At 37.3% G+C, this 461,373-nt stretch carries 378 protein-coding genes, 1 tRNA gene and 1 pseudogene (2 of these 380 only partly in view); 136 read left to right on the top strand and 244 right to left on the bottom strand.

Annotated elements, in window-relative coordinates:
* A protein-coding gene (locus M0D58_RS02595) for a cytochrome c biogenesis protein CcsA (protein WP_248393458.1) crosses the window boundary here: on the bottom strand, positions 1-2,786 show its 5' portion. 469 nt of this gene lie to the left of the window's left edge; only the first 2,786 of its 3,255 coding nucleotides appear in the window; it begins with the start codon at positions 2,784-2,786; the stop codon falls past the left edge of the window.
* Between the two features lie 419 nt (positions 2,787-3,205).
* Between M0D58_RS02595 and M0D58_RS02590 the strand changes: the two genes are divergently transcribed.
* From M0D58_RS02590 to M0D58_RS02570, 5 genes are all read left to right on the top strand, one after another.
* Positions 3,206-5,716, top strand: coding sequence for an FtsK/SpoIIIE family DNA translocase (locus M0D58_RS02590; protein ID WP_248393457.1), 2,511 nt, complete (start codon positions 3,206-3,208; stop codon positions 5,714-5,716).
* A 161-nt stretch (positions 5,717-5,877) separates the two neighbouring features.
* On the top strand, positions 5,878-6,525 hold the full coding sequence (gene lolA1 / locus M0D58_RS02585; protein WP_248393456.1) for an outer membrane lipoprotein periplasmic chaperone LolA1: 648 nt from the start codon (positions 5,878-5,880) through the stop codon (positions 6,523-6,525).
* A 140-nt stretch (positions 6,526-6,665) separates the two neighbouring features.
* Entirely contained in the window at positions 6,666-8,126 is a 1,461-nt protein-coding gene (locus tag M0D58_RS02580; protein ID WP_248393455.1) for an LptF/LptG family permease, read from the top strand.
* Positions 8,127-8,227: 101 nt separating this feature from the next.
* Entirely contained in the window at positions 8,228-8,869 is a 642-nt protein-coding gene (locus tag M0D58_RS02575) for a hypothetical protein (RefSeq protein ID WP_248393454.1), read from the top strand.
* A gap of 110 nt (positions 8,870-8,979) precedes the next feature.
* Entirely contained in the window at positions 8,980-9,834 is an 855-nt protein-coding gene (locus tag M0D58_RS02570) for a hypothetical protein (RefSeq protein ID WP_248393453.1), read from the top strand.
* A 63-nt stretch (positions 9,835-9,897) separates the two neighbouring features.
* Here M0D58_RS02570 and frr read toward each other — a convergent pair whose 3' ends face one another.
* Entirely contained in the window at positions 9,898-10,452 is a 555-nt protein-coding gene (gene frr / locus M0D58_RS02565) for a ribosome recycling factor (RefSeq protein ID WP_248393452.1), read from the bottom strand.
* 63 nt (positions 10,453-10,515) lie between these two features.
* Positions 10,516-11,223, bottom strand: a complete 708-nt coding sequence (gene pyrH / locus M0D58_RS02560) for a UMP kinase (RefSeq protein WP_248393451.1) — start codon at positions 11,221-11,223, stop codon at positions 10,516-10,518.
* A 282-nt stretch (positions 11,224-11,505) separates the two neighbouring features.
* On the opposite strand from pyrH, the gene porQ reads away from it, so the two are divergent.
* The 5 genes from porQ (at position 11,506) to M0D58_RS02535 (ending at position 14,673) form a co-directional block, all read left to right on the top strand.
* Positions 11,506-12,498, top strand: coding sequence for a type IX secretion system protein PorQ (gene porQ, locus M0D58_RS02555; protein ID WP_248393450.1), 993 nt, complete (start codon positions 11,506-11,508; stop codon positions 12,496-12,498).
* A 168-nt stretch (positions 12,499-12,666) separates the two neighbouring features.
* On the top strand, positions 12,667-13,341 hold the full coding sequence (cmk, locus tag M0D58_RS02550) for a (d)CMP kinase (RefSeq protein ID WP_248393449.1): 675 nt from the start codon (positions 12,667-12,669) through the stop codon (positions 13,339-13,341).
* Between the two features lie 94 nt (positions 13,342-13,435).
* Positions 13,436-13,783 carry a YtxH domain-containing protein gene (locus tag M0D58_RS02545; protein WP_248393448.1) on the top strand — a complete coding sequence of 116 codons (348 nt, stop codon included), beginning with the start codon at positions 13,436-13,438 and terminating at the stop codon, positions 13,781-13,783.
* An 80-nt stretch (positions 13,784-13,863) separates the two neighbouring features.
* Entirely contained in the window at positions 13,864-14,172 is a 309-nt protein-coding gene (locus M0D58_RS02540) for a phage holin family protein (RefSeq protein ID WP_248393447.1), read from the top strand.
* Positions 14,173-14,175: 3 nt separating this feature from the next.
* The gene (locus tag M0D58_RS02535) at positions 14,176-14,673 is read left to right on the top strand and encodes a phosphoribosyl-ATP pyrophosphatase (RefSeq protein WP_248393446.1); all 498 of its coding nucleotides are present in this window, start codon (positions 14,176-14,178) and stop codon (positions 14,671-14,673) included.
* 71 nt (positions 14,674-14,744) lie between these two features.
* Here the strand turns inward: M0D58_RS02535 and M0D58_RS02530 are convergent, their stop codons facing one another.
* Positions 14,745-15,476 (bottom strand): TrmH family RNA methyltransferase, encoded by a 732-nt coding sequence (locus M0D58_RS02530; RefSeq protein WP_248393445.1) that lies wholly within the window; start codon positions 15,474-15,476, stop codon positions 14,745-14,747.
* Between M0D58_RS02530 and tamL the strand changes: the two genes are divergently transcribed.
* A complete protein-coding gene (tamL, locus tag M0D58_RS02525) occupies positions 15,462-18,059 on the top strand; it encodes a translocation and assembly module lipoprotein TamL (protein WP_248393444.1) in 2,598 nt (865 codons plus the stop codon). The two genes, M0D58_RS02530 and tamL, sit on opposite strands and share 15 nt — an antisense overlap.
* Here the strand turns inward: tamL and M0D58_RS02520 are convergent.
* Both M0D58_RS02520 and M0D58_RS02515 read right to left on the bottom strand, forming a co-directional pair.
* A complete protein-coding gene (locus M0D58_RS02520) occupies positions 18,056-18,643 on the bottom strand; it encodes a SanA/YdcF family protein (RefSeq protein ID WP_322926132.1) in 588 nt (195 codons plus the stop codon). The genes tamL and M0D58_RS02520 overlap by 4 nt on opposite strands.
* A gap of 26 nt (positions 18,644-18,669) precedes the next feature.
* On the bottom strand, positions 18,670-19,794 hold the full coding sequence (locus tag M0D58_RS02515; RefSeq protein ID WP_248393442.1) for a flavin reductase family protein: 1,125 nt from the start codon (positions 19,792-19,794) through the stop codon (positions 18,670-18,672).
* A 28-nt stretch (positions 19,795-19,822) separates the two neighbouring features.
* Here M0D58_RS02515 and M0D58_RS02510 point away from each other — a divergent pair, with 28 nt between their 5' ends.
* From M0D58_RS02510 to M0D58_RS02465, 11 genes are all read left to right on the top strand, one after another.
* Positions 19,823-20,377: a TlpA family protein disulfide reductase gene (locus M0D58_RS02510; protein WP_248393441.1), complete on the top strand. Its 555-nt coding sequence runs from the start codon at positions 19,823-19,825 to the stop codon at positions 20,375-20,377.
* 15 nt (positions 20,378-20,392) lie between these two features.
* On the top strand, positions 20,393-21,364 hold the full coding sequence (locus M0D58_RS02505; RefSeq protein WP_248393440.1) for an iron ABC transporter permease: 972 nt from the start codon (positions 20,393-20,395) through the stop codon (positions 21,362-21,364).
* 238 nt (positions 21,365-21,602) lie between these two features.
* Positions 21,603-22,526, top strand: coding sequence for an ABC transporter ATP-binding protein (locus tag M0D58_RS02500; RefSeq protein WP_248393439.1), 924 nt, complete (start codon positions 21,603-21,605; stop codon positions 22,524-22,526).
* A 163-nt stretch (positions 22,527-22,689) separates the two neighbouring features.
* Positions 22,690-23,139, top strand: a complete 450-nt coding sequence (locus M0D58_RS02495; protein ID WP_248395005.1) for a MarR family winged helix-turn-helix transcriptional regulator — start codon at positions 22,690-22,692, stop codon at positions 23,137-23,139.
* Positions 23,140-23,241: 102 nt separating this feature from the next.
* A complete protein-coding gene (locus M0D58_RS02490; RefSeq protein ID WP_248393438.1) occupies positions 23,242-25,632 on the top strand; it encodes a 3-hydroxyacyl-CoA dehydrogenase/enoyl-CoA hydratase family protein in 2,391 nt (796 codons plus the stop codon).
* Positions 25,633-25,767: 135 nt separating this feature from the next.
* Positions 25,768-26,946, top strand: a complete 1,179-nt coding sequence (locus M0D58_RS02485) for a thiolase family protein (protein WP_248393437.1) — start codon at positions 25,768-25,770, stop codon at positions 26,944-26,946.
* 53 nt (positions 26,947-26,999) lie between these two features.
* The gene (locus M0D58_RS18160) at positions 27,000-27,131 is read left to right on the top strand and encodes a four helix bundle protein (protein WP_263603123.1); all 132 of its coding nucleotides are present in this window, start codon (positions 27,000-27,002) and stop codon (positions 27,129-27,131) included.
* Between the two features lie 18 nt (positions 27,132-27,149).
* Positions 27,150-28,928: an acyl-CoA dehydrogenase family protein gene (locus M0D58_RS02480; protein ID WP_248393436.1), complete on the top strand. Its 1,779-nt coding sequence runs from the start codon at positions 27,150-27,152 to the stop codon at positions 28,926-28,928.
* A 157-nt stretch (positions 28,929-29,085) separates the two neighbouring features.
* Positions 29,086-29,367 carry a hypothetical protein gene (locus M0D58_RS02475; protein ID WP_248393435.1) on the top strand — a complete coding sequence of 94 codons (282 nt, stop codon included), beginning with the start codon at positions 29,086-29,088 and terminating at the stop codon, positions 29,365-29,367.
* A 104-nt stretch (positions 29,368-29,471) separates the two neighbouring features.
* Positions 29,472-29,918: a phosphohydrolase gene (locus M0D58_RS02470; protein WP_248393434.1), complete on the top strand. Its 447-nt coding sequence runs from the start codon at positions 29,472-29,474 to the stop codon at positions 29,916-29,918.
* Positions 29,919-29,924: 6 nt separating this feature from the next.
* Positions 29,925-31,979, top strand: a complete 2,055-nt coding sequence (locus tag M0D58_RS02465; protein ID WP_248393433.1) for a M48 family metalloprotease — start codon at positions 29,925-29,927, stop codon at positions 31,977-31,979.
* On the opposite strand, the gene M0D58_RS02460 is transcribed toward M0D58_RS02465, so the two are convergent.
* Positions 31,976-32,698, bottom strand: a complete 723-nt coding sequence (locus M0D58_RS02460) for a DUF2490 domain-containing protein (RefSeq protein ID WP_248393432.1) — start codon at positions 32,696-32,698, stop codon at positions 31,976-31,978. The genes M0D58_RS02465 and M0D58_RS02460 overlap by 4 nt on opposite strands.
* Before the next feature lie 75 nt (positions 32,699-32,773).
* Complete coding sequence (locus tag M0D58_RS02455; protein WP_248393431.1) at positions 32,774-34,585, bottom strand: TonB-dependent receptor plug domain-containing protein; 1,812 nt, start codon at positions 34,583-34,585, stop codon at positions 32,774-32,776.
* A 350-nt stretch (positions 34,586-34,935) separates the two neighbouring features.
* Here M0D58_RS02455 and uvrA point away from each other — a divergent pair, with 350 nt between their 5' ends.
* Positions 34,936-37,728: an excinuclease ABC subunit UvrA gene (gene uvrA, locus M0D58_RS02450; protein WP_248393430.1), complete on the top strand. Its 2,793-nt coding sequence runs from the start codon at positions 34,936-34,938 to the stop codon at positions 37,726-37,728.
* Positions 37,729-37,892: 164 nt separating this feature from the next.
* On the opposite strand, the gene M0D58_RS02445 is transcribed toward uvrA, so the two are convergent.
* From M0D58_RS02445 to M0D58_RS02430, 4 genes are all read right to left on the bottom strand, one after another.
* A complete protein-coding gene (locus M0D58_RS02445; RefSeq protein ID WP_248393429.1) occupies positions 37,893-39,071 on the bottom strand; it encodes an aminotransferase class V-fold PLP-dependent enzyme in 1,179 nt (392 codons plus the stop codon).
* A gap of 312 nt (positions 39,072-39,383) precedes the next feature.
* Positions 39,384-40,523 carry a hypothetical protein gene (locus M0D58_RS02440; RefSeq protein WP_248393427.1) on the bottom strand — a complete coding sequence of 380 codons (1,140 nt, stop codon included), beginning with the start codon at positions 40,521-40,523 and terminating at the stop codon, positions 39,384-39,386.
* Between the two features lie 12 nt (positions 40,524-40,535).
* Positions 40,536-41,450 (bottom strand): TssN family type VI secretion system protein, encoded by a 915-nt coding sequence (locus M0D58_RS02435; RefSeq protein WP_248393425.1) that lies wholly within the window; start codon positions 41,448-41,450, stop codon positions 40,536-40,538.
* Positions 41,451-41,505: 55 nt separating this feature from the next.
* Positions 41,506-42,447, bottom strand: coding sequence for a hypothetical protein (locus tag M0D58_RS02430; protein WP_248393423.1), 942 nt, complete (start codon positions 42,445-42,447; stop codon positions 41,506-41,508).
* A 316-nt stretch (positions 42,448-42,763) separates the two neighbouring features.
* On the opposite strand from M0D58_RS02430, the gene M0D58_RS02425 reads away from it, so the two are divergent.
* The 3 genes from M0D58_RS02425 (at position 42,764) to M0D58_RS02415 (ending at position 45,490) form a co-directional block, all read left to right on the top strand.
* Positions 42,764-43,555 carry a S1/P1 nuclease gene (locus tag M0D58_RS02425; protein WP_248393421.1) on the top strand — a complete coding sequence of 264 codons (792 nt, stop codon included), beginning with the start codon at positions 42,764-42,766 and terminating at the stop codon, positions 43,553-43,555.
* A gap of 552 nt (positions 43,556-44,107) precedes the next feature.
* The gene (locus tag M0D58_RS02420; protein ID WP_002979276.1) at positions 44,108-44,974 is read left to right on the top strand and encodes a sigma-70 family RNA polymerase sigma factor; all 867 of its coding nucleotides are present in this window, start codon (positions 44,108-44,110) and stop codon (positions 44,972-44,974) included.
* 66 nt (positions 44,975-45,040) lie between these two features.
* Positions 45,041-45,490 (top strand): hypothetical protein, encoded by a 450-nt coding sequence (locus tag M0D58_RS02415; RefSeq protein ID WP_248393420.1) that lies wholly within the window; start codon positions 45,041-45,043, stop codon positions 45,488-45,490.
* A 75-nt stretch (positions 45,491-45,565) separates the two neighbouring features.
* Here M0D58_RS02415 and M0D58_RS02410 read toward each other — a convergent pair whose 3' ends face one another.
* The 3 genes from M0D58_RS02410 to kdsA form a co-directional block, all read right to left on the bottom strand.
* Positions 45,566-46,039 carry a DUF3347 domain-containing protein gene (locus tag M0D58_RS02410; protein WP_248393419.1) on the bottom strand — a complete coding sequence of 158 codons (474 nt, stop codon included), beginning with the start codon at positions 46,037-46,039 and terminating at the stop codon, positions 45,566-45,568.
* A gap of 127 nt (positions 46,040-46,166) precedes the next feature.
* Positions 46,167-48,386 carry a TonB-dependent receptor plug domain-containing protein gene (locus tag M0D58_RS02405; protein ID WP_248393418.1) on the bottom strand — a complete coding sequence of 740 codons (2,220 nt, stop codon included), beginning with the start codon at positions 48,384-48,386 and terminating at the stop codon, positions 46,167-46,169.
* A 117-nt stretch (positions 48,387-48,503) separates the two neighbouring features.
* Positions 48,504-49,313, bottom strand: a complete 810-nt coding sequence (kdsA, locus tag M0D58_RS02400; RefSeq protein WP_248393417.1) for a 3-deoxy-8-phosphooctulonate synthase — start codon at positions 49,311-49,313, stop codon at positions 48,504-48,506.
* A 362-nt stretch (positions 49,314-49,675) separates the two neighbouring features.
* Between kdsA and M0D58_RS02395 the strand changes: the two genes are divergently transcribed.
* Positions 49,676-50,185: a pyridoxamine 5'-phosphate oxidase family protein gene (locus tag M0D58_RS02395; protein WP_248393416.1), complete on the top strand. Its 510-nt coding sequence runs from the start codon at positions 49,676-49,678 to the stop codon at positions 50,183-50,185.
* 265 nt (positions 50,186-50,450) lie between these two features.
* Here M0D58_RS02395 and M0D58_RS02390 read toward each other — a convergent pair whose 3' ends face one another.
* From M0D58_RS02390 to M0D58_RS02320, 15 genes are all read right to left on the bottom strand, one after another.
* Positions 50,451-51,107, bottom strand: a complete 657-nt coding sequence (locus M0D58_RS02390) for a DUF6766 family protein (protein ID WP_248393415.1) — start codon at positions 51,105-51,107, stop codon at positions 50,451-50,453.
* Positions 51,108-51,117: 10 nt separating this feature from the next.
* Complete coding sequence (locus M0D58_RS02385) at positions 51,118-52,641, bottom strand: FAD-dependent oxidoreductase (RefSeq protein ID WP_248393414.1); 1,524 nt, start codon at positions 52,639-52,641, stop codon at positions 51,118-51,120.
* Positions 52,642-52,662: 21 nt separating this feature from the next.
* Entirely contained in the window at positions 52,663-52,830 is a 168-nt protein-coding gene (locus M0D58_RS02380; protein WP_248393413.1) for a hypothetical protein, read from the bottom strand.
* 16 nt (positions 52,831-52,846) lie between these two features.
* Positions 52,847-53,599: an SDR family oxidoreductase gene (locus tag M0D58_RS02375; RefSeq protein WP_248393411.1), complete on the bottom strand. Its 753-nt coding sequence runs from the start codon at positions 53,597-53,599 to the stop codon at positions 52,847-52,849.
* A 6-nt stretch (positions 53,600-53,605) separates the two neighbouring features.
* Complete coding sequence (locus M0D58_RS02370) at positions 53,606-54,403, bottom strand: SDR family NAD(P)-dependent oxidoreductase (RefSeq protein WP_248393409.1); 798 nt, start codon at positions 54,401-54,403, stop codon at positions 53,606-53,608.
* 5 nt (positions 54,404-54,408) lie between these two features.
* Entirely contained in the window at positions 54,409-54,909 is a 501-nt protein-coding gene (locus M0D58_RS02365) for a CinA family protein (RefSeq protein ID WP_248393402.1), read from the bottom strand.
* 337 nt (positions 54,910-55,246) lie between these two features.
* Entirely contained in the window at positions 55,247-57,388 is a 2,142-nt protein-coding gene (locus M0D58_RS02360) for a catalase (RefSeq protein ID WP_248393397.1), read from the bottom strand.
* Positions 57,389-57,521: 133 nt separating this feature from the next.
* Positions 57,522-58,154 carry a ferritin-like domain-containing protein gene (locus M0D58_RS02355; RefSeq protein WP_248393396.1) on the bottom strand — a complete coding sequence of 211 codons (633 nt, stop codon included), beginning with the start codon at positions 58,152-58,154 and terminating at the stop codon, positions 57,522-57,524.
* Between the two features lie 188 nt (positions 58,155-58,342).
* A complete protein-coding gene (locus M0D58_RS02350) occupies positions 58,343-58,909 on the bottom strand; it encodes a hypothetical protein (RefSeq protein WP_248393395.1) in 567 nt (188 codons plus the stop codon).
* Positions 58,910-59,262: 353 nt separating this feature from the next.
* Positions 59,263-59,877: a Crp/Fnr family transcriptional regulator gene (locus M0D58_RS02345; RefSeq protein WP_248393393.1), complete on the bottom strand. Its 615-nt coding sequence runs from the start codon at positions 59,875-59,877 to the stop codon at positions 59,263-59,265.
* 43 nt (positions 59,878-59,920) lie between these two features.
* Entirely contained in the window at positions 59,921-60,517 is a 597-nt protein-coding gene (locus M0D58_RS02340) for a Crp/Fnr family transcriptional regulator (RefSeq protein WP_248393391.1), read from the bottom strand.
* A gap of 540 nt (positions 60,518-61,057) precedes the next feature.
* Positions 61,058-61,654, bottom strand: a complete 597-nt coding sequence (locus M0D58_RS02335) for a Crp/Fnr family transcriptional regulator (protein ID WP_248393388.1) — start codon at positions 61,652-61,654, stop codon at positions 61,058-61,060.
* Complete coding sequence (ytxJ, locus tag M0D58_RS02330; RefSeq protein WP_248393386.1) at positions 61,654-62,031, bottom strand: bacillithiol system redox-active protein YtxJ; 378 nt, start codon at positions 62,029-62,031, stop codon at positions 61,654-61,656. Before ytxJ ends, M0D58_RS02335 begins: the two co-directional genes overlap by 1 nt.
* The gene (locus M0D58_RS02325) at positions 62,028-62,489 is read right to left on the bottom strand and encodes a DUF1569 domain-containing protein (RefSeq protein ID WP_248393383.1); all 462 of its coding nucleotides are present in this window, start codon (positions 62,487-62,489) and stop codon (positions 62,028-62,030) included. Before M0D58_RS02325 ends, ytxJ begins: the two co-directional genes overlap by 4 nt.
* On the bottom strand, positions 62,483-63,019 hold the full coding sequence (locus M0D58_RS02320) for a YfiT family bacillithiol transferase (RefSeq protein ID WP_248393381.1): 537 nt from the start codon (positions 63,017-63,019) through the stop codon (positions 62,483-62,485). Before M0D58_RS02320 ends, M0D58_RS02325 begins: the two co-directional genes overlap by 7 nt.
* Before the next feature lie 156 nt (positions 63,020-63,175).
* Here M0D58_RS02320 and pncA point away from each other — a divergent pair, with 156 nt between their 5' ends.
* Positions 63,176-63,781 carry a bifunctional nicotinamidase/pyrazinamidase gene (pncA, locus tag M0D58_RS02315; protein ID WP_072882881.1) on the top strand — a complete coding sequence of 202 codons (606 nt, stop codon included), beginning with the start codon at positions 63,176-63,178 and terminating at the stop codon, positions 63,779-63,781.
* A 68-nt stretch (positions 63,782-63,849) separates the two neighbouring features.
* On the opposite strand, the gene M0D58_RS02310 is transcribed toward pncA, so the two are convergent.
* The gene (locus M0D58_RS02310) at positions 63,850-64,884 is read right to left on the bottom strand and encodes a tetratricopeptide repeat protein (protein ID WP_248393380.1); all 1,035 of its coding nucleotides are present in this window, start codon (positions 64,882-64,884) and stop codon (positions 63,850-63,852) included.
* 29 nt (positions 64,885-64,913) lie between these two features.
* Positions 64,914-67,493, bottom strand: coding sequence for a DNA gyrase subunit A (gene gyrA, locus M0D58_RS02305; RefSeq protein WP_248393377.1), 2,580 nt, complete (start codon positions 67,491-67,493; stop codon positions 64,914-64,916).
* Positions 67,494-67,641: 148 nt separating this feature from the next.
* Here gyrA and M0D58_RS02300 point away from each other — a divergent pair, with 148 nt between their 5' ends.
* Positions 67,642-67,956: a DUF4286 family protein gene (locus tag M0D58_RS02300; protein ID WP_248393375.1), complete on the top strand. Its 315-nt coding sequence runs from the start codon at positions 67,642-67,644 to the stop codon at positions 67,954-67,956.
* A 271-nt stretch (positions 67,957-68,227) separates the two neighbouring features.
* Here the strand turns inward: M0D58_RS02300 and M0D58_RS02295 are convergent, their stop codons facing one another.
* The 5 genes from M0D58_RS02295 to M0D58_RS02275 form a co-directional block, all read right to left on the bottom strand.
* The gene (locus M0D58_RS02295) at positions 68,228-68,413 is read right to left on the bottom strand and encodes a hypothetical protein (RefSeq protein WP_248393373.1); all 186 of its coding nucleotides are present in this window, start codon (positions 68,411-68,413) and stop codon (positions 68,228-68,230) included.
* Between the two features lie 133 nt (positions 68,414-68,546).
* Positions 68,547-69,059, bottom strand: a complete 513-nt coding sequence (locus M0D58_RS02290; RefSeq protein WP_248393371.1) for a DUF421 domain-containing protein — start codon at positions 69,057-69,059, stop codon at positions 68,547-68,549.
* A gap of 118 nt (positions 69,060-69,177) precedes the next feature.
* The gene (locus M0D58_RS02285; RefSeq protein ID WP_072882896.1) at positions 69,178-69,312 is read right to left on the bottom strand and encodes a bacteriocin-like protein; all 135 of its coding nucleotides are present in this window, start codon (positions 69,310-69,312) and stop codon (positions 69,178-69,180) included.
* Positions 69,313-69,418: 106 nt separating this feature from the next.
* Positions 69,419-70,324 (bottom strand): carbohydrate kinase family protein, encoded by a 906-nt coding sequence (locus M0D58_RS02280; RefSeq protein ID WP_248393369.1) that lies wholly within the window; start codon positions 70,322-70,324, stop codon positions 69,419-69,421.
* A gap of 18 nt (positions 70,325-70,342) precedes the next feature.
* The gene (locus M0D58_RS02275) at positions 70,343-71,341 is read right to left on the bottom strand and encodes a LacI family DNA-binding transcriptional regulator (RefSeq protein WP_248393366.1); all 999 of its coding nucleotides are present in this window, start codon (positions 71,339-71,341) and stop codon (positions 70,343-70,345) included.
* Positions 71,342-71,719: 378 nt separating this feature from the next.
* Between M0D58_RS02275 and M0D58_RS02270 the strand changes: the two genes are divergently transcribed.
* The gene (locus M0D58_RS02270) at positions 71,720-72,136 is read left to right on the top strand and encodes an NUDIX domain-containing protein (RefSeq protein WP_248393364.1); all 417 of its coding nucleotides are present in this window, start codon (positions 71,720-71,722) and stop codon (positions 72,134-72,136) included.
* Between the two features lie 34 nt (positions 72,137-72,170).
* On the opposite strand, the gene M0D58_RS02265 is transcribed toward M0D58_RS02270, so the two are convergent.
* On the bottom strand, positions 72,171-72,875 hold the full coding sequence (locus M0D58_RS02265) for a DUF4294 domain-containing protein (protein WP_248393363.1): 705 nt from the start codon (positions 72,873-72,875) through the stop codon (positions 72,171-72,173).
* A gap of 51 nt (positions 72,876-72,926) precedes the next feature.
* On the opposite strand from M0D58_RS02265, the gene chrP reads away from it, so the two are divergent.
* Both chrP and rpe read left to right on the top strand, forming a co-directional pair.
* Positions 72,927-74,000 (top strand): chryseobasin maturation metalloprotease ChrP, encoded by a 1,074-nt coding sequence (chrP, locus tag M0D58_RS02260; protein WP_248393353.1) that lies wholly within the window; start codon positions 72,927-72,929, stop codon positions 73,998-74,000.
* Between the two features lie 330 nt (positions 74,001-74,330).
* Positions 74,331-74,981 (top strand): ribulose-phosphate 3-epimerase, encoded by a 651-nt coding sequence (rpe, locus tag M0D58_RS02255; protein ID WP_248393350.1) that lies wholly within the window; start codon positions 74,331-74,333, stop codon positions 74,979-74,981.
* A gap of 313 nt (positions 74,982-75,294) precedes the next feature.
* Here the strand turns inward: rpe and M0D58_RS02250 are convergent, their stop codons facing one another.
* The 9 genes from M0D58_RS02250 to M0D58_RS02210 form a co-directional block, all read right to left on the bottom strand.
* A complete protein-coding gene (locus M0D58_RS02250) occupies positions 75,295-75,711 on the bottom strand; it encodes a nucleoside-diphosphate kinase (RefSeq protein ID WP_248393340.1) in 417 nt (138 codons plus the stop codon).
* Between the two features lie 334 nt (positions 75,712-76,045).
* Entirely contained in the window at positions 76,046-76,972 is a 927-nt protein-coding gene (gene rsgA, locus M0D58_RS02245; RefSeq protein WP_248393338.1) for a ribosome small subunit-dependent GTPase A, read from the bottom strand.
* Positions 76,973-77,080: 108 nt separating this feature from the next.
* Positions 77,081-78,160: a chorismate mutase gene (locus tag M0D58_RS02240; RefSeq protein ID WP_248393336.1), complete on the bottom strand. Its 1,080-nt coding sequence runs from the start codon at positions 78,158-78,160 to the stop codon at positions 77,081-77,083.
* A gap of 401 nt (positions 78,161-78,561) precedes the next feature.
* The gene (locus M0D58_RS02235; RefSeq protein ID WP_248393334.1) at positions 78,562-79,104 is read right to left on the bottom strand and encodes a hypothetical protein; all 543 of its coding nucleotides are present in this window, start codon (positions 79,102-79,104) and stop codon (positions 78,562-78,564) included.
* A 71-nt stretch (positions 79,105-79,175) separates the two neighbouring features.
* Positions 79,176-80,261 carry a DNA polymerase III subunit gamma/tau gene (gene dnaX / locus M0D58_RS02230; protein WP_248393331.1) on the bottom strand — a complete coding sequence of 362 codons (1,086 nt, stop codon included), beginning with the start codon at positions 80,259-80,261 and terminating at the stop codon, positions 79,176-79,178.
* Positions 80,262-80,360: 99 nt separating this feature from the next.
* Positions 80,361-80,990 (bottom strand): TetR/AcrR family transcriptional regulator, encoded by a 630-nt coding sequence (locus tag M0D58_RS02225; RefSeq protein WP_066439332.1) that lies wholly within the window; start codon positions 80,988-80,990, stop codon positions 80,361-80,363.
* A 7-nt stretch (positions 80,991-80,997) separates the two neighbouring features.
* The gene (locus tag M0D58_RS02220; RefSeq protein ID WP_248393326.1) at positions 80,998-82,254 is read right to left on the bottom strand and encodes an aminotransferase class I/II-fold pyridoxal phosphate-dependent enzyme; all 1,257 of its coding nucleotides are present in this window, start codon (positions 82,252-82,254) and stop codon (positions 80,998-81,000) included.
* A gap of 209 nt (positions 82,255-82,463) precedes the next feature.
* Positions 82,464-82,691 carry a helix-turn-helix domain-containing protein gene (locus M0D58_RS02215; RefSeq protein ID WP_248393324.1) on the bottom strand — a complete coding sequence of 76 codons (228 nt, stop codon included), beginning with the start codon at positions 82,689-82,691 and terminating at the stop codon, positions 82,464-82,466.
* Positions 82,692-82,758: 67 nt separating this feature from the next.
* On the bottom strand, positions 82,759-83,229 hold the full coding sequence (locus M0D58_RS02210; protein ID WP_248393321.1) for a hypothetical protein: 471 nt from the start codon (positions 83,227-83,229) through the stop codon (positions 82,759-82,761).
* 93 nt (positions 83,230-83,322) lie between these two features.
* On the opposite strand from M0D58_RS02210, the gene M0D58_RS02205 reads away from it, so the two are divergent.
* Together M0D58_RS02205 and M0D58_RS02200 are read left to right on the top strand one after the other, a co-directional pair.
* Positions 83,323-83,970: a DUF1349 domain-containing protein gene (locus M0D58_RS02205; RefSeq protein WP_248393318.1), complete on the top strand. Its 648-nt coding sequence runs from the start codon at positions 83,323-83,325 to the stop codon at positions 83,968-83,970.
* 386 nt (positions 83,971-84,356) lie between these two features.
* Positions 84,357-84,686, top strand: a complete 330-nt coding sequence (locus M0D58_RS02200; protein WP_248393315.1) for a hypothetical protein — start codon at positions 84,357-84,359, stop codon at positions 84,684-84,686.
* On the opposite strand, the gene M0D58_RS02195 is transcribed toward M0D58_RS02200, so the two are convergent.
* On the bottom strand, positions 84,672-86,255 hold the full coding sequence (locus M0D58_RS02195; RefSeq protein ID WP_248393312.1) for a Na+/H+ antiporter: 1,584 nt from the start codon (positions 86,253-86,255) through the stop codon (positions 84,672-84,674). The genes M0D58_RS02200 and M0D58_RS02195 overlap by 15 nt on opposite strands.
* A 357-nt stretch (positions 86,256-86,612) precedes the next feature.
* Here M0D58_RS02195 and M0D58_RS02190 point away from each other — a divergent pair, with 357 nt between their 5' ends.
* A complete protein-coding gene (locus M0D58_RS02190; RefSeq protein ID WP_248393309.1) occupies positions 86,613-87,029 on the top strand; it encodes a hypothetical protein in 417 nt (138 codons plus the stop codon).
* 63 nt (positions 87,030-87,092) lie between these two features.
* On the opposite strand, the gene M0D58_RS02185 is transcribed toward M0D58_RS02190, so the two are convergent.
* Entirely contained in the window at positions 87,093-87,893 is an 801-nt protein-coding gene (locus tag M0D58_RS02185; protein ID WP_248393306.1) for an HAD family hydrolase, read from the bottom strand.
* A 203-nt stretch (positions 87,894-88,096) separates the two neighbouring features.
* On the opposite strand from M0D58_RS02185, the gene M0D58_RS02180 reads away from it, so the two are divergent.
* Both M0D58_RS02180 and M0D58_RS02175 read left to right on the top strand, forming a co-directional pair.
* Positions 88,097-89,500 carry a helix-turn-helix transcriptional regulator gene (locus M0D58_RS02180; RefSeq protein WP_248393304.1) on the top strand — a complete coding sequence of 468 codons (1,404 nt, stop codon included), beginning with the start codon at positions 88,097-88,099 and terminating at the stop codon, positions 89,498-89,500.
* Between the two features lie 291 nt (positions 89,501-89,791).
* On the top strand, positions 89,792-91,162 hold the full coding sequence (locus tag M0D58_RS02175; RefSeq protein ID WP_248393301.1) for a T9SS type A sorting domain-containing protein: 1,371 nt from the start codon (positions 89,792-89,794) through the stop codon (positions 91,160-91,162).
* A 73-nt stretch (positions 91,163-91,235) separates the two neighbouring features.
* Here M0D58_RS02175 and M0D58_RS02170 read toward each other — a convergent pair whose 3' ends face one another.
* Positions 91,236-92,711, bottom strand: a complete 1,476-nt coding sequence (locus tag M0D58_RS02170; protein WP_248393296.1) for an alpha-amylase — start codon at positions 92,709-92,711, stop codon at positions 91,236-91,238.
* A gap of 168 nt (positions 92,712-92,879) precedes the next feature.
* On the opposite strand from M0D58_RS02170, the gene M0D58_RS02165 reads away from it, so the two are divergent.
* Entirely contained in the window at positions 92,880-93,482 is a 603-nt protein-coding gene (locus M0D58_RS02165; RefSeq protein ID WP_248393294.1) for a hypothetical protein, read from the top strand.
* A 155-nt stretch (positions 93,483-93,637) separates the two neighbouring features.
* On the opposite strand, the gene M0D58_RS02160 is transcribed toward M0D58_RS02165, so the two are convergent.
* The gene (locus M0D58_RS02160) at positions 93,638-94,405 is read right to left on the bottom strand and encodes a succinate dehydrogenase/fumarate reductase iron-sulfur subunit (protein WP_248393288.1); all 768 of its coding nucleotides are present in this window, start codon (positions 94,403-94,405) and stop codon (positions 93,638-93,640) included.
* A gap of 174 nt (positions 94,406-94,579) precedes the next feature.
* Here M0D58_RS02160 and M0D58_RS02155 point away from each other — a divergent pair, with 174 nt between their 5' ends.
* Positions 94,580-95,185, top strand: coding sequence for a YciE/YciF ferroxidase family protein (locus M0D58_RS02155; RefSeq protein ID WP_248393287.1), 606 nt, complete (start codon positions 94,580-94,582; stop codon positions 95,183-95,185).
* Positions 95,186-95,374: 189 nt separating this feature from the next.
* The gene (locus tag M0D58_RS02150; RefSeq protein WP_248393286.1) at positions 95,375-95,968 is read left to right on the top strand and encodes a Crp/Fnr family transcriptional regulator; all 594 of its coding nucleotides are present in this window, start codon (positions 95,375-95,377) and stop codon (positions 95,966-95,968) included.
* A gap of 102 nt (positions 95,969-96,070) precedes the next feature.
* On the opposite strand, the gene M0D58_RS02145 is transcribed toward M0D58_RS02150, so the two are convergent.
* Complete coding sequence (locus M0D58_RS02145) at positions 96,071-96,532, bottom strand: Lrp/AsnC family transcriptional regulator (protein ID WP_248393285.1); 462 nt, start codon at positions 96,530-96,532, stop codon at positions 96,071-96,073.
* 327 nt (positions 96,533-96,859) lie between these two features.
* Positions 96,860-98,026 carry a cytochrome-c peroxidase gene (locus M0D58_RS02140; RefSeq protein ID WP_248393284.1) on the bottom strand — a complete coding sequence of 389 codons (1,167 nt, stop codon included), beginning with the start codon at positions 98,024-98,026 and terminating at the stop codon, positions 96,860-96,862.
* 328 nt (positions 98,027-98,354) lie between these two features.
* Between M0D58_RS02140 and M0D58_RS02135 the strand changes: the two genes are divergently transcribed.
* The gene (locus tag M0D58_RS02135; RefSeq protein ID WP_248393283.1) at positions 98,355-100,532 is read left to right on the top strand and encodes an outer membrane beta-barrel protein; all 2,178 of its coding nucleotides are present in this window, start codon (positions 98,355-98,357) and stop codon (positions 100,530-100,532) included.
* Positions 100,533-100,713: 181 nt separating this feature from the next.
* A complete protein-coding gene (locus M0D58_RS02130; protein WP_248393281.1) occupies positions 100,714-100,986 on the top strand; it encodes a hypothetical protein in 273 nt (90 codons plus the stop codon).
* 68 nt (positions 100,987-101,054) lie between these two features.
* On the opposite strand, the gene M0D58_RS02125 is transcribed toward M0D58_RS02130, so the two are convergent.
* From M0D58_RS02125 to M0D58_RS02090, 8 genes are all read right to left on the bottom strand, one after another.
* Positions 101,055-101,417: a response regulator gene (locus M0D58_RS02125; RefSeq protein WP_072882970.1), complete on the bottom strand. Its 363-nt coding sequence runs from the start codon at positions 101,415-101,417 to the stop codon at positions 101,055-101,057.
* A 38-nt stretch (positions 101,418-101,455) separates the two neighbouring features.
* Complete coding sequence (locus tag M0D58_RS02120) at positions 101,456-102,034, bottom strand: chemotaxis protein CheB (protein ID WP_248393278.1); 579 nt, start codon at positions 102,032-102,034, stop codon at positions 101,456-101,458.
* Complete coding sequence (locus M0D58_RS02115; protein WP_248393277.1) at positions 102,034-102,864, bottom strand: CheR family methyltransferase; 831 nt, start codon at positions 102,862-102,864, stop codon at positions 102,034-102,036. Before M0D58_RS02115 ends, M0D58_RS02120 begins: the two co-directional genes overlap by 1 nt.
* Positions 102,864-103,229 (bottom strand): response regulator, encoded by a 366-nt coding sequence (locus tag M0D58_RS02110; protein WP_248393276.1) that lies wholly within the window; start codon positions 103,227-103,229, stop codon positions 102,864-102,866. The genes M0D58_RS02115 and M0D58_RS02110 overlap by 1 nt, the downstream gene beginning before the upstream one ends.
* 15 nt (positions 103,230-103,244) lie before the next feature.
* Positions 103,245-106,862, bottom strand: coding sequence for a response regulator (locus M0D58_RS02105; protein ID WP_248393275.1), 3,618 nt, complete (start codon positions 106,860-106,862; stop codon positions 103,245-103,247).
* Between the two features lie 6 nt (positions 106,863-106,868).
* Positions 106,869-108,344, bottom strand: a complete 1,476-nt coding sequence (locus M0D58_RS02100; protein ID WP_248393273.1) for a hybrid sensor histidine kinase/response regulator — start codon at positions 108,342-108,344, stop codon at positions 106,869-106,871.
* Positions 108,345-108,730: 386 nt separating this feature from the next.
* Positions 108,731-109,564, bottom strand: a complete 834-nt coding sequence (locus tag M0D58_RS02095; RefSeq protein ID WP_248393271.1) for a cyanophycinase — start codon at positions 109,562-109,564, stop codon at positions 108,731-108,733.
* Positions 109,565-109,699: 135 nt separating this feature from the next.
* A complete protein-coding gene (locus M0D58_RS02090) occupies positions 109,700-109,900 on the bottom strand; it encodes a hypothetical protein (RefSeq protein WP_248393268.1) in 201 nt (66 codons plus the stop codon).
* Positions 109,901-110,106: 206 nt separating this feature from the next.
* Between M0D58_RS02090 and M0D58_RS02085 the strand changes: the two genes are divergently transcribed.
* Positions 110,107-110,703, top strand: coding sequence for a Crp/Fnr family transcriptional regulator (locus M0D58_RS02085; RefSeq protein ID WP_248393266.1), 597 nt, complete (start codon positions 110,107-110,109; stop codon positions 110,701-110,703).
* A 47-nt stretch (positions 110,704-110,750) separates the two neighbouring features.
* A complete protein-coding gene (locus tag M0D58_RS02080) occupies positions 110,751-111,080 on the top strand; it encodes a DMT family transporter (RefSeq protein ID WP_248393264.1) in 330 nt (109 codons plus the stop codon).
* Positions 111,081-111,207: 127 nt separating this feature from the next.
* Here the strand turns inward: M0D58_RS02080 and M0D58_RS02075 are convergent, their stop codons facing one another.
* The 5 genes from M0D58_RS02075 to gpmI form a co-directional block, all read right to left on the bottom strand.
* On the bottom strand, positions 111,208-111,975 hold the full coding sequence (locus M0D58_RS02075; RefSeq protein ID WP_248393262.1) for a class I SAM-dependent methyltransferase: 768 nt from the start codon (positions 111,973-111,975) through the stop codon (positions 111,208-111,210).
* A complete protein-coding gene (map, locus tag M0D58_RS02070; protein WP_248393259.1) occupies positions 111,976-112,785 on the bottom strand; it encodes a type I methionyl aminopeptidase in 810 nt (269 codons plus the stop codon). It abuts the gene before it with no gap.
* Positions 112,786-112,873: 88 nt separating this feature from the next.
* Positions 112,874-113,302 (bottom strand): BT0820 family HAD-type phosphatase, encoded by a 429-nt coding sequence (locus M0D58_RS02065; RefSeq protein ID WP_072882997.1) that lies wholly within the window; start codon positions 113,300-113,302, stop codon positions 112,874-112,876.
* 91 nt (positions 113,303-113,393) lie between these two features.
* The gene (locus tag M0D58_RS02060) at positions 113,394-114,374 is read right to left on the bottom strand and encodes an acyl-ACP desaturase (RefSeq protein WP_248393257.1); all 981 of its coding nucleotides are present in this window, start codon (positions 114,372-114,374) and stop codon (positions 113,394-113,396) included.
* Positions 114,375-114,515: 141 nt separating this feature from the next.
* Positions 114,516-116,057, bottom strand: a complete 1,542-nt coding sequence (gene gpmI, locus M0D58_RS02055; RefSeq protein WP_248393256.1) for a 2,3-bisphosphoglycerate-independent phosphoglycerate mutase — start codon at positions 116,055-116,057, stop codon at positions 114,516-114,518.
* A gap of 153 nt (positions 116,058-116,210) precedes the next feature.
* Between gpmI and M0D58_RS02050 the strand changes: the two genes are divergently transcribed.
* A complete protein-coding gene (locus M0D58_RS02050; protein WP_248393254.1) occupies positions 116,211-116,534 on the top strand; it encodes a translation initiation factor in 324 nt (107 codons plus the stop codon).
* A 140-nt stretch (positions 116,535-116,674) separates the two neighbouring features.
* Here M0D58_RS02050 and M0D58_RS02045 read toward each other — a convergent pair whose 3' ends face one another.
* The 3 genes from M0D58_RS02045 to M0D58_RS02035 form a co-directional block, all read right to left on the bottom strand.
* Positions 116,675-117,574, bottom strand: a complete 900-nt coding sequence (locus tag M0D58_RS02045) for a leucine-rich repeat domain-containing protein (protein WP_248393244.1) — start codon at positions 117,572-117,574, stop codon at positions 116,675-116,677.
* Between the two features lie 60 nt (positions 117,575-117,634).
* Positions 117,635-119,779 (bottom strand): alkaline phosphatase PhoX, encoded by a 2,145-nt coding sequence (locus M0D58_RS02040; RefSeq protein WP_248393242.1) that lies wholly within the window; start codon positions 119,777-119,779, stop codon positions 117,635-117,637.
* Positions 119,780-120,228: 449 nt separating this feature from the next.
* Positions 120,229-122,055, bottom strand: a complete 1,827-nt coding sequence (locus M0D58_RS02035; RefSeq protein ID WP_248393239.1) for a cytochrome-c peroxidase — start codon at positions 122,053-122,055, stop codon at positions 120,229-120,231.
* Between the two features lie 224 nt (positions 122,056-122,279).
* Here M0D58_RS02035 and M0D58_RS02030 point away from each other — a divergent pair, with 224 nt between their 5' ends.
* A complete protein-coding gene (locus M0D58_RS02030; RefSeq protein ID WP_248393235.1) occupies positions 122,280-123,134 on the top strand; it encodes a nucleoside phosphorylase in 855 nt (284 codons plus the stop codon).
* Between the two features lie 38 nt (positions 123,135-123,172).
* Here M0D58_RS02030 and M0D58_RS02025 read toward each other — a convergent pair whose 3' ends face one another.
* On the bottom strand, positions 123,173-123,997 hold the full coding sequence (locus tag M0D58_RS02025) for a hypothetical protein (protein ID WP_248393233.1): 825 nt from the start codon (positions 123,995-123,997) through the stop codon (positions 123,173-123,175).
* A 213-nt stretch (positions 123,998-124,210) separates the two neighbouring features.
* Positions 124,211-125,365, bottom strand: a complete 1,155-nt coding sequence (locus M0D58_RS02020; RefSeq protein WP_248393231.1) for a hypothetical protein — start codon at positions 125,363-125,365, stop codon at positions 124,211-124,213.
* A 171-nt stretch (positions 125,366-125,536) separates the two neighbouring features.
* Between M0D58_RS02020 and M0D58_RS02015 the strand changes: the two genes are divergently transcribed.
* From M0D58_RS02015 to M0D58_RS02005, 3 genes are all read left to right on the top strand, one after another.
* The gene (locus M0D58_RS02015) at positions 125,537-125,836 is read left to right on the top strand and encodes a hypothetical protein (RefSeq protein WP_248393229.1); all 300 of its coding nucleotides are present in this window, start codon (positions 125,537-125,539) and stop codon (positions 125,834-125,836) included.
* Between the two features lie 117 nt (positions 125,837-125,953).
* Positions 125,954-126,766 carry an enoyl-ACP reductase FabI gene (locus M0D58_RS02010; RefSeq protein ID WP_248393225.1) on the top strand — a complete coding sequence of 271 codons (813 nt, stop codon included), beginning with the start codon at positions 125,954-125,956 and terminating at the stop codon, positions 126,764-126,766.
* Positions 126,767-126,830: 64 nt separating this feature from the next.
* On the top strand, positions 126,831-127,913 hold the full coding sequence (locus tag M0D58_RS02005) for a hypothetical protein (RefSeq protein WP_248393223.1): 1,083 nt from the start codon (positions 126,831-126,833) through the stop codon (positions 127,911-127,913).
* A 77-nt stretch (positions 127,914-127,990) separates the two neighbouring features.
* Here M0D58_RS02005 and M0D58_RS02000 read toward each other — a convergent pair whose 3' ends face one another.
* From M0D58_RS02000 to M0D58_RS01970, 7 genes are all read right to left on the bottom strand, one after another.
* The gene (locus M0D58_RS02000) at positions 127,991-129,430 is read right to left on the bottom strand and encodes a glycoside hydrolase family 30 protein (RefSeq protein ID WP_248393221.1); all 1,440 of its coding nucleotides are present in this window, start codon (positions 129,428-129,430) and stop codon (positions 127,991-127,993) included.
* A gap of 58 nt (positions 129,431-129,488) precedes the next feature.
* Complete coding sequence (locus M0D58_RS01995) at positions 129,489-130,295, bottom strand: glycoside hydrolase family 16 protein (RefSeq protein WP_169230433.1); 807 nt, start codon at positions 130,293-130,295, stop codon at positions 129,489-129,491.
* 79 nt (positions 130,296-130,374) lie between these two features.
* A complete protein-coding gene (gene bglX / locus M0D58_RS01990) occupies positions 130,375-132,597 on the bottom strand; it encodes a beta-glucosidase BglX (protein WP_248393219.1) in 2,223 nt (740 codons plus the stop codon).
* 141 nt (positions 132,598-132,738) lie between these two features.
* Positions 132,739-134,208 carry a glycoside hydrolase family 30 protein gene (locus tag M0D58_RS01985; RefSeq protein ID WP_248393217.1) on the bottom strand — a complete coding sequence of 490 codons (1,470 nt, stop codon included), beginning with the start codon at positions 134,206-134,208 and terminating at the stop codon, positions 132,739-132,741.
* A 19-nt stretch (positions 134,209-134,227) separates the two neighbouring features.
* Complete coding sequence (locus M0D58_RS01980; protein WP_248393215.1) at positions 134,228-135,082, bottom strand: hypothetical protein; 855 nt, start codon at positions 135,080-135,082, stop codon at positions 134,228-134,230.
* Between the two features lie 15 nt (positions 135,083-135,097).
* Positions 135,098-136,645, bottom strand: a complete 1,548-nt coding sequence (locus M0D58_RS01975) for a RagB/SusD family nutrient uptake outer membrane protein (RefSeq protein ID WP_248393212.1) — start codon at positions 136,643-136,645, stop codon at positions 135,098-135,100.
* A gap of 10 nt (positions 136,646-136,655) precedes the next feature.
* Entirely contained in the window at positions 136,656-139,565 is a 2,910-nt protein-coding gene (locus tag M0D58_RS01970; protein ID WP_248393209.1) for a SusC/RagA family TonB-linked outer membrane protein, read from the bottom strand.
* A gap of 177 nt (positions 139,566-139,742) precedes the next feature.
* Between M0D58_RS01970 and M0D58_RS01965 the strand changes: the two genes are divergently transcribed.
* The 3 genes from M0D58_RS01965 to M0D58_RS01955 all read left to right on the top strand — a co-directional run bounded on the left by M0D58_RS01965 (position 139,743) and on the right by M0D58_RS01955 (position 143,043).
* A complete protein-coding gene (locus tag M0D58_RS01965) occupies positions 139,743-140,930 on the top strand; it encodes an MFS transporter (protein ID WP_248393207.1) in 1,188 nt (395 codons plus the stop codon).
* 29 nt (positions 140,931-140,959) lie between these two features.
* Entirely contained in the window at positions 140,960-141,745 is a 786-nt protein-coding gene (locus M0D58_RS01960) for an NUDIX hydrolase (protein WP_248393204.1), read from the top strand.
* Positions 141,746-141,864: 119 nt separating this feature from the next.
* Entirely contained in the window at positions 141,865-143,043 is a 1,179-nt protein-coding gene (locus M0D58_RS01955) for an acyl-CoA dehydrogenase family protein (RefSeq protein WP_248393195.1), read from the top strand.
* A 42-nt stretch (positions 143,044-143,085) separates the two neighbouring features.
* On the opposite strand, the gene M0D58_RS01950 is transcribed toward M0D58_RS01955, so the two are convergent.
* The 5 genes from M0D58_RS01950 to M0D58_RS01930 form a co-directional block, all read right to left on the bottom strand.
* Positions 143,086-145,779 carry a PD-(D/E)XK nuclease family protein gene (locus tag M0D58_RS01950; RefSeq protein ID WP_248393193.1) on the bottom strand — a complete coding sequence of 898 codons (2,694 nt, stop codon included), beginning with the start codon at positions 145,777-145,779 and terminating at the stop codon, positions 143,086-143,088.
* Complete coding sequence (locus M0D58_RS01945) at positions 145,776-146,312, bottom strand: DUF922 domain-containing protein (protein WP_248393186.1); 537 nt, start codon at positions 146,310-146,312, stop codon at positions 145,776-145,778. The genes M0D58_RS01950 and M0D58_RS01945 overlap by 4 nt, the downstream gene beginning before the upstream one ends.
* A 4-nt stretch (positions 146,313-146,316) precedes the next feature.
* Complete coding sequence (locus M0D58_RS01940) at positions 146,317-146,715, bottom strand: hypothetical protein (RefSeq protein ID WP_248393184.1); 399 nt, start codon at positions 146,713-146,715, stop codon at positions 146,317-146,319.
* A gap of 62 nt (positions 146,716-146,777) precedes the next feature.
* Positions 146,778-147,413: a 16S rRNA (guanine(527)-N(7))-methyltransferase RsmG gene (gene rsmG, locus M0D58_RS01935; protein ID WP_248393175.1), complete on the bottom strand. Its 636-nt coding sequence runs from the start codon at positions 147,411-147,413 to the stop codon at positions 146,778-146,780.
* Positions 147,414-147,502: 89 nt separating this feature from the next.
* On the bottom strand, positions 147,503-148,324 hold the full coding sequence (locus M0D58_RS01930; RefSeq protein ID WP_248393172.1) for a GLPGLI family protein: 822 nt from the start codon (positions 148,322-148,324) through the stop codon (positions 147,503-147,505).
* A 142-nt stretch (positions 148,325-148,466) separates the two neighbouring features.
* On the opposite strand from M0D58_RS01930, the gene M0D58_RS01925 reads away from it, so the two are divergent.
* The 5 genes from M0D58_RS01925 (at position 148,467) to M0D58_RS01905 (ending at position 154,106) form a co-directional block, all read left to right on the top strand.
* A complete protein-coding gene (locus tag M0D58_RS01925; RefSeq protein ID WP_248393168.1) occupies positions 148,467-149,660 on the top strand; it encodes a pyridoxal phosphate-dependent aminotransferase in 1,194 nt (397 codons plus the stop codon).
* A gap of 39 nt (positions 149,661-149,699) precedes the next feature.
* Complete coding sequence (locus M0D58_RS01920; protein ID WP_248393167.1) at positions 149,700-152,639, top strand: M16 family metallopeptidase; 2,940 nt, start codon at positions 149,700-149,702, stop codon at positions 152,637-152,639.
* A gap of 158 nt (positions 152,640-152,797) precedes the next feature.
* Complete coding sequence (locus M0D58_RS01915; RefSeq protein ID WP_248393166.1) at positions 152,798-153,430, top strand: peroxiredoxin; 633 nt, start codon at positions 152,798-152,800, stop codon at positions 153,428-153,430.
* 122 nt (positions 153,431-153,552) lie between these two features.
* Complete coding sequence (locus tag M0D58_RS01910) at positions 153,553-153,858, top strand: thioredoxin family protein (RefSeq protein WP_072883076.1); 306 nt, start codon at positions 153,553-153,555, stop codon at positions 153,856-153,858.
* Positions 153,858-154,106 carry a DUF6952 family protein gene (locus tag M0D58_RS01905; protein ID WP_248393165.1) on the top strand — a complete coding sequence of 83 codons (249 nt, stop codon included), beginning with the start codon at positions 153,858-153,860 and terminating at the stop codon, positions 154,104-154,106. The genes M0D58_RS01910 and M0D58_RS01905 overlap by 1 nt, the downstream gene beginning before the upstream one ends.
* A gap of 146 nt (positions 154,107-154,252) precedes the next feature.
* Here M0D58_RS01905 and M0D58_RS01900 read toward each other — a convergent pair whose 3' ends face one another.
* Genes M0D58_RS01900 through M0D58_RS01890 form a run of 3 tightly spaced genes read right to left on the bottom strand, consistent with a single transcriptional unit; the run spans position 154,253 to position 156,511 of the window.
* Positions 154,253-154,939: a Bax inhibitor-1/YccA family protein gene (locus M0D58_RS01900; protein WP_248393164.1), complete on the bottom strand. Its 687-nt coding sequence runs from the start codon at positions 154,937-154,939 to the stop codon at positions 154,253-154,255.
* Positions 154,940-154,989: 50 nt separating this feature from the next.
* Positions 154,990-155,439 carry a peptidylprolyl isomerase gene (locus tag M0D58_RS01895; RefSeq protein WP_248393162.1) on the bottom strand — a complete coding sequence of 150 codons (450 nt, stop codon included), beginning with the start codon at positions 155,437-155,439 and terminating at the stop codon, positions 154,990-154,992.
* Positions 155,440-155,476: 37 nt separating this feature from the next.
* Complete coding sequence (locus M0D58_RS01890; RefSeq protein ID WP_248393161.1) at positions 155,477-156,511, bottom strand: acyl-CoA reductase; 1,035 nt, start codon at positions 156,509-156,511, stop codon at positions 155,477-155,479.
* Between the two features lie 59 nt (positions 156,512-156,570).
* Here M0D58_RS01890 and M0D58_RS01885 point away from each other — a divergent pair, with 59 nt between their 5' ends.
* From M0D58_RS01885 to M0D58_RS01855, 7 genes are all read left to right on the top strand, one after another.
* Positions 156,571-156,921: a 4Fe-4S binding protein gene (locus M0D58_RS01885; protein WP_034682968.1), complete on the top strand. Its 351-nt coding sequence runs from the start codon at positions 156,571-156,573 to the stop codon at positions 156,919-156,921.
* A gap of 118 nt (positions 156,922-157,039) precedes the next feature.
* Positions 157,040-158,104 carry a 3-phosphoserine/phosphohydroxythreonine transaminase gene (gene serC, locus M0D58_RS01880; protein WP_248393159.1) on the top strand — a complete coding sequence of 355 codons (1,065 nt, stop codon included), beginning with the start codon at positions 157,040-157,042 and terminating at the stop codon, positions 158,102-158,104.
* A gap of 120 nt (positions 158,105-158,224) precedes the next feature.
* The gene (locus tag M0D58_RS01875) at positions 158,225-159,187 is read left to right on the top strand and encodes a D-2-hydroxyacid dehydrogenase (RefSeq protein ID WP_248393157.1); all 963 of its coding nucleotides are present in this window, start codon (positions 158,225-158,227) and stop codon (positions 159,185-159,187) included.
* Between the two features lie 3 nt (positions 159,188-159,190).
* A complete protein-coding gene (locus tag M0D58_RS01870) occupies positions 159,191-160,435 on the top strand; it encodes a DUF1015 domain-containing protein (protein WP_248393155.1) in 1,245 nt (414 codons plus the stop codon).
* A 52-nt stretch (positions 160,436-160,487) separates the two neighbouring features.
* Entirely contained in the window at positions 160,488-161,894 is a 1,407-nt protein-coding gene (locus M0D58_RS01865) for a M28 family peptidase (protein WP_248393153.1), read from the top strand.
* A 129-nt stretch (positions 161,895-162,023) separates the two neighbouring features.
* Entirely contained in the window at positions 162,024-162,488 is a 465-nt protein-coding gene (locus tag M0D58_RS01860; protein ID WP_248393150.1) for a hypothetical protein, read from the top strand.
* A gap of 160 nt (positions 162,489-162,648) precedes the next feature.
* Positions 162,649-164,004, top strand: a complete 1,356-nt coding sequence (locus M0D58_RS01855) for a M28 family peptidase (RefSeq protein ID WP_248393148.1) — start codon at positions 162,649-162,651, stop codon at positions 164,002-164,004.
* Positions 164,005-164,023: 19 nt separating this feature from the next.
* On the opposite strand, the gene M0D58_RS01850 is transcribed toward M0D58_RS01855, so the two are convergent.
* The 9 genes from M0D58_RS01850 to M0D58_RS01810 form a co-directional block, all read right to left on the bottom strand.
* Entirely contained in the window at positions 164,024-164,248 is a 225-nt protein-coding gene (locus M0D58_RS01850; protein WP_248393147.1) for a hypothetical protein, read from the bottom strand.
* A 1,255-nt stretch (positions 164,249-165,503) separates the two neighbouring features.
* Positions 165,504-166,667, bottom strand: a complete 1,164-nt coding sequence (locus tag M0D58_RS01845; RefSeq protein ID WP_248393137.1) for a retropepsin-like aspartic protease — start codon at positions 166,665-166,667, stop codon at positions 165,504-165,506.
* A gap of 71 nt (positions 166,668-166,738) precedes the next feature.
* A complete protein-coding gene (locus M0D58_RS01840) occupies positions 166,739-167,464 on the bottom strand; it encodes a DUF5131 family protein (protein ID WP_248393136.1) in 726 nt (241 codons plus the stop codon).
* Positions 167,451-168,305 (bottom strand): three-Cys-motif partner protein TcmP, encoded by an 855-nt coding sequence (gene tcmP, locus M0D58_RS01835; RefSeq protein WP_248393135.1) that lies wholly within the window; start codon positions 168,303-168,305, stop codon positions 167,451-167,453. The genes M0D58_RS01840 and tcmP overlap by 14 nt, the downstream gene beginning before the upstream one ends.
* A 129-nt stretch (positions 168,306-168,434) precedes the next feature.
* Positions 168,435-169,010 carry a hypothetical protein gene (locus M0D58_RS01830; RefSeq protein WP_248393134.1) on the bottom strand — a complete coding sequence of 192 codons (576 nt, stop codon included), beginning with the start codon at positions 169,008-169,010 and terminating at the stop codon, positions 168,435-168,437.
* Between the two features lie 180 nt (positions 169,011-169,190).
* Entirely contained in the window at positions 169,191-170,603 is a 1,413-nt protein-coding gene (locus tag M0D58_RS01825) for an FG-GAP repeat domain-containing protein (protein ID WP_248393133.1), read from the bottom strand.
* 75 nt (positions 170,604-170,678) lie between these two features.
* On the bottom strand, positions 170,679-171,716 hold the full coding sequence (locus M0D58_RS01820; RefSeq protein WP_248393132.1) for a peptidylprolyl isomerase: 1,038 nt from the start codon (positions 171,714-171,716) through the stop codon (positions 170,679-170,681).
* 81 nt (positions 171,717-171,797) lie between these two features.
* On the bottom strand, positions 171,798-172,307 hold the full coding sequence (locus M0D58_RS01815; protein WP_248393131.1) for an FKBP-type peptidyl-prolyl cis-trans isomerase: 510 nt from the start codon (positions 172,305-172,307) through the stop codon (positions 171,798-171,800).
* Positions 172,308-173,037: 730 nt separating this feature from the next.
* On the bottom strand, positions 173,038-174,108 hold the full coding sequence (locus M0D58_RS01810; RefSeq protein WP_248393130.1) for a branched-chain amino acid aminotransferase: 1,071 nt from the start codon (positions 174,106-174,108) through the stop codon (positions 173,038-173,040).
* 84 nt (positions 174,109-174,192) lie between these two features.
* On the opposite strand from M0D58_RS01810, the gene mnmC2 reads away from it, so the two are divergent.
* Positions 174,193-174,867 carry a tRNA (5-methylaminomethyl-2-thiouridine)(34)-methyltransferase MnmC2 gene (gene mnmC2, locus M0D58_RS01805; RefSeq protein WP_248393128.1) on the top strand — a complete coding sequence of 225 codons (675 nt, stop codon included), beginning with the start codon at positions 174,193-174,195 and terminating at the stop codon, positions 174,865-174,867.
* Between the two features lie 90 nt (positions 174,868-174,957).
* Here mnmC2 and M0D58_RS01800 read toward each other — a convergent pair whose 3' ends face one another.
* Genes M0D58_RS01800 through egtD form a run of 3 tightly spaced genes read right to left on the bottom strand, consistent with a single transcriptional unit; the run spans position 174,958 to position 177,621 of the window.
* Positions 174,958-175,443, bottom strand: coding sequence for a DUF4385 domain-containing protein (locus tag M0D58_RS01800; protein ID WP_248393127.1), 486 nt, complete (start codon positions 175,441-175,443; stop codon positions 174,958-174,960).
* 2 nt (positions 175,444-175,445) lie between these two features.
* On the bottom strand, positions 175,446-176,618 hold the full coding sequence (gene egtB / locus M0D58_RS01795) for an ergothioneine biosynthesis protein EgtB (RefSeq protein WP_248393125.1): 1,173 nt from the start codon (positions 176,616-176,618) through the stop codon (positions 175,446-175,448).
* Between the two features lie 10 nt (positions 176,619-176,628).
* A complete protein-coding gene (gene egtD / locus M0D58_RS01790; protein ID WP_248393121.1) occupies positions 176,629-177,621 on the bottom strand; it encodes an L-histidine N(alpha)-methyltransferase in 993 nt (330 codons plus the stop codon).
* A 215-nt stretch (positions 177,622-177,836) separates the two neighbouring features.
* Between egtD and M0D58_RS01785 the strand changes: the two genes are divergently transcribed.
* Positions 177,837-178,841: an SDR family oxidoreductase gene (locus M0D58_RS01785; RefSeq protein WP_248393120.1), complete on the top strand. Its 1,005-nt coding sequence runs from the start codon at positions 177,837-177,839 to the stop codon at positions 178,839-178,841.
* Positions 178,842-178,876: 35 nt separating this feature from the next.
* Positions 178,877-179,197, top strand: coding sequence for a hypothetical protein (locus M0D58_RS01780; RefSeq protein ID WP_248393119.1), 321 nt, complete (start codon positions 178,877-178,879; stop codon positions 179,195-179,197).
* Between the two features lie 87 nt (positions 179,198-179,284).
* Here the strand turns inward: M0D58_RS01780 and M0D58_RS01775 are convergent, their stop codons facing one another.
* Positions 179,285-181,438: a glycoside hydrolase family 97 protein gene (locus M0D58_RS01775; protein ID WP_248393117.1), complete on the bottom strand. Its 2,154-nt coding sequence runs from the start codon at positions 181,436-181,438 to the stop codon at positions 179,285-179,287.
* 170 nt (positions 181,439-181,608) lie between these two features.
* Between M0D58_RS01775 and M0D58_RS01770 the strand changes: the two genes are divergently transcribed.
* Entirely contained in the window at positions 181,609-182,115 is a 507-nt protein-coding gene (locus M0D58_RS01770) for a hypothetical protein (RefSeq protein ID WP_248393115.1), read from the top strand.
* 28 nt (positions 182,116-182,143) lie between these two features.
* Here the strand turns inward: M0D58_RS01770 and M0D58_RS01765 are convergent, their stop codons facing one another.
* From M0D58_RS01765 to M0D58_RS01755, 3 genes are all read right to left on the bottom strand, one after another.
* The gene (locus M0D58_RS01765; RefSeq protein WP_248393113.1) at positions 182,144-184,180 is read right to left on the bottom strand and encodes a PAS domain-containing sensor histidine kinase; all 2,037 of its coding nucleotides are present in this window, start codon (positions 184,178-184,180) and stop codon (positions 182,144-182,146) included.
* A gap of 169 nt (positions 184,181-184,349) precedes the next feature.
* On the bottom strand, positions 184,350-184,511 hold the full coding sequence (locus tag M0D58_RS01760) for a hypothetical protein (protein WP_248393111.1): 162 nt from the start codon (positions 184,509-184,511) through the stop codon (positions 184,350-184,352).
* Between the two features lie 138 nt (positions 184,512-184,649).
* On the bottom strand, positions 184,650-185,414 hold the full coding sequence (locus M0D58_RS01755) for a Rossmann-fold NAD(P)-binding domain-containing protein (RefSeq protein ID WP_248393109.1): 765 nt from the start codon (positions 185,412-185,414) through the stop codon (positions 184,650-184,652).
* 238 nt (positions 185,415-185,652) lie between these two features.
* Between M0D58_RS01755 and M0D58_RS01750 the strand changes: the two genes are divergently transcribed.
* Together M0D58_RS01750 and M0D58_RS01745 are read left to right on the top strand one after the other, a co-directional pair.
* Complete coding sequence (locus tag M0D58_RS01750; RefSeq protein ID WP_248393107.1) at positions 185,653-187,152, top strand: sensor histidine kinase; 1,500 nt, start codon at positions 185,653-185,655, stop codon at positions 187,150-187,152.
* 2 nt (positions 187,153-187,154) lie between these two features.
* A complete protein-coding gene (locus M0D58_RS01745) occupies positions 187,155-187,523 on the top strand; it encodes a response regulator transcription factor (RefSeq protein ID WP_248393105.1) in 369 nt (122 codons plus the stop codon).
* Between the two features lie 70 nt (positions 187,524-187,593).
* On the opposite strand, the gene M0D58_RS01740 is transcribed toward M0D58_RS01745, so the two are convergent.
* Positions 187,594-188,400 carry a cyanophycinase gene (locus tag M0D58_RS01740; RefSeq protein WP_248393103.1) on the bottom strand — a complete coding sequence of 269 codons (807 nt, stop codon included), beginning with the start codon at positions 188,398-188,400 and terminating at the stop codon, positions 187,594-187,596.
* Positions 188,401-188,685: 285 nt separating this feature from the next.
* Here M0D58_RS01740 and M0D58_RS01735 point away from each other — a divergent pair, with 285 nt between their 5' ends.
* Together M0D58_RS01735 and M0D58_RS01730 are read left to right on the top strand one after the other, a co-directional pair.
* On the top strand, positions 188,686-189,282 hold the full coding sequence (locus M0D58_RS01735) for a Crp/Fnr family transcriptional regulator (RefSeq protein ID WP_248393101.1): 597 nt from the start codon (positions 188,686-188,688) through the stop codon (positions 189,280-189,282).
* A 39-nt stretch (positions 189,283-189,321) separates the two neighbouring features.
* Positions 189,322-189,921 carry a DNA-3-methyladenine glycosylase gene (locus tag M0D58_RS01730; protein ID WP_248393099.1) on the top strand — a complete coding sequence of 200 codons (600 nt, stop codon included), beginning with the start codon at positions 189,322-189,324 and terminating at the stop codon, positions 189,919-189,921.
* Positions 189,922-190,001: 80 nt separating this feature from the next.
* Here M0D58_RS01730 and M0D58_RS01725 read toward each other — a convergent pair whose 3' ends face one another.
* Positions 190,002-190,619, bottom strand: a complete 618-nt coding sequence (locus M0D58_RS01725; RefSeq protein ID WP_248393091.1) for a DUF4142 domain-containing protein — start codon at positions 190,617-190,619, stop codon at positions 190,002-190,004.
* A gap of 194 nt (positions 190,620-190,813) precedes the next feature.
* Here M0D58_RS01725 and xth point away from each other — a divergent pair, with 194 nt between their 5' ends.
* The 5 genes from xth to M0D58_RS01700 all read left to right on the top strand — a co-directional run bounded on the left by xth (position 190,814) and on the right by M0D58_RS01700 (position 195,678).
* Complete coding sequence (xth, locus tag M0D58_RS01720; protein WP_248393090.1) at positions 190,814-191,584, top strand: exodeoxyribonuclease III; 771 nt, start codon at positions 190,814-190,816, stop codon at positions 191,582-191,584.
* 146 nt (positions 191,585-191,730) lie between these two features.
* Positions 191,731-192,120, top strand: coding sequence for a Fur family transcriptional regulator (locus M0D58_RS01715; protein WP_248393088.1), 390 nt, complete (start codon positions 191,731-191,733; stop codon positions 192,118-192,120).
* A gap of 92 nt (positions 192,121-192,212) precedes the next feature.
* Positions 192,213-192,578: a response regulator transcription factor gene (locus tag M0D58_RS01710; protein ID WP_248393087.1), complete on the top strand. Its 366-nt coding sequence runs from the start codon at positions 192,213-192,215 to the stop codon at positions 192,576-192,578.
* A 142-nt stretch (positions 192,579-192,720) separates the two neighbouring features.
* A tRNA-Ser gene (locus tag M0D58_RS01705) sits at positions 192,721-192,807 on the top strand.
* A 750-nt stretch (positions 192,808-193,557) separates the two neighbouring features.
* A complete protein-coding gene (locus M0D58_RS01700) occupies positions 193,558-195,678 on the top strand; it encodes a patatin-like phospholipase family protein (protein WP_248393086.1) in 2,121 nt (706 codons plus the stop codon).
* An 837-nt stretch (positions 195,679-196,515) separates the two neighbouring features.
* Here M0D58_RS01700 and M0D58_RS01695 read toward each other — a convergent pair.
* From M0D58_RS01695 to M0D58_RS01670, 6 genes are all read right to left on the bottom strand, one after another.
* The gene (locus tag M0D58_RS01695; protein WP_248393085.1) at positions 196,516-198,315 is read right to left on the bottom strand and encodes a hypothetical protein; all 1,800 of its coding nucleotides are present in this window, start codon (positions 198,313-198,315) and stop codon (positions 196,516-196,518) included.
* A gap of 202 nt (positions 198,316-198,517) precedes the next feature.
* Positions 198,518-199,513, bottom strand: a complete 996-nt coding sequence (locus tag M0D58_RS01690) for an SDR family oxidoreductase (RefSeq protein WP_248393084.1) — start codon at positions 199,511-199,513, stop codon at positions 198,518-198,520.
* 103 nt (positions 199,514-199,616) lie between these two features.
* Positions 199,617-199,847, bottom strand: a complete 231-nt coding sequence (locus tag M0D58_RS01685) for a glutathione synthase (RefSeq protein ID WP_248393083.1) — start codon at positions 199,845-199,847, stop codon at positions 199,617-199,619.
* A 381-nt stretch (positions 199,848-200,228) separates the two neighbouring features.
* Entirely contained in the window at positions 200,229-200,447 is a 219-nt protein-coding gene (locus tag M0D58_RS01680) for a hypothetical protein (RefSeq protein ID WP_248393081.1), read from the bottom strand.
* Positions 200,448-200,571: 124 nt separating this feature from the next.
* Complete coding sequence (locus M0D58_RS01675; RefSeq protein ID WP_248393079.1) at positions 200,572-201,183, bottom strand: alpha-ketoglutarate-dependent dioxygenase AlkB family protein; 612 nt, start codon at positions 201,181-201,183, stop codon at positions 200,572-200,574.
* A 1-nt stretch (position 201,184) separates the two neighbouring features.
* Positions 201,185-204,076: an AsmA-like C-terminal region-containing protein gene (locus tag M0D58_RS01670; protein WP_248393077.1), complete on the bottom strand. Its 2,892-nt coding sequence runs from the start codon at positions 204,074-204,076 to the stop codon at positions 201,185-201,187.
* A gap of 154 nt (positions 204,077-204,230) precedes the next feature.
* On the opposite strand from M0D58_RS01670, the gene M0D58_RS01665 reads away from it, so the two are divergent.
* A complete protein-coding gene (locus M0D58_RS01665) occupies positions 204,231-204,461 on the top strand; it encodes a hypothetical protein (RefSeq protein WP_248393075.1) in 231 nt (76 codons plus the stop codon).
* 10 nt (positions 204,462-204,471) lie between these two features.
* On the opposite strand, the gene M0D58_RS01660 is transcribed toward M0D58_RS01665, so the two are convergent.
* From M0D58_RS01660 to M0D58_RS01650, 3 genes are all read right to left on the bottom strand, one after another.
* Positions 204,472-204,933: an NUDIX hydrolase gene (locus tag M0D58_RS01660; RefSeq protein WP_248393073.1), complete on the bottom strand. Its 462-nt coding sequence runs from the start codon at positions 204,931-204,933 to the stop codon at positions 204,472-204,474.
* 5 nt (positions 204,934-204,938) lie between these two features.
* On the bottom strand, positions 204,939-205,688 hold the full coding sequence (locus M0D58_RS01655; protein WP_248393071.1) for an NUDIX hydrolase: 750 nt from the start codon (positions 205,686-205,688) through the stop codon (positions 204,939-204,941).
* A 302-nt stretch (positions 205,689-205,990) separates the two neighbouring features.
* Positions 205,991-206,149: a hypothetical protein gene (locus tag M0D58_RS01650; RefSeq protein WP_248393069.1), complete on the bottom strand. Its 159-nt coding sequence runs from the start codon at positions 206,147-206,149 to the stop codon at positions 205,991-205,993.
* Between the two features lie 81 nt (positions 206,150-206,230).
* Between M0D58_RS01650 and M0D58_RS01645 the strand changes: the two genes are divergently transcribed.
* The 6 genes and pseudogenes from M0D58_RS01645 to M0D58_RS01620 all read left to right on the top strand — a co-directional run bounded on the left by M0D58_RS01645 (position 206,231) and on the right by M0D58_RS01620 (position 217,658).
* Positions 206,231-208,495, top strand: coding sequence for a TonB-dependent receptor (locus tag M0D58_RS01645; protein ID WP_248393068.1), 2,265 nt, complete (start codon positions 206,231-206,233; stop codon positions 208,493-208,495).
* A gap of 10 nt (positions 208,496-208,505) precedes the next feature.
* Positions 208,506-210,790: pseudogene (locus M0D58_RS01640) on the top strand (glycoside hydrolase family 3 protein).
* A gap of 447 nt (positions 210,791-211,237) precedes the next feature.
* Positions 211,238-212,215: an alpha/beta hydrolase-fold protein gene (locus tag M0D58_RS01635; RefSeq protein ID WP_248393067.1), complete on the top strand. Its 978-nt coding sequence runs from the start codon at positions 211,238-211,240 to the stop codon at positions 212,213-212,215.
* 236 nt (positions 212,216-212,451) lie between these two features.
* Entirely contained in the window at positions 212,452-213,330 is an 879-nt protein-coding gene (locus M0D58_RS01630; RefSeq protein WP_248393065.1) for an alpha/beta hydrolase, read from the top strand.
* 243 nt (positions 213,331-213,573) lie between these two features.
* Positions 213,574-216,030: a glycoside hydrolase family 3 C-terminal domain-containing protein gene (locus M0D58_RS01625; protein WP_248393063.1), complete on the top strand. Its 2,457-nt coding sequence runs from the start codon at positions 213,574-213,576 to the stop codon at positions 216,028-216,030.
* A gap of 197 nt (positions 216,031-216,227) precedes the next feature.
* A complete protein-coding gene (locus M0D58_RS01620; protein ID WP_248393061.1) occupies positions 216,228-217,658 on the top strand; it encodes a sugar MFS transporter in 1,431 nt (476 codons plus the stop codon).
* Between the two features lie 66 nt (positions 217,659-217,724).
* Here M0D58_RS01620 and M0D58_RS01615 read toward each other — a convergent pair whose 3' ends face one another.
* Positions 217,725-218,075, bottom strand: a complete 351-nt coding sequence (locus tag M0D58_RS01615) for a hypothetical protein (protein WP_248393059.1) — start codon at positions 218,073-218,075, stop codon at positions 217,725-217,727.
* 182 nt (positions 218,076-218,257) lie between these two features.
* Entirely contained in the window at positions 218,258-218,809 is a 552-nt protein-coding gene (locus M0D58_RS01610) for an REP-associated tyrosine transposase (RefSeq protein WP_248393057.1), read from the bottom strand.
* Between the two features lie 570 nt (positions 218,810-219,379).
* Here M0D58_RS01610 and M0D58_RS01605 point away from each other — a divergent pair.
* Together M0D58_RS01605 and M0D58_RS01600 are read left to right on the top strand one after the other, a co-directional pair.
* Positions 219,380-220,072, top strand: coding sequence for a DUF6261 family protein (locus tag M0D58_RS01605; protein WP_248393055.1), 693 nt, complete (start codon positions 219,380-219,382; stop codon positions 220,070-220,072).
* A gap of 201 nt (positions 220,073-220,273) precedes the next feature.
* Positions 220,274-221,860: a sigma-54 interaction domain-containing protein gene (locus M0D58_RS01600; RefSeq protein ID WP_248393053.1), complete on the top strand. Its 1,587-nt coding sequence runs from the start codon at positions 220,274-220,276 to the stop codon at positions 221,858-221,860.
* A gap of 14 nt (positions 221,861-221,874) precedes the next feature.
* Here the strand turns inward: M0D58_RS01600 and M0D58_RS01595 are convergent, their stop codons facing one another.
* The 17 genes from M0D58_RS01595 to M0D58_RS01515 all read right to left on the bottom strand — a co-directional run bounded on the left by M0D58_RS01595 (position 221,875) and on the right by M0D58_RS01515 (position 238,968).
* Positions 221,875-222,264: a hypothetical protein gene (locus tag M0D58_RS01595; protein WP_248393051.1), complete on the bottom strand. Its 390-nt coding sequence runs from the start codon at positions 222,262-222,264 to the stop codon at positions 221,875-221,877.
* Between the two features lie 37 nt (positions 222,265-222,301).
* Positions 222,302-222,514 carry a TMEM175 family protein gene (locus tag M0D58_RS01590; RefSeq protein WP_248393050.1) on the bottom strand — a complete coding sequence of 71 codons (213 nt, stop codon included), beginning with the start codon at positions 222,512-222,514 and terminating at the stop codon, positions 222,302-222,304.
* Positions 222,515-222,670: 156 nt separating this feature from the next.
* Entirely contained in the window at positions 222,671-224,023 is a 1,353-nt protein-coding gene (locus M0D58_RS01585; RefSeq protein WP_248393044.1) for a sigma-54-dependent transcriptional regulator, read from the bottom strand.
* A complete protein-coding gene (locus tag M0D58_RS01580) occupies positions 224,023-226,311 on the bottom strand; it encodes a tetratricopeptide repeat-containing sensor histidine kinase (protein WP_248393042.1) in 2,289 nt (762 codons plus the stop codon). Before M0D58_RS01580 ends, M0D58_RS01585 begins: the two co-directional genes overlap by 1 nt.
* Positions 226,312-226,342: 31 nt before the next feature.
* Positions 226,343-227,023: a YoaK family protein gene (locus M0D58_RS01575; protein ID WP_248393040.1), complete on the bottom strand. Its 681-nt coding sequence runs from the start codon at positions 227,021-227,023 to the stop codon at positions 226,343-226,345.
* Positions 227,024-227,027: 4 nt separating this feature from the next.
* Positions 227,028-227,501, bottom strand: coding sequence for a Dps family protein (locus M0D58_RS01570; RefSeq protein ID WP_248393038.1), 474 nt, complete (start codon positions 227,499-227,501; stop codon positions 227,028-227,030).
* A 4-nt stretch (positions 227,502-227,505) separates the two neighbouring features.
* Positions 227,506-227,931, bottom strand: a complete 426-nt coding sequence (locus M0D58_RS01565) for a DoxX family protein (protein WP_248393036.1) — start codon at positions 227,929-227,931, stop codon at positions 227,506-227,508.
* A 9-nt stretch (positions 227,932-227,940) separates the two neighbouring features.
* The gene (locus M0D58_RS01560) at positions 227,941-229,830 is read right to left on the bottom strand and encodes an amidohydrolase (protein WP_248393034.1); all 1,890 of its coding nucleotides are present in this window, start codon (positions 229,828-229,830) and stop codon (positions 227,941-227,943) included.
* 2 nt (positions 229,831-229,832) lie between these two features.
* Complete coding sequence (locus M0D58_RS01555) at positions 229,833-230,579, bottom strand: M17 family peptidase N-terminal domain-containing protein (RefSeq protein ID WP_248393032.1); 747 nt, start codon at positions 230,577-230,579, stop codon at positions 229,833-229,835.
* 171 nt (positions 230,580-230,750) lie between these two features.
* Positions 230,751-232,136: an alginate export family protein gene (locus tag M0D58_RS01550; RefSeq protein WP_248393030.1), complete on the bottom strand. Its 1,386-nt coding sequence runs from the start codon at positions 232,134-232,136 to the stop codon at positions 230,751-230,753.
* A 14-nt stretch (positions 232,137-232,150) separates the two neighbouring features.
* Positions 232,151-232,783 carry a hydrolase gene (locus M0D58_RS01545; protein ID WP_248393028.1) on the bottom strand — a complete coding sequence of 211 codons (633 nt, stop codon included), beginning with the start codon at positions 232,781-232,783 and terminating at the stop codon, positions 232,151-232,153.
* Positions 232,784-232,864: 81 nt separating this feature from the next.
* Entirely contained in the window at positions 232,865-233,803 is a 939-nt protein-coding gene (locus M0D58_RS01540) for an alpha/beta fold hydrolase (protein WP_248393026.1), read from the bottom strand.
* Positions 233,804-234,793: 990 nt separating this feature from the next.
* On the bottom strand, positions 234,794-235,507 hold the full coding sequence (locus tag M0D58_RS01535; RefSeq protein WP_248393025.1) for a lycopene cyclase domain-containing protein: 714 nt from the start codon (positions 235,505-235,507) through the stop codon (positions 234,794-234,796).
* Positions 235,508-235,963: a sterol desaturase family protein gene (locus tag M0D58_RS01530; protein WP_248393024.1), complete on the bottom strand. Its 456-nt coding sequence runs from the start codon at positions 235,961-235,963 to the stop codon at positions 235,508-235,510.
* A 22-nt stretch (positions 235,964-235,985) separates the two neighbouring features.
* Positions 235,986-236,822: a phytoene/squalene synthase family protein gene (locus M0D58_RS01525; RefSeq protein ID WP_248393023.1), complete on the bottom strand. Its 837-nt coding sequence runs from the start codon at positions 236,820-236,822 to the stop codon at positions 235,986-235,988.
* A 5-nt stretch (positions 236,823-236,827) separates the two neighbouring features.
* Complete coding sequence (locus M0D58_RS01520; RefSeq protein ID WP_248393022.1) at positions 236,828-238,297, bottom strand: phytoene desaturase family protein; 1,470 nt, start codon at positions 238,295-238,297, stop codon at positions 236,828-236,830.
* A gap of 2 nt (positions 238,298-238,299) precedes the next feature.
* The gene (locus M0D58_RS01515; RefSeq protein ID WP_248393020.1) at positions 238,300-238,968 is read right to left on the bottom strand and encodes a MarR family winged helix-turn-helix transcriptional regulator; all 669 of its coding nucleotides are present in this window, start codon (positions 238,966-238,968) and stop codon (positions 238,300-238,302) included.
* A 162-nt stretch (positions 238,969-239,130) separates the two neighbouring features.
* Here M0D58_RS01515 and M0D58_RS01510 point away from each other — a divergent pair, with 162 nt between their 5' ends.
* Positions 239,131-239,580, top strand: a complete 450-nt coding sequence (locus tag M0D58_RS01510) for a PA2169 family four-helix-bundle protein (protein WP_248393019.1) — start codon at positions 239,131-239,133, stop codon at positions 239,578-239,580.
* Positions 239,581-239,740: 160 nt separating this feature from the next.
* Here M0D58_RS01510 and M0D58_RS01505 read toward each other — a convergent pair whose 3' ends face one another.
* The 3 genes from M0D58_RS01505 to M0D58_RS01495 are packed head-to-tail and all read right to left on the bottom strand — an operon-like array spanning position 239,741 to position 242,918.
* Entirely contained in the window at positions 239,741-240,793 is a 1,053-nt protein-coding gene (locus M0D58_RS01505; RefSeq protein ID WP_248393017.1) for a UDP-glucose--hexose-1-phosphate uridylyltransferase, read from the bottom strand.
* Complete coding sequence (gene galK, locus M0D58_RS01500) at positions 240,777-242,021, bottom strand: galactokinase (protein WP_248393015.1); 1,245 nt, start codon at positions 242,019-242,021, stop codon at positions 240,777-240,779. The genes M0D58_RS01505 and galK overlap by 17 nt, the downstream gene beginning before the upstream one ends.
* A gap of 24 nt (positions 242,022-242,045) precedes the next feature.
* Positions 242,046-242,918, bottom strand: a complete 873-nt coding sequence (locus M0D58_RS01495; RefSeq protein ID WP_248393012.1) for an AraC family transcriptional regulator — start codon at positions 242,916-242,918, stop codon at positions 242,046-242,048.
* 161 nt (positions 242,919-243,079) lie between these two features.
* On the opposite strand from M0D58_RS01495, the gene M0D58_RS01490 reads away from it, so the two are divergent.
* Positions 243,080-243,676 carry a hypothetical protein gene (locus M0D58_RS01490; RefSeq protein ID WP_248393011.1) on the top strand — a complete coding sequence of 199 codons (597 nt, stop codon included), beginning with the start codon at positions 243,080-243,082 and terminating at the stop codon, positions 243,674-243,676.
* Between the two features lie 140 nt (positions 243,677-243,816).
* On the opposite strand, the gene M0D58_RS01485 is transcribed toward M0D58_RS01490, so the two are convergent.
* The 6 genes from M0D58_RS01485 to M0D58_RS01460 all read right to left on the bottom strand — a co-directional run bounded on the left by M0D58_RS01485 (position 243,817) and on the right by M0D58_RS01460 (position 254,057).
* Complete coding sequence (locus tag M0D58_RS01485) at positions 243,817-245,850, bottom strand: alpha-glucuronidase (RefSeq protein ID WP_428037176.1); 2,034 nt, start codon at positions 245,848-245,850, stop codon at positions 243,817-243,819.
* Positions 245,851-245,987: 137 nt separating this feature from the next.
* Positions 245,988-246,962: a glycoside hydrolase family 43 protein gene (locus M0D58_RS01480; RefSeq protein ID WP_248393009.1), complete on the bottom strand. Its 975-nt coding sequence runs from the start codon at positions 246,960-246,962 to the stop codon at positions 245,988-245,990.
* A 97-nt stretch (positions 246,963-247,059) separates the two neighbouring features.
* Positions 247,060-248,175: an endo-1,4-beta-xylanase gene (locus M0D58_RS01475; RefSeq protein ID WP_248393008.1), complete on the bottom strand. Its 1,116-nt coding sequence runs from the start codon at positions 248,173-248,175 to the stop codon at positions 247,060-247,062.
* Between the two features lie 7 nt (positions 248,176-248,182).
* Entirely contained in the window at positions 248,183-249,628 is a 1,446-nt protein-coding gene (locus tag M0D58_RS01470; RefSeq protein WP_248393007.1) for an MFS transporter, read from the bottom strand.
* 123 nt (positions 249,629-249,751) lie between these two features.
* The gene (locus M0D58_RS01465; protein ID WP_248393000.1) at positions 249,752-251,659 is read right to left on the bottom strand and encodes a sialate O-acetylesterase; all 1,908 of its coding nucleotides are present in this window, start codon (positions 251,657-251,659) and stop codon (positions 249,752-249,754) included.
* Between the two features lie 10 nt (positions 251,660-251,669).
* Positions 251,670-254,057 carry a glycoside hydrolase family 127 protein gene (locus tag M0D58_RS01460; protein WP_248392998.1) on the bottom strand — a complete coding sequence of 796 codons (2,388 nt, stop codon included), beginning with the start codon at positions 254,055-254,057 and terminating at the stop codon, positions 251,670-251,672.
* A 523-nt stretch (positions 254,058-254,580) separates the two neighbouring features.
* Here M0D58_RS01460 and M0D58_RS01455 point away from each other — a divergent pair.
* Positions 254,581-255,267 (top strand): NUDIX hydrolase, encoded by a 687-nt coding sequence (locus tag M0D58_RS01455; protein ID WP_248392996.1) that lies wholly within the window; start codon positions 254,581-254,583, stop codon positions 255,265-255,267.
* Positions 255,268-255,270: 3 nt separating this feature from the next.
* Here M0D58_RS01455 and M0D58_RS01450 read toward each other — a convergent pair whose 3' ends face one another.
* From M0D58_RS01450 to M0D58_RS01300, 31 genes are all read right to left on the bottom strand, one after another.
* Positions 255,271-255,627, bottom strand: a complete 357-nt coding sequence (locus M0D58_RS01450; protein WP_248392994.1) for a DUF4260 domain-containing protein — start codon at positions 255,625-255,627, stop codon at positions 255,271-255,273.
* Between the two features lie 57 nt (positions 255,628-255,684).
* Positions 255,685-256,266 carry a Crp/Fnr family transcriptional regulator gene (locus M0D58_RS01445; RefSeq protein ID WP_248392992.1) on the bottom strand — a complete coding sequence of 194 codons (582 nt, stop codon included), beginning with the start codon at positions 256,264-256,266 and terminating at the stop codon, positions 255,685-255,687.
* Between the two features lie 38 nt (positions 256,267-256,304).
* The gene (locus M0D58_RS01440) at positions 256,305-256,895 is read right to left on the bottom strand and encodes a hypothetical protein (protein WP_248392990.1); all 591 of its coding nucleotides are present in this window, start codon (positions 256,893-256,895) and stop codon (positions 256,305-256,307) included.
* Positions 256,896-257,026: 131 nt separating this feature from the next.
* On the bottom strand, positions 257,027-258,754 hold the full coding sequence (locus M0D58_RS01435) for a sodium:solute symporter family transporter (protein ID WP_248392980.1): 1,728 nt from the start codon (positions 258,752-258,754) through the stop codon (positions 257,027-257,029).
* 3 nt (positions 258,755-258,757) lie between these two features.
* The gene (locus M0D58_RS01430) at positions 258,758-259,918 is read right to left on the bottom strand and encodes an aldose epimerase family protein (RefSeq protein WP_248392978.1); all 1,161 of its coding nucleotides are present in this window, start codon (positions 259,916-259,918) and stop codon (positions 258,758-258,760) included.
* Positions 259,919-259,939: 21 nt separating this feature from the next.
* On the bottom strand, positions 259,940-261,436 hold the full coding sequence (gene araA, locus M0D58_RS01425) for an L-arabinose isomerase (protein WP_248392976.1): 1,497 nt from the start codon (positions 261,434-261,436) through the stop codon (positions 259,940-259,942).
* 154 nt (positions 261,437-261,590) lie between these two features.
* Positions 261,591-262,289 carry an L-ribulose-5-phosphate 4-epimerase gene (locus tag M0D58_RS01420; RefSeq protein ID WP_248395004.1) on the bottom strand — a complete coding sequence of 233 codons (699 nt, stop codon included), beginning with the start codon at positions 262,287-262,289 and terminating at the stop codon, positions 261,591-261,593.
* A gap of 223 nt (positions 262,290-262,512) precedes the next feature.
* Entirely contained in the window at positions 262,513-264,210 is a 1,698-nt protein-coding gene (locus M0D58_RS01415) for a ribulokinase (RefSeq protein ID WP_248392974.1), read from the bottom strand.
* Between the two features lie 219 nt (positions 264,211-264,429).
* On the bottom strand, positions 264,430-266,412 hold the full coding sequence (locus M0D58_RS01410) for an alpha-L-arabinofuranosidase C-terminal domain-containing protein (RefSeq protein ID WP_248392973.1): 1,983 nt from the start codon (positions 266,410-266,412) through the stop codon (positions 264,430-264,432).
* A 206-nt stretch (positions 266,413-266,618) separates the two neighbouring features.
* Positions 266,619-269,246 (bottom strand): glycoside hydrolase family 3 C-terminal domain-containing protein, encoded by a 2,628-nt coding sequence (locus M0D58_RS01405; protein ID WP_248392972.1) that lies wholly within the window; start codon positions 269,244-269,246, stop codon positions 266,619-266,621.
* Positions 269,247-269,475: 229 nt separating this feature from the next.
* A complete protein-coding gene (locus M0D58_RS01400; protein ID WP_248392971.1) occupies positions 269,476-270,450 on the bottom strand; it encodes an aldo/keto reductase in 975 nt (324 codons plus the stop codon).
* A gap of 82 nt (positions 270,451-270,532) precedes the next feature.
* On the bottom strand, positions 270,533-271,102 hold the full coding sequence (locus M0D58_RS01395) for a Crp/Fnr family transcriptional regulator (RefSeq protein WP_248392970.1): 570 nt from the start codon (positions 271,100-271,102) through the stop codon (positions 270,533-270,535).
* Between the two features lie 303 nt (positions 271,103-271,405).
* On the bottom strand, positions 271,406-274,126 hold the full coding sequence (locus M0D58_RS01390) for a T9SS type A sorting domain-containing protein (protein WP_248392968.1): 2,721 nt from the start codon (positions 274,124-274,126) through the stop codon (positions 271,406-271,408).
* Between the two features lie 252 nt (positions 274,127-274,378).
* Positions 274,379-276,901, bottom strand: coding sequence for a glycosyl hydrolase 115 family protein (locus M0D58_RS01385; protein ID WP_248392967.1), 2,523 nt, complete (start codon positions 276,899-276,901; stop codon positions 274,379-274,381).
* An 85-nt stretch (positions 276,902-276,986) separates the two neighbouring features.
* Positions 276,987-278,930: a glycoside hydrolase family 97 protein gene (locus M0D58_RS01380; RefSeq protein ID WP_248392966.1), complete on the bottom strand. Its 1,944-nt coding sequence runs from the start codon at positions 278,928-278,930 to the stop codon at positions 276,987-276,989.
* 2 nt (positions 278,931-278,932) lie between these two features.
* Positions 278,933-280,306 (bottom strand): glycoside hydrolase family 43 protein, encoded by a 1,374-nt coding sequence (locus tag M0D58_RS01375; protein WP_248392964.1) that lies wholly within the window; start codon positions 280,304-280,306, stop codon positions 278,933-278,935.
* 204 nt (positions 280,307-280,510) lie between these two features.
* Positions 280,511-281,917, bottom strand: a complete 1,407-nt coding sequence (locus tag M0D58_RS01370) for a glycoside hydrolase family 43 protein (protein WP_248392963.1) — start codon at positions 281,915-281,917, stop codon at positions 280,511-280,513.
* 8 nt (positions 281,918-281,925) lie between these two features.
* The gene (locus tag M0D58_RS01365) at positions 281,926-283,950 is read right to left on the bottom strand and encodes an NPCBM/NEW2 domain-containing protein (RefSeq protein ID WP_248392962.1); all 2,025 of its coding nucleotides are present in this window, start codon (positions 283,948-283,950) and stop codon (positions 281,926-281,928) included.
* A gap of 9 nt (positions 283,951-283,959) precedes the next feature.
* A complete protein-coding gene (locus tag M0D58_RS01360) occupies positions 283,960-285,333 on the bottom strand; it encodes a glycoside hydrolase family 43 protein (RefSeq protein WP_248392961.1) in 1,374 nt (457 codons plus the stop codon).
* A 16-nt stretch (positions 285,334-285,349) separates the two neighbouring features.
* Entirely contained in the window at positions 285,350-287,794 is a 2,445-nt protein-coding gene (locus tag M0D58_RS01355; RefSeq protein ID WP_248392959.1) for a glycoside hydrolase family 31 protein, read from the bottom strand.
* 107 nt (positions 287,795-287,901) lie between these two features.
* Positions 287,902-288,771 (bottom strand): alpha/beta hydrolase, encoded by an 870-nt coding sequence (locus M0D58_RS01350; protein WP_248392957.1) that lies wholly within the window; start codon positions 288,769-288,771, stop codon positions 287,902-287,904.
* A 59-nt stretch (positions 288,772-288,830) separates the two neighbouring features.
* Positions 288,831-290,438, bottom strand: a complete 1,608-nt coding sequence (locus tag M0D58_RS01345) for a glycoside hydrolase family 43 protein (protein ID WP_248392955.1) — start codon at positions 290,436-290,438, stop codon at positions 288,831-288,833.
* Between the two features lie 65 nt (positions 290,439-290,503).
* Entirely contained in the window at positions 290,504-292,207 is a 1,704-nt protein-coding gene (locus M0D58_RS01340) for a glycoside hydrolase family 43 protein (protein ID WP_428037168.1), read from the bottom strand.
* 178 nt (positions 292,208-292,385) lie between these two features.
* Positions 292,386-294,848, bottom strand: coding sequence for a glycoside hydrolase family 95 protein (locus tag M0D58_RS01335; protein WP_248392951.1), 2,463 nt, complete (start codon positions 294,846-294,848; stop codon positions 292,386-292,388).
* A 144-nt stretch (positions 294,849-294,992) separates the two neighbouring features.
* Positions 294,993-295,808: an SDR family oxidoreductase gene (locus tag M0D58_RS01330; RefSeq protein WP_248392949.1), complete on the bottom strand. Its 816-nt coding sequence runs from the start codon at positions 295,806-295,808 to the stop codon at positions 294,993-294,995.
* 81 nt (positions 295,809-295,889) lie between these two features.
* Entirely contained in the window at positions 295,890-297,068 is a 1,179-nt protein-coding gene (gene uxuA, locus M0D58_RS01325; RefSeq protein WP_248392947.1) for a mannonate dehydratase, read from the bottom strand.
* A gap of 91 nt (positions 297,069-297,159) precedes the next feature.
* Positions 297,160-299,115 carry a RagB/SusD family nutrient uptake outer membrane protein gene (locus M0D58_RS01320; RefSeq protein ID WP_248392944.1) on the bottom strand — a complete coding sequence of 652 codons (1,956 nt, stop codon included), beginning with the start codon at positions 299,113-299,115 and terminating at the stop codon, positions 297,160-297,162.
* Positions 299,116-299,127: 12 nt separating this feature from the next.
* Positions 299,128-302,022, bottom strand: a complete 2,895-nt coding sequence (locus M0D58_RS01315; protein WP_248392941.1) for a SusC/RagA family TonB-linked outer membrane protein — start codon at positions 302,020-302,022, stop codon at positions 299,128-299,130.
* Between the two features lie 95 nt (positions 302,023-302,117).
* Positions 302,118-303,446 (bottom strand): xylose isomerase, encoded by a 1,329-nt coding sequence (gene xylA / locus M0D58_RS01310; protein ID WP_248392939.1) that lies wholly within the window; start codon positions 303,444-303,446, stop codon positions 302,118-302,120.
* Between the two features lie 95 nt (positions 303,447-303,541).
* On the bottom strand, positions 303,542-305,026 hold the full coding sequence (locus tag M0D58_RS01305; RefSeq protein WP_248392938.1) for a xylulokinase: 1,485 nt from the start codon (positions 305,024-305,026) through the stop codon (positions 303,542-303,544).
* Between the two features lie 18 nt (positions 305,027-305,044).
* Positions 305,045-305,770 carry an NUDIX hydrolase gene (locus M0D58_RS01300; protein ID WP_066438240.1) on the bottom strand — a complete coding sequence of 242 codons (726 nt, stop codon included), beginning with the start codon at positions 305,768-305,770 and terminating at the stop codon, positions 305,045-305,047.
* 602 nt (positions 305,771-306,372) lie between these two features.
* On the opposite strand from M0D58_RS01300, the gene M0D58_RS01295 reads away from it, so the two are divergent.
* Positions 306,373-306,801: a hypothetical protein gene (locus M0D58_RS01295; protein WP_248392936.1), complete on the top strand. Its 429-nt coding sequence runs from the start codon at positions 306,373-306,375 to the stop codon at positions 306,799-306,801.
* Positions 306,802-306,883: 82 nt separating this feature from the next.
* On the opposite strand, the gene M0D58_RS01290 is transcribed toward M0D58_RS01295, so the two are convergent.
* The 14 genes from M0D58_RS01290 to M0D58_RS01225 form a co-directional block, all read right to left on the bottom strand.
* Positions 306,884-308,047: a DegT/DnrJ/EryC1/StrS family aminotransferase gene (locus M0D58_RS01290; RefSeq protein ID WP_248392934.1), complete on the bottom strand. Its 1,164-nt coding sequence runs from the start codon at positions 308,045-308,047 to the stop codon at positions 306,884-306,886.
* A gap of 401 nt (positions 308,048-308,448) precedes the next feature.
* Positions 308,449-309,054: a sugar transferase gene (locus tag M0D58_RS01285; protein WP_248392933.1), complete on the bottom strand. Its 606-nt coding sequence runs from the start codon at positions 309,052-309,054 to the stop codon at positions 308,449-308,451.
* Positions 309,047-310,225, bottom strand: a complete 1,179-nt coding sequence (locus tag M0D58_RS01280) for a glycosyltransferase family 4 protein (protein ID WP_248392931.1) — start codon at positions 310,223-310,225, stop codon at positions 309,047-309,049. The genes M0D58_RS01285 and M0D58_RS01280 overlap by 8 nt, the downstream gene beginning before the upstream one ends.
* Entirely contained in the window at positions 310,215-311,270 is a 1,056-nt protein-coding gene (locus tag M0D58_RS01275) for a glycosyltransferase family 4 protein (RefSeq protein ID WP_248392930.1), read from the bottom strand. Before M0D58_RS01275 ends, M0D58_RS01280 begins: the two co-directional genes overlap by 11 nt.
* Positions 311,245-312,459: a hypothetical protein gene (locus M0D58_RS01270; RefSeq protein ID WP_248392929.1), complete on the bottom strand. Its 1,215-nt coding sequence runs from the start codon at positions 312,457-312,459 to the stop codon at positions 311,245-311,247. Before M0D58_RS01270 ends, M0D58_RS01275 begins: the two co-directional genes overlap by 26 nt.
* A 1-nt stretch (position 312,460) precedes the next feature.
* Positions 312,461-313,522 (bottom strand): right-handed parallel beta-helix repeat-containing protein, encoded by a 1,062-nt coding sequence (locus M0D58_RS01265; protein WP_248392928.1) that lies wholly within the window; start codon positions 313,520-313,522, stop codon positions 312,461-312,463.
* Complete coding sequence (locus M0D58_RS01260; protein WP_248392922.1) at positions 313,519-314,373, bottom strand: glycosyltransferase family 2 protein; 855 nt, start codon at positions 314,371-314,373, stop codon at positions 313,519-313,521. The genes M0D58_RS01265 and M0D58_RS01260 overlap by 4 nt, the downstream gene beginning before the upstream one ends.
* Positions 314,370-315,479, bottom strand: a complete 1,110-nt coding sequence (locus tag M0D58_RS01255; protein ID WP_248392920.1) for a polysaccharide pyruvyl transferase family protein — start codon at positions 315,477-315,479, stop codon at positions 314,370-314,372. Before M0D58_RS01255 ends, M0D58_RS01260 begins: the two co-directional genes overlap by 4 nt.
* Entirely contained in the window at positions 315,463-316,029 is a 567-nt protein-coding gene (locus tag M0D58_RS18095; protein ID WP_282569132.1) for an acyltransferase, read from the bottom strand. Before M0D58_RS18095 ends, M0D58_RS01255 begins: the two co-directional genes overlap by 17 nt.
* Positions 316,011-317,477 carry an oligosaccharide flippase family protein gene (locus tag M0D58_RS01245; RefSeq protein WP_248392918.1) on the bottom strand — a complete coding sequence of 489 codons (1,467 nt, stop codon included), beginning with the start codon at positions 317,475-317,477 and terminating at the stop codon, positions 316,011-316,013. The genes M0D58_RS18095 and M0D58_RS01245 overlap by 19 nt, the downstream gene beginning before the upstream one ends.
* A gap of 30 nt (positions 317,478-317,507) precedes the next feature.
* Positions 317,508-318,800: a nucleotide sugar dehydrogenase gene (locus M0D58_RS01240; RefSeq protein WP_282569131.1), complete on the bottom strand. Its 1,293-nt coding sequence runs from the start codon at positions 318,798-318,800 to the stop codon at positions 317,508-317,510.
* An 18-nt stretch (positions 318,801-318,818) separates the two neighbouring features.
* Complete coding sequence (locus M0D58_RS01235) at positions 318,819-319,787, bottom strand: SDR family oxidoreductase (protein WP_248392916.1); 969 nt, start codon at positions 319,785-319,787, stop codon at positions 318,819-318,821.
* 2 nt (positions 319,788-319,789) lie between these two features.
* Positions 319,790-322,129 (bottom strand): GumC family protein, encoded by a 2,340-nt coding sequence (locus M0D58_RS01230; protein ID WP_248392914.1) that lies wholly within the window; start codon positions 322,127-322,129, stop codon positions 319,790-319,792.
* 8 nt (positions 322,130-322,137) lie between these two features.
* On the bottom strand, positions 322,138-322,845 hold the full coding sequence (locus tag M0D58_RS01225) for a polysaccharide biosynthesis/export family protein (protein WP_248392913.1): 708 nt from the start codon (positions 322,843-322,845) through the stop codon (positions 322,138-322,140).
* A 1,098-nt stretch (positions 322,846-323,943) separates the two neighbouring features.
* On the opposite strand from M0D58_RS01225, the gene M0D58_RS01220 reads away from it, so the two are divergent.
* The 10 genes from M0D58_RS01220 to M0D58_RS01175 all read left to right on the top strand — a co-directional run bounded on the left by M0D58_RS01220 (position 323,944) and on the right by M0D58_RS01175 (position 335,291).
* On the top strand, positions 323,944-324,774 hold the full coding sequence (locus tag M0D58_RS01220; RefSeq protein ID WP_248392912.1) for a helix-turn-helix domain-containing protein: 831 nt from the start codon (positions 323,944-323,946) through the stop codon (positions 324,772-324,774).
* Positions 324,775-324,827: 53 nt separating this feature from the next.
* Positions 324,828-325,247, top strand: coding sequence for a hypothetical protein (locus M0D58_RS01215; RefSeq protein ID WP_248392911.1), 420 nt, complete (start codon positions 324,828-324,830; stop codon positions 325,245-325,247).
* Positions 325,248-325,541: 294 nt separating this feature from the next.
* A complete protein-coding gene (locus M0D58_RS01210; protein ID WP_248392910.1) occupies positions 325,542-326,066 on the top strand; it encodes a hypothetical protein in 525 nt (174 codons plus the stop codon).
* A 78-nt stretch (positions 326,067-326,144) separates the two neighbouring features.
* Complete coding sequence (locus tag M0D58_RS01205) at positions 326,145-326,960, top strand: fimbrial biogenesis chaperone (protein WP_248392909.1); 816 nt, start codon at positions 326,145-326,147, stop codon at positions 326,958-326,960.
* On the top strand, positions 326,953-327,978 hold the full coding sequence (locus tag M0D58_RS01200; protein WP_248392908.1) for a hypothetical protein: 1,026 nt from the start codon (positions 326,953-326,955) through the stop codon (positions 327,976-327,978). The genes M0D58_RS01205 and M0D58_RS01200 overlap by 8 nt, the downstream gene beginning before the upstream one ends.
* 6 nt (positions 327,979-327,984) lie before the next feature.
* A complete protein-coding gene (locus tag M0D58_RS01195) occupies positions 327,985-330,783 on the top strand; it encodes a hypothetical protein (protein ID WP_248392907.1) in 2,799 nt (932 codons plus the stop codon).
* A 118-nt stretch (positions 330,784-330,901) separates the two neighbouring features.
* Positions 330,902-331,261 carry a prevent-host-death protein gene (locus tag M0D58_RS01190; protein ID WP_248392899.1) on the top strand — a complete coding sequence of 120 codons (360 nt, stop codon included), beginning with the start codon at positions 330,902-330,904 and terminating at the stop codon, positions 331,259-331,261.
* A 349-nt stretch (positions 331,262-331,610) separates the two neighbouring features.
* The gene (locus tag M0D58_RS01185) at positions 331,611-332,660 is read left to right on the top strand and encodes a linear amide C-N hydrolase (protein ID WP_248392897.1); all 1,050 of its coding nucleotides are present in this window, start codon (positions 331,611-331,613) and stop codon (positions 332,658-332,660) included.
* A gap of 33 nt (positions 332,661-332,693) precedes the next feature.
* On the top strand, positions 332,694-333,845 hold the full coding sequence (locus M0D58_RS01180) for a porin (RefSeq protein WP_248392893.1): 1,152 nt from the start codon (positions 332,694-332,696) through the stop codon (positions 333,843-333,845).
* A gap of 15 nt (positions 333,846-333,860) precedes the next feature.
* Positions 333,861-335,291 carry an anion permease gene (locus M0D58_RS01175; RefSeq protein WP_248392892.1) on the top strand — a complete coding sequence of 477 codons (1,431 nt, stop codon included), beginning with the start codon at positions 333,861-333,863 and terminating at the stop codon, positions 335,289-335,291.
* A gap of 86 nt (positions 335,292-335,377) precedes the next feature.
* Here the strand turns inward: M0D58_RS01175 and M0D58_RS01170 are convergent, their stop codons facing one another.
* The 12 genes from M0D58_RS01170 to gndA form a co-directional block, all read right to left on the bottom strand.
* Entirely contained in the window at positions 335,378-336,532 is a 1,155-nt protein-coding gene (locus M0D58_RS01170; protein WP_248392891.1) for an ABC transporter permease, read from the bottom strand.
* Positions 336,529-337,695 (bottom strand): ABC transporter permease, encoded by a 1,167-nt coding sequence (locus tag M0D58_RS01165; protein WP_248392890.1) that lies wholly within the window; start codon positions 337,693-337,695, stop codon positions 336,529-336,531. Before M0D58_RS01165 ends, M0D58_RS01170 begins: the two co-directional genes overlap by 4 nt.
* Before the next feature lie 16 nt (positions 337,696-337,711).
* Positions 337,712-338,707: an HlyD family secretion protein gene (locus M0D58_RS01160; protein ID WP_248392888.1), complete on the bottom strand. Its 996-nt coding sequence runs from the start codon at positions 338,705-338,707 to the stop codon at positions 337,712-337,714.
* 76 nt (positions 338,708-338,783) lie between these two features.
* Positions 338,784-340,214, bottom strand: a complete 1,431-nt coding sequence (locus M0D58_RS01155; protein WP_248392886.1) for a TolC family protein — start codon at positions 340,212-340,214, stop codon at positions 338,784-338,786.
* A 180-nt stretch (positions 340,215-340,394) separates the two neighbouring features.
* The gene (locus M0D58_RS01150) at positions 340,395-342,386 is read right to left on the bottom strand and encodes a hypothetical protein (RefSeq protein ID WP_248392884.1); all 1,992 of its coding nucleotides are present in this window, start codon (positions 342,384-342,386) and stop codon (positions 340,395-340,397) included.
* 2 nt (positions 342,387-342,388) lie between these two features.
* Complete coding sequence (locus M0D58_RS01145) at positions 342,389-345,220, bottom strand: DUF6603 domain-containing protein (protein ID WP_248392882.1); 2,832 nt, start codon at positions 345,218-345,220, stop codon at positions 342,389-342,391.
* Position 345,221: 1 nt separating this feature from the next.
* Positions 345,222-347,405, bottom strand: coding sequence for a phage tail protein (locus tag M0D58_RS01140; RefSeq protein ID WP_248392881.1), 2,184 nt, complete (start codon positions 347,403-347,405; stop codon positions 345,222-345,224).
* Positions 347,406-347,407: 2 nt separating this feature from the next.
* Complete coding sequence (locus M0D58_RS01135) at positions 347,408-352,366, bottom strand: hypothetical protein (RefSeq protein WP_248392880.1); 4,959 nt, start codon at positions 352,364-352,366, stop codon at positions 347,408-347,410.
* A gap of 87 nt (positions 352,367-352,453) precedes the next feature.
* The gene (locus M0D58_RS01130) at positions 352,454-352,918 is read right to left on the bottom strand and encodes a hypothetical protein (RefSeq protein ID WP_248392879.1); all 465 of its coding nucleotides are present in this window, start codon (positions 352,916-352,918) and stop codon (positions 352,454-352,456) included.
* A gap of 329 nt (positions 352,919-353,247) precedes the next feature.
* Positions 353,248-353,961, bottom strand: a complete 714-nt coding sequence (pgl, locus tag M0D58_RS01125) for a 6-phosphogluconolactonase (protein WP_248392878.1) — start codon at positions 353,959-353,961, stop codon at positions 353,248-353,250.
* A 16-nt stretch (positions 353,962-353,977) separates the two neighbouring features.
* Complete coding sequence (zwf, locus tag M0D58_RS01120; RefSeq protein ID WP_248392877.1) at positions 353,978-355,459, bottom strand: glucose-6-phosphate dehydrogenase; 1,482 nt, start codon at positions 355,457-355,459, stop codon at positions 353,978-353,980.
* A 12-nt stretch (positions 355,460-355,471) separates the two neighbouring features.
* The gene (gene gndA, locus M0D58_RS01115) at positions 355,472-356,890 is read right to left on the bottom strand and encodes an NADP-dependent phosphogluconate dehydrogenase (RefSeq protein ID WP_248392876.1); all 1,419 of its coding nucleotides are present in this window, start codon (positions 356,888-356,890) and stop codon (positions 355,472-355,474) included.
* A gap of 316 nt (positions 356,891-357,206) precedes the next feature.
* Between gndA and M0D58_RS01110 the strand changes: the two genes are divergently transcribed.
* The 4 genes from M0D58_RS01110 (at position 357,207) to M0D58_RS01095 (ending at position 363,739) form a co-directional block, all read left to right on the top strand.
* A complete protein-coding gene (locus tag M0D58_RS01110) occupies positions 357,207-359,783 on the top strand; it encodes a phosphatidylglycerol lysyltransferase domain-containing protein (protein ID WP_248392875.1) in 2,577 nt (858 codons plus the stop codon).
* Positions 359,780-360,469 carry a virulence factor gene (locus M0D58_RS01105; protein WP_248392873.1) on the top strand — a complete coding sequence of 230 codons (690 nt, stop codon included), beginning with the start codon at positions 359,780-359,782 and terminating at the stop codon, positions 360,467-360,469. Before M0D58_RS01110 ends, M0D58_RS01105 begins: the two co-directional genes overlap by 4 nt.
* 130 nt (positions 360,470-360,599) lie before the next feature.
* A complete protein-coding gene (locus M0D58_RS01100) occupies positions 360,600-362,930 on the top strand; it encodes a TonB-dependent receptor (RefSeq protein WP_248392871.1) in 2,331 nt (776 codons plus the stop codon).
* Positions 362,931-362,932: 2 nt separating this feature from the next.
* Positions 362,933-363,739, top strand: a complete 807-nt coding sequence (locus M0D58_RS01095; protein ID WP_248392869.1) for a DUF4249 domain-containing protein — start codon at positions 362,933-362,935, stop codon at positions 363,737-363,739.
* Positions 363,740-363,792: 53 nt separating this feature from the next.
* Here M0D58_RS01095 and M0D58_RS01090 read toward each other — a convergent pair whose 3' ends face one another.
* Together M0D58_RS01090 and M0D58_RS01085 are read right to left on the bottom strand one after the other, a co-directional pair.
* Positions 363,793-364,167, bottom strand: coding sequence for a DUF6876 family protein (locus tag M0D58_RS01090; protein ID WP_072883217.1), 375 nt, complete (start codon positions 364,165-364,167; stop codon positions 363,793-363,795).
* Positions 364,168-364,195: 28 nt separating this feature from the next.
* Positions 364,196-364,630 carry a DUF6876 family protein gene (locus M0D58_RS01085; protein ID WP_248392867.1) on the bottom strand — a complete coding sequence of 145 codons (435 nt, stop codon included), beginning with the start codon at positions 364,628-364,630 and terminating at the stop codon, positions 364,196-364,198.
* Between the two features lie 71 nt (positions 364,631-364,701).
* Between M0D58_RS01085 and M0D58_RS01080 the strand changes: the two genes are divergently transcribed.
* On the top strand, positions 364,702-365,166 hold the full coding sequence (locus tag M0D58_RS01080; RefSeq protein WP_248392866.1) for a hypothetical protein: 465 nt from the start codon (positions 364,702-364,704) through the stop codon (positions 365,164-365,166).
* A 1-nt stretch (position 365,167) separates the two neighbouring features.
* Here M0D58_RS01080 and M0D58_RS01075 read toward each other — a convergent pair whose 3' ends face one another.
* Genes M0D58_RS01075 through M0D58_RS01065 form a run of 3 tightly spaced genes read right to left on the bottom strand, consistent with a single transcriptional unit; the run spans position 365,168 to position 366,168 of the window.
* On the bottom strand, positions 365,168-365,425 hold the full coding sequence (locus tag M0D58_RS01075) for a hypothetical protein (RefSeq protein ID WP_072883220.1): 258 nt from the start codon (positions 365,423-365,425) through the stop codon (positions 365,168-365,170).
* Entirely contained in the window at positions 365,418-365,981 is a 564-nt protein-coding gene (locus tag M0D58_RS01070) for a hypothetical protein (protein ID WP_248392864.1), read from the bottom strand. Before M0D58_RS01070 ends, M0D58_RS01075 begins: the two co-directional genes overlap by 8 nt.
* The gene (locus tag M0D58_RS01065; RefSeq protein ID WP_248392863.1) at positions 365,884-366,168 is read right to left on the bottom strand and encodes a hypothetical protein; all 285 of its coding nucleotides are present in this window, start codon (positions 366,166-366,168) and stop codon (positions 365,884-365,886) included. Before M0D58_RS01065 ends, M0D58_RS01070 begins: the two co-directional genes overlap by 98 nt.
* A 567-nt stretch (positions 366,169-366,735) precedes the next feature.
* Between M0D58_RS01065 and M0D58_RS01060 the strand changes: the two genes are divergently transcribed.
* The 7 genes from M0D58_RS01060 (at position 366,736) to M0D58_RS01030 (ending at position 373,726) form a co-directional block, all read left to right on the top strand.
* A complete protein-coding gene (locus tag M0D58_RS01060; protein WP_248392862.1) occupies positions 366,736-367,644 on the top strand; it encodes a universal stress protein in 909 nt (302 codons plus the stop codon).
* An 8-nt stretch (positions 367,645-367,652) separates the two neighbouring features.
* Positions 367,653-368,099, top strand: coding sequence for a GNAT family N-acetyltransferase (locus M0D58_RS01055; RefSeq protein WP_248392861.1), 447 nt, complete (start codon positions 367,653-367,655; stop codon positions 368,097-368,099).
* Position 368,100: 1 nt separating this feature from the next.
* A complete protein-coding gene (locus tag M0D58_RS01050) occupies positions 368,101-369,213 on the top strand; it encodes an alanine racemase (protein WP_248392860.1) in 1,113 nt (370 codons plus the stop codon).
* Between the two features lie 45 nt (positions 369,214-369,258).
* Entirely contained in the window at positions 369,259-370,140 is an 882-nt protein-coding gene (locus M0D58_RS01045; RefSeq protein WP_248392859.1) for a helix-turn-helix domain-containing protein, read from the top strand.
* A gap of 107 nt (positions 370,141-370,247) precedes the next feature.
* Positions 370,248-370,529, top strand: a complete 282-nt coding sequence (locus M0D58_RS01040; protein WP_248392858.1) for a hypothetical protein — start codon at positions 370,248-370,250, stop codon at positions 370,527-370,529.
* Positions 370,530-370,699: 170 nt separating this feature from the next.
* A complete protein-coding gene (locus M0D58_RS01035) occupies positions 370,700-371,830 on the top strand; it encodes a serine hydrolase domain-containing protein (RefSeq protein WP_248392857.1) in 1,131 nt (376 codons plus the stop codon).
* A gap of 132 nt (positions 371,831-371,962) precedes the next feature.
* Positions 371,963-373,726 (top strand): FAD/NAD(P)-binding protein, encoded by a 1,764-nt coding sequence (locus tag M0D58_RS01030; protein ID WP_248392856.1) that lies wholly within the window; start codon positions 371,963-371,965, stop codon positions 373,724-373,726.
* Between the two features lie 60 nt (positions 373,727-373,786).
* Here M0D58_RS01030 and M0D58_RS01025 read toward each other — a convergent pair whose 3' ends face one another.
* The 7 genes from M0D58_RS01025 to M0D58_RS00995 all read right to left on the bottom strand — a co-directional run bounded on the left by M0D58_RS01025 (position 373,787) and on the right by M0D58_RS00995 (position 383,193).
* Entirely contained in the window at positions 373,787-374,053 is a 267-nt protein-coding gene (locus M0D58_RS01025) for a hypothetical protein (protein ID WP_248392854.1), read from the bottom strand.
* 7 nt (positions 374,054-374,060) lie between these two features.
* Positions 374,061-375,422: a S41 family peptidase gene (locus tag M0D58_RS01020; protein ID WP_248392847.1), complete on the bottom strand. Its 1,362-nt coding sequence runs from the start codon at positions 375,420-375,422 to the stop codon at positions 374,061-374,063.
* A gap of 10 nt (positions 375,423-375,432) precedes the next feature.
* Entirely contained in the window at positions 375,433-376,173 is a 741-nt protein-coding gene (locus tag M0D58_RS01015) for a hypothetical protein (protein WP_248392844.1), read from the bottom strand.
* 134 nt (positions 376,174-376,307) lie between these two features.
* Complete coding sequence (locus tag M0D58_RS01010) at positions 376,308-377,237, bottom strand: T9SS type A sorting domain-containing protein (protein ID WP_248392842.1); 930 nt, start codon at positions 377,235-377,237, stop codon at positions 376,308-376,310.
* Between the two features lie 68 nt (positions 377,238-377,305).
* Entirely contained in the window at positions 377,306-378,607 is a 1,302-nt protein-coding gene (locus tag M0D58_RS01005; protein ID WP_248392841.1) for a hypothetical protein, read from the bottom strand.
* Positions 378,608-378,896: 289 nt separating this feature from the next.
* Positions 378,897-382,199 carry a TonB-dependent receptor gene (locus tag M0D58_RS01000; RefSeq protein WP_248392840.1) on the bottom strand — a complete coding sequence of 1,101 codons (3,303 nt, stop codon included), beginning with the start codon at positions 382,197-382,199 and terminating at the stop codon, positions 378,897-378,899.
* A 49-nt stretch (positions 382,200-382,248) separates the two neighbouring features.
* The gene (locus M0D58_RS00995; protein ID WP_248392839.1) at positions 382,249-383,193 is read right to left on the bottom strand and encodes a FecR family protein; all 945 of its coding nucleotides are present in this window, start codon (positions 383,191-383,193) and stop codon (positions 382,249-382,251) included.
* Positions 383,194-383,427: 234 nt separating this feature from the next.
* Between M0D58_RS00995 and M0D58_RS00990 the strand changes: the two genes are divergently transcribed.
* From M0D58_RS00990 to M0D58_RS00980, 3 genes are all read left to right on the top strand, one after another.
* Entirely contained in the window at positions 383,428-384,051 is a 624-nt protein-coding gene (locus tag M0D58_RS00990) for an RNA polymerase sigma factor (RefSeq protein ID WP_248392838.1), read from the top strand.
* A gap of 222 nt (positions 384,052-384,273) precedes the next feature.
* Positions 384,274-384,954, top strand: coding sequence for a type 1 glutamine amidotransferase domain-containing protein (locus M0D58_RS00985; RefSeq protein ID WP_248392837.1), 681 nt, complete (start codon positions 384,274-384,276; stop codon positions 384,952-384,954).
* Between the two features lie 89 nt (positions 384,955-385,043).
* Positions 385,044-385,565 (top strand): DUF1440 domain-containing protein, encoded by a 522-nt coding sequence (locus M0D58_RS00980; RefSeq protein ID WP_248392836.1) that lies wholly within the window; start codon positions 385,044-385,046, stop codon positions 385,563-385,565.
* A gap of 90 nt (positions 385,566-385,655) precedes the next feature.
* Here M0D58_RS00980 and M0D58_RS00975 read toward each other — a convergent pair whose 3' ends face one another.
* Positions 385,656-386,351: a DUF1826 domain-containing protein gene (locus tag M0D58_RS00975; RefSeq protein ID WP_248392835.1), complete on the bottom strand. Its 696-nt coding sequence runs from the start codon at positions 386,349-386,351 to the stop codon at positions 385,656-385,658.
* A 173-nt stretch (positions 386,352-386,524) separates the two neighbouring features.
* Here M0D58_RS00975 and M0D58_RS00970 point away from each other — a divergent pair, with 173 nt between their 5' ends.
* Together M0D58_RS00970 and M0D58_RS00965 are read left to right on the top strand one after the other, a co-directional pair.
* Positions 386,525-387,370, top strand: coding sequence for a transporter (locus tag M0D58_RS00970; protein WP_248392833.1), 846 nt, complete (start codon positions 386,525-386,527; stop codon positions 387,368-387,370).
* Between the two features lie 74 nt (positions 387,371-387,444).
* Positions 387,445-387,666 carry a hypothetical protein gene (locus M0D58_RS00965; protein ID WP_248392832.1) on the top strand — a complete coding sequence of 74 codons (222 nt, stop codon included), beginning with the start codon at positions 387,445-387,447 and terminating at the stop codon, positions 387,664-387,666.
* 103 nt (positions 387,667-387,769) lie between these two features.
* Here the strand turns inward: M0D58_RS00965 and M0D58_RS00960 are convergent, their stop codons facing one another.
* The 15 genes from M0D58_RS00960 to M0D58_RS00890 form a co-directional block, all read right to left on the bottom strand.
* Positions 387,770-388,843, bottom strand: a complete 1,074-nt coding sequence (locus tag M0D58_RS00960) for a glycosyltransferase family 4 protein (protein ID WP_248392831.1) — start codon at positions 388,841-388,843, stop codon at positions 387,770-387,772.
* A 13-nt stretch (positions 388,844-388,856) separates the two neighbouring features.
* On the bottom strand, positions 388,857-390,077 hold the full coding sequence (locus M0D58_RS00955) for a DUF1972 domain-containing protein (RefSeq protein WP_248392829.1): 1,221 nt from the start codon (positions 390,075-390,077) through the stop codon (positions 388,857-388,859).
* Between the two features lie 128 nt (positions 390,078-390,205).
* Positions 390,206-391,279 (bottom strand): glycosyltransferase family 4 protein, encoded by a 1,074-nt coding sequence (locus tag M0D58_RS00950; RefSeq protein ID WP_248392827.1) that lies wholly within the window; start codon positions 391,277-391,279, stop codon positions 390,206-390,208.
* 1 nt (position 391,280) lies between these two features.
* Positions 391,281-392,513 (bottom strand): glycosyltransferase family 4 protein, encoded by a 1,233-nt coding sequence (locus M0D58_RS00945; protein WP_248392825.1) that lies wholly within the window; start codon positions 392,511-392,513, stop codon positions 391,281-391,283.
* The gene (locus tag M0D58_RS00940) at positions 392,461-393,201 is read right to left on the bottom strand and encodes an acyltransferase (RefSeq protein ID WP_248392823.1); all 741 of its coding nucleotides are present in this window, start codon (positions 393,199-393,201) and stop codon (positions 392,461-392,463) included. Before M0D58_RS00940 ends, M0D58_RS00945 begins: the two co-directional genes overlap by 53 nt.
* Entirely contained in the window at positions 393,198-395,504 is a 2,307-nt protein-coding gene (locus tag M0D58_RS00935) for a hypothetical protein (RefSeq protein WP_248392822.1), read from the bottom strand. The genes M0D58_RS00940 and M0D58_RS00935 overlap by 4 nt, the downstream gene beginning before the upstream one ends.
* Before the next feature lie 134 nt (positions 395,505-395,638).
* Positions 395,639-396,928: an O-antigen ligase family protein gene (locus M0D58_RS00930; protein WP_248392821.1), complete on the bottom strand. Its 1,290-nt coding sequence runs from the start codon at positions 396,926-396,928 to the stop codon at positions 395,639-395,641.
* Between the two features lies 1 nt (position 396,929).
* Positions 396,930-398,048 carry a glycosyltransferase family 4 protein gene (locus M0D58_RS00925; RefSeq protein WP_248392820.1) on the bottom strand — a complete coding sequence of 373 codons (1,119 nt, stop codon included), beginning with the start codon at positions 398,046-398,048 and terminating at the stop codon, positions 396,930-396,932.
* Positions 398,039-399,265, bottom strand: a complete 1,227-nt coding sequence (locus M0D58_RS00920) for a lipopolysaccharide biosynthesis protein (protein WP_248392818.1) — start codon at positions 399,263-399,265, stop codon at positions 398,039-398,041. The genes M0D58_RS00925 and M0D58_RS00920 overlap by 10 nt, the downstream gene beginning before the upstream one ends.
* On the bottom strand, positions 399,262-401,409 hold the full coding sequence (locus M0D58_RS00915; RefSeq protein ID WP_248392817.1) for a GumC family protein: 2,148 nt from the start codon (positions 401,407-401,409) through the stop codon (positions 399,262-399,264). Before M0D58_RS00915 ends, M0D58_RS00920 begins: the two co-directional genes overlap by 4 nt.
* An 8-nt stretch (positions 401,410-401,417) precedes the next feature.
* Positions 401,418-402,149 carry a polysaccharide biosynthesis/export family protein gene (locus M0D58_RS00910; RefSeq protein ID WP_248392815.1) on the bottom strand — a complete coding sequence of 244 codons (732 nt, stop codon included), beginning with the start codon at positions 402,147-402,149 and terminating at the stop codon, positions 401,418-401,420.
* Positions 402,150-402,153: 4 nt separating this feature from the next.
* Positions 402,154-402,591, bottom strand: a complete 438-nt coding sequence (locus tag M0D58_RS00905; RefSeq protein ID WP_248392812.1) for a response regulator — start codon at positions 402,589-402,591, stop codon at positions 402,154-402,156.
* 122 nt (positions 402,592-402,713) lie between these two features.
* On the bottom strand, positions 402,714-405,881 hold the full coding sequence (locus M0D58_RS00900) for a response regulator (RefSeq protein ID WP_248392807.1): 3,168 nt from the start codon (positions 405,879-405,881) through the stop codon (positions 402,714-402,716).
* Complete coding sequence (locus M0D58_RS00895) at positions 405,871-407,025, bottom strand: FIST signal transduction protein (protein ID WP_248392806.1); 1,155 nt, start codon at positions 407,023-407,025, stop codon at positions 405,871-405,873. Before M0D58_RS00895 ends, M0D58_RS00900 begins: the two co-directional genes overlap by 11 nt.
* 1 nt (position 407,026) lies before the next feature.
* On the bottom strand, positions 407,027-408,376 hold the full coding sequence (locus M0D58_RS00890) for a sigma-54-dependent transcriptional regulator (protein ID WP_248392805.1): 1,350 nt from the start codon (positions 408,374-408,376) through the stop codon (positions 407,027-407,029).
* 247 nt (positions 408,377-408,623) lie between these two features.
* Here M0D58_RS00890 and M0D58_RS00885 point away from each other — a divergent pair, with 247 nt between their 5' ends.
* The 8 genes from M0D58_RS00885 to M0D58_RS00850 all read left to right on the top strand — a co-directional run bounded on the left by M0D58_RS00885 (position 408,624) and on the right by M0D58_RS00850 (position 420,829).
* Positions 408,624-409,889, top strand: a complete 1,266-nt coding sequence (locus tag M0D58_RS00885; RefSeq protein WP_248392804.1) for a glycoside hydrolase family 88/105 protein — start codon at positions 408,624-408,626, stop codon at positions 409,887-409,889.
* Between the two features lie 11 nt (positions 409,890-409,900).
* Entirely contained in the window at positions 409,901-410,806 is a 906-nt protein-coding gene (locus M0D58_RS00880) for an alpha/beta hydrolase (protein ID WP_248392802.1), read from the top strand.
* A gap of 88 nt (positions 410,807-410,894) precedes the next feature.
* Positions 410,895-412,298, top strand: a complete 1,404-nt coding sequence (locus M0D58_RS00875; protein ID WP_248392800.1) for a glycoside hydrolase family 28 protein — start codon at positions 410,895-410,897, stop codon at positions 412,296-412,298.
* A gap of 1 nt (position 412,299) precedes the next feature.
* Entirely contained in the window at positions 412,300-415,863 is a 3,564-nt protein-coding gene (locus tag M0D58_RS00870; protein ID WP_248392798.1) for a DUF4450 domain-containing protein, read from the top strand.
* Between the two features lie 249 nt (positions 415,864-416,112).
* Complete coding sequence (locus tag M0D58_RS00865) at positions 416,113-418,248, top strand: hypothetical protein (protein WP_248392790.1); 2,136 nt, start codon at positions 416,113-416,115, stop codon at positions 418,246-418,248.
* A 325-nt stretch (positions 418,249-418,573) separates the two neighbouring features.
* Positions 418,574-419,620, top strand: a complete 1,047-nt coding sequence (locus M0D58_RS00860) for a GntR family transcriptional regulator (protein WP_248392788.1) — start codon at positions 418,574-418,576, stop codon at positions 419,618-419,620.
* Positions 419,621-419,692: 72 nt separating this feature from the next.
* On the top strand, positions 419,693-420,136 hold the full coding sequence (locus M0D58_RS00855; protein WP_248392785.1) for a nuclear transport factor 2 family protein: 444 nt from the start codon (positions 419,693-419,695) through the stop codon (positions 420,134-420,136).
* A 33-nt stretch (positions 420,137-420,169) separates the two neighbouring features.
* Complete coding sequence (locus M0D58_RS00850) at positions 420,170-420,829, top strand: hypothetical protein (protein ID WP_248392784.1); 660 nt, start codon at positions 420,170-420,172, stop codon at positions 420,827-420,829.
* Between the two features lie 155 nt (positions 420,830-420,984).
* Here M0D58_RS00850 and M0D58_RS00845 read toward each other — a convergent pair whose 3' ends face one another.
* The 14 genes from M0D58_RS00845 to M0D58_RS00780 form a co-directional block, all read right to left on the bottom strand.
* On the bottom strand, positions 420,985-422,136 hold the full coding sequence (locus M0D58_RS00845; RefSeq protein WP_248392782.1) for an alpha-hydroxy acid oxidase: 1,152 nt from the start codon (positions 422,134-422,136) through the stop codon (positions 420,985-420,987).
* 129 nt (positions 422,137-422,265) lie between these two features.
* Complete coding sequence (locus M0D58_RS00840; RefSeq protein ID WP_248392780.1) at positions 422,266-423,654, bottom strand: FGGY-family carbohydrate kinase; 1,389 nt, start codon at positions 423,652-423,654, stop codon at positions 422,266-422,268.
* Positions 423,655-424,204: 550 nt separating this feature from the next.
* Positions 424,205-425,485 carry a sugar isomerase gene (locus M0D58_RS00835; protein WP_248392779.1) on the bottom strand — a complete coding sequence of 427 codons (1,281 nt, stop codon included), beginning with the start codon at positions 425,483-425,485 and terminating at the stop codon, positions 424,205-424,207.
* 168 nt (positions 425,486-425,653) lie between these two features.
* On the bottom strand, positions 425,654-427,756 hold the full coding sequence (locus M0D58_RS00830) for a bifunctional aldolase/short-chain dehydrogenase (RefSeq protein WP_248392778.1): 2,103 nt from the start codon (positions 427,754-427,756) through the stop codon (positions 425,654-425,656).
* Positions 427,757-428,005: 249 nt separating this feature from the next.
* On the bottom strand, positions 428,006-430,069 hold the full coding sequence (locus M0D58_RS00825; RefSeq protein WP_248392777.1) for a RagB/SusD family nutrient uptake outer membrane protein: 2,064 nt from the start codon (positions 430,067-430,069) through the stop codon (positions 428,006-428,008).
* Positions 430,070-430,086: 17 nt separating this feature from the next.
* Entirely contained in the window at positions 430,087-433,131 is a 3,045-nt protein-coding gene (locus M0D58_RS00820; RefSeq protein WP_248392776.1) for a SusC/RagA family TonB-linked outer membrane protein, read from the bottom strand.
* A 307-nt stretch (positions 433,132-433,438) separates the two neighbouring features.
* Positions 433,439-434,527: an L-rhamnose/proton symporter RhaT gene (gene rhaT / locus M0D58_RS00815; protein WP_248392775.1), complete on the bottom strand. Its 1,089-nt coding sequence runs from the start codon at positions 434,525-434,527 to the stop codon at positions 433,439-433,441.
* A gap of 222 nt (positions 434,528-434,749) precedes the next feature.
* A complete protein-coding gene (locus M0D58_RS00810) occupies positions 434,750-435,907 on the bottom strand; it encodes a glycoside hydrolase family 88/105 protein (protein ID WP_248392773.1) in 1,158 nt (385 codons plus the stop codon).
* A 13-nt stretch (positions 435,908-435,920) separates the two neighbouring features.
* Positions 435,921-437,807, bottom strand: coding sequence for a rhamnogalacturonan lyase (locus M0D58_RS00805; RefSeq protein ID WP_248392771.1), 1,887 nt, complete (start codon positions 437,805-437,807; stop codon positions 435,921-435,923).
* Between the two features lie 259 nt (positions 437,808-438,066).
* Positions 438,067-438,870 carry a DUF4350 domain-containing protein gene (locus tag M0D58_RS00800; protein ID WP_248392769.1) on the bottom strand — a complete coding sequence of 268 codons (804 nt, stop codon included), beginning with the start codon at positions 438,868-438,870 and terminating at the stop codon, positions 438,067-438,069.
* 155 nt (positions 438,871-439,025) lie between these two features.
* On the bottom strand, positions 439,026-441,800 hold the full coding sequence (locus M0D58_RS00795; RefSeq protein ID WP_248392768.1) for a glycosyl hydrolase: 2,775 nt from the start codon (positions 441,798-441,800) through the stop codon (positions 439,026-439,028).
* A gap of 132 nt (positions 441,801-441,932) precedes the next feature.
* Entirely contained in the window at positions 441,933-443,255 is a 1,323-nt protein-coding gene (locus M0D58_RS00790) for a rhamnogalacturonan acetylesterase (RefSeq protein WP_248392767.1), read from the bottom strand.
* 2 nt (positions 443,256-443,257) lie between these two features.
* Complete coding sequence (locus tag M0D58_RS00785) at positions 443,258-446,113, bottom strand: glycoside hydrolase family 2 protein (protein ID WP_248392766.1); 2,856 nt, start codon at positions 446,111-446,113, stop codon at positions 443,258-443,260.
* Complete coding sequence (locus tag M0D58_RS00780) at positions 446,113-447,489, bottom strand: rhamnogalacturonidase (RefSeq protein WP_248392765.1); 1,377 nt, start codon at positions 447,487-447,489, stop codon at positions 446,113-446,115. The genes M0D58_RS00785 and M0D58_RS00780 overlap by 1 nt, the downstream gene beginning before the upstream one ends.
* 250 nt (positions 447,490-447,739) lie before the next feature.
* Between M0D58_RS00780 and M0D58_RS00775 the strand changes: the two genes are divergently transcribed.
* The 10 genes from M0D58_RS00775 to M0D58_RS00730 all read left to right on the top strand — a co-directional run bounded on the left by M0D58_RS00775 (position 447,740) and on the right by M0D58_RS00730 (position 456,453).
* Positions 447,740-448,564 carry a class I SAM-dependent methyltransferase gene (locus M0D58_RS00775; protein WP_248392764.1) on the top strand — a complete coding sequence of 275 codons (825 nt, stop codon included), beginning with the start codon at positions 447,740-447,742 and terminating at the stop codon, positions 448,562-448,564.
* A gap of 300 nt (positions 448,565-448,864) precedes the next feature.
* A complete protein-coding gene (locus M0D58_RS00770; RefSeq protein ID WP_248392763.1) occupies positions 448,865-449,962 on the top strand; it encodes a glycosyltransferase family 1 protein in 1,098 nt (365 codons plus the stop codon).
* Positions 449,955-451,055, top strand: a complete 1,101-nt coding sequence (gene glf, locus M0D58_RS00765; RefSeq protein WP_248392762.1) for a UDP-galactopyranose mutase — start codon at positions 449,955-449,957, stop codon at positions 451,053-451,055. The genes M0D58_RS00770 and glf overlap by 8 nt, the downstream gene beginning before the upstream one ends.
* Positions 451,042-452,238, top strand: coding sequence for a hypothetical protein (locus tag M0D58_RS00760; RefSeq protein ID WP_248392750.1), 1,197 nt, complete (start codon positions 451,042-451,044; stop codon positions 452,236-452,238). The genes glf and M0D58_RS00760 overlap by 14 nt, the downstream gene beginning before the upstream one ends.
* Positions 452,239-452,624: 386 nt before the next feature.
* Entirely contained in the window at positions 452,625-453,215 is a 591-nt protein-coding gene (locus M0D58_RS00755; protein WP_248392748.1) for a TetR/AcrR family transcriptional regulator, read from the top strand.
* A gap of 67 nt (positions 453,216-453,282) precedes the next feature.
* Positions 453,283-453,741, top strand: a complete 459-nt coding sequence (locus M0D58_RS00750) for a hypothetical protein (RefSeq protein WP_248392746.1) — start codon at positions 453,283-453,285, stop codon at positions 453,739-453,741.
* Between the two features lies 1 nt (position 453,742).
* A complete protein-coding gene (locus tag M0D58_RS00745) occupies positions 453,743-454,045 on the top strand; it encodes a DUF3817 domain-containing protein (protein WP_248392744.1) in 303 nt (100 codons plus the stop codon).
* Positions 454,042-454,407, top strand: coding sequence for a rhodanese-like domain-containing protein (locus tag M0D58_RS00740; RefSeq protein ID WP_248392739.1), 366 nt, complete (start codon positions 454,042-454,044; stop codon positions 454,405-454,407). Before M0D58_RS00745 ends, M0D58_RS00740 begins: the two co-directional genes overlap by 4 nt.
* Positions 454,408-454,621: 214 nt before the next feature.
* The gene (locus tag M0D58_RS00735) at positions 454,622-455,620 is read left to right on the top strand and encodes a glycosyltransferase family 9 protein (protein WP_248392737.1); all 999 of its coding nucleotides are present in this window, start codon (positions 454,622-454,624) and stop codon (positions 455,618-455,620) included.
* A 26-nt stretch (positions 455,621-455,646) separates the two neighbouring features.
* Positions 455,647-456,453 carry a lipopolysaccharide kinase InaA family protein gene (locus M0D58_RS00730; RefSeq protein WP_248392735.1) on the top strand — a complete coding sequence of 269 codons (807 nt, stop codon included), beginning with the start codon at positions 455,647-455,649 and terminating at the stop codon, positions 456,451-456,453.
* Positions 456,454-456,470: 17 nt separating this feature from the next.
* Here M0D58_RS00730 and M0D58_RS18135 read toward each other — a convergent pair whose 3' ends face one another.
* The 4 genes from M0D58_RS18135 to M0D58_RS00715 all read right to left on the bottom strand — a co-directional run bounded on the left by M0D58_RS18135 (position 456,471) and on the right by M0D58_RS00715 (position 460,961).
* Positions 456,471-456,716, bottom strand: coding sequence for a helix-turn-helix domain-containing protein (locus tag M0D58_RS18135; protein ID WP_345892707.1), 246 nt, complete (start codon positions 456,714-456,716; stop codon positions 456,471-456,473).
* On the bottom strand, positions 456,679-457,299 hold the full coding sequence (locus tag M0D58_RS00725) for a hypothetical protein (RefSeq protein ID WP_345892706.1): 621 nt from the start codon (positions 457,297-457,299) through the stop codon (positions 456,679-456,681). The genes M0D58_RS18135 and M0D58_RS00725 overlap by 38 nt, the downstream gene beginning before the upstream one ends.
* 58 nt (positions 457,300-457,357) lie before the next feature.
* Positions 457,358-458,134, bottom strand: coding sequence for an SDR family NAD(P)-dependent oxidoreductase (locus M0D58_RS00720; RefSeq protein WP_248392733.1), 777 nt, complete (start codon positions 458,132-458,134; stop codon positions 457,358-457,360).
* Positions 458,135-458,465: 331 nt separating this feature from the next.
* Positions 458,466-460,961 carry a PAS domain S-box protein gene (locus M0D58_RS00715; protein ID WP_248392731.1) on the bottom strand — a complete coding sequence of 832 codons (2,496 nt, stop codon included), beginning with the start codon at positions 460,959-460,961 and terminating at the stop codon, positions 458,466-458,468.
* 316 nt (positions 460,962-461,277) lie between these two features.
* On the opposite strand from M0D58_RS00715, the gene M0D58_RS00710 reads away from it, so the two are divergent.
* A protein-coding gene (locus M0D58_RS00710) for a dual specificity protein phosphatase family protein (RefSeq protein WP_248392724.1) crosses the window boundary here: on the top strand, positions 461,278-461,373 show its start. 465 nt of this gene lie beyond the right edge of the window; only the first 96 of its 561 coding nucleotides appear in the window; it begins with the start codon at positions 461,278-461,280; its stop codon lies beyond the right edge, outside the window.

Raw genomic sequence — 461,373 nt, 5'->3', positions numbered from 1 at the left:
CTGATCACAGCAATAATCATCGACAGGGCAAAGAATCCGTAGCTGGATGTAATAATGGCTACGTGTATAATTAGCCAGTACGATTTCAGTACAGGAACCAGCGGTGTAATCTGTGGATCAAGAGCCGAACCGCCGTGCGCAAATCCCATCATGATAACTGCAACCATAAATCCGGCTGCCGGAATCAAGGCGTTTGAATTTCTATATAACAATAGTCCTGCTGTAATTCCCACCCACGAAATGAAAATAATCGCTTCATATCCGTTACTCCATGGTGCATGTCCGGAAATATACCATCTTGCCACCAGTCCAAGGAAATGGAAGAAATACCCTACAGCTCCGATTACAATAATTGCTTTAATGGTTTTGTTTAAGACTTTATTCGGTTTGAATAATTCTACAAATCCCAGTAGTAAAAGAAGTCCGCCGATGATCGTGTAGAAAATCAATAGTTTGAAATTGATATTCACCTTATTCATGAAAACTTCAAGCTCAACTTTGGATTTGGCAGGAACGACTGCCTTACCCCACTTCTGCTGATAATCCGAAAGTTTTGTAAGCTCTGCATCCGCTCTTTTCCAGTCACCGGTTTGTTGTGCAACAAGAACTTCCGCAAGATATGGTCCCATTACCTGCTGAGATTCTGTATCTGGTTCAAACTTTTGATTTAGCCAGGAGTGCCACGTATGATTAGGATCGTTTTTCACAGGAACAATCCTCATAAACTGTCCTGAGAATATTTCCTGGAATACCTGTACTCTTTCATTAACGGCAATTACCTCTTTGTCATAATTGGTCTGCTCGGAAGCTTTTTTACGGAAGGCTGTGTTATAATCCTTTTCCAACACATAATGAAGATTTCCGTTGGCATCAGAAGGAATAAGATTTAATAAACTGGTATATCCGTCCTCATCTGCTTTTGTTTTTTCTTTCAGGGCGTCTCCGCCTTTTGTTCCTACTTTTATTAAAGGAACTGCAATCCAGTTATCAGGATTTGTATTGATTGATAAAAACCATTGGTTAGCAGAAAGTGATTTTCCATCAGTCCCTTTAAATTCATCTCTTTTGTAAAGCTTTCTTAAAACATCCAGAGCCTGTGTATTGAGAGGGACAATTCTTCCTTCAAAATTCTGAACCAAAAGATACCCGAATTTATCGGCATGTTCTGCACTGATTTTGTTTTGTGCGATAATTTCATCAGCGGAAACGCTTCTGATTTTTGTATGAGATTCGGAAGGAGCTGCAGAACCTGATTGGGCCGGAGCAACTTCAGCATCATGATTATGCTGTTCTCCCTCTGTGTGGATATGTTCCCTGCTGCCGTCAGTAGTGCCGTGGGTTTCTATTTTTTGAGCATTCAGTCCGAAGCTTAGTAATATTAATAATATGGTTACTACCCTTTTCTTGTTGACATCTTTCAGCATTTTATTAAGCTTCCAGAAATGAGTTCCTTTCCAGAAGAACATAAAGAACATTCCACCAAATAAGAACGTGTAGCCAATGTAAGAAATCAATGTTCCCCAGAAATCATGATTTACGGAAAGTACCGTCCCCATTCTGTCCGGATCAAAACTTGACTGGAAGAATCGGTAGCCTTTATGATTAAGCACGTGGTTCATATAAATTTTAAATGGGGTCTGCTTGCCTTCATCAATGATTTTAATATGGCTTTCATAAGCACTTGGAGATGAGCTTCCAGGATATGTTTCCATTACGAAATCATCGAGTTTAAGTGAGAAAGGCGTATTGTAAATTTTCGGACCAAAACCAATCATGATATTCAATCCGTCCATTGTAACCTGTTTGTAGGCATTCGGGTTTCCTTTTTCAACTGAAAGGTCTACCAACTGCTTTGTTTTCGGACCCTGAATTTCAACAGTGAGCATATCAGGCACAGCCTGATCTTTTTTTCTGTCGCCTTCAATTGCCATTAATTTTCCTTTTTTAAGACCTTCAGGAACAACCAGCTTTAATTCGTTAATTGAATATAAACTTCTTAAAGCCAATGGCTGGAATTCGTCTTTTACTGTACTCCCTGTAGCCTGAGTGGCCATGGTCATATAGCTCGCATCAACCGGTGTTTTGATGAATAACTTTCCGCCTTCATTTTTAAATTCAACCGCACCTTCAATGGCTCTGTTGAAAGTCACCAACGTTCCGTTGATTGATTTTGTTTCTCCGGGTTTAATGAAAATATTCTGTCTTCCGGTTTGTCCTGTTGATACCAAATGAAGATATTCGGCGCCATTAGGGTCAGCCACGAGACTATCTTTTTTTCTTTGAACATACTCTTTTGCAATGACTTTCACTTCTTTTCCATGAAAATCATAGGTAGCCTGTAAATCTTTGTGTAATGGAGACATTAGATACGGAATATCCTGATAATTAAGAACATCACCTTTTTCCTCAATCTGAATTTTAAGGAAGTTTTTATCCGTTACAATTTCATTGGAAGTTTCTCCTTCCCGGATGTGCATTGTCCCTTCAAAACTGATATATCTTGTAATGGCACCACCAATAAATATCAGTACAAAGGCAAGGTGAAAAACCAGCACCGGCCATTTTTCTCTCTTCCAGAGTCTGTATCTTCCAATATTTCCTATGAAATTGAGAATAAGCAGAAGCATGATTAATTCAAACCACCATGCCTCATAAATTAAAGCTTTTGCTGTTGGAGTTCCGTAGTCATTTTCTAAGAACGTTGCATATGCCATCGCAAATGCGTACACCAGTAACAACACAGCCATTGTTCTGGTCGAGATAAGAATATCCTGGAGCTTCTTCATGTTATATATACTTGATACGCAAAAATAAGGATGATAAACTACAATGCCGTGAAAAAAAGCTGTTTTTTATCACTTTGCCATTGATAAGTGTTATTTTTAACCGTTCTTAATAATATTAAACAGAGTGATAAAAATATAATAATTAAGAATTTTTTCATGACAATTTAATTTGTTATTTAGAGATTATAATAATTTTATTTAAATTAATGTGTGGTATCTGCTAAAACAGCGCATTGGCAACAACACTCTTTACAAAAACTTTAATGAAAAAAATTAAATCAAAATTGAATTATTTTAAATATTTTAGTTTCTGTAAAACGGAATCACGTTGATAATTTTCCGACAAATAAATAATAATATTCTTCCCGGTAATACACCAGTTTTAATGTTGAAAAACATTAAATTTGCCACAGTACATTATGGATAAAAACACACAAAAAAAACAACAGGAATTGCCTGAAAAAGGCAGATTTTTATCGAAGCCGAGAGTATTCTTCGGGCTTACCTTTATTCTTTTTTCCGTGGTTCTCACCTTTTCATTTGTTTCCTATCTGATGAATTGGAAGGCAGACCAGAGTCAGGCCGGAACCATGCTGGATAAAAGCATTAAATCTTCCAACCTCTTCGGAAAGCTGGGCGACTGGCTCGGAAATATTTTCATTTTCGAAAGTATTGGCGTGGCTTCTTTCATCATTGCTTTTCTGTTTTTAGTTTTCGGAACGATTATTCTTAAAAAGAAAATGTTTAAACCGTGGAAAACTGTTGGACATTCCTTGTTTTTTATTTGCTGGCTTCCTATTTTATTCGGAGCTATTACAAAGGGTCAGGGTGTTCTGAGCGGTGTGTACGGGTATCAGATCATGGATTCCCTGAATACAATTATTGGCTCTTATGGTCTATGGCTGGTTTTAATTTCAAGCATTGCGTTATATTTTATTTTAGAATTCAATCTTCGCCCGAGTTCTATCAAATCTAAGCTGAATGATCTCAATGAAAATACTATTGGAAGGGTAAAATCCATGATGCCAAGTTCTGATGAAAATTTTGAGGCGGATGATGAACTCATTGAAGAAGCTGAAAATGCAGAGAATATTCCTTCCAAAATTACCGTTACGGAAACCATAAAGCCCGTTAAAACGGAACATGTACCGGTTGCTGCTGAAGTTGAAACGATCGTAACCCCAAACAAAACATCTTTTGAAGATGATAAAAATGATTTTTCACAACCATTACACGTAGATCTGAGTCCGAAGCCTTCTGTTCCAATGCCAAGTCCTGAACAGGCTTTTGACATCAAACCGGCGGCTTCAACAGCAATTGTGGCTGAAGATGATATTAAATTTAAAGTAGAAGTTGCTCCTGTAGTGGATATTTTGGATGATTCCGACAGGAAATCCCAGGAACTGGTAGAAAAACACGGACTGTACGATCATAAATTAGATTTAGCTAATTTCCAGATGCCGACTGTTGATCTTTTAAAGGATTACGGAAATGAGGAAATTTCTATTAATAAAGAAGAACTGGAAGAAAACAAAAATAAAATTGTCGGACTGCTTAAAAATTTCAATGTAGGAATTGCTGAAATCAAGGCTACTATTGGTCCGACAGTAACTTTGTATGAAATTGTTCCGGAAGCGGGAATCCGTGTTGCGGCGATAAAAAAACTTCAGGATGATATCGCCCTGAATCTTTCCGCATTGGGAATCCGGATTATTGCTCCGATGCCGGGCAAAGGAACCATCGGGATTGAAGTTCCAAGAAAAAATCCTACCATGGTTTCTATGCGTTCGGTAATTGCATCCCAGAAATTCCAGAATACGGATATGGATCTTCCTGTGGTTTTCGGGAAAACGATTTCCAACGAAATTTTCATGGCAGACCTTTCCAAAATGCCTCACCTCTTAATGGCAGGTGCAACGGGACAGGGGAAATCCGTGGGTATCAACGCAATTCTTACCTCACTTTTATATAAGAAACATCCGAGTGAATTGAAATTCGTAATGGTAGATCCTAAAAAGGTGGAACTTTCATTATATTCAAAAATAGAAAGACATTATCTGGCGAAACTTCCGGATGCAGAGGAAGCCATTATTACCGATACCAATAAGGTAATCAATACCCTGAATTCTCTTTGTATTGAGATGGATACAAGATATGATCTTCTGAAAAATGCATTCTGTAAAAATTTAAAAGAATACAATAAAAAATTCTCGGAAAGAAAACTGAATCCTGAAAACGGACACCGTTATTTACCTTATATTGTTCTGGTAGTTGATGAGTTCGCAGATCTTATCATGACTGCAGGGAAAGAAGTTGAACTTCCGATTGCAAGACTGGCGCAGCTTGCCAGAGCAGTAGGAATTCACTTAATTGTTGCCACCCAAAGACCATCAGTAAACGTAATTACAGGTATGATTAAGGCCAATTTCCCGGCTAGAGCAGCTTTCAGGGTAATTTCAAGTGTAGATTCCAGAACGATTCTGGATTCTCCGGGTGCAGATCAGCTGATTGGTAAGGGAGATATGCTGTATTTTAACGGAAATGAAATTTTAAGACTTCAGTGTGCATTTGTAGATACACCGGAAGTAGAAAGACTTGCTGAATATATCGGTGAACAAAAAGGATATGCTTCAGCATTTATTCTTCCTGAATATGTTTCCGAAGATTCTGCAAGTACGGTAGGAACTTTCGACCCTAATGAGAAAGATGCTTTGTTTGAAGAAGCGGCAAGAATTATTGTTTCTACACAGCAGGGCTCTACTTCCATGCTTCAAAGGCAATTAAAGCTTGGCTACAACAGAGCTGGGAGAATTATGGACCAACTGGAAGCAAGCGGAATTGTAGGCGGATTTAACGGTGCTAAAGCCAGAGAGGTTCTCATCAGTGATCTTCATTCGCTTGAACAGTTTCTGGATGATTTAAAAGGATAACCTGAGAAAATTCTAAAATACTGTCTATCATTTCTATTTGTAATGATAAAAAACAGCAGCATTCTTTGGAACAGTTTTTGAAAGATCTGCGCAGTTAATGCCCAGCGGTGATTTAACTTCTAATATTAAAGTAAGTCTAAAGATTAAAGATTTAAATAAAAATGAAAAATATTATTTCAAAAATTATAGTAAGCGGTATGGTTGTGGGTGCAGTAGGAATTACTAATGCCCAGAAGATTGATGCTAAGGCTAAAAAAATACTGGATGATATTACGGCAAACTATAATTCCAAGAAGAATTCTTATTTTAAATTTTCTTTCGGAACAGGAACAAACGGACAGGTTTCAAAGACGGAACCGGGAATTTATTATGCTGCCGGAGATAAGTATAAGTTAAAGATCATGGAAACGGAACAGATCTTTGATGGCAACAAAATCTACAATATCAATACGGAAGATATGGAAGTAACCGTTGCAAAACCAAACGGAAGCGGGTCTATGTTCTCCCCTATCAACTATCTTTCAACGTATAGAAATGATTATAACGTAACCTATAACGGAAAGAAAAACGTGAATGGTGTAAATGCCGATTTTATCAAACTGACACCGGTAAAATCAAATGGAATACAGCATGTCTACATCTTTGTAGATTCGGCAAAAAAACAGATGGTAAAGCTTGAACAGCACGGAACCAATAAAGATGTTGCGGTAATTGCCATTAAAGAGTATAAAGAAAATCAGACTCTGGATCCGGGAATGTTTGTTTTCGATAAAAGTAAATACAAAAATTACCTGGTTACCGAACTTTAAAAATAACATCTGTGAAACTTAAAATGCTTTTAATACCCGTTTTATCATTTTAAAGGCTCGCCGTTTTACAGATTATAAAAATTTCATAAAATATAAAGGCTGCAAAGGAAACTTTGTGGCTTTTTCATTAATTTTGGCACATGTTAAAAATTCTTGACCGATATATCATAAAAACCTTCTTCGGACCGTTTTTCTTTATATTCAGCGTGTTGTTTTTCATATTTATTGTAAATATCATCTGGGTTCAGCTGGGGCAATTTATGGGAAAAGGACTCAGTACCTGGCAGATTTTAAAACTTCTCTTTTATCTTGGAGTAAGCGTTATCAGTATGGTATTGCCGCTTACAATTCTTCTTGCAAGTATCATGTCGTTCGGAGAATTCGGTGAGCGGTACGAACTTGCCGCTATGAAAGCGGCGGGAATTTCCCTTACAAGAGTAATGCTGCCTTTATTGGGAGTAACGGTTGTTCTATCGATCATGCTTTATTTTTTCTCCAATAATATTATCCCGAATTTTCAGAGGAAAGCCAAAAATATGCTCTTCAATATTGCACAGACCAAACCCGCGCTTAACTTCACACCCGGACAGTTTATCGATCAGATTCCCGGATACATGGTGAAATTTGATAAAATAACAGGAGAAAACGGTGAAAATATTGAAGGCGTTTTTATTCATAAGAAAGCGACAACCTATGATAATCAACAGTCGATTGTTGCAGAAAAAGGAAAATTCGTACCGGCTGCCAATAAAAATTATCTTAAACTCATTCTTTACAACGGATACGTGTATGAAGATAACTTTGCTGGGAAAGCAGAAAATGTGCGTCTAAAACAGCCTGATCAGGCTATAAAATTTGATTCGCTAACCTCCCATTTTGATGTAAGTGAAATCATTAATAAAGCGATAGAAGAAGAAAGAATTACGGACGATTACCGATTTCAGACATTCAACCAGCTTAATAAAACCATCGATCAGACCAAAAAGGACAACAACAAATTCTTTACAAATGTTAATAATGATGTTCTGGGCCAGACCAATTCGGTGATCACTTACATGGACACTAAACAGAACAGGTCGAAAGCAAAACCAAAGCAGCTTTTAAAGCTTGATACTTTAAAAAATGACAAAAAACTGGAGATTATTAATAATGCGTATACCCGCCTTGAAAGCCTCAAAGGTACTGTTGATGGTAAAAATAACGAAATTGATCCTGTTGTTAAATATTATGGGAAAGTGGTGATCTATCAGCAAAGGATTGTTACCTATTCATTCACCTGTATTATCTTCTTCCTGATCGGTGCGAGTCTCGGATCTATCATCAGAAAAGGAGGAATGGGACTGCCCGTGATTATTGCCATTGTTATTTTCATTATATTTTATGTCATTAACGTAGGTGTGGAAAATATGGCCTGGTCTGGTAAAGTAAATCCTTATCTTGCAGCATGGATTCCTAATCTCGTTTTATTTCCGTTCGGGATCTGGATGACATATAAGGCACTTACCGATTCGCAATTATTTGATGCGGAAAAATATAAGACATTCTTTAAACCCGTCACGAAGCTTTTCGTTAAAAATCAGGAACATAAAAGATATCAGTAATAATAGAAAGGTCCGGAATTTTCCGGATCTTTTCTTTTCAGCATAGGCAGATTGTCATAGCATGTTTTTTGTACTAATGAGGCAGTCAAAACCATTTAAATATGAAAATTATATTGATGAGCCTAAGCTTTTTGATGATCATTTCCTGTAAGAAAGAAGCAACGGAAATAATTGATAAAAAACGTTCTGAAGAGCAGTTAGTAAAAAAAGATACCCCGTTGAAATCAGGAAATGACACCATAAAGACCATTGATGATATAAAAAATGAGTATGCTAATCTCAACAGTATGCTTAGGTCAAAAAAACTGGATTCTACCCGATTTACTTATAATTGTGATGAAAGAGAAGGTGAAGTCACCTTATATTTCGAAAATAAAAAACTTGCAGTTGTAAAGGATTTTTATGCAGAACACAGTCACTTTTCCTCATCTACAACTTATTTTGTGAAAAATAATCAGGTGTTTTTTATTTTCAATGATGAAACGGTCTGGAATTTTGATGACGGAGGAACTCCTGAAAAGCCCGAGACCAAAGACGATATTAAAGAAAAAAGAATTTACATTCTAAATAATAAAGCGGTTCAGTGTTTCGAGAAAAATTATACGGTACGTTCCAAGGGCAATAATACAGATCCTGAAAAAATATCTAATAAAGAAACAAAATGCGATGTTACAGAACTTATGAAAAAATATCAGCTTATTCTAAAAAATAAAAACACAAGAGGCGAAATACAATGCTTATAAGGTGTATTAATTTACTTTCTGATTTATCTCATATAAAACAGGTTCGCATAAGATTGTATATCATTTTATGAATACATACTTTTGTGTAGATTTATTCAAATAAAAGTGAAATGTATAAAAAAATTCTGGCGCTGTCTGTAGCAGGTTTATTACTTTTTTCATGTTCTGACACAGAAATGGAAGACTCCAATCCTACAGAAACACAAATAAAAAACGATCCCGCTTTAACCAGTTTAGGGCTTAAAATAACAGCAGATAAATCCGGTGTTAATATTTTTGAAAATATTGATTTTAAACTTTCTCAAAAAAACCAATCAACCTATTTTGGAATACTTGCAGATTATCTTGATGTGCTGACCTTTAAAATTTCAAATACTGAAGGAGAAAAAATTATCTTTGAGAAAACACAAAATGGAAATTCCGTGACCACAAGCTTTAATTATCATTTTTATTATCCTGGCAATTATACGGTGAGCATTGAAGGTTTCAAGGACGGGAAGAAAATATATACTGACCAGACTTCTGTAAATGTTACTGACAATAATGATTTTTTAGCAGTGAACTGGAACGGTTTTACGGCGACAGATATGGCAACAGGATATAACAATATTCTGCAGAAAAATACGCTAGGCTTTTTCAACGGTTTTGAAAATCAGCATCCTTATGTTTTAGTAACTAATATTTGGGATAATATGTACAGTTATACTGATACGCAGATTAAGCAGATGGATAAGGAATACCTTTATAATTATCTGGCCAAATATTATTCAGCACCTACATATTCCGAGGGGAATACAGATATGAAAGACCGATATACTCAGAATTTTAAAAAATCGATTAAAAATGATATCCCCGTACATATCTGGATCACTACAAAAAGTAAGATTGCTCTGATGAAGCAGTATTCTTCTACTGATCCGTCGTTATTCATAGGCTATATTGTAATTGCAGAGCCCAATAATTAATTAATAACACATCAAAACAAAAAGCGGCCTAAAAGCCGCTTTATTTATTTAAAAAACTGAAAATTATACTTTCATAATTTCAGCTTCTTTTGTTTTAAGATGTTCATCACAAATTTTCACATATTTATCGGTAAGAACCTGGATATCAGCTTCGATACCTTTAATAACATCTTCAGAAACACCATCCAGCTTTTTAAGCTCTTTCAGACCGTTTTGTCTTGCATTTCTTACTACAACTTTCGTATCTTCAGTTTCAGATTTGGCCTGTTTTGCCAGCTCTCTTCTTCTCTCTTCCGTTAACGGCGGAACATTAAGAATAATATTGATCCCGTTATTGGAAGGAGCAAAACCAAGATTAGAATTAATGATGGCTTTCTCAATATCATTAATTGCTTTAGCATCCCAAGGTTGAATAGAAATCGTCATGGCATCCGGAATAGAAACATTGGCTACCTGGTTGATGGGAGTCATTGCCCCGTAATATTCTACCATTACATCCTGAACCATATTTGTAGACGCACGTCCCGCTCTGATTCTTTGAAATGCATGATCCAGGTGCTTAACAGCCGCTTCCATATCGTGTTGCACAGACTCTACTATAAGATCTAATTCTTCCATTATATAATAAAAATTTGATAAGTTACACATTAATATAAATGATTAGTGATGAGTAATAAGCAATTACAAATCAACTAAAGTACCAACAGCTTCTCCGTCTACAATTCTTTCAAGATTTCCGTCTTTGTTCATATCAAAAACGATAATCGGCAATTTATTTTCGTGACTTAAAGTAAAAGCAGTCATATCCATTACTTTAAGATTTTTGGCATAAACTTCGTCGAAAGATAATGAATTATATTTTACGGCGTTTACATTTTTTTCAGGATCACTGTCATAAATTCCGTCTACCCTTGTTCCCTTTAAAATAACATCAGCTCCGATTTCGATTGCTCTTAATGTTGCCGCTGTGTCGGTTGTGAAATAAGGATTTCCTGTTCCTGCCCCGAAAATCACCACTCTTCCCTTTTCAAGATGTCTTACGGCTCTTCTTTTGATGAAAGGTTCCGCTACTTTGTCCATTTCGATGGCAGACTGTAATCTTGTTTTAATGCCGGCATCTTCCAAAGCTCCCTGTAGTGCCATTCCGTTGATTACCGTTGCAAGCATTCCCATATAGTCGCCCTGTACTCTGTCCATTCCTTTTGCAGCTCCTGCCACACCACGGAAAATATTTCCTCCTCCAATCACAATGGCAATTTCGCAACCTTTGTCCACTACTTTTTTGATCTCGGCCGCGTATTCCTGAAGTCTTTCGTTGTCAATACCATATTGTCTGTTTCCCATTAAGGCTTCACCACTAAGTTTCAGAAGGATTCTTTTATATTTCATCTTTATTATTAAATAAATTTTATCTGTTGGTTTGTCAGAAATTTGACTTTGCAAATATAATCATTAATAAGGTTGATTTTTAATTCTGGATTAAATTTTTAAATCTTGTTTAAATGGCTATTTTGAAAGATATTCCCAACACAGCTTTAAGGTTTCAAAAACCTTCAGGATTTAACGATAAAACCATAATTTTTAAAAAACTTAAAATTTACCGGTAAATAATGTGAGAAATATTTTGAAAAGTACGAAAAAGGATTATTTTTGCATTACTAATAAACTGAATTGAAGAAAATTGTCATTTTTTCATTATTTCTGTCAGGGATTGTTTCTTATGCACAAACAGGAACAAACGTTTACCCGTTTTTGAATATTCCGGTTTCTGCGAGACAGGCTGCTCTTGGCGGCGATGCAATTTCTGTAAGAGATCATGATGTTTCCTTTGCCATTGCAAACCCCTCATTGCTCAATAAAGATTCCGATAACCAGCTTTCCGTGAATGCTGCAGCATATCTTGCCGATTCCAAATACGGAACAATAGCCTATGCCAAAGATTTTGACAACGGTCATATGGCTACCATTAATGCAAGGTATATGAGCTATGGAGACATTCCGAGAACCGATGAAAGTGGTTTCGAAAACGGCACATTCAAGGCTTCCGATGTTGCCATTGGTGCTGGATATGCCTATCAGTTTGAAGAAAACTGGACGATAGGCGGAGGATTAAATTTTATCACTTCTAAGATTGATAACTACACCTCTTCTGCCATATCAGGAAACGCAGGAATTACGTATCATAATAAAAAGAACAAAGAAACGGCCTCTCTGGTATTCAGAAATTTTGGATATCAGTTTAAATCATTCAACGGAACCAGGGAAAATCTTCCTTTTCGCGTAGATTTGGGATACACCAGGATTTTAAAAGCTATTCCGCTGGCGATTACCATTACGGCACACGATCTTCAGGAATTCGATATTTCTTCACAATACAACGTAAACGGTCAGGAAGTAAATGTGGGAAGAAAAATTGCCGATCATTTCTCTATTGGTGCAGAACTGTTCCCTGAAAAAGGATTCAATATCAGGCTGGGATATAATGTAAAACGCGGAAATGAACTGGCAGTGGCAGATCAGAGAAATTTCTCAGGGCTTTCAGCCGGATTTGGCATTAAATTATCAAGATTCCGAATCGATTATGCCCATGTAAGATATCATAATTCAACCAATGTTAATCAGATTGGTGTTTCGGTAGATCTTGTAAGCCATGCCGGAGAATAATTAAAACAAAATCATTTACATATATCCCTGAATTTATTCGGGGATTTTTAATTTAAATATTTGATGGAAAGCCGGTTCTAATACTTTTATACAGCTTGATGCATATCATCATCAATAAAATCCTCAAACTTTACTTGGTTTTTAATAAAAAATCTGGAAATTTGTGCCATGAAAAAACCTGTTATAGCAATCGATGGGTACTCGTCTACCGGAAAAAGTTCAATATCTAAAATTATTGCCCAAAAACTTGGGATTATTCATTTGGATACGGGTGCACTCTACAGAGGCGTTACCTGGTTTGCCCTTCAGAACTGTTTGAACGACGACGGATCAATTAATCTTCAAAGTCTGTTTTCTTCTTTCGATGAAATAGAGCTTGAATTTAAAAATGATAATGGCGAGCTGGTTCTTTTCTTAAATCATATTGATATTTCAAAAGCGATCCGTACCAATGAAGTGTCAGAAAATGTAAGTTTTGTCGCAAAACAGAAGGAAGTAAGGGATTTTCTTCTGCAGTCTCAGCGTTCTTTGGCAGAAAAAGGCGGAATTATTATGGACGGACGTGACATCGGGACAGTAGTTCTGCCAAATGCGGACTATAAGTTTTTCCTGACGGCAAGTATTGATGAAAGAACAAAAAGACGCTATCAGGAACTGATAAGCCTGGGAATGGAGGCCAATGAACAACAGGTAAAAGAAAACCTTATTATACGCGATAAGATTGACAGTGAACGGGAAATAGCCCCTCTTAAGCAGGCGGATGATGCTATCGTAATAGACAATACCACCATTTCGAAAGAAGAAACGATAGAAAGTATTCTTTCATACATCAAAAACATTTAACACTTTTTAATAGATGTTTGGCTCCTTTGGTATATTAATTGTACAAATATTAAGCAAGTAAAACTAGTATTATTAACTATTAAAAAAAACGAAAATGTCTAAGAAAAACAATACAGCGGGTATTTTGGCAGGGCTTCTTGCAGGTGCTGCGGCGGGTGTAATTTTAGGAATGCTTTATGCTCCGGAAGAAGGTAAGGAAACCAGAAAAAAAATTAAAGAAAAAGCTAATGATATTAAAGATCAGGCTAAAAACAAATACGGAGAGGTTTCTGAAAAGGTAAAAGACCAGTACAGCAGTATTTCTTCTACTTTCAAAGAAACAGCAAGTAACGTAGCTCATACTATGAAAGACGGATACGATAAATACAAGGATCAGATTGTTTCAAAAACTGCAGATGTAGTAAAAAATGTAGAATCTGAATTAAACGATCTAAAACAATAAAATAATTTATTTTTTAGGTAAATTATGAGAAGGAACTTTATAAACAAAAGTTCCTTTTTTTGTAACTTTAAAGAAAAACAATGATTGAAACTATTAAAGAATACGCATCGAAAAGAATTGACCTCCTGAAAATTGAAGCCACAGAAAAATCTTCACTTTCAGCCGGAGTTGTTACCTATCTTGTTTTAATGTTGGTAGCCTTTGGTTTTTTCATTATCCTGTTCAACTTTGGGATTGCTTTTCTCATAGGAAAAGCTGTGGGCGGTACATCTTATGGATTTCTGATTGTAGCAGCATTTTATTTTCTTATCATGATGATTTTAATGGTATTAAAAAAGAAAATTGTAAATTATGTGGCAGATCAGGTTATTAAATTTTTAAATCATTAAACTATGGGCAGAAAGTATGAGAGCTTAGAAGAATTAAGAAGAAAGAAAAAACTGTTGAAACAGGAAATCGAAGGATTGGAAGATCTTCTTACATTCAAGAATACGAAAGAAAGTTTAAGTGCATTCACCAATGGTTTGACAGATCAGTATCTCGAAGAAAAAGTAGATGAAGACGGCGACGAAAAAGTAGTGCTGAAAAAAGACGTAATCGCCAAACAGATCACTTCTGAAATAAAAGGAGCATTAATCAATAAAAATACAGCAATGGGAATTGCGGGATCTGCTTTTAAAGGGGATGCTGCAGATATGCTGATTAAACTCGGCGTTACTGCCATTGTAGGAAACTATGCCAGAAAAAGCCTTAAGAGTTCAAACTGGAAAAGGAAAGTTGCCGGAGTAGCATTAATCTATCTTGCTCCGATTGCATTGAGATTTATCAGAAAAAAATTGGAAAACTACCAGAAAAACCAAAGTGTTTCAAGTATGGAACAACTTATTTGAGTTGGAGTGTGGGGGCGTTTGAGTGTTTTAAGTTATTTCTAACTCATCAACTCTCCCACTCTCAAACCCTATTACCCTTTTTCACTGAAAAGCTGTCCTAAAATAATTCCGGCTGCCATAGACACATTCAGGCTTTCTGTGGATTGTGATTGCCCAAATCTGGGGATCATTACACTTTTTTCTAAAAGTCTTTCGGTTTCAGGACGCATTCCATTTCCTTCATTTCCGAGAATCAGATTCATTTTTTCCGGTTTGCTAAATGAATAGATATTTTCCCCTTCCATATCCGTACCGATATTGATATTCTTAGTCCCGGAAAGATATTCTACTAAGTCGGTGTAAATAATATTTACCCTTGTAAAAGATCCCATACTGGCCATAATCACTTTAGGATTGTAAAAATCAACAGTGTCTTTACTGCAGATAATCTGCTCAATACCAAACCAGTCGGCAAGGCGTATAATTGTACCCATATTCCCCGGATCCTGAATACCATCAAGTATAAGCTGAAGATTTCCATCATTCAGTTTTTTCTCTTCACTAAGGTAGCAAACAGCAACAGAATCTTTGGGATTTTGCAGGAAGCTTATTTTTTTAAGCTCATTATCAGAAATATGGGTTATCGGAGCTTCCGCTCGGTCCAATTTTTGAGGATCGGTAGAAAATATTTCTTTAATTTTAAAGTTAGAATTGAAAAGTTCAGTGATGGTTTTATTACCTTCAACCAAAAACAAATTGTATTTTTGTCTGAACTTCTTTTTATCTAAAGATTGTAAAACTTTTATTGTATGAGCTGTAAGCATTATAAGAATTCTCCTCAAAAGTATTATAAAATTATATCATTTGCAACATTTGTAGGTCTCCTTTATGCTTGTAGCACCACAAAAAAGGTTCCGGACGGAGAATATCTGCTGGTACAAAATAATTTTGAATTTGAAGATAAAAAAACTCCATTTGACGGTGAACTGAAAGGATACGTACAGCAAAAACCCAATAAAAGGCAGTTTCTTTTTATGCCGCTCAGTTTGTGGCTCTACAATGCCGCCAACCCGAAATATGATACCCTTCTGAATGAGTATATGACATATCCCAATGAATTGAGAAATCAGAAATTAAGAGATTCTCTTTTCATTAAATACAATATGAAAAGCAGTGTCGGGAAAAGCCTGTTTTTCGACAGGTTATATCACAACTGGGGTTCGGCACCTGTAATTCTTGATCAGACTAAAACGGAAAAAAGTGCAGAATCAATAGAGAAAAGACTTACCTATCGCGGATACTGGGATGCAGAAGTGAAATTTAAACATGATCTTGATTCAGCAGCAAAAAAAGCAGCGGTAACTTATTTTATTACTCATAAAGATCCTACTTATATCAAAGAATATTATTATAATATCACAGATCCGGCCGTAAAGAATATTTATCAGCAGAAGATCAGGGGAAGTCTGATCAGACAGGGACAGATATTGGATCAGACAGTTCTTGAAAAGGAAGTGACGAGGATCAATGACCTGATGAGGGATTACGGATATTACAGATTTAATAACCTTGGTGACGAGATTTATTTCGTAGCCGATTCTCTGAAAAGCAGAAAACAGGTACCTTTAACCCTTGAAATTCATAAAGATTCTCTGGACAGCCCTTATAAAGTCTCTACAATAGGGAATATTGATGTTGCCATTGTAGATGAAGTAAGTGATTATCCTAAAAATACAAAAAAAGACAGTTTAAGAGGAATACGTTTTCATAAAGTTAATAATCAATATGATTCAAGAGCAATATGGAGAGCAATTACAATCGGAAATAAACAGGTCTACGACCAGAAAAAATTTGATCTTACCAGAAGGAATCTTTTGGCGATGAATAACTTCAGTATACTCAGATCAAGGGATTCTTTAAGACACGGAGGCGGTGCTGCACCGAATGACAGTATCATCGATGTAATGTATGTTCTTAAACCGCTCCCGAAATACGAACTCAAGCTCGGTACGGATGTCAACTATTCCCAGTTGCTGAATCTGGGGGTTTCTCCTTCCGTAGATCTTACGACAAGAAACGTTTTTGGCGGAGCAGAAAACCTTTCCACCAGTCTGTCGGGAACTTTCGGATCGATAAGAAGTACCAAAGATATCAACAGCAGGGTTCTGGCTTATGAAATTTCCGCGCAGGCATCTCTGAACTTTCCAAGGTTACTGCTGCCATTCGATTACTATAAATTGCTTCCGAAAAGGTACAGCCCAACTTCATCCATCGTGTTGGGAGCTTCAGTCCAGAATAATATCGGTCTAGGAAGGGTAAACTTTAATACGGGTTTAAATTATCTCGCCACCGTAAATGATAAAGTATCTCACAGACTTACAATTTTCAATACTCAGCTGAGTTTAACCAAGAATAAAGATGCTTATTATGATTATTTTGTGAATGATGATGAAATAAGAAGGGAAATATTCAGTGATTACTTTGCATTCAACCCTTCCCTGGCGCAGGAATTCACCGCAGGACAACGCACGATAGACGAAGTTTCGAGATTAATTACATTAGATACACAATATGTAGGAACACTCGACCAGCAGGGAGCCGACAGGTTTGTAGCCTTTGTAGGAACCCTTATCAATAAAGACCGCCAGACACAGGATGTCTTAATCTCTTCGTTTATCTACAATTTCGTGTATAATGAAATCGGGAAAAAAGATTATCCGAACTCATTCTATTTCAACGGGAAAGTAGAGCTTGCAGGAAATATCTTCAGCATTTTTAATCAGAAAAGAAATGACGGCGGAGTAATTACCAGCCCGGAACGAACTATTTTCGGCGTTCCGTATGCACAATTCGTAAAATTTGATTTTGATATAAGAAAATATTTTAAATTTAATAATAATACTCTTGTATTGCGGCAGTTTGTAGGTCTTGGGATTCCTTACGGAAACTCTTCCAGTATGCCGGTGATCAGGTCCTATTTTAACGGAGGAGCCAATGATATCAGGGCGTGGGTTCCTTTTGGCGGACTTGGTCCTTCAGATTCACAAATTGACGAACGCGTACGTACTTATATTACGGAAAATCTGAAACTTACTACCAATATTGAATTCAGGGTTCCATTTAACGAAACCTACGAAGGAGCACTTTTCACCGACATCGGTAATATCTGGTCTTTAAAAAACTCTAATGAAGCTGCTGCGGATGAATTTAAGCTTAATAAATTCCTAAAACAGGTTGGTGTTGGAAGTGGTTTCGGGTTAAGGGCAAATATTGCTTATATCACTTTAAGACTTGACCTCGCATATAAAATGTATGATCCTAATAAACCTGAAGGCGACCGATGGAGAATAAAGTACTTCCAGCCGTTTAAACCAACATTGAATATTGCATTCGGATATCCGTTCTAATCCGGAGAAATTCCTAATGCAAAATAAACAACAGCAACCGTTCTGGCCAAAATCTCCCGGAACTGGTTTCTGTAGTAACTTTCGGGTTTGGTAACATCGCGCGCATCAAATCCCAGGGCGTTCATATTGTTGTTTCTCGCAAAAAGAAGTGCCCGGAGATTGTGGAAACCCTGCGACACGATAATTACATTATCTTTTTTATATACATCTTTACAGCGTAGAATACTGCGGTAAGTATTAAATCCTTTCGGGTCTTCGATAATGATCTCTTCAGGAACTCCTTCCTGGTAGATCAGGTAATTTTTCATGGCTGCAGGCTCATCGTATCCTTTGCTTTTTTCACCACTCACCAATATTTTTTTGATTTTTCCATGGTGATAAAGCAATGCCGCCGCGTCCATTCGTTTGGTAAAATACGGATTGGATTGCCCGGATCGCATTTTTGGTGAAGTTCCCAGCACCAGGGCGACTTCTCTCGGCGGAATTTTAGAGATCTTGTTGTATGTCCGCCCGTCAGTGAGGGCAAAAACCCAGGCATTAGCAAGGCATATCAGCAGAATCATGATTTCCACTGATATTAACATGAGGTTAAATATGTTTCTTATTATTCTCAACTCAGATCAAAGTTAAGCTTTATTTTCTTGCTTTTAGCAATAGACATACAAGCCAGGATATGTCCTTTTTCTTCTTCTTTTTCCGTAAGATATTCATTTTCCAGCAGCTCTACTTCACCTTCTTCAAGAATGCACTCGCAGCTTCCGCAGATACCCGACTTACAGGAATACGGTACGGCAAACTTCTGAATCAGCAATTGCTGCAATATTCTCTCCTTATTATCCGGAAGTTCAGTAAAATAGTTTTTCCCGAGCATGGAAAACTCTACATCAATATTTTCGATGACAGGAAATTCTTTTTCCACAGGATAAATATCGTCATTATATTCCTCAAAAAGCTCAAAATGAATATTATTCTTGGGGATTCCGTGGTGATAACATGCGTTGGCCAGTGTTTTAATCATATCCCCTTTTCCGCAGATCAGTACTTCGTCTACGGCATCCCAGATCGTAGATTCTTCATCGGTATCATCCAGATGCAGAATCTGATTGATGATAAGACTCAGCTTTTTATCATCAAGTCTTCCGTGGAATAAACTGTTTGATTGTTTTTCTTTGGAAAAGAAATAAAAAATCTGGAGCCTGTCGCCATAATTCCGGGCAAGAGTATCGAGTTGCTCACGGTAAATCATATCTTCAGAAGATTGATTGCCGAAGAACAGGAAAAGCCTTGTTCTGGGCTCATTATGCAGGATGTTTTTAAAATGGCTGAGAATAGGGGTAATTCCTATACCCGCTGCAAAGCCTACAATGGTTCTGAATTCACTTGGCTTGGAAATCAGTGTGAATCTTCCGGCAGGTTCGCTTATCAACAAAAGATCTCCCACATGATAATTTCTGAATAATTCTGCAGCATCTCCTTCAGATGAATTTATCTTTATACCCAACGCTATTTTTTCTTCATAAGGTGCGGAAGTTATCGAATAATCTTTGATAACATCTTCATCATGAGATTTGAATTTTATACTGACAAACTGCCCTGCCTCAAACCTGAAATTCTCTTTCATATTGCCGGGAATTTCAAATTCGAGAGAAAAAGTATTTTTGGTCAGTTCTTCCTTTTTCGTTATTTTTAGCCAATGAAACTTTGTAAGTTTCCCCTTATAGATTTGTTGTTCCATACTTCAATTCAAAAATAGATAAAAAATAATGAAAAAGATAATCTTATCCACCCTTTTCCTGATTTCGGTTTTCAGTTGTAAAAAAGAATCTGCTAAAACAGAAGACGGAATGGCTGTGCAGGATTCTGCTTCTGTTTCAGAAACCACAGAAGCTCCCGCTGCTTTAAAAATGTACACTGCTGAACAGACTTCCGAGTTTTTAGGTAAAAAGAATGACACCTTATACGTTACCAATTTTTTTGCCACCTGGTGTGGACCTTGCGTGAAGGAAATCCCTCATTTTAAAAATAAAATACAGGAACTTAAAGGAAAGCCGGTTAAAATTACATTCGTAAGTGTAGACAGCAAAACCGACTGGAATACAAAAGTTCCCCAGTTTGTAGATGCACAGGGAATCCGCAACAACACAGTTCTGCTTGACGGACAGCTTCTTGGAGGCGATTTTTTTGCTGCTAATTTTAAAAGCTGGGATGGGGGCGCAATTCCTTTTACTTTTATGAGAAGAGGTGACAAGACCGATGAAACTTTGGGAATGATAAGCGAAGAACAGCTTACCGAAAAAATCAATTCTCTTTTAAAATAAAACATCAGACTTTTTATGTCAGATCAATTTAAAATCCTGTGTTTGGTTTTATTTCTTGCCATTTTATTGGCAGCAATCATTAACCTGAATACGGGGTTTTTAAGTTTAGATCTTCAGGACTTCTTTACAGAATCAGCAAATGGCCAGATTGCGGAAATTCGTGTAAACCGCGTGTTGATGATGCTTTTGGCGGGAATTTCTATTCCGACTTCCGGGTTTCTGATGCAGGAATACTTTCAGAATCCTCTTGCCGGGCCGGATATTCTCGGTATAACTTCTGTGGCAAGTTTATCGGTGGCGTTTTACATTTTTTTTTCACATGATCTGCTGATTCCGGAAATTCTCCAGAACAGCTTTTTAAGCTTTTCTGCCATTGGAGGAAGTTTACTGATGATGCTGATTTTTCTTTCTGTCACCAAAAAACTTCAGAATAAATCTTATTTAATTATTTTCGGTTTTCTGATCTCTGCCTTTTCCGGAGCCGTTGTTTCTCTATTACAATTGTATGCAGAAAATCAAAGTTTAAAAAATTATATTTTGTGGTCCTTCGGAGCGAATAATATGGTTTCCAGGAATCAGATTTATGTCTTGTCAGTTTTAGTTTCAGTGGGTTTATGGGTTTGTTTTAAAAGTATAAAACCTTTAATCGGAAATTCGTTAGGAACATCGTATGCGCAGAGCCTGGGAGTTAATCTGAACCAGCTTAAAATATTCATTATTGTTGCTTCATCCCTGCTTTCCGCTTCGGTAACCGCTTTTTTAGGTCCTGTTTTGTTTATAGGAATTATTGTTCCACACTTCTGCAGATTAATTTATAATCCGGCAAAACTCTGGCAGCAATGGATTTTAAACATGTTTTTAGGAATGCTGATCATGTTGATCTTCTCAATAATCGCAGAAAAAACTCAGATTCCGTTGAATGTGATAAGTTCAGTCTTTGGAATTCCTGTGATTTTGGGAATGCTTTTGAAGCAGAATAAAGTATGAAAATGAATTGTGAATGAGTAAATTGTTAATTTTAAAACTCTCTCGCGGATTTTGCAGATGGCGGAGATTTTTGAGTATACTTTAATTTTATTCCAAGTTTGTCATTCCGTAGGAATCTAAATTAACTTTGTAGAGATGCTTTCAGCATGACAAAATAAATATAAAAATTAAACATATTATTTAGTAATAGCTTAAAAATCTGTGGAAATCCTCGAAATACGTGGAAAATAAAAACAAAATGCACCTACAAATCAGACAGGCAAACCTCGGTTACAGTAAAACGTTAATCTCAAATGCAGATACCCATCTGAATCTGGGAGAGGTTTGTCTGCTTATTGGAAATAACGGGGTCGGAAAAACAACTTTAATTAAATCCATTTTACACCAGATTCCGCTTCTTAAAGGTGAAATCAGCATTAATGACAAAAATATAAAAGAACTTTCGGCAAAAGAAATTGCAGAGCAGATTGCTGTTGTTTTCTCAAGTTCGGTTATTCCTCAGAATTATACGGTTGAAGATTTGATTTCATTGGGAAAATATATTTATTATCCTTTTTATTTTGAACTTAAAAAAGAAGACCGAGACGAAGTTGCACATATTATCGAAAAACTGGATTTGGTTCAGTATAGACATACGCCGCTCAGAAACCTTTCGGATGGAAATCTGCAGAAAGCATTTATCGGAAGGGCTATTACACAAAACTCTCCCGTTATCATTCTTGATGAACCGACAACACATCTTGATGAAAAAAATAAAATTATTATTCTCAAAACACTTCGTTCTTTAGCCAAAGAACATCATAAACTTATCCTGTTTTCTTCTCACGACTGGAGGCTTGCTAAAGAATTTGCCGATAAAATATGGTATGTAAAAGATCAAAATTTATATACCGGTATGGTGGAGGATATTCTTTTGCAGCATGAAGAACTTACCCGTGCTACGCTATTTGAGATCAATCCGGAATTTGTTCCGCCACATATCATTGCTCCGGATGTGTACAAAGAAATGTTGTTTTCATTACTACAGAAAAATTTCAGAAAAGACCTTTCCAGATTCACGTTTGAATTACAAAATAAGCATTGGACGATTTCAGGATTTGCAGACATTCACCAATGTGAATCTTTTGAAGATATTGTTATTTTATTAAAAACCATTCATTAATACTTTCTCTTTTATATTAAATTGATATATTATGCATGCATAGTATTATGCGCGTCATATCAATTAATCTTTTTATTATCAATGTGTTAACAAATTTTAACTTAAATAAATGCTATGCATGCATAATATTTAGTATATTTGGTTAAACCTTGATATGAAAATGATGGATAATAAAAAAGATAAAATAGAAAATGTTGATCTAATTCTCAAACAAACCTGGCTTGCCGTTTCAAAGATGTACACTGAAATGGCTCAGGAACACGATTCTACGGCTGTTCAGGCACTCACTCTTCTTAAAATAGATCCGAAAGAAGGAACAAGAAGTACAAATCTTGGTCCTAAAATGGCAATTGAACCTACATCTTTAACAAGAATTATCAAGCTTCTTGAAGATAATGGATACATCTACAAAGAAAAGACGACCACCGATAAAAGAGAAGTTATCATAAAACTTACTGATAAAGGACTTCAGTCAAGAAATATGTCTAAAGAAGTAGTGGTTAACTTCAATAAAAGAATCATGGAGAAAATTGCTCCTGAAAAGCTCGAAACTTTTAAGGAAGTCATGAATGAAATTATGAAGATCGCTACGGATTTAAACAACAGGAAATAATGTAAAGAGGTCTTCTGACAAACAGGATCTTTTAAATACATAACGGGAGCTTTCGCCATTCAGAATAGCAATAAAATTAAACAATTACAAATAATAAATCAAATGAAAAGAAGAATCAAACACGTCACAGTTCTTGGTTCAGGAATTATGGGAAGCGGTATTGCAGCGCATTTTGCCAATATTGGCGTTCAGGTGTCGTTGCTGGATATTGTTCCTTTTGAACTCACTGAAGCGGAACAGAAAAAAGGTTTGACCAAAGATGATAAGGCAGTAAGAAACAGGATTGCCTCAGAAAACTTTGAAAAACTTAAAAAAGCGAGTCCTGCCCTGCTCTATTCTCCGAAATTTGCTGACAGAATTAAAGTTGGAAACTTCGATGATGATTTACCTAAATTAAAAGATACCGACTGGATCATTGAAGTAGTTGTTGAAAAACTGGATATCAAGAAGTCGGTCTATGAAAAAATAGAACAGTTCAGAAAGCCAGGAACATTAATTTCTTCCAATACTTCAGGGATTCCCATTCATTTTTTAACAGAAGGAAGAAGTGAGGATTTCAAACATTATTTTGCTGGAACCCATTTTTTCAATCCCGTAAGATATCTTCCTCTTTTAGAAATTATTCCAACTCATGATACACTTCCTGAAGTAATCGACTTCTACATGAATTATGGTGCTAAATTTTTAGGAAAAACAACGGTTTTAGCAAAAGATACACCGGCATTTATTGCCAACAGAATCGGCGTTTTTTCTATGATGGATTTGCTTCACAATGTTCAGAAATTAGGTTTAACCGTTTCCGAAGTTGATAAATTGACAGGTCCTGTAATTGGCCGTCCGAAATCTGCAACTTTCAGAACTGCTGATGTTGTAGGTCTGGATACTTTGGTTATGGTAGCAAACGGTGTTCGCCAAAGCGGTGCTGAAGCTAATGATTTTAATGATGTCTTTGCACTTCCGGATTACATCCAGAAAATGGTTGATAACAAGTGGCTGGGATCTAAAACAGAACAGGGCTTCTATAAAAAGGTAAAAAATGAAGGCAAATCTGAAATTCATGGGTTAAATCTTGATACTTTAGAATATGAACTTCAGGGGAAATCTTCTTTCCCGACGCTGGAATTAACCAAAACAATTGACAAGCCAATTGACCGATTTAAAGTATTGATCGGCGGAAAAGATAAAGCCGGAGAACTGTACAGAAAATCTTTAGGTGCATTATTCGCTTATGTTTCTCATAAAGTTCCTGAAATCTCTGACGAAGTTTACAAAATAGACGATGCCATGAGAGCCGGATTCGGATGGGAAAATGGCCCGTTTGAAATTTGGGATGCCGTTGGCGTTCAAAAAGGTGTGGAATTGGCTAAAGATGCAGGTTATGAAGTTTCAGACTGGGTTAAAAATGTAGAAACATTTTATAAAGTTAATGATGAAGGACAAAGCATTTACGTTGATAAAAACTCCGGTGAATACAACAACATTCTGGGACAGGATGCTTTTATTATTTTAGATAATATCAGAAAGAATAAAACACTTTGGAGTAATTCTGGTGCCGCTATTGAAGATTTGGGCGACGGAATCATCAACTTTGAAATCCGTTCTAAAATGAACTCTTTAGGAGGCGAAGTTCTGGATGGATTAAACAGAGCGATTGATTTAGCTGAAAAAGAATATGACGGATTGGTAATCGGAAACCAGGGAACCAATTTCTCTGTAGGAGCCAATTTAGCAATGATTCTGATGATGGCTATCGAGCAGGATTGGGATGATCTGAACATGGCAATCGCTTATTTCCAGAAATCAATGATGAGAGTTCGCTATTCCTCTATTCCTGTAGTCGTTGCTCCTCACGGAATGACGCTGGGTGGCGGTTGCGAAATGACCATGCATGCCGACAGAGTGGTTGCAGCAGCGGAAACATATATCGGACTGGTTGAAACCGGAGTCGGTGTTATTCCCGGCGGTGGAGGAACTAAGGAATTGACCTTGAGAACTTCAAGAGAATTCCACAATGATGATGTGAAGAACAACAGGCTTCGTGACGCTTTCATGAATATAGCGATGGGTAAAGTAGCTACTTCCGCTTATGAAGCGTACGACATGGGAATTCTTGAACATGGAAAAGATATCGTGGCAGTTGATAAAAGAACGCAGATTAAAACCGCAAAAATGCTGGCTAAAAGCTTAGCAGAACATGGTTACACACAGCCTATCGAACAAAGGGTAAAAGTTTTAGGTAAAGATGCGCTTGGAATGTTCTATGTAGGAACCGACCAGATGCTTACCGGAAATTATATCTCCGAACATGACAAGAAAATCGCAGACAAATTAGCCTACGTCATGGTGGGAGGAAATCTTTCCGAACCAACTGTGGTTACAGAACAGTATTTATTGAATCTTGAAAGAGAAACTTTCCTGCAGCTTTGCGGAGAAAGAAAAACATTGGAGAGAATTCAATATATGTTGCAAAATGGCAAACCGTTGAGAAACTAACAGAAGCTTCGTAGGAGCGAACTGTTAATAGCAGAATAATATAAATTGATAAAAGCTAAAGTTTTTGAGCCCTGAAAGGGCGAAATAAAATAGCATCGGGTGAAAACCGGTGTAAATCCGAAATAATTTAAACAAATGAAAACAGCATATATCGTAAAAGGGTTCAGAACGGCCGTTGGGAAAGCACCCAAAGGAAGTTTAAGATTCACAAGACCCGATGTAATGGCGGCAACCGTAATTGAAAAATTAATGGCTGAACTTCCGCAATTAGATAAAAACAGAATCGATGACCTGATTGTAGGAAACGCTATGCCCGAAGCTGAACAAGGCTTAAATGTGGCACGTCTGATTTCCTTAATGGGTTTAAACACCGATAAAGTCCCTGGAGTTACCGTAAACAGATACTGTGCATCAGGAAGTGAGGCGATTGCCATTGCTTCTGCAAAAATTCAGGCCGGAATGGCAGACTGTATTATTGCCGGAGGTACAGAATCGATGTCATACATTCCGATGGGAGGATATAAACCTGTTCCTGAAACAGATATTGCCAAAACAAACCCTGATTATTACTGGGGAATGGGTTATACTGCGGAAGAAGTGGCTAAACAGTATAATATTACGAGAGAAGAACAGGACCAGTTCGCTTTTGAATCTCATATGAAAGCCTTAAAAGCCAATCAGGAAGGCAGATTTGCCAGTCAGATTGTTCCGATTCCTGTTGAATATAATTTTCTGGATGAAAATCAGAAGATACAGTCTAAAAAATTCGATTTCTCAGTAGATGAAGGTCCGAGAGCTGATACGTCTCTGCAGGGTCTTGCAAAATTAAGACCTGTTTTTGCTAATGGTGGAAGCGTAACCGCCGGAAATTCTTCTCAGATGAGTGACGGAGCAGCTTTTGTGATGGTTATGAGTGAAGAGATGGTAAAAGAATTGGGTCTTGAGCCGGAAGCAAGATTGGTTGCTTATGCAGCTGCAGGATTAGAACCGAGAATCATGGGAATGGGACCTATATACGCTATTCCAAAGGCCTTAAAACAAGCAGGTTTAGAATTAAAAGATATTGAATTAATAGAGTTAAACGAAGCATTCGCATCGCAGTCTGTTGCTATTAAAAAAGAATTAGGCTTAAATCCGGATATTCTCAATGTAAACGGAGGAGCAATTGCTTTGGGTCACCCTCTTGGATGTACCGGGACGAAGTTAACCGTTCAGCTTCTTGACGAAATGAGAAAACGCGGAAACAAATACGGAATGGTTTCCATGTGCGTAGGAACAGGACAGGGAGCAGCAAGTATTTTTGAATTGCTTTAAAGATAAAAAGAGAATAGACAGATAGATAATAGATTAAACACAAGAAATGATGAATGATTATAAAAAAATCTTTTAGTCATTTTTTTAATATTTCTTTAGGTTCATCATTTGAATTGCAGACACAAATATTGTTAGCAAATCATAGAAAATATTTATCTGATTATCTAAAAGTCTCAAAAAAATAAATAAAAATCAAGTATTAAATGGGAAATATAGTAAAAGGTGGTGAATTCTTAATTAAAGAAATTCCTGCAAACGAAATCTTCAGTCTTGAAGAACTGAATGAAGAACAGAAAATGCTTCGCGATTCTGCGAAAGAATTTATAGACAGAGAAGTCGTTCCGCATCATGATCGTTTTGAGAAAAAAGATTATGCATTAACAGAAGAAACAATGCGTAAACTTGGAGAAATGGGACTTCTTGGAATCACCGTTCCTGAAGAATACGGCGGTCTTGGAATGGGATTCGTAAGCACAATGCTTGCTTGCGACTATGTTTCGGGAGGAAATGGTTCATTAGCAACAGCTTACGGAGCTCACACTGGAATCGGAACACTTCCAACCCTCCTTTACGGAAGTGAAGAATTAAAAAAGAAATATCTTCCGGATCTGGCTACTGGAACGAAATTCGGAGCTTATTGTTTAACGGAACCCGATGCCGGTTCTGATGCCAACTCTGGAAAAACAAGAGCGAAATTATCTGAGGATGGAAAACATTATATCATCAACGGACAAAAAATGTGGATTTCCAATGCAGGTTTTGCGGATACATTCACTTTATTTGCTAAAATAGATGATGATAAAAACATCACAGGTTTCGTCATCAACCGTTCTGAACTTGAAAATCCTGAAAGCTTAACTTTCGGTGAGGAAGAGCATAAATTAGGAATCCGTTCGTCTTCTACCCGTCAGGTTTTCTTCAATGATATGAAAGTTCCTGTTGAAAATATGTTGGGTGAAAGAAATAATGGTTTCAAAATCGCTCTAAATGCATTGAATGTTGGCAGAATTAAGTTGGCGGCAGCTAATCTTGACGGACAAAGAAGGATCTTAAACCACTCTATTCAATATTCAAATGAAAGAAAACAATTTGGCGTTTCTATTTCAACTTTCGGAGCAATCCGAAAGAAAATTGCAGAAATGGCAACCGGAGTTTTTGTAAGCGAAGCAGGATCTTACCGTTTGGCAAAAAATGTTGAAGATAAAATTGCAGAATTAGTTGCAGGCGGAATGGATCATCAGCAAGCTGAATTAAAAGGTGTTGAAGAGTTTGCGGTAGAAGCATCGATTCTTAAAGTTTTTGTTTCAGATCTTACTCAAAATACAGCAGATGAAGGAATCCAGATCTATGGAGGAATGGGATTCTCAGAAGATACTCCAATGGAATCTGCATGGAGAGATGCAAGAATCGGAAGAATTTATGAAGGGACCAACGAAATCAACAGACTTCTTGCCGTTGGAATGCTGATCAAAAGAGCAATGAAAGGAGAATTAGACTTATTGTCTCCGGCGATGGCAATCAGCAAAGAACTGATGGGAATTCCGTCGTTTGAGGTTCCTGACTACTCTGCTTTTATGAGTGAAGAAAAAGCAATCATTGCCAATCTTAAAAAAGTATTCTTAATGGTTTCAGGTGCTGCGCTTCAGAAATATATGATGGATATTGAAAAACAGCAGCATTTGTTACTGAATGCCTCTGAAATTCTTAACCAGATCTATATGGCAGAATCTACAGTGTTGAGAGCCGAAAAACATTTCTCACCGGATTCTGTAGAAGCAGCAATGGCTCAGCTGAATCTTTACAAAGCCGTTGAAAAAATCATTACTGCAGCAAAAGAAGGAATTGTTTCTTTCGCTGAAGGCGATGAACAGAGAATGATGCTGTCCGGATTAAGAAGGTTTACAAAATATACCAACCATCCGAATGTAGTGGCATTAACAGAAAAAATTGCTGCCCATTATATTGAAAAAGGAGCTTATTAGTCTTTTATATATAAATTTGATTTCAAGGCGTCTCAATGTTGAGACGCTTTTTTATTGCAACAAGGAATACCAAAATGAAGTGTAGAATGTAATAAAAATAAGATTTAAGTTGTTTTTACTATGCCTAATTATAGTTTAATATTAAAAATTTTTACTGATGAAAATACTAGTAATTCCGGTTATATTGTTTGCAGTGTCTGCTTCGGGACAGCAAAAAGAAAAGAAACTTCTGATACCTTCTGATACTACGAAACACAAGAAGTCTTATTTCCCCGATAAAGAAAGGAAGCCGGCTGATCCTCAAAGAAAAATATACAAAATGCCTTCTGCAAAACCTGATGAGTCGGTATATTCCAGCCTCAAAGACAAAAGAAAAGATACTACGGATTATAAGATGCTTAATTCTATAATACCTGAAAAAGGTTCGGATAATAAATAATTATATTTGAAATTCAGGAAGACATCCTTATTACACGAAATTATTATTAAAAAAATGTCTCAGATGTTGAGGCATTTTTTATTTTTGTACTCTACTTATTAACGATGACAAAAGAAGAACTGCTCAACAGAGCAATAAAAATAGCCGACAAGGCACATAAAGGACAGACGGATAAATACCATGCACCATATATTGCCCATGTCATGCGTGTCATGGAATACGGAAAAACGTTGGATGAAAAAATCGTAGGTGTTCTCCATGATGTTGTTGAAGACCATCCACAGGAATTCAGCCTGGATTATCTGCGTGGCGAAGGCTTTCCGGAATATATCATTTTTGCGATCAGCTGCCTTACTAAGTTTGACCCGGATGAAGAGTATGATGATTTTGTAAGAAGAACCGAGCGTTCACCATTAGCCGTTGCCGTAAAACTTAATGATTTAAGGGATAATATGGATCTTCGAAGAGTAAACCGAGAGCTGACTCCTAAAGACATCAAAAGATTTAACAAATATCTTAAAGCTTACCATTACCTGATTGAAAAATATTAGATAAAAATGACTAATAACCTTCCTCCTATTTCTTCTGCTTACCGTGCTAAGCTGATCTCTTCTATTGTATCAATTTCCGTATTTTTTATTGTATACTTTCTGCTCATTCTTGTGTCTCTGACATTAATATTTTTATTGGGATACGGTGCGGTAAAAATCATTACCTTATATGCCAATTACTTGACTATTGTTCTTGCATTAGGCTTATTCAGCATAGGTTTGGTTGTATTTTACTTCCTTATCAAATTTATTTTCATAAAAAACAATTATAGTACCCGTCATCTCATTGAAATTGACCGAAAAAAGCAACCTGAGCTTTTTGCCATTATTGATGAAATTGTTGCCGAAACAGCTGTAAAAATGCCGGGAAAAGTATTTTTATCTCCTGATGTGAATGCAAGCGTAAGCTATAATTCTCTTTTCTGGAGTATGTTTTTTCCCGTTAAAAAAAATCTCACTATTGGAATCGGATTGGTAAATTCCACTACAGTTGGAGAGCTTAAAGCTATTTTAGCCCATGAATTCGGGCATTTCTCACAAAAGAGCATGAAAGTCGGCGGATATGTTAACCAGGCTGAAAAAATTATTTTTGATACTGTTTACAACAACAGGGATTATGAGCAAACCATTAAAAACGGGTCAGGATATTGGGCGTTTCAGCTTTCGGGAATGATCTCCATAGGTTTTATCAGCGTCTTTCAATATATTCTTAAGTTTTTTTCGGATTTTATTTTTAAAAATAATGCCTCTCTCAGAAGGGAAATGGAATTCCACGCTGATGCCGTTGCCACATATGTTACCAATCCTAAAGAGCAGATTTCGTCCCTGCTGAGATTGGATATCAGCAATGCTGCTTTTATCAGTTCTTTTAATTTTTATACCGAAAGTAACGGAAAATATCTCCCGGAAAACCTTTTTGCAAATCAGACTGCTTTAATGAAGCTTTTCAGTGAGAGAAATAACCATCCTTATAGAAACAGTTTGCCTGTCATCGAAGAAGATGATTTGACACGGTATAACAGAACAAAAATCGAAATTGAGGACCAATGGGCTTCTCATCCCGAAACACAAAGAAGAATCGAAATGATTCGGAAAAATAGAACAAAAAACAGTCCCGAAAATAATGAGCTTGCAAAAACATTAATTCGCGGTTATGATGAAATCGGTAAAATATTAACGAATAAATATCTTACGCTTAATAACATTAAAAATGTAGGCGAGGTAATCGGCGATAATGACTATTTTATTCAGCTTTACAATGAAAAATATCCTCTTCAGAAGGTAAGTATGTATTTTAACGGCTATTACGAAAATCATAATCCTATTCTGGAAAACATTGACGACTTACTCCACTCTTCGGAAACTTCAGTATATGACGAGCTCTTCAGCCCTGAAATGGTTTCATTGATATCCGAAAAAAACGGAGCCGAGTCGGATCTTTTTACGCTGAGTCAGATTGCTGCAAATCCAAAAGCGATAAAAACATTCAAATACAATGGAACCTTGTATAAATCAAAAAATGCACAAAAATTAATTCCGGCTCTTACCAAGGAAGCGGAAAGTTTGAAAAACAGACTGGCAGATAATGACTTTAAGATATTCAGGTATTATTACAATATTGCAAATGATGCTGATAAAGAAATCCTTAAAGAAATGTATATTAAATTCGCTTCTTTGGACCGAGAATATGACACGTTTGAAAATGCCGTTAGCCAGTTTATCCCATACCTGCAGTTTATGTTGGTTACTTTGCCTGTCGGAGAAATCCAAAAACACAGATCTACATTGCTGAGAAACGAAAAACCCTTTAAAGATACTGTGAAACAATTTGTTGAAAAATCAGCGTATAAAGAGCTTCTGACAATTGAAAACAAAGAGCTGATGAATAACTTTATTCAATCGGAATATATTTATTTCAACAATGACCGGTATATTCAGAAAGAAGTAGACATGATATTTACCTTTATTAATGAATACCGTATGATATTGAATCAATCCTACAGTGATTATAAAAACCAGCTTATTGATTTTCAGGCAAACATTAAAAAGAACGGTAATTAATCCGCGCCAGGGAAGTCATAGGTCTTTTTGGGATGCTTCGTCCCGTCGATATTAACGTTTAAAGCCAGGTATACAAAGTGGAAATTTTTATTTCCCGAAGCTTCAAATTCCCTCTGCCATAAATAACCGCCGAGAACACCGAAGTAGTCGTCAATCTGATAGCCGAAACCGCCATATACCCTGTTCCTGGCGAAAGTAGGCTTCATCGGGCTTACAAGGAAAATTTCATCATACACATTGGCGAAAACAGTGCCTTTTTTCACTTCTTTTGCATTCAGCGGCACACTTATGTTCAGACGGTATCTGTAGCGCATTCTTTCAGAGCTTTTGTCGGTTTGAGGTTCATAGAACCAGCTTTTTTCCGCACGAAGCCTGTTTTCAAATTTCACGATGCCTTTTTTAAAATCAATGACGTCCTGAAGCCAGACCCTGAATTCTTCTTTATTAATTTTCTGGTCCTTGTAAGTGGCATATCTTCCCAATCCGATAAAAGGCTTGTGATTTTTAGTAAGGTTATAACCCAGTCCGCCCTTTATTTCATAGTAATCCGGATACGTGTATTCCTGGATTCCTCTCGATTGTCCTTCAGCGTATAGAAAAAACTTCGGATGAAATTTATAGGTAATGGTCAATGCATTAAAGCTGGAAATATGTTCCTGTGCTTTGAGGGATATTACACTTAAAAATAACCCCAAACCTAAACCGAATGACAATTTCATCTGAAAAAAATTTTTGCAAATGTAAATTAATTAACAATTTGTTAATATTAACTTTGATTCATTAATAGTTAACAATTATTTAATATTAAAATTGTAAGATAATCCTATATGAAACCATCTTTGTGGCATTTCAACACCGAATGTTTCTGTATATGAGGTATTTGTTAAATTATTAATCAAAACATATACGGAGAAATCTTTTTTAACAAAACTTAATTTATCATCTACCAGATTGTAACTGCCGTTATTCAGCCTTTCGTTATAACGATAGACCACTTCATTCGTGAAATTTTTCAGGAAGCGTGTTTCTAGTTTCGCGATAATTTGGTGCTTTAAATTATCTAATAAATATCTTGCCGAAAAATCTGCGGGCTTGTTTAATCTGTTATCAAGGTAGGTATAGCCAATAGTATATTTCAGCCAGTATTTCAACTGGTGATTGAATTCTACCTCAATACCTTTTACCGTGGTTTCTCCTATGTTTCGGGCATACCATACCGGGTCTTCAGGTTTCATCTTTGTCCAATCAATGGCGTCATTGGTATCTCTTAAAAAACCACTTACTTTAGCTAAAATATTTTTGGTCTGAAACTGGTACCCGATTTCTGCATAGACTGCATTTTCAGGTAGAAGATCAGGATTTCCCTGTTCGGTTTTGCTTGTATAATAAAGATCGGTGAAGGTCGGAATACGGTGTACCTTGGCAATATTTCCGTATACTTTGTTATTCTGGTTAAAGCTGTATCCGATGTCCAGTCCCGGATAGAAAAAGTTTCCTTCATTAGAATAATTGGCCCATGATATTCCCGGACTGATATTCAGTTTATGGTCTAAAAGTGAAAAATGATGTTCGAAAAACACCTGAGAAACAAAACGGTTTCTTTCTCCCAGATTATTGCTTGCAAGAAATTCTTTTCTTAGTTCAACACCAATTCCTGTTGTTCCAAGTGACCAGTCATAGCCTGAATTGACTTCCCCTCCCACATTATTTCCGATATGCATATTGCGGTAAATTTCAGGCTTCTGTCGGTTAAATAAATACATGTCCTGACCTCTTCGCCAATATACATTTGAATTTAATTTTAATCTTCCAAAGGTCTGCTGATGCGCAAGGCTGATCACGGAAGCCTGCACTTCTTCATATTGCTCAGTTGCCGCCTTTGAAGCGTAAAATCCGTTAGCCCCAAATTTTTTTTCTGAAAATCCTGCCTGAAGCCTTATATTTCCGTCTTTTATATTCAGTTTGCTTTGATAAAAAACATTCCTGATTTCATAATCCGTATTATACATATAGCCTAGCGACCCGGAAGAATTAGCCTGTAACGAATTGGAAAATTTTTCATTTCCAACCTGCGCGTTGAATCCAAGTTCATAGGTTTGATAATCTCCGCCTTCAACATTTATTTTCACCCTTTTTCCAGGATTTACTTTGGTAATGATATTGATGACTCCGGCATAGGCATTTTGCCCGAAACGCCTTGCTGCAGGACCTTTTATCACCTCAATTCTTTCTACATCACTGAGATCGACAGGAAGGTTCATCGAATTATGGCCGGTCTGGGAATCATTCATCCTGATTCCGTTAAGAAGCAAAAGAACCTGCTCAAAAGAGCTTCCCCGAAAACCGATGTCACTCTGCACTCCATTGGCCCCTCGCCTTCTGATATCCATTCCTGTTACCTGCTGCAGGATTTCATCGATACTTTTCGCAGGAGAATTAATAATTTCCTCTCTGGTGATCACCGAGATATTCTGGTTGGCACTTTTGTATGGGGTGGAAAAAAGTTTTCCCTGAATTTCAATGGCTTCAATATCGGTAGACTTTTCCTGTGCCTGTGCAAAAAATAAGGTTGCGAGAAAAAAAATACTTCCTGCTTTTCGTATCATATGTCAGATTTATAGCTAATTATTTGTGATGCCAAAAGTAATGGAGTTCACGAATACTTACAAATGATAGTTGTCATAAAAAAATGCAGCTTCTAAAAACTGCATTTTTGGAATTATCGTTGTTATCTTTTTCTCATCAAATGTGCAATCAGATCTCTTAAGAACTTTCTCATATCTAATTACATTGATGCTGCAATGTTAAATAATTTTATAACAGTATGCAATGTTTTTAAAATAAAATTATGTTAAATACATGCAAAAATATTCAAAAAATCCTTTAGAGAATTTGGATCTCATTAACCCTAACAAATCCGCCAAAATTTCGTAATTTTGTTAGTCTTAATTTCACTATGGCTAAAACAACAGATATAGATATTAAAAAACAGATTTTCGTTAAGAACGCACATCTTAACAATCTGAAACACATTGATGTTCTTATCCCGAAAAATAAATTAATTGTCATTACAGGAGTGTCCGGAAGCGGAAAATCTTCACTGGCTTTTGATACCATTTATGCGGAAGGACAAAGAAGATATGTAGAGAGTCTCAGCTCTTATGCACGACAGTTTTTAGGTAAACTGGAAAAACCGAAAGTTGATGATATTAAAGGTCTTGCCCCTTCTATTGCTATCCAGCAGAAAGTAATTTCTTCCAACCCGAGGTCTACAGTAGGAACTTCAACGGAAATTTATGATTATCTGAAGCTGCTTTTTGCAAGAATCGGCAAAACATTTTCACCGGTTTCCGGAGAAGAAGTAAAGAAAGATTCGGTTTCTGATGTGGTAGATTTTATTAAATCATCCAAAAAGGATTCGTCATTTTTATTAACGGCTCCTTTGGATTATGATGCCGATAATTTTGCTGAAAGTCTTAATGTTCTGAAGTTAGCAGGATTTACCAGGCTTGAAATCAATGGTAATGTAGCCGGAATAGAAGATCTCGAAAGTTTTGGCTTTACTCCGGAAAAAAATATGGAAATCAATCTTGTGATTGACCGTTTTTCCTATGAAGAAGATGAAAGTTTCCTGCAGCGGCTTGCAGATTCTATCCAGATGGCTTTCTATGAAGGACGCGGATACTGTTACCTGAAGAATACAGATACCGGAAAAGTAAAAGAGTTTTCCAATAAATTTGAACTGGACGGAATAGAATTTCTGGAGCCGAATGTTCATTTTTTTAGCTTTAATAATCCTTATGGAGCCTGCCCTAGCTGCGAAGGATACGGAAAGGTAATCGGAATTGATGAAGATCTCGTAGTTCCGAATAAGGCGCTTTCCATTTTTGAGGATGCGGTGGCTTCCTGGAGAGGAGAAAGCATGAGCGAGTGGAAAAAAGACTTTATTAAAAAGGCCAAAGACTTCCCGATTCATAAACCATATCACCAGCTTACCAAAGAGCAGAAAAAATACCTTTGGAAAGGTGACGGAAAAAGTACATTCCCATCCATTGACAATTTCTTCAGGATGCTTGAAGAAAATTTATACAAAATACAATATCGGGTAATGCTTTCCAGATACCGCGGAAAAACGCTTTGCCCTACATGTGAAGGATTAAGACTGCGCGAAGAAACCAGCTGGGTAAAAGTTGGCGGACATAATATCCAGTCGATGATCGAACTTCCTTTAGATGAACTTTTTTCTTTAATAAAAGACTTAAAACTTTCCGATCATGATCAGGAAGTAGCCAAAAGATTATTGTATGAAATAACCACCCGTCTTGAATTTTTATTAAAGGTTGGATTGGGATATTTAACGCTGAATCGTACTTCTAACACACTTTCAGGTGGTGAAAGCCAGAGGATTAATCTGGCAACGAGCCTTGGAAGCTCACTGGTAGGTTCTATTTATATTCTTGATGAACCGTCTATCGGGCTGCATTCAAGAGATACGGAAAACCTGATCGGCGTTCTGAAAAATCTTCGTGATCTCGGGAATACCGTAATAGTTGTTGAGCATGATGAAGATGTAATGCGAGCTGCAGATTATATTATTGATATCGGTCCTGAAGCCGGATATTTGGGAGGCGAACTTGTATTTGCAGGAGACTATAAAGAATTGAAAAGTGCAGATACGCTAACTTCCAGATATCTCACCGGAAGACTGGAAATAGAAATTCCTAAAGAGCGCAGGAAAGCGAAAGAGTGGATCCACATTAAAGGAGCCCGTCAGAATAACCTTAAAAATGTTGATGTAGATGTTCCTTTAGAAAATCTTGTTGTTATTTCCGGAGTTTCAGGAAGCGGAAAGTCTACCTTAATGAAGGAAATTCTTACAAATGACATCCAGATTCAGTTGGGAATGGGCGGTAAAAAAGGAGATTATGACTCTGTTGACTTTCCTAAAAAACTCATCAAACATATTGAACTGATCGATCAGAACCCGATCGGGAAATCTTCACGTTCCAATCCGGTGACGTATCTTAAAGCGTATGACGACATCAGGGACCTGTTTGCCAAGCAAAAAGTAGCAAAAATGATGGGTTACAAACCGAAACATTTCTCTTTTAATGTTGATGGCGGAAGATGTGATGAGTGTAAAGGAGAAGGGGTAATCAATGTATCCATGCAGTTTATGGCAGATATCGAACTGGAATGTGAGGTTTGTAAAGGAACCCGCTTTAAAAGTGAAATTCTGGAAGTAAAATATGATGAAAAAAATATTTCCGATATTCTTCACATGACCGTAGATGATGCGCTGGAATTTTTCAAAGACAATCATGAAGATAAAATTGTAACCAAACTGAGGCCGTTACAGGAAGTCGGATTGGGATATCTGCAGCTGGGACAAAGTTCTTCTACTCTTTCGGGCGGAGAAGCGCAGCGTGTAAAGCTGGCATCTTTCCTGGTGAAAGGAGTAACAACGGATAAGACGCTTTTCATTTTTGATGAGCCTTCCACAGGTCTGCATTTCCATGATATTCAAAAATTACTGAAATCGTTACAGGCTTTGATTGATCTTGGCCACTCGGTAATTGTGATTGAACATCAGCCGGATATTATAAAATCCGCCGATTATATCATTGATATCGGTCCGGAAGCAGGAAAATACGGCGGTGAAGTAGTATTTACAGGAACTCCTGAAGATCTTGCCAAAAATAAAAAATCGCACACGGCAAAATACATTAAGGAAAAGCTGGAACAATAATATAAAGAGAGTCGAAAGGCTCTCTTTTTTATGAGTGATTACTTTAGCGCAGGAAAAATATTTATCTTACAACTAATCCTTCAACAAGCTCATGAAGACATTACGAAATACTTAGGATATTGTTTAAGCGTTGTCAGGCTGAGCCTGTCGAAGCCTCATTCTATCTAAAAAAAAGCTCTTTTTAGAACATTAGAGACAACATCAATTTCTTCAACGGTATTAAAATAATGCGGTGACAACCGTACAATACCATTAATATTTTTCCGTGCAAAATCTATTAAAGCGGAGTTTTTATGCGTTACTGAAAAGAAAACATTATGCTCTTTCAAAACATGCTGAATTTTTTCCAGATCACCGTCCGGACCGGAAAAAGTGACGATGCTGCTAAGGTTTTCACCCCAGTCCCAGACATTAAAGCCGCTGTTTCTTAGGTTTTCCCTTAATCTTACAGACAATCCTCTGTTGTAATGTTCAATCGCGTTCAATCCTATATTGTTGGCATATTGTAAAGCTTTTGTAAAGCCCATTAACGAGGCATATGAAATTTCCCAGCTTTCGAATCTTTTTGCTGTTTTAAATAGCTCATAATTGTTAAACTCCGTCCAGTCTGCACCTCTCATATCCAAGAGTAGCGGTGCATAATTCTGTTCCAAGACTTTGTCTGAAACATACAAAAAGCCGGTTCCTCTTGGTCCTCGCATGAATTTTCTGCCGGTTGCCGATAAGAAATCACAGCCTATTTTTTTAACATCTACAGCAAGCTGGCCTACCGATTGACAAGCATCAACCAGATACAAAACATCATATTGTTTACAGAGTCTTCCGACACCTTCCACATTCTGGATTAATCCCGAATTTGTCGGGATATGAGTAACTGCAATTAATTTCGGATTGTATTTTTTAATTAAATTTTCCAGGTCTTCAAGATCCAGCTCATTATCGGAAAGATTTTTAGTTCTTATTATATTTACCTTTAATTTTTTCTGGAGTGAGATAAGAGTAATCTGGTTGGAAATATAATCGTCTGCAGTGGTAATGATAACATCGTCTTCTTCAAACATAATGCTGGATAAAGCTTTAGCATAAGCTTCGGTAGCGCTGGTTGCAAAAGCAATATTGGAAGGCTTTGCATTAATCAATCTGGCCGTTTCATCATAGAATTTTTCCAGAGCTTCTGCATTTCTGTTTGCAGCTTCATATCCTCCTATCTGTTCTTCCAGTTCAAGATATTCTTTCATTGCATCTAGTACGATTGATGGCATTAAAGACGATCCTGCATTATTGAGAAAAATTTTTCCGTCCGAAAGCCCCCTGATATCCTGTCGTATTTTTTCTGTATTCATTTGTAAAAATGATTTTAATCTTATTTGATTGTAATTTTGTTTAACTGTTTAAGCTGATTTTAAATTTAACCGCAAAAGATGCAAAAGATTTAGATATTTTAATATTTAAAGTTAATTAATATGAAGATAAAGAGGACAACAGTTTTTAAAAATCTCTGATTTTTATCTTTGAGAACATTATTTATCTAATAAGAACTTTAAAATAATCTTTTTGGTCTTTGTGGTTAGATAGAAAGTTTAAAACAAGTTTTTATATAAAAAATCCCGAATAACAAATTTCGGGATCACTATCTTTTAAAGAATATTTCAGCATTAATCTAAAACACTCCAGCCTCTTTTAGGATTGTTATTGTTGGATACTTCCTGCTCATTAACAATTATATTTTCTTTTCGCTGACCGATATAATCAAGTTCGCTTAATTTGGAGAAAATTGTTTCAAGGCTTCTCAGCATTTGTTGAATATAGATCAACGGTTCGCCGCAGTTGTGATGATCGTAATTGGTTTCTGCTACAATTGACAGCTGATTCAGTAAAGTGTGAGGTGCAATTTCGCTCCATTCCAGACTGTAGTTCAGCATTTCTTCCAATTCAGCCGGAACAAGGACCTGGGTTGCATTGTACAGACGCAGTGCCAGCTTTGCAAAAGATTCAATCAGAAATACCGGCGGCTGATATGGTGTAATATTCCTGAACTGGAAATACATATCCCCAAATGTATTGATCATGGTATTGCATAAAAACTTAACGTTCTGCGCCAAAGCCGTATTCTGGTTTTTATGCGATGCTTTCTGAATGATTTTAAAGGCATATTGCTGAAGATTCCCAACGGACTTTGCAAAAGTATTGTAATAATCCAGCAGTGCGGGATGGCTCTGAACCGAAGTACATGGCGGGATAAAGTTAGAATCTACCTGGGCAATATTTCCTTTGAGATCTACTTTGCCAATGATAAGGTAATTTCCTCCGGAATAGCTGCTGTTGAGCGATGTTACGGGAAGTAGTTCAATGTGATGGTTCGGCTGTGTATTCGGGTGACGCGGCGGAATTTCTTCGGGGTCAATATCTCCAAAAGGCACTTTATCAAAAGGATTTACGGAAATTAAAATATAGTAATCGCCATCTGCCTGTTCGTCATTCATGAGTTTTGCGAGAGATTTTACACTTACCCTTCTGTCAATCAGTTCAATTCTGTAACCGGCAAGTGTTACTGCGCTGCAACGCTTGATGACCAATTGTACATCATTAGTAGCAGTATTGTGGACATCAAAAATACTACGGTCTGTAAATTCGTTTGAAATAGGCAGAAGCCCATAGTTATATGCGGTGATTCCCAATGAACTGGAATCTCTGATGGTATCGATTAAAAAATTATCCTGATCGTTAAGATGTCTCTGGGAAACCTTCATCCCGTCAACCCAATTGATGGCAAAATGCTTAATAGGCTGTATCATATTCAATATTTTTTAAATGGTGTGAGATTGTGTTCTTCTTATTCCTTCTTCCTCATGCTGGATGACCCTTTTACAGATCACCACATCGTTTTCAGAAATCCTGTTTTCTGTAATATCCTGTTCAAAATCAATATATTTTCTAAAGCTGAAGAATGACTTTTTCGTATAGAAAATCCAATAATACGATTCGTTTTGCTGATCTGATAAATGGATCACGGAATTCGGATTTTTATGGTTGTAATCGTCCACTACCCTATAAAACCAGTCTCCGAAAGTAATTCCCGTAGGCAATGTTTTGGCTTTAATCCGAAATCTGTTGGCATCTTCAAGATTTTTGCTGAGCTCAACATTCAGAACCATCAGCCTGTCGAAATCTGCTCCTTCAAAGTCCGGTAGTTTCTGTTCCGGAGAATAGCGCCAGGTCTTATATATATCAACCGGAATACTAATTAACTGAACATAGCAGTAATGGAAAACCAGCGGAACAAGGAATATTAAAATACTTGTCGCGGCCATTATGGGATATCCTGTACCTTTACTCATCCAGTTGAATATTAAATAAAACAAATATCCTCCAAAACCGACACAGGTAACGGATAAAATGGATTCAAATAGTATGCTTTTCGTTAAAGAAGTAAAATGTTTTTTAAAATATTTGTCTGAAAGGTTCACATGTATTATTCCCAGAACCAGATAAATGATTTGTGCAATTAGATACCAGTACGGATTGAAAAGATTTCCCGCGAAGCCGAAAAATCCCGGAATGGCAAGACACAAACTGCACAGCAGAACATAGATGATAATGGTTTTTATTTTTATCGCAGGCTTATTTCTTCTGATAATTCCGAGGATTACCATCATAATAACCGCAAATAAAGGCATGAGAATATACCTTAAAAAGATTCCCTTTACTGAAGAAATTTCCATGTGTCTTTTTCGAATTAATATTTTTAATTGGTTTAGTAAATATAGTTAAAAATTTTCAGAGGAATGTAGAGTATCCAAGTCGGTTTGAATTTCTTTCATCATCTTCCAGAGCGAATGAAAAGGCTTCTTTTTCAGTGATAAAATTCTCTTCAATATCCACACTTACCGGAAGGAAATAATCATACATGGCATTCAGTACTTTCCGGAACGGGCTGCCATTGATATATTTTTTCATTTCCCCATAAGGAATAGGGCCGATATTAACTACCCAGTTTCTCTGTCCGTCCATATGTTTCCCACTTGGAATATAGGTTATGCCGAGGCGGGAATTCCCTAACAACATAGAGTCATCATTCTCTTCTACACCATCGATAATGTTTGGAGCAAAGGTTACCATAACAGGAATTTGCAGAAAAGCGGTCATGCACCTTTCAAACCATGCTTTATCTCCACGGATCTGATTAAAAAAAGGCAAAATATGGATGAATATATAGGCGTTTTGTTTATCCATCATTTTCACAAGCGGCCAGAGTTCACTTACCGTTTTCAGCAGAGCATCGGTATCACTGGCAATTTCAAAGTCGAATTCTTTCAGCAAAGCACTTACTTCGGTAAAGAAAATTTCCAGTTCAAAAGGCCTGAAGAACTTTCGTGCATCTTCTTCTACTCTTTTCTGTTTGCGGATTTCCTTCACGACACTTTCTACGTTTTTCCTCGTTGCGCCCAAAGATGGCGGGTGGAAAAGTCCTTCCGGCAGATAATCGTAGATACCCTCCCTATAGGTTTCTATAATAAAAACTTCTTCGTCGAAACCAAGGTAATCGCTGGTAATACTTTTAATATCTTTAAGATAGGCCCGGTCATTGATACCGATTCGCTGGATAAATATATTGCTTACTGCTCTGTGATATTTCAAGAGGTTTACTGCTACAGCTTCTGCTTTGAAATCTGTCTGCAGTTTATTGTAATGCATCTCTACAATATTGTTCTCATACATAGTGTCTGCTGTGATTTTGGCTTATAAAAATACTATATCTCAAATTATTGAAAAAATAATTGTTGATTAATTTTATTCTAAAATAGTAAATAATTACGAGTAAAAGAAGAAACGGCAAAAATAAGGTTAAGACTGAGGTTGAGATTAAATTACATGAATAAATTAGTTCACACTAAATTTAACCTACCTTATCCTTGACCGAACCTTAATCTAAAATTGAAATTAAGATTTGATTAAATCTTCCACTCCTTTTCTCTACCTTAATTTTAACCTCAAAATTAACCGTATCTTTGCATCCTGAAAATGTTATTTTACAATGAAAAGTATTTATTCTAAAATTCTGGTTTTAGCATTCATGGCATCTTCGCTGTATTCATATGCGTGGGGATTGACAGGGCACAGAATTATTGCGGAAATTGCCGAAAATCACCTTTCCGGGAAAGCAAGGCGGGAAATTAAAAAAATGATGGGGAGAGAACGGCTGGCTTATTGGGCCAACTGGCCAGATTTTATTAAATCTGATACAACAGGTGCCTGGAAACAGGCTTCATCGTGGCATTATGTAAATATCGATCCGCAGACTGATTTCAAAATTTTTGAAGAAAAACTGAAAGGACAAGCCGGACCAAGTTTATATACTCAGGTGAATGTTCTTTCCAGTCAGATCAAAGATGAAAAAACTTCTGAGAAAGACAGAAAAATTGCTTTGATTTTCCTTATTCATATTATGGGTGATCTTGCGCAGCCTCTGCATGTAGGGAGAGCGGAAGATCTGGGAGGAAATAAAATTAATGTTACTTACTTTGGAGATAAGACCAATTTGCATTCTGTCTGGGACGGAAAACTCGTAGATTCTCAAAAATACAGCTACACCGAGTATGCAACATTGTTAGACATTAAATCTGATGCAGAAGTAAAGGAAATCCAGAAAGGTACTCTTGAAGACTGGCTGTATGATTCTCATAAAATTGCCAATACAATTTATGCACAGACCCCAAATGATTCCAAACTGTCTTATGACTATCAGTATAAATTCAATAATACGATGGAAAGACAACTTTTATATGGTGGATTACGACTGGCAAAATGGCTGAATGATCTTTTTTAAAGATGAACTTAATGTGAATAGTCAATTACTATTTGTTATAATATTGAAGCGAAACTTTGGTTTCGCTTTTTTTAATCCATTACCTGTAATTTGCCATGCTGAAGCATCTCAACGTAATTTTTTAAGCTTGGTTAGACCCTTCAGGATGACAAATATTGTGGATATGGTTACTAATTTACATTTAATAGGATAACTACCACCCTAGCCCCGATTGAAGCTTTGTTTAAGCTCATTTTTATTATTTTCGGCAAAGCCGCCGCGCCGAAAATAATAAAAATAGCGAGTGCGGAAAGCGGGAAGAAGCTCCTAATAATAATAGAACAATTCTAAATTAAAAGCTTATTCAATTAAGACTTAAAAAATAAAATTCCCTGAATAACATCTCTAAAGTAATGCAGGAATTAAAATCGCCTTAAAGAGTGCAGAACGCATAATTTACTATTATTTTCCCAGATGTAATTTAATTCAATAAAAATTAATTGAAATATTTGTAACCTTTTGCTTATTTCCAACGTATAATAGTATAGAAACTCTTTTTTGAGGAAAAAATAGATGAGACAATTAAAAATCACTAAGCAGGTAACCAATAGGGAAACTGCTTCATTAGACAAGTATTTGCAGGAAATTGGTAAGGTTGAATTGATTACTGCGGATGAAGAAGTAGAATTAGCACAAAGGATCCGTGCCGGTGACAGAGCCGCGTTGGAAAAATTAATCAAGGCTAACCTTCGTTTCGTAGTATCAGTGTCTAAACAATACCAAAATCAGGGTCTTTCTTTACCGGATTTGATCAATGAAGGTAACCTGGGACTTATGAAAGCGGCAAAAAGGTACGATGAGACTAGAGGTTTCAAATTTATCTCTTACGCAGTTTGGTGGATTCGTCAGTCGATCTTACAGGCTTTGGCAGAACAGTCGAGAATTGTAAGATTACCATTGAACAAAATCGGGTCTATCAATAAGATCAACAAAGCTTACGCTCACCTTGAACAGGAAAATGAAAGACCGCCTTCACCGGAGGAATTGGCAGAAGTTCTTGATATGAGTGAGGAAGATATTAAGGAATCGATGAAAAATTCCGGAAGACATTTGTCTATGGATGCACCTTTGGTAGAAGGAGAAGATTCTAATCTTTACGATGTATTACGTTCAGGAGAATCACCGAGTCCGGATAAAGATCTGATGCTTGAATCGCTACAGATTGAGATCGAAAGAGCATTAAATACACTTACACCGAGAGAAGCAGACCTTGTAAGGCTGTATTTCGGACTGAACGGCAAACATCCGATGACCCTTGAAGAAATCGGTGAAACTTTTGATCTTACGAGAGAAAGGGTTCGTCAGATCAAAGAAAAAGCGATCAAGAGATTGAAACACAACACCAGAAGTAAGATTTTAAAATCTTATCTGGGTAAATAATTTTTAAGTTAAATATATGGCGGAGCTTGATTTTCAGGCTCCGTTTTTATTTTGCAAACTATGGAAATGTATTTTATTTTAAGCGCAATGGTTTGCTTTTTCATATTTGGAAATCTGGCAATTCATTTACATTATAAGAAAAAGCATAAAGCTTTCTTACAATCTTTAAAAGGAAAACAATACATTCTATTCAAGAAACTTGATATGGAAATGGAATCTGTTGCCAAACTCGCTTACAGATATCAATTCAACAAGGCAGATATTGTTATTTTAGATCAGGAAATATTCATTATGCTTTTTACAAAACCCTTCGGCATGGCTCAGCCGATTTTACACATCAGCAACAGTGACGAAGTTTTTCAATATGTTCCCAAAAAAATTCCTTTTGATTCTAAATTTAGAGTAAATGGAAAATTAAGAATAAAAGGTAGTTTCGGACAGGGACTGATGCACGCGCAGTATAAAATATTTATTGATTTTAATACCGTTGATTTCGATTTGAACTCAATTATATAGTTGAAGATGTTTTTATATTAATGATTATAAAACATTGAAATGCAGAAGAATCTACTATTTATATTAAGCATTTTATTACTTAATTGTTGACTTTACATTCCCGCACGACAACATTGATTTCCCGTAATACGGATTAATAATCTTTGATTCATCACTCAGCCAGCTTCCTTCAGCCATCGGACAATATTGAACGTATACCGGATTTTGTGATACTTTAAATTCTTTTGCCAGTGCTATCATTTGATCAGATAATTGATAAAAAGATTTTCTCTGAACTGAAATATTTTTGGAAGCTGCAATAGTTTTAGCGTCTTCTCTAAGCGTATTTAATTCTTTTTCAGAAATTATTTTATTATTGACTTCTGAAGAGGATTTAATAAACTGGGATGCCGCTTTTGATGCTTTTTCAGCGTCATCGGAAGCCAGGGCTGTTTTAATGGTAATATAGTTTTGATACAACACGGAAACCTGTGCATTCTTTTTAGATTGTGCTGAAGCCGAAATTATGGAAAATACAGATAATACAACTGCAATAACATATTTTTTCATTCCTTAAATGATAAATTATTAATGAACAAATATAAAAATATATAAGGTATTGTTGTTATAAAATTTTGTAAGGTTGTTACACAATTCAGAAAAAAAGAACCTCTTACCAGAAGTTCTTTTATATTCATTATTTGATTCTAAATTCAAGTTTTACATTGAAAAACCTTCCGGTAAGGCGTACCGGAACCGGATACATAAAATTGGTATTGGCATCCGTAATCCATTGGTTGGCCACCGTATTTCTGATATTAAAGGCATTAAATACCTGAACACCTAAAGTAAGTTCTTCAAAATTCTCCCAGAATCCATAAGTATTTTTCTTTTCTTTAGGATCAATAAATGCATAAGAAAGTCCAAGATCTACCCTTTTGTAAGATGGCAATGTCTTCTGATACTGATAGGGATCAGTAAGTATCGGTGCTCCCGTAGGAAGGCCCATTGCGTAGACAAGAGTTAAGTTAACACGCATAGCAGGAAATCTCGGCATATAATCCTGATAGAACATCGCAAACCTGAATCGCTGGTCTGTCGGTCTGGGAATATCCCCTTTCCCGTCGATATTTTCATATACTCTTGCATAGCTTGCAGACAGCCATGAATCTACACCTGGAACAAATTCTCCGAAAAGCCTGGTATCAATTCCGTAGGAATATCCTGAAGCATTATTTTTTCCTGTATACCGTATTCTTACATTGTCCATATAATAAGGAATCAGGTCATTCATTTTTTTATAGTACAGTTCTGTTGTCAATTTGAACGGCCTGTCATACATATAAAATTCATAGTCGTTGGCTAAAATAGCCTGTATGGATCGCTGAGATTTTATAGAAGAATTGAAGTTGCCTTCAAGGTCTTTAATTTCCTTATAGAAAGGCGCCTGATAATAAATTCCTCCCGAAAGTCTGAACAACATATCCGTATCCCAATCCGGCTTAATCGCAAACTGAGCTCTTGGAGAAAATATGGTTTCATTATTAAAACTCCAGTGGGCAACTCTAGCTCCGGCATTTACAAATACTTTATTGCTGCCCCAGAAAAATTTCTGGGAATATTGTGCATACGCAGACATCCTGGTAGGCTGGATATGGTTTCTGCCTGCAATATTGTACATCAGATTTAAGTCGCCTGCATTTCTGGGATCGATAAATGCTTCATGCGGAAGACTGTATCCTGCAGAATCTACAAGCCGCCATTCATTGGTAAAATCTTTAAGATTTTCTTTTTCATATTTGAATCCTACTTCAACATCCGTATTCACGTTTGGTGAGAAGCGCGTCCTGAACTGTGCACCGTATGTTTTTACAAAAAGGTCATTCCGTGCATGCTCAATCTGCCCCCCTGCATCGTATGATGTTACCGGATCTCCGGTTACCGGATCAAAAGTCTGCAGAACGTACGCCGAAGCAATACTGTAATATTCTCTTTCACGGTTTTGATAAGCAAATGCATCAAGGGTAAATCGCCATTTGTCCGTGGGCTTGAAATTCAATGATGCGGTTCCCATCATATTTTTATACTTATCATCTTCACGACCTCCATAAGCAACATTCAGCTTGAGAGGCTGCTGCAGGCTTCCGAAATCCACTTCCCTTTCTTTTGGAATCATTTCATAATCATTATTAGAGTAGAATCCTATGAAAGATAGTGTTAACTTCGGACTGAAATGATAATTCAGATACGTCTGAAAATCCATATACTTCGGATTGAAATCCGTATCCTCCTTTAATGTGTTAAGAACAAGATTGGTATTCCTGTACCGGGCTGAGAACAAAGCCGTTAATTTCCTATTTCCTTCCTTATCCTTTCCTGCGGCAAAACCTGTGGTAAGTCTTCCGCCGATTAAGCTTCCTTCACCAGAAACCTCGAATTTTTCAGGTTCACGGTAATAAATATTTAGTGCCGAAGACATCTTGTCCCCATATCTGGGTTCAAAGCCGCCGGCAGAGAAGTTTACCGTAGAAACCATATCCGGATTGATAATACTAAGCCCCTCCTGCTGAGAATTTCTGATCAGGAAAGGTCTGTAAATTTCAATATCATTGATGTAGATAAGGTTTTCATCGTAGTTTCCGCCACGAACCATATACTGTGAAGAAAGTTCCGTATTTGAATTTACGGAAGGTAATGTTTTGATAATTCCCTCAATACCTCCGGAAATACTCGCAACATTCTGAGCATCTTTGGCCGATATTTTCACCGTAGTAAGGTCATTGGTTTTTCCTGTCACTTTTTTCTGAAACACCACTTCTTCAATATTCGCGGTTTTCATCGTATCCTTCTTTTTTCTTACCTGGGAGAATACTAATGCAGGAACCATAAGGCTCAATGGTAAAACTAGTTTTTTCAAAAGAAATGTTTTAAAATTTCAAACGTGAATATATAAATTTTATTTTAACTTATTTATACTTTGTTAACATTTATTAAGATCGCTTTAAATGTTATTTCAGTAAGGTAAAAATGCCAATTAAAGTATTGCTTCTCTTACCCGCGTTAATTTTTGTAACAGATCTTCCAAAAGATCAAGTCTCAGCATGTTCGCGCCATCAGACAGAGCGGTTTCCGGTGTAGGATGTGTTTCGATGAAAATTCCGTCTGCACCTACCGCAATTCCGGCTTTTGCCACCGTTTCTATAAGATCCGGCCGGCCTCCTGTAACACCTGAGCTTTGATTAGGCTGCTGCAAGGAATGCGTAACATCAAGAATCACCGGGGCGTAATTTCTCATCGTCGGAATTCCCCTGTAATCTACAATAAGATCGGTATATCCGAAGGAATTTCCTCTTTCAATAATCGCCACTTTCTGATTGTCGGAATCTGTTATTTTCTGAACTGCAAATTTCATGGATTCAGGGGAAAGAAACTGTCCTTTTTTAAGGGTCACACATTTCCCGGTTTCTGCAGCAGCAACCAGCAGATCGGTCTGACGAACCAAGAATGCAGGAATCTGCAGTACATCTACATATTGTGCAGCCAAAGCAGCATGTTCATTTTCGTGGATATCCGTTGTTGTCGGAATATTAAAAGTCTCTCCTACTTTTTTAAGAATTTCCAGCGATTTTTCTTCACCAATTGTCGTGAAAGAATCTACCCTGCTTCGGTTGGCTTTTTTAAAACTTCCTTTAAAAATGTACGGAATATTGTATTTATTCGTAAGTTCTACAACTTTTTCGGCAATCCTTAGCGCCATATCTTCGCCTTCAATAATACAAGGACCTGCGATGAGAAAAAAGTTTTTTGAATCTTTGTGATGAATATTATCTAAGTATTGAATCATTTTCTTTAAATTAAAAAGTTCAGTAAAAATACTGAGAAAGTTTCAGAATCAGAAATAATTTATATCAAATACTGAACTCCTTCCTGTTTATAAAAATGCCTGAATCTTTTTCGATTAAAAACCTGCGCAGCTTTTGGATAAAACCTGCGCAACTTTTTATCATATTCTTGTATCCTTTTCTATAGTCTGAAATTATTCGTGAATAAATTAATGCTTTAAAGCTAAATAGTTTAATTTTCTATACAGAAAAAGAGATTATTACAAGTGCTGTATTGTTTATAATTTTTGAATCGAGACGTCACTATGGTCGGATTTTTGAATAGTAAACTGTAATTTTTATCAAATCACTAAAATATAAAATTATGTCAACAGAAAATCTTACTCACCAGGACGCTATTAAAAAAATCAAGGATTTATCCGAAAGTGCAAAAATCTGTATGTTTTGTACGGAGCTGGAGACGCTCCCTATCAATTCAAGGCCAATGACTCTTCAGGAAACGGATGACGAAGGAAATCTATGGTTTATCAGTGGTGATACAAGCAACAAAAATTTTGAAATCAAAGATGATAAAAGAGTTCAGTTGTTCTTTATGAATAACGGTGACTATCAGTATCTTTCGGTTTTTGGGAATGCTACTATTTACAAAGACCGTTCAACCATTGAAGATAAGTGGTCACCAATGGCAAAAGCATGGTTTGAGGAGGGAAAAGATGATCCTAATGTTTCCATTATCCGTGTAGAACCTACAGAATCTTATTACTGGGATACTAAAGTAGGCAAACTCGTAAGTCTTATTAATTTTGTAACCGCTGCTGTTACCGGAAATACAACGGATAACTCAGATGGTGTTGAAGGAAAAGCACAGGTTTAAATAACCTTCATAAAAGTTAATAAATAAACCCGTTGTGCATTTGGAAGAATTTGATAGTAGCTTCTTCAGTTCGAGTTTTTTTTCGCAACAAAGTGGAGAAAAAATGTATCGAGAATGGATTTATCTTCAAAATTAAAACTTTTCGATACGATTTTTTTCAAAAATCTACTCAAAGTGACGAAATGAATCAAAATACAAAACGGATTAAATACAATAAAGGCTGCATTAAAATGATGCAGCCCTTTTTTAATTAGAATTGAGGAAACTAAGGTGTTTCATTATGTGGCATATCCACCGGTTTGGATTCCGGAGAGCCTTTTTCCCTAAGCCAGATGGAGAGAATTACCAGTGAGGCCACGGCGAGAAATTCGCTTTGCCAGTTCTGGAAAGATTCAAACCAAAAACGGGATTCGGTGATATATTCTGTTGCAGTAGTGGTAGGTTTTTCTTTTGAGATCTGCTCTTCATTATAATCTTTCAGGCTTCCGTAAAAATGAAGTGAAAAACTGATGATAAACAAGAGAGCAAAAGCCAGGGATAAAGAATGTTTATAAATCTTCAGCCAGATTCCGCCTTTTTTAATGGGCCATGGAGCATTAGCGTGAGGAACAGGCTCTTTGTCTACATCTTCCTCTCCTTCCAGTGATTTTGATTCACTTGAGCCTTTCTGACGAAGTGAAACCGTTAAAACAACATACAGCATCATCTGTAAAAATTCACTTTCCCAGTTTTCAAAAGTAGCCTGGATAAAATGTCCGCTGTGAACATATTGTCCGATACTTAATGCAGCCTCTCCGTTTTCAGCCAATTCTTTATTTTCTGTTTTCCACCCCGTAAAAAATTGTGCAGCAAGGCAGGAAATCATAAAGATAATCAAAACAATACTCAAACTGTTTCGATATAAAAACCCTTTTTTAGACATAACCTTATTGTTAATTTTCTGAATCTGTATCTACTCTCGGAAGATCTTTCACCGTAGGTCCGGTAAGAAGTTTTCCGTTGACGTTAAACCTTGAACCGTGACACGGACAGTCCCAGCTGAGTTCTGCGCTGTTCCACCGTACTTCACATTTGGCATGAGGACAGGTGCTTTTTACCAAATGTACTTTTCCGTTCGTTTCTTTGTATAAAGCATAGGATTCACCTTCATATTTCACAACTTTTGCTTCACCCTCTTTTACTTCTGCCAATGAATTAATCTTTTCTGCAAAAAGTTTGTCTTTAATAAAGTCATAAGCGACCACTGCATTTTCTTTGACAAAGTCGGCAAAGCCTGCAATCGGTTTTATTCTGGACGGGCTGAAAGCATTTTCGTATTTACTGCTTCCCGTAACAATAAGATCTGATAAAATCTGTGAAGAAATGGTTCCGAATATCATCCCGTTTCCTCTGAATCCGGTTGCCGTAAAAATCTTTCCGCCGCTTCCCGGAAGTTTTCCTATATACGGAAATCCGTCTACCGGTTCATAGTACTGGCTGGACCAGCTGTAATAAGCTGTTTCCACATCAAAATATTTCCTTACATAATTTTCCAAGCGCGAAAAACATTCGCCCGTATCTTCTTCGTGGCCCGTTTTGTGGTCTTCACCTCCTGCGATAAGCAGTGTCTGCCCTTCAATTTCCTGGGTTCTGTAATAATGGTAAGGATCGATAAGATCATATCCCAGATCTGCAGGATAGTTGCCGCTTTTCAGGCTGAAGGCAATAGCATAGCTTCTGTAAGGTGCATTGGTAATATGAAGAACACTGAGTCCGGGTGGAATATGGGTAGCATACACTACATTTTTAGCTTTGATTTCTCCTTTGGATGTTTCTAAGGCAACATAATTTTCCTGTTCATCGTGGCTTTCACAACGGCAGTCTTCCTGAATAATCCCGCCTAAACTGATGAATGCTTCACAAAGTCCTTTAATATATTTTATCGGATGAAACTGTGCCTGGTCAGGAATAGTCACCGCTTTTTTAAATGGTATCGGAAAAGGAATTTCATCTACATAATTCATGGTATGGCCTACTTTTTCGGAACCTTCCACAATATCGGTAAGCTCTTTCTCCTGTTTTTCGTCTAAAGCGAAGAGATAAGCGATCTTTCTCTGGAAATCGCAGTCTATTTGGTATTGGTGTATATTGTTTTCGATAATCCGAATGGCTTCCTGACCTGTATCTGCCAGCAATTGTGCATTTTCCTGTCCGAAATCGCTGATGGCCTGATTAAAGGTAGTATCAAAAAAATCATTAAGGTGTGCGGTTGTTCCGCCGGTTGTTCCGAAACCGATATTGGCAGCTTCCAGAAGAATGCATCTCTTTCCGGCCTGCTGCAGCTTTAGGGCAGTAGAAATGCCGGTGATTCCTCCACCAACTACTGCGACATCGTAGAGTTGCTGAAGGTCGGCATCCGAGGAAAATTTCCTGATTTCTTCCTGCCATATACTTTTTCTTGCCCCGTCTCTGTACATGATTTAGAATTTTGGTTAAACTTACTTGATCTGCAGTGTATCTTTTTCAGATGTACTGCCATTGTTTTTGTTGGTGCCGGAATTGTTTCCGTCATATTTATTTTTAGGTTCGTCTTCGTCAAAATCACATTTGCATGATGACAGTGCGAAAAGACTTATAATCCCCAGCAATAAAGCAGTAGTTTTCATAATTATTAGGTTTTAATTATCCGTTAACGACAATACCACCGTTTGGATGAAGTACCTGTCCCGTAATCTGCGCGCCGTCTTCACTTGCAAGAAACAAGTAGCTTGTAGCCACTTCTTCCGGTGTTGCATTTCTTTCGAAAGGCGGCTTGTTCGGATCGTCTTCTTCTTCCCCGAAAGTTTCTTTGGTTAATGGCGTGGCTACCGGTCCCGGAGCTACAGCGTTGACGCGAATGCCTTTCGGTTTCGACTGTAAAGCCAAAGAGCGTGTAAAAGAAACAATCGCTCCTTTTGTAGCCGAGTAATCCAGCAGTTCTTCATGTCCCTGATAGGCTACCGCGGATGTTGTATTGATGATAGAGCTTCCCTGTTTTAAATGAGGAAAAACAAGTTTTGTCAAGAGGATCATTCCTATAATATTGGAATTGAACGTGGTTCTGATATTCTCTTCCTCAAGATCAACAATATTGTCCGATGGAATCTGGGTTCCTGCATTATTGACAAGAATATCAATTCCTCCAAATTCGGAAACTATTTTTTTTGTGGTCTCTTCACAGAATTTATAATCATTAACATCTCCCTTATAAATAGAAGCTTTTCTCCCCAGGTTTTCAATTTCTGATTTTACTTGTTCTGCATCTTCATCATCAGAATAATAAATAATGGCAATATCTGCTCCTTCTTTTGCAAAAAGTAATGCTACTGCCTTACCGATTCCGCTGTCTGCTCCTGTGATGAGTGCTGTTTTATTTTCTAATTTTAAATTTGCCATAATAATCTATTTTTCATTGACCGGTTTTTGCATTTCTCCCATTCTGTGTGCGGCCATGCTGTCTGTTGCAATATTGGACATGGCTACGGTGAGTTTATTTTTTAATCCCGAAACAACTTTGTCATCACCATTCATTAAGGCATTAAAACCATCAATAGCTACTTCTTCCGGTGATGCAAGATTGTCTTTATCTTCCAGGATCTTACTTTCATTCATATCTGCTTTATTGAAGAAATCGGTATCCGTAGGCCCGGGTAATAAGGCTGTTACTGTAATTCCGGTATCTTTCAATTCTTCCCTGATGGCTTCCGACCAGGATAAAATAAATGCTTTGGTCCCATGATACACCGAATGCCACGGACCCGGAGCCTTACTTGCAATAGAAGCCAGATTCAGGATCTTTCCGGAACCTTTCGGTAAGCGGTCTTTCAAAAACATTTTGGTCAAAATAAGGACAGAAACGATATTCAGATTAACAATATCTACTTCACGGTGCAGATCTGTATCCTGAAATTTTCCATAAACGCCCTGCCCTGCATCGTTCACAAGGATTGAAGGACTGATACCGTTTAATTTTAATTCAGAATATAAAGAATAGGCGTCTTCTTCAATAAAAAGATTTTTAGCGATGGTAATTACATTAATGCCGAAACTTTTAAATTCATCGACTCTTGTTTTCAGCTCATCATGATTGCGGGCAACCATCACAAGATCATATCCGTTGCTTGCAAACTGTTTTGCAAGCTCATAACCGATCCCACTGGTTGCTCCCGTAACCAGCGCATATTCATTTTTTCTGTTCATAGACCTTACTTTAGAATTAATAACTGATTGATCTCACTTTTAAAACATCCTAAAATAAATTCAGTATAATACAACTGGGCATTTAAGGCCTGTGTCTTAGGATGAAGTTCGAGCTTTTTCGTTAAAATAATCTCTCCTTTGTAAGAAAATGAAAAGAAGGCAAAAATTTTGTACGAAGAATTGCGTATAGGGGTACAATATCCTGTTGTTGCAATCGACCAGTCGGATTCGAAAAGTTTCGCAACATTGAGGGCCATCGTTTCAGCTATATTTTCTGAAACACAGTCGCATTCTTCTGCTTCATGCGCATCAACTCCCAATAACCTTACTTTTTCCTGCAAGGTGTATGAGGTAAGGCCGCCTTTATAAAACATTGAAGCGTTGGGCATCTGAGAGAAAGCAAGCTGTAAACACCCTGAGGTAACGCTTTCTGCAACTGAAATCGTTTCATCGGTAGTCATTAATGACTGGCTGATATATTCCAGAAGATTTTTTTGAAATTCCATAATACTAATATTTAGTGTGTTAGTGTGTATTTTTTTTTAAAGACGTGAAGTCTTCCAGGGATCAAGGAGCTTTTTTATGCGTCCGTTCTGCTTTTATCAAAGATTTCGTATCCTTTTGACACCACTTCGAGTGAAAGCCGATGGGGATAATATCATCCAGTTTTACCCTGCCGCGTTGTACATGATCCATCAATTTATCAATAATTGCATGAACGTTGCACTGGCCGGCCTTGATAGTAATACTTTATCAAAAATCTGTCCAAGTTTGAAATTATCATAATTTACCGGATAAACATCTAAAATTGGACGATACCTCCCCTTCTTATTGCCTTCCTAGTTATTTTCTGGCATTTCTTTCTATTTCAAGATCCCAGACTCTGTGATTTGCAATTGCTGTAATAAATTTATCTGCAGGATTTTCATCTTCAGCGATAACGATAGCAGGATCGATATGATCTTTCATGCTTATATTACTGTTCATATATAATGGTTCGGTCCCTTCGCCAAAATAAATGGCTTTACAGTGTTTGTATGCTTCGTTGATATAATTCAGAGCAGGCTGTTTGTTTTCGGGAGTCAGTAATTCTTTGGTGGAATTTTCTCCTGCCGCAATGTAAAGAGCATCAAAGGAAACACTGGAATTGCTTGTTAAAGAATGTTTCGGAATAAGTGATGAGCCGTCACTTACCTTTACGGGAGCCATACTTGTACCGATGATCTCCACCACTGCATTTTCTGCTTCCAGCTGAGTTTTTAAATCATTAATTGCTGCTGCATCTGCCCCGTCTCCCATAATAAAGCCGATCTTTCTGCCCATAATGGTATCTTTAACGGTATTCTGCATGCTTAATGCTTCTGAAATTTTGGTTTCAGGTTCTCTTTCTTCGCTTTGTAACGTTGAAGGATCTGCGTCTGCAGGAATACTTTGATTCGGGAAGTTGAGTTCTTTTACTTCAACCCCTACTTTAGCCGCAACTTTTGAAGCAAGAGCTTTATCAACAAAAGCAAGCTGGCTTACCATTCTCTCTCTGATTGCAGGGATGGTCACTTTTGAAAGCTCAAAAATCAGTGCATTCTGCAAGTGCATTTTTTCCGGCATCGACTGGCTATTGTAGAATAATTTGGCTTGTGAATAATGATCTACAAAGCTTTTGCTTCTTTCTCTTACTTTAGCTCCGGAAACTCTTGCTTCCTGGGAAACAAAACCTCCTTCTTTCATCATTGCCTGGAAAGGACATCCTCCGCCGATTGAATTCGGTTCATAGCTTACTTTTCCTTTTGCGATCTGTTGTCTCATATAACCATCTCTCTGGTTATTATGAACAACATTTACGGATCTGTTGATCGGGATTTCATGGAAATTAGGACCACCTAATCTGATAAGTTGTGTATCGGTATAAGAAAACAGTCTTCCCTGAAGGAGCGGATCATTAGTGAAATCAATTCCGGGAACCACATGTCCGGGATGGAAAGCAATCTGTTCCGTTTCAGCAAAAAAGTTTTCCGGATTTTTATTTAATGTTAATGTTCCGATAAGCTGAACCGGAACTTCTTCTTCGGGTACAATCTTAGTAGGATCAAGAAGGTCGAAATCATATTTGAATTCATCTTCTTCAGGAATCAGCTGTACTCCGAAATCCCATTCCGGGAACATCCCGTTTTCAATAGATTCCCAAAGGTCTCTTTTGTGGAAATCAGGATCAACTCCCGAGATTCTCTGAGCTTCATCCCACGCTACGGAATGTACTCCTAATTTCGGTTTAAAATGGAATTTCACAAAGTGTGCTTTTCCTTCATCATTAATTAATTTAAAGGTATGAACTCCAAATCCTTCCATTCTTGAAAAACTTCTCGGGATTGCCCGGTCACTCATCAGCCACATGATCATGTGCATGCTTTCGGGCATTAAAGAGATAAAATCCCAGAAGGTATCGTGTGCAGACTGCGCCTGCGGTATTTCGTTGTGAGGTTCCGGTTTTACGGCATGTACAAGATCCGGGAATTCAATAGCATCCTGAATGAAGAATACAGGCATATTATTGGCGACAAGATCATAATTTCCTTCATCAGTATAAAATTTTACGGCAAATCCTCTTACATCCCTTGCAAGATCAGTACTCCCCCTGCTTCCGGCAACCGTTGAAAATCTTACGAAAACAGGAGTTTCTTTTCCGACTTCGGATAAGAAATTGGCTCTTGTGAATTCTGCGAGGCTTTTGGTAAGTTTAAATACGCCGTGTGCTCCTGATCCACGTGCATGAACTACTCTTTCAGGAATTCTTTCATGGTCAAAATGGGTAATTTTTTCTCTTAAAATAAAATCTTCAAGCAAAGTAGGACCTCTGTCTCCCGCTTTCAGGGAATCCTGATTGTTATTGATTTTCAGCCCCTGATTGGTCGTCAGCTTTTCATTTTCATTGGATGTCATGTGAGCTTCCAGCTGGTTCAGTTTTTCGTTGTTCGGTTTGTTGTCTTTCATAATTCTTTATATTTGGTGTGGTATTTTTTAGTTTAAATAAACTATTCAGAAATAATAGAATTTTATCATTAGCTATTTTTAGATTTAAGAAAAGCCATACAGAAAGCTCCATATGGCTGATATTATTGTATGATTAATCTTCCTGTTCCGCATCAAAATTGATGAAGGTTTCAGCGATTTCCGTCAGTTCATAATCGGTATCTTCTTCTTCCTGTAATGTTTTTTCAAGCAGGTCTGCCGCTTTATCATGCCCCATAGTAATAGCCAGCTGTGCCAGTCCGCCATAGGTTGCGATCTCATAGTGTTCAACTTTTTGTGCAGCGATAATTAAGGCAGCGTCCCGTGTCATGGAACCTTCTTCCGTGGATTTGATGATTTCTTCACCTTCTTCGATGATCCCTTTTATAGCCTTACATTCTTTTTTCTCAGGCGTTTCATTAATCAGCTTGAAAACTTTTTCAAGTCTGCTTACGTGTTTCCGGGTAAGCAGCTGGTGATCTTCAAAAGCTTCTTTCAGCTCGTCGGTGGTAGCTGCTTCCTGCATTGTTCCCAACGCTTCAATGATCGCGTTTTCTGCATAATACACATCTTTCAGTGCAGAAACGAAGAATTTGTGTAATGGAGAGTTTTGCATCTCATTTTGATCTACGGTAGCATTGTCTACCGAAGCTGTTTTTTTTGATGAACCTGTTGATCCAGTGGTGGATGATGATGTCCCAGTACCGGTAGTACTGTTATCTTTATTATCTAATGTTTTTGTTGCCATAATGTGAATGTGGTGTTTGATTTTAAAAGATTACCCCTTTAAAAAATTAATAAAGAGGTAATCATGGAAAAAGAATTATGAATTATTACGTCTGCCTCCAAATCCGGATCTGCCCGAACCTGAAGATCTTCCGCCGCCGTGAGAGGCCTGTCCGCCCATACGAGCGATTCTTGTACGTTCTGCCTTACTCATGGAAGCAAAACCTCTTCTTGATGATCCGTTACCAGAACCTGAATTGGAACCTCGACCTGAACCTCCATTATTTCCTGATCTTGAGCCGCCTCTGCCGCTACCTGATCCTGATCTGCCTGAACCGGAATTTGAGCCGGATCCCGATCCTGAAGATCTTCCACCTCCGTTCCTGCTTCCTCTTGGCCTACCCGGATTATCATGTCTGTGATCATAGTTATCACTGTTTGAGTTTGATGAACCTGAAGATCTGCCTCTTCCTCCTGATCTTGATCCTCCGGAACCTCCTGAATTTCTTCCTCTTCCCGATGATCCTGATCCAGAACCAGAACCACGTCCTGATCCTCCACGAGAACCGCCTCTACCGCCTCCGGAAGTAAATCTTCCCTGGCTGTCTCTCTGCTGGTTTCCGTTTCCTGATCTTCCTCTGCCTCTTCCTCTATTATCGTCGTCATCGTCATCGTAGTCTTCATCGTCATAATCTTCATCATCGTAATCTTCATCATCATAGTCTTCATCGTCGTAATCTTCGTCTTCATCATCATCTTCGTCAAAGTAATCTTCATACTCTGAGAAATCATCATCATATTCTTCGTCCTGTGACGCATCGTTATAACCATGGTCATAACCTAACTGATAAATTTCTTCGAGATTGCTTGATGAACCGGAGTTTCCTCTACGATTTCTTGAATTTCTAGTGTTCATAACTGAATTTTTTATATTAATATTATAGTGATGGTATTGCCGGCCGTGACTAGTATTAGACAGCAATGAGTTTTTGGTTAATTTACATGAACATAAAAGCTAAAGAGCTTAAGATGTACCCAGTACGAGGCTTTAAGAATATGGATGAATTAATTAACTCAAATGTACGTTAGAATATATCACCATTTTATGACCCAAATCATGTTGAAAGATATTAATATAAAATTTTTCGGTCTTTTATGGTAAGTTTTCCCTGTTTTTCCATTTTTTTCAGGGTTCTGATTACGGTTTCCACCCTAAGCCCGGTAAGATTGGCAATCTGTTGTCTGGTGAGTTCTACAGGGAAACATTGTCCGCAATCGCCGTCGTGATAGCTTTTAAGGTAATTGAGTAATCCTTCTAGGCGGATAACGGGGTTTTGTGAAGACATGTTTTGCAACATAATGGCCTTGAAATATAATCTTTGCGATAAGCAGGCATTCATTTCAAGGGATACATCGGGATTGTTTTTAAGAAGATTAAGAAAGTTGCTTTTGGAAAGTCTTATGAGCTCTGCATCAGCGATGCAAACAGCATTCATTACATAGAAATTTTCAACAAAAATCATGGCATCCCCGAAGCTTTGCTTTTCACCGACAATATTATGGATGAATTCCTTTCCTTCTTCGTTATAGCTGTTTAGTTTTACCTTTCCTTTAACAACCTGATAGTAATAAGCCGCATGGTCACCTTCTCTGTATATCATCTCATTATGCCTGTACAATTTATTTTCGGCACCGTATGAGAAGAGGAGTTCAGGCTCGATATTCATGCAGCTGACTGTTTTCATTTTTAAAGTTTTTAAGACCGTATTAAATTAAAAAAAATTAGATTTAATACAAAATTTTCCTGTCTTTAATCTTTACAATTTTATCTCTTTCCATTATTTTAATGGTTCTGATGGCCGTTTCTACACAAAGACCTGTAAGACTTGCCATCTGTTGTCTTGTAAGTGGGATCATGAAAGAGTATGGTGATTGATTTTCCTGAAAACTTTTCAGATAATCCATTAATACCGTAAGTTTCGCTGTTGGGTTCTGGGATGATAGATTCTGTGCCATAATCAGCTTGAAATAAAGCTTCTGAGAAAGTGTTTTATTCATTTCAAATGAAATCTCAGGATACAATTTAATCAAATCAAGAAAAACCGTTTTAGGCAGCCTTTGGACAGAACATTTTGTAATGGCAACAGCATTGACAGGATATAGTTTATCAATAAAAAGTAATGATTCTCCTATGCTTTGACCTTCTTCCAAAAGAGTCTGTATGATCTCTTTACCGTCGTCGCTGTAATTATTCAGTTTTGCCTGGCCTGTTATGATCTGATAATAATATTTTGGCACATCTCCTTCGTTAAAAATAATTTCTCCAGGCTGGTAATGCCTGATAATTGCGCCTACCGAATGCAGAACTTCTTCTTTAATAACCATGTTAGCTGTTTTTAAATGTTAAATAGTGAGCATTCCTAGTAAATAGTATTGGTTAGTTCATATTAATATGAATGCAAATTTTGAACCTTATTGCATTTTGTTTAATCAATTTAATGTATTAATGTTTATGTTTTAATTTTTAATATCTATTTTCAATATAAAAATTATTAATTGTCAACATCATTAACTATTTGACATTATTAAATTCAATAATGATTTTTTGATATATAACTACAAAAAAGCCGTTTACTAATAAACGGTTAATTTTTTATCAGAAATAGGTATATTTTTTATCAGCTGTTTCAATAACAGTTGGTAGAATGGCTAGTAGTGGTTATTGTTAAGGTAATTTGCAATCTTCAGGATTCTGTCCGGAATCCGTTTGCAGTGATAAGCCGAATATGCTCTGGAATTTGTAAATTTCATAATATTATTTTGGTGTGTCTTTCAAAGTTAAATATATTCTATTAGAAAAAACATGATTATGATCATAAAAAAAGACCGATAGCTAGCTATGGTCAATTTCAATATTTTAGTAATCTATTTGCTGTCCGGAACAAAATTCTTTCTTGCAAGCTCCTTTCGTACGCGGCTCAGACTTTCGGGAGTAATTCCCAGGTAAGAAGCAATCATCCATTGTGGAACTCTCATCAGCAGGTCCGGATACATTTTTATAAATTTCATATAGCGTTCTTCAGCGGTTTCTCCTAATAAAGAATTGATTCTGTCCTGAAGGCTTTTTATATGTTTCTGGAGAAGAATATCGCTTTTTTCAAGACTGTTGGGGAACTCACCAATCAGCTTATTGATAAAATCAGGATGGAGGAGCAAAACTTCCGAATCTTCTACCGCTTCTATATAATAAATGGATTTTTCATTGAAATAAAGACTGCTACGGTCTGAAATAAGCCAGCTTTCCGGAGCAAACTGAATAATATGTTCTTTGCCGTTTTTATCAATAGAATACATTTTGAGCAATCCTTTTTCAACAAAATAAATGTATCTGCATATTTCGCCGTACTGCAAAAGAAACTGGTTTTTAGGTATTTTCTTTACTTCATAATGCAGACTACACAAATTCACTTTTTCTAAAGGAACGTCCAGAACTTTGGATAAATAATTATTGATATTCTTCATTATACGATTTGGTCTGCCGATATATGTTGATGCGAAGCATTGCTGATTACTGTTCCGTTTTCAATCACCAGTAACTGGGGACTTTCATGTCTTATACCAAGATCCGAAGCTATTTTATTGGATAAGTCCCTGTGGGCAAGCAAATCCAAAAAATACAAATCAGGTTTTTGGTCTGAGTTTTCCATTTCTTTTTCAAAATTCCTTAAAACCGTTTTACTGATAAAACAGCTTGTGGAATGCTTGAAGATGGCAATCTTCCTGGTGAAGGAATGTTCGATTGCTTTTTTAAGATTCTCTTCAGATTCTATATATTTCCAGAGCTGATTCTTTTCAGAACCTTCTTCTTTTCCACCGAATATTTTGTCAAAAAAACTCATACCTTAAATTGTTTTAGATGATGATGAAGATGTTTATATTCCAGAAATCCCCAATCTTTTTCTTTCATTAAACCGAAAAGAACATGGCGTCCCGGGAGATTATTATTCTTGTAACATGTGCTGTATTCTTCAAGCGTTTGCAGAAGGTTTTCTTTTTCTTCTTCAAAATCACATTCAAAATTAATAATAAGTTTTTGAAAAGTAGGCATATTTCTGGGAATTCCGTTATTAAAAACCTGAATCTCCCACTTGGTGATCTTTCCAACCATTGCAAACAAACGGTTAATTTCCGGAAGTTTTATTTTCCCGAGCGGAACCTGAAGCACATGATTACAGTGTCTCATCATCTGGCAGACATTCATTTTGCCCCACAGCGCATGGGAATTTTTGTCCAGAAGATGAATTCTGTTTATGATTTCTTCAAAACATTCAGGGTTATGAAGGCTTTTTTTTACCACCCTTTTTCTTTCTTAAGATTTTCGATATGAGCAAAATGATGGTTGCAATGCCAGGCGTACAAGGCAAGGCAATGTCTTAAATCATAGTTTTTGTTATGTTCCGGATGATGAAAGGTTCTTTCAAACTGCTTGTTGGTCATACTTTTCAACAATGTTGTCCACCTTTGGTGCGTTCCCCGGATCATTCTCATGGCAGGTTTTACAGGCATATTCAGGCTGTCCTGAAGTTCTGCCCATTTCGCTTCGTCATAAGGTTTTATTGTAGGATTTTCTTCTGTAAGCGCCAGTTTGAATCGGATGAAACTGTTGATATGGCTGTCTGCAATATGGTTTACCAGCTGTCGTACGGTCCAGCCTCCTGGTCTATATTGGGTGTCAAGCTGATCATCTGAGAAGTCTTCAATCAGGTTTTTAAGTTTTCCGGGAAAATCTTTGATGACTTTTATATATTCGTCGAGTGTAATATCACAAATATTTTCAGGTACTTCAAAGGTACCTATCGGGAACTTTTTTTGTTCAATATCGTTCATTTTTTTATTGAGATTTAAATCGTTTTAATCACCGATTGTCCTGAAGTCCCGGAATGTAGAGAATTTCATAAATGTCTATTTGTCCGATAAATCTGATTTGGATGACTATTTGCTGTTTGTTTTTGTAAATTTATCAAAAATTCGAGAATTCTAAATATGAAAAAAGCGTTAATAATCGTAGATGTGCAGAATGATTTTTGTGAAGGCGGCGCACTGGCGGTTCCGGGAGCCAATGAGGTAATTCCGTACATCAATGCCCTGATGGAAGAAAATGAATACGATCAGATTGTTTTGACACAGGACTGGCATCCTGCTAATCATAAAAGTTTTGCCAGCAATAATGGCAGAAAAGTAGGAGAAAGTATTATTTTAAACGGCGTTCCGCAGTTCATGTGGCCGGACCACTGTATTCAGGGGACTTTTGGTGCAGAATTTCATAAAGACCTTAACAGAGATAAAGTTACCCACATTATCCAGAAAGGAAAAAATGTTGAGATTGACAGCTACAGCGGTTTTCAGGATAATAATCATTTCATGAAAACCGGACTTGATGATTTTTTGAAATATCATGATATTCAGCTTCTGGAGATTGTTGGCCTTGCTATGGATTACTGTGTAAAATATACATGTACTGATGCTGTAGACAACGGATATGTTACTTGTCTCCATTTTAACGGAACAAGAGCTGTGAATGTAAAGCCGGATAACGGCAGAGATGCAATCTATGATATGATTCAGAAGGGAGTAACTGTTCTCGGATAATTGAGCTCGTATTTAATCCCTGATTTAAACATAAAAAAACCGAAACAATGTTGTTTCGGTTTTTCTATTTATTTTGCCTGTTTGGCCTGAAGTTCAGCTTCTTTAGCTTTCATTTCATTAGCTTTAGCTGTATTTTTTGTTGTGTTGTAGACATCTTTCATAGTCTGAACAGCTGTAAGGTCATTCGGCATTGCCTGCAACCATTTTTCTCCGTATGGTAATGCTTTGCTGAATCTGTCCTTTCTTGCTTCAATAAGCTTTGTTGCTTCGTCTGGTTTTGTTTTTCTTAATGCATTGATTTCATTCACTGCTTTTTCATCATCACCAATTACGGCGTAAACAAGATTCTGGTAAGCATTTCCAAAGTCCGGCTTCAGTTCAATAGCTTTTTGTAATGAAGTAATAGCCTCATTTACCGTCGCTGGGTTTTTAGACTGAAGAACTCCTAAGTTATACCAGTTGGTAGCATCATTAGGATTTTTAGCCAATTGATCCTTAAGATTCTGCATAAACTGATCTGTCTTTCCGGATGCATACAATGCAGTTCCCTGATATTCTTTTAATTTAGCATTATTGGGAAACTTTGCCAAACCTTTCTCAATGATAGTCAGTGCTTCATCATTTTTCTTGGTATTCAGTAAAATCGTTGCTAAAGTTTCATAAAGATCAGATTCTACACTAGGCGATTGTTGAGTTTTGAAGTCAGAATAATCTTTGGAAGCTGTTTTCTTCAGTATTTCCCATGTTTTCTGATCATAACTTGACACCTGTCCTGTTTTATTATCTTTTGCAGTATAGGTTGTTTCAACGCCGGTATAGCCAGAGTTGATAAGATCGGTATATATTTTTGAAGCCTGCGGATAATCATTTGCCAAAGCATAATTAAGTCCTGCGTAATACATATATACTTTATTGTCCTGTCCATTCGATTTAAGTAAGTTGTAAACTTCCATAAACTTAGGAGCCGCTACAGCATAGTTTTTAGCATTATATGCATCCATTGCTGTTTTGTTAGCCTCTTGTAGCTGAGCGTTCACATCTCCTTTTTGTGCGAAAACAAAAGCTGATGCTACGATAGCCATCCCTAAAATTAGCTTTTTCATAATCACTATTTTATATTAATTATACAATTTTATTCTTCCGAATCAGAATTCTCACTGTCTTCTGCATTATGATCTGTCTGCGGAGCTTCTGTATCGTTTTCGTGGTTATCAGCTACTGTTCCTTCTATTTCTTCATTCTCTTCAGAATCTTCTACTTCTTTATCCATTGCTACTTTTGCAATAGCAGCAATTTCATCATTTTTCTTAAGGTTGATCAATCGTACACCCTGTGTATTTCTTCCCATTACTCTCATCTCATCCATTCCCATTCTGATGGCAACTCCGGATTTATTAATGATCATTAATCCGTCTTCATCCGTTACATTCTGGATGGCAATCAGATTTCCTGTTTTTTCAGTAATATTTAAAGTAATAACTCCTTTTCCTCCTCTATTGGTGATTCTGTAATCTTCAACGGCTGTTCTCTTTCCGTACCCTTTTTCAGATACTACAAGAACGGTTTCTTTTTCTACATCGTTTACCACAATCATCCCGATTACTTCATCATCATCATCCATTGCAATTCCACGTACCCCGATAGATCCTCTTCCTACTTCTCTTACTTTTTCTTCCGGGAAACGGATACATTTACCATTTTTAGTAGCAATCATAATCTGTGATGTACCATTGGTAAGATATGCTCCTAATAGCTGGTCATTATCACGGATTTCGATGGCATTCACCCCGTTTACTCTCGGTCTTGAATACGCTTCCAGTGATGTTTTCTTGATGGTCCCGTTTTTAGTAACCATTACTACACTCATTTGGTTTACATATTCAGAATCTTTAAGGTTATTGGTTCTGATGTAAGCTTTAATCTTATCATCCGGTTCGATGTTGATCAAATTCTGAACCGCTCTTCCTTTGGCTGTTTTGGAACCTTCAGGAATTTCGAATACTCTTAACCAGTAACATCTTCCTTTTTCTGTGAAGAACAGCATATACTGGTGATTGGTTGCAGATACGATATACTCAAGGAAATCAGAGTCTCTTGTTGTTGCCGCTTTATTTCCTACACCTCCCCTGCTTTGAATTTTGTATTCTGAAAGCGAAGTTCTCTTGATATATCCGGCATGCGAAATGGTAAGTACTACAGATTCATTAGGAATAATATCTTCGATAGACATTTCACCTCCCGAATAATCAATTTCGGTTCTTCTTTCGTCACCATATTTTTCCTTAACTTCAATTAATTCATCTTTGATGATCTGGAATCTTCTTGGTTCATTAGCCAGAATGTCCTCAAGATCAGCAATTTCTTTCATAATCGTATCGTACTCATCACGGATCTTATCAAGCTCCATTCCTGTAAGACGGGCAAGACGTAAATCAAGAATTGCCTGCGCCTGGATCTCAGAAAGCTCAAAGGCCTCTATTAATCCTTCTTTTGCAGCCTGCGGATTGGCAGAGTGACGAATGATAGAGATGGCTCTGTCTAGTGAATCCTGTGTTCCGATCACTTTCATGAAACCTTCCAAAATATGAGCTCTTTCTTTTGCTTTTCTAAGCTCAAATTGGGTTCTTCTTACGATTACTTCATGACGGTGCTCCACAAAATGGTGGATGATGTCTTTCAGATTCAGCTGCTCCGGTCTCCCATGTACCAATGCAATATTATTAACACTGAAAGAAGTCTGAAGTGAAGTATATTTATATAATAAGTTTAAGACAACATTCGGAATTGCATCATTTTTTAATTCATAAACAATACGAAGTCCTCTTCTGTCTGATTCATCTCTGATTTCGTAGATTCCCGGGATTTTTTCTTCCTTCACCAGTTCTGCCGTTCTGGCAATCATTTCGGCTTTATTTACCTGATAAGGAACTTCATTTACAATGATTGCATTTCTGTTTCCTATCTCTTCAAAAGCAACTTTAGCACGAAGGACTACCCTTCCTCTCCCGGTGTGGAATGCATCCCTTACGCCGTCATATCCGTAAATGATACCTCCTGTAGGGAAATCCGGAGCAATAATATGCTGCATCAGTTCATCAATAGTGATCTCCCTGTTATCGATGTAAGCACATATAGCATCCACCGATTCCGATAAATTGTGTGGTGCCATATTGGTGGCCATCCCTACCGCAATACCGGAAGTTCCGTTTACTAAAAGATTGGGGATTTTAGAAGGTAAAACCGTTGGCTCCTGCAAGCTGTCGTCAAAGTTATTCTGAAAATCAACCGTTTCTTTGTCTAAGTCTGAAAGTACTTCATCAGAAATCTTTTTTAATCTTGCTTCGGTATAACGCATTGCTGCCGGTGGATCACCATCCATTGAACCGAAGTTACCCTGCCCGTCTACCTGAGGATAACGAAGGCTCCAGTCCTGAGCCATTCTTACCATTGCATCGTATACAGAAGAATCTCCGTGAGGGTGATATTTACCTAAAACGTCTCCAACAATTCTAGCAGATTTTAAATATTTTCTATTAGAAAAAACCCCTAATCCATACATACCGTAAAGTACTCTTCTATGAACGGGTTTCAAGCCGTCTCTCACGTCAGGTAACGCCCTTGAAACGATAACAGACATCGAATAATCGATATAAGACGACTTCATTTCATCAACAATATTGATGGGAATCAGTCTTTCTCCTTCTTTTTGCATAAACAAATTTTATTATAATGACAGTCAGACCCTTAGCTGTATGTCTGAAAATTATTTTTTTTGAATTTTTATTAACGGGCTAATTTACGAAAAATTTGCCGATTTTTGCCGTAGAATTTTACTCAAAATATTAAAAAAATCATAAAATATGAGCGTATTAAGTATAACTTTCCACTGTACGAAAAACAATCTGGAAGAATGGGAAAATTATATCGATGAAACATTGATTCTGATGGCAGAAAATTTACTGGATGTCAATAAATATATCCTGTCTGAGGTGCATAGTGATTATATTGATGAAGGGAAAAATTATAATCTCCTGCTGGTTTTTGATAATGATGATCTAAGGGAAGACTTTGTACAAAGCGAACTTAAGAATATTGCAGAACGTGTAGAAGCCAGGTTCGGAACGGAAGTAATGATTTTTAATACTTTTTTAAATCCAAGAAAGACAAGATTTTAAATATAAATAAAAGCCCGGAAAATTTCCGGGCTTGTTTTTTTATCGTCTGTGCGGTGGTTCCGGCGGCCTTGGCGGAGCCGGTGGTCTTGGAAGACATGAAGAAAGCGCGGCAAACAGCGCCAGCGCCAATAACATTTTGGATAAATTTTTCATAAAAACAGTTTTTGTGATTGATATATAGGTATCAAGCGGAATGCCAAATTATAAAGCAACTGAAACACAACTAAACGACAAAGCACCGGATAATCCGATGCTTTTATTTTTTTCATTTTCACCTGTGACGTCCATGTCCTCTGTGATGCCCGTGGCCAGGACCATGTCCTCTTTTCTCGTAGATATACACTTTCTTTGCATGTCCCGGAGGCATCCCTCTTCTACCATGATGTTCATGAACAATACATGAAGTCATCATCATCATCACTGTTGTCACTCCAACAATTTTAATCAATCCTTTCATTTTTTCACTTTTCAAATTCAGGTTAAGGCAACAATGTTAATGCCAAAAAAAAATGATTTTATGTTAAAAAAATGATAAAAACCGTTGTTAAACAGTCTTTACAAGCAATATTACCTGAAAAGAAAAAATAGAATTAATGATATTTTCGCTTATATTTTCTTTTAATTCTTGAATAATGTGTTTGTTTGCTATGCTCATCCTCGGAGATTACACTAATATTCCCATCAACTTCAAGAACAGATAGTTTTACATTCTCAATGCCGTCTACTCCATGTTCCCTCACCGCTTCATCTAGTTCACTTCTGCTAATTTTCACCCTATTTAAAGCTTGTTCATCCATTTTACCATCTTTTACAAGAATTACCGGATCATCTTCCAGGAAACTCTCGAATTTCCTGTTGGAAAACATAAAACGCTTAACAATAAAATTCGCAATAAAAAGAACAAGTGCAGCTATAAGCCCTCCCTGTAGCGAGGTGTTTTCCCCCACCATTGCGTTTTGTACTGCGTTGGAAATAAGCAGCAGCAGGACAACATCGCCGGCATTAAGCTGTGAAAGCTGATTTTTACCAAAAAGACGGATTGCGATTACCATGAAAAGATAAACACAAAGTGAGCGTAGAACGACATCTAAAATGGGATTCACTACAATTTAATTATACAATAAATGTAACAATTTTTGCGTATAATTTGAAAAAATGAATAAAGTAAAGATTAGAATGACCTATAGAAATAAAAAAAACCGCTTAAAGCGGCTGTAAGTATTAAGGACATTGTGAAATTTGAGCTTCACTGCAGACAAGCTTATTTAATCTTTCGCAGTACACACAATATTGTTTTGGCTGCCCTCCGTACACGGATTTAAGTTCCGTCTTTGTTAGTTTCTTTAAATTTTTCATATCGTTTTAATTTTGTTGGTTCAATATACAACGAAATTTATTCTAGATTATTACAGATTTTCATTTTATTTTTTCATGATTTTCATTTAGTAAATAAAATTTTAAATCATTTTTGAAAGTGCATTCTTTTAAATTTTTCAAAATCGGAATAATCATAATCCGGACATGCTCCGGCTTTAGAAGTAATAAATGCACCGAGTGCCACTGCATTTCTGATAATTTCTTCCGGATCTTCATTGGTAATTCTTTTTGAAATGAATCCTGAAAGAAAAGCGTCGCCGCTTCCAACGGTATCTGCAACCGTAATCGGTACAGCCGGAAGTGTGTAGCTTTTGTCATGCACAAAATAGCTCGCTCCTCTACTTCCTTTGGTTAAAACGATTTCATCAACAGCAAAACTTCGTTGAATAGCTTTCACCGCTTCTTCGTCCGTCTGAAATTCTTCCCCTATCAGCTCAATGATCTGCTCCAGCTCGGATTGGTTTATCTTAACAATATCCGCTTTATGTAAAAGTGTTTTTATTAATTCTTTATCAATAAACGGAGGTCTGAAATTAACATCAAAAATCCTGAGCTTTGCTTTGTCGAGAAGTTTTAACAACGTATTTCTTGTTTCATCGTTTCTTGAAGAAAGACTTCCGAAGACAAAAGCTTCAGCATTGAACAGCCAATTATCATACTCAGGAAAATATTCGATATGATCCCAAGCTACGTTATTGGTGATTTCATAAGTTGCTTCATTATGCTCATCAATTTTTGCGATGACGGTACTGGTTGGATAATTTTGATCAACCTGTATCAGTTCAGTAGAAATCCCCCAGCTAACGATTTGCTGTCTTAATTTTTCACCCAGATTATCGTTTCCGGTTCTGCTGATCACCTTTACATCAATACCCATTTTATGCACATTATATGCTACATTAAAGGGTGCTCCGCCGGCTCTGGAACCTTCAGGAAATAGATCCCATAATACTTCGCCGAAACATACTATATAAGATTTTTTATCTGTCATTAAATCAATAAATTTTTATTATTCTACAGAATTTCGTTCTACAAATTCTGCCTGCAATGTCGCTCTTTTACCGTGTTGTATATAGCTGTTGATCTGGCTGTCCAGAAGCTTTACGGATTCGCGGGCCATTTCTTCCAAAGGCTGGCGAACAAAACTTACTTCGGTTGGAAAAAGGTAATAAGCTTCCGTCTCATCAAACGCAACCAATGAAACACTTTCGGGAACTTTAATATTATTATCGATAAGATAGCGTAATCCTGCGATTCCGAGCTTGTTGCTTGAAAAGTAAATAGCCGTTTTTTTAGAAAGATCAAGATTATTGTGAAGCTGCAGATGAACTTCTTCAGTGATATTATGAATTCCCGTTAAAATCCGTTTGATGGTAACATCAGAATTTTCGGCTCTTGTTTCAAAACCGTGTTGCCGGTCAAGCAAATGTGGCAGTTCTGTGTCATATCCTACATAAATAAGCTCATCAAAATCCTTCATGAGTAAATAGTCACAAATCTGTTCCGAGATTTCAAAATTATTGATCATCACTCCCGGAAGATCTATATTCTTCAGGTATCTGTCAATGGTTACAATAGGATATTCTTCGCGTACAAGCCTGTTAATAGCATCATCAGATCCAGTTACAGGGGCAAGAATCATCCCGTCAACCTGCTGTTCAGAAAACAATTCGGTAAGTTTTCCGAATTTTTCAGGATTTTCGTCACAGCTGCCAATCAGAAGCGTATATCCCATTTTCATGGCTTCATCTTCAATACTTCTGGCAATATTTGAGTAAAAATCGTTGGAAATATCAGCTACGATAAGACCTATCAATTTACTTTTACTCATCTTAAGGCTTTTGGCGATTTTATTGGGTGTATAATTGATTTCCTGTGCAACTTTCAGAATTTTATCCCGGGTTGCTTCGCTAATCCGGCTTCCTTCTTTTTTGTTAAGAACATAAGATACTGTCGCTACTGAAACTCCTGCAATTCTTGCTATATCTTTTATTGAAGCTCGCTTCATAATTGTTGGCTTTATCGCAAAAATATTCTATTATAGATATAAAAAACAATAGGATTATTTTTTGGATGTTTGAAAAATAATTGTAGTTTCGCGGATTTATTAAAGGGTGACGATGATGGAGATAAGTTTATGATTTACAATTATTTAATTTTTTATTTAAATTACACTTTTTTGTTTATTTGATGCAAAAAATTAAAATAATAACATTTACGGATTATTTTGGTTAAACGTTTATACTTAAATATAATCAAAAATAAACGTAATTCAAATCAGAAGAGAAAATTTATGCTGAATGGAAACTTTATTTTTATCTTATAAATGATTTTCGTTTTGTCTCCTCCTTCATAATTCTTACTTTAGCTATACAAATTATTATGTATGATAGATAAGATAAACGTTAGGGTTTATGCCTGTGCGGTGAAGGATAATAAAGTTCTGACTTTGTTTGAGGAGTATGCAGGTGAACCTTTAATGAAGTTTCCAGGAGGCGGGCTTGAATTTGGGGAAGGGCTGATAGAATGTCTGCACCGCGAGTTTGACGAGGAATTGAATGTTAAAATAGAGATCCTGGAACATTTTTACACCCAGGAAAATTTTATGGTTTCGCGTTTTAGGGAGAATGAACAACTGCTTACTGTTTATTATCTCGTGAATATCATTAATGAAGAAGATTTCCTTATTCTTGACCCTTGCATTGAAAAAACAGAATGGATTGATATTGACAGAGCAGACAATCCTTTTGTTCTTCCCATCGATAAAGTTGTTTTCGATAAGCTGAAAGAAAAATTCCTGTAAAAATATTACAGGAATTTTTCTTTATATTGATTTATTATTTGTAGACTCTGAAATTTGCCGCTCCGGGGTATGGTTGCAAATAGCCTGAGTTCCAGTTAGACTGAAGCAGTGATTCAAGATATTCATCCGTTCTGTTTACATGCGGATCATATTTATCCTTAAGGTCTATATCTGCCATTTTACCTTTTACATTCCACCAGAAGGCACTCCATCCTCCTCTTAATTCTTTTATGATTTCATAGACATTTTTGCCGGTAGCTCTGTTCATTAGTTTTGCAAAGATCTGTCCTTCGGTTGTTGTAAGATCTCTCAGCTGTTTCTCATACTGGTCGGCAAGCATATTCTGCCGGTCTTTAATGTATTTTCTTTTCGCTTTGCTGTCCAGATTATTCATCTCACCCTGAATATCCCTGTATTGTTGCAGGGCAGTTAAAAATAAAGGATAAACCCTGTAGAGTTTTTTATTAAGAAAATAGTAATAGTTTCTGTCGAGCTGGTTATTAAACCTTGGTTTATTCAGCAAAACAAGTTCATCCATTACCACCACCGTTTCACCATTGATCTCGTAAATTTTGGCTTTCTGTCTTTCATCATAAAAATATTTATTTCCGAATTCGTCTACCTTTAAAAGTTCCTGAGGATATTGGCTTAAAGGTTTTGCGATCACAGAGTCTCTCTGCCCGAAAACACTCACCCCAAAAAAGAAAAGATAAAGACAAATAATCTTGCTAAATTTCATTATTTTTACACCTATTAGAAAGAAACTAGAACGCAAAAATCATTCCTTTTTATGAAATTTGATAAGAAATCCCTTAAGTTTTTAGAAAAATATTTAAATACCTCTTCGCCTACCGGTTATGAGCATGAAGGACAGAAAGTCTGGATGGATTACATCAAGCCTTATGTTGATAAAATCGAGGTAGATCATTATGGTACATGTTACGGAATTATCAATCCTGAAGCAGAATTTAAAGTTGTCATTGAAGCGCATGCCGATGAAATTTCCTGGTATGTAAATTATATTACTGATGAAGGGCTTATTTATGTGATCCGTAACGGAGGTTCTGATCAGACCATCGCGCCTTCCAAGATCGTACATATCCATGGTGAAAACGGAATTGTAAAAGGAGTGTTTGGCTGGCCTGCGATCCATACAAGAACCAATCAGAATGAACCGACCCCTAAAATTGAAAATATATTCATTGATTGCGGTGCAACATCTAAAAAAGAAGTTGAAGATATGGGAATTTATGTTGGCTGTATGATTACATATCCCGACGAATTCTTTGAAATGAATGATCGTTATTTTGTGTGCAGGGCTTTAGACAACAGAATCGGCGGATTTATGATCGCCGAAGTTGCGCGTCTTTTGAAGGAAAATAAAAAAATACTTCCTTTCGGTTTGTACATTACCAATTCCGTTCAGGAAGAGGTCGGTTTGTATGGTGCAGATATGATTGCAGACACCATAAAACCTAACATTGCTATCGTTACTGACGTCACACACGATACCACGACTCCAATGATCGAAAAGAAAAAGGAAGGCGACCAGAAATGTGGTGCCGGTCCGGTAGTATTTTTTGCACCAAGTGTTCATCATACCATCAGGGAACTGATCATTGAAACGGCTAAAACAAAGGAAATTCCTTATCAACGGGCTGCGGCCAGCAGAATGACCGGTACGGATACTGATGCTTTTGCGCATTCTAACGGTGGCGTTCCCAGTGCATTGATTTCACTTCCTCTTCGTTATATGCACACGACTGTAGAAATGGTTTCTAAAGAAGATGTTGGAAATGTGATTAAACTGATTTACGAAACGCTGTTAAAAATCCAGCCGGAAATGAAGCTGAAATATCATTAATATGAAGCGCTTTTTTAATCATCTTATCAGAAAGCCGACATTTATATCTGTTATGACAGCATTATATTTCGGATATATTATTTTTGGTATTGTATATAAATGGTTTAATCCTCCCAAAATTGGTTCTTCGTACAAGATGGTTCTCGAAACGCTTCTCATCTTCAGTATAGTCCCTTTGGGATTATTTATAATTGACAGATTGTTGGCACTCAAAATTAACAATATTAAATTAGCAATTATTGAGACCATTATTTTTGGCAGCTTTTTCCTGTATTTGTATTAAAACTTTTGCAGATAAGAAATAAAAACAAAGTAAAGTATAAAAGTAAAATGAAAACGAAGCTTATTGCCCCTTCCCTTCTCGCTGCAGATTTCGGAAATTTACAGAGAGATATTGAAATGGTAAACAACTCCCAGGCCGACTGGTTCCATGTAGATGTAATGGACGGAAGATTTGTCCCGAATATTTCATTCGGGTTTCCGGTGATGAAAACCGTTCAGCAACATGCAAAAAAATTTGTAGACGTGCATCTTATGATTGTAGAGCCTGAAAAATATGTTGAAGAATTTATCGATCATGGAGCAGATCTTGTTTCAGTACATTATGAAGCGTGTACACATCTTCACAGAACCATTCATCACATTCAGAGTCTGGGTGCAAAAGCTGGTGTGGTCCTGAATCCTTCCACTCCTGTGCTCATGCTGGAAGACATTATTGCTGATGTTGACCTTGTATTACTGATGAGTGTAAATCCGGGTTTTGGCGGGCAAAAATTTATTGAAAACACTTATAAGAAAATTGCTGAGACAAAAGATCTGATTCTTAGCAACAATTCTACCGCGCTTATTGAAATTGACGGTGGTGTAAACGTGGACAATGCTGCGAAACTTTTTGAAGCAGGAGCAGATGTTCTGGTAGCAGGCAATGCTGTCTTTTCGGCAGAGAGTCCGGAAAGAACCATTGAACTATTAAAAATTTAAATTTTTTTAAAGTTAGATATGACAAAAAGGCAGCTCAAGAGTCTGCCTTTTCTTCTTTGCTAAAAATCAGAGTCCTTATGGTTATTAGTTAAGACTTTTTTTACTATGTAATTCTCTTCTGAATTATGATGTAAAATTGATGAAATTTTATATAAAAACCATCCGTACAAATACGTAATTTACCGTTAGGTATTTATACGGATTTCCTTTTGTTCATAAAGGTTTGAAGCTGATTTTCAGGCTACTTATTTCAAACAATAAAAAATCCGGAGAATATTATTCCCCGGACCTGTATTTTTAAGCAATTTTCTAACTAGAAAATCTCTCTTCCTGAAAAGTGAAATCTTGCTTCAATAAGAGCATTGTCGTCAGAATCTGAACCGTGTACGGCGTTTTCACCGATACTTCTTGCAAACATTTTTCTGATAGTGCCTTCTGCAGCTTCTGCAGGATTTGTAGCACCGATTAATGTTCTGAAATCTTCTACAGCATTATCTTTTTCAAGTACTGCAGCAACGATTGGTCCAGAACTCATGAATTCAACCAATTCTCCATAAAATGGTCTTTCAGCATGCACTTCATAGAATTTTTTAGCATCAGCTACAGTAAGCTGTGTAAGTTTTAATGCTTTAATTTTGAAACCTCCTTCTGCGATTTTACCTAATATAGCACCGATATGTCCGTCTGCAACTGCATCAGGCTTAATCATGGTGAATGTAATGTTAGACATATATGTATATTTTTTTAATGGCGCAAAAATACAAAAAAAATCGATTAGTTAGATTTTAAACAAATTTTAACATTAAAATAACATTTGTTAACAAATCGCACACAAAAGTTTGGCATAATAATTGTTTCTTATATTCCGATTCTCATGTTTAATTTGAGTTTTCATGGTTATTAGTTTTTACCCAGCTTAGGCTGGGTTTTTTATTTATAGTACTTTCACCGATTTCTTATCATTAAAAAAAAGACATTAAACGTAACAGCAATAGAACCAGCTATTTATTGCTTCATTTTAAATCAATGAACAGTAATGTGAATTATTTTTAAAGAAAATTGAGTTATTTTTGAGCTGCTTCCTCGGCTTCTTCCATCAGCTTGATATAAGTAGAATATCTTGAATGCTGAATCTCTCCTGATTCCAGGCCGGCAATAACAGCGCATTTTGGTTCGTTGATGTGCAGGCAGTTGTGAAATTTACATTCTTCTCTTTTTTTGAAGATTTCAGGAAAATAATGCTGCACTTCTTCTTTTTCAATATCAATCATAGCAAATTCGCGCACACCGGGTGTATCAATTACATTACCGCCAAAACTCCAGAAATGCATCTGTGCAAAAGTGGTTGTATGTTTTCCTTTAAGATGGGTATCTGAAATTTCCGATGTTTTCAAATTGAGATCTGGTTGCAAAGCATTTACCAAAGTAGATTTACCGCATCCTGAATGACCGAAAAATACAGAGGTTTTATCCTTTAAAAGTTCCTGGAGCTGATCGAGATTTAATCTGGAATAAGATGAAATTTCAAGTGTCTCGTATCTGATTTCATTATAAAGGAATTCTACATCTTTTACGATCTCAATCTCTTCTTCATGAAGAACATCAATTTTATTGAATAAAATAAGCGGAGTAATATTGTAAGCTTCACAACAGGCCAGGAATCTATCCAGAAATCCGAGGGATGTTTCCGGATGTTTTAAAGTAAAGATAAAACATGCAAGGTCAATATTGGAAGCAATAATATGGGCTTCTTTCGAAAGGTTTACGGATTTCCTGATCAGGTAATTTCTGCGGGGTTCTATTTTCGTGATCCAGGCAATATCATCCTGTTCCAGCTGAAATTCTACAAAATCACCAACAGCAAGCGGATTGGTAAGCCTGGTTTTTATAAGCTTGAATTTACCTCGGATTCTTGCTTCAAAGATTCTCCCGGTTTCCATTTCCAAAACCTGATACCAGCTTCCTGTAGATTTAATGATTTTCCCTTTCATATATTAACTTATTGCAAATATAAGAAAATAGGGCTAAGAATTCAGGCTAATGTTTATACCATCCCCTGAGTTCTCGGCCCCGAATTACTAAATGTTATCAGTATATGATTATCTGTCGATCATAATATTATTCTGAACTTCTATTGATTCTTCGTGAATTGTTTTAAACACCTTTTCAATAAATTCTTTAGACATGCCGGTTTCCACTGCTTTTTGCGTTGCATATTCCGTGATCACCTTCCATCGTTCCGGCTGGAATATAGCGATATCATTTTCTTTTTTAAGTTTTCCTATCTTTTCGGAGATTTTCATTCTTTGGGATAACAGTTCAATCAGCTGGAAGTCAATATCGGAAATTAATGTCCTGTGTCTTCCCATTTCTCCTTCAAAACCTGCAAGATCAGTACTTCTTACTTTAAGGTTGCTTATAAGTTCTGCCAGAACTTCCGGTGTAATCTGTTGGGCCGCATCACTCCATGCTTCATCCGGATTAGCATGCGTTTCAATAATAGCTCCCTGGTATCCAACGTTTAGCGCTTCCTGGGTAATATCTGCCAGGCCGGTTCTGTTTCCGCAGATGTGTGACGGATCAATCAGCATCGGAATATTTGGAAACTGGCTTTTAAAATCCAAAGCAATCTGCCAGTTTGGGTTATTTCTGTATTTTGTTTTCTGGTAGGTTGAAAATCCCCTGTGAATAACACCCAGATTTTGGATGTCCTGACCTAAAAGTCTCTCTAAAGCACCGATCCAAAGGGCAAGATCTGGATTTACCGGATTTTTAACAAGTACGGTCTTTTTTGTTCCTCTGAGTGCTACTGCAATTTCCTGTACGGTAAAAGGATTTACAGTAGAACGCGCCCCAATCCATAAAATATCTACATCAGCTTCAAGTGCAGCAAACACATGGTGTGCATTGGCAACTTCGGTAGCGGTTCTGAAGCCGTACTCTTCTTTTACTTTTTTAAGCCAGTTGAGCCCTATTACTCCTACTCCTTCAAATCCGTTTGGTTTTGTACGCGGCTTCCATATTCCTGCACGGAAAATAGGCACTTGGGCTTGTGTTTCTTTTATTCTCCTGGCTGTTTCCAGCATCTGGGTTTCACTTTCCGCACTGCATGGCCCTGCAATCATCATCGGTTGAGGAAAAGCATCAATCCAGTCGTTCTTCAATTCTTTTAAATTCATTATTCTTATTTATTTTTTGTTGATATACAGCCACGGCAATTGCATCATAAAGTTACTTTATAATTCTTTCTAAAAAATGCCGTTAAAAATATTAATGGAATCAGGAATCAGGCTGTTGTTCTCCTGTTATTTTTTGGAAAGAAATTCAGTTAGCAATACCAATAATAAAATCGATACTTCTTTTCTGAACTTCTGTAATACACTGTAGAAAAGCTAAAATAACCGCTAAAAAAAGTAGCGGGTCTAAAAACAGATAGAAATGGTTTTACTAAATTTTCCAATTGCTGATCGTTTGTTGTAAGCTTTTGTTACATTTTATTTTGTCGAAAATGCATTTTCAGGACAAATATTTAGCAAATATATAAAATTTATTTAAAGTAGAATATCCTGAATTATAAAATTTAAGTAAGGTCAAATCGCATCAGATCGTCAAGGTCTTTAAGGAGCGGATTTTTCTCAGCGAATTTTTCGAAGATTTTTCTTTTGGTCATCACTTCAATCTTAAGATTTTCAACATCACGCTGGTATATAATCTCAATAGAAAAATTGTGAACTTTTGTTTTAAAGTGATTAAAAAACTCTCGGCCTACTTTATCAAACTCCACCTTTGCAGAATCAGAAGGGAAGAAAACAGTAATCTGGTTTTCGGCTGATTTAACGAGTTTGAATGATTTGATAGCATTGAAAACGAATGTATCTTTCTTTTGCAACTGTTTCAGCAATAGATTCCATTCTGCCTGCAGATCTGTTTCCGTAAAATGATTCTGAGGAAGAGCTTCTGTTTTGACTACAACAGTTTCTTCCTCTTCAGCTTTATCTTCCTTATTTAAAAGGGCATTAATGCTGAATTCTGAAGAAAATACCTTTTTGGTTAAGGGTTTTGTAGTTTTCTTAATTTCTACTTCCTGAGGCTTGGTAATATCCTGTGTCTGAGGCTGGACCAACTCCTCTTTTTTTTCAATAATCTGTGCAGGTATTTTTATTTCCTGTTTTTCATTGAGAAAAGGAGCTAATATTATAAACTTTTTTTTTTTGAAATGTCTGCACCTGCAGTAAGTGAGGATAGCTGCATCAATGCAATTTCTACCGTAAGTCTTGGATTCTTGGAATTTTTGTAGTTAATGTCAGCGTGATTACATATTTCTATTGCATCAATCAACTGTTGCGCATTCCAATTTTGTGCCTGCTGAACGAATTTAACTTTTGTCTGCTCTCCCACTTCAATCAGGTCAATCGTAGAAGCATTCTGAGCCATCATAAGGTCTCTGAAATGATTTCCAAGTCCTGCAATAAAGATATGAGGATCAAATCCTTTTTTTACGATCTCATTAAATGCAGCAAGTACATCTGGAATTTTACCTTCTTTGGCAAGATCAACAATTTTAAGATACTGATCATAGTCAAGAATATTTAAAACTTCAGCGGCTTTTGCCAAAGTAATGTTCTTTTGTGAAAATGTAGAGAGTCTGTCGAAAATGGATAGTGCATCCCTTAGTGCGCCATCTGCTTTCTGGGCGATTAGATAAAGGGCGTCATCTTCATATTGAATATTCTCTTTCTGAGCAATATTTCTAAGATGCCCCTGAATATCTTCGATGGTGATTCTTTTGAAATCGTAAATCTGACAACGTGACAAGATGGTAGGAATAATCTTGTGTTTTTCGGTTGTTGCCAGTATAAAGATCGCATGGGCAGGCGGTTCTTCGAGAGTTTTAAGAAAAGCGTTGAAAGCTGCTGAAGACAACATATGCACCTCGTCGATGATGTATACTTTGTACTTACCCACCTGAGGGGCAAAACGTACCTGGTCTATCAGTTCGCGGATATCATCTACAGAGTTATTGGAGGCCGCATCCAGCTCATAAATATTGTATGCAAAACCGTCTTCTGAAACGGAGCCGTCTTTTTCATTGATCTTTCTGGCCAGGATTCTGGCGCAGGTAGTTTTTCCTACACCTCTGGGACCGCAGAACAATAAAGCCTGAGCCAGCTGATTTTCTCCAATCGCATGTTCTAAAGTATCCGTAATATGTGATTGCCCTACAACAGTATCAAATTGTTGTGGGCGATACTTACGTGCAGATACGATAAAATTTTCCATTGGCCAAAAGTAAGAAATATAGTTGTAATTTGAAAATTTTCAATTTCAAGTTATCCACAAAAACTTAGCATTGGTCAATAGGAAAATTTTTTCTCATCATTATTTCTGATCATAAGCGAAATCAATGATTTCAGTGATTGCTTTTTCGATTTCTTTTCTACCTTCTTCGGATTTCAGATCAATACCGCAAAACATACTGGCATTGTGCGCTGTATAGAGGTTAAGATAATATGCTCCCGATACAAGAACAGCGGCAATGGCACGGTACCTTGTTGATTTTTCTTGAAAATAAGGGTCTACAATATTTTTAAAGAGCATTTCTCCCATCTCTTCCCTTTCGTCTGCTATTTTTTTAAGAATCGGTTTGCTTTCCGAAAGTCCCCAAAGGATAATCTTCTGGAGTTCTTTATTTTTTTTAATATGTTCGTACTGATTAAGGATGGCCATTTTAGATAATTCCCTTCCACCATCTGATATATCCACTTCAATATTATCCTGATTCATTTTGCTCCAATAATCCTGAGTTCTGATATACTCGTCAATCAGTTTTTCGGTGCTTCCAAAATACTCATAAATCAGTTTTTTATCAAAACCTGCCACAGCTGCTATTTTGCTTACTTTCAGACCTGAGTAACCTTTTGTTCTTAAGATCTTTCCAACCGCGCCCAGCAGCTTTTGCTTGGTCTTTTCTTTATCCCTAATAGGGCCTTGTACAACTTTTCTAGCCATTTGTTATTTATTTTTTCGCAATATGCAATTTTTTATTGATATCTTCAAATGCATTGAGTGTTTTATCGATATGATCTCGCTCATGTGTTGCCGTCATGCTCATTCTTATTCTTGCATCTTTTCTTGCTACTGCAGGATAAATTATAGGGTTTGTATAAATCCCGCGATCCAGCAACATTTTGCCTACATCTCCTGTAATATGAGGATCTCCTATTTTTACAGGGATAACCGCAGAGCAGGTAGTCCCAGTGTCAAGCCCCAGGTCATCAAGTCCTTTTTTAAAATAATTGATATTTTCCCAAAGCTTTGTGCGCCAGTGCGGTTCTTCATCTATCAACTCTATCGCCTTTATGATACCTGTTGCAGTGGAAGGAGGTGTGGTGGCAGAAAAAATCTGCTGACGTGACTGGAATCTTATAAAATTGGCCAGTGTCTTATTTGCAATAACATATCCTCCAAGATTACCGAATGTTTTACTGAATGTTCCGGTAATGATATCTATTTTGTCCAACAATCCTGTGTTTTCAATTGTTCCTCTTCCTGTTTTTCCTAAAATCCCTACTCCATGCACGTCATCAATCATCAGATAGGCATTGTATTTTTTTACTAATTTATAAATTTCTTCAATAGGAGCAATGTCCCCATCCTGAGAATAGACACCATCAATAACTACGAGTTTTGTACGGAACTGGTTTTCAGATTTTTTTAAAATCTGCTCCAGTGCATCAAGATTATTATGAGGAAATGTTTTTCTGTTGGTAAGGATACATCCTTCATAAACACTGGCATGTACCGCCATATCTAAAATGGCAATATCTTCTTTCTGAAGAAGAATCTGTAATGTTGCGCTGTTGGTAGTATATCCCGTTGTAAAAATTACGGCTTCATCCTGTGTTCTGCCAAAAAAAGAAGATATTTTTGCTTCCAGATCTTTATGATAAGAATAGTACCCCCCGATAAGAGGTGTGGCAGCTGTTCCCGTCCCGTATTTTTCTATCCCTTCTATAGCGGCCTGTTTTACTTTTGGATGCTGGGTAAATCCCAGGTAATCACTTGTTACAAAACTTACGAACTCTTTCGTTATTTCTTCCGTACCGACTCTCATTACAGAGCTGCATCCTGTATTATTCTGTAATCTGTATCTGTGGCCGTTCTTTTTCATATACTCCAGAAAGTCGTAGTAAATGTCTGCTCGTTCCATCATATTCATTCCCGGGATATTTTCAAAATCTTTGAAAGTTGCTGTTGAAAAATTAATGTTCATCCTTTTTATGTTAATTGTTATTATAACAAATATAACATTAATTTAAAAAACAAATCTCTATTTCATTAGTATTTTTCGATAAGGCTGTAAAATTTCTATTAAAAAATCATAATACCTGTTTATATATTTAAAAGATGCAATGAAAAAACAATAAAAAGACAATAAGCATTTAGGAATTATAAAAAGATAAAGATATTATTTTCAAATATTTACAATTTATCAAGATTATAGTTTAAACTTTCGCTAAAAGCGCTTACAGAATTTTTCACCTTTAATTTTTCAAGGATATTCTGCCTGTGCCGGTTTACTGTATTGATGCTAATTGAAAGAATTCCTGCGATTTCCTTGCTGGTACACCCTTCACCAATATATTTCAGGATTTCTAATTCGCGCTTAGAAAGAATACTGGTATAATTAAGTTTATCTTCTATAACCACTTCTGCTTTTACCGAGTTGATAATCGAAAAAGATGACTGTGAAAGTTTAGACTGATCAAAATCCAGATTATACAGACAAAGCGCAAATCGTAATTGTGTTGTATGGTGAGAAAAAGTAAAACATCCTGTGTACGACAAATTTATAGATTCCGTCTTTATTTTTTATTCTTATTCTTGAAAGCACGCTGAATTCTGAACGTTTTTCAGGGTCCGTTTCTAATGAAAACTCAAAAAATCTGAGCTCATGAATATATTTCTTAAGCTTATCATCAGGATGCATTTTTTTTAGGATTTCTTCTTCCCATATAGAATCTATCACTGTAGGACGATCTTGAAAATTAAGACCAAGCTCCAAGGCTATTCCCGAACTGAATACATAACTCCTGTTATTCTGCATATCACTGAGCACGGCTATTGAATGCTCCGTTTTTGTATACATATCTGCAATATTCTTGTACACTTCCGTGTCCATCATGCATTTTTTGTTATCATATTGTTCCTGAAGAAGAACCTGATTAAGTTTTTTTACGATCTCCATAAATGGTTATTTTTCAGTATTGAGTACAATGTCTTTAAATGATATTTTTGCTAAATTAATAATATTAAAGCTATTGGAAATATCGTATAAAGAATGAAGAGAATATTTTTAAGTTTTTTTGCACTATGTACAATTAATAAAGCTATGGCACAGACACTGGAAAAAATGATGTGGTTTAACGAGCCTGAAAAATGGGAAATTAAAAACAACACCCTGAATATGTTTGTAACACCTCAAAGCGATTACTGGCGGATTTCTCATTACGGCTTTACTGTTGATGATGCTCCGTTCTTATACACCATGTACGGAGGAGAATTTGAAGCTAAGGTGAAAATAAGAGGAAATTACAAAACCAGATTCGACCAGTCCGGGCTCATGTTAAGGATTGATAAGGAAAATTACATCAAAGCTGGAATTGAATTTGTAGACGGCAAGTATAATCTGAGTACGGTAGTAACCCACACTACCAGTGACTGGAGTGTTATCACACTTGATAAAACGCCCTCGGAGGTCTGGATAAAAGCCGTAAGGAGACTTGACGCCGTAGAAATTTTCTACTCTTTTGATGATAAAAACTATACGATGATGCGCAATGCCTATCTTCAGGATAATTCACCTGTAATGGTTGGTCTTATGGCAGCATGTCCGGACGGGAACGGTTTTAATGCCGTGTTTGAAAATTTCAGTGTTAAACATTTACCGGATCTTCGCCGTCTGAAATGGCTGGAAAGCAATAAATAGATTGAGAATACTCAATACATAGTCAATTTTATTACAGCCTCTCCTGATCAGAGAGGTTTTTCATTTAATAATTATTCGGAAGATACCACGTTTTCGCATTTTTATTGTTATTTATTTCAATTTTAAGAGGATTTATTACAAATATTTAATAATTTTAAAATAATTACTTTTTTGGTTAGATATTTGAATATGAAATTTTAAACAATAAGTCTTTATTTTTTTACACACCAACATTAAAATTAATAGTATGTCAACTCACTTTATTATTCAGAAAGACTGCCTTATTAAGGTATTTTGGAAGTCTTTTTCCATACCCGTCAATTGATTTTCATAATCAACCATAAGTGTTTTGAAACCATTTTAAACAATTAATACCTTTTACGATCATGATTTTTGAAGATGAACATTCTGTAATGCAGGATAATCACAACCTTTCTTTTGTGAAAAATGTTGTAAACTTCCACGGTGACAAATCTTTTATTCTTAATTCTCTGCAGAAGATAAAGAACAATACCTTATGTAAAATGAAAAGAAAGACGATCAACAAACTTATTAAAGACTACACCCGCCACCTTAACTATATTGAGAATGAAGATATCAATTCCAAACCGGATAATTACGAGCTTTCACCGGTATATGCAAGGCAATCGTACAATAAAGTTCTGAAAGAAGATGAATATCTGCAGAAGGTTATGATGTTCCTAATGAACCAGTAATATCCTTTCTTCCTCCAGATCAATTTTCATGAGGTGCTTTCTGATAAGATCTTCATCAAAATATTGCTTTTCATCATGATTCTGCTCAATAAGCCATGCTCTTTGTGCATCAAGAAGATGGAGATAGGCATTTTTGGTTTCGGAGGAAAGCTTAATATCAGATTCTTCTTCAATTTTACCTTTCCATTTTTCATGAATCTGCTGCAGAAAAACACTTTTACCGAGAAGCTCGCTGTGATTTTCTTTTAAATGCTGAACCGTCAGTTTAGCAAGCTCACGACGAATCATGTCTTCCGCTTCTTCGTCCGGCAGATGATCGTCATATTCAGGAAGATCAACTTTTCTGATGATAAGCGGCAGCGTAAGTCCCTGAACAACCAGCGTAGTGAGAATAACAATGAATGTAATAAAAAGAATGAGGTTTCGCTGAGGAAAATCCGGTCCTCCCGGATATAACTTTACGGGAATCGATAAGGCGGCCGCTAAAGACACTACTCCTCTCATACCCGTCCATCCCAGAATAGCCGGTACTTTAAACCCAGGATTCCTGCTGTCTGCAACCGTAATAAAATTTCTAGCAATCAGCGTTACAACAACGGCTCCGTACGCAGAAAGGATTCTTACCAATACCAAAACAGCCGTAATCAATAAACCATAACCGATAGCCGATGAAATACTCACCCCTTCCAGTCCGGATGTAATTTCCGGGAGTTCAAGACCTATTAAAATAAAAACAATTCCGTTTAAAGCAAATGCGAGACTTTCCCAAACGTTAATTCCCCGAAGACGAGATGAGGTACTGAGGAAATTATGACGGTTATTCGAAAGCAATAATCCACCGCTTACCACCGCCAAAACGCCGGAACTGTGAACTTCTTCCGCTGCAATATACATCAGATACGGCGCTACAATGGTAAGAATAGTATCCATATTGGCGTCTGTAGGAAGAATTTTCTGTCCTTTCATAAACAGCCAGCCGACAAGCACACCTATGCCGATTCCTCCGATGAGCATCCATGAAAAGCTTAATGCAGCTTCATGCCAAATAAACTGACCCGTTGCAACGGCAATCATGGCAAAACGGAAAATAATCAATGAAGAAGCATCATTCAAAAGGCTTTCGCCTTCCAGAATGGAAGACATTCTTTTCGGCACTTTCACAAATTTAAGAATAGCGCCTGCGCTTACAGCATCCGGTGGTGAAACAATACCTCCCAATAAAAATCCCAGCGCAAGAGAAAATCCCGGAATAAAATGATTGGCCACGAATGCAACTGTTGTAGCAGTAAGAAATACCACAATAAAGGCAAAACTCCCTACAATCCGCCTCCACTTCCAAAGTTCTTTCCATGAAATTGCCCATGCAGCTTCATATAATAAAGGCGGCAGAAAAATGATAAAGATTAGTTCAGGGTCTATTTTTACTACAGGAATGTTGGGTATCGAACTGATAATCAAACCTGCAACAACCAATAAAACAGGATATGCAACCTTAATTTTATTAGCCAGCATAATAAGAAGGACAATAATAATAATCAGTACTAAATAAAAAGGAAAGTTTTGTATCATCCGGTGATTTTTCAACATTAAATGTAATAATTTTCTGCAATAAATCTTCTTTAAGAAAGGAAGAAACATAAGATAACTTTATATATCGTAAATTTTTATATCACTTAAATTTGATAAATTTAAAAAACGGTAAAATTTTACCTACCACACGAGTACCACATTTTTAACTTTGCCAATTCCTGTTTCTAATTGTTAATCTGCGTATTGGAAAGGGTTATACAGTTGTTTGCAGGATAAATAAAATAAAAATTAATCGTTAAATAAGATATTATTCAAAACATAAGGCATAGTATTTGTAAACATTAGTATCAACACATTCACCCAACTTTGAATAATAACTCAAACACACAAAATATCATGAACGTTGCAGATTTAAAAATCAATAATTTAGTAGAATACAAAAATCAGATTTATAATATCACTGAAATTTTTCAGGATAATGAAAAAGATTATTTTGTGAAAATTGAAAACGACATTCACAGTTTTTCTGTTCCGGCAGCATCAATAAAGCCGATACACATTACTGAAGAATGGCTGGAAAAATTCGGTTTTTCAAGAACATACAGTTCAGAACAACGTATCAGATACGAAAGACCGGAAGCATTTATTAAATACGATATTGACCTAAGCTCAAGAAAAATCGTAGAGGGATTGAAAATCTATGGAAATTCGATCAGATGTAAGTATATTCATGAGTTTCAAAATATTTTCTCATGTCTGTTCGGAAAAGAGCCGGCAACCATGAGCTACCGATTAGTAGGCACCGAATCTTAAATTATAATATATTTTCTAATTCAGAAAGAAGCTGTTTCAACATTTGAAACAGCTTCTTTTTTTTTAGTTCTTATCCAGATAATTCTTTATGATTTTTAAAACTCCGAAATTATCATTGGAGCATGCTTCAAAACTTGCAGCTTCCTTTACGGAAGGATGTGCATTTTTCATCGCATAAGAATATTTGGAATTCTTCAGCATTTCAATATCATTCATATAATCTCCGAAAGCCATCGTCTGCTGTGGAGAGATATCCAGGGCATTCTGGAGTTTTTCCAAAGCATTTCCTTTATTGATGTTCTTATTCATGATATCAAGCCAGTATTTCCCGGAAACCACAACTTCCAGATTATATTTTTCAAAATCTTTTACAAAAGGATAAACGTTTAATTCAGATCCTTCAGGATGATATACTGCAATTTTAAATACACTGTCGTCTTTTTTTGAAGTTAAATCATCTACAATTTCATTATCAGTATAAAATTGGGAAATATATTTGATAAAAGCAGCTTCATCGGTTTCAACATACGCTTTTTTCTTACCCGACAGAACCGCCATTGCACCAGGAATTTTTCTGATAGATTTTATGATTTCAACGATGTGCTCCTGTTCCATTTTATCGGCAAAGAGTTCCTGATTTCTGTAGATTACATAACCTCCGTTTTCTGCAATAAATGCCATTTCGTTTTCCAGATCCCCAAAATATTTGGTAATGCCGAGCATCTGTCTTCCACTGGCCGGAACAAATAAGATATTTCTTTTTTTAAGCTCTTCATATACTTCCGGAAATTCGGGGCTTACCTCATGCTCAGAATTGAGAAAAGTACCATCCATATCCGTTACAATCATCCTGATATCATCCATAAAAATATTTTTCAGTGTCAAAATTTAAACAAATATATTATTTAAAATTTTAATAGAATTTTACTATTCACGTTGCTATATTAATTAACAATACAACAAATACTTTCCAATTACATTTATATTATCTTAAAATATGAATTAAATATTAATTTTATTCTTAAATTTACCCAAAATTCATAATCTAAAGTTTTTATTTCTCAGTAATGAAAAACGTCCGGCTGACATTATTATTATTTTTATGTGTCTGTATTACAGCGTACTCACAATCAAGAACAAGCCGCGAAGAATTTAAACTTAAAGTAAAAGCAAATTCCAAACTTTTCACATCGGATATCAATAAGGCTTATCCTGAAATCAACGGTCTCATTAAAACTTCCAGAATATTAAAAGATTCTATATCCGAAATGCAGCTTCTGGAGAAAAAGTGCAGATATTTTTACAATAAAAACCTTGTAGACAGCCTTATTCTTTCTTCATATCAGCTTCAGAATGCTTCAGAACGATATGAAGATGTATATTATCAGGCCATGGCCAATGTTTATATGGCTGAAAGCTTTTCCATTAATAAGTTTTATGACAAGGCCATTGTTCATCTGAATAAAGCCTATTCCCTTCTTCAAAAGAACCAGTCGAACAGTAAGAAAATATTTTATGCGAAAGCCAATCTTCTCAGCAGCTTTGCCAATCTTTATTTAGACAAAGGCGAACCGAGAAAGGCCTCTCAAAAGATCATGGAAGAAATAAAAAGCGGTAAAGAAATTCATGACAAGAATGAATATGCCGATTTTCAATATCTTAATTACTCTAATCTCGCAAGCATCTATGCTGAATATGATATTGATTCCGCATTTTTCTTTGCTCAAAAATCGATCAGCATAAAACCGATGGTCACGGCAGAAGAGAAATCCATGGCCAGTAACTTTATGGTACTCGGAAAGTATTATAAAAAGAAAAAAGAGTATGAAAAATCTGTGGAAAATTTTCATAAAGCGCTCAAAATAATCCACAGAACCGGTGTTGAACTTAATCTCAACGATTCATACCTTGCACTTCAGGAAATTTATACGGAAACCGGTAAAAAAGACAGTGCCGCTTATTATGAGAATAAGATCAAGCAAAAAGATCTGCAGATCCTTCAGAGTAAATACAATTCGCTGCAGGAAGTTATCCATAAAGATGAAGAAGAACAAAATAAAAACAGGCTCAGAAGTTTTTTAATCTGGATTTTTTCAGTTATTGCTGTTTTGGCTGCATCTGTATTTTTTTATATGAGACTTAAAAAGAAAAAGACTATTGAAAACAATCACAACCTTCATGAACTTTATAATCATCTCATCACACTGATCCAAAATAATGATCCCGGTTTTATGTTTGCTTTTGAAAATGCATTCCCGGAATTTTCCGACAAATTGTTAAAGATCAACCCGGAACTCCAGCAATCGGAAATAGAATTTTGTGCACTTTTAAAATTAAAGCTTACCACGAAAGAAATCGCCAGATATACTTTTATTGAAACACGGACGGTTCAAAACAAAAAATACAGATTACGGAAAAAACTAGAAATTCCTCAATCGGTAGATATCTATAACTGGATTGATACTATTTAAATTATTATTGTCGAAAATCATAAGAATCAGGCTTTGAAATAAATTTCAAAGCCTGATTCTTTATCTTGTACATCGATCTAAAAAAAATTACAATATTATTAAAAGTTTAAAAATAAACACCAAATACCCATAAAAGTATCAAATGAGTATCTATATATTTATTAATTCATTAAAAAAATACATGAATAATTAAATCCAATATATAAATTTGTCCGACTGAATCACACCATATATCATCAAATATTCCCTTTCCGTAATTTAATTTTTTAACATTTATTCAAATACATTATTATGGTAAAAAACGCTTCTTTTAGTTTAAGAAAGGCTGTCATTCTTTTTGGATTGGGACTTACTGGTTTTGTACACAGCCAGTCATGGGAAAATGTGGGCTCATCCTCAGTTATTTCAGCAGGGAATTCGAGTTATAACAATCTGGCAGTTGATGCCTTGGGTAATTATTATGTTTCTTATTATGATGTATCTGTTGCCCAGGGATCTGTACAAAAATTCGACGGAACATCTATTTCTTATCTTGGCGGATCTCCCGGTATTACTCAGGGAACAGCCACTTATAACGCTTTGGTTGCAGATAATCAGGGAAATATTTATTACAGTAATCAGTCATTTTCCCCGACTACCGGAATGGCGGTAAGAAAATTCAGTGCAGGATCATGGAGTGTGCTTACGCAAGCTACCAATTCTATCGTAAACTATCAGGCGCTTGCGGTATCATCTAACAACACGCTTTTTGCTTATGGATCAGACGGATCCGGAACCGTAAGGAGATATAACAGCAACGGAAGCTGGGAACAACTTGGAAATGCAGGCTTTGCGGGAGGTGCCACTTTTGCTGAAATGGCAGTGGGTTCTGATAATAATGTTTATGCGTGTCAGGTGACAGGTGGTACTGTAAATGTTTACAGAATCAGCGCCAATGCTTCATCATCAGATTCCTGGACACTGGTTGGCGGTACTCCGGCAGGAAACGCTTACAGCTCGGATAATTCTTATTCCGATATTGCGATGTATAATGATACTCCTTTTGTAGTATATGTTTCCAGTACTGCAGAAGGAAGAAAACTCAATGTAAAAAAATTCAACGGTACATCCTGGGTACAAGTAGGTAATGCCAACTTTTCCGATACTGTTGTAAACAACACGGCCATTGCTGTATCCCCAAACGGAACGCCATATGTTATTGCTGCCGTCTGGGACAGTTCCAGCTCCGATAACGGAAGAAATTTTGTATATCGCTTTGATGCTTCTACCGGAAGCTGGATAAAAGTGGGAGGAAATTTTATTTCATCCGGAGTTTCTACTTTTAATGATATTGCCGTAGATCCTGTGAATAATTACCTGGTTGTAGCGTATTCAGAGAACGGAACAAATTTAAAAAGAATTTCATTAAATGCGCTGTCCGTAAATGATGTTAAAAATAACGACTCATTTTCAGTATATCCAAATCCTACCCATGGAACGGTTACAATTAAAAGCGGGTCTAAAATAAGATCCGCGGAAATAATAAGCGCCTCCGGACAGACTGTTAATGCAAAAATTACAGATAATCAGGTTGATTTTTCCAGTACTGCTAAAGGATTTTATCTTCTGAAAGTAACATTGGAAAATGGTGCCACATCCGTGAAAAAGATCATTAAAGAATAATAAAAAGTAAAGATTCGGTAAATTAGGATGGCCTGGGGATTTCATATTTGAAGTTCTCAGGTTTTTTATAAAATTATGGCTGCAGTTTTATCCAGACGCTTACTGAACAGCCATTCACTGAAAATACTGCTTTACCGGTTTCATCTGTTGTTATTTCCTCTGTTCTGTGACCAAGAAAATCTTTAAATTTTGAATTCGCATTTTCCTGTCCAAGATCTATTTCCTTGAAACCTTCATCACCGTTGGAGATAATCGTTACACAGCCGAATTTTTCATCGATACCTTTTCTTACCCAGGCAATACAATCAGGATGATCAAAATATCTGATCTGTTCTCCTATTGCAAACTTTTGTCTGGCGATCAGCAGTTTTGGCAACGCTTCAATTTTAGGCATGGTAACACTTACCTCTTTTCCGTCTACAAGATCGGTATATTCCGCCCCGAAAAGATCCGGATAAAATATACAGGGATAAGCATCTTCGGAAAGCAAAATAATGGCATAGGCAATAGGTTTAAACCAGTCACGCACCGTAGATTCCAAAGCCTGAAGCTTCTGTGTATCGTGATTTTCAACAAATGAAACCGAAAAAACAGGCTTTTCTTCCAGCAAGCTTCCTTCCAGAATACGGCTAAGATCGTACGCTTTTCCTTCTTCCGATGCTTTAAAAAAATTATAATGCAAAGGAGCATCAAAACAGGAAATCAGATCATTCATTTTATCGGAAAAAGCCGTTATTTTTTTAACATCATCTTTCCAGAACTCCCCTAAAATATAGCAATCAGGATTCAGCTCTGTTTTTATGTAAGTAATCCATTCCTTCAGAAAATCGGAAGATAGATGTTTCAGCGCATCCAATCGCAATCCATCTGCCTTGGTGGTTTCGAGATACCATTTGATCCAGTTTTTCATTTCCTGAACAACATGAGGATTCCGGTATTCTACATCAGCTCCCATCAGGTAATCGTAATTTCCTAATTGATGACTTACGTCGTCAGTCCATTCTGTACCGTATTCATTATGAATTTTAAAAATTCCGGTCTGTTCTCCGCCATCTTTATAAACAATATCAATCCCGCTAAAACATTGGTAATCCCATATAAAATCCGAATATTTCCCTTGTCTTCCGGGAAAAGTAAATTTGGTCTGTGCAGTTACTTCAAATGGTTCTGAAATAATCTTGTTACGGTCTTCCTCGTCCACTTGGTGAACTTTTATTTTTTCATCTTCATCGGCTCCCATTCTGTGGTTAAGCACGATATCGGCATATACTGCAATTCCGTGATGATGCGCTTTTTCAATGGCATTTACATATTCTTCTTTTGTTCCGTAACGGGTAGCAATTCCTCCTTTCTGATCAAACTCTCCCAGATCATAAAGATCATAAATATCGTATCCCCTTCCTTCGAGACCCAGATTACATTTTGTAGCCGGCGGAAGCCATGCAGCGCTTATTCCAAGGCTTTTTAAATATTCTGCATTTTCTGCAAATTCATTCCAAAGTTTACCCTTGTAATACCAATGGAAATATTGTATAATTACTCCGTTCATAATCTATAGCACTCTAGGCTTATTCATTTGATTTAAACGAATATCTTAAATAAATTTATTAAAAATTATGATTGCACTCAATTCTGAAATATAGATGATTGTGACTTTGCTCATAATTAGTTCATAATATTGATACTATATTTGTTAAACACCTCTAAACATAATTGTATGAAAGCAAAACACATTCCCGGAGTCCCCAAGCAGAAAAGCGGAGGATTTCATGATACCGAAAGTACAAAGCCATATAAAGATATTGAAATAGATGCCCAATTTGAAATCCTTAAAAAACGTTTTTTTTCCATTAATGAATGGGAAAATTATTGCGGGAAGGCATCTTCAGAATTTAAACATTTTAGTGAATCCGGGCAGCCGGTTACGAGAATTCCTCAAAGAGGAGATTTCATAAGAATCGGCATTCCTGGCCCGGGTACGGAAGAAGCCGGAGGATACGACTGGGTAGAAATTGTAAATATTGCCCACCGGGAAAAAGATCATTACGAATCTTTTCTTATTTCGTGCAGACCGTCAAGAGATCCTAATCAGCCGAAAGGACGTATTGCTCATTTCTACAATCGTTCGGCAACATCAAATATTTTGATTGCTAAAGAAGGCAATATTCTGAAAGTCGGTGTTTACGGCAGGAATGAAAAACCTAATTTTAATGCCGGATTTATGGATAAAATCAGGAATTTTATGATTGCAGCCGGAGGAATGATCGGTATCGCCAAGATACAGTGGAAACTTCTTACCCAAGGTCTTCTTGATTTTTAAAAATTAAATTTATATTATTCCCGCAGTGTGGCCGCTTTTGCATATGCCCAGTTTTGTATGTCTTGAATTAATAATTGCAGAAGATATATTATTATTTCATAGGCATTATAAATAGGTTTATCTTACAAATTTTTAGTTCAGCTTGCTTTCTTGGATCATTTCGTTGTGATCCATGCATTAATATATTCTCTGTTCATCCTTGCAATATTGTCCAGCGAAATATTTTTCGGACATTCCACTTCGCATGCTCCTATCACAGAACAGTTTCCGAAACCTTCTTCATCCATTGCTTTTACCATATTCAGAACTCTTCTTCTGGCTTCTACCTTTCCCTGCGGAAGCAGTGCAAAATGAGAAACTTTAGCTCCCACAAACAGCATCGCGGCACCGTTTGGACAACAGGCAACACAGGCACCACAACTGATACAGGCTGCAGCATCCATCGCTTTATCGGCATTTTCTTTCGGAACAGCAATTGCATTGGCATCGAGCGTATTCCCTGAAGTGTTGACGGAAATAAACCCTCCCGCTGCCATAACCCTGTCAAAAGCACTGCGGTCTGTAATAAGATCTTTAATTACAGGAAAGGCAACACTTCTCCAGGGTTCAACAACAATTGTTTCACCATCCGTAAACATTCTCATATGAAGCTGACAGGTAGTAATTCCGGTATCCGGACCATGTGCCCTTCCGTTGATATATAAAGAACATGTACCGCAGATTCCTTCACGACAGTCGTGGTCAAAAGCGATTGGCTCTTTATCTTCACGGATAAGTTGTTCGTTAAGAATATCAAGCATTTCCAGAAAAGATGAATCAACAGAAACTTCAGAAACTTTATATATTTCAAACTGTCCTTTTGTTTTGCTGTTTTTTTGTCTCCAGATCTTCAAGGTAAGATTTAGTGTTTTTTTAGCAGTCATATAATTATTTTTTTGATTGGGTAATTTTTAAATATACACTTAAATCATTGCTGCTTTTATGAGCATCCTCATATTCAGCTAAATATTTAGATACCACATATACGAATTTTGTACAAAGATGGTCTTATAGTTGCAGATTTATCACCAATCAATAATCACTAAATATAATTTATTATGGAAACTAAAACACCAGCTAAAAAAACGGCTGCAAAAACAACAACAACAACAACAACTTCTAAATCTTCTTCTAAAACATCATCTAAATCAACAGCAAAAACTCCTGCTAAAAAAAGCGCAGCGAAAGAGCTTAAAGATCTTTTTGAAGATTCATTAAAAGATATCTATTGGGCAGAAAAAGCACTGGTAAAAGCATTGCCTACAATGATGAAAAATGCTACGGATGAAAAGCTGAAAACCTCTATTGAAAACCACCTTGCCGAAACAGAAAACCAGGTAGTAAGACTTGAAGAATGCTTTAAAGCTTTGGGTAAAAAGGCACAGGCAAAAAAATGTGATGCTATGCAGGGACTTCTTGATGAGGCAAAAAGCATTATTGAAGAAACCGAACCGGGAACTGTAAGAGATGCCGGAATTATTGCAGCAGCCCAGAAAGTTGAACATTACGAAATTGCAACCTACGGAACACTTGCCGCATTTGCAAAAGTCTTAAAAGAAGAAGACTGCCTAAAATATCTTCTTGAAACACTAAATGAAGAAAAAAAATGTGATGAACTGTTGACTAAGGTAGCCGATACCAATCTTAACAGTAAAGCTATGTAAACGCAAATTTTAGCATATCAGTAAGAGGTCTTTTAGAGGCCTCTTTCTTTTTTAAACTGACTTTAAATATTATAAAAATCTCACAAATGTGGTATTTTTTTTATTAATACTGCTACCACATGGTTTATTTTTTGATTTTATTTAAAGGTAATTCAACTAAGTTCATTGTTGGACGATAAAATTTAATATATGATAATTAGTGAAGATTTATTACTAAAATATGGGGCATTTTATGAAAAGTATGAACCCGGTGAAACGATCTTTTATGAAGGAAATATGCCTAAATTTTATTTTCAGATTTCCAGCGGTATTGTAGAGCTTAATAACTATCATGAGGACGGCAAGGAATTTACTCAGAATATTTTAATGCAGGGCCAGAGTTTAGGAGAATCTTTTTTATTTGATGATAAATTGTATCCCACCAACGCAACGGCTAAAACCGAATGCAAGATTCTTAAACTTCCTAAAAATGATTTTATCAATCTTCTGAAGAATAATCCTGAAGTTTCTTCAAAAATGTTCCGGTGTCTTGCAGATATTTTATACAATAAATATATTATGCTTTTTAATATTTCTTCTTCGGATCCAATATCGAAAATCAAAACAGTAATGGATTGTCTTAAGGGGAACAACAATAAAAACCAGTACTCATACGAAGTTCCGCTTACGAGACAGCAGCTTGCAAATCTTACAGGTCTCCGTGTGGAAACGGTAATAAGAACCATCAAGAAAATGCACAACAGCAACCTCGTGAAAATAGAAAACAGAAAAATTTATTATTAGAGATAGAATTACTTTTTATATGATTTGATTAAGAGATTTCAGGTTCCTGAAATCTCTTATGTTGTATATCTGATTTTAAATGACGAATGTTATTATAGCTGTTTAAATTGTCAGTCCGTGGGTATTCTTTACCTGAGCCATGACAAAAGTACTGTGTGTACTTCCGATGGAAGGAACTGCTCCCAATATATTGAAAACAAAGTTTTGATATTGCTTCATATCCCGTACATACACTTTCAAAAGAAAATCAAAATCACCGGAAATACTGTAACATTCTGCTACCTCTTCAATTTCAAGGATTTCCCTTTCAAATTCCACGGCGAGATAGCTGTCGTTGCTCTTTAGCTTTAGCTGACAGTATACCGTGAAACCAAGATTCAGTTTTTCGGCATCCAGAATAGCGGCATATTTTTTAATATATCCTTCCTGCTCCAATCTTTTAACCCGCTCGAAGACAGGTGATGGTGAGAGGTTTACTTCTTTTGCAAGTTCTTTCACCGTCAGTTTTGAATCGTTTTGCAGTAATCTTAGCAGCTGTAAATCTTTATCGTCCAGATTGTCCATAGAATAATATTCTTTAAATATTGATACAGGACCAAATATAAAGAATTTTATTCTTTAATATTCATTAAAAAAAGTATTTTTTGCTTAATAAATTCCAATTGTATAATATATTATTCTTTATCCCTATTTTTACTAAAGACAATAACGCATTAAGCGTACTCCGCTGAATGGTTTCAATAAAAAGTAAAGGGAATATTTTATGTGAGAGACGCTCCTTTTCTGGAGTGCTCTCTTTTTTAGAAAGAACAAATATAATATAGTTAAAAATTACAATTAGTAAATTAATCTTAGGGGAGGCAGTTTTACATTTTTTGTATAACTGCTTTTTTATTTTGGTAATTCAGGGATTGTAATTCTTCCTGCTTTAGAAGACAAGGTTTTCAGAAAAGCCTCAAGCTGGACAATTTCTCTGTCAGACAGTTCAAGCATTCGTACCATTCCGGATTTTTCCGAGTTTAAAGTAATGCCTTCATGAATGGTAGTCCGCTTTTGGGAATACTCGGGATTTCCTTTGCTGTAAAACGCTATTACTTCCTGTAAAGTAGCCATAGATCCGTTGTGAAAATAAGGTCCCGTACGGGAAACTTCTCTTAGTCCGGGAACCCTGAATTTTCCGGCATCATCTACATTTTTTGTTACAAGATATCTTCCCAGATCCTCTCCCTTCTCCCCTAGTAACGATGTCCCGATATTTTCAAATGTATTGTTTGAAAAATATCCTGAATTATGGCAATTGATACACTGAGCTTTTGTTCTGAAAAGATGAAGTCCCATTAATTCGTCATCGGTATACACATCAGCTTTGCCGTCAATAAAATAATCAAATTTACTGGCGGAACTTCTAACCGTTCTCTCAAAAGTTGCAATCGCTTTTGAAATACGTTCTTTAGTAACGGATTTATCGCCAAATGCTTTTTCGAATAAAACCTGATAACCTTTTATAGCAGCAATCTTACCGGCCGCCATATCCATATGCCCGCTCATTTCCCGTTGGTCTTCAATGGGTTTTTGTGACTGTTTTTCCAGGGAATTGACACGGCCGTCCCAGAAAGGATTTTTAGCATACGCTGTATTGATGATACTCATGGCATTTCGCACTCCAAGCTGGCGGTCGTGGCCAAAAGAAAAAGTTCTGTTGTCACACCATCCCAACTCAGGATCGTGACACGATGCACAGGCTATCTGTTCCGATTTTGAAAGACGCGGATCAAAAAAAAGTGTTTTTCCCAACAATTCTTTTTCGGAAGAATATTGATTATCAGACGGAAAAGAAATTTCCGGTAAATGTCCTATTTCAGAGAAGGTTGAGATAGATTCGGTATCAAGAACAGATTTAGGCCACCTGGAAGGATCACCGGAAGAATACAAATTTCTCAGTTTATCCATAAAAGCAGCTTTTTCCCTGATTTCCTTTTTAACGGAAGTATTCAGGCAATTGTTTAAGACTGATACAAGAATAAATAAAACGAGAATCCAGCTGATCGCATTCTTCATGACATTCAATTTCAGCAAAAATAGATATTTTTTAAGGATAATTTATATTTAGCAAAAACTGAAAAAATTCACTTTCAAAAAACATTGCCGGTAATTCGCGGCTGTTTCATTTTATTTCAGCATTATTAAGAAAATTTAATTTATAATTATTTTCCATAACAGCAATATAATGAACTGCTTATAAAAAAACACACGGATATTTGCTGAGAAATAATCAATAAAAGCATTTTAAAAAAAATAAAATAAGTGAAAAATATGTGGTAGAATTAATTCTAGTGATGTAACAATAACCCACACTAAGGTGTCTTATATCTAAAACTTAGTTTTAATGAAAACCATTTTAATACCTATCGCCCTATTGACCGGCATACTTACCTTTGCACAAACAGAAAAGGACACGATAAAAACGCAGGAGAAAGAAATTGAAGCTGTAACGGTAACCGCAAGAAAGCCGACTGTAGAGTCTAAAGTAGACCGCACTGTTTTCAATGTTGCCAACAGCTCAATCCTTGCAGGAAATACAACATGGGATGTTCTGAGAATGACACCGCTGGTAAGTATTGATAATAATGATGCGATAAAGGCGGAGGGAGAATCTGTAACGGTTTATATCAATGACAGGAAATCCGTATTTACAGGAAAAGAGCTTAAGGAATATTTAAAAACCATTCCGGCGGACAATCTTATGAAAATAGAAGTGATTACAAGCCCTTCTTCCCGCTATGAAGCTACAGGAACCGTTATCAATATTGTTCTTAAAAAACGGGATGATGAAGGACTAAAAGGCAGTGTTACGCTTAACAACAGACAGAATACAAAAAATTCCCAGTATACCAACTTTAACCTGAATTATCACAGGAAAAATTTTACACAAACGCTTATCGGAAGCTATAGTGACAATACTTATGTTCAGAGAAATTCGAGCTTTTATACATGGTATCAGGATAATTCTACCAACCAGATCGACAGCTATATTATTGGAAGAAGCAAAAGTCCGTCGGTTTCATCAACATCGGAATTTGAAATTAACAATAAAAATACGGTAGGTATCATTCTGGAATACTACCAGAGCAATTCTACCTCCAATTCTGAAGCCGACAGAAAAGATTTCATTAATAACGATTTCACAAGTTCTTACGAGCAAAACCAAAATTCAAAAGGGCTTAACCGTAATTTGGGAACCAATATCTTCTACAAATGGTATGATAAAGAAAAAAATAAAATTCTGGATGTAAATCTGGGAACCAATTATTATGGGCAATCTGATGATAGCTATTTTATCAATAATATCTTCTCAGTGGCAGACGGATCATCCACAAGAGACCTGGGCGTAATCACAGATACGGAAAACAGAAATTATTATGCTAAGATTGATTATACACAACCAATCGGAAAAGAGGGTGCGAATTTTGAAGTAGGCGGTAAAATAAACTTCAACAACAACTTGATCCCCAATAATTTATATGGAAACATGCTGAGCGGACTAAGTGCTAATGACGTTTTTCATTATGAAGATCAGATTACATCGTTATATGCCAACTACAGCAGAACATTCTTCAAAAAGCTGGAAACAAGAATCGGGATTCGTTATGAATATATTGATTACAGGATCCGTCAGGATGTAGGAAGTGCTTACCGAAAAGACGGCTACGGAAGTTTTCTTCCTAATATTTTGCTGAAATATACATTTTCCGATAAATATGATCTGAGTTTAACTTACAACAGAAATATCTGGAGACCCTGGTACGCAGAATTTAATCCGTTTATGACCCCGAATACCGACGGAATTTACAGCCGTGGGAATATAGAGCTCAACCCCAATCCAAGTGACAGGCTGTATATGAAGCTTGGAATCCTGAAAAAATATTTTATCTCTGCAAGGTATATGTTTACCGATCAGGATTACTGGACGGATTATGTTAAAGAAGAAATTGATGTGAATGGTAAAAAAGAAACTATTAATATTACCCAGCCTTCTAACTTCACCGGGAAAGTTCACAAATATTATCTTTATGCAAACACCAACCAGACTTTCTTTAAGAATAAATTTACCGTGAATCTCGGGCTTGGATGGTATTACATCGACAATAGTGATTTTAATGCAAAAAATGGCATTAAAAGCAATGCCTACATCAGTTACCTGAGTGCTTCCACCAATTTGTCTTACACCAACCTTTTTAATAAAAATATTAACCTGAGTGCCTGGGTAGAAGTTTCTAATCAGAATAATGGAAATTCCACAACCAACAGAGCTAATGTATTCCATAATATTTCTGCAACCAAAATATTCCCTAAAACACAGATGGAAGTCAGCCTTCAGCTGATGAATATTTTCCAGAGACCGAATTATGATGCCACAACGTATAACCAGCAGGGATTTGTAAGGAGTTCTTCAAAATGGGACTGGTACGGTGCTTCCATATCATTTGTAAAACGTTTCGGAAACCAGAAAGTGAAAGAAAACACCAAGACCGATGTTGAGAAAAACGGCGGTGGAGGTAAGTAAATTATTCATCCTTATTTTAGAGCACGGATGTTGAAGCTTTATTGCTCACCATCCGTCTTTTAAGCTTTCATTAAACAATCATAAAAAATTGCCAAATGTCTTATTTTTATGGATTATGGCACGGATATTTTATAGATATTAAAAAATACTTAAGATGACACCAAGCTCTGAAATAAGAAGGATGATTAAAAAATATTTAACGATATCTGTTAAATCACAATTTGATCTTGACATAAATCTTGAAAAAGAATATGCTCTAACGGAAAATTTAGTTTCTAAAAAAACAATTGTTGCTCCTACTTTCACGAAAAATATATTATCGAGACCGGTGCTGAAATTGTTTTTGACATCACTGATTACCGAAATTAATAATGAAAAATGCAGTATGGAATTTATTATGGAAAAGATTAAATCTTTGCGCGGAAATGATTCTCAGCATATGCAGATGATATAAAAAGAATATCCCGGTACGAATACCGGGATTATTTATGTGTAAATAGCTTGTAAATTTCTTGTCATTTTTTACTGTAAAAAATTGGCGACCTTTTCTTCGAGATCTTCAAGATTGAATGGCTTTGCAACATAATCGTCTGCTTGAGCCTGTTTGGCGAGAGCCACGATGTCGTTATTGGCCGTTACATAAATGACCGGAATGTGTTTAAATTCCTCATGATTTTTCAGAAGTCTTGTAGCTTCCACCCCGCCGATTTTCGGAATCCAGTTATCCATAAGAATAACGTCCGGCTTATATTGCGCCACTCTTTCCAGAATATCGTGCGAAGTTTCGGAAATTTCCACCTGATAACCATTTTCTTCAAAAATGATGCTGATCACCTCAAGAATCGTAGTGTCATCATCAAAAATCAGGATTTTCTTTTTGTTCATATTCTTACTTAGTTGTTAGGGATTACTTTTTATATTTATTATAACTGATTGATATATTCGGATAGATTTTCGGGTTTTATAATTTTGTCATACGGTACTGCTTCTATGGCATGTCTGGGCATATAATCAACCTCTGCTGTTTCCGGATCCTGAATCCATACTTTCCCCCTATTTTTTTTGATATAAGATAAACCTTCCACACCATCGGCATTGGCGCCCGACAAAAGCACACCGATTAGATGCTCACCATAAATTTCAGCAGCAGATTTAAAGGTTACATCAATAGACGGACGGGAATAGTTCATTTTTTCCGAGCTGTCCAGCGACATCACTTTTTTATCCTCAAAAAGGACATGATAATCTGCGGGGGTAATATATATTTTATTATTTTCAATCTCTGTTTTATCATCTATCTCTACAACATCCAGCGGCGATAACTGCTGCAGTAATGCCTGAAGAATATTGGTAGAATGTGCTTTCCGGTGAAGCACCAGCAAAACAGGAACAGATATTACATCATTTAGTTTTTTAATCATATCAAGAATAACCTTGAGGCTTCCTGCGGAACCTCCTATAATTACTAATTCTGTTTTTATATTTTCGTTATTCAGTATCATTAATTATGATCTAATTTTTTCCAGATTCTCTGATCGTCAACCTGATGATAATTTTCATCTAATTTAGAAAATCTTAGGGTTTCTTTCGCACCTAATGCTAAAAAACCTAAATTTTCCAGACTATTATCAAATAAATGGAAAACTCTTTCCTGCAAACCCCGGTCAAAATAAATCAGCACATTTCTGCATATAATCAGCTGAAAACTGTTAAAAGAGCTGTCTGAAACCAGGTTATGAGTTGAAAGAATTAATTTTTCCTGTAAACTTTTATCAAATTTTACACTGTCGTAATTCGCTGTATAATAATCCGAAAAATCCTTTTTTCCTCCTGATAATATGTAATTTTCAGAATATAATTTCATCTGCTGCAGCGGGAAAACTCCCGATCTTGCCTTTTCCAGTACTGAGGGATTCAGATCTGTTCCGTAAATAAGGGATTTGTGGTAAAGATTGGCTTCTTTCAGAAGAATCGCGATTGAATAGGCTTCCTCTCCCGTAGAGCATCCTGCCACCCAGATTCTTATCAGCGGATATGTTCCCAGCTGGGGCAATATTTTTTCCCTTAATGCTTTAAAAAATAACGGATCCCGAAACATTTCCGTAACGTTTACGGTAATTTCTTCGATGAAGCGCTTCAGATATTCCGGATCATTCAGAATGGTATAGCGCAGTTCGGCAAAACTGGTAAAACGGTCTATTAAACAGATACGGTTTATCCTGCGTTTAAAAGACGCCCTGCTATACTCTGAAAAGTCGTAGCCATACATATCATAAACATCTTTAATCAAGTATTCTACCTCTTCATCTTTTATGATACTAGGTTCCAGCATTATGGTAATTTTTCAATGGCATTTATTAACTGATCCACATCAATCGGTTTTGATATGTAATGATTGGCTCCTGCATCAATACATTTCTGACGGTCTTCCGGCATAGCCTGAGCCGTAACGGCAATCACCGGCACTTTACTGATGGCAGGTGTGCTTCTGATGATCCTGGTGGCTTCATAACCGTCCATTTCCGGCATCATCATATCCATAAGGACAGCAGAAAACTGATTGTCTTTTTTAAGAATATTAATAGCTTCCTGAGCCATAGTACAGCTTTCTATCTGATATCCCCTGGATTTCAGGGTCAGTTTCAGGGCAAATATGTTTCGCGGATCATCGTCCACAATCAAAATTTTTTTATTCATCAGAATTTTAGCTGTTTACATTTCATATAACCAAACTCTAAGTAAGGATAATAACTGATCAATATCCACCGGTTTCGAAATATAGTCCGAAGCACCGGCAGTGATGCATTTTTCACGTTCCCCGATCATTGATTTTGCGGTAACGGCAATTATCGGCAACCTTGTATACATCGGCATTTTTCTAATCTGCTTTATCGTTTCGTAGCCATCCATTTCCGGCATCATCATATCCATCAGAATAACATCTACATCAGGATGTTCCTTGATCTGCTGCAAGGCGTGTTTTCCGTCCATTGCCACAACTACTTCCACTTTATATTTTTCCAGTGCTTTTGTTAAAGAGAAAATATTTCGTACATCATCATCGGTAATCAGTATTTTTTTACCACTTAATACTTCAGTTAAAGATCCCAGTGTTTTACTTCTTACGGTTTCAAGAGAATTATTTTTTTCTTCAACCAAATGCAGGAACAATCCTACTTCGTCCAGAATTCTCTGGTAAGAGTGTGCCGTTTTTACAACGATAGAATCTGCATATTGCTTTATTTTAAGTTCTTCTGACTTAGACAAATTCCGTTCCGTAAATATGATAATCGGAAGATTTTCCAGACCGTCATAGCTCTTTATGGATTCAATAATCTGGTATTCATCTCCTTTTGAAGATCCGATATCTAAAATTACACAATCTACATGACTGGCGGTAAGTGCTTTCACACTATCTTCTACATTCGTCTGCACCGATAAAGAGATATTAAAATTGCTTAAGAAATACGAAAGTGCACTCGCATGCTTCGCATTTTCTTCAACAATAAGCACTTTTTGCGGTGATTTGCTGAGTACTTCTTCAATCTTTCTGAATACTTCAGTCATCTGATCTAATGCAACCGGTTTGTTGATGAAATCAATAGCTCCTTTCATCAGACTTTCCTTTTTTACATGCAGTACAGACATCATATGTACCGGAATGTGTCTGGTTTCAGGGTTGGATTTCAGTTCATCCATTACCTGCCATCCGTCTTTTACCGGCAGCTGAACATCAAGGAGAATCGCGTGCGGACGATATTTCAATGCCGCAGAAATACCGTGATCTCCCCTTACCACTACAACAGCTTTATATTTCTGCATCCGGGCATATTTTAAAAGCGCTTTGGCAAAATTGGTGTCATCTTCAATAATAAGAATTACTTTGTCACCATCCTGGATACCCTCTCTGTCATCAGCTACATCTTCCGGAATTTCCAGGGAATTGATGGCGTTATAATACTCTTCTTCTCCGTCATCCAGAATGTTTTTTATTTCCTCCACATCTTCTCGGATGATCTCTACAAGATCCTGATCAGTTTCCATCGGTGCTATTTCAGATTCAGTCATTGCGCTTACCGGAATACAAAGACAGAATTCACTTCCTTCATTTACTTTGCTTTCCAGGGTGAGTTCACCACCTAAAAGCCTTGCAATTTCTCTGCTGATGGACAAACCGAGACCTGTACCTCCAAATTTTCTTCTTGTGGAACCATCTGCCTGCTGGAATGCTTCGAAGATAATTTTCTGCTTGTCTTCTGCAATACCTATTCCCGTATCTTTTACAGAGAAAACAATAAAGTCTTTCTTCTTATTGTCTTTTTTAATATTTAAATTGATACTTCCTTCTGTGGTAAATTTCAGAGCGTTTGACAATAAATTCCTTAATACCTGATCTACTCTTAAACGGTCGGTTTCAATGGTATTGTTCAGCTCACTGTCAATCTGTACGTTAAACTGAAGCTTTTTCTCCTGGAAGACCGGGTTAAAGAGGTTCTTTAAATCTTTAACGATATCATTAATTTCCACATCCTGATATTCCAGTGTCATTTTTCCGGATTCTATTTTTGCAAGATCAAGAATCTCATCAATCAGCGTCAGAAGGCTGCTTCCTGAGCTTTGAATTACTTTAGCCGATTCAATCTGATCTTCATTCAGGTTTTCTTCCGGATTTTCTGCCATCAAACGGGATAAGAGCAGAATTGAATTAAGCGGTGTACGCAATTCGTGAGACATATTTGCAAGAAATTCAGATTTGTATTTTGTGCTTAAAGCCAATTCTTCTACTTTTTTCTGAATTTCACTGTTACGTTCTGCAATCAGATGATTTTTTTCTTCCAGCAATCTTGATCTTTCTTCCAGCTCTGCATTGGCCTGCATCAGCTCTTCCTGCTGCACTTTCAGTTCTTCTTCAGAAGCCTGCAGCTTTTGGGTTTGTGCTTCAAGTTCTGTATTCAGGTTTTCAAGTTCCGAATGCTGCACCTGTAATTCTTCGGACTGTGCCTGTGTTTCTTCCAGAAGCTGCTGTTCTTTTTCGCGGCTTTTCGCAGCGTTGAGCGCAACCCCGATATTTCTTGTACATTCAATGAAATAATCAATCCTGCTTTCATCAAAATTATTGGTAGATCCCAGTTCCAGCACCCCGATAATGTTGCCGTCTGCAAAAACCGGCAGTAATAATATTCCGTAAATTTTTATGGCACTGCTGGCAAAGGTTACTACAAAATCTTCTTCATGAAGATTATTATAAACCTGTGTTTTTTTGCTAATGAAAGTTTGTCCTACCATTCCTTCTCCGGGTTCAAAAACTTTTTTCATATTGTTTTCCAGTCCGAAAGCAGCTTTCAATTTCAGCATTCCTTCATCATAAAGATAAATTGATCCGTTGATGCATTTTCCATATTCAATGATCTGTTTCAAGGCATTATCTGAGACTTCCTGTACCGATTTGTTCCCCATAAGAGATTCATTAAGCAAAGCAAGACCTTTCTGGCGCCAGTCGCTGGCATTAATTTTATCGAAAGAAATTTTCAGTGATTCGGTCATGTGATTAAGTGACTCAGCAAGATCTCCAAGATCGTCCTGGGAGTTATCCGTAGCCCTTTGGCTGTAATCTCCGTTGGCAACCCTGTTGGCAATTTCACGGATTGCACTTACTCTTTTGCTGATTTCAATATCTTTAGCCTGAAGTGCCCTTTCAAGCTTGTCCCTGCGAATAAGGTCTGCCCGTAATTTCAGATAAAAGAATGTGGTTACCACAATGGCAGCAATGGCAGAAAATATGATGAATAAAACCGTAGTGTTGGATGATCTTGTAAGGTCTTTGTTTTTGATAGCGAGCTGTGACTCTTCGGTTTGTACAAATTCCTGAACAATTTTCCGGCATCTGTCCATATATGACTTACTCATAAGAACCTGCTCCTGGCTCATGACAATGCCTTTTTTCCTGTTGTCTACAAAATGTTTCAGATTTGAAATGTTCGTGTTAACATTTCGTTCAAGCTCATGTAAAAGTTTCACCTGATTTTCATCGGTAATATCAAGGTTTTTTGCCCGTTCTATTGCTTTTGGAAATTCAATAAGGCTGCGATTGAAAGGATCGAGGAAATTTTCCCGGCCGGTAAGCTGATATCCCCGGCTCCCGGTTTCAGCATCCAGTAAAGAAATCAAAACATCTTTAACGGCAGTGATGGATCTCCGGCTTTTTGAAAGGCTTTCCCGGTTTTCCATCTGTTTTTGTATGCTTACATAAGAGGCAATTGAACTCGCAATCAGTATCACTAAAGAGAGTCCTACTCCAAACTGAAGATTTCTTATAATTTTTTTCGGCATTGAAAATTAGTTTAATGGTAATGTGAAATAAAACGTAGATCCTTCATCTACTTTACTGGAAACACCAATACTTCCATGATGCTGCTTAATGATTTCAGAGCATATGAATAATCCTATCCCCATCCCCTGAAACTGGAGGGAAGATTCTTCAACACGATAAAACTTCCTGAAAACAGCTTCCTGCTTGAAATCCGGAATACCGATTCCAAAATCGGTGACATTTACCTTTACTTCCTGCTCTTCTTCATCTACAAAAGTGGTAACAATTACCTGATTGTTTTTAGGAGAATATTTAATAGCGTTCGTTAAAAAATTGATGAGGACCTGCTCAATGCGGATTTCATCAAGCGGAATAAGAATATCGGGCTTCACGCCGTCGCGTTTTATTTTCACACGATTTTCATCATGAGTCTGAAGAATGGTATCGATCGCATTGCTGATAACACTTTCCAGATTGGTTGGTTTTTTATTAATTTTAAGCTTACCGTTTTCTATTTTGGAAACATCAAGCAAATCGGTAATGAGGGTATTAAGTTTTTCGATCTGGTCCTGAACTTTAGTCACGAAACCTGCTTCAGCACTTTCTTTATCAAGCTTAAGTTTCCTTTCAAGAAGCTGAACATATGCTTTAATACTTGTTAAAGGAGTTTTGAGTTCGTGGCTGGCAATACTCAGGAATTCATCTTTTTCCTTTTCTACTTTCTTCTGATCGTCAATATCCGTAAAAGTTCCCACCCAGTTTTTGATTGAATCTCCGTCGTAGACAGGAGTTACCCTAAGAAGATGATAACGATACTTACCGGATTCCATTTTCTTGATTCTGACTTCAAGCTCTAACGCGGTTCCTTTTTTTCTGCAACGCTTTAATTCTTCTTTGATATTGAAATCATCAGGATGAGTCTCGGGAAATTGTTTTTCAGATTGGGAATATTCGTACCACTTGCCATTTACAAAATCTATAACTCCTTCTTCATTTAATGTAAAAGCGATCTGCGGAAGTGATTCCAGCATCAGATGAAAATGATCGATTTGTGACTTCATGGTAACCTGGGATTCCCTTCTGCCTTTTACTTCAAGCTCCAGGCTTTGCTGCGCTTTCTTCATCGCGAGATTCTGTTCCTGAAGACTGTAGAACGTTTTCACCTTCAGCATAAGAATTTCGGGGTCTACCGGTTTTGTCACGTAGTCTTTACCTCCTGAAGCGTAACCCCGTGTAATAAATCTTTTCTCAGTATTTACCGCAGACAAAAATATAATAGGTACTTCTTTGGTTTTGCTATAACCGGCAAGTGTTTCGGCCACTTCAAAACCATCCATATCGGGCATCTGTACATCTAAAATAATTAATGCATAATCATTCTTCAGTGCTTTTCCCAACGCTACTTCACCGGAGTCAGCCGTATCCACCTGAAAATCTTTTGATTCCAGCAGTTTTTTCAGGGAATAAAGGTTGCTCTGGTTATCATCAACAATTAAGATCATAGAAATATAAAATCAATAATTAATTATATTTAGTTCAACATCAAAAATACTCACAATATTCCGAAAAACAGTAATGTTTTAGCGATTATAGTTGTAGGTACCACATTACTGTGAATATTATTTAACATTAAAAAAAATTGTAATGGACGCAGCAATATTTATTCCACTGAATCAATATTTTAGAAATATTTATAATTTAAAATGAAATAAACTTAGAAAATTTTCCTTTAAAATTATAATTCACGGCACAGTGTTTGAATATTGACTGGCAACACTTTTTCACTTAAATATATACTTTCAAATTATAAACCCCTGTATTTTCAGGGGTTTATTGTTTTTCAAGTGTGATTATAACCTATGGTACATATTCTTCTATACCTATAAGTTTACTCTGCGCCTTCAAAAATTTTCTCGTTAAAATCAAACATACAATTGTCTGTTAAGATATGTACTTTAAGATTTTCAGCATAAATAGGCGATCCTTTTTTCACCGTATCAATATTTGTTTGTCCAATATTTTCAGCGTTTAGCAGCCAAACCATACCAGATCCGCGACACGTTGCTTTATATCCTTCCTCAATAAGTAGTGCCGTATCTTCACCTAGACCAATTCCCCAGCAATGCTGATGAAGGATAACAGCGTGCGCAAGCCTTCCGAACCTGGCGCGATGCACGAAATGAGTATCTATAATGCAGTTATTGATAAAGCCCAATCCGGAATTCAGTTCGATGTCATGTTCAAGCATTGCTTCACCATTTACGGCTTCCATAATGATGATTTCCGGAATACACATGGCTCCGGCACTGGTACCTGCAATGGTAAAATCTTTCTCATTGGTGTATTTTTCCTTAAGCAAATATTTCAATGCAGAATCTTTTAATTTTTCATAAATCCTGCGTTGATCTCCACCCGTAAAAAATACTGTTTTTGCTGCTGAGACTCTTTTAAACTGATAATCAGTATGCAATTGATCATCGCAGAGATCCAGAAAGTCAAAATTAGTATATCCAATTTCAATGAATGTTTTGGTATAGGTCTCCCGAATACTTTCCGGCTCGGAGCTTGCGATTGTAATAACCTCAATCCTGTCATCTTTTGAAGCAGTGAGAAGCTTTAAAATTTCATGTGGTGAAAAATCTTTGTTTTTTTCTTCCATTTCGGAGTCGTTCCCGTTTTTATCTTCCTTCCCTCCTATGATTAACAATCTTCCTTTTGCCATATTATACTATTCTGCAGTTAGTGTAAAGTATTTTATTTATGTACCGTATTCAGAAATTCCCCGTTTTTCAGCGGACAGCCTCAAGAATATTACCTTTAAGGTTTCCACGAATAGGATGTTAATTTCTTAAAATCGTTATTCATTATCCGTCGGTACGTTCTTAAGATTATCCTGGCTCTGCAGCGTGTCAGAGCGTTGCTCCAGGGTATTAATGGTGTCAGATTGTCGGTTGTTAACGGTTTCCCCTTTGTTTTCCTGATCAGTATACTGCGTTTCTGATTTTGTACAGCCCATAGTGACTGTAAAAATTAACACTGTGAAAATTATTTTTTTCATATTTAAAAATTTGGTATTCTCAAACTTATTGAATAATCGATGAGCTTTTTATGACGGTAATCACAATCTAATAATGGTGAAATTTCTATAACTTTATCAAAATATAACTGTATATTTATGATCAGGATCATAATTGAAACTTTTTTCAATTTGATAAATTTAAAAATGTGGTATACCCCTAAATCCAATTAAAGCAGATTATTATTATGTTAATTGAAGAACAACTCTTACTGTCTTACGGCGCAGAAATTGAAGACCTCGATTCTTCGTATGTCATTTTCGAGGAAGGCAGCACTCCGAAATTTTATTACCAGATCATAAAAGGCAGAATAAAACTCAATCACTACGATGAAGACGGAAAAGAGCTTATTCTTGCGATCCTAAGTAAAGGACTGAGCGTGTGTGAGCTTCTTTTATTTATTGATGAGAAATATCCCGTTAACGCCATTACTTTCGAAGAAACCAGTGTACTGAAACTTCCGAAAAGTGATTTTATCAGACTGCTGGATGAAAATGTCCAGATTTCCAGGGATATCAATAAATTTTTATCCGAACGCCTTTATTTCAAATATATCATGCTGGAAAACAATACTTCCTTAAGGCCTGATGTCCGCATAAAAGGAGCCCTTAATTATCAGAAAAGTTTCAGTGATAATCAGGAGCAATTTTCATTTGAAGTTCCGCTTACAAGAAAAGATATCGCATCCATAACCGCTTTACGGGTCGAAACGGTAATTCGCACCATTAAGAAACTCGAAAAAGAAGGTTTTTTGAAAATTATTAACAGAAAAATATTTATTTAAAGCAAAATTGCTTTTTAATGCTGAAATTTGCAGAAGAAACTTAAAAAATGAATTGGATCATCTTAATTATTGCAGGATTATTTGAAGTTGCTTTTGCGTCATGTCTGGGAAAGGTAAAAGAAACAAGCGGAACCACTATGTACCTTTGGTTCGGGGGTTTTCTGATCTCTCTTACCATAAGTATGCTGCTGCTCATTAAGGCTACCCAAACCCTTCCTATCGGAACGGCATATGCCGTGTGGACAGGTATTGGCGCAGTGGGAACGGTATTAATGGGAATTTTCTTTTTTAAAGACCCGGTAAGCTTCTGGAGAATCTTTTTTATTGTAACACTAATCGGTTCTGTTGTAGGTCTTAAAGCAGTTTCTTCTCATTAAACTTTATTAAAAAATAGGTATGAGCTTAAATAATTTAAATCTATTTAAATATTATTGAACCCAAGCGGAAAAACCCCTGAAGTTTATTAAAGAATAAATAACTAAAAACGTCTCCGGTTTGGAGACGTTATTTTTTATAAACGATGGGTAAAATTTCACTTTTCCTGAGTCCGTATTTTTCAATTTCTTCATCTGAAAAATGCTGGGAATAGAAATTGGCATCTGTTTCAAAGCCTGCTTTCTGAAGCCTTTCGAAATAATCCATCCCGTACCAGCGTACGTGGTCATACTGCCCGAAATGTTTTTGTCGTTCTTTGGGATCTGTGATGGTAAAATCTTCATACGTTTTTTGCAACGTGTTTTTCATCGGAACCTGTAATATTCCCCATCCTCCTGGTCTTAGCACTCTATATAATTCGCTCATTGCTTTAGCATCATCAACAATATGCTCCAGTACATGATTACAGAAAATGATATCGAAACTTTTATCTGCAAACGGAAGGTCGAGAATATCTGCTTTTACGTCCACAATGGGAGAAAAAAGATCCGCCGAAATATAATCCAGATTACTCATCCTTTTGAATTTTCTTAGAAATTCCTGTTCGGGAGCAATGTGCAAAACTTTATGGTTTTTAATAAAAAAATCCGTTTCATTCTGGAGATACAGCCACATCTGGCGATGTCTTTCGAGACTTAAAGTCCCTGGCGATAAAGCATTTTCTCTTTGTTTACCATACCCGTAAGGAAGAAACTTCCTGTAGGACCGTCCATCAATAGGATCAACAAACCGGTCTCCTTTAAACAGCTGGTAAATAAGCGGCCTCGCCCAAATGCTTAACCTAATAAGCATAGGACGCGGAATTTTATTTAATAAAAATTTGGCTGCCTTTTTCATTTAAAAATCCAGTTGAAAAGCTTTCTCTTCATCACTTTCAATACCCAGGGCATCGTAAATATACTGAAAGGTGGAAAGCAACACGGGTTTTCCGTTGATCACGGCAACATCATGCTCAAAATGTGCGGATGGCTGATTGTCAAGAGTAGTGACTGTCCAGCCATCATTATGGAATTTTACTTTTTCCGTACCGAGATTAATCATGGGTTCAATGGCAATTGTAAGTCCGTCTTTGATTGCTTTTCCGCTACCCTGTCTTCCGTAATTGGGAACCTGAGGATCTTCATGCATCTGTCTTCCGACACCATGTCCCACAAGCTCTCTTACAACACCATATCCCTCTTTTTCACAGTGCGATTGTATGGCATGAGAAATATCTCCGATTCTTTTTCCTCTGACACACTGCTCAATTCCTTTGTAAAGAGATTCTTTAGCAACTTTCAGAAGCTTTTTGGTTTCCGGTTTTACTTCACCGATTTCAAAAGTGTAGGCATGATCGCCCACAAAACCATTCAAAATAGCACCACAATCTACGGAAAGCACATCGCCTTCTTTGATTTCTTCTTTGCTGGGGAAACCGTGAACTACCTGTTCGTTTGGTGAAATACAAAGGGAATACGGAAATCCTCCATATCCTAAAAATGCAGGCTCCGCGCCATGATCTTTAATAAAATCATGTGCCAGTTTATCCAAATATAAAGTGGTAATTCCCGGTTTGATTTCTTTTGCCAGCATTCCTAATGTTCTGGAAACCAATCGGGCACTTTCTTTCATAAGACGAAGCTCGTCTATTGTTTTTAATTGAATCATTTTTTAATTATAAAATGTAACAATATAACAGTGTAACCATGTTCTGATTGGTAGATTGTTATATTGGTAAATTGTTACATCGGATATTCTACCAGAACAATCCTTTTTTCTTTTCTTTTTTAAGCTTTGAATAAGCCAGGACTTCTTTTCCTTCAACCCGGAATTCTATTCTCTCCTGAATAATATTGTAGATTTCACCCCAACCCGGAAATCCTCCCAGATTTCTGTCATCTATGAACCAATCTGCATCAATTTTTCTGGATTGATTTTCGGAATCAAAAACTTCTCCTTCAAAGCTGGAATTTACCGCATAAAACTCAACACCGTTTTTCATACAGAATTCTACGGCTTCATCCAATGCTCTTCCGTGACGGTAAGTCCAAAGGATAAGTCTGTATCCTTCCGACTGAAGTTTTTTTAGTGTTTCAAAAGCAAAAATCTTCGGTTTGCCAATCGCGGGATAAGCATCATCAACAATAGTTCCGTCAAAGTCAACTGCAATTTTTTTATTATTCATTCTGTGAATTTGTTTTTAAAAATGCAAAGATACAAAAAAGAACGCCCAAGTATACTCCGGCGCTCTTACTTTTATAATTTAATAATATAGATTAACTTTTTACCCAGCTGAACTGGAACTGCAGATCCGGAGTTGATATTCTGTCCGTAATTTTCTGAAGTCTTGCCGGAAGCTTCATCAGGTATTCCTGAGCTTTTTCGGCTTTTTCATTAAGACCTTTAACGTGTTCTATTTTCCACTCGTCAAGAAGTTCTTTCATAATGTTGATGTAATCCTGACCTGTGTACACCATACATCTCTGTGCTGCATCTGAGAAATGGCCCCAAAGCTCACCGGCTTTCTGTCCGGACTGTCTCATCATGTGAGCAGGCATTACAATTTTCTTGCGCATCATATCTTCAAACGCAAGGATCATTTCCGAAGGATCTATTTCCAGGATCTTTGCCACAAAATGCTTGTAAGCTTTGGCATGTCTTGCCTCATCGGCGGCAATAACGCCACACATTTTAGCCAGCTTCCCGTTTCCGGATTGTTTTGCCAGCGTCCCTACTCTTCTGTGAGAAATATTAGTGGCTGTTTCCTGAAAACTTGTGTAGATAAAGTTTCTGTACGGATCCATACTTGTTCCCAAATCAAAACCGTCATTAATCAGGTATTGGGTGGTTACTTCCACTTCTCTCATATTTACTCTTCCGCACAGATAAAGATATTTGCTCAAAAGATCACCGTGTCTGTTTTCTTCAGCGGTCCATGCTCTTACCCAGTGTGCCCAGCCTACTTCTCTTTGCTCCTGATCTACACCGTCTACGCCCATCAGCCAGGATTCGTAGGAAGGTAAAGCTTCTTCCGTAATACAGTCTCCGATAAGGGTTACAAAAAGATCATAAGGCATTTCTCTTGCGAACGTCTGAATTTCTTCAAGATCATATTTAAATTCTGAGCTTGAAGGATCCGGAAGATAATCAGAAGGTTGCCAGATCTTCTCGATTGGCGTTAAAAATTTATCCAGAAAAGAGCCTACTTCCTTTTCCAAAATTCCCATTACTTCTTTCCTAACAAGCTTTTGATACATTTTATAAATTTAGGTTTAATTTGCAAATTTAAGTTTTTATTTATTATTTAGAACATAATAAACTGTTAATTGTTCTAATATTAATCATAAAAATGCCGCTATACATAATTATAACGGCAATTTATCTCTTATATTATTATTTTAGCTTACTAATATATCTCCGGTCATTATTTGTGGTATTTCCACACCCATTACTTTTAAAATGGTAGGCGCCACATCACCAAGCTTGCCAGGTTTCAGATTCCAGGTATGGTCTTTATCCATCACGATAAAAGGAACCAGATTGGTTGAATGCTGCGTGTTTGGTGATCCGTCCGGGTTAATCATAACATCTGAATTCCCGTGGTCGGCAAGAATGAAAACTGCATAGCCATGCTCATACGCTGTAGTCGCTACTTTTTCAATACATTGATCCACTGTTTCCGCTGCTTTTACAGCCGCTGAAAATACACCTGTATGACCTACCATATCGGTATTGGCAAAATTTAAACATATAAAATCCGCAGTCTCATTTTCAAGTTCCGGAAGAATGGCATTGGTAATATCGTAGGCTGACATTTCCGGTTTAAGATCGTAAGTAGGAACATCTTTAGGACTCGGGCAAAGCAGTCTTTTTTCTCCGTTAAAAGGTTCTTCCCTTCCTCCTGAAAAGAAGAATGTTACGTGAGGGTATTTCTCAGTCTCTGCAATCCTGATCTGTGTTTTATGATTTCTTTCCAGGATTTCACCCATCGTTTCATGCAATACTTCTTCATCGAAAACCACGTGTACGTTTTGGAAGGTTTTATCATAATTCGTAAGTGTCACATAATACAATGGCAGCTTTCTCATGAAATATTCCGGGTTATCATGCTGTGTAAGCACTTCTGTGATTTCACGGCCTCTGTCTGTACGGAAATTGAAACAAATAACAACATCATGATCTGTGATTTTAGCCACCGGAACCACATTTCCAATTGCGGTGGAATCAATCATGATAATCGGTTTCATGAATTCGTCGGTAATATTTTCGTCGTAGGATTTTTGAATTTCCAGCAAAGCATTGGTTGTCTGCGCTCCTACTCCTTCCACCATTGCATCGTAAGCAATTTTTACACGTTCCCATCGTTTATCTCTGTCCATCGCGTAATATCTTCCTACAACAGAAGCAAGCTTGCCTACCGTTTTTATCATATGTTCCTGAAGATCTTCAATAAAACCTTTTCCGGAATGCGGATCGCAGTCGCGCCCATCTGTGAAAGCATGAACAAATACGTTTTCACGTAGTCCAAATTCGTGTGCCGCCGTAAGAAGTCCTTTAAGGTGATTGATATGGGAATGCACACCTCCATCTGAAACCAGACCGATAAAGTGTACTTTCTTATTTTCTCTTTTAGCATATTCAAATGCATCCTGAATAACTTTCTGCTGGCCTAGAGAACCATTTTCCACCGCCATATTCAGCTTTACCAGATTCTGATATACCACTCTTCCCGCACCCAGATTCATATGTCCTACTTCGGAATTCCCCATTTGTCCCGCCGGTAATCCTACCGCCAGGCCGCTTGCTTCGAGGGTTGTATGCGGAAAGTTTTTAAGGCAGTTATCTATAAATGGTGTATTGGCTTTATCAATGGCTGAAACATCAGGATTCATTCCCAATCCCCATCCGTCAAGGATTGCTAATATTGCTTTTTTCGACATTTTGTATAAACTTTTGTATTACAAATTTATTTATTTTGAAATGAATTGAAGAATTGAAGGACTTAAAATTTATTTAAAATTGTTTTATCTAAACCTTGCAGGTTTGAATGGGCTGATATTTTTCTGCCTTAAATATTTTATTAATTTTGCCTTATGGATTTAAGAGATCAACTGAAAAACCTTTTTCCTGATCATGATGAGCAGGATTTTGAAATGCCTGAAGAGAAATTTAAGCAGAAAGAACCTCTGGTATGTAAATTTGAGAAGAAAGGCAGAAATGGCAAGCCTGTGACCGTCATTGAGGGCTGGGAAGGTACCGAAGAAGAACTGAAGAAAATTTCAAAAAAAATAAAAACCACCTTGGGAATCGGTGGCTCTGAAAAGGATGGAACGATCATCATTCAGGGGGATAACCGTGATAAAATAATGGATATCCTTAAAGAAATGGGATATAAGACCAAAAGAGTCGGCGGATAGTTTACAATTTTTAAATACTTCAAACGCTATGACCGCAAAAAGTTTTTTAATTAAACTTGAAAACATTTTTTGTTCGCAATGGCGCTTCACTCAGCTAAGACTTTTGTGCATATTGCGCTAAAAATATTTTAATTTTCCTTTTAAAAGTAAATCTGCGTTTGCGGAATCATTTTCTTTAGTTTTTCAAGGATTGATTTTTTTATCGGATTGCCCGTTAATATTAAGGTTTTAAGATTTTTCAACTCAGAAAATTCCGGAGGCAGATCAGTAAGTTGATTATTGGCCAGATTCATACTTACCATATTTTTTAGCCCTTTGACTTTAGGGGAGATTTCCCTGATGTTGTTCTGGCTTAGATTTAAAAATTCCAGTTGTTTAGATTTAAATAAACCCTCGGGCAACTGAGCAATAGAATTTTGTTGTAATTCAAGATATTTCAACTGTTGCGGAAATTCCAGTTTTCCCAGATCATTAATCTGATTGGAAGATAAATTTAATGATCTCAGGTTTTTAATTTTATCTAAATCTTTAGCAATGAAGCTGATTTGGTTTCCCTGCAGGTTAATTTCTTCCAGTCCCGGAATTTCCAGTAATGCTTCCGGAAAAACGTTCAGATTATTGGCATCAAGATGAATGGTTTTTAACTTTTTAAGCTTACCTAAATTTGGATTGATACTGGTCAGATTATTTAAATTAATGGAAAAACTTTCAAGTTTCTGAAGTTCTGCAATTTCATCGGGAATATATTTGATGCTGTTTTCATTGAGGTTCAAAATCGTAAGCTCTTTCAGTTTAAAGATAGATTCGTCCATTTTCTCAAATTTATTTTCCATCAGATTCAGAAAGAAAACAGAATCGAACTTCTGAATTTCAACAGGAAGATTAAACATTGTTTTCCCCCGAAAACTCATGCTGTAAACTGTTTTTCCACTTTTCAACGCATCATCTATATTGGTATATGTTGGGTATTTTACAGGATCAATCTGTGCTTTTGCCTGTAAAAAAATGATTAACGGAACAGAAAAAAATAACTTTTTCATAAACTAAAAAAACTACCGGCAACCCATGGATTACCGGCAGTTGTGTAAAATATTAATAATTTATTTTTTCAGCAATTTTACGGTCTGCTGGAATCCTCCTTCCGCTTCAATGTTCAGAATTAAAACTCTTGAAGTATTAAGCTGATTGGTAAAATCAAGGTCTAAAACTTTGTTTAATCCTGAATATTTCTGGGTGAAAACAATTTTACCATCAATACTGTAAGCTGTTACCATAATGTTTTTCAGTCCTTTCGGAGAATTGATTTTTACGATTCCTGAAGTAGGGTTCGGAGCAACGGTTATTGTGTTTTCCGGCTGTGTTTCGATGGTTCCAAGAGAACCTGCCGTACCCAGATTGTTTTTCAGGGCTACTACTATTGTTGCAGATTTCCCTCTGTAGTCAATCGTATTTCCGGTAGCGTCAACATCTGTAGAAATAGTAGAATCCGGATGCTGGATAGAGAAGAATCCGAATTTGTGATCTGGCGTGAAAGTAAGTCCGGTCGGTTCTGATCCTGCCGGCATGGATGCAAATAATTTCACTTTAGGATTTGCCTGCGTATGATCCGGAGCCACTACCCAGATATAATTTTTCCCACCATCCTGAAGAACCCACAGGTTCCCAAGCTCATCAAAAGTAAGGTTGTCGTTCCCGTCTCCCCAGGCTTCAGTTTTTGTTCCCTGTGCCGTGTCGAAAGAATAGTTAGTCGTAAGACCTCCCACGAAAGTTTCCACCTGAGAAGCGGTTGCTCCGTCGTCTTTTAACCGGTATACTTTATTCAATCCCTTTGCTGTAAAATATACTTTGCCATCAAGCGGACTGATTTCCACGTCTTCTATTCCATTGAAAGAAGTTCCACCAAGCGATTGCGCCAAAGATGACGTATTGTTCTGATCTGCTTTTGTTTTATTAGGCACCTGAACCCAGGTTGCAGTTGTCGCTACAGGATCCCCGCTGCTTAATCCCTGATCTAATTTCAATACATAAAGATTTCCTGAGGAAAGGTTATTCGGCGTATCCATTACATATTTGTACACCATATGCGTTCCGCCATCTTCACCATAATAAGCCACCGTTCCGGCATTGTTCACCACCACATTTTCGTGGTTCATGATTCCCATCTGCCAAAGTTTTCCTTTAGAACCGTCCGTATTCTGAGTAATTACCTGTGCAGTAACCGGATCAATTTCTACCAGCCAGCCATAATCCTTCATTCCGTCTGCATTAACGTCATTGGAAGTCGTCTGTTCTTCCGCTGTAACGATGGTACCCCAAGGAGTAACACCTCCTGAACAGTTTCTGATGGTCTGAACCAGGCTTGGTGCAGAGAAACTTACGGCTCTTGATCTTGTAAGCTGCCACAATTTGGTTGTTGCGTTATAATTGATTTCCGCCATTGTAACACCTCCAGGATTGGTTTCGTGGTTTACGGAAAGGTAACCGTTCGTGCTGCTTGAATTTTTAGCCACGTATCCTGTGAAGTCATTCTGCCCTCCTACTAATCCTCCTCCTTCTGTATAGCTGTCTCCTTCTTTAAGGATCAATTGATATTTATGTTCTGTAGGAATGATTAATTTATTCGTTTGTGCTGTAGGAACAATGGATGTAAAGCAGCTGATATGAGTTGCGTTGCAAGGTACGGGAGTTACCGTAGCTGTTGTTTTCAGATAAGCATCAATTCTTAAATCCGAACTGGAAGCTCCTCTGTTATGTAATTCGATGGAAATCCTGTTGTTTCCGTTTACAAATTTAGATTTTGGAATAGAGAATACGTTATATACGCTTTCTGCAGCTCCGTCTATGGTTGTTGAAGATAAGGTGTTAAAATCAATTGTTCCTGAAGGCATATTGTCTCTTACCACTTCTTCCCCGTTCAGGTAAACTACAATTCCGTCATCTCTCATCACACCCAGTTCCATCGTTGAGGAAAGATCATTTAAATTAACCGTGAAATCTTTCGCAAAATAGGCGGTGATTAATCCTGTATTGGTTTGGGTGGTTACAGGATCTCCGTATCCTAACGGACCATTTCCCTGCTGCCATGCCGTAACATCATAGTTTGCATTTTTCCACTGGTCTGCCAACGCGGTGTTGGTATCATTGTACTTCCATGAAGAATTTTTGTTGAAGATAAAAGTCTGGGCATTCAACAGCGTACCCGAAACCATTGCAAGAGCTGCAACTGTTAGTAGTTTTCTTTTCATTTTAAATTTCGATTTATTAGACTCTACAAATCTATTTTATTGCTGTGAAGAGCCTATTAATAGGAGTTTAAATAATTCTTTGGAAATATTAATTAATGGAAAATTTAATGTTAATCAGGTTAAGGAAATGTTACATGAATTTTTAACCGCAAAAGAAACAAAAGGGTATTTAAACTATAAGCTGAAATACAAAAACCAATAAAAATATTAAAATATCAGATTTTATTATGCTGTTTTTTAGATTCCTTGACTACGCCGGACCTAAAGGTTTCATAATGACAAGATTGCCGCTAAAAAATCGCAACATGTAATATCTCAAGATAAAAATCTGCGAAATCCGTGCAATCAGCGGGAGGAAAAATTTAACCGCAAAAAGGAATAAAGATTATATATATCAGCCTAAATTATCATGACGTTGAGATTTTCCAGAATGACAAAAGGATGCTTTTTTATTTATTGCTGATATCCGTTAAAGAATTAAGAAAAGTAATAACCTGTTTGATTTCGGTTTGAGTGAGATTTAATTTATCCGGAGCAAGCGTCTGGTTTTTCATTTTTAATCCTAATCCTTCTCCACCTCCTTCATTATAGAACTCAAGAACTTCTTCCAGGCTGTTGAAAGCGCCGTTGTGAAAGTAGGGTTTGGTTAGGGCAATATTTCTTACGGTTACGGTTTTGAAAGAATTTTCGTAAATCCATGAATTCTCTTTTTTCACCGGGCTGTTTACTCTTCCTTTATCTGCGTCAAGTTCAAGAGGTTTTTGATCAATCGGTTTTGCGGTTATTCCCAATACTTCAGATTCATTTTCATTAAAAAATGGCGGCACAAGACCTGAAAAGTTCGGTGCAAAATGGCAGGTTGCGCAATTGGCTTTTCCCATAAACAGGTTGAAACCATTTTTTGCATCGTCAGAAATTTCTTTTTCACTTCTCATAAATTTATCAAAATCACTATCGTAAGAATAGAGGGAAGCAACGTAAGAACTCAACGCTTTTGAAAAATTTTCCCGGTTGATATTTCCTTTTTTAAAAGCTTTTTTGAAGGCTTTCTTATATTCCGGATCTGCGTTTATTTTCTTAATAATATTATCATAACTGGTGTTGAATTCGTCCTTGTTGTAAATAACATGTTCGGCCTGCTGCTCGAGGTAAAAAGCCCTTAAATCATAGAAAAATCTTTTGGCAAAAACAGCGTTGTAAAGTGTAGGAGAATTCCTCAGTACTGTTTTTCCGTCTACATTGCTTGGCGACTTGGATTTAAGATCCGTGAATGCATTTTCGGGAAGATGACATGTAGCACAACTCATTTTACCGTTGCCGCTTACATTCTGATCATAGAAAATTTGTTTGCCCAGCTTTCTTAACGCTTCATTATCTTCATCCTTTTTCAGCAAAGTATAAAAATAAGGATCAAGAAAATCGCTGCTGAAAAAATCTTTGCTTCCGGGATTCCATCCGGAAAATTCTTTCAGATCATCCGTTCTTCCGTCCCAGCTTCCCAGTTCCCGGTATAAAGGCTGAATATATTTTTTGTAAAACTCTATCCTGTCGAAAGTTTCAAATTCTTTATTTTCTGAAAGGTAAGTGATGCCTGCGGAAAACAACTGATCTGCTTTTTCCGTGTTGTAATTTTTAAAATAAGGATCATCCTGAATATACTTTTCCATTCCTGAAAAGGCATGCAGGGTTTCTTCGGAAATATTTAAAGAGCCCGGCGTATCAAAGCCTGTCACGCCGAGGCTATATATTCTGATGAGTTCAATTCTCAACGGCAATGTTTTATTGCTTCCTTTACTTAAACCGTTTTTCAGTGAGCTTAAATAGAAACTTGAATAACTGTTGAAAAGAAAATCGGCAATAGTCTTTATTTCTTCTTTTTTGGTTTCTGCTTCATCAGAAAACACCAGTTCATCCAGAACCTGAAGACCTTCCGGAGGAAGTGTATAAGAAGTTGTTCCAGCCGCTTCAATATGAAATAAAGGAGCTGCGTTAAGGTGTGTTTTTGTAAATTCAGGATAATGATAGGCTACATAAAACTCTATTTCTTTGAATGAATTTCTTGTTTCCTTTAAAGTTTTGCGCAAATCTTCAAGCGTTATTTTGTTTTCGGAAAAACCATAAGCATCGGATTTCAATTGGCTGAGTCTGGTTTTAAAATCTGATAAACCTTCATGGATCACAGAATTTTCATTTTTAAAACCTTTATGAGAAGGATTGAAAGACATTACAGCAAAACCTAACAACACAAACAGAACAATCAAAGAATAAAACTTCATTAATTTTTTTCTGCAAAACTACCGATAGGAAAAGCTTCGCAGGTTATCCCAACTTTAAATTTGAATTAACTAATCTTTACATTTCAGATAATGGAATTTTTACTAATTTTAAATCCCGAAATCACATTCAGAACTAAACTAAAGGTTTCTATACCGATGTTTTAATAATGAAAAGGATATTTGGGATAGATTTAATACAACTTTAATTCAAATAAAAACATATTATGCTCAATAAACTTGCTGCTTCAGAACTTGTTCTGAACGAAGACGGAAGTGTCTATCATCTGAATCTTTTACCTGAAGATATTGCTGAAAAGATTATTCTCGTTGGGGATCCCGATCGTGTTGCCAAAGTTTCAAAATATTTCGACACGGTGGAAATCCGCAAAAATAAAAGGGAATTTTATACCCATACCGGAACACTTCGTGGTGAAAGAATCACTGTAATGTCAACAGGAATCGGGACGGAGAATATTGATATCGTAATGAATGAGCTGGATGCTTTGGTGAACATTGACCTTAAACAAAAGGAATTCAAAACCGAACATACTTCTCTGAAGCTTTTCAGAATGGGAACCTGCGGAAGTGTAAATCCTGATGTTCAGGTGGATAATATGCTGGTAACACAAAATGTGGTTGGATTAGACGGTTTAATGCATTTTTACCAGGATTACCATTTTGAAAACGAATTTTCCAGAAACTTTTATGAAAAATTCCCGTATGAAAATATAAAACCGATGCTTTATTTTTCAGAATGGTCAGAAGAACTGGGTGAATTATATAAAGACGCGAAATACCACGGAAATACAGCGACATTTCCCGGCTTTTATGCACCTCAGGGCAGACAGCTTCGTTTAAAAGCTCTGGATGATCAATTCCTTGAAACATTGAATGATCTGGGCATCACGAATTTTGAAATGGAAACTTCCGCAATTTATGCGTTTTCAAAATTATTAGGGCATCAAGCCATTACCGTAAATAATGTCATTGCCAACAGAAGACGCGGCGAGTTTTCATCAGATCATCACGCTTCCGAAAAGAACCTCATTGAATGGGTTTTGGAAAGAATTATCAAATAAATTAAAAAAGGATTGCGTTTCCGCAATCCTTTATGTTTTTAGTACGGACAATTCTTTTCGTATTCTTTTATAATGCCGCCATAGAATTCCAGGTAAGCCTGAAGCATATAATCTCCGAGCAAATCCTGAGTTGCATTATGACCCAGTTTATTTTTTTTGCCTTCATCAAAAGCCTGTTTTCTGATATCTTTAAATTTCGTATTCAATGCTTTTTTGAAATCTTTATCTTGTAGTTTTGCCTCAAAAGTATTCATATATTTCTGGAATTCCGGGCAGTCGCGGCCTGCATACCTGAAGGCTTCCACCATTTTTTCATATAAAGAACCCGCAAACAAGCCCAACTTGTCGTAATCTACAGGCATAACGGCAAAATCATCTTTAGCATTCCTGATATAAAGCTGAGAATAACCATAATTACAGATCGCAGTGCTGCACATTTTTATATTTGAACCATAGATCTGGATTTTCCCATCGTAAAGTAACGGCTGAAATGACCTCTTCTTTTTATCGCTGACTTTACCGTCTTTATCAACATATTTCATGTCGAGTCTGTTTATTTCATTTGTTACGTTGCCATATTCATCATATATTTTTACGGATTTTACTTCATCTGCACCAAATTTCTCATCTTCGGAACTTTTCGTTTTCTTATAAATGAAATTGTAGATATTATCTTTGTCAAAAAATGCAGGATATGTTCCGTTGGGATAAGTAAATCCCACAAAAAAACCATCGGCCTTGGAACCGTCCGTTAACAGAAACTCCACTTTAGGTAAATCTTTAGTACCTTGTTTTCCATAAGGTTGAGAAAATAATTTTGTACTTGTGATACAAATTAATAAAAGAAGTAATTTAAGTTTCATAAAGTATTATTAGTTTAATCTTTCGAAGCTCAAACATACTAAAATTTATTATATCTCAAAAATAAGTTAGAATTATTAAAAAATTACTATTGTGAAATCAATTTAGGTCAAGAATATATTACAAATTCACTTTTGAAACTGAAATACAGTAATTATTGTAAGGCATTTGATTTTAATCTTGACAACATACGAAACAATAAAGCAATATATAATCTAAAATTCATTAATGGTAACATAAAAATGTGCTGAATTTAAGCTTTCGGCGCTACCTGCAATATTGGTAAGGTTAATGGTAATGTTTGAAACCGAGGTCAACCTGGGATTTGATATCGAGAAGGTAGAATTTCCTGCAAAATCATTTGCCGGTGTAACGACAATAGTTGCTCTTGTAGAAGTCATGACCAAAGCCGGCGGAACAGGAATATCCATCGTTGTAGTTTTTCCTGAGGGAAGGTTGGTAATAGACACCGAAGGAAATACTTCAAAACTGATTTGATTCTTTTGCACCGTTCCTTTATTTCCCAATTTATACTGTCCACTAACATCTAGTTTCGCTGCAGTATTGGGTGTACCGGTTCCGATACCCACATTTGCATTGATGTCTCCTAAAACAATTGCATTAGGTTGAGATGTTGAAGCGTTATAACCTATTGCCGTAGAATTCTGCCCACTTGCAGAAGCTCCGGAACCCAATGCCGTAGAGTTTTGTCCTGATGTAAGTGTATTATTGCCCACTGCTGTTTCGTTATTGCTGTTAGTTTTTGCTGCAAAACCTAAGGCAAGAGATCTATAGCCTCCTGAAAATGCATTTTTACCCACTGCGGCAGCTTCGTTATTATCTGCAACAGCATTGTATCCGATAGCTGTTGACTGATATTTTGAACTTGCCGAATTTCCGAAGCTTATTGATCCATCTACACTTAATTTCCCAATATTAGAAGCGTTTACTTTAAAGATGAGGTCATCATAAGTTGATGTTCCTATGGAAAGATTGGTAGCATTGCCACCATAATTTCCCGCATTATTTCCTGATGTGCTCCAGTTTCCCGAACTTGGTAAAACTGTAGAGACCGTAGCAATCTGGTTCCATTTTGAATTGCTCCAGAAATAAAATCCGGAAGGAGAAACACCGCCAAGGCCGTTGTTCCATATCAGTAAACCTTCTGCCGGCGATGATATTGTAGTAACATCTGTGGTTGACAGGAGAGTGATTCTTGGTATAAGAACTCCTTTGTTTCCGGAAGTGATATCCAGGATAGAAGAATTGGCAGGTGTGGTTGTACCTATTCCAACCTGAGTGAAGCCGTAAGTAGATTTAAATAATAATATACAAACAGATATTACTTTAAAATAAGTGCTTTTTTTCATCTTTTGTGTTTTTGTATTGAATCACAAATATAAATATTCTCAATAAATTACAAATCAACTATATGAAAATATTTATGAATAAATTTATTGTTTTTATGAAAAATTTAACAGTGTACCACGATTTTAGGAATAGTTATTGTTTTACTAGTAATATCACTAAAATATTTTATTATGAACAATTCAGAATACAACAAAGCAGAAAACGCAGTAGATAACACTGAAAACTCTTTAAAAAATGCAGCTGACAAAACAAAATGGAAAGTTGAGGAGTTTGCAGACAGAGCAAAAGATTATATCAACGAAAAAAGAGCCAATGATGAAGAGGCAAGACATGAAGACTGGCTGGACAGAGCAAAAAACAATGCTTCCGACGCTTGGGAAAATGTAAAAGACAAAGCTAATGAAGCATGGGAAAAAACCAAAGATGCAGCAGAAGATGTGAAGGCAGAATGGAATAAAAAAACAAATTAATTTCAGTCATATAAATATTTTCAAGAAAAACGGAGTCTTTTTACAAGAGGCTCCGTTTTTTTATTATGTAATAAACACAAATATTGCTACATTTGTAAACTAATAAACATTAAAAATATGTCATACGGTTTACTTAAAGGCAAAAAGGGAATTATATTTGGAGCCCTTAATGAACAATCGATCGCTTGGAAGGTTGCAGAAAGATGTCATGAAGAAGGTGCTGAGTTTATTTTGTCTAATGCTCCTATCGCTATGAGAATGGGCGAACTGAACGCGTTAGCAGAAAAAACAGGATCTGAAGTAATAGGAGCTGATGCCACTTCCATTGAAGATTTGGAGAAACTTTTTGATGCCGCTGTTGCAAAATTTGGTAAAATCGATTTTATCCTTCACTCTATCGGAATGTCCGTGAATGTGAGAAAAGGAAAACATTATACGGAAATGAATTATGACTGGTTGGAAAAAGGCTGGGATGTATCCGCCGTTTCTTTCCATAAAGTAATGCGCGTGGCATGGGAAAAAGACTGTATGAATGAATGGGGAAGTATTTTGGCCCTTTCTTATATTGCAGCTCAGCGTACCTTCCCGGATTACAACGATATGTCTGATAACAAGGCTTACCTGGAAAGTATTGCAAGAACATTCGGTAACTACTGGGGTGAAAGAAAAGTTCGTGTAAACACGGTTTCACAGTCTCCTACTCCTACTACGGCGGGAAGCGGCGTGAAAGGCTTCGGAGGATTCCTTGGATATGCTGAAGACATGTCTCCTCTTGGAAATGCCACGGCTCTTGACTGTGCCAACTACTGTGTTACTTTATTCTCTGATCTTACGAAAAAAGTAACCATGCAGAATCTTTTCCACGACGGTGGATTCAGCAGTTCCGGCGTAACGCAGAAAGTAATCAATAAATATGATACTGAGCAATAATTAAATTATTTTAAATATATAAACCAAAGTATAATTTACTTTGGTTTTTTTATTGCAATCAACAATGAAAAATATAACACAAATACTTATTGGATCGGTAATTCTTTTATGCTGTACTAAAGAACAGAAAGTAATATCAGAACCGATTGTTCAAAAGGAAATTGTCGGTATTAAAAATTTAAAACATTTTCAGGTTGGGCTTGAAGAAAAGTTTGAAACGCTGCCCTTATTAGATTTTACAGAGATTACTAAAAATGAATATGATAATCTGAAAAATACGGCCCATATTATTACAGATTTACCACTCCAGGCCAGAAATGATAATTATGAATTAAAAATAAACGATAAAATTGTTCAGTTAAAAAAAGGAGGCAATACATTAAAAGAAGGAGAAACCCAATATGATTATTTAGGATTTTATCCATCTTTAAATATGTACGCATTTTCTGCAAACAGTATAAGCGATAATTTAGGCTTTAGCAAACTTTACCTGATTAATGCAACGAATCCTTCTGTTTACAGCATTGTATCGCCGGGCGATGACAAAGTAGAAAATCCTGTTATTTCTCCTGACACAAAATATGTAGCATACTATTATAATTACGTTTACGGTACAAATGAAAGTTTTTTAGGTATCCTTAAAATTAACAGCAACAAGACATTCACTGAATTTCGGAGCTTTTCTTCAGATAATTTTAATATTAAAGATGTAGTCTGGTTCGGTGATGATTATATCGGAATAAAAGTTACCGATGATGATTCAAAAACGTTTAAATACTATAAAGCAAATCTGTCATTGAGTAACAATAATAAAAGTTCCAATCTTTCAGGTATTGACGGTAATTATAATATTCATGTAGAAACAGAAACTACCTCTACAGGAATGGCTTCCATCAGTTATTCATTTAAAATAAGAGGCAATGAAGCGATATTGGAAACAAATACTTATCATGAACCTATAAGATGTAACGGAAAATACCTTGTAAGAGAAAATAACAATATATTCGAATTATCTTACAATGATAAGGAAGACAACTGTACATCTTCTGGTATATTTTACCTAAAAAAAGATAGAGAAAAATATTATATTAAAGGAGTTGGAGGTGAAGCCACCGTACAGGATTGGCTGCAATTGAAGAAGGAATAATATTAATTCTGAAAAACAGAATCGGCGGCACCTTTGGTGCCGCCGATTCTTTAAAAATAATGTTAATATGAAGAGTTTTATAAAATTACGGTTTGTATAGAATGTGCCGGAGCAGATAGTTTTGCTGCCATTCCTTCAATCCAGAGATTGGTGTCAATATCAGTATCGGAGTCGTTCATGATTACCGTTACCAGCTGTCCGTTTTCATTCATAAATGTTGTGGAAGTAAGTGCCGCACGATTCGATGAGGTTCCGATGCGCTGTGCATTTGGCTTTATGAATTTAGAAACATGACCGATATAATAATACTCGTAAGTATAATGAACTTCACCGGTTTTGGTATCTGCAATGATAGGAGCAAAACAGAAATTACCGACATGGTTCGGGCCACCTGTTTCATCCAGGAGAACATTCCAGTCTGTCCATAAAGCTGTTCCTTTGTTGAAGTCGTTCAGCATATTTCTTCCGTAGAGTTCGCCCAGTTTCACATCATCGATTTTAGATAGGTCAAACTGTTCCTTACAGCCTTCCGTAAAGGCAAGAAATTTATCCGGAAAAGCCTTATGTGTTTCAGAAAGATTATCAAAAAGCTGCGTTTTGTTGTTCCAGGTTTCATACCAGTGATATCCGATTCCTGAAGCGTATTTTGAAGTTTCGGGATCGCTTAGCGTGGTAGTTGCTCTTTGGTAGATCAGGTCACGGTTATGATCCCAGATCATCACTTTTTTATCTTTATAGCCGTTTTTCCAGAGTGTCGGTCCCAGATTATTTTTAAGGAATTCGCCTTCCTCTTCAGCCGTGTAAATGCAGGATTCCCAGGTCTGTGTTGCCATAGGCTCATTCTGCACTGTTAATCCCCAAACATTGATGCCTCTCTTTTCGTATTCTTTGATGAATTTAATATAATAATCTGCCCAGCTCTGGTAAAAAGCATTTTCAAGCCTTCCTCCTTTCAGCATACTTTTGTTGGATTTCATCCACGCCGGCGGGCTCCATGGCGAAAAATAAAAAGTGAAATCCTTACCGATCATTTTCTGAGCTTCCTTAATCATCGGAATTTTATATTTCTCGTCATGTGCCACGGTAAAAGTTTTCAACGCATTGTCGTTATCCTGCACGTAAGTATAAGAATCGCTTGAGAAATCACATGAATTCATATTGGTACGAACTACAGTGTAACCAAGTCCGTTTTTTCCATAATATGCTTCCAGAATTTCTTTCTGCTTATTCTTTGGAAGTTTGTATAGCGTCTCAGCGGATGCATCCGTAATGGCTCCTCCGATTCCTATTAATTTCTGATATCTGAAATCAGGATCCACGAAAATACAGGCATCCGTTTCTTTAGGCTGAGGCATTTTTTCAAACTTCACCATTCCCTTATCAACCATTTTTTCGTTGGTTTCAGAATGGGTAAAAATAACTTTTGCCGATTTTCCCGCATTCTTCTTCCAGTAGCTCTGTGCATTTATATTACAGGCAATTCCTATCACAAAACAACTTACAATTAGCTTTTTCATTTATTTCTTCTTCTTTATCTATTCGTTTAAATTCTGAGAAATCTTTTCACTGAAGAATCTATTTATCCTGATATACCCTTACGTAATCGATTTCAAATTTTTGAGGGAAAACGGTATCATCAATACCTTTTAATCCACCCCAAAATCCTCCTACCGCAACATTCAGAATCAGGAAGTAAGGTTGGTCAAAAGGCCATGCGCCGTAAGTTTTTTCTTTGTTTTCGTAGGTGAAAAACTTTTTATCATCTACGTACACTTCAATTTTTTCCGGGGTCCAGTTTGCTTTATAGACATGAAATTTTTCGCTGACATCTTTTACAAAGATCGTATCGGTTTTCTGAGTATTGATCTTATGATTGTAATTTTTGGTGTGTGCCGATGCATGGATAAATCCCTGATTATAACCTACATGCTCCATAATATCCAGCTCACCATCGTCCGGCCAGGTTTTCATTTTTTCACTCATCATCCAGATCGCTGGCCATGTGCCGCGGCCTTTCGGAAGTTTGGCTCTTACTTCAACGGTTCCGTATTCAAATGAGAACTTTCCTTTTGTAAGAAGTCTTGCAGAAGTATATTTGCTTTCTTCCCAATTTTCTTTTTTAGCTTCAATGATGAGATTTCCTTTTTCTACCCTTGCATTTTCCAGTCGGTTTTTGGTATAAAACTGAGATTCCTCGTTTCCGAAACCATGTCCGCCAACATCATAATTCCACTTGGTGGAATCCGGCAGACCTTTATAATTAAACTCATCCGACCAGACCAGCTTTTTACCGGGATATTTGTTAGCCGTGCAATTTACCATAGTAAAAGCGAGCGTTCCCCCGATAATGAAATTAAATATATATTGAAACGTAATTTTCATAGCATGATTTTGTTAAAACATTCAGTTTTATACCGCCAAAAGCGGGTTTTATCCCGCTCTTAGTAAGTAAACTATAGTATTATTTTAACCAATTAATTCTTTTCGTCTGAACATCCCGTGAATTTGTTCCTACCATAATATCAAATTCGCCGCCTTCCCAGTCAAAATTTAATTCATCATCATAGAATTTAAGATCTTCCGGAGTCAAATTAAAACTGACGGTTTTGGTCTCTCCTTTTTTAATAAAAACTTTCTGGAATCCTTTTAGCTCTTTTACAGGTCGTACCACTTTTCCAAACAGATCTCTGATATACAGCTGAACCACTTCTTCGCCATCATAACTCCCATTATTGCTGATGTTGACACTGATTTTTAAAGTCTGATTTCCTTTAAGGTTCGTAGAACTTAAATTCATATCAGCATATTTAAACTGTGTATAGCTTAAACCATAACCAAATGGAAATTTTGGATCATTATCCAGATCAATATATGCCGAAACATAATTTCTGTCGGTATTGTTTTTTGCAGGTCTTCCGGTGTTATAATGATTATAATACACGGGAATCTGTCCTTCTGTTCTTGGGAAAGTCATTGGAAGTTTTCCTCCTGGATTTACTGTTCCGAAAAGTACGTCTGCAATAGAATTGCCGGCTTCCGTACCCAGCCACAAGGTGTATAAGATTGTCGGAATATTGTCTGCTGCCCAATCAAACACCAAAGGTCTTCCTGCATTGATCATTAAGACAATCGGTTTCCCGGTTTTGGCAACTTCTTTTAAAAGTTCTTCCTGAACTCCTGAAAAATGAATATTGCTTCGGCTTTTTGCTTCACCACTCATCGCATGGCCTTCACCTAATGTCATAATGACAACGTCCGCTTTTTTCGCAGTTTCCACTGCCTCTGCAAACATTGATCGGTCCTGATCATCAGCATTGGCGCCTTTTGCGTATAATAAGGTTGAATTTTTATCCAATTGATTTTTAATTCCGTCAAACTGCGTTACAATTCTTTGATTATCATCTTTAAATGCCACCGACCAGAATCCGTGATTGGCGGAAGTTTCTTTTCCGAAAGGCCCGATTAAAGCAATGGTTTTTGTTGATCTTGAAAGCGGAAGAATATTTTTTTCATTTTTCAGTAAGACAATACTTTTTGAACCGAATTCTCTTCCGAATTTCCGGTTTTCCTGATTATTCGTCTGCTCCTTTTGTCTTTTTTCGTCGCTGAAACGGTAAGGATCATCAAATAATCCCATCTCGAATTTTTTAACCAAAATCCTTCTCGCAGCATCATCAATAAACTTTGGATCCACTTTTCCTTCCTGAACCAGTTTTGGAAGTTCCGCCATGTAAGCACGGCTTTCCATATCCATATCGCTTCCTGCAAGAATAGCTTTTTCCGCAGCTTCTTTATTGTCTTTAGCGTAACCGTGAGGAACCATTTCTCCGATACTTCCCCAATCTGATACAACAAAACCTTTAAAATTCCACGATCCTTTTAATAAATCTCTTAAAATATATTTGTTGGCTGTAGCAGGAATTCCGTTAATATCATTAAAAGAGTTCATAAATGTGGCAACCCCGGCTTCTGCTGCAGCCTTGAAAGGAGGTAAATACGTTTCATTCAGCTGTCTCAAGCTCATATCTACCGAATTATAATCTCTTCCGCCTACTGCTGCTCCGTAAGCCGCAAAATGTTTCGCACAGGCCATGATGGCATCAAGATTTCCAAGACCTTTTCCCTGAAAACCATGGATTCTTGCCAAGCCGATCTGCGTTCCCAAATAGGTATCTTCTCCGGAACCTTCCATCACCCTTCCCCATCTCGGATCTCTGGCAATGTCTACCATGGGTGCAAAAGTCCAGTGAATTCCGTATGCGGAAGCTTCCGTTGCTGCAATTCTTTCTGATTTTTCAATTAATGCTAAATCCCAGCTTGCTGCCTGACCTAAATTTACCGGAAACGTTGTTCTGTACCCATGAATAACATCCTGCCCGAACAATAAAGGAATTTTTAACCTTGACTGTAAAGCTAATGCCTGAAACTTCCTGGTTTCACCGGCTCCGGCTACATTGAGCATAGAACCGACTTTACCTTGTTTTATTTCGTTTAAAACACTTGCAGAATTGGAATTCTGAGGCCCCGTTGCGTATTCAAAACCACTGTACTGAACCAATTGGCCTACTTTTTCTTCCAACGTCATTTTAGATAACAGTTCAGAAACTTTCTGATCAATGGTCTTTTGCCCGAATGCATTCATTCCAAAGGCTGTAATTGCCAATAAGAAATAAACTCTTTTCATTTATAATTATTTTTGACTATCTGTTTTTTGCTGTTTGTTTTAACGCAACCCGCAAAGATTTTTAAACTAAATGCTTTTTCTACTTAATAAAGACACAAATTTTTTATTCTTTACAAATAATTTCAGATAATCATATTAAACTTAAAAAATATAGGTCGCCGTTGAGCTTCCTGAAATGGTAACAGGGGCCGTTTTCTGATTATATTTAATATTAAATGCTTTATCCGTTGAATTGCGGTTCTGAACAATTAAAACCGTTTTTCCTGCCGGAGTTTTGAAAGCTACGGTTGAGAGGTTATCCCCTTGTGTAGATTCAATTCTCTGAGAATTTGCAGGAACAAATTTCGAGGCGTGAGCAATAATATAATAGGCAACATTTTTATCATACGCTGCAGATCCGGTAATGGTAACCGCACCTTTACACTGCGTACAACCACCCGGTGTATGAGGCCCGAATGATGCATCATTGGCTACATTCCATTCCAAAGCTGTCCTGCTCCAGTTTCTCATAGATCCAATAATAATGTTTTTTGTGTGCCAATCCAAATCTCCGCCGAAATTTCCTGTGGAGCTTGTCCACTGTTCTGTAAAATAGACATTTTTATTAGGAAATAAATTGTGAACGGTTCCCAATGCTGAAATATCTCCGGCATATAAATGAAATGCAGATCCATCTACATAAGGATTTGCTGCAGCATCATTCAATATGGATAAAGGATAAGCCGGATTATCACAGTTGTGATCGTAAGCAATGATCTTTGTTGTAATATTTGCAGCCTGGAATGCCGGGCCCAAATTGTTTTTAATGAAAGTTGCCTGATCTCCCGCACTCATGTACATGCTGGGATTATTACCCGGGTGTAGAGGTTCATTCTGAGGCGTTATGGCATCAATCCTAATTCCCTGTGCCTGCATTGCCTGAATATATTTCACGAAATATTGTGCATACACCCCATAAAATTCAGGTTTTAAACTTCCTCCCATGCTGTTTCCGTTATCTTTCATCCAAACCGGTGGCGACCATGGAGTAGCCAATATTTTAATATTCGGATTAATTACCAGAATGTCTTTTAACATCTGAATAACTGCCTGGTCTTTTGTAAGGCTAAACTGTGCCAATGTAGGATCTGTCTGTCCTGTCGGCATATCATCATAGGAAAAAACTTCACTGTTAAGGTCTGAAGCGCCGATGCTGATTCTTAAATAGCTGATTCCGATTCCCGAGCTGCTGAATAAATCGTTTAGAAGCTCCTGCTTTTTAGCAGCATTCAGCTGATTGATCACCTGCACACTTCCCCCGGTTAAGGTGTACCCAAAACCATCAACCGTCTGGAATACCTGTGAAGCATCAACTTCAATGGTTGTTCCCGAGTTTTGATTTCCTGAAAAGTAGGCGGTACTCTGTTGTTGTAATTTTACAGACTGGTCTCCTTTGGTAAGCCATACCTGTACAGGATCTCCCGTGGCACCTCCCCCTCCGTTGTTCCCGGAGTTATCATTATTATTTGCCAGATCCGAAGATGTGCTGCTACAGTTTAAAAAAGAAAGAAGCGCTACACCGCAAAGTGCAGCACTTCTGAATAAGAAACTATATGAATATTGTGAGTTCATATCAAATTTTTGGAAAAGTTTATTGTGTTCTTCGGAATTCTACTTTATCAATGCTTAAACTATTAACAGTTCCTCCGCCGCACTTAATTACCAAATACACGGTTCCTGTTGTTGTAGCAGTGTAGACACCTCCGTTTTTAGAATTGTTACAGCCTACCGACGAAACTTTCCCTTTGAACTGACTTGTTCCACAACCATCCCAAGTATTAATATTTCGGTATACAGTTCCCCCAACATCCTGCCCTGTCGCCGGAATACTATTTAAAACATATACTTCAAACCAGGTATTGACTAAAGCTGTATCTGATGAAGCCACCATGTCAATAGAATATTTTTGCCCTGCAACAACATTCACAGCCTGATAAATTGCCTGTTGATTACTTCCGGACGCAACAATGGTAGCTTTACCGTTTGCAAAAACCCATTGAGCTCCCGATGCACTTATTTTATGGATGTTCCATTTTGCGATTTCCTCCGGTGTATCAAACCTGCCGCCCTGAATCATATTTCCAGAAATAGGGTCTGATGTAGGGACTACAACAGTTTCGCTTGCAGTTCCTCCAACAATTCCGCCTATTCCTATAGCCTGATGTTGAATAACATATGTTCCTGCGTCAGGAAGGAAAATATTTTCTTCACTTTTCCCGTTATTATAACCGTCATCATCTATATTCCATTTGGAGTTTAGATAATTGTTGTAATTTCTTTTTAATAAATAATGATTTTCTGAGGTTTTAGCAACTTTAAACGAGGCATCTACAGCTTCTTGCGTAATACCATTTCCATCACCATCTACCATATCTGGGGTACAGCTTGCAAGGAAAAAAACTGAGGAAGTTAATAACAGGCTTTTATTGATATATTTAGTTATCATATTTTGATTTTTTAATTAATAACCAGGGTTTTGTTTTAAAGCGGTATTTGTAAGTTCATTGAAAGGAATCGGAAGAATTTCATTCTTACCGGCCGTGAATCCTCTTGATCCTAAAATTGCCGGAGCATCTCCCCATCTAACTAAATCGAACCATCTGTGTCCTTCTCCGGCAAGTTCTCTTCTTCTTTCGTCTTTAATCGCCTGCATCGAAACAGGAACTGAAGATAGCCCGACTCTTGCTCTTACCGCATCTAATAAAGCCTGTGCCCTTGCTCCAGAACCCCCTAGTGCTTCAGCCTCCATTAAGTAGGTATCCGCAAGTCTTATGGCAATATAGTTTTGGCGGAAATTTAATTCTACAACTCCTGGCAGGGTGGTCTCATCCTGTGTTCTTGGTAAATATTTATTTAGGAAATATCCAGTATCCCTAAATCCTGGAGAATAGGTAATTTTATTTTGCTGAACTAAAGCTTTAGCATTAAAAATTGTGGCATCCAAACGTGGATCTCCCTGCATAAATGCAAATAAATTGTCAGTTGCTGGATTGAACCCCCAACCCTTATGGATGTTTGGAGCAGTATTTACAACTGGGGAAGTATCAACTTTGCCGTAAGAGATAATTCCTACCATTTGATTTACAGAGTTCCCTTCATCTTTCCCTGAACCCCAGAATCCCCAATCTGCATTACTTCCATTTGTATGCATTACTTCCAAAATGGATTCTGAAGTAAATTTATTATCAACAGCCCACAGATCTGCAAAATTTGTCACCAATTTATATCCATATTGGCTTGTGCCTCCAGGAGTTCCGTTTACCTGTGCAAATTCTGCAGCAGCCTGTGTATATTTTTTATCATAAAGATAAATTTTTCCTAAAATAGCACGAGCAGAGCCTTGTGTAATTCTTCCTAACTCGGCTTTATTGGATGCCGGAATAGTCATTGGAAGATCGTTGATAGCAGAGATAATATCTCCTTCTATCTGGCTATAGACATCTTCCGGTTTAGCTTGAGGAATATTGTAGTAATCGTCTGTTACCAAAATAGGTTTTAGCACCAATGGGATATTTTTGAACATCCTTAGCAATTCAAAATAATATAATGATCTTAAAACTTTTGCTTCAGCAATGAATCTTTTTCTTGTCTGATCATTCATATTGGCATTAGGAATTCTATCTAACAATAAATTTGCTTTTGCAATTCCCTGATAATAATCTTTCCAGTAACTTGCCGGCATTATAACCGGATTTATAGAATAATTTGAAAACCCCTGAATACCTGCACCATCTGAAGAGTTTCCTCCTCCTGAGTAGAAATCGTCCGAAGCTCCATTAAAAAATGTTACCATATTCTCGAATCCGCCGGAATATTTTCTTAGCATATCGTAAGTAGCTATAAGTCCGGAATATGATTGTTCTTCGTTCTGAAAATAGTTGCTTGAATCAAAAGTTCCAGTATTCTGAACATCTTCAAGATTACTATTATTACAAGAAATTGATCCTAAGCCAATTCCTGCAAGCATTAATACAGAAACACTTTTATATATAAATCTTTTATTTTTCATTTTTCTTTAATTAAAATTGAACATTAGCACCAAAAAGAAACGTTCTGGCCTGTGGATAATAAGCTCTGTCAATACCAAATGTATCTCCTCCTGCAATTTCAGGATCGTAACCTGTATATTTTGTAAATGTCACTAAGTTTTCTGCTGTTACATAAAATCGTATTTTAGAAGCACCAATAGTTTTTGCGGCATCTTTAGAAAGTGTATATCCTATCTGAACTAATTTTAAACGAAGATAATCTCCTTTTTGAAGATAATAATCAGACATTCTTGTATAATTTTGGTTAGGATCATCTTTTGTAAGTCTTGCAATTGTATTGGATGTACCTTCACCCGTCCAACGATCAAGAATTGCTGTTTGATAATTAGCTTCAGGAATATCAAGCCTTCTTAAACCCTGAAAAATTTTATTTCCTGCCTGTCCCTGTGCAAATACCATAAGGTCAAAGTTTTTGTAATTCATATTTAAAGTAAACCCAAAAGTATATTTTGGTACAGAATTTCCGAGATTTACATAATCATTCTCATCTATTTTACCATCTCCGTTGGCGTCTAATCTCTTAAAATCTCCAGGTTTTGCATTAGCCTGAATTAATCCTCCGTTTGAGTTTGTATAAGCATCAATTTCTGCCTGATTCTGGAATATTCCTAAATTCTGATATCCATAGAAAGAACCGTAAGACTGACCTACCTCTAATCTTGAAACAGTTCCTAGAGTTTGGAATGAAGCAAAATTAACATACTCTTTTCCTCCTTCAAGCCTTGTAATCTCATTCTTTAGATAAGAGAAATTACCATTTGCAGAAATTCCGAAATCGCCCCAGTTTTTCTTATATCCCAAAGTAACTTCAATACCATCGTTGTTCATATCCCCAATATTTCTCCAAGGATTATTTATTAATCCCAGATAACCAGGAACTTCAACCTGCCTTAAGATATCTGTGCTTTTTTTTCGGTAAACATCAACACTTAGGTCGAAGTTTCTAAACAGTTTAAGATCTGCAGCAATATTAAATTGAGAAGTTCTTTCCCATTTCAAATCCGGATTTTCCAGAGTGCTTGGAGCATAACCAATATGGATAATATTATCACCAAAAGTATAATTACTTCCCGCAACCAGGAAGTTTGCAAATTGGAAATCAGAAATAGCATCATTTCCTAATACACCATATCCACCTCTTAGTTTCAGGCTGTTTAATACATTATTTTGCGGCCAGAAACTTTCATTAGATACATTCCATCCCAAGGACATTGCAGGGAATGTTCCCCAGTGATTATTTCTTCCGAATTTTGATGATCCGTCTCTACGAACAGTTCCTGTGAAAAGATATCTGTTATCATAGTCATAAACTACCCTAGCAAAATAAGAAGCCTTGTGTGTCTGCTTTCCGTCCCAGGCATTTGATGTTTTATCGGTTGGCGCAATATCAAAATTGAAAGATGCTTCCTGCCAGTCATTTGTTGGAAGATTTTTATATGTTGTATTTTGTCCGTAAGAAATGTTATATTCATAATATCCTTGCCCCAATAACACATTTAAGTTATGTAAGCCAAATCTGTTTTGGTATGTAAGGGTATTTTCGGTATTCCATTCAAACTTTTTCTGAATCTCCCGGAATAAACTGTTTGTAGAATTTGAATTAGCAGAGCTTAAGTAAGATTTAGGAGTAAATGCCTGATTTCCCCAGTAAGCTAACTTACCATTTACACTTGATTTAAAATTGAAATTCTTATTGATTTTCAGGTCGCCGAATATATTGGCAACAATATCATCAGACCATCTGTATCTGCCTCTCTGAGTTTCCTGAAATGCTAAAGGATTTGTCATCTCTTTACTCACATAATGTGAAATCCCATATGGATTACCATTTGGATCTCTTATAATATTGGCATTATTTGTATAATCACTAGGAAATGGCTGGCTTGCAACATTCGTAACAACTACAGGTGTTGTAGGATCAAGGTTGATTGCTGAACTTAAAGGACCTCCAAATTCATTATTATCACTAATTCCTTGCGCTTTTACATGGGTGTATGCAAAAGTCTGACCTATTGTTAAGAAGTTAAATACTTTATGTGTTGAATTAAATCTTGCGTTTATTCTTTTGTAATTTGAAATATCTCTTAATACAATACCCTCTTGATCATAGTATCCAAATGAGGTATAAAAAGTAGATTTATCATTACCTCCGTTAAGACTGAACTCATGTGATTGACGCTGTGCAGAATTGAAAATTTGTTTTTGCCAGTCACTTCCTACACCTAAAGATCCAGGATTAGAAAACATCGGTGCGCGCCCATCATTGGCATTCGCCTCATTCATAATGGTAGCGTATTGACTTGCATTTAATAAATCCAGCTTTCTAGCAGCGTTTCCTACTCCAAAAAAACCATTATAGGAAATATTCATTCTTCCTTTGGCACCTTTCTTTGTAGTGATTAATACGACCCCTTTTGCTGCAGAAACACCATAGATTGCCGCCGAAGCACCATCTTTTAGAATTTCCATTCCTTCAATGTCAGATTGGTTTAGCCAGCCGATATTATCTACTACGATACCATCAACAACCCACAAAGGATCGTTACTTCCCGCTCCAAAACTTGTAATTCCACGGACACGTATAGTAGGGGCACTTCCAGGCTGTCCTGAATTTGAAATTACAGAGACACCCGCTGCCCTACCTTGCAAAACCTGCTCCGGTCGGCCCGCAGCAGGAGCATTTTCGATATCACTTGCCTTGATACTTGAAATAGCACCGGTAACATTACTCTTCTTCTGAGTTCCATAACCGATCATTACAACCTCTTCGATTTTCTGCTCTTTCTCGAGGGTGTCATTCTTTGTGTTCTGGGCATTGAAATTGGCAGTAAAATAAAGCACTGCAACCATTCCCAAACTTCTAGATATTCTTACATTCATATACAGTTAGTTTTTTAATTCTCAAATTGAGACAATAAAAATATATTTTTTTTCTTTTATTTAACATTTTATTAATAATTATTTTAATTTTTCGTTTATTTTTGGGGGTTTAAAGGCATAATTTTTATCTTTAAAAAGCTATTTTTTGTTAAAATTTTAATGATAACCGTCCCCAAAATGACAACCAAACTTTCAAAAATTTCACTTCCGCTGCGACTTACTTTTCTAATTTTTTCGATGGTGCTGAATTGTATGGGTATCGTTATCCTCCAGCTTTCAGAGGCAAAAGTTACCTATGAAAAACTTGGTTTTTTAGAATCATTCAAGGATCTTCCGATTGCATTTATTTCACTTTTTGCAGTAAATTTTATAAGCAGATTTGGAACGAAAAAATCACTCATTCTGGCTTTAACAATTGTTGGGATCTGTTCACTTATTTTACCATTTGTGGAAGTATTTTGGTTTTACCGGCTGTGGTTTGCAATCATCGGGGCCTGTTTTGCGATTGGCAAAATATGTGTTTTCGGGATTATCAGGAATAATATTTCAGAAGAAAAAGCACTCGCCAAAACCATGAACAGCGTAGAAGCGTCTTTTATGATAGGAATTTTTGTGGTGAATACAGGTTTCGGATGGCTTATTTCCAGTCAGTATTCACAATTCTGGAAATTCGGATTTTTATCAGTTTCCCTTCTATGTGCTGTTACGATCTTTTTATTTTCAAAACTTCCCGTTTCAGAGCCGGAAAGAATAAGGAAAGATAATATTATAAAAGATCTTGCGGAAATTTTTAATCCGATATTAATCATATTTTTGGCGGTTATTTTTTCTACCGTATTTCTTGAACAGAGTTTTAATTCCTGGCTGCCTTCTTTCTATAAGAAACATTTGAAAGTCAATTCTTTTTTTGCATTGCAGGCTTCATCATTTTTAGCACTATTTTCTTATTTGGGAAGAACAATTACGGCAAATATCATTCACAGATTTTCACTGTCAAGATATTATATTTTTTGTATATCACTTATCATAATGGTACTGATCATCATCATAGGAATACAGTTTTTTGACACCGAAGATTCAAGGGCGCTTTTGTTCCTATTTCCTGTAATAGGATTATTTCTAGCCCCGCTCTACCCTGTTATCAATTCAAAAATGATTGCAAGGATAGATAAATCCAGAGCAAACCTTTTTACATCGCTTATTGTTATTTTTTCGTCTTTAGGAAGTTCTGTAAGTTCTATTATTATGGCCCTTTTATTCGGAAACGAACTGCTGTCTTTCTATCCGCTGTATATCTTATCTGCTGTTATTGTGATATTTATAATTAGTTTAATTTATTTTAGATTTGCAGATAAAGAAATTTAGAAAATAATTTTATTTTTACCACCATGAAAATGAATACCGAAAAAAATAAGGAAACACTCCGGGAACTTATTGATACAAAAGATTTTGTAGCACACGTATCTGTCGACTGCACCATATTCGGTTTTCATAACAATATTCTTAAAGTTTTGCTTTTAAAATACCATGATCTTGATTTGTGGTCTCTTCCGGGAGGTTTTGTATTCAATGATGAAGATCTTCGCGAAGCGGCAGAAAGAGTTTTACATGAAAGAACGCATCTTAAGGATATTTTTCTGAAACAGTTTCACACGTTTGGAAGAATCGACAGAACAGAGAATAATGTGCATCAGATCCTGCTAAAAAATAAAGGTATTGAAGTTCCGAAAGACCACTGGATTTTCCAGCGATTTATCACAGTGGGCTACTGCAGCCTTATCGATTTTTCTATTGCAAATACTTTTCCCGATGCTTTCAATGAAACCTGCGAATGGTTTGAAGTCAACAACTTACCTAAAATGGCTTTCGATCACGACAGAATTATTGAAACCGGACTGGAATATTTAAGAATGAATATCAATACGGAAGTGGCAGCAAGTAACCTTCTTCCCGAAAAATTCACCATGAAAGATCTTCAGTGCCTGTATGAAACAATTTTAGGACAGAAATTCAGAAGAAATAACTTTCAGCGCAAAATCTTAAGCTTAAATATTTTAGACAGACTTGAAAAACTGTATGACGGATCTGCTAATAAAGCGCCCTATTTATACAAATTTAAAAACAGAATTTACAATCCTACCAATCAATACCCTATTTCCAACGAAGAAGAGGAAAACTGATTTATTGTTTTTAAACCGATACATCAACATAAACTATTAAAAATCAGCTTATAAAAAGACATTCAAAAAAATTTCTCTGAAATAGTTAAAAGTCTTATTTTTAGGAAAATTAAAATATAATGTCATATTATTCCCTTACAAGCATTCCCGATTATTACGGGATTGATTCCTTACTTACCGAAGAACACAAACTTATCCGCCAGTCTGTAAGAGATTGGGTAGAAAGTTTTGTAATGCCACAGATTGATCATGCTGCACAAAACCACACTGATATCCCGAACCTGATGAAAGAATTGGGACAGATCGGAGCTTTAGGACCTTATATTCCTGTCGAATACGGTGGTTCCGGACTGGATCAGATTTCCTACGGGCTGATTATGCAGGAGCTTGAAAGAGGTGATTCTGCCGTGCGTTCTGCGGCTTCCGTACAAAGTTCGCTGGTAATGTTTCCTATCAATGAATTCGGTTCTGAAGAGCAGAAGAAAAAATATTTACCTAAACTCGCAGCCGGAGAAATGATCGGATCCTTCGGTCTTACCGAGCCTAACCACGGCTCTGATCCCGGTTCTATGGAAACCAACTTTAAAGATATGGGAGACCATTATCTTTTAAATGGTGCCAAAATGTGGATTACCAATTCGCCATTGTGCGATATTGCTGTAGTCTGGGCTAAAAATGAAGAAGGCAAAGTACAGGGATTGATTGTTGAAAGAGGGATGGACGGTTTTACTACTCCGGAAACCCACAATAAATGGAGTTTGAGAGCCTCCAAAACAGGAGAACTTGTTTTCAATAATGTGAAAGTTTCAAAAGAAAATTTACTTCCGGGAGTTACCGGATTGAAAGGACCTTTATCTTGTTTAAATTCAGCGAGATATGGTATTTCATGGGGTGTCATCGGTGCTGCTATTGATTGTTACTGTACTGCAGTTCAATACTCTAAAGAAAGAAAGCAGTTCGGGAAACCAATCGGTTCTTATCAGCTGCAACAAAAAAAATTAGCAGAATTTTTAACGGAAATCACGAAAGCTCAGTTACTTTGCCTGCAGTTGGGGACTCTTAAAAATGAGCATAAAGCTACCCCGGCACAGATTTCAATGGCGAAAAGAAACAATGTGAAAATGGCCATTGATATTGCAAGAGAATCCCGACAGATTTTAGGAGGAATGGGAATCATGGGAGAATTCCCAATGATGAGGCATGCTGCGAACCTGGAATCTGTAATAACTTATGAAGGAACTCATGATGTACACCTTCTTATTACAGGTCTTGACATTACCGGAATAAACGCATTTTAAATAATCAAAAAAGGTGGCTTCGATATTCTCAGCCACCTTTTTTTAATTTGAATACGTCTTAATTTCTTCAATAAAATTAATATTAGGATTCAGGATTTCTTCAATCAGGCTCTTTACGGATTTCATAGCATCCTCAATATTTCCTTTCTCAAACTGAAGAGAAACTACTCCTTTTTTAGCTTCGGCAAAACTCCAGATTCCTGTTTCTACAGGCATTCCCCAGAACTCGGGGAGATTTTCAACCACATATTGATAAATGCAAAGCTGCAAAGCCTGCTTCCGGTCACTGTTATGGAAATATTCATCAATTTTATCTTCATCGATTTTTACAACGAGGTTTTTGATTTTAGCTGTTTTATAATCTATAATTCTAAGCGTTCCGTTAAGCCTGTCGATTCGGTCTATAAAACCAAAAAAAGAGATTTTATCGTTTTCATTTAAATAAAAATCTACTCCTTCAAAGCGTTTTTCAATATCAATAATTTCTAATGAATTTCCACTTTTCACCAGCTCTAGATCATACGTCAGAATTGTTTCAATTACTTTTTTAGCAATTGCCCGATGAATAAAATTCATTCCTTTTTCATAAAATTCCGGCTGGTGTTTCAGTTTGTCAATAGCAATTTCTATATAATGATCTATTGCTTTAATTGAATTCTTTAAATCATTTTCTTTTAATACTTTACCTTTTAAAGCCTCATAAACTTCTTGAAGTGAGTAATGAACAAGATTTCCATAGTTTTTCACAGAAAGTTCTTCTTCAATCTCATCTGTTTCAGAGGTGTTCAGAATTTTTGAAAGATAAAAATCAATAGGGTTATACAGGTAACTGGTAAGGTGGGATGCCGAAACTTTTGCTTTCCATTTTGCCAGTCTTTCCAGAACGATATCCGTTTTCTTGATTTCAATGGCCTGTGTAATGATAGGCTCCGAAGAATTCTCTATAATAAGATGTTCAATTTCATGGGAGCTTTCCATTTCGATCTGCGTAATAAATCTACTTTTTTCTCCGGTATTTACACCCGAACTTAATGCATTAAACAACAGGTGAACATTCTTAGAATCCTGAATAAGCCGGTAAAAATGATAGGCATAAATACTGTCGTTTTCTAAAAAGGTATGAAGGTCAAAGAACTTTCTTACATCAAAAGGAATATAGGTATTCTGCGAATTTCCAAGTGGAAGCTTACCCTCATTCACGGAAAGTAAAATAACATTTTCAAAGTTGAGAAGACGCGTTTCCAGAAGTCCCATGATCTGAAGCCCTCGTAAAGGTTCTCCCTGAAAGTCAATACTTTCTGAATTAATATGCTGATTGATCAGGATTTCCAGTGTCTCCATTTTTATCTCAAACAGATACGGAGAAAGCTGATTTTTAATAATCCTGAAAGCATTCTCAAAATGCGAAACATTCTCATACTGAATATCATCAATGTCAAGCCATTTTATTTCCTGGCAGAAAGCAATCAGTGCATCAAGATAATCGTTGGTAGAGTTTGCTTTCTGGAGTAAATTAAAGTAGGAAAGACTGCTCAGCAACTCATTCAGAAGTTTTTTAGAAATATAGACGATATTTCTTTCCTCAATTTTAGTTTTAAAATTATTGATAACCAATTCATCTTCAGCAGATTTTGGCAGTTCTTCAAGAATAGGAAAAATATCGCGGTAATAATAAGAAGATTTATTTTTTTCCAGTTGCTTCTGAAGATAAAAAAGCTGTTTGACCGCATTTGAAAAAGAAAGGTTTTTCAACGGAAAACCCATCGTAATGTTCAGGTTCTGAATCCCATACATCACATCAAGGCTTGCAGGCAGGAGATTTTCATCCAGCAAGACTACAGCTGTATTCGAATAGGTTTTATTGTCAATTTCTTTAAAAATTTCCGGTAAAATCTTGGTTTGGGTAATATTTCCGGAAACTTCATACACTTTTATATTTTTGGGCTGGTTAAAATCGTCCTCAATCCATTTAAAAACACGACTGTCATTAAACTCTTTCCATGTTTTATGATCTCTGAGGAACTTTCCTGCTTCCTGTCTTTCATCATCAAAATAGTATCTGTCTGCCTGAAAGAAACACTGTGCTTTATTCCATTGCAGAAGGCTTCTCACCAACTTTTCCTCTACCGGAGTAAATGCATTAAAGCCGCAAAAGACAAATTCTTCTTTTGTATTTTTAGAATACTCATCAATGTGCTTTCTTGCCGTCTCATGAATCATTCCTGAGGTTGCCCAGTTTTTTTCCAGCAATTTTTTCTTTAATACCGGAAGAAAAACATTCATATTTTTCCAGAAATTGAGGAATTTTTTTCTTGGAACATCTTCATCATCACCAAGATTTTGCGCCCAGTCTTTTATTCTTTCTTCATCAAACATGTAATGAAGCACCGCCTGGTCGCTCTCTGAGAATTTCATCATGTCGTCCCAATCCTTCTGCAAAGTAGGAAACCATTTCAGAAATTCTGAAAAATCGTCATTAGGAATAAGATTAAGGCTTTTATAAACATCAAAAGCAAAAAGCCAGAGTGAAATTCCCTGGATTTCCTGTGTATCGGCAATACGATGAATGAGTTCTTCGATCATAAAAAAATTGGGTAAAAAACCGGAGTAATTTCTTTCTTTTAAAATCTGACGTATAAAGACAATAGGCCGTTTTCCGGGTAGAATGACATTAAACCCGGACAGATCCGTGTTTTGCCCAAGAAGTTCATCAATGATTTTATTCAGGAATTTCAAGACGATTTATAGCTTTTGTAATTTTCTAATCCTTCAGCAATAATACGATTATATTCCGATTGTTTGTCTTCAAGAATTCCGTTTTTTGTTTCACTGTCGTATTGTCGCTGGAAATCCTGATATTCCTTGAGAATTCTGTTATAAATTGTTTTAAAATGCCTGTCGAAATCCGAGGATGTTTTTATATTTTCTGCTACTTCTTTGCGAAGTTTACGTGCGTATACTTCGGCTACATCAAAATGTTTTTGTTCATGAAGAAGCACATAATCGTTAATCCTTTTAACATCTTTCCATGATTTATCTTCGTTAAAAACCGTATTGATTTCTATTTTAATCGGTGCTTTCGGATTTGATGATTTTACATAGGAATAAATCCAGCCACAATTGGTATAGGCGACTACATTGGTTCCTCTCTGGTTGTTTATTTTACTTTTAAAGTTACTCCAGTCTAACTTTACATTTTCGCTCCAATATATTTTCTGTCCGAATACGACATTAGCGAAAAGAAAACAGGCTAAAAAAATCCATTTCATTTATTTACTCAACTACAATTGTCTTGGTGATCCAGTTATTACCTCCGTTCCAGAATTTAAAAGTATAAATACCCGTTTTACGAGGACTGAAATTGATCTGGTTGGCAGAAGTGTACGTGGCTTGGGTACAAGGTCCGCTGGTTATATATTTATAAGCGGTAACCGTTCTGGTAAGATTGTCGTTATGAACATAATCGTAGCCATAAAATCCCTCACAATGAGACGGATAGGTAGAATACGTTTTAATGCTCTGAATACTAAAAACATCCATCGTGTCATTCACTATTTTTACGCTGTCTATTTTAATTTTATCGATGGATTCAATTGTCTGATAATCATCGTCGTCATCACAGGAAGTAATGGACAATCCTAAAATCAGCACAAAAAACAGAAGCTTTTTCATAACAACAAATTTTGATTATCAGTATATTTTGAGCAAAAATTATTCCTAAAATATGTTAAAATTTAAGAATTAAAATTGCCTTTTGACACGTAAACCACTCTTTTCGTATCAAAAAATTCTTCATCAAAATAGTTTTTAAGATTGAAAATTTCACATTTGATTCCGGCGAGCTCTTCCGCAAGATCTCCACCTTTTAAATATAAAATTCCGTTATGCTTGGGATTAAATTGTTCTTTTTCAAATTTGCCTTTCAGCCATTTCAGAAATTCCGGCATCTGGGTTACCGCACGGCTTACCACAAAATGAAATTTCTCCTTCAGCTTTTCTGCCCTTCCGTGAACGGCATTCACATTCTGCAGTCCTACACCTTCCGCAACTGCTTGTACAACAGTTATTTTCTTTCCGATAGAATCAATTAAAGTAAATTCTGTTTCCGGAAACAAAATCGCCAGTGGAATTCCGGGGAAACCGCCGCCTGTTCCGATGTCCAAAACCCTGGTTCCGGGAGCAAACTCCATTACTTTGGCAATCCCCAGAGAATGCAAAATGTGCTTCTCATAGAGTGATTCCATATCTTTCCTGGAAATTACATTAATTTTTTCGTTCCATTCATGATAAAGATCTTCCAGTTTACCGAACTGTTCAATCTGTTTTTCTGTAAGATCCGGAAAGTATTTTAGTAGTAACGTTGTAGACATGTAAAATATTATAAAAAGCAAAAATAAGTTTTTATAAGCTTTATTCAAATAACATTAACTAAAGATTCTCAGATATTACTTTTTTAGAGTTATTCTCTTTCAATATTATTATTGGTTCTTCTTAACCTTTTTGTCATTTCTTCATCCATCTTCTTCATTTTCTTCATTTCATCCGTTCCGATCCTTGCAATATATCCGTCTTTAAGCTTAAGATCAACCCTGCCTTCCTGCTTATTAACACTCATATTTTCAATATCTTCACTATTAAAAATATAACCACGCATTATTTTTTTATATTCCGTAAAGGTCATCTTTTTTACAGATTTTGGAAGCAGTGAAAAAATTTTGTTAATCTTCTTAATCTGAATTAAATTGAAAACGTGATCGTTTTCAGAATCTTTAATGCTGACAACAATTCCGGGAAGGCCTGAAAATTTATACGGACCATCGTTGATGGGATACTCTTTACTGAACCATGCTTCCCAGACTCTTCCTTTATAACGCGCGGTGGCTTTCTGGCAGCTGATACCATTTATCTTCATAAATTCCTTTTCGATCTTCCATTTCGGAACATCGTTTTCCTGAATTACAAGATGTACGGTTTTAAATTGATCATAAAAATTTATCTCCTTTTTTGTATAATCCTTTTCTACAATATAGCTTAAATTCTGATCATAAGATTTTGCCTGAAGTAAATCACCGAAATTTCTTGTAACAGCGTAGGAAGAATCTCTTTCGTACTTGGCGGCATTATAAAAATAAGATTTCATGCCATCTGTATCAAGATTCATATAATCGGTAATCACAGAATCTTTTTTACCTGCATCAGGTTTCATCTGGTAAGAATACGTAAAACGGTACTGCTGAGCCGAAACAAAAGAAACAATGAGCAGAAAGAGTAATTTATACATTATTAATATTTTAGCAATCAGAATCCAATCGAATAACTACAAACATAGTGATAAACTTTCAGCCGGACAAAAAAGTTTACTTATATTTTAATTTTCCATAAAATACTTTTTATTATATATTTGTTAAATTAGAAATTATTAAATGGAGAAACTTTCAGACAGAGTAAAACGACTTGGTTACTCACAGACTTTTGTTATGTCCAATAAGGCACGGGAAATGAAGGCCGACGGAATAGACGTTATCAGCCTTACTTTAGGTGAACCGGATTTTGATGTTCCGGATAATATCAAACAGGCAGCTTTCGATGCCATTAACCAGAATTACAGTCACTACTCTCCTGTTCCCGGATTTTTGGAACTTCGGGAAGCAATTGTCCACAAACTGAAAAGAGACAATGAATTAGAATACAAACCGTCACAAATTTGTGTGTCAAACGGTGCAAAACAGTCTATTTTAAATGTTTTGGCCGCTTTGCTGAATGACGGTGACGAAGTGATCCTTCCGAACCCTTACTGGGTAAGCTATGACGAAATGGTAAAAATGATGGGCGGAACTTCAGTGATGCTTCCCACTTCCTATGTAACGGATTTTAAGATTACAGCCGAACAGCTGGAAGAAGCCATTACTGAGAAAACCAAGGCGGTGCTTTTCAGTTCACCATGTAATCCGTCGGGTGGATATTATACCTATGATGAGTTGAAATCCATAGCGAGAGTTATCGCAAAATATCCTCATGTCACAGTAATCTCGGATGAGATCTACGAATATATCAATTACGAAACGAAAACCACTTCCATTGCTCAGTTTCCTGAAGTATATGAGCAGACAGCCGTTATCAACGGAATGTCAAAAGCTTTCGCAATGACAGGGTGGCGGATCGGGTATTCCGCATGTCCGGAATGGCTGGCAAAAGCCTGTGAAAAAATTCAGGGACAGATGACGAGCGGAGCCAACACCGTAGCACAGCGAGCTTCCATTACCGCATTAAAAACAGATCCTTCGGAATATCAGTATATGATTGACGCTTTCAGAAAAAGAAGAGATCTTGTGTATGATTTAATTAAACAAATTCCCGGATTCAAAGTGGTACTTCCAAAAGCTGCTTTTTATTTCTTTCCGGACATCTCATTTTATATAGGAAAAACATTAAACGGAACAGAAATTAAAGACTCTGACGATTTTGCCATGTTCCTTCTCGAAAACGCCCATGTCGGTTGTGTAGGCGGAGTGTCATTCGGGAGCCCGGAATGCATCAGATTCTCTTATGCAGCTTCTGAGGAAGACCTCATTGAAGCAATGAAGAGAATCAAGAATACATTAGAACAATTCAGTTAAATATAATTACAATTAAAAAAAACTAAAACTATTTCTACAATGAATTTTTTTAAAAGAATTACCATCGCTACAAGCATTGCCGCGGCCAGCTACTGCGGATATGCTTATGGACAGGATTTCCAGTGGAAAGAAGCAAAATCAAACGGTTACACTTATAAATATGTAACCAATGATCCTACTGCTGCAAGATATTACACCCTGAAAAACGGGCTTACCGTGATTTTAAGTCCGACCAAAAAAGACCCTAGGATACAGACTTTTATTGCTACCAAAGCCGGAAGCAAAACCGATCCGGCAGATCATACGGGTCTTGCTCATTATCTTGAGCATATGCTATTCAAAGGAACAGATCAGTTCGGCTCCAAGGACTGGGCAAAAGAAAAACCTCTTTTAGATCAGATTGACGCTCTTTATGAAAAGTATAACTCTACGAAAGACGAAGCCAAAAGAAAAGAAATCTATAAAGAGATTGATAAAGTTTCCGGGGAAGCTGCAAAATATGCCATCGCCAATGAATATGACAAAATGATGTCGGGAATGGGTGCCGACGGAACCAATGCCTTTACGTCTTATGAACAGACGGTGTATACGGAAGATATTCCTGCCAACGTAACGGATAAATTTCTTGCTGTACAGGCAGAACGTTTCAGACAACCGATTTTAAGACTTTTCCACACCGAGCTGGAAGCCGTTTATGAAGAAAAAAACAGAGGTCTGGATAACGACGGAAGAAAAGTGTACGAAGCGATGTTTGCGGCGATTTTCCCTAACAACAATTACGGAAAACAAACCACAATAGGAACCATTGAACACCTTAAAAATCCTTCATTAAAAGCGATCAGGGAATATTACAATAATTATTACGTGCCGAATAATATGGGAATTATCATGTCCGGAGATTTTAATCCTGATGAAATGATTGCCAAAATCGATAAAGCATTCTCTTATATGAAGCCTAAAACGATTCCTGATTATAAAGTTGGCCAGGAAAGTCCGATTACGGCACCTATTACAAGAGAAGTCTACGGCCCGAATCCTGAAAATATTATGATCGGGTTCCGTTTTCCTGGAGCAACAACGAAAGACGCAAGAATGCTGAATTTCATCGGAAGTATGCTTACCAACGGACAGGCCGGATTAATCGACCTTGATCTTGTTAAAAAACAAAAACTGCTCAGCGCTTATGCTTTCCCATATGTTCTGAAAGATTATTCCGTCCTTTTATTGCAGGGTAATCCTACGGAAGGACAATCTCTGGACGAGGTGAAAAGCCTTCTGATTCAGGAAATTGATAAGCTGAGAAAGGGTGAATTTTCAGATGATCTCATGCAGTCCATTGTTAACAATGAGAAGAAGAATATTATTCAGAAGTACGAAAAATATAATTCAAGAGCAGAGTCTCTCATGGATGAATTTACCTCTGAAGTAGATCATAGAACGCAATTAGAATATATTGAAGAAATCTCCAAGATAACGAAAAAAGATATTATGGATTTTGCTTCAAAATATCTTAAAGATAACAATTACGTAGCAGTTTACAAAAGAAAAGGAGAAGATAAAAATATTCTGAAGGTAGACAAACCTGCTATCACTGCAGTTTCCGTAAACAGAGAAGATCAGTCGCCGTTCCTGAAAAAAGTTGATGAAATGCCGGAATCGCCGATCGCTCCAATGTGGCTTGATTTTAATAAAGATATTGATAAAGGCAAGCTGAAATCAGTTGATGTTCTTTCGGTAAAGAATACGGACAATCAGCTTTTCAGACTATATTATTATTTTGATTCCGGAAGATGGAATAACAAAATGCTTCCTTTTGCTGCAGAGTATCTGCAATATTTAGGAACAAAAAACAAATCTTCGGAACAGATCAGCAAGGAGTTTTACAAACTGGCTTCAAGCTTTAATGTAATTGCAGGAAATGAAGAAACCTACGTTTCGCTGGAAGGTTTAAATGAAAACTTCGAAAAAACGGCTGCGCTATTCGAAGATCTTATTAAAAACTGCCAACCGGATCAGAAAGCCCTGGATTCCTATAAAGCAAGAGTAAAAAAGTCCAGAGCAAACGCAAAACAAAATAAAGGTGCAATCATGAGCGGACTAAGAAGTTATGCTCAATACGGTGCACAGAATCCATTCAATAATGTTTTAACGGATGCTGAGCTTGATGCATTAAAAGCAGAAGATCTGGTGAATATGCTTCATGATTTATTTAATTATAAACATAAAATCCTTCACTACGGACCAAAATCTGCGAATGAAGTATCATCTTCTTTAGCATCCATTCATAATGTTCCGGCCTCGCTTAAAGACATGCCGAAATCTAAAACGTTCACACAGGTTTCAACAGATAAAAATCAGGTTCTATTTGCTCATTATGACATGGTTCAGGCAGAAATCTTCTGGGTACGAAACAGCGATCCTTATAATGTAAGCATTACGCCAACGGTAAGTTTATTCAACAACTATTTCGGTGGCGGAATGGGATCAGTAGTGTTCCAGACGATCAGGGAGTCTAAAGCTTTAGCGTATTCTACATATTCTTATTTTTCTCTTCCGGGAAAAAAAGAGGATAAAGATATGATTATGGCCTACGTAGGAACTCAGGCTGATAAATTCAATGAATCTACAACAGCCATGAATGAACTGCTTACTACCCTTCCGAAATCTGATCAGCTATTCGAAACAGCAAAAAGCGGATTGAAAAAATCTATTGCTGCAGAAAGGATCACTCAGGACGGTATTATCTTTAATTATCTGAGAGCACAGAAACTCGGGAACAATTCAGACGTGAGAAAGATCGTTTACGAACAGGCTCCTAAACTTACTTTTGCAGACATCAATACTTTCCACAACAAAGAAATGAAAGGCAAAAACTATACGTACTGTGTTGTAGCTTCTCAGGATAAAATACAAGAGGCTGACATGCAAAAACTCGGTGAAGTAAAAAAATTAAATCTTACGGAAATATTTGGTTATTAAAATTCACCATAAATAACAAAAAGCCCTGAATTCAGGGCTTTTTTATTTGTATTAAGGCTAAAATAATTATAGATTTTATTTATCGAAACTTGTTTGTTTGATAGACGAAGTATTTCTATATTTGCAACAGAAAAATTTAAATAAAAAAACAAGAAATTATGTCTTTAGTAGGAAAAAAATTCCCGAATGTAACCATTGACGCAATGTCTGAAATGGGTGATGATCTTAGAATCAATGTTTTTGAAGAAGCAACTGCAAATCAGCAAAAAGTTCTTTTGTTTTGGTACCCGAAAGATTTTACTTTTGTATGCCCTACCGAACTTCACGCTTTCCAGGAAGCTTTAGGAGAATTTGAAAAAAGAAACACTAAAGTAATCGGTGCTTCTTGCGATACAAACGAAGTGCATTTTGCATGGCTGAATGTTTCAAAAGACAACGGAGGTATTGAAGGAGTTACTTATCCAATTCTTGCCGATACGCACAGACAACTGGCAAACCTTTTAGGAATTGTTGATCAGGATTTTGAATACAATGATGAAGGTGAAGAAGTTTTCACAGGTTCAAACGTTACATACAGAGCAACTTATCTTATCGACGAAACAGGAAAAATTTTCCATGAGTCTGTAAATGATATGCCTTTGGGAAGAAATGTAAAAGAATATTTAAGATTAATTGACGCTTATACTCACGTTCAGAAGCATGGTGAAGTTTGCCCTGCCAACTGGGAAGAAGGAAAAGATGCAATGAAAGCTGACAGAACTTCTACTGCTGAATATTTAGCTAAAAATTAATAATTTTTAATATAACAATGTAACAATCTAACAGTATAACAATTTTTAAAAGTAGTTTTTTGAATTGTTACATTGGTAAATTTTTAGATTGTTACATTGTTTATTTTTATAAAAATAAATTTATGTATACAGAATTAACAGAAGATACGCTGCAGAATATTGTAAGCGAAAATGAAAAAGTAGTGGTGCAGTACGGTGCAACATGGTGTGGAAACTGCAGAATAATGAAGCCGAAATTCAAAAAATTAGCTTCTGAAAATGACAGTATTCCTTTCTTATATGTAGATGCCGAAAAATTGCCGGAAAGCAGAAAATTGGCTAAAGTAGACAATTTACCAACGTTTGCCATCTTCAGAAATGGTGAGCTGGTAAATCAGGTTCAGACCAATAAAGCAGAGAGTTTAACCGAATTATTTAACGAATTATAATGAAGTTACCCATCATAAGACAGTTTTATCAGAATCAGACGCCTGAAAACCTTGAAAAAACACTGGAAGTACTGGAAAGTTTCTGTGAATTCAGAGGAACAAGCGAGGAAGACCTTAATGTTGCCGGAGAATTGATTACCAATATCTGCGGAGCTCTGGAAGTTCATGCCAACGTACAAACAGGAATGAGTGAAAAAGATGCTTTAAACTCTTTTGCTCAGAAGGTTTTAGGATCAATTGATAAATAAATCTGATTTAAAATTGAACGATTTTAAAATAAATTTTTTTGCGAAGTTTACCCGTAACTTCCAAACAAAAATCCCGATGAAAAAACATCAGGATTTTTTTATAAAAAAGTTAACTTCTTACCTTTTACTTCTAACTTCTCACCATCTTAACTTCTTCTGCTCATCAGAATACTTAAGATATACCAGAATAAAAGCATGATTGAAGCAAAAAGCTGTAAAGAAGCTCCTACATATTGGTTCGTGCTGTAAGAATCCTTTAATTTACTTGTCTGATAAAGAATGGTTGCAGAAGCCAGAATTACCATTCCTACCGAGAACCAAAGTCCAAGATTAAATCCGAATAACATTCCCCCAACAATCAAGCCAAGAGATATAAATCCTCCAATCACAATGATGTTTCTAAGGAAAGAAAAGTCCCTTTTTGAAGTAAATGCGACGAATGAAATCCCTGAAAACATGGCAATCGTAAGCATTGCTGCCTGGAAAATCACCTGCGGCCCGGTATAAAGCGTTGCAATTTTAATCAGTGGAAGAAAAATAACTGCTTCCAGCAAAATATAAAATCCTAACCCGAAATATTGTGTCGATTTGCTCAGTGAAAGCGACCATTTTGTAGCCAAAACAGAAGCAATCCAGAATACTCCGATAATTAAAAGCCAGATGTAGCGCTGGGCAAACATGGCAAAGATTAACTGATCCGGCACAACCTGCAGTAAAATAGTTTCCACACCGATAAACGCAAGAATTGCAAATGCAACGTGTAAATACGTTTTTTTGTAAAAGTCGGCTTTTTCAATATCTGAAGAATGCGCAACCAAAACGTCTGTCATCATAGTTTATATATTAATTTATTATTCATTATTTATTGCTCATTACTCATAAGCTACTCTGCATATTCAGATTTTACCCCAAGAATTTTACCATCATTTTCAAAAATTACATTGATCATATCCCTCGGAGGATCCTGTTGATCATCGGCATATTTATATTGAATGATCGGATAGGTTTCATTTTCGTACAATTTCTGATAGCCGGATTTGTACACTTCCATTTTCCGTTCAAAGCTTATTCCGCCTGATAATTTTGAAATTATATCATCAGACATGTAATAGGCTATTTTATCAGAAACCAGCATTTTGATTTTTCCTTTGTCCGAAGATTTCAGCGCAGCAACAAATTTCATGAAGGCCTGATTATATAAATCAACTTTATCCTTACTTAATTCCGAGGTAAGCTCTATCTTCTTGCTCTCAACAATCTTTATGCTGCTCTTTTGCTGGGAAACAGCCCAGTGAAAAGCAAAAAATGCACCTATAAAAAGTATTTTTTTCATGTGAATCTATGATTGGTTGACAGCAAGATACGAAGAATTATATTACTGATAAAAATTTCATCGTATCAACATTATCGGCGTACGTATCAAGACCCGGGTTTTGAGCTTCACCCAAAGCAACGGAGTTTAATCCCAATTCTTCCTTCGCCACAACACACTGAATATTTTCTTCATTCTCAGCAATGAAGTCCTTTACTTCATCCAGAGAAGAATATCTGCTGAAATTAATAACCGAAAGCGGACTGAACAGCTTATCGTCTTCTTTCAGCATCACAAAATTATTATCCCAGAATTTTTCCTGGTTTAAAAGATAAACCGCCCTGTTATAATCGTAATTATTCGCGTATTTATTATGATTGATAATATCCTGAAAACCAATGAAGCTTTCAAAAAGCCTGTCAATAACATAATCCTGCGGAATTAAAAGGCGGGTTACATTTCTGCAGCCTAACCCGAAATACCGGAAAATATCTTCAGCCAGAAGCTTCAGTTCATCTTCCGTTTCATCACCTTTAATTACGGCAACAGACGTTCTGTTCTTTCTGATGATGTGCAGATGATTTTTAAAGTAATACTCGAGATACCGTGCCGTATTGTTGCTTCCCGTAGCAATTACCGCATCAAAATTTTCAAGCCTTTCCACAAATTCAAATGTTACATTTTCATCGGAAAATTCTTTCCATTTTTTAAGTAAAAAAGGAATCATATAACGATCTTTTGAAGACAGTTTTATTATTGGAATATGATTGCTCAGTACCACAGAGATCACATCATGAAATCCCACAAGAGGAATGTTGCCGGCCAAGATGAGCCCTACTCTTTTTGATGTTTTGGAAATGGAATATTCTTTAAGCCAATTATTTATATTTTCATCCGTCAGCAGATCAGCCCATTGTTTCAAAGCAAATTTCTGGTTCTCAACCGTAAACCAGGGGTTCTCAATTTCAGACTTCTTTATCAAAAGTTCAAAATCAACATCATTTTCGTTATAATTTTCAGATTTTTTTGATAAAAATGCTTTTATATAATCACTAAGCCGTATAAGTCCTAAAACTTGATTTTCAATATTCATAAGTACTGCAAAATTGGGGAATATTTTGTAATTTTGTGCAAATTTAAAAAAAATTAGCGATGGCTATTAAAATAACTGATGAATGCATTAATTGCGGAGCCTGCGAACCGGAATGCCCGAATAATGCAATTTATGAAGGAGCAGTCGACTGGAAAGCTTCAGAAGGTACAGAACTCAAAGGTACCGTAACATTACCATCAGGTCTTACGGTAGATGCAGATGCACCGCAGGAACCGGTAAGTGATGATGTCTATTTTATTGTAACAGACAAATGTACGGAGTGCAAAGGCTTCCATGAAGAGCCGCAGTGTGCTGCAGTATGTCCGGTAGACTGCTGTGTTCCGGATGAAGATCATGTAGAATCTGAAGAAGCACTGCTTAATAAAAAAGCATTCTTACACGGAGAATAAAAACTGCCGTCTCATTCATTATGAGACGGTTTTTTATATCCGAAACCCTATATTTTATCAATACATTATAAATGAAGCCGTAAGATGAATCTGTTGCGGCAGCCAAAAAATCAATAATATGAGCAAAAAACACAACTTTAGCGCAGGACCATGTATTTTACCTCAGGAAGTTTTCGAAAAATCGGCACAGGCTATTTTAGATTTCAACGGAATCGGCTTGTCTCTTCTGGAAATATCCCACAGAAGCAAGGATTTCGTGACTGTAATGGATGAAGCACGCGCCATTGTAAAAAGACTGATGAATCTGGGTGATGATTATGAAGTGTTGTATCTGGGCGGTGGTGCAAGCCTTCAGTTTGCTATGGTTCCGTATAACCTGATGAAGGTGGGCGGAAAAGCAGCCTATCTTGATACGGGAACCTGGGCGGCAGGAGCTGTTAAAGAAGCCAAAAAAGTAGGAACTGTTGATATAGTGGGCTCTTCCAAAGAAGAAAACTATTCTTTCATTCCAAAAGATTACACAGTAGGTTCAGAATATGATTATTTCCACTGTACATCCAATAATACCATCTACGGGACTCAGATGAAATCCTTTCCGGAAGCAGATACTTTAATGGTCTGTGACATGAGCTCAGATATTTTCTCAAGACAATTAGATTTCTCAAAATTTGATCTGATCTACGCCGGAGCACAGAAAAATATGGGCCCTGCAGGAGTGACTTTAGTAGTAATCAAAAAAGAGATCTTAGGCAAAACAGGAAGAGAAAACATGTTCTCCATTTTGGATTATTCCCAGCATATTGCTAAAGAATCAATGTACAATACCCCTCCGGTTTTCCCGGTATATGCGTCTTTGCTGACTTTGCAGCATCTTGAACAAAACGGCGGAATTGCAGGAGCTGAAGCCCGAAATGAGGCAAAAGCAAAATTATTATACGACGAAATAGACCGCAACCCACTTTTTGAAACATTCTGTGTAAAGGAAGATCGTTCCCTGATGAATGTTTCCTTCAAGATTACCGATGAAAGCAAAAAAGAAGCATTCGATAATGCATGGAAAGCTGCAGGAATAAGCGGATTAAACGGACACAGAAGCCTTGGAGGTTACCGTGCAAGCCTTTACAATGCTTTACCGATCGAAAGTGTTCAGGTATTGGTAGATGTCATGAAATCGATCAAGTAATTAAAGATTAAAAATTCAGAGATTAAAAAATGAATACCATTATTTTAAATTTTCTTAATTTGCGAGCCGATTTGGAATTTTTAAATACATTAATTTTTTAAATCTTAAATCAAATAAAAAATGAAAGTTTTAGCTAACGACGGTATTTCCAAAGCAGGTGAACAGGCATTAAAGAATGCAGGAATTGAAATTCTGGATAACAGGGTTGCGCAGGATCATGTCATCAATTTCATCAACGAAAATAACGTTGATGTTCTGCTGGTAAGAAGCGCTACCAAAGTAAGACAGGACCTGATAGATGCCTGTCCAGGCCTCAAAATCATCGGAAGAGGCGGTATCGGAATGGATAATATCGACGTGGAGTATGCGATTGATAAAGGACTGTATGTTATCAATACGCCGACTGCTTCATCGAAATCCGTTGCAGAACTTGTTTTCGGGCATTTTTTCTCACTGGCAAGATTTCTTCATGAATCCAACAGACTGATGCCGCTGGAAGGAGAAACCCATTTCGATGCAATGAAAAAGTCGTTCAGCAAAGCATATGAACTTTCAGGAAAAACCTTAGGAGTAATCGGCTTTGGAAGTATAGGCCAGGAAGTAGTGAAAATGGGAATTTCTCTGGGAATGAAAGTCATTGTTCTCACAAGAAAACCAAAAACAAAAGTTCTTACGCTTGAATTTTTTGACGGTCAGACTTTAAATTTTGAAATTACTTCTACCAACGATATGGATGCATTCCTTAAAGAAGCAGACTTTATCAGCATCAATACTCCGAAAACAAATGAATATATCATAGATACTCCCCAGTTTGAAAAAATGAAGGATGGAGTCTATATTGTAAATACTGCAAGAGGCGGTGTCATCAATGAAGTATCCCTGATCGATTTTATCGAATCCGGGAAAGTTGCCGGCGCTGCACTGGACGTTTTTGAAAAAGAACCCAATCCGGAAGTTCTTCTGCTGATGAACCCTGCTCTGTCCCTGTCTCCGCACGTGGGCGGAAATACGGTAGATGCCCAGGAAAAAATCGGGGTGGAACTTGCAGAACAAATTATCAAAATAAAAGAAACTATACAATAAAATATGCCTGTTTTTAAACCTTTTCGCGGAATAAGACCTCATAAAGACTATGAGAGTACTTTCCCTACTCACCCTCTTGATAACTTCACCCAAGAAGAGATAGCGGAAAAAGCTCAAGTTGAAGATACTTACATTAATATGATAAAACCTTATGTTGTAAGTAAATCCAAAGATATTGATAGGAATTTAAGAAAAATCCGTTCTACATTTGAAGAACTGATGGACGAAAATAAGCTCGTTCAGGACAATTCGGCCTATTATCTTTATGAGCAGATCTATCCCAACAAACAGGTTTTCAGAGGACTTTTAGGATTGGCTAGTATTGAAGATTTCTGGAACGGAAAGATTAAAAGGCACGAAAGTACCATTCCGCAGAAAAAAGAAAAGCTTGCGCATTACCTGGAAAAAGTAAACCTTCAGGCAGAACCGGTTTTGCTTACCTACCCTGCTAATTCGAAGATTGAACTTCTCATGAACCATGAGGAAAAAAACGTTCCAATCTTTAACCACGTTGATACCAAAGGAATCAGGCATAAAATCTGGAGGATCGACAACCGTCTTAAATTACAGCAGTTCAAGGAAGTGATTGATCAGATTGATTCTTTTTACATTGCAGACGGCCACCACAGAATAGGTTCTACGGCACTGAATGCCAAACATCAGAAAGACAAAAACAAAAGACATAACGGAACAGAACTTTACAACTTCGTCTACAGCTTTATCGTTTCCAACCAGTCTATTAAAATCCATGATTACAACAGAATCGTAACGGATCTTAACGGACTGTCAAACGAAGAATTTTTAAAAGAGCTGGAAACGTATTTCCTCATCCACGAAAAAGGAGAAACGGCCTATTTCCCTTCGCAGAAATTCCATATCTCAATGTACATGGATGGTAAATTCTACTCACTTCACGTAAAACATGACCTGCGTTCACAGGAAATGTCTCTTGATAACCTGGATCACCACCTTCTTGATAAATATGTTTTCAAAAATATTTTGAAAATTGAAGACCCGGACAGCTCTGAAAAAATCGATTATATCAAAGGAACATCCAATATAGAAGGAATCAGCCATCTCAAAGAAAGAATTGATAGTGGTGGTGGCAAAGCGGGATTCGGAATTTATCCCGTAAGCTTTAACGATATGATTAAAATTTCAGATTTAAAGCTGAGTATGCCTCCGAAATGTACATTCATTGAGCCTAAATTGGTTACTGCACTCCTGATGTACGATATGAAACAATAAATACTAACCATTTTTTCGTTACTTTTAGCATGGAAAAAGAACGGTAAAATAAATGAAAAAGATCTTCATTATCATTCCACTCTTTTTGGGTGGATTTTTATTTTCTCAGAAAAAACCGGTAAAAAAGCCGGTAAAAAAGACTGCCATCACCCAAAAACTCAACTATCATGATGAGTTTAAAAAAATTTCGGATGAAATCATGGTGAACGGTATGGCCTATAACAATCTGGGAGAACTTACCAAAGGGATTGGTCCACGCTTCAGCGCTACTCCGGGATATATTAAAGCAGTGGAATGGGCTGAAAGAAAGCTGAAAGAAATAGGTGTGGAAATGATCTGGAGGCAGGAAGCAAAAGTTCCGGTCTGGATAAGAGGAAGAGAATCCCTTCAGATAAAAGCAGGAAACGGAGACTGGAAAAATATCAGGATGCTGTCTTTCGGCAACTCTGAAGGCACCGGAGGAAAAGATCTTACCGGAGAAATCATATTGATCAGCACTACTTCAGAATTGAATGCCATGTCGATAGGTCAGCTGAAAGATAAGGTCGTTTTTGTAAACCTTCCTATGGACCCGAAAATTATCAATACAAGTGATTCCTATCTTATTGCCGCAAAATCAAAGCTGATTTCACCTTCTGTGATAGCCAAAACCGGAGCAAAAGCATTAATCATACGGTCATTAACCACCGCTAACGATGATACGCCACATGCAAAGATGATTTATTATGAACCGGATGATAAAGTAAAAATTCCGGCTCTCACCATAGGAGCCAGATCGGCAGATGAACTTGAAAACCTGCTGAAAAAGCAGAAAGTTACCGCTAAAATCAACATGACCGCAGAATCGAAAGGCGAAACTATCAATCCCAATATCATTGCGGAAATTCCCGGTAAAAAAGATTCTAAAGTAATCGTTCTGGGTGCTCAACTTGATTGCTGGGATTTTGGAGAAGGTGCAATTGACGACGGTACCGGTGTTGCGCAATGTATTGAAGTTTTAAGAACCTTCAAAGCTCTAGGTATTGAAAATAATCACACCATAAGAGTTGTATTGTATGCAAACAGTGAAAATGGCGGACAAGGCCGTGAAATGTATGCTGCTTATGTGAAAAAGAAAGAGGAAAAACACGTTTTTGCGTTAGGAACAGATGCCGGAGGATATTCCCCAAGAGGATTTTCACTGGATATGTCTCCTCAGAGGCGAAGACAGATCTTTGAATGGAAAAACTATTTCCTTCCTTATGGAGTCTATGATTTTGACCAGACAGATGCCATTCAGGATATTTCGCCATTGAAAAAGCTTGATATTCCGCTGGCTGAACTGGTGGTTGATACGCAAAGATATTTCGATTATCATCATTCTGTGGAAGATACCTTTGATAAGGTAAATAAAAGAGAACTTCTTCTCGGCGCTGTCGCCATGACACAGATGATTTTTATAATCGACAACAACTGGTAGCAATAAAATAGAAATTTAAATAACTCTTATATCGCAGGAAAAACGAAGTTTCATACAAAATTTGTATCTCAAATATAAAGAACTTTGTGCAACCTTGCGTTTTATAAAAATAACCACTATAAATATTACATGGAAATCATCAAACCTGACCTGAAACCTGAACTTCTTGCCGATACCAAAACCAAAGCACTCTATGACCAGCTGCAACACCTCCTGAACGAGCTTGATAAAAAGAAAATTTCGGAAGAAACAGTACAAAAGATCAACAGCGAGACCGCAGCAATCAGCGCCACTTCTTTAAGGGATAAAGATTTATATAAAATGCTGAAACAAAAGCAAACCGGCATCATCAAACTTCTTGAAAAAGAACATAAAATCGTCCCTAAAAACTACTATCGTAATGTATGGCTGGCTGCAGGGATGGGCGCGTTCGGGCTTCCAATTGGTGTTGCATTCGGGCTGCTGATAGGAAATATTGCACTGCTCAGCATCGGATTACCTATCGGGATGGTCATTGGCATTGCCGTCGGCACTTCTCTTGATAAAAAAGCGGAAGCTGAAGGAAGACAGCTAGATGTTGAAATTAAAGCTTAACAGGAAAGACATCAGCATATAACTAATTTATTTTTAACATTAAAAAATAGAAGATTTAAATATTAATTTAATGATTTTAATAAATTAATTTAAAATTATTATATGCTTCTTTCACTAAGAAGTTACCCATCAAACCAATTATAATTAGTATTGAAAATACATGAAAAATATTTTAAGCACCATTCTTTTAGCCGGAAGCATCGCTGTTTCCGCACAGGCAAAAAAAGACTCCATACAATTTGCAAAAATTTCCACGGAAATTTTAAATAAAGGAAAAAGCTACACCGAACTCCGTGAGCTTACTAAAAATATCGGTCACCGTCTCAGCGGTTCAGAATCCTACGAGAAGGCCGTACAATGGTCTGCACAAAAACTTCGGGAAGCCGGAGCAGATAAAGTGTGGCTCCAGGAAGTGATGATTCCGGTCTGGGTGAGAGGAAAAGAATCTTTGTACATCAAAACAGCAAAAGGAAACTGGAAAAGCTTAAAAATGCTTTCGTTGGGTAATTCCGAAGGAACCGGCGGCAAAGACGTTTCCGGCGAAATCATTATGGTGCGCTCAATGGACGAATATGAAAAACTTTCTCCGGAACAGGTGAAGGATAAAATTGTTTTCTTCAATTATCCTTTCAGCCAGTCGTATATCGAAACGTTCTTAGGATATAGCGATGCTGCGAAATACAGAACAACTGCCGCTTCTTTAACTGCAAAAAAGGGTGGTAAGTTTACCATAATCCGTTCACTTTCCTCGGCATTTGACGACGTACCGCATACCGGGGCAATGCGTTATGCAGATGAACAAAAAATTCCTGCCGTTGCCATCGGAAGCACTACTGCAGATGAACTTGCCGAACTGCTGCAATCCCAAAAAGTTACGGCAAAGCTTAATTCCAACTGTGGGATGAAAGGCGAAAGGCGCTCCCACTCTGTTATCGGAGAAATTACCGGTAAGAAAGATCAAAGCGTCATTGTCGTCGGCGGACATCTCGATTCCTGGGATGTGGGGGAAGGAGCCCATGATGACGGCGCCGGAATTGTCCAGAGCATCGAAGTATTGAGGACTTTTAAAAACCTGGAAATCCGGAATAACCATACGATCCGGGTGGTGTGTTTTGCCAATGAAGAAAACGGAGTCAGAGGCGGTGTTCAGTACGGAAAAATTGCCAAAGAAAGCAATGAGAAACATCTTTTCGCAATAGAATCCGATGCGGGCGGATTTACCCCGAGAGGAATTTCCCTGGATATGGATCCGGAAAAAAGAAAGCAAATCCAAAGCTGGTCGGAACTTTTCTTACCGTACGGAATTTATGATTTTAAAAACACCTATTCCGGGACGGATTTATATCCTCTTCATGATATGGGCATTCCGGCGGCAGAGCTGGTTCCGGATTCTCAGCGGTATTTTGATATCCACCACACCGAAGAAGATACTTTTGAAAAGGTAAACCGAAGAGAACTTCTTTTAGGCGCTGTAGCGATGACCCAGCTTATTTATATGATTGATAAAAACTGGTAGATAATTTAACCGTTCTTTTTTAAGAGCGGTTTTTTTGAGATGATTTCTTAGCATACTTTCCCGAAAACCTGTCGCACCCTAGTAATGAACTTTCGGGTGTTCCCGAAAGGCTGCTGCACCCTGCAGTGAACTTTCGGGAACACCCGAAAGGCTGCCGCACCCTGCAGGAAGCTTTCCGGTAACCGGGAATGGCTGTCGCACCCCTGCAGCAAACTTTCCGGCACAATTTGCTTTTACTTCCCATAAACAACAATATATTATTAAACAATGAAATATTGTATTAATGTTTTTGAGTTGATTTGATGAAGCGCACGATCTAATCTGTGTAATCTGTGTGATCTGCGGGAGAATTAAAAAACTGATTACTATTATTTACATTTAACGCTACGTTCGCAAGGAAATGTTTTATTGTGTGTGTATTATCGAGCGCAAGGGCACTCTGTTCAGCAAGTGACAGCAATGTTGAATTCAAAATTATTAATCTTTAAAAACACATTTATCATTTGCTGAGTGGAACGCCTTTGCGAACGGAAATAGACGCAAGATATTAATTAATAACCAAGCGTTCTTTGCGATAAAAAATAAGGTCTTTTCTTATTTTTAATACTATGATCGTGAAGCAATGTTTATTGTGTATGGATTTTCAATCGCAAAGATGATGATAAATAACCGTATTATTTAAGGAGCAAAGAGTAATCAACAAGTTGATTTGAAAGCTCATGATTTAATCTGGATTATTTGTATGATCTGCGGGACTAATTAAAAAATGATTGATATTATATACATTAACGCTACGTCCGCAAGGCAATATTTTATTGTTTGTTAATTTACGCTCGCAAGGGCACTCTGTTCAGCAAGTGATAACAATGCTGAATTCAAAATTGTTAATCTTTAAATACATCTTTCATTTGCTGAGTAGAACGCCTTTGCGAACGGAAATAGACGCAAGATATTAATTAATAACCAAGCGTTCTTTGCGATAAAATAAAGTTTTCTTATTTTTAATATTATGATCGCAATGCAATGTTATTATGTATGAATTCAATCGCAAAGATGATGATAAATAACCGTATTATTTAAGGAACAAAGAGTAATCAACAAGTTGATTTGATGAAGCTCTTGATTGAATTTGGATTATCTGTGGAATCTGTGGGATCTGAGGGACTAATTAAAAAATGATTGATATTATATACATTAACGATACGTCCGCAAGGCAATATTTTATTGTTTGTTAATTTACGCTCGCAAGGGCACTCTGTTCAGCAAGTGACAGCAATGCTGAATTCAAAATTGTTAATCTTTAAAATACATCTTTCATTTGCTGAGTGGAACTCCTTTGCGAACGGGGATAAGCGCAATATTTAATTAAATAACCAAGCGTTCTTTGTACTGAAAATTAAAAAAGATTAATTTGTTTCTCCCGCTGATTTTGCTGATCTAGCAGATTTATGGTAGGATAAAAACTGTTCCTATTATTGTAAGCATCTTTAGAAAGGAAACTACTTCAGATACACCTTTTTATTCATTTGTATATCAATGATCTTACCGCCTCGTTTTATCTGTAATTTCAGGCGATCCAGATCTTTTTCCACGCGGTTAATGAAATAATAACACGACTTTTCTTTATCAAGATTCTGGAAAGAAATTCCGTTCATGCTGAGAATAGCGTCCCCGATTTTCAGTGGAAAATTGTCTTCTTCGAAAACAAAAGTTACCATTGCATTGCCATTGACAAACCTATAACTGAAACCGAACGACTCAAGAGTTGAAGGACTTTTGGCGATTCTTTTCATGTAGATTTTGTTGTTTTTCCAGTCGAGGATGAAGGTGAAATCTTTAAAGAATTCATTCCCGATAAGATCCGTTTTTCCTGAGCCTATCTTTTCATCCTGAAACACTGTATTTCCCATTTTCAGGGAATCGGCACGGAAAATATATCCAGCTGCCGGAGTGGCGGTCCCGAAAGCGCCGGTAGTACGTGTCCCGAAAGTTTTGATCACATGCTGAAAGGTTTTGGGATCGATGCCATCGCCGGAAATTTCCAGCCTGCCTGTAAATCCGGTATCGAAAGTCAGTTTTATATCTTTATGGAGAAGCGATGCGGTAATGACAGGCGTCTTTTGCGGCTGACTGTCAAAAGGAATCACAATGTCATAATCCTGGACGTTAAAATTGGAAAGATCTGCTGAAGCTTCCAGGATGTTTTCGGAATAGTTGACTTTCCAGAAGAGTTTTGCCATCTGATTGGCTCCGATAATGCCATCCACTTTCAGGCATCCCAGTTCCGCTGAGTTTAGATCAAGAACAATAGCGCCTACGTTTTTGAAAACAAGGTTGTCCACTTTCATTTCCGGAAGTTCGGTGAAGATCTGCTGCTGCACCTTTTCATCAGAATCTTTAATGGATCTTTTGTATTTTTTCCTGAGGTTGAGTTCTTTGTAAATCGCCTGGGAAATAACCGTCGGCGCCCCGGAATCGAAAATAAAATTGTAGGTTTTCCCGCTGATGTTCACCTTTACAAACGGCAGGTTGTTTTCATATCTCAGGCCGACTTTTTCAACAGGCTGCTGCAGCTGCACCTCCCCTTTTTCAAAAAAGTTTTTCCCCTGCCCGAAAACCGTAACTGCTGAGAATAGAAATAAGGTGTAAAGGATTTTTATCATGGGCTTATTTTATGGCTAAAATAAGGTTTTTTGTGGGGATGGGGAAATGGGGTTTCATTAATGAAATATAATTATACGCTTCTTTGCAATTCTATTTCAGGCATCTCATCATAAGTTCGTCCGTTTAATAATCTACCTGCTGCTTTTTTATTTTTACCACCCCATTGTTTAAAGAAAAATGCAACATCATTTTTTTTACATTGCTCCTGTATATCAATAACCCAATCTGCATCCATTGGTCTTGGCTTATGCCCACTTTCTCCACCAACTATAACCCAATCAATATTTTCTAAATTTAAGTCCGGTAAAGGACCAAGTAACGGTTCAAGAGATAGAAATTTTACTCTCGCATTTGTATTTCTAAGAGAATCAATTCTATTCGTAACAGTATTATTTTCAACAGAAACGCCCATCCAAATATTATGTGTCCATTTTAGTTCTGTATGCAATTCTAAAAGTCTTTCCGAACGTTTAGTTAAAACTTGGAAAACATGTTGCGGATTATTATTCATTACTTTAAAAACTTTCTTTATAAACTCTAAAGGAATATCTTTATGAAACAAATCACTCATTGAGTTAACAAATACTACTTTAGAAGTCTTCCAAGTATAAGGAGTATCTAATGCCTCTTCATGAATTCTCACTTCAAAATTATCCTTATACTTTTCTAGTCCCATTGCCTGTAATCTTTTAGACATTATTTCTGCATAGCAGAATTTACATCCAGCTGAAATCTTGTCGCATCCAGTTGTAGGATTCCAAGTCATTTCAGTCCATTCTATATTAGATTGTGCCATTATTGAATTTTTTTATTATACTGTTTGCAATATTAACTGCGACTCTCGTATCTGAAGCCATGAAAAAATGAAACATTATAGAATTATTTTTATTTTTTAAAACATAAGGTTTTGACACGAATTTAAAAAGTTTATTCAATCTTTCTTCATATAATTTTGCAGCTTTCTCAATTGCATTGTTTTCTTTTTTTATTTGTTTTACTTCGCCAAACAATGTGTAAATAGTAGATTCTTGATAAAAGTACGGCAATATCTCTTCTCTAGTCATACCTAAAAACATTTCCAATTTAGTCATCCAAGCCTCTGAAATCTCTCCATCATTTTTTAATAATCTATTTAAACCTATACCAGTTGGTACCAAAATCCAAACATCAACTGAATGTTCTTTTAGTGTTTGTAAAGATTCCCAATTGACTTGCATACCATATGGATCTATATATGCTAAAGACTTATATTTTTTTCCATTCCCTGAAAGAAATCTGCTCATTGATTTAATCTTTTCATTACAATCATTATTTGCTACATGTATCAAATTCTTTTTGGTTGAAAAAGTTTGATGTAAAGTTTTCTTTAAGCTTTCAGCAAAATCTTTTTCTTTTTCTACAAAATAATAAAGATCGAAGGCTCTAGGTTGATCAATTTCTAAAATCCTTTTCGCAGCGCCTACTATAGAATTTTCATCTTCCCCAATGATTTCTCCCGAACCCGCAAATCCATCGAAATATAATAATTGCCAGTTATACTGTTCAGCATATTTTTTCATTATTGTCAAATATGCTTTTGCATATTCAATTAAAATTTCTATTTTATTTTCTGTCCAGTTTCCTCCAAACTTATTCATAGTTATAATTTTACATCTAAAATATAAAGATACTTTTAAGAAAAATTACGGCTTTCCGTATTTTCCCTGAATTTTTTCAACAAAAAAAAGCCATCCCAACGGACAGCTTTCAATTAAACATTTAAAATTCTAAATTTTATCTAATACTTTCTTCGGAAGCACTTTTACCAATTGCGGTTTGTATTCCTTTTCGACAATAACAAACTTCCAGTTTTTGCGGTCTTTGGAAACGGCACAGGCTTTCATATTCGTATTGATGGTGTAGATGCCTTCTTTTGACAGATATTTCACGTTGTTTTTTCCGTATCTCTTTTCCAGCATGGTGTTGACCTGCTTTTTCATATCGTCATTCAGGGAAGACATATTGCATTTCATGGTAAAATAATAATGGGCAATGGAGAAATATTCCCCGTTGATGAGTTCTGCCTTTTCAATATTCCCGAATTTCAGGTTACTGACTTCAATCTTCATGAAGGGATTGTTGTACGTCATGTTCAGGATCTGGGTCATCTGTTCCTTCGGAACAACGGTAAAGAATTTCGGGTAAATATAGCCGACAGCCTGGTCGATCTTTTTAGTCATCACCGAATTCATGAAATAGGAAAGGCTTTTTTTAATGGCTGCATCGTCGGAATTCTGCTTTGCCTGAGCAAATGTTAAAGAGGAGATCAGGACGAATACAAACAGCAGTGATCTGGTTTTCATAATTTTATTACTTTTTATGTACGTCAGCTCGGTGTTTTTCATAATACAACTGAGAAATGCATCAACTTATTCAGATAATTAACTTCCCAATACGAACTTTCAAAACCTACCCGAAGTGACCTTGGATTTTGGCTGATAGGTCGCAGAATTCGGTGGAATCGTTACAAAGTGATTTCTACATTATTTTTTGATAAAAGGGGTCATCACCTGTTTTGCATTCGCATTCCTGGATGCATGTAAAGCCAAAATGTATTTTCCGGCTGATAAATTCCTAATATCAATATCTTTGCCGTTCAGGTTACCGGATGTGATCATTCTTCCTGACATATCATAGATATTATACCTGTCAAACACTGAAACTCCTTTTATGCTAATATAATCGGTTGCAGGATTCGGATAGATCGCCAATGAATATTTTTTTTCAACTTCTTCGTTTGCCAGAACTGCACTTATGTTATATAAAATATCCAAGCCTACATTATAATCAGCAATTACAATGTCTTTTTTGCCGTCATTATTAATATCACCAACCGCAACGCCATCTTCGTTATAACTCGTAGCATAAGCCACCGGAAATGACTGATAGCCGTTGGCATAATTCCCCGATGTATTTTGGGAATACACCGTTACTTTACTCCAGCCCCCGTGAGCGGCAATAATTTCGTTCTTCCCGTCATTATTGAGATCGGCAATTTTTACGGCATCAGGAAGTTCATAAGCCGGAATTTCCCCCTGGTCTGCATAAAGTGCACTGCCGGAAACCTGATGTAATATCCTGATCTTAGAATTTCCATTCGATCCTTTACAAAGAATCAGATCCTTCTTAGTATCATTGTTAATGTCTCCTAACGTCATACCGTCGTACGTCTGGCCTGTATCAAATACTACGGGATTGGGATTCAATGTATTTCCTACAGAAAAATAGGTATACACTGCATGCAGATTCGGGATATGGATTACCAGGTCATTGCTGGCGTCATTATTCATGTCAGCAATTTCTACCATCGGCGCCGGATGAAAATAAGCATTTGCAGGCTTAGGAATTGTAAAAGTCTGAAAAGTTCCGGGTGTATTCTGCTGATATAACACCTGAATATTCTGCCAGTTGGAAAGAACAATATCATTTCTGCCATCCCGGTTCATATCCGCAATTCTTACTCTTTCATTGGTTTCGGACATGGGAAAGGTAATAATAGGATCTAACGTTCCGGATGCATTCTGGTAAAAAATCCCGTAAAAAGAGGATGGCGATTTGATTCCGACAATGATATCGTTTTTCCCGTCCTGATTAAGATCCCCGATGTCAATAGAACCTATGTTTTTAAAATCACTTGCGTAAGGATATCTGACCGGTGCATCCAGTGTTCCGTTTACATTTTGCAGATATACCAAAATCGAATGATTATTTATACTTGAACCGTAATTCTGCAACCCTAAAACTACATCATTAAGTCCGTCATTATTTACATCTCCTATTTTCACAACTTCCGGCCAGGATTCTGTCCATTTGTTTTCATAGGGCAAAAAGCTGATTTGTGAAAAAGCATTATTAAAAAACAATAAAAGGATGATTAAATAGTATTTTTTATTCATGGTTATTTTAATCTTGGGTTAAATCGTTAAAAAGCCATCCTTACGGACGGCTTTTCAATTATATAGTAAGTTTGATTATTTTACTTTTACCAGCTCAACATCGAAGATCAGCCATGCATTTGGCGGGATTACACCTCCTGCCCCTCTTTCTCCGTAGCCCATTGCCGGCGGAATCAATAAGGTAGCGGTTTCACCTTCTTTTAATAAAAGGATACCTTCGTCCCATCCTTTAATTACTCTTCCCATCCCGATCGGAATTTCAATCGGCTCGTTTCTTTTGAATGAAGAATCGAATTCGGAACCGTCAACCAATTTTCCGGCATAATGTACGGAAACATTATCACCTGCTTTCGGAGCTTTTCCATCGGTAGTTTTGGTGATTTTATAATACAGCCCGGATTCGGTTTTCTGCATTCCGGCTTTCATATCTTCCACCATTTTTTCCTGATTAGCTTTGAATTCTTCTTCTTTTTTCTTCTTATCGGCTTCTTCTTTTGCTAAAAACGCTTTGTTGCTTTCTGCGATTTTTGCTTTTCCTTCCGTGAAAGTTTTTGCAGCGTCGTAGTTTTTATACTCGTCTCCTTTGCTGAAGACAGACACTTTTTCCAATACGATATCTGTTTTAGGCTTATCCTGAGGCCCTTTCTCTACATTGGCAATCGCGTCTATCACATCTTCTCCTTTTACTACTTTTCCGAAGATGGTGTGTCTTCCGTCTAACCATGGTGTAGCCACTTCTGTGATGAAAAACTGAGAACCGTTGGTATTCGGTCCTGAGTTGGCCATGGAAAGAATTCCTTTTCCGGTATGTTTAAGATCATTTCTTTCGTCCTCGAATTTATACCCGGGATCTCCCATTCCCGTTCCCTGAGGGTCTCCTCCCTGGATCATGAAATCTTTGATCACTCTGTGGAAAATAGTTCCGTCATAGTAAGGAACTCCTTTGGCTTTTGCCTTGTTGTCGATTTTCCCTTCTGCAAGACCAATAAAATTGGCTACAGTTACAGGTGCTTTCTTGTCTTCAAACTTCACGATCATATTTCCTTTCGTTGTCTGAAGATTTGCATACAGTCCGTCATTAAGACCTTCGTAAGTTTCTTTGTCTACGTTCATTTTTTTATAAATTGGTGTACAACTCATGAGCGAAATGCTTGCCGCTGCCAGAATTATATTCTTGTTAAACAATTTCATTGATTATAATGCTTTTAATTTTATGATTAAAGGGATATCATTATCGATCTTCTTCTCATCTCCGTATGTACCGTAGGCAAGCGCCGAAGGAACCAAAAGCGTAACTTCTTCCCCATCATGGATAAAACGCAAAGCATCTTCTACCGCTTTCAGCTCATCAAAGTGTCCGAATCTGGCATCTCTTCTCTGCACCGGCTGGTCATAGATCTTTGTCTGGTCGAAATCATAAAGATCGTACGAATACGAAATGAAAGTATCATCCTGCCTTCTCTGTCTTTGATCAAACCCCTGAACATTTACCCAGTAATTCAGCTGGGTAGGATAATATTTTACCGGCTGGCCGCTGATCCATTCCTGGATGTGATATCTTTCCTGGCTGTTAAGGTTTTTCATCCTTTGTTTGGATACATCAAGATCATTTTTGCTGAGCACACCTCCCACGGGTGGATGCGTCTGCGTATTCTTGCTGCAGCTGAATAAGCCGAGAATCGATATGAAGAGTATTTTTTTCATAAACTTTTGCGAAAATACACATTTCGGAAATGATTAACAAAACTTGTAAAGTAAAGTTTGAATATTTCACAAATATGAAGAGTAAGAATTTTTGACGTTTCTTATTAATACATGTGCCGTTTGATTTTTTCAGGAGCTTTTTCACGCTTTCCGCACTCGCTATTTTTCAGTTTTTGGGCGCGGCGGCCGCGCCCAAAAACTGAAAAATGAGCTCAGACAATTGCTGTAATCGTGGCTAGGAAAGGTGGAAGGTGAATGATTAATCGTGAATTTTAAAAATTAACCATTGACTCAAGAAGTGAAATTCAGTATTCATTATTATTCACTCTCCTAAATCACCCCGTCAAATTCTCAGGAATTTTGACACCCTCCAAGGGAGGGGAATTTTCACGTTCATTATGACTCGTTTAAAATTAATTTCAATTTGTAAGGATCTAAACCAAGTAAAGGTTTTATAAAATCATGTTGAGATGCTTTCAGCATGACAAACTTGAAAACATGTATACATTGATTGTAAATTAAAACTTATTCTTAATGCTTTTACACTCCAATTGTCATTGTGTAAGGATCTAAGCAGGCAAAGTATTTATAACAAGTTATATTAAGATGCTTGAACTACTTCCACCTAAAGGTTTTGGCATAAACAACCTCATGAAAAACAAATAACAAACATAGTAAAAGCAATAAAGCCGGGAAAATCCCGGCTTTATTTATTTAGAGTTTAAAAAAATTAAACGGTTTCTAAAACATGGTCTACCTGCACTCTCCATCCGAAAGGATCTTCCGAGAGGTTATTCTGCAGGCTTACCAAATCATTTTTAAGCAATTCCGCATAACTCTCTTCACTGGATAATTTTGGCAATTCAAGCTTTTCTCCCTGATATCCTAACGCTTCGAAAACTGTTGTTACTACAGCTGTTCCTACGCCCCATACTTCTTTCAGGGTTCCGTTTTTCTGAGCTTCAATAACGTCTTTTACTTTAATAGGCTCAATTTTCACTTCAATACCTCTCTTTTTAGCCAACTGAATAAAACTGTCTCTGGTAACTCCGTCCAGAATTTTCTCTGAAGTCGGTGGTGTATAGATTGTATCGTTAATTCTTACAAAAACATTCATCGTTCCGCTTTCCTCGAAGTATTCGTGAGTAGCATCATCTGTCCAGATAATCTGCTCATACCCTTCTTCAATGGCAAGTTGTGTAGGATAGAAAGATGCAGCATAGTTTCCTGCTGCTTTTGCAGAACCTACTCCTCCGCTGGCCGCTCTTGAATAGTGGTCTGAAATTTTTACGGAAACCGGAGCTGTATAGTAGCTTTTTGCCGGTGTTGCAACGATAGCAAACATATATTTATTCGATACTCTTGCTTTCAATGCTTCTTCTGTTGCGAAAATTAAAGGTCTGATATATAATGACATTCCTTCTCCGTGAGGAATCCAGTCTCTGTCAATATCAACCAAAGCTTTTAATCCATCAAGGAACATTTCTTCCGTTACTTCCGGCATCGCTAGACGTTTTGCCGACTTATTGATACGTTCAAAATTCTTTTCGGGCCTGAAAAGGAAAACCTGTCCGTCTTTGTCTTTATAGGCTTTCATACCTTCAAAACAAGCTTGTCCGTAGTTTACCCCCATCATCGCAGGCGTAAACATCAGTGGACCATAAGGAACCAATTTTACATCACCCCATTTTCCGTCTTCATACTCACAGATGATCATATGATCAATAAAAGTATTACCGAAAGAAAAATTGTTTGGATCGAATGTAGAAATTCGGGAGTTTTCAGTTTTTTGAATTATCATTTCTAAAATTTTTTATGATGTTCTACAAATTTAACATAATTTTCTAAATATAAAAATTTTAGAGTAATTTTGTAAAAAAATAGTTTGAAAAGAGAAATTAAGACCACAAACGACGGTAGTAAAACATTGTTTATCAATGAATTAAACGAAAACTACCATTCTCATCACGGGGCACTTCAGGAAGCGGAACACGTGTTTATCAAAAATGGATTAAATTTAATAAATGATTACGAAATTAATATTTTAGAACTGGGTTTTGGAACAGGTTTGAATGTTTTGGTAACAATTAATGAATATTTAAAAACTGACAAAAATCATATCATCAACTATTTTACATTGGAAAAATATCCCATAAATGAATCTGAAATGAACGATTTGGCATATTTTGACCTGTTTGATAACCCGGAATTCAAAAATATTTATCATAAAATTCATCAGACTGAGTGGGAAAAAGATATTGAAATTGTTAAAGGTTTTCATCTAAAAAAAATAGAATGTGATTTTTTTGAACTGAAAAACATAGACTTACCAAAAATAAACCTGGTTTATTACGACTGTTTTGGCGCAAGAGTACAGCCTGATCTTTGGGAAAAACCTTTGTTTGAAATGGTTTCTGACAAAATGGCGGTTAACGGTTTGTTAACAACCTATTCTTCAAAAGGAAGTGTGAGACGGATTCTTCAGGAACTTGATTTTATAGTGGAAAAAAAACAGGGACCTCCGGGGAAAAGGGAAATGATTAATGCGGTGAAGAAATAAATTTAATGTCACAATTTATCAGTGTAACAATTCATTATTGCTAAACTGGTACACTGATAAATTGTTACATTGTTACATTTTTACTATTTGTTATCCAAAATTCTTTTTCCAGTCTTTTTTCATTTGTGCGTACTGTTCATCTGCTTCAGCTTCTTTCCATTTGCTGAAAAAAATAGCTGCTGATTTTTCTTTTTCGGGATCTCCTGTTCCGCGCTGTAAAGGTTTATGATCATTTTGCGAATCATATTTTTTTCCGCTTTTATAGTTGAAATACCGTCTTGCCCGGGTAAATCCCATTTGAAGATATTTCCGGGCCATATCGGCTCCTACAAAATCATCATTAGCAAGATATTCTTTGAACAGCTCAAAAATTTTCACCGAACTTTCTTCCGCGATATCCACATTTTTAAACCGCCAGTATTTTCCAATTTCAGATTTATAAGGTTCACAGATCAATACACCCTGCTCCCCTTTTCCCACTTTATATTTTTCAGGATGTTTCCTGTAATCTATATCCGGCTTCCAGAAATATTTGTCGGAATCAAAATTTAAGTATGATGGTTTTTGGTCTTTCATATTTATTTTGCAAGCCTTATTCCGCTAAACTGCCATTTCAGCTCAGGCTGAAAAAAATTCCGGTATGTATGTCTGCTGTGTCCCGGAGGAGTGGCAACAGATGCTCCGCGTAAAACCATTTGGTTAACCATAAATTTTCCATTGTACTCGCCTACGGCTCCCGCCTCTTTTTTAAAACCGGGATATGGAAGATAGGCGCTGTTAGTCCACTCCCATCTTTTCCCCCATGAAAAACATGATGAAGCGGCTTCCCATTCCTGCTCGGTTGGAAGTCGCATTCCTCTCCATGCTGCGTAAGCGGAAGCTTCGTAAAAGTTGATATGACAAAGTTCTTCATCCGGATCTACCTCCTGAAGTCCGCTTAAAGTATAATGCATCCATTTGCCGTCAATCTTATGCCAGTATAAAGGAGATTGTGCATCGTTTTCTTTTACCCAGTTCCAGCCGTCCGCATGCCAGTATTTAAAATCCGAATACCCTCCCGCTTCCATGAACTCAAGATATTCTCCATTGGTAACCAGATGATCCGAAATTGCAAAATCATTCAGATAAACTTTATGTTTTCCCATCTCATTATCAAAGCAAAATGCTGGTGCATCAAATCCGATTTCATAAATTCCCTCTGAAAAATGAAGCATTCTTTTTTCACCAGATATATTTTGGTTTTCCTTAATCTCTTTTTTATAAGCCGGGAAAAGCGGATTATGCCCCAAAATATATTTAATATCGGTAATTAAAAGCTCCTGATGCTGCTGTTCATGATTAAGGCCTAATTCCAGAATCGGAAGAATTGCATCATTCATATGGTAACTGTTGAGAAATTCGGTCATTTTCTCATCAACGTATTTTCGGTATCGGTATACATCTGAAACAGACGGGCGGCTTAAATTTCCGCGGTCGGTACGGATCACTCTTGCCCCAATGGTTTCGTAATAACTGTTGAACACAAAATTATATTGCGGATCAAAAACTTCATAAGAAGGAAAATTCGGAAGTAATATGAATGTCTCGAAAAACCACGTGGTGTGCCCTAAATGCCATTTTGGCGGACTAACATCCACAATAGGCTGCACCACATAATCTTCAATTTCAAGAGGCTTACAGATTTCTTCAGAACGCGATCTTACATCCATGAACTTTTTTAAAACAGATTTTGGCTTTGTAATGATTTCCATGCTTTTGTTTTTATTTGTTTACCTTCCAGATACTGTCTATAAACCACTCTTTTGAATCACTGATGTTCCTACTTATTGAAAATCCCGATTTTTCAGCGAGATATTCAATGTCTGATTTTGAAAACTTCTGTGAAACTTCCATATCAATCACTTCATTTTCAGCAAAATCAATTGTTTCTTCTTCAATTTTTACCTGCTGATTTTTTAAGCTTATCAGAAAACTTCGGCATGCTCCTGTAATCGGGTCGTATGACTCATAATGTTCAAATTGTTCAATATCGAAATTTCCACCCAGTTCACGGTTGATTCTCGTTAAAAGATTCAGATTAAATTCTGCCGTAATTCCTGACTTGTCGCTGTAAGCATTCAATACGGTAAAAGGATTTTTTTTAAGATCGAAACCGATAAGAACAATATCTTCACTATTCAATAGCTGATGTAGTGAAGTACAGAATTTTTCCGCTTCCTTACTGGTCATATTCCCGATGTTTCCCCCTAAAAATAAAATTACTTTTCTTCTTGATGAAAGCTTCATTGCTTTTTTCAGCATCTGGAAATATTCTCCTTCAAGAGTTTTAATATTGATTTCAGGAAGTTTATCTTTAAGGTTATTTTCAAGTACGGATAAAATATTACCCGAAATATCGATCGGCATATAAGTAAAATCGGCTCGTTTTTCACTTAAATATTTAAGCAGATATGTCGATTTCATGGCATCTCCTGCTCCGAGTTCAATCAGATCAAAAGGTTGCTCATCGGATCGGATAGCTTCTGCAAGTTCGGACGTTTTATTTTTAAAAATATCAAGTTCACATCGGGTAAGATAATATTCCGGCATTGCCATGATCTTCTGAAAAAGCTCGTCTCCTGTTTTATCATAAAAATATTTTGAAGATAAATGTTTAGGATTGCTTTGAAGACCGGTAAGAACATCATTCAGAAAATGATCTGAATGATTTTTTTCACTTCTTTTTTTGGGTTCTTTGGTTAATTGCAGGCTCATATAATTTGTCATTTGGGTATTAAAATTTAGCAACTATCTTGCCGCTGAGATATAAATTTAATAAAATATTCATTCAAAACTTGGTCTTTTTTAGATGAACATCAAACCTTACCTGCAATTTCTGTTAAAAAAATAAAAGTTTGTGCAGCTTGGAATATTCATTGCTATACATTATTGAAAGGCATTTAAGGCCATACCACACCAAATCTGATATTATGGAAAAATCAATCACAAGAAGAAATGCTCTTGGAAAGATTGCGGCTACTGTTGCAGTTGCTGCTGTTTCTCCGGGAGCGTTTGCGCAATCACAAAATCAAAAACCAAAAAATTCTACAGGTCCTGATCTCACAGATCCTACAACAAAATATCCGCGGCCCCCTTTTAAAAGCCAGTCGCAGCCTTTCCCGGGATTGGCAAGCAAAATGGATCCCGTCCCTGATCATGGCGAGAAAAGCTATGTAGGGTCAGGAAGACTTATGGGTAGAAAAGCGCTAATTACGGGCGGAGATTCCGGAATAGGCAGGGCTGCAGCAATTGCTTATGCTCGTGAAGGAGCGGATGTTGCGATTAATTATTTACCTGAAGAAGAATCTGATGCAGCAGAAGTTATTGAACTTATCAGAAAAGCAGGAAGAAAAGCGATCGCTATTCCGGGAGATATCCGGGATGAATCCTTTTGTAAAAAACTTGTTGCACAGGCTGTGCAACAGCTGGGCGGACTTGATATCCTTGTCAACAATGCAGGGCATCAAAAAACCCATGAATCGATCCTAGATATCAGTACTGAAGCATTTGAAAGAACGATGAAAACCAATATTTATGCACCTTTCTGGATTACAAAAGCTGCCTTGCCTCATTTGAAACCAGGTTCTTCTATTATCGGACTTTCTTCGGTTCAGGCTTATGATCCTTCTGAAAATCTCTATGATTACGCACAGACGAAAGCGGCAACAACAAGTTATGTAAAATCCTTAGCCAAACAGCTTGGTCCCAAAGGAATCCGGGTAAACGGTGTTGCTCCGGGGCCCGTTTGGACCGCTCTTGAAGTGAGTGGCGGACAGACACAGGAAAATCTTGTGAAATTCGGGGCGGATACCCCTTTGGGAAGACCTGGACAACCGGCAGAACTTGCTTCAATCTTTGTTCAGCTTGCCGCGAATGACGCCAGTTTTTCTACCGGCCAGATTTACGGTGCTGCAGGAGGAAGCGGTCAGCCGTAACAGTTAACATTTAATTAATTAAAAATCATCATATTATGAATAACAAAATAAAAATAGCGCTAGCGCTTGTAGGAGCAGGAACAGCAGTTGCCTGGGGAATAAACAGAAAAAAGAAATCGAAAGTGAAAACTTTTACGGCTCCCGACGGAAATACCTATGAGGAGAATAAAATATACCGGACTTTTGACAATAAACTTTATAAAAATGGTAAAGAAATCCATTTTGAAACTCCGGTAACGGAACAGAATTTTTCGGGAAATCATGCATTTGATGAACAGTCCGGAAATATTCCAAAAAATTATGAAGCGGTAAATAAGGATATTAATTACCACCAAAAAGGTGTAAGACATCATTAAAGTTAAAAGCTCCGGTTAATCGAATTAACCGGAGCTTTTCTTTCCTCAGATCAGGAATTTAAAACTTTGACAAGTATATGTATATGCTTACAATGGTTTTATTGAAATTGCGAAACCGCCACTTCTTACCATTTTAAAATTGATTTTAGACTTACTCGTGATCTGTTTTTTGTAGATATTGTAACTCTGTGGATTGTTGATGTAATCCGCATCTTTCCCATCTTCATAAATCGTGGCTTCGTATTTTTTTCCTTTATCTAAAAATGAAAAATCTACCGTGTAATCACGTTTATTTTCGTCGGTGATTCCTCCTACGAACCAGTTTTCTGTGCCTTTTGCTTTTCTGGCCGTGATGATATAATCTCCCGGTTCTGCCGATAAAATCTTCGTATCATCCCAGTCTGCAGCGACATCTTTAATAAACTGGAAAGCATCCATGTGTTTTTGGTAATTCTCAGGCAAATCTGAAGCCATCTGAAGCGGCATATACATCACCACATACAAAGCGAGCTGTTTTACCAGCGTTGTTTTTACAAAACGTTTATCACCCGGAAAATAATAATCCAGTTTCGTCTGGAAAATTCCCGGTGTATAATCCATAGATCCTCCCATCCATCTCGTGAACGGAAGAATCGTCTGGTGATCCGGATTATTACCCTGAAAAGCTTCATGTTCCGTTCCTCTTGCTGCTTCTGCGGAGATCCAGTTCGGGTACGTTCTGCTCTCTCCTCCGGGTCTTACCGATTCGTGAGAATTCACCATGATTTTATATTCATTCGCTTTTTCTGCAATTCTATAGAAATGATTGATCGTCCACTGGGAATAATGATGTTCACCTCTTGGTATGATGTCTCCTACATAACCTGTTTTCACGGCATCATAACCATAGTCATTCATTAATTTGAAGGCTTTGTCTGCCCATCTTTCATAGTTCGTGGCCGAACCTGAAGTTTCATGGTGCATGATAAGCTTTATTCCTTTTGAATGTGCATATTCATTCAGCATTTTGATATCAAAATCAGGATAAGGTGTGATGAAATCGAAAACAAATTCTTTTGAGTGTCCAAACCAATCTTCCCAGCCGGCATTCCATCCTTCGATAAGTAATCCGCCAAAACCGTTGGCTGCCGCAAAATCGATGTATTCTTTTACCTTCGTATTATTCGCGGCATGTTTTCCGTTAGGTGTTAATTTGGAAAAATCCGTCACTCCGATATGAACGTTTTCAGCTGTGGAATATGCCCACTGTGACTTCCCGATGATCATTTCCCACCAGACGCCCATGTATTTTGTAGGGTGAATGTATGAAGTATCGGTATATTTTGTAGGTTCATTCAGGTTAAACATCATTTTAGATGCTAAAACTTCTTCTGCTTTAGGAGAAACAATGATTGTTCTCCACGGGGAAACGGAAGAGGTTTGGATATATCCTTTTGCACCCTGTCTGTCGGGAGTTAAGTGTGTTTTAAATTTAAAATTAACCGGATCTACTTCAAGATGTGAAGCAGGATAATTTAACACCGCTGCCTCTCCAACATTTACGTACAAAGGATCTTTACCTTCTTTTTTCAGCATTAAAGGAGACTGTACGGCATTTTTTATTAAAGTCTGGGAAGAATGTTTATCAAATGCCTGATCCCATCGACCGGGAATTTCAGAGATTTTTGTTGTCTGCGGCTGGTATTCCTGGGAGTCATAATCCGCTGCAATCCACCATGCTTTCATATCCGTTGGAAAATCAATTTCCGAGTCTTCTTCACGGATCACAAAATAATTCAGGTTTTTCTGCTGGGGAAATTCATACCGAAATCCTAATCCGTCATTGAACAGCCTGAACTTAACCACAATATTTCTATCTGTAGCGTCCTGATGAAGAGTTACCGCCAATTCATTGTATTGATTGACATAATTTTTTTTCTCTCCCAACACAGGCTGCCAGATTTCATTTTTAGAATCCCTTTTTTCTTCTGTTTTGGTAAAGCCGTTGTTGAGGTCAAATTTGGCATCTTCGGGTTTTGCAATTTCCGAAGCAAATTTAATGGCGGTATCTTTAAATAATCTCAGCCCCAATTTGGAATCCTCCACCACTACATTTCCGTTATATTTCAGATTGTAATACGGAATTCCCTGCTTCAGCTGAAAGTTCATTTCAAACTTTCCGTCAGGAGATTGTAAGGATTGGGCATTAACATTTATAAGCATTATCGAGAACAACAATGCTCCAATGGTATATTTTTTCATATCAGTAATTTGGTATGATAAAGGTAAATAAAGTTTTAACCAGGGACAATGTTTTCAAGCATAAATCATTTAACCTTGTATAATATTAAACTTTAGTAAAGAAGTGTGGTATATTCATAATTTTCATTAATTTTATTTAAAATATACACCATTCTAAACTCAATATTATTATGAAAAAACTATTTTATTCTTCTATTTTCGTTGTAGTTACCTCTTTTTCTTTTGTCAGTGCACAGAAAATAACAGATGGTGAATCAGTAGATGTTAACGGACTTTCCGTTACCTTTAATATCCTTAATAAAGAAGCGATAACTGTTGGCGGCAAAGAATTCGACCGTTATAAGGTATCTGCAAAATTGGTGAACAATACTCAAAAAAGCTATAATGTCCGGCTTAGTAATGCTCCGCAGCTCGTTCCCAGCAATACACTAGTGGAAGTTAACTGCATTAATGCTACAGGAGCTAAACTTACATCAAAAAAAATTGATCTTAAACTTAAGCCTCAAAATGTAAATGTCACTTATTGGGCTTACACCAAGGAAGGTAAATACCAAAGCTTTGTCATTCCTATTATTGCAGGATATTACCTTGACAGCGGCGATTCTGTAAATGATGATGCAATCTTTATCGTACCGAAAGGAGAAAGTCCGAATGTGAATGTGAGAAGTTTACAGTAATCACATCCGGGAATATATTCTTGATATATTAATTCAGAGCAGCATCGGCAATGATGTGCTCTGTTTTTTTCGGAAGGGTAAACCAAAATGTGCTGCCTTCGCCTATTTTGCTGTCTACGCCTATTTTTCCTGAATGTTTCCTGATAATTTCAGAACAAATGTACAGTCCGAGACCAAGTCCGGAATACGTTGTTCCCAGATGATCGGCGCGGTAATACCTGTCAAAAAGATGGGGAAGCACAGATTCTGAAATTCCCTCTCCGAAATCCTGTACGGAAACTTTCACATAATCTTCGAGAGATTCTGTCAAAATATGGATTTCCATAGATTCTTTTGCATATTTCATAGCGTTATTGACCAGGTTTACAATAACCTGTTCTATTCTGTGTTCATCTGCGTGTACTTTAAGCGACTGATTGCCTTTCAAAATGATCTGATATCTGTCTTCAATCCTTATATGGTTACAGCTTTTGGCCAACATATCATGAAGGTTAAATGTATTATATTGCAGCATAAGCTGATCCTGCCCCAGCCTGCTCATGTTTAGTAAATCATCAATCAACAAACACATTTTCTCAATTCCTTTATCGGACTGTTCAATTAATCTGAGGTGGGTAGGAGAATAAGGCTTATCTTTAATACGATTCAGCAGCTGTATGGAAGCTTTTACGGCGGTGAGTGGCGTTTTGAGCTCGTGGCTTGCCACACTCAGGAAATCATCTTTCCGTTGTTCCGCTAATTTCTTATCGGTAATTTCGGTTGTCATCCCCACCATTCTGTCGGCGACTCCGTTTTTATCGTACCTTGGACGTCCGTGTGCCTGTATCCAATGAGTTGATCCATCCCTCCATTTTACAGGGTACTCGGCTTTGTATATTCCGTTTGTAAGAATTGCTTCCCGAACAAGATCTCTGACATGATCTCGATATTCGGGGAAAATTGCATTAAAAAGATCCGGATAAGTGAATTCTTCATCTGCCGCATATCCGTAATTGTATTTGAATTGTGGAGTACTTTCCATTTTTCCCGTTGCAAGATCTACTTCTGTTGACCCCAGCCTGCTTGCATCCATAGCAATTTCCAGCCTGTTTTTGAACTCTGTCACTGATTCTCTTGCGATTACCTGTTCTGTAACGTCGGTTGCAACAATAAGGATGGATGTACTATTGTTATTCTCATCGAAAATAGGCTGATAAACAAAATTGAGATAATGCTCCTTCATCTCTTCTCCATTATGGAATAATGCTTTAATTTCTTTACCATAATAAGGACGGCCAGTTTTGTAAACATTAGAAAGAATATCAATAAAAACCTGATCTTTCAGTTCTGGCAGAGCTTCTTCCAGTGGTTTACCAATAACCGACCTGTCTTTATTCCAGATCTGCAATACCATATCATTCACAATATCAATTTCAAACCGGTCACCTTTCAAAGAAGCCATCGCAACCGGCGATTTTTCTACCAGGGTTTTAAAGCGTTTTTCATTTTCAGCCAAAGTATGATTTGCTGTGATGAGCTTCTTTCTTATTTTACGGAGTTCGGTATTGATGGCAAAGAGTTCTTCATGTTTAAGGACGAGATCTTCATTGGTCGTAAGATATTCGTCATTCAGCGCAGAAAGATCATTAATCAGCTTTTGTTCGGATATTGATTTTTCTTCAACAAGATTCATTGCCTGCTGTCTTTCTGTAACTTCAGATGCGGTGTGAAGAATATATTCCGTTTTTCCAGATTCATCAAGCATTGCTTTGTATTCGAAATCAAAATAGAATTTCTGCGGGCCATCCTCTGTAAGCAAAATGGCAGGATAATTTTTTGCGGTGAATGTCTCTCCAGAATCCCAAACATTTTTCAGGATATCGAAGAAAGGTTGATCGTCCAATTCCGGAAGAACCGTACGAAAATGTTTTCCTATAATAGTATTATCTTTTCCCCAAAAACTAAGCATAGCCTGATTGGCACTGATAATTGTGATATCATCACCTTTATAAACAGCAGTTGCATTGGGAGAATAAAAAAGTACGGAAAGTAGTTTTTCGGCCTCGATTTGTTCCGGAGAATTCATATTGACTAAAATATTAAAATATTATTTATAAATCATCTTTTATTCTGTAAAAAATGTGTTATAGTTTCAGTAAAAATTATTTTAAAAAAAATTACCATAACAGAAAACTGCTATGGTTTATGGATAGTGATTCATGCGATAAATCTTAAAGTAGTCTTAAACAAATACATTAAAAAATATCGTTCAATCTTGCATTTCCTGTAGCTCCTTTAGGCAGGAAAACAACTTTTCTTTTTATCATTTTTGCTTTTTCAAGAACTTTAAGGGCTTTCTGGCGTTCAATTTCTCTGTTAAGCGACGGGGAATTTTCCCATTGTGTAAATTCTTTCATAATTTAATATTTTAAGGTGTTTGATTATGGTGTAAGCTTTTAACCAGCTTACTATTGTCTTAGCATAAAGCAGACCATTTTTTAGCAAAACCTGAAAATATTTTCTTATATAAATGAATTTACATTAAATTAATATTATTAATCCAGATGAAAGTTTTTTGGATCAGGATGTATAAAGGTAAAATCTAATTCAGTAATGAGTTTTTCAGACGAGATGATTCTTTCTTTATTATTATACTGCATATCATCACTATGTTGATTATTCTGAGCGGCAATCACTTCCTGTTTTAAAGGATGAAGCGGCGCCACAACATTATAAACTTTACCACGAACATCCTTTTCAATCATTTTCAGGATCACTGCTGAAACATCTTCATAATGAACATGATTGACAACTCCGGACAGATCCGAGATGTTAAAATTCTTCAGTAACCTTGAATCTCCCATCAATCCGCCAAGCCTCAGAATGTTAATCTGTGGAAAAGCTTCTTTAATTTTATTTTCTGTAAAAATATTTTCTGAAGGCAACATCTCTTCTTTAAAAATACCCGGTTCGTCAGGGTAAACGCTTGTGGTACTCATAAAAAACAGTTGTTTTTCAAATTTTCCTATGAATGAAATTAAGCTTGAAAGCTTTTTTTGTAGTATTTCCTTTGATGTTCTTCTTTCTGAAAAAGGAACCGTGATAATAATGACATCAAGCTCCGGAGCAATATTCCATGGATCCGGAAATTGCTTTTCATCTTCATTAAAAACTGCAAGATCCGCCTGAATTCCTTCAGAGCGAATATTTTTAAGCTTTTGCGGTGATGTTGTGGTAGCATGCATCTCAAAACTTTCAGCAAAGTTTCTGCTTATTCTTGACCCCAACCAGCCATAGCCTATAATTCCGACCTTTTTCATGTTTCAGTATAAAGCACAAAGATATATTCTTATGAAATTAATAATACACCAATTATAATTTAAAGTAAAAAAACACTTATTTTTTTTTAAGATTAAATTTAAAAAATATATTAAAGGCATATTATTTGCGAATAACCTTGTAGCATTTATGGAAATTTGCAAAACATTCTTCTTTTTCCCATATTTGCACATCAATGAAAGTTTAAAGCTTGGAAACTTGACAAACAGCTATAATCCGATGAATAACAACATTGACATCTATATACAGGCTCTGAATTCGGCCAACTGCGGAATTATCATTACAGATAATACCCAGCCGGACAATCCTATCATCTACTGTAACAGAGCATTCGAAACCATCACAGGGTATTCACATGACGAAATCATCGGGCACAATTGCCGGTTTCTTCAGGGACAAGACAGATCTCAGCCGGAGAGAGAATTCATTAAAGAATGTATCATAAAAGGAAAAGACTGTAAACTTGAAATAAGAAATTATAAAAAAGACGGAAAACTTTTCTGGAATGAACTTTATATTTCTCCTGTAAAAAATGAAGAAGGCATTATTACTCATTTTATCGGAGTGCAAAATGATATCACGGAACGTAAAAAAGCAGAGCATGAGCTGAGGGAAGAAAAATCTTCAGTAGAAAGAAAGATCCTTGAAAGAACAAAAGAACTTGTAGACAGCGAAGCTTTTCTTTCAAGTATTGTTCAGACCGTGAGGGAAAGTCTGTTGGTACTTGATGCTGATTATAAAGTTTTAAGTGCGAATACGCATTTTTTAAATTCATTTAAAGTAACTTCAGAAGATACCGTAGGAAAAATCCTTTTTGAACTGGGTAATCATCAATGGGATATTGATCCTCTGAAAAAACTCCTGACGAAAATATTACCGACCAATAATCCGGTAATTGATTATGAAGTAGAACACGATTTTCCACATATTGGTAAAAAGGTAATGCTCCTGAATGCTTATCGTATTGAATTTGAAGGTCAATATAAAGACAGAATTCTTATTGCAATTGAAGATATTACAGAAAAAAAAGAACTTGACCGAAGAAAAGATGATTTCCTTTCCATTGCAAGTCATGAACTTAAAACACCTCTTACCACTATAAAAGGTCTTGTACAGCTTTTACAGAGAATGGTTCCGGAAAATTCTCCGGAGAGATTTAATACAACTCTTGATAAAGTATCGGTATATGTAGACCGTCTGAACGTACTTATTTCGGATCTTCTGGATACCTCCAAGATACAGTCGGGAAATATAGAACTCCATCTTGATCCTTTTGATATTGACAAAACCATTCGCGATACCGTTGATAATCTTTCCGTATCTGCCCCGCATCATAAAATATCATTGAAAGGATCTACTAATGCTACTATTTTAGGGGATGAGCTGCAGATCTCACAGGTTATTAATAATTTAATATCGAATGCCATAAAATACTCTCCGGGATCAGATAAAGTAGATATTTATATCAACAGGGTGGGAAATTTCGTGAAAGTTTCGGTTACAGATTACGGAATGGGAATAAGTGCTCAGGATAAAGCGAAAATTTTCGACCGCTTTTTCAGGGCACGAGAAATACAGAAAAAATTTCCGGGACTGGGAATCGGACTTTATATTTCACATGAAATTATTGCCAACCACAGCGGGACACTTTGGGTAGAAAGTGAAATCGGGGCAGGTTCTACGTTTAGTTTTACATTACCCATTATGAAAAATCACTAAGAATGAATAGCAAAAAAATAATGGTCTGTGATGATGACCAAGGTATACTTGATGTCCTGGAGATGCTCCTGGAATCTGAAGGTTTTACCGTCTTCACCGAAATCAACAGTACGAACCTCATTAAGCAGATCCAGATCGACAAACCGGATCTTATTCTTCTTGATCTTTGGATGCCCCTTTTGTCGGGTGACCAGGTTTTAAAAGCAATCAGAAACACACAGGACATTAAAGATCTTCCGGTAATCGTACTTTCCGCAAGCGTTGACGGAGATGATATTGCAGCAGATGCGGGAGCAAATGATTTTGTTGCGAAACCTTTTGATCTTGATCATATTGTTTCAAAAATAAATGGCCTGCTGGTCTTGAAATAAGCAATTTTAAAATATAAATAAAAAAAGGAATCTGCTGAAATTGCATATTCCTTTTGTTTTATTCCTGAGTTTAGGAAGCCCTGAATTCTCCGGATTCCAGATTGATGGAACAGCCGTCCGTAATGATATGAACTTTTATATTTTCTGCATATACAGGATGCCCCTCTTCCACTGTTTCTATATTTGTTTTTCCGATTTCTTTCGCACTCATTGCGATCACCATCCCGGATCCTTTACAGATCGCCTTCTTTCCTTCTTCAATTAAAAGTGCAGTATCTTCCACCAAACCAATTCCGAAACATTCACGGTGAAGCATTACGGCATGTGCCAGTCTTCCAAACCTTCCTCTGTGAACAAAATGAGTATCTACAATGCAGCCCGATAAAAGTCCAAGTCCTGATGCGAGTTTAATATCGTTTTCCAAAATCGCCTCATCATCTTCGGCTTCACAAATAATAATTTCAGGCATGCACATTGCTCCTGCGCTGGTTCCGGCAATTATAAAATCCTTTTCACCGAGGTATTTCTCCATCAGTACATCGCAGATTTCGGTATTTTTTATTTCATTACAAATTCTGTTCTGATCGCCTCCGGTGAAAAAGACAGCTTTACTTTTTCTGATTCTTTGAACATACTCATCTTCAGCTTTACCGGTGAAATGAATAAATCCGAAATTAGTATATCCTATTTCTTTAAATGTTTTGGTGTAGGTTTCGCGCATGCTTTCAGGCTCTGAACTTGCCGTGGTAATAACTTCAATTCTGTCTGCCTTATCATTTATGAGAAGCTGAAGAATTTCGTGAGGGATGAAATTTTTATTTTTATCCTTTATTTCCACTTCTGTTCCATCACGGTCTTCTTTTCCCCCGATAATCAATAATTTCCCTTTGGAACTGCCTTGTCTTTCGTTTTGCTGTTCATATGATAATCAATATTTTGTTTTCTGTTTCTATCGAATTTACGAAAGAACTCTAACAATATGATTGATTCTAATCAATGCAAATACAATTTGTTTTATTATGATGGTGATATGAAATTTCATATTAAAGAAAATGAGGGTGATATGATATAGGTCATAATCTTTTCGCTTTTATAATAATAACTTCGAAGGATAAGATGTCAAGAATACATCTTCACAGCTTTTTAACCTTAAACCATATCCATGCTAATTGAAGAAGAACTTTTGCTATCGTACGGTGCAGCAGTTGAAGACCTGAAAAATTCTGAGATTATTTTCAACGAAGGAGATACGCCGAGACTGTTTTACCAAATCAGAAGAGGACGGATAAAGCTAAGCCATTTTAATGAAGACGGCAAAGAACTTATTCTTGCTGTTCTGCATAATGGTTTCAGTGTCTGTGAACTTTTGCTTTTTATTGATAAAAAATATCCCGTAAATGCAGTTGCCATTGAGCCTACAAGCATTATTACTCTTTCTAAAGAAAAATTCATGAAGCTTTTGGATGAAAACCCCAATATTTCAATGGATATCAACAGTTTTTTGTCCCAACGGCTGTATTATAAATACATCATGCTGCAGAACAATTCGTCGCTTCATCCCGAAATCAGGATTAAAGGCGCTTTGGAATATCATAAAAGTTTCAGCAATAATATGTCTAAATTTGCTTTTGAAGTTCCTTTTACCAGAAAAGAACTTGCCGCAATCACGGGTTTGCGTACGGAAACCGTGGTAAGATGCATCAAAAAGCTTGAAAAAGAAAATTATCTTAAAATTATTGAAAGAAAAATATACGTTTAACAGTAAAAAAATTATTACATTTCAATCATACGCTGTTTTATGGCAAAGCTAAAACCAGAATATTTTCAGAATAAAGATGTTATTTTCCTTGCCCAGGATCTTTTAGGCAAAATACTCTTCACGAAGAAAAACGGAGAAATCACCGCCGGAATTATTACTGAAACAGAAGCATATTTCGGAGAAGAGGATAAAGCTTCTCATGCTTACGGCGGACGGCGAACATTGAGAACAGAAGCTATGTATCAGCCGGGTGGATATTCTTACATTTATTTATGTTATGGCATTCATCATCTTTTTAATATTGTGGTTTCACTAAAAAACGATCCTAAAAGTGTTCTTATAAGATCTGTCGAGCCATACCAGGGGTTCTCGGTTATCGAAAACAGAAGAAACAGGTCTTCATCCGACAAATCCATTTCTTCAGGTCCCGGATCTGTCTGCAAAGCTTTGGGTATCGATATGACATTCAACAGAAAACCGTTGACAGGAGAAGATATTTGGATTGAAGATTCTGGATTACAGTATCGTACGGAGGATATTGCTTCTACCCCACGGATCGGGGTTGCTTATGCTGATGAACATGCCCAACTGCCGCTTCGGTTTTACCTTAAAAAGAATCGGTATGTAAGTAAAAAGTAATTAAATAATTGATAAAAAAATTACGGAAGAGTTTTGATCTTCCGTAATTAAATTGGATTTATAATAAATATTGAATATATTTATTTTACAGCAGTCTTTGCTTTTTCAGATTCCATCAGATGATGCTCCAATGTAGGAAGAGTACTGCTGGCAAAAGACTTCAGAGATGCTTCAGATCCTTCAGAAGCCTGCTTTTTAAATTCAGCAATATCTTTCTGGTGATCTGTTACCATAAGATCTGCATACATACGGTCAAATTCTGCACCTTTTTTAGCTTTAAGCTCGTCATGTTTTTTCTGTTGGTCAGCGTTCAAATTTGTCGGTAAGGTATATCCGGATGCAGAAGCCCACTTTTTAAGTTCATCATTGGCTTTTCCATGATCTTTTACCATCATTGCTCCCAATGATTTTACAGTTGCACTAGAAGCATTGGTTGAAGCAAGCTGTCCAAGCATTACTTCCATCATACCACCTGTCGCTGCTGCGTCTGCAAATTTTTTATCCTGAGCACTTAATGTGCTGTTTGCAGCATTGGAATCCGACATCACTGTAGTGGCAGAATCTCCCCTATTCATTGAGGTATCTGCAGGAGCAGACATTGTTGTTGAATCTGCAGACTGATCGGAAGTTGTAGTTTCATTTTTCTTACAAGCTACCATTGCAGCAACTGCAAGAACTGTTAAAATTGAATTTTTCATAATATTATTGTAAAATGGTTAAAGATAAATAGCAATTATATTGCTCACGCTGATAGTAACAATTTATTTGCCAAAGTTTAACAAATAAGTTATTTATGATACCACAACTTATTTTTTTATAATAAATTATGCATCAACATAGCTTTCATATGGAACAAATATTGTGGATATGAAAAAATAAATCCCTGCAGCTTATGAAAATAGCAACTTATAATGTAAACGGAATAAACGGAAGACTTCCTGTCCTACTTCGCTGGCTGGAAGAAGCTCAACCTGACATTGTGTGTCTTCAGGAGCTGAAAGCTCCGCAGGAACGATTTCCTGTAAGTGAAATCAATGCTGCAGGCTACAACGCAATCTGGAAAGGACAGAAAAGCTGGAATGGTGTTGCAATACTGGCAAAAGATATGGAAATCACCGAAGTTCAGCGATCTTTACCCGGAGATCCGGAAGATGAACAAAGCCGGTATATTGAAGCAATCATTAACCACACCGTTATATGCTGTCTCTATCTCCCCAATGGAAATCCATATCCCGGACCAAAATTCGATTATAAGCTTTCATGGATCAAACGCCTAAAAAAAAGACTGGATCAGCTTATAGAAATGGATCTTCCCGCAGTTGTCATTGGAGATTTCAATATAATTCCCACCGCATCTGATGTATACAAACCTGAACGTTGGGAAGAGAACGCTTTATATCGGCCTGAGGTAAAAAAAGCATACCAGCAAATTCTAAAAAAAGGCTGGACAGACTCTATCCGTACGCTTTATCCCGAAGAAACTGTTTATACATTTTGGGATTACCTTTATAATTCCTACAGCCGGAATGCGGGAATGCGGCTGGATCATATATTGCTGAGTCCTTATCTGTCTAAAAATCTGAAATCAGGAGGCGTGGATAAGCATATCCGCGGATGGGAGAAAAGCAGCGACCATGCTCCGGTTTGGCTTACCCTTGATTAATTTTTCACGCGATTATAGACTAAAATCTATCTGATGTTTAAGCATGTCATCATATTAGGCACTATCATTTTATATATTAAGATTATATACAAATTCTTATTGTAACTTTGTTGCATATTACATCATATTTTCATTAGCAATTCAATATGAAACAGGTACGGAACACCCAGGCAAAAACAGAAATACTCCATCTCTTAAGCAATGCTACCAGTGCTTTATCACATCATGAAATACAGGAAAAGCTCAATGGTCTCTGCAATCGGGTAACGATATACCGTGTTTTGGAAAGGCTTGAAAAAGAAGGAAAAATTCATAAAATTATCAATATGGACGGGGTTGTCAATTATGCGAAGTGCAACCATTGCAATAAGGAAAGACACTCACATAATCACTTACATTTTAATTGTGAAAATTGTAAAGAAGTGACCTGTATTGAAAATGTGGTTCCTGAAATTAATCTTCCTGAAAATTTTACGGCACATAGTTATAATTTTGTCATCAGCGGAATATGCCCCAAATGCAGTCAGATTCAATAATACACTTTATTCGAAAATTAAAATTCTTTAAATAATTATTATAAAATTTTCTGTCATTAATGATTTGGCTTTGTTTTTGCGATGCAACCGTTATGAAAACAATTTTTATACTTGAAGATGAGACAGGCATCAGAGATGCATTACAGCTCCTCCTGTCATTCGAAGACTACGACGTTCGCTCTTTCTCTACAGTAGAAGCATTCAACAACAGAGATCTTTCTGTAGTTCCTGATATTTTTATCCTGGACGTGATGATGCCCGACGGAAACGGGATTGATGTTTGCAATGAATTGAGAACACGTCCTGAAACGTCAAATATTCCTATTATGATTATGAGTGCACACGCAAAAGATCATGAAGTAATCAGCAGATGCAACGCCGATGAATTTATCAGCAAACCGTTCGATATTGATGCTGTACTGCTGAAAATTGATAACCTGTTGGTTCCAAGCAATTAATCTAAAGGGGGTTCAATTTCCAAAACATTTATCTGACAGCTGAAAAATATGGTGCATAAATATGATATAAAAAATATTTTGCAGGTATAAAAAATATTTCTATATTTGCACCACTGAAAACGACGATATAATCGGAGTTTCTGGAGAGTTGGCAGAGTGGTCGATTGCGGCAGTCTTGAAAACTGTTGACTGTAACAGGTCCGGGGTTCGAATCCCTCACTCTCCGCCAGTTGGGAAACCAAAATAAGCTAAAACGCTGTAAACATCAATGTTTACAGCGTTTTTTGTTTTAGCGCAGTATCAGAAAAAACAAAATAGGTCACGATTTATATGTCCTATTTCATGTCCCATTCAAAAAAGAAAAAATGGGTCACGAAAAATCAAGGAAAGCCTGACCAATAGGCAGTTTAACGATTGTACATCTTGCAAAAAGTGGTAACAAAAAGTAAATTACTAAAGCATTAAAGTTATCACACAAAACATTCCATCTGTTATCTTCATCAAAAAGAATAAAATCAGAGCACAATAATATTTTTTTGGTACTATAACATTCATTTACAAATATCTGAATAATTCCTTCTATAGTTGATACATGTTAATTTTCTAAACCTAAACTAACATATACGCATTTGCATGTAAAGAATTACCTGCTTAAGAAACTAAGACTGAAGATGTTAAAGCAAAATACTACAAAAGTGTTATTTTACATACCATCCGTTTTAATTATCTTTATATAAACTAAAAACCATTATTATGAAATTATTCTTTTGCATTGAGGGTACTTAAAAAACGATCCTATATTTTTCTAAAAGACCAGATTTTCACTCATTTGGTTTCGAATTAAGACATTTACTCTCATCATGGTTATAAAGAAAAATCAGCTTCCTTAAGTGATTGTTTCCGAATTATAAACCATGCTAAGATGTTATTCGGTCATCCGATCTGAACTATTATAATCACAAATAAAATTATAAATACCATGAATGTAATAGATTTCACTCAAACTGTTGAACACATGCTGGATCATCTCGAGAAACTTTATAGTAATGATTCCTTACATGTTTCTGATATCAGAGATAATATCAACTGGGAAGATTCTAAAAAAGACCTTCTCAGAAAATACGGAATTAATCCAAAATCATCAAGGCAATATGTGGATTTGATTCAAGAAGGCGGAGGTGTCCACGGCATTGCACTGGCGGGCTATACCTACATTCTTGAAAAAATGGGAATTTCTTTTTTAAACAGCGCAGGCACAAGCGCAGGTGCTATCAACACCATGATGCTCAACTGCGTATATTCGCGCCGGGATGCTATTATGATGGGTATGAAAGAAGAATTTATCAGACAATGTTACGAAACCCGTTCGGAAAAAATTATTGAATATTTATCCCAAAAAGATTTGCGGGAACTGGTAGACGGGCATCCCTCTTGGAGATCTTTTATTTTACAGTTTTTTTCAAATAAAGAAAGAGGACCTCTTCTTAAGAGAATTAAAAACAGGCTGAGATTAACCGTTATCTTTTTGCCTATATTATTGTTACTAATTATTGTTAGCGGTACCGGAGTCGGAATTCTAACGCATTATCCCGCTTCATGGCAAATATGGATTAATCGAACTCTTCTGGCGGCCATTATAGGGTTTATGATTTGTATAGCCTTGCTTATTAGAAATATTACAAGTTTACGGCTATTATACTTCAATAGCGAAAAAATGGGTATTAATCCGGGAGATAATTTCAAAGAATGGATTCAGGGGCTCATGGAAAATAATGGCATTAAGACCGTTAGTGATCTTAAAAGGAAAATGCTTACAGAAAATGATCTTTACCGGTGTTATTATGTCCCTGATCATCCTCATTTTGAAAATACAGATTCCAATGGTAATGAAAGTACAGAAAAATTAGTAAATACTACTAAAGAAACAACAAATTCCTCTGATGGTGGTGCTGAAAATAAAATAGGAGAACAGGATAAGCCGCACGATTCAAAGAATGATTGGCATGAGTTAAAAGACAGAATGATAGATATACAGCTTAAAGAAATTTTTGACGATTACCTAACAAAAAATAACTTGGCTGCCGAAGATCAGAAATTCGTCGATCATCTCCTTATCCAATTAATTTGTGGGATTTCCAATTTTAGCCAGATTAATTGGCAGGATCTTAAAATAATCAACGAATTTCTCACTACAAAAAAATTTATTTCTATTAATAATAACGATAAAATAATTGAGGAAATACTAAAAAAACTTTTTATAAACACAAAAAATATCGTAAATGCATGTGGTAACAGATTTTTTCAGCAACTTGTGGTTGTTGCGGCAGACATTACCAACCAAATTAAAGTTGAATTTCCCGGAATGCATGAGTTTTATTGGGGAACCGACGAATCGATCTCGCCGGCAGAGTACGTAAGAGCTTCTATGTCAATTCCTTTTTTCTTCAAGCCTTATAAAGTTACGATGTCTAATACCCAACTTATTAATATCAATGAAACCTGGAAAACAAAATTGGGCTCTTATAAGAATTTTATTCAGGGAAATAATGAGATTCTCTTTGTAGATGGCGGAGCGCTATCAAATTTTCCTATCAATGTTTTCTATGACAGCAATCATCACACAATACCTACCCGACCTACTTTCGGCATTAAGTTAGAGTATGATAATGACGATTTATATAAACTGATAGATAATGAATCCAAGCTTGCCCTATCCATGATTTCAACGATGCGCTATTTTTATGATCGTGATTTTTTAATCAGAAACAGCAACTTCCGAAAAACAGTACGAAGTGTAGATACAGGAAAAATAAGCTGGCTAAATTTTGCACCAAAATCGTATGAGCAGATTGAACTGTTTTACAGAGGCGCACTGGCCGCTACGATCTTTCTGTCAGGCAAAAAATTAAATTTTGAAGATCGGGATAAGCTCCTTCAAAAAGCAAAATCCGATTTCGGAATTACTGATTTTAAGCTAGAAGATTTTGTATATCCTGATATTTTCTTCGACTGGGAAAATTATAAAAAGGAACGCGGAATGGCAGAGATTTATAAAAATCTTAGTCCTAAACTAAAAGAAAAATCCAGTTTTACCAACTAAATTTTCAATTATGTTATTTATATATATTTTTAGAAAAACCTTTGACCTGTGTATTGAAAATTTTGACCAGGTTATTTTATGGCTTTCAATACTTATGATATTTGGCACCATTATTACAAGTGCATGTCTTTCTTCGTTTGCACCAACCCTCTATTATGAAGTCAAATCCAGGAAAAAGGAAAATTGCGTGATCTACTTTTCTATATTTGATCTCCAGCTTCCGTACAAGAGTAGAATGTTTAACGAAATCATTCTTAAAATCAACCCGAAAACCCAAAAAATTATTACAAAATCACTGAAAATGGACAATATTTTTATGCCATTTGCTTATACAAGTATTTTTTTGCTGATTACGCATTTTTACCTTTTTTCAAGAGAGTATAATTCGGCTATATTCCCGATGTTTCCTTTTCTGCAATATGCACTTATACTTCCTTTTATAGCTTATCTATGCGATATCGGTGAAAACTATCTGACTAAAAAGTTAATATATCGGGTCCAGAAGCTACAGGCTGAAGAGGTTGGTCATATTGATGAAAGGCTCGAAATAGAAAATTCACTGAACAGATTGATTAACCACTCAAAGTTAAAAATTTATGCAGCATCAAGTATAAAATGGATTACTGTGATATATTGTATTTTAGTAATCTTTTGTTCATTTTTCCTTCAGTTTTTTTAATTTGATATTAAAGGTAATTTCAAGTTAATATAAAACAAAAAGTGCTACAATTTCCTGTAGCACTTTATATATAGAACAATTTTAATTAAATTGATGTGACTTTAAAGATTTTAGATTAAAAAAAATCACATAGACAATTTCAATTAATTTTCAGTTGACTAATTTTCAGGAATTACAATGCCTGATAGTATTGATTTATTGTATTGTAGAAGACATTTCAGATTAAGATCTGTTTTGAAAAAATCTGTTTTTTTCAGTAAGTTCTCATAATATTCAATACCTTGAAGTAGGTTTTCCTTAAAATTTTTCCATTTTTTTATCTGGCCTGCTGTTATATTTCCTGAAAACTCTTCAATTTCCTTTTTCAGATAATCAATATACATTTTCATTTCGTTGACGAAAATATTTGGCCTGTTTTTATGTGAAATAACATTAGATCTACCATAAATATGCTTTACCATTTCCAAAAGTGAAACTTCCTTATCAAAGTACGCCAGATTCGGGCCGGGGCAGATCACAACGCCCTGTTGCTCCCCTTTTATTTCAATACCGTTTTCAAGATATGCGGAATTTACTAAACCAACACAAAGACATGCTTTCTCGGTTATATTGTGTCTTTTTCTACGATATATTTCGGAACTAAACTCATATTTTTGCGATTCAAGTTCCTGTAATTTCAGTTCCTGATATTTTTTCGATGCCGTACAAATTCCTTCCGGTGAATATTCTTTACTTAAAGCCAGCAGCTTTTTAGGACAAGAACTTCCATATCTGCCTCTCGACTGTTTCTGACGTCTGATGATTTCATTGGAAGAATCTCTAACCGTATTAAAAGGCACACCAAGCGGGGATAGATTACTGATATAGAAATCTTTTTCTTTTGATTCTGAAAGAAGTTTCCTGGTTTCGTGATCCACTGAGGTCGCTTCAGGAACCAGTAAAAAAGGAGAGCCCCAGCCAATGCTGTCAATATTATAGGTATTTAAAAGAAATTCATGTTCTTCAGCTGTTCCAACTCCACCCTGAACCGTAATTTTTAATTCTAAAGGCTGGACAACAGGAGCTTTTTCTTTCTGCTCCAATGCTTTATTCATTAAAATATGGGAAGATTCAATAAGTTCATGTTTTTTATTTTTAAACTCTTCAAGAATAGGTCCCAGTAAAAGTCCTTCCGTTGCAAAGGCGTGTCCGCCGCAATTCAGCCCGGATTCAATCCTGTATTCCGATACCCAGAGCCCTTTTTTAGCTAAAAAATTCCCCTGAATCATCGCAGAACGGAAATCACTTACTTTAAGAATAATTTTCTTTTTAATACTTCCTTTTTCATCAGGATAAAAATCTTCAAATTCTTCGATATAACTGTAAAGTCTGGGATTCATTCCTGCCGAAAGCACTACCGATGAAGACAATTTGCTATTTGCAAATCCACGCAATGAGGCATGTGCATCATTATAGGTTACTGGCAGCTGTTGCTTGTTTTTAAAATTATCCTTATCAACTTTCGTCATGATATTGACATCAATATTTCCCGGAGAAAGATGTTTTTCGATAAAGTTTTTAATAGCAGAAGCAATTCCTTCTTTCTGGGTCATGAAATGCTCAAGACCGGCTTTCAGTTCCGAAGTGTTGGGAAGCATATCCGCAAAATTGGCAAGTGCCATTCTATTTTTTGAAAGTTCCTCTTTAAAGGCTTCAAATTTTTCGGTCACAATATCATCCAGCATATTGAGATACGCGGTAATTCTCTTGGCACGGTAGTCCTCAACCCTTGTCGAAATACTTGCATAATTCAGGTTGAACCGGTTGCTGTAAAAATTTTTCATTTTTTCTATAATCTCATCATCAATTATAGAAACTACGGATGAAATTCCGTACTGCGCCACACGGACAGGACTGTCAATAGTGTACGCCAATCCCATTACGGGAATATGGAAATTGTGTAAAGGCTTTTTGATCATTTTTATATTGATTAAAATAATTGCTTACCTCTAAATTCCCATCAACTTATTCACTGGACACAAAAATATCAGTTTTAAATTAATTATGCTTACAATAATAGATTAATTTGTGTGATTATGTCTAAAATCATCAGAAAGTAAAAAAGTTTCGGGCAAATCTTCGATTTGCCCGAAACTTTTATAAAATAAAATTTATTCTGATTTAATTTTCGTTGGATGATTTTAATTTAAGAAACATAAAAGCCAGTCCTAATCCAAGTCCTGCCATTACTGCCAATCCTGTTTTCCTGGAAGGAACAGGAAACATGGTATAACCGTAAATCCGATGCGGTTCGGGTGAAGGTGATAAGATATTACCAGAATCTGACGGTGCCTTTTTCATTCTCATCATCATTCTCATTCCGGCAGAAGCGGTATTGATAACGGGTTTTGGAAAAAGTTTATAAACTCCCGTGAGAAGTCTGGAGGTAATATCCGGGAATAATTCTTTTTGTGGATTTTTAGCAAGCTGTACAAATTTCGCAGCGGTATCCCGGGGATCTGCAGCAAAAGGAGGAATTTTAAAATCCAGCCCGGAAAATTTAGCAGAATGCATGTTTCCGGTAGACCTTTGAATCTGCGGATACAGATTGCATATGTGTACATTCGGGAAATCTGAAATCTCACCGTGAAGGCATTCCATCATCCCCCGGATTCCGAATTTGGTAGCAGAGTACACTGCACTGTAAGGAGCCGGCATAAAACCTCCTATTGATATATTGTTGATTAAAATTCCGTCATCCTGTTTTTTAAAAATCGGCAGAACACTGTATGCACCGTGCATATATCCGAAAAGATTGGTTTTGATCACCTGTTCGTTCAGATCCATAGGAATTTCTTCAAACTTACCGCTTGCCATTACTCCTGCATTGTTGATCCATATATCTATTCTTCCGTTAAACTGTAATGCTTTATTAGCAAGGTTCTGAACATCGGCAGCGATGGATACATCAGTAGGAACGCCCAGTGCAGCAACTCCCAGATCACGGCATAAAGAAACGGTTTCGTCAAGTGCATCTTTTCCGCGCGCAGCCACAACGATAGTACAGCCCTCCAGAGCGAATGCTTCAGCTGCTGCTCTCCCTACTCCGCTGCTTCCGCCGGTGATGACAACTGTTTTACCTTTAAGGCTTTCGTGGATTTCGTTATTGGATTTCATTTTGTAATTGGTTTTGGTTAATTATCTATAACTCACCTATTATTATGCCACATCCCTCAAACGCTTATAATAAACAAAAATCCCGGAAATTAGTCGGGATTTTTTATTCGTCGAAAATTACTCTACCGTTGAAAGGTTCACTCCAGCAGATAAAAATACGATCATTGTGCCTCCTGATTTCTGCCTGAAGGTTTTCGTATTCTCCATCTTCTTTTTGTCTTTCAACAATTAAATCAGCTCCCTCGCCTATATTTCCTTTTCGGAATTCCACTTGGTAAAGATCTGAACCTTCTTCTTTAACAAAGTCTTCTTTTCTGAAATTTTTATGTGCCATATTTATATTTTTGTAAATACTGAATAAACCGTGCCAAGAGCGACTAATTCCGAACATTAAAATTCGTGTTTTAAATTTTTCTCCAAATTAAAATCAAAAATTATATATTTTCTAAAAAACTCATAAATAATATTAAAAAATCCGGCCGGACAAGCTTAGTGGCATAATATTTTAATATATACTAGTACTCATGTTTAATTTGAGTTTTCATGGTTATTAGTTTTTATCCTCAGATTTCTGAGGATTTTTTTGTTTTAAACAATTTTTAATATTAATATGATAAAAATTCGATGTTGTTAATTTTCCAATCCTATTAAAACAAAATAAAAGAGCAGCTTATTTAAAAGCTGCTCTGCATTATTTCCTGTCAGTTTGTGTTACTTAGATCGCGTACGCTCCTTTATTCTGGAATACATTAATTCCTTCAATTTTATTATTCTGAACATTGTAAATCATTTCAACCGTAAAATGAGATATTTCGTAAAGAACATACTTAAGAGTATTAATTGTTCTTTCGTTCATAACACGTCCTTCATTCATCACTAAGCTGAATTGATCCTGATTAGGCATATTTTTAAAATCGTAATAAGAAATATTCATAGCGGATGTTTTAATACTTTGGTTATCAATACACAATTTCTTTGCCAAATTATGTTAATGCCTTTTATTTTTTTCACTTTATTATTATAACCATGAAAATATTTTCAAGAATAAATATTTCAAGCTATATTTCACGAATCAGCCTGAAGGTAAGATTGATTCTCGGATTCATTTTCTTTACAGACTTTGCAATCCGATGTTCCCAGTTGACCTGCAAGTCCCCCTTCATGATCAGGAGCGATCCGTGATCTAGAGCAAGGCTATATTTCTTTTGATGATCATTAATATTTCTGAAATCAAAATTCCTTACCTGGCCCAGACTAACAGAAGCAATTACGGGCCGATTTCCCAGTTCGCTTTCCTTATCCCGATGCCACGCAACCGAATCATTCCCGTCCCGGTAAAGGTTAAGGAGTACTGAATTAAATTCATATCCCGAAAATGTTTCGATTTTCTCTTTTAAACCAATCAATTCCGGAGACCATTCATTGACATGAAAATCGTTATTTCCCAAATGATACATTTTACTGCTATCGCCGAACCAAGACGTTAATCTTGGAGTAACAACTGTTTTATCATACATCTTCTGGGTGTTCTGCTTCCAGGGTGTTGTAGCTATAAGCTGATTAAAAAGTTCCGAAGCTTCCTGTTCAGATAAAAAACTCTTTCTATATTCCAACAATTCTTCCGGAAATTCATAATATTCATCTGCTTCAAACAGGCTTAGCTGGCTCATTTTATTTTTCTTTTAAATCTTTAGTAATCTGTTTTTCGGCATTTTTAGCGCGTTCTTCCTGCGCTTCTTTTTCTTTACGCTGCTGTCTTTTTGTTTTTTTCTCAGCCCTTCTCTCCTGTCGGATTACTTTATTGAGCTTCCTGTTGTAAGCCGCATCCAGAATTCCCTGTCCTTTTTTACTGAAAATCTTAATTTTCGGGTTTTCATGGGTTCCGGTTACCACAATAGGAAACCCGATCAGTCCGCCCGGAAGAATTCCTATTCTCACTCTGAGGTCAAGGAGACCATTAAAGCTGGTAGTTCCGCTGATGCTTGGTCTTAAAATAGAAACCCTGAATGTAAATTTATCAACATGAATCAGATTATTCTTAATATGAGTCTCAATATTGACGCCTTTCATATCAGGATTATTGAAGGCTTTTGAACCGATATTGTCGCCTACCGCAGAAAGCATTTTTAAGTTTTTAACTTCCACATCCCGGAGATTAACGATTCCGCCGCCTTCAAGAGAGGGATAAATCGGTTTCATATTCCGGTCGAAATCTCCCTTTAATTTGTAATCAACAGAAACAATTCCTTTTACATTTTTCGCTGCCGTTGCCATTTCACGTACCATATCAATTTCTTTGTAAGCACGCTGTACATCAAAATCCAAAACCTTAAGGGCAACATCATAATTGGCGGTAAGCGGAGATTCATCCTGGTAACGGGCATCAATATTCATTTTACTTCCGATGATATCAAAAGACGTATTTTTGAGATAAACCTGGCCTTTTTCCACGGAAGCCTGACCTTTAACATGATTTAATGCCAATCCTTTAAATTCTACTTTCCTGATATTCGTCTGTAAAGAAACGTCAAGATTTTTAGGAATGATCACTACGCCGCTGCTTTTAGGATTTTCTACTTTTGCATACTCTACTTCAATCGATTTCCTTGAATTATCGCCATTTTTTAAAGCCATAAATTCATCAATGAGGACATAGTTGGAATTCAGGTTGAACTTACCATGCAGCGTCCCTTTTCTTTCGATAAAATAATTGATCGTATTCAGCAGATATCCGTTCAGAGAAAAATCTGATTTTCCATATGTCGCAAAGAATTTACTGAACCACATTTTCTCATTTTCAAACCGGAAGTTTCCTTCTTTAATAAAAAATGATTTCGGTAAAAATTCTGTTGTTGCTTTTATATTTTTTAAAATTAAATTACCCTTATTGTCAAGCTTGCTGTACTGTCCGGTAGTCGCATAACTTTGTCTTCCGTTCAGGGAAAGGTCGGCCATAATTAGTCCGCTCACATCAAAGCCTTTCTTCGCAAAAACGCGGTAAATTCTTCCTACATTCAGGACTCCTTTTGCACGGACTTTATACAAAACATCTTCAAAATTCTGCAGATCTGCGTTTACAAAAACAGGATTTCCTTCAAAATTAAACCGGAAAGGATCCAATTTCACGCCAAGGCTTTTAAAAGTCCCGTCTGTATTAGTAATGTTGGCTACAATGTTGATATCCTGAATAGGATTCGGATAATATTTTGTTTTAAGCCAGCCATTTTTAAGATTGAGGTAACCATTGGTTTTTGGGAATAACTTTTTGTCCAGACTGAAAACTCCGTTGGCTTTAATATTGGTATCCATTAGGCCGCGCATATCAATATCTTTCAAACCTAATGCCTGATCCAGTGTCTGCAAATCCACTGCTCCTTTTATATCGGCATTGATCTGCATTTCATCCAGACCTTTTGTTTTTACTACCGCTTTGAAACTGTTCTTCGGGCCGAGATCAAAACCGAGATTTTTAAGATCGATTGCCAGTTGATTCGTATCAAGAGAAGGCAGATCAACATTCAGATCCATGTTGAGATGATTCATCGGAACCGGCGCTTTTCCGTTGGAAACAAATCCGTCCCTTACGAGCAATCTTGCTTTAAGTCGCGGCTTTAGGTTTTTCTGCTCGCTAAAACGGCCTTTCAGATTAAAAAAAAGATCACTGTTGCCTTCAATTTTAGTATCTTTTGCCCAATCCAGATATTGTGGCGGAAGAACGGAGATCATATCCCGAATGGTTGTTTTCTCAGAAGCTGCTTTTACATCAAGATTGTAACCATCTTTGAGAATACTTAAAAAACCGGTAAATTTTAAAGGAAGATCATTAATTCGCAATTCGTTTTTTCTCAATACAAAGGTCAGCGCATTCGTATTGATCCTTGTGATAAGATCCGCATGCAGTGTTTTTTGTTTAGCATAATAAATTCTATTGAGGCTGAAATCAAGTTTATCAATATCCAAATCAGTTTCAAGATCAAAAATATCTTCACTTAATCCACCGCGTCCAGTGTAATTAAGCCCTTTCGCATCTACCAAAACTCTTGCTGCATGGTCTCTGTAGGTAATATTCCAGTTTTTAAGTTTGATAAGATCAAGTTTTATCGATGTTCCTGAACCTGTGGTATCTTTAGGCTTTTGTGAAGGTTTTGAAACATATACGTTATAATTAGCTTCACCTTTACTGTTAACAAAAACATTTCCGTAGGCATCCGTTACGTAAATTTCATCAATTTTAACTTCACGGTCGAAGATCAGGTTTTTTAGATTAATTCCTACTGCAACTTCACGTGCAGCAAGTAAAGTATCTTGCTGAAAAGGTTTTGATCCTTTCAATAAAAAATCATCTACCGAAACAGTAAGCGAAGGAAAGTGCCTGAAAAATGTAAGGTGGGTTCTTCTGTAATCAAGCTTTCCGGCAAGATGCTGATTGGCAAATATTTTTACCTGTTCCGAAATGGTTCCCGGAAATAAAATAGGGATAATAAACATCAAAAAAAGAATGGATGCGATTGAAATCCCCATCCATTTCAGAATCTTTATAACGATTCTTTTAAACCTTTCCATCTATTTTCAATTTTAGTTTAATAAATTACACTTATCTAAAATCAAGCCATTACTATTGAATTTATTCTATCATAACTCTAAAATTATTTACTTATTAAACAAAAATATCTGTGATGGCATAATTTATTCATTAGCCAAAAACAAAAATATTAGTATGAACTTTAACGAAGCAAAAGAACATAAAAAGGAATCCCTGAAAAATGCCGACGAATCTGTACTGAATCTTTTTCATGTAATAATCACACCCGCGAATACGGATGAAAGTGCAAAATTTATTGAAGATTTTCTGAAATCCCCGGAGTCTTTCGACGATGAAAGCTGTAAAAAATATTGTACCGACGGAAATTATGAAGTGGTAAGTTTCAAAAAAGAAACCACTGAATAAGTAAAAACGATTATTCGGATGAAAGAATTTTTTCCAACTGAACAATAAATCCTGCCTGTGCGGGATTTATTTTTTGCTTTGCCTCTTCTGAATAAAACCATTCCCAACGATCTACCTCAGGGATTTGTATGGTCTTTCCTGATTTTGGCGGCCAACTGATTGTGATCATGTTACTGCTTAATCCGGATGTTTCAAGATCCTGTTCCAACGCCCATGCAAAAACTTTCTTGCCGGCTTTTTGTGTAATCGGCATCAGTTCAATAAAATTTCCGTTCACAACTTTTCCAGTTTCTTCCAAAAATTCAGTTTTCGCAGGGTCCAGTAAACTTTCATCTTCTTCGGCTTCTCCTTTTGGGATGGACCATGCTCCCGAATCTTTATTTTTCCAAAACGGTCCGCCCGGATGCACCAGAAAATAAAAAGTATGTTCTTCCGATCTTTTGAACAGCAAAATTCCTGCACTTATTTTCATGATAATTACCAGCTGTTGAGCCCGTTTTCCAGAGCTTTCATATATTTTCTCTTATCGAATGAGTATAAATCAGGGGCTTTGTGAGCACCTCCTTTTCTTTGTTCATTAAGCTTTTTAAGAATCCCCATATTTTTAATCTTCCGGTAAAAATTTCCTCTGTTGAGTTCTTTCCCGAGAATCACTTCATACAGTTTCTGCAATTCCGAAAGCGTAAATTTTTCAGGTAAAAGATTATAACCTATTGGTTTATGTGAAATTTTTTCTCTTAATGTTAACAATGCTTTTTCAATAATATCCCTATGATCCATTGCCAGCTCGATTTCAGGAAGTTTACTTAGGTAAACCCATTCACAGGTTTCACTGTATTCATCGGCTATAAGCTTAAAACGGCCCGGATTATAGAGTGCATAATAGCCTATTGTGACAAATCTCTGCTTGTGAAAAAGCGTTTCATCAAAATCCTCAAAATAAAACTCACTTCTGTTCTTTTTGCCGAAAACACCGAATTCTTCAAGATATACTCCCGTGATTCCGGCTCTTTCCTGCAAAATACGCACGACAGCTTCATCAAGATCTTCGTCTTTTTGTACATATCCTCCCGGTAAAAGCCACTGTTTTCTATAATTCATTTTAAGAAGAAGAACCTTGAGCTCATTTTGATCAAAACCGAAAATGACGGGATCGGCAGAAAGGTGTGGTAAAAAAACCTCTTTCAGCTCATTAGATTTATTTAGAATTTGTTGTTTGGAATCCATTCGGGAATTTGGGAAAATTTTATTAAACAAATCTAGTAAAAATTTTGAAAAAACTTAAAAAGGGCCGTATCGTGATACTTTTTCGGGAACAATTTGGTTATTTATAATCATTGTTTCAATAGGAAACAATGATTATATTTTTAAAATAAAAAGTTCAAATAATTGATTATCAAACAACTAAATTACATTATTAAATTTTATTAACATTTTTTTGGATAATTGAACAAAAGAATGTAGTATTGTATTGCTTCATACAGAAGCAATGAATTTAAACACTAATCTGAACGAAATTGCTTCGACGATTACACTTTAGAAATAAAGAATTGAATCGAAAGACAACCGTCTTTACACTGAATCGAAAGCAGATCAGTAAAAGCAAAAGCTGCTGACCCATTTTCGAGAAACCCGATGCTGAGGAATACCGGCTGTAAAAATAATTCCGGTACTGAAATAAGTTTCATCCATACACTTTTTGGATGCAGGATGAGCTATGCCTTTAAACATGTACGATAACAACTATATAGAATTTAGAAAACTAAGCAATGAGAAAATCAACTCTTAAGATTTCAGCATTGGCATTGATGCTTTCCTTCGCAACAGCTTTTGGACAGGAAACCGACAGTGCTTCAGTGAAAACAGCAGTAAAAGCAGTGGTTAAAAATGAAGAAGGCGTAAAAACGGTTACCACTTCGTCAAAAGAAGATAACAACAGAAATGTAATGCTGAACGCAGCAAACAATACAAGTCCGCGGGATGTAAATATCGGATTACCTTCCACCGTAGGCGGAATTACGATTCTTGAAAATGATCTTCCCGCTGTCTATTTCTTTTGGCCGGAACTCCCGAATAAAACATGGAGACAAAGTGTAGCTTTAGAAAAAACCGGGCTTTTAAAAATGGATCAGCTCGCCAATACGATGGGTGATCTCGGTTTTGCAGTTAATTCTTATTCTCAGACAGGAACAAAAGATCTTAAAGTAAAAGGAAAATTTACAACAAGTACATTTGGATGGCTTCAGGGAGATGTTAATGTTTCCGGACCGGTTTCCAAAAACGGATGGACGTATACCGTAGGTGCTTTTGCCAACTTTGACCCGAGTACGTACAAATTAGGCTTCGCAAGAAATGCTGATGAAACCAAAATTTTCAGAGCAGGTATTACCAAATATTTCAATAATGATAAGGGTAAAATCTCGGTTTTATACAAATATGCAGATTCTTACAGTATAACCAATTATGCCGTTTTCCAATATGGAGCGGAAGGTAAAGTGACCGAGCTCGATAATTTCAAAATCGGCAGAGATTCTTATGTGGTAAGAGACGGGCTGATGAAAGTAAAAGATATTCTTACCGGTGAGTATTCGTGGCGCTCGATGAGTGGAAATGATAACAGATCAACATCGCATAATATCGATATTTTCGGTAATTATCTTTTAGACAGCGGCTGGAATTTTAAATTCTCAACAAGAGCGCATTTTTCTAAAGTGAAAATGTCTAATATGATCCCTTTAAGTATTTTCAATGCGGACTCTTCAGCAGGATATACTTTGGCTTCCAATGGTCAGTCTTATTCAGGTCCGGTAGGAACAATTCTGGGAATGTACACACCGGAGACTCCGATCACCAGCGTTGCGGGACGTTTTTCTTTAAATAAACAGCTTGGAAATCACAATGTAACCTTCGGAGTGTTGGAACAATTTTACCACGTTAACAAATTCACATCCGACCGTACCTTCTTCTTTCAGACTGTTGAACCGCAGCCGCAAAGACTGATCGGCCCAAATACAGATGCAGACGGTTTCTACAATTATAATGCAGGCGGAGAATATCACAGCGGAACAGAAAACAAATTGTCAATCTATGGAACGGATGAATGGAAAGTTACCGACAACTTCAATGTAAGCTATGGATTGCATTTGAGAAATCACATCCTTGACGGTGAATATTCTCTGACGCCAAGAACAATTGGTTTCAACTTCACAGATCCTGCTCAGTTTGATCATATCAGTCAGAGTTTCTTCCAGATTGCAGGAAGCCTGAATGCAACGTACAACATTACCAAAAACTTCGGAGTTTTAGCCAACTTCTTATACACCGAAGAAAACAGAAGACTGGAAAGTTATTCTCAGGCTTTCGAACCGAATACCAATAAAATTAAAAGTCCATTGGGAGCATTCGGGGTTTTCTGGAACACCAACTGGATCCAATTGATTTCTCAGGCGACTTATCTTAAGAAAAACAACAACCTTAACAGATATAATCTTGTAAACCCAGCCAATAGTTCTCAGGCTCAAACGACAACGGTTTATTATGATATTCAGACATTAGGCTGGACCACTGATTTTGTTTTAAAACCATTTAAAGGATTCAATTTACATTATTTGGTGACGTTCCAGAATCCGGTATACAAGAAATTTAATTTCAATGCTTTCGGAAAAGATTACAATTACAGTGATAATAATGTATTGGGCGTTGCTAAAGTGTTGATGGAAATCGACCCAAGCTATACCGTTGACAAATGGAGATTCTGGGCAAGTTTCAGATATTTCTCAAAACAATATGCGAATCTTACGAATGCCTTATATTTTGCCCCAAGATGGGAAACTTTCGGCGGTGTGAGTTATACGGTGAATAAAAACATTAACGTTGGCGCAACAGTGATCAACTTTCTGAATCAAAGAGGAGCCAGCGGAACAATTAACGGTGCCGAACTGATCACAGATGCAAGTCCATACTACGGAAAATTGTTGACGGGAACTTACATTATGCCATTAACAGGACAATTCTCAGTAAGCTTTAATTTCTAAATGTAAAACAATGAAAAGGACAGTTTTAAATGTGGCTGCATTATTTTTCGGAATAACAGCATTTTCACAGAATATTCAAACGGTTACCAATTCTAAAGGTCCGGTTTTAGGATATTCCGCAGATTCGGGAGTAAAAATTCTAATCATTGGCGGAAATAAATTCAAAGATTTAAACAAAAACGGAAAACTCGATAAATACGAAGACTGGAGACTTCCTGTTGATGAAAGAGCGAAAGATTTAGCTTCAAAAATGACCATCGAGCAGATTGCAGGTCTGATGCTATACAGCGGTCACCAGTCTGTTCCTGCTCCAGCAGACGGCTTCAGAGCCGGAAAATATAATGGAAAATTATATAAAGAAAGCGGTGCCAATGCATGGGATCTTACGGATCAGCAGAAGAAATTTTTAAAGGAAGATAATTTGCGTCATGTGCTGGTAACAACAGTAGAATCACCGGAAGTTGCCGCGAAATGGAGCAACAACATCCAGGCGTACATTGAAGGCTTGGGATTGGGAATTCCCGCCAACAACAGTACGGACCCGAGACATTCTGCAACAGTAACAGCCGAATTTAATGAAGGTGCTGGCGGACAAATCTCTCTTTGGCCGGATGGTTTGGCAATGGGCGCGACTTTTGACCCGGAATTGGTAAAAAAATTCGGAAATATCGCCGCTCAGGAATACAGGGCTTTGGGAATTGCAACCGCTTTATCACCTCAAATCGATTTGGGTACAGAACCTCGTTGGTACAGAATTGCCTATGTCTTTTCTGAAAGCCCAGAACTAACAGCAGATATGGCGAGAGGTTATATCGACGGTTTTCAGACGACAGTTGGAAATAAAAACGGCTGGGGAAATAAAAGTGTGAATGCCATGGTGAAACACTGGCCGGGAGGCGGACCTGAGGAAGGCGGTCGCGACGCTCACTGGGCAATGGGAAAATTCGCGGTGTATCCGGGAAATAATTTCCAGAACCACGTAAAACCTTTTACAGAAGGTGCTTTCAAACTCAATGGAGGAACGAAAGAAGCTGCCGCGGTAATGCCTTATTATACGATTAGTTTCAATCAAGATACCAAAAACGGAGAAAACGTTGGAAACGGATACAGTAAATATCTAATCACCGATTTACTTCGTGGTAAATACAAATACGACGGCGTAGTCTGCACCGACTGGCTAATTACCGCTGACGAACCAAAATCTCCGGGCGGATTTGCCGGAAAACCTTGGGGTGCAGAAAAATTATCCATCGCTGAACGTCATTACAAAGTCTTGGAAGCGGGCGTTGACCAGTTCGGAGGAAATAATGATAAAGGACCTGTTTTGGAAGCGTATCAGATGGGTGTGAAAGAGCATGGTGAAAAAGCATATCGTGCAAAATTTGAGCAGTCAGCCGTTCGTTTGCTGCGAAATTTCTTCAGAACCGGATTGTTTGAAAATCCTTACGTCAATGTTGAAGAAACCAAGAAAATAGTGGGTAATCCTGAATTTATGAAAGCAGGTTACGAAGCTCAGGTAAAATCCATCGTGATGTTAAAAAAAATATTCTTCCGATTAAAGAAAGAAAAACGGTTTATATTCCAAAGAGATATTCTCCGGCAACGTTTAACTGGTGGGGAATTTACACGGCACCGTCTTTAGATTATACTATCGATATTGAAAAAGTAAAGAAACATTATAACGTCACTGAAGACCCTTCAAAAGCTGATTTTGCCTTGGTTTTCGTAAAAAGTCCGCACAGTGAAGAAGGCGGATACAGCGACATTGATGTGGCAGAGGGCGGAAACGGTTACCTCCCGATTTCGCTTCAGTACCAGACTTATACTGCAACAGAAGCCCGTGAGAAAAGTATTGCAGCGGGAGATCCTGTGGTAGCACCGAATGTACACGACAGAACGTTTAAAAATAAAACTTCAACAGCAACCAACTTTACAGATTTATTAACCATCCAGAACACTTACAAAGCAATGAACGGAAAACCTGTGATTGTTTCTGTAACCGCATCAAAACCGATGGTTTTTAATGAATTTGAAAAGCACGCCGATGCGATTCTTATGAATTTCAACGTATCCAATCAGGCCGTTTTGGATATCATTACAGGAAAGTATGAACCTTCCGGATTGCTTCCGCATCAGATGCCAGCAAATATGACAACGGTGGAAAAGCAGAAAGAAGACGTGCCTTACGATATGGAAACGCATAAAGATTCTGAAGGTCACAGCTACGATTTCGGATACGGAATGAACTGGTCTGGTGTTATCAAAGATGCAAGAACAGAGAAGTATAAAAAATGATTCATCATAAATTGATTCGTAATTGATGTCTTAAACCGGGCATTTTTGTCCGGTTTTTTTAGATTAAAATTTAAATAAAACACAAAAGAATTATAGCTGTAAATAATACTTTAAAATAGTTAACAAAATGGAAATCCAATATTTTCAAAACTTCTGTGTTCTAAGATTTTTCAGCATTTTAAAATTAAATCTAAAGTGACTAATGTGTCAAAATCAAAAACTTTTGTGTTTTTTGCGGTTAAAAAGATAAAAACAATTTAATATGAAAATCAGATACACTTTATATTCATTAATGCTGATTCACTCATGTTTGCTCAGGAAAGCCTAGATTTCAGCGGAAAGAAAATTTAATTTCTCCGGAAATCAGCGGTCAGAATGTTGACTTTCGCCTACTCGCACCCAATGCGAACAGCGTAAAACTCAGGGCAACTGGTTTCCGTCGAAAGAATGGAGCCAGGTTCCGTGGATTTGCAGAAAGACAAAGACGGCATTTGGTCGTTCAGTAAAAATGATTTCGCACCGGATTTATATACCTATTCATTTATTGTGGATGGCGTAAAAGCCAACGACCCAAACAATTCTTATCAAGTACGCGATGTCGCTTCGGTGATGAGTATGGTTTTGGTGGACGGAAAGCAGTCGGAAAATTACAAAGTTCAGAACGTTCTCTCACGGCACCGTTTCCAAAAGGTGGTACAAATCAAATGGACTGAAAGAAGACCGAAGATTATGATTTATACACCACCGGGTTACGAAAATTCCAAAGAAAAATATCCTGTTCTGTACTTGTTGCACGGAATGGGTGGCGATGAAGAAGCATGGATGACATTAGGAAGAGCTTCCCAGATTTTAGACAACCTTATTGCTCAGGGAAAAGCAAAACCGATGATCGTCGTAATGCCGAACGGTCACACCAGCAATTCCGCTGCACCCGGAGAATCTTCGAAAGGTTTTTATAAAATCGATATGAGAACACCGGATATTTTCAGCGGTGATATGGAAACCTACTTCAAGGAAATTATGAATTTTACTGAAGCAAACTACCGCACAAAAGCCGATGCGAAAAACCGCGCAATTGCCGGACTTTCAATGGGAGGTTTCCATTCATTATACATTTCTGCCAATCAGTCGAAAACGTTTGATTATGTCGGTCTTTTTTCTCCTGCCATTCTTCCGCCGGATGAAAAGAAAAGCCCGGTTTACCAGAATTTAGATTCAAAGCTGAAAACCCAGCAGAACAACACTTATAAACTGTATTGGATCGGAATCGGAAAAACAGATTTCCTGTACAAAAATGTATCGGATTATCGTCAGAAACTCGACAAAATGAATTTCAAGTATCAGTATGTAGAATCCGAAGGTGGCCACACCTGGAGCAATTGGAGAACGTATTTAAATGAATTTGTTCCTCAATTATTTAAGTAAAATAAATATTTGGGCAGCTATTTCCGCCCTCCGTTCCCGCTTTTTTGCCTCCGCTACGCTCCGGCAAAAAGAGCTCCACTCAGGTCGGGCTGCGAGAGATTCGCTGTTAAAATCAATAACAAAAATAACTGTTATTTAATTTGGTCCTTAGCTGAGTGCCAACGCCTTTGCGAACTTTAAAACAGTTTAATAATCAAAAAAACTTTGCGCTCTTTGCGTTAAAATCTAAAATCAAAATGAAAAAATTAATTATAGCAAGTATCTTCCTATTCGGATTAAATAGCATTAATGCTCAAAAATCAATTCCATTATATCAAGGAAAAGCGCCCGGTTCAGAAAACTGGACGTATTCCGAAAAAGAAATGGATTCCGATTTATTCAAAACCCATTTGGTGTACAACGTTGCCGCTCCCGCAATAGAAATCTACGAAGCCCCAAAGGCAAAAGCCAATGGTACCGTAATCGTTATTGCTCCCGGTGGTGGTTTTCAAAGTCTTTCTATTAATAAAGAAGGAAGAGATTTAGCAAAAATTCTCCAGGAGAAAGGAATTACAGCGGTCGTTTTAAAATACCGTTTGCTGGAAACCAAAACCGGAGATCCTGCTCGCGAAATGATGGAAAACATCAAAGACAGAAAAGCTTTCGATGCAAAAACAGCACCGATCAAAATAATGGCTGGTGAAGACATCAAAACTGCAATTTCCTACATCAGAACGCATGCAAAAGAATTAAATATCAATACAGAAAAACTGGGCGTTATCGGGTTTTCTGCAGGCGCAAGTGTGATTCTGGAAAGTGTACTTCATAGCAAAAATGCTTCGACATTACCAAACTTTGCCGCTTCCATTTACGGAGGACCAAGTGAAGAAATTCTAAATACAGAAATACCGAACACTACTCTACCGTTTTTTATCTGTGCTGCCAGCGACGACCAGCTGAAGCTCGCTCCAAAATCAGTTTTGCTTTACAGTAAATGGCTGCAGGCCGGACAACCCGTCGAACTGCATATCTACGAAAAAGGCGGACACGGCTTCGGAATGGCAAAACAGAATTTACCTGTCGATAAATGGTCGGATATCTATCTGGATTGGCTTAAATTCCACAAATTTTTATAAACCCTTAAAATTTAAACCACAAAAGTTACAAAAGTTTTTGCCTATAAAGCTGAATGCAAAACTTTTAAAGTTTATCAAAGCGCTTTGAAAATCTTTGATTTTCATCTAATGTGTTCTTACATTTCAAGCTATTTAAATTAAATCTAATGTGGCTCATGTGTCAAAAAAAAAATATGCCTTTTGACTTCGTCAAATCTTCGATTTGTAGTTAAAAAAGAAATTAAATATCAAACAAAGAATATTATGAAGAAGAATATATCAACATTAACAGCACTTTCTCAAAAAGCTAAATATGCAGGGTTATTTCTGGCATTATTAGCAGCTTCACCGGTTGTTAAAGCCCAGAATAATCCGACAGTAACGGTTAACGGAAAAACATTTAAAGGCCTCAACGGAAACGGAAAACTTGATGCTTGGGAAGATACCCGACTTTCAACCGACAAAAGGATTGATGCGATTATAAAACAAATGACCAATGCCGAAAAAGTTGATCTGCTGGTAGGAACCGGAATGCCTGGGATTGAAGTGTTGACAGGACCTGTAGGAGATTCCAAGCAAGGGCTCGTTCCTGGAGCTGCGGGAGGAACTGCGGCATTGACAAGGTTCGGAATTCCGGCAACGGTAGTGGCAGACGGCCCTGCAGGATTAAGAATTGCGCCAACTAGACCAAATGATTCGAAAACCTATTATGCTACTGCCTTCCCAGTGGGAACTGCTTTGGCTTCAACATGGAACAAAACACTTCTGGAGCATGTAGGAAAAGCCATGGGAAATGAAGTAAAGGAGTACGGCGTTGATGTATTGCTTGCTCCCGCCCTTAATATCCACAGAAATCCTCTTAACGGAAGAAACTTCGAATATTACAGCGAAGATCCTTTAATTTCAGGGAAAACAGCAGCAGCTATTGTGAACGGAATTCAATCTCAGGGTGTGGGAACTTCCATCAAACACTTTGCAGCAAATAATGAAGAAACCAACCGTTTGACGATTAATGCTCACGTTTCCGAAAGAGCAATGAGAGAATTGTATCTTAGAAATTTCGAAATCACTGTTAAAGAATCCCAACCGTGGACGGTAATGTCATCGTATAACAAAGTAAATGGTGTGTATACCTCAGACTCAAAAGATTTGCTGACTCAGGTTTTGAGAAACGAATGGGGCTTCAAAGGAATCGTAATGACGGACTGGTTTGGCGGTTTCCCGGGATTTGAATCTATCCGGAGTGGTGGAATTTCTGATGTTGTTAAACAGATGAATGCCGGAAATGACCTTTTAATGCCGGGAATTCCTGCGCAGAAAAAAGTATTGCTGGAAGCCCTTAATTCAGGAAAGCTGTCACAGCAAGTGGCTGATTTAAATGTCAAAAGAATTTTAGAATACATTTTTAAAACACCGACTTTCGCACAATACAAATACAGCGACAATCCAAATCTGAACGATCATGCTGAGGTAACAAGAAATGCCGCCACAGAAGGAATGGTTTTACTTAAAAATGAAAGTAATGCGCTGCCTTTTGCCGATAAACAAAAAGAAGTTTCGTTATTCGGGGTAACTTCTTATGCCTGGATTACCGGAGGAACAGGAAGCGGAAGTGTGAATAACAAGCACACCGTTTCTCTTTTGGAAGGTTTAAATGCTGCCGGTTATAAATTAGATAAAGAATTAGTTGATTTGTACAGACCTCATGCTGAAAAAGAAGTTGCCGCCGAAAAGGAACGAAGAAAAGCAAGAGGAATTCTGGCTTTACCCGAAAGGCTTCCTGAAATGAAAATGAATGACGCATTTATCGCTAAAAAAGCAGAAACTTCAGAAATCGCTTTTGTAACACTGGGAAGAAATTCCGGGGAAGGCGGCGACAGAGTTGTAGATAACGACTTTAATCTGGCAACAGAAGAAATCGAAATGCTGGACAAGATCTCAAAAGCATTCCATGCAAAAGGGAAAAAAGTTGTTGTGATTTTAAATATTGGTGGCGTAATCGAAACAGCTTCATGGAAGGATAAGGCAGATGCTATTTTGCTGGCATGGCAACCCGGACAGGAAGGTGGACATTCCGTTGCAGATGTAGTTTCAGGAAAAGTAAATCCTTCCGGAAAACTGACGATGACTTTCCCTGTAAATTATACAGATCATGCTTCAGCCAAGAATTTTCCGGGCGTTCCTGCTGACAATCCGAAAGACGTAACCTATCAGGAAGGTGTTTATGTTGGATACCGTTATTTCAATACCTTTGGGGTGAAACCTTCGTATGAATTCGGTTACGGAAAATCATACACCGATTTTGCTTATTCCAATATTAAAACAAGTTCAAAAACTTTTAATAATAAATTAGAAGTAAGTGTTGATGTTAAAAATACCGGAAAAGTAAACGGAAAAGAAGTTATTGAATTATACCTTTCTGCACCAAACAAAAGTATCGATAAACCAACATCTGAGCTGAAGGCATATGCTAAAACCAAAGATCTGAAACCGGGAGAATCTCAAACGATTACTCTGGTATTGAATCCGAAAGATTTAGCATCCTATGAAACTGCAAAATCGGCTTGGGTTGCTGAAGCGGGAAATTATAAAGTTTCTGTTGGGGCGTCTTCTTTAGACATCAGGCAGACAGCGGAATTTTCTTTACCAAAAGAATTGATAGTTGAAAAAGTTCAGCATGTGTTTTCTGCAGATACACCATTTGAGGATATGAAACCATAAGGATTTACATATAAGGAGCTGCAGATATAGAATGCTTACATTCATATTTAATTCAAAAATTAGAACCCAAACACTTTTCTGTATTTTATTTCAAGGCTCCTTTATGTTTAAGAAACATAGAATTTTCATGATAAGTTTAATGTCTCAAATTAAGATTTTATCTTTAAAATAGGTATCTTTAACCACTTTTTAAATAAATGAATGTTATGATCAATGATGTAAAGGCTAAAGGCAGGAATTATACAGTTCCTCTCATTACCATCACCCTCTTATTTTTCATGTGGGGATTTATCACCTGTATGAATGATATCCTGATTCCTTATCTGAAGCAGCTCTTCAACCTGTCGTTCTTTGAATCGATGCTGGTGCAATTCTGTTTCTTCGGTGCCTATTTTATTGGTTCCCTGATCTACTTCTTAATATCGAGTACACAGGGTGACCCGATCGATAAAGTGGGTTATAAAAAAGGAATTCTTTTCGGGATCTTTCTTGCGGCATTAGGCTGCGTACTCTTTTATCCTGCAGCAAGCTTTGCCTCATACGGATTGTTTTTAGGAGCACTGTTCATTTTAGGATTAGGATTTACCGTCCTGCAGATTACAGCGAATGCCTATGTTTCTTTGCTTGGTCCGGAAGAATCTGCATCCAGCAGACTGAATATGACGCAGGCTTTCAACGCCTTCGGAACAACGATCGCCCCGGTGTTGGGCGGACATCTTATTTTTGAATTATTTTCTGCACCGGACGGTTCATTCTCTGCGGCAGCAACTAAGATTCCTTATCTGATCTTTGCCGGAATTCTTTTACTCGTAGCTTTATTAATTTCAAGAGTGAAGCTTCCTGACTTTCAGGTAAAAGGTGAAGAAATCGTGAAAGGTTTCGGGGCATTACAACACAATCACCTGAAATTCGGTGTTCTGGCAATGTTCTGCTATGTAGGCGGAGAAGTAGCCGTGGGAAGCTTCATTATCAGTTTCCTTGAGCAGCCACAGGTGATGAACTTATCTGAAGTAGTCAGCAAAAATTACCTTTCACTATATTGGGGTGGCGCCATGATTGGACGTTTCTTAGGCGCTATATCATTAAATCAGTCTATTAGCCAGGGGAAAAAAGCGTTGTACATGCTGGGAGCAGCGGCCGCTGTGTTTTTGGTGATCTTCAGTATTGTAGATCTTAAATTTGCACAGATCAGCTTCTTCCTTGTATTTATAGCGTTGAATTTTGTGGCGTTCTTCATCGGGAAAGCAGCTCCGGCACGGACCTTATCCATTTTCGCGGCAGTGAATGTCGTTCTGTTAATTTCCGCTATGTTAAATCATGGTGAAATGGCGATGTACAGCATTCTGGGAATCGGAATCTTCAATTCCATCATGTTCTCGAATATCTACACACTGGCTATTTCAGGATTGGGTAAATATACGAGTCAAGGTTCTTCGTTAGTTGTAATGGCTATTTTAGGAGGAGCTATTGTTCCTATCTTCCAGGGATATCTGGCTGATGTTTTCGGAGTGCAGCATTCGTTTATTATTCCCGTATTCTGCTATATCGTGATTCTGATTTTCGGGGCTTACTGTACCAAATATCTGGGACATGTAAAGCAAGATGCCGATGCGAAATCAGGACATTAAATATTATTTTTTATATAAGGGAAAAACCTGCCGCTGGGCAGGTTTTTGTTTTTTATATTTAATAAATTATATCGAAACTGTTTTTGTTTTGGTATTGTAAACAATGACATCCTCATCCGGCTGTTTTCCTGTTTTCATTAAACCGTCAACATGAATAATCTTAAAATTCTTTGGCTTATAAATTTTTACTTCATTTGTTGTTTCATCAACAATTACCTTTTCCGCATTTTCAAAGCTGATGGCCTTTGATGATAAAGAAACATTTCCGGTAAAAACTGTTATCTTTTTCTGCAGATTTCTATGAGTGTTTTCACTTTTGAACTTCAAAGCATCATCATCTGATTTTTGCTGAGAGAAGATTTGTTGTGAACAAAGCAAGAGCAGAAATACTCCCGTAATTTTTAGACTTTTTATCATTTTCCTATTTTTATTTTCTACAAAAGAACAAATAAATTTGATCTCGGATAAAAAAATAACTTTTTTTAACGTATCTATAATTGTTCCTCAATGCTGGCGCGAGCGTCTCGCTCGTGTCTATATTTTAATAATGGTTTTATAGTGGGCACGAGCGGGACGCTCGCGCCAGCGGAAAACCAATATTATAAATTAACATCAATCTTTAAAATACCATCATAATCATCACAATAATTGCGGGCACTGCTGTATTTCCATTCCCATGGTTCCATTACAAATCCTGCCTCGACAGGATTTTTATGAGTGTACTCAAGTTTTTGCTCAAATACTTTGAGTGACCATATTTCTATGGGATGATTATGCTGTTGCCAGAATTGATATTCCGTAACATTAGATTTTTTACTTCCTGCTTTTTTAAACATCCACAGCATCCAATCTCTTCTGCTTTCCTGTTGATTCTCCTTTATAACATTTAGCATTTTTTTAGAGGTAAATCCTTTAAAATCTCTTATTAATTCTGATGGTTTACCATTTTCAGACCGAAATATCAAATGAATATGACTTGGCATAATACAATATCCGAAAATAATCATGCTTTTATTTTTTCGGCAATAGTCTAAAGATTCTATAATAATATCAAAGTACTCGATTCTGGTAAAAACATCAATCCAGAAAACTGTTGCAAAACTTATAAAATAAGCTCCCTCTTTTTCGTTAAACTTATATTTTCTACTCATTTGTATTTTTCAGTAAATATATAATATAGTCAGGAAATTTTTATTAATGGTAAACTCTTTTATGTTTAAACCGGCAATGCTAGCGCGAGTCTTGCTCATGTTAAACATAAATATTTATTAAAAACATAATAGATATTCAGCACGAGCGGGACGCTCGCGCTAGCGCCAGCGGAGAAGAATTTATTTTTATTGGACAGTATATCCTGATACGATGCTGGCGCGAGCGTCCCGCTCGTGCCACTATAAAATCATTATTAAAATATAATCACCAGCGGGACCCTCGCGCTAACGAAATGAGTCTTACAATACCATTTCATTTCAAACCGCCATTTTAAACAAAATCACAACTGTATTTTAGTCTAAACTGACAGATTAAACAAAAACAAAACTTGTGGAGAGTCTAATCCACCAGATTAAACAAAAGCAAAACACTGTGAAAGTCTAATCTTCCGGAATAAAAAGAAATACAAAACTGTTTTAGTTTAAAATATCAGATTTGGTTTAAAATGACATTTTATTTATATTTAATTTTCAAAATTCAATAGTATTTACAAGCTCAACACGAATGTTATGAAAATTACATTAGCAAAACTCAGCACAAAAGATTTAGCTACATTAGCACAAAGAATCATTGTTGCTTCCGATTCAGGGAAATATGAAATCATCTCCGGTCATCCATTACTTTCAGAAGTTAAAACCATATATGCAGATTATGATGTGGTCTATACAAAATCTACATTCAGCGGGAAAGGTAATGACGTAGCGCGCGCAGACAGGGATAGAGATATTAGTTTCAGAGCTTTTAAAAATTATGTGAACGCCTACCGGAAAATGCCTTTATTACCGAATTATCAGTTGGCGGAAGAGCTGTTTCAAATTTTTCTGCGGTATGATCTGACTCTCGACAAGATGAGCTATTCTTCTCAAACTGCCCGGATGAAAAAACTGGTTGAAGATCTTGAGAAACCCGAAAATATTCAAAAGCTTAATGCACTTTCTTTATTTCCCACTTTTGAAGATATGAAGTCCAAACAAAATTTCTTTGAACAAATTTTTGCGGGACAAGCAGAAGCGAATGCGAACCTTCGAAATATGAAAAGCGCCTCTGCAATCCGCAGGGATCTGGAGAAGACCTTAAAATCTTATCTCAATCTTATCAGTGCCATGAAAGAAATCACAGGCTGGGAACTCTTGTATGCAGAAATCAATGAATTGGTAAAGGCAGCAAAAAACTCTACGATTGCGGATCATGAAAAGAAATAACTTTAGCCTGAACTAAAATCAATAATAAGGCGTGGAAAAATTTTCATCTCTTTTTTATTGACGTTTTATTGTTCAAATTATTTATTTGATGCTGACCTAAATTGTTAATAATTCCTAAACATAAATTTAAAATACCCTATCTCTTTAAAACTGTCGAATAAAAAGCAATTTCATTATCTTTAACCTTTCAATTCCGGACAAATGAATACATCTGAGCAAAATCTCATCCTCATCAAGCGGCTTCAGGACATGCAGAAAGAACATCTCGGCATATCTTCTGTGAATATGGCGGTATCAAAGGTTATGGATTTGTTTCAGTTTGGTATGACTCTGCAAAATCACTGTAAACCGGTTTTGAACTATGATGAAATTATTATTTTACATGGTGACCGCGATGCTAAAAACTTCAGAATTTTCCACAGCAGTTTCGCAGACAGGAAATTCGGATCTGACACCATATATTCTTCCAAAGATGAAATCCTGATGCAGTGCCAAAGATCTGCAGAGCCCATTATCTTTGATCTTAAAAATTTTAGTGACCGGAAAAATCAGGAATTTTCATCGCTTTTGTCCTCCGGAAATACGGGAATGCGTATGGCGGCCGGATTAGCGCTTCCTTCCCTTCATGATCATGAAAGCATCCTTTTTCTACTGTATAAAAATTATCTCACCCCAGAAGATATTCCTGAAAGAATACTTGCTGCCGTTTCCACACAGCTGGCTGTAAGCATGCGCACGATCCAGATTCTCCGGATGGCCGGTTCTTTAAAAATTCCTGCACGGGAAACCGAAACCGTTGAACCGCAGGAAAAAATGATTCAGAAAGGTTTTAATGGAATTATCGGAGAAAGTGCGGCAATGAAAAAAATCTACGAAAAGATTACACAGGTAGCACCTTCTCAATCGGGAGTCTTAATATATGGTGAGACGGGAACCGGAAAAGAACTTATTGCGCAGGCTATCCATGATCTTTCGCCTTCATCGCATAAAAAAATGGTTAGGATCAATTGTGCGGCCATTCCTTCCAATCTCATCGAATCTGAACTTTTCGGTCATGAAAAAGGAAGCTTTACAGGAGCGACGGAACAGCGTAAAGGAAAATTTGAACTGGCCAATAACAGTACGATATTTTTAGATGAAATCGGCGAGCTTCCGCTGGAACTTCAGGGAAGGCTACTTCGGGTGCTGCAGGAAAAAGAAGTGGAACGTATCGGTGGAAATAAAAGAATAAAGGTAGAAGTACGTGTTATTGCGGCCACGAACAGAGATCTGGAAAAAGAAGTAACCGCAGGTAAATTCAGAAGTGATCTGTATTACCGTTTAAATATCTTCCCGATAGAATTGCCACCGCTTAGAGAACGAAAAGAAGATATTCCTCTTCTGGCGAACTTTTTCCTGGAAAAACATGGCCGGAACAGCGGAAAAAAAATTACCGAATTTTCACAGAAGGTACTGCAGCAGATGTGCCTGAATTCATGGCCGGGAAATATCCGCGAACTGGAAAATATGGTTCAGAGAAGCATCATCACCGCAAAAGATAATATGATCAAAGAAATGGCTTTTCCGAAAATCACTGATCTTCAGCAGGAAAATTCACAGGAATGGCAGGTTAAGACTCTTCAGCAAATTGAAAAAGAACATATCCTGAAGGTTGTTGAAAAATGTAATGGCCGGATTTCAGGAAAGCAGGGAGCTGCAATATTGCTGGGACTTCCATCCACAACACTGATTTCCAAGATGCAGAAACTAGGCATCCATAAGCAACATTATTTTAAAGAAAAAGATTAAAAATTTTTTAAACATTAAAGCTCAGATTCCAGCTCTTTTTTAATTCCCATTTCTATTTTTCCTGATGATAATGCCCAGAAAATCCATAATCCTAAAATAATAACAAGAGCCACTGAGGGAGCTTTGAAAGAACATATCAATGCAATCAAATACACAGGAAATCCAAACAGGTAATTGTTTTGAATTTTCCTGATCGCTACATCGCTGATGCCCGGACGTAAAAGATTTTTATTACGGCTGGCCAGAAACCATAACAGATTATACGCAAGATTGATTAATACAAATATCCCCGTATAAATTGCCACTACAGCTGCGGAAGCTTCTCCATTAAAGAATCTCGCCAGCAAGGAAGTAGGATATGAAACTGCAGAGACGAGAAATAAAATCAGCCCGTTGGAAAACATAATTCCGGAATTCCTGCTGTAAATCTGTTTAAAAATTTTATGATGGTTTCACCCACATAATAAAAATACTGAAAAAAGACAGGAAGAATGCTAAAAATGCCGGCCACTGATTTTTCAGAAAGATGAGCAGATCATTGCTGTTTTTCACAGAATTTTCTTCCGGCATATGAAGATCCAGCACTAAAAGGGTAATGGCAATAGCAAAAACGGCATCGCTGAAGCCTTCGATTCGTACGGTTTCTTTTTCCATAATTGATATGATTTAATATTAATGTTTATATACAGGATAATGCTTCCCTTATTGAATAAGTGAGTTGTTAAAGCTTTTTATTTTACGTTTAATGGTAGGCGCCTTCCTTCGACAGGTTCAGGATAATGACCTATTGAATGTGTTAATTGTCACTGCTTATCTGTACCCTTTATCAATTCCCAGTTTTTTCATTTTAGAGTATAAAGTTTGAGGCTGCATTTTTAACAGCTCTGCTGCACCACCAATGCCGGAAACTTTCCCGCCGCTGCTTTCGAGTGCATTCATAATATGTTCTCTTTCCATTTCTTCCATTGATTTTAATACTCCCGAACTGACATCAGATTTTACTTCAGTGTTTTTAGGAAGATCAAAATTCTCAATTTCTGAAGTTTTAGCAAGGAGAACGCTTCTTTCGATAAGGTGTTCCAGCTCCCTGATATTTCCCGGCCAGTAATAACCCAGGAGCTGTTCCATTGCTTTGCCGTTTATTGAATTAATATTTCTCTTAGAAGCTGATGCATATTTTTTAAGGAAAAAATGGGCAAGCAGTTCTATATCTTCTTTTCTTTCTCTCAACGGCGGAAGTTCTACCGGAAATACATTTAAGCGATAATAAAGATCCAGCCTGAATCTTCCTTCTGCGACTTCTTTTTCAAGGGAACGGTTTGTTGCCGCTACAATTCTGACATTCACTTTCAGGGTTTTATTTCCTCCCAGGCGTTCTATTTCTTTTTCCTGAAGGACCCGGAGAAGCTTTACCTGGGAATCCAGAGGAAGCTCACCAATTTCATCTAAAAAGATCGTTCCGCCATTGGCCTGTTCAAATTTCCCGATTCTCATGGAATTTGCTCCGGTAAAGCTTCCTTTCTCATGACCGAAAAGCTCGGATTCTATGAGAGAATGCGGAAGAGCAGCGCAGTTTACAATAACAATCGGATTTGATTTACGGTCTGACAGTTCGTGCACGGCATGAGCTATTTTTTCTTTTCCGGTACCGCTTTCGCCAACAATAAGAACCGAAGTATCGGTAGGGGCTACTACTGTTATTTTTTCAATCACTTCCTGGAGCGAATCACTTTTACCAATGATTCCTTCTATTTTCTGAGGAGCCGGAACATCTGCAATCCCGGATTTTTTTTCAATATCATAACGGTATTTTGCGATATCCAGCATCACCATCAGATCACGTTCGCGGAAAGGCTTTACCATAAATCCGTAAGGCTGTGTTTCCTTTACTGCTTCCAGTATTGACTGGTTGGTATTGGCAGAAATGTAGAGAAACGGCAGATTAATTTTTCGCAGTTCCCACGCAAGATCAATTCCTGTGAGGTCGCCTTTCAGGATAATATCAATCAGTACCCAGTCTGGTCTTTTTTCCTGTATTGATTTTCTGGCCTGCTGCACGGAAGAGGCTATTCCCGTCACCTGATAGCCCGCCTTTTTAAGCATGATTTTAAGATCATTGGCTACGATAAATTCATCTTCTACAATTAAAATTTTTTCTTTCATTATTGTCTTACGATATTGATATTCTGATCATCAACATCTGTAGTTTTTCTAAAGTTGACTGTAATTTTTAATCCGTTTCTGCTTTCTAAGGTGAAATTTCCTTCCAGCTGATCGGTAAGTCCACGCATAAGATTCATTCCGAGAGATTCTGTTTCATCAATATTGAAATCATCGGGGAGTCCAATTCCGTTGTCAGAAATCATCAGTTTGTATTCTCCATTTTCTGATTTTTTAAATGAAACCTGCACTTCTCCTCTCCTGCTGTCCGGAAAAGCATATTTAATGGTATTGTTTACTGCCTCATTAAGAATAAGCCCCAGTGGAACTGCCTGAGCAACATCCAGAAATATTTTATTCACATCCATTACAAAGCTGATATTTTTTTCTGACGAGTAACATTCTTTAATGTAATTGATAAGCTCATAGATATACCATGACATATCAATTGTTGCCAGATTATCAGACTGATAAAGTTTCTGATGGATCAGTGACATGGCATGCATTCTGTGCTGACTGTTCTGAATAGCCATTAAAGCATCTTCATTGTCAAGATATGCAGACTGCGTATTCAGCAGACTGATAACAATCTGTAGATTATTTTTTACCCGGTGATGGATTTCCTTTAGGAGCCATTCTTTTTCACCAAGAAGTTTTTTAAGCTGTTCATTCTGCTCATCGATCTGCTGACGTTTTAGTTCCAGTGTTTTATTCGCCCGGTTTTTAAGCCTTGAACGGTTATACAAAAGCGCTGCAAAAAGGATAAGGACAATGATACTTCCGATAAAAACATATCGCAGAATACTGTCTGTACTGATGCGTGCTTCCTGCAGTTTCCCTTTTTGAGTCAACAGCTGAATATCCTTGTCTTTTTTTTCAGTATCAAACTGAATCTGAAGGCTATTGATCTGCCTGCTTTTTTCACCATTAAAAGCAGAATCCGAATGTTTTTTATACAACTGATAATGTTTAATGGCGTCCAGATATTTACCTTGTGTACTGTCTGCTTTAAACCAAAGCATAAAATTTTGTGCCCGCACCATGTCATTTCCCGTTTTAGCATTTATGGAATCTAACAATTTTACACTTTTATAAAATGCCCGATAATCATCTTTATACAGACGATACATCGCAAAACTGAGCAATACCGTTGTCTGGCCTCCTCCGTATTCACCGTATTCACCGTAATATTCTATCAGTTTTTTATAATATTTATCCGCATTTTTAAGCTGTCTGAGAGTAGTATATGTATGGAATAAAATATAATTTTCTCTCATTTCAAATACTTTATCATCAAGCGGATAAAGCTTTTTGTACTCTTTAATGATCGCAATACCTTCATCAAACTTTTTCTGCCGGATCAGCATTGTGGAAATATTGGAAGCAATTAATCTCACCGATGGTTTATCTTTATTCTTTTTCGCGACAACCAATCCTTTTTCCCAATAGTCTAAAGCCAGCTGATTTTTTTTCAGGTAGTAATAAACAAGCCCTATCTGATTATAAATAGAAGCCAGCTCCGTAGAATAATCACCTGCTTTTTCTGCTGTTTTTTCTGCTAAATGTGCATATTTCAGTGCTTCATTATAATTACTTTTCTGGGCTTCTGCAAGGGACAAGAGCTTATACACCGTGTGTATATCTTTGTATTTGGCCGACTGATAAGCTGACAGGGACTGCTTAAGGAGTTTTATCGCCTCATCCGGATTATCTATGACACTATAAAGTTCAGCTAAATCTTTAAGGACCGCTGCTTTTTTAACCAATACACCAGATTTTCCGAAACATTCGATCGCCTTTTTCTTGAGTTCTACCTTAGTTTCAAAACTTCCGGAATCATTGGTATACATATAAGAAAGTTCATTATAAGCATCTCCGGCCTGCTCCTGCATATTTTGAGAAAGAAAATAGTTTAATGACTTTTTCATTTTAGAAATAGCGAGATCCCATTTTCCTCTGTCTTTATCTATTTTGGCATCCAGAAGCATCACTTTTCCAAGGCTTAGTTTATCATTTAGTTTCAAACTTAGCTTTTGCGCTTGTTTGTTGCTGATTGCGGCACTGTCCAGATCTTTTTTTTCTTCTCCTGCTTTTGTTACATAATATTCTCCCAGCCTTAGGTATAATTTAATTTTTTCCTTATCATTCTGCGAAGAATTAATCTGTTTTGATAACAGATACGGATTCTCCTTCGTCTGGGCTTTCAAAGAAATACTTAAAAGAACAAAAACCAATGGTAAACGGAATATCGCTACCGGAGATTTAATAAAAAAATAAGAATTGGACTTCATTTGCTAAAGATAATTGATTATCAAATCTAATCTAAATTTTAAACTCTGAATTGTTACGATGGTAAAAATAACAGATCAGCATTCCTATTCCCGGAGCAATCAGTGTTATTAACCCGAACTGCTTCCCCGCAAAAGCTCCCAGGAAACATCCGGTAAGAAAGCCAAAGATGGTTATCATCTGTTTTTTCAGGCTGGTTATGGCATCAGGATTTTTGAAACCGTTTTTCAGTAAATTTCCGAAATCCAGAGAGGCCTGCGTCACATTTCCCGTCATCATGGTAGTTGGCCCGTAAGTTTCTTTAGCGTAAAGCTTTCCGAATGCATTCTGCAACCCCATCGCAAATACGGTGGCCATCACTACGGCATACATCATCCATTTTTCAAAAATTCCCAGATACGTAAATACGGCTACAAAAATTCCGCTTAGAAGCAGCAACAAACCTTCCCAAAACATAATGGAATAATGATTGGTAAATCTGTATGCCATTCTTCCGCCTGTAATCACAGCCATAATGAATATGGGGAAAGTCAGCAGTTTCACCCATGCATTCAGCTCAGATCCTTTTATCAGCTGATAGGCAAACACAATAAAGTTACCGGTCACGTGTGCGGAAAAAATAGAATCTGCTGAAACAAAGGTTACCGTATCGCAATACCCTGCAATCATGGTCAGCAACAGAGTTACCCAAGCTATATTTGATTTGGTCTCCATAAGGTTATTTTAAATGTGAACGCAGCATCCAGGCCATTTTCTCATGAGTTTCCATTAAACCTGTGATATAATCGCTGGTTCCCGCATCATGAAATTCAGAAGCAAAATTATTGATATTTTCTCTAAGATGAATTAAAACACTTTCATGATCAGAAAGAAGTTCTTTGATGTAAGTAAAACTGTCATTAGCATTAAGATGATGTTCCGAAAGATGTGTCAATTCAAGATATTCTCTCAGAGTAGCCGGTGCATAATGTCCTAAAGTTCTTATTCTTTCTGCAAGGCCATCGATCATTTCATCTAATTGTTGATACTGGGCTTCAAAAAACAGATGTTTGTTGTAAAAATCTGCGCCTTCCACATTCCAGTGGGCTTTTCTTGTTTTGGTGTACAGCACGAATTCGTCTGCCAATACTTTTACCAATACTTCAGCAACTTTTGCTAAATTTTCATTTTTAATTCCGATTGAAGTTTTCATTTTCTTAAAGTGTATTTAATAAGTAATAATCAAGTGAATATGTTCCTGCACCTAAAGCAAGAATTAACAATAAAGATAAGGTGTACATGAAAGGAACATCCCGCACTTCCAGAGAATCTCTCCTGTGAACAACAAAATATCCGATAGCTGTCACGCCAATTGTCGGAAGTACCGCGAGCCTCGTTCCTAAGCCGAGAATAATTAAAAAAGGTACTACCAGATCGGCAAAAGAAGCTACGAGAGCATTCAGTTTCGTTGGCAATCCCAAAGGATTGGGAATGACTTCCTTTTTTCCGTTTTCCAGTCTGAATTTTTTCAGTCCGTGTACCCTGAAGAGCTCAAATCCCAGCAGTATTCTGAAGGCCAGCAACGCAGCGTTATTAAATGATGATCCTACATCCGAATGGAGAATCTGTTGTATAATTTCCATAGTTTTAATTTAAAAAGCAAAACACGAACATCCTAAAGCTCCCCAAAACGCATGATAGTTATTAACCGGTAGGTTGCTCATCCTTGCCTGATCATGATTATGGGAATGCACATCACAACTTCCTACACAACTGTGAATCTGGGAATTCAGCGGCACTTTCTGCGTGGATTTTGAATTCTTTTCAATTTCCTTCTGAGTGTGTCCTCCTACAGGATAATAGCCGTTATACAGATTCGTCGGCGACCATTCCGGAAGGATGGGAACAGAAGGTGGCGCAAATGATGAAAATTCTCCTTTTGCGTAAACAATGTTACCGTCTACCACCGTCATTTCAGCTTCAATATTTTTAATATCTTCTTCATCGATGGTGAAATAATCTTTATCAAGAACCGCCAGATCGGCGAGCATTCCTACTTTTATATCTCCTTTTTTATGATGCTCCTGAGAAAACCACGCGCTTCCTTTGGTATAAAGTTCTAATGCTGTTCTTCTGTCCAGCCTTGATTCCTGATACAGCTGAAGACCGCCAACCGTTTTACCGGCTGTTAACCAATACATAGAAACCCAGGGATTATAGCTGCTCACTCTTGTGGCATCAGATCCTGCTCCTACAGGCACTTCCATGGCAATCATTTTCTTTACCGGCGGTGTATTTTCTGCAGCCGCTGAGCCATAACGGTCGGTAAAATATTCTCCCTGATAGGCCATTCTGCTTTGTATGGCGATGCCACCACCAAGATTTTTCACTCTTTCAATATTTCTTTCGCTGATCGTTTCCGCATGATCGAAAATCCATGGCAGCCCATTGAACGGAATCTCCTTATTGATCTTTTCAAAAACATTTAAAAACCTGGAGATACTTTCATCATAGGTAGCATGCAGCCTGAAAGGCCAACGGTTTTCAACGAGCAAACGAACAACCTTTTCCAATTCATCTTCCATATTTTCGGGAAGATCAGGTCTTGGCTGTAAAAAGTCTTCGAAATCTGCCGCAGAGAAAACCAACATTTCCCCGGCACCGTTGTGGCGATACATATCGTCACCCTGATAGAGTTTTACCGTATCAATCCATTCACTGAAATCCTCAAACTCATGTTTTGGTTTTTGGGTGAATAAATTATAGGCAATTCTTACCGTCAACTGTTTCTTCTGATTCAATTCATTCACCACCTGATAATCATCCGGGAAATTCTGAAAACCTCCGCCAGCATCGATAACGCTGGTTATTCCGAAGCGGTTGAGCTCTTTCATAAAGTGTCTTGTAGAGTTCAGCTGATGTTCGTAAGAAAGCTTGGGACCTTTAGCCAGTGTTGAATACAAAATCATGGCATTTGGTGTTGCGATAATCAATCCTGTCGGCTCTCCATTAGAATCGCGTTCGATCTGCCCTCCGGTAGGAGCTGGTGTATTTTTAGTATATCCCACTGCTTTCAGAGCTGCTCTGTTCATCAGTGCTCTGTCATAAAGATGAAGGATAAAAACAGGCGTTTCAGGAGCAATTGCATTAATCTCTTCCAGCGTCGGCATTCTTCTTTCCGCAAACTGAAACTCTGACCAGCCGCCAACGACACGCACCCATTGCGGAGACGGTGTACGGTCTACCTGCTCTTTCAGCATACGCAATGCATCGGCGAGTGAAGGTACACCATCCCATCTTAATTCAAGATTATAATTCAGTCCGCCACGGATCAAATGAATATGCGAATCATTGATTCCCGGAACTACTCTTTTCTTTTTAAGGTCGATGATTCTGGTCGTTTCACCGGCAAACTGATCAGTCAATTCATCATTTCCTACTGCGATAATTTTTCCATTCTTAATGGCAACTGCCGAAATATCCTGAACTTCATTGCTGAAGCTGTGGATTTTGCCGTTATATAAAATAAGATCTGCTGTCATGGTTATTTAGCATTAAGTTGATCAATCGCCTCTTTAATTCCGCCCCCGGCAACCGTAAAAAATGAAGGGCCGGCCAATAAGATCAGCTTTTTCACCGTCATTTTCTCCGATACGTGCTGAGTATTCAGGTATTCTTGTGCACGGTAGGCATCAAATGCGCCTAAAACAACATTTCCGGCAACAAGTGCTGTAGGAGAATCAATACCGGCATCCTTAATGTCACTGGCAAATGAAACGGTCTGAACTTTCAGTCTTAATGCTTCTCTCATGGCTACAGCACCCACTTTTTTCATTAATTCCGCATCGAAATTATTTCTGTCGCCAAGCCCGATGAGCAGGAGTTTTTTAGAACCCATACTTCCTTTCGGAGGATCCATCAGTAATGTTTCTAAAGCATAGCCTTTGAATTTTCCGGTTTTTCTTACTTCTGTGATGATTCCTTTTAATGCTTCATCCAAATGTACCATTCCGTTCAGTTCTGCAGGAAGTGCCGGAGATTTAAAAATATCACCTTCCGTATATTCAAAAACGCAGGCAATCTGGAGATCTGCCACGGCTGCTGAAGGACCGTTCACCAGACCTTCAATGGTCACGCCATCTATTGTTCCCCATACTTTCTTTGTACCAATGGCTGTTTTTACCTCTGCTGTTTGTTGAGCCGAAACATAATTTGTTATTGAACCTCCTACAAGTACTGCAACAAGCAATACTTTTGAGATTCCGAAATATTTTGATATTATATTTTGCATAATAAAGTAGTTTTTAGTGATTTTACCTTTTAAACTAATTTGATTTTAACCGCAAAAGAGACAAAAGATTATTTTAAAGTTTAGATAAACAAAGCTCTCAAAAGAATAAAAATCAAAGATTTTTAAATACTGTTGTGGTTAAATAGAAAGTTTATTTTTTTTAAGTGATAATTAAAATTTAAGGCCTAAACGGATATTATAAAATACGCCGCTTTTAGCTCCGGGAATAATGTCTTCAATGAAAGCTCCTTTCCTGAAATACTGGATACCGCTTACCAATGCCATATATTTGTTAAAACTGTACGTAAAATTGGTTAAATATGCCGTCCCGATATATCTTTTATCAGAGCTGCTGCCCGGACGATTCAGGGCTCCGCTTGGTCTGTAGACCCCATCCTGAAGAGAATATCTCCAGTTGAACACAACATCTGCCTGCATTTTAAGCTTTGAAGAAAGATCTAACGTAACGTAAGGATGAATATCAATAAGATTCACTGGTCCAACCTGCGGACTGAACCCGAAATACCCGCCTTTCGGATACAGAGGATTAAAGGTCTGAAGCGTATTGTCATCTTTGGAACGGTCTCCCGAGATATAATCATTGCGGAGATTAATGCTGGGTTTAAACTTTATATTTTCAAATAAATATCCAAGATCTACAGAGCCTGTCCATGCGCGAATCGCCTTATCCCCGAAAGTTCCGAACTGGTAGGCAGCTTCCAGGTTGTAGATGAATCCTCCGCCGTATTTCCAGAAACGTGCACCGAGTGTATGTCGTTTTTCTTTGGCAATTCCTGCTTCGAAAACCGCATTATCCCTGCGGATTCCCAGATAATACATATCCAGATTCCCGGCTTTCTGAAAGATGATTTTAGAATAAGCTCCCCAAAGGTTAAGCTGTTTCGATATTTTATTATCAAAAACTCCGGCGTTAATGCTGTCTGCCATCATCACAAATGCATCCACCGAAAAATCCTTCTGCTCATACATCAGTTTGGCTCCGGTGAATGAAAGCCTTACATTCGGGCCTTCCCTTACGGATATTAATCTCCCAGAACCGTAATCCAGTTCCTGTCTTCCTACACGAAAAACGAGATTTTTATCCTGGCTTTTAAAAGCTTTAACATCAACAAAGAGATTCTGAATGCTCAGCTCATCTTCGTCAATTCCTCGGGGACCATTTTTTCTTCCGCTCTGCAAGGCGCTCCGCATTTGTGAAAATATTCTGACACGTTCTCCAAAATGAAGATCTGCATGAAGATCATACCGTTGGAGGAAAAAGTTATTGTGTCCGAGATTCAGCCTGCCCCAGTCTTCATTGTTGAAATCGACATATTCATACCGTGCTTCTCCCCCAAAAGATAAATAGATATTTTTCTCATTATTAAGCGGGAGAAATTTCACCTTATTATAAAAAGTGCCTGAAGAATCTTTGAGATATTCATAGTTTTCATCGTATCGCAACAGCTTAAAAGACTGCGCAGAGATCTTTCCCGAAAACAAGATAACCATTAAAATTCCGGAGAGGCAGGATATGAAATATGAAGACTTCAACATTTTAATTTTAAATATTAATGATTCAGCATATTGTGAGCATAGTGAATTCCCAGTCCGTACGATCCTCCGTATTTTTTCATCAGGTCGGTTACCGCTACATAAGTTTCCTGACGGGCCCAGTCTCTCTGAAGCTCCAACAGATACTGTACAGAAGTTACAGGTTTCACACCAGCGTGGATCATACGTTGTATAGCTCTTTCATGAGCTTCATCGCTTACATCGCCGCAGGCATCTGTAATGACATATACATCATAATTTTCTTCCAGCGCAGACAAGGCTGGGCCTACGATACATACCCCTGTCCATAAACCTGCAAGAACAAGTTTCTGTTTTTGAGTCCCTGTAATGGCTTTGTAAGCCGCTTCGTCTTCCCAGGTATTCATGGTAGTACGGTCGATATAGTTTGAAGTTTCCATAGGATAGGCTTCCTGAACTTCAGGAAATGCAGGACCCGAAAAACTTTGTTCGGCAACGGTTGTTACAACGGTAGGAACATTGAATATTTTTGATGCTCCGCAAATGATGGCGACATTATTTCTTAATTCGCTGATGGCGATACTTTTTGTGGCAAATGCCATTTGTCCTTCAAAATCAATCAGTACCAATGCGTGATTCTCCGGTGATAATAAGTTTGTAGATGGTTTCATAAAAGTTTATTTTGGTTAAATATGTATTTAAATCTTAAAAAAAAATTGCCCGCAACTTCAGCCACAGGCAATCGGGGCTAATTATTGTTTTAAAAACTTAAGGAGTTCTGCATTGAATTTATCCTTTTCTTCCAGGAATAATGCGTGTCCGCTGTTTTCAAAAGGAATTAAGGTAGATCCTTTGATGGCTTTGTTCATTTCCTCTGCTAAAGCATACGCCACAATCCGGTCCTGTTTTGCCTGCATGATAAGGGTTGGAATTTTAATTTTCGGCAGGTCACCTCTTAAATCTTCATCCCGTAAAGCGATTAATGCCTGTTCCATGGCATATGCCGATGACTGCATTTCGATTCCGCCTAACCAGGCACCAATACCCGGTGAAACAGAAGTTGGAGATAAAACGAATCTTTCACCAATGGTGTTCAGTAATCCAGGTCTGTCTACGCTGACAAGGTCTACCCATTTGGTGATTTCTTCTTTGGTAAATAATGGATAAGGATAATCCGGTTTTTTGGTATGAACAGGTGCTGCAGCAGCAAACAATGCTAACTTGCTTACATGAGCAGCGTTATATTTTGCCACGTAATGCAAAGCGATAGCGCCGCCCATTGAGTGCCCGCCTAACGTAGCATCTTTGATATCCAATTTGTCTAAAACCGTTTTAATATCAGAAGCAAACTGGTCGTAATTGTATTTTCCGTATGGTTTATCCGATTGTCCGAATCCTCTCAAAGTAATCCCGATCACACGGTGTCCTGCCTTGATTAAAGGAAGATACTGATATTCCCATGAAGCGTCGCTCACAGGATATCCGTGAATTAAAACAACCGGTTTTCCTTCACCTAGGTCGGTTACGTGAAGCCTTACATTGGGCTCAACTTCGATGTATTCTGCTCTTGCCTGGGTAGTAGTCTGTGCTGCATCCTGGGATTGATTTTCTGATTTGCTTGCCTTTGTGCAGGAAACAAACATAAGGGCCGATAAAACAGCAACTGCGATAATGGGTTTAGTTTTTTTCATGATAAAATATTTTAAAGGTTATATTTATTTCCCTGACTAATGCCAAAAAACAACCTAAAGACTTAAAATATTGATTTGTAATACATTAAATAAAACACAGAATGGAATATTTTACGTAATACCGTAAATTTATTAACTCCTTATTCGCTTTAATAAAGAATTGTGTATTCCTGAAAAAGAAATTGAGTTCGAATTTGTATAAAATTTATTTTTAAATTTTGGTTAAAGTCGAATGTAGAGTTTGGTAGAGAAAAGCGGGCTAAGCACGCCCCTATTGAATTGAGGATATTTTTTAATTTTGAAGCACCTTTACATTATATAGAAGCGGATTCCTGAGTTTTTTACTGCATTTCGATCCATTAAAAATATTTCCAAACAGGTTCCGGACCTATCGAGAGACGTTGTTTAATGGTCCGGAGGCGTTATTTACCGTAACAGATAGGTCGTATAACCTCTCAGACCATGTTAGTAACGTATCCGGCGGGGTTCAGGACGTATATTTTGGGGTTATATAACGTATTGTGAGACGTTGTTCACCTATCTGCACACGTAATTTGATGATCTGGAGATGTTTTTCACCTCAACAGATAGGTTGTATAACCTATCCGACGACATTTAGTAACCTGTCCGGCGGGGTTCAGGACGTGTATTTCGGGGTTGTATAACGTATCGCGAGACATGGTTTATCTGTCCGGAGAGGTTTCACATTCATCACGACCTATTTCAGAATGCTTCGGATGAGTAATTCGCGATAGTATATAGGTTTACACAGCCATCTGATGGCATAGTATAATGATCCGGTTAAGGTAAATAATGTATCTTTTGGGGTTGTTTAACCTTTTCGAAACGTTAATTACTCATCCGAAGTGTTATGTAAATATCCGGAGCATTAAAAAACGTCATCGATTAGCCTGAATACCTGTCCGTAACATTACGGAGCGTCATCGGTTCATTATTTTAACTGTTCAAATATGATTTAAACCTGTTGAATTATGCCTCCACTTCGACCAAGGAGTTAGTTTTAGATTTTTTAAACATTTGAAAAAGAAAAATATTCCAAAGAATAAGTTCATAGCCATAGACCGTATCTTCTACAGGAATAGTTAATATTCTGATCCCCATAAACTCTTCGGGATTGTAGTTTACGATGGGAGATTCCAGTCCGGTGCCTGTCAATATTCCGTTGACCATCAGAAAACCCGGCATTAGAAGAAGGTAAACAAAAGAAACTTTTCCGATCCATCTTACTTTCAATAAAAATTTTAAAATAAAAAGGCTACAGACTGTTGACAGAAAAGTAATAAAGGTATAAATCTTTTCCCTGAACCAGAGTGCAATACATAAAGCAATAATAATACTTATTATTACAAAAATTTTCTCCGGAAGCGGCTTCCAGTCGAGTTTAAAAAATTTATCCAAACAGAAATAGGTAAAAAGACAGGCAAAAGGAATACAGATAAAGAAAAGCAGCTCTTCCAGGGGAAGTCCGGCAAAACGTATTCCTAAAAGATATTGGTCATTGAACCACCACACTCCTATTTTTGTAAACCACGCATCCCAGGCAACAAATACCACTCCGACAATTAATGAAGCAGCTAAAAAAGCACCGAAATACCTGTTGAATTTAATCTTATAATGAAATGAAAAAATAAAACAGACGATGACCGTAAAAAAATTAATAAGAAGATAGGTATATTGCTGCATCTATTTATTTTTATTAAAATATAATTTAAAATATTTTACAGGCACCCAAAGAAAACCGAAACACTCCCCTTTCTCCTTTCCGATATGCTTATGATGCTGTTTGTGCGCTCTTCTGATAGCAAGTAAATACGGGTTTTGTGTATCACGTAAAAATTTTATCCGCTGATGAATAAAAATATCATGTACAAAAAAATAGGCCATCCCATAAAGGGCAATGCCTATCGCTATATAGAACCAGTAATTAAATCCCTGAACAGTCCCGTAATACATCAAAAGAATAGTCGGAACTGCAAAGATTACAAAAAAGTAATCGTTTTTTTCCATATGGCCGTCATTGCTGTGGTCATGATGGTCTTTGTGCAGAGACCATAAAAATCCGTGCATAATGTATTTGTGTGTGAGCCAGGTTATTCCTTCCATCACAAAAAAAGTTGCTACTACAATGAGAAAATTCATTTTTTAGTTGTATTTATTAATCTTAAAATAAAGAAGTTTTGTACTGAACATAGCAGCTCATCATTAAAGAAATTTTCGCGCCGTTGGATATTCTTATTCTTCCGTTTAATATATTCTGGGCAGATTTTCTTTTGATTTTCCTGAATAAGGATATGTAATATCTGTATGCAAGATACACCCCGAATCTAGATGAAGGCGGAAGCATTTTAATACCGATCAATGCCTGTCTGAATTCTTCTTCAATTTCTTTTTCAATTGATGATTTCACATTGTTGTCAAAGTATGTCATGTCCAGTCCCGGAAAATACACCCTTCCCAACGTGTAATAATCGTCCTTCATATCCCGTAAAAAATTTACTTTCTGGAAAGCCGATCCTAAAATCATAGCATATGGCTTAAGCTTTTCGTACTGTTCCTTGTCTCCATTTACAAAAATCTGAAGACACATTAATCCCACCACTTCTGCAGATCCCAATATATACTCTTTGTAAAGATCCGAATTATAATCTATTTTCTGAAGATCCATTTCCATACTTTTCAAAAACTGATGAATAAGGCTTTCATCAATATCATATTGATGGACGGTTTCCTGAAAAGACTGGAGAATAGGATTTAGAGAAATCCCGTCTTCCAATGCATTAAAAGTATCTTTTTTAAACTTACGGAGCAGCTTTTCTTTGTCATAATCATGGAAGCTGTCTACAATTTCATCAGCCAGACGTACATATCCGTAAATAGCATAGATAGGATTTCTGATAGCGGAAGAAAGAGCAAGGATTCCCAGTGAAAAACTGGTGCTGTACTGTTTTGTGGTCTCTTTACTTACTTTGAAAGAAAGTTCGTCAAATAATTTTTTCATAGCAATCAATTTTTTATGGCTTCTGTTGCAGCTATTTTTCCTGATATGATGGAAGGCGGTACGCCCGGTCCAGGTACGGTAAGCTGCCCTGTATAAAATAAATTTTTTATTTTTTTGTTTCTGAGTGAAGGTTTTAAAACGGCGGTCTGAGATAAAGTGTTGGCAAGCCCGTAAGCATTTCCCTGATAAGCATTGTAATCTTCCTTAAAATCTTTTACGCAATAGCTTTTTTTATAGTCAATTTTCAGCAGGAGATCGGTTGCTCCTGTATGTTTTTCGAGCCTGAGAATCATTTCCATAAAATACCTTTCTCTTATTTCTTCAGAATCTTCAATTCCCGGAGCTACGGGCATTAGCAAGAAAACATTTTCACAGTTTTCGGGCGCTACGTCCGGATCTGTTTTTGAAGGGCAGCAGGCATAGAATAATGGTTTAGTAGGCCACTTTTTATCTTTATAAATTTCATGGGTATGAAGCTCCAGATCATTTTCAAAAAACAAAGTATGATGTTTCAGGTTCGGGATTTTTTCTTTAAACCCGAGATAATAAATGAGACAGGAAGGAGCAAAAACACGTTTCTCCCAATAACTTTCATCATAATTCCTGAATTCTTCCGGTAAAAGTTTTGTTTCCGTGTGATGATAATCTGATGATGCAATAATTACGTCAAAATCAATCTGTTTCTGATTGACCGTCAGCGAAGAAGCCGCTTTTTGATTAATATTAATTTTTTCAACATCCGCATTTACATAAAAACGGGTTCCCTGCTCTTCAGCAATATTTTTCATTGCCTCTATAATTTTTGAAAAACCGCCCATTGGATACCATGTCCCTAACTTATATCCTCCGTAGTTCATTAAACTGTACAACGCAGGAATATCCTTTGGAGCAGCTCCCAGAAAAATAACAGGGAACTCCATTAAAACAATCAGTTTAGGATTATTGAAATATTTTCTTACAAAACGCTGAAAATTGGTGAGGAGATCCAGTTTCAGTGCGCTTTTGGCTATTTTCGGAGATACGAATTCAAACCAGGAGTGGCATGGCTTATTCACAAAATCCTGCATCCCGACCTCATATTTATACTGTGCATCTTTCATAAATGCATCCAGTTTTTTTCCGGCTCCGGGTTCTGTTTTTTCAAACAGTTCTTTCATTTCTTCATAGTTATGAGGAATATTCATGGTGCCGTCTGAAAAAACCATTTCAAATTGCGGATCCAAAGGAATGAGCGTATAGAAATCTGTGGCTTTTTTACCAAAATCATTAAAAAATGATTCTATAATATCGGGCATCCAGTACCAGCTGGGCCCCATATCAAATGTGTAGCCGTTATCTGTTGTAAATTTCCTGGCTCTTCCTCCAATGCTGCCGTTCTTCTCAAAAAGATGAACTTCATGGCCTTCCTTTGAAGCATATGCCGCAGCCGAAAGTCCTGAAAATCCAGATCCTATTACCGCAATCTTTTTTTTCATAGTTAATTTTTAAATGAATGTTCTTCGTAAACTGTTTTAATAAGATCTTTACTGTCAATATTTTTTGAGAAAATAGGATAATGAAATCGATCTAACTTATTAAGCATTCTGATAAGCTCCATTTTTTCACTGTAGGTAAGATTTCCTGAAACAATATCCGTGGCCTGCCGAATCTTTGTCATCTGTTTTTCAAGTGCTTCATTACCTTTTTCAGAAATTTTTATCAATTTATTTCTTCGGTCTATATCAGATTCTGTCTGCTCAATCCAACCATTCTTAAGCAACCTGGTGATAATGAGCATTCCTACAGGCTTATCATGAATATTCTTTTTAATGAGCTCCATTTTGGTCATTTGTCCAAATGCTCTGAGATTAATAAGATAAATAAAATCTTCCTGTGTCACAAAATCAGAATCCGAAATGGCAGATTTCGAATAGTTTTTGGCGTATCTGTTCAAATGTAGCAGTAAAGTAGTAATAGCGCTTTCAGGAGATCTTCCTTTTTCTTTTCCTTCCCAATAAGGCTCGTCTATTTGTGAATTTCCTGAGGATGTGCGATCGCAAACCCATTCTTTAAAACCATTGATATCAGCAGTATAATACTGTTTATCATTTTCTTTTTCAAACTTTTCGAGAAGATCAATGACTTCTTTTGTCATTCTGTAATTCATGATATTGAATTTTTATATAAATATACTAATTTTTTAGATCTTAGTACAATAATATACTATCATCATTTTTTATGCCAAAAAACTTTTTAAAAAAAATTTAGAAAGTCCCTAAACAAGGCATGTTTATTGTAACCTACAAAGGACACCAATTAAAAATTTAATATGAACAACGAAAAAACAGTATCAGTACTAAATGATTTACTGAACATCACGAACGACAGAATTGAAGGATTTTCTAAAGTAGAGGACAAAGTATGGGACACCCATTCTGCTCTGAAAAATGATTACGACCAGATGGTATCACAGTCTCAGACTATGAAATCTGATCTTATCAGGCTTATTAATGAAAAAGGAGGTGAGGCTGACAATTCAACAAGTACCGCAGGTGCCGTGCACAGAGCATGGATCGACATCAAAAATTCTTTTACCGGCAACAAAGATGAGTCTACCCTTGAAAATGTTGTATTTGGGGAAAAAGTGGCAATCAATGCTTATGAGGATGCTTTAGAAAGCGGAGATCTTTGTCCGGAAAGTTCACAGGTTGTTTCTGATCATCTTCATCATTTGAAATCTTCTTATTCAAGATTTGAAAATCTGGAAGAATTAAGTTAATACCTACTGTTTCAGTAGTATTAGAAATAAGAGAACTCTTTGTAGGGTCCTCTTATTTTTTTGTTTTTAATGTTTAAGAAATTAATTTAAAGATTTTTAAAATGGAACTAATCTTAATTTCTTAGAATTTTAAAGGTATAATTTTTAAAGCATTAACAACTTAGTTTCTGCTTTTATAGTGTATGGTAGAAAGATTTTTAAGTACTTCTGCGCTTTGTTCCGGAGTTATATCTCTTTGTGCTTCGGCGAGCATTTCATAACCCACCATGAATTTTTTAACCTCTGCATTACGAAGAAGCGGCGGATAAAAATGCATGTGGAAATGCCATTCGGGATGTGAAATTCCGTCAGTTGGAGATTGGTGAATTCCTGCAGAATATGGAAACGAAATTTCAAAAAGATTATCATATTTAATGGTAAGATCTTTTATTATTTCGGCCAAATCATATTTCTCGTCTTCCGAAAACTCAAGGATATTTCCGGCTTTCCTTTTGCTGATGATCATCGTTTCATAAGGCCAGACCGCCCAAAATGGAACCAAAACAACAAAGCTTTCATTTTCAAGTACCATTCTTTCACCGTATTCAAGTTCTTTTTTAAGGTAATCTTCCAACAGTGATCTTCCGGATTTTTCAAAATAGTTTTTAAGATTTTCCTGAGTTTTTACCACGGCAGTCGGAATCGATGACTGAGCCCAGATCTGACCGTGCGGATGAGGATTACTGCACCCCATGATCTGCCCTTTATTCTCGAAAATCTGTACATGATTAATGAATTCTTTACTTCCGAGTTCATCATACTGCTGCTGCCAGACGTCAATTACCTCTTTAATAGCGTCCTTTTCCATTTCAGGCAACGTAAGGCTGTGATTTTCAGAAAAACAGATTACTCTATTAATTCCTCTTTCAGGTTTTATGGAAAAAAAATCTGAATTGTTAACAGAAAAATCCACCTTATCGCTGAGCAAAGATCCGAAGTCATTGTCGAAGACATAGACCCCCTTATAGTCGGGATTTTTTTCACCGTTTGCCCTTTCATTTCCCGGGCAAAGGTAGCATCCGGAATCATAAGCCGGCAATTCTTCCTGAACCGTTTTTTCGGTCTGTCCCTGCCACGGTCTGTTGGAGCGTTGCGGAGAAACCAGAATCCATTCGTCGAGAAGCGGATTGTATCTTCTGTGAGGGTGTTTTTTACTGTCAAATGCTACATTCATTGTTGGTATATTCTTTTATTCCTTCGGAAATTTTAACCTGATACACTTTTAGCTGAATATTGAATTTAGCTTCGTATTTTTCACGGATTCTGCTGATTACATTTTCAACAAAATCTTCTTTGATAAGATTGATACTGCAGCCGCCAAATCCGCCTCCCATCATTCTTGCCCCGATAACGCCTTTTTCCTGTAAGGTCTGCTCCACCAGAAAATCAAGTTCATTACAGCTTACCTCAAATTCATTGGAAAGTCCGAAATGGGTTTCGGTAAGCAATTTTCCGAGACATGCAGCATTATTTTCAGAAAGTGCAACAGCAGCCTGCTCTACCCTTCCGATTTCTTTCAGGAGGTAGAGACATCTTTTGTATCTAATTTCTCCTATTTCTTCACGCACTGCATCAAGCATATCTACACTGAAATCCCGGAATTTTGTAATTTCCGGAAATTTTTTCCAAAGTGCATTTTTTCCGTTGTCTACATCTCTGCGCCTGTCGTTGTACCCGGAAGTAAGATGCGTATGCTTGACACAACTGTCAAATAAAACTAGGCTGTAGCCTTTGAGATCCGCGTTAAAATATTGATGATCCAGCGAGTGACAGTCGAGCATGATGACTTTTTCCTCTTTTCCGAAAACGGACGCAAACTGATCCATAATTCCGCACTTTACTCCGACATAAGTATGTTCTGACTTCTGCCCGATCAAAGCGAGTTCTTTTTTAGAAAAACCGAGGTTAAAAATCTGATTGAGAATATAGGCAAAACCACATTCCAGCGCTGCAGATGAAGATAACCCCGAACCCATAGGAATTGTGCTGCTGAACGCTATATTTAAGCCTCCAATTATTTTTCCTTCTTCCTGAATGGCATTAAAAACTCCCAGTAAATAGTTAACCCAGGTCTGCGAAACCGGCGATTGTTTTTCTTTAACATTAAAACTGAAACTGTCATTAAAATCTACTGCGAAAAAGGTGCACATATCAGAATTTCCTGCCTTTTCAACAGCAAAACAAATGTATTTGTCAATGGCTGCCGGCAAAACAAAGCCATCACTATAATCTACATGCTCACCGATAATATTTATTCTTCCGGGAGAAAGGAAAATATGCTCCGGTTGGGTTTGAAAGGCTTTTCGAAAAGCCTCTTTCGTATTATTAATTAATTTTTCCTGGATCAAAATAAGAGTATTGTAATGAATTTTATAAGTGTTAAATGTACACGTATATTTCAAATAAACAAGGTTGTTTTTTTAAAATTATTCCATAAAATAATTAAATTCTTTACGGTATTGTGACGGGCTTTTCTTGATATATTCTTTAAACGTTTTATTAAAATAGCTGAAATTGTTGAATCCGGATTCAAAACAGACTTCGGTAATGCTTAACGGCTGTTCCGCAAGGAGTTTCAGCGAATGGGTAATCCGGTATTCATTGACAAACTGGGTAAATGTTTTATTGGTAATTTTCTTAAAATAACGGCAAAACGATGGCACTTTCATATTGGCAAGATCCGCTATTTCTTCCAGCGTGATCTGTTCTTTAAAATGGTCCTTCACATAATTAAATATATGGTTGATTCTCTCATTATCCTCCACTTGTGTCTGTAGATAATATTTCCCGGCATTCAGTATTCTGTAATCCTGTGTGGTGGCAAGTTCATCTAATATTTCCAGGAAGTTCAGCAGCTTGTTGAGCGATGACATTTCGTGCATATCAGCAATTTTCTTACCCACTGTTTTTTTTATATTTTCGTTAAAAACAATTCCGGCTTTTGATTTTTCAAGCAGGGCAGAAACCCGCTGCATTTCAGGAGTTTCCCAGATATTTTCTCCCAAAAAATCCGGCTTGAACTGGATGACCATTTCGTAATCGTTATTGGTATTTTCGTTGGTAAGTCCGCAATGTGGAAGATTGCTCCCGATCAATACGAGATCTCCATCCGAAAAATAGGAGATATTACTCCCGATCTGTCTCTTTCCGGAACCTTTGCAAACAAATATTAGTTCTACTTCCGGATGATAATGCCAGACGTGAGATTTTATATTTTCATTACGCTGAAACTTCAGACTTGTAAAACTGCTTCCGATATTAGGTTTTATGGCTTCAAAAGCAGGATTGGCATGTTTCATATGATGTCCAATTAATTATATGTAAAATTAACAATTAATATTTAATTAATATAACAATCAGGTTAATATTGTACATATATGTGAAAATTGTATTGTAGAATTGAAAGAGGATCTGCTGTAGATTTGCAGTATAAATTATTGATAACAAAAAACTTGTCATTATGAATACATTTTTAAAATCTACTTTTCTTGCAGGATTCTTATTAATCTCAGCAAGCTTGATGAGTAAAGACAGAGACTTTTCTATTGCTTTAGGAACGGTGAGTGCAAAAACAATAAACTTTGAGATATCTAATGCTAAAAATGTTTCATTGTTTGTATATAACGATATAGACGGCGAAATATTTTCTGAAAAACTTGATGCGGAAAACGTTATTTCAAAATCTTACGATCTTAAGGAACTTTCTACAGGTACTTATTATCTGGTGGCGGAATCTGAAGGAAAAGTTGAAAAATACAGAATCAGCATTAACAAAGATAATGTGATGGAAGTTGATAAAACCCCTGTAAGTGTTATCAACAAACCGGAATATAGTGTTTCAGGTAACTTTGTAAAACTTCATATGTCTGCTGTAAAAAATCCTGTAATGATTTCTGTAACAGATTTTTCAGACAACAACTATTACACAGCAACCAAGCAGTCTGAAAACGGAGATCTGAATGTTACTTTTGATCTGGACAAAAATACATCAGAAAATTACATTATCCGGGTAGAAGAGAACGGAAATGTTTTTAATAAGATCATTTCATTAAAATAAAGAACATTTAGTGTAATACTAATTATTCCATATACTAATTATTATATAGTTATTCCGATTAATACCGGATAAAATTTCAAGTACAGTTATTTTTTATAAGGCAACTCTTCTTTCAAATACAGAAAAGAGTTGCCTTATTTTTAATTATGGTGGCCCATATTCAGTTTGATTTTTTTCAAATCTTCCAGCTCATGCACAGGTCTTTCAATATCATACGGGATAGACGTTTTAGAGAAAGTCTGGAAATATAATAGACAAGCATCTTTCCACCAGACAGCATCTTTCGCCTGGATTTTTAGTTTCGAATGTACTTCCGTAAACCTTTGTTCGTCGATATAAGGTTCCATCGTGTCCCAGAGTTTCTGGTAATTCCTCACCTTATGAACTCCTGAATCATATTTGTAGCAAAGTTCTTCCCATAATGTTTTCCCATCTTTCATTTTATACTCCCATGGAACATGATGAAACCAAAGGATAAGATTTTCCGGACACGTTTTAATATTTCCATAAATGTCATTTAATGGAGGAAAATATTGTGAAACCGCGTTACTTCCTGTTACGGTTCTGTCAAATCCTACTCCATTTTTATCGGCCTGATGATAATAGACCGGCGACCAGTCGGGTCTACCGCCTTTGTAATCTCCCCAAGGTTCGGGACCGTAATGATGTCCTCCTGCGAAAATATGATGAAGTCCTAAAGGCATCATGTAGTCAACAACCGTTTCCCTTGAAGTAAGCATCATTTCTTTCACCGGGTTAACGAATTTTTCATTATCCGTAAAGGTCATTGTAATCCATTCGTCGGCAATCTGTTCTGGCGTAAGCTCATGATTCCACGCAAGGCGTCCGAATGCATACCAGTTGGCCTGTGCAAAATGATGGCCTGTCCAGTTGGTATCTTCTCCGATATTGGCCACAGCAGAAATGGCTGTGATTTTTGCGGGTCTTAATGTTCCGTCGGTAATTTTAGCAATTGTGGAACCTTCACCATTAGAATAAGTATCGCTTTCCAAAGTTTCTTTGAATAAAGGAGCGAGATAAGCCAGATGATTAGCCTGTCCCAGATATTCCTGTGTGATCTGAAATTCCACCATTTCAGGAGTTTTCTTTAATGCACCAAACAAAGGATTAAATGCTTCACGAGGCTGAAAATCAACAGGTCCGTTTTTAATCTGAATGATCACATTATCCCTGAATTTTCCATCAAGAGGAACAAATTCCAGATAAGCCTGCTTCGCGCGGTCATCTTTGCTCGGACTGTATACGAAAGCCCTCCACATTACGATTCCTCCGTATGGTTTTAAAACATCAGCCATCATATTGGCTCCGTCGGCATGCGTTCTTCCATAATCCTGCGGTCCCGGCTGGCCTTCTGAATTGGCTTTCACCAAAAATCCGCCGAAGTCAGGAATTAATTTATATATTTCTGAAGCTTTATTTTTCCACCATTTCTGAACATTTTTATTTAACGGATCTGAATTTTCGGTTCCTCCCAACACTTTTGGCGAGGCAAAATTGACCGAAAGATAAACCCTGATGCCATACGGTCTGAAAATATCGGCAAGTATTTTTACTTTTTTCAGATAGTCTTCACGAAGCATGTTTGGAGAGGCATTAACATTATTCAATACTACAGCATTGATCCCGACAGAGGCATTTGCTCTTGCGTATTCTTCATATCGGGGAGAAATTGTATTCGGAAGATCTTCCCATTTCCAGAGAGAATGGCCTGCATAACCGCGTTCAATCGTTCCGTCCAGATTATCCCAATGGTTTAGAATTCTTACATCGTACGAAGGTTTTTCTGTAATGTTTAAATCGGCAGTGGAAACGTTGGTTTGCTGAAGCCGTAAAATATGATAAACGCCATACAACAAGCCGATTTCTTTTGCAGAAGCAATGACAATTTTATTCTGTCCGGATTTTATGGTGTAACCATCTTTCAGGCTTTTTAAAGATTTATCTGTTCGCAGCTCCACGGTTTGGCCCTGCCAGTGACTGCTCAGTTCTTTTCTGGCAATATTCAGCGTCGCACTGTTTCCTTTAGCGATAATCTGATCTGCAGAAATTCCGTTTTTTGCTGGAAAGCGAAGCCAAAGCTGACTTCCGTCTTCCGCGAAGGTCATTAACGGAATCATTAGAAATGCGATAAAATAAATTCGGAAATGCTGCATGGCAATTTTTTTAACATTTAATTTAAATTCCATAGGTTTCAACTACGGCTATTGTTATTGAACCCTTCGGGTTCCGCGTGTGAAATTGGTTTAAAAACTTTGTCAAAGTTCAGAATTTTGACAAAGTTGATTGCATTTTACTGATTTTCGTCCAATCCTTCGATGGTTTTTATTTTACCGTTTTCATCATATTCAATTTCTACAACCTTCATGCTTCTGAGCCATGTTCTTCCTCCGCTCGGAACACTGTCGTGAAAAAACAGGTACCATTTCCCTTTAAATTCAACAATACTATGATGGGTAGTCCAGCCTACTACCGGTGTTAAAATTTCACCCTGAAAAGTGAATGGTCCGTAAGGATTATCTCCGGTTGCATAACAAAGCAGATGAGTGTCACCGGTTGAATACGAAAAATAATATTTACTGTTGTATTTGTGCATCCAGGAAGCTTCAAAGAAACGGTGTTTGTCTCCGTGAAGAAGCGGATTTCCCTTTTCGTCGAGGATAAGAATGTCTTTAGGTTCTTCACCAAATTCCAGCATATTGTCGCTTAACAAAGCAACTTTGGACGGAATGGCAGGCTCATCATCCTGAGGAATTACGGCAGATTCCAGGGCTTTATTATTTCGGTAACGCTGAAGCTGTCCGCCCCAGATCCCTCCGAAATACATATAATGTTTTCCATCTTCTTCAAAAATACAAGGATCGATGCTGTAGCTTCCCATCATTGGGTGTTTTTCAGGGACGAAAGGTCCGTAAGGTTTGTCACTCACCGCAACCCCGATTCTGAAGATATCGTTTTTGTCTTTCAAGGGAAAGTACATAAAATATTTGCCATTTTTAAAAGCAACATCGCAGTCCCAGAGCTGTCTCCCCGACCATGGAATATCTTTAACGGAAAGCACCACACCATGATCCGTAATTTCTCCGTTTTCTACATCATCTAAAGAAAATACATGGTAATCATTCATATCAAAGTGATCTCCGTTATCATTTTCTTCAATTCCGCTTTCGCGGTCGTGGGAAGGATAGATATAAATTTTCCCCTCAAAAACATGGACAGAAGGGTCTGCCATATAGTCGTTCGGGAATAGATATTTTGCTTTGTTCATTTTAGTTTAGACTTTTAGATAATAGATTGATAATTGATAATTGATAATTGATAATTGATAATTGATAATTGATAATTGATAAATAATGATTTATTATTTATTTTTTCTCTTTTGTTAATTGAATAATTTTTTCAACCACTGGTTTTGCTTTAAAATTACGGTCGAAAAGTAAAGGATAATCGGTTCTGCCTTTTACCGGGAAATCATTTTTCCATGATTGTTTATCGGTAACACCCCACAACGTCACTCTTCTGATTTTGTCTTCGTGTTTGATGAAAAGACGGAAGAAATCAAGATAACGATTTTCCCATTCTTTCTCTATATTTTCAGGAAGACCTTTGGTGTAAGGATTCATCTTCGCCTGATATTTTACCGTATCTGAGACGTTGGCAGAAGTTCCCCAAGGTGAAGGCAGCGCACTGATGTCCATTTCAGTAATATTTACTTTTACTCCGGCGGATGCATAATCTGTTATCGCTTTTTCATATTCCGCCAGTTTCGGAGTATCCAGGCCAACGTGTGTCTGCATTCCTACACCATCAACTCTTATTCCTCTGGATTTCATTTTTTTAACGATATTAATAACTGTCTTTACCTTTTCAGGATACCATTCATTATAATCATTGTAATACAGTTCAGCATTCGGATCAGCTTCCTGAGCGTATTGGAATGCCAAAGGGATAAATTCCTCGCCAAGGATTTCATAAAACTTACTTTTTCTGTACGTTCCGTCTTCCATGATGGCTTCATTGACTACGTCCCAACCTTTCACGCGGCCTTTGTATCTTGAAACAACGGTTGTAATGTGATTTTTCATTCGTTGTTTCAACACCTCAGCAGAAACATCTTTCCCGTCTTTGTCCACAAAAAACCATTTTGGCAACTGTGAATGCCAGATCAGGGTATGACCGATGATAAACATTTTATTCTTTTCACCAAAAGCCACAAAGCGGTCGGCGTCATCAAAAAAGAATTTTCCTTCCTGAGGCTGCAGAAACATGGATTTCATACAGTTTTCCGCCACAATAGAGCTGAATTGTGAAGCGATAATCTGATCTGATTTCACATCCGTTCCGTTGATTTGCGGAAGACTCATGGCTGTACCGATATAAAATTTATCTTTAAAAGCTTTTTTCAGAGAATTTCCTGTTTTTTGAGCGACTGCATTTGATGCGGCCAGCATTATTAAGCCTAATGTAATTATTCGTTTCATAGTCATATTATTTTCTTCTTTCCGCCAGATCTTTTTCGATCTGAACTTCCATTTTTTTATTGATTTTATAGAATAAAAGTAATCCGCATGCGATGAAAAAAGGAATCGAAGGAAAAACGCTTACCAGCATTTTAGCTCCTGCAGCCACCGTTTCAGGCTGAACCACATTTTCCGTACCCTCCGTAGAAATATATCCGTACTTACCGATAATCAATGCTACCAATGAGCTTCCGATGCTTAAACCTACCTTCAAACCTACCATCATGGCAGAAAAGATAATAGCGGTGGCTCTCCTGTTGTTTTTCCACTCGGAATAATCGGCTACATCTGCAATCATAGCCCAAAGTAAAGGAGTACTGATTCCGTAAAAGAATCCGTGCAAAATCTGAGAAAGGAACATTATTCCTACTGCTTTCGGAGGATAAAAAACAAAGAACAGAACAAATAAAGTGGAAATAAACAGCGATGCGATGAAGGTATCACGCTTTCCGTATTTATCGGCAAACCTTTTGGAAAAAGTAATTCCAACGATCATCATAATGATTCCTCCCGCATTAAACAATCCGAAACCGGCAGACTTAGGATCTTCACCGAAGAAATTCATTCCTACCGAGTTAAAAAATGTGGTAATGGGTGAAATAAAGCTTTTAAGAGAAGCTTCATCCACATAATTGTTAAAGTAATACACATAAGCGCCGCCTTTCATCGCCAGGGTTATGAAAATGAAAGCTGTAACAGTAAGCATAATAATCCATGGCCTGTTTTGGAAAACATCTTTTAAATCTTCTTTTAAGGTTGATTTCTGTTCAGGTTTTGGGATGATTCTTTCTTTGGTAGTGAAAAAGGTAATCAGCAACATTACGGAGCCAATTATCGCAAGCCAGGTCATTACCGTTTCGATACCGGCAGCTTTATCTCCATTTCCTACAGATAAAATGATTGGCAACATAAATACCTGAACGAAAAACTGGGCAAACATCACCGCCACAAAACGGTAAGAAGAAATACTGTTACGTTCTGACATATCTCCCGTAATAACACCGCTTAGTGCTGCGTACGGCAGGTTATTCGCTGCATATAACAACAGTAACAAGGAGTACGTTGCTGCAGCGTAGATCATTTTACCTTTATAAGAAAAATCGGGTGTACTGAAAGCTAACAAAGCAGTAATCCCAAGCGGAACAGACGTGAAAAGAATCCACGGACGGAATTTCCCCCATCTTGTTGCAGTACGGTCTGCCAAAGCTCCTACCATCGGATTGAACCCGAAGCCGGCAATTAATCCTACTATCAATGTTATGACTGATGCATCCTCTGCTTTTAGTCCGTAAATATCCGTATAAAAATAAGCGAGATAGGTTACCAAAGTCTGAAAAACAAGATTGGCAGCAAGATCTCCCAGGCTGTAGCCTATTTTTTCGATGACAGATATTTTCTGTGATGGATTGTTCATATCGTTGTAGATGTATTAGTAGATGATTGATTAATGATAAATGATTATAGATGATAGACTGACAGATCATAGATTTTCTAATCTGTTTCTCAAACTATAAATTGTATATGATTTTTTTTAATTTTATTCTGTAGTGAAGGATGAAGCCGGAAGACCTGATTTGTTTTTTAAATTTCCGTCAGGATTGTCTGCCCAGTCGTAGCGAACTGAAACGGGATCTTTAATTTCATCATTCCAGACAATAATATTTTTACCTTCTGTTTTCGCTTTTGCCCACTGGTATTTTCTGTCTTTACCTGCTATTGCAAAACCTTTTAATTCCGAAACAGGAGCAAAATCATCGGTTCCTTTTTTAAATGAAAGCATAATCTTATTTCCTTCAATTTTCATGGTCTGATAAACAGGTCCGTCTGCAACAATATCTTTTTTATCAGCAATTTTCAATGCCTGCAATGCTAACCTGTCGCCCACTGTTTTTTTATCAAGAGGATGAATATCGTTCCATTCTCCAACATCGATGATTACGGCAAGTCCGGTTTGCGGAACATTGAGCGAAACTTTACGCTGCTGATCTCTGAGTTCTGCCCAGTTGCTTTCGACAGGCTGATTTTTAGCTTCCATAAAATTTGCAAGCTGAACGATCAGGAACGGTGCCTCTTTTTCTTCCCATTTAGAACGCCAGTCGTTGATCATTGTCGTTAAAAGATCACCATATTCTTTCGGTTTTCCGGTGTTGCTTTCGCCCTGATACCAAAGAAATCCTTTTACTTTATAGTTAATCAACGGATTGATCATAGAATTGTACAGCCCGGTCGGTTTCCAGCGGATGAATGTCTGACCCGGAGCCATTTTCTCCATTTTTGCACCTATTTTATATTTCCATGAACCTGTAAGATCGATTTTCTTTCCGCCGATTTCAAGATAATACGGTTTGTCAGCGATAAACTGTCCTTTTCCGCTTCCGTTGGTGATTCTTACGGCAATACTATTTTTACCTTCTTTTAAAACGCCAGCAGGAATATCATACCATCTCGGTGGATATTCATAGGTAACATTTCCTACTTTCACACCGTTGATATAAGTCACATCCGCATCTTTTATTCTACCAAGATTCAGGAAAGCTGCTTTTCCTGCCTCACTTTTTGACAGTGTGATCTCTTTTCTGAACCATACCGAACCTTCAAAGGGTCCTTCCTGATCTTCCCATGATCCCGGAACATTCATTGTTTTCCATGATGAATCATTAAGATCAAAATTTTCCCAGTGCTGGTTTAAACCAATATCACTCTGATCAAGCTCTGTATACCAGGCTCTGCTTAAAGCCTGTTCGTTGGATTCTGTAGATTTTATCAAATCATCATTTTTCCATTTTTCAGCTTCTTCCAGATATTCAGGATATTTTTTAAGGGAATTCGCATCCATCCACGCCTGAACCGGAGAACCTCCCAAACTTGTGTGAATGATCCCTACAGGAACTTTATTTCTTTCATACAGATTTTTAGCAAAAAAATAAGCTACACCCGAAAAATTCTGAATGGTCTGTGGATTGGTGCTTTCCCATTTTCCGCCGTCAAGATCATTCTGCGCTGCTTTAAAATTGTATTTCTGCGGAACCGTAAAAAACCTGATATTCTGATTATTTACTGTTTTCATTTCCTCTCCATACAGCGGTTTTAGACGTCTCATAGGAAGTTCCATATTCGATTGTCCGGATGCAACCCAAACATCTCCGATTAAAATATCTTTAAGCGTAATATCGTTTATGGTCATCACAAACGGTCCACCGGCTTTAAGTTCAGGAAGCATAATGTTCCAGTTTCCTGAATTATCTGCTGTCGCTGAATACGTTTTATTTAAAAATTTAATATATACCTTTTCTCCGGCATCCGCATAGCCCCAGATTTTAAGCTTCTGGTTCCTTTGGAGTATCATTCCGTCTGAAACCAGTGCAGGAAGCCTTACTTTAGCATCAAATAAACAGGCGCTGAAAATGGCTATTATTAGAAATAATTTTGAGCAATATCTTTTCATGGGTTAATCTTTAATTTTTATTGACAGACTTTTGATAGTTCTGCGTCAGCAAACGTACTTCAATGATTTTTGAAGTGGTCATCTGTTCTTCTGCAAAAAATTTTACACTAAGGATTTCTTTATTCTTTTCTGTTTCAGGAATCGGTAAAAGCAGATATTGAGGTGAGTTTCCGGCTTTTCCTTCCAGTTTTTTTGCCGATACATTTTTGCCGTTGATCTCTACATTCAAAGACCGGTTGGCATTCGCATCAAAATATAAAATGTACAAATAAGCAGCATTCTTACCCGGATTTTTCATTCGGTAACTGAACCATCCTTTTGCATCCCGGAAATGACGGTCTTCCATATACCCCGTGTTGGAATCTTTGCTTTCAAAATAATGATCAGACTCCGGTTGCTGCTCACCCAACTGAATTTTATCGACCGTAATGAGATCAAGTTTTCGGGTTTCAGCTTCTTCTTCCGCTTTCTTTTTCTGGATAGATTCAATTTTATCCTGATCAGCCTGCGGCCAGTACAAAATATATCTTTCTTCCTGAATCTTGTAAAACGGCACCAGCTGAAAACCTTTACCAAATTTTTCTTCCGGATATAAACCTGTGAGACTGAATGTAAGATTTTTATTTTCAACCGGTTTTACATGATTGATAACTTCCTGATTATTTCCTAAAATAACCGGAATTTCATTCAACGGAATCTGCGGACCATGCGCAATGTGTCCGCCGCGGCTGTCATCAGCTAATAATCCTTGTTGATCTTCGGTTCCATATGTTGCAGCAAGAACAACAGGCCCGTATTTAAAGGCATAATAATCTGATTTATCAGGCAATTGCTCTGCAGAAAGATGCATCGGAAGATTCATTTCGATCACATCTTCTTTTTTCCATTTCTTAGTTAAAGTAAAATAACCGTTGCCATCCGGCTGTACATTTTGCTTTTTCCCGTTAATTGAAATGTTTACTTCAGAAGGATTTGTCCATTGCGGAGATCTTAGTTTAAGGTTAAAATTTCCTTTTCCGGCCAGATCAACAATCAGTTTGGTAAATGGAGTTTCAGGAAAGTTATTTTCCTGTCTGATCAGGATTTTCTTTTCTGCCCATTTAAGTGTTGATGGAATGAAAAGATTAACATAAAGATCATTATCAGAATGAGCATAAATCATTTCACCATACTTGGCGTGATTTTCCAGTCCGGAACCTACACAGCACCAGAAACTTGTCTGCGGCTGTGAGTATACACGGTAATGACCGGGGCGCATCGGTGTAAAATACACAAATCCTCCTTTATCATAATTTTCAGTAGAAAGAATATGATTATAGAGCGCGCGCTCATAATAATCCATATAATATGACTTGGGCAAAGTTGCGAAAAGCTCTTTGGTAAGTTTCAGCATGTTGTAGGTGTTGCAGGTTTCGGGACCTTCAATGCTTTTAATCATGCTGCTGAAATCATTAACGGGATTAAAATGCTCACTGACGCTGTTTCCACCGATAACGGAAGATCTTTTTTCAGTGACATTGTGCCAGAAAAAATCTGCAGCATTGCTCCACTGCACATTGTTTTCGAGATCTGCAATTCGTTTGTAGCCTATTACTTTTGGAATTTGGGTATTGGCGTGAATTCCTGTAAGCTTATCTTCTCCTAAAAGCAGTGGATTTAGAATGGCCTGATGTGAAAATCTGTGGGCAAGCTGAAGATATTTTTTATTTCCGGTAATTTCATACACATCAGCGAAAACTTCATTCAGTCCCCCATGTTCGCTGCGAAGCATCTCCTGAATCTGTTCATCTGAAAGTCCGGAAACTTCATTCATCATCCAGTCGGTAAGTTGTACCAACATTTTTTTTGCCTTTTCACTTCCGCCATACCAATAGGCATCGCGGAGCCCTGCATAAATTTTGTGAATATTGTATAAAGGTACCCAGCGGTCGTTCAATCCAAAACCTGAAGCGCGAATATTTCCCTCCGAAATTTCTTTCCAGATTTTTTTACCCGAAGGTACCCCTGAAAGATAACCGTTTACGGATGATTGCTGGCAACGGTCAAGCTCATCAATCATATAATCGAGTCTCTGCTTAACCTTTGGATCTCCTGTTGAAGCATACATTAATGAGAGTGCAGAAATATAGTGTCCTCCGATATGTCCGTCCAGGCCTGTATTTTCCCAGTTCGGATAATTTTCAGCTTTTGGCTGCAAGCCTGCTTCCCTGAGATAAGGAGCCAGCAACCTGTCTGGTTCCATAGACATCATATAATTTTTATCAGCCTTCATGGCTTTGTTAAAAACACTTTCCGACAGCTTTACATCTCTCAGCAGGAAATACTGAATTTTCTTATTTACCTGTGCAAAAGTAAATGATGAAAATGCGAATACGATAATGGAGATTTTTCGGTTCATTAATAAATGTTATTTCAACATTTCTAAAATAAAAGAAAGAATTTATATATAAAACATTTTTAAAAATATGAACCGGAGATTGCATATAAAAACAAGTTTTAACAAACTTTAAAAATTATAAACCGATTAAAGCTTATCATAAAAAATAAGATTATTGATGGTATAGAAAATCAGGAACATAAAATTAAATGTTTGTGTACAAAATGAATACATAACATTTGAAAGAAGAGGAAAATAATACATGTAAGAACTTATCGTATTTTTAATAGTAAGGCTGAAAATTTATTTTTTTTTTATCCGGTAAAATCAGACTCAAAAATTAACATAATTTTAACATTAATTTTATATTTGATTAATCAATTTTTGGGAAATAATTACGTCTAAAGACAACATATTTTCTCCCGAAATGTTCTTCAGCATTGCTTTTTTAACCGAAAGAAAATAATTTCATTAAAAAAGTGTGAAAAATACATTTATATATAATCATAAGGGTAAATAAGTTACCTTTGTATAAAATATAAAGATGACCCAGGATTATTCTCAATATCCAAGACATTTGGTAGCCGTTGACTGTATTATTTTCGGCTTTGACGGTGAAAATCTTAAAATTCTTCTTGTGCAAAGAAACTTCGAACCCAAAATGGGAGAATGGTCTTTAATGGGAGGGTTTATCGGGAGTGATGAAACCTCTGATGAGGCTGCACAGCGTGTTCTTAAAACATTGACAGGCCTGGAAAACATTTATCTTGAGCAGCTTAACTGTTATACGCAGATTGACCGTGAGCCTACCGCACGAATCATGTCAATTTCTTATTATGCCCTGATTAATATTGAAAAGAATATCCGTATCAATCAAAAATATAATGCAAAATGGTTTGATCTTCAGGATTTTCCTACTCTCATTTTCGATCATAATGAGATGGTAAAAGATGCTGTTTTAAGATTACGAAGAAGAGCTTCCACAAGACCAATCGGCTTCGAGCTTCTTCCGGAGAAATTCACCATGAAAGATCTGCAGAGTCTTTATGAAGCCATTTTTAATGAACAATACGACAAACGGAATTTCATCAGTAAAATCAATGCACTGGATATTCTGGTAAAAACAGAGGAAAAAGATATGACCTCGTCTAAAAAAGGATCTTTCCTATATCGTTTTGATGAGGATCAATATAAAAAAAAGCTTGCCGAAGGATTTATGTTTAAGATTTAAACATTATAATTTCTTCCCGATCCAGTCTAAGTGGGTATGCTTAAAATCATCCTCAAATTTCAATCCGTATCCGAAAATCCTGTCCATCGCAGCATGTGCAAATAAAATAATTCCAATGAATTCTACAGTCTGAATTTTGAGGTAGAATCCTAAAATCAAAACAAAGATTGCGAGCAATTTATGATGAAAAAAATTGTAGAGCCAGGCTCCTATTTTAGAATTGATTAAATAGCCAATCATCGAGACGTCGGGAAGCAAGAGGCAAAGTGGAAAAAGCCACCACTGAAATCCTATCTGAGTAAAAAGAAAAATAGCAAGACCAAATTGTCCCAATTCTTCAAGCTGTAAAAGATGTTTCATGTCTAAGATTTATAAGACAAATATCTGACAATCCAAAATATGTTTTCTTGACAAAAATCAAGAATTTTGTGCCTTTCGTTTTCTTATTCTACTGAATGTTTCCGGCGTCATTCCCAGAACTGAAGCAATATACTGCAACGGAACCAGATGAAATAATTCTTTATGCTGCTCAAAATACCGATTATACCGTTCTTCCGCCGTCATCGAAAGATGCGAAAAAATACGGTCTTCCATCATTGCAAAACATTTAATAATAAATTGTTTCTCAATTTCAATCCATTTTGGAAATTTCCGGCAAAGTGTTATATAATCTGTTTTTGAAATGGATAATAATTCTGTATCGGAGAAAGCCTGTATTGTCCAGCGATTGGGTTGATTAAAGAAAAATCCCATCAATTCAGTTACGAAAAAATCTTTGGTCGAAAGCCATTGTGTAATTTCTCTGCCATCTTCCGACAAAGCATATACTCGAAGTATTCCTGATTTTACGATACTCAGTTTATTGCAAATCTGTCCGGATTCTGTAAAATTTTCATTCCGGTTCAGCTTTTCTTCTTTAAAAAAAGAATGAATAACTGCTAAATCATCCTGACTAAGCGCCCCGAAATGTTCCTGTACTAACCGGCTGAAATCTTTCATTTGAAAATTCTTCTGCTGCTATTATAATTCAAATAATATCATTCCTGATTAAGATCTCGTTTTAAATTGTCTAAAATATCTTTTGCTGAAGGAATATTTCCAAGATTATTTTTTATCTTTTCAAACAAATCACTGAATCTCGCTTCACCGTTTAGCACTTTTAATGAATATTCAAATGGATACAACGAGAGTACCCCGCCGTCCCTGTCATATTTTAATGTCATAAATCTCAGCGGAAATTCAGGTGTTTTATCATTAAAAAGTTTAAAATCCCACTCATTAACTAAGAAATAAGAAAATGCGATGGTGATTATTAAACCAATCTGTTTGTCGTCCTGATCAAATTGTTTGCAATATTCATAAAATCCCATTCCTTCCTGCACAGCCTGATCGATATTCAGCGGATGGTAAACCGGCTGATCTATAACGGGCTTAATTTTATTGTCAATGAAAAAACTTTCAAGCATTTTAAAGGAGCCGTCTACCAACAGATCATTTTCAGAAAGCTCCTGCTCTGTGTACCTTCCTTTGAAGTATTCTTCAGTATAGACTTCTTTTAATCCCTGAACTTTATGATTTTCGTTGTTTGTCACCTTATTTTTTGAAAAAATTTTTCTGAAGAAACTCATCTAATTTATTTTTATAGTTAACAGTTTTGCGCCAAATATACAAAAGTATTATACAAAACAACTGCAATTTGGATTAAAAATAAAACAGGATATCAAAGACTGATATCCTGCTTATTTTCAAATATTTAAATTTACCAAAACCTTACATAAAGCGCGGTCAGCAAAAGTAATGTTACCACAATCAGAACCAGCGTTCTGTTGTCTACCTTGAACATGGAGGCATCGATAACAAAAGCTTTCGGATTCACTTTCGGGCCGGCAAGACTTATAAGAATCATTACAGCAATGGTAATTACAAACGACCATCCCATGTTGATCAGAAACGGAATTTCCGTAATGGTGTGAACAACTCCTCCTTCTAACTTTTCATAGGTGAAAGCGGTATACAGCCATGTTTCCTTGCCGAAAATATCCACTGCAAAACTGTTGAAGAAAATCGCCAGAACAAATCCTAAGATTACCCCAACTAAAGCCGCCGTTCCCGTTGTTCTTTTCCAGAACATTCCTAAAAGGAACATGGCAAAAACTCCGGGACTGATAAATCCTGTATACTTCTGAATGAAGGTAAACCCACCTTCTCCGCCAATACCTAAAACATCGGTCCATGTAAACGCCAATGCCAGGAACATCGCAATAATGATCGCCCATCTTCCGGTTCTCACCATCTCAATTTCCGTAGCATCTGCTTTCAGGTATTTTTTATAAATATCCAACGTAAAGATCGTTGAAATACTGTTCACTTTTCCAGCCAGCGACGCTACAATTGCTGCAGTAAGAGCGGCTACGGCAAGACCTTTCAGACCCACCGGCAAGAATCCTAAAATAGCAGAATAAGCACCGTCTTTCACTCCATTGAAGCCAGGCAGATGCCCTTTCGTATACAGAACATAAGCTGCAATTCCAGGAAGCATTACGATAATCGGCATAAATAATTTCAGGAATCCCGCGAATAAAATCCCGGTTCTTGCTGTTTTCAGATCAGCTCCTAAAGCTCTTTGTGTGATGTATTGATTGCACCCCCAATAATTTAAATTTACAATCCATTGTCCTGCAAAATACATTGCCAATCCTGGTAAAACAACATATTTCTGAACATTGAGGTTTTCAGGCATAGCCAACGTTGTGGTAGTCGCTTTCGGTTTTTCAAGAATAAGTTTAAAATGCTGCGGTGCTTCATTAATCAGGGTGTTGAAACCTGCTAGTGCATTTCCTACCGCCGCGCCGTTGATTCTCTGGTCAACAATTTGCAAAGCCATATACACCGTAGCAAAACCTCCGATGATTAAAACGGCTACCTGAATTACATCTGTGTAACCGATTACCTTCATCCCGCCAAGTCCGATCAGTAAAGCCATTAAAAGCAATCCGATCATGATGATATGCAAACTTCCTCCGCCAAGCAGTGTATCAATGGCCAGAGCCCCAAGATAAAGAATGGAGGTAAGGTTTACAATGACATACAAAAACAGCCAGAATACCGCCATAATCAACGAAACCGATTTGTTGTAACGGGTTTCGAGGAACTGTGGCATTGTGTAGATCTTATTTTTAAGATAAATCGGAATAAACCACACGGCAATAATAATTAGGGCAATTGCAGCAATCCATTCGTAAGCTGCAACAGCAATTCCTACAAAAAATCCTTCACCGGACATTCCGATGAACTGTTCCGCAGAAATATTTGAGGCAATTAAACTCGCTCCGATTGCCCACCAAGTCAATGAACCTTCCGCCAGGAAATAATCTTTACTGCCTGTTGCTGCAGATTTTTTCTTTTTGTAAATCCAGATTCCGTAGCCTGCAACCACAACAAAATAGATTAGAAATATTATAATATCAAGAGTTGCTAAATTTCCCATATTTTATTTTTTAACTGAGAATTTATAAATTGTTTTCGACTGGTATTTTTGTCCCGGCTTTAACTCTGTAGAAGGGAAACCTGGCTGATTTGGTGAATCAGGAAAATGCTGTGTTTCCAGGCAAAACCCTGTTCTCAATTCATTTTTACCACCGGTTTTCGTATCAAACTTTCCATCAAGGAAATTCCCGGAATAAAACTGAACTCCTGGCTCATCGGTCAAAACCTCCATTACTCTTCCGGATTCCGGATGATAAACTTTGGCAATGCTTCTTAATCCGCTTCCGTTAAGAATCCAGTTATGATCGTAGCCCTTTCCTTTTTTCAACTGATCGTCATCAGAATTGATATCTTTCCCGATTGGTTTTGAAACCGTGAAATCAAATGGAGTTCCTTTTACTGATTTTTGTTCACCTGTGGGAATCAATGTTTCATTCACCGGTGTGAATTTATCTCCATTAATCTGCAATTCGTGGTCAAGAATTGTTTTTGAGAAATTCCCGGAAAGATTAAAATAGGAATGCTGTGTAAGATTTACGATTGTTGGTTTATCTGTTTCAGCTTCGTAAGAAATTTCCAGAGCGTTATCGTCTGTTAGCGTATAAAGAACCGTTGTTGTTAATTTTCCAGGAAAGCCTTCCTCTCCATCTGCACTCGTATAAGTCAGCTTCAATGTTGGAAATTTAGCATCTTTTACAGGCTCAATATTCCAGAATTTGGTGTGGAATCCTTCTTTCCCGCCGTGAAGGCTGTTCGGTCCGTCATTTTTATCGATATTAAAATCTTTTCCTTCCAGAGTAAAATGGGCGTTGGCAATTCTGTTTCCATAACGGCCAATTAAAGCTCCGAAATAATATGGATTTCCATTAAAATAATCTTCAGACCTGGTAAATCCTAGTACAACATCTTCATACTTTCCGTTTTTATCGGGAGCGGTAAGTGAAGTGATAATTCCACCGAAATTGATGACTTCCACCTTCATTCCGTTTTTATTGGTAAGTGTATATTTTTTAATGGAATCCCCTTTTGAAGTTACTCCGTAATCTGAAACCTGTATGTTTTCCATGGATTTTGAATGAGTTTTTGATTGATTTTCCTTTTTATTACAGCCGAAAATACATAAAACGGCAAAAAGAATTATCAGGTTCCTACCTGTTTTTTTCATTTTTCTGAATATTTTGCAAGTTTAACGATAATATATTTCATTCCAGCGAAGTGTATTCTTGAAATCACGGATTTTTGTGTTTTCATCAATCACCAGCGATTCAATACCTGCAATCTCAGCGAAATCTTCCAGTTGCTCCGCACTGATATTTTCGCTGTAGCAAGTATGATGCGCGCCACCTGCCAATATCCAGGCTTCAGCTGCAGTGTACAAGTCAGGAAGTGGTTTCCAAAGCACTCTTGCAACGGGAAGTTTTGGCAATTCTTCGGTGATTTCCAACGCTTTTGTTTTGTTGATTAATAATCTGAAATGATTTCCAAAATCCATCAGTGCAGCATTTAAAGAATCAATATTTCCTCTTGAATTAAATACCAAACGGACAGGATCTGCTTTTCCGCCAATTCCCAATGGATGAATTTCACAAGAAGGTTTGTCAACCGCCAAAACCGGATCTACTTCCAGCATGTGAGAGCCTAAAACGGAAGGATTTGATGGATTTAAATGATAGGTATAATCTTCCATAAAAGCATTTCCACCTTCAAGACCTTGGCCCATTGTTTTCATTGCACGAACTAACGCAGCGGTTTTCCAGTCGCCTTCACCGGCAAATCCATATCCTTTTTCCATTAATCTCTGAACGGCAATTCCAGGGAGTTGCTCCAAGCCGTGAAGGTCTTCGAAAGTATCAGAGAAACCTTTGAAATTTCCGTCTTTCAGAAATTTTTCTAAACCTAATTCAATTCTTGCGGCAACTTCCAGAGATTTTCTGTTTGAACCTCCGGAAAGAAGAGATTCTGCCATTTTGTATGAAGCCTCATATTCTTCAATTAATGTTCTGATTTCACCATCACCAATCGAATTAACAACGCTTACCAAATCCCCGATTCCCCAAGTATTAACCGAAAATCCGAATTTAGTTTCTGCTTCCACTTTGTCACCATCCGTAACGGCTACAAATCTCATGTTGTCACCAAAACGGGCGAATTTTGCACCTTGCCAGTCGTCCCAACCAGCCGCAACTCTACTCCATTCTCCGATTTGTTTCTGAACTCTTTCTTCAGCCCAATGTCCTACAACGACTTTTCTGTTTTTGCGAAGACGGCTCACCATAAATCCGAATTCCCTATCGCCGTGAGCAGCCTGATTCAGGTTCATAAAGTCCATATCCATCGTAGACCACGGAATATCCTGGTTGAACTGCGTATGAAGATGCAACATCGGTTTTTTTAAAGCGGTTAGTCCGCGAATCCACATTTTTGCAGGTGAAAACGTGTGCATCCAAGTTACAATTCCGATACATTCCTTTGCAAAATTAGCAGCAGTAAGTGTTTCGAAAATTTCTTCGGTTGTTTTTACAGTTGGCTTTAAAACAACTTTTACAGGAATCTGGGACGAAGCATTGAACGCTTCCACGATTTTCGCTGAATGCTCTGCAACCTGCGCTAATGTTTCAGGACCATATAAATGCTGGCTTCCGGTGATGAACCAGATTTCTTTCGTATTGAGAGGTGTTAACATATTTTTATAAATGATGATTTATAATTGATAATTAATTTTTATTTTTTCGTTTTTCCATAGGTTTTACCTACGGCTATTAATGTTGAACCCTTCGGGTTCGTTTTTTAAGACAAAGACGATAGCCATAAGCTAAAAGCCAATTGCCAGCCGCCAACTACTGGCCGTAATAGGCGTTTTTGCCGTGTTTCCGTTCGTAATGTTTTTTGATTAATGAATCTTTCAAGCGAGGCGCATTTGGGTTTATTTGTCTTGTGAGATAAGCCATTTCCGCGATGGTTTCCAGGACTTTGCTGTTGTAGACTGCTTTTTCCGCATTTTTGCCCCAAGTGAACGGTCCGTGGTTTCCGATGAGCACCATTTCGACTTCTTCATAAGACAAGTTTTTTTCTTTAAAACAATCGAGAATCTGAATTCCGGTATTGTATTCATAATTGCCTTCGATTAAATCATCCCGCATTGGCGGCGCACAAGGAATATCTGTTGTCAGATGGTCTGCGTGGGTCGTCCCAAAAATCGGGATGTCTAATTGTGCCTGTGCCCAAGCTACGGAATAAACAGCGTGTGTATGCGATATTCCACCAATGTCTTCCCAGTTTTTATACAAGTAAGCGTGGGTTTTGGTATCGGAAGACGGTCTTAGATTTCCTTCAACAACATTGGCATCATAATCCAAAATTACGATATCTTCCGGTTTCAGTGATTCGTAAGGAACACCGCTCGGTTTGATGGCAAAAATCCCTTTATCACGGTCAACCGCGCTTACATTTCCGAACGTATAAACGACCAGCTTCAATGCATCGAGCTGCATATTGGCTTCATAACATTCTCTTTTTAATTCTTTATAGATGCTCATTTTATTTACATATTTGTTGGAAAATCTGTCTTTTAAATTCATAGGTTTCACCTACGGCTATTTATATTGAACCCTTCGGGTTCTCTCCTACGAATCAATCGCGCCTGCTTGGGCAGAACAAAAAAGCGGAGTCCTTTGACAAGGATAAACTACAGACGGATTAAGCTCCCATAATTATTTTAGTTGTTAGTTTTTTGGTTGATGGTTATTAGCTTTAAAATTGCTATAAACTATCAACCGTCAACTTTTTCTTTGATTTAATATTATTTTCGGTAAAATCTGCCAGGATCTGATATTGCTTCATAAATTCTGCATATTTTTCTACCTTTTCTGTTTGGGGGAAATACTCTGCTTCGAAATCGGATCCCATTTTCTGACTTGCTTCCTGGACAGTCGGATAAATTCCTGCCGCAACGGCTGCATAAATGGCTGCACCTAAAGCCGGGGCTTGGTCTGAAGCTGCCACTACAATCGGCATATTCAGGACATTAGCCAACGTCTGCATAATGAACGGTGATTTTCTGGCAACACCTCCAATTCCTATTACTTTATTGATTTTAACGCCTTCATCCTCAAACCGATCGACGATTTTCTTAGCTCCAAAACAAATGGCATTTACCAATGCTTTGAAAATATGAGGTGCTTTTGTTCCCAACGAAAGATTGCTGATCGCCATTTTCAGTTCCTGATTGGCATCGGGAGTTCTTCGTCCGTTGATCCAGTCCAAGGCCACCGGAACAACTTCTGAAAGTGGAATTTTTTCCGCTTCCAAGGTGAGATTACGGATAATATTATTTTCTATTTCTTCTTTCAGCAATTGTTTTTGGTTTTCATCAATCACATTGGAATTCATCAGAATATTGTGAGTCGGCCAAGTGAGAATATCTTTGTACCAAGCCAGAACATCGCCAAATGCAGATTGTCCCGCTTCCAATCCCATCAATCCGGGAATCACTGAACCATCGACCTGTCCGCAAATCCCTTTAACGGTTTTATCGCCGATAAGTTCGTTGGGAGCCACCATAATATCGCAGGTTGATGTTCCCATAATTCTAATCAGCGTATTCTCCTCGACTTTTGCACCAACCGCTCCGGAATGCGCGTCGAAAGTTCCGACAGCAATTACCGTGTTGGTTGTTAAGCCCAATTTTGTTGCCCAATCTTTATTAAGATTTCCTGCAATTTCATTAGAAGTGTAGGTTTTATCATATAATCTGTCACGAAGTTCTGCCAGCGAAGGATCCAGCTGACCGAGAAATTCTTTGGAAGGCAATCCGTCCCACGATTCGTGCCACATAGCTTTGTGACCGGCTGCACAACGGCTTCTTTTAAAAGTTGCTAAATCTTGGTTATCGGAAAGCAAAAACGTAAGGTAATCGCAATGTTCCATCCAGCTGTAGGCTGCATTTTTCACCGCTTCATTTTCTCTGTTGATGTGAAGGATTTTCGCCCAAAACCATTCAGAAGAATAGATCCCGCCTTCGAATTTTGTGTAATCTTCGCCACCCCAGTTTCTAGCCAGATGATTGATTTCTTCAGCTTCATTAATTGAAGTATGATCTTTCCACAGCACCATCATTGCATTGGGATTTTCTGAAAACTCAGGTAAAAGGGATAATGCAATTCCTTCTTTATTCACAGGAAGCGGTGACGAACCTGTCGTATCAATACAAATGCTGACGATATTTTCAGGCGCAACGCCACTTTCTTTTACGACAGTTGAAATGGTTTTTTCCAATCCTTCGATATGGTCGAGCGGATGCTGACGAAATTGATTTTTTTCCGGCTTACAGAATTTTCCTTCTTTCCATCTTTTGTAATAGCTTACGGAAGTCGCTAATTCTGCCCCATTTTCCGTATCAATCAAAACGGCCCGAACAGAGTCTGTTCCGTAGTCTAAGCCGATAACGTATTTTTTCATTAAACGAAAGTGATTTATTTGATTATTTGTTTTAGCTCTTTTTAAAATAACAGATGCAATGGATTACATTATGCAAAGATTTTTCATTAAGTTTTAATTTACCTTAAAGAATTCTTCAGTTTTCTGTTTAAGAGATAAAACAAATATAAGATTCTATTTTAAATAAATGTAGTATTTACACTTAATTTTAAATTTTCCTTTATTCACGGTATTTTTCAGCTATTTCATTTTCAAAATTACCAAAGAATTTGCCGGAATTTCAACAGAAATTTTTCCTTTTTTAATGGTCTCCGTTTCTTCTTTTGGTGTAATGGTTTCTGACTGGAAATTATTTTCATCGGAAAGTCCTGTAGAAGTCAGTACAATTTTGGTGAGTTGACTGCCTATTTTAATGTTTTTTGGGTTAATTTCAAGCGAAGTTTCCTTTGGATTTGAATTGACTATTTTAATGATTGTTTCTCCTTTTTTAAGATCACGAACTGCCGATGCATAGAGATTATTCTCCCCTTTCAATGACTTTCCGTTTTCGGATATTTTAATTAAATCAGTTCCTTTATTATTTGAAAATAATTTCTGAACGTAATAATTCGGAGTTGCGTAAGATTTTAAATTATTAAACCAGATTAAATCCGGCGTCCACTGCCATCCTTCTGCGTGGGCAAAAAGCGGTGCGTAGGAAGTCATTGTCACAACATCTGCGTTGCGCTCCAGTCCGGTCATAAAAGCGGCTTCCGAAAGTGCGGTTAACCAATTGTTTTTGTTATCAGGTTTTACAACACCAACGGATTGAGCTGCATATTCACCGGCGAAAACTTTGGGTCCTGAACGGTCGTATTTATCATATCTTCCGGCATTTTCCATAAACCATTCCGGGGAATTATAGTAATGTTCGTCAACGATCTGAGCATTGAGTTTTTTAAGCTCTTTCCAGCCATAATCGAAAAATTCTCCGTCAGGTGACGGTCCGCTTCCGGAAATGATTTTAATATCTGGATATTTTGTGTGAATGGCTTTTTCAAAAACTTTATAACGTTCGATATAATCTGCCCCCCACTGCTCATTTCCAACGCCAATGAATTTCATGTTAAAAGGTTTCGGATGTCCCATTTCAGCACGAATTTTCCCCCATTTCGTATTGGAATCACCGTTTGCAAATTCAATCAAATCCAAAGCATCCTGAACATATGGATCTAAATCTTCCATTTTTACGAGTTCGGCCGTATTGAATTGGCACGCCATTCCGCAACTTAAAATAGGAAGCGGTTCTGCGCCTAAATCCTCCGCCAATTGGAAATATTCAAAAAATCCAAGCCCGAAAGACTGCCAGTAGTCCGGCGTTAGGCGGTGCGCAAATCCATTGTTCCATTTGTTGATGAGATTTTCGCGGTCTTCTACTTTGCCAATCGTTTTTTTCCACTGATAGCGTTCCGCCAACGTCCTGCCTTCCACAATACATCCACCCGGAAAACGTAAAAATCCCGGCTGCAAATCATATAATTTCTGAACTAAATCTTTTCTCATCCCGCCTTTTCTACCCTTCCAGGTGTCTTCCGGAAACAGTGAAATCATATCCATATTCACGATGCCTTTCCCGGTAAAAGTGATATGAAGCTTTGCTTTTTCAACAGTTTTGGAAGGTGTGAAAACAGCATTATATTTTTGCCAGCCTCCACCTTTTATGATGGTAGAAACTGAAGAAATCACCGTTTCGTTTTCATCAATCAGACTTGTATTAATGGCAGAAATATTTCCTGAAAAGTTTTCGAGATTAAAGCTTAAATCGTATTTCTCACCCTGATGCAAACCAATTCCCCTGAACCCCTCGTTCTCAAGCGAATAATTTTTATCATTCCAAACCGTGATTCTTGCGTAGTTTTTATTGGTTTTAGATTTATCGGTGATTATCGTCAGAAAGCCGGAATCTAAATTAGGAGACAATGTCTTTGTGTTGGGCTGTTTCCAGCCTGTCAACGGTTCGTCGAATTCAAAACTGCGATTTTTGATTAATTCCGCATACAAGCCACCATCTGCCGCAAAGTTGATGTCTTCAAAGAAGATTCCGTACATCGTTGGCTGGATTTTGATATTAGTGGAAGCCCCGTCTAAATCAAGGAAATGCTTTTTTACATTTCCATTTTGCGCTGAAAAGAGGGCGACGCTTAAAGAAAATGCGGTGGCGAATATTTTGGATTTTGTTTTCATTGATTGGTTTTTGGACTGTTTTTTTAACCACAAAAGGCACAAAAGATTTTCACTCATTAGATTTTTAAGTTTAATATTTTAGCTTCAAAAAAGAACTCATAAGTTTAAAATCTTTGATTTATCGTTTGCTTACTTTTAAATATTAAAATCATTTCAATATATCTTTTATCTCTTTTGTGGTTAAATTAGTTTTGGACATCTAAATTTTAATTTACTTTTAACTGAAGACTTTTCAATCCGGATTCATCAGAAGTTCCGCCATAAAAAATGGTGTAGTTGCCTGCTTTTGGAGCCAAATCATCTACCTTTTCATCATAAAATTTAAATGAATCCTGAGAAATAGTAAGCTGAACATTCTTGGTTTCACCAGCTTTAATCAAGATTCTTTCGAAAGCTCTCAAAGTCTTTACAGGAGCTGAAGCATCATTATTCCTTTTCACGTACACTTCAATCACTTCTTCTCCATCTACCTTAGAAATATTCTTAACAGGAATTGTAATGTTTAAATTTTCATTCGTATTGATGGTATTTTTGCTCAATTTAGCATCACCATAATTAAATTTTGAATAGCTCAGCCCGTGTCCGAAAGCGTACAACGGTTTTTCAGTCATATAACGATAGGTTCTTCCCTGCATATCGTAATTCTCAAAGCCCTGATGTTTGCTGGTTTTAGACAAATTATTGTCGAGCTGTTCCAGATTTTTGTAGAATGTGATTGGCAATTTTCCGGACGGATTGTAATCGCCCGCCAAAACATCTGCAACCGCAGTTCCGCTGGATTGTCCGCCATACCATGCATTCAATAAAGCATCATAATTTTTTTCATCCTGTTCTAATCCTAATGAACTTCCCGTACAAAGCACGAAAACGACAGGTTTTCCGGTTTTTCTTAATTCAGCGAGCAATTCACGCTGAACTTTCGGAAGATCAATGGAAGTTTTATCACCACCTTTGAAACCTTCTGCATTCACCATCATTTCTTCGCCTTCCAGACTTGGAGAAAGTCCGCCTGCGAAAACGATAACATCTGCATCTTTCACTTTTTCCCTAACTGAAGTAAAATTCACAGGGTCTTTTCTGTAAACATCGAAAGTGATGCTCACATATTTTCCTTTCTGGGTGTGACGAAGTTCAATCTGATATTCTTTGCCTTTTTCCATTTTCACGGGAAATTCTGAAGGATGTCTGGCATCGGGACCTTTTCTGATTGCGATTTCTTTTCCGTCAACGAAAAGTGTGTAAACATCAGATGTTGAAGGTGAAAGAATAACATCACCAGTGTAAGGACTTTTGAAAATACCGGAAATAATCGCCGAAGTATTTTCCCTTCCGACATTCGGGGCAAGCTGGGTTCCGCCGAAACTGTTGTAGTTGATTCCTGCTTTATTAACTGAAATATTTGCAGGTTCTCCCTTGAATTCATTATTGTTGAAAAACGCTACTTTCATTCCTTTTTCGCCTTTTTTCTGACTTAAAAAGTTTTGGTAAAGCGAAGCTCTGGACGATGGATCGGCCACTTCGGTTCCCTTTTCATAAATGATTTCAGCATTTGGAAATTTGGCTTTAATTCCATCCAAAATAGTAACAATTGAAGAAGGTGTTCCGTTGTAATTTCCCAGCTGCATCAGTCCGTCATCAGCATTTGGACCGACAACGGCGATTTTTTTGATTCTTTTATTTAAAGGCAAAACATTATTCTCATTTTTCATCAGCACAATTGATTTTTGTGCCATTTTTAGAGCCTGCTTTTTATGTTCTTCAGAATCCACAACAGAATATGGAATTGAGTTCCAGTGAACGGAAGATTTAGGATCGAGCATTCCCAACTCAAACCAGCCTTTCAGAATTCTTCTCATTGAAATATCGAGATCTTTTTCGGTGATTAATCCGCTTGCTAAAGATTTATTTAAATTATTATACGTGTCACCACACTCCAAATCTGTCGAATGTTTCAAGGCATCTGCGGCGGTACTTTTTTCGTCAGGATGTGTTCCGTGGTATTGTTTCTGATAGAAATCTGCCAACGCCCAGCAATCTGAAACGACCATTCCATCGTAGTTCCATTTTCCACGAAGAATTTCAGTTAATAAAGTATTGTTGGCACAACAAGGCTGCCCGTCGAATGCATTGTAAGCGCACATTACTTCCCTTACGTTTCCTTCCAACACCAATGCTTTGAAAGCCGGAAGATAGGTTTCGTACAAATCTCGTTTGGAAACTTCGGCGTTGTAAGAATGTCGGTTCCATTCCGGGCCACTGTGAACTGCGAAGTGTTTGGCGCAGGCGTGGGTTTTGAAATATTTCGGATCATTTCCCTGTAAGCCTTTTACCGCAGCAACGCCTAAAACGGAAGTCAGATACGGATCTTCACCATAGGTTTCCTGGCCTCTTCCCCATCTCGGGTCACGGAAAATGTTGATATTCGGCGTCCAGAAAGTAAGACCTTCGTAACGGCCTGTTTTCTGGGATTCGTCAAAAGATTTATTGTATTTGGCACGGGCTTCATCGGAAATCATTTCAAAAGTTTTGAGATGTTCCGGAACATCCCAGGTTGCTGCCATTCCTATTGCCTGTGGAAAAACGGTAGCCGTTCCCGCTCTTGCAACACCGTGAAGTGCTTCATTCCACCAGCCGTAACCGGGGATATCCAATCTGGGAACTGCTTTGGAATTGTCCATCATCATCCCGATTTTTTCGTCCACCGTTAATAATCCGAGAAGATTTTCGATTCTCTGATCGACCGGAAGTTTGGGGTTTTGAAAAGGATATTTGATATTCTGTGCAGATGAGACAGCGCAGATGAAGATTGATATATTTAACAGAATCTTTTTCATGGAATTTTTTTAATTCTTTTTGTTAAATCATAACCCATTTAGATTATCATTAATAATTTGATAAGAAAAACAAATATAAGATTCTATTTTAAATAAATGTAATATTCACACTTAATTTATTGAAATTAATTCATTTCATCGCCATCAGCATACATAAACAAAGAAACCCAACAGAATCGATGGGTTTTTAATTTATTACAAATGTAATTTCGATAAAATTCAAAATCTTCTATTTCCTTTCTGCAGAATCCCGCATATATGCAGGATATCTTTCGCCCACAATTTTAATAGTTGCCAAAGCAGAATTTATTTCTTTCAATTCTTCTTTTGAAAGTGAGATGCCTATTGCACTAATATTCTCCTGTAAGCGATGTAATTTTGATGTTCCCGGAATTGGGACAATAAAAGATTTTTGAGCAAGCAACCAACTTAATGCAATTTGTGCAGGTGTTGCGTTTTTGCCTGTCGCAATCGATACAACCAAATCCACCAAAGCTTGATTGGCTTCTCTGTTTTCTCTACTGAAACGTGGCAGCATATTTCGGGTATCCTCTTTAGCTAATTCAACATCAGCGTTGATTGTTCCCGTCAGAAAGCCTTTGCCTAAAGGGCTGAAAGGGACAAAACCAATTCCTAACTCTTCCAATACAGGAATGATTTCTTTTTCAGGTTCACGATAAAACATCGAATACTCGCTTTGCAAAGCCGTGACGCACAGAACAGAATTTGCTTTACGAATGGTTTCTGCATTGGCTTCCGACAATCCGAAATGTTTTACTTTTCCCTGCTGTATCAAATCTTTTACGGTTCCTGCAACGTCTTCAATCGGAACATCAGGATCGGGTCTATGCTGATAAAACAAATCAATGACATCGGTTCTCAATCTTTTCAAAGAAGCTTCTGCAACTGCTTTTATGGTTTCCGGACGACTGTCTAAACCGAATTTCACATTACCATCTTTAAAACCAAACTTTGTTGCAATGACAACTTCATTTCTTAACGGTTTGAGTGCTTCGCCAACTAAAATCTCGTTTTCGCCGTAACCCTGAGCCGTGTCGAAAAAAGTGATTCCGTTTTCAACTGCCGAACGAATCAGTTGTATGCTTTCATCCTTTGCCGGTGCATTTGGGAAACTTAATCCCATACAGCCAAAACCCAATTCTGAGACTTCTAATCCGCTCTTGCCTAATTTTCGTGTATTCATTATTTTTTGATTTAAAAATTTAACACATCAAAGTTGGTTCAAAGAAAAATGAATGGATTTGTCATTTGGCAAAAAAGTGACTTTAACGGATATTTTTTCTTATTCTGCTCAATGAAGACTGGGTAATCCCAAGATAAGAAGCGATGTATGATAAAGGAACACGGTTGACCAAGGTTGGAAATTTCTGAATAAAATCAAGATAGCGTTCAGTTCCATCCTGTGAGACCAGTTCACTTCTCCGAACGATTTTCTCACTGTGATGTTTGGTAATTATTTTCTGAATAATATGATCCCAATTTATTATTGTCTGGGAGATTTCTTTCCAGTCCTGTCTTGAAAAAACAACCAGCTTGCAGTCTGTAATGGCCGATAAATATTCTGAAGGCATATAAATTTCGTCAATTGTATTTCCTGACAAAATCAAATGTTTTTCGTCAATGAAATATCGCGTAATTTCTTCGCCTTTATTGTTGTAATAAAAAACCCTAATGATACCATCTGTAAGGAACCCAATCTGTTTAACTGTTTTTCCGGCTTCCCAGAAAAACTCATCTTTGTGGAGTTCGATTTCACGGGCTTTACTTTTTATAAAATCCAGCTGTTGATTGTTCAGATTATCAAATTGCAGGATATAATCAATAAATTTTTCCATTTTATAAAATTACAAATTGTTAACTGGCGGTTATTTGCCATTTGACAAAAATTAGGACTTAAGATTGCTAATCAATCGAATTTTAAATAAAAAATCTATTGAACTTTTTTGCAGCGACCTATTATTATAAATTGCACTTAATCTTTTCCCGCCTCTTTTTACTGATGAAAAAAAGAAGAAATACATATGTCATTATCTGAATATCCCGATCATGCGGATTTGTAACGTATGTTTTCACCTTTAAAGCAATAGGCTGTTTCAGAAATGAGACAGCCTATGGGATAAAATTAATTGATACAGAGCTTACTGCCTTATAAATTTATGCGTTAAGACCTTATTGTTTTCATCAGATAATTCAATAAAATAAACTCCTGAAGTAAGTGCTGAAACATCAATCCTGTTTTTACCTGAAGTCATTTTCAGACCTGATCTGATCAAACTTCCTTTTGAGTCATAAATAGAAGCCGTCGAATTACTGGATTTCAGTTCTATAAAAATTTCCGTTTTTGCAGGATTAGGATATATTTTAGACTGATTTAATTCTGTCTCTTTTGCCGAAAGCACTGAGAAATTTAACGGAAGAATATTGGCTGCATATGTATTTTCTTCACTCACGTAAGCTCTGAAAGGATTAATCATCGGTTCGCTGCCTGCTGCAACTTTATAAAATCCTGTTACTCCGTTTTCTGTTTTTAAAACATAAGCATTGGCAGGAACTTTAATTGTATGATAAACACCATTCATCTGGCTGACAGTGATTGCTTTCGGGGTAGAGACATTTCCCGTACCGGTAAATGTAACGTTTCCTGTAGCGTTTACAAGCACCGGAGTATTGGCCGGAATAACTCCGTTAGAAACCGGAGTGCAGGAAATAGCCGTTGTTCCGGGTGACATCAGATATACATTCACTCCGGAAGGAATATTGGCTTCGAAAGGCAGCAACAGTACATCATAACCATTAAATACCCTGCTGTAGGAAGCTGCTCCTGCTGTGAAATTAAATGGTACCTGAAAATCTTTTCCTGAATCTGAGAGAACAAGGTTTGAACAATTTGTCCCCGAAATGACATTGTTAGCGGTAGAATTTACATTTGAATTCACATAAAATATATTGTTTGAATTAACGCTTAAAGGCTGCCAGTTGGTGGCGGTGATTCCTGAAACTGTTCTGAAATCCAAAGATGTGTAATATCCGTTTTCCAGCGCATCCATCATATTGCTGTCGCTGTCCGAATACGTGCCGTTAAACTTTGATGCAATTTCATTTCCCACATTAAAATAAACATCTCCCAAATTCAGCGTAAGTACAGAACTGTAGTTTGAATTTCTAAGTCCTAAAATGCCTTTGCATCCGTCCGTAAGAACCTGTCTTGAAATATCTAAAGTGATATCAAAGTTTCCGCCCGAAGGAAAATTAATTCTTCCATAATTATAGGATTTGGCCATTCCCTGACTGTTAATATAGTATAAAGTCGTATTATCCGAATAGCTCTGCCCTGCCGTTGTATAACTGTTAACATGCAATATCAGTTTATTAAACCGGTCATTCAGCTGAAGATAACCATTGGAAGCGGTCATATTGTTACTGAACAAAGGGCTTGGATTGGAGAAAGTAACGGTTGTGTTGCTGATGTTAAATGCTGTTCCGAAAGCTGAATTTGTTGCTGTCTGCGTTTCTATTTTGTTGTAACGAATATTTCCTCCTGTCATTGAAGAAACAGGCCTGTCGGCGCTTTTGTTAAAAACGAAAGTCATTACGCTGGACGGTGTTATTTCCACTCCCGGCCGGAAAGTCTGTGTACTGAATGAAACCGGAGTTGTAAGCATATCAGACGAAGAATTCGTTAATATTTTTGTTCCTGAAGTCGTATAAAAAGGCAGATCCACTTTAAGATTATAAGTGTTTGATGAAGGATTAATGACCATTAAAACCACCTGATTCCCGTCTGAAGAAATGTAGGAAGATCCCTGAAGCGCACCCGTACTGTCTCCCCAGGTTGCTGCAATACGCGTTTTTCCTGTTGCATATTTGGCAAAGTGAGAAAGAATATATCCTCTTTTTGTTATTACTCCTGCCGCAGTTCCGTTGGTACCGTCTCCCATCAGTCCGTAATATCTTTTGGAAGCGTAATGAATCCAGGCATTGATATTCCCCAACATCGAATTATTGATACTTGAAGCGAAGTTGAAAGCATCCAGATTCCAGTTAAAATCGCGCGGCGTCTGACTTCCTGAATTCCAGTTGATGAGATATTCCGTCTGCCATATTTCTTTATTAGAATTCTGAAATTGCTTGTAAGCAGACTGCATCAATCCGTACTGATGTCCACCGTACACTTCAAAATTAGCCATTGTAGCGGTATTCAGCATAGCGTTGGCAAAATTATCAGTAAAACCTACACTTTCCGGAGCAATCACCTTACAGTTGATGAGATGACCGTAATCTTTTACGAAAGTCGCAATTTGCGTAGGAGTCCAGATGCATCCCTGGTATTGTGCCATTTCATCAGGTTCATTCTGAATGGAAATATAGTCCAGATCCACACCGTTAGACTGAAGATAAGTTACGAAACTATTGAGATATAAAGCATAATCCTGATAGTTTTCCGGTTTTAAATAACCAATTTGTTGTACGCCGTTTGCATCGGTATACACTGCATTTACGTGATTGTTGGTTTTCCATGCTGCGGGCATCGTCCACGGACTTGCGAAAATGGTTAAACCCATTGATTTTGCAAGCTGTGCAGTAGGTAATACCACACTCCAGTTATTGCTGTCTTCAGGAATATATAATCGCATAATGTTATATCCCGCTGTACTTCCCGATCCCCAAAGTGTCTGAATTTCAGATGTTGACATATGATTATACGCAAACTGAGGGCTGCAGACAAACCCACCAAAACCTTTTATATTCTGGTAGGTAATATTTTTATCGATCTTAACAGTGGTAAGCTGTCCGTAACACAAGCTGCTAAAAAGCAGGCACAGCGCATGAATAGTAAAAAGGCTGACTAGTTTTTTCATAATGTTTTAGTTTTAATTTTGTGATGTTCAGGTATAAAGTTTTGGGCAAAGAATCCCCCTTCAAGACAGTCTGATTAAAAAACCGCCAAGAAAAATCTCCTGAAATAATTCAGGCAACCATTATAAATAAAGTGATATCAGGTCTTTTGCTTATTATCTTTTCATTTTGATAAAACAATATTTACATGAAATTGAGATTAGAGATAATTATTTCATAGGCATATTTGATAGTGGTTACTATTTTTTGAAATTTCATTGAAGGATTTCGCTTTCGGGTGCACCCAGATAGGAAGGTTCTAAACCTCCGGTATTGATCATGATCTTTTCCAGAACAATTCCCGGTTCCAGAACACGGAATCGTAATCTATGCTTTCCGGGCTGTGAAATAAGATGTTTTGTAGCTGATTTAATAATATGTTCTGACTGCCATCTTCCCAGTTCTCCTTTATAATGACCGTTGAAATTAACCACCTGCGGAGCCTGTCCGTCGAAAGAAATTTCGTAACGCAACCCTTTATTATGGTTAAAATTCAATGTCGGAGCCAGTAATAGCTGAACCTCAAATTCTCCTTTGGATTCAAAGTTAATATTATATTCAAGATATATATTTTCATCAGCTTTTGGATAGGCATTTTGAGGAAAAGTTGTTACTCCGGATTTGGTTTTTCCGAAATCAGGAATCACTTCCCAATGGATCCGGTCTGAATTATTCAATCCTGAAAAATTTTCAGCTTCCATCGAAACGTAGCCATTCTTCTCCTGAAAGACTTTTTCTTTTGAAGCATTATCGTCATAAACGTATGTTACTTCAGGCATGATGTTTTCTTTGCTATCATTCCATGATTTGTAACCAATACGCATCTGATCCATCATATGCTGCCATTTTCCTCCGGCAATCTCAGTATTGTATTTACGATCCAGATAAGCATTTCTTTCAAAACATTCTTTCACCCTGTCTCCATAATAATTTGCCTGCAAATCATATTTTGCGGCCAGTTGCCTGTTTTTGGCAACAGCATAGTACATTTCATACAAATTGCTGCAGGCATCAATCGGGTACAAAACCAGCTGGTAATAAGCATCCTGATATTCTGCGGGAATTTTTTCTTTTAATCGTAAAGCATCGATTGCCAAAGCTCTGTACTCATTCAGAACCCTTTCAAATTCATAATAATTTTCCAGACTGTAGGTTTTGCTGTCCAGTGTTTCCGGCGTTACTCTACGGTTGTATTTTGCATACAGGTTGATCATCCTTGCAATTTCCTTAGCATATTTTTCGCCGAACTGTTGTGCGGCCCAATTTTCGGTATATTCCAAAAGGTTTTTTGAATTAAACTGTTTCGGATTCCAGGCCATTTCAATGAAAAAACTGATCGGGAATTCCATGGGTTTCAAATCTCCTACATTTACGACCCAAAGTTTGTCTACTTTATGTTCATAAGAAAGATTCATCTGCTCCCAAACCCGCTGGATGGGACTGATATTGATCCATTTTGAATTTCTAGGGCCTCCGACATAATCAAAATGATAATACATTCCATAACCGCCTTTATGCAGAGGTTTCGAAAGGTCCGGAAGCTTTCTTACATTGCCCCAGTTGTCATCACAGAATAAAAGGATGACATCATCCGGAACCCGCATTCCTTTATCGTAATAATCCTGAACTTCTTTGTATAATGCCCACACCTGTGGTGTTTTTTCCGCTTTTTTCCCGGTAACATCTGTAATAATTTTCCGCTGATCTTTTACGATTTTTTCCAGCAGAGTAATATTCGTTCCCTCTCCCATGGCTTCATCGCCGTCGCCACGCATTCCCACCGTTACAAGTCTTTCCCAGTTGTTGCTTCTTTCAATCCCCGATTTCCAGAATTTCCGTAAAACTTCACTGTTTTTATTATAATCCCAGACGTTTGGAAGATTATTTTTTTTGATATACCGATGCCAGTCGGTTTGTGCCAAAGCCATCGGTTCGTGGTGTGAAGTTCCCATAATAATTCCCATTTCATTTGCCAGCGGTCCGTTCAACACATCATCGTCATAAAATGCTTTTCCCCACATGGCAGGCCAAATGTAATTGCCTTTTAAACGCAGGATCAGTTCAAAAACTTTCTCATAAAATTTGGAATTGAATCCGCCAAAAGTAGCTCTCGCCCAGCCTCCGAGTGAAGGTTCTTCATCATTCAGAAAAATCCCGCGGTATTCCACAGCCGGCTCTCCATCGGTATAGATTCCTTTTTTAAAATAGATATTTTCTTTTACCTCAACCGGAACATCTGCCCAGTAATACCACGGCGAAACCCCGATCTGCCGGGACATTTCGTAAATTCCGTAAATCGTTCCGCGCTTGTCGCTTCCGGCAATTACGATGGCTTCGGAAATTCCCGGATATGGATTGCTTACATTTTGGATAATGTATTTTTCTTTCTTTCCTGTTAATAATTTTCCGTCAATTTTTTTTTGCCTGATTAAATCATCAATTATCGATTTTGTTCCTGCTGTCCCAATGATAATCAAAGGCGATTGCTGTGCGGAGAGCTGATTCAGCAAATTCGGCTCGGCTCCGGACACTTTCTGGAAATCGGATTGCAGACTTTTAACAGCCCTGAGAATACCTTTGTCGATTCCCGGATTGGTAAAAATTGAAAATCCTGAATTTTTCTCTTTTAAAACAATGGTTTCAGAATTTTTTTCCGTAGTGATGAATGGCTGTGCTGCTTTGATGTGCAGGCAGAATCCGAATAGCATGACCAGAATATAGCGTTTTATATGCTTCATATTTTTTATTTTCTTTTTGCTAAACCATAGGTTTTACCTACGGCTATTGATATTGAACCCTTCGGGTTCTCTTTGATTTCAAAACCTAATTTCTTAAAACAAAACCTCCATTAGGCTGGATTTCTATCGTGAAATCACCGTTTTTGTTTACTTTCACTTCTTCTTCGGAAGAATTTCCCTGAGCATCATCATTAATTAATTTCACTGTTTTTCCTGCGAACATCGGAAGTCTGATCTTTAATTTCTTAGCCGTTTTTTCTGCATTTATTCCGGCAATATACCATTGATCCTGATGTCGTCTCCCTATCACAGAATATTTTCCGGGATACCCATCTATGAAAACCGTTTCGTCCCAAAGCGTGGGAATGTTTTTCATAAAATCCAGCTGGAATTTCGGGGCATCCGTCAGGTTATTCGGCATTACGGCGAACATCTGAACAGGATTCTGGAATAATACTGCTGTTGCCAGCTGAAAACCGTCTGTGGTGTATCTTTTATTTTTATCCTTATTGGATTTTGTTAAAAACTTGTTGAGGAAAGTCCCCCCAAATTCCATGCTTCCGACCGTATTTCTGATAAAAGGATGTAACGAAGCGAAAAAAGCTTCCTGTTTACGCACATCTTCAGAAAAATACAGCATTTCGGATGCTAAAACGGCTTCGCTTCCGGCATAATTCGGGTACATGACTTCCCAGCCTCTCGGTAAAGTGGTTCCGTGGAAAATAATCGTTAAACCAAAATCATTCGCATCCGAGAGAATATCTTCATAAAGACGCATGGTTTCCTGCTTATCGCCGCCGAAGAAATCGACTTTTAATCCTTTTACGCCAACTTCCTTCAGCCATTTCATCTCTTTTTTGCGTTCAACGGAGGAACTCATTTTATTTCTCGGTCCCATTGGTGCATCATTGGCCGCGCCATTGGAATTGTACCAAAGCATAACCCCAATATTCTTGGATTTTGCATACTGAATGAGTTCCTTCATCCGGTCTTTGCCAATGTTTTTGTCCCAAAGCGCATCCATAAGGATATATTGGAAGTTTAATTCAGCAGCGAGATCAATGAATTTCACCTGATCATCATAATTCATACTGTTATCCTGCCAGAGAATCCAGCTCCAGGTAGATTTTCCGAACTGATATTTCCGGGAGGGTTCATACATCGGTTCCACTACATCAAACGGAACCGTAGTTTCTACAATCGGTTGTAAAGATGCACCAACGGTAATGGTTCTCCATGGTGTTGATCCGGGCAGGGAAATTGCTGCCCCCGTACTTCCGAATCCGTTGTTTTCAGCCATGTCCGGATAAGCAACTTTGTACAGACTCTTTTCAGAAGTCGTTTCCAGATGAGAGGCACAGTATAAACTGTTCACTCCTGTTTCCGAAAGCAATATCCAGCCGTTATTTCCGAGGTGAAACAATCCTGGAAAAACATATCCGTAATCAGCTTTGGCTCCGAGTTCCGCATCTGCTTTATAGCCGCTCTCATAGCTTGGCGCCGTACGGGCAAACCCGGTCATCGGCTTCATCATGGGAGAAAGAAAGGTAGTGGTCTGAACGGGAAACCGGTAACCGGTAATTTCTGATTGTACAACTGTGCTCAGACGGTCTTTCATCGGTAAAAGATGATATCGGAATGCGATATTATTATTGCTTACCTGAAATTCAATACTGATGCCGAACTGATCTGCATTGGTGAAATTAACGGTTAATGTATTGGCTTTATAATCGACGTGTGATTTTTTAATTTTTTCGTTGGTATACGTTTTTGAAACCTGATCTTTTTTACTGTCGGTGAATTTTAAATTTTGAGAAAAATCAGATTCATTGGTGATTAAACCCAGCGGAGATTTCTCCAGCATAACTTTTTCCTGATACGATATATTGTACAGAGCTTTTCCATTTTCTGAAAAGACATTCAGCTTCAGTTTCCCATCGGGACTGATAGCCTCTGCAACCTGGGCAAAAACTGAAATTCCGCTCAACAGGCATAATAGTAGTGATACGTAAGATATTATTTTAATCATAATCATTTATTTTCAAGAAAAGTCCAGTAATCGAAAAACATAACATCCTTTGCTGCTTTTCCGTTAAATACAAAATATACATCGTGAATACCGGTCATTTTTTCTTTTAATTCTGTTTTCACGGTTTCCCAACGGTCATCCCCGCCGGTCAAGGGAACTTTTATCGTGGCTACTACCGGTCCGGTAACACTGTCCAGATGAACATCCATCGTTACCTCGCTGTTGTGTGTGGTTCCTACTCTTGCGGAAAATACTTTGGCACCATTTTTTCCAAAATCCACATTTTTCACACTGGTGTAAGCACCGCTTTTTTTGGCTTTAATAAAAACACCGGCTTCTTTGTTCTGATACGACTTTACATTTTCCGACCATGCGATGGTTTCCGCCTGATTAAAGCTGTAAGGATTTACTGTTGCGGTGGCTTTGGTAATTCCATTAGTCATTGTAAATGGTGAAATAGAACCATCTTTGTTGAATTCCAGTTCCTGAACGCTGACAGAACGTGTAAATCCGCTCCCGCCCGGCAAAGCACCATTATGATAGAAGAAATATGTTTTTCCTTTAAAATCTATGACTCCGGGATGGTTGGTAAATGATTTTCCTTCGGCAGGCATAATAACTCCACCGTATTTCCATGGTCCCTGCGGATTTTTACTTGTAGAATATCCTATGAATTCGGGAAGCGGACCACCCGGCCAGAAAAGGTAATATAAATTTTTCTTTTTATACAGCCAAGGCCCTTCCTCATATTTTGACGGTCTTTCAGGATTAGGTTTTCCGTCTCTTTTTCCGAATGATTCTTCGGTCATGGGTACTTCAATAATATTTCCGGAATAAGAAATCATATCCTCATTCAATTTAACATATTTCAGTTTCGGATTTCCCCAATACATATAGGCTTGACCGTCATCATCAACGAAAACGGTGGGATCAATATCACCCCATTCGCTCTGCACCAGCGGTTTTCCCAACGGATCATGAAACGGCCCGAACGGACTGTCGCCAACGGCAACACCAATCGCTCCTTTATTGTTGGTTTTAGACCACATCGGAACATACATAAAGAATTTGCCGTTCCTTTCCACGCACTGAGCAGCCCATGCATCTCGTTTTGCCCATTCAAAATCGTTATATGAAAGAATGGTTCCGTGGTCGGTCCAGTTTACCATATCATTGGTGGAATAAACCTTCCAGTCGTTCATGGTAAACCATGTTGAATCGTCTTCATCATGTGTGGTATAAACATAGAGCCTTCCATTGTAAACCATAGGAGCCGGATCTGCGGTGTAGTTGGTCTGTATGATAGGATTCTGGGCAGAAACTGCTCCTGAAATCATTAAAAACAAACCCAATATAGATTGTATCGTATTTTTCATATTTTTATTTGTAGCTGTTGTTCAGACATCATTTAAGAATGAACTTATCTTTTATATCTATCTAAAATTTTACAAAGTCTATCCACAAAGTTTTTTGCACATGAACACATTAGGTTTTAGTTCCAACTTTGCGCATATTTCAGATCACAAGATTTTTTATGTTTGAAAATTTCATATTCGTTATTGATACTTTGTGGTAGCGCTCTATTTTTTCTTAAAGCTCCAATAATCGAAATTAAATAGCTTTCTTCCTGCCGTAATATTTTTCCCCTGGAATACAAAATAGACATCATGAACACCGGAAACTTTTTCTGAAATTTTTGATGATATTGTTTTAAAGTCTTCCCAGCCACCGGTTCTTGGAATATCAACCGCGGCAATCTTAGGCCCTTTTACATCATCCAGATGAACTTCTAAAATTCCGCCGTCCACGCCTGCAGCTACTGAAGCTGAAAATTCTGTAGCGCCAGTTCCGAAATCCACTGCACGGACTTTTATAAATCCGCCAACTCTGGTATCGGAAACGAAAACTCCGGTTTTTTTATTTTCTGAAGTGCTGCATTTTTCCGACCAGGCCATGGTTTCCGCCTCATTTCTTTTGTAAGGATCTAATGTTCCGACAGGGGTTACTCCTTCCCTAGTCATTTTTATTTTTGGAATACTTCCATCGGCATTGTATTTAAATTCTTCAACAGCAGTAGAGCGTCCGTAACTTCCTCCGTTTGGTAAAAGTCCGGTATGGTAAAACAAGTAGGATTTCCCTTTAAAATCGATAATTCCTCCGTGATTGGTAAAGCTGTTTGTGGGCTGATCGGTCATAATTTTACCATGATATTTCCATGGCCCGGTTGGTGATTCGCTGGTTGCATATGATAAACACTCCGTTTTTCCGGTCATACCTGCATACATCATATAATATTGATTGTTTCTTTTGTACAGCCACGGACCTTCTACGTAAACATCATCAAACTTTTCCTGTTTTTGTAAAACCTCATCACTTCTTCCGGGACGTCTCAATCCGCCGAAAGATTCTGCCGATTGTGGAATTTCCGTAATTTTCCCGGCATAAGAAATCATATCCTTATTCAGTTTAGCATAAAATAATTTGCTGTTTCCCCAATAGAGATAAGCCTGTCCGTCATCATCAATAAAAACGGTAGGATCGATATTATCCCATGTTCCGGTTGAAATCAGTGGTTTTCCGAGTGCATCCTTAAAAGGACCGACAGGGCTATCTGAAACAGCAACACCAATCGCCATATTATTATCAACAGTCTGAGCACAGATATACCAGTAAAATTTACCATTTCGTTCGATGCATTGTGCTGCCCAGGCTCTGTCCCTCGCCCAGCTGAAGGATTCTAAAGAAATGGGAACACCATGATCCGTCCAGTTTACCATGTCATCAGTTGAATGAACGCGCCATTTGGTCATTGTATAAAAATCAAATCCCGGCTGATCGTCTCCCGTGTACACATACAGTTTGTTTTTATACACCATTGGTGCCGGATCGGGTGTAAAATGCGTCTGAATAACCGGGTTCTGAGCAAAAATAGCAGTGGTTGCCAACAGAAAAGGTAATGTAATATATTTTAAATTTCGATGAATCATAGTTATTATTATTTTGTTGGAATAAATCTATAGTACGCAACGCCGTGCGCGGGAATATCCAATGAAAGGCTTTCTTTATCGGTATTGATGTCTGCGATGTTTTTCTGTCTCCAGAGATCTCTAACAGTCTGAGTTCCTGAAATTCCTAATTTTTTGAAATCTTTATATGGCAATTTTACTTTTTCCCTTCCGAAATTGGCGAAAGCGACAGCCTTTCCTCCGTCTTCCAGTTCTTTTACATAAATTCTGAGTTCGCCGATGGTATGTAAGCAAACACCCTGTTTTCCCAAAGCATCCTGATTAACGGCAATCACCTCATCGTTTGTCAGAAGGTTTAAGGTAAAATCATCCAGTTTTTCGAGATCGCAGCCAATCAGCAATGGTGCCGAAAAAATACTCCAAAGGCTGATGTGGAGGTATTGTTCGTCCGGTTTTAAACGGCTCTGGTGCGGATTACCCCAACCCACTACACCCACCACCAGCATATCGGGATCGTTCCAGTTGCCCGGTTTTGCGTAAGAAGCAGCTTTCTCCTGAGCCAATGCAATATTTTTTACGCTTGCCCAGGTGTCCGTTATATCGTTGGTAGTACGCCATGATTGAGCATGAACTTCTTCACCCCATTTCCAGACATCACCCATTCCGTATTGGCAAAGATTGTATACGATATCTCTAGGCTGCTGTTTCAACATGTTTCCCATCAGCAGGAAAGGTCTTACGCCTGTCTCAGGATCACCGCCACCCTGAAAAGCAAGAGAAGGAACTTTATTGGCATCATTACCCGGTAACCCGTCAATGACACCGCCGTAGCTGCACCAGTCGTATTTCAGGTAGTCGACGCCCCATTTTGCATAGCTTTCGGCATCCTGCTTTTCGTAGCCATAGCTTCCCGCGCATCCTCCGCAGGTCCATGGTCCGGGAGAGGAATAAATTCCCATTTTCAGTCCGTTTCCGTGAATATAATCACCCAGATTTTTCATATCCGGAAATTTGGAGTTGGTGAAAATATAACCGTTTTCATCGCGCATCTTTCCTTGAAACAAAGGGTCTTTTCCGTCTCTGTTAAATTGCCACGAATCATCGATATTGATGTAATTCCAGCCGTGGTTTACCAATCCTGTTTTAACCAAAGCATCGGCAGCACGTTTCACTTTGTCGGCAGAAACTTCGTGTCCGAAACAGTTCCAGCTGTTCCAGCCCATCGTTGGGGTAAGTGCAATTCTGTCCCCTGCTTCTATTCTTAATTTTTTTGAGGCTGAACCTTTTGCATTTTTTGCAGATAATTCTACTTCATACGTTCCTTTCGAATCTATTTTTCCGGTAATAATTCCCGTTTCGGGATCCAGCTTTAATCCTTCGGGAAGCTTTTTTGCAGAGAAAATCATTGGCCGTTCCCCTGTTGCTGCAATTCTGAAAAGGAAAGGCGAACCGGGACGAACACCATAAACGCCTGCTGAGTTGATACGGGGCGTTGCTGCAGGTTTTGGAGTTAAAATATATGGTTCCGAAGCAATCGGATTGAATGTTTCCAAAGTAGCAATTCCGTTGGTTTCGAATTTTGCGTTGACCCAATCTGCGTGATCGTAATAAGGACCATTTCCGCCATCCGTTACTACAAGTTCGAGCTGCTTTATTCCTTTTAATGATACCGAAACGGGTTTTGCTTTATCTCCTAAATGCATGATTTCGCTGGACCAAAGCTTTTTGTTGTCTCCGTAAATTTCAAATTCCACGGCAGGATCATGACCTTTCATTTCATCATCTAATCCCACTAATGCTGAAAACTTGTGGGCTTTACCATTCAATTTTATCAATAAAGAACTTTCGGCGTGGGTACCGAAACCCCTGTCGAATGTCTCTCCGGCAATCGTCAGTTTTTTTCCGTCCACCGAAGTATTGATGCCCGGTTTTCCGTTTCCCTGCGTAGCAACGCTGAGATCGAGCTTATCCAGCCAGACTACTGACTGAGCTTTGTAAATATTAACAGAAAATAAAAAGGTTACCGCTGTAAGGAGTATTGTATTCTTCAACATTATTTTAGATTAGATTTCATTAAACTTCCACCAGTCGAAATAGAAAAGGTCTCTGTCTCCTATGAAAACAAAATATACATCATGAATGCCTTTCATATTCTTAACCGGCGTCTTTATGGTTTTGAAAATATCGCCTTCGGCTTTTCCGTTTACTGTTACCGTTCCCAGAATAGGTCCGTCGATCGCATCGGTACGAATTTCTATTTTTCCGCCGTACAATGCTGCTACAGACACTTCTATAGAATGGGTTCCTTTAGAAAAGTCTACGCCCTGGACTTTGATATAATCTCCATTGTTGACCGACGATACAACGATACGATCGGTGATTTTTTTACCGGTATCATAAGGATTATTTCTTTCCCATTCGGTCATTTTCTCGGTTTTAAGGCCTTCGCTAAAAGCGATGGTTTCGGCTTCTACTCTTTGATATGGATTAAGCGTTGCAATTCTTTGCACGCCTTCCGAATCCCAGAATGGAAGCTTCTGAATGGTACCGTCAGCATTGTATTTCATTTCACTTACGCAGACAGAACGTCTCTCGTAATGTTTGCTAATCGTCTGTTTTCCTATATTGTAATTGAATCCGAAAACGTAAGATTTACCTTTATAATCAATGATTCCCGGATGATTTCCGCTGGAACGTTTGTCGCTGTCCATAATCATTCCTTTAAATTCCCAAGGTCCTGTTGCCGATTTTCCCATCGCATAACCGATTCCTTCGGGACAGCAGGTAGATGCATAGGCCATATAATATTTCCCGTTTCTTTTCCACGCCCAGGGTCCTTCCTGGTAATGGAAAGGATCTGGAGAGCCTTTGATCTTGGCAACAGATGGATCTTTTACAATATCGCCATTTACCGAAATCATATCTTCGTTCAGCTTCACATACCAAAGGTTTGGATTGCCCCAATACAGGTAAGCTTGCCCGTCATCGTCAATCAGGACCGTAGGGTCTATGTCGTCGCTTGAATTTTTAACCAAAGGTTTTCCTATGGGATCACTGAAAGGGCCATATGGACTATCAGCCATCAAAACACCGATTCCTCTTTGTCCGGGCATCGGGCAATACATATAAAATTTTCCGTTTCTTTCGATTACCTGCGGCGCCCATGCTCCGTTTTCCGGATCGGTCCATTTGAAATCTTTAAGGGAAGCCACAATGCCGTGGTCTGTCCAGTTGACCATATCTGTGGAAGTATAAAGCAGCCAGTTTTTCATTTTAAATCCGAATGCATCATCCTCATCGTGACTCGTATACAGAAAAACCGTGTCTTTGTAGACCATCGGTGCAGGATCTGCAGTGAATTTGGTTTGGATAATTGGATTTTGAGCGAATGACATCTGAAAAAATCCTAAAATTGTTATTAGAGCTAAATATTTCATCGTTATTATTTTAAGATTATTTAAATTTTACACTTACGCTCTTGCCGGAATAATTCATTGATTTCTCCCGCCCATCCGGTAGAATTATATGAAAAGTCCTGTCCTCAATCATTCCCTGATATCCGCCTTTCCGGGCACCAATCGTAAGTATTTCAGCTTTATCATTCCAGTGAAAGGGAATTTCTGTATACTTTCCTTTTTCATAATTGTAATTATCAAATTCATCTTCGTATAAGATGAAATCCGAGTTAGCTCCGGGATAAACTTTAATGGTAAGATTGTCCCATTTTTTCTCAGTCGCATATTGTACATCGGGACCAAACGGAATGATGCTTCCCGCTTTCACATATAAAGGAATGACCTGAAGATTAAGCGTTTTCTGAATTTCATGACCTCCGTTGTGTTTTTCATTCGTCCAGAAATCAAACCACTCTGCGCCTGCCGGAAGATAGACTTTCACCGTTTTATTTTGTGAGAAATCTACATTGGAAAGTGAATTTTCTTTTTTATTAGCATCAGTTTTATTCCAGCCTTCATTTTCATCGGTTTTTACTATTTTTTCAGGAGTATACTGTGCATTCAGAATCGGAGCAACTAAAAATGACTTTCCGAAAAGATATTCGTTATTGATATCCCAGGTTTTTTTGTCTGCCGAAAAATCCATTGAAAGAGCACGCAGAAAACTTGAATTATTTTTAGAAACGTCCCAAGAAACAGAATAGATATAGGGCAATATACTGTAACGCAACCTGATGAATTTCTCTATTGCATCATAAACCGGATCACCTTTCTGGCCAAACTGATAAATTTCTCTCGGCACATCGGTTCCGTGTGAACGCATCATGGGCGTGAAAGTTCCATACTGCAACCACCGAACGTACAGTTCCTGAAACATTTTGTTTTGGGGGCCTCCGTTTCTTTTATAAACCCCGCCGAAAAACCCACCAATATCTGAATTAAAATTCGGATTGCCTGTCAGACTGAAATTCAGTCCTGCAGGAACCTGGTTTCTCAACGATTCCCAGGAAGAATTGATATCGCCGGACCAAGTATTGGCAGCATATCTTTGCTGGCCGGCAAAAGCCGATCTTGTGAGAATAAAAACTCTTTTATCACTTGTGGTTTCGCGCTGGTGATCGTAAACTCCGCCTACTGTCATCAAAGGATAGGCATTTCTCACTTTGCGGAAGGAACCGAGATACGTTTTGGTATTTAAATCTTCGGGGTTCTGGCTAAGATGGTCCGGCTCCGTAGAATCCATCCACCAGCTGTCTACTCCCAGGCTGAACAACCCTTTATTTAAAAATTTCCAGTAAATATCCCGGGCTTCAGGGTTGTAAGCATCGTAAACACGGACATCTGAAGGATAGTTCAGATCCGGAGGCCAAGTGTCTCTTCCTGATTCAGGCCAGGTTTTGAAATTGAAGAGCATCCCTTTTTTATCCATTTCACGGTACTGATTGGTCATCGGTCCGAATGACGACCAGATGGAAACGGAAAGATGCGCATTCATATCGTGAATATCCTGTATCATTTTTTTGGCATCGGGAAAATCGGGGCTGATGAAACCCATTGCGTTCCACTGATAATTATTCCCCCAATACTGCCAGTCCTGGATGATTCCGTCTAAAGGAACTTTTAAATCGCGGTATTTTTTTACCACCTCTACCAGTTCATCCTGACTTTTATACCGCTCTTTGCTTTGCCAGTAGCCGTAGGTCCATAAAGGAAGCATCGGCACATTTCCTGTGAGGCTGCGCATTCCTGCAATCACTCCGTCGGCATTTTTTCCGTAGATAAAATAATAATCTATCCCGTCTCCTACTTCCGAAGAGAACAATGTTTTCTCCGGTGTATCGGTAAACTGCGTGGGAGATGCATTGTCCCAAAAAATACCATACCCTTTTACAGACTGAAAAAACGGCACAAAATCCCAGGTGTTATTTTGAATCATTTTCACGTCTGTATTCCGTTGGGACATTTTTCCGTTCTGTAAAATTCCCAAGCCATAAAGAGGTTCATTTTTTTCAAGCTGAAAAGACTGTGAAACAGAAAGAGTCTGATTTCCGGCATCGTCAAAAGGTTTGAATGCGCTTCCCGCTTCTTTAAGAAGCTCTTTTCCTGATGGCAGCCGATAGGTTATTTCCCCTGTTGTATTGTTTATAGAAAGCTGAAGATCTCTTGTTGTTACTAAAATATTGTTCTTACCTTCCGAAACCGAAAATTTGGTTTTCTGTTCTTTTTGAATAACGGAAAGACTATTTTTTCTGAATGTTTTTCCAGATGGATACTTAATGATTCTTACCGTATTTTCACCATACCATTTTACTTCAACAGTTGCATTTTCTACAGTAACGTTGATGCCTGAGTCTGTTTTTCTGTAAGACTGTGCATTGAAATTTCCCGAAAGTAATACAATCGTTACGATAAACGCTTTATTTCTGATGGTATTGAAATTCATTTTGTGATTTGGATTGGAATAAAATTTTAAGCTTTTATTTTTTTTATCATCATAATAAAAAATATATTGTCTCTTTAGATTTTCCCGGCTGTGTAAATGCTAAAAAACTATTTAGAATCTTTAAACAGCAGCTGAGCAAAATTGTACAGGTTGTTTCTCCAGACCGACCAGGTGTGGCCTCCGGGATACTCGGAATACGAATACTTAATGCCTAACTCATCCAGTTTTTTCATCATAACCTGACAATTTTTATAGGCAATATCTTCTTTTCCGCCCATTGAAATCCAGAAGTTTTTTATATTGGAATTGATTTTTTCTTTGTTGTCATTCATAAACTTATATTCACTATCAGCTACTTCCTGAAGAGACGGGAGAATCCATCCTGAGCTGAAAACGCCCAATGAAGAAAACATATCAGAATTCTGAACGCCTGTATGTAATGTGTAAATTCCGCCCATTGAAAGTCCGGCAAGTGCTCTGTTTTCACGGTCTTTTTTTACCGGAAATTTCTTTTCAACAAAAGGAATAAGATCATTCAACAAATCTTTTTCAAAAGTTGCGAATGCTTCCACCTTATCTTTTGCCATGATATTTCCCGTTGCACGATCGTCTTTCATGGCTCTGCCATTAGGCAAAACAACGATCATGGGTGTTAATTTCCCTTCGGAATAAAGATTGTCAATAATGATTTGGGGCGTTCCGTTTTTATACCATTCTTTTTCGTCGCCTCCGATTCCGTGCAGCAAATACAGAACAGGATATTTTTTATTTTTATTAAAACCCGGCGGTGTATAAATCAACGCTTTTCTTACCGTTCCTACCGTTTTGGAAGGATACTGAATGCTGTCAATTTTTCCATGGGGAATATTTTGTTTTATCTGGTCAAAACCGACAGGAGCCTGCTTTTCAAAATTCTGGGCTGATGCAAAAATTCCTGTGAGTGAAAATGCGATTGCAAATACAATTGAATTTTTCATATTTTTATTTGTATTTTATACACTTATTAGTTTGGATAAAAATTTTTATTAAGATTGATTTAATCTTTTCGTTTAAATTCAAAAAAGTCTACATCTACAAATCCTCCTGAAGTTTTTGTTGCATAGTTGAACACGGCAAATTTGGACCCCATAAAGAACCTTCTGTAATCGAAAATCATTCTGTAATCTTTTGCCATTTCCGTCCAGTTTTTCTGATCCGTGCTGTAATAGAAATCAGCTGTGTCTTTACCTAAATTAAAATCGGCATCAATCTTCAAGAAAACTTTGTCCGAATTTAGCGGAATACGTTTTGTTTCCTGCGCTTTTACATCGGTAATGGCTTTTGTTTTATTGTCCAAACTTACCGAAGCAGAAGTAAAAACGATGAATTTTTTGCTGCCTTCTTTCACAACAGATAAAATTCCGGAATCTCCGTTGAAAGCACTGAAACCGGCTACATCACCTTCTTTCATCCCTTTAACATCCAGGGAAATAATTCCGCTCGATTTCGGGCCTTCCATTCTTTGAGTTAAAGTATTGGGAGCGGCAAACAGATTATCTACCACCCTGCTTGTTTTCAGTCTTAAAAATCCTTTTCTTTCAGATAGAGACCAGGCTTCATTTACCGGATTATGATTCCATTGCCACTGGATTTTCATTTTCTTTCCGGAAAAATCGTCGCTTTCGATCAGGTGATTTTTAGGTTTAAAAGGCGGAAGCGGAATTTCTCCATGCAAAGGAACTTTTCCGTTATCTCCCAACACCGGCCAGTCGTTTTGCCACTTTACAGGAAGCAAAATGGGCACACGCCCCACTCCGTTTCGATCCTGGAAAATTAAGGAATACCAGTTTCCGTTTTTATCGTCGATCAAAGCACCTTGCCCTGCGTAAGAAAACCCCAGAAAATTATCTTCAAGAATTACTTTTTTTTCGTAGGGTCCCGTTATTTTATCAGCTCTGTAAACGACCTGTCGGCGTTTTGCATTTCGCGGCCAGGAAATCATCATCAAATAATATTTTCCATCTCTTTTGATGATCTGGTTGCCTTCCAGAAGCCCGGTTTCTTCAGCATCTTTCTGAAAAATCTCCGTTCCGTTCTGATCTCCGATAACATTTTTAAAATCAGGACTGAGCTCAAAAACTTTATTGGACGTAAAAACATACACGCGGTCATTATCGTCAAAAAACAAGGACGCATCATGAAAGTGTTTTGTTCTGGTGATTAATTTCCAACTGTCTTTTTCGGGATTTTCCGTTACGTAAAAATAAGATTTGAACGGCTCGTCATTGGGAGAAAACAGTACGTAATACTTTCCTTTGTGATAACGGATGGAAGAGGCCCATTGTCCGCGTCCATAGACTGTTCCGTTTAATAAATCATATTTCGAATTGTCATTTAATGTATTGAAAACATAGCCAGACATTTCCCAGTGTACGAGATCTTTGGAATGCATCACCGGTGCTCCCGGCATGAGATGCATGGTAGTGCTTATGAGATAAAAATCATCACCGTTTCTGGTGATGGACAAATCCGGAGCATCTGCCCAAATAATGGGATTGGTAAATTTTGTAACGGATTTCTGAAAAGGGTTTATCTGGGCTGAAAGATGATTCAGCCCGATAAATCCCAAAAAAGAAACTATATAAAATGATTTTTTGATATTCATGGTGATATGGTTATTTTACAGCATTCAAGGTTTTGAAACCCTGAAGATTTAGAATCAGTATTTAATTAATTCGGAACAATATCATTTGAAGAGGTACTGTATAATCCTATTAAACTTCCTGTAAAGCCACCCGCAACATCTGTAGAAAGAATATCTCCCGAAACCGGTTCTCCAAGACTTTTAAAATTTTTACCATCCGCTGAATAACTGAAACCGAGCATATCTTTTTCACCGGTTACTTTTAGTGTAAAAGCTTTCGACCAGGAAATTTTTTCGCTTGCTATCAATTTAGATTCCCCTTTTTCAGTTCTTTCCAAGACCATATAAAAATCTTTATCTTTCTTTGTAATTCCGAAAACATAATTGAATCTTTCGCTCTGATAGCAGGTGATTCCGGCAAGTTCTTTTTCAGATTTAGGTTTAAAATCCAAACTGACAGATGTTTCAAAATCCTCATGCTGCAGTCTGTGGAATAATGCTGAAACAGGAGCCAATGCTTTGATATTGGTATCAAAAGGATTTACTTTTACTCCGTTTTTTGTTACGGTAATAAAATTTTCGCGAGGTCCTCTCATAGCGATCCAACGGAAATCCAGATTTTTATCGGTTAATTTATCGGAATATGTAAAATTTCCGTTCGGGAAAAAGCCATTTTTCCCGGTTTGATTTTGCGCACCCTGAGGCAGCTTTAATTTAGGTTTCATCGGAACCAGTCCGTTTTGGAAAACAGGATACGTCCCGCTCCAGTCAACCGGAAGAATGAATGTTTCGCGGCCTTTGTTCACACGGTTGTTTACATTCGGACGAATGGCCAGAAAAACCCCGTACCATTGTCCGTTCGGGCCTTCCACCAAGTCGGCGTGACCTGCCCAATCTACTTTCTCTTTTCGGTCTTTCGGAAAATAACGCTGTGTAAGAATCGGGTTATTTTTTGCAGGAATAAAAGGGCCTTTCGGAGAATCGGCCATAAAGATTACCTCGCTGTGATTGCCACCGGTTCCTCCTTCTGCACACATCAGGTAATATTTCCCTTTATATTTGTAAAGATGCGGACCTTCAATCCAGATTGGTTTTTGGGTAAGGTCAACACCACCGTTTACTATAATTTTATCTGTACCCGGTACCACCTGGTCTTTTTCCAGATCGTAATCCCAGATTTTGATCACGCGGTGTCCGTTGTATTGTTCGGTTCCTTTTGGCGGCGCATCATTATGAACGATATAGGCTTTTCCGTCTTCATCAAAGAAAATCGCAGGATCGATTCCGTCGAAATTAAGCTTCTGAACTTCGCTCCAACCTTTTGCGGGATCTTTCGTTTTTACGACCATATTTCCTACTCCACCAGCAATCTGGGTCGTAATCATATAAAATGTATCGTTGTATTTATTGTATTTGATATCCGGTGCGTAAATCCCCTGCGAGACTCCTCCTTTTTCAACTTTTAACTGAGAAGGTCTGTCCAGAACGTGCCCTACCTGTTTCCAGTTTACCAAATCTTTGGACGTAAAAATCGGAACTCCCGGGAACATTGAAAAGGAAGAATTCACCAGATAATAATCTTCACCTTTTTTAGTGATGCTCGGATCCGGATAACAGCCCTGAAGAATCGGTGAATAAAATTCATCTGACTGTAAAGGATTATCATTGTATATTTTATCGTTTCCACGGTAATTGAAATTGGAGAATGTCTGTGCGGAAATATTGCTTATGGAAAGCAGGGCCGCTGCTGCCAGAATATTAGTCCTGTTCTTTAAAAAATTTGGATTCATGGGTCTCTTTTTCATATATAAATTTCTTAATTTCTTGTTTTAAACGTTGAACCCTTCGGGTTCTTTATTATTTTGTTATTATTCCACAGGTTTCACCTGTGGCTATTTTTGTTGAACCCTTCGGGTTTGTTTTTCATTGTTTAATAGGATTTCATCCTATTCTGATTAGGTCGTCCTTTCAGGACTTTATTTTTAAGATGTATGTTTTTCCCGGCTCTGTTTGGAAATCATATATCAACGATGCTTTAATTTCAAAAGGATTTAATTTTGCATCTGCCGAAATTAAAGGTGCTTTGATTTCAGGAATTTCGAAAAATGCATTCGGATTCTTGCCTTGTGCTTTTTTAAGTTTTGAGCTTCCCGGAAGCTGCATTTCATTAGGAATTCTTATTCTGCAGTTCCCGCCAAGTCCTGACTTTATCATTACCTCTTTTGCCTTATTATTTTCCCATATAATACTTATTTCAAAACCTCCGTATGTTTTTAAACCGGAAATCTTTCCGTTTTTCCACTCATCAGGAAGTGCAGGCAGCACGTCTATAAAGCCATTCTGTGTCTGCAGCAACATTTCCGTAATTCCTGAAGTGCAGCCGAAATTTCCGTCGATCTGGAACGGCGGATGCGCATCAAAAAGATTCGGATAGGTTCCTCCTTTTTTCCCCCAGCCATCTTTTTCGACCAAGGTAAGCTGGTCTTTGATCAGTTTATTTGCATGATTTCCATCCAAAAGTTTTGCCCAGAGATTTACTTTCCAGCCCATTGACCAGCCTGTGGAAATGTCGCCACGATGAATTAAAACCGTTCTCGAAGCATCCGTTAGTTCAGGAGCAGTAAACGGATTAACTTGGTTGGAAGGAAACAATCCGTATAAATGGGAAACGTGCCTGTGATTATCTTCAGGGTTATCCAGATCTTCCATCCACTCCTGCAGCTGTCCATATCTTCCGATTTTCATGGGTGGTAATTTTGAAATAACAGAATTCCAGACCTGAACTTTTCCAGCATCCACATTGAGAATTTCTGCTGCTTTTTTTGTTTTTGTAAATAGGTCGAACATTAGCTGATTGTCCATGGTATTTCCGGCTGCCAATGCACTTCCCTGATGCCTTTGAGGAATGTTCTCTGGAGACATGGACGGACTTACCACGAGCCATTGGTGCGTAGGCTCTTCAATTAAAAAATCCTCATAAAACTCTGTAGCTGATTTAAGTACAGGATAAACAGATTTTAAATAATTTTTATCACCATTGTATAAGTATTTTTCCCAAAGATGCTGCGAAAGCCAAGCTCCGCCCATCGGCCACATACCGGCATTCGCAAAATCCACAACCCCTGTTATTCTCCAGATATCGGTATTGTGATGAGCTACCCAGCCTCGGCTGTTGTACATTACTTTCGCCGTTTCTTTTCCTGTATTGCTTAAATCTCTGACCATCTGAATCAGAGGTTCGTGCATTTCAGAGAGATTGGTTTTTTCGGCAGGCCAGTAATTCATCTCCGTATTGATATTGATGGTGTATTTGCTGTCCCATGCCGGTTTATTCGAATTGTTCCAGATTCCCTGAAGATTGGCAGGCTGACCGCCGGGCTGTGATGAAGAAATTAAAAGGTAACGCCCGAACTGATAGTATAATGAGATAAGTTCCGGATCGTAACCTGATGCAAAATTTTTAACACGAATATCAGTAGGATTTTTTGCGGCTTCAGAAGTTCCTAAATCAATATCAACTCTTTTGAAGTAGTTTTGATACGTTTTTAAATGATTTTTAAATAAGGTTTTAAAATTTTTATGTTCTGCTTCCGAAATGTATTTTCTGCTTTTCAGAACTTCGTCTGTATTTAACGTTTTATAATCTGTAAAGTTTGTAGCGATTGATATCAAAATGGTAACTTCATCTGCATTGTTTACCGAGATAGATTTTCCTGAAATAGAAATATTTCCGCCTTTTGTAATAAATTTTGCCACGGCATTAAATTTCACTCGCCCCTGTACACCATCTAAAGTTGAGGATAAACCGTTCATCTGCAATGTAACACCATCAGCTTGAGTATTTTTTTTGAGCTCACTGTCGAAATTTGCTGTGAAATTCAGTGCATTTTTTTTGTCAGTGCTGAGTTTAACCACCATTATATTATCCGGAATTGAGGCAAATACCTCTCTTTTAAAATGAACTCCGCCGGAAATGAAAGTTGTCGTCGTAAGTGCTTTCTCAATATCTAATTCCCTGTAATAATCTTTAATGTCATCAAGATTATGAAAATCAAGTGTGAAATCACCAATATTCTGAAATGCTGAGCCGTGAAGTGTTTTTGCCGTCAGACCTTTATCAGCAAGAATCTGTGCTTTTTTATAATTTCCCTTGAAGAGATAATATCTAATAGAATCCAGGACTTTAGGGCCGTCCGGATTATCATTTTGGGAAGGTCCTCCCGACCAGAATGTAGCTTCATTAAGCTGAAGTTTTTCTTTGTGAGGATCTCCGAAAACCATTGCAGCAATTCTTCCGTTGCCGATAGGTAAAGCTTCAACCCATTGCTGGGCGGGCTTGCTGTACCACAGCTTATATTTTCCTCCTTTTTGGGCAGAGGAAAATATACTGATCAAAAGACAGATTGCGATATTGCAAAGTTTAGATTTCATTTTTACTTTTTTAATACTTCAAACTGCAAACTGATATTAAGCTGTTTCGTTTTTATTTATCACTTTAATAATCTGATATTATAAAGGATATACATTTCCTGCATGTATTTCTGTTACTTTAACATGAAGAAAATCAACTCAAATTTAAACTCCGCTGAAAGCGCTGAAACCACCATCAACAGGCAATAATGCACCGGTAATAAAACTTGCTGCATCTGAACAGAGAAATTGTATTGCCCCGTTTAGTTCTTCTACTTCACCAAAACGCTGCATCGGCGTTTTAGCAATTACTTTTTTGCTTCTGTCCGTAAGAGAACCGTCCGGATTTAACAAAATCGCCCGGTTCTGGTCACCAATAAAAAAACCGGGAGCTACAGCATTCACACGGATTTTATCTCCGAATTTCAATGCTACATCTGAAGCCAGCCATTGGGTAAAGTTGGTAATTGCGGATTTGGCCGCAGAATATCCTGCCACTCGGGTAATCGCAGAATAAGCTGCCATTGATGATATATTTACGATGCTTCCGCTTCCCTGCTCTGCCATTGCTTTTCCGAAAACATAGCTCGGGTAAACGGTACCGTTGATATTGAGATCGGTAACCTCATCCCAGCTTTGTATATTCATATCAAAAAATGACTGTTCCGGAGATAATGTTGCGGAAGGAATGTTTCCACCGGCGATATTCAGCAGAATATCAATTCTTCCATATTTTTCCTTAATTTTTTCTGAGGCTGCTTCAAGACTTTCAATGTTCAACACGTTTGCTTCTACGGCAAATGCTTCACCTCCTGATAGCGTCAGTTTATTTACAAGAGCATCCAGTTTTTCCTGATTTCTGCCCAATGCTACTATTTTTGCTCCTGCTTCTATGAAACTTTTGGCAAGGCTTCCTCCCAAAACACCCGAAGCACCTGTAATGATGGCAACTTTATCTTTAATGCTGAATAAATCTTTCATGACTATAATTGATGATAAATGATGATTGATATATTTTCCACAGGTTTCACATGTGGCTACTATTATTGGATCCTTCGAATCCTATTTTTTCTTCGATATTTCATTTTGTACAGCCGCCATCACGCCTTCAATCTGTCCTAAAGCCAGCATTCTTCCTAAGAAAGAGTAACCGGGATTATAACCTTTTCCGATATCTTCAGTTAAAAGTCTTCCGTGGTCAATTCTCATCGGCAACTCAGGATTTTCCTTTTCAAATATGCGAACTACGTCAATCAATTTACCTCTTCCTCCAAGGTGGTGTGCTTCTATGAAATCTCCATTTTCGAAAACATTTGTGCTTCTCAGGTGAACAAATTTTGTCCGGCGGGCAAACTTCTCAGCCAGTTTTGGTACATCGTTATTCGGGTTGGCACTTAAAGAGCCTGCACAAAAGGTCAATCCGTTGTGAGGATTGTCCACGGCATTCAGGAACCACTCTATATCTTCTTCATTGGTAACAATTCTTGGCAAGCCTAAGAGCGCAAACGGAGGATCATCGGGGTGTACACACATCTGGATGTTCCATTCTTTGCAAACCGGCATTATTTTTTCAAGGAAGTATTTAAGATTCTGGCGAAGCTGGTTTTTATCAATTCCATCATACAAAGCCAGTAAATTATTAAACTTGTCGACAGGGTTTAAATCACCCTCTTTAATGTTTCCATTAACAAATCCCTGGGTTTTTACAATAACCGAATCAATGAGAATGTTTTTGTCTTCTTCGGTAAGCGTGCTTTTCAGCTCTTCCACTTTCTGAAGAATCTCCGGTGTATAATCGTTTTCTGCGTCTTTCCTTTTCAGAATATGAATTTCAAAATAAGCAAATTTAGCTTTATCAAAATATAATGATGATGAACCGTCTTCCCATTCGTGGAATAGATCTGTCCTTGCCCAGTCGAGCACTGGCATAAAGTTATAGCATACTGTTGTTATTCCTGCTTTTCCAAGATTTTCGAGACTTTTGATATAATTATCTATTAAAAAATCCCGGTCTTGACCTCCGTATTTTATTGCTTCACTTACCGGAAGGCTTTCCACAACAGACCAGCGAAGACCGTGACTTTCTATATAGTTCTTGTAATCATTAACAGCTTCTAAACTCCAGATTTCTCCGTTCGGAATATCATGAAGTGCAGAAACAATTCCTTCTACCCCGATTTGCCGGAGTGTGCCAAGCTTTATTTGATCATTCTTCCCAAACCAACGCCATGTTTTTTCCATAATATTATATTTTAATTTTATTAAAACAAAGCAGGTGCTTTTTGGTAAACACCTACTTTGCTGTTAATATGAATGTAAGAATAAAAATCAATTAATAACCAGGATTCTGGTATTTTGCTTTTACATCTGCAGACACTTCCATCGCATCCAGCTGATTCTGAGGAATCGGTCTCAGATAATGGAAAGGTTTTATTGTTCTTGTTACCGTCTGCGGCGTATGGTCTCCGTAAGAAGCTCCTGCGATCTGGTAGGTAGCTGCATACTGCTCCCATTTTTGGGTACGTACCAAATCATACCATCTGTAGAATTCTCCATAATATTCTCTGGATCTTTCTGCAAGGATATAATCAATAGTGATTGTTGAAGGCGTTGCGGCGATCATAGCTGCGCTGTTATCAGCGATATAAGAAACATTCTGCGCATTATTGAACTTCCATTTTCCTGCTCTTGCACGGATAACGTTGATAAGATCTCTTGCGCTCATTGCTCCAGAAGCTCCTTTTACGGCTGCTTCCGCTGCAATGAAGTAAAATTCGGAGAATTTCGCAACATTAAACGGACGGGTAAGGCCTGCATTCGGATAACCTAAGCCATTCGGATCATCCGTACGGTAAGTTCCGATTTTCCAAAGACCAGGATAAACAATTCTGCTGATACCGTTCGGTGCAATTACCCAGTCTGCTCTTCCTGGCAGTGTTCCTGCTCCTACTCCGCTTTGTCCTGCCCCTGAAGGATAGGCAGGAGTTTGAGAATCGTCGTTCAGGAAGCTGAGAATAGCTCCTCCAGGCTGTACCGGAAGGCTGTTTGCGTTGTATAGAACCGGTACTGTTGTAAGTCCTGTTCCGTTTTTATTCCAGTTTCCTCTATACGTGGTTACAAAAGTACCATCGTAACGGGAATCAAGGGTTTTATCGGCAAAAGTATTTTTAATAACACCTAATGTAGGACACATACGAACCCAAGGTCTTCCCAGTGACTGAGCTGCTTCACGCTGAATAGAACTCACAGCGTCATTCGCGCCCCACGCTGCTGTTTTACTGCTTTTGATGGCCGTATAGTTCCAGGTCTGCATCCAGGCTGCAAAGTTATCAGGAGCCCATCCTGAACCGAATCCTACAGGATCACTTTCATTGTAATATGTGCTGGATGAAGTATGGTCTGCATACAGCATGCATTCATTATTTCTATCATTGGAACCTACATTTACATCATAAAAAGTAGCCTGTAAACTGTACGGTGCAGGATTGGTAATTCCCGCCATTGCCACGTCATAAGCCTGCTGGAAATACCATTGTGCATTGTGACCGTCCGGATCAGTTCTGGGTGTTTCCGGATAGGTAGGGATATTGTTAGGGTTCTGCAACCACCAACCGTAAGTAAGATATGCCTTAGCCAAAAATAATCTAGCTGCATTTTTCGTAACACCTCCCGTTACACGTGGTGAAATTGGCAAATTGTCTACCGCCTTTTTAAGATCCGGGAAAATTACTTTTGAGTAAACTTCCGGTACCGTATTTCTTGTGGAAGTAGCTACCGGTGCTGTATTAAATTTAAGTTCTCCCGAACCGAGATCCAAAGGAACACCTCCGTAGGTCTGAACAAGCATAAAATAATCAAACGCCCTGAAAAACCTGGCTTCAGAAATCATGGCTTCTGCAACACCTGCAGCAGGCCCTTTTTCAATAATTCCGTTGGCTGTATTTATGTATGGAAAAACAGAACCCCAAACCATGCTTGTAGGAAATGTATTGGAATTGATATTCCCCTGTCCTGACATATCCAGTTCTTTAAAATTACCATCCGCACTTTGTGCCCAGGTAGATTCATCGGTACCATTCTGACAGTTGCTCATAAAGTAACCGTTACCATATAAAAGTCGTAATTGTCTGTATAAAGAAGTAAAACTCTGGTTGATACCGTCTGGTGTACTTAAGTAATCAACAGTATAGACGGACCTTGGCTGCTCGTCAAGAATCTCGTTACATCCTGTAAATGTTAATGATAAAAAGATTGCTCCCAATATCATTTTTTTGTTAAAATTTATCATGACTGTACAGTTTTAAAAAGTTAAATTAAGACCCATTAAATAATTTCTTGTAGACGGATTATTGGTTCCGATAATAAGCTGACGGCTCTGATATCCGCTAACCGCCTGGTTTTCATTTCCGAAAGAGTTAGGTTCCGGATCCATTCCTGAAAACTTATGATATGGTGAAAACAGGACTAAAGGATTGGTAACCGTTACATAGATTCTGAAACTTGTGATTTTCAGATCTTTTAAGAAATCTTTATCGATGTTGTATCCTAAAGTAATAGTACGAAGCTTAAGATAAGAAGCATCAAACATAGCTAACGTGGAAGAATACTTCGGGTTGTCACCACTTAAATGGCGTCCCGGACGAGGGAAGTATGCTTCTGTATTATTTTCCGTCCAATAATCTACATCTACGTTGTTTCCTCTACCTGTTAATCTATTCAAGTAACTTGCAGATCCGTACAATGTACTGATTAAAATTCCGCCGTGCTGGAAAGCTCCAACGGTGCTAAGTTCGAAATTTTTATATGCCAGACGAATATTAAATCCGCCCTGATATTTCGGTGCCGTATCAAAAATCTGCCTGTCATCCGGGCCAATAGCACGTACAGGAGTTCCGTCCGCATTATATCCTCCGGTATACAGCACTTTAATAGAACCCACCACATCTGCTGCCGTTCCCGGCTCAAGAATATTCTGGTATGGGTCTCCTGCCTGCCAAAGACCAATATACTGATAATCATACAGAGAGTTAATATTATGGCCTACAAACCAAAGGTTGTTTACATCTCTGTCAATTCCTGAAGCAAGTGCTAAAATCTTATTTCTGTTGGTATAAAAGTTAACTCCTGCATCCAAAGAGAAACCGTCCGGATTGTCTAAAATTGTTCCGTTTAAAGAGAATTCCCATCCTTTATTTTCTGTTTCCGCAACATTTTTCGTTACAAAAGAAAGACCTGAAGATGGTGGCAGCGATTTATTAGATAACAGATCATAAGTATGTGTTCTGTAATATTCTATACTACCGGTAATACGGTTATTGAATAATCCGAAATCTGCTCCGTAGTTTTGTGTTTTAGAATATTCCCATCCGAGATCAGCGTTGGGAGCCTGATTTACGTAAACCCCTGTACCATTTGAACCTCCGAAATTATAAGGCGTTACGGTAAGTGATCCTAATGTTGAGTAAGGAGCTACTGCCTGATTGGAAGTTTGTCCCCAACCTGCTCTTAGCTTGAAAAGATTCAGCGCCTTGATATTCTGCATGAAAGATTCATTCGTAATGTTCCATCCTAAAGACAGTGCCGGATAGGTATGCCATTTATTTCCCGGAGCAAGCCTTGAAGATCCGTCTGCACGAAGCGTTGCGGTCAACATATATTTATTGTCATAAGTATACATTACTCTTCCCATCGCTGAAAGAAGACCTGTCTGCTCATACCTCTGATCTTCCGGTCTTACGGTAATGTCCGCCTGAGGAGACTGTCCTAAATTATAATACTGGAAAAAGTCTGCAGGTACATTTTTTGCACTCATGTAGGAACTTGTAAACCTGTTTCCTTCTGCCGAATATAATCCTACCGCGTTTACCTTATGTTTGCCAAATGTACGGTCGTAAGTTAAAAGGTTTTCCACTACCCAGTGATAGGTCTGGTTATTCCCTCTCCCTGCAGATGACGGTCCGAGCGGATTGGTATTGAATACTCCAACTCCCGTGTAGTTTCCGTTATTGGCTGTACGGAAGTCTAATCCAACATTCAATCTGTATTTAAGCCCGTTCAGAGGAAGACTTACCTCACCGTAAAGGTTATTGTACGAGGCAAAAGATTTGGTTTCATCTACATATTTATCGTTTAATCCTTCTAATGTTTTACGGGTATAGATCCAAGTCTGATCTATTCCTCCTGCAGTACTCATTACTCTTTTGAAGGTTCCGTCTGCATTATAAGGATCCGCAAGCGGTGAATATCCCAGAACAGCTCCCGGATTTACTCCGTTTCCTTCTGAAACCGAATAATTGGTATTAGTGGTGAATCCGAATTTAAAGGACTTCCCTACCTGCTGATCTATTGCCGTACGCAAAGAGAATCTTTCGTAGCTCTGAAGCGGTATTAATGCATCTTGTTTAAAGTAAGACAATCCTACATTATAATTTCCTCCTTCCGTACCTCCTGAAACACCGACATCGTGGCTGGTCATCATTGCCGGTTTGTAGTAAAGACTTTGCCAGTCGGTATTGTTATTGTTATTTTCGTCTGCACCATTGGTATACAAAGGCGTTGTGTTTCCTGCAGGTGTGGCATAGGCACGAAGCTGGGCAAATTTAGGCCCATCCATCATCGGGTATTTTGAAAACAGAGTCTGAACTCCGGTAAAAGAGTTGTAGGTAAATCTCGGTTTTTGTCCTTTTGATCCTCTGTTTGTTGTTACGAGTATAACTCCGTTTGCACCTCTTGAGCCATAAATTGCCGTTGCAGAAGCATCTTTGAGGATGTCTATACTTTTAATGTCACTTGAGCTAATATCGCTCAAAGATCCCACGAACGGAATCCCATCAAGAACGATAAGCGGGTTGTTGTCCCCTGTTAATGATCTTGTTCCCCTGATCCGGATCTGCATGGCTGCTCCAGGTTTTGTAGAAGTCTGGGAAATATCTACCCCGGCAGTTCTTCCCTGTAAAGCCTGTGTAATGTTTGCTGAAGGCACTTCACGAAGAACATCTCCTTTTACGGTAGCCACAGATCCCGTGACAGCTTCTTTTCTTTGTGTACCATATCCAATAACAACAACTTCATCTATCTTTCTCTCTTTTGTTACCGAATCTTTTTTAACCTGGGCATACGCGAAGCCGGAAGGTAATAAGGCCATGGCAAAAAACAGGGCCGCCTTATTGGTTTTAGCTAAATAAAATCGGTTCATAATTATTATTTTTAAATATTAGGGTTGAATAAAGGCTATTAATAATTATAGTTCTGGTAAATCCCTAGTGTTAGCAGCCTTTTCATTTTTTAAGATTAGATATACATGTTTACGATAGCTTCAAACAATTCCTGTTTTCCGCTTTTTGGCTGAGGTTCCCCTATTTCATGTGCTATTCTCTGAAGATCTTCCAGTTTAAGGTTTCCTTCTTCGAATGCCTTTCCGTTTCCGTTGTCAAAAGAAGCGTAGCGGTCTGTTCTTAATTTTTTATAGTCTGAGTTTTCAAGAATATCAGCAGCGGCCAGAAGCCCTTTTGCAAAAACATCCATTCCTGAAATATGAGAGATGAATAAGTCTTCCGGATCAATAGAATTTCTTCTGATTTTTGCATCAAAGTTTACCCCTCCGGTTCCCAGTCCGCCTGCCGGAAGAAGCACCAGCCATGCCTGAACCATTTCCAGATAATCTACCGGAAACTGATCTGTATCCCATCCGTTCTGATAGTCTCCTCTGTTGGCATCAATACTTCCTAAAAGTCCGGCATCCACCGCTACCTGAAGCTCATGTTCAAAAGTGTGTCCTGCCAGGGTTGCGTGGTTTACTTCAATATTTAATTTAAAATCTTTGTCAAGTCCGTAATGTCTTAAAAACCCGATTACCGTTTCAGAATCGTAGTCGTACTGGTGTTTTGTAGGTTCCATTGGTTTAGGTTCGATCAGGAAAGTTCCTTTAAAACCCTGCTGACGCGCATAATCTCTGGACATTGAAAGGAAACGGGCAAGGTGGTCTTTTTCACGTTTCATGTCTGTGTTTAGAAGGCTCATATATCCTTCTCTTCCGCCCCAGAATACGTAGTTTTCTCCACCTAAAGCAATGGTTGCATCGATAGAGTTTTTCACCTGAGTTCCCGCGCATGCTACTACATCAAAATTCGGGTTGGTAGAAGCTCCGTTCATGTACCTTTCGTGGGTGAAAACATTGGCGGTTCCCCATAAAAGTTTAATTCCGGTTTCTGCCTGCTTTTGTTTGGCGTACTCAACCACAGTCTGAAGATTCTTCTCATAATCTTTCCAGTTATCTGCAGGGTCTACAAGGTCGATATCATGGAAACAGTAATAGCTGAAGCCCATTTTAGACATGAATTCAAAGCCTGCATCCATTTTGTGCATTGCTCTTGTTACGGCATCATTTCCGATATCCCACGGATGGTGGATGGTTGCCCCTCCGAACGGATCGCTTCCGTTTGCACACAGAGTGTGCCACCACGCCATTGCAAAACGGGTCCAGTCTTTCATGGGTTTTCCCATTACTACTTTTTCTGCATCATAGTAGCGGAATGCCATTGGATTTCTGCTTTCTTTCCCTTCAAACTTAATCTTTTCGATCCCCGTAAAAAACTCTTTCGTACCAGTTAAAGTGTTCATATTTTTTATTTATTTTAATTTTTTTTGCGTAGAAATCCCCTGCTCACCGGCTTTGAGAGGTCGGTAAGAGCTATGTAAAACTTCTGTTGATTGTTTTAGATTATTTCATTAAGATGATGTTTCCATCTTGTGTAAGCTTCCAGATATTGTTCTTGTTTTTCGTGTTCAGGCTCTATCACTGCTATTTTTTCGAGTGATGAAAAAGCTTCTTTAGAATCTGCATAAAACCCGATTCCTATTCCCGCAGCTCTTGCAGCTCCTACAGCTCCGTCGGTATCATAAAGTTCAATAACCGCATTGCTGACACTGGAAAGTGACTGACGAAATATTGAACTTAAAAACATATTGGCATTTCCTGCACGGATTACCTGAATATCCATCCCGATATTTCTCATGATATTCATTCCGTATTCATAGGAAAAGACAATTCCTTCCTGCGCCGCACGCAGAATATCTCCTTTAGTGTGAATGTTAAAATTAATTCCGTGAATTGAGCAGTTGGTTTCTTTGTTTTCCAACACTCTTTCGGCACCGTTACCGAAAGGGACAATGCTAAGACCTTTAGATCCTACAGGCGAAAGTGAAGCCAGCTCATTCATGTCTCCATATGAGGATAATGACGTTGCAAAATTATGCTTCAACCATGAATTCAGAATTCCTGTCCCGTTGATGCAGAGTAAAACGCCCAGCCTGATCTGTTCCGGAGTATAATTAACGTGGGCAAACGTATTAACTCTTGATAATTTATCATATTCCAGCTGATCAAGCACTCCGTAAACAACTCCTGAAGTTCCGGCAGTGGAAGCGATTTCTCCCGGATTAAACACGTTCAGCGAAAGTGCGTTGTTCGGCTGATCTCCGGCTCTGTAGGAAATCGGGGTTCCTTCTTTTAAACCTAATTCCTGAGCAGCTGCTGCAGAAACCGTAGCCTGGATTCCAAAAGTAGGAATAATCTCTGGGAAGAAGCTTTTAGGTATTCCGTAGTGGCCAATCACATCTTCTGAAATACAGTTGTTTTTAAAGTCCCAGAAAATCCCTTCCGAAAGGCCTTCAATGGTCATTCCTATCTGTCCGGAAAGTCTCATGGCGATGTAATCTCCCGGAAGCATTATTTTATCAATTTTATTAAAAATTTCCGGTTCGTTTTCTTTTACCCAGGCTAATTTGGATGCCGTAAAATTACCCGGTGAATTCAGCAAATGCGACAGGCATTTTTCTTCTCCTATTTCTTTGAAAGCTCTTTCGCCATACTGTACCGCACGGCTGTCACACCATATAATAGACGGTCTCAATAAATTCTGATCTTTGTCTACCAGGATAAGACCGTGCATCTGCCAGGTAATTCCGATTCCTTTGATGTCTTCGGCATGAATTCCTGATTCGTGCATTACGGCTTCGTGTGCCAGTTTAAGGTTAGTCCACCAATCAACAGGGTTCTGTTCTGCCCATCCCGGATTCACAGCGGTGATTTTCATTTCCTTTTTCGGGGAAAATTCTGAAGCAATCACTTTTCCGCTGGATGCCTCGATGAGACAAACTTTTACAGAAGAACTGCCGATGTCATAGCCTAGTAAGTACATAATTTTATTGAGGAGCTTTTATTTAATGAGTTTAGTATTGTTTTTCTTGTAGATTTTCGCATCGAACTTATAATATCTTGCAGCACGGTGTGAAACATTTTTCTCAATTTCGTCCAGCGGCACGATATAGTTGAATGATGATATTTTTTTATGAAAATTTTTAATGTCAATATATTTTTCACTTAATGCGCTGTAGAGCTGATAAAGCTGTCTGATGGTAAATCTTTTCGGCAGCAGTTCAAAAATGATAGAGAAGTCTGATTCTATCCATTTTCTGATTTCCACCAGTGATTCACTGATAATCTTATTGTGATCAAATGGCAGCTCCGGCACTTCATCAATCGGGAACCAGTCTACATTATCATACTTGGTACTGTTGATCTTATGATCAATCTTGCAGAGTGAAAGATAAGCCACCGTAATAATCCTGTCGATATGGTGTTTATATTCTTTACCCATCCACGTGATATCATGTTCATTATTTGCACGTCCCGGATCTGCAAAACATTTAAACTGTTTAAGAACCATTTTACGGATTCCTGTAAGTTCATGAAGTACTCTTTCTGCAGCATCATCTACATCTTCGTTGCTAAAGATCAGGCTTCCGGGCAGTTTTCTTCTTCTTTCCAAAGGGATCTCATCTACATGTCGCTGAACCAATAAAATGTTCAGGCGGTTTTCGAGATCAAATCCGAATACTACACAATCTACAGACACGTATGTATGAATAAAGTCAGGGCTCATTTAATCGTTAACATTTATGTAACATCACAAATATAAAAATTCAATTGAATAAAAAAAATAAATTTACTGCTAACACTTACATATCAACTATTTACATATCGATTTTTTATGATAACAATTGTATATATTTTATGATAAGGTTATCATTAAAATTACACTTATGACAATCTTAAAACATGAGTTTACAACACCTTGGAAAAAAAATAATTAAAAAAAGAGATTGAAATTTTGTTTTAAAATACTATGATAAGAAACGTTAAAAAAAAGATTATTTTTTTTATTAAAAAGTGTAAAAAAAACACTTTTAGACATAAAAATTCGTTAATTTTTTGATTTTTCCTTAACCATTTTTATATGCAAGACGTAAAAATTATAGCAAAAAGAAAATCGGGAGAAAATTTGGAGATTAAATTTATGATAACCGAAAATTAAATAAAAAGAAATTATTATTGAGGAAGATTCACCGGAGTTTTTCTTTACGTAAAGTCTATTCTGATATTATTTGCCATCTTCCTGATGTGGTTTATTAATTTTTATGTGAGATTTGCACCTATGGCACAACTTCTGATATAGCAAAGAGAATCACTTTAAATCCTAATATTATGTCGATAAAAATACAAGTTGCCAAGTGTACTGACTGCAATGGTTACTACTCATCCGCACCACTAGAAAATAAAGATATTTTTAATCCTGAAATTACCGATCATTATTTTTATCATGGCGAACCCTGGTTTACCCTTGATCTGAATGCTTTTGAAAAATTCAAAAAGTATGAGCGTACTGAGATTAAAGTTGTTGAACTTGATGAGCACAGAAAACAGGACCATCTGCACTGCCATTGTCCTAAGAAAAAAACAGTTTCCAAAAAGAAATACGCTTACAGCGCATCCAAGAAGCAGCACACTCTTCCTGCGATTGAAAAATATGATGCCGATACGGATATTTACTTTAAGGATCTTTATTACACCTACAATAATTTCCACGGAATAAATGCCGGTAATTACAGCAATTCTAACCGGAAATTCAGATAACAGATACTTGTATTTACACTATAAAAAAGCAGAGATAATATTATCTCTGCTTTTTATTTTGCCTTATAAATTATTTAGGATCTTAAGGTACAATACTATCTGAAAGTTTTTTGTTTGAAAAAACGTTTACCATTACTTTTTCAATTCTTGCTCTGTCAGCATCAGAAAGATTAGATCCGGATGGCAGGCACAGGCTGCTTTCAAAAAGCTTCTCTGCAAAATCTCCTCCGTAATAGGGTGCGTCTTTAAAAACGGGCTGCATATGCATCGGTTTCCAGATTGGGCGTGATTCTATTTTATCTTCCAAAAATGCAAGACGAAGATCTTCCCGGTTTTTAGATGCTTTTGCTTCATCAATTGTTATTACCGACAGCCAGTGGTTGCTGAAAAAATCTGTGTCCGGCTCGCAAAACAGTTCTACACCATCCATATTTCTGGTAATTTCAGCATAGAAGTCATGCATTTTTCTTCGGCCTTCTACCCGGCTGTTCAGGACTTCAATTTGCCCTCTTCCTATTCCTGCCGAAACATTACTCATTCTATAGTTGTATCCTATCTCTGAATGCTGGTAATGCGGTGCCTTATCCCTCGCCTGTGTAGAAAGGAAAACGGCCCTGTCTTTATCTTCCTTTGAATGGCATACCAATGCTCCTCCGCCGGAAGTTGTGATAATTTTATTTCCATTAAAAGATAAAATTCCAAAACGTCCGAAAGTACCACAAGATCTTCCTTTGTAAGTAGAACCAAGTGATTCGGCAGCATCTTCAATAAGAGGAATATCAAATTCTGTAGCGATTGCTAAAATCTCATCCATTTTTGCCGGCATCCCATAAAGATTAACCGCAACAATAGCTTTTGGTTTTTTATTTTTGGAAATTCTGTCTACTACTGCCTCCCTTAATGCGACAGGACACATATTCCAGGTATCTTTTTCTGAATCAACAAAAACCGGGGTCGCTCCCTGATATACAATAGGATTGGCCGAAGCTGAAAAAGTAAGAGACTGACAAATCACTTCATCGCCGTAACCAACATTGCATTCGATCAATGCTAAATGCAGGGCTGCTGTTCCGGATGAAAGTGCCGCAACTTTTACTTCCTGGTTCAGAAATTTTTCCAGATCAGTTTCAAAGCCATTTACGTTCGGACCTAAAGGAGCTATCCAATTGGTATCAAATGCTTCGTTGACATATTTTATTTCTGTTCCACCCATGTGAGGGGAAGAGAGCCATATTTCAATGCTCATAATTATTTTTTTTAATTTATTACTATCTCAAATCTGGTGATTTATAGTCTTCCCATTTTTTGCTATTGAAACTTCTTACTGTATCAGCAACATTAATTAAAACTTGGGACAACTACAAGCACACTCATTCTTATGTACTATTTTTGAATATTCATGATTGGAGGGATCAGGTAAGCTCAAATAATTAATCACAGTTGATCAATTGCTTTTTCTTATTTGTCTTTTCTATCGCAATAACGACTTCTATATTTCTTATGTAGTTTATAACGTACAGAATAATCAGGAATTTTATCTGAAATATCTTCATTTATGGATGCTTCAATATGAATCCGTTTTATTCTGCAGTTTCAGCAACTACCTTGCCATGACGCTTACTCCCATATAAATATACTGCTACACTTTTAATTATTTCCGTTAAAGGCTTCTGTTGTTGCCTGCCCTTCTTTATTGATTCCTTCTTTTTTAAAAACTTTTTTAACAGTAAGGAGTACAATTTTACAATCCAGGACAAATGAAACATGATCGATATACCACACATCCAGTTCAAATTTCTTTGCCCATGAAATAGCATTTCTTCCATTGACCTGAGCCCAGCCTGTGATTCCCGGACGAACTTCGTGTCTTCTTTTCTGAGATTCATTATACAAAGGCAGATACTGCGGTAATAAAGGTCTCGGACCAATGATGGCCATATCTCCTTTAAGAACATTGATCAGCTGCGGAATCTCATCAAGAGAAGTCTGGCGTATAAAACTTCCCATTGGCGTAAGTCTGTCAGCGTCCGGCAGATAATTTCCTTTGCTATCTTTTTTATCCGTCATGGTTTTAAACTTAATAATGTTAAACATTTTTTCATTAAGTCCCGGCCTTCTCTGGAAAAAGAACGGTTTGCCGTCATTCTGAAAATACAGCACCACAAGTACAATAAGAAAAACAGGCGACAATAAAATCAAACCTGAAAAAGCAATCAGAAAATCAATTACTCTTTTCAATAAGTTCTTATACATCTATATTATTTTCTTTAAGCAGGGTTTTATATTCCTTTAATAATTCATTCCAGATCACAGACTGCTCGTACCGCGACTGAATCATAGGCCTGGAATTTATTTTCAGCTTCTGATACAAATCTGTATCCGAAAGTATTTTCTCCATGGCTACTTTGAGTTTATCACTATTTTTTACCGGAATAATCATTCCATTTTGTCCTTCAACAATGATTTCGTTGCAGCCGTTGATATCGGAAACGATGCTTGGCAATTCCATCGCTCCCGCCTGCATAACAACATTAGGGAAGCCCTCACGGTAGCTTGGAAAAACCAGCGCATCTGAAACCGCAAAATAGGGTCTCACATCTTTCTGAAATCCTAAATCCAAAATATCAGGATTGTTTTTTATCTCTTGCACTGTTTCCGGCTGCAAGGGATCAAGGTGTTCTTCCAAAGGGCCGATCAGTAAAAGCTTTACCGATTTTGACCGATCCGCATTCTTACTGATCTGTGAAAAAGCCTGAACCAGTTCATTAATGCCTTTATCACCTACCAAACGTCCTACAAATACAAAAACAAAATCTGATGCAGTGATGTTGAGATCTTTTTTTAGCTGATCTTTTTGTTCATCATTAATATTTTCAGGAGAAAAAAAGCGGGTATCGATTCCGTTGGATGATCCATTGCCTATAACCTTCAGTTTTTTGCTTTGTGCTAAATTATTTTTAAGGATGAAATCATACAATCCTTTAGAATTCGGGTACACTTTTGTTGCGGAAGTGTAGGTGAGTTTTTCAACAAAATCCAATACTTTACGCTTGGTTCCCTGTGCTTCCATTAAAGGCAGTCCAGCCACAGTATGAAGCCTAAGCGGAACTTTTGCCAATTTTGCAGCCAGCATTCCTATAATTCCCGCTTTCGGAGTATGCGTATGAACGATCTGTGGTTTCTGTTTTTTTAAAAACTGATAGGTTTTCCAAAGAGATTTTAAATCGCTGAGAGGAGTAATTGCCCTTGACATTTCAATAGCTACCACATTAATACCTTCCGAATCTTTTACTTCATATAGCTCTTGTCCTGATGAAGAAACGCCCGTTACATCAAAATATTCTGACATAAATTTATGCTGCCCCTTCAGTAATACTTTCAGAGAAACCGGAACTGTTGTTATACGTACTAATTTAGTTTTCAAACGCTCTAATTATTTTTTTCAAGTTATTATCTGTATTGTATGTTGAATCTATCAACATTCTTCCTTCATGACCTTCCTGAATTGTTACCTGCTTATTTTCTATGTATTTTTTTATGGCATTATACCAATCATCTCCGTGTACAAAATCTCCGTTTTTCCCCGGATTTACGATATCGTTATTCATCCCTACAGGCGATGCAAGAACCGCGATGCTGCATCCCATATACTGTATGAGCTTGTAAGAACATTTGCCCTGTTCCCAAGGTGTGTCATGTAAAGGCATTATTCCAAGATCAAATTTATTGATTTCTTCAACCTCTGTATTTTCATTCCAGGGAATAAAGCTGATAAATCCATCTGTTTCCGGAGATTGCTTGGCCCCGATAATATTGACCCTGAAATGCGGAAATTCTTCGTTAAGTTTTTTGAATACAGGAAATAATTCTTCAATATATTTATAGGTAGATGGTGAACCGATCCAGCCTAGTGTAAAATGGGAAAGATCCTTATTATCTATTTTATAATATTTATTACGATTAATTACCGTTGGTAAAAGAATTATTTTCTTGGCGCCCGCTTTTTTTGCTCTGTCTGCAAGATAGCTGTTACCGGCAAATACACATTTACTGTTTTTCATCACGATATCTATTTTATCAGACAAAAATTTTCGCAGCCATTTGTTTTTGCTAAGATCATAGTTGTGAAAAATAGCATCATCATAATCTGCGAAATATCCGATTCCGGCTTTATTTAAAGCGACTTCTGCCCAAGCCGGCAGGTAAGGGAATAATTCTTTTTCTATAACAACAATATGATACTTTTTGACGGAAAGCAGCACAAGCATCCGCTTAAAATATCCTGCAACCAAATATAAAAACCTACTTTTCTTGTTATCATACAAAGCCGAGAGATATCGATCCCCAAGAAGACAAGAATGGCTTACTTCAAATCCTTTTTCCTGTAAAGAAGAAAAGAACTGAAAGCTCCTGAGCCTGCTGCTTGCACCCAAAGAAGAATATTTAGTGAAGTAAACTATTTTTTTCATTAAAAATTTTATCTCTTTTTACAAAATATATGAATGGTATCACGTAAAATATATTAAACTCGAAAGATTCCAGATAAGGATTGGTAAAGGTGGCTACAAGCATCGATATAAATCCTACCAGCATATAATGATCGTACGGATTTCTTGATTTTAACGTCACGTATTTATATACCGAATACAGAAAAGGAATAGAATAAATTAAAAATCCGAAAAGCCCTACTCTGAAAATGATTGCAAAAGGCACATTTTCATAACGCCAGGGGAATTTTTTACTTCTAATATAGTCAACACCTACGCCGTGCCCGGCTCCGAAAATATTTCTGTTAATCCCTTTAATCAGTGCGTCGGTCTGCTCTGCACGAACCTTATCTCCTCCACCGAATAATTTATCATAAAAACCTTCCAATACGTTGAATACATTTACCCCATAACTGTTTAATATAAAAAACAGTAAGACCGCCAATAAAAGCCCGAGAAAAATATACTTTACAATTTCAAAGGAGGCATTAATCATAACATAAAAAAACAATCCTAAAAAAACACTTAAAAGAAGTGCGGATCTTCCGGAAACAATTGCTGTACTTATCGTTAAAAGAAGGATCACAAAAAACAGGATTTTTCTCGGGAAAATTTTCTGTATCTGTATAAATGCAGGAATAAAAAAGATCAGTGAACCATAAACGAAAAGCTTCATCTCCACAATACCTTTTTTAGTAAAGGTCATATTCGGATCTTCTATAATGAGCTCCAGAATCTGTCTTTTTCCGTTCATGAAAAGCCAGATGGCCACAAATACGGAAATACAGCCTAAAACCATGTATATATTGAGGTATCTGATGATTTTTGGTAAGGGAAATTTCTCAAAGCAATAATTCATAATAACCGTCCACATGATCGGTGTAAAAGCATAAACAATGAGAACCTGACTGAGTGCTTCCATAGGATCTTTAGACTTATTGACCCCGATCACAAGATAAATAATGGTGATCATCAGACTCAGCAGAAGACTGAAAACAACTACCCTTTCAATCTTATGTATCTGAGAAAGACCAACGATAAAAAACAACAGTAAAAACGGCAGTTTAATGTTCCTAAATGAATTCGGAAAGACAAAGAGCATGAATGCTACGATGACGATCAGGACATTTAGCAGATTAAAAAACGTTTTATTTTTATAAAGCTTTATCAATTTATTTAGTTTTCAGTTGTTTAAATTTAATTCGCTGATCGTTTTGGTAACTGTTGATGGTATTCTGTAGTTTTCTATAGCTTTTTGAATCTACGGTGAGCTGGTTTACGGAAACGTTGATGGCATTATCATTAGTTCCGTAGTATTTTACAGGTTCTTCCGTATTATTAAGCAAGCTTACATTATTCAGGGTGATACTACCGGATATATTTCTGGAATAGTTATTCTTTCTGTTCAGCCACATAGACATTCCGTACTTTGATCTGTTGTCAGAAAAATTAGTAATGGTAATCGAAATATTCTTATTAATGGAGTTATCTTTTCTCAGGTTCACAAGATTCAGCAGCAGTCCCCAATTTTCATTATTTGCAGTAGAAACATCGCTGATGGTAATGTTTTTAAGCTCATCCTGCGCATTGTTGGGTTCAATATCGATGCCACTTGAAGGTCCTTTACCGCTGGAATTCATAAATTTGGAATGATAGACCTTAATATTGGTTCCGGAAGTTATTGAAAGTCCGTTTCTCCTGCTGTTGGATACCAGAGTATTGGTAATAGTAATATTATCCGATATTTTATTGTTAAGACGGCCGATATAAATGCCATCCCCGTAACAGTCATAAATTTTGGCTTTGTTGATGGTAATATTTTTTGATCCTCTTACGCTGATCCCGAATCCCCACTCTCCCTGTTTGCCGAGATGTGTATTTTTATCTCCAACCAGTACAGCATTGGTAATCGTAATATTTTCTTTATTATTACAATCCAGCATATTGTACCCGGACTTCAAGGAAGGTTTTAAAATAAGTTTGGAATTAGCCTGGAATGTATAAGAGCATCCGTTTTTTAACTTAAGTCCGTTATCATTAATTAAAACCGGAAAGTTGGGAAAGGTAATATCCCCGCTTTGATCGATTGCTTTCTGAAGAACTTCGGTATAATCTACACTTCCATCCGTTACATATCCTTTGGGAAGTACTTTCGTAAGGTCAAAATATTTAACCTGGGCAAAAAATAATGAAACAGGTATTAAAAACAGAAAGATCGCCAGATATTTTCTCATTTTAATTTCTTTTTAATTAATCCTATAAAATACAGCATCACTCCAACCATTCTTGAAGCATACATTTTTAAGATGATTCCAGCCTGTTTGTAGGCTTTTTGATTGAAATAATCCAGTACAATCAATGCAACAAGCTTATCAAGATATCTTTTTTCGGAAGCTGTTTTACCTGCATAATCAAACTGGTGAAATCTTCTTTCCAGAGGCATTACATAATGAACACTCCTGTTTTCCGCCGCTATGAAATAGATGGTGGTAACAGCTTTGTTATAGATCAGTTTATATTTTGAAAAAAGCCGGTACCAGAAATCTACATCTTCACCGTATTTCAACTGCTCATCAAACAGGCCTGTCTCCAGTACCTTATCCTTTTTTACCATCAGTGTTGAAGAATTGAATCTGGGAGCTGAGGAAGACATAAAATTGAAATAATCATCAATAATTACCGCCTCTTCTCTTTTAAACTTTGATCCGTCAAATTCTTTTGAATTTGATTTATAAAAGCTTGATCCCACCCCTCCGATTTCATCATTGTCCAGTATTTTCATAGAATCTGCGAGGATCCCCAGATGCTCGGGATGCCAGATATCATCACCGTCCAAAAAAGCGATATAGTTGTTTTTAGCGGCCAGTATACCGGCATTTCTTGCCGATGAAACACCCCCGTTCTCTTTATCTACAATTACCACACGGACATCATTGATGCCTTGTACAACATGGAGACTGTTATCCTTCGATCCGTCATTTACAATAACCAGCTCAAAATCCTTATAAGTTTGGGCCAAAACCGAATGTACTGTATCTAAAATACTTCTTTCTTTGTTATATAAAGGTATTACTACTGTAATCATATGGTTTTATAGGTTGCGGTAAAATTCAGCCGGGCACGTTCTGTTGTTTCCCGAATGTATTGAGGAGCCGTAATTTCTTTATTGAACACAATTTTTTCTATTTCCGCAACGATTGATTCTACTTCCGCATCACCATCAAAGACCCTGTATTTTTCGGGTTGTCCTACATCGTTCAGAAAATCGGTACATTTCCTGTGATATTCCAGAAGGAAAAAAGGTGTATTGCTGTAGCACGCAAAAATGCTCGCATGTAATCTTGTTGAGATCACAGCATCACATTCCGCAATTTTCTCAAAAGTATCTTTTACAAGAGGATTGTACGCTACTACTTCAAAATTCAATGTGTTATCTGTATTAAGATTTCCGATTGTTTCCATCGTAAGCTTATGATCACCTTTCATAGAATTACCATTAAAAACGAAAAAACGAAACTTAATATTGTGGTATTTCTTTAAATTTTTAATTACATTCTCGATGAACTGATTTCTTTTACGTTCCCTGTTCAGATCACCGTTTGTATAAGATTCATACTGACAAACACTGATCCCGATGACAAATTCTTTTTTGTCTGCATTCTTATCAGGATTAAAATGGTATATTTCCGGAAGCAACGCCGCCAGATCAAATGCTCTCACCGGTTCATAAGGCAGATCATAAGTAAGTGCGAGCTTATGAGAAACATCATCCCGTAATGCAAGAAAATCCAGTGTTTTTAAATACTCCTGTGTATTTTTTTCTGCAGCGGCATTCACAAAAGGTCCTAATGAAATTCCTATGGCGCCGGTTTGGCCTTTCATTCCCAATTTTTTCTTAAGCTTTGCATAAGTACGGAGATCCGTTTTTTTCAATGCCGAATGGAATGTAGATCCTCCTGCAGACACAAAGACATCGCTTAACATAATATCTTTGGCTGCCCGTGCAAAAGAAAGATAGTTTTTATGCGCAAAATAGTGGTCTGCCGGTGTTAAAATTGTAGGCAATTCAGCGGCGAAGAAAAGCTGTTCTGTTGAATTCCAGTATTTCCGGCTTCCCCAGGCTGAAACTTCCACAAAAGCATCGTCCCCTGAATTTTTCGCACCATAATATCCACTAAATATTGCTTTCATAATTTTTCACAACCATTTTTAAGTTTGTTTTCGTTTTTTCCTGCAGATAAATTTTTCCTTCTTGTTTTAATTTATCATATTTTTCAAGATCTCTGTATTTCAGGATTTTCGCAGGATTTCCGCCTATAATAGCACCTTTAGGAACATCTTTAGTCACTACCGAAGAAGCTCCTACAATGGCTCCCTCTTCTATAGTTATACCCGGAAGGATTGTTACATCACCTCCAATCCAGACGTTTTCTTTTATAGTAACATTTTTTGCTATGGTAATTTCATCATAAGGCAAAAGTCTATCACTGTTATAATTGTGATTACCTGTATAAATTTTTAATCTCGGTCCTATGATCGTTCCAGTCATTATTTGAACGGTTCCATATGTTGAAATCCAAGCATTCGGTCCTATATAAACATGATTTCCTAGCTGAAGGTTTTCTGGTTTGGTTATATCTATAGGAGTTCCAATAATAACATTCTCGCCTCTTTTTCCAATTCGGTTTATTATTTTAGAACTTGATAATTTCCAGTATAAATTTATAATTTTTGCAAACATACCTTATACAGTTTAAAAATTGAAAATAATATGATCAGTAATATTATAACAGAAATAATTATTCTAAGAAATAAAACATCGAAATAATAAACATTTACTGCAACAAGCGATGCTATCATTAGCCATAAAATCATATTCCATTTGTTGTAAAATATAATTCTGGGGGATATTCCTTTGTTAATAAAATATGGAACAAAAACCAAATAATTAATTACATAAGAAATCATATATGAAAAGGCAAATCCCCATGCTCCAAGATCTTTTAAAAAATAAAATATAATAAGATTCGTAATTGCCCATTGTCCCATACTGAAAACACTGAGCCACATTTTATTTTTTACGATCAAATCTCTTGAAACACCCGCTCTGTTGGTAATGATAAGAGTTGTTATTATAGACATGCCTAAAATAGGCACAATTTGTTCTATACTAAACTTTTTACCCAAGATAAGTGAAGTTACTTCAGGAAATAAAATCAGCGGAATAGCAATCATAATGGAAATAATCCATGAACCGAAATAATTGAAGAACTCTTTTTTCGGCGATTTTCCTTCTGACTTGGAAAGAAAAATAGGCAGCAGAACATTCCCGATAGCACCGTTAAACATCTGAATAGCAGTGGAGAAAATAATTACCGCGCTATATAGCCCAAGTTCCTTATAACCATTCGGCTGATTAACCAGCATGGTATTTAAAACCCATATTGTCGGCGCAACGATAATGGTGCTTAATGAAGCCGGAATGGCAAATTTGTAGATCTTCCGTACACTAGCTTTCCATTCTTTAAAGCTTACACTGATAGACTGTTTTTTACTTTCATCCCTTACCAGTTTCTGCAAAGCAATCGATACTAAAAATATTGCAATCAGGTTTCCCAGTAAAGCTCCTTTTACGCCACCAAGATATCCTCCTATCACTAAACCTAAAAACAGAAACAAACCCTGAAGGATATTTGCAGTGGAGTTCTTGCGATATGCCTGAAAACCAAGCAGCGCGCCCATCTGCGTTCCGTTCAGAGAAATAAAAATCAGGGTACCTCCTCCTATGATAAGCGGGATCTGGAGATCCTGATTGTTTAAAAAGGTTCCGGATATCGGTCCGGAAAACAGCATGATAATTACTGCAACGGCTGAACTGAGCAATACTACGAGTGACAGCGATGCTCCGAGCATGGAAGAAGCTTCCTGCTTATGATCGTCCTTCAGCTCAGAAATATATTTTGTTGTCGTTAAGCCGATTCCCAATGAAGCAAATATCAGAAAATTATCTATGGTTGATTTTATCATTCCGAATTCCCCGAATTCAGAAACAGTTAAAATCCTTGCCAATACTATCGACGCTAAGGAAAACAATCCTCTGGACATCAATGATCCGAAGGTCATCCAAAAAGTACCTAATACGAGTTTTTTAACGAAACCTGAACCAGATATTTTAGACTTTATTGACATTAATGGCATATTATCGTCTTACTGCTTTTGTTATAATCTGGAATCACAATCTGCCAGAATTCCTTTCACATCATAGATCACACCGTTTTCTTTCAGGTAATCCTTGAGATTAAGATTCATAAATTCTTTATGGGCAACGGTAAGAATCACCGCATCAAATTTCTTTTCCGGAATTTCGTTGACTACCATAAGACCATATTCATGATCCACCTCCTCAGGATTTGCCCACGGATCGAAAGTAGTTACTTTCAATGCGTAATCTTCAAGTCCGCAGATTACATCTACGGCTTTCGTATTGCGTACATCAGGACAGTTTTCTTTAAATGTTATTCCCAAATTCAGAACTTCCGCACCGTTGATGTTGATATTTTTCTTGATCATGCATTTCACAAGTTCAGAGGCTACATATTGTCCCATAGAATCATTAAGTCTGCGTCCTGCAAGGATGATTTCGGGATGATAGCCGTTTTCCTGTGCTTTCTGTGCAAGATAGTAAGGATCTACTCCAATACAGTGACCTCCAACCAATCCCGGTTTGAAAGGTAAAAAGTTCCATTTTGTTCCTGCCGCTTTCAGCACCTCATGCGTATCGATTTCGAGAAGGTTGAAAATTTTTGCCAGCTCATTCACGAATGCAATATTGATATCTCTCTGGGAGTTTTCAATCACTTTGGCCGCTTCAGCAATCTTGATGGTAGGTGCAAGATGGGTACCGGCTACAATAACAGACTGGTATAAACTGTTTACAATTTCGCCGATTTCCGGTGTAGAACCGGAGGTTACTTTTAGAATTTTTTCTACTGTATGTTCTTTGTCTCCCGGGTTGATACGCTCCGGAGAATAGCCTGCAAAGAAATCTTCATTGAATTTCATCCCCGACACTCTTTCCAGTACAGGAATACATTCTTCTTCAGTGGCACCGGGATAAACGGTAGATTCGTAAATTATAATATCACCTTTAGACAAAACCTTTCCTACGGTTTCAGAAGATTTGTAAAGCGGAGTAAGGTCCGGACGATTATGCTTGTCTACAGGTGTCGGTACAGTGACCACATAAATATTTGCATCTTTAATATCTTCAATATCAGCTGAAGCAAAGAATCCTTTTCCTTTTTCATCATTAAAAGGACTATGATCGACTAAAACCGACTGTAAAACATCAGCTTCGACTTCAAGCGTACTGTCGTTTCCTGTTCTTAATTCTTCAATTCTTTTCTGATTGATATCAAATCCTACTACAGGATATTGTGTTGCAAATAAACGGGCCAGCGGCAATCCTACATACCCAAGACCGATAACGGCAATTTTATATTGTTTTTCCACAAAAATTCTTTTAATAGTTTATTTTAAATTTTCCCAATACCATTTAATAGCCTCTTTCAGACCATTTTCAATAGTATGGCTGGGATTGTATCCCAAAAGGTTTTTAGCTTTTTCAATAGATGCGAGTGAATGGGGAATGTCTCCTACGCGGTTCGGGCCATGTACGATTTCGATATCAGCAATATTTCCGTCGTACTCACTCAGGTATTTTTTAATATAATGTACGAGATCATTTAATGTGGTCCGGTCTCCGACTGCCGTATTATAAACGGTATTTACAGCTTCCGGATTTTCGGTAAGCATCGCCAGCTCATTCATCTGGATCACGTTATCAACGTAAGTAAAGTCTCTGGAATAATCTCCCGTACCGTTGATTTTTGGAGACTGGTGATTCATCAGCTGTTTTACAAACAATGGAATTACGGCTGCGTAAGTACCGTTCGGGTCCTGTCTGCGTCCGAATACATTGAAATATCTTAGCCCGATGCATTCTATCCCGTAGGTTTTAGAGAAAACATCTGCGTACAGCTCATTAACATATTTAGTAATCGCATAGGGAGATAACGGTCTTCCGATCACTTCTTCCACTTTCGGAAGTGCAGCCGAGTCGCCGTATGTAGAAGATGATGCAGCATACACGAAACGTTTAACTTTTGCGTCCCTCGCTGCAACAAGCATGTTCAGGAAACCTGAAACATTAACTTCATTACTGGTAATGGGATCGTTGATTGATCTTGGAACAGACCCTAATGCCGCCTGATGCAACACATAATCTACATTTTCCATTGCGGTTCTGCAGACCTCAAGATCGCAGATGCTTCCTTCAATCAGTTTATAATCCGGATTTTTTAAGAAAGGCTCGATATTGTGGCGGTGTCCGGTTGAAAAATTGTCCAGACAGACTACCTGATAGCCTTTATTTAAAAAGTACTCCGTAAGGTTGGAGCCTATGAACCCTGCTCCTCCCGTAATTAAAATTTTACCCATTTTTATGATTTAAAAATTTTATTCCACCAACTTTTTTCAGTTTCTTTATTGTTATAGCCATAACCATAGCCATAATTATAACCATATCCGTATCCTCTTGCTTTCCTGGAGACATCATTGACTACAAACGATACGTTTCTTAGTTTTGATTCTTTTACCAAATCTTCCGCAAAATCAATAAGAACATTTCTTGAAACTCCCGATCTTACTACATACAATGTAGCATCAGCAACATCTGCTATGCTCAGGGTATCTGAAACCAGCATAAGCGGAGCCGAGTCTATAATAATGTAAGCATATTGAGATGCCATCTGAGCAATCAGCTTCTGATATCTTCCATTGGAAAGAAGTTCCTGAGGATTCGGAGGAATGGTACCTGCGTAAACTACATCACAGTAAGGATTGGTATAAGACGTATGAATGAGATCTTCCACATCTACAGATTCATCGTATAAATATTCTGTAAGACCCTTTCTTTTTACAGGCTCACTGTCATATCTCTGAATCTGCGGATTCCGGATATCTGAACCTATCAGCAGGGCTCTTCCGTTTTTATTGGCAATTGTTAATGCCAGGTTAACGGATACAAGGGTTTTCCCTTCCCCTTTTACGGAAGAAGTAACCATAATCACTTTAGCCGAATCTTTTTTAGGCAAAACAAATTTAAGGTTGGAAACCAACACTCTGAATGATTCTGCAAGTTCTGAGAAGTCGTTTTTTTGTACCAGGTGGTTTTCATCTTCGTTTAATGAAGGGATATCTACCAGTACGCCCAAGCCTGAACGGGCTTTTATATCATCTCTGTTATAAATCTTATCATCTACGATAAATACGATATAGAAGACAGCGAATGGTAATAATAACCCAAGGAAGAAAGCCCCCATAAGAATAATATTTCCTTTAGGAGATACCGGTATATCATCTGTAAATGCAGGGTTAACAATTTTAGCTTTAGGAACATCCACGGATAAATTTATCGCATTTTCTTCCCTTTTCTGAAGAAGGAATAAAAAGAGCTGTTCTTTAAGATTCTGCTGACGTTCAATTCCTCTGTATACTTTCGATTGTCCGGGAACTTTTTCTATAAGGCTGTTGCTTGTTGTAATCTGATTCTGGATTTGTGAAATAGTAGCTTTTACCGCATCTTTCTGCTCCCTGATATTATCTCTGATGATATCTTTTAAAGAAGCAATTTCCCTGTTCATTTCAATAACAGCAGGGTTTTCGCTGGTAGCCTGCTTCAGCGTTTTATTTCTGCTGATAAGCATCTGATTGTATTGCGCAATAGACTGTTCCAGTGATGGATTAAGCCCAAGATTGGAAGGCATCAGCTGATTATTGCCTTTTGCGGCTTCCGCAGTAAGAGAGTTCAGAAGATCAAGCTGGGCCTGCTGCTGAAGAAGTGATTTTGTATTTTCACTGGTATTTTGCAGAGCCAGTTCTGCCTGTGCCTGAAGGTCAACAATACGATTACGGTTCTGGAAATCTTCCTTCTGATTTTCTACTCCTGACAAATCTCGGGTAATCACTTCCAGTCTTTTATCGATAAACTTCTGGGTATTTTCAGCCTGCAGGTTTTTATCTTTCTGCCCATCTAAGTTATACTGACGGGTAACTTCATTAAGGATTCTCTCCGATTTATCCGGCACTGTACCAATCAGGGTAATATCCATAAGAAGAGCCTTTTCATCGGGTAAAGTAACCTGAATTGTTTTTTCAAGTTTTTTTACTTTTTCGATCGGATTCCAGAAAATAACTTTGTAATCCGGCTTAAGAACCAGCTGACGGTTTCTGGTTAAAATAACAGTTCCGAAATCGAGTTTTAAAGGCACATCAAATTTTCCCGTAAATTTACCGTGCGCTTCGCTCATCAGGGTGAACTCATCGCCATTAATTTTTCTTATATAATATTCTGATGATACAAAATCTTTTTTAAAATTGAGAATTCTCCCGGATATGGGCAGTTCTGTAAACAGCTGGGAATCTTTAATCTCACCGGTATTGAAATACTCTACATTGAGATTAAGGTTTTTCACAACCTGCATTAAAATTGGTCTTGAAGTAACTACAGCTGCCTCACTTTTTAATTCATCTGAATTTCCAAGGCCTGTACCCAGGTTGGAAAGATCGGCTAATGCGGAAGTAAGATCGCTTTCTTTTTTATCAAATTTAAGGGTAGTCTTTGTCTGGTATTTAGGAACACTGTATCTGAGATAAATATAAGCACCTAATATGCAAATCAGGACAGATGCAACAAACCATGGCCATTTGTTGAGATATTTGGCGATGGTTTTTCTTAGATCAACTTTCTCTTCTTTCTCTTGTAATTCTAACTGCTGCATATTTACATTTATCTTTTTAGAGCAACAATTAGAGTAGCTGCTGTTAATATTGCACCAATAATCTGGAAGGTAAGAGCTCTGTTCGGATTAGAATTAGCCTGGATCTGTTTGTTTTTATCAGGCTGTACATACAATATGTCGTTTTGTTTCATATAATAATAAGGTGAGCTTACAATGTCTGATCTTGTAAGATCCAGATTAACAATTTCGTCATTACCATCATCTTTTGTACGGATAAGCTTTACTTGAGTACGGTCGCCGAAATCCGTCATATCTCCTGCCAAACCAAGCGCTTGAAAAATGTTAATTTTCTGAGAAACACTTTCCTTTTGTCCGGGCTGTTTAACTTCTCCAAGAATACTGACGTTGAAGTTTTTAAGTGTGATGGTAACCAAAGGATCAGTAAGATATCTTTTCAGACGGGACTCCAGATCCTGCTTCAGCTGGATTTGCGTCATACCTTTCGTAAATACAGGTCCGAGAACTGGAAAATTGATATACCCTTCTTCATTTACAAGATATTCACTTGGTTGCACATATTGGTTAATTCCTGTGCTATTCTCACTTCCAACTTTATTGGCGGTGTTAAGATTGAAGGGTTTCACTGCAGCTTCATCAAGTGCGGAGACAAGGATGAGAAGTACATCTCCTTCCTGAATGCGCAGTCCGTCGTATTTCGCTTTTGCAACCTCTTCTTCCATGTTGCTTTTAGACATATAGACCATGTTCTGCTTGGGCTTGCAGGAAAGTAAGGTAATTGATATCAATAATAGATACGTAATGATATTTTTATTCATATTCATTCACTCTGCTAAGACGGCGCTCTGTTTAAGAGAACCATCTTATTTTAAAAGTTTATATTATAAATCCATTATCACACTTTATGTGTGATTTTTTAATGCTTTCTTATATCAATTTTTCTGCCGAAATGCTATAATAAGAAGAATATTATTTATCATAAAATGGAATTATCAGATTATCAGCATAATTAAATTGTATTATTTTTTATTCAATTATAATATACTCCCATCAAAAATTCATTTATATTTTTTCATATAAATATATGCTTTCTTTTCTTAATTTAATATAGCATTAAAATTAAATGATCATCAACATTTCATCATTATAATTATATATAACGAATAACAAAAAAGCAGCAGCTACGGTTAGAAACATTGATAACAGGTCAAGAAAATGCGTATCAATTATACAGTATGTATTTATGCAAATAAATGAAAACGGCATTAAAAACAACCAGAGCGCAGCAACTGCAACCCGGATTCCGGCTTAAGCTCTAACTCTCTGAAGTTAAAAACATTTCTTTTTTTGAAAGAGCTATTGCAGTGTCACACACCATTTTCATTTTAAATACAATACAATTTCAGCACGCCAAAGATAATAAATTATGTGTATAATAATTGCAAATAATTCTACACAACAGGAATATTCATACGATATCTTATACTTCAGATCAATAAATAAATAGCATTCAGCATAATACTCTTACAACTTTTAATACCGCAATATTTTGGATAATTAAAATACTCATTGTTTTTAGAAATAAATGTCAGCTGTTTATTTTTTTAAGAGAATATTATAAGACTACTGATAAAAATTATTTGAATTTAACATTAATTGATTAACCATATTTTAATACCAACAATAACATTATTTTCTTTTTCAGGACCAGTTTTTGATATAAAAAATACTATATAATTCCATACTAATTATAGAATTATGTCTAATCTAATAATATCGATATAATCTTTGTAAAAAATTATCTTAGCCCATTATTAAGTCTACTAAAACATAATATGTATATTATTACAGATCAGTTAAGGGAAAATGGTTTCAGCATCAACCGTTTGGATCAGATTATAAAGAGAAACAATAATAAAAGACAGTTTAACACGCTTGAATACTTTTGCATCTATATTATTATGGAAGATCTTCATCTGATAGTAGAAAATAATTCATATGACATAACCGCCGGAAATATCGTTTTTGTAGGACCTCAAAAAAATGTACAGTTTTTAAAAGCACGAGGTTCCGATACCTTCCTCATTACATTTTCTTCTACTTTCTACGAAAGGTCTATAAAAGACAGCTTGTTTATAAATTCACAACTGTTTTTCAATTATAATTCCGACATCTTCATTGCTCCTTTTATTAATATAAAAGAAATGCGGGTGGTCTTCATGGACAGAATGGATACTTTCCGCAAAAAAGACAAAAGTCTTTATCTTTCTGCTGCCCACAATGCAATTGAGAGATTAATGCTGGAAGCGTTTATTCATATTCCCACCGAAGAAGTAAAAAAAGATGTAAAATTTGATTATCTTTATTGTGTAAATAAGTTCAAAGTTACTTTACAGAGAGATTACAAGACTGCAAAAAAAGTTTCCCATTATGCATCCGAGCTAAATGTTACCCCAAGAAAACTCACTGAAATGACTGAATATGTTTTGGGAAAAAGCGCGAAACACGTTATCATTGAGAAACTTATAGCAGAATCTAAAAAAATGCTCAGCTATACCAACTATACGATTTCTCAAATCGCTTATGAGCTGGGATTCAGCGATGAAGGCAACTTTACAAATTTTTTTAAAAAACACACAAAAAAAAATCCTTCAGAAATGAGATAATTGAAAAATATTTGTATATTTGATTAAGTAACCACACGGTGATAAATCAGAAAATGTACATCAAATATTTTTTCATAGTATTTTGTCTTCTGGCCTTTACTTCTGTCAGTGCTCAACACGACGGAACTACTGTGAATGTACGTTTATACCCTGTTCAGATGCTGGCTATAAACCCTGCGGTTATAAATTCACCCGAAACAAAAGTTAATAAGGAATCCAGTTTTGTTGTTATCTCAAGTCCTTCCGGATTTGAAATTATCATGCAGCAAAATATGCAAAATCAGTCTGCGGGTTTAAAAAATTCAGACCCGGGGCATCTTTTGGGGGAAAAAGATAAAGCATACAATCTTATTAACTATGAAAAAGGTGTTATTGAAAAAATATTTGAAATTAATCACCATACTAAAGAAGAAAAAAATTATACTTCAAATACGGACAACAACTACTATATTTTAACAATGATGTCCAATTAGAAGAAAAAAATTAATATTAAAAATAAAATTTTATAGAATTAAAGATTTATTAATTTTCCACTCATAATTAATTAATGATTATTTAACGATAAAATAATCGTCATTTGTGGAGTTATTTCCACTTTCATAAATAATTTTTATTGAATATTCAATAAAAGTATATTCTTATGTTGCTTATTATCAGCGACAAAAATCACAAAAAAATAGTCTTTTTTCACAATAACGCTACTCAAAGAAGTATATACATTTGCACCATAATTTTTGAATTAAAAATTAAAAAACAATAATCAATTTATGAAAAAGTGTATTCTAGCTTCTGCTGCGTTATTAGGGTTCATAACTGTAGGAGCACAACAAACTGTTACGTTAAACGTAAGATTAAAACCAATCCAGACTTTGGTAGTTAACAATTCTCAGAAAATTGTAAACTTAGACTATGTAACGAAAGATGATTATGCGAATGGAGTAACTTCTAATAATCCAGATCACTTAACAATCTACAGTACAGGAGGATTCCAGGTAAAAGTAAAAAGCGCCAGTGCAGCTTTACAAAACGGTGGTAAAAACATCCAGGCTAACACCATCCAGATTAAAGCGTCTGCAGGTACAGAAGCTGTAAACGGAGCACAATATGCACAAGGTACTACTCTTTCTGCCAACGAAACAACATTGGTAACATCTGCAGCCGGAGGTGTAAACAAAAAAATCAGTGTTGAATACAAAGGTGCAGGAGGAAATGCTTACCTTGACAATTATATCGCAGGACAGGATCCTACAGTATACAGTACTGAGCTTACCTACACCATTATTGCACAATAATATTGTAGATCTATTTATAAAATAAAAAATGCTACAAGAAATTGTGGCATTTTTCATGCTGTTTTAGTCTTAAATTTCATGATGAACAAGACCTATACAATACATCATCGCATTTACTTTTTTATATTCGTTTTGCTTTTCTCCCTGAATTACGCACAAACAGGTGTTTCCGTGTCTCCCCCAAGATTGTATTTCGAATCTACTGCGGGAAACAGTAACACACAAACCATTACCATTACCAACGTAAGTACAAAAAATACGCTGGATCTTGCGGTAAGCCTTGGGGATTGGGAATATAGCGAAAAAGGTGAAAATCTTATGTACGCAGCCAGTACCTTGAAAAATTCCTGCGCGGGATGGATCAGTGTAAAAAAAGAAGATAATTATTTTTCACTGGCACCGGGAGAAAGAAAAGACATAGATGTCACCATTACCGTACCCACAAAACCTACAGATACATTGGCGGCACACACCGCTGTTTTGTTTGTAAGCCAGATGAATCCTGTAGATGATGTGGATAATAAGGGCGCAAAAATCAAAGTAAGTATCCGCTCCGGTATTAAGGTCTTTCATAAAATTCCATCAGCGAAGACTAAAAAAATCGAAATTCAGAACCTCATCTTTGATAAAACTAAAAAACAGCTTAACCTTTTTTTTGAAAATCAGGGAAATATCTGGACAGACGGTAAAGTATACGCAGATTTTGTAAATATTGAAGACGGCAAGAAGTTTTCCATAGATCCTATCATATTTTATACCTTACCCGGTAATAAAAGAGAAATGGGGATCTCACTTCCTGCAGATCTTCCGAAAGGAAAATATACAGCTTCCGTAATGATTGATTACGGAGATAATAACCTTGAACTCGGAGAGTTAAACTTCACGTATGATTAAAATAATCACAGTATTAGTACTGTTATTAAGTCAATATTGCTATTCACAAATTTCATATTATTCTTGGGTAAATAGTTACATTCAGATAAATTCCTACGAAGGAAACACAAATCCCGATGCTTACACCGCCATGTTGAGCGGAAACGGCAATTTTAATATTCCTTCATGGCGTCTGTCTGCAAAACTGAAACAACCCATAAAATCTACTGATGGTAATTATACCATTCCGGGAAACAAAATATCACTTCATCCTGTAGCCTCTTCAGGACAGGGAGAGCCTGGGCCGGTTCCTACCATTCCGCAGATTGGGATGCCTCTTAATGTTATTCTTCAGGAAGGCCAGGAAGTATTTCTGGTTCCGAATTCTAATGCACCACTGTACAATCAGCCTTCACAGCCGAACGGATATTATAACCTGCAGATAAAATTCAGCCTTACCGTAATGGGAGGAGCTTATCTTGGTACATACCCTGCGTGGATGAAATTCTATGCCCCGGTAGAATTTACCATGTATGATAAATACAACAATGTTATCGGTAAAATGAACCATAACTTTGAAATCCAGATTGGTACATTATCCGGAACTCCCCCTGTGGATATTCCTGAAATGTCACTTACTTTTGCACCGAATGCACAAAATGCGTTACTGGAATTCAAAACCATGGATGATTACACCAACGGAGTAAGTGTAACGTACAACAATGCTTTGATGGTGAAAAGCAATACCAATTATCAGATTAAACTGAAATCACTGCAGTCTCAGTTTACTTCGTCTTATGGTAATACCATTCCGATAGATGCTGTAAAACTGGCACTTTCTTCAGCGACACCCAATATAAACGTGTATCCTATCTCATTAAGTGCAGCGTCACAAATTGTTGCCAAAGGAAATGCTACGCAGGGAAATATGATTTATTATGATGTGAAATATTCTACCATTCATAATGATGAAATTTTTATCAACGCAAAATCAGATGATTATACCGCAACTCTTCAGTACGAGATAACACCTCAATAAAACAAAATGTTTTCAAGCCAATTCCGGAGAATTTTATTTGTATTTCTTATTTCCTTCATTTCTGCACTGGTTTCCGCACAAACCGGTAATGGAATTACCATGGAAATCCGGAACGATTCCAATTTAGGACAGGATCGTATTATAAGTACCATTGCTGAAATTAAAAATGATTCTCAAAATCCTTTTAAAGGCAAACTGAATATTATTGTTCCAAAAGGTTTCAGAAATATCTCAGTAAATGCTTCAGACATCGAAATATCTGCAGGAGGAAATTTATTTTTGCCCCTGAAAATACTTGTAAACAGCAATGCCGATTTCGGAGAAAGCAAAATAGAATTTACCCTTACAGACTTACAGAATAATGTTATAAAAACACATACCCTTTCTCACACCATTGCAGAAAACAATTCCATGGCGATTAGTACGGATATTCCTGTTATCTACATGAGTAATGTGAACGATTCTATAGAAATAAGAGCGAGGGTATCGAATTTAGGCAATAAAAAACAGAATGTTACTATTGTATTTAAAATTCCGGAAACAGACCAGGGAAGTTTTTTTGCAGAGCAAAAAGGAAGCATCTCGGTACAGAAAGATTCGGTGTTTATTTACAGGTTCAGACCTTCCGCTAATATGGTTAAAATTCCTCAGTTCAGTGTAAATGTCGTTGGTTTCAGAGACCCTGATAAAGAAATATTCGGAAACAGTACGGTCTCCATTCAGAATAACTCTTCCATGCAACGGTATCACTCTTTAGACAACAATACGCTCAGCTACACCAAAAACAGCATTACAACGAGCTTACGCTATCTGGGGAGGGAAACGTATTTATATCAGGTTATTGGTTCGGGAGGCTTTAACCTTCCTTCCGGATATGTTTCAATCAGAGGAAACATCTACAAAACCAACGGGCCGGAAGATCCTGTAGTGAACAATACTTTTATAACGTATAAAAGAGAACAGAATGAGTTTACCCTCGGAAACATTACCAAAATCATTGAAGTCTCGCTGTACGGAAGAGGCGCAGAATATGCTTTTACTTCTGCGGATAAAGACAAAAAGCTTGAATTCGGGTTTATAGACCAGAGTTTCAGCCTTATCGACAGGACCCGTTTTTTGAAACTGGGATATGGATTTTATGTACGCGGCATACTGGGAGCAAGCAATGCAACCCGAAATATTTCAGCAGCCTATATCTTTAAAAGTGATCCTTTCGAACATGTAAAGCATAATCTTTTGGGAACCGATTTCCAGTATGCTTTTAATAAAGAATGGAAAATGAGCGGTAAATTATTCAGCGGGATGAGCATTTATGAAACGATCAATACTACAAAACCATCCGGTGCAATAGAAACACAATACTCAGGAACTATCAATAAAATTAACCTGAGCGGTAACTATTCTTTCAGCTCCAACTATTATCCGGGAAACCAGAGAGGAATATTCCAGATTCAGCAGAATATTTCCAGCAGTTTATTTAACGACAAATCTATTTACGCCAACTTCATGGTGTCCAATTTTTCTCCTAAATTTTATTTTTTCGATAATAACCTGGAGACCAACAGCAGCAGGCTGGAAACGGGATTCAATTTCCCTAAAAGAAAAAATTTCGGATTAAGCATAAGCCTTCAGTATCAGAATGAAAATTCCAATACTTATAATTCTTTTTTAGGGCTTGCCCAAAGCAGGGATCTTAAAGAAATGAGCGCGAAAAGGCTGGTGGAACGTGTAAGCTGGTCAAGCCCGGACAGGAAGCATTCATCCATATTGGGTATTGAAACGGGACTTGTAAATTATCCTGACAGCGATGCCAATCAATATCAGATGCGATTTACCGGAACATACGCTTACAAGTGGCTTAATTTCCAGTTTATTTACCAGTATGGAAGCTATTACCTTTCAGAATTTGCATTTTCTAAATTATTAACCACTAACAGCAATTATGAAAAATCTTCAGCTTCGGCATTTGTTACCCACAATATGCTTCATGGAAAGCTGAGCATCAATTCCGGGCTGTCTTACACAGAAGATACACTTTATGGAAAATCCCCTTCAGGATTTGTCAATCTGAAATACTCAAAAGAGCAGTACGGGTTCTATCTGAATTCTTCATGGTTTAATTATTCCCTTAATAATTTCACCAATAATCTTTTTACAATAGAAGCCGGGGTTACGATTAATTTAAGAAGCAATAACCTCGATCCGGGCAAGAAAAGTAATATTAAAGCTTTTGTATATTATGACCGAAATAATAATAATGTTTATGATGACGGAGACGAAAAAGCTGCAGGATATATTATTATGATTAACAATATATCATTTAAAACAGATGACAATGGAAATATTGAATATCGTGCGATTCCTTATAACAAATATAATTTGCGACAGGTTATTCAGCAGGGGTGGTATTATGATGAAGCAGCCTTTGATGTAACTACGCACAACCATTCTTTAGAAATTCCGCTGCATCAGAACGGAACGGTTCACGGGAAAGTAACTTATGATTTTGATGCCAAAACCTCACTTGAATTCGATCCAAAACTGGCGGCTATTGCTTTCGACATCTATAAGGATGATACACTTGTAAGACACACAATATCAGACGACAACGGGGAGATCATATCATTCATAGAATCCGGCAATTACAAAATAAAACTGAATGAAAATTCGCTGCCTTCCAATACTTATTGTGAGAATATCCTTCAGGAATTTAATGTTGAACCGGGAAAAATAGCCGAACTCAGTCCGTTCACTATTAAAGTGAAAGAAAAGAAAATCCGGGTGAAGAAATTCGGTACTCAATAGTCTTGCTACCTACCCTTTTCTGAAATTAAAAACAAAATTGATATAAATGGTACATTAGTTGATCAAATTATTTTGAATTTTTTCAGCTTCTGATTACATTTGTACTAAATTTAAACTTATGAACTACACGCTTGAGCTCAACACACAGGAGTCTGGCTCTAATCTTATTTTTAACACCATAAAATTTGATACATTTAAGGTAAATATTATTGAAAGATATACCGGTAAAATGAATTTTAATCCGAAATTATGCGAGGTTATCTTTAAGCTAAGAACACTGGATGATGAAATTATTAAAAGAAGAGATGGAAATCTAAGGGTAAAAATCAAAGATGACAAATTTGATGCCTATCAGCAATTATCAAAAGTGCTAAATTCTTATGATTATAAAAATAAACTGATCAATAGAAAAGAAGCGGACCAGAATTATATCCACTTTATGTTGAGCATGATTATTTCCAATTACGAACTTAATTAAATTCTTACGTATAGAGTTTGGTCAGTAAGCATAGGAAAAAATCTTCTTATGAATTTCAATTTGCTTTTTGGTCACTGAATGTAATATCAATGGCTGAACTTCTATACAACATTCTTATCATCCGTCAAGAATAACTTTTCATGATTTTTTATGCAGGAATTCCTGTTCCTGATTAATTCTTACAATAACCTTTTTAAAACATTACCCAATCATTCCTTGATCGTTTGATCTGGAAAATTATGTCAATAGGTGTGCAGGGATTGTAAAATTATTTCATTACATTTATTTCACCAATTGGATACTATTTTATAACTGTATAAAATAATGTCATCACACAAAATACTATATCATGAAAACATTTTATCTGAGTCTGCTGTCAGCTGCTCTTTTTGCTGGAGCATGGACCCATTCCAAAGCCTGTACAAGGATCGTTTACAAAGGTCCGGAAAACACAGTAATCACTGCCCGATCAATGGATTGGCGAGATGAAATCCCTGCCAACATCTGGATTCTTCCCAAAGGAACAGAAAGAAATGGTGAAGTAGGACCGCTTTCTATGAAATGGAAGTCGAAATACGGCAGCGTAGTAAGTACTTCCTGGGATATTGCCTCCTGCGACGGAATGAATGAAAGCGGACTTGTAGCCAATCTTCTCTGGCTTGGAGAGTCACAGTACCCGAAATTTGATCCAAAAGGAAAGCAGAAAGGAATAGCCATCTCTTTATGGGTACAATACTTTCTTGATAATTTTGCAACAGTGAAAGAAGCCGTGGAAGCTGCGCGAAAAGAAAGCTTCGTCATTGTAAGCGATTATATTCCCGGAACAGAACGTTTTACTACCGTTCATCTTTCCATTTCAGATGCGTCCGGAGACAGCGCCGTTTTCGAATATATCGGAGGCAGGCTGGTAATTCACCATTCTTCAGATTACACCGTAATGACCAACTCGCCTGTTTTTGATCAGCAGCTTGCGCTAAACAATTACTGGAAAGGAATTCCCGGAACAATAATGCTGCCCGGAACCAACCGCGCCGCCGACCGTTTTGTAAGAGCTTCCTATTATATCAATGCCATTCCGCAGACATCGGATACAAGAACCGCTGTAGCAAGCGTATTCAGTGTCATCCGAAACTGTTCTGTTCCGTACGGAATTACCTCCGAAACAGAACCTAATATTTCCTCCACAAGGTGGCGTTCCGTTTCCGATCAAAAAAATCTGACGTATTATTTCGAAACCGTTTTTACTCCGAATACTTTTTGGATAAATCTTAAGGAATTTGATCTCAGCCCAAAAGGTAAGACCATGAAACTAGACCTGAGCAATTTTCAGACATACAGCGGCAAAGCCAATACGAGCTTTAAAGAAACAAAACCCTTTACATTTTTAGGGTTAAAGTAATTCGGATATCTTATTAATCAAATACAATACGATATGGCTTTACTTACAAAAAAGGCTGCCACCTCTTTCTTTATCATATTTTTTTGTTTAACTGCCGCTCAAAAAACGGATTCATTATACACCAAACCGGAACAGGAAAATATAAAATATCCCCAACTACAGGTAAAAGGGCTTTTCCAAGCCCGATATCTGGTGGGAATGAGTAAAGACGTGGATGTAAACGGACTCCATCATTCTGATCACAGCGGCACTGATAATAATTTCATGATCAAATATATGAGAGTTCAGATGCGTGCCCAGATCAGCAAACGTACGGAAGTTGTGGCGCTGGTTAATCTTGCGGATTTTAAAAATGACCCTAAGTCGAGAGTGCTCGAAAATGCATATTTAAAATACACTTTTAATCCTAAGCTGGCATTCACTGTAGGGCAGTTCCGACCCTGGTTCGGGATCGAAGAGACCTACCCTATCGATATTATTAAATCGTTGGACTGGTCCAATCAGTATACCGAATTTGGTAGACTGGGCTGGACGAGCTTTCAGATTGGTCTTTCAGCAACAGGCCAGCTCAATCTGGGTAAAGTTCCTTTTCAGTATGCCGTTTCTGTAGTGAACGGTAATGGTAAAAACCAGGTGAATGACAATGATAACGGTAAACAATATTCCACAAGGCTTGTTTTCGGTTTCTCAGAAAAATATAATCTGAACCTGGGCTTAAACGGTGGCATCGGAGAAGTTTTTGGACAAAAAGTATATGCATTGGGAATAGACATCAGCTCGTTAATTCAGTTTGATTCCAAATGGAGCCTGGATATGCAGCTTGAGGCAAAACAGGCAACGAATCATACTCTTTATTTTGTGGAAGATCCTGAAACAAGACCCCGGAATCCCGATGAATACCTGATCAGAGGAGCTTATTTCCTTCCGAACATCCGTTATGAAATCAACCACAGAAATCTTAGTGCCTTTGAGCTTTCCTGCCGGTACGAATATTTAGACAGAAGCTTTAGAGTTCATTCAAACCCGAGGCAAACCATTACTCCCATGTTCGGCCTGGAATTTCTGAAAAATTACGGAGCCCGAATTCAGATTGGGATGCAGATTGACCGTTATAAATATCAGGTGGAAAATACCACGCAATACAATAATAATCTCTTTATCATTCAGGTACAGAGCCGGTTCTAAAAAACTTAAATTATCATGAAAGAAATAAATATCAAAAATGTTGCAATTACTTTTGCAGTAGCACTTATCCTTTGGTTCATTCCCGTACCGGAAGGTGTAAGTGAGAACGCATGGCATCTTTTTGCGATTTTTGCGGCTACTATTTTAGGAATAATTCTTAAAGCGGCGCCTATGGGCACGATGTGTATGCTGGCCATCGGTTTTACTGCACTTACGCAGGTAATCGCTCCGGGAGATGCGGGAAAATCTATTACCAAAGCGCTCTCCGGTTTTGGAGATAAGGTAATATGGCTGATCGGAATATCTTTTTTTATAGCCAGAGGATTTATCAAGACCGGACTGGGAAATCGTATCGCGTTTCTATTTATCCGGATATTCGGTAAAAGTTCTCTTGGACTGGCTTACGGACTAGGACTGGCAGATGTCTGTCTCGCTCCGGCAATTCCCAGCAATACAGCCAGAGGCGGAGGAATTATTTATCCCATTATGAAATCAATGGCAACCAGCTTCGATTCAGTACCTGAAAAACCTGAAACGCACAGAAAATTAGGTTCATATCTTACGCTCAACAGTTATTATATGAATCTGATTTCCTCTTCGATGTTTTTAACGGGAACCGCCAGTAATCCGATGTGTCAGAAATTTGCAGCTAACCTGGGAGTCAATATTACATGGATGTCATGGGCTGCGGCAGGCTTTATTCCAGGATTGGCAGCATTCTTCATCGTCCCTTTGGTTTTATATAAACTTTATCCGCCGGAATTGAAAAAAACAGGTGATGCCCCGAAAATGGCCGCCGAAAAACTGAGAGAAATGGGCCCTATCAGCAAAAATGAATGGCTCATGCTTTTTGCGTTTTTCATATTGCTTACGCTCTGGATTTTTGGAGGAAGCCTGTCTATTGATGCTACAACAACAGCTTTCATCGGTCTTACGTTACTGTTACTCACATCGGTTCTTACCTGGGAAGATGTGAAATCTGAAAAAGGAGCATGGGACACCATTGTCTGGTTTGCGGTTCTGGTGATGATGGCAAGTTCCTTAAATGAACTGGGATTTATCGGATGGTTCAGTGATCTTATTAAACAAAAAATCGGAGGTATGACGTGGACTGTTGCTTTTCCGGTTATTATTCTGGTGTATTTTTTCAGTCACTATATTTTTGCGAGTGCCACGGCACACGTTGCCGCCATGTATGCCGCTTTACTGGCGGTAGGAATTGCTGTAGGAATTCCGCCAATGCTCCTGGCAATGATGCTTGGTTTCTTAGGATCTATCTACGGTGTACTTACGCATTACGGGCATGGCCCTGCGCCTGTGTTTTTCGGAAGTGGTTATGTTGATCTGAAATCGTGGTGGCTGCGTGGCCTTGAAATCGGAATTGTTTTATTGATTATTTATATGGGACTTGGCGGAATCTGGATGAAAATTTTAGGATATTATTAATAAGTCTGTTTTAAAGCAATTTAAATTAAACCCTTCTAATAAAGCAGATCAATATTTAAATATATTTTTAAATTTAATAAATACTGTTATTTTTTATCGGACTTTATAAGATATTTCAACCTTAAAATTAAAAGAATAAGAAGTACGAGAAGCAAAATCACAAGATGTATTACCGAATCAATATTATCCCTGAGTGATCCGCCCGCCTGAACCATTGATATATATATTTTCAGAAATGGCGAAGTGGGAATCAGATCAGACATTACCTGAATGGCAGACGGCAATGATTGATAAGGCATGGAATACCCCGTAATCAAAAATATAGGGTAAGACGAAAATACCAATACCTGAAAAGCAAAAAGTTTACTTCTGAAAAAACTTCCGATCAGCATTCCCAAAACGATTATGGAAAAAATAAATATAACCGCAATAAGAGCAAGATCCATAAAGCTTCCCCTTACCGAAACGCCAAACACTGAAAAATTAACGATGGTAAAAAAAGTTCCGAAGATCATAAAAATACACAGATAAAGAATTCCTTTCCCGAAGATTAATTTTGAAATACTGAATCCTGAAATCTTATAAAGCTCCGGCAATTTCTTTTCTTCCCTTTCGGATGTAAAACCTGCAGCAACACCAATCAGTAACGTCTGCTGAAGAATAATGGCGAGCAACCCCGGCAAAAGAAAAGAGCCGTATGTCATCCCCGAATTGTATAAAGGTCTGTAATCCATATTGATGGGATTGGTCATTTTCATGGATTCGTCTTCACCCATTCCCTGCTTATTAAAATAGGTCTTTCTTACACCGGCTCCCACCGTAAGACAGACTTTTGTTACGGTACTCAGCAAATCGCTGGAAGGCAGAAAACGGGACGCATTTAAGACTAAATTTACATTGCCCTGTTTTTGGGAAAGAATATATTTTTCAAGATCTTTCTGAATATAAAAATACCCTTCTACTTCGCCGTGGTACATTTTCTCCTGGGCTTCCGAGATATTGGAAGCCGGAACAATTTCAATAATAGGCGTAACATTAAGCTGATCGGTAAGTAATCTTGAAACCGCAGATCCGTCATCATCAATAAGAGCCAGCTTTACTTTTTCTTCACCTTTATTCAGGTAAATACTGCCGTACATAAAAGCATATAAAACCGGAGCAATCAACAGAATAAGAAAAAGGCTGGAATCTCCAGAAATATTCCTTACTTCTCTTTTCATTATGTTAAAAATATCTTTCATGCCCGATGATTTTTTAGATACCGGTTAATTTTTCTCTGAAAAAATATGATGGCCACCGGAAAAGTAATTCCTATAAAAACCAGGAGCCTTACCATCTCCGGAATGGCATATCCAATGGGAAGTTCCATAAAATAAAGTTTGATGAAACCATCCAGAAAATGTGTATAAGGCATGATGTCTGCGTACAGCTGATCGTACCACGGCATTGCCCATCTTGGAAACGTAAAACCACTGAACACAAATGCCGGTGAAGTAAAAAAAAGTGCTACATCCACCACAAAAAGAAGGTTGTCTGAAATCGCGGAAAGCATCATTCCGATCCCAATGCATGAAAGAGCCAGTAATGTATATAATATGAAAAAGCTGAAATCCGTCTCCGGTTTTCCTAGATCAAAAACAGGAAACACCACAAAACTGATGAGGATAAATAATAACCAGGCTATACAAAGATGAGCCAGTAACTTTCCGGTAATGATCTGTGAAGATGAAGCTGAAATTTTCAGCAGACTGTCTATTGTTTCTTTTTTAAATTCGAGATTAAGAATAAGAACGGAAGCGACAATTAACGCCATCTGCAAGCCTACGGTAACTAGCCCCGGGGTAAGATACATCTGATAATTGAATTCCGGATTATACAGAACCGTTGTGTTGAGTTTAACAGGCTGTACAAGAGCATTGGCTTTATCAGCTGCCATTCCCTGCTTTTCCGCTTTTTGAAGCACCACCGCAAGGCCTCCTTTAATGATGATTTCGGCAGCACCTTTATAAATCATTTTTGCAGGAACAAGGTAAGCGCCATTGGTATACAATGTGATATTCGACTGATGATTTTTCTTGGCATCCGCTTCCATATTTTTCGGGAAATGAACGGCTCCGAAAATTTTCCCTTCTTTCATCAGTTGTTCAATTTCCGCATTGCTGAAAACAACATGAGTAAAATGGATGTTTTCATTCTGCTCCATCATATCCGTGAGCGTTCTGGAAACAGAGGACTTGTCTTCGTCCCAAACCGCCATCGGAAGTTCCCTGGCAAATTGTTTCTGATAAATAAAACCGTAAAACAGGAAAATAATGGGCGGAATAATTAGCAATACCACGTAGAAATTAGGAATCGAAAAAATCCGTTTCCATTCGCGTACCATGATGATGCTGATTTTTTTCAAGCTTAAAAAGTTTAAATTAAGGTAAGATAAGCTGTGCTGTCATTCCCGAGCGAAGCCCTTTTATGGCTTTCGGATTTTCGGGCTTTACTTTGATCTGGAAAGTTCTCAGCTCAAATTCTCCGTTCTGTTTTTCAGGGACCCAATCTGCATACCCTAATGCCGGAGCCAGTTCAGAAACTTTACCTTTCACGGTTTCCGGAATACAGCCGGGAATTTTCATCGTTACCATACTCCCCTTATCAATTTTTGCCATCTGGTTCTGACGGAGATTAAATTTCACAAAAAATGAATCGTCTTTTTGAATGGTCATCATGGGATATCCTGCATTTACCATTTCGCCTTTATTAGAAACTATGGTCGATATTCTGCCGGATACAGGCGCTTTGATAGAAGCATTTTCTTTAATTTCCTGTGTAAGTTTTTCCGCTTTCTGGGCCTGATTGAGAATAGCCTGTGCAGAATTTTTCATTTCCCTGTTACTGCCTCTTTCCAGAAGCTGTACATTAAGCTTTGCGGTTTCGAGTTCTTTTTGGGCTGCTTTATATTTAAAATAAATGACGTCCCTTTCCTGACCGGAAACGACGCCTTCGGAATACAGATTCTGAAACCTGCTGTAGGTTTTAGACATCAGATCCATCTGCTGCTGGGCAATCTGCTGAAGGTTTTTTGCAGAAGCCAGCACTTCCGGCTCTACTCCACGATCTATTTTATCCATTTGACTGCGTGCAATCTCAACCGCATCCGCCACCTGAGACTGAATGGTTTCTATTTCAGAAGTTTTCATTTGGGCCACGGTCTGTCCTTCTTTCACGTCTTCCCCCTCCTTTACCGGAATATCCAGAACACGCCCCGGAAGAGAAGCTGAAACATCAATAAACTCAGCATCCACCATACCGATCACAGCATCTTTAGGCGTATCAGCAGATTTTTCTTTCAAGAGGTAAATAAGAGCTGCTGCGAGTACAGCAACCGGAATAAAAACAGCCCAGTAGTTTTTTATAAAATTTTTCATCTGTTGGTTGATTATGCTTCGGATACTATCCGGTTATTAATTTATGCAAGAAATATGCTCAGTCCACGTCTTACTATCACGGAATATAAGTGGTAATATTCTCCGGTTTTCCGATGATATAAAAATAAGTTGCCAGAGCGGTCTGGTAAGCTACCAGTGAGGTAAAATAAAGCTTTTCGGTTTCATACTGCAGCTGTAATACATCATTAACATCTTTTACGGAAGAAAGGCTGTTTTCCATTCTCTTTCTCACCATATACGTTGTCTGATACGCCTGTTTGCGTGATGCATCCAGGGTTTCACTTTGTTGTTTAAGACTCATCATTTTATTTTCAGCTATTTTCGCAGCCAGGTTTACCGATTTCTGCTTTTGCTCTATAAGAAGATCAGCTTCTTTCACCAGAGATTGTGAGGCCAGATTCCTGGAACGTCTTTCCGGGTCAAAAAGTGTCCACCGCAGCTCTATACCTACAAGCCATGGAGGAGTAATTACAGGAAGGTCTTTTCTGAAGAACTGAACATTTCCTATGGCAAATATATTGGGTCTTGACAATGATTTTGTGATATCCAGTCCGGTTTCCGCTTCTGCTTTCTTACTTTGAAGAAACTTTACATCGGCATTTACCGATTGTGATGAAAAAACCGGAAATTCTGCAGATTCTTTCAACATTTCGGTAATTTCTACCGGTTCGTCGAGAGGAATTCCCATCATATCTTTTAAAATGAAAAGAGCATTTTCTTTTTCAGTCGTTAAATTTTTCAGGTTGGTTTCGCCCTGCATTCTGGAAATATCTGCCCAGTTCTTCTGATAAGGGGCAATAATTTCTGCTTTAAGCAGGTTTCCGGCATACATTTCATTCTTCTGTAAAGATTCCAGACTGCTTTTTTGCTTATCAATCATTGAGTTCAGATACATCACCTGTAGATATTGCAGGGTAATATTGTAAGCCGTAAGATCTTTTGAAGACTGAAGGTTTGCTTCGCTGCTTTTTACCTGTTCTTCGGAAAGTTTTCGGGAAGATTTCAGTTTCCCACCAAGATAAATGGGCTGCCGTACAACGAGGCCGGCAAGGAAATAACTTTGTTTTGTGATTTCAGGATTATAATCTGGATAAACAGCACTGATGATATCTTTTGAGGTCTGATAAATCACATTCTGTACCTGCTGTGAAAGCGGATTCCCTGTAATCTGCTGGTAGGCCGTGTTTGCTGAATATACCGCCTGATTGGCAGAGCCTTCAACGATACCGTGTTTTACCTGTTGCAGATTGACTCTAAGAGGTTCACCGATATAATTATACCCCGCAAGAAGATCAAGCTTCGGGAGTCCGTTATTTTTACTGGATTCGAGAAGCTTCTGCCGGGTTTCAAGCGACTGTTCGGCAAGCTTTACTGCGGTATTATTTTGCTGCGCTTTCTCCATGCAATATTTTAAAGAAAACTGCTGACAGAAAATTTTTGCCGAAAGCATTAAAAAAAGCGACACGGAAGTTTTCTTTATGCTCATAACATTTGTGAATGGTGTTTACTATGTTCAGGGCCACTAACAAATTTAATGAAAAAGTACCACATTAGGAAGACATTAACACGTTAAAATAATGCAATGAACACTAAAACATACAATTAGTTATTAATTTTAACGATAACCATAACGCCATAAATCATTTACATAAACTAAAAGCAATATTTAACTGATGGTAAAAACCACTTTTGGCTGTCTGAATAAAAGATCGAAAGGCATTCTGTTTTTATAAATATTCTTTTCAAATCCAGATACGAAGTATTCTGTGTCTCCATTCTTGTTTGAGAAAGTTAACAGTCCATCCGTATTTTTGTTCACCGCATATTGATTGGGAAAATCCAGGGCAAAATGTGCGTTTTCATTTTTCATATATAAGGATATTGTTTTGAAAGTTCCATTTACCAGGAATATTCTTACCGTAGAGGCAACATCCGTAACATATTGAAAACCTGAAATATTATCGGTTTCAATATGAAGCTGTGGCCAATTGGAAATAATTTCCGAATGCATTACAAAGCCTGTATAGTCTTTTTTATAATCGAACACCTCCCTCAATGAAGAATTGTGAAGCACATATCTTTTAAAATCTCTGATTTTAAAATCATTACCTATACTAAATATCCCGAAAAGTAATGATAGAACCCAGGTATTATCTAATTTAAAATAACTTAGTGAACCTTCAGGTAGCATCGTTTCGTCCGGAAAAAGGTAGTCATATGGAAAATCAACAAACTTCAAAATGTTTATGATAAAATTCCTTATAAGATCAGGAAGTTGTCTTACACTATTATCGACAGATAAATTAACAGGACTATATTCCTGATTTTGCGAAAGAATCAGTTCATTTATTTTCAGCTGATGTTTCCACTTTTTGATCTCCTGAACAACTTTAACATTATTCATAACCAGAAGTCTCCCCAGCTGCCACGCTGCCGCATAGCCAAGATCAAGCATATTCGTGTCTTTGCTGTAAAAAATCAATTTTTCCGAATGATCCGGAATATTTTCACCCAAATCGATTCCTTGTTCCGGATTAATGCTAAACTCTTTAAAAACAACATTATACCCGCTTCTCACGAATGGACCATGATACCACGAAACAATTTTTCCTCCTGATTTCAGGTGATGAAGCAACGGTACTTTGCCAAGGTCTATTAATTCCGCGATCCATTGGTTGCCCATCAACGTTTTGTGATAACCAATCTCTGAAAACTTGAGTTCATGAAGAAGTCCCTTTAATGTTTTGCCTTCATATTTCAAAAGAGATAAGATTTCCGATCTTTTCTTATCATCCGAATTAATATCCTTAAATATACTCCCAAAACGGGATTTATTCTTTTCTAAAAATGCAAACAATTTGTCTTCTCCATAAAGCACGGGATTTTCATAGTTTCTTCTCTCACTTGTATTTCCCTCATAAAAACCTTTGAATTTCAAATCATTAAACTGATAAGCATTATTTGCAAGCACTTCAAAATTCCATTGATAAAGAACAATCAGCACCTCTGTTTTTTCTCCTGAAATCCGGAACGTATTTCCCGAACGCATAAGATAAGAACAGACAACTGCCCTGTATTTTTTTTCCGGGAAAGCCATCCTTTTCGAAAGCACAATGGAAGTCTGTGACGGAGAATTCATTTCCGTATTCTGATCTTCCTGAATTCTTACATGCGCAAGATGCCTCATTTCATCAGCATCCGGTAAAAGGTGCATACTTCCCTTAGGAACAGTGAGATAGGTAAATTCTTTATCCTTCTCATAGCCCGGATCCAGATCGGAAGTATTTCCGTTTCTTATTTTTATTTTCGTTGAATCTATACTTCCGGACTCCTGATCAAACTCATCTTCTTCAAAAAGTGCCAGAAAAAGATATGGTATTCTCTGCCCTTCTGAAATGAATTCAAAATCCCACGGAAGAGAGCTTCTCCTGAACTGAACCATAGGAAAAGTGCCTGCATAATTGCCATGTCCTTCTTTAGGCGGATAAACCGATAATATTTCCGTCTGCGGAATCTGACTGACAAATCCTGAAACAATAAAATCTACAGACGATGAAGCTGTAAGAATCTCATTTTCAGATTTCACATTGATACGGTATTTTCCTGCAGCGACCTGAGGAATATAGGATGCTATAACATTTATAGTATTTTCAGCCATAATTATGCATTGATTGAATAGCTAATAATTTCATTATCTGACTGGTATGAGTATATTTCTTTACCAGACAGTACGTCGGTAAAATCCCAGTCGTTTTCATCGAGGATGGCAGCGAAAACTTTTTTATCAGAGCCAAAATCTTCGAACACAGATGCGGCTTCACCTTTTTCTTTTATTTTTTCTTTTTTAAAATCCTGAATTTTTGCGGTACTTTTTTGGGTATAGCGGTAAAGGTTTTCGTCATAACTCTGTATTTTTTCTCCTGAAATGATTTGTCCGGCCTTTGCTTCCGGGAATTTAATTACCGCTCCGGTAGTTAAGTTTTTTATCAGTCCATCCCCTGAAAGTACAGAATTCTGGGTTAACGGTTCCCTGCTCCATAAAGCTTTAGGCATATTCTGAAGGAGCGGTTCCATCATCCAGCCTTTCTGTATTTGAGGCACGCGGCCTTCCATATACAGCACTTCGATATTAACTTCGTGTATAAATGCTTTTGAATTATCTCTTTGATACGTAACTCCAAATGCAGAATTACCAGATATTACTTTTGTATCTTTTAGTGTTAATGAAGTAATTGGAATCTGGCTGGTGAACTCCATCATAAATTCTTTGGGATTCACAACAGCAGCTTCCGTATGATCATCTTTATCCGTTTCTTTGCCAATCTTACCATTGGAAATATTCAGCTTAAGATGATCGTCAGGAATAAATTCTTTTTTAAATTCATACATGCTCAACTGTGAATTTCTGGAAACCGAATCCCCGAACTTCACCGTAAAACTATATCCTGCAACACTAAGATATGCCACTCCTTCCAGATCCGGTCCCCAAATGCTTAATCTTGTATTGAGACTTACATTAATATTGATGCCAAAAAACCAGAAATCCGCATAAAGCCTTACATTAAACAGCAACTCTAAATCAGCCTTATAACTAAAAGGCTTCCAAAACATTACAAAATGAGCTTCAAGTTTTATTTCAACTTCAACACCAACAGTAAAAGTAAAAGTTTTGGATCCGATCCAATAATCAATAGTAATGCTTTTTGACAGATCTAATGTGTAATTTAATCTACCGATCAACCCGAACATAATTGCCTGTGGCGTCAAAGCAAAATACATCTGGAGTGCAGCCGAAAGATTTCCGCGTCGTAACGAAAATCCTAACCGATACAATTCTCCGGAAGACGGATAATGTTTCGGTACATTAAAATTAGGATGATATCCACCGATGGTAAATAAAAAATCACCTTTCAGACTTTCCGAAAACCACATTGCAAAAACAAAGCTTCCCTGCAGTTTAACTTCTTTAAAAATCAGGTAACTTCCGTCGGTAATTTCCCCCCGCGCGATCACAAAACCCGAATTAAAATCTGCCTGTAATGAAAATGCAAATTTGATCCTGTAGACTTCCGGAACTTCCATCACACTCAGCCCAAGCATGTTAAATACCAGTCCGTTTTCAATATTGAGCGCAATAAGTGCGATGGTATCAATTATTTTAAAAGACTGAAAACGTAAGCCGATTATGATTACATAAGCCCCTTCTTTAGGTGGAATATAATGGTTTAGTTTTGAAAAGATTTCTTTAATGCCTTCTCCGGGACGCGGCCCATTGTTTTTGACAATCTGAATTAACGGGAAATTTTCAATTTCACTGATTGCCGGCAGTTTAAACTCCCGGTTCAGACCTAAACCAATCGCGAAGCCTTTAATTTCAAATGCGGGATGCAGAGGAATTGTTACACCTAGATATCCGAATGCAAATAATGAAGAATATGTGCTTTGTTTTACGTAAGAGCCTAACGCTATGATTTCAATTTTCTGTAGCTTAATGGTCAATAAGCCGTTGTATTCTTCGTTTTTAGCAGATTTTTCACGATAAAAGCCTCCATAAATAGAAAAAGCAGGCGATTTATACTGAAGTGCCAATCCCTGGATTCCAAAAGATGTTCCTTTAAAAAATCCGGCAATTAATTTAAGCGGATCACTTTCTTTTTTCCTGGAATATTCTTTTATAGTTTCTAAATAGTGATTGATATTAAGGCCGACATTTAACCCGATCACTTCAAAGGAAAATCTTGATATGGAAAGTCTGGCCGATAATTTCAGGAGTACCGATTTATTGCCGTTCTGAAAATCGGTATCAGCTCCTACTTCAGTAATTTTAAATACAGACTCCTTGCTTTCCGGATTATTCTTCTGCGGCAACAAAATATTATTATCCGCATCAGAACTGATATCCTGCAGATCTTCAGGATAGGTTAAGAAAGTTTCTCCTTTTCCTGCATTATAATGTATGAATATATTTTCACCTTCATTCAGCATCATGGCTTTACCATCATCAGAATATATTTTTTCCAATTGCGGAAATAGCAATAATGAAAAATCTTCAGGATAAATCGTACTATTTTTGTCCTGCTTCTTCAGATATATAAAACCGATCCCGGAAATGGCATGTTCTGCCGGGATATATTCTCCCACCAGCGGAAGATTGGAAAATCCGATTGAATTGTTGATCCAGCAGCTGAATAACGTGTATTTTCCGGTTTTAACAATCTGAATACTGACCTTTTTTTCCGCAAAATCTGCAGATATAGAAAGGATATTTTCTTTCCCTTTTGGTATTATTAATGACAGCTCAACCTCTTCAGGCAAGATTCCCTCTATCATCGAAAAAAATGATGCATCGCCCACCAAATCCTTCACAATGAAACCAATATCATTGGTTTTCACTTGCAGTATCGTTTCTTTTTCCTGTACAGAACCTGTAAGGATGAAATTTTTATTAAAAATCTGAACATCAGCCGAAAGGACGATCATTTTCGCATTCATCTCATTTTGCTTTTATGATGTAGTACACTGCATGATAAGGAGGTCTGTTCTCGTGGGAAAGTCCTTCACCTGTACTCTGGATCGGAGTAGATGTTTTGGTGTTGAAAAAGGTTGTGGAACGTGCCGAATCCTTTCCATAATAATATACCGTACGATCTGTTCCGTAAACGCCGTGCATTTCTTCTCTCTGTGTCCATCCAAGGTCAATTTCCTTGAAAGGTTCATAGTTACTCTGTATTCCCTTAATATGATGCGTATGAGCAGGAATCTGGCTTGTCTGCAGGGTAACAGATTCCTGGCCCCCTGTACTACCCAATGGATAATTGTCACCCGCACCTACTAAAAAACGGTTTCTTAAATCCGGTACATTTCGGTGCTGCAATAAGTTATACAATTCCGGATAAAGTTTTGCATCAACACGCTGTCCGTCACACAGCAGCCAGTTTTCAGGTATATCCCTGGTGTAAAACGCAACAATACTTCCAACAGGACAGGAAAGTGCCTTTTCAGCTATAAGACCGATTGTGAAGGGAATACTGCCGTCATTATAATCTTCGATATTTTCAAACTGAATCTGAAAAGGATAAGCACCTGGAGGAGTAAGCTCTGATATGCCATTTATCTTTAAACCACTGATTTTAAATCTTATAAGTTCATCTTTTTTAAGTATAAAATCCTGATTGGTTTCCAGAAATACTTCATTCTGACTGCATTTAAAAACCAATTCTTTGATTTCTGTTAACGCATTTCCTGAAATACGTCTGGCCTCTATTTTTATGAGAGAAACCGCATCTTTTGGAATCAACTGCTTCCAGAAAATTGAATGAATTTTGAGCCTTCCTTTTATTCCACGGGATTCCTGATGGATAAATTTCAGATCATTTCCGGATTTGTTGATCAGGTTAAGCTGCACAAGAATCTCCGTATCGGGCTTAATTTCAAAAGATGGTTCTCCCAACATCATAGCTTCTAAAGGAACCGTTGTTTTCTTTGACAGATCTTTAATGAAAATCAGTTTATCCATCGAAAGGCTTTCGCAGACTTCAACAGGATTATTATTCTCAAACACCGTAATGTCCGTAATTTCGCACTGGACAAAAAGGTTTTCCGTATTGGCAATGCTAACAGCCTTTATATGCGGCAATCCATACTCCAACAGGTTGTCATTAAAATCCATTGAAATCTGCAATTCATCTTTTTCTTCTTTAATTTTAAATAGGTTTTCCTTATCACTTACTGTAAAAAATCCTTTCTTCAGTTTTATGATGATGCTTGAATTTCCTGCTCTTGAAGCAAAAGAATAGCGGTCCGGTAAAAGTTTCAGAATATATTTTTCGTTCCTGCGATCAAAAACCTGAATGCCTTTATATTCTTCGCCCTGATAATCCGTAAATATTTCAAAATTGATTCTGGATCTGTAAGTATATTTGGATGAGACATTTACCCCTTTTTCAATATACGCCCACAACTCTTCTTCATTTAATCCTTTGAATAAATACAGATCTGAAAGATTGAATTCTCCTTTATTGTTCTCCGAACCGAAATTGAGAGCATGAATTTTCCGGAAATTAATATTGTCGTTATCGATAAGTTCTTTGAGATCAAGCTGATAACTACCTGCAAGGCGCTCCGAAATATTTCCTGAATGTAATACCGAATTTATATATAATACACTGATTTCCAAGACTCCTTTTTTATTAATATTCAGGTTGACATTATACCAATAATCCAGGTTTATTTCAATACCGGTTTTTTGATTGATCACATCAAATATTTCTTCATTATCTCCCGTCATTCTGCAGTCTATGTAAATTTCTGCCGTATTGCTTTTCTCTGAATTTTTAATCAGATAAAAAGTTATTAAAAACTCATCGAGTTTTATATCAAAAAGAATAAAATTATTTTTACCTGATTCAGCTATCAAACTGATATTCAAGAACATATTAACACTAAGAGTATTATTTCCGAACAGCAGATCATTGTTTCCCGGAATTATCTGAAGTATTGTTTTGTTCCGGATTCTCATAAAAGAACCTTTAAACCTGTCAAAACTCATTAACGGCAGTTCCGGATTTTTTATTTCAAGCTTTATCGTACCCTCTTTCCGGGAATCTGCCCAGGGATTGATCACAGTATTGAAACTGTCAAACTGATCAAGCGAACAATAAAAAATTTCTTTATTCATAATTAGTTATTAGTAGGTTTTATGGATAGCCAGCCTTCTTTCATCATGAGTTCCGGAACAGTTGGGTTGTTGGTATTAAAATCATTAATCGAAGATATTGCCTGACTGTTTGCAAGAATAAATTCAAATGTTTTATAATGATTCTTAAGCTTTTCCGTAAAATTTTTCTCTTTAGCAGCCATAATGCGGGAAAGCCTGTTTCTTAATGAATATTTAGAACGTACATCTTCATTGCCGTTAAAAACCATCAGCTCAATTCTTTTAAAAAAATCCAACAGTATTTCGTATTGTTCCCTGTCATTAATAAGTGTTTGTCTCCGTGCATTCAAAATATCGATTACCTTTAGTTCCGGGATATTTTCTGCACCCAAAGCTTCTGAAAAAGATAATACACCGATCAGCCTGCTTTTAACGGACAGGTTATCTTTTTCCATTTTTATAAGATTTTGTTCTGAAAAAGTATCATACACATAATGCCAGTCATTGTAAATGCTCTCAAATTCAGCATATGGCTTCTCATTGATGAAATAAATATGCTCATCCGGAAAAAAATCATCGGGATTCAAAAATACAGATTGAAGATATTGCTCTGACCGTAGGTTCAGGTTAATGTGAATCAAAAGCTCATCATCGACATCAATAAGCTTACTCGACTGAATCTGAATGTCTTTCGTCTCTTCTGAAGCAAGAACACGAATTCTTTTTAATACCTTTTCATTTTCAGAATCCTGTCTGCTGAACATCTGAAAATACTTTTCTGTAACCACAATATATTTTTCATCATGAAAAAAAGGAGCATCATAAATTATCTCATTGTCCAGGAGTGTTTTTTTTAAACCTGAAGTATAATTGATTATTTCTGCCAAAGTATAATCCTGTCCGAAGTTCGGATCAAAAAGTCTCCATCTTTTATCAAAAAACTTCTGTTCGGCATATTCGTAAACAGCCTGACCAAAAGAAGCTCTTCTTTTCCTCTGATCCGTAACAATATACGCTTCCGGATGACCTTTAACAGAGGGCTTTATCTTTGTGATAATTTTTTGCGTGAAAAGATACTCCCTAAGTTCACTTACCGTTCTGAACTCCCCTTCAATATTGCATTTTTTAAGATCCAACGATTTTGTTTGTGTCAACCGGATTTTTTTAACGCTATTTCCACTTCCCGCAGATAGGTTGCTCTTTTCTTTTTTCAGTTCTATCCAGCTCCACTGATAGCGGTGATCTTTTAGCAGTGTCATTTCAAAGCGATCCTTAGGCGTAAGAACTGGTCCGGTGTATATCGTTAAAGCAATTTTTCTGAGTGCACTTTTAATTTTTTTGTAAGGCATCTGCAGTTTTGTAACAGGCAGAATACCAGACTTTATAAAAAGTTCTCCCTTAGGATGCATAAGAAGTATATAGGATCTGATACGTAAATCCGTTGCTGCAGCCAGCCAGCTTTCCGTATCGCTTTTTTTCAGTCTGACAGCCGTATTTTGCGAAGATTCCGGATAAGGAATAAGAATTCCTTTTTCCATTAATTTAAACCAGATATTGTTTCCTTCAATGATGTAATTTTTCAGAAAATCTCTTTGGCTTATATAGCCTGTATCCTCGTTTTCCATCAGATCATTGAGAAAACGGATCAGGCTTTCACGTTTTTCGATAAATGATTTTGTACCGTTATTCTGCTGATTTGATGCCCTGAACTGATCATCCAGATTAACTACAGATTCATCGATTGATTTATCCGGATTAAAAACCGCTTTCTGAGAACTGTTAAAATAAATTTCTTCAGAAATACTGCGTGTTTCTCCATCGTTGTCATTGTTGCAGTGCCAATAGGCAACACACCCATCATTGTATTGATTCGGATCGCCGATACTTACAGGAATTTTAACCCTGGAATATTCCAGATCGTTGCGTTCGCCTCCTTTTTCGGAAAATATCTTCTGGCTCTCCGTACTTAAATCATAATAAAGTCCGCCTTTCAGATGTAATCCGACATCTAAACGGGTAATAGCAATAGGTGTTGTTGATATACTTTCTAATAACGAAGGATCATAAGCAGATTCCGGCTGAACGCTTTTTAACGCAAATATGGTTTCTTCAATAAAATTTTCAATAAAATTCTCTTTTTTGCTTTGTACATTAAGCCAGCTTAAAACCAGATTCAGATCGTTATTCTGATCCTCTTCCGAAAATCCTTCACCAAAAGCATGATCAAAAGGAGAAAACTCCCATTTTCCTTTATCCGTAAAAGTACCCAGGTGATCACCTTTTTCGTTGAATATTTCAAGTCTGGTGTTGATTGTATTGAGAACAAACCAGCCGAGTACCGGAGAATTGGTATCCTGAAGTTTTTTCCATTTTCCGGAAACCGATACAGGCTGCGCCAACCTCGGAGGTAAGGAAATCCAGTTTTTTTTGGCTGGAATCTGTTGATGGTATCCTGTTGTAACCTCATTTACGGTCATCATTTTACTTCTGCCAAAAGTATCTACCAACCGTATTCTGTTGACTTTAAATGCTCCATTTCTGAATGGATTGAAAGCAGCATTGGAATTGGGAGTCAGAAGATTAAGCCTCGACTCATATTTTTTAATCAGTCCTGTGATGGTTCCTGCTAATTCGCGATGATCTCTGAAACCATTGGGAATGAGTGGCATCATGCTTAATGCACTTGTCCGCTGGGTAAAAATAGTATTAAAATCACTAAGGCTTATTTCCAGTAAATCAATGGAATTAAGGCTTTCTTTTATATTCCGGATATATTGCCTGTTAACGGATTTTACTTTATCCGGACTCCCTTCCGTAATCTGGACATTTTCAACGTCCTGGCTGTTTAGAAAAGCATTGAGTTTGCTTTCAACAAATCCTTTTACCGAATCATTTACAAATGAAGATCCATAATATAAATCCGGATTTTGAGAGTAAATAAGATTCTGAAGGTCATATTTCTTAATAAGATCGGCATTCTGATCATCCAAAATATAGCCTGCCGTTAAAAAATCCTGGCTGAATCCTGTTTCTGGTTTTGGGGTTTTGTGAGCCATAAAAAAAGCTTCCCAATCAATTTTATAGGTATTCCATGAGTTTACAAGGGTATACTTTTTAAAAAGTTGATGATCTTCCTGCCTGAAAACCGGCATGCCGCTTTCATCAAAAATGATATCAGAAATCAAAATTTCTTTAACCGGTTCTTCATAAGAATTTCTCAGAAAATCAATGTTCTTTTTTTCCTGTCCGGAACTCTTCTTATCGTAAACAATAACTGTAGGCGGAACAGGCTCATGAAAATAAAAATCATCTTTACGTTCCAGTATAAACTGATCACCCAGCAGATCTGAAATGTATTTTTTCTGATTATAAATTTTAGCACGAAGCATTTTTATTTTACGTTCCGTATTGAGAATAACCGGCAGCAGTTTTTTCTCCATGATCACGCGGATATTGCTGTTGGAAATATCTTCATTCTTATACACGAAAAGACTCATCAGATAAGTATGCCAGTCCATATAAAGATTTTCCAGGTCGCGATATAACCTGTATTTTTCAGAATCAAGCTGAGCCTGTTTTGCATTTAGACTGTCCAGCCTTTCTTCAATACGTACCGGAATTTCAGGAACTGCAGATTCTTCGTTTTCATCTGGTTTTCGGGAGGGAACAATTTCCCATTTTCTTATATTTCCGTTTGTTTTAAACTGATTTTCATGTCTTTTGTGACGCAGCCTGCTTACCCAGTCGAGGTTTTTATCATTCAGTTCGCCCCAGTTGAGGATGGCTTCCAGCTGCTCTTCCTTCACCAGTTTTTCCACTTCATCATGATCTTTCAAAAGGATGGCTGTAAGTGCTTCCGGTAATGTATTTGCAATGGAAATATTAAGACTTTCCGAACGGTCTTCGTATTCTTTAACGGCCGATTTTTTATATTCAAAAACCCCAAAACAAATTGTTTTTATATCTCCTGAAATGTCACTTATATTAAAAGAATTGATCTTCCATTCGTTAATATTCACGGAAGATTCCGAAAGATGGAGTGCGTAATCATCTGCTTTGAAAGAGTTTCTGTTGACGAAATACCGGAATGCATGATCCGGATCAAATATCACAGCTTTATTGATTTCTTCGGATAGATAATCAATATGTAAATTTCTCATGACCTCCAGCTGTTCTGCAGAAAAATTGCCTTCTGACCTTTCAGCCTGAATTCCCATTCTGAAAAGCTCATCATCCGCCATCTTCCGGAGATCAAGAGACTCTATTCTTTTTTTGAGCTTAATCCTGTTTACCTCAAGCAGTTTTTTAAAATAATCCTGTTCTTTTTTATTTTCGCTGTAATAGCCTATGATGGTATATGTTGAATCAATTTCACCATTAAAATCATCATCATAAAAACCGAAAATACTTCTGCAATTTGCGTAATGGCTGTCAAATGAAAGACTTCCCCAACCCAGGGCGGTGAGCCCTTCAAGATAATCTGATTTTTGACTTTCTTTATATCCGTCTTTAAGATATTTCCTTCCTACATACCGAAATTCAAAACCTTCTTTTATCCCGGAATTTTGTCCTTTTTTTATGATCGGATAAGAGCAAAGTTCAGCGCTGGAAAATCCATCTGTATTGATATCCCAGATATAATCGCTTTCTACAATCCACTCTTCTTTTTTACCGTTTTGATCGTGTTTTATAACCAGCCACCGGTTGGGCACTTCGGGAAGAGTTCCGTATTCATCGAATGTTTTCAGCAGAGACGGCAGCGACCAGTGAAGGTGCATCCCTTTTCCTAAAGTAATAAGATTATCATTGGAGAACGGCCGGGGAATCACCGATTGCGAAACAAACGGCGTAAGCGAATTGATGAATGTTTCTTCCTGCTGATTGAACCAGGGTATATTTTCAAAAACAATATCCTGACCGATCATTTGTTCCGGAGCCTCAAGAAGTAAAGCTTGTATTTTTACAGGCAGTTGAAAATGCATAGTGTAACGGTAAGAATAAGAAGCCATTCTGCAAATGCATCAATGGCTTCCCAATGTTATAAAAGTTCGATTTTGTAAATTAGAATATTATTTTTCCAGCTTTTTTACATTGTCGTTCATCCAGGTGACAAATTCTTCCTTTTGTTTTTCTTGTTCCGAACCATAGCTCAGGTATCCTACTTTAACCGAATTGATTGTAAAGTCATTTCCTAAAAGACCTCCTTTTTTTAATGCTTGCTCAGTTTTTTCCTTTGATGTAACTGCAAAAACCATTTTTGTATAATTGTCATTTTTTTTCGGACTTCCTTGTGCTGCAGAATCTCCCTGGTATTCTACCATGAAATCAACTGTTAAATCTTCCAGCCCCAGTTGTGCTTTTGCAACTTCGTCTCCGATCTTTGTTTCTCCAACCTGTACTTTTTTCAATTCTATTGGTTTCAAGGTTTTCAGGCTGTAAAACTTTTGTGAATTGTCAATGATTCCTTCCAGCGTACCACCCCATAAAGTGATGTTAGCATGTGCTATGAATATACTTTTTGATTCGTCTGCCATGTTTCGTTTTTTTTAGTTATTAATTATTTGAATATTTTAAAAGATTATTTCTTAATTGTAAGCGTATAACAGAACTTTTATCACATCAAAATAAGGACATGATAGAATTGCCGGTTAATTAAAGCTTTAATGAATTGCTGCACGAATATGCATCGAAATTGAGTGTTTCATAAAGGTTATTTTCTAGTTTTCATACAAAACTATGCATTTTTTTAAATCAGACAATATGAAATCTGTATTATCTTAATAATTAATCAATTTATAATATACTTATAATAAAAAAATCCTGCAGATTATTCTGCAGGACCAAATGATATATTTTACGATTTCTATTTTCCCATTGCGTTATGATCTGTAAAGAACATAAAATTTTCGTTTTTTTCAATAAGCTGCATAGGATATAATTCCGGGTTATATTCTCCGTTCAGGATTTCGTTCAATGCATGTTTTTTAGATTCACCGAATGCAACGGCCAGTATATTTTCCGCCTTGTTGATGATAGGTGCAGTCAGGGTAATTCTATACATTTCCTGTGGTTTTAAATAATATGCAGAAACCCATTTTTCTTTTTCATTAAGAATTTCTTCTCCCGGAAACAGCGACGCGGTGTGACCATCATCCCCCATTCCAAGAAGGATAAAATCGAAAACGCCCTCATTTCCGAGTATATTTCGGATGTAGGATTCATATTCCTGAGCATATTCTTCAGGAAGGATGTGATCTTTATACATCGGAAAAATATGATCTTCAGGAACCGGAACCTTATCCAGCAGCGTTTCAAAGGTCATTCTTGCATTACTTTTATCATCATGTAAAGGAACCCATCTTTCATCAACCCAGAAAAAATAGATTTTACTCCAGTCAATCTTTTCTGCATATTGCTGTGTTGCGAGCAATTTGAATATGGCTTTTGGTGAAGAGCCACCGCTTAAAGCAACGGTAAAACGTCCTTTTTCGTGTATTGATTTTTCGGAAAGATCCTTAAAAATATCGGCTGCTTCCGTATACAATGTATCTAAATCATCAAATATTCTGATATTCATTTTTCTTTATTTAAAGTTACCACCACTTGTCTCCCTGTCTTTCTACCAGCGTGAAGCTTTCATCAGGACCCCAGCTTCCGGCTTTATAATTCGGAAAAGAAGCGTCTTTACTGTTTTCCCAGGCTTCCTGAATTGTTTTCACAACATCCCATGCTTCTTCCACCTGATCGGAACGCATGAATAAAGTAAGGTCTCCCAACAATGCATCAAGCAGTAATGTTTCATATGCTTCCGGAGTATCTTCCTGACACACGAAATAATCGAATATCATTTCTACCGGTTCAAGCGACAGGGTAAGTCCTGGCTTTTTGGCCATGAACTGCAGCCTGATATCCATCAATGGCTGAATATTGATAACCAACCTGTTAGCCGCAAGATGATGTTGCGTATCTGAAAAAGTGGAATTCGGAAGCGGTTTAAACTGAATGGTAATATAAGAATGCTTTTCTTTCATTTTTTTACCAGTACGCACATAAAAAGGAACACCCTGCCAACGTTCATTATCAAGATAGAATTTTACCGCTGCAAAAGTCTCTGTGTTGGAATCCGGTGCAATTCCGTTTTCCTGGCGATAGCCTTTGGCTTCAAAACCGTTGATTTTATTTCTTCCATATTGACCTCTCACAGCGTAATGATCCACCTTATCGGCGGGAATTCTTCGGATTGACTTCAGGACGTCAACTTTACGGTCTCTTATTTCTCCTGATTCCAGTGTTGCAGGCGGTTCCATGGCCACCATGCAAAGAATCTGCAGCAAATGATTCTGGATCATATCACGGAGTGCCCCGGTCTGTTCGTAGAAGCTTCCTCTTGTCTCTACGCCTACTTCTTCTGCTACGGTAATCTGTATCGATTCTATATGTTTGTGATCCCATAAAGGTTCAAAAATAGAATTTCCGAATCTGAAAGCCAGAATATTCTGTACGGTTTCTTTACCCAGATAATGATCAATTCTATAAATCTGCTCTTCTTCAAAAGCTTCGGAGAGAAGATTATTCAGCTCAATGGCCGATTGTTTATCGTGTCCGAAAGGTTTTTCGATAATAATCCTGTCTTTTTTAGGATCGGAAGCAAGCTCACTTTTTTTAATGTGATTGGAAATGGTGGAGATAAAATTTGGTCCGATGGACAAATAGAATAACCGATTGGCCCTGGTTCCGTAGATCGTGTCGAAGTTTATTAACTTCTTTTGTAAATCTGCATAAGAATCTTCCTGGTCAAGCTGATGTCTGAAATAGGTAATATGCGCCTGAAATCCTGCCCAGTCTTCCTGAGTCAGTTTTTTCCTTGAGAAATTCTCAAGATTTTCTTTTACATAATTTTTAAAATCTTCATCGGTATTTTCTGCCCTGCCCAAAGCAAGTATATTGAATCCTTTAGGCATTCTTCCGTCAATATATAAATTATAAAATGCCGGAAATAATTTTCTTTTTGCAAGATCACCCGTAGCACCAAAGATGATAACAGTAGTCGGCCTCAGGCTTTTATTTTCATTCATTTTCCCGAAATTTTATTGATTTGTACTGTTCCAGATTGTGTGAAAGATCCCTTCTCTGTCAATTCTTTGGTAAGTGTGCGCGCCGAAGTAATCCCTTTGTGCCTGGATAAGATTTACCGGCAATGATTTTGTGGTATACGCATCAAAATATCCCAGAGCTGTCTGAATGCCAAGACTTGAAATTCCGTTTGAAACCGCAAATGCAGCAGTCTTGCGAAGGGACTTTATTTTGGATTTCACCAATTCTGAAATCTCATTATCCAGTAAAATATTCGTTAATTGAGGATTTTCCGTATAAGCGGAATAGAATTTCTCAAGAAGCAGCGACCGGATGATGCAACCGCCTCTCCAGATTTTCACAACATCTTTTAAAGGAATTCCGAATTCATACTCTTCAGAGGCTTTGATGAGTAAAGCTAATCCCTGCGCATAGCTGATAAGAGTGGAAAGGTAAAGTGCCTCTCCAACTTCACGGATGAAAAGTTCTTTATCTTCAGGAGTGTTAATTTCTTTTTCGGCATACAGCTCTGAAGCCTGAATTCTTTCATCTTTATAGGCGGATAAAATTCTTGATGTTACCGCAATATCAATAGTCGGGATAGAAACGCCTATTTCCATGGCCTGTTCCGAGGTCCATTTTCCCGTTCCTTTTGCGCCGGCTTTATCCAGGATCTGATCAAGAAGATCATGATCGGTAAATTCGTCTTTCTGTTTAAAAATATCTCTGGTGATTTCGATGAGAAATGAATTCATTTCACCATTATTCCAATCTCTGAATACTTCATACAATTCATTATTGGAAAGGTTTGCTCCTCTTTTTAGAAGATCGTACGCTTCACTGATGAGCTGCATAATGGCATATTCGATACCGTTATGCACCATTTTCACATAGTTTCCGGCAGAACCTTTTCCCATATACGCCGTACAAGCTTCTCCGTCAACTTTGGCAGCAATAGCTTCAAGCATAGGCTGAAGAAGGGCGAATGCTTCAGCATCTCCGCCGGGCATAATACTCGGTCCCGTTCTGGCCCCTTTTTCACCACCTGAAACGCCGATTCCCATAAAATGGAGACCTTTGGAAGACATCCCGGAAATACGTCTGTCGGTATCTTTAAAATAAGAATTCCCGGCATCAATTACAATATCACCTTTGCTGAGTAATGGTGAAATATTGTCCAGAACGGCATCCACCGGTTTTCCTGCAGGAACCATAAGAATGATTTTTCTTGGAGTTTCCAATGTAGCTACAAATTCTTCCAGAGAGCCTGTTCCTTTGATTTGCATTTCCGAAGTTGCGTCGCTGTGCAGCTGTTTTACTTTCTCCTCATCGAGGTCAAAACCTGCTACTGAGAATCCGTTGTCAGCAATGTTGTAGAGAAGATTTCTTCCCATCACTCCGAGACCAACCATCCCATAATTATATCCTTTCATTGTATTGATATTAATATAAATTCTGTTTCCAGAGAATAAAATTACACAAATGCTTATGATGAAAAAAATAAAGTTCAAAAAACTGCTTATTATGAAAATCATTAAAATCATTAAAAAATCACTTAATACCTCAAAACAATATAAATTATTTAAATAATATTCGTTTTATATATCTAAAAACCACTTCTAAAAGCTTTTCATTAATTAATAAATTTTAACAAAAGTCGGATTAGATTTTTTAAATATCAGATTATTAACAGCTGTTTCAACACGGAATTTTAGTATTTTTGAGAAGCTAAATCCAAAATTAACTGATATGAAAAGTTCCAAAATATCAGGAGTCTTCAAACTAATCCGCTGGAAAGAAATTCTTGCCATTGTCATTTTACTTTTGGCATTTGTTTTCTTCAGAAGTGAAAGGCATGAACTTGCTTCTATCGGGCCTCAACTCGAGGAATCAGACCCTGCATGGATTGTCACCGGAATTTTTTTATCACTTATCTATATTCTTCTCCAGGGTTTAATGTATGTTACCAGCTTTAAAAGTGTTGACCTATCTATCAGTACTCCTGATGCCATTTCGCTTTTTCTGAAGCGTAATTTTTTAAGTGTTTTTCTACCGGCCGGAGGAGTGAGCTCTCTGGCTTATCTTCCAAGAAATATAAGAATTCTTGGCTACAAATCTTCAAAAGTGCATCAGGCCAGTGCCATTTATGGTTTTGTAGGTCTTCTTACCGTTGTTATTGTAGGAATTCCCCTACTTTTTTATGCTTTATCAATTCATAAAAATTTTGGTAACAGCTGGATTGGAATTTTTGTGTTAATTGCATCACTTTCCTTATTGTATGCAATCTTTATTTCTTTTAAGAGAAAAAACAGTTTCTATCGTCTTATCGGACAAAGATTTCCAAAATTGATCAGTTCCTCCGAAGAAATTTTCAGCAGCGAGATCAACAAGAAAAACTTCTGGTACACCGTTGCGATTTCAGTAATTATAGAATTTTGCGGTGTTTTTCATTTGTTGATTGCAATGTACGCTTTTGGCGTTAAAGATTCTTTTTCCGCAGCAGCAATTTCCTATGTAATTTCTGTATTGCTGATGATCATATCTCCTTTTTTAAGAGGCCTGGGTGCTGTGGAATTTTCCCTTACTTATATTCTTTCTATTTTTGGCTATCAGCATTCTGAAGGATTGGGAATCACTCTTCTTTATCGTTTTTTTGAATTTTGGCTGCCACTTGCTTTTGGAGTTTTAGCATTTCTGTGGGGTGGCCGGAAATTGTTTGCGCGCCTTCTGCCTGTTATGATGATTTTTTTACTTGGTGTGATCAATATTCTTTCGGTTATTACCCCGGCCTTGGCCAACAGGCTGAATCTTGTAAAAAATTATTTATCCTTAGATCTTATTCATCTTTCAAAAATGCTCACCCTTATTGCGGGAGTTCTGCTGTTGGTAACTTCCGCCAATCTCTTTAAGGGAACAAAAAGAGCATGGTATTTTGCGGTAGGGCTGGCCATCACATCAGTTATTTTCAATATTGCGAAAGCCCTCGACTACGAAGAGGCATTATTTGCACTGTTTACACTTGGTTTATTATTTTACAGCCGTAAAGAATATGCTTTCACAACAAGCAGGGTGTCACTTCAGCGAGGATTTGGGTGGTTTATAGGAATCTTCACGGCAATCTTCCTATTTAATTATCTTGCATTTTATTTTATCAGTAAGTCTCATTTCGGAATAGATTTTACAAAGGAGCAAGCCCTGTATTATACTTTGCATACTTTTCTTCTTTTTAAAGATTCCGGATTGGTGCCCAAAACAGGATTTGCTAAAGATTTTCAGCAACTAAATTATATCCTGGGAGTGATTTCATGGCTTGTTTTTATCTTTTCGTTTTACCGTACCAATACTTATAAAAAGCAGAACAGTTCACAAAATCATATAGATGCAGAAAGCCTGGTAAAAGAATACGGAGCCTCTTCTCTAGATTATTTTAAACTGACCCGGGATAAGCAGTTTTTCTTTTCCGAAAACAGGGAAGCTTTTTTATCTTACCGGATCGCCAATGGTTTTGCGGTAGTGCTTGAAGATCCCGTATGCGCAGAAGGTAATAAAACAAACAGTATTCTGGAATTTGAAAATTACTGCAGAAATCACAGCCTAAAAACTTCTTATTATCGCGTTGGCGAAAGCAGCCTGATTTATTTCAATCCGCTTCAAAAACAGAAACTTTTTATTGGTCAGGATGCTATTCTGGATGCCGAAAACTTCAATCTTACAGGTAAAGAAAGAAAGTCAGTAAGAAACGGAATTAATGCTCTTCAGAAATCCGGATATTCAACAGAAATAAAATACGCCCCACAGGATGGAAAAACTTTGGATCAGGTGGAGTCTGTTTCGAACGAATGGCTGAAAGAATTCGACAAAAAAGAAATTGTTTTTGCTGAAGGAATGTTTGAACGTGAAGTCGTAAAAAACCAGGACCTTATAACGATATCCAATCCGGAAGGAAAATGTATTGCTTTTCTTAATATAATCCCTTTTTGCGCTCCGGATGAGTGTAGTTATGATATGATCAGGAAAACTGAAAATGCTCCCAATGGCTCTACTGATACCATGATTGTGAAATTAATAGAATATGCTAAAAGCAAAAACCTCAAATTCATTAATATGGGAATGACCCCAATGGCCGGGATTAAAGAACCCGGTAATACTGCAGAAGAAATAATGAAATTTGCCTATCAGAGAGTCGGAAGTTTTAAGCATTATCAAACCCTGAGAAATTTTAAGGAAAAATATGCCGATCTGTGGGAAAACAAGTATATAATATATGATAATGATTTCGATCTTTTGCAGCTGCCTGCCGTTTTAAATAAAATAATGAAACCATGAAGCAATTCATTACATTAATCTTCAAAATAATCTGCGCATCACTGGTTCTGACCATCGGAGGATGCAAATCTGAATCTGATTTCAGGATTACCGAATGGAATAGTCATTCTGAAAAACCTATTATTTTTTACCTCAGCGGAGATGCCGGTTTTAATACCTTTTCAAAAAGTTTAGGTGAAAAACTGCATCATTTCGGATATGATATTTTTGCCTTAAATACCCAAATTTATTTCTGGAATAAAAAAACACCGGAACAGACTTCCTCCGATATTGAAAAGTATATTAACGTACAGCTGCAGGGAAGAAAAAACCAGCATGTGATCATCATAGGATTTTCATTTGGAGCAGATGTCACACCTTTCGTATATAACAGATTTTCAAATAATTTAAAAAATAAAATTCAGAAAATAGTTATTATTGGCCCTTCAAAAAGTAATGATTTTAAAATTCATCTTGAAGAATATTTGAGTCAGGAACCTAAAGGAAGTTTACCCGTTATCCCGGAAATTAATAAAATAACGCAGGTTCCGGTAATGGTTGTCCTCAGCGATTTTGAATATACGCATTTTTCTTATCAACAAATTACCCTGAAGAACAATTATCAGATGAAACATATCCCCGGAGATCATCATTATGGTGGCAATACGAAAATGCTGGCTGATTTTATCAATAATCATCTGAAATAATTCATTCTCGACAGATAATTTCTTTTCGCTAAAAATCATGTCTTAAGAGATATAATGACGTCTATAAAAATTGTATTTTTGACCAGTTCAGATTAAAAATATTATTACATCCTCAATCAATTAAACCAAAATGCAGATATTATCCTTTAAAATTGCCACTTCCGCAGCAGCAATTTGTTTCAGTACGGCTGTTTTTGCACAACAAAAATATTCTGTAAGCGGTACTATAAAAGATATTAATAACGGAGAGCTTATGATTGGGGTTACAGTAAAAGTTGCTGAAGACCCTACCATTTCTGTAGTTTCCAACGATTATGGATTTTATTCGCTTTCGCTTCCCAAAGGCACTTATCATCTCATCATTTCAAATCCAGGTTTTAAAGATTTTCAGCAAAATATTACGGTTGAAGATAATATAAAACAGGATCTGCAGCTCGCTCAGGAAGAAGAAAAAGTAGCGAAGATTGAGGAGGTAGTCATCTCGGGAGTTAAAAAGGACAAAAACCTGACTACCGCACAAATGGGAACAGAAACGCTAAGCATCAAAAATATCGAAAAACTGCCTGTTCTTTTTGGCGAAAAAGATATTATGAAAACCATTCAGCTTTTACCGGGTATAAAAAGCAATGGAGAAGGCAGCAGCGGATTCAGCGTTCGTGGCGGAGCAACAGATCAAAACCTTATTCTGCTTGATGAAGCTGCCGTTTACAACGCTTCACATCTTCTTGGTTTTTTCAGTACTTTCAACAGTGATGCCCTGAAGGATGCGAGTATTATCAAGGGAAGCAGTCCGGCTCAATATGGCGGCCGCCTGTCTTCTGTACTGGATGTTAAAATGAAGGATGGAAATAATAAAGAATATAATGTGAACGGCGGCCTCGGACTGATCAGCAGCAGACTGAGTGTTGAAGGTCCTATTCAAAAAGAAAAGTCTTCTTTCATTGTTTCCGGAAGAAGAACCTATGCTGATGTATTCTTAAAGGCAACCGATGATTTTAAAGACAGTAAACTTTATTTTTACGATTTAAATTTAAAGGCTAATTACCAGATTAACGAAAACAACAGGCTTTATTTATCAGGATATTTCGGAAGAGATGTTTTGGGATTGGGTGACACTTTTGCAACCGACTGGGGAAATACTACTGCTACCCTGCGTTGGAACAGTATCATCAGCAGCAAATTGTTTTCCAATACCTCTTTTATATTCAGCAATTATAATTATAATGTAAGCTTAAGCAGCAACAATAATACTTTCGGACTTTCTTCCGAAATTGAAGACTGGAATCTGAAGCAAGATTTTACCTGGTTTGCGGGGAATAATCATTCCGTGAAGTTTGGTCTTCAGTCGATTTACCACACCATTACACCCAGCAGCGCATCCGGAACCAGTGTCAGCAGTTTTCCCAGAAACCCGAGACATTCGTGGGAAAATGCTTTTTACATAAATGATGATTATAAAGTAAATGAGAAACTTACCGTGAACTACGGGATAAGGCTTTCCTTATTCAGTGTTTTAGGTGGTGATACTTTCAACACGTATGAAAATGGAGTTCTTACAGGTTCTAAATTTCTTGAAAAAGGAAAATTTGGCAAAACCTATATAAATCCGGAACCTAGAATTACAGCCAACTACCGCATCAACGACGTAAGCAGCATAAAAGGAGGGTATTCCAGAAATACGCAGAACCTGCATTTATTGAGCAACAGTGGAAGCGGAAATCCTACAGACCAATGGATCGGAAGCAGCTATACAGTGAAACCGGAAATCGCAGATCAGGTAAGCATTGGCTACAGCAGAAATTTCAGTAATAATAATTATGAACTTAATACTGAAGTATATTACAAATCTATGCAGAACCAGATCGATTATAAAAACGGGGCACAGATAACCTTCGATACGGCAGCCGATGTAGAGAGTGAGCTTCTTTTCGGTAAAGGAAGAGCATACGGACTTGAAATTATCGCCAAAAAGAAAAGCGGAAAACTTACCGGATGGATTTCCTACACCCTTTCGAAAACGGAAAGAAAAATTGACGGCATTAATGATAATGAATGGTATAACGCAAGAATGGATAAAACGCATGATCTTTCGCTAGTAGCAACGTATCAGCTTAATCCGAAATGGTCTTTTTCCGGATTATTTCTGTACAGTACCGGTAATGCCGTAACTTTCCCTACAGGAAAATATGAACTGAACGGGCAAACTGTTTTTCAATACAGCAAACGAAACGCAGACCGTATGCCGGCTTATCACAGAATGGATCTGAATGCCACTTATGAACCCGCTTCCAACCGACGCTTTAAGGGATCATGGTCATTCGGGATCTACAATGTTTACGGCCGGGAAAATGCCTATGTAATTAATTTTGAAGATAATCCTGACAGCCCGGGAACAACGAGAGCCGTACAGACATCCCTGTTCAGATGGGTTCCCAATATCACTTATAATTTTAAGTTTTAATCATGAAAAAAATATTTTTAATCATAGCAGCACTTACAATAACCGTTTCATGTGAAAAAGAAATTGATCTTGATCTCGAAAATCAAAGCGGAAAAATTGTAATTGAAGGTAATATTACGGATAAAGCAGGTCCTTATATTGTAAAAATAACAAAATCGGTTTCTTTTACCTCTCTCAATGAGTATCCTGCCGTAGAAGGTGCGCAGGTAACCCTGAAAGACGATGCGGGACATTCTGAAATACTGCAGTACATAGGCGGCGGAAACTATCGGACCTCGGCGATCACCGGTGAGCCGGGAAGAACGTATACCCTGACAGTAAAAGCTGAAGGTAATGAATATGTTGCGCAGAGTACCATGCCCCAGCCGGTTGCTTTTGAAGGTCTTATGCAGGATTCTTTTGTAGTGGCGGGCGAAACAAGCTATACACTTCTGCCTGTTTTCACGGATCCTCCTGCCTTAGGGAACCGTTACCTTTTCAGTTTCACCGTAAACAATAATCCTAAAAAGTTTTTCTCGGAATTTTCAGACAATGTAAATAATGGTATGCTCAATCAAAGGCCATTGCTGCTTCCTAATGATGACAGTGATCCCGGAGATATAAAAGTTGTGCCCGGAGATATTATTTATGTTGAAATGCAGTGTATCGATAACCAGGTATATACCTTCTACTCTGCTCTTCTTCAGCTTTCCGGCAGTGGTCCCGGTGGCGGAATTACGCCGGCCAATCCGCCGAGTAACATCAGTAATGGCGCGCTGGGATATTTTTCCGCGCATACCTCAGAAAAGTTAAGTGCCGTTATTCAATAACGGCACTTTATTTAATAATAAATTTTGAGTTCAAATCTTAACATTTCCAATGGTTACGCATACATTTTTGATTCAATCGGCAGACAAAGAAGGTTTTTCTTTACCAGCAGGAAGAGGTCATCAAAATAAAAAGGAATAGAAATGTCATTTTTTTCTGTAAGAATTATTCCGTCCTCATCGGTACAGTAAAGCCTGAAAACGTTTCCTTCTACTCTTTTAAAATGCCAGTGCTGTGTTTCACAGTTGATTTTTGGCTGTTCTTCCAGAATGATCTCCAGCAACCAGCTGCAATCTTCTTCGTTGGAAACATCCACAATTCCTTTGGTTAATTTATAACCTTCTTTAAATTCAAACAGTTCTTCTGTTGATGTGTAAGAGTCGTAAAGCGTGTTTACGGAATTTCTTTTTTTGTTTCTTTTAATACTCATGAGATTAGTTAATTAATTATTCTTAGTTTTAGTTCAATTTTGTTTTAATATCATCCATACTTTTAGAAGTATGATTGGCTGTATCATTTTTGATAAGCTTTACAAATTCATTATATTCTCCCGGCAAGATGAGGTAGCTGCCAATTTTCCATATCGTGATTTCATTAAATAAAAAATCCGGTGATATAAAAGTATTTTCAAAAAGAATACTTCCTGAACTGTCTTTGCATTGGAGCTCATAATCTAACCCTTCTTTTCTCTTCAGCTTCCAGAACTCCACCAATTGTACACCAGATGCTTTCTGCTGAAAACAGATGATCTGTAAAAGCCATTGGCATTGTGTTTCGCCGGATATTCTGAAAATCCCTTCAGAGAGAAAAAATCCGGATTGAAATTCAATAAAATCTCTTGGCTGTATAAAATGACGGTAATAGTCATTCGCCGATTGCATATAATTTTTCATTTGTATTAATATTCTATAATTTTGTTTTATCTTTGCAAATATAGACTAAATTCCGACTATAAAAAATAATTATGGACAAAATTCAGACCACGAAAGAAAGAATTTTAATTTTTTTAGAGGCAAACAACATTAAAAAGGAAACTTTTTACAGAGAAAGCGGGATTTCGGCATCCAATTTTAAAGGTGCCGGACTGAAGAGTGACCTAGGTGTAGATAAGCTTGCTCGGATTCTAAGAGTCTATCCGGACCTTAATGATAACCTTGTCTGGCTGATCACCGGTGAAGGAGAATTGTTAACAGAAGCTGATAAAAACAAAAAAGACCATCGGAATGATGATCTTTATACTAATGAGATTAATGATAAGATTGGAGATCTGCTTGCCAATTTGTTTGCCCAGTATAATACTCAGGACAAAACATTAATGTTTCTGCAAAGCCAGATCAGTAAAATTGAAAAGAAATACAGTAAAGCTATTTCAGAACAAAATAAGATGTTGAACGAAATACTTTCAGCAATGAAAATATCTGCCAAATAAATTAGTTTTTATTAATGATAATCTTTTCTGAACCATAAATAAAACTCTTCGTAGGTACAGACATAACGATATACCCCAGTTCATTGGTAAATACTTCCAGTTCCTCAAGGGTTTTTATAAATCCGTTATTGATTTCTTTCTTTACCAAATTCATTTTTCTTATATATTCCTCCTCAGATATTACCGTATTGTCATAATCTTCCCATAATTTATCCGAGAGAGCAACAAGAATCTTTAATCTATCTCTGTGACTACTCATTTTTTCCTAAACGTTTAAATAATATGGAAGAAAATCTTTCAAGCGTACTGTTATTAAATTTATCAAGCAGATAAATTTTTCTGTAATATCTATCCAGCAGAAACACAAGGACTATAATCACCAACAGCAGGCAAATTATTGCTGCATCCGCAATTGCGGAAATTTTGTTCTGGTTAAAGAACACAAATTTCACATAAGTGCTTAGGTGAAAGTACCCCGATATTAAAGCCGCATAAAAAGTAAACCTGTTTGCCCTGAACAATCCGCCCAGCGCCAACAGTATCATACAAACCGGTATCGACAAAAAGTAAATAGCAGAATCCAGATCAAGACTTCTTACACCTGCGTTATTATCCAACTGCACCGTTACATCAGTGAAGTATCCTACTATATTGTTCAGAAATGGCAATATAGCTGAAATAATAACAAAAACAGAAGCCGTAATCTCAATAATGAGCTTACTTAGGCCTGTCCGGTTTTGTCGGATCAATTGTTTCTCCTGTGTCAGTTCCTGCCTGTTCTGCGGAGATGTCTGCTGGGATTGCTTGTGGTGCATCGATAATTACCTTGGTTTTCGTTGAATCTGTTTTTTTAGCTGTTTCATCTCCTTGATTGCTTTCAGTTTTAAAAGCTTCTGGAGTCTTACTCGTCTTCGGGTATGAATCTCCCTCTTCATACCTATCCGAACAAGCCGCTAAAAGGGATAATAATAAGATTCCGGATAATAATAGTTTTATGTTCATAGTAAAAATAATTTTTAGCACCTAAAGATAAAGTTTTTAACTCTAAATTTAGATATAGTAAAAATATAATAATTACTTCTTATTTCCTATAAGAATATTCATATAATTTTTCCGGATTTTATTATATCACCGCATATTGAATTCAAATTTAGTAAAATATATTCAGATTTAAGAAAATAAATGAAAAAATAAAACTTAAAATTTATTGAATTACAAAGTAATGTACCTGTTTTAAAACAGTGCTGCCACTAATAAAATGCTAAGTAATTTAACACAGGATCTGTTGAAATAATTTTTAAACTATTGACAGTCAAAAATTTAAAAATAATATCTTTTATTCATTGATACAATCCAAAAATCAATTAAAAAAATAACTCCACTTTTAACATACCATATTTAAAAGGGAACTTTTTTTTCCACACAGAACGATTGTCAAATAGTTTCATTTGATAAAACAATATGAGACGTAATCGAATATAAAAAGTAAAATATACCATAACAACAATAAATCATGACATGTTTTTCTTATGCTTGGCCGTAATTTTGCACTCTTATATCACAATTGATATGGAAAAACACACCAAAATAAAAACAATCTTAGTTGCTATTGATTTTACCCAAAAAACAGATAGCGCAACAATTCTTGCCGTACATATGGCAAAAAGACATAATGCAAGAATCATCCTGTTCCATAATGTAATGAATTTTTTTATCATTGACCGGACAGGCAGGCAGATCGTAGGTGAAGATACAGTTACTAAACAATATGCTGAAGCAGAAAACAGTCTCGAAATGATTAAAAATTCTCTGCAGCAAAACTATAACGACATTACCTTTTTAAAAAGAATCGGGACAGAGACCATTACCAACAGCATCAATAATATTGTTGAGGAAGAATCTGTAGACATTGTCATTACTGGGACATCCGGAAAACAGGGATTGCGGGAGCTTATCCTTGGGTCGTCTTCTTATCAGATTCTTAAAGGAGTAAACTGTTCGGTTCTGATGATGCCGGAAGATTCCAGACAATTCAAATTTGAGAGAATCCTGGTTCCTGTACGTGTTCTTGAAAAACTTAAAGAAAAAATGGAAATCTCAAAACTTATAGCCGAAAAGAATAAAGGTTTTATCAGTCTTTTCGGAATTTCGGGAGATGAAAATTTTACCAGCATCCGAAAAGCTTTTATAAATATACGGGAATCTCTGAAAGGAAGTGCTACGGAACATTATACTTCATTTACTGTGAGCAATGATAAAGCCGTGGAAATATCCAAAGCTTCTAAAGATGCCGAATTTGATCTTATTATTCTGAATTATCAGGATGAAGAAAGCTGGAAATCATTCTTTTCTGAGAATTTTTTCAAGCAGATCATTAATAACACATCCGTTCCGTTGTTGTTTTTTAAAGATGATGACATGCCTGCCCAGGATCCGGAACCGGCGGGTTACGACATTACACTACCTTTTCCGGGATAATAATAAAGATGATAACAATTAATATATACAACCCAAAAAATTTAACAGAAAAAACTGAAATTTCAGCATTAACAGCATTTCTATTCGAGCACCTCGGCCAGTACGGAGATCCTGAGAAAGATATCAGAAAAGCTATAGAATATGCTTTAGGTATTGAAAATAAACCCGGCGGAACAATTGTCACAGCGGTGGATCAGCAGACCGGAAAACTGAAGGGAGTCTGTGTTGTCAACAAAACCGGAATGAGCGGTTACATTCCTGAAAATATTCTGGTTTACATTGCTACAGACAAAGAATCCAGAGGACTGGGAATTGGAAAAAATATCATGCAGAAAGTTATTGAAACCACAGATGGAGATATCGCTCTTCACTGTGAAAGCGAAAATCCTGCCCGTAACCTTTATGAAAAACTTGGATTCAAAAGCAAATATCTTGAAATGCGATTAAAAAAATAATATGTCTTATATCACTCTAAATACAGAAAAGCTTGCGCAGAATTATGATTTTTTAAATCATCTTTTTGACAGGCATGAAATAGAATGGGCAGTTGTTGCCAAACTTCTCTGCGGAAACGAAATCTTCCTGAAGAGTCTTCTTTCAGTAATAGATACGGATATCTGTGATTCGCGTCTCAGCAATCTGAAAAAAATCAAGGAACTTTCCCCTGAAACCAAAACTGTTTACATAAAACCTCCGGCAAAACGTCTTGCAGCAAGTATTGTAAAATATGCAGATGTAAGTTTCAATTCAGAAATTGAAACCATAAAAGCACTTTCAGAAGAAGCTTTCAAACAAGACAAAATTCACCGTATCGTCATTATGATAGAGATGGGTGAGCTTCGGGAAGGTATTATGGCAGATTCTCTTCCTGATTTTTATGCGGAAGTTTTAAAGTTTCCCAATATTGAAGTTTCAGGAATCGGAACCAATCTCAAATGTCTTAACGGCATTCTTCCGGACCGGGAAAAACTCAATCGTCTTGTCAATTACAGAAGAAACACTGAGAAGATTTTTAAAAAGAAAATTCCATACATCAGTGCAGGTTCATCCGTAACGATTCCTTTGATCAGCAAGGGCAAAGTTCCGGACGGAATCAATCATTTCCGGGTTGGAGAAAGTCTTTTCTTCGGAACCGATGTCTTTAATGATACTTACATTAAAGGAATGCACAAGGATGTTTTTACCCTGACGGCGGAAGTAATTGAAATGATTGAAAAACCCATGGTTCCTACCGGAAGAGTGGGAAAAAATCTTACCGGTGAAAGTCCGGAATACGATGAAAAAGACAGAGATAAGACTTCTGTAAGGGCCATTGTAGATCTTGGCGTTCTTGATATTGATGTGAAGCAGGTATATCCTCTCTCTGAAGGGATTGAAGTGTTGGGAGCAAGCTCAGACATGATGATTCTGAATATCACCGATGATAAAAAAGATTTAAAAGTTGGCGACGAAATCAATTTCGGAGTAAGCTATCTCGCTGTACTGCGTGCTATGAATTCAGATTATGTAGACAAGAAGGTAGTCAATTCATTAAAAATGAAGAAAAAATCCGAAAAGGCAGAAGTTTAATTTTTAAATTTTCGGTATTAAATCAATAAAGGAAAAGCATATATTGTGAAACAGGATATCAAAACACTGCAACTGTATCATCTGGAGAAAGTACATTATCTGAAAAATGAAGTACTGATTCTCCCTGTTGCTTTGTTATTTGATAAAATGAACGTTAATAAACATTGGCGAAACCGTTTTTATTCTATTTTTTTGTTTAAAGAAGCAAAAGGTTCGGTAATCATTGATGATCATTTGTATGAATTGAAAAAAGACAGTCTCCTCTTCCTTAATTACAATCAGGTATATTATTTTAATCCTTCATGGGTTCCCGAAGGCTATGTGATATTATTTACAAAATCCTTTTACAATCATGTTTATACCGGCAATAAGCTCATCAGAAGCGACACCGCAATGGCGGAAATGCCACAGATGATAGATCTTGGTGCATCATCTGTAGCGGAGTTCTGGCAGCAATTTTATATCATCAGAAAAGAATACGGCAGAAACCGGATGTTTGCAAAAGAAATGATCTGTATGCAGCTTAAGATATTCATATTAAGATACATAAGAGCTTCTAAAATAATAAAAGAATACAGCCTGCCTGCCGATCATAAAAAAGAAATTGTTGCCAGGTTTTCAGAGCTTGTCAATCAGTTTTATAAAGAACTGAAAACAACTGCTCCCTATGCAGAAAAATTAAATCTTAGTCCTAATTATTTAAACATGCTTATTAAGCAACATCTTGCCCTAAGTGCAGGACAGCTTATAAAAAACAGGGTAATTCTGGAAGCAGAAAGGCTGTTGCTCCACACCCATCTATCCGTTACTGAAATTTCTTACGAACTCGGTTTTAGCGACAATTCACATTTCGGAAAATATTTTAAGTCTGCCACCAACAAATCTCCCAAAATCTTTCGTACAGAAAATAAAATTCAAAAATCCTGAAATTTTAACATTGTAATCATAAATCATTACAATTTCATCAACGTGCTTTACATACCACAATTATTATTTTTTCTCCAATGTTTTAATACATTAGCAAAAAAATAAAGGTGTCTTATACCATAAAAACAACGAAGGAAGGATTGATTTATATTAAAGCTTCAAGCATTATAGGAGTAAGCAGACCCAACTCGATTGACGGTGCAAAAGTTTCCGGTGGTCCTTTAATTATCAACGCTGATCATGTTACCTTTTTAAGCTTTGATACGGAAAGTAAGGTTACTTATTTTATGATGAACGGTTTTCAGATCTCCATGAAAATTCTATTTCAGGATGCGGAAGAAGCACTCCAATATGCTAAATCGCATGTGGATAAAATTATAAAAGACTGATTTTTTATAATTTCTATATTGAATAATTCTTAAACATCATATTCAGATTCCAAAATATTGTCGGCACAGCCTTTGAATGAAATCAGCAGATGTGTTGTAATTGTAAAACCGGATCATCAGGATATCCGCTATAATTACAGCAATCTGAACCGACTTCATCTGAAATCAATATGAAAAAATTTCTGTCTGTATTCATCGCCGTAATATCAGCATTTATTGCTGTAATCTGTCTTTCAGGTTACCATTTTATATTTAAAGTGTTTGCCCTGAATATCAAAAAAGGTCCGATAACACCATCAAGCGATGATGCAGAAAAGTTTTCATCCAGAAGCATTCCGAATAAAAATCCCGAGCCCTGGCAAAAATCAATATCGTACAACTCTGCTACAATTCCGGAAACTATTCTTAAAGAGCTGAAAAAAACAAGAGCCTCATCCCTTATTGTTATCCGAAATAACGAAATCATTCACGAAAAATATTGGAAAGACCACAATTCTTCATCCCTGATGAATTCTTTTTCAATGGCTAAGGGTATTCTTTCATTATTGGTGGGATGTGCCATTGACGACGGCTATCTTCAGTCGGAACACCAGTTTCTATCATCAATTTTTCCATCCTATAAAAACAATAAATACGGTAAGCATATTACCTTATACCATCTCATGACCATGCAGGCCGGACTGGACTGGAAGGAAGAATACCACCACCCTTTTTCTGAAAATTCAAAACAATATTTTGTTGAAGATCTTGCCCAACAGGCTTTTGAAACTGAATGTAAAGAAATGCCGGGTCAGCATTATGAATATCAAAGCGTTGCTGCACAGCTTCTTGGTCTTGCGTTAAGAAAAGCCACACAAAAAGATCTTGCCACCTATCTTTCTGAAAAAATATGGAAACCTCTGGGTATGGAATCTCCCGCAAAATGGAGCATTGATAAAAAAGGTGTAGAAAAAGCATTCTGCTGCATTCATGCCAGATCAAGAGATTTTGCTAAAATTGGTCAGCTGGTGATGCAGAATGGAAGCTGGAAAGGAAAACAAATCATCAGCGAAGAATACTGCAAAAGAATGTTGACACCAACGAAAATAAATGACGCATTTGGCTTTACCATCTGGGCAGATGATGAAGATTCTTTACAATACCGGTTTTTCTACGGCTTTTTAGGCCAGTTTATCATTATGATTCCTGAAAAACAAATGGTTATTGTAAAAACCGGATTTTACAACAGACTGGAAGTGGATCAAAAGAAACGGCCGCTTCAGGTAAAACTTTTCGCCGAAGAATTTTCAAAGATGATCTAGATGATCAGAATCATTTTTTAATTCTATATATACCACATTTTATTAGGTACCCAAGTACTGGCATACGCTTTGGAGTAAGATCATGACTGCAATCATAAACCGATTCAAAAAAATTTATATAACCGGTTTTCAATGATGCATCAATTACTGCAAAATAGAAGTATAGATATGGAAAAAATCGACAGTATAGGAATTGTCGGGGGCGGACCGGCAGCATTATTTGTTGTCAAACATCTGATCTCCGAAAATATATATCCCCAGACATTATATATTTTTGAAAAAAACACGAGAATAGGCGCAGGAATGCCTTACAGCCAAGAAGGTGCAGCCAAAGAACATGTAGCTAACGTTTCTGCCAATGAACTTCCTGAGCTTCCCGAAACTTTTTCATCATTTATCCAAAGAAAGCCTTATCCGCATCATCCTGATTTCTCAGATTATCGCGATATCAATGAATATAAAGTGATCCCGAGGTTAATATTAGGCGATTATCTGGAAGAACAATTCAAAATACTTCTGAATACTGCCAGAAAAAAAGGTGTTACAGTAAAAGTGTTCACCGAAACGACAGTTATTGATATCCGCAAAAAAGATCATCTTTTTGAAATTATTACAGGTGGGGATGATATCTATGAGTGCTCGGCAACAATTATCTGTACCGGACATCACTGGCCTAAAAAATTTGAAGGAAATAAAAACGGATGGTACGATTCTCCTTATCCGCCGTCAAAATTTTCTTCGCCAACCAATTACCCGATTGCCATACGCGGAACTTCTCTCACAGCGGTTGATGCTATTAAAACACTTGCGAGACTTAACGGAACATTTAGTGAAAAAGATAATGAGATGATCTATACTTTACATGAAAACAGCAGTAATTTTTCCCTTACCTTATTTTCAAAAAGAGGGTATCTTCCTGCGCTTCGATTTCATTCTGAGGGAAGTGCTTTTTCAGAGGGGTGGATTATGTCTCAGGAAGAAATTTATGAATACAAAGAAAAAAACGGAGGTTTTGTAGATTTAAATTATGTATTTGAACGCAATTTCAAGCAGCCGCTCCGTAAAAAAAATGAAAAATTTTATAATGAAATTAAAGACCTCACCATTGAACAGTTTGTAGAAAAAATGCTGGCTTTGCGTGAGGAACTGGACAGTTTCGAGCTTTTTAAAGCAGAATATTACGAAGCACAAAAATCAATCGAAAGACACCAGACCATCGCTTGGAAAGAAACACTTTCGGCATTCAGCTATGCGATTAATTATCCGGCCAAGCATTTTTCGGCAGAAGATATGATCAGGATGAAAAAAACGCTGCTTCCTCTTATTTCGGTGATTATTGCATCATTACCACAGTCCTCATACAGGGAAATTATTGCTTTATATAATCAGGGACTCATCAGTCTTGTCAGCGTAGATGATGAGAGCTATGTAGAACCCCATCAGGAAGAAGGTGCAATATATCATTATACCGATCATCATTCAGGAGAAGCAAAATCAGATCATTACAGAATGTATGTTGATGCTGTGGGACAGCAGCCGGTACAATTCAATGATATTCCTTTCAAAACACTTCGTGAAGAAGGATTAATCAGTTCCGGATATCTTAAGTTTAAAGATACAAGTACAGGAAAAACGCAGTTTGAAAAAGGCAATAAAAAAATCCTGAAAATCGAACCGGAAAACTATTATCTTCGTGTGGATGGACTGAATATCAACGATTATTTCCAGGCACTTGATTATTACGGAAGGGCAACACAAAATCTTTTTATTATGACCGTGCCATACATTGCAGGACTCAATCCGGATTATTCGGGTCTTGATTTTTGTGATACCGCGGGAAAAAGAGTGGCAACCTGTTTAAAATCAGGAATAATTGCTGACCAAATCGTTTCTTAATTCAGAATATTTAATGATAAATCAATGAGCTCGCATAACGGTGAGCTCTTTTTATGAGTATTATTTCCGTGTCCTTTTTAACTGGCGTATTCTGGGAGTCAATAATTTTTGTTGTCCCTGATAGAACTCCCGGTATTTTTTTATACTCTTTTCCAAGTTTCTTTTCTTGCTTAAATAATCTTCATACAGCTCATTCAGCTCGATCATCATCTGATGAGCATCTTCCGGATTGATACAGAATTCATGTTTCGAATTCTTGATGAGATCCGAATAATATTTCATTCTTTCGATGAGACTGGTATGGATTTTCGGCTCTATTCCCTGCATTTTTTGTTTATTTAAAATTTAACCCTGAAAATCCCGCTGCCGGACTGTCACTCTGAAATAAAACTTTAATTTCATTTTCATCAGCATTCGTATTTCCCTGCTTAGAATAGATTTTATTCAGAACAGATGAAAGTAAAGCTTCAGCAGGATCGCCTAAAGGCATTAACGGTAAATTATTAAATTCATTGACAGCAAATTGCGGACTTATACCGTTGATATAACCACCCTCTTCATTGGCATTGAACACTTTATAAATAACAGGATGAAGCTGCCATGTAATTTTTTTCGGTTTTCTTTTATCCTCAATGATAAATCCGGCCATATCTTTTCCTAAAGTAGCCTCTCCTACCTGAATTACTTCCATGTACGGCTTAAGATTATTGATTACAATTTCAGCGGCGGATGCTGTACTTCCCGAAGTCAGCACATACACTCTGTTTAAGCCTAAGGAATGGGCATGCAAAGCATCAAAAGATAGTGCACCGGGATCATAGGCCATTTGCTGGGAAAAGGTTCTGCTGAGTTCACCACCGTTCTTATTACCTTTATAGATAATGAACTTGGAATTCGCTGAAATTCCTGAAGGTATCATTGCACACAGTGCTGCTGCAGAGGAAACAGAACCTCCGTAATTGTAGCGGAGATCTAAAATAAGTTCCTGAATCCCTGATGATTTGAATTCACTGAACTTCTGGTTCAGAGCGGAAGTCATTCCATCCGGAAAATCATACATGTAAAGATAACCGGTTTTTTTACCGTTCTGCTCAAAAATTTTGGAGAGTAGCGGCTGTTCAAGAGAATAACCGTAATATACCGTTACATTTTTTTCATTAATAACAGATCCGTTCTGCCAGTTTCCGACTGTCAGATCAATAACGGTTTTGCTTGAAATGGATTCCGTCAATTGTTTCGCATTGGAAGCAGTGATGGCTTGTCCGTTTATTTTTTTGATCACCATTCCACGTTCCAAGCCTGAGTTGGAAGCAGGAGAATTTTTTAAAACCAGTTTAACTACCGTTACTATTTCACCTCCTGACAACTGCAGGATCGCGTAATCGAAACCGAATAAGTTCCGTACAGATTTCGGATATGTATTGGGATCAGCAGTATTAACAATGAAAGAAAAGCGGTCCTGCGATGATAATAAGCTTTTAAAAAAGTCCTTTGTAGAAAGATGATAGTCCGGTTTTGCAGGCATTTGATCTGCCCAATAATAATACCGGCGCATGCTATCCTGAATCCAGCGGTTGGTATATTCCGTAGTTCCTTCCGGGAAGTCCGGCGCGTCATCATCCGTCCGGTTACAAGAAACCGTGAAAGCTGACAACATCATTACCCACAAAAACTGAATTTTAAAAAAATCTTTCATAAATAATTATTTATAAATAATCTGCTAGGTCAATATCTCCTTTAATGACCAATACTCCATTTTCCATTTTTTCCTGAAGAACAATCATATTGGCTCCAATATCCTGTTTTAAGGTTGCTTTTATAATAGTAGTTCCTGTGTAAGGTTCCGTAGTTCCAGATTTATACAATTCAAGATAGACAGGAGCGGTAGCACTGAAATAGTTATATATTTTTACACTGGTAAAATCTCTTCTTCCAATGTTGTCAAATTCGGCAAGCACGACGCCATTTTCTCTTTTTAGGACACCTTTCACACTCTGAAGGGAAGATCCTGAAAATTCGCCAAGATTGGGAAAGATAAACTCAAAGCCTACTTTTCCCAAATTCACCTGTGGTTTTACGGCATAGGTCTGCAGGAAAATTCCAGGAAGATTGAAGAAATACAGATTTTTGTAACCCTTGGCATTATTATAATTAATAGAATATGCAACAATCTTGCTTCCTGTCTGATGGTTGTAAATTTCCAATTCGTCGGTTTCCCCGTTATCAAGCACAAAATTGATTTTGGTTTCTATTTTATCCGTATAAGATGTGGCACCATTGATGGAAACGGGCTGGCCATTCAGCCTCATCTGAATAATATCCGGTTTTGAAAATCCTTTCACCGTAACTTCGGCAGGAATCTGATCTTTATCATAAGTTTCCAACGTGCTGTTGTCGGTGCATGAAAAAAATATGGTGAACGCTAAAAATGCTAAAAAGTTTTTCATTTTATTAGTATTGGGTCATTATCAACATTAAAAAAACTGCCCAAAACCGATCTGGCATCGGGCAATTACCTAATTTTAAAATCTAATTGAAAATGTTTACTTGAGTTTTCATGGTTTCCTTGTAAAGGAATCTTTTATTTTTTAATAAACTTCAGTCTTTCCGCTATTTTACCATCGGATACTTCTGCCACATATGTTCCTGAAGATAAAGCTGTAACATTAATGTTTTTTGAATACTTTGACATCAAAACTTTTTGTCCTGACATATTGTAAACGCTTACCACAACCGAATTTTCATTCAATACCGGATTAAGCTTAAGCTGCAAAAATTCGGAAACAGGATTTTCCTTTACTTTCGTAAGTGTTTTTTGTGCTGCTGATTCTTTTGTCCCAAGAACAAATGAGGATGCATAAATTCCTATCTCATCAATATTGATATTCTGAACGTTCAGTCCTGAAGTAATTCTATTTGACCAGAAACCGATATAAATTTTCTTTCCAGCAAAGCTTGAAAGGTTCACTAAACTTTCCGCAGACTGTGTTAAATCTGTAGAAGGCCACGGATTCGCCGTATTTCCGGCGATAATGGTATATGGGCTTGTAATGGTGTTACCGTTTCCGTCTACCGTCATTGCCTGGAAATCTGCAACGGTAGGAACCGGTTTCTGAGGGGTGCTGGTAAAAATCCAAAGATCTCTCCCTACAATAGTATGGGTTGTTCTCTGTCTGCTGATATAGGCTGCAAGAGTGATCGTTCCTGAAGCTCCTGTTAAATCGATTTCAGGCGAAATAATCCAGTCATTCTCCGTAGAAAAATTGGCAGCTGTACCAGTAGGCACAAGATTAATGGAATATCTTAAAACCCCTGAAGCACCATATGTAAGAGCCGTTCCGTTGTAGTAAATATTATTTCCCTGCTGCCATTGGTTGCTGTTTCCATTTCCGTTAAAAAACGTCCATCCCTGAAGATCATCAGGGGTATCAAAAGAATTTACCCATACAGGAATCTGAGAATAAGCCATCAGCGGCAGAAGCAGAATAGAAAATAAAATTGTTTTTTTCATTATGAAAATATTTATCAGATTAAAAAAGCAGGAAACAGCAGCATCTCCACTATTTCCTGCATTGAAAGTTATTCTACGATTGAGAAATCATATTTAGTCCAGGAAGCAAAGAAATTTCCGCAGTTTCTTGATCCAAGATCAACAGTACCTGAGTTGAAGAACGGCTGAGGCATACCTCCGTTAAGTGTGGTTGCCGTACCTCCGGAAACAGTAAGTGCAGACTTTGTAGATCCTACTAATGAAGCAAAATTGAAAGTATATCCATAAGCCTGTACATTCGTAAAATTAAGATCAGAAAGGTTCACAGGAGCACCGCTTACCGTTTCCAATAGTACCCCAACAGGATAGCCCGTTACCGTAGCATTGTTTAATGTTAATTTTCCATTTCTTCTCACGTGAATTGCATTTTCATACAAAGCTCCGAATGAAGAAGTACCCGCTCCTACAATCGTAAGATTGTTGATTACCGGATGCGTAAATGGTGAAGCAGAAGAACCAGTTCCGTCGTTATCAAGCTCAATACCATTAGAATCAGGATTAGAACCACTAAGACTGTGCGTAGAATTTTGATCTGCCAATGCCAGAGCACAGTCAATTGTTCCGCTGTATCCGAAATCGAAATCGAAGTTATCATCATCCGATGCAAAAGAAATAAGATTTGATGCATTTACAGTACCTCCGAAGAATTCGAAAGAATCGTCTCTACCGTAAGCAACCTGGATGTGATCCAAAGTAGTACCGCTTCCAACTCCTCCTAAAGTTAATCCGTTGATTTCGTTTCCTGAATTAGGAGCAAGAAGATCGTACCCTGCAAATTCGATACGGGCGTACTTCAGAATTCCGCTGTTGTCTGAAGCATTAGAGCCTCCGTACTGGTAATCTGCTCCGGATAACCCCTCGATTACCGTAGTGGTCGGTTTGTTGGTCGGTGCAGCTCCCAGCATGATTACCCCTCCAAAATCTCCAGGCTTAGCGGTTGTGCTTTCGTCACCATCCAATAAGTTGTAGCTTGTGAAAACAATTGGCTGAGAAGAAGTTCCCTGAGCATCAAGCCTGCTTCCTCTTGAAATTACCAATACTCCGGTGGCCGTATTGGCAGCAGTTGGCTTTGCCTTAATAAATGTTCCCGGCTGAATGGTAAGTACCGCTCCGTTTTTTACAGTTACAATACCATCAAGCTCAACAACTCCGCTCCATGTAGTATTTGATGTAATGGCTCCGCTTACTGTGGTAACAGGAAGTGAAGAAGCTGTTAAATATTCTGCAGAAGCAGACTGCATTTCGAACGGTGTCGTAGCATCTGCTAAAGTTTCATGCTGACAAGCTGTAAGAGATAAAGCTGTAACTGCGATTAAAGTTAATTTTCTCATTGTTAAAGTTTTTGAATGATCAAGCCTTTTATCTAAGTTTTTCCAGACCTGATGTTTTTAAATATTTAGAAATACCCGCCTCTGTATTTCTGCGATTTGGTTATTTTTACCCAACATTACATGAGGAGCTATAATGAAGAGTCCCCTATTTTTCATTGCTGATATTCGGGAAGGTATCAGCTTTTTCCGAATCAATACTGTGGCGCGCATCATCAGTATTATATTGATTCAAATCATCAGGATATGACCTGTAACATTTCAATGAGCTCTTTACTGAATATTCATTTATTTAGAAAGTATAATTCACGCTTAACCCGAAAGTTCTTCCGTTATAAGCTCTGAACAATATCCTGTCTATATCTTTATCATATTTATCGGTAGCCCCGGGTAGAAGCTCAAGCGCTTCTCGCTGCGTCTGATAATCCGTTCCGGATCCTTTAAAGACTGAATAGGAATTGAAATTGTTGTAAAATTCTTTTACCCTGTTAAACAGGTTTCTGACATTAAATTTTACTTCTAAGTTTTTATTCCTTAACAATTTGTAAGAAATCTGTGCATCTGCCACCGCATAAGGCCTCTGGATCTCTTCCCCGATGTAAGCATATCCTACAGTGATGTACTGGTCTCCTTTGGCATTGTACAGGAAGTTCACTCCAAGGCGCTCTCCGTCATATAAAAGTCCAAGATTGTAAGCATAGGGTGTCTGTCCATACAGCGGCCGTTCCACTTCATAAGTCTCATCGGTATCTTCAGTTTTGTAACGGTCTTTAAAAGCGATTACCTTCGTCGTGTTATAAGTAAAGTTTCCGCTAATAAAAAGATGCTGCAGAAAAAAGCTCTCTTGTATAAAACCCAAACTTTTCTTTACCTCCACTTCAAATCCTTTCAGTTTTGCATTTTTTGAATTTCCATTGTATAAAAAAAGATTTCCTTCATTAGAAATAAAACCTTCACGTTCTATTGGCCGATCGATATTTTTGTAGTATAACCCTGCTGAAATAATTTCGCCCAAATTAGGAAACCATTCAAATTTGAAATCATAATTATTGATTACGGAAGAGGTCATTTCCGTATTGTAAATCAACCCATTGGCAACAGGATCAAAATAAGGCAGACCGGTTCTTTCATTAAATTGTGGCCGGATTACCGATCTGTTATACGCAAGCCTCACATTAATTTTACTGGAAGGGCTGTACGTGAAGTTGGCAGAAGGCATCCATTGCCACGGCTTTTCTTCAATAGATCCTTTGGTTACGTTTCTAGGATCATCTGCATCCAGCTGCTGAGAGATAAGTGTATATTTAAAATATTCGGCGCGAACTCCCCAAACCAGTCTCAATTTGTTTTTCCAGCGGTTATCAAACATGATGTAGGTTGCATGCTGATCTACCTCTCCTTCATATGTATCACTTTTGTAAAGCGGTTTGGTCTGCCACCCGATGCCTCCCTGCGTATAGTGTGAACCATCAAACCAATCTGAAAGCAGACCGTACATTTTCAGGTAATTTTTTTCACTATTGGGAACATCACGGTTTTCATCCACTTTCAGGAAAAATTTCTGCTGCTCGTTGGTATTGCTTTTCAGAGCACCGGCGTACCCTATTTTGATATCGGTCTTAAAGTTTCCGGCATTCATGTTCCATTTTGCCGAAGCTCCGAAATTATAATCGGTTTCTTTATTTCCGATATATCCTCTTGAAAAATTATTCCCTGAATTATAAATCTGATGGTAGGTTAAAATTTCACTTCCCACAAAATCATAAAAAGTCTGGTACTGTGTATAATCTTTAGTATCTGAAATTACACCTGTTCTTGCAGCAAACCAGTTGATTTCCACCTCTTTTATCTTGTGGTTTCCCTCCAGCTTATTCTGCAATAAGGTCTGATAAACAGGATAATCCGTATTATCCGTATAAGGACGATCCAGGGCAGCAAGCTGAGAAGGATCGTTATCAGGGATGATCCCATTATAAAAATAATTGTATGAACCTTCTGCCATTGCCGGCTGGCCGGTACCGCCGGTATACTCGTTCCATCCCGTAATTCTTGTAAGGGTCTGATCGTAAATATGCGTATATGAGTTACGGAAGGACAGCCTGTTCTTTCCCAGCTGCAATCCGAAATTCAGCATTGCTCCGATGGTGGAATTGTAACTGTAAGACGCTCCTTTATTTTTAAAATTAAAAAACTTCACTGGTGCCACTCCCAATTCCTGCCAGTTGTTGATAAGTCCTGCATTATCCAGCCATCCTCCCCTTCCAGTGTGATCTATATCTAGTTTATTTTGTTCGTTCCGAATAGTCAGTGCGCCGGCAAGTCCCCATTTATTATCATTTTTCAATTTAAAACTTCTTCCCAATGCTAATTGCATATTGGAATTCAGATCTGCCTTCGTCTTATAATTGGTAAAATTATCATTAACAAAACGCTTTGACTGTTCAAAAAACAACGGATTATTCCAATCTGTGTACACAAGGTCCAGAGGAAAATCTCTTGTTCCATCGTCATAGCCGAAGTAATCATATTTCCCTCTTTTCCGGGTAAGAAATTCTTTAAAAGTTGCGATATCATTATAAGAAGTTCCCAATGTCACAGTTGTAAAATTTTCATTAGGAATGTCCTTTGTTTTTACTTCTACAAATCCTCCGGCAAAACTTGCATTCATATCGGGTGTTGCGGTTTTACTGATCACAACACTTTCCACCATAGAATTCGGAATAATATCAAAGGAAAAATTCTGGTTATAGGCTTCCGTACTTGGAAGGTTGATTCCATCCATCGCAGCGGTATTCCAGCGCTCACCCATGGATCGTACTACCACATATTTATTATCGATAGTAGTGACGCCCGTTACTCTTTTCAGAGTTGCACCCAAATCATTATCCGGTGTTTTTGAAATCTGTTCTGCCGAGATTCCATCACTCATCTGAGCAGCTTTTTTTTGCTGCGTTAATAATCCGGCCTGTGTATCTGCTTTTTTTGTCGCCGTGATCACCACTTCTTTTATATCTGAAACTTTATCCGAAACCGACCGCATGGCAAAAGAAACGGTATTGATTGTATTATCTTTTACCTGCAGTTTTTCTACACGTAAAGAGTTGTATTTGGGAGACTTTACCGTTAACGTATAGATTCCTGAGGGAAGTTCTATCACAAAATCTCCGTTGTTATCAGTTACGGTTTTTCTGCCTGCAATACTGACTTCTGCACCTGCAACCGGATTCCCGACTTCATCCACTATTTTTCCGGATATTCTTCCGTTTCCCGATACGGAAACTTCAGATGCATTATATTTAACCGAAATAAGATCTCCACGAAGCCGATATACTACAGGAAGCCCGGTGGTTAAATCGTCCAGACATCGATGAACAGGAATATTTTCACACTGTATTTTTTTTATTTTTACATCTTTAATATCTGTCTTTGAATAAGCCAATCTCATTCCTGTTTTACCTGCAAATTCTTCCAGCACTTCGATCAAAGACCTTCCTGCCGGAGCCGTAAACGACACTTTCTGTGACAATTCCTGCGCCTCTGCCGCTATCGAAAAAAATATGGCCGCAATGGTAAAACTACATTTCAAACTTTTCATTTCTAGTGTTTACTTTATTATATTGATCTGATTATTAGTTTAATTGGTATTATTTAAGAATGTAGGTCTGCTTTTCTTTTTGTACTTCAAGTCCAAGTATGAAAGCAAGTGCTTCAATATTTTCGTCAGTACTACCACCTGTGAAATCGGCGGTTATTTTCTTTTCTGCAAATTCTTTAGGGTAAATGATACTGATACCGTAGTTTTTCTGAAGAACTTCCGCTACTTCCTTCATCATAACATCATTAAAGCTTAATGATAATAAAGACGGAAATATTTTATGAGTAGTTTTTTCTTTTTCATAAGAAATTACAGCTGCAGTGCGTGAAATCCCGAAATTCGTCCATTTCTGATGAGGCTTCAGAAAAGCGACCGGAGCACCCGCGTAAGAAACGGCAACTTTTCCTTCATAAAGATCTACTGTTTTACTGTTTCCGGTTTGTGTAATTTTAAAAACAGTTCCCAATACTTTTGTACTGAAACCTTCAGCATGTACAATGAACGGATGTTTTTTTGATTTTGCCACCGTGAAAACAGCGTTCCCTTTCAGATCAACAATCCGGGTATCCTGTGGAAAAGACTTTTCTACCGTAAGCTGCGAACCGGGAAGCAATATGACAACTGAACCGTCTGCCAGTATTATTTTTCTATTGGCAGATTCTGCATAATATTTGTCCGCCTTAAAGAACGAATGATAGATGAAAAAACCACCTACCGTAAAAAGCAATATAATTGCAGCCGCTATCCGGAAAAAATGTTTTTTAAACGTATTCGAATGATGTGAAATATGTCTTGATGCAAAATAAGGTTCCAAAGAAAACAGAACTCTTTCTCTTGATTCTTTCATATAGTGTTCATCCAGATTTTTTTCCACACCGGTTTTCCATTGCTCTAAAAGTTGTTTTTCTTTTTCTGAAATTTTTTCTTCAGTAACCTCCCTTTCCCAAAGTCTGAAAACGAATGCCTGAATTTCTTTATACTGTAGGTTTTTCATAAATGCCTGATCAACGTTTGCCGTTACATCTATAAAACAGCGAAAATGAAAAACTTCCCCAGCAAGAATTTAACATTGTATTTATATTAGGATCGACTTGTTAACAATTTGCGGTGTTTTTTAATCATTTATAAAAATTCGTTCCATTATTCATGTCTCATTTTCAGAAATAATTAATATTACATTCCCCAAAGTTCACAAAAAGTTAATTTTCGTTTAGGTAATTTTGCATCAATGAATCAGACGGATCACATCTTATTGAAAAAAATAAAAACAGGCGACCGGCCGGCTTTTATGATACTCTATGAAAGGTATTGGGATGATTTGTACCGTTTTGTTTTTGCACGAACCAAAGACAAGGAATTGGCAGAAGAATTACTTCAGAATCTATGGATAAAAGTTCTGGAAGATACAGAAAGCATCCAGACCGACGGAAACGAAAGTGCAAAAGGGTATTTCCTGAAGCATCTTCATTACCGGGTGATTGATTATTTCAACAGCCATAAAAAAGAATGGGCTACCGTAAGCATTGACGAATCTGAAAATTTTGTACACCTTACTGATACAGAATATTTTGAAATTCTTGACGAATATGAAATTACTGATCTTTTTGCAATGATTGACGAAGTTGTTTCAACACTTCCTGCCACTGAGCAAAAGGTATATGACATGAGAATTCGCAAAAATATGTCGGTAGATGAAACTGCTGAAACATTAGGCTTGAGCAATAAAACCGTCAGCAACAAGCTGAGCAATGCGCTGGGTGAAATCCGGGAACAGCTGAATCCCAAATATCAGTCTTCTAAGAAATTTATTTCTATTATCCTCATGATCGAGCTTCTGATGAAAAGTCAATAGATCAAAGAAATATTTCCTTCTTTTTAATCTATTCATTACATACCACATTTTATTTGATTTTGATCCTGATTGGCAATAAAGTTGTATAGTAGTACCCGAATATGGTGTGAAAAGTGCCTAAGAAAAGGCAGGATTTTCTATTGATAAAACTTGTCATTCTATTGAAAAACAGTACACTTTTCAACCTAAATCTATTAAAAAATCAACCATAAAATAAATACAATGAAAATACTATTCGTAGTAACCTCCCATGATGAGTTGGGAAATACAGGAAAAAAAACAGGATTCTGGGTAGAAGAATTTGCAGCACCTTATTATCTACTGAAAGATGCGGGATTTGATATTACCGTAGCAACCCCAAAAGGCGGACAGGCTCCTATTGATCCGAAAAGTGAAGATCCTGATGCGCAGACCACTGCAACAAAACGTTATTATCAGGATGAAGAAGTAAAAAATATCATTGCCAATACCAAAAAACTGAGTGATCAGAAAGCAGCTGATTTTGATGCTGTTTTTTATCCGGGAGGCCACGGTCCGCTTTGGGATCTTGCTTTTGACAAAGATTCTCAGCAATTGATCCTTGATTTTTACAATAATGAGAAGCCAGTAGCAGCGGTTTGTCATGCTCCTGGAGTTTTTAAAGATATCGTTCTCGAAAACGGTAATCCTTTTGTTAAAGATAAAAATGTTACCGGTTTTTCAAATAGTGAAGAGGAGGCTGTTCAGCTTACAGAGATTGTGCCTTTCCTTGTTGAAGATGAACTCAAAAAATCAGGCGGACACTATACCAGAACAGACGACTGGGGCGTACATGTTGTGCAGGACGGATTACTGATTACCGGACAAAACCCGGCTTCTTCAGAAGGTGTTGCAGAAAAATTAATGTCTGTTCTGAAGAAATAATTTAGTTTTTTTGAATATAAGATTTTCGGGCGGCCGTTTTCAACGGCCGCCCGAAAATCTGCCCAAATAAACAAACTTACATTATAAAAATGAATACCATTACAAAAATATTAATAAAGGGAGTTGCTGTAGGACTGATTGCTTCTTATGTCAAATCTCTTGCAGAACCACCACTTCAGAAAATAGGAGAAAAAAAATTTCCGCCCAAAGAAGATGAACTGAAGTTGCGTGGTGCAGATGTAACCCATCAGGCGGAAAATATGCCGCCGGCGGTTTTGGCTAAAAAAGTATATTCTGAGATAACAGGAAAAGAACTTTCATATAATAGCACAATGAAATCCATGAAAATTATCCATTATACCTTAGGAGCATTGATTGGAGTAAGCTATGTTTTTCTGACAGATAAAAGAAAAAAATTCACAGCAAGCGAAGGTATTGCAGCAGGAACAGCGGTTTGGGCATTAACCCACGGTTCTACCGTTCCGGCTCTTAATCTACAGGGAAAAGTTTCCGAAATGCCAACATCCTGGTGGGTATGGGAATTCGGGTCACATCTAGTATTTGGCGTGGCGATGGAGCAGACGAGAAAAGTGATTGACAAACTTTTTTAATATCAATTTAATCCCAACGTTTTAATATGTTGTTCCGTCAAATAAAAAGGAATTCTGAAACAAAAGTATAAAATTACAAAGTAGTGCCTACTAACAAATTAACAGAAGACGGTATTCTTCCGGATTTTCCTGCGGGGCCCGATGAATGCAGGGCAAAACATTTTGTCCGGGATGATCTACTGCAAGTCTCCATAGGTTACCCTTTCCTAAATTAACCGGTTTCGCATCTTCATTTGCCGCATAATGAAGGTCAAAAAAGTTGTCTTTCAGAAAATTTTCAAACTCTTCATCGGAGCCTTCGTACAATTTTTTAAGGGATTCTCTTATTTCAGGAATGAGAATTTTCTGCGTGCATTGATCATTCGGGATAAGTTCGCTTGCTGCTCCGTAGTATGTACATAAAAAAGTAGAAGTCTCTATTGGGGAGCGGTCTGCATGATAGGAATAAACATCGGTGGATATAAAATCAAATTCATCATCACGCTCATATTTTTTCAATAAATTAAGGCACGGTGCTGCTCCAAAATCCGACAGCATCTGCATATCCTTTATGATGGTTTCTCTTGCTGTATTCCCTTTTTCAGACAGATCAAGTGCCAAAAGATCATCTATAAAAACTTCTGTAATATTCTCTTTCAGTTTAAGTTTTGATACAATTTCCTGAAAATCACCTTCCAGATTTCTTTCCCAGCAAACAGCATTCACATTTCCCCGAAATTGTGTTTTTACCAATTCCGGAAATGAGAAAACCAAGCCTATATGATGATGTTCTGGAAATGTATTCATAGAATAAAAAGTTTGCATTCAGCCTATGCAAAAGTAATTGCTTTGAAAACAATTTACAAGATGGAATTTCTTGATTGGCTATTATGCCGGCAGATAAATTTAATTTTAAATACCACATATAAGTTTTATGATGAAAATTAGTATACAATTTGCAATAGTCATTAAAAAAAACAATGACTCATCATTACAGTTTCTCCTTATTGGTTTTATCGGCTTTTTTAATTTCTTTCAGCTGCAGCGCACAGGAAGAACATGAAAAAAAATATACATTATTTAATCCCGTTCCGAAATCAATGATGCGGGAAATGGAAACGGACCGTCCGGATGTCACAGAATCACCTTACACAGTGGATGCCGGGCATATTCAATATGAAACAGATGCCATACGATTAACAAGAGAAGAATCTGATCTTACGAAAACAAGAACCTTACTAATCAATCAGGGTAATATAAAAATCGGAATTACCGGATCAACCGCTGTACAGGTCGGTTTTCAGAGTTACGGCATACAGAAAGAAACTGAAAAAAGCTCCGGGGATATTTCTAAAACGCATGGTTTTGGCGATATTACTTTACGGATAAAACAGAATATTACAGGAAACGATAAAGGCAATTTTGTAATGGCAGTACTGCCGTATGCTAAAATTCCTTCTTCACAATATGATGACGAAAGCAGGTTTGAATACGGGTTGATCGTACCTATGCTTTATAAATTTGCAGGAGACTGGAATTTAGGTTTTCAGGTAGAAGTGGACCGACTGAAAGACCAGGACCTTCCCGAAATGCATACCGAACTTTTGCAGACTCTTACCATAAGTCATCCGCTGACCAAAAACCTTGACGGAATCGCAGAAACTTATTATACTTACGATTTTAAAGCACATGAATTTTCAAACTACATTAATGCTGCCCTTCAGATGGAAGTGATGAAAAATTTTAAAATCGACGCCGGGCTTAATTATGGATTACAGCACCATTCGGAAAAACATTATTTTATCGGCTTTTCTTATCTTCATTAAATTTAAAAACCTAATGAAGATCGTATTTGCATACAATTTGCTCCATCTGTAAAACAAACCAAATACAAAATATTATGCAGTTTATTGATTTTAAAAAAGAACATTTTAAAGAGGATGAAAATACAAATGATTTCGTGATCGAGATCTCCAAGGCAGAGATCGGATTTGATGAAATCAAAGTACAGGAAAGAAAAGATGATGAAATCTATGAAGATGCAGATTATCAGATCACAGATGATCCTTTAAAGATTACCATAAGAATGAAAAAACCTGCAGATATCAGGGTTAACTTTTAAAATGAATAAATGCTCCGAAAAATTCCGGAGCATTTTCAAAAACTAATTATACATGAAAAACAACTTTAGCTAAACAAAAATTATTAATCAGACCCCAGAATCATCATTGTGCATTATTTTCCAGTTCTTTTACTTTAGTTTTCCATATGGTAAAGAAATTAAGAACTTTAATGCATTTAAAAATGGCCACAAAAGCAATCAATGATACCAGAAAGGTATATATGGAAAAGCTTTTCAGAAAGATGTATTGTGCAGCAAATATGGAAATATTCATCACCACAAAAAGTACTGTAATTTTTTTATGTGATATTCCCAGCTGCAGAAGGTAATGATGAATATGGGATTTATCTGCGTTAAAAGGTGATTTACCCTGCAATACCCGGTCTGCATATACTCTCACGGAGTCGATCATCGGGATGGTAAACACAAATAACAGGAAAAATAATCCATGAGGGAAACCGGACGCCGGATGATCAAATTTTGATATATAAATTCCTATTGACACCAGAAAATATCCTAAGAATAGTGATCCCGAATTTCCCAGGAAAACTTTATTCTTTTTTGAAAAATTATATCTGAGAAAAGCAGCAATACCTCCTATAAATAACATCACCAGTTTCATCAAACCGTAATTTTTTTCGATAACGGCAATCGCTAAAAGCAAAATGAAGCCAATTCCGGCAACGCTTCCTGCCAGTCCGTCTATACCATCAATAAGGTTAAAGGCATTCACTGCAGCTGCAATCACCAGCACCGTAATTATATATTGAGCAAGCACGTCAATTTCATAGATTCCGAAAAGTCCGTATAAAGAGGTAATTCTTATTCCTGAAGAAGCAATAATAATACTTATACAAATCTGAATTCCTAACTTATAGATTGCCTTGATATCTGTTTTATCATCCATAGTCCCCACCAGAAGCATTATATAAGAAGTAATGATTATCGGTAAGATTTCCTCTACATCCTTCATGCTGGTTAATCCGCCAAGCAATGCCACGATAATACCTATCGCTAAGCCACCAATAAGCGGAATGGCTTTCTGATGCACCTTCCGGGCGTTAGGAACATCAACTAATTTAAATTTTTGGGCAACCATCGTCATCAGCGGAATGATGCAGATCGACAGGGTAAAAGCAAGAAGCCCATACACGGTAAGTTCTGTAAAATTTTTCATAATGGTTTATTTTTTAAATCCTGCTTTTAGCATTGTTAAATAACTGTATATTCTGCAGATGACTGATATTATATTTTTCAAGCATTTTTTTATCCAGCCTTGAAATTTCAGGATAGACATTTTTCTTTGCTGTAACCGAAAAACTCTCCTGAATAACCTGGCTGTACTTTTCGGCGACAGTATTCCATACATATTTATTTTCCGCAATTTTTTTCATTCTCAAAGCGCATTTCTTAATATCATCCTGCGTAAGGGTCTTAAGGAGGTTTTCCAGCTCTTTCTCATCAGAAAAATAGAAGGCCTGGTCGCCTGTTGTCGTTCTGTTATAAGAAACGCCATAGCAGATAACAGGCAGCCCCAAAAACATCGCTTCTACCAGAGAAGGATTGGTTCCTCCTGCCGAATGCCCGTGAATGTACAGAAAAGCATTCCCGCGGATCATATCTAATGTATGCTGGTCATAAATAGGATCAAGAAGACTGATATTCTCAAAAACAGAAAATTTTTGCTTCAGATCTTTTCCATAATGACTGTTTTCCCAATTACCGACTACCACAAGATGATGTTCAGGATTTTCACTAAAAACTTTTAAAATCGTTAAAACATTATTTTCGGGCTCTATCCGGCATACTTTTACCGCATATGGCTTTGATAAAAAAGGATAGGTCACAAAATCCTGTTCTGAGGGAGCAGCATTTACTCTCGTATGATCTGCACCATATTCAATAACCCTGCTGATGGTTTCATACCGTAAAGACGTATAATCCTGAATTGACTCGTTATCTGAAATATCAATATGGGAATATTTTACGGCCAGATTTTCTGCAAACCACAAATATAGTTTTGCAGCCAGCGGCCATTTATCTCTCTTCCATTCGATTCCGTCAATAGAAATAATTATTTTTTTATTGGTGAACATTCTTACAAAAGGCAGAAGCCACGCCCCCGCAACTCCGAGAATGAGCAACACATCACTGCCACGCAATGCATGCAGGATAGACCAGCTGTCGTAGAATATGCTCTGAATTCCGTTTGCATCAAGAGGAATGTATTTAAGTCTGCTACCTTTCCAGCTTTCTTTTCTTTCTTCACTGCTGTATTTTTTTGATGAACAGTACACCGTAAAATCATAAGTATCAGAAAGTTCTTCTACAAGATGTTCTGTAAGGGTTTCAAATCCGCCGTATCGGGCAGGAAGTCCGACAGTTCCGATAATAGCTACTTTAGTTTTCATACGATTATATTTTTATAAAAGCTATACTATTGATATTCCAAATTCAAATTAAATTACAAATAACTGATTTTCAAATATTTAAATTAAAAATTAAATGACCATCATTCCAAATTCCGGAAAAACAACCGTTAAATGGAAATCATCTGCACACAGGTTTCTTCAAAATAATCTTCTGAAAACATCAGGCTTTTTTGATATGCCGATTCGCTGAAAGATTTGTAAATTTCTTCATTACACATTAGATAATGGATTTTGCCGGACAGCTCATATACGTCTGCAGAATTAATAAGAAAACCGTTTTTATTTTCGTTTACCAGTTCTGTGATTCCTCCCACCGGCGGGACTATTGCAGGAAGCCGGTAGCGCATTCCTTCCAGAATCGTTAATCCGAAAGTTTCTACCCATTCATCCGGTCGGGAAAGGTTAACAATAATGCTTGCTTCCCGGTAAAAAGAATGGGTATCAGTCTGGGTTGGATAAATTTTAAGATGATCCGGTAAAGTTTTTCCTTTAAAATAAATATCGATCTCCTTCTGCGAAGCATTCAGCACCAGTTTAAAAAGATACGTACTGTTTATTTCTGCAAGTTTTACAAATTCATCTACCCCTTTGTAAGACTTTAAAGAGCAGATCATTAAAATAATAGGTTCTTTACCGTAAATACCATGGGATTGATCTGCCTTTTCGGCAAATTCGCGCTCCAGAACATTATAGAGAAGTACCTGATTTTGAACAATCGGTTCTTTTTTCATCAGATAATCTGAAACAAAAACCCCTTTTGAAGCCGTTAATCTTGCGATTCCGAACAGAAAATCTTTAAAAATTCTAGGTTTTACGGAAGTTTCATGGATATGATAAATTATTCTGCAGCCCCGTAATTTTCCCGCAATAGCTGCTCCAAAAGGAAGCACGGTATTAATGTAGATAATATCTTCCCTTTTCAGGAATAACAGAAGCTTAATCGTAAGAAAAAGCTGACTGATAAAAAAGTTACAGATTTTTATCAGTGGGTTCTGAGAAAACCGGTACCAAATCAGATGGCGGGCTACTTTAGGCAAATCTGATAAAAAGCCTGTACTCCCGCCGGAAGTAAATAAGTGAACTTCTATATTTTTTCCTGTCCAGGTTTTTAGAAGCTGCATTAATACCTTCGGGCTTCCGCTATAGTCGTTTAATAAATGTATGGCTACAATTCTGTTCATATCACATTTTGCTATAAATTTCATCCAGGTGCTCTCCCCTCTTCTCCCATGAAAACTTTTCAACATATTGTTTTCTGGCTCCCAGGCTTAATTTTTTTCTGAGAGGCTCATCTAAATACACTCTTATCAAAGCAAGACTCAATTCTTCCAATGTTTTTTTATAACTCTGCTTCGGAACGGCAATACCACAGGAATGATTGATAAATTCTCCGGGACCTTCATTTTGCAGGCAGATCACCGGCAAACCGAAACAGAGCGCTTCAGGCACTACCATTCCGGCACCTTCGTGGGAAGGAAAAAGAAATACCGAAGCACTGTCATACAGTTTCATAAGTTCTTTACGCTCTACCCATTCTTTAATTTCAATGAAATCATTCATTCCGCTGCGTTCAATCAGGCTTTCGTAGAGCGCTTTCTGTTCTCCTGCTCCTACAAGGATGAGTTTGCATTCGGACTGTTTTTTTTCCGGAAGCTGATTAATAAATTCTATAAATGAGCGTATCGTTAAATCAAAACCTTTTAGAGGGACAAACCTTCCCACACTTATTACCGTAAATCCTGATTTAGGGCTGATTTCCTCGTGTTTCTTAAAATCTTCCGTTGCAACTGAAGGACACAGAGAATAGGAACTTTCAGCGAGATTCAGTTTCTGCGGAACACTGGTATTCATACACCAGATATGTCCGGAATGTCTGATGGTATTTTGTAATGAAGACGAAAATTTCCAGAAAAAATTCTTAACCATCCACGTAAGCCTGTCTTTTATAAAATGTGTTTTCGAATACATATTTAAGTACTGACCCGGAATCAGCGGGTGATGCCCTACCGGACCCCAAACCATTGGTTTACGGAGTTTCCAGAGAAAACTCGGGGTCCAGTCATTATGGAAATTTATATTGTGGGTGATATCAAAATCCAGTTTCTGTTTTTTGATGAAAGAAACGATGCCTTTTTGCCATAGGTAATAGTACAGCAATGCTCCTCTGCTGCCTTTTTTCCAGAACCTCATCCAGTAAGGAAGGTCAAAATAAAGGAAGGTGATATTTCTGTGCACACCGTCCGGGTGTTCTGAAATGTATTTTTCTATATTTGCCCTGTTGTTTTCCCGGGTAATCGCAATTACTTTCCGGAATCTCGCAATCTGGCATACAAAATTCCAGCCCATTGCATCTTCGGATCCTTTATATGGATTTACGGCATAGCAACTCGCCAATATAGTCTGATTCGTTTTCATAATTTCTTGTTTTTATTAGTTTTGCAGGAACTCCTGCGATGATACTGTTTGCGGGGAATGATTTTGTGATAACGCTTCCTGCTGCCAGAATGCTTCCTTCCCCTATTTTCACACCGTCCAGAATGGTAACTTTGCTTCCGATCCAGCAGTTTCTTCCTATTTTAATTCCTTTCCGGCTTACCCCCTGAAGGCGGATGAAAACATCAGGATTTTCATAATTATGATTTTCCGGGTGACAGCTTAAGTATTGTCCTGCAATGCAGTCATCACCAATTTCCAATCCTCCTGCACCACCGAGATAGGCAAATTCTCCGATACCGACATTATTTCCTATTTTGATCTGTTCTCCGATATTGTTCATGGAAGTGGATAGAATAATCCGGCTGAAAGCCCCGATGGAAACATTATTGCCAAACTCCACTCCTTTCTTTCCCAGTGCGGAAACATAGACGTCATTCCCCAATCTTAAAAACTGTCCCCATTTTATTTTGGAAAGGTTAAAAAAACCTACCCGTTTTCCCAATAACATTCCTTTTGGATTTTTAAGAAATAAAAGAACGCTTAATCCGCGGAGCATACTGCACGCCTGAATCCAGATCATCTGCATAACCGCACCGGAATTCAAACCGGGGTCTACCGTGAAATCCGGGTTTCTCATTTTTACAATTTTCTCAATCAATATTTTCATTTTGCTGTGATAATGCTGTTCATGATGATATCTAAAGTGTCATTCAGATCATTATTCTCAATTGCAATGTATTTTGCACTGTTATTATGCTTTCCCAGTTTCGAGAACAGTTTATTGTATTCTGCATTGAGATAGGAGATCGACTGATAAGAAAGTTCTTCTTTTCTGCTGAGAATCTTCTCTGGTGATGCATACAGGAAGAAGTTGAACTTCGGTTTCATTAAGAAAAAATATCCGCTTTCGGCAATTGATTTGGGAAGTTTAATATTACTCCTTCGGGCATCGGCCATAAAATCAAAATAATACCGGTCATACAGAACAACCTTACCGCGCAAAACATATTTCAGATAAATAATAAACTGCCCGATGATGTAATCCGTATAATAATAACAGAACCTTGCAAAAGACGAAAATGTGTTGCTATTGCTGCCTTGTCTTGGCAATGAACTGACTACATCGAGATGCGCTTTTTCTTTCCCTTTTATCCAGACGCTTAAAATCGGTAGTAAAGAAGGTCTGTGCCTTAAAATTTTCACCGGTCTGCGGTACCGTTTTTCGATAAGATTCGAAATTTCCGAAATGACTGTTGATTTTCCGGCACCGTCAACACCGCTGAAGGTCATAACAAATCCTTTTTCTGAGAATGTGTCTTTGATATATATGAATGTGTCTTTTAAAAAGGATATTCTTCGTTTTGTATTCATTTTCAGCTGATTAATATGGTCCGTTATTTTTACAAGCTTATTTTCTGAAATATTTTTTTCAGTAAAATCTCTGTAATATTCCGGTATCTCACTGCCGTTAAGAGTATAGAAGTAATGCAGGTATTTGGCGGTATCACTGTCGCAGGCTGTTTTAACACCATATTCATTTGAAACGGAGTGCTTGATGACTTTATTCACATTCATAAATTCAAAACCTTTCCACTGGATTTTCAGGATCAGGTCAAGATGAAGAATCTGCTTGTCATTTGTAATAATCCTGACCCTGTACATATATGATTTTTTTGAAACTACCACACGTTCTGCAAGACTGTTCCTTTTCAGAAAACGAATTAATCCTTCTGCATTTTGCGAAGACATCAGAATATCAATGTCAGAATTAAGGCTCAGCTTTTCAGGTTTCTTATCGTGAAATTTCAACGCTGCATAAGGAATCGTGTGAAGACTGTCAAAAATATCCATGATCAACAGCTCCCTTTCCGTATATATTTCTTTTGCAAAATGGTTCAGCGCTTCTGTCCAGGTCTTCAGCAGCCAATGAATCTGAAGATGCCATTCCTTTTGTTCCGAATATATTTTAAGGTAAACTGATATGTTGATTAAAAGATAAAATTTCAGGTGATGATACAATTCATCTTCATTAAAATGAAAAGTAAGCCTGTTTTTATGTCTAATTTCGTCTAGGATAGATTTCCAAGGTCTTTTATCAATTAAAATTCCTTTCTGAATAATGAAATGAAAGAAATCGAATCCTTTAGGCTTTTCGCAGGAAGCCAGTTCCCAATCGTAAACCGACAGCGTATTATGGTGAAGAAAACAATTCCATGGAGTGAAATCACCGTGAGAAAAAGAAAGGCTGATACGTTCGGTTTCATCTACTTTTTCCAATAGGGAATTCAGCTTCCTTAGCAGATTCGACGGTATTCTTTCATCGCTTAATGTATTGATTTCTTTTTTCAGCATCTGAAAATACCCCCATTCTGATATTGAACAACACCGCTGATATTTCTGTGTAATACCCTGCACTGTTTTAGCATGAATTCTTCCAAAGGTATTGCTTCGCTTGCCTTTTTTTGATATATCATCGGTCTGTAGAATATTGCCGTTGTGTAAGACCGTTTTCGGAACAGTATATAACCGGCTGGCGGAAGCAAAGCGCATGTTGGCAAATTCATTGATCAACAGGTCTTTTGCTGTTTCCGTACAGGCAATTTTATAAAAACTCCCCGCTGTATACAACAGAGCCTTATTATTAGGTCCGGGTGTTCCGGTGAACATGGCCCAGTCTGATTTGATATTGAAAATAGGATTTCCCTCAACTTTATAGTATAAGATTTCTTTTTCGAAGATCAGATTTTGCAGACCAAGTTCAAATACCAGTTTTACAGCAATTGCATATAATTTTGCTTTAAAAGAAGAAGCATTATAAAATTTTAAAAACAATGGTTTTTTTGATTTTGAATTCCAAAACCAGCGTAAAGAACCGTCTGTGTTTCTGATGTAAGAAAAAGATATTTTAAAACTTTCAGGCTGTTCTGTGGTGTATAATTTATATCCTGTATTTTTAAATAAAGTCTTCATAATTCTTGCTTTTATACAAAGAGATATAAATACGCTGCCAAAAATATAATTATTTGATTATCAATAATTTAAATACAATAAAAAAGATACCCTTTTTCCATATTCTGGAATAAAGTCTAATTTTTAAACTCGAATTACCCCATCATATCCGGTCTTTTCTTTTGAAGAATTATTCTTTGTATTCTCGTAAGATGATTATTATTGCGGAATGCAATTGAGAAAATAATGATCTGATAAAATAATATTCCATAGTTACTTTCTCCGAAAATTCCGAATTCCGTGAACGAGTTGATGAGGATAGGTATCAGAATACCAATCAGCATAAGTTTTAGTTCCTTCTGTGCGGAAAGTATTGATTTAACAGTAAAAAATACCTGAAAAAGAACGATGGTAAAACCGATAAAACCGAGGTTCATAAGTACCTGCATAAAGGTATTGTGCGTCATTTTTCCGGGATAGGTATGAGCACTCTGAAAGAATTCTTTATAGTCAATCCTCATAAAACCGAAGCCCAGAAGAGGTTCCCTGGGCAACCCTTCTGTAATAAGGGCTTTCCAGAAAGGCAATCTTCCCGTAAGGCTCATCACTTCTTCCAGCCTGGACTGGTCTCCGCCTTTAAGAATGACCGTGTACACTGCAAATGGTGCTATTGCCAAAACCACTGCAATAATGCCCAGCTTCAGTCCTTTCCGTTTGGTTTGGTTAACATGAAAAAATATGATCAGCAGAACACCAATCAGCGAAGACCTTGAACCGGTCATATATAATGCATATAAAATGATCATAATTTTGATGATGGTCCAGACTTTATTTTTAAACCTGTAAAGATTAAAAATCAGGCATGCAGAACCTACTCCGGCAAGCATTCCCAATTCGTTGGGGTTCATTAAAGTTCCCCCCAGACGGGCTTCTTCCCCTCCGTCCGTAAGACGGAAAAAAACGTCGGGATTCGTCCACATGCCGATCACAAAAACCAGCTGCAGTACAAAAACCGTATTTCCTAAAAGATGATACAGCCGTATTGAATGACCTTCAAAATAGACATCAAGTATCGCTAGGCTCTTCACAAAAAAATAAGCAAAAACAAAACTTTGAAAAGTCATAAACCATTGCAAAGCACTAAATCCCGGATTGGTGCTCCAGGAAAACGATATAAAGCCTAAGATAAGATAGGCAATATATAAAATCGGTGAAAATATATTTTTATATACTAATGAATTAACACTTCCGTAAGAAATAATTCTGTAATAAACGATTATAGATGAAATCATCACTCCCATTCTGCCGACAACTTTTATGGCTCTCGTAATGGCTACGTTTTCACTCCACGTAAAAAAACAAGCCACCATAAGCAGCAGAATAATAAAAAGCTGATTGTTGATCTTTTTGAGAAAGCGCTGATGTTCTGTAGTGGGTGTTTGCATTTCAGAAAGTGTATAATTTTCTGTTCATTTCATCAAGAATTGTATTCCAGTTAAAGGCTTGTTCTACCATTTTTAAGGCATTATTGCCCATCATCTGATATTCCTGTTTATTTTTTTCCCGTATGTTGCAGATTTTAATTAAAGCATCAGTAAGAAGTTTTGATTCAGGAAGGGCTATGCAAATACCAGCATTATATTTTTCTATAAGATGCCCTACATTCGTATTTCTGGTTACAATACAAGGTTTGCCGAAAGCAGCCGCTTCAATAACAGAAACCGGAAGACCTTCATTTCTTGAAGGGTGCAGAAAAACATCCATTTTCCGGATAAGGTCATTTTTTTCTTTTCCAAATTTACTGCCCATCAGTTCTACTTTATTCTCAAGATTATTTTGTTTAATCTGCTGATGAAGCTTTTCTTTTTCCGCACCATCTCCGATAAGCCACAGCCGGGATTCCGGATATTTTTTAGAAAATGCTGTGAAACTTTCAATCAAAAGATCAAGTCCTTTTGTGTACACATCAAGCCTGCCTACGAAACCAAAAACAATAGGTCCATTTGCTGTAGCTGTATTACGATCTGAATTTATTTTTTCAAATCCGTAATTAATTAAAACCGTTTTATCAGTACGCTGAAGCGTTTGAAGGCCATCGATTTCGCTTTCTCCGATACAGTGAATTTTTTGGGCATCGATGATAACTTTTTTTTCAAACCACCTGAAGTACAGCATTTTAATAAATCTGCTTTTCTTCATTGCAATTTCGTTATAGGAACCATGCGGCGTGATCACGTATCTGCGGTTATTTTTCTTTAAAAACCGGCTCAATGAGGAAAATACAGGAATCCATCCGCCATGAAAATGAAAGATTGTTTCCTGACGGCTTTTCAGAATTTCTTTTTTCAATCCTTCCGGAATGGAAAAGGGATTTTTCCTTCTTTTAAAAATTTTTGTGATAAATACTCTCGCAGGATAATTAATTTCTGTATTTTTCGAAATACCCCAAACTTCCACTTTCATCTTTTGCGAAGCCTGCTTGGAAGCAATGTTAAAAACAACTTTGTTCACCCCGTTCATTTTCTCGGGGTTTGCTTTTCCTAATATAAGATGTACTATGTCCATAGTGAAATCTTTTTTTTGTTGAGGAGAATTTTCCAGTAAGCAATCATCAGAATCTGATTCATGGCGAGTCCGCCCACGGCTCCGTACAATCCTCCGAATTGTAATAAAAAATGAAAGCTGAGAACAGAAAATAAAAAAGAAATACAATATCCGGTAAAAAATGCTTTATTCTGTTCAAGCACCCTAATGGAAATGCGGGTTGGGTAACTGTAAATAATCAAAAGGTACAGTACCGAAATGAGCCTTACTACAAACCCGTACTGAAGGTATTTTTCACCGCCAAGCAAAGCAATCAGCGGTTGGGAAAAAACGAAGAATAACCCGATGACGATTCCAAGGGCCGTCATCCACTGTACCATATTTTTAAACAGTGTTTTTCTTGCTGATTCCTGATCCTCATAGTACAGCTTTGCTGTTTTAGGAATATAATAATTTTCTACTGTCTGCAGGATAATATTGATGACTCCAAAAAACGACTGCACCAGTCGTAAAGCTCCCAACGCACTCGCCCCTAAATATATTCCGGCAGCCAACGTAAAGAAATTTGATGAAAACCACTGTAAAAGGGATGCACTTACGAGCCATTTTCCCGCATTCCAGTGATACTTCCAGAGAGCGGAATTTTTAATGCTCAAATCCGAATTCCTTACGATATGGTAGATTCCCGGTATGGAAGCGATACCATTAACCCATCCAACGATCATCAAACTTTTACCGGGCGAAAGATTTTCCTGGATAGCGATTAGGGGAAAAACGAGGAGAAAAATACTGTCGATAATAAGTACAAGCTTAATCTTGTCTGTTATCAGCAACACTTTTCTCAGAAAATCCTGTAAAATATATGCTGATATAAAAATTATAATAGAAAAAATATGATGCTGAAAAATTGTCAAAACTGAAAACGGTAAAAATGCAGACGAAAATATCAGCAAAGCAAAAATCAATAGCAGCAACAGTGCAGCCTGAAATACAAACCCCAGTGATTTTTTACCGAATTCTTTCGCCGCCAGAATCTGAAATGGCTGTACAATAAGCGCATTAGAAACCGCAACCAAAAGATAGGTTATCAAAAGAACGGATGAAAAAAATCCGAAACCTGAAATGCTTAATTTCCTGGCAAGAAGAAATGCCAGCAGAAAATTAGATCCGCTGAATATCATCTGGTCAGCCAAGACAAGAAAAGAATGTTTTTGTACGATTTTAAAAATATTTTTCATGATCTGAATTTTTTCAGCATCTTCATAATTGTGGTCATCAGGCTTGGGTTGTATCCTTCTTTGTTTAGGACAAACCATAGATTATCAAGACGGTATTCATCTTTCAGGAGTTCTACATTCATGATATTTCGGGCGGCAGTTTTCCGGCTGTCCAGCAGAAAAATATTCTGATCGGCAAGTTTCAGGAACATCAAGGGAAGTTTTCCCTGTTTTATAGCCTGATTATTAATAATGCAGAGGTCTTTATCTTCCATATTCCGGCGGATGATCTCTTCCATTTCATGAGCAGTATGCTGAAGGTTTTCTTCCGCTGAACAATGGATATACTGACCTCCGATTGTATTTTTTAATGTTCCGGCAACATCAACTACCAATATATTTCTTGACTGAGCATTTAACGCCTTTATCATATGTTCTGCATGAAAAGCATGCTGAGAAGCATCGTCGTAAGAGGTAAGACAGATGACTTTTTTTTCTTTAAGAATACCTTTGAGATCCATCTCGAGGATATTTTCAAGGAAATGGTGCATTACCTGGTCTTTATTTCTGATATAAGGTGTCGTAAAAGCAACAGGAACTGAACTATTTTTTTCAATGGTGTAAATATCATTTACTTTAGCTTTGGCAAAATGAACAGCATAAATCAATATGATTGAACCGATCATTCCCACAACAGCGGCAACAATAATGATAATGGAGCGCATGGGAGACACCGGGTGTTCGGGAAGCTCTCCTCTGGTAATGATTTTATGAAAAGAAATTTTGGCAGATTTGGCAATTTCCGCATCTATCCTTTTTTCATTCAGGAAGTTATAATTTTTCTCATAAAGATTAAATTCCCTGTTCATAATGTTGAGCAGTTTTTCTTTTTCCGGCAGCCCTACAAAAGCCTGTTCGGCAACATTGATATCGCGGTTCAGATCATTATACTTGATCTGGAGATTATTCTGTGTATTTTTAATACTTTCGATCTGATAATCGGTAAGATCTTTTATTTTAGCATCGATGGTTTTCACTTTTTCATGTTCGGGAGTGTAGGTAAGAAGAAGTTCTTTTTTTTCAGCTTGCAGCTGTTTGATATTTTTGATCATTTCCGTTGAAAGAAGATCGTTGAAAGCCTCAAAATTCGTGGCCAGATCAGGAAAATTATCTTTTCCATTTTCTACATAGCTGTTAAGACTTTTGATGGCATCAAGATTCATTTTAATATTGCTTTTCTGAATTTTCAGCTGTGCAATTTTCCTGAGATCCGTTTCGGTTTCCTGCGGGATATTGATGATATTTTCCTTTTCCCTGTAATGTTCTATCCTGTTTTCGGCATCCGAAAGCTTGTTGTTGGCCTGTCCGATCTCACCTTTAAGAAAATCTACCGTGGTATTGGCAGCGCGGTATTTATTTTCTATATAATCCTGAATATAAGTTTCAGCCAGCGTATTTACAAAGAGTGAAGCTTTTTCAGGCACATTACTTTTAAAATTGATCCTGATAACGGGAACATCTTTATCAACTGCAACAATATCCAGGTCTTTATTGATTTTATCTAAAAGTTTTTCCCTGCTCAGAAATTCAAACTCATACTGATCAATGATCTTTGCGTCCCGTTTTCCCGAAAGATACTCTTCATTTTTTGAGATTATTATTTTTCCGCCTTTGATGTTTACCGGAATACTGAAAGTTCCTTTTATTTCTTTTGATGAATCCGGGACTAATAAAGTGTATTGATTTTGGGAAGTGACAACAAGCTGAAATTTTTTATCATCGTTTTTTTTATCATTAAAAGTTGCTTCTACCTTAATGGGAGAATCATTGAATAATTCTACGGAACGGACTTTTCCTTTTCGGTATATTTCCGTTGAAAAAGGTAATTTTCCGAGTGTTTTTTCGATTAATGATGTTGATTTCAGGACTTCAATTTCAGTGCTTATTTTATTGGGCGATGCAAAGACATCAAAATCTTTAAAAAGATTGGCACTGGGAACACCTTCCTGGGTGTCTGCCAATTTCAGTTTGGCAGTACTTTCGTACATCGGGGTAACGTAATTAAGGTATTTTTTTGCACCCAATACGGAAATCACCATCACGGCAATTACAATGGGAAGCCCTCTTAACAGAGGTTTTAAAAATCTTACATTCTCGTTGTTCATGGTAATCGTTATAACATTCCGAATAATATTGCCGCAGCAGATGTAACCGTAGCAAACGGGATAATGGTAGAAATTCGCTTATCGAAGTCTTTGCTTTTTTTGGAAGGAACAATAACGTAATCTCCGGGATGCAGTACAATATTCTGATTAGGAATATCCTTCATCTGAGTAAGATCTATATTGGTTACCCTCACATTTTCGCCTTCCTGTCTTAATATTTTGACTGATTTCAGATTGGCATACATTTCAAAACCTCCGGCTTTGGAGACCAGCTCCAGCAGAGTATTCTGATCTTTATCAACCTGGATTACCGCAGGATTACGGACTTCTCCCATCACTGAAATTTCCTTGTTGAGCACTTTTACATCAACAATGGGATTCACCAGCCATTTTTTAAGCTTGTTTTTTATTTCTTCTTTAAGTTCCGGAACGGATTTCCCGATCACCGGCGTAGTTCCCAGCCTCGGAATTTCAATATTTCCGCCGGCATCTACCAGAAGCCATTTTCCGTACACTTCATTGGAGTTATAGATTCCGTACACCGAGCCTACACTTAGATCATCCTGCCCCCATACCGACAAGGTAATTTTATCATCTTTCCTGATCCTGTACTGATAGGACGGATCAAAGCTGAAATCCTGCATATTCCGTGTGGCTTTTTCTTCTTCCAGAACGTTATACGTCTTGCACGAAAGCACCGACAGTAGGACAACTGCGTAAAAGAGTAATTTTTTCAACATGGCTTTAAAATAAAAATGAAAAAAACCTTCTGATTGTTTTAAATTTATTCTGGGCCATTTCCTGCCTGATGCTTACAATCTTTTCTATGGTCTCCTTCATTTTTTCGCAGACATCATTTCCTTTTACCAAATAATCGAAAGTACCGTATTTAAGCGTATCTACAGCGGTGTCAATACTTTGCTGCGCCGAAACCATAATTACATAAATATTCGGATCGTAGCGTTTTATTTTTTTCAGAACTTCAAAGCCGTTGAGATCCTCCATGTTGTGATCAAGGAAAATAATATCGGGTTTAAGATGAAGCGCATTTAGACATTCCGTGCCGTTGCTGAAGATGGTAATATCACTGTAATGGTGATTTTTTAAATACCGCTCATACATGCTTGAGCAGAATTGATCATCATCTACAATAAAAAGCTTCAGGTTGTGAGTGTTTTCCATTTTATAATTAATTTATAGAATAAGCTCCCCACAACCGTACCTTTTACATAAGTATATGATTTTCAATTATTTAAATTTAAATACATTTCCATAATATGGAATTTAATCCGGATTCCGGATCGTTACAGATGGTCTTCTTTCATCTGTTCAATTGCTTCGATAAGTATATTTTTGATTTTTTCAAATAAGGAATACATTTTAGAACTCTCCATGCTCTGCTCCTTTGCCGAAACTTCCAGTTCTCTCATTTCTTCAGATATAGATGCAATACCAACCGCTTCCACACTCGGTCTGAGTTTATGCACAAGCCTGGCGATTTCTGCAAAGTTTTGGTTATTGAATGCAAGATCTATCATCGGAATCATTTCTTGCGTCTGAGTAATAAATAAAGTAATGATTTTCTTAATAAAAGCTTCGTCGCCCTGTCCCAGCTTTTGAATGCCTGTTAAATCATAAGGCATTGCTCTTACCTTCACTGCATCTGATTGATTTTTTTGTCGCCCGATATGCTTCTCAATAATGGTGATCAGACTTTCTTCCGCAAAAGGTTTGGTAATATAATCATCCATTCCGATGCTGATGCATTTGTCGATTTCACTTTTAAAAGCGTTGGCGGTAAGTGCAATAATCGGTGTTTTGACTCCCATATTTTCCCGTAAAATCTGGGTAGCCTCAATACCATCCATCTCGGGCATCTGAATGTCCATCAAAATAATATCAAATTGTTCTTTTTCAAGAAGCTCCACTGCTATTCTGCCATTATCTGCTTTTGTGACCAGACAGTTGTAATGTTTCAGCGAATTTTCAGCAACAAGCTGATTAAGCTCATTATCCTCAACCAAAAGCACACGGATACCATCCAGAACAATATGCTGTTTTTCTGCTGAAACGTCCCGGTTTAACTTTTCATTTCCTTTATGAAGAACCAGCTGAATGGTAATGGAAGTTCCAACGTTTTTCTCACTTTTCACATCTATTTCTCCTTTCATCAGATGGATAAGCTCTTTAGTAATAGACATTCCCAATCCCGTGCCTCCATATTTTCTGGAAATAGAACTATCTTCCTGGTTGAATTTTTTAAATATGCTTCTGACGTATTCTTCGCTCATCCCGATGCCAGTATCAGTAATAACGATTGAGAATGTCTGCTGATGAGGTAAATCCTGCAGCACTTTACAATCAACGGCAATTTTCCCTTGATTCGTAAACTTAAGGGCGTTACCGAGAATATTGTATAAAACCTGTTCTATTTTAGAAGGATCTCCCTTAAAAACAGGATAGAGCTTATCGGAAAATGATGTGGTAAGCATCAGTCCTTTTTCCCGTGCTTTGGGTTTAAGGATCGTAATTACATTTTCAATACTTTCTTTTAATGAAAAGTTTTTATTCTCCAGCAGCATCTCACCGGATTCTATTTTTGAAATATCAAGAATATTGTTGATGATTGAAAGTAAATGCTGGGAAGCATTATAACTATAATCTAAAAATTCCTGTTGCGAACCACTTACTCCTGCTCTTTTCAGTTCACGAAGAAATCCGATAATGGCATTGAGCGGCGTTCTGATTTCATGGCTCATGTTAGCGAGAAAAACTTCTTTCGCTTTAGATGCTTCAAGCGCTTTGGCGCGCTGGAGTTTCAGTTCTTCTTCCAGTTTTTTCTGATCTGTGATATCCAGGTGAATTCCTACAGAACCGAGAAGATTTCCCTGGTCATCATAATTGGGCGCACCGCTTATTGCCCACCACCTTATTTCTCCGCGTTTGTTCTTTACAGGAAGCTGATAAACACTAGAAACTCCCTTTTTCCTTAATTCGATCTGCTCTTCCAGGAATTTCATATTATTTTCTCCATAAAGGAAAAGCTGAGACGGATTTTTCCCTATCAATTCATCAGCTTCAAAGCCCGATACGTCACAAAAGCTTTGATTGGCGTACTGAATCATCTGGTTATTATCGACTTCAATAAGCCCCAGATTCATATTGGCAATAATATTGCGGTATTTTTCTTCCTGTCTTCTGAGATGATCTTCTGCCCTTTTTCTTTCAGAAATATCATTATACTTCCAGAGATGTCCCTGATAGCGGTCATTAATGAAAATGGGAATATAATCTCTTTCCAGAAACCTTCCGTTCTTCATTTCCAGAAGCTCATTGGTTACAATCTTCTTCTCTTCAAGGATTTTATTGATTCTCTGAACAAAATATTCTTCATTTTTAAACAGCGTCTTAGATTCTTCCGCAGAATTTGTACAGTCCAGACCAATCATATCATCAGCAGAAACCGGTATATTAAACATATTGCAAAAAAGATCATTGGTGAAAATAATCTGACGCTTTTCGTCTTCCATTAATATTCCGGACTGTAAATTGGCCAATAGCTTTTTAAGCATTTCCACAGTTCGGGAAAGGTTTCTTTCCAGTACGAGCCGTTCTCTCACATTGACAAGAACCTGGGTAAATATGGTGAGCAGGTTTTTTTCCGTATCTGATAAGTTGTGATAATCTTTCACAAAATCAAAACCGACAAAACCTAAACATTCATTCTGCATCATGGCCGGAATAACGAAAAGACTTTTGATATCCTGCGCCTGCAAAATTTCTTTAATTTCGCTTTCGGGAAGTTCATCAACATCGGGATAATAAATACTTCCTCCTTTTTTGTTGATTTCTACCCAATCGCCCATCATTTCAAGAGGAATATCCTGAAGGTTGTCTATTTGCGGAGTAATTCCTTCATTGCAGTATTCATAAACATTTGAACAGGTTTTTTCAGCGAAATCATATCTGAAAATATATGCACGGTCTGCGTGTACAAATTCAGACATTTCTTTAAGGGATTTATTAACACTTTGAGATACTTTTTCAATGGGAATATTGATATATTCTGAAGATATATCCATTAAAAGATTCTGAAATTCAAGCTGTTTATTTAGCTGTTCCTGTAAGAATATTCTCTTTTTAAGCTGCTCGGAAACATAAGATGACAGCTCTGTAAGATCTTCGGAACCCCGATTTTCAACAGAAGAGTCCAGCATTTTAATAACTTCATAGAGATTTGAAATTGACTTTTGCTTGAGAACATTTTCATTTTTGAGGCTTTCATTGATCTCATTATACTCTTCTTCACTTTGCTTAAAAACATGATCCATAAGATCTTTGTCCCGCTCAAAAGATTTATACGATTCATTGACTGCATTGATAAAGCCTTTAAACTGAGGATGATTTTTGCAGTCTTCCGTAAGGTATTTATCAATCTGCCTTCTTAATAGCTTATGAAATTCAATTTCCATTTTGTGTAATTTCGTTAATGGTGGTAATGGTAATGGTCTGGTTATGTAAAACACCGTTATCAAAAGGTCGCAGCGGTGATATTTCGCCGTAAGAATAAAACCCGGAAATTAAAGTATCCGGACCTAAAACATCCTTTACCATATCAACTTCTTCTGCAGTACGGTCTCCCAAAACGAGCTTTCTGCCCACACAGCTGATGATGATTGCCATTTTAGGATTTTTGCGGCATATTTCAAGACATTGGTTGGCTGCCTCATGAGCTGCGTCAACCAGCCGGTCTATATTGGCCTTCATGAACCTCACTTTGCTGCCTTCCGGAAGATCTCCTGCAAATACCATCGTTTTATCATTTTCATTTACCGATAAAATCGTTCTCACCACAGGATAAGAATGATCGCCTGAAGTAAGCGACAGCGGGAAAAGTAAAGCTGATCCCGGTAGATCCTGGGCATATTTCCCAAGATATTTTTTGTACAACTCGAGAGCATTTTTTCCGTCGATTTCATAAAGAATATTATGCCGGGACTTTGTAACTGTTTTTTCGAGTCCGAAGCTTTCCCATCCCCCTAATGAAGAATGAGACAATACCAAATTGTTGCCGTAAAATCCTATGGCCACAATCTTATTGGGTTCTGCCATAGCATTTAACCCTACTACCGTTTTTTCAAAATGATCACCGTCGCCCGCCAGACCTCCCGTAATTAAAACATTTTCAGGACGTCCGGAATTGAGACCTTCAACAAGCTGACTTCCGTTGACACTGCTTCCGTCCGACAAAATGAAGACCCATTTGAGATCTTTTTTGGGAAGCTTGTCCATAAGCACTTTTCCGGCCTGATAGCTATCCGGGAAATTGGTAATATCAATCTGGGAGGTTTTCAGCCAGGCTGTCTCAAACTTGAGTATGGTTACTGCTACGGTATCATCGTAAACATCATTGTCGTAAATTTCGCCAGAAGATGAGGACAGAACGATCTCCGCGTTGGGAAATTTTTCTTTTATAAGCATAAAAAAAGAGGCATCTTCAATAATGTTTCTTGCTCCGTAAGCCAATACAAGCTGAGCATTTTCGTAGTTAAGGTTTTCATCATTCCTTTCAAGCTTCCATTCTCTGTTCTTATAAAGTAGTTCGGCAACTTTCATGTTATTCTGTTCTTTTATTTTCAGTCTGGCTTAGTAAATTGTATATCGTTGATTTCCCGATATCCAGCATTTTAGCTGTTTTAATAACATCATTATTATTTTTTTTCAGAAAATGGAAGATAATATCGGTGGTGTATTCTTTCAGTGTTTTCCGGCCGTTAAGGAAGTTCTCCGATTTTTTTTCAAGGTTATAAAAAGTAATATCTTCTGCCATAATCTCCCCGTTATCCGCCATTACACATGCCAGATCAATAACCGATTTCAGCTCTCTTACGTTTCCCGGAAAACTGTATGACAAAAGTTTTTTTTTAGCCTCATCCGACAAAGCTAAAGGTTTGCTTTTATTTTCCTTTGCAAATAATTCGATAAAATGTCTTGCGAGAATTAAGGCATCCTGTTCTCTTTCGCGAAGCGGCGGAAGCTCAATCGGAAGTCCGATAATCCGGTAATACAAATCTTCCCTGAAAGTACCTTTCTTAACTTCATTAGCAAGATCTTTATGTGTTGCCGTAATAACACGTACATCAAGGTTTATTTTCTGGGTTCCGCCGACTCTGGTAATCTCTCTTTCCTGAAGCGCACGAAGCAGTTTACTCTGGATATTGAGATCAAGTTCTGCAATCTCGTCCAGAAAAATAGTTCCGCCGTTAGCCTGCTCAAATTTTCCTAACGCTCTTTCTGTTGCTCCTGTAAATGAGCCTTTTTCATGCCCGAAAAACTCGCTCTCGACAAGCTCCTTCGGGATCGCAGCCATATTCACCGCTATAAACGGCTTGTTTTTTCTGGGAGAATTATAATGAATTGCTTTAGCCACAACTTCCTTTCCTGTACCGGTTTCGCCGGTTATCGAAACGTTGATATTGGATTGTAATGCTTTGTTGATTTTTGAAAAGATTCTTTTCACAGATTCGCTCTGGCCGATAATGGTTTTTTCAAAGGCGTATTTGGTTCCGAGCTCATCCTTCAGATCTTTAACCTCCTGTTTTAGGGAAATATTTTCTTTGAGCCTGATGATTGAATTCCAGAGCAGTTCTTTTGTATGCTCGTTTTTTACGATATAATCTTTCGCACCGAGTTTTAAAAAATTAACGGCTACCTCAATATTTTCCTGTCCACTGATGACGATAATCGGAAGATCGGGGTATAAATTCTTAATTTGGGTAAACAGTTCGTCTCCCTGCAGATCAGGTAATCCGAAATCAATACAGATAATATCAGGAGCCTGGTAAAGTGCAGAAAGACATTCCTTTCCGGTGTTGCAGATATGAACATTATAATCGGGATTCAGCTGCAGGTAATATTTAAGCATTTCCGCGAAGAAAGGATCATCATCAACTAAAAAGATTTTCATTATTGTGGTTGGTTTAGTTTTTATTCTATTACTAATTTAAAAACTTTTCATCAGATTAAGAATAATTTTCAATAAAATAATACGAATATGAAAATGATAAATAATTATTATCATTAATTTATAAAATTACATCTGAATTATTACCAAAATGAAAGCAATCAGATTAGTAAATTCAAATGAAATCCAGACAGTGCAGGACAATATTTACCGGCGTTTGTCTTAGATTGCAATTATTAATATTTTGAAAATGAAGTTCATCAATGATAAAATAAAAATCCTGGTCTTCACAATTCTTCATACAGGAATAATGCAGACATCAGCTCAGCCTGCAATTCACAACAAAGCTGAAACGGCAAAAGCACAATCCGGCAATGTTGTACCCATAAATCTGAAATGGTCAGAAAGAATGCTGCTTTCCGAAATGCATCGGTTTCCGGAATCCTGGATGCTTGATTTCAGCAAAAGTCCGAAATGGACTTACCCTTCAGCCATTGTACTGGACGGTGCCGAACAGCTCTATGCAAAAACCGGCAAAAAAGAATACTACGACTATATCAGCAGCTTCGGAGATAAGCTTGTTTCAGAAGACGGGACAATACTTACTTACGAACTGGAAAAATATAATATCGATCTTCTCAATAGCGGAAACGTATTGCTTTATCTTTATGAAAAAGAGAAAAAAGAAAAATACCTTAAGGCACTTCAAACTCTTCGTTTACAAATCACCGGTCAGCCAAGGACTAATGAAGGTTCTTTCTGGCATAAAAAAATATATCCATATCAGGTCTGGCTGGACGGGCTTTATATGGGAATGCCTTTCTACGCTCATTACACAAAAGATTTCTCAAAAGGAAATGATGCCGCAAAAGCGTATGATGACATTATTTTCCAGTTTGATTCTGTTCAGAAAAATCTTTTAGACAAAAAAACAGGACTGCTGTATCATGCCTGGGACGAGAGTAAAAAGGAAGCCTGGGCTGATAAAGAGTCCGGATTATCTCCTAATTTCTGGGGCAGAGCGATGGGCTGGTACGGAATGGCTATGGTAGATGTTCTGGATTATTTACCCCAAAATCATCCCGGCAGAGCGAGATTAATTTCTTATATTAAATCTTTTTCAGACGCTATCATCAAAGTTCAGGACAAAAATTCCGGACTTTGGTATCAGGTTTTGGATAAACCTTTGGAAAACGGGAATTATGAAGAAGCAACTGCATCTGCAATGTTTGTCTATACAATGATAAAAGCCGTCAACAAAGGATATCTTCCCCAATCTTATAAAGTGTATGCTAAAAAAGGCTATCATGGAATTATTAAAAATTTAATCACAGTTGATGAAAACGGCGTTGTTAATCTCAACAAATGCTGTGCGGTTGCCGGTTTAGGAGGAAAGCCATACAGAGATGGTTCTTACGAATATTATGTGAATGAAAAGATCCGTTCTAACGATGCTAAAGGAACCGGACCCTTTATACTCGCCAGTATAGAGTTTGAAAAAAAAGATCATCAATAAATTGGACTTATATGAAAAAACTGTTATTGTTTCTGTGTTTTCTAATGGTAAACTTAATCATTGCACAGGAGAAAATCATTTTGTGGCCAAAAGGCCAGATGCCAAACTCCAAAGGATTACAGTTAAAAACTGAAGAAAAGGACGGACGAATTATACAGATAAAAGAACCCGAATTATTTGCCTTTCTGCCTCCAAAAGAAGAAAGAAAACCAATGGCGGTCATTGTGATTCCCGGAGGAGGCTATTACAAACTGACGTATGATCTGGGTGGTTACCAGATTGCAAAATGGTTCAACACCTTAGGAATTTCTGCTTTTGTCCTGAATTACAGATTACCGATTTCTCCTGATGTAAAACAGCGGGAGATTGCTCCGTTGCAGGATATTCAGGCGGCAATAAAATACATAAGAAAAAATGCAGAACAATACGGAATTTCACCGGAGCAGATCGGTGTGATCGGAACTTCAGCCGGCGGACATCTGGCCGCATCTGTAAGCAATATCGCTACGGATTACACAGAACTGAAGGACGGCTGGACCTCCATTTCCACCATTCCTAATTTTGCAATTTTAATTTCTCCCGTTATCGATTTGGGAGAATTTGCGCACGTGGGAAGTCGCAAGAGCTTGTTGGGTGAAAATGCTTCTCCGGAAAAAATCAGCGAATATTCTATGCAAAACAGAGTGACCGAAAAAACACCGCCCACCATTCTCTTTCACGCGCAAAATGATAAGACAGTTCCGGTGATGAACAGCCTTCTTTATTATCAGGCAATGACAAAAAACAAGGTGAAAGGTTCATTATTTATTTTCCTGGAAGGCGAACATAAAATCGGAATCACAAACAAATCAGAATTAACCGATAACTGGAAGAAACTTTGTTCCGATTGGCTGAAAACATTATTTCCGAACAAATAATTTTTCTTACCGACAGTGCAGGACAATCAATTCTTATATTTATTTTAGATTGCAATACATAAAACCATTCTACATTTCCCTGATTCTTATGAAAAAATATATTCTGTTTCTTCTTTTTTTAGTTCTTTCCGGTACAGTTTCGGCTCAATATAAACCCTGGGCTTCCGCAAAACAGCCTTTAAAGGAAATCAAAGCTTTAAAAAAGCAAATCAAAAAACCAGAATTCAGAAAGGCGGATTATCTGATTACCGATTTCGGCGCAGTTGGCGACGGAAAAACAAAAAATACGGAAGCGTTCAAAAAAGCGATTGAAAAATGTAATGCTGAAGGCGGCGGAAGAGTTGTCGTTCCAAAAGGTATATTTTTAACGGGAGCTATTTATTTAAAAAGTAACGTCGAACTTCATTTAAATGATGATTCTACGATTTTATTCAGCCAGGACAGCAATGACTACCCTATCGTTTTCACGCGTTGGGAAGGAATGGAATGTATGAATTATTCATCTTTAATTTATGCTTACGAAGAGGAAAACATCGCCGTAACCGGAAAAGGAACATTGGACGGAAATGCAGATAATGACAACTGGTGGTTCTGGTGCGGTGCGACAAAATATGGTTACAATGAAACCCGTCCGGGAAGACAAAATCCGGCAAGAGCGAAACTTCACGAATATATGGCGCAGAGAAAACCTGCGAGAGAAAGAATTTTCGGGGATGGATGGTATTTGAGACCCAATTTCGTTCAGCCTTACAAGTCCAAGAACTTCTATATGGCAGATGTTTTGGTTAAAAATTCTCCGATGTGGAATCTGAATCCTGTGCTTTGTGAAAATGTTTTAATTGAAAGAGTAAAAGTCATCAGTCACGGGCCTAACAACGATGGATTCGATCCTGAAGCCTGTAAAAATGTATGGATTAAGGATTCTTATTTCGACACCGGGGATGACTGTATCGCCATCAAATCTGGAAGAGACGAGGACGGAAGAGACATCGGAAAACCTGCCGAAAACCATATCGTCGAAAACTGTGAAATGAAAGACGGTCACGGCGGAGTCGTTATCGGAAGCGAAATTGCTGGTGGAGCGAAAAATATTTATGCCGTTGGAAATGTAATGGATAGCAAAAACCTTGACAGAGCTTTGAGAATTAAAACCAGTTCAAGCCGTGGCGGAATCATCGAAAACGTATTTTTCTACAACACAAAAGTGGGCGCTTATAAAGAAGCGGCAGTGCGTTTCAATATGCATTATGAAAAGCCCGGAAATCACATTCCGACCATCAGAAATATCTGGGTCGAGAATCTAACTGTTGAAAAAGGCGGAAAATATGCTGTATTTTCTGATGCTTATGAAACTTCTCCTGTAACGGATTTCACGATGATTAATGCTAAAATGGTCGGCGTTCAGATTCCGTACAAAGTAGATTATATGAAAAACGTGACCTTAAAAAATGTAACTGTAAACGGAAAGCCTTTAACCGAGTTAAAACCCTAAAATGCGTAGAAAGACCATTGTCGCCGGACTGATTGCTTTATCATCAATTTCACATTCTTTTGCCCAATCAAAACATTGGCAGAACAACGAGCGTGAATTGCATTACAAACAAGACAACGGCGATTTCTTATTGGTCAACGGGAAATACCGTTTCAATCGTGCGTTGTACGGAGACAACCGTGCATCAAGAATCGAAGCGGGAGATTTGCCGGAATTTGCATTGTATCTTCCCGGAATGGGCGGAAACCTTCAATTCGTTATTCAGAAAGGAAATTCAATCAAGAAATTAATTCAGGCTGATAAAATTGGAACCCGTTATCGTCCGGGTTCTATGTTATATGAAATCAAAGACCCGATTCTTGGAACCGGAACTTTGAAATTAACAGTTTTAGCGCAGGCTAAAGAAGAAGGTTTGGTTGTAAAAATGGAAACGGTAAACATAGATTCTTCAACAAAAATCTATGCGGTTTACGGCGGAGCAAGCGGAACGACTTTCAGCAGAAACGGCGACATCGGCGCAGACCCGGAATCCGGATTTTACCTGTTGCCTGAATATTGCCTGAACAATCAGTTTCAGGTTAATAAAAACCAGTTTCAACTCAATTATATAAATAAGAAAAAGGAAATTCAGATCGTCAGCGGAAGTTTTTCGAATGTCAGTTCCTTACAGCAAACCGATGCGACAACTTTAGAAAAATTGGGTGAGTTTACTCAAAATAAGACAGACAAATCACCGATTGTTTACGCTTCGTATTCTTCACAAAAACAACCGATTTACATTCAGATTGCAAAAGGAAAATCAGCTAAAAAATTTTCTGACGAAGAATTGAAAAGCATATTTAATGAAGCTGAAAAAGCTCGTTTAACATTAACGAATCGAATTCAGTTAAAAACTCCGGATACAGATCTGAATAATTTCGGCGCCAATTTAGCCGTTGCTGCGGATGGAATTTGGGAAAGTCCGACTTTCCTTCACGGCGCTGTTGCCTGGAGAATGCGTTTGAATGCCTGGAGAGGAGCTTACACTGCCGATGCTTTGAGCTGGCACGACCGGGCGAAAGAACATTTTGAAAGTTATGCCAATTCACAGGTTTTGAGACCCGATTCTGCGCCTGTGGAAATGGATACGATGCGCCATCTAGCCCGTCACGAGGAGAAAATGGGAACTTCGGTTTTTTCAAGCGGATATATTTCCAGAAATCCGAATGACAATTCAAAACCGCATCATTACGATATGAATCTGGTGTTTTTTGACCAGATGTTTTCGCATTTCAATTACACGGGAGACAAAGAATTTCTGAAAAAAATATGGCCGACGATGGTTCGACATATGGATTGGGAAAAACGAAATTTCAAACGTGGCGATTTGTATGATGCGTATGCGGCGATTTGGGCGAGCGATGCGCTTCAATATTCGGGTGGAAAAGTGACGCACACTTCGGCATATAACTACAGAGCCAACCGTGAAATGGCGAAACTGGCGAAAATTATTGGCGAAAATCCTCAACCTTATGAACAGGAAGCTGATGCGATTTTAAAGGCAATGAAAAAAGAACTTTGGATTAAAAACAAAGGTTATTTTGCTGAATATAAAGATGCTTTGGGAAATCAAATTGTTCACGACCAACCGGGAATCTGGTCGATTTATCACGTTTCTGATGCATTTATTTTGAATGAATTTGAGGATTATCAGAATTTACAGTACATCAATAATCACACTCCGAAAATTCCGATTACAGTAAAAGGTGCCGATAATAAAGACTATTTTACATTAGCAACGACCAATTGGCAACCTTACGACTGGTCGATTAACAATGTCGCTTTGGCGGAGAATTTACAGACTGCTTTGGCGTATTGGCAAGCCGGAAGAAATGCTGAGGCATACCAACTTTGGAAAGGAAATCTGGTGGAGTCGATGTATTACGGCATCAGCCCGGGGAATTTTGAGCAGCTTTCTCATTATGATGCGTTTCGTGGAGAATTGTACCGGGATTTTGCTGACCCGATTGGCGTTACTTCGAGAACATTGACAGAAGGACTTTTCGGGGTTTATCCGAATTTATTAGAAAATAAGATTAGCATCAAACCGGGATTTCCGAAAGAATGGAATTCTGCCGAACTGAAACTTCCGGATTGGGATTATCAGTTTACGAGAACTTCACAGAAAACCAAATATTTATTCAAATCAAAATATCAGAATCCAATTTCGTTGGAGATGCAGATTCCTGTGAATTATTCCAATATCAAATCGGTGAAAGTAAATGGTAAAAATGTGGATTGGAAAATTAAACCAAATTCTATTTTACAGCCAATTATTCAGTTTGAAACTCCCAAAGCGAAAGATTTTAAAATTGAAATCAATTATTCGGGAGAAGAAATTAAAAACGAACAGACCGATTTCATTAATTATATTTCTGAAAGTCTTCAGCTAAATTTCGATTCAAAAAAGAAAATTAAAGATGTTCTTGACCCACAGGAATTGATTAAAACTCGTAACGGAAATCAATTTAATTTGATTCAGGAAGAAAGAAAAGGAACTTTTTTCGTTCAGGTCGAGCAAAACGGTACAACTTGGTGGCAGCCTGTAAATGTAGATATTCGTTTTACGTTGGAGACAAAATGGATCAATAAAAAGCTTCAGATTCAGTCAAAATCTTCCAATCCAATTAATGGAAAACTGATTGTTAATGGTTTAAACAAAACTTTTTCGATTCAAAAAAATCAAAGTGCAACGATTGAAATTCCCCTCAATTATTTAAGCAAAGGAACCAATTCTATCGAGCTTGAATACAACGGAATTAAACAAAATATTGAAATCACGGATTGGGAAATTGAAAATCAGGGTCAATTTAACAACATTTCATTAGCTCCAAAATATAATGAAAAAGTAACAGAGATTTTCAATCAGAAATACCTTTCCCCAAGATTAAAAGTCCCTACTCTGCAGCTTCCTTGGCAAGGAATTGGGAATTGGTGTTATCCATTGATTACTGCTCAAATAGATGACAGTGGGTTGATGAATAAAAGAAAAAATAACAAAGTTGATTTCCTTGGAATTCCTTTTTTAATTGATAAATCAGATAAAAATATTGCCTTTGCAAGTCAGTGGGACAATTACCCGGATTCGATTGAAATTCCGGTTTCAGGAAAAGGCAAAAAAATCTATTTCCTGATGGCCGGCTCTACCAATCCGATGCAGTCGCAGATTGTGAATGGAAAAATTACGGTTCAATATGTTGATGGTTCAACTTCGGAATTAGAATTGAAAAATCCGATGAACTGGTGGCCGATTGAGCAGGATTTGTTTGATGATAATTTTGCGTTTGAAATTCCGGATGATAAAATTCCGTATCGTGTCAAATTGAAAACGGGTGAATTGTACAAAGGTGGAACATTAAGTAAATATTCGAGTATCAAAGGATTTACAGACCGGCAGGTTGATGGCGGTGCGGCAACAATTCTGGATTTGCCGATTGACCCTAATAAAGAATTGAAATCTGTAAAACTAACGGCAGTCAGCAACGATGTAGTGATTGGAATGATGAGTGCGACGGTTTTAAAATAATTAATGCCACGAATTAACGAATTAATGTTTAATAAAAAATAAGATAGCGTTCCTATGGAACGCCCTAAAATTTGAAAAATAATAAATCTACACATATAATATTCCTAAAGGAATATAAAGAAGAATAAAAGATATTCCAGCGGAACATTATCTGTGTAGAAAAAACAAGTTTGGATGTCTTGCGCTCCGTAGGAGCGCTATCTTAACACATTGCAATGCAAATAATAAAAAATAAATCTAATCCATAAAATGAAAAAAATTGCAATATATCTGAGTCTTTTCTGCATCGGATTTTCGTCCCTGAATGCCCAGAAAATTGATCGTAAAAAAGTTGTTCAGCGGCATAATATCGTCAACACCAAAGCAGATACGTTGTCCACTTTAACGGTTGGGAACGGGAAATTTGCCTACACCGTTGACATTACCGGAATGCAGTCATTCCCTGAATACTCCAAAAACGGTGTTTCATTGGGAACGCAGTCAGAATGGGGCTGGAACAGCTTTCCGAATACTGAAAATTATACGTTTGAGGAAACTTTAAAACCTTACGATTTCAATAACGACGGCCGAAAAGCTTTATACAGCGTTCAACTGAAAGAACCCGAACGCAACAGAAAAGCAGTTGAGTATTTCAGAGTGAACCAACATCGTTTGCAGTTGGGAAATATAGGTCTTGAGCTGCTTAAAAAAGACGGCCAAAAAGCTCAGGTTTCAGATTTGCAGAATATCAATCAGAAAATTGATTTATGGACAGGAATTATTACGAGTGAATTTACTTTGGAAGGAACTCCTGTAAAAGTGTGGACGGCTTCTTTCCAGAATTCAGATAAAATCGGGGTGAAAATTGAATCTGATTTGATTAGTCAAAAAAGATTGAAGGTTTTCGCCAAATATCCTTATCCGAGCGGACAGTTTTTAGATGAAGCGGCTTTTTATGGAAACGCAGATAAACATTCAACAAAAATCATTTCATCAAACTCAACGCAGGGACTGATTGAACATAAATTACAAACTGCGGATTATTTTACGCAATTATATTTTACAGAAGGAAAATTAAGTGAAGCCGGAAAACATCATTTTGTTTACGAACCTTCTTCAAAAAACAAAACTCTTGAATTGACAGTTGAGTTTTCAGATAAAAATCAAAAGACTACAAAAAGTTTATTTACGGATGCTGAAAAAGAAAGTATTTCCGGCTGGAAAAACTTTTGGGAAAGCGGTGCTGCTGTTGATTTTGAAGGAAGTACGGATAAAAGAGCCAATGAATTAGAGCGAAGAATTGTTTTGTCTGAATATCTAACGAAAGTTCAGTGTGGAGGAAGCAATCCGCCGCAGGAAACAGGTCTAACGTTCAACAGCTGGTACGGAAAGCCACACACAGAAATGCACTGGTGGCACGGCGTTCACTTCGCTTTGTGGGGAAGACCGGAAATTTTGGAAAAGCAACTGGATTATTATTTCAGGTCATTTGAAAAAGCTAAAAAGCTAGCGGAAAGACAAGGCTATAAAGGTGTTCGTTGGATTAAAATGTCTGATAATGACGGCAATGAAAGTCCGTCTTCTGTTGCAGCATTTTTGATCTGGGAACAACCGCATTTGATTTATATGACCGAGCTTTTATATCGTGATAAAAAGGATAAAAAAGTTTTAGAAAAATATAAAGACCTGGTTTTTGCAACGGCTGAGTTTATGGCTGATTTTGCGACTTTCGACAAAGAAAAAAACCGTTATAATCTCGGAAAAGGTGTGATCCCGGCACAGGAAGTTTTCCCTGCAAAAGATACTTATAACCCGACTTACGAAGTCGCTTATTGGGATTGGGCGCTGAAAGTTGCTCAGCAATGGAAAGAAAGACTGGGCGAACCGAGAAATAAAAAATGGGATGACGTGATTACCAAACTGGCTCCGCTTCCGGTGCAGGACGGCGTTTATTTGTCAACTGAATCGGCGAAAGATTCTTTCACTTTTCCAAAATGGATGACCGACCACCCTTCAGTTTTGGGAGCATTAGGAATGGTTCCGGAATCTCCGAAACTGGATAAAAAGATTATGAAAAATACTTTGGATATCGTTTGGGAAAGATGGAACTGGGCTCATACCTGGGGTTGGGATTTCCCGATGACGGCGATGAATGCTGCAAGGCTTGGACTTCCGAATAAGGCTTTGGATGCGCTTTTTATGGATATTCAGACCAATACTTATTTAAAAAACGGACATAATTTCCAGGATGGGCGTTTGAGAATTTATCTTCCGGGAAACGGCGGAACTTTAACAGCCGTTGCGATGATGCTGGAAGGTTGGGACAGTTCAACAGGACAATTTCCCGGTTTCCCGAAAGACGGCAGCTGGAAAATAAAAACGGAAGGGTTTAAAAAGATGCCTTAAAAATTTCACATTCATATAGTTGAAGTCTGTCCTTTTATAGGGCAGGCTTTTTTGTTTAAGGTTTAGGGTTCAAAGTTCGGATTAAAGTTTACAATAAAATTGGAGTTATCATCGTTTTACAGTAGAGGATTGGTAATTTAATAAATTTAAACTTATATGAATCTACAATTATAAAGCACTGAAAACAAGTCATTTATATTAATTTATTTCATTAAACATGATGATTATCAGTTATTGTAAATTTTTGTAACTTGTCTTCTTTAACAAATCATTTTTCTGAAAATTCATTTTGGTTAAAGAAAATAATTCCTATACCACAAAAGCTATGGCAGAAACTTTTGAAATACATATCAACGAAAACTCCAGAGTTCCCAAATACAAACAGATTGTAGATTCTATTTTAAATGGAATTGATGGCGGAGAGATCAGCATCGGCGAAAAAATTCCCTCCATTAATGAACTAAGTGAATCCTGTTTTCTTTCAAGAGATACAGTGGAAAAAGCATATAAAGAACTGAGAAAACGACAGATTATTGAATCTGTGAAAGGGAAAGGATATTATATTTCCCGAATCAATAAGAATGACACGATTAATATTTTCTTTCTGATCAACAAACCGAGCACGTACAAAATGATGATCTATAATTATTTCGTGAATGCAATCGGTACCAAAGGCAATGTGGAAATGTATATTTACCACTGCGATGAAACGCTTTTTATAAATGCTTTGAAAAAAAATATAGGAGGTTTTGATTATTATGTCATCATGCCCCATTTCCGGGACGAACAGTCTAAACACACGAGCTCTACCAGAGAGGTAATTGAAATGATTGAAAAAATTCCTAAGAATAAATTGCTGATGCTGGACAATACAAAACCCAATATTTCAGGAGAATACGGTTCTATTTTTCAGGATTTCGAGCATGATATTTACAATGCTTTAAAAGAAGGTCTGGATAAGATCAGGAAATACGAAAAAATCATACTGGTATATCCCGATAAATCCATCCATCCCTATCCTTTCAGGATCGTAAGAGGTTTTGAAAAATTCTGCAGGGATTTTAAGCTTGATTATGAAATTCTCGATGAAATTTATCATGACATGGAACTGCAGGACAAAGATATCTTTATTACCATCCGTGAACGTGATCTTGTAAACCTTGTAAAACAGATCAGGCAGAAAAACCTGAAGCTTGGTGAAGATATCGGCATTATTTCATACAATGAGACACCGCTAAAGGAACTGCTGGGAATTACCGTAATCACGACTGATTTTAAAGCGATGGGCGAATCTGCAGCATATATGATCCTAAAGAACAAAAAAGAATCGGTGAACAATGTTTTCAAATTTATTCAGAGGGATTCTCTTTAAAAGTATTTTAAACTCCGCAATAATTGCGCAATCGATTACACTATTTTATTATTTTAAATACATTATTTCATTATGATTAAAAAATTAATTTTTGCTTTGAGCTTTATCATGGCAATTACCATCACCGCACAGAAAATAAATGATACTGATGCTGTGACAGCCGCCGCCGAAAAGTTGCGAACGGCCATGATAAGCGGGGAAAAATCTGCTCTCGAATCTTTAATTTTACCTGAACTTACATACGGACATTCCGGAGGCCACATTGATGATGCCAGAGAATTTGTGGAAAAATTAGTTACGAAGAAATCTGATTTTCTTACAATTGATATAACCAATCAAACCGTGCAGATTGTTGGAAATACAGCGATTGTCCGCCATCATTTTTACGCAACGACCGCCGACGCAGGAAAAGCTCCCGGTGATGTTACTCTGGATATTTTACTGGTTTGGGCTAAAGTGAAAAACGACTGGAAATTATTGGCAAGACAGGCTGTGAAAGCGGAGAAGAAAAAGTAAATTAATTATTTTTGCAACAATTATATTTCGACCATGAAATTAAAATGCATTCTTTTTGCCATTTTGATGATGATTTTAAGTTGTAAATCAAATGATGCTTTTTCATTAAAAAAAATGAGTAATCGTGAACGTAACGAGTACATATCTTCAAATTTACGATCTAAAACAGGTACAGAATTAGGCAATTTTTTGTACCATATTAAATTGTCTAAAGTTGATTTAAAACCCTATAATCAGATTTTATTTGAAAAATTAGAAACTGCGGCTTTTCCTTATGATATGTATATAGTATCAGAGCTTTTAATTGAAAATGGTAGTGATAAGTCTGCCATTGAAAATACATTAAATTCGAAAATAAAAATATGGGATGTTGGAAATTGGTCAGAAAAATTTTGGAATTTAATTCAAAATAACAATCTGAAAATTGAAAAGCCCCAGTATTACAGTTCTGATTCCACGATTCAGAAATATAACATTCCTGAATTTATGAAGGTTAAATTAGCCAACAATGAGCTTGGAGAAAATCCACTATTAATGGTAGATTGGAAAATAGTAGATTATGAAAAGGGTAAATTAATTGAAGTATTAAATAAATTAAACATCAAACAGATTGATATTACTCCCAAAAGTCAATCTGTCAGTTTATATGGAAAAAGAGGGATTGATGGGCTTATGAGAGTCAGCACAAATTAAACCTTTTACATTTACATTGTTTTAAGTTTCGGCTAAAGCCGATTGAGATACACTAATAAAAAACGGGCTTAAAGCCCGTTTCTATTAATCAATTTCTTCTGTTAATTTTTTGAGAAAGCTTATTAACTTCCATCGTCCAGCTTCGCGCTCAAAACCTACCTCACCCTAAAATCCCGCAGCTGTTCCGGCTTTTCACAGCAAAGCTGTTCCATTACCTGTCTGAACTGCATTTTGAGCATTTCAATAATATGATCACCACCCTGATCTCCCAAAGCACCTACAGCATACATAAATGTTCTTCCCATAAAGGTAAATTCGGCACCGCAGCTTAAGGCTCGGGCTACATCAGGACCGGTTCTCACGCCGCTGTCCATCATAATTTTAATCTGATTTTTATATTTTTCACTGATTTCTTTTACCACCGCAATGGTAGATTCTCCGGCATCCAGCTGTCTTCCTCCGTGGTTGGAAATAATCATTCCATCGAAACCCAAACGTACTGCTTCTTCCGCATCTTCATCGGAAGCCACGCCTTTGATGACCAGTTTTCCTTTCCACTGATCGCGGATCGCCTTGATTCTGTCCGAATTTAATCTTCCTGAAAAAGTGGAGTTCATGAACTGTCCCAACTGTTTTACATTCATGTTTTTATCCATATATTTTTCCATTGTTTTAAAACCCGGAACGCCATTTTTCAGCATCTCCAGACACCATTGAGGTTTTGCCAGTGCCTGGGAAACATTCCGGAAATTCAGTTGTGGCGGCATCGCTAATCCGTTTCTGATTTCTTTGGCTCTGTACCCGAAGGTAGGAACATCTGCCAGAACCACCAGGACATCATATCCCGAAGCTTCACAGCGGTTGAGAATATCATCACGCAGCCATTCTTCCCTCGGGTGATAAAGCTGATACCATGCTTTTCCTTCCGTTAATTCCGCAATTCTTTCAATGCTGCTTGTGGTAACCGTGCTTAAAATAAAAGGAATATTATGTTTAAAAGCTGCCTTTGCCAAGATTTCCGGGGCATTCGGCCACATTAATCCCTGCAGACCAACAGGAGAAATCCCGAAAGGTGCGGAATAATTCACCCCGAATAATTCGGTTTCCATATTGGCTTCGGCAAAATTGTTATTCAGATAACGCGGGCGAAGCAACACCTCTCTTAATTCGTTGGTATTTCTGTCACGGTTTATATTTTCATTACAGCCGCCGTCCAGGTATTCAAAAGCAAAACGGGGCATTCTTTTCTTTGCTCTTTCAATTAAAAGCTCAAGCGATGCATATCTTGTGTCAAATGGGAAAGCCATGATTACAGGTTTTATGTTAAAAAGTCAGAAGTCAGAAGTAAAAAGTTAGAAGTAAGAAGTAAAAATTAGAAGTTGATTCTTTCACATTTTACTTTTCACCTCTCACCTTTCACATTTTACTTTACATATTTACAAATTAAAAATTAAAGGCTGAAGCACTTTCATCTGATAATGCTGTTGCAGAAAAGCTTCATCTATTTTTTTGTTGGAAATCACCATGGACGCTCCCAATGCAGAACCCAGCGGCGAATGGCTGGACATTACATTATAATGCTGAAAATGGTGTGACATCAGTTTCATAAATACATCATTATCGGTAAATCCGCCATCGATATAAATATGCTGAATTTCAGAATTTCCGATAGCATTTGTAATCGTATGAATCTGTAGATCCATCAGTTCGATCATCAGCTGATGATAGGCTTCTTCAAAAGTTGCGAAAGAATTTAAATCGGTCTCGCTGATCATTTTTCTTTTTAAAATAATGCCTTCAAAACGGAAATAAACTGCTTTATGCTTCATTAAACGAAGGTACAAATCCTGATCAAACTGTACTTCCCTGTGGAAACCATACTCTTTTCCATAATGCGCACATAATTTTTCGACCTGGATTTTATATTCATTTCCCATGAAAAAACGGGATGCTTTCACACGTTTTCCGTCGATTCTCATGTAATTCAGGCAATTGTTTTCGATGTCTTCATCGGTTAAACTCTCATCATTGAAAGGATTGAGAGAAATACTCCAGGTACCTGTTGAAAGCAGCAAGAACGGTTCTTTTTTGCTTAAAATATAAGGCAAGAGTGCCGAAGAACTGTCGTGGATTCCAACCCCGATTTTAATTTTCTTATTTCTGTATGAGGTATTAATGCTTGCTGAAGTCGGCACAATCGGCGGTAACAAAGCATCGATCTCTTCTTCGTACACCCAATCATGGTAATCTGCTTTATCGTAATCCCATAAATTGGTGTGACAGCCGATTGATGTAAATTCGGAGACACAGATTCCGGTAAACAGGTAGGATAAATATTGTGGTAAATGAAGACTGTACCGGATTTTTTTGAAAACTTCCGGATGTTTATATTTCAACCAGAAAAGCTGTAATCCGGAATTCAGCATTCCTGCCTGCGGAGAGGCTGTTTCACGGGCAATTTTAAGTTTACTGCCGTGTTTTTTATAGAATAAATCCAAGATTTCTTCATCCATCGGTTTGGTGTAATTGTACAATGGCGTGAGAACATTTCCTTTCTGGTCCAGATGTACAAAACTTGCCCCGTATGTAGAGAAATTAATGGCTTTTACTTCAAAATTTTCATCATCAAGAATGGCATTGAAATTATCTTTGATCCAGTTTTGGAGTGCAGCCAGATCTTCCGTTGGATAGCCATCTTCATCAGTTGTGAGCTGTAATTCGGTATATTCCCGGACAACTTCTTTGTAATTTTTATCAAACAGAAAGAATTTTTTATTGGTTTTTCCAATATCAAATACAATGGTTACTTTCTTTTTTTTAGACATTTTCAAGGATGATTATTTTGGTCATTGCGAATGACTTTTAAACGCAAAGTCCGCAAAGAGTTTTTTTAATACTATATGTTTTTAAGTTCGCAAAGGCGTTCTACTTAGCAAAGATCACAAAAGAATGTACTGTATATTATGTAAACTCATAATTTTATCTTTAATTATAAAACCTTTTTAAGCAAAGATTATTTTGTCATTGCGAGGAGCGATGAAGCAATCTTTTTAATTAAACACTTCTTTTTATTTTTTTAACGCAAAGCTCACAAAGAGTTTTTTTAATACTATAGTTTTTTAAGTTCGCAAGGGCATTTCACTCAGCAAATGATAATTATATTGATTGAATATTTATTAAAGTTAATTATTTCCTACACCATTAAGGAGTGTTCAGATATTAAGATCATTAAGAAAAAATCCACTAATTCTCAAGCAATCAGCTTAAACCCCAATAATCTAAACACTTTCAACCTTAATGATAAAAATATAAGGATACATATAATTAAAAACTTTCGATTGCACTTGAAAGTTCAAATTATCAAATTAAAACAGGTTATAATCCTGTAGCTTTTACATTCAGACCTCTTTCGGAAATTAAATTTTCTCTCACTTTAAGATTTCTGTAAGCCGAAATAGGATCAATCGCTGCGCCTGTCTGTAATCTTGCAGCTTTTAATAACGGACGAACATCTGTTCTGTACGCATTTTGTAAAATTTCCTGTGCACGAACCACATCGTTATTCAGCTGCGCATATTTCAATGCTTTCTGATCTACTAAAAGTGCCTGAGCATACGCGATCAAAATCGCTTCCAGTGACTGAATAAGGTCTTCCAACGGATCTTTAATATTGTGGCTTGCATCAATCATCCAAGCCGGATACGGATTCTGCGGATTGTTTTCCATCCCATATACCAATTCATTGAAAATCAGGAATAATGCATAAGGCTTTATTGAACCCACCGTTAAATCATCATCACCATATTTACTGTCGTTGAAATGGAATCCTCCTAATTTTCCTTTATACATTAACGTGGCAACGATTTGCTCAATGTTCGAATTGGGTAAGTGATGACCTAAATCAACCAAAGTATAGGCTCTTTCTCCACAAGCATTGGCCAACATGAAAGACGTTCCCCAATCCTGAATGGTCGTTGAATAGAAATTCGGTTCATAAGGTTTATATTCGATGAAAAGTTTCCAGTCTTCCGGCATTCCTGCATAAATTTCTTTTAAACTTTGCTCTGTTTTCGACAAAGCGGTCTGGAAATTTAACTGTCCCGGGAAGCTTGCGCCGTCTGCCAACCAAACCGTTAAGCTTTTTGAACCTAATTCTTCACCAATGCGGATTACTTCTTTATTGTGTTCAACGGCATAGGCTCTTGCGTCTTCATTCGCTGCATTCAAAGAGCCGAATTTGTAGGATTGTTTTGCTCCCGGCTGATCCTGAAACGTATTGGAATTCATTGCATCGAAAACTAATCCGTGAGCTATTGCTTTTTCTTTAATCGCTTTTATATCACCAGGAATATCCCAGGGAATGTGAAGCGAAACTGCTCCTGCGGAGTGTGTTAAAGCATGAATCAATCCAACATCATCTAATTTCTGCTCTAATGTTGCCGGCTCTCCACCGTAAGAAAATCTTCCAAAACGTGTTCCGCCTGCTCCCAAAGCCCAACTTGGAATGGCTACCTGAAAATCGGCAATTTTTTTGACAATTTCAGAAACATTCGCTCCTGATTTTGTAAGTTTATCTGATAAATAGGCGAAGTCTGAATTGAAATTTGCGGTTTCACTTTTATTATACTGTTCTATACTTTCTTTGTTTATAATCATATTCTGATTTATTTTTTACAGAATTATATTTATTATGCTTGCATCCTGTGCTATTGTAGGTCGCCACTTCGTGGCTCTGGTTGAGGAAATTTATTTTCAAATCCATTTAACATAATAATATCAAACTTACGATTTAAAATATACTCCTTCAGTATTGATGTAAAAAAATTATCTCGGGAAAGCATTGGCCATTCCGCCGTCTACATTGATGATGTTTCCTGTACTTTTATCTAAAATGGCAACGCAGGCGAAAACTCCGTTGGCAATGTCTTCCGGAAGAATGATTTCATTTAAAAGATTTCTTTTGGCGTAAAATGCCGGAAGTTCTTCCACCGTGATTCCATTGGCTTTTGCACGGCCTTCTGCCCATTCTCCTTCCCAGATTTTGCTTCCTACAATTACACCGTCCGGATTTACAACATTTACCCTGATCTTATCTGCAGCCAGTTCTGCAGCCAACAGTCTGGTCATATGTTGCTGAGCCGCTTTTGCAGTTCCGTACGCTACATTATTCGGTCCCGCAACGAGTCCGTTTTTGCTTGCAATATTGACGATATCTCCACCCAGATTTTGTTTTTTCATGATCTCGGTTCCGATTTTTGACAATAAGAATTGTCCTTTCACCAAAACATTTTCAAGAAGATCCCAATCTTTTAAAGTAGTTTCTTCCAGCGACTTTGAAATAGCCAGTCCAGCAGAATGAACGATGATATCTACTCCACCGAATGCCAAAACGGTTTCTTTGAATGCATCAGCAATCGCTTCATCACTCGTTACATCACACTGAACGGCAATTGCCTGGTCTTTGCTGTATTTTGAAATAGCCGATTGTACGGCTTCTGTATTCAAATCCGTATACACAACAACTGCACCTTCAGCAATCATTTTATCGGCAATTGCCTGCCCTATTCCGCCTCCTGCTCCCGTAACTATGGCAACTTTTCTTGACAAAGGCTTCTCCTTCGGCATTCTCTGAAGTTTAGCCTCTTCCAGCAGCCAGTATTCGATATCGAAAGCTTCCTGTCTTGGTAATGAGGTGTATTCAGAAATAGCTTCTGCACCGCGCATTACATTGATGGCGTTGACATAAAATTCACTAGCCACACGCGTAGTCTGCTTATCTTTTGAAAAGCTGAACATTCCCACTCCCGGATAAATGATGATCACCGGATTCGGATCTCGCATTGCAGGGCTGTTCGGATGTTTACAGGTTTCGTAATATTCTTTATATTCCTGTCGGTATTGTTCGAAAAGCGGAGTTAATTTTTCCAAAACAGCTTTAGAATCAGTAAGATCTTCGTTTTTACCTAAAGTGAGCACCAACGGCTGAATTTTCGTTCTCAGAAAGTGATCCGGGCATGAAGTTCCCAGCGGAGCCAGTCTTTCAAGATCATTGCTATTGATGAATTCCAGAACAGTATCGCTGTCTGTAAAATGGCCAACCATCCTGTTTTCTGAAGAAGCCAGACCTCTCAACAACGGCATAATCTGCGCCGCTTTATTCTTACGTTCGTCAGCAGGCAGAGATTCTATTTTTTGTCCGCCAAAAACCTGTCCTTTTTCTTCAATTTTTTTGGCAATATATTCTGAAGCCATCTCAATAACTTCCAGACTGTTGATATAACACTCGTAGGAAGTATCTCCCCAGGTAAATAATCCATGACTACCTAAAACAATCCCCCTGATTCCCGGATTATCGTTTAAACATTTTTCCAGCTGCAAACCCAGGTCGAAGCCCGGCCTTTGCCATGGCACCCATCCCATTGTATCACCCCAGATTTCTTTGGTGATAGCTTCACTGTCTTTTGCTGCAGCGACTGCAATTAATGCATCAGGATGAAGGTGGTCTATATGTCTGAATGGAAGGAGTCCATGAAGAGGTGTATCGATGGATGGCGCTTTACTGTCCAGATCGTAGATGCAGTGATCAAATAATCCTACCATTCTGTCTTCATCTTCCAGACCTTCGTAAACATTTTTAAGGTTTCTCAACCTTTCAGTATATAAACCCGCAATTCCTTTTCTTGTTAAAGTCCCGATATCGCCTCCGGAACCTTTCACCCACATTACCTCAACTTCTTCATTGGTTAAAGGATCTTTTTCTATGGTTTTACAGCTTGTATTTCCTCCTCCGTAGTTGGTGATTCTTAAGTCTGCTCCCAGAATATTTGAACGGTATAAAAATAAGGCTACCTGGTCATCTCCAAAAGATGCTGCTTTTTCATCATCCCACAAATAGTTTACGTATCTAAATGTTTTTAGTTTTTCCATTGTCTTTACTTATATTTCTAAATTCTCACCCAAAATTAGATTGTTCTGTTTTGTACAGCATCCCGTACTATACTGCTAAATGCCTTATGTAAAAATAAATTAACATGTTACTTTTAATTCAGCTTAGTATGGTTTATTTCAATCTGATCCGGATGAATCATAATTAATATTTTGTGATGTATGTTTTAAAAAATAAACATCAAGAAATCTAGAACTTCTCAATGTTTATGCTGAATGAGTTTAGTTTAATTAATATCCGGGCAACTGAGTCAAATTAGGATTATCAACCAAAGGATGTCCTGCAGAAGCTGCTGCGAAAGGCAATAGCTCTGTTTTATTCGGTACAAATCCATAGAAAAGTCCGTCTCCGCCTCCTTCAATCCAGTTCGGATAAGTGCCTCCGTTTTCAGCGGAACCTGTAGGTTTGGTATAGATAATATTCCCGATCTGCAATGCATTAAATCCTTCAACAAATCCTACCGCTTTTCTGGCATTTCCGTTAAATGTACTTGTGTAAGCCTGGAACATATTTACAGGATACCATTTGTCTTCAGCCGTTGAAGTTTGTCCGTTTGCCAGTGCAATACTCTTTAGAGTCGTCTGATAAGCGGCATACCCTGAAGAATTGGTAGGAACCGCCTGAACTGCTGCAATTTCTGCCGGATTTGTTAAATCTATATAGGTAACTGCCAGGAAAGGATCTCCGTAAACCTGTGCATTTTTATGAAATTTATACAATCTGTACACCGGGGTCGATGCAAACTGTCCTGTACGGTCCGAAAGATTTTTCATTGCCTGTTTTGTCGCATTAATTTCGCTGGCGATGCGGTTCATTCTTATTAAGTCTGTACGAAGCATAAATTCATCGGAAAACTCCCACTTGCGCTCCTGAACAATAGCATCCTGAAACGCCTGCTGACCGCTTGGTATTGGCAATGAGCCTATTCCGGCACGGTTTCTCACCTGTTGCAAAGCAGCAGTTCCTGCGGCTGTAGGACCTCCGTTCAGATAGTTTTGAGTTTCTGCATACATCAGCAATACATCAGCATATCTTATGATCGGAATATTGAGGTTACGTGCGTCGGCCGCCTGTGGCTCCACACACCAGCTTATTCTGAATTTACCCGGCATAATACAGGAATAAGTAGTTCCCACATCCACCCAGGTGTCTGATGCAGCACCTGTTTTCAGAAAATAAATACTGTACGAAGTACACGCGACATCCCTGCGTTTATCTGCCTGATTAAAAGACAAATAATAGGTTGGCAATATGAACTGTAAAGCTTTTCTGGATCCATACGTACCCCCTCTGGAACCCGGATGTGCATAAACACCAAATGCAGAGTTGGTATTAGGACCATATTCAGCGATATGCCAAAGCATCTCCTGATTTACGGCTGCAAAGTTTCTTCTGTCAAAATTGAACCATAAGGCTTCGAAACCACTTTTCCCTCCCTGCGCCTGCACCAGGCTGTTGGTACCTGCATTAATTACAGAAGCTGCTGCTGCATCTGCAATCTGGTACAGCTGCTGAACTCTGCTGTTATCAGGGCGACGGGACATCGTACCGGCAGATCCTGTATTCAGATCCCAACGAAGAGAATATCCCGCGGCATACAATGCAATTCTTGCTAAAAGCGCATTAGCAGACTGTTTGTTCAGTCTTTCCGGAGTTCCGTTTGAACCCGGTAAATTGTTTACCGATTCCTGAATATCAGCAATGATGCGATCGTAAATTCCGTCTCTTGGAGAACGTTTCGGATAAAATGTATTCTGATCATTAGGATCTGCATCTTCAAGGGGGATCCAAATAGCAGGCACATCTCCGTAAACGCGTATTAAGTTATGATAACAAAATGCACGAATTGCTTTCGCTTCTGCCAATAAGGCATCACGCTTTGTGCTTGCAGGCATAGTCGGTAATCTGCTGATGGCGATATTAGCCCTTTCAATAATAGCATACATGGCAGCATAAATTCCTGTAACGGTATTTGGAGTATAGGCATCGTACTGATAGTTGCAGATATTGTATTTGGAATTGTTGGTTGAGCCGTCTTCCGCAGAGTGGGTTACGGTATCTCCGGCACCGAGCTGATAAAACATTTCAGTAGGAACAAGCCCTCTGTAAAGTCCCTGGACAAAAGCATCTGCGGTTTCTATATTGTCAAATACCGATTCTGTATTGGATGAATTATAAGCAGGCTGATCCAAAAAATCATCACTGCAGGAATTGATACTGACGCTGCCGACTAAAATTGCCGGAATGATAATCAGCGTTTTTAAAAGATTTTTTTTATTATATCTGTTTTTCATGATGTAATCGTTTGCATTTAGAAAGTTAAATTAATACCAAGAACGTAACTTCTTGAACGTGGGTATGAAGAGCTGTCGTATCCCGGCGTAACCGTAACGCCGCTGGCCGCAGAAACTTCCGGATCATAGCCTGAATATCCCGTAATTGTTGCTAAGTTATTAACGGTAAAGTAGATACGCGCATTGGTAAGTTTCACATGGCTTAAAAATTCTCTCGGGAAGGAGTACCCCAGCGTTACCATAGCAATTCTTAAATAAGAACCATCTTCCACATAATACGATGACGGATAAGTAATATATCCTGAGTTGGTAGTATTTAAGCTCCAAAGACGGGATTCTTCATCAGGATTCAGTTCTTTTAATCGTGCAAGATTTGTAGTGGCCTGACCGGTATTAGGATCAATAATACGATAATAATTATCTCCGAATTCCGAAGGCGTATTTTGAAATAAAGCATATGGGCTCAAACTATGCTTGGTAGCATTGTAAATATCACCCCCTACACTAAATTTTAAGAATACTGCAAGATCAAAACCTTTATACGAAAAATTATTGCTGATCCCTCCGATAAAATCCGGTGTTCCATTTCCTATTTTTACCAGTTTTCTTGTAAACTGATCTCCGGCCTCATTATCTGCTGCAAATTTGATATCTCCGGGTTTAGGAGTTCCGGAAGCCGGTTTTACAACTCCTGGTTTTAATGTTAATGATCCGTTGGATTCCTGGATAAAATCGTCGGTCGTATAAATTCCCTGATAAACATATCCATACATATCTCCTAATTCTTCTCCGACGGTAGCATAATAGGTTACCATACCTGCCCTGTTGCTGCCGACACTGAAGTTTCTGAATTGTCTTCCTTCATCCAGTGATAATACTTTTGATTTATTGAACCCAACATTAGCATCTGTAGACCATCTAAAATCACCGGACTTTACGTTGATTGAGTTTAAAGTGAATTCCATACCGGTATTTTTCATGGAACCGATATTTTTAAACTGTCTCGCATATCCCGTAGATGCAGGCAATACAGTTTCCAGCAACATGCCGGTAACATTGTTGTTGTACCATTCTGATGTTAATTTAATCCTGTTATTAAACAATGCTAAATCTACCCCGATATTGGTGGATCTCATTTCCTCCCACTGAACCATACGGTTCCCCAGAACACTGCTTGTTACCAGAGCAAGATTTCCTACCGTATTATTCAGAGGATAATCTGTTCCCACAACATTGGTTCTGAAAACATTATCCGGAATACTGTTATTACCAACGATCCCGTATTCAAACCTGAATTTAAGATCATTAACATAATTTTCGATTTTGGAGTTTTTCCAGAAACCTTCTTCTGAAACTCTCCATGCAGCAGCTACAGAAGGAAATACACCCCATTTATTATCTGGTCCGAATTTTGAAGATCCGTCACGGCGCACCGTACCGGTAAGAAGGTAACGATTATCATAATTATAATTTACTCTTGCAAAATAGGAAAGCAGGCTGAATGATGATCTGTCCGTACTTTTATCCGCAACAGTCGCATTGGATATATCATCCAGTCCATAATTTAAAATAGATGGAAATCTTACCAGCCTCATGCTGTTGCTCTCACTTTCCTGATAGATGATTTCATTACCGATAAGCCCGGTTATTTTATGTTTCTCGCCTAACGTTTTATTATATGTCAATGTATTGGTGATCTGATATCGGTACGCCTCAGAATTCCCGATACTTCCGTTAATACCGGTATTGACAGGATCTGTAAGGTACGCACGGGAATTTTTATCTGAAAACGCCGTGGCTTTGGTATTGGTCCAGTTATAAGATCCTGCCGTTCTGAATGTAAAATCTTTCAGGAAATCAAATTCCAGACCCACATTGGCAAGGAAGGTTCTTACCCTTCTGTTCTGCGTAGATGCTGCCGTTTCGATATACGGATTTTCCGTGTCGAAACCTGAATCCAATGCTGAAAAATCAGGAAAAGTCTGCGTATTGAATAACTGATCCTGGCTAAATAATGTTCCTCCTGTGATAGGCTGGAGCAATATTTTTTTCATTCCCGAATAGGCTCCGCCACCATTAGTGGAATTTGAATTAAACATGGAACTGAAATCCAACCGTATTCCTTTGTACAGTTCTGAATTGACATTAGCACGTAAAGAGTTTCTGGTTTCACTGAAATTCTGCAGCAAACCATCCTGCTTATTATAATTATAACTAATGAACGTCTGCGTCTTATCACTACCTGCCGAAACACTCACGTTATGGTTTTGGGTAACTCCCGTCCCCCCAAGCATTCTTTCCTGCCAGTCCAGTGCAGGTGCAGATGCGTAGCGGTTGTTGATCCTGGCAAATGCACCAGTGTAAAATCCGGGAGAGTCTGTTCCTAAACTATTATCAAAAACATTGCTCCACTGAGTGGTTTTTCCCTGGAGCTGTGCCATTTCATACTGATATTTCACAAACTGTTCAGAATTTGAAACCATGTCCAGCTTCTTTGACAGCATATCGAAAGACATGAATGAATTGTAGTTGATGGTAATTCTTCCTTTTTTTCCGGTTTTAGTTTTAATAACAATAATACCGTTTGAACCTCTTGCACCGTAAATTGCAATGGCGGAAGCACCTTTCAGTACATCAATACTTTCAATATCGTTGGGATTAATAATATTAAGCGCGTTGTCCAGCTGGAAACCGTCTACAATATAAAGAGGCTCCGTTCCCTGGGTAATGGAAGCACCACCACGAACGGTAACATTTGCTCCTGCTCCGGGTGCACCACCTGCCGTAACAATATTTAATCCTGCTGCCCTGCCCTGTAATGCCTGTAAAGCATTCATTGCCGGTGTTGCCGCCAGATCTTTTGCAGAAACTGAAGATACCGATCCTGTAAGATCTGATTTTTTAACTTTACCATAACCAATAACGACCACCTCCTCAATATCTTTAGTCTTTTCTTTCACAGTGTCATTTACTGCCTTTTGCCCGAACATAAAGCCAGATGCAAGCAAAAATAGCGGTGCAATAAGTGGCTTAAAATTCTTCTGTTTGATTTTAATAGACATATATTAATTTTTACATCACCAAAATACATCCTTAGAAATATTCAGCCATCCTGCAATATCCTGTATTAAAATATTCATTATTTAAGTTAATTAAATATCAATTTTATAATTAAAATCAATTAAATATAAAAATTTAGTCACAATTAAATGAATTAAAATAAAAATTCGCAATAAATAAATTTCAACATAAATCAAACACCTTCTCCCGAAATTATACGCATAGCATAAAAAAAGGTGCTGAAAAATCAACACCTAAGAGAAATTAAACTATATAAACTGTATGAAATAATACCGTGGTAAAGCTTTATTAGCGCAAGGAATTTCCGTATCCTACGATAAGAATAGAGATAAACATAACAATCATCCCAACCACAATAGTAGAAATTGTTTTTTTGGAAACCCCTTTCCATTCTTTAATGACCACTCCCCAGAGATTGGCGATCAAGATGATAAACGCCATGTGTAAAATCCATGAGCTCGGACCGTTCCCCATTTTACTTTCACCCATTCCGTAGAAAAAAAACTGTAAGAACCACATGGTCCCTGCCAATGCGCAGAAAAGAATATTTTTTGCAACAGGCACATTTTTTTTAGTGTAATCTGAATAAGATTTATTTTTAAATGACAGATAAAGGCAGCCCAAAAGATTAGAAGCCATACCGCCCCAAAGGACAACAATATAGGTTACATTATTCTGGAACAGAAATTCTCCCTGACCGGGATTTGCAGCTTTCCATGCATCGTTGGCTACCATTGCCATAGGTTTTCCGGCTTCAAGTCCGAAATTGAAACAGGCGCTCAAAACTCCGGAAATGATAGCCACCGTAAGTCCAAGTCCGAATTTATACTCGGTTTTTACCGATGTACCGTGAGGATCTTTAGATTCTTTCTGAAGCTCTTTATCTTTCATCACACCGGCCTTTCCGCTGATGATAATTCCGATAACGCATACAAAAAGTCCCAGAAGGACCATTCTTCCCCATGTGCTTGAAATCATCAGTCCGATATTGTCCTTTCCTTCGTGAGGCGAAAATTCGTAAAAAATAGAAGGAACAAGCGAGCCGATCACCATGGTAAGTCCCAGCATGATACTGCTTCCCAGGGCAACCCCTAAGTACCTGACTCCTAAACCGTACATGAAGCCACCGATTCCCCACAACGCTCCGAACAAAAAGGTTAATCCTAAAATTGATGAACTTTCATTCTGAATAATTTCCCAAAAATCCGGAATAGTAAGATAGGCAGCCAGCGGCGGAACAATAATCCATGAAAAGACACCTCCTATTAACCAAAATGTTTCCCATTGCCAGCCTTTAACTTTTTTATAGGGCAAATAAAAACTTCCCGAAGAAAAACCTCCTAAAAAATGAAAAATAACTCCTAATAATGCGTTCATAATTTTATCGTTCGATTGAGTCTGAAAATTAACAAGATGTAATCGATCGCGCATCTTGTAGTGTCATGTAAATAAATGTGATTCTGGATTGAAAAGGCAAATTTAAAATTTCTAAACTATAAATAAATATGATTATAGTATACATTTAACCGTAAAAACCTATGTTGTAAGCATCTGTTAAAGGTTTAAATCAAATAAAAATTCGAAAACAAAAGCCTTTTATTATTTTAATTGATACACTTCACTTGCAGCCAGCAATAGACAACCAAGGCCATAATCTTCAAAATCAGGCTCTTTGCTCACGGAAAGTGGCTGTCCATCTTTCGGTTCTTTTCCGGTACCCTGAACCCAACCCAAAAATCCGCTAGGCTGAACAGAATCTTTAACAATGGCATTCCAGGCTTTGATTACAACCGGCAGATATGTCTTTTTATCAATCAGACCTTTGTTGATTCCATAGGACATTCCATATACAAACAATGCAGTTCCCGTCATTTCTTTTCCGCCAAAATTTGTCGGGTCATGAAGGCTTACATTCCAGAAACCGTCTTCTCTCTGGATGGGAACCAAAGCCGATAACAAATTTTTATAATCCTGTAGATATTCCTGATAATGCGCATCCGACTTGGGTGTATCTTCCAAAGTTCTGGCAAGTGCGGCTAATACCCAGCCGTTTCCGCGGCTCCAGTAGCAATCTTCGCCGTTCGGTTCTTTATATGGCGGAACAAAGCTTTTATCTCTCCACCAGAGTTTATCTTTTGCATTGTAGAGGCCGTTTCCTCCGTGCTTATATTTGGTGAAAGCGTACATTTCGTAATTCTTGTCAAAATACTTTTTGTCGCCGGTGATTCTTCCCAATTTTGTAAAAATCGGCATTCCCATTTGTAAAGCGTCAATCCACCACCAATCATCCGACTTCCCCGAAGCAATCATACTGTCCATCGACATTTTCACGTATTTGATCCGTTCAGGATGTTTTCTTCCATCAATCTCGTAAAGATCGAGATAAGTCTGTCCGCACGCCTGGTTATCGGCATTTCTTGTAAATGTTCCGCGCATCATATCCCAATTGTGTTTTTGCGACCAATCCAAAGCGTAATTATAGTATTCTTTTTTAGGATCAACTTTATACAATGCCATCAATCCTTCATAATAAACCGCTCTAGTCCATAGATTGCTCGGCCAGATTTTTTTCCCGACAATTTCTTTTCCCGGATCCGTCCATTTGTTCATAAAGTATTGATTGGCTCGTTCTGCAACTTCCAGAACTTCTTTTTTATTTGGAAGATCTGCATTTGCTGTATTTTTCTTTTGAACCGAACAGGAAGTCATTCCTGCGATGATCAGTGCAAAAATGCCTGTTGTTAATAGTCTTTTCATTTTATATTTAAATTTAATTATCAATCTTAGGTTTTACAACATAAACATTAGGTTTTGGAACTTCTTTCACCGATTCCTCCAAATAATAATCGGTGTGTGGCGGCTGATTGTACCCCACATTTTGCCAAACGATACTCAATCGGTATTGCGGATTGTGCATTAAAGTGTACAATCTGTGTTTTGTCGGACTGGTCGTGCTGAAAATTCTCAATTCCTGATTATCGGCAGTTCTGTAAATCACTTCTTCTCGCCAGTCTCCGAATAAATCGGCAACCAGAGCCGGATTTTTCTTTGTTCCGTTATTGGATTCGCACTGAAAATCTTTAGCATCGAAAATCAGGTTTGACTTTTCATTTTCCCAGTCCCATTTGGAAACAACAGTTCCGTCTAAAATTTCACTTAAAAAATCGCCGTCCCAATAAATCCCCATATTCACTGCCGGATTTTTATCGGTGATTTTCTTTCCCCTAGCACTATAAACGCCTTTCAGTCCTGCACCGGCCGCCCAACATTCGGAACCTTCATAACGAGGGTCGATATTTAAAGATAAACCTCTTCCCGGACCCTGGAATTTACTCGCCTGACTGTACACGGTTGACGGCAATTTCCAAAGCACTTTTCCTGTTTTTCCATCCCTGAAGTGCGCTCCCGCATCATCAAAACGTTCCTGAATATCAAAAATTTCCAATCCCGGATTAGATGGGTCTAAATCTCCAACGTGCACAGCATCACCGTGACCGTAACCTGTGCTGTTCAACACTTTTCCGTCATCATCAACCGTCATTGCTCCGAAAACGATTTCGTCTTTTTCGTCATTATCGACATCGGCAATTGTTAAGTTATGATTTCCCTGTCCGCGGTATTGTTTGTTTTCTTCTGAACTTTCGGTATCGAAAAGCCACCGAAGACTCAGTTTTTTGTCTTTAAAATCCCAGGCTGCAATCGCTGTTCTGGTGTAATAGCCTCGTGACATAATCACACTCGGAGTCTTCCCATCGAGATAAGCAACAGCTCCCAAAAACCGATCGATACGGTTTCCTTTGGCATCGCCCCAGGTTTCGGTCATTTGTTCGGCAGTTGGATTTAAACTTCCTGCAAATCTTGGAACCTGATAATTGACGGTATGAATTTCTTCTCCTGTTTGCCCATCGAAAACCGTCAGAAATTCGGGTCCGGAAAGAATCATTCCGTTTTCGTTGACGTAATTTTTCGTTGGGTCACCAATGAATTTTCCTTTTCCGTCTTTGCTTCCGTCGGCAGTTTTCATTACGATTTCCGCTTTTCCGTCCTGATCTAAATCATAAACTAAAAACTGCGTGTAATGCGCTCCTTCCCGGATATTTTTGCCTAAATTAATCTCCCACAGAAACTTTCCATTCATTTTATAAGCCTGAATAATAGGCGGGTCAGTCTCTCCTTTCTGGCTGTTATCGTGCGACCTTCCGGTTTGATGAAGAATAATTTCATATTCGCCATCGCCATCCAAATCGGCAACTGAAGCATCATTCGGCGTGTAACCTTGAGGCGTTTTCAACGGAATTGAAAAATACGGTTTTTGATTCGCCGTGTATTCCGCAAAATCCTGGTCAACGTCTTGGTGTTGCGTATTTGATTTTACGAAGTAGGTATAGTTTTTTCTTTTGTCAGCGGTTTTATCTAAAAAATTGGTTTCGCTGAGCAAAGGTTTATCATTCAGTTTTTTGGTCTGATTCTTTTCTGTGCGATACAAATCGAAATGCATGTTCTGAGCTTCCGTTCCCAACAATCGCCAACTTACAAAAACGCCTGATTCTGCTGGAATCGCAACGATTCCTCTTTTCAGGTATTCCATTTGTCTTTGCGCGAAAAAAACTTGCGAAAGAAAAATGGCGGATGTAATGAATATATATTTGATTTTCATAAATCTTGTTTTAATAAGTTAGCAGAATGCTTTATAATATTTGCTCGATGTCATTCTAAACATAGACTGAAAGTCTACGAACGAAGTTCAAAAATGCAGTGAAGAATCTCAATTTATCTGGTAAAATTCTTCCTTCGTCAGAATGACAAACGTTCTATCAATAACATTTAAACGCTGAAATGGCAAACTGCTTGAGCAGATTGCTTCGTCGTTCCCTCGTAATGACATCACTCGAATTCAATCGATTGCACAACTTTGGTTATTTTTTTGAAATCTGCTTCAATAACCACTTTACCCATTCTTCGGTTCCTTCATAATTCGAAAAATCTTCAGTTAGTTTTTTTCCGTCAATGTATTCGTTATAACACCAAGGATCACCTAAAGCGAAGACAGTTCCTTTTCCCACTTTCGCAATGGCACCAATCACTTGGTTTTCAGCGTACAAAAATGGCTTTGCAGGTGCTTTTACTGAAATAGTGCTGACTTCTTTCATATATAATTTAAGTTCCGAAAAGACTTCATTTCCCGGTTTTACGTAGACTGCACCTTTCTCAAATTCTCTGCCTTTCAGCCTGTTAATACTGTCATCATTAAAATGAATCCCGAATTTCTCTGCCAGTTTGTTGAAATGTTCAAACTCAGAGTTGCCATTGTCGTTGCTTAGCAGAACGAGAACACCTCCGTTTTTCACCCATTTTTCCAGGTTTTTTATCGTTTTAGCATCCATTAGGTTGGCTTTTCCGCCGTACGCTTCCTTATCGATATCGGGGTCAACAATGATGTAAATGTTAGCATTTTTTAAATCATTTTTTGAAGGAGCTGTTGTTAATGTGCTGATTTCTGCGCCTTGCTTTTGGAAAAGTTCGCCCAACATAGAAAAGCCCCCATTGGTTGTATCATTCCACGTGTAATGCCACGATTCCAAAACTTTGGTTTCTTTATTTTCTCTTTTTTCGTTGTTGAAAAAGTTGTCCAGAACAACTTTTGGTTTGTTTTGAGCATTAGAAAATCCGAATGTGAGGAGCGTTCCTAATACTAATGTTTTTACGATATTTTTATTCATAAATCTTTATTTAATATTTAAATTCAATTTATTCTGCTGTAATTTTTAACGCAAAGTCCGCAAAGATTTTTTTGACTACTATTCTTTTTTAAGTTCACAAAGGCGTTTCACTTAAATAAGTATACAAAGATTGTTAATTGCAGGCTGTTATTAAATTATTTTGAGAAATATACAGGAATTAATTGAATTTCGCCATCTAAACCTGAAGGTTGTACTTTCCAATTCGAAGCGTCGAAAGGTTTGTAATCGATGTTGACAAAATTAATTTCATGGTAATTTCGCCACGAGATTTTATTCTGATCCATATAGCGGATTCGGTTCGCCATCAGGTTTGAAACTTCAATCTGAATGGTATTTTTCCCTTTTTTTAAATATTTTCCAACATTGATTTCAAACGGATTGCTCCAGACAATTCCGGCTTCCTGTCCGTTGATAAGCACTTTTGCGCTTTCGTAGAATTTATCAAATTTCAATTGATAATCGTCTGCTTCTTTCTTTTTTAAATTTAAAGTTGTCGTGTAAATTCCTGTTCCTGAAAAACTTTGCGTTGAAGCATCTTCCGTGAAGTTCGTCCAAGGCTGGAGTTTCGTTAAAATTCTTGATTTCGGAAGTTCGGGTCCACCTTCTTTGAACGTCAGTTGCCAAGGTTGGTTTAAAACAATCGGAGCATCAGTTTTTTCAATATATTTCCATTTTGCAATTGAGTTATCTGGCGTTTCTGATGCTTTTATAATTAAAGATTCTCCGGATTTCAACTGAACTTTGACTGAATTATTCCGGGTTTCAGCAATGCCGAAATCTTCATTTTCCGGATTCATCAAAACGACCTGTTTCCCGATATAATTTACGGGAATATTTTGATTGATTTCTTTTGAAGTGTGATTGACGACGTAATAAAATTTCCCGCCATCAAACTGTCTTCTGACAAATCTCAATCCTGTATCGGTTAATTTTTCTCTTTCGATTTTTAAGAATTCTAAAGCTTTTTCAACATCAGAACTCAACACAAGCTTTCCTTTTCCGAATGTTGCCGATTTTAAATTTCCGTTTTGCTGGAAAGGAATTTGATTCCATAAAGACTGTAATTCATTTTTTCTTTTCTCAAATTCAAAAAATCCCGGAACATCTTTTGGCTCACTTTGGAAAATCACACAAGCTCCATTTTGAGCTAAGTTTAAAATATTTTTTAACGTTGATTCAGAGAAATAATTCAATTGAGGAATAATTAATACCTTGTAAGAACCTCCATTTTTTGAAACCTGAATATTCTGATTTTCAAATTTCGCTTCGGAAATCATTTTATCCGAAATCATATCCAGAGAATAACCGGATTTCCCTAATTTCTCAAGGTTTTCATAGAATACAGTCGGATGCAGCCACTTTTCAATATTATGAATTTTGAACGCCATATCTTTTCCTTTCGGACTCGCCCATTGGTCGTAAACCGGCCAGTACATCAGGATTTCATTGTCTGATTTTCCACTTTGTAAAACAGATTGAGTTCGCTCGATATAAGAATTTAAGCCTTTAATATCTGGCCATAAACTGTTTTCAGGAACGAAATTCGTAGAGGCATAAAACAACCAGCCCGGAAACTGAACATCAGCCGGCGTATACGTTGTTCCGTGATAAAAAATATGGTTGATTCCTGAAAGGAAAATCTGTTCAGCTTCTGGTTTAACCTGTGACCAGGATGTTTTGAAATGTTCCGTCAACCAGGTGAAAGATTCATTGGATATCAGAGGTTTTCCGGTAATATTGGCTGCTGAAGATGCAAATTTCAACATATTAATATCTGGAACTTCCTTTGTATTGATGTCTTCCAGATTTCTTTTCAAACCCTGAATATCAAATTTTGTGTTTCCGAAAGTCTCAGATTCCGGAATATCAACTGCAGCATATAAATCCAACAAATTTCCCGGCGAACCGTGCGCCTGATTAGTATTTCTAGAGTTTTTGGAATGTGCCCAATTCGTAAAATTTTCAGCGAAATTATGCAGAATCAGCTCACTCATCGTTTCGCGATAATCGGATTTTATTCTTCCGGCGATTTCGTTTTCCTCATTTCCAACCAAATATTTGATGTAAGGACTTAAATCATACCCTCTTCTTTTCTTAAATTCTTCTTTAAAATTTGCCGTCCAGTCTGCCCCATAAACCTCATAGCTGTCATTGAAAAACGAACGGATTCCATAGTTTGAATTTCCAAAAGCCTTATCGAAAGTTTTCAGATAATCTTTGGTTGCATTAGGCGAAAAATGGTCTAAAGTATAGCCATCACCACCCGGAGCAGCACGTTTTACTTTCTGCAAAGTCTTGCCTGCAAAAACTGCGTAGATTGTCCATTTTACTGCGCTTGGTTTCCAGTTTAAAGTTCCGTCCTGAGTAACTTTATCTGTTAAAACTACCGCTTCATTTTTTTCATTATAAGCAGTAACGATATCGAGTTTTATGGTCTTTAAATTCTTCTGTTTTTCGTCTTTCAGGACAATTTTTTCAGAAAATTTTTCATTTGGTTGAATCTCGTAAGTCTGAACAATCATTTTTGTTGCAGCATCCTGTTCGTTCACTTGCGGCCCGCCAATCGGCCAGCCTGTTCCGACTGCCATATCAACACCCATATTCAGACTTTTTGCTTTCGTTGTTGTGAACTGGAGCATTCTCATCCATTCCTGAGAAAGGTAATTGATGTATTTATTCTCAAACCCTTTTGCTCCATAAATTGGGACAATTTCCACCCCACCGAAACCGGCATTAGAAAGGGTTGTCAGTTGTTTGTCCAGACCTTCTTCGTCAACGGCACTTCCCATCCACCACCAGCGCGTCCACGGCTGAGCGGTGTTGGTCGCTTTTGGCCACGGATTTTGCGCGGAGAGATTTCCGAAGGCAAAACAGAGAACGCTTATTTTTATGATATTACGAATATTCATTTTTTACTTGTTTAATTTAACCACAAAAGTCACAAAAGTTTTTAAACACATTAGTTGTTTAAGTTTGTGATTCCAATGCTTAGAAGAACACATTAGTTTAAAAATCAAAGATTTTTATTAGTGTTTATCCAATCAATTTCCATCAGGTTTTAAAGATTCCATAAAAACAGATTCCGGCCAGTGGAATTTCTCGACATCATCGGGTTTATTGGGGTTAAAATTTCTGAAATTATTTGAAATATATTTCTTCAAAGGTAAATTTTGGTCAACGATTGACTTTACAACACATTGTGCTAATTCGTAAGCTCCATATGGATTAAAATGGGTATCATCTGCCAAAGCATTTTGTTGATTAGGATAAGCATTTGCGGGATAATATACGAATGCTTTCTTAGAATTCTCCGGTCCCATCGCTTCAAACAAAGTCTTGCTCATTGCATTTAAATCAATTAAATTCACATTTTCTTCTTTCGCAATTTCCCTCATCGCATCCGGAAAATCATCTAATGTATTGACGATTTTATTGTTTTCATCAAAAACTCTGCGGTTCATTGAGGTTACTAAAACCGGAACTGCGCCCAATTGTCTGGCTTTTTGAATCCATTCTTTTAATCTTTTTCGGTAACCGGATTTTGTGCTGTTTCCTGCTTTTTGGTCGTTGTGTCCAAATTGGATGAATAAATAATCTCCGGATTTTAATTGAGTCCAGATTTTATCGATTCGATGGCGGTCTTCAAAGGCTTTTAGAGTTTCTCCACTTTCTGCGTAATTCGCAATGACCACTTCATTCGGAACGAAAAAGCAAGGCAACATTTGTCCCCAGGAAGCCCAGGGTTCGTATTGCGCATCAACAACCGTTGAATCTCCCGTCAAATAAATAGTTTTCGCCGTTTTATTGGGCTGAATAATTACCGAACAAACTTTCGGGGCTTTATCATTAAATTCAATCGTCAACAGATTATCCCAATGCAGATATTTTCTTTCTCTTGGCTTCAATTTTACAATTCCAATGTTTTCACCGTTCTGGTTTCGGATGATACTGTCTTTAACGTGAACCGTAATTGTTTTTTCAACGACTTCACCTTGTCTTGTTTTAATATAATTCAACATTAATCTGCGGTTTTCTACACGAACTGTCGTTTCTGAACTTCCTTTTGTATCACCTAAGTTCAGTGTAATATTATAATTTCCATCAGGAATTGCCACCGAAAAATAGAAAGGTTTGTCGCTCGTGATAAAATCTCCTGTCAAAGCATTTCCACCATTGTCAACAGCTTTCAAACCGGAAATATCCATAAAACCATAGCCACTTTTCTTATCGAATTTGGAAGTTGAAGTGATAGGGATAAAGCCTTTTTCTATTCTGTTTCCGCCAAAATCAAACTTAAAGCTGGTTTGCTGTCCAAAATAAAATGAACAGATGCATAACACTAAAAATGAAACTATTTTCCTCATTATTAATCTGTTAAAATATTTTCTTTTGGCATTGTAAACTGTTTATTTTCATCGCCTAAATCCGGCAAACCAAAATAGAAATATAAGGTTCTTTTAAACGTTCCGTTCAAATGATTGGTTTCGCTTTCTGGTCCTAGAGTGGACGTGTCATTATTAACATTAAATGCCAGAACCGTTCCCAATGGCGGAATTGCATCGAGGAAAGAAATATTTCCGCTTGGTAATTTTGGGTAACCTTCCGCTCCGTAAATTCCGTAAAAATCGAAGAGTCTGATGAACATTTTTTCTTCTTTGGTCCCTACCGTTATTTTGCCTTCTGCGGTATCCAATTGCAGCCACGAAACATCATCAAAATAGCCTTTGAATTCAGGATAAATCCACGGTGATTGTCCGGTTCTTGTTGAGTTTTTTAAGTTTTTCCAAACATTGTAAGTCTGTCCCTGTAAACGGTTTTTCCAAACGTGATAAGGTCCTTTTCCGAGCCATTTTGAGTTGATGACATAATTTTCTGGATAATCAAAACTTACCCCTGCAAACTGATAATCCCCCGACAATGAATATTCATAATTCAATTCTAAAATACCGTTTGGATTGAGTGTCCAAATGATTTTATTTCCGTTTTTATAATTGATTTCAATCAGTTGATTCTGTCCTTCTGCAAAAGATTTTATGGAAGATAATTCCATTGTTCCGTTCACGAAAACCGGTCCGTTTTTGAAGGTCATTTTCTTTCCTTTTTTGTCGACAATGACGGATTTTAATAATCCGTCTTTTTTACCAATGGCAAATTCTTTTTCGTCCGATTTTAAAATAAATAAAGAATCATTTTCTACAACTGAAACCTGATTTTCTTTAATCAAAGATTTTGAAAACTGTTTCGAAATTTCATCATTAGACTTCAATTTCCAGGTCCAAGTGTAGATTTCTTTTCCGAAAGAATCGATTGCGGTTAATAGTAATCCTTCGTTTTCTCTCCAGTTTGGAGGAAGATTGAGATTGATATTTCCTTTTTCTGTCGGTTGAATATTCGGAGATTCTGCTTTGCCTGTTTTAACAATATCAAAACCTGATTCAGAAGAAAATGGTGTTTTGAATTTCACTAATTTCCATTCAAGCTGGCAATCTTTTAAATTTGTAAAATGATAACGGTTTTCTACAGGAATGATTCCGTTAAAATCATTAGGTAACGATTTCAAATCAATTTTTACAGGACTGTAAATTTCACGGATGGCGTAAAAACTTCCTTCTTTTTCCCGATGTGGCCCTAAAACTCCGTCAGGTGCATTGATGGCGTTGACATCAATCTGGTTATTAAAATCCGTCCGCATCAAACCTTCATCCACAAAAGCCCACAGAAAACCGCCCGCTCCTTTTTTGGAATTCCAGTGAAGTTCCCAGTAATCGGCAAGAGAAGTTCCGCCACCACCATCATCCTGAGCGTGAAGAAACTCGGTCGGCATATAAATATTTTCGCCTTCGAGAATTTTTTTTGTGCTGTAATAATCTTCGTAATGATTGCAGTCGATTCCGTTGAAAGCATTTCCTGGCTTGTGATGCGCGTGAATGACAGGACGGTTTGACAGGTCATATTTTGCAAATTCGGCATCCAAATCAAAATTATGTCCGCCCTCATTTCCGTTGCTCCAGAAAATAATCGAAGGATGATTTGCATCTCTCGTCACCATTTCTTTCACGAGCTTTTTCCCAACTTCGGTGCTGTATTTTTTTTGCCAACCTGCCAATTCATCCAGAACATATAAACCTAAAGAATCACAAATTTTCAGGAACGATTTATTTGGCGGATAATGAGAGCAACGAACGGCATTCATATTCATTTCTTTGATGAGCTGAACGTCCATTAAATCGATATTTCTCGTGACTGCTCTACCCGTTTCAGGCCACCAAACGTGACGGTTGATGCCTTTCATTTTGATTTTGGTTCCGTTGATGAAAATTCCGTCGCCTTTACGGATTTCAATGGTTCGGAAACCAAATTTTTCTTCAGCTTGAAAAATCGTTTTTTTGCTTTTATTTAAAGTATATCTAGCTCTATATAAATTCGGGGTTTCCGCCGTCCAGAGTTTTGGATTTTTAACAGAAAACTGAATCTGTTTTAAAGTATCTCCTTTTTGAATCTGAACCTGAGATTCACCAACTAAATTATTTTTAACATCAAATAATTCAACTTTTACATTGTTAGCAGAATTAATTCCTTTTAAATTAATATTTGAACGAAAACTTCCATCTGCTTTTGCATCAATTGACACTGATAAAATATGTTCTTTTGGAGTCGCTTCCAGATAAACCGGTCGAAAAATTCCGCCTAAAATCCAATAATCTGCCAACCGTTCTGCGTTGTTGACCGATTTATCAGCAGACATTTTGGAAACTTTAACTTCTAAAACATTCTCTTTTCCGAACTGAATTTTATCGGAAATATCATATTTAAATTCATAAAAAGCGCCCTGATGAATTTCTCCGGCTAATTTTCCGTTGATTTTTACTTCGGTATCGGTCATTGAACCTTCAAAAACGATATTGATTGATTTTCCTTTCCAGGAATTTGGAACGTTGAATTTATACTTGTATAAACCTGTTTCGTCGTGAAACTTAAAATTTCTCCCGTAAGTAACATAATCCCTGCCGTAATTGTAAGAACCAAAACCCTGCTGTTCCCATTGCGAAGGCACCTGAATTTTGTTCCAGCTTCCTGATTTTCGTCCACCAGTTATCCAAAAATCCCATTCTTTGGTATGCTCAGAATCTGTCCCGCTCAGGAATTGAATTTCCTTAGATTGCGAATGCAGAAACTGTGAGCAAAAGCATAAAAGAACGAATATTTTGGAATAAAAACTCATTATTTTGCAGCAGTATCGGAGTCGTCTTTTTTATCGTAAGTCTGGCTAAGAGAAGCAACTTTGGTGATGTTAACTTTGGTCTGTTTCAAATTCTTGATAGCCTTTAAATTCTGTTCTTCAGGCTTTAACGCTCTGATTTTCAAATTTTCAAACGTAAAATCTTTCAATTCATACAAATCTGAAGCTTCAACTGAAAATGCAGTTTCGCAATCGATGTCAATATTTTTCAAGACGATATTATTTGCCAATCTCCTTTTCGGCGCTTCTTCTCCTTTCAAATCAAAAAACTGATTCCAGCCTTTTACATATAAGAATGTTTTTACATTTCCTTTGATATTATCCAAAGTAATGTATTCATAATGTTGAGGCGTATCGGGACGCATTTTCAAGTGTAATAATCTTGAAGCATCCTTCACGGTAGAATTTCTGAAAATGATATTGTAATTATGAATCGATTCGCTTCCGCAAGTGAGCGCAGAATGACAGAAGCCGAACGTATTGTCTTCGATAATAATATTTCTGTTTTCGCCATTATTCGGGTCAACATCTGCCTTCGGACCTTTTCCGCCTTTCAAAGCAATCGCATCGTCATTGACTGACATATAGCAATTTTTAACCAGGAAATTTGAACACGCATCGATATCGATTGCATCTGTACTAGGCGCTTTTACCGGAGCTTTAGGCGCAAGAATCGTGAGATTTAATAATTTTACGAATTGAGATTTATAATAATGCGTGCTCCAGAAGGGCGAATTCTTAACGGTAATTCCTTCAATCTGTACGTTTTTGGAGTTTGAAATGTAGATGATCCTAGGTCGCATTTCATCCATATTGGTGCATTTGGGATTCCATTCGCGTCTTTTCCAGAATGATTTCCAAAATCTCAATCCGTTTCCGTCAAGCGTTCCTTTTCCTGAAATCGTGAAACCGTCTAACCCGTCTGCATTAATTAAAGCAGGAAAATATTTTACAGTCTGACCTTCCATTCTGGTTGTCACGACAGGAAAATCGTTGATATCATCGCTTCCTTTTAGTTTTGCACCATTTTCTAAATATAAATGTGTTCCTTGTTTAAAGAAAACTGAACTGATGAGGAAAGTTCCTTTCGGAATGATGATGACTCCACCTCCGTTTTTCGCAGCCAAATCAATAATTTCCTGAAGTTTTTTGGTCTGAAGAATGGTACTATCGTTCTTCATTCCGTTTTCAGTAATGATGTATTTTTTGCCTAAAGTATTGATGTCGGTTGGTTTGTTTTCTTTGAACCATTTCGGGATAGCAGTTCCATCCGGAAATTTTTCCTGGCTTTTTAATCCGGAAAAGAAAAAGAGAAAAGAAAAAGAAAATAGAAGCTTTGATATGTTTTGAATTGTCATAACCGGTTTTGTATTGCTAATAAACGAAAATAAAAATATAGTTTTTGAGCATCCGGAGCATCCTGTCCTTACCTGTCAGTCAATTTTCACATCTATAATATTATTATAATAATTATAACCGATTGAAAATTTCTTTATCTTTATCCCATTAAAATTGTTTCATAAATATCATACAGACGCATCCTTGCGTTTCAGCCAGCTTATTCTGAGCCGGCTCATTACTCTTATTATTAATTTTAATGAAACAATTATGAAGTTTATAGATTCATCTATAGATCAATTCTATACACAAAGTCAGGAAGAATTGAGGCTCTCCGTAGGTTTGGGACCTCTCGAATTCGAACGCAATAAAATATTAATCAGCCGTTATCTTATTCCATCAGATAAAATTGCTGATATTGGCGGTGGCCCGGGACATTATGCGCAGTGGCTGGCTGGTCTAGGTCACGATGTTACGCTAATTGATCCGGTTAAAAAGCATATCAATCAGGCTAAAAAGCGTTCTGCAAAAAACTTTTTCAATTGCCTGCAGGGAGAAGCACGCCACCTTCCGCTTGATGATGCAAGCCAGGATCTGATCATTATGCATGGTCCTTTGTATCATTTACAGGAGGAGGAAGACCGAATTGCAGCACTGCGTGAAGCCGGCCGTAAACTTAAAAAAAACGGAATCATATTAGGTTTTGCAATTACGCATTCGGCATCTGCTGTTGCTGCTCTTCACAGCGGACTTATTTATCAGAATGAGATATGTGCCATGTGTGCTGAAGAACTTTCTTCGGGAATCCATGAACCGCCATCCGGATTTCCGTTTATGCTGCCAAAAGGGTTTTACCACCGTCCTTCAGAATTAATTGCAGAGTTCAGCACCGCAGGTTTTGAAACGATTGATCTTTTACCCGTGGAAGGTATGGCCTGGCTCGACGGTAATTTTTTTCAAAATTGGGCAGACCCTTTAAAACGCAGTCAGCTTCTGAGATTAATTCAAATGACTGAAAAAGACCGCGAATTGCTTTGTTTCAGCCCACACATTATGTTAGCGGCAAAGTTAAATGCTGATAGTTGCCTGTTTTAATTATTACAATTATGCAACAGATCATAAAAATGAAGATGGAAACGCAGTATTTTTGAGATGTACTACCTTGTTTTTACACATATCCTACACTCCTTTTTAAAGGGGTGTTTTTTCTTTTTAGAAAACCATTTTTGTACATGATTTTCCGTGATTTAGAATTTGCATAAATAGTTGTTATCAGCAGCAAAATCAATCCAGTTGCCGTATAAAATTATAAAATAAACTTCTTTATTTATGACTGCGGTCATGAATCTCACACTTTTTTAAGAGTAGCTTTATGAATACATAATATAACATCTAATGCAAAATATTCTATGCTTCAGCCACCTCCGGTGGAATTTCGTATTTCAACGACCTCAACATTTACTTACCCGTTTCGCAAAACAATATAATGTTTTTTATTTTGAAGAACCTAAAACAGGCCCCGATTCGTATGAACTAACACAACAAAATGGGGTTTCAGTAGTGGTTATTTATTTAGAAGACCATCATTCTGACTTTAAAAAGCGTATGGCCAGACAAATTGATAATTTCCTTAAAGATCATAATATCCGGGAATACCTGTGCTGGTACTATACCCCGATGGCATTGGAATATACTTCGCATCTTACCCCTAAAATTACGGTCTATGATTCTATGGATGAGCTTTCTGCATTCCGTTTTGCTCCTCCCCGGTTACTGGAATATGAAGAAGAACTTTTTAATAAGGCCGATATTGTTTTTACCGGTGGTTACAGCCTTTATGAAGCCAAAAAAGAAAGACATCATAACATCCATCCTTTTCCGAGCAGTATTGATAAGGAACATTTCCAAAAGGCACGGCTCAATATGACAGATCAGCCCGATCAGCAAGAAATCCCTCATCCAAGGTTTGGTTTTTTCGGGGTTATTGATGAAAGGTTTGATACGGATTTGTTATATCTGGTTTCACAGAAAAAACCCGACTGGCATTTTGTGATGATTGGGCCTGTTGTAAAAATAGATCCGGCAGAACTTCCACAAGCCCCGAATATTCATTATTTAGGACCTAAAAAATATGAAGAACTTCCAAATTATATCAGTCATTGGGATATTGCGCTGGTTTTATTTGCCATTAATGAATCAACAGAATTTATCAGCCCTACCAAAACTCCGGAATATCTTGCTGCCGGTCTCCCTGTAATTTCCAGCCCGATAAAGGATATTGTAAGAACGTATGGTGAAGAAAACCTTGTATATATTACCAAGAATGCGGAATCCTTTATTGCTTCCGGAGAAGAGGAACTTCAAAAAAAATCCCGCACGGAATGGTTATTGAAAGTTGACGAATTCCTTGCTGATGATTCCTGGGACAATACTTTTGAAAAAATGTGCCTGTTAATCGATACGGTTAAAGAAAAAAACGGAATCCATGTATGATTTTCTGATAATCGGCTGCGGGTTTGCGGGAGCAGTACTTGCCGAACGCCTTGCAAAGCAGGGGAAAAAAGTTCTTATTGTAGACAAAAGAGACCATATTGCCGGAAACGCCTATGATCATTATAATGAAGACGGGATTATGATTCATAAATACGGGCCTCATATCTTCCACACAAATTCTGAAGAAGTTTTTAAATATCTTTCACAATTTACCGAATGGAGACCCTATGAACACAGGGTTTTAGCAAGTGTCGACGGGCAGCTTGTTCCTATTCCCATCAATCTTACTACCATTAATACACTTTATGGAAGCAAGCTTTCTTCTTCTGAAGTGAAAGAATTTCTGGCCTCAAAAGCTGAAGCCAGAAAGCAGGTTTTAACTTCGGAAGATGTCGTAATTAATGCCGTGGGAAAAGAGTTATATGAAAAATTTTTTCGTGGATATACCAAAAAACAGTGGAATCTTGATCCTTCAGAACTGGATGCATCGGTTACAGCCAGAGTGCCTACCAGAACCAACAGCGACGACCGCTATTTTACCGACACTTTCCAGGCAATGCCTAAAAACGGTTATACTGAAATGTTCAGAAAGATGCTGTCACATCCCAATATTCACATTATGCTGAATACTAATTACAAGGACATCGTAAATCTGATTCCGCACCAAAAGCTGATCTTTACAGGACCTGTAGACAGTTATTTTGATTTCCGTTTCGGTAAACTGCCTTACCGGTCTATCAATTTCGAGTTTGAAACTCTCGATCAACATCAATATCAGGTTACAGGTACGATTAATTATCCTACATCCAACCTTTACACCAGAATTACTGAATTTAAACACCTTACCGGTCAGAAGCATTCTAAAACAACCATTGTATACGAATATCCAACCGGTGAAGGAGATCCTTATTATCCTATTCCCAGAAAAGAAAATCAGGAAATTTACAATCAGTATAGAAAACTGGCTGATGAAATGCCGGATGTTTACTTTACGGGACGTCTGGGCACTTATAAATATTATAATATGGATCAGGTGGTTGCTCAATCGCTGGCATTGTTTCGAAAAATCATAAAAGAAAATGACAGTCAGTAAGTCAGTTTCAGGAAATCCTTTTCGCTCTTTCATTATGGGAGGGTTTGAATGTGCAGATCATCAGAATGCATTTGGAGAAAGGATTGATCTTATTGTATTAACGGGTCACGACCGGTTGATTAATGAAGACTATAAACGACTCCGTGAAATCGATATTACGACAGTGAGAGAAGGAATCCGCTGGAGCCATGTAGAAAAAAAACCTTTCGTGTATGACTGGACTCAGGTGGAGGACCTAATAATTCATGCACATAAACATGATATTCAGGTAGTTTGGGACATCTGCCATTTTGGTTTTCCGGATGATCTCACGCCTTTACATCCTATGTTTGCGCGTCGTTTTGCCCACCTCTGCAGGGCTTTTGTTAAGAAATACAGGAGCCTTGTTCCGGATGGAGCACTTATCATTACCCCAATTAATGAAGTCAGTTTTTTATCCTGGCTGGGCGGGGAAGTAAAAGGAACCAGTCCGTATTGCATCAACCAGGGATGGGAAGTAAAATACATGCTGATGAAAGCTTATATAGAAGGTATAGAAATGATGAAAGAGGCAGATCCTTCTGTAAGAATTATGGTTACCGAACCGCTTGTCCATATTTCGGCATCAGATTCGTCTGATCCGGATTTATGTTTTGCAGCACAGGAAAAACATCAGGAACAGTTTCAGGTCTTAGATATATTGAGTGGAAAGATGTGCCCTGAACTTCGGGGAAAAGAAGAATATCTTGATATTATCGGCGTCAATTTTTATTTTAACAATCAATGGACGCTCAATGAGCATCAATCCATTCCCTGGGATTGCGATCCGCCAAATCCGATATGGAGAAGCCTGAGTTCCCTTGTGGAAGAAGTATATCTGCAATACAAAAGGCCTGTTGTCATTTCAGAAACCAGCATTCCGGAGCATAAAAGGTATTCCTGGCTAAAAATGATTCATAAAGAATGTATCAAAATCATTAAAAAAGAAATTCCTTTATATGGATGCTGCATTTACCCGATTATTGACCGACCCGATTGGGATTTTCCTGAAATATGGCATCACAGCGGATTATGGGATATTCCGGATCCTTCCAATCTTCACCGGGAAATTCATCAGGAAAGCCTGGTTGCGTTAAATGAATTCAGATTTAATCTTTTGACATTACTTTTACCAGAAGAAATTGTTATTACTGAAGAAAGTTAAATTTACGATTCATCAATAACAGCTACTTATATACATAATTCGAATACGGCCAGCTATGCCATTAGACTACAATTACGGTTCTTTGCAATTTATAATATAACCCGTTGTGCATTTTGAATTATTGTTTTTCGAAAATAAGTGACACGCCTTTGTTTAGCTTTATAATCGGTATTTTTTTATAATTCTTTGGATAATCTTGCGCTTTTTTATCGATAGGAAAGACAAATTTTTAAAATAAATCTTTATTTTTTAAGATAATAATGGAATTTCATTTAATAAAGAAAGACAAAGATTTAATTATCATTCACTTGGCGGTATCTGCAAAATGCAAAGGCTAATAATATAATAAATTTGTTACTTTGCAAACATACCAGTTAGTACACTTTATGAAAAAATCACAGGAGACCAGACTGCATATTCTTCAAACCGCTTTTATCCTAATCTATAGCAAAGGCTACCAAACCACAAGCATTGATGAGATTATTGCAAAGACAAAGGTGACGAAAGGCGCTTTCTATTATCACTTTAAGACCAAGGACGAAATGGGGCTGGCTATTCTGAATGAATTATTGCGTCCTAATTTTTCAGCAAACTTTATAGAACCTCTGAAAAGTTCGGAAAATGCACTGGAAAAAATCTACGATCTCGTTTACCATATCCTGATGGAGGATTCTTTTATGACCGTTGAAAGCGGATGCCCCGCCTCAAATTTCACCCAGGAGATGGCACCCTGGAATATTGAATTTACCAAAACTTTGAATGAACTTTCCAAACAATGGGAACAGGCCATCACAGAAGCAGTGGAGCGAAGCAAAAAAAATGGCCTGGTAAAACCTGAAGTTGATCCCCGGGAAATTGCTGTGTTTGTAATGTCTGGATATTGGGGAGTGAGAAATTTAGGCAAACTGGAAAATTCCAAAGAGGTATATCTGGTATTTCTGAACGGACTCAAATCCTATTTTAACAGCTTAAAATAATTTTCCTAAAAAAACATACCAGTTAGTATGTTTTTGTTATATCTTTGTTGCATCTTAAAAATGTGACATGTATCAGACTTTGACTTTTTTACATTCTTTGTTTCGCTGGCTGGTTCTTTTAAGCCTTGTATATTCAATTTTCAAAGCCTGTAAAGGGTATTTTTTAAATCTGGAATTCTCAAAAATAGTGGATTCTTTAAGACACTGGACTGCTACAGTTGTTCATGTTCAGCTGGTATTAGGAATTATATTATATTCCAAAAGTCCGACAGTCAAATATTTCTGGAAAAATTTCAATGAAGCCAAAGCATCGTTTGATATCCTTTTTTTCGGACTGATCCATATTGCACTGATGCTTTTCTCAATTGTTCTGATTACCATTGGCTCCGCTCTTGCAAAAAGAAAATCTACCGATAAGGAAAAGTTTGCCATAATGCTTATCTATTTCAGTATCGCATTGATTATTATACTATTGGCTATTCCGTGGCCGTTTTCTCCTCTTGCTCAAAGACCTTATATACGATAATATGATCAATTTATTTAAAACCAGGATCGGAAGATTAAGAATAATCGCCATCCTTGAAGGGATTTCGCTGTTGGTACTTGTTTTCATCGCTGTGCCATTAAAGTATGCATTCAACAATCCAGCAATAGTAAAAGTAATGGGACCTGTTCACGGTTCATTATTTCTTCTGTTTTTGTTTAATACATTAAGTGTAGGTGTCGAACAGCAATGGAAATTTAAACAAATCACGTGGAAAGTGCTTTTGGCCTGCATGATTCCTTTCGGAACATTCTATATTGACAGAAAAATTTTAAGCAAAATATGAAAAAGGCGGTTATATTTTTGGGAATTGTTCTCACGGTATATATAATTTATAGGATTTATAAATTTCAGACTTTGGACAACGGATTGGATCAACTGATCAAAAACGGGGCGGTAATCCTTGATGTGAGAACAGAAAAAGAATTCAGCACCGGACATATCCCAGGCTCAAGGAATATTTCTTTAGGTACGATTAGAGAACGGTATATCGAACTTGATCCCGACAAAACCTACATTACCGTATGTTCTCATGGCTTAAGAAGTGTAAAAGCCGAAAGTATTTTAAAAGAAAGAGGCTTCAAAAATGTGTATAACGGAGGAGCGTGGAGCGATTTGATGAATACTATTGGTAACAGTAAAGACTGAATGTATAAAGCAAAAATTAGAGTTATCTAATAATCAGCATTATAATCAGTGTCATGCAATACAATAAATGCCTATTACCTTTATAGACAATTACTATCGGAAATCCGAATAACATAGAAAATACATTAGTATTTATCAGTAAATTGTGCACTATTTTAAATACTATTTTTTCATGAAAATACCGAAGGGAATTAACAAGGTTAGGAGGTCATTAATGAGAAATCTAACAAAAAATATTGGGAAGTCCGGTTTAAAAAAATCTGAAAAAAACGATATTAAAATAAAAAGAATTCTCATCACAAGACCTAATCACCGTCTTGGAAATCTGCTGCTTCTAAGCCCACTGGTACAGGAAGTAATCAATACATTCCCCGAAAGTAAAATTGATCTTTTTGTAAAAGGACAAATCACTCCTATTATTTATAAAAATTATACAAATATTGACAAAATTATCCAGCTTCCGAAAAAACCGTTCAGCAATATTTTTAAATATCTGAAAGGCTGGATGTCACTGCGTACAAAAAAGTATGATTTGGTTATTAATGCTAATTTTGGGTCATCTTCAGGAAGAATATCCACCTTAGCAGCCAATTCCAGATACAAGATGTTTGGCGAATTTGATGAAAAATACTTACAGGAATTTAATGATTATCAGCATTCTGCAAAACAGAGTATTTATGACTTAAGACATTTTTTATCTGAACTGGGAGTTCCGGAAAATAAGAATGACATTCCCTTTCTTGATATTAAACTGGATGCCGAAGAAATAGAAGCCGGGAAAAAGAAACTTTTTTCCATCACAAACAATGACAGACCTACGATCTGCCTGTTTACCAATGCTACGGGCGATAAATGCTATTCCGAACAATGGTGGTCCGATTTTTATAATACACTGAAAGAAACATTTCCCGATTATAATATTGTAGAACTTTTACCCGTTGAAAACATTTCCAAACTAAACTTTTCCATACCACATTTTTACAGTAAGGATATCAGAGAAATGGGCGGTTTTATGGCCAATACGGCAGTATTTATTGCAGCAGATAATGGCGTAATGCATCTTGCCAGTGCAAGCGGGACACCAACGGTGGGTTTATTTATGGTAACTGATGAAAATCTTTACAAACCTTATAACCCAAAAAGTTTCTCTGTAAATACGCAGCATACGACGAACGAAGATATTATGCGTTTACTGCGTACAACCGTAGGATAGAATTACACAAACTAAAAATATATGATATGAAATTGATTTTTGCTGAAGGTTTATCTCAATATAAAGATGATATTCTATCAACTTTGAAGAAGTTTAAAAGCGAAGGAACATTAATTGGTAATGGTTCCCGAAATGTGATTAAGGTTTTCGATGTCAATGGAATGCATCTCAATTTTAAGTCCTTCAAACAACATAATATTATCAACAGGCACGTTTACAAATTTTACCGTAAATCTAAAGCACACCGTTCATTCGAGTATGCTCATATGCTCATCAGCAAGAATTACCATACTCCCCGTCCCGTTGCCTACCTAGAAAACCATGATTTTATCGGATTGACATCCAGCTATTACATCAGTGAACAACTGGAGGATGTCTGGACGCTTGACCGTGTTCTTCATGATCAGTCTTTTACCGATCGCGAAAAGATTATAAAAGAATATGCACGACTAATGTTTCGTCTGCATAACGACGGAATTCAGTTTCTTGATAATTCACCAAATAATTTCCTGATCCGTAAGGAAGACAGCCACTATTCAATTTACCTGGTTGATCTTAACAGAATGAATTTTTACGATTCTATTGATCTGAACAAAAGACTTAACAATTTTGCACGGCTTACCAACAATTCTGAGGTTATTGAAATTATTGCCGAAGAATATGCCAAATTGTATGGCAGTTCAAAGGATGAATGCATGAAAAAAATTAAGGAAGCTGCGCAGAGACAGGTTACCAGACGAAAAATAAAGAAAGTACTTAAGTTTTACAAATACCTCATCCCGAATATGGTTATTTTCTATTTAAACGATCCCGACTTATTTTTAAGTATTTAAAAAAATATATAAATAAACTAAGAGATATTTTTACGAAACTCTACGGGAGAAAGGCCTGTCTGCACCCTGAACATTTTGCTGAATGACTGCGGATGCTCGAAACCCAGTTCATACGCAATTTCTCCTACCGTCAAATCAGTGGAAGTTAATCTTTCCTTGGCTTTTTCGGTGAGTTTTTCCCGGATATACTGTTGTGTGCTTTTCCCGATCACGGAACGTAAAACATCACTCAGATACCCGGGCGAAATGCTGAATAATATCATTATTCATTACTTTTCGTGTAATGAACTGGCGTTTATAAAACCTGTTGACATAGCTCAAAAGCAATTCCAGCTGTGCAATGACAACCTCCTGACTGAATTCATCCACGCGGCTGTTCAGCTCCTGTTCCATAATCTTGTAAATGGAAAGAATGATTCCTTTTTCAGAATCCGAAAGATGCAGCGCTTCATTCCACGAATAGGAAAAATAGGCATACTGCTTAATTTTCCTGGCCAAAGGATAACCCAGCAGAAAATCAGGATGAATCAGTAAAATATAACAGTACGTTTCACTGTTGTAATCAGTGCTTCCTACCAGCTGATTCGGTGCCAGGAACAGCATGCTTCCTTCATTATAGTCGTAATAATTCCGACCGTACTTCAGCCTTCCTTTATTTCTGGTGATGAAAGTTATTTTATAAAAACTCAGAATATCGTAAATCGGCGCCATTTCCGTATTAAAAGGATGGTCTTTATGGAAATGCACAAGACTGATGAGCGGATGCTGCGGTGCAGGCAACCCGAATGCCTTATGGCTTTCCGATATCGAAATAAAACGAACCAGTTTATCCTCTTTATTTTTCATGCGATAAATGTATAAAAAAACCTATGATCAGTGATCACAGGTTTACTATATTAAAATATTACCACGGAAGAACATGATCTTTACCGCTGAAACCGGCAGGGCCGGTGAAACTGCCGTTCGGAAGATCTTCGGCCAAAGCCACACGGATCGGTTCCTTTGAACCTTCCTCTACAGAATCAGTTCCCTGGAAATTATTAAGCGCCGTAGCCGTAAATCCCGGACTTACCAGATGGACTTTAATATTCGTATGCTCCAGGTCTATCGCCAGTGAAAGAAAAATGCCGTTGAGTGCGGTCTTGGAAGCACCGTAAACTGCGTCAAAATTTCCCCTGTATGGATTTTCCGGATTGGCATTGATCCCAAGAGATCCTAATGCACTTGAAACTGTTACAATACGTGCACTTGAAGCTTTATGCAATAACGGTAAAAAAGCCTGCGTTAAAGCCAGAGTTCCGAAAACATTGGTGTCCCAAACAGTTTTCAGTTCATTAATTGGTGCAATGCTGGCACGCTGTGAACCCAGAACTTCCTCCATCGTTCGGCCTGCCTTTCCAATATGTGAGATTGCCGCATTATTCACCAGGAGCGTTAAGTAGCCATATTGATTCGCTACAGTTTCCACTACCCTTCTGATCGATTCCGAATCCGTAATGTCCAGCTGAATAGCTTTTGCATTTTCACCCAATTCGGACACCGCTGCTTTTCCTTTTTGTAAATCACGTGAACCGACATAAACAATGTATCCGTTTTTCACAAGAGCTTTCGCGATCTGAAAACCTACCCCTGTATTGGCACCCGATACCAGTGCCACTTTACTTTCTTCTCTATTGTCCATTTTCAATTATTTTAAATTTATATTGCAAAGATGCGCCCGTAAAAAATAACAGATGTATCCAAATTGAGGAAATGTGAAGCCGGATTGAGGTTATTTAAAAAAATTAACGATCAGAAAAACCTTTATTGCATTATAGAGCTTACATACCAACGAAAAAGGCTGTCTTCATCAGACAGCCTTTGTTATTAATTTGTTTTAATCTTAATCTTTAATAATTTTTCTGCTGATTGCTAATGACTGTCCGAGGATCTGTGTAAGCATACTACGCAAACTTCGGCTACCTCAGCAAAAATGAAATTTTTAACTTTTATAAAATTTAGAAAAATTAGCTTTAATCATTCTGATCCTCATCCGGTAGCGTAAACCAGAATGTACTTCCCATACCTTCTTCACTTTCAACGCCAATCTTTCCGCCATGGCGTTCAATAATATCCGCGCTGATATAGAGTCCTAACCCAAGGCCGGAAGCCTGTATACCATTCGGATCCACCCGATAATACCGTTCAAAAAGATAAGGTAATTTTTCAGCAGGTATGCCCGGACCGGTATCCCTTACTGAAACTTTCACCGAATAAATGTCCTTTTCGATGGTCAGGAATATCTGTCTGCTTTTAGGTGCATATTTAATGGCATTATTGATGAAATTAATAACAACCTGCTGGATCCTGTTTTCATCTGCCACAATTTCCAGGTTTTTTTCACCTTCTACCAATAACTCATGAGTTCCCAGATGGATCACATGAGAACAGCACTCGTCTACCATATGAGCAAAGTTGAATTTCTTTTTGTTTAACATCACCTTGCCTTCATTTATTCTGGTTACATTTAGCAGTTCTTCCACCAGCTCGGAAATCTTTTCCATGCTTTTGTTGGACTGATCAATTAATCTTGGAAGCAGAGCCGTAGGATTTGTCTTCATTCTTTCAAGAAGCTGTAAAGAAGCCTTAAGACTGGTAAGCGGTGTTTTAAGTTCATGGCTGGCAATTGAGATAAAATCATCCTTCTGCTGCTGAATTTGTTTTAAAGCCGTAATATCCATTACGGTGCCCAGAAGTTTTTCTGCATTACCCTGGTTATCATAATGTACATTCCCCTGTAAACGAATCCATTTTATCACATTATTAGCAAGGACAATTCTGGCTTCATAAAAAAGTTTTCCTGTTTTTCGGGCAGTAGCATGAGCCTCATCACTGAGATGGGTATCCAAAGGATGGAAACTGGTGAGTACTTCTGCTCTTGAAACAGGGCTTGTAACACCAAATATTTCATCAAAACGCCTGGAGCCAATTACCGATTGTTCTGCATATCTGAACTCGTAAGTTCCGATTTCCGATGCTTCAATGGCAAGACGGTTACGTTCTTCAATATCTTCAATCTGTCTTCTCGCTATCACTTTTGCCGTCACATCATTTCCTACTACCATAATGGAAGTAACTATTCCTTTTAAGTCTTTAACAGGTTCGTAAACAAAGTCGATAAACATGATTTGATCTACTCCCTTCCGGTTCAGGACAAGTTCATGTTCCAATCCATGAAATGCGGTTCCGGTTTCGATTACCTGTTGCATAATCGGGGCATATACATCAGCAGCTTCCGCCACACCATCCCAGATACTTCGCATTTCCAGCTGTTCTCTGGATTTGCCCACCAATTCCAGGTAACCGTCATTCACTTCAATAACCAAAAGATCTTCTGCACGGATTACACAAATAGCAACCGGAGCCTGCCTGATAAGATTTCTAAAACGCGCCTCACTGAGGAGCAGCTCTTCATTAGATTCTGCAAGTTCTTCATTGGTTGCTGCAAGCTCTTCATTAAGCGCTGTAAATTCTTCATTAGAAGCAGCCAACTCTTCATTCATATCCTGCAGCTGCTGTTCACTCAGTTTCATTGGGGTGATATCTACACAGGAACTTATATATCCTGCAAATTTACCATCGGAAAGAAACCTTGGTGTTCCTTTTTTTAGCAGCCAGTGATAAGATCCGTCGGATCCCAGAAGCCTCATTTCAGCACTGTAAGAAATCCTTTGTACAAATGCCTGCTGATGAATGTTTAAAAACTTTTGTTTATCCAGAGGATGAATAAGATCATACCAACCCATCTCCAGCAGCTGATGTGCATTACGTCCGCTAAGTGTGGACCATGCTTTATTAAAATAGATCAGTTTCCCTGTTTCATCACGTACAGCTATCAGAATATCTGTATTGTCGGCCATAGACCTGAAGCGCTCTTCACTTTCCACTAACGCCTTTACCCTATCTTCTACCATCTGTTCAAGCTCAGTATTCATACGGGAGAGTTCTTCCCTGCTTGCTTCAAGTTCTTCATTAACTGCGCTTAATTCTTCATTTGCTGCCGCGAGCTGTTCATTCAAAGATTGCTCACGGATGAGCAGCTGTTTATTTTGGCTGGCCTCTTCCAGTTCAAGTCTGTTCAGATAGCGTTCAGTGACATCAGTAGCAGTATGTAAAATTGCTATTACGCGGCCATTTTCGTCTTTCACGGCCCGGTATTCAAAATCAAAGTAGTAGGTACTTATCACTCCGTCAACTAATAGATCTGCAGGAGTATCATTTCCCGAAATCGTTATACCTTCACGCCAAACCCTTGCAAACATTTCAATAAAGGGCTGGCCTGAGAGTTCGGGCATTGCTTCTTCCAGGCTTTTCCCGATGACTTCCGGACCGCGGCCCCAAATGGCCAACATAGCTTTATTTGCAAATTCTATCCTCGCATTTTCACCAACATGCACCGCAGTGGCAGTATTGATGAAAGAAAATATGTGAGTGAGTTGTTCAAAATTTAGTGATAACGAGTCCTTCATTGTTCCATATTGGTTTCAATCACGAAAATACAAAAATAGAGAAAAAGACGAGCCTATATAGGGATTAAAAGTATACCACAAACAGTAAAAAACACAAAACATCACAAGCAAATTAACTTTACCTTGAAATATCAGGTGAAAATTATCACGGTCTAACATTTTCCGCGTTAATTATTTACTTCTTATCAAAAAAATCATGAAAATTTCTTACATGATGTAAAGTCCGGATATTTAATTATAAGATAGTATCTTAGCAACCATAAATTTCAAAATTTGACAACTTCAGCCTATGAGCAGAATTTTTAAATCTAAAAAGATGAAAATTGCAATTATTTCATTGATTACGGTATTGTTCCTTGGTTTAGCTTTTGCTTTTTATCAGAAAAAAATTCGCTACAATCTGGTAACGATC

It is taken from the genome of Chryseobacterium nepalense (assembly GCF_023195755.1).
In the GTDB taxonomy this organism is placed as follows: Bacteria; Bacteroidota; Bacteroidia; order Flavobacteriales; family Weeksellaceae; genus Chryseobacterium; species Chryseobacterium nepalense.
This window is presented reverse-complemented; position numbering and strand designations above follow the sequence as displayed.

What these genes read in the sequence shown, in the direction of transcription:
- M0D58_RS00870 (WP_248392798.1), top strand. Translation starts at nt 412,300, where the DNA reads ATGCGTAGAAAGACCATTGTCGCCGGACTGATTGCTTTATCATCAATT.
- M0D58_RS02310 (WP_248393380.1), bottom strand. Translation starts at nt 64,884, where the DNA reads ATGAAAAAGCTAATTTTAGGGATGGCTATCGTAGCATCAGCTTTTGTT.
- M0D58_RS00745 (WP_248392744.1), top strand. Translation starts at nt 453,743, where the DNA reads ATGATCAATTTATTTAAAACCAGGATCGGAAGATTAAGAATAATCGCC.
- M0D58_RS00725 (WP_345892706.1), bottom strand. Translation starts at nt 457,299, where the DNA reads ATGAAAAATAAAGAGGATAAACTGGTTCGTTTTATTTCGATATCGGAA.
- M0D58_RS01940 (WP_248393184.1), bottom strand. Translation starts at nt 146,715, where the DNA reads ATGAAAAAGCTTCTGTTTTTTGTGCTGATTTTAGGATTGTCCATTACT.
- tcmP (WP_248393135.1), bottom strand. Translation starts at nt 168,305, where the DNA reads ATGAATAAGTTTGGAGGAAACTGGACAGAAAATAAAATAGAAATTTTA.
- M0D58_RS01380 (WP_248392966.1), bottom strand. Translation starts at nt 278,930, where the DNA reads ATGATTAAAATAATATCTTACGTATCACTACTATTATGCCTGTTGAGC.
- M0D58_RS01955 (WP_248393195.1), top strand. Translation starts at nt 141,865, where the DNA reads ATGTCATATTATTCCCTTACAAGCATTCCCGATTATTACGGGATTGAT.
- M0D58_RS01105 (WP_248392873.1), top strand. Translation starts at nt 359,780, where the DNA reads ATGAAGCAATTCATTACATTAATCTTCAAAATAATCTGCGCATCACTG.
- M0D58_RS02125 (WP_072882970.1), bottom strand. Translation starts at nt 101,417, where the DNA reads ATGAACAAAAAGAAAATCCTGATTTTTGATGATGACACTACGATTCTT.
- M0D58_RS01905 (WP_248393165.1), top strand. Translation starts at nt 153,858, where the DNA reads ATGAAGTTACCCATCATAAGACAGTTTTATCAGAATCAGACGCCTGAA.
- M0D58_RS02445 (WP_248393429.1), bottom strand. Translation starts at nt 39,071, where the DNA reads ATGAATACAGAAAAAATACGACAGGATATCAGGGGGCTTTCGGACGGA.
- M0D58_RS01830 (WP_248393134.1), bottom strand. Translation starts at nt 169,010, where the DNA reads ATGAAAACCAGATCACTGCTGTTTGTATTCGTCCTGATCTCCTCTTTA.
- M0D58_RS01735 (WP_248393101.1), top strand. Translation starts at nt 188,686, where the DNA reads ATGCTAATTGAAGAAGAACTTTTGCTATCGTACGGTGCAGCAGTTGAA.
- M0D58_RS02455 (WP_248393431.1), bottom strand. Translation starts at nt 34,585, where the DNA reads ATGATACGAAAAGCAGGAAGTATTTTTTTTCTCGCAACCTTATTTTTT.
- M0D58_RS01665 (WP_248393075.1), top strand. Translation starts at nt 204,231, where the DNA reads ATGAACTTTAACGAAGCAAAAGAACATAAAAAGGAATCCCTGAAAAAT.
- M0D58_RS02390 (WP_248393415.1), bottom strand. Translation starts at nt 51,107, where the DNA reads ATGTCTAAAAAAGGGTTTTTATATCGAAACAGTTTGAGTATTGTTTTG.
- M0D58_RS02395 (WP_248393416.1), top strand. Translation starts at nt 49,676, where the DNA reads ATGTCAACAGAAAATCTTACTCACCAGGACGCTATTAAAAAAATCAAG.
- M0D58_RS00810 (WP_248392773.1), bottom strand. Translation starts at nt 435,907, where the DNA reads ATGAAAAGACTATTAACAACAGGCATTTTTGCACTGATCATCGCAGGA.
- M0D58_RS01030 (WP_248392856.1), top strand. Translation starts at nt 371,963, where the DNA reads ATGATGCATCAATTACTGCAAAATAGAAGTATAGATATGGAAAAAATC.
- M0D58_RS01535 (WP_248393025.1), bottom strand. Translation starts at nt 235,507, where the DNA reads ATGCAGCAATATACCTATCTTCTTATTAATTTTTTTACGGTCATCGTC.
- M0D58_RS02060 (WP_248393257.1), bottom strand. Translation starts at nt 114,374, where the DNA reads ATGTATCAAAAGCTTGTTAGGAAAGAAGTAATGGGAATTTTGGAAAAG.
- serC (WP_248393159.1), top strand. Translation starts at nt 157,040, where the DNA reads ATGAGCAAAAAACACAACTTTAGCGCAGGACCATGTATTTTACCTCAG.
- uvrA (WP_248393430.1), top strand. Translation starts at nt 34,936, where the DNA reads ATGGCTAAAACAACAGATATAGATATTAAAAAACAGATTTTCGTTAAG.
- M0D58_RS01415 (WP_248392974.1), bottom strand. Translation starts at nt 264,210, where the DNA reads ATGAAAAAATACGTTATCGGCTTAGACTACGGAACAGACTCTGTTCGG.
- M0D58_RS02190 (WP_248393309.1), top strand. Translation starts at nt 86,613, where the DNA reads ATGAACGTTGCAGATTTAAAAATCAATAATTTAGTAGAATACAAAAAT.
- rpe (WP_248393350.1), top strand. Translation starts at nt 74,331, where the DNA reads ATGAAAACGAAGCTTATTGCCCCTTCCCTTCTCGCTGCAGATTTCGGA.
- M0D58_RS02135 (WP_248393283.1), top strand. Translation starts at nt 98,355, where the DNA reads ATGAAAACCATTTTAATACCTATCGCCCTATTGACCGGCATACTTACC.
- M0D58_RS01630 (WP_248393065.1), top strand. Translation starts at nt 212,452, where the DNA reads ATGAAAAAATTAATTATAGCAAGTATCTTCCTATTCGGATTAAATAGC.
- M0D58_RS01620 (WP_248393061.1), top strand. Translation starts at nt 216,228, where the DNA reads ATGAATGTTATGATCAATGATGTAAAGGCTAAAGGCAGGAATTATACA.
- M0D58_RS02085 (WP_248393266.1), top strand. Translation starts at nt 110,107, where the DNA reads ATGTTAATTGAAGAACAACTCTTACTGTCTTACGGCGCAGAAATTGAA.
- M0D58_RS01285 (WP_248392933.1), bottom strand. Translation starts at nt 309,054, where the DNA reads ATGTATAAGAACTTATTGAAAAGAGTAATTGATTTTCTGATTGCTTTT.
- M0D58_RS00895 (WP_248392806.1), bottom strand. Translation starts at nt 407,025, where the DNA reads ATGAAAGTTGCCGAACTACTTTATAAGAACAGAGAATGGAAGCTTGAA.
- M0D58_RS01925 (WP_248393168.1), top strand. Translation starts at nt 148,467, where the DNA reads ATGGAGAAACTTTCAGACAGAGTAAAACGACTTGGTTACTCACAGACT.
- M0D58_RS01095 (WP_248392869.1), top strand. Translation starts at nt 362,933, where the DNA reads ATGAAAAAAATATTTTTAATCATAGCAGCACTTACAATAACCGTTTCA.
- M0D58_RS00970 (WP_248392833.1), top strand. Translation starts at nt 386,525, where the DNA reads ATGACTCATCATTACAGTTTCTCCTTATTGGTTTTATCGGCTTTTTTA.
- M0D58_RS02590 (WP_248393457.1), top strand. Translation starts at nt 3,206, where the DNA reads ATGGATAAAAACACACAAAAAAAACAACAGGAATTGCCTGAAAAAGGC.
- M0D58_RS01170 (WP_248392891.1), bottom strand. Translation starts at nt 336,532, where the DNA reads ATGAAAGATATTTTTAACATAATGAAAAGAGAAGTAAGGAATATTTCT.
- M0D58_RS01885 (WP_034682968.1), top strand. Translation starts at nt 156,571, where the DNA reads ATGGCTATTAAAATAACTGATGAATGCATTAATTGCGGAGCCTGCGAA.
- M0D58_RS00905 (WP_248392812.1), bottom strand. Translation starts at nt 402,591, where the DNA reads ATGGAAAACACTCACAACCTGAAGCTTTTTATTGTAGATGATGATCAA.
- M0D58_RS00875 (WP_248392800.1), top strand. Translation starts at nt 410,895, where the DNA reads ATGAAAAAATATATTCTGTTTCTTCTTTTTTTAGTTCTTTCCGGTACA.
- M0D58_RS02370 (WP_248393409.1), bottom strand. Translation starts at nt 54,403, where the DNA reads ATGAACAGAAAAAATGAATATGCGCTGGTTACGGGAGCAACCAGTGGG.
- M0D58_RS00800 (WP_248392769.1), bottom strand. Translation starts at nt 438,870, where the DNA reads ATGAATAAAAATATCGTAAAAACATTAGTATTAGGAACGCTCCTCACA.
- M0D58_RS01650 (WP_248393069.1), bottom strand. Translation starts at nt 206,149, where the DNA reads ATGAAACTTATTTCAGTACCGGAATTATTTTTACAGCCGGTATTCCTC.
- M0D58_RS01810 (WP_248393130.1), bottom strand. Translation starts at nt 174,108, where the DNA reads ATGATAATTCAAAAAACTGAAAACTCCCGAATTTCTACATTCGATCCA.
- egtD (WP_248393121.1), bottom strand. Translation starts at nt 177,621, where the DNA reads ATGAGCCTGCAATTAACCAAAGAACCCAAAAAAAGAAGTGAAAAAAAT.
- M0D58_RS01005 (WP_248392841.1), bottom strand. Translation starts at nt 378,607, where the DNA reads ATGAGAAAATTAACTTTAATCGCAGTTACAGCTTTATCTCTTACAGCT.
- M0D58_RS01585 (WP_248393044.1), bottom strand. Translation starts at nt 224,023, where the DNA reads ATGAAAGAAAAAATTTTAATTGTAGAAGATGAATTTATCGTAGCCAAT.
- rsgA (WP_248393338.1), bottom strand. Translation starts at nt 76,972, where the DNA reads ATGAAAGGGAAAATCATTAAATCTACAGGAAGCTGGTATCAGGTTTTG.
- M0D58_RS01565 (WP_248393036.1), bottom strand. Translation starts at nt 227,931, where the DNA reads ATGGAAATTATACAACAGATTCTCCATTCGGATGTAGGATCATCATTT.
- M0D58_RS01440 (WP_248392990.1), bottom strand. Translation starts at nt 256,895, where the DNA reads ATGAGTTTCTTCAGAAAAATTTTTTCAAAAAATAAGGTGACAAACAAC.
- M0D58_RS01915 (WP_248393166.1), top strand. Translation starts at nt 152,798, where the DNA reads ATGTCTTTAGTAGGAAAAAAATTCCCGAATGTAACCATTGACGCAATG.
- M0D58_RS02580 (WP_248393455.1), top strand. Translation starts at nt 6,666, where the DNA reads ATGTTAAAAATTCTTGACCGATATATCATAAAAACCTTCTTCGGACCG.
- M0D58_RS00965 (WP_248392832.1), top strand. Translation starts at nt 387,445, where the DNA reads ATGCAGTTTATTGATTTTAAAAAAGAACATTTTAAAGAGGATGAAAAT.
- araA (WP_248392976.1), bottom strand. Translation starts at nt 261,436, where the DNA reads ATGTTAACACCTCTCAATACGAAAGAAATCTGGTTCATCACCGGAAGC.
- M0D58_RS01670 (WP_248393077.1), bottom strand. Translation starts at nt 204,076, where the DNA reads ATGGAAAGGTTTAAAAGAATCGTTATAAAGATTCTGAAATGGATGGGG.
- pyrH (WP_248393451.1), bottom strand. Translation starts at nt 11,223, where the DNA reads ATGAAATATAAAAGAATCCTTCTGAAACTTAGTGGTGAAGCCTTAATG.
- M0D58_RS01410 (WP_248392973.1), bottom strand. Translation starts at nt 266,412, where the DNA reads ATGAAAACAAAATCCAAAATATTCGCCACCGCATTTTCTTTAAGCGTC.
- M0D58_RS01760 (WP_248393111.1), bottom strand. Translation starts at nt 184,511, where the DNA reads ATGAAAGAATTTACACAATGGGAAAATTCCCCGTCGCTTAACAGAGAA.
- M0D58_RS00730 (WP_248392735.1), top strand. Translation starts at nt 455,647, where the DNA reads ATGAAATTGATTTTTGCTGAAGGTTTATCTCAATATAAAGATGATATT.
- M0D58_RS02265 (WP_248393363.1), bottom strand. Translation starts at nt 72,875, where the DNA reads ATGAAATTTAGCAAGATTATTTGTCTTTATCTTTTCTTTTTTGGGGTG.
- M0D58_RS01945 (WP_248393186.1), bottom strand. Translation starts at nt 146,312, where the DNA reads ATGAAATGGATTTTTTTAGCCTGTTTTCTTTTCGCTAATGTCGTATTC.
- M0D58_RS02360 (WP_248393397.1), bottom strand. Translation starts at nt 57,388, where the DNA reads ATGAAAGACAACAAACCGAACAACGAAAAACTGAACCAGCTGGAAGCT.
- M0D58_RS02140 (WP_248393284.1), bottom strand. Translation starts at nt 98,026, where the DNA reads ATGAAGAATGCGATCAGCTGGATTCTCGTTTTATTTATTCTTGTATCA.
- M0D58_RS02280 (WP_248393369.1), bottom strand. Translation starts at nt 70,324, where the DNA reads ATGACAGATAAAAAATCTTATATAGTATGTTTCGGCGAAGTATTATGG.
- M0D58_RS02155 (WP_248393287.1), top strand. Translation starts at nt 94,580, where the DNA reads ATGGAAACTAAAACACCAGCTAAAAAAACGGCTGCAAAAACAACAACA.
- M0D58_RS01055 (WP_248392861.1), top strand. Translation starts at nt 367,653, where the DNA reads ATGATAACAATTAATATATACAACCCAAAAAATTTAACAGAAAAAACT.
- M0D58_RS01135 (WP_248392880.1), bottom strand. Translation starts at nt 352,366, where the DNA reads ATGCATTTTCAACTGCCTGTAAAAATACAAGCTTTACTTCTTGAGGCT.
- M0D58_RS01755 (WP_248393109.1), bottom strand. Translation starts at nt 185,414, where the DNA reads ATGAAAAAGGTCGGAATTATAGGCTATGGCTGGTTGGGGTCAAGAATA.
- M0D58_RS02220 (WP_248393326.1), bottom strand. Translation starts at nt 82,254, where the DNA reads ATGAACATTAATTTTTCAACAGCAACTTTCAAAGATTTTGAAAATATC.
- M0D58_RS01530 (WP_248393024.1), bottom strand. Translation starts at nt 235,963, where the DNA reads ATGAATTTTCTCATTGTAGTAGCAACTTTTTTTGTGATGGAAGGAATA.
- M0D58_RS01800 (WP_248393127.1), bottom strand. Translation starts at nt 175,443, where the DNA reads ATGAAAGACCAAAAACCATCATACTTAAATTTTGATTCCGACAAATAT.
- M0D58_RS18135 (WP_345892707.1), bottom strand. Translation starts at nt 456,716, where the DNA reads ATGATATTATTCAGCATTTCGCCCGGGTATCTGAGTGATGTTTTACGT.
- M0D58_RS02345 (WP_248393393.1), bottom strand. Translation starts at nt 59,877, where the DNA reads ATGAAAACAGTCAGCTGCATGAATATCGAGCCTGAACTCCTCTTCTCA.
- M0D58_RS02540 (WP_248393447.1), top strand. Translation starts at nt 13,864, where the DNA reads ATGATTGAAACTATTAAAGAATACGCATCGAAAAGAATTGACCTCCTG.
- M0D58_RS01205 (WP_248392909.1), top strand. Translation starts at nt 326,145, where the DNA reads ATGATGAACAAGACCTATACAATACATCATCGCATTTACTTTTTTATA.
- M0D58_RS01560 (WP_248393034.1), bottom strand. Translation starts at nt 229,830, where the DNA reads ATGACAGCAGATCTTATTTTATATAACGGCAAAATCCACAGCTTCAGC.
- M0D58_RS02030 (WP_248393235.1), top strand. Translation starts at nt 122,280, where the DNA reads ATGCTCAATAAACTTGCTGCTTCAGAACTTGTTCTGAACGAAGACGGA.
- M0D58_RS00945 (WP_248392825.1), bottom strand. Translation starts at nt 392,513, where the DNA reads ATGAAAACGAATCAGACTATATTGGCGAGTTGCTATGCCGTAAATCCA.
- M0D58_RS01365 (WP_248392962.1), bottom strand. Translation starts at nt 283,950, where the DNA reads ATGTTGAAGAATACAATACTCCTTACAGCGGTAACCTTTTTATTTTCT.
- M0D58_RS01060 (WP_248392862.1), top strand. Translation starts at nt 366,736, where the DNA reads ATGGAAAAACACACCAAAATAAAAACAATCTTAGTTGCTATTGATTTT.
- M0D58_RS02250 (WP_248393340.1), bottom strand. Translation starts at nt 75,711, where the DNA reads ATGTCTAACATTACATTCACCATGATTAAGCCTGATGCAGTTGCAGAC.
- rsmG (WP_248393175.1), bottom strand. Translation starts at nt 147,413, where the DNA reads ATGTCTACAACGTTACTACTAAAATACTTTCCGGATCTTACAGAAAAA.
- M0D58_RS01505 (WP_248393017.1), bottom strand. Translation starts at nt 240,793, where the DNA reads ATGAATGTAGCATTTGACAGTAAAAAACACCCTCACAGAAGATACAAT.
- M0D58_RS18095 (WP_282569132.1), bottom strand. Translation starts at nt 316,029, where the DNA reads ATGTTTGCAAAAATTATAAATTTATACTGGAAATTATCAAGTTCTAAA.
- M0D58_RS01725 (WP_248393091.1), bottom strand. Translation starts at nt 190,619, where the DNA reads ATGAAAAATTCAATTTTAACAGTTCTTGCAGTTGCTGCAATGGTAGCT.
- M0D58_RS01050 (WP_248392860.1), top strand. Translation starts at nt 368,101, where the DNA reads ATGTCTTATATCACTCTAAATACAGAAAAGCTTGCGCAGAATTATGAT.
- M0D58_RS01090 (WP_072883217.1), bottom strand. Translation starts at nt 364,167, where the DNA reads ATGAGTATTAAAAGAAACAAAAAAAGAAATTCCGTAAACACGCTTTAC.
- M0D58_RS01815 (WP_248393131.1), bottom strand. Translation starts at nt 172,307, where the DNA reads ATGAAAAAAATACTCTTCATATCGATTCTCGGCTTATTCAGCTGCAGC.
- M0D58_RS02490 (WP_248393438.1), top strand. Translation starts at nt 23,242, where the DNA reads ATGAAAAGAAGAATCAAACACGTCACAGTTCTTGGTTCAGGAATTATG.
- M0D58_RS01385 (WP_248392967.1), bottom strand. Translation starts at nt 276,901, where the DNA reads ATGAAGCATATAAAACGCTATATTCTGGTCATGCTATTCGGATTCTGC.
- gyrA (WP_248393377.1), bottom strand. Translation starts at nt 67,493, where the DNA reads ATGCAAAAAGAAGGAGAAAGACTGATTCCCATCAATATTGTTGATGAA.
- M0D58_RS01260 (WP_248392922.1), bottom strand. Translation starts at nt 314,373, where the DNA reads ATGATTACAGTAGTAATACCTTTATATAACAAAGAAAGAAGTATTTTA.
- M0D58_RS02080 (WP_248393264.1), top strand. Translation starts at nt 110,751, where the DNA reads ATGAATTGGATCATCTTAATTATTGCAGGATTATTTGAAGTTGCTTTT.
- M0D58_RS01275 (WP_248392930.1), bottom strand. Translation starts at nt 311,270, where the DNA reads ATGAAAAAAATAGTTTACTTCACTAAATATTCTTCTTTGGGTGCAAGC.
- M0D58_RS01715 (WP_248393088.1), top strand. Translation starts at nt 191,731, where the DNA reads ATGAAACAGGTACGGAACACCCAGGCAAAAACAGAAATACTCCATCTC.
- M0D58_RS02130 (WP_248393281.1), top strand. Translation starts at nt 100,714, where the DNA reads ATGATTAAAAAATATTTAACGATATCTGTTAAATCACAATTTGATCTT.
- M0D58_RS02460 (WP_248393432.1), bottom strand. Translation starts at nt 32,698, where the DNA reads ATGAAATTGTCATTCGGTTTAGGTTTGGGGTTATTTTTAAGTGTAATA.
- M0D58_RS01690 (WP_248393084.1), bottom strand. Translation starts at nt 199,513, where the DNA reads ATGAAATCCAATAACGAAATCCACGAAAGCCTTAAAGGTAAAACAGTT.
- M0D58_RS01750 (WP_248393107.1), top strand. Translation starts at nt 185,653, where the DNA reads ATGAATAACAACATTGACATCTATATACAGGCTCTGAATTCGGCCAAC.
- M0D58_RS01595 (WP_248393051.1), bottom strand. Translation starts at nt 222,264, where the DNA reads ATGTTTTCCAACGGGCTGATTTTATTTCTCGTCTCTGCAGTTTCATAT.
- M0D58_RS01460 (WP_248392998.1), bottom strand. Translation starts at nt 254,057, where the DNA reads ATGAACCGAAAAATCTCCATTATCGTATTCGCATTTTCATCATTTACT.
- M0D58_RS01685 (WP_248393083.1), bottom strand. Translation starts at nt 199,847, where the DNA reads ATGGCACATAAAAATTTCAGAAAAGAAGACTTTGTTAAAGAAGAAGGT.
- M0D58_RS01220 (WP_248392912.1), top strand. Translation starts at nt 323,944, where the DNA reads ATGTATATTATTACAGATCAGTTAAGGGAAAATGGTTTCAGCATCAAC.
- M0D58_RS02025 (WP_248393233.1), bottom strand. Translation starts at nt 123,997, where the DNA reads ATGAAACTTAAATTACTTCTTTTATTAATTTGTATCACAAGTACAAAA.
- M0D58_RS02440 (WP_248393427.1), bottom strand. Translation starts at nt 40,523, where the DNA reads ATGATACAGCCTATTAAGCATTTTGCCATCAATTGGGTTGACGGGATG.
- M0D58_RS00950 (WP_248392827.1), bottom strand. Translation starts at nt 391,279, where the DNA reads ATGAACAGAATTGTAGCCATACATTTATTAAACGACTATAGCGGAAGC.
- M0D58_RS01895 (WP_248393162.1), bottom strand. Translation starts at nt 155,439, where the DNA reads ATGAAAAAAATACTTTTTATAGGTGCATTTTTTGCTTTTCACTGGGCT.
- M0D58_RS01495 (WP_248393012.1), bottom strand. Translation starts at nt 242,918, where the DNA reads ATGAAACATGCCAATCCTGCTTTTGAAGCCATAAAACCTAATATCGGA.
- M0D58_RS01870 (WP_248393155.1), top strand. Translation starts at nt 159,191, where the DNA reads ATGCCTGTTTTTAAACCTTTTCGCGGAATAAGACCTCATAAAGACTAT.
- M0D58_RS02545 (WP_248393448.1), top strand. Translation starts at nt 13,436, where the DNA reads ATGTCTAAGAAAAACAATACAGCGGGTATTTTGGCAGGGCTTCTTGCA.
- pncA (WP_072882881.1), top strand. Translation starts at nt 63,176, where the DNA reads ATGAAAAAAGCGTTAATAATCGTAGATGTGCAGAATGATTTTTGTGAA.
- M0D58_RS00740 (WP_248392739.1), top strand. Translation starts at nt 454,042, where the DNA reads ATGAAAAAGGCGGTTATATTTTTGGGAATTGTTCTCACGGTATATATA.
- M0D58_RS01035 (WP_248392857.1), top strand. Translation starts at nt 370,700, where the DNA reads ATGAAAAAATTTCTGTCTGTATTCATCGCCGTAATATCAGCATTTATT.
- M0D58_RS01980 (WP_248393215.1), bottom strand. Translation starts at nt 135,082, where the DNA reads ATGATAACTAAATATATCAATAAAAGCCTGTTATTAACTTCCTCAGTT.
- M0D58_RS01305 (WP_248392938.1), bottom strand. Translation starts at nt 305,026, where the DNA reads ATGTACTTACTAGGCTATGACATCGGCAGTTCTTCTGTAAAAGTTTGT.
- M0D58_RS02285 (WP_072882896.1), bottom strand. Translation starts at nt 69,312, where the DNA reads ATGAAAAATTTAAAGAAACTAACAAAGACGGAACTTAAATCCGTGTAC.
- M0D58_RS02225 (WP_066439332.1), bottom strand. Translation starts at nt 80,990, where the DNA reads ATGGCTAGAAAAGTTGTACAAGGCCCTATTAGGGATAAAGAAAAGACC.
- M0D58_RS00715 (WP_248392731.1), bottom strand. Translation starts at nt 460,961, where the DNA reads ATGAAGGACTCGTTATCACTAAATTTTGAACAACTCACTCACATATTT.
- M0D58_RS02090 (WP_248393268.1), bottom strand. Translation starts at nt 109,900, where the DNA reads ATGAAAAAAATAATTTTCACAGTGTTAATTTTTACAGTCACTATGGGC.
- M0D58_RS01625 (WP_248393063.1), top strand. Translation starts at nt 213,574, where the DNA reads ATGAAGAAGAATATATCAACATTAACAGCACTTTCTCAAAAAGCTAAA.
- M0D58_RS02355 (WP_248393396.1), bottom strand. Translation starts at nt 58,154, where the DNA reads ATGGCAACAAAAACATTAGATAATAAAGATAACAGTACTACCGGTACT.
- M0D58_RS01540 (WP_248393026.1), bottom strand. Translation starts at nt 233,803, where the DNA reads ATGAAAAAAACTAAACCCATTATCGCAGTTGCTGTTTTATCGGCCCTT.
- M0D58_RS02435 (WP_248393425.1), bottom strand. Translation starts at nt 41,450, where the DNA reads ATGGAAATTTCTTCAGTAAAGGGAATCTTTTTAAGGTATATTCTCATG.
- M0D58_RS01875 (WP_248393157.1), top strand. Translation starts at nt 158,225, where the DNA reads ATGAAAGTTTTAGCTAACGACGGTATTTCCAAAGCAGGTGAACAGGCA.
- M0D58_RS01490 (WP_248393011.1), top strand. Translation starts at nt 243,080, where the DNA reads ATGAATACATTTTTAAAATCTACTTTTCTTGCAGGATTCTTATTAATC.
- M0D58_RS01320 (WP_248392944.1), bottom strand. Translation starts at nt 299,115, where the DNA reads ATGATAAATTTTAACAAAAAAATGATATTGGGAGCAATCTTTTTATCA.
- M0D58_RS01195 (WP_248392907.1), top strand. Translation starts at nt 327,985, where the DNA reads ATGTTTTCAAGCCAATTCCGGAGAATTTTATTTGTATTTCTTATTTCC.
- M0D58_RS01395 (WP_248392970.1), bottom strand. Translation starts at nt 271,102, where the DNA reads ATGGAAAAATTTATTGATTATATCCTGCAATTTGATAATCTGAACAAT.
- M0D58_RS01300 (WP_066438240.1), bottom strand. Translation starts at nt 305,770, where the DNA reads ATGAGCCCTGACTTTATTCATACATACGTGTCTGTAGATTGTGTAGTA.
- M0D58_RS02050 (WP_248393254.1), top strand. Translation starts at nt 116,211, where the DNA reads ATGGATTTAAGAGATCAACTGAAAAACCTTTTTCCTGATCATGATGAG.
- cmk (WP_248393449.1), top strand. Translation starts at nt 12,667, where the DNA reads ATGAAAAAACCTGTTATAGCAATCGATGGGTACTCGTCTACCGGAAAA.
- M0D58_RS02150 (WP_248393286.1), top strand. Translation starts at nt 95,375, where the DNA reads ATGATAATTAGTGAAGATTTATTACTAAAATATGGGGCATTTTATGAA.
- M0D58_RS02160 (WP_248393288.1), bottom strand. Translation starts at nt 94,405, where the DNA reads ATGACTGCTAAAAAAACACTAAATCTTACCTTGAAGATCTGGAGACAA.
- M0D58_RS01080 (WP_248392866.1), top strand. Translation starts at nt 364,702, where the DNA reads ATGGACAAAATTCAGACCACGAAAGAAAGAATTTTAATTTTTTTAGAG.
- M0D58_RS02575 (WP_248393454.1), top strand. Translation starts at nt 8,228, where the DNA reads ATGAAAATTATATTGATGAGCCTAAGCTTTTTGATGATCATTTCCTGT.
- M0D58_RS00980 (WP_248392836.1), top strand. Translation starts at nt 385,044, where the DNA reads ATGAATACCATTACAAAAATATTAATAAAGGGAGTTGCTGTAGGACTG.
- M0D58_RS01910 (WP_072883076.1), top strand. Translation starts at nt 153,553, where the DNA reads ATGTATACAGAATTAACAGAAGATACGCTGCAGAATATTGTAAGCGAA.
- M0D58_RS02205 (WP_248393318.1), top strand. Translation starts at nt 83,323, where the DNA reads ATGAAGAGAATATTTTTAAGTTTTTTTGCACTATGTACAATTAATAAA.
- M0D58_RS02295 (WP_248393373.1), bottom strand. Translation starts at nt 68,413, where the DNA reads ATGAAAGGATTGATTAAAATTGTTGGAGTGACAACAGTGATGATGATG.
- M0D58_RS00930 (WP_248392821.1), bottom strand. Translation starts at nt 396,928, where the DNA reads ATGCAAACACCCACTACAGAACATCAGCGCTTTCTCAAAAAGATCAAC.
- M0D58_RS02380 (WP_248393413.1), bottom strand. Translation starts at nt 52,830, where the DNA reads ATGAAAACTACTGCTTTATTGCTGGGGATTATAAGTCTTTTCGCACTG.
- chrP (WP_248393353.1), top strand. Translation starts at nt 72,927, where the DNA reads ATGAAATTTGATAAGAAATCCCTTAAGTTTTTAGAAAAATATTTAAAT.
- M0D58_RS02335 (WP_248393388.1), bottom strand. Translation starts at nt 61,654, where the DNA reads ATGAAGAATATCAATAATTATTTATCCAAAGTTCTGGACGTTCCTTTA.
- M0D58_RS02035 (WP_248393239.1), bottom strand. Translation starts at nt 122,055, where the DNA reads ATGAAGTTTTATTCTTTGATTGTTCTGTTTGTGTTGTTAGGTTTTGCT.
- M0D58_RS01590 (WP_248393050.1), bottom strand. Translation starts at nt 222,514, where the DNA reads ATGGAAAAAGAAACCGTACGAATCGAAGGCTTCAGCGATGCCGTTTTT.
- M0D58_RS01900 (WP_248393164.1), bottom strand. Translation starts at nt 154,939, where the DNA reads ATGATGACAGACGTTTTGGTTGCGCATTCTTCAGATATTGAAAAAGCC.
- M0D58_RS00825 (WP_248392777.1), bottom strand. Translation starts at nt 430,069, where the DNA reads ATGAAAAACAGATATAATAAAAAAAATCTTTTAAAAACGCTGATTATC.
- M0D58_RS01645 (WP_248393068.1), top strand. Translation starts at nt 206,231, where the DNA reads ATGAGAAAATCAACTCTTAAGATTTCAGCATTGGCATTGATGCTTTCC.
- M0D58_RS02415 (WP_248393420.1), top strand. Translation starts at nt 45,041, where the DNA reads ATGTATTTTATTTTAAGCGCAATGGTTTGCTTTTTCATATTTGGAAAT.
- pgl (WP_248392878.1), bottom strand. Translation starts at nt 353,961, where the DNA reads ATGAATATCAGAATATTTGATGATTTAGATACATTGTATACGGAAGCA.
- M0D58_RS00770 (WP_248392763.1), top strand. Translation starts at nt 448,865, where the DNA reads ATGCAAAATATTCTATGCTTCAGCCACCTCCGGTGGAATTTCGTATTT.
- M0D58_RS01225 (WP_248392913.1), bottom strand. Translation starts at nt 322,845, where the DNA reads ATGTCTAAAAGCAACATGGAAGAAGAGGTTGCAAAAGCGAAATACGAC.
- M0D58_RS01655 (WP_248393071.1), bottom strand. Translation starts at nt 205,688, where the DNA reads ATGGATTCCAAACAACAAATTCTAAATAAATCTAATGAGCTGAAAGAG.
- M0D58_RS01480 (WP_248393009.1), bottom strand. Translation starts at nt 246,962, where the DNA reads ATGAACAAAGCAAAATATCTATTCCCGAACGACTATATGGCAGACCCT.
- M0D58_RS02040 (WP_248393242.1), bottom strand. Translation starts at nt 119,779, where the DNA reads ATGAAAAGAAAACTACTAACAGTTGCAGCTCTTGCAATGGTTTCGGGT.
- M0D58_RS00915 (WP_248392817.1), bottom strand. Translation starts at nt 401,409, where the DNA reads ATGAACAACGAGAATGTAAGATTTTTAAAACCTCTGTTAAGAGGGCTT.
- M0D58_RS02350 (WP_248393395.1), bottom strand. Translation starts at nt 58,909, where the DNA reads ATGAAGATTACTTTGACGAAGATGATGATGAAGACGAAGATTACGACG.
- M0D58_RS02000 (WP_248393221.1), bottom strand. Translation starts at nt 129,430, where the DNA reads ATGAAAAAGCTAATTGTAAGTTGTTTTGTGATAGGAATTGCCTGTAAT.
- M0D58_RS01675 (WP_248393079.1), bottom strand. Translation starts at nt 201,183, where the DNA reads ATGAGCCAGCTAAGCCTGTTTGAAGCAGATGAATATTATGAATTTCCG.
- M0D58_RS02015 (WP_248393229.1), top strand. Translation starts at nt 125,537, where the DNA reads ATGAACAATTCAGAATACAACAAAGCAGAAAACGCAGTAGATAACACT.
- M0D58_RS00885 (WP_248392804.1), top strand. Translation starts at nt 408,624, where the DNA reads ATGAAGTTCATCAATGATAAAATAAAAATCCTGGTCTTCACAATTCTT.
- zwf (WP_248392877.1), bottom strand. Translation starts at nt 355,459, where the DNA reads ATGAATGAAAATAAAAGCCTGAGGCCGACTACTGTTATCATCTTTGGT.
- M0D58_RS00900 (WP_248392807.1), bottom strand. Translation starts at nt 405,881, where the DNA reads ATGGAAATTGAATTTCATAAGCTATTAAGAAGGCAGATTGATAAATAC.
- M0D58_RS00750 (WP_248392746.1), top strand. Translation starts at nt 453,283, where the DNA reads ATGTATCAGACTTTGACTTTTTTACATTCTTTGTTTCGCTGGCTGGTT.
- M0D58_RS00755 (WP_248392748.1), top strand. Translation starts at nt 452,625, where the DNA reads ATGAAAAAATCACAGGAGACCAGACTGCATATTCTTCAAACCGCTTTT.
- M0D58_RS01930 (WP_248393172.1), bottom strand. Translation starts at nt 148,324, where the DNA reads ATGTATAAATTACTCTTTCTGCTCATTGTTTCTTTTGTTTCGGCTCAG.
- M0D58_RS01355 (WP_248392959.1), bottom strand. Translation starts at nt 287,794, where the DNA reads ATGAATTTCAATACCATCAGAAATAAAGCGTTTATCGTAACGATTGTA.
- M0D58_RS01100 (WP_248392871.1), top strand. Translation starts at nt 360,600, where the DNA reads ATGCAGATATTATCCTTTAAAATTGCCACTTCCGCAGCAGCAATTTGT.
- M0D58_RS00830 (WP_248392778.1), bottom strand. Translation starts at nt 427,756, where the DNA reads ATGGAAAAACTAAAAACATTTAGATACGTAAACTATTTGTGGGATGAT.
- lolA1 (WP_248393456.1), top strand. Translation starts at nt 5,878, where the DNA reads ATGAAAAATATTATTTCAAAAATTATAGTAAGCGGTATGGTTGTGGGT.
- map (WP_248393259.1), bottom strand. Translation starts at nt 112,785, where the DNA reads ATGATTCAATTAAAAACAATAGACGAGCTTCGTCTTATGAAAGAAAGT.
- M0D58_RS01770 (WP_248393115.1), top strand. Translation starts at nt 181,609, where the DNA reads ATGAAAAAACTATTTTATTCTTCTATTTTCGTTGTAGTTACCTCTTTT.
- M0D58_RS00760 (WP_248392750.1), top strand. Translation starts at nt 451,042, where the DNA reads ATGACAGTCAGTAAGTCAGTTTCAGGAAATCCTTTTCGCTCTTTCATT.
- M0D58_RS01970 (WP_248393209.1), bottom strand. Translation starts at nt 139,565, where the DNA reads ATGAATGTAAGAATATCTAGAAGTTTGGGAATGGTTGCAGTGCTTTAT.
- M0D58_RS00990 (WP_248392838.1), top strand. Translation starts at nt 383,428, where the DNA reads ATGAATCAGACGGATCACATCTTATTGAAAAAAATAAAAACAGGCGAC.
- M0D58_RS00960 (WP_248392831.1), bottom strand. Translation starts at nt 388,843, where the DNA reads ATGAAAAATTTTACAGAACTTACCGTGTATGGGCTTCTTGCTTTTACC.
- M0D58_RS01160 (WP_248392888.1), bottom strand. Translation starts at nt 338,707, where the DNA reads ATGAAAAATTTTATAAAAAACTACTGGGCTGTTTTTATTCCGGTTGCT.
- M0D58_RS01010 (WP_248392842.1), bottom strand. Translation starts at nt 377,237, where the DNA reads ATGAAAAAAACAATTTTATTTTCTATTCTGCTTCTGCCGCTGATGGCT.
- M0D58_RS01820 (WP_248393132.1), bottom strand. Translation starts at nt 171,716, where the DNA reads ATGAACGTAGACAAAGAAACTTACGAAGGTCTTAATGACGGACTGTAT.
- M0D58_RS00880 (WP_248392802.1), top strand. Translation starts at nt 409,901, where the DNA reads ATGAAAAAACTGTTATTGTTTCTGTGTTTTCTAATGGTAAACTTAATC.
- M0D58_RS01850 (WP_248393147.1), bottom strand. Translation starts at nt 164,248, where the DNA reads ATGGGAAGTAAAAGCAAATTGTGCCGGAAAGTTTGCTGCAGGGGTGCG.
- M0D58_RS00935 (WP_248392822.1), bottom strand. Translation starts at nt 395,504, where the DNA reads ATGAAGACTTTATTTAAAAATACAGGATATAAATTATACACCACAGAA.
- M0D58_RS02005 (WP_248393223.1), top strand. Translation starts at nt 126,831, where the DNA reads ATGAAAAATATAACACAAATACTTATTGGATCGGTAATTCTTTTATGC.
- M0D58_RS01615 (WP_248393059.1), bottom strand. Translation starts at nt 218,075, where the DNA reads ATGATAAAAAGTCTAAAAATTACGGGAGTATTTCTGCTCTTGCTTTGT.
- M0D58_RS01150 (WP_248392884.1), bottom strand. Translation starts at nt 342,386, where the DNA reads ATGGCTGAAAATACTATAAATGTTATAGCATCCTATATTCCTCAGGTC.
- M0D58_RS00910 (WP_248392815.1), bottom strand. Translation starts at nt 402,149, where the DNA reads ATGTTGAAAAAATTACTCTTTTACGCAGTTGTCCTACTGTCGGTGCTT.
- M0D58_RS00795 (WP_248392768.1), bottom strand. Translation starts at nt 441,800, where the DNA reads ATGAATATTCGTAATATCATAAAAATAAGCGTTCTCTGTTTTGCCTTC.
- M0D58_RS00855 (WP_248392785.1), top strand. Translation starts at nt 419,693, where the DNA reads ATGATTAAAAAATTAATTTTTGCTTTGAGCTTTATCATGGCAATTACC.
- M0D58_RS02385 (WP_248393414.1), bottom strand. Translation starts at nt 52,641, where the DNA reads ATGTACAGAGACGGGGCAAGAAAAAGTATATGGCAGGAAGAAATCAGG.
- M0D58_RS00890 (WP_248392805.1), bottom strand. Translation starts at nt 408,376, where the DNA reads ATGAAAATCTTTTTAGTTGATGATGATCCTTTCTTCGCGGAAATGCTT.
- M0D58_RS02375 (WP_248393411.1), bottom strand. Translation starts at nt 53,599, where the DNA reads ATGGCAAATTTAAAATTAGAAAATAAAACAGCACTCATCACAGGAGCA.
- M0D58_RS00995 (WP_248392839.1), bottom strand. Translation starts at nt 383,193, where the DNA reads ATGAAAAACCTACAGTATAAAGAAATTCAGGCATTCGTTTTCAGACTT.
- M0D58_RS01295 (WP_248392936.1), top strand. Translation starts at nt 306,373, where the DNA reads ATGTCGATAAAAATACAAGTTGCCAAGTGTACTGACTGCAATGGTTAC.
- M0D58_RS02470 (WP_248393434.1), top strand. Translation starts at nt 29,472, where the DNA reads ATGACAAAAGAAGAACTGCTCAACAGAGCAATAAAAATAGCCGACAAG.
- M0D58_RS01570 (WP_248393038.1), bottom strand. Translation starts at nt 227,501, where the DNA reads ATGAAAACTTCAATCGGAATTAAAAATGAAAATTTAGCAAAAGTTGCT.
- M0D58_RS01600 (WP_248393053.1), top strand. Translation starts at nt 220,274, where the DNA reads ATGAATACATCTGAGCAAAATCTCATCCTCATCAAGCGGCTTCAGGAC.
- M0D58_RS00940 (WP_248392823.1), bottom strand. Translation starts at nt 393,201, where the DNA reads ATGAAAATATTGATTGAGAAAATTGTAAAAATGAGAAACCCGGATTTC.
- M0D58_RS01605 (WP_248393055.1), top strand. Translation starts at nt 219,380, where the DNA reads ATGAAAATTACATTAGCAAAACTCAGCACAAAAGATTTAGCTACATTA.
- M0D58_RS02105 (WP_248393275.1), bottom strand. Translation starts at nt 106,862, where the DNA reads ATGCCGAAAAAAATTATAAGAAATCTTCAGTTTGGAGTAGGACTCTCT.
- M0D58_RS01185 (WP_248392897.1), top strand. Translation starts at nt 331,611, where the DNA reads ATGAAAACATTTTATCTGAGTCTGCTGTCAGCTGCTCTTTTTGCTGGA.
- M0D58_RS01995 (WP_169230433.1), bottom strand. Translation starts at nt 130,295, where the DNA reads ATGAAAATTACGTTTCAATATATATTTAATTTCATTATCGGGGGAACG.
- M0D58_RS01890 (WP_248393161.1), bottom strand. Translation starts at nt 156,511, where the DNA reads ATGAATATTGAAAATCAAGTTTTAGGACTTATACGGCTTAGTGATTAT.
- M0D58_RS01405 (WP_248392972.1), bottom strand. Translation starts at nt 269,246, where the DNA reads ATGAAAAAGATTCTGTTAAATATATCAATCTTCATCTGCGCTGTCTCA.
- M0D58_RS02010 (WP_248393225.1), top strand. Translation starts at nt 125,954, where the DNA reads ATGTCATACGGTTTACTTAAAGGCAAAAAGGGAATTATATTTGGAGCC.
- M0D58_RS02170 (WP_248393296.1), bottom strand. Translation starts at nt 92,711, where the DNA reads ATGAACGGAGTAATTATACAATATTTCCATTGGTATTACAAGGGTAAA.
- M0D58_RS01575 (WP_248393040.1), bottom strand. Translation starts at nt 227,023, where the DNA reads ATGGAGACCAAATCAAATATAGCTTGGGTAACTCTGTTGCTGACCATG.
- M0D58_RS00775 (WP_248392764.1), top strand. Translation starts at nt 447,740, where the DNA reads ATGAAGTTTATAGATTCATCTATAGATCAATTCTATACACAAAGTCAG.
- M0D58_RS02515 (WP_248393442.1), bottom strand. Translation starts at nt 19,794, where the DNA reads ATGGAACAACAAATCTATAAGGGGAAACTTACAAAGTTTCATTGGCTA.
- M0D58_RS00820 (WP_248392776.1), bottom strand. Translation starts at nt 433,131, where the DNA reads ATGTCTATTAAAATCAAACAGAAGAATTTTAAGCCACTTATTGCACCG.
- M0D58_RS01065 (WP_248392863.1), bottom strand. Translation starts at nt 366,168, where the DNA reads ATGAACATAAAACTATTATTATCCGGAATCTTATTATTATCCCTTTTA.
- M0D58_RS01730 (WP_248393099.1), top strand. Translation starts at nt 189,322, where the DNA reads ATGGCAAAGCTAAAACCAGAATATTTTCAGAATAAAGATGTTATTTTC.
- M0D58_RS01745 (WP_248393105.1), top strand. Translation starts at nt 187,155, where the DNA reads ATGAATAGCAAAAAAATAATGGTCTGTGATGATGACCAAGGTATACTT.
- M0D58_RS01235 (WP_248392916.1), bottom strand. Translation starts at nt 319,787, where the DNA reads ATGGGTAAAATTTTAATTACGGGAGGAGCAGGGTTCATAGGCTCCAAC.
- M0D58_RS01860 (WP_248393150.1), top strand. Translation starts at nt 162,024, where the DNA reads ATGGAAATCATCAAACCTGACCTGAAACCTGAACTTCTTGCCGATACC.
- glf (WP_248392762.1), top strand. Translation starts at nt 449,955, where the DNA reads ATGTATGATTTTCTGATAATCGGCTGCGGGTTTGCGGGAGCAGTACTT.
- M0D58_RS02495 (WP_248395005.1), top strand. Translation starts at nt 22,690, where the DNA reads ATGGATAATAAAAAAGATAAAATAGAAAATGTTGATCTAATTCTCAAA.
- M0D58_RS01785 (WP_248393120.1), top strand. Translation starts at nt 177,837, where the DNA reads ATGGAAAAATCAATCACAAGAAGAAATGCTCTTGGAAAGATTGCGGCT.
- M0D58_RS00780 (WP_248392765.1), bottom strand. Translation starts at nt 447,489, where the DNA reads ATGACAATTCAAAACATATCAAAGCTTCTATTTTCTTTTTCTTTTCTC.
- gndA (WP_248392876.1), bottom strand. Translation starts at nt 356,890, where the DNA reads ATGAAAGGATATAATTATGGGATGGTTGGTCTCGGAGTGATGGGAAGA.
- M0D58_RS02200 (WP_248393315.1), top strand. Translation starts at nt 84,357, where the DNA reads ATGATTTTTGAAGATGAACATTCTGTAATGCAGGATAATCACAACCTT.
- M0D58_RS01345 (WP_248392955.1), bottom strand. Translation starts at nt 290,438, where the DNA reads ATGAATATCAAAAAATCATTTTATATAGTTTCTTTTTTGGGATTTATC.
- M0D58_RS01335 (WP_248392951.1), bottom strand. Translation starts at nt 294,848, where the DNA reads ATGAAATCTAAACTTTGCAATATCGCAATCTGTCTTTTGATCAGTATA.
- M0D58_RS02430 (WP_248393423.1), bottom strand. Translation starts at nt 42,447, where the DNA reads ATGTATGAGAACAATATTGTAGAGATGCATTACAATAAACTGCAGACA.
- M0D58_RS01485 (WP_428037176.1), bottom strand. Translation starts at nt 245,850, where the DNA reads ATGCAGCATTTCCGAATTTATTTTATCGCATTTCTAATGATTCCGTTA.
- M0D58_RS01200 (WP_248392908.1), top strand. Translation starts at nt 326,953, where the DNA reads ATGATTAAAATAATCACAGTATTAGTACTGTTATTAAGTCAATATTGC.
- M0D58_RS02095 (WP_248393271.1), bottom strand. Translation starts at nt 109,564, where the DNA reads ATGGCAAAAGGAAGATTGTTAATCATAGGAGGGAAGGAAGATAAAAAC.
- M0D58_RS01215 (WP_248392911.1), top strand. Translation starts at nt 324,828, where the DNA reads ATGTACATCAAATATTTTTTCATAGTATTTTGTCTTCTGGCCTTTACT.
- M0D58_RS02195 (WP_248393312.1), bottom strand. Translation starts at nt 86,255, where the DNA reads ATGATACAAAACTTTCCTTTTTATTTAGTACTGATTATTATTATTGTC.
- M0D58_RS00835 (WP_248392779.1), bottom strand. Translation starts at nt 425,485, where the DNA reads ATGATTATAAACAAAGAAAGTATAGAACAGTATAATAAAAGTGAAACC.
- M0D58_RS01430 (WP_248392978.1), bottom strand. Translation starts at nt 259,918, where the DNA reads ATGAAAAAAACAGGTAGGAACCTGATAATTCTTTTTGCCGTTTTATGT.
- M0D58_RS01070 (WP_248392864.1), bottom strand. Translation starts at nt 365,981, where the DNA reads ATGCACCACAAGCAATCCCAGCAGACATCTCCGCAGAACAGGCAGGAA.
- M0D58_RS02165 (WP_248393294.1), top strand. Translation starts at nt 92,880, where the DNA reads ATGAAAGCAAAACACATTCCCGGAGTCCCCAAGCAGAAAAGCGGAGGA.
- M0D58_RS01775 (WP_248393117.1), bottom strand. Translation starts at nt 181,438, where the DNA reads ATGAAAAAATATACCATTGGAGCATTGTTGTTCTCGATAATGCTTATA.
- M0D58_RS01545 (WP_248393028.1), bottom strand. Translation starts at nt 232,783, where the DNA reads ATGAAACCATCTACAAACTTATTATCACCGGAGAATCACGCATTGGTA.
- M0D58_RS01920 (WP_248393167.1), top strand. Translation starts at nt 149,700, where the DNA reads ATGAATTTTTTTAAAAGAATTACCATCGCTACAAGCATTGCCGCGGCC.
- M0D58_RS02180 (WP_248393304.1), top strand. Translation starts at nt 88,097, where the DNA reads ATGAAAAACGTCCGGCTGACATTATTATTATTTTTATGTGTCTGTATT.
- M0D58_RS02270 (WP_248393364.1), top strand. Translation starts at nt 71,720, where the DNA reads ATGATAGATAAGATAAACGTTAGGGTTTATGCCTGTGCGGTGAAGGAT.
- M0D58_RS01340 (WP_428037168.1), bottom strand. Translation starts at nt 292,207, where the DNA reads ATGAATCCAAATTTTTTAAAGAACAGGACTAATATTCTGGCAGCAGCG.
- M0D58_RS01110 (WP_248392875.1), top strand. Translation starts at nt 357,207, where the DNA reads ATGAAAAGTTCCAAAATATCAGGAGTCTTCAAACTAATCCGCTGGAAA.
- M0D58_RS01635 (WP_248393067.1), top strand. Translation starts at nt 211,238, where the DNA reads ATGGAGCCAGGTTCCGTGGATTTGCAGAAAGACAAAGACGGCATTTGG.
- M0D58_RS02480 (WP_248393436.1), top strand. Translation starts at nt 27,150, where the DNA reads ATGGGAAATATAGTAAAAGGTGGTGAATTCTTAATTAAAGAAATTCCT.
- M0D58_RS02110 (WP_248393276.1), bottom strand. Translation starts at nt 103,229, where the DNA reads ATGAATAAAAAAATTTTGATTGTGGACGATGATCCGCGAAACATATTT.
- M0D58_RS01400 (WP_248392971.1), bottom strand. Translation starts at nt 270,450, where the DNA reads ATGAATACACGAAAATTAGGCAAGAGCGGATTAGAAGTCTCAGAATTG.
- M0D58_RS01580 (WP_248393042.1), bottom strand. Translation starts at nt 226,311, where the DNA reads ATGAAGTCCAATTCTTATTTTTTTATTAAATCTCCGGTAGCGATATTC.
- frr (WP_248393452.1), bottom strand. Translation starts at nt 10,452, where the DNA reads ATGGAAGAATTAGATCTTATAGTAGAGTCTGTGCAACACGATATGGAA.
- M0D58_RS00975 (WP_248392835.1), bottom strand. Translation starts at nt 386,351, where the DNA reads ATGAATACATTTCCAGAACATCATCATATAGGCTTGGTTTTCTCATTT.
- M0D58_RS01350 (WP_248392957.1), bottom strand. Translation starts at nt 288,771, where the DNA reads ATGAAAAATTCAATTGTATTTGCAATCGCATTTTCACTCACAGGAATT.
- M0D58_RS02570 (WP_248393453.1), top strand. Translation starts at nt 8,980, where the DNA reads ATGTATAAAAAAATTCTGGCGCTGTCTGTAGCAGGTTTATTACTTTTT.
- M0D58_RS02420 (WP_002979276.1), top strand. Translation starts at nt 44,108, where the DNA reads ATGAGACAATTAAAAATCACTAAGCAGGTAACCAATAGGGAAACTGCT.
- M0D58_RS01660 (WP_248393073.1), bottom strand. Translation starts at nt 204,933, where the DNA reads ATGAAAATAAGTGCAGGAATTTTGCTGTTCAAAAGATCGGAAGAACAT.
- M0D58_RS01020 (WP_248392847.1), bottom strand. Translation starts at nt 375,422, where the DNA reads ATGAAAGATTTTTTTAAAATTCAGTTTTTGTGGGTAATGATGTTGTCA.
- M0D58_RS02505 (WP_248393440.1), top strand. Translation starts at nt 20,393, where the DNA reads ATGTCAGATCAATTTAAAATCCTGTGTTTGGTTTTATTTCTTGCCATT.
- M0D58_RS01360 (WP_248392961.1), bottom strand. Translation starts at nt 285,333, where the DNA reads ATGAAATATTTAGCTCTAATAACAATTTTAGGATTTTTTCAGATGTCA.
- M0D58_RS01245 (WP_248392918.1), bottom strand. Translation starts at nt 317,477, where the DNA reads ATGTCAATAAAGTCTAAAATATCTGGTTCAGGTTTCGTTAAAAAACTC.
- uxuA (WP_248392947.1), bottom strand. Translation starts at nt 297,068, where the DNA reads ATGGAAAAAACATGGCGTTGGTTTGGGAAGAATGATCAAATAAAGCTT.
- M0D58_RS01370 (WP_248392963.1), bottom strand. Translation starts at nt 281,917, where the DNA reads ATGATTCATCGAAATTTAAAATATATTACATTACCTTTTCTGTTGGCA.
- M0D58_RS00720 (WP_248392733.1), bottom strand. Translation starts at nt 458,134, where the DNA reads ATGGACAATAGAGAAGAAAGTAAAGTGGCACTGGTATCGGGTGCCAAT.
- dnaX (WP_248393331.1), bottom strand. Translation starts at nt 80,261, where the DNA reads ATGGAAAATTTTATCGTATCTGCACGTAAGTATCGCCCACAACAATTT.
- M0D58_RS01330 (WP_248392949.1), bottom strand. Translation starts at nt 295,808, where the DNA reads ATGAAAGATTTATTCAGCATTAAAGATAAAGTTGCCATCATTACAGGT.
- M0D58_RS01290 (WP_248392934.1), bottom strand. Translation starts at nt 308,047, where the DNA reads ATGAGCATTGAAATATGGCTCTCTTCCCCTCACATGGGTGGAACAGAA.
- M0D58_RS02500 (WP_248393439.1), top strand. Translation starts at nt 21,603, where the DNA reads ATGCACCTACAAATCAGACAGGCAAACCTCGGTTACAGTAAAACGTTA.
- M0D58_RS02410 (WP_248393419.1), bottom strand. Translation starts at nt 46,039, where the DNA reads ATGAAAAAATATGTTATTGCAGTTGTATTATCTGTATTTTCCATAATT.
- M0D58_RS01015 (WP_248392844.1), bottom strand. Translation starts at nt 376,173, where the DNA reads ATGAAAAACTTTTTAGCATTTTTAGCGTTCACCATATTTTTTTCATGC.
- M0D58_RS01140 (WP_248392881.1), bottom strand. Translation starts at nt 347,405, where the DNA reads ATGAATAAAGAAATTTTTTATTGTTCGCTTGATCAGTTTGACAGTTTC.
- M0D58_RS01765 (WP_248393113.1), bottom strand. Translation starts at nt 184,180, where the DNA reads ATGAATTCTCCGGAACAAATCGAGGCCGAAAAACTACTTTCCGTACTT.
- M0D58_RS00805 (WP_248392771.1), bottom strand. Translation starts at nt 437,807, where the DNA reads ATGAAAATCAAATATATATTCATTACATCCGCCATTTTTCTTTCGCAA.
- M0D58_RS02120 (WP_248393278.1), bottom strand. Translation starts at nt 102,034, where the DNA reads ATGATACTGAATAACGAAAATATAAAAACAGAATTAGTAATTATAGGA.
- M0D58_RS01180 (WP_248392893.1), top strand. Translation starts at nt 332,694, where the DNA reads ATGGCTTTACTTACAAAAAAGGCTGCCACCTCTTTCTTTATCATATTT.
- M0D58_RS01780 (WP_248393119.1), top strand. Translation starts at nt 178,877, where the DNA reads ATGAATAACAAAATAAAAATAGCGCTAGCGCTTGTAGGAGCAGGAACA.
- M0D58_RS01525 (WP_248393023.1), bottom strand. Translation starts at nt 236,822, where the DNA reads ATGAAAAAATTATTTGACGAACTTTCTTTCAAAGTAAGTAAAGAGACC.
- M0D58_RS00920 (WP_248392818.1), bottom strand. Translation starts at nt 399,265, where the DNA reads ATGAAAAATATTTTTAAAATCGTACAAAAACATTCTTTTCTTGTCTTG.
- M0D58_RS02475 (WP_248393435.1), top strand. Translation starts at nt 29,086, where the DNA reads ATGAAAATACTAGTAATTCCGGTTATATTGTTTGCAGTGTCTGCTTCG.
- M0D58_RS01825 (WP_248393133.1), bottom strand. Translation starts at nt 170,603, where the DNA reads ATGAATAAAAAATACTATTTAATCATCCTTTTATTGTTTTTTAATAAT.
- M0D58_RS01375 (WP_248392964.1), bottom strand. Translation starts at nt 280,306, where the DNA reads ATGAAAAATACGATACAATCTATATTGGGTTTGTTTTTAATGATTTCA.
- M0D58_RS01710 (WP_248393087.1), top strand. Translation starts at nt 192,213, where the DNA reads ATGAAAACAATTTTTATACTTGAAGATGAGACAGGCATCAGAGATGCA.
- M0D58_RS01420 (WP_248395004.1), bottom strand. Translation starts at nt 262,289, where the DNA reads ATGAGCATCTATAAAGAATTAAAAAGAGAATGTTATGAAGCCAATATG.
- M0D58_RS01000 (WP_248392840.1), bottom strand. Translation starts at nt 382,199, where the DNA reads ATGAAAAGTTTGAAATGTAGTTTTACCATTGCGGCCATATTTTTTTCG.
- M0D58_RS01390 (WP_248392968.1), bottom strand. Translation starts at nt 274,126, where the DNA reads ATGAAAAAACTAGTCAGCCTTTTTACTATTCATGCGCTGTGCCTGCTT.
- M0D58_RS02465 (WP_248393433.1), top strand. Translation starts at nt 29,925, where the DNA reads ATGACTAATAACCTTCCTCCTATTTCTTCTGCTTACCGTGCTAAGCTG.
- M0D58_RS02530 (WP_248393445.1), bottom strand. Translation starts at nt 15,476, where the DNA reads ATGCTTACAGCTCATACAATAAAAGTTTTACAATCTTTAGATAAAAAG.
- M0D58_RS02300 (WP_248393375.1), top strand. Translation starts at nt 67,642, where the DNA reads ATGAGCGTATTAAGTATAACTTTCCACTGTACGAAAAACAATCTGGAA.
- M0D58_RS01550 (WP_248393030.1), bottom strand. Translation starts at nt 232,136, where the DNA reads ATGTTGAAGTCTTCATATTTCATATCCTGCCTCTCCGGAATTTTAATG.
- M0D58_RS02275 (WP_248393366.1), bottom strand. Translation starts at nt 71,341, where the DNA reads ATGAAGCGAGCTTCAATAAAAGATATAGCAAGAATTGCAGGAGTTTCA.
- M0D58_RS00735 (WP_248392737.1), top strand. Translation starts at nt 454,622, where the DNA reads ATGAGAAATCTAACAAAAAATATTGGGAAGTCCGGTTTAAAAAAATCT.
- M0D58_RS01025 (WP_248392854.1), bottom strand. Translation starts at nt 374,053, where the DNA reads ATGCAGGGAATAGAGCCGAAAATCCATACCAGTCTCATCGAAAGAATG.
- M0D58_RS02485 (WP_248393437.1), top strand. Translation starts at nt 25,768, where the DNA reads ATGAAAACAGCATATATCGTAAAAGGGTTCAGAACGGCCGTTGGGAAA.
- M0D58_RS01510 (WP_248393019.1), top strand. Translation starts at nt 239,131, where the DNA reads ATGAACAACGAAAAAACAGTATCAGTACTAAATGATTTACTGAACATC.
- M0D58_RS01230 (WP_248392914.1), bottom strand. Translation starts at nt 322,129, where the DNA reads ATGCAGCAGTTAGAATTACAAGAGAAAGAAGAGAAAGTTGATCTAAGA.
- ytxJ (WP_248393386.1), bottom strand. Translation starts at nt 62,031, where the DNA reads ATGAGTTTTTTTGACAAAATATTCGGTGGAAAAGAAGAAGGTTCTGAA.
- M0D58_RS00840 (WP_248392780.1), bottom strand. Translation starts at nt 423,654, where the DNA reads ATGTCTAAAAAAAAGAAAGTAACCATTGTATTTGATATTGGAAAAACC.
- M0D58_RS02175 (WP_248393301.1), top strand. Translation starts at nt 89,792, where the DNA reads ATGGTAAAAAACGCTTCTTTTAGTTTAAGAAAGGCTGTCATTCTTTTT.
- M0D58_RS01130 (WP_248392879.1), bottom strand. Translation starts at nt 352,918, where the DNA reads ATGGCAGACGAATCAAAAAGTATATTCATAGCACATGCTAACATCACT.
- tamL (WP_248393444.1), top strand. Translation starts at nt 15,462, where the DNA reads ATGAGCTGTAAGCATTATAAGAATTCTCCTCAAAAGTATTATAAAATT.
- M0D58_RS01255 (WP_248392920.1), bottom strand. Translation starts at nt 315,479, where the DNA reads ATGAAAGCAATATTTAGTGGATATTATGGTGCGAAAAATTCAGGGGAC.
- M0D58_RS01840 (WP_248393136.1), bottom strand. Translation starts at nt 167,464, where the DNA reads ATGGCACAATCTAATATAGAATGGACTGAAATGACTTGGAATCCTACA.
- M0D58_RS00955 (WP_248392829.1), bottom strand. Translation starts at nt 390,077, where the DNA reads ATGAAAACTAAAGTAGCTATTATCGGAACTGTCGGACTTCCTGCCCGA.
- M0D58_RS01155 (WP_248392886.1), bottom strand. Translation starts at nt 340,214, where the DNA reads ATGAGCATAAAGAAAACTTCCGTGTCGCTTTTTTTAATGCTTTCGGCA.
- M0D58_RS01455 (WP_248392996.1), top strand. Translation starts at nt 254,581, where the DNA reads ATGACCCAGGATTATTCTCAATATCCAAGACATTTGGTAGCCGTTGAC.
- M0D58_RS01700 (WP_248393086.1), top strand. Translation starts at nt 193,558, where the DNA reads ATGAATGTAATAGATTTCACTCAAACTGTTGAACACATGCTGGATCAT.
- M0D58_RS01210 (WP_248392910.1), top strand. Translation starts at nt 325,542, where the DNA reads ATGAAAAAGTGTATTCTAGCTTCTGCTGCGTTATTAGGGTTCATAACT.
- M0D58_RS01450 (WP_248392994.1), bottom strand. Translation starts at nt 255,627, where the DNA reads ATGAAACATCTTTTACAGCTTGAAGAATTGGGACAATTTGGTCTTGCT.
- M0D58_RS02020 (WP_248393231.1), bottom strand. Translation starts at nt 125,365, where the DNA reads ATGAAAAAAAGCACTTATTTTAAAGTAATATCTGTTTGTATATTATTA.
- M0D58_RS00865 (WP_248392790.1), top strand. Translation starts at nt 416,113, where the DNA reads ATGAAAAAAATTGCAATATATCTGAGTCTTTTCTGCATCGGATTTTCG.
- M0D58_RS02075 (WP_248393262.1), bottom strand. Translation starts at nt 111,975, where the DNA reads ATGAAAAAGGCAGCCAAATTTTTATTAAATAAAATTCCGCGTCCTATG.
- egtB (WP_248393125.1), bottom strand. Translation starts at nt 176,618, where the DNA reads ATGGAAATCATTACAAAGCCAAAATCTGTTTTAAAAAAGTTCATGGAT.
- bglX (WP_248393219.1), bottom strand. Translation starts at nt 132,597, where the DNA reads ATGAAAAGAGTTTATTTCTTATTGGCAATTACAGCCTTTGGAATGAAT.
- M0D58_RS00925 (WP_248392820.1), bottom strand. Translation starts at nt 398,048, where the DNA reads ATGGACATAGTACATCTTATATTAGGAAAAGCAAACCCCGAGAAAATG.
- M0D58_RS01610 (WP_248393057.1), bottom strand. Translation starts at nt 218,809, where the DNA reads ATGAGTAGAAAATATAAGTTTAACGAAAAAGAGGGAGCTTATTTTATA.
- M0D58_RS01075 (WP_072883220.1), bottom strand. Translation starts at nt 365,425, where the DNA reads ATGAGTAGTCACAGAGATAGATTAAAGATTCTTGTTGCTCTCTCGGAT.
- M0D58_RS01680 (WP_248393081.1), bottom strand. Translation starts at nt 200,447, where the DNA reads ATGAATATTTCTTATTACGATTTTAAAAATATGCCTAATCAGGATCAA.
- M0D58_RS00860 (WP_248392788.1), top strand. Translation starts at nt 418,574, where the DNA reads ATGGCAGAAACTTTTGAAATACATATCAACGAAAACTCCAGAGTTCCC.
- M0D58_RS02535 (WP_248393446.1), top strand. Translation starts at nt 14,176, where the DNA reads ATGGGCAGAAAGTATGAGAGCTTAGAAGAATTAAGAAGAAAGAAAAAA.
- M0D58_RS01520 (WP_248393022.1), bottom strand. Translation starts at nt 238,297, where the DNA reads ATGAAAAAAAAGATTGCGGTAATAGGATCTGGATTTTCAGGACTTTCG.
- xth (WP_248393090.1), top strand. Translation starts at nt 190,814, where the DNA reads ATGAAAATAGCAACTTATAATGTAAACGGAATAAACGGAAGACTTCCT.
- M0D58_RS02100 (WP_248393273.1), bottom strand. Translation starts at nt 108,344, where the DNA reads ATGATCTTAATTGTTGATGATAACCAGAGCAACCTTTATTCCCTGAAA.
- M0D58_RS01515 (WP_248393020.1), bottom strand. Translation starts at nt 238,968, where the DNA reads ATGAATTACAGAATGACAAAAGAAGTCATTGATCTTCTCGAAAAGTTT.
- M0D58_RS01865 (WP_248393153.1), top strand. Translation starts at nt 160,488, where the DNA reads ATGAAAAAGATCTTCATTATCATTCCACTCTTTTTGGGTGGATTTTTA.
- M0D58_RS01445 (WP_248392992.1), bottom strand. Translation starts at nt 256,266, where the DNA reads ATGAAAGATTTCAGCCGGTTAGTACAGGAACATTTCGGGGCGCTTAGT.
- M0D58_RS02365 (WP_248393402.1), bottom strand. Translation starts at nt 54,909, where the DNA reads ATGGAATTTCAAAAAAATCTTCTGGAATATATCAGCCAGTCATTAATG.
- xylA (WP_248392939.1), bottom strand. Translation starts at nt 303,446, where the DNA reads ATGAACACTTTAACTGGTACGAAAGAGTTTTTTACGGGGATCGAAAAG.
- M0D58_RS01145 (WP_248392882.1), bottom strand. Translation starts at nt 345,220, where the DNA reads ATGAATGCGAAAATGATCGTCCTTTCGGCTGATGTTCAGATTTTTAAT.
- M0D58_RS00845 (WP_248392782.1), bottom strand. Translation starts at nt 422,136, where the DNA reads ATGGCTTTCCCATTTGACACAAGATATGCATCGCTTGAGCTTTTAATT.
- M0D58_RS01475 (WP_248393008.1), bottom strand. Translation starts at nt 248,175, where the DNA reads ATGAAACGAATAATTACATTAGGCTTAATAATGCTGGCCGCATCAAAT.
- M0D58_RS01695 (WP_248393085.1), bottom strand. Translation starts at nt 198,315, where the DNA reads ATGATCAAAAAGCCTTTACACAATTTCCATATTCCCGTAATGGGATTG.
- M0D58_RS02210 (WP_248393321.1), bottom strand. Translation starts at nt 83,229, where the DNA reads ATGGAGATCGTAAAAAAACTTAATCAGGTTCTTCTTCAGGAACAATAT.
- M0D58_RS01315 (WP_248392941.1), bottom strand. Translation starts at nt 302,022, where the DNA reads ATGAACCGATTTTATTTAGCTAAAACCAATAAGGCGGCCCTGTTTTTT.
- M0D58_RS01265 (WP_248392928.1), bottom strand. Translation starts at nt 313,522, where the DNA reads ATGAGAAAATATCTGGCGATCTTTCTGTTTTTAATACCTGTTTCATTA.
- M0D58_RS00790 (WP_248392767.1), bottom strand. Translation starts at nt 443,255, where the DNA reads ATGAGGAAAATAGTTTCATTTTTAGTGTTATGCATCTGTTCATTTTAT.
- M0D58_RS01555 (WP_248393032.1), bottom strand. Translation starts at nt 230,579, where the DNA reads ATGCAAAATATAATATCAAAATATTTCGGAATCTCAAAAGTATTGCTT.
- M0D58_RS01435 (WP_248392980.1), bottom strand. Translation starts at nt 258,754, where the DNA reads ATGGGAAATTTAGCAACTCTTGATATTATAATATTTCTAATCTATTTT.
- kdsA (WP_248393417.1), bottom strand. Translation starts at nt 49,313, where the DNA reads ATGATTCAATACTTAGATAATATTCATCACAAAGATTCAAAAAACTTT.
- M0D58_RS01855 (WP_248393148.1), top strand. Translation starts at nt 162,649, where the DNA reads ATGAAAAATATTTTAAGCACCATTCTTTTAGCCGGAAGCATCGCTGTT.
- M0D58_RS02185 (WP_248393306.1), bottom strand. Translation starts at nt 87,893, where the DNA reads ATGGATGATATCAGGATGATTGTAACGGATATGGATGGTACTTTTCTC.
- M0D58_RS02115 (WP_248393277.1), bottom strand. Translation starts at nt 102,864, where the DNA reads ATGCTGGAACCTAGTATCATAAAAGATGAAGAGGTAGAATACTTGATT.
- M0D58_RS02045 (WP_248393244.1), bottom strand. Translation starts at nt 117,574, where the DNA reads ATGAAAAAGTTATTTTTTTCTGTTCCGTTAATCATTTTTTTACAGGCA.
- M0D58_RS02065 (WP_072882997.1), bottom strand. Translation starts at nt 113,302, where the DNA reads ATGAATAATAAAAAAATTGCAGTTGACTTTGACGGAACTATTGTTGAT.
- M0D58_RS01975 (WP_248393212.1), bottom strand. Translation starts at nt 136,645, where the DNA reads ATGAAAAATAAAAGATTTATATATAAAAGTGTTTCTGTATTAATGCTT.
- M0D58_RS18160 (WP_263603123.1), top strand. Translation starts at nt 27,000, where the DNA reads ATGATTATAAAAAAATCTTTTAGTCATTTTTTTAATATTTCTTTAGGT.
- M0D58_RS02320 (WP_248393381.1), bottom strand. Translation starts at nt 63,019, where the DNA reads ATGAACGATATTGAACAAAAAAAGTTCCCGATAGGTACCTTTGAAGTA.
- M0D58_RS01965 (WP_248393207.1), top strand. Translation starts at nt 139,743, where the DNA reads ATGACAACCAAACTTTCAAAAATTTCACTTCCGCTGCGACTTACTTTT.
- M0D58_RS01985 (WP_248393217.1), bottom strand. Translation starts at nt 134,208, where the DNA reads ATGAACTCACAATATTCATATAGTTTCTTATTCAGAAGTGCTGCACTT.
- M0D58_RS01175 (WP_248392892.1), top strand. Translation starts at nt 333,861, where the DNA reads ATGAAAGAAATAAATATCAAAAATGTTGCAATTACTTTTGCAGTAGCA.
- M0D58_RS01845 (WP_248393137.1), bottom strand. Translation starts at nt 166,667, where the DNA reads ATGATAAAAATCCTTTACACCTTATTTCTATTCTCAGCAGTTACGGTT.
- rhaT (WP_248392775.1), bottom strand. Translation starts at nt 434,527, where the DNA reads ATGAACGCATTATTAGGAGTTATTTTTCATTTTTTAGGAGGTTTTTCT.
- M0D58_RS00785 (WP_248392766.1), bottom strand. Translation starts at nt 446,113, where the DNA reads ATGAGTTTTTATTCCAAAATATTCGTTCTTTTATGCTTTTGCTCACAG.
- M0D58_RS01960 (WP_248393204.1), top strand. Translation starts at nt 140,960, where the DNA reads ATGAATACCGAAAAAAATAAGGAAACACTCCGGGAACTTATTGATACA.
- M0D58_RS02240 (WP_248393336.1), bottom strand. Translation starts at nt 78,160, where the DNA reads ATGAATTTAAAAGAATTGAAGAACGACTGGATTGATGCTTTTCCTCAA.
- M0D58_RS01465 (WP_248393000.1), bottom strand. Translation starts at nt 251,659, where the DNA reads ATGAAAAGATATTGCTCAAAATTATTTCTAATAATAGCCATTTTCAGC.
- M0D58_RS01470 (WP_248393007.1), bottom strand. Translation starts at nt 249,628, where the DNA reads ATGAACAATCCATCACAGAAAATATCTGTCATCGAAAAAATAGGCTAC.
- M0D58_RS01190 (WP_248392899.1), top strand. Translation starts at nt 330,902, where the DNA reads ATGAACTACACGCTTGAGCTCAACACACAGGAGTCTGGCTCTAATCTT.
- M0D58_RS02520 (WP_322926132.1), bottom strand. Translation starts at nt 18,643, where the DNA reads ATGTTAATATCAGTGGAAATCATGATTCTGCTGATATGCCTTGCTAAT.
- M0D58_RS02340 (WP_248393391.1), bottom strand. Translation starts at nt 60,517, where the DNA reads ATGGTTATTAAAGAAGAAGTTCTGCATTCGGTAGGCGCAATTATCAGG.
- M0D58_RS02425 (WP_248393421.1), top strand. Translation starts at nt 42,764, where the DNA reads ATGAAAAGTATTTATTCTAAAATTCTGGTTTTAGCATTCATGGCATCT.
- M0D58_RS02510 (WP_248393441.1), top strand. Translation starts at nt 19,823, where the DNA reads ATGAAAAAGATAATCTTATCCACCCTTTTCCTGATTTCGGTTTTCAGT.
- M0D58_RS00985 (WP_248392837.1), top strand. Translation starts at nt 384,274, where the DNA reads ATGAAAATACTATTCGTAGTAACCTCCCATGATGAGTTGGGAAATACA.
- M0D58_RS02145 (WP_248393285.1), bottom strand. Translation starts at nt 96,532, where the DNA reads ATGGACAATCTGGACGATAAAGATTTACAGCTGCTAAGATTACTGCAA.
- M0D58_RS00850 (WP_248392784.1), top strand. Translation starts at nt 420,170, where the DNA reads ATGAAATTAAAATGCATTCTTTTTGCCATTTTGATGATGATTTTAAGT.
- gpmI (WP_248393256.1), bottom strand. Translation starts at nt 116,057, where the DNA reads ATGTCGAAAAAAGCAATATTAGCAATCCTTGACGGATGGGGATTGGGA.
- M0D58_RS01085 (WP_248392867.1), bottom strand. Translation starts at nt 364,630, where the DNA reads ATGAAAAATTATATGCAATCGGCGAATGACTATTACCGTCATTTTATA.